Origin of the sequence: Arthrobacter sp. 35W (assembly GCF_000482545.1) — a bacterium.
Lineage (GTDB): Bacteria > Actinomycetota > Actinomycetes > Actinomycetales > Micrococcaceae > Specibacter.
Genome location: NZ_KI519454.1, coordinates 1 through 461,373, shown reverse-complemented (window position 1 = coordinate 461,373; position 461,373 = coordinate 1). Strand labels below are relative to the sequence as shown.

The following is a 461,373-nucleotide window of genomic DNA, read 5'->3' as shown; positions in this document are numbered from 1 at the left end:
AGACCCGCACGGCCTGGCCGGCGTCGTCCCACTGCGGCCAGCCCGGATTCCCGGTGGCGATGAAGGATGCGGCGCTGGCATGGACCTCATCCGCCAGGGCCTGCGGCGGCTGGGGGCCTGCCAGCGCAGCGATCCTCTCACTGCCCAGGCAGTCGAACATGAACGGCACGTCCAGACAGTGGCCGGCCCCGCCCACGGCCGGTGAAGCCCAGGCGAAGCGGTACAGCCAGGTGGGGGCCTGTGCGGCGGCGCGGATCTCGGCCAAATCCAGCGCCGGTGCCCGGAACATGTGGTCGGTGACGAACTGGCCCACCAGTGCAGCGGTATCCAGTCCCGGATGCGCCGCCACATACGCTTCAATAACGCCGGGCGTGGCCCCCAGACCGCCGAGCACGGCGGCGGGTGGAACAGCGGCCAGAGCGTCCCCGGCACCGGCCAGCACCATGTTGAATTCGTTGTCGGTGGTGCCCAGAATCAGTTCCTTGTCGGCACCGATGCCGGCCGCCAGCGCCTCCGCCGTGGACAGTGGAATGAGGGCACCGTCCACCACCGGCCCCAATGTCAGCCCCTCGTTGAGCATTGTGGACAGCCCGGCCAGCGGGTCGGCAGTCGGATCGGAGCCGCCCACAGAGGAGAGCTGCCCCTGCAGGGCCAGAATCTCGGCCTCGGACAGGGCCGACAGCCCCGCCACAGTGGGGGCGACGCCGGCGAGGGCGGCAAGTTTGCGGCCCAGTTCCTCCGAGGCTTCCATGGCCACCTGGGTGGGCGGACCCGACAGGGACAGGACGCGGGAGAACAGCCCCTGCGCACGCGGGGAGCCCAGCAGGGTCAGGACGGCCCCTCCCCCGGCGGACTGTCCGGAGATGGTCACCCGCGCCGGGTCGCCGCCGAAGGCCGCAATGTTGTCCCGCACCCACTCCAGGGCCAGCAGCCAGTCGAGCATGCCGCGGTTGGCCGGGGCATCCTCGATCCAGCCGAAGCCGTCGAAGCCCAGCCGGTAGGAGATGCTCACCGTCACCACGCCGTCGCGGTTGAACGCGGCGCCGTCGTACCAGGGGCTGGCCGGGGAGCCGGCCACATAGCCGCCGCCGTGGATCCAGACCAGCACCGGCAGTCCGCCGTCGTCGGCCGGACCCGGAGCCGGGGTGAACACATTAACATTCAGCGTGGACTCCCCCTCGATGGAGGGCTCGGGGATGAGGGTCACCTCGGCCAGCGTCTTGCGCTGCGGGGTCGGTCCGTACTCGACGGCGTCGCGGACACCGGACCACGGTCGGTGCGGAACGGGGGCCTGGAACCGGAGCTCATTGATGGGCGGCTCGGCGAAGGGAATGCCCAGGAAGGCCGCGGAGCCATCCCGCCAGCGGCCGCGGACGACGCCGGCCTGGGTGGTTGCTTCGGGCTGCTGTGCTGCTGATGCCATGGGGGTTCTCCTAGCGAACGCTTTTGATGGGGATGAGGACGAGGGCTGCGACAACGACCGAGATCATGCCGAAGACAAACAGGATGGGGTAGCCGCCAAAGGAGCCAATGATGACGCCGGCAATGGCCGGGCTCATGGCCTGCGGGATGTTGGTGGCAACGTTCAGGATTCCGAGGTCCTTTCCGGCCGAGACGCCGCCGCCGGGCAGAACCTCCGTCATGAGGGCCGTATCGCAGGCCATGTACAGGCCGAAGCCAAAGCCATTGACGGCGCTCATCAGGATCATGCCCGTCATGGTGGGCATGGCCAGCGGAACCGCCAGGCCGAGGACCATGATGACCGATGCCGCGTAGATGAAGATCTTGCGGCGGCCCAGCTTGTCGCTCCAGAAGCCGGCGACGACGATCGAGACCAGCGTGGTGACCATCCCGGCGATGCTGAGCAGGCCGGCGCTGAGGGCTGCCTCCGCCAGCGAAAGGCCGATGTAGTCGGTGAGGATGTACAGCTGGAAGGCCGAGATGACGAAGTAGCCCAGAATGAAGAAGAACCGGGCGGCAAAGGCCCAGGCGAAGTCCGGGTTCTGCTTCGGGTTGATCCAGAATCCGGCGAGGAACTGCTTCCAGGAGAACGGTTCGACCACCAGGTCCACGCTGGAGGTGTCGCGGTTGAACACCACGAAAAGGATCGTCACCGCCAGCACCCCGATCCCGAAGACCGTGTAGCCAATGCCCAGGTTGCTGGCGAACTGTCCGGCGACGACGACGCCGACGGTGGCGCCGATCATGGTGCCCATGCCCACCATGGCCGAGGCGGCGCCGCGGCGTGAACGTGGGAAACGGTCCGGCACAATGGCCGACAGCGGGCCCTGCAGCGCGTTCAGGGACACCTGGATGACCACCCAGAAGACGGTGATCCACAGGACGTTGGACATGCCGCCGAGGCCGAGCAGCGCTATGGCGGCGATCGAGGATCCGATGATCATCCACGGCGCGCGGCGGCCAAGCCGCCCACGGGTGCGATCGCTGAAGGCGCCGACGATCGGTTGGGCGAACAGGGTGAAGATGAACGAGACAGTGCTCACCGTGGCCAGATTGGCGACCTTGTCCGCTTCACTGATCAGCGCCACCTGGACTGGCAGCAGAATGCCGCCAAGCGCCGAATAGGTGGCGAACAGGAAGACGGAGGTGGCGGCCATCCACGGCAGAAGCGCCTTGGTGGCAGGCGGGCTGGTTGGGGGTTTATCCCCGGAGCCGGGGATGTTTGAAATGGTTGCCGGGTCGCCGGACTGGGCGACCCCAAAGGAGGGAGCTGGAGTGGACACGACATTCCTCATCGTTGAGATTTCTCGGAGTCAAAGCTTCCGCCCGCCGCTAAAGGAGGGGTTGATCAACGAGTATGCAGTGCCGAAATCAATAATTCAAGGGTTGAACTATGTGGAAATTTGGAGTGGGTCCAGCAGCAGCCTGTCCCGGGCACTCCACAGCGCCCCCAACAGCGCGGCGTCCCGGTCCAGCCGGCCGGGCACTACAGCCGTGCCAATCCACGGGTCCCCCGGCACGGCGGCCGGGCGGTTCTGGGCAAAACTTTCGGCGATGGAATCCGCCAGGGGGGCCCAATAGCCGCCGAGAACAATGACGCGCGGATCCAAGGCCATCGCCAGGACCTGCAGCGCGCGGGCAATCCATTCGGCTGCATCGTTCCATGCAGCGGAGGCGTGTTGTTCGCCGGCCAGGATGCGGCTGACCAGTTCATCGAGCGCTGCGGACAGACCGTCGGATTCCAGCAGGCGGCCAAGGCCGGCCGCACGCAGGACGGCGTCCGGGCCGGAAACCGTCACCAGGCAGCCGCGCTGGCCGCAGCCGCACTGCTCGCCGCCGGGCACCAGCGGCAGGTGGCCCAGGGCTCCGGCGACGTCGTGCGCACCCGCGACGACGGTGCCGTCAACGATGATGGCCCCACCGATGCCCGAGTTGCTCTTGATGTAGACCATGTCGCGGCCATCCTCCAGCAGACCCAGCTCCGCCTGCGCTGCCAACACCGAGTCCGGCAGCAGCCGCATGGACGGGGGCGTCCGGGGCTCGCGCGCCCGCAGTCCGGCCAGGACGTCAACCCTCCCCCAGCCCAGATCCGTATCGGCGACGACCACCGGAGGCGTTCCGCCCACCGGGGCAAAGACAACCACCGTGGAATCCACCAGCCGCCGCCCCAGCCCGGCGCAGGCATCAAGTGCCCGCCCCAGCACCGAGGCCATCAGGTCAAGGATGGGCTCCGGGGCGCCCATGGGCCGGCCGTGGTGCTCGGCAATGCGCAGCAGGGGCTCGCCCGACAGTGTGGCCACCACTGCGGTGACCTCGTCCGCATCCAGCTGGAGGGCCAGGATTGCCACGTCGTCGGCGGCCAGATGGAGCAGGGTCAGCGGGCGGCCCTTGCCGCGGGAATCCTGGGGGGCGTCTTCGCGCAGCACGCCGGCGTCCAACAGCAGCGACGCCAGCGCCGTCACGGAGCCGCGGGTGAGCCCGGCGCCGTCGGCGATCTGGCTGCGGGAACTAGCCCCGTGGTCCACCACATAGCGGGCAACGATGCTCAGGTTGTGCCGGCGGACGTCGCCGCTGACGAGGGAACCGGCGGGACCCGCTGCCGCCGAGGTGCTTCGAAGTGCCATGGCCCGAGTCTATCGACAGCCGATGTGCGCCTAGGGTGCAGGCGGGCGAGACGCTGCCATCGTGGTGGCCAGGGAGAGGAAATAGTCGATGTGCGCGGCCATGTCGATGCCAGGGTCCAGCATCCACTGCACCTGCAGGCCGTCGGCGAGCGCTATGGCAATGGCGGAGAGCTTCTCCGGATCCAGACCGGCGTCGAGCAGCCCGGCGGCCTGCCGTTCGCGGACCGCGTCTGCAAGCCGGCCCCGGAATTCGCGGTACCGCTCGACGAAGAAGCCGTGGGCCGGGTGCGCGGGGTCGCTGGCCGCCGCGGAGAGGGTCGCGTAGAGCTGGACCAGTCCGGGGACCTCGGCGTTGTGCCGCATGGTGGCGCTGAGGATGGCGAAGGGATCCTCGCCCTCCACGTAGCTGGCCGCGAAGTCGTTCTCGTCGCGCTTTTTCAGGATGGCCGCCAGCAGCTCTTCCTTGGAGTTGAAGTAGTGCATGAGCCCGGGCAGGCTGAGGCCGCACTCGCGGGCGACTTCGCGCAGCGAGGTGCCCCGGTAGCCCTCCTGGGAAAAGATCGCCAGCGCCGTGCGCAGGATCTCCTCGCGCTTGGCGACACCTTTGGGGTAGGACCCTTTCGCTGACATGCCCCCGATCGTACCGCACCACGGCGTGGGAAAAATCAACCCTTGCGCATCAAAACCGTGCATCGTATGGTTTTGCATACCGCGTCAGCAAAGACGCCCCTCCGAAAGGCCAGGACCCATGACGATGACGTCACCTGCTGGGAAACTGCATGACCAAGGATTCAGCACGTCCGCCCCGCCAGCCATCAAGCCGGTGCGCTGATGGCCGCCCTCCAGCAGCAGCCGGCGCCCGGAAACGGGCGGCTGCGTGCACAGTGGGTCGGGGCCGCCGCCGCGGCAGCTGTCATCGGAATCATGATGCTTGCCCTGCTGCCGGCCCCGGCGGCCCCGTTCTTCCAGGGCATCGACAGGTGGTGGCATGCAGCGACCGTCGCGCCGGCCGGCTATGAGCCCAATGGGCTCGTGGCGTTTCTGGACGCCTTTGGCCGCCCGCCCGGCCTGCTGGTGCTGCCCGTGCTGCTGGCGATCCTGATGTTCGCCCGGCGCTGGTGGGCCGCCCTCTTCACAGTGCTCTGCTACACCGTCCCCATGGTTCTGGCCCAGGTGGTCAAAAACGTGGTGGACAGACCCCGCCCGGCCAATCCGCTGGTGATCGTGGACCACGGCTCGTTCCCCTCCGGCCATGTGGTCTCCACGACCGCGTTCGTCATCATGGTTGCCGTCCTGCTGGCACCATCGGTGCGCCGCTGGTGGTGGCCCGCAGGGATTGTCTTTGTCGCGGTGATGATGTGGAGCCGGACGTTTCTGGGTGCCCACTGGCTCTCCGACACCGTCGCCGGCGCCGTGCTGGGCGCCGGTGCCACCCTTGCGCTGTGGTGGCTGTTCGCCCCACTGGTCGCCCGAGACGAGGCCCGCCGCACCGGGCGCCGCATCAGACGACACCCCTCCCCTGCCCTCTTTGAACCCTCTACCACCAAGGACCTGCTGCCATGACCGAGACCACCACCATCGACACCACCTTCCGCGATCCCAGCCTGCCCATCGAGGAGCGGGTGGAGAACCTTCTCGGCCAAATGACGCTGGCGGAGAAGGCCGGCCTGTTCTTCCACACCATGATCACCCTTGGCGCCGACGGCGGGCTGGCCGACGCCGACCCCGTCTTCGGCATCGCCTCCACCGTGGAGCTCGTCTCCGCCCGGGCCATGACCCACTTCAATGTCTTTGGCGCCGCAGACAGCGCCGCCCAGATGGCCAGCTGGCACAACAAGCTCCAGGAACTGGCCGCATCTTCGCGGCTGGGCATCCCCGTGACACTGTCCACCGACCCGCGGCATTCCTTCACCGAAAACCCGGGCACTGCCATGCTGGCCGGGCCGTTCTCCCAGTGGCCCGAGCCCCTGGGCCTGGCGGCCATTGGCGATGAGGCCCTGGTGGAGCGCTTTGGCGACATCGCCCGCCAGGAGTACACCGCCGTCGGGCTTCGGGTGGCCCTGCATCCGCAGATCGATCTGGCCACTGAGCCGCGATGGTCCCGCCAGGTGGCCACCTTCGGCGAGGACGCGGAGCTCACCGGCCGGCTGGCCGCCGCCTACATCCGCGGTTTCCAGGGCGAAACCTTCGGCCCGGAGTCGGTGTCCACCATGACCAAGCACTTCCCCGGCGGCGGGCCGCAGAAGGACGGCGAGGATCCGCACTTCGCCTACGGCCGGGAGCAGGTCTACCCGGGCGGCAACTTCGAGCACCACCTGCTGCCCTTCGAGGCCGCCTTCGACGCCGGAACCCGCCAGATCATGCCGTACTACGGCATGCCCGTAGGCACCGAGTACGAGGAGGTTGGCTTTGGGTTCAACAAGTCGGTCATCACCGGCCTGCTGCGCGAGCGCTACGGCTTCGACGGCGTGGTCTGCACCGACTGGGGCCTGCTGTCCGACGCCGTGATCGGCGGGCAGCCGTTCCCCGCCCGGGCCTGGGGCGTGGAGCATCTCTCGCCCCGCGAGCGCATGCTGGCCGTGCTGAATGCGGGCGCCGACCAATTTGGCGGCGAGGCCATCCCCGAGCTCCTCCTGGACCTCGTGGCCAGTGGCGAGGTGTCCGAGGAACGAATCGATGTGTCCGCGCGCCGGCTGCTGCGGGAGAAGTTTGTGCTGGGCCTCTTCGACTCCCCGCTGGTCGACGTCGACCGTGCCGCCGCCGTCGTCGGCAGTGCCGAATTCCAGGCCGCGGGCGAGGCCGCCCAGCGCGCCTCGTTCACGCTGCTCACCAACCGGCCCGCTGCCTCCGGCGCGCCCACGCTGCCGCTGGCCAGGGGCCTGAAGGTGTACCTGCGCGGCGTCAGCGCCGAGGCTGCCGCCGGCTATGCGGAGGTGGTTGGCTCCCCCGCGGAGGCCGACGTCGCCATCGTGCGCCTGCAGGCACCCTACGAAGAGCGCGGCACCATGTTCGAGAACTTCTTCCACGCCGGCTCGCTGGACTACCCGGCGGACCAGCTGGAGGAGCTCACCACCCTGTGCCGAACGGTTCCTACGGTTCTGGATGTGTTCCTTGACCGCCCCGCCATTCTGACCCCGCTCGTCGGCGAGGCCGCGGCCATCACGGCCAACTTCGGCGCCGGTGCCCCGGCGCTGCTGGACGTGCTCTTCGGTGTGGCCGCGCCGCAGGGCAGCCTGCCCATGGACCTGCCCCGCTCCATGGACGCCGTCGAGGCCAACCTCCCCGACGTCCCCTTTGACACGGCCGACCCCCTGTTCCGGTTCGGCCACGGACTGCGCTACCCGGCCGCCAACTAACCGACAGCTCCACCTACTTTTCAAGGAGAACCATGAGCAAGCCCACCGAGGCCCTGTCCGGGCTGACCACCGGGGAAAAGGCGTCCCTTACCAGCGGCGCCAGTTTCTGGAACACCAAGGCCATAGAGCACGCCGGCGTTCCCTCCATCATGCTCACCGACGGCCCCCACGGCGTCCGCAAGCAGCGCGAAGGCGGCGACCACCTCGGCCTGATGGACAGCGTACCCGCCACCTGCTTCCCGCCCGCCGTCGCCCTTGGCTCCATCTGGGACCCGGAGCTGGTGGGACGCGTGGGCGTGGCACTGGGCGAGGAGGCCAAGGCGGAGGGCGTCGGCATCCTGCTGGGCCCGGGCATCAACATCAAGCGCTCCCCGCTGGGCGGGCGCAACTTTGAATACCTCTCCGAGGACCCGTACATCAGCGGCGTCCTGGGCGCAGCCCTGGTCAACGGCCTGCAGAGCCAGGGTGTGGGCGCCTCGCTGAAGCACTTTGCCGCCAACAACCAGGAAACGGACCGGCTGCGGGTCAGTGCCGACGTCGACGAGCGTCCGCTGCGGGAAATCTACCTGCGCGGCTTCCAGCGCGTGGTCACCGAGGCCAGGCCCTGGACTGTCATGTGCTCGTACAACAAGATCAACGGCGTCTACGCCTCGGAGGATCCGTGGCTGCTGACCGACGTGCTGCGCGGCGAGTGGGGCTTTGACGGCCTGGTCGTCTCCGACTGGGGCGCCGTCAATGACAGAGTGGCGGGCCTCGCCGCCGGGCTGGATCTGGAAATGCCCTCCAGCGGCGGCGTGACGGACACGCAGATCGTGGCGGCCGTGGCCGATGGCAGCCTGGACGAGTCCGTCCTGGACACCGCCGCGCACCGGGTCCTCACCATGGTTGAACGCGTGGTCGACGGCGCGGATGCCTCCGCAGGCTACGATGTGCAGGCCCACCACGCACTGGCCCGCGAGGCTGCCGGGCGCGGCATCGTGCTGTTGAAGAACGACGGCGGGCTGCTCCCGCTGGCCCGGGGCGCCAATGTCGCGGTGATTGGCGAGTTTGCCCGTACGCCACGCTACCAGGGGGCTGGCAGCTCGCAGATCAACCCGACGAAGCTGGACAACGCGCTGGACGAGATCCGCGTGCAGGCGCCCGGTGCCGTCTTCGCCGCCGGCTACACCGTGGACAGTGCCGACGGCGAGGACGGCAGCCCTGCCGGCCTCGTGGCGGAGGCCGTTGCCGCCGCGGCCGCCGCCGATGTCGCACTGCTGTTCCTGGGCCTGCCCAGCGGAGACGAATCCGAGGGCTTCGACCGGACGCACCTGGAACTGCCGGCAGAGCAGACCGAGCTGATCGAGGCCGTGCTGGCCGCGAACCCGCGCACCGTCGTCGTGCTGTCCAACGGCAGCGTGGTCCGGCTCTCCGGCTGGGGCCAGCGCGTCCCGGCCATTGTGGAGGGCTGGCTGCTGGGTCAGGCCGGCGGCGGAGCCATCGCCGATGTACTGTTCGGCGTCGTCAACCCCTCCGGCCGGCTGGCCGAGACCATCCCGCTGGAGCTGGCCCACACCCCGGCCTACCTGGACTTCCCGGGCGAAAACTCCCACGTCCGCTACGGCGAGGGCCTGTTTGTGGGCTACCGCTACTACGATGCACGCACCATGGAGGTCAGCTACCCGTTCGGGCATGGCCTGTCCTACACGAGCTTTGGCTACGCCGGACTTGAGGTGGCAGCATCGGAGTCCGGGCTGAGCGTGTCCCTCGACGTGCAGAACACCGGCAGCCGCACCGGCCGCGACGTAGTCCAGGTGTATGTGGGACTGCCGGGATCCGCGGTGGTCCGCGCCCCGCGCGAGCTGCGCGCCTTCGCCACCGTGGCGCTGGAGCCGGGCGAAACCCGCCACATCAGCCTCGACATCCCCCGGGAGGAGCTCGCGTACTGGAACGTACCGGCAAGCGGGTGGACCGTGGAAACCGGCAGCTACACGGTTGAGGTGGGCGCGTCCTCGCGCGACATCCGGCTCTCGGCCTCCGTGGCCGTTGCGGGCGACGACGTGGTGCTGCCCCTGGACACCGATTCGACGCTGGCCGAGTGGATGGCCCACCCGGTGGGCGGACAGGTGCTCGGCGGCGCTTTTGCCGCGGCCCAGGCCTCCGGCGGCGGCGGCGAAATGCTCGCGCTGATGTCCGATCCGTCCCTGGTGAAGATGATCGGTTCGATGCCGCTGGGCCGCATTGCAGCCTTCCCCGGCAGCCCGCTCACCCCTCATGTGCTGGACCAGCTGGTGGCCGCCGGCAACGCCTAGACAGCAAAGAAGGGGGGCTGCCCGGTCGCGGATCCATTGGATCCGTGCACGGGCAGCCCCCCTTCATAGCTGGTCTGCGGGCCGGGCTGCTAGGAGTACTTCACATAGATCCGGAGCCTCCCGGCAACATTCGTGGATCCGGTGCAGGTTTTGCGCATCGTCAGCAGGTTTCGAGGCCCGCAGCGTTCGGACTCCACGCCCAGCTCGGCTGCGAGCGTACGGGCTGCCGTGGCTGTTCCGACGTCGTCAAGCAGGTTCAACGCCAGGCTGCCGGCCCACAGCAGCACAAGCACTCCAAGGGAAACCATGGTCCCGATGATGAGGTGTTTTCGAGTCGTCTGCATTGCCCCATCTTCCCTTGGCTCAACGCTGAGTGATGCCACAAAGGAGGGGCCGTGCAGAAACAGTCCGACTGTTTCCGCACGGCCCCTGCCGTTCAACCGTTTGGCGGTTCCCCTCCGCGTCTAGAGGTTCAACGCCTCAGCGAAGTCGCCGCCCTCGAGGCGCTTCTTCACTGTCTGCAGATAGCGTCCGGCGTCGGCACCGTCGACGATCCTGTGGTCGTAGGTCAGGGACAGGTAGACCATGGAGCGGAAGGCAATGGTGTCGTTGCCGTCCTCGTCCGTCACCACGACGGCGCGCTTGACGATGGCACCGGTGCCCAGGATGCCGACCTGCGGCTGGTTGATGATCGGGGTGTCGAACAGTGCCCCGACCGAGCCGATGTTGGTCAGGCTGAAGGTGCCGCCGGAGAGCTCGTTGGCGCCGATCTTGCCGCTGCGCGTCCGCTGGGCCACATCTGCAATGCCCTTGGAGAGCCCGTCCAGCTTCATTTCGCCGGCACCGAAGACCACCGGCACCAACAGGCCCTTGTCCGTGTCCACGGCGATGGCCAGGTGCTGGTCCTGGTGGTAGGTGATTTCCTGGCGCTCCTGGTCGTAGGAGGCGTTGAGCACCGGGTGCTGCTGCAGGCCTTCGACGACGGCGAGGGCGAAGAACGGCAGGAAGGTCAGCTTCGCGCCGTGTGCCGCGGCGAAGGCGTCCTTGGAGCGGGTGCGCAGCGCGGCGATGCGGGTCATGTCCACTTCGATGACCTGCGTGAGCTGGGTCGAGGTGTCCAGGGACTGGCGCATGCGCTCGGCGATGATCTGCCGGATCCGCGGAGCCTTCACGGTGGTGCCGCGCAGCGGGCTTGCCGGGGCAGCTGCCTTCGGCTGCGCAGCGGCGGCCGGTGCCGGCGCGGCGGGGGCCTGGGCCGGTGCAGCCGGAACCAGGGCGGCCGTAACGGCCGGCGCAGCCACAGCTGCTGCAGGTGCGGCAGCAGGAACGGCAGCGGTGCGTGTCCCGCCCACATCCGATGCGGTGATCCGGCCGCCGGGTCCGGTGGCCGGCACGGCGGACAGATCCAGGCCGCCCTGGCGGGCGAGCTTGCGCGCCAGCGGTGTCGCGTACGGCGTCGTGCGCTCCTGCGCGGCAGCCGGCGCAGGCACAGCCGCCGGAGCGGCAACAGCGGCTGGAGCGGCAACAGCGGCTGCCGCCGGAGCCGCCGCAGCTGCGAAGGACTCCCCCGCCTCCCTGCCTTCGACTACAGGGAGGGGGGAACTTGTGGTGGCCGAAGCCTCTTCAATGCGGGCCAGCGATGCGCCGATCTCGGCCACCCCATCTTCCTTGATGAGGATTTCGGCCAGCCGGCCGGCCCACGGCGAGGGGATCTCGGTGTCGACCTTGTCGGTGGACACCTCCAGCAGCGGCTCGTCCACCTCGACAATGTCGCCAACGTCTTTGAGCCAGCGCGTGATGGTTCCCTCGGTGACGCTTTCACCCAGTTCGGGAAGGACAACAACTCCAGGCATAGGGGCCTCATTCTGTGCAGGTGGGAAGGAGTGCCGCGTCCGCGGACTGCCACAGCCCTCCGTCGTTGGAGCACCATGCCGCGGCGCTGGGCCACGGGACTGCACGTCATCGCGGACCACTGCAGGCGGGCTGCAGCGTGGTCCATCCCTGTTGTGGAACCATCTTACGTCAGATTTTGGATAAATGTTTCCACTTAGTGGAATATGAACAGTTGTGGCGTGCTCGGTCCCTAAACGCAATCCGGCACCAACCCACAGGGGTTGGTGCCGGATTCCGGCGGCTGCACCAAAGCAGCCGCAACAATGCCTCTAGAGTTCGCCGCGGCGCAGGAGCTTGCCGGTGGGGGTCTCCCCATCGATCAGCCCACCGCGCAGGTACGTCTTGCGGACGACCCCGGAGAGCGCCTTGCCGGCGTACGGCGTGATCGGGTTCTTGTGCTTGAGCTTGGTGACGTCGACGACGTACGCATCGTCGGCGGCAAAGACGGCCAGGTCGGCGTCGAAGCCCAGGGCCAGCTGGCCCTTGCGGTGCAGGCCGGCCAGCTCCGCCGGACGCTTGGACATCCAGTTGAGGACCTTCTCCAGGGCGATGCCGCGCTTGCGTGCCTCGGTCCAGATCAGCGACAGGCCAAGCTGCAGCGAGGAAACGCCGCCCCAGGCCACTGCGAAGTCGCCGTTTTCCAGGTCCTTGAGGTCCAGGGTGCTCGGCGAGTGGTCGGTGACGATGCAGTCAATGAGCCCGTCCTCCAGGCCCTTCCAGAGCTTTTCGCGGTTGCTGGCCTCACGGATGGGCGGGCAGCACTTGAAGGCGGTGGCTCCGTTGGGGATCTCTTCGGAGGTCAGCGTCAGGTAGTGCGGACACGTTTCCACCGTCAGGTGCACGCCGTCGGCCTTGGCCGATTCGATCATCGGCAGCGCATCGGAGGAGGACAGGTGCAGGATGTGGGCGCGGGCACCCGTCCAGCGGGCCCGCTCGATGACCTCGGCGATGGCGATGTTCTCCGCGCCGCGGGGGCGGGAGTGCAGGAACTTGTCGTAGTGGTCGCCCTCGGCGGAGGGGGCCCTGTCGATCGCACGGGAATCCTCGGCGTGGACGATCATGACGGAGTCGAAGGACTTCAGCTCTGCCATGTCCTCCTCCATCTCGTCCGCTTCCAGGTGGGGGAACTCATCCACGCCGGAGTGCAGCAGGAAGCACTTGAAGCCGAAGACGCCCTCGTCGTGAAGGCCGCGGAGGTCCTTCTTGTTGCCCGGGATCGCACCGCCCCAGAATCCGACATCAACGAACGCCTGGTCCTTGGCCACCGAGCGCTTCAGGCGCAGGGCCTCGACATTGGTGGTCGGCGGAATGCTGTTCAGCGGCATGTCGATGATGGTGGTGACGCCGCCGGCGGCCGCGGCACGGGTGGCGGAGGCAAACCCCTCCCACTCGGTGCGGCCGGGCTCGTTGACGTGGACATGGGTGTCCACCAGGCCCGGGATCAACGTCTCGTCGTCGGCCAGTTCGATGATCTGGGCACCCTCCAGACCGTTGCCCAACGGCTCAATCGCGGCAATCAACCCGTCGCGCACACCCACTTCACGGGCAACGATGCCCGCGGTGGTGAGTATGCGCTGGCCCCGAAAGACCAGGTCAAACTGGGGCTTGGATGATTCAGACATTTAACTTTTCCCTTGTTCGAATGGTGGATGGGCAGCCGCCGGTTCCCGACGGCCGCCCACTCAAGCACTTGGTTGGATATTGTTCTCTGCGGAAGCGGTTGCTAGGAAGAGACCGGCTGGGCCGACATGGGCCAGCCGATGACTTTCTTGGGCCGGGGTGCGGCGTAGGTGCGGACCTTGGAGGTGGAGAGCCCCATCCGCACCAGGGATTCGGCGATGGTGACGGCGGCGGCGACGCCATCGACCACCGGAACACCGGTTCTGGCGCGGACCTGGTCGTCCAGGCCCGCCATGCCGCCGCAGCCCAGAACGATGACTTCGGCCTTGTCGTCATTGACAGCCTTCTCCGCCTGGTCGACGATGGCCTGCACGGCCCGCTCCGGCTCTTCTTCGAGCTCCAGAACGGCCATGCCGCTGGCCCGCACCGAGGCGCAGCGCGCCTCAAGTCCGGCAAGTTTGAGGCGGTCTTCGATCAGCGGCACCGCGCGGTCCAGCGTGGTGACGACGGAGTACTTGTAGCCCAGGAACATCGCGGTGCTGGCGGCTGCCTCGGTGATGTCCACGACCGGAACGTCCAGCAATTCTTGGAGGCCCTCACGGCCATGCTCCCCGTAGCCTGCCTGGATGACGGCGTCGAACGGTTCCGGGTAGGACAGCACCACGTCCATGACGGCGATGGCGGCCAGGTAGCTCTCGAAGTTTCCTTCACAGGACTCGGCACCGAACTTCGGTGTCAGCCCCACGATTTCCGTGCCGGGTGCCGCTGCGGCCCGGGCTTGGGCGGCGATCGAATCGGTCATGGACTGCGTGGTGTTGACGTTGACGACGAGGATTCGCATGTCTTGTTTCCTTCGTGTTGTGGTGCCGGGGGTGCTAGTGGACGCTGGGGACGGCGATGGGCTCGCCGGAGACGTCGTGGAAGGTGCGGTTGCGGTCCGCGATGGCCAGGTAGACGATCGCGGCGATGCCGGCGGCGAAGAACCAGGAGAAGGAGGACAGGGCGGCCAGGGCCGGGACGAAGGCGATCAGCAGGGAGATCGTCGCGGCGACGGCGAAGGCGATGATGGCGCGCGGGTTGAAGCCGTTCTTGTAGAAGTACGCGCCGTCCTTGACCTCCGTGTAGAGCTCGGGGACGTTGACCTTGGCCTTGCGGATCAGCCAGTAGTCGGCCATGATCACGCCGAACAGCGGGCCGAGCAGGGCGCCCAGGCCGCCGAGGAAGTACACGATGACGGCGGGGTTGTTGTACAGGTTCCAGGGCAGGATGACCAGGCCGATGAGGGCGCTGATCAGGCCGGCGCGGCGGAAGTTCAGCCGCTTCGGGAACAGGTTGGTCAGGGCGTAGATCGGGGCGACGAAGTTGGCCATCAGGTTCACGGCGACGGTGAGGATCAGCAGGGCCAGGGCGGCCATCACCAGCAGGAACGTGTTCGGGATGGTCTCGACAATGTCCGAGGGGCTGGCGATGATCTGGCCGTTGATCCGGTACTGGGCGCCGGCGAGGACGACGACGATGCCGCCGAACAGGAGGGTGTTGATCGGGATGCCCCAGAAGTTGCCCTTGACGATGGACTTGCGGGTCTTGGAGGAGCGGGTGAAGTCGCAGAAGTTCAGCACGAATGTGGCGTAGATGGAGACCCACAGGGCGCCGGCGCCGAAGATTTCACGCCACATGTCCCCGCCCTGCAGGGCGTTGTCGGTGGACCAGGAGATGGAGGATCCGGCCTGGAAGAACATCCACACGGCCAGGGAGACCATGGTGACGAGGATGACGGGGCCGGCAAAGGCCTCGTACTTGCGGATCATGTCCATGCCGTAGGAGACGATGAAGACCTGGATGATCCACAGGCCGATGAAGGTGATCCAGCCCAGGGAAGACAGGCCCAGGATGGAGTTGGTGTCCATCTCCTTCAGCGAGGGGACCAGGGCGATCAGCAGCACGCGCAGGACCAGGGAGGCCAGGTAGGTCTGGATGCCGAACCAGGCGATCGCGACGGCGCCGCGGATCAGGGCCGGGATCTGGGCGCCGTGGATGCCGAAGGCGATGCGGCTCATGACCGGGAACGGGACGCCGGTCTTGTGGCCCATGAAGCCGGAGAAGTTCAGCAGGGCGAAGAGCAGGATGGCCCCGATGCCCAGGGCCAGCAGGATCTGCCAGCCGCCCAGGCCCAGGGCGAACAGGCCCAGGGCGAAGCCGTAGTTCCCGAGGGAGTGAACGTCGTTGGCCCACAGGGTGAAGATGCTGTAGGCGGTCCAGCGGCGTCCGGCGGTCTGCGTCGGGGCGAGGTCCTGGTTGTAGAGCTGCGGGCTCGTGGGCGGCAGGTTGGCCGAGGCCAGTCCGTGCGACGGCGGAGCATGCATGATGTGGTCGATGTGCTCGTGCATCTGGCGGCGGCGGCCCCCGGGCTGGGGTTCCGCAGCTTCATCCGCAAGGGGCGTTTGCCCTGGTGTGAAAGTCATTTTGGGGGCCGATCTTTAGTTCCGCTCCTCGATGTGAGGTTGAACACAACTGTAAATAGATTCGACTAGTTTCGCAATAGGAGATTTGATTTCCATAATGTGGAAGAGCGCATTTGACTTGCCGCCGTTCCTCTGCAGCTGGGAACTGGTGCCTTAAACCACAAATGTCCCGAACTTATTCTCTGCCTGGGGCTCCAAGCGGACAATAAGTTCGGGACAGTGGGATTGTGGCGGCTGCTACTCGGCCGGGGCCACCAGGACATCTATGCCGGATTCATCAAAGGCGGCGAGCTGGGCGGCCGTGATGCCGGAGTCGGTGATCAGCTTGTGGAAGCGGTAGCCCTCCATGGTGGCGAAGGCGCGCTGGCCGATCTTGGAGGAGTCCGCCAGCATGTAGGACTCGGTGGCGCGGCGGGCCATCAGCGAGTTGACGGTGGCCTCGCCCTCGTCGTTGATGGTCGGCCCGACGCCGGGCTCGATCCCGTTGACGCCGATGAAGGCAAAGTCCAGCGCCACCTTCTGCAGGATGATGTCCGTGTACGGCCCCACCAGCTCATAGGAGCGCGGGTTCACGATGCCGCCGGTGACCATGATCTTGAAGTTCGGCCGCACCACCAGCTGCGCCGCAATGTTGATGGCGTTCGTGACAACCGTCAGGGTGGGCCGGTTGGAGGCTTCCATCAGATCGGCACGGGTGGAGAGCACCTGGGCCAGCGCCGTCGACGTCGTTCCGCCGCACAGGCCGATCACCGACCCCTTGGGGATCAGCGCACTGGCCGCCAGGGCGATCTGGTGCTTCTGCTCCGCGTGGTCGTCGCGGTTGTAGCGGCCGGGGAGGTCGTACGCCACCGAACCGGCTGTGGCCCCGCCGCGGGTGCGGCTGAGCAGGCGCTCGTTGGCCAGCGAATCCAAGTCGCGGCGGGCAGTGGCCGGTGAGACACCCAGCTTGGTGACAATGTCATCCACCTCGACGGAGCCGGCCCCGGCCAGCAGATCGAGAATGGCCGTCAGGCGTTCGGTGCGGTTCAACTAGGCCTCCAGCGGCGACAGAATGGTGGCCGTGGCGAAGAGCTGCAACAGGCGCGCCACCTCGGGCACCAGGGCATCCCGCCCGGCCGACAGGTACTTGCGGGAGTCTACTACGGACGGGTTGGCGTCCAAGTATTCGCGCACACCGCGGGTAAAGAAACCATTCAGGTGTGTGGAGACGTTGATCTTGGTCATGCCGGCGGCAATGGCAGCGACGATGTTCTCATCGGACACCCCAGAGGAGCCGTGCAGCACCAGCGGAACCTCAAGCGCGGCCTTCAGGGCGGCGATGCGCTCCAGGTTCAGGGCGGCTGAGCGCTCGGTCATGGCGTGGGAGGAGCCCACGGCCACGGCCAGGGCGTCCACTCCGGTGGCGGCGACGAAGGCCGCGGCTTCCAGCGGATCGGTCAGGACGCCGGGGGCGTGCGCGCCATCCTTGCCGCCGACCTTGCCCAGTTCGGCCTCGATGTAGACGCCGCGGTCGTGGGCGTACGCGGCCACGCGGGCCGTCACCTCGACGTTCTGCTCGTACTCGAAGTGGGCGCCGTCGTACATGATGGAGCCGAAGCCCAGATCCACGGCCTGGCAGGCCAGCGCCTCGTCCTCGGCGTGGTCCAGGTGCACCGCGACGGGCACCGTGGCCTTGCGGGCCGCAGCCAGGGTGGCCAGGGCCACCGGCTCCAGCCCGCCGTGGTACTTGGCGCAATTCTCGGAGATCTGCAGGATCACGGGCAGCCCGGCGGCCTCGGCCCCGGCAATGAGCGCCTCGACGGTTTCCAGGTGGATCACGTTGAACGCGCCCTGGCCGGTGCCCGCCGCTGCTGCGGCATCCATCAGGTCACGGGTGGGGGTCAAAGCCATGGGATTCCTCTTCGTCTGGGGCATGCTTGTCTCGCATGCCGATGGTGCAGGTCTCTAGTGGTGCGTCACGATCAATGCGTCGGCCAGCCGCTGGTGTTCGGGCGAAATCTCCCCGGCTCCGGGCATCAGCACGGCGGCGGCGCTCCAGGCCGTGGCCGCGCGGAGCATGTCCTCCAGCGAACGGTTGCCCGAGGCCAGTACGACGGCGGCGGCGCTGACGGCGGCGTCGCCGGCGCCCGTGGGGTTCCCGGCCAGGGGTGCGGGCAGCTTGGCCTGGATGTACTTCTGCGGCTCCGCGGCGTCGAAGGCAAGCATGCCCTCCTCCCCCACGCTGACCAGCACGCGTTTGGCGCCCAGTGCCATCAGCTTCCGGGCCGCCGTGGGCAGATCGGTTTCGCCCACGGCCTCCATCAGCTCGTGGTTGTTGGGCTTGAGCAGGTCGGCACCGGCGCGGGCGGCGGCCAGGATGCCCTCCCCCGAGGTGTCGATGACGGCCGGGATGCCGGCGCTGTGGGCCAGCGCCACCAGGCCGGGGTAGAAGTCCGCCGGGGCGTTCTGCGGCAGGCTGCCGGAGCCTACCAGCACACCGGCGCCGTCGAGGGAATCGACGACGGCGGCGGCCAGCGCCTGCCATTCCCCGGCTGCCAGTGCGGGCCCCTGTTCGTTGAAGATGCTGGTTTCGCCGTTGACCGTGTCGACCAGCGCGATCGTGCGCCGGGTCTGCGCCGCGACCGGGACCAGACGGTGCGGTACACCGCTGTCGATCAAATCGGCGCGGAACTGCTCGCCCGCGGCGCCGCCCACCGTGGCGATCGCCAGTGTGGGGCAGCCCTGCTGGTGCGCCACGCGCGCCACATTCAGACCCTTGCCGCCGGCCCGGTTCAGCGGGGCGGCCACGCGGTGCGAGGAGCCCAGCGATACGCCTGCCACCTCGTAGGTGACGTCGACGGCCGGGTTGGGCGTCACCGTGACAACGGTCCGAGCCGCCGTCATGACGCGGCCAGCAATGCTCGGGCCTTGAGGGCGGAGCCGATCAGGCCGGCGTTTTCACCCAGCTCGGCGTGGACCAGGTTGGGGCGGCGGTGGAAGGACAGCAGTGCATCGATCCGTGCCGCCAGGGGTTCAAAGAGCGCCGGGCCGGCCATGGAGAGCCCGCCGCCCAGCACCACTGTTTCGGTGCCCAGGATCGATACGCACTGGGCAATGCTGAAGGCCACCGCCTGTACGCCCGTCTCCCAGGCCTTCACCGCGGCCTCGTCGCCGGCCTGGGCCAGCTCGAGCACGGCGCGGGCGCCGTCGACCTCGGTGCCGGTGGCTTTCTGGTAGGCCTGGGCGATGGCCCGGGCGGATCCCACGGATTCCAGGATGGCCGTCGAGCCGTCTCCGGTGGGGACCATGGCGTGGCCCAATTCCCCGGAGTAGCCCCCGCCGCGCACGCGGTGTCCGTCGCAGACCACGGCGCCGGCAATGCCGGTGCCGATGACCATGACGACGACGTCCGAGTGGCCGCGGGCGGCGCCGATCTGCAGTTCCGCCTCGCCGGCCATGGCCACATCGTGGCCAAATGCCACGGGCAGCCTCAGCCGCTCAGTCAGCTTGTCGGTGAACGGGTAGTTGTCCCAGCCCAGATTGGCCGAGAAGATGCCGGTGCCGGCGACCTCATCCACCAGCCCGGGCACCGTGACGCCCACGGCCGCCACGGGGACGTCCGGGTGGTTCGCCTGGTACTCGCGCGTCAGCTCAACGATGCGTTCCACAATGGCGTCCGCCGTCGCCGGACCGCGGCCCGGCTGGCCGCTGTGCGGGGTGGGCAGACGCTTCAGATCGCGGATGTCGATGGCCCCCGGCGCAATGGAGCCGGGCAGCAGGCCCACCTTCATGTCCGTTCCGCCAACATCAAAGGCCAGGACGGTGGGTGCGGCTTCAGCGTCCGAAGCGCTGGGGGCAGGTGACGCCGGGGTCCGGGTCAACGTGTTCATCGATATCCTCGTTCAGTTCAAGCGTGTGTAAAGGCGTGTACTAAACCTATGCGTCCAGAATCACGGAGCGCGTGAGGTTACGCGGCAGGTCCGGGTTCAGGCCGCGCACGCGGGCGCGCTCCAGCGTGACGCGGTGCACGCGGGCCAGCTCGGCCAGCGGGTGCTTGTCCGAGTGGATGTACAGGGCGCCCGTGCGCTCCATGTCCTTGTCCAGGCCCTCGGGCTGCTCGCCGAAGAGCCAGGTGACACGGTTCGGGGCGGCGATGGAGATCGGGCCGTGGCGGTATTCCATGGCCGGGTAGGACTCGGTCCAGCCCTGGACGGCTTCGCGCATCTTCAGGCCGGCCTCGTGGGCCAGGCCGACGGTCCAGCCGCGGCCCAGGAAGGTGAACTGCTCGGCGTCGAGCAGCTCCTGCTCCACCGGGGCGGTGACGGCGCTCTTGGCGTCCTCGACGGCGGCACTCAGGTCCATGCCCACAGAGGTGAGCAGGTAGACAAGCGCGGTGGTGGCGAAACGGGTCTGCACCACCGACTGCTCGTCGGCGTAGGGCAGTTCGACGACGGCGTCGGCCAGGGCCATGATCGGGGAGGTAACGTCACCAACAAGTGCCACGGTGCGCACGGAGCCCTTGAGCTCGGTGAGGATTTCCAGCACCTCGGTGGTGGTGCCGGAGCGGGTGATGGCGACGACGACGTCGTACTGGCGCTCGCTCCCCAGGAAGGCCTCGGAGGCGGCGAAGGGGTCGGTGACACCCTTGCCGGCGGCTTCGCGGGCGACGGCGTAGCTCTGCGCCATGAACCAGGAGGTGCCGCAGCCAATGACGGCGACGCGCTCACCGTCGGCGGGGAGCAGGTTTTCGGCCTGGGCCTGGGCGATGGCCTGGGCCCACACCTCGGGCTGGCTGGTGAGTTCGGCGTCCATGAAGGCACCCAGGGTGGCAGCGGCGGTCTCAGTCATGCTTTCGGATTCTCCTCGTTCTGCCGGGCTCCAGAGCACCGGACGGGTTTCAATGTTCTGCTCGCAATCCTACCACTCAATGATCGTTAGTGACGTAAATACACAGCAAACAATCAGCTTCGATCCGAGCCGTGCGCCACTCCGGGGCCTCCACGGACCATGCCGCGTGCATTGCTTAACGTGGAATCACTCCTTGTAATGCCGATCACAATAGTGCAGGATGGGTCTGATGTTATCCATAACACTCGATCGATCCCGCAAGGGCGCAGTGTTACACCGATAACTCCCACCACCATCCGCCGCGGCGGCCCACGGGGACTCCCCGCCGGAGCGCCGCTGCGCGGAACACGTCACTGAGAAGAAGCCGTACAAGGAGTTGCTGATGTCACCCACTCGTCCACGACGCAGGCTGATGGGGATGGGGGTGGCCGGCGCATTGCTTGCCGGCACCGTCATCCCCCTCGCCATGGCCGCCCCGGCCCTGGCCGTGCCAGGCATAGCCACCATCACCTCGGCAAACCTGTCGGTGGCCGTCTCCACGGCGTTCCCGCAGGCCACCAGCTACACGGACATCGCCACGGGCAAGGTGATGCGCGGCGCCTCCTCGGTGGCCAACACCATCACCATCAATGGCACCGTCCAGCCCGTCACCGTGACATCCGCGCCGTCGGGCTCCGACGCCTTCACGTACGACATCACAGTCCCCGGCATGCCCGGTGTGACGATGAAGGCCAAGCTCAGCGTGGCCAAGAATGTCGTGTCCTTTGACATCACCGAGATCAACGAGACCGGTTCCGCCAAGGTCAACAATCTCCAGATCGTCAACCAGGACCTGGTGAGCGTCGCCTCCGACCAGGCCGGCGCCTCCGTGGCCTCCGCCGTCGTGAGCGTTGACCGTGCCGTCTCCGGCGACACCATCACCCCCATCACCGCGGCCACGCCCGTTGATGCGGCAGCGAAGACCTCCTTCATGGCCATCGCCAACACCTCCGAGCTGGCCGCCGCCATGGAGAGCAACTCCCTCTACGACTCCAAGACTGCCCTCGCCAACGAGGAGCGCGGCCGCTTCTGGCGCCAGACCGTCGCCGACGGTGCGGGCAAGCGCATGGGCATCTCCTCCGGCTCCTGGCTGCGCCGGGCCACCGGCTCCGACCAGGTCGAAAAGGCCCTGCCGAAGGCCACGGTGGCGATCACCGCCGATGCCAACGCCGACGGCGTCGTCGACTGGCAGGACGGCGCCATCGCCTACCGCGGCATCGAGATGAAGCCGGCCGGCGCCGCGGATGTGAAGAACCGCGTGGTCACCCACATCCCCTTCAACTTCGCCTCCCAGGCCACCCACCCCTTCCTGCGCACGCTTGATGACATCAAGCAGATTGCCGAGTCCACCGACGGACTGGGCCAGATGGCGCTGCTGAAGGGCTACGGCTCCGAGGGCCACGACTCGGCCAACACCGACTTCGGCAACAACTTCAACTCCCGCGCCGGCGGCCTGGCGGACATGAACACCCTGCTGGCCGCGGGCGTGGACTACGGCGCAACCTTCGGTGTGCACATCAACAACACCGAGGCCTACCCCGAGTCCAAGTCGTTCAAGGACGGCTTCACCGACCCGTCCAAGCCCGGCTGGGACTGGCTCGAGCAGTCGTACTACATCGACCAGCAGCGCGACATCCTCTCCGGCGACCAGGCCAAGCGCGTCAAGGAACTGGCCGATGCCACGGACGACAACCTGACCATGACCTACGTGGACGTCTACTACGAGTCCGGCTGGTGGAGCCAGCGTCTGCAGGACAGCCTGGTCGAGAACGGGTTCATCGTGGCCTCCGAGTTCGGCTCGGCCATGACCCGCAACAACACCTGGTCGCACTGGGCCAATGACGAGAGCTACGGCGGCAGCACCAACAAGGGCTGGAACTCCCAGATCCTGCGCTTTGCCCAGAACTCCCAGCGCGACATCTGGAACCCGGATCCGCTGCTGGGCACCGCCCACATCGTTGAATGGGAGGGGTGGACCGGCCAGACCGACTACAACGCCTTCCTGAAGAACCTCTGGGACAACAACCTGCCGGTGAAGTTCCTGCAGCAGCAGGAGATCACCAAGTGGGCCCCGGGGAACATCAAGCTGACCAACAATCTCAACGTCACCGGCACCACGCTGGAGGACCGCGTCATCACCCAGGGCGGCAAGACCGTGCTGAACGGCCACAAGTACCTGCTGCCGTGGTCCTCGGATGCCGTGAAGTTCGGCAAGAACGCCCTCGCCGACCCCAATGACACCACGCAGACCAAGCTGTACCACTACAACCGCGACGGCGGCTCGAGCACCTGGGCACTGACCCCGGAGTTCGCCTCGGCCTCCTCGCTGCAGTACTACAAGCTGACCGACAACGGCCGCGTTCTGGTGGGCACCGTTCCCGTCACGGCCGGCTCCGTCACCCTGGATGCAGAGGCCAACACGGCCTACGTACTGGTCGCCAACGCCGCCACCAAGACACTGCCGGACAACCGCAATTTCGGACAGGGCAGCAACGTCAAGGACCCCGGCTTCAACGGCGCAGACCTCACCGGGTGGAACGCCACCGGCGGCGCGGGCCTGTTCACCTTCCCCAACACCTCCGCCACCGCGCGCGGCACCGTTGTGGCCCAGCTGGGCGCCGGGGATTCCTCCATCAGCCAGCAGCTGGGTGCGCTGAACGCAGGGACCTACTCCGTGGGTGCCTGGGTTGAGATCGAGAAGGGGCAAAAGCGCCCCGTGACCCTGAAGGTTGAAACCCCGGGCAAGGCGGCCGCCACCAACACGGTGGACAGCTCCGGAGCCATCAACTACGTGGGCGCCGATGAGAAGCACGACAAGGGCTTCCAGCGCCTGCGGGTGCTGGTCGATGTCGCCAAAAACGGCGACAAGCCCACGCTGACCATCTCCGCCCCGGCCGGTGCCGCCGTCGTGCGCATTGACGACGTCCGCGTCGTCGCCGGCACGCACGTCTCCGCAGCGGATGTGGACCAGCCCGGTGCCACCAATGTGGTCATCGCCGAGGACTTCGAGAATGTAGACCAGGGCTGGTGGCCCTTCGTGAAGGGCGCCTCCGGCGGCTCCACGGACCCCCGCACGCACCTGGCCCCGATCCATGCTCCGTTCACCCAGAAGGGCTGGAACGGCAAGGTGGTTGACGATGTCATCGACGGCGGCTTTTCCCTGAAGGCGCACGAAGAGAACAGCGGCCTGGTCTACCGGACCAGCAACTACTCCGTGCCGTTCACCGCCGGACACAAGTACCGCGTGTCCTTCGACTACCAGTCCGCCATGGCCAACGAGTACGCCTGGGTTCTGGGCTACGACTCGGCCACCGGCCCCGTCCAGACCCAGAGCACGCCGATGGGCAAGGTGACCACCACCACCCGCTGGAACCAGGAGTTCACCGCGAGCGCCTGTGGCCAGAGCTATGTGGGTCTGAACCGCACGGGTTCCACCGCGAACGGCCCGGATGTTTCCATCGACAACCTGTTGATTGAAGACCTCGGCGCTTCCTCCGAGACCCCGGCCTGTGCCCAGCTGACCCTGGCCCAGAGCGGCCCGATCATCGAGCAGGGCGGTGCCGACAATGTCTTCACCACGCGTCTGACCTCCAACGAGCCGGCCGGCGTCACCAACGCCGCCGTCACCCTTGAGGTTCCGGCAGGCTGGACGGCCACCGCCACCACGCCCGCCACCGCCGCAACCCTGGCACCGGGCGCAACGCTGTCCACCACCTGGACGGTCCGGGCTCCGGCCAACGCCGATGGCAACTACAACATCAAGGCGAAGTCCAGCTACACCACCACGGCCGCCCCCATCGGCGCCCGTGCAGCGGAGAACACGCTGGGCGTCTACACCCTCCCGCACCCGCCCACCACCGACACGTTCGCCTCGGACATGCAGTGGATCGGCACCCCCACCAATGGCTGGGGACCGGCGGAGAAGGACAAGGCCAACGGTGAGCAGGGGCCCAGCGACGGTCCGGCGCTCCGGCTTGGCGGCACCACCTATGAGAAGGGTCTGGGCACCCACGCCGACTCGAGCATCCGCTACTTCCTGGGCCGCCAGTGCTCGGCGTTCACCGCTCTGGTGGGCATCGATAACAAGCAGACCCGCGGCACCGTGCAGTTCGCCGTCGTCGCCGATGGCACTGAGGTGTTCCGCTCGGCCACGCAGGTGGGCGGCGGCACTCCCCTGGCGGTCAATGTTCCGCTGGCCAATGTGAACTACGTTGACCTCAAGGTGGACAAGACCGCAGACGGCAACGGCAATGACTGGGCCGACTGGGTGAACGCGAAGTTCGCCTGCGCCGACAAGACCCCCGGTCTGGTGCTGGCCCCCGTGGCCAACCCCACCGGTCCGGTGGAGCAGGGCAAGGACGTCACGGTCACGGTGGGCGAGCTGAAGGCCGGCTCCGTGGCAACGTTCAAGCTGGGTGGAGCCGTTGTGGGCACCGAAACGGCCAACGCCTCCGGCGTGGCCACGTACGTGCTGCACATCGCCGACACCACCCCTGCCGGTCCGGCAACCGTGACAGTCACAGGCACCGACAAGAACGACCGCGCCGCCACCGGCACGCTAGCGCTGACCGTCACCTCTCCCGGCCCCACGGGTCCGGGAACGGATGTCTTCGCCTCCGATCTGGACTGGGCGGGAACCCCCGCCAATGGCTGGGGTCCGGTGGAGAAGAACCTGAACAACGGTGAGGAGGGCACCGGAGACGGCGCCGCTCTCATCCTGGACGGGAAGCCCTACGCCAAGGGTCTGGGCACGCACGCCAACTCCTCCGTCACCTACGCCGTCAACGGCAAGTGCAGCTACTTCTCCTCGGACATCGGCATTGACGATGCGAAGCTGCCCAAGGCGCACCGTGGCAACGTGGTGTTCTCCGTGGTGGGCGATGGCAAGGTTCTTGCCACCTCCGCCCAGCTGACGGTGGACTCCCCCACCACCAAGATCACCGCCAATCTGGCCGGCGTGCAGAACGTCGAACTGAAGGTTGACCTGGTGATGGTGGATGGCAAGACGGGCGACGAGTGGGCCGACTGGGCCGGCGCCGCGTTCCGCTGCGACGATGAAACCCCGGCCCTGGTGCTGGCCCCCGTCGTCGACGGCGGCAACGCCGTGGAGCAGGGTTCCACGCACACCGTCACGGTGGCCGACCTCAAGTCCGGCACCGAGGCTTCGCTGGAACTCGACGGCGAGGAGGTGGACACCGCCACGGTGGCCGCCAACGGCACCGCAGAGTTCACTCTGGCCATCCCGGCCGACGCCGAGCTGGGCACCGCCGAACTGGCCGTCTTCGGCACCGACCACAACGGCAAGGACGCCACCGGAACGCTCAACCTCTCCGTCACGGCCAAGCCCATTCCGGTGGATCTGGGCATCGCCGTCGCCGGCGGTGCGGAGTTGACCATCGGCAAGGAGGCCACCATCACGGTGTCCAACCTGGCCGCCAACGCCGAGGCCACGCTGTCCCTGGCGGGCAAGGAGCTGGGCAAGTCCACCGCCGACGCACAGGGCCGGGCCACCTTCAGAGTGACCCTCCCGGGCGGCGCAGCGACGGGCATCGCCGAGCTGAAGGCCGCGGGCAACGGCTCCAACTCCCTGGCCGCAACGGGCACCCTGTCCGTCACCGTCAAGGCCGCCGACGCCGTCGACCCCCTCCCCGAGGTGGTCTCTCCGGCCCTGGATGTGGACGCCGGATCGCTCACCGCCGGTGGCACCATCACCGTCACGGTGCCGGGCCTGCTCCCGGGCAGCGAACTGCGCGTGGAACTGCACTCCGATCCCGTGGTGCTGGGCACCGTGGTGGCCGATGAGAACGGCGTCGCCACCCTGGCCGCCGTGATCCCCGCGGGCACCCCGGCCGGAGACCACCGCATTCTCGTGTTCGGCACGGCAGGCAACGGCCTGGCCGCGCAGGGCAACATCAACGTGGCCGTGCTGGCCACCGATGGCCAGAACCCCGGAACCGGCGGCCCCGGCACCGGTGGTCCCGGCACGGGCACCCCGGGCGATGGCACCCCGGGTGCCGGCGGCAACGGCGCGGGCTCCGGCACGACGCCGGATGCCTCCGATCCGCTGGCCTACACCGGATCCACGGTGCTGCCGATCGTCGGACTGGCCCTGCTGGTGCTGATTGCCGGCGCCGTGGTGCTGGTCATCCGCCGCCGCGGCAACCGGGCCATCTAGCCCGGACGGCCCCGCTGCCCTCCCCCGAGGGCGGGCAGCGGGGCCGGCAGGACAAACACCAGGGGCGGTGCCCTTCCTCCAGTAATCCTGGAGGAAGGGCACCGCCCCTTTGCCGTCTGGTTCGCCTGGTTCTTCTGGTTCGTCTAGGTCGCCTGTGCCGGAGCCGCGGACGGCTAGAGCTGGCGGACGCCCTTGCGCCAGACGCCGTGCGTCATCGGCATGCCCGGCCGGTAGGCCAGGTGGGTGGCCGAGGGCGCGTTGAGCAGGTGCAGGTCCGCACGGTGGCCCACGACCAGCGAACCGACGGCGCGCTGCCCGTCGGCATCCGTGCCGCGTTCGCGCCCCAGGGCCAGGGCGCCGCCGTAGGTGGCAGCATGCACGGCCTCTTCAACGCTGAGCCCCATCTGCAGCACGGCGGTGGAGACGCAGAAGTTCATCGAGGAGGTGTAGGAGGTGCCCGGGTTGCAATTGGAGGCAATGGCGACCTGCACTCCGGCGTCCAGCAGCGCCCTGGCCGGCGCCAGCGGGGCCCGGGTGGAGAGGTCGCAGGCCGGCAGCACCGTGGCCACCGTTCCGCGGGCACCGGTGCCCGCGGCGGCGTCCCAGCCGGCCCAGCTGCCGGCGAGCGCGGCGATGTCGCCGTCGTCGAGGAAGTTCACATGGTCCACACTGGCGGCGCCGAATTCCACGGCCAGACGGACGCCGGGGCCGGTGCCCAGCTGGTTGCCGTGCACCCGCAGGCCCAGCCCGGCCGCGGCGCAGGCGGCCAGCACCCGCCGCGACTGCTCCTCGGTGAAGGCGCCCCGCTCGCAGAACACATCGGCCCAGGTGGCGTAGGGCCGCACGGCCTCAAGCATCGGGCCGCAGACGAGGTCCGTGTACTCCTCGGCGTCGGCCCCGGCGGGCACCAGGTGGGCGCCAAGGTACGTCACCTGGTCCACGACGGCGGCCGCAATGCGGGCGCTGCGGGCCTCCTCGGCCACCGTCAGTCCGTAGCCCGTCTTGGTTTCCAGGAAGGTGGTGCCGCCGGCCACGGCCTCGGCCACGCGGGCGGCGGCCAGCTCCGTGAGCTCGGCGTCGGAGGCGGCACGGGTGGCCCCGGTGGTGGTGCCGATGCCGCCGGCGCTGTAGCTGGCCCCGGCCATCCTGGCCTCGAATTCGGCGGTCCTGTCGCCGGCAAAGATCAAATGCGTGTGCGAATCGACCCAGCCGGGCAGCACGGCCCGCCCACCGGCGTCGACCATGGTGTCCGCGGCAGGGGCGCCGGCGGCGTCGCCGATCCACGCTATCCGCTCCCCCTCCAGCACGACGGCGGCACCGCGGCGGGTGCCGTGCCCGGCGTCCTGGGTCATCAATTCGCCAATGTTGGTGATCAATTCGCTCATCCCCCCAGCCTAGGTGCGCCTCCCGCAGCGCACCCGTGCGGCCGCGAAACGGGCGTCTGTGCCCCCGGACAGTTGGCCGGTTTGGCGACGATGCCCCATCATTGACTCTTGTGAGCGTTGTAACCCTGCTGGCCTTTGCCGGACTCTGCCTGATCCTTGCCGTGACCCCCGGGCCGGACACCTTCCTGGTGCTGCGCATCGCCCTGAACCGGCCCAGCGCCGCGATTGCCGCCGCGGCTGGATCCGCCGTGTCGGCCATTGCCTGGGCGGCCCTGGTGGGCGTGGGGTTGGCGGCCGTGCTGGAGCAGTCGGCGGAGGTGTTCCGCTGGCTCAAGATCGCCGGCGGCGCCTACCTTCTCTACCTCGGCGTCTCCTCCTTCCTGCGCGCCCGCAAGGCCGGCGCCTTGGCGGCGGACGGCGTCGAGCGCAAACCCCAGCAGTACAGCCGCTGGGCGGCCTTCGGCTCCGGCGCCCTGTCCACCATCCTCAACCCCAAGGTGGGCCTGTTCTACCTGGCCGTGGTGCCGCAGTTCCTCCCCCACGGCGGCGACACCATGGGCACCGCCTTGATGCTGGGCACCATCCTGGCCACGATTGGCTTCCTCTACCTTGTGCTGGTGGCGGCCATTGCGGCCAAGGCCATGGGCTGGCTGCGCCGGCCAAAGGTTGCCACCATCTTTGAACGCGCCACGTCCGGCATCCTCGCGGCCCTTGGCGTGGGAGTCATCGCCTCCAGCGCCACCAGCTAGCCGGCCGCCTGCTCTTCTGCCTCCGCCTCCCCGGCGGGGTGCACGAAGGTGCCGCTGTCGAACCATTCCAACGCAGCCACGGACAACGCCCCCACGCCCATCTCCAGCGTCGGGCTGATGACGGGGGCATAGTGCGGGGAATGGTTGGACGGGATGTCGCTGTCAGTGGTCCCGGCGCTCTGGGCCGCGGCGAATGCCACCGGATCCGCGCCGCCCAGGAGCCAGTACACCAGCGGCACCCCTGCCGCCGTCGAGAACTCCCCCACATCCTCGCTCCCGGTGACAGCGCCGGGGTCCATCACGCGCTCCTCGCCAAAGGCTGCCTGGAAGGCCCCCACCGTACGGGCCGTGGCCGCGGGATCATTGTGGAGCACCGGGAAGGACTCGGCCAGGGTGATCTCGGGCTCCCGATCCGCCCCGGAGGCCGCTGCCTCGGCGGAGATGATGCGCCGCAGGGCGGCCACGCTGCGCTCGCGCACGGCCGTGTTGGTCGTGCGCAGAGTCAGGCCCAGGGTGGCCTCGTCGGGAATGATGTTGTTTTTGGTGCCGGCATGCAGCTGCCCCACGGTCAGCACCGCCATGTCGGTCCCCGCTGTGTCGCGGGAAACCACCGTCTGCAGGCGCATGACGGCGGCAGCGGCCATGACCACCGGATCAATGGTGGTCTCCGGCCGCGAACCGTGCCCGCCCCGGCCGAACAGGCGCACATTGAAGGAATCGGCGCCGGCAAAGGCGTCGCCGGCATGCACGCCCACCACACCGGCGGGGGCCGGGGCCACATGCTGCCCCAGCACCACGGTGGGGGCCGGCACCAGATCGAAGAGGCCGTCGTCGATCATGGCCTTCGCCCCGGAACCTGCCTCCTCGGCGGGCTGGAACACCACCACCAGGGTGCCCGACCAGTGCTCCCGGCAGCCCAGCAGCACCTCGGTGGCCCCCAGCAGGCAGACCACGTGGACATCATGGCCGCAGGCGTGCATCACGGGGACGTCGTGGCCCTCCGGATCCGTGCCGCGGGCGGTGCTGGCATAGTCGAGTCCGGTGTCCTCCAGCACGGGCAGGGCGTCCATGTCCGCCCGCAGCAGCACAGTGGGGCCCTCGCCGTTGCGGGCAATGCCCACCACGCCCGTGCGGCCGACGCCGGTGGACACCTCCAAGCCAAGGGCTTTCAGACGGCCGGCCACGATGCCCGCCGTCCGGTGCTCCTCGAAGGACAGCTCCGGATGGGCGTGCAGATCCTTGTACAGCTCCACCAACCGTGCGGCGGTCACTTTCGCGTTTGCCAATACCTGTGTCATTGCACGCGTCCTCTTGTCTCGGCCCCATTGCTGCGTTTGGCACCACCCTAGCGGCTCCGTTGGCCCGATGGATGGTTCTCTGCCACGATGGCCCTATGGACTGCGATGTATTGATCATTGGCGGCGGCGTGGCCGGGCTGTCGCTGGCCTGGCGGCTGGCCGGCACGGCCTCGGTGGTGCTGGTGGAGGCCGAGGAGACGCTGGCGTACCACACCTCCTCCCGCTCGGCCCGGCAGTTGCAGCCCAGCTACGGTCCGGGCCCGGTCCAGGAACTGACCCGCCGCACCATTGCCACCGTGCAGCAGATTTCCGCCGGACTTGGCGCCTCCATCCTCAGCCCGCGGCCGGAGGTCATCATCGGCACCGCCGGGCAGGTATCGGGCCTGACCTCCGCAAACCCCATCCTGAAGCCACTGGAGCACGCCGATGCCCTGCGGCTCAGCCCGGATCTGCGCCCGGCGGCCTTCGAGGCGGCCTGCCTGGACGATTCAGCCCTGGAGGTGGATGTCCCGGCGCTGCTGGAGTTCTACCGCGCCGGGGCCGTTGCCGCCGGGGTCCGGATCCTGACCGGGGCACCGGTGCACACCGCCTCGCGGACGGCATCCGGCTGGACCGTGGGCGCCGGTTCCTCCGCCGTCCACGCCGCCGTCGTCGTCAATGCCGCGGGCGCCTGGGTGGATCCGGTGGCAGTGGTCTTTGGCGTTTCAACGCTGGGCCTGACGCCGCACCGGCGCACCGCCGCCCTGTTGGCGACGGCCACCCCTGTCAATCCCGCCGGCGTCATGGTGGCAGCGGCCGACGATTCCTTCTACTACCGCCCGGACGGTGCCCACCTGCTCGTTTCACCCTGCGAATCGGTGCCCAGTCCGCCCGAAGATGCGCAGGTCCACTCCGGGGACATCGAGGCGCTGGCCCGCCGGCTGGACTCGGTCACCACCCTGGGGCTGGGCGCCGTCGTCAAGGCCTGGACCGGGCTGCGGACCTCGCCCAAGGACGGGCTGCCGGTGGTGGGCTTCGATGCCGAGGCGCCGGGCTTCTTCTGGCTGGCCGGCCAGGGCGGCTACGGCATCCAGACCTCCGCCGCGCTGGCGGAGTTGGCCGCGGAACTCATCGCGGCAGGCGCCGGACACCCGGGCCGCCACGGCGGCACCGCAGTCGGGCCTGGCACCGGGGAGCCACGCCCAGGCACCGCCGCCGGGCGCCTCTCCCCCGCAGACCAGACCCTCGCCGAGGCCCTCAGCCCCCTCCGCTGACCCCTCTTGCATCCGTGCGACAGAAAACGTCCCCAAACCGGTGGTTTGGGGACGTTTTCTGTCGCACAGATGGGGGCTGCTAGGCGGTCAGGGCGGCGCGGCCGGCGATGAACGCCTGCACGCAGGCCTCGACGTCGTCGGCGCTGTGGGCGGCGGAGAGCTGCACCCGGATGCGGGCGGCGCCGCGCGGCACCACGGGGAAGCTGAACGCCGTGACAAACACGCCGTGCTTGAGCATCTCGTCGGCGATCCGGGAGGCGACGACGGCGTCGCCGAACATCACCGGGACGATGGCGTGTTCGCCGTCGAGCAGGTCAAAGCCCTCCTCCGTCATGCGGCGCCGGAACAGCGCGGCGTTCTCGAACAGGCGTGCGCGCAGCTCGGCCGAGCCGGCCACCAGGTCCAGTGCCTTCATGGTCGCCGCCACGATGGCCGGGGCCAGGGAGTTGGAGAACAGGTAGGGGCGGGCCTTCTGGCGCAGCATGGCGACAATCTCGCCGCGGCCGGAGACGTAGCCGCCCGAGGCGCCGCCCAGGGCCTTGCCGAAGGTGCCGGTGTAGATGTCCACACGGTCCGAGACGCCTGCGTGCTCGGGGGTGCCGGCACCGGTGGGGCCCATGAAGCCGACGGCGTGGGAGTCATCCACCATGACCAGGGCATCGTACTTGTCGGCCAGATCGCAGATGGCGGCCAGCGGAGCCAGGAAGCCGTCCATGGAGAACACGCCGTCGGTGACGATCACCGTGCGGCGGGCGCCGGCGCCGTCGTTCAGGGCCGCTGCTGCCTGCAGCTGGGTCTCCAGATCGGCCATGTCCTGGTTGGCGTAGCGGAAGCGTGCAGCCTTGGACAGGCGGATGCCGTCGATGATGGAGGCGTGGTTCAGCGAGTCGGAAATGATCGCATCTGCCGGGCCGAAGAGGGACTCGAAGACGCCGCCGTTGGCATCGAAGCAGGAGGAGAACAGGATGGTGTCCTCGGTGCCCAGGAACGCCGAGACGCGCGATTCCAGGGCCAGGTGCAGATCCTGGGTGCCGCAGATGAAGCGCACGGAGGCCATGCCGAAGCCGCGCTCGTCCATGGCGGTCTTGGCGGCGTCGATGATCTCCGCGTGGTCGGCCAGGCCGAGGTAGTTGTTGGCGCAGAAGTTCAGCACCGGTGCCGTGGCGGCATCCAGCGGTCCGGCCTGGATGTGGCTGGACTGGGCGGTGGTGATCTGGCGCTCGGACTTGAAGAGGCCGGCGGTGCGCAGCTCGTCCAGCTCGGTGGCCAGCTGGTCTTTCATGGAGGAGTACATAGCGGTTCCTTAAGCGTTGTCGGAGAAGACGGTCCAGTCCAGCACAACCTTGCCACCCACACCGGAGCGGGCGGCGGCGAAACCGGCCTCCCATTCGGTGGCGGGCAGGCGGTCGGTGACCACGGAGGAGATGGCGCTGTGCAGCACCGGGTTGGAGGAGAGCATGGCGCTCATGGCGTACCAGGTCTCGAACATTTCGCGGCCGTAGATGCCCTTGAGGGTCAGCATGTGGGTGACCACCTTGCCCCAGTCGATGTCGATCGACTGGCTCGGCAGGCCCAGCATGGCGATGCGTCCGCCATGGTTCATATTGTCGATCATCTCCGGCAGTGCCGTCGGGTGGCCGGACATTTCCATGCCGATGTCGAAGCCCTCGCGCATGCCCAATTCGCGCTGGGCATCCTTCAGGCGGGTGGTGGCGACGTTGACAGCCAGGTCCACGCCCATTGCCTTGGCCAGCTCCAGGCGCGGCTCGGAGACGTCGGTGATGACAATCTTGCGGGCGCCGGCGTGGCGGGCGACGGCGATGGCCATCAGGCCGATGGGGCCGGCACCGGTGATCAGGACGTCCTCGCCCACCAGCGGGAAGCTCAGGGCGGTGTGCACGGCGTTGCCGAAGGGATCGAAGATGGCGCCCAGATCCGCCGTCACGCTCTCATCGTGGTGGACCCAGACGTTGGTCTCCGGGATCACCACGTACTCGGCGAAGGCGCCGTCGCGCTGGACACCCACGGAGACGGTGTTGATGCACATCTGGCGGCGGCCGGCGCGGCAGTTGCGGCAGATGCCGCAGACCACGTGGCCCTCGCCGGAGACGCGGTCCCCGACCTTGACGTCGCGGACGTCCTTGCCGATCTCCACCACTTCACCGTAGAACTCGTGGCCGGCGATCAGCGGGGCGTTGATGGTGGAGGCGGCCCACGCGTCCCAGGCCTGGATGTGCAGGTCGGTGCCGCAGATGCCCGTGGTGTGGACGCGGATCTTCACGTCCGTGTGGCCGGGCTGCGGCTCGGGCCGCTCAACCAGCTCGAAGCCTTCGTGCGGGCCGGACTTGTACAACGCCTTCATGGTGTTTCCTTGGTGTGGTGGGGATCGCTTTCTCCCATTACAGCCAGAGAAACCCATTAGCACAACCGGGAATTTCTCCATCAACGATTTAGCATTTGCTAAACTATTGCTGCTAATCTGGCCGCATGGAACTCCACCAGCTGCAGATGCTCCGCGAACTGGGCGAATTGGGCAGCGTCAAGGCCGTGGCCGAGACCCTCTCCGTCACGCCGTCGGCCGTCTCCCAGCAGCTGGCGCTGCTGCAGCGCGGGGTGGACACGCCCCTGACGCGCAAGGAGGGCCGCAACCTGGTGCTCACCGAGGCCGGCGCCGTGCTGGCCGAGGCCGGGGCAGGGGTCATCAACGCGATGGCGCAGGCCAAGGCCGCCATCGGCGCCTACCAGGAGGACCCCGCCGGCCGGGTCACCATCAGTGGGTTCCACAGCGCCGGCCAGGCGCTCTTCGCACCGCTGGTGCGCGCGCTGCGGGGCATGGAGCACGACGGCGGCGGCTCGCCCCAGGTGCTGCTCTCCGATGAGGACGTGGCCCAGCACGACTTCCCCGCGCTGGCCGCCCGCTACGACCTGGTGCTGGCGCACCGGATGGACCACAGCCCGCCCTGGCCCCAGCCGCAGGTGCAGGTGCTGCCGCTGGCGCATGAGCCGCTGGACGTGGCGCTCTCCGCCGACCACCCGCTGGCCGCGCTGGACTCGCTGTCCCCGGCCGACGTCGCCGCCCATCCGTGGGTGACCAGCCGTGCCGGGTACTCTCCCGACGACGTGCTGGCGGCCATCGCGGCCGTTGCCAGCCACCCGGCCAATGTGGTGCACCGGATCAACGACTACTCCACCGTGGCGGCCCTGGTGTCCACGGGTGAGGTGATCGGGCTGCTGCCGCGCTACACCTCCAGCGCATCGCTGGCCCCCGCCGGCGGACCGGCGGTGGTGCTGCGGCCGCTGACGGGCATCAGCACCAAGCGCCGCATCGACATCCTCGCCCGGCCCGAAAGCCTCAAGCGCACCGCCGTCGTCCGCGTCGCCCACGCCCTCCAGGCCGTCATGGCCGAGCTCACCGGCGGGCACTGACCCGGGCCACGCTTCAGGGCACCGGGTCTCGACAAGCTCGACCAGCGGGCCCGTCGTCGGCGGTCGACAAATCGACCCAGCAGTGGTGGTGGGTTGGATTGGATCCATCCCGCCACAACTGCTGGGTCGATGAGGTTGCTAATCGAAGTTACTGCGAAACGCGGGCCGGCTGGCCGGCGTCGAAGTACTCAACCCACTCGGCGGGCAGTTCCGGAACCTCAATCGCGCTGCCGTCCCCGCGCAGCGACTGGGCGGCCAGCACGCCGGCTGCCACGGAGGCGCGGGCGGCGATGGGCGAGGTTTCCGTGTGTCCACCCTCGCGGGCAAAGCGCAGGAACTCGGCGATCAGCAGCGGGTCTGCGCCGCCGTGGCCGCCGTCGCCGTCGCGGATCACGACCTCCTGGTCCGGCTCGACGAAGCCGTGCGTGCTGCGCGAGGTCCAGACCTTGATGACATCGCCGGGGCCGTCGCCGAAGTTCTCGATGCGGCCCTTGGTGCCGATGACGGTGTAGTTGCGCCAGTAGTCCGGCGTGAAGTGGCACTGCTGGTAGGAGGCAAGAGCGCCGTTGTCCAGCACCATCTGCATCATCGAGATGTCCTCGACGTCGATGACCTCGGCCAGGTCCGTCTGCTCGGACGGCGGCCAGTTCTCCAGCGAGAACCAGTCGCCCATGCGGCGGTCGGTGTTGTCGCGGCGGCTCTTCACATCGCCGTACACGGCCAGATCACCGACGGCGGAGACACGGCGGGTGTAGCCGCCGGCCAGCCAGTGGATCACGTCGATGTCGTGGGCGCCCTTTTGCAGCAGCAGCGAGGTGGTGTTGGCGCGCTGGGCGTGCCAGTCCTTGAAGTAGTAGTCGCCGCCGTTGCCCACGAAGTGGCGGCACCAGACGGCCTTGACCTCCCCGATGGTGCCGGCCTGGATCAGCTCGCGCATCTGCACGACCACGGGCATGTGGCGCATGTTGTGGCCCACGTACAGGCGGGTCCCCGTCTCATAGGCGGTGCCCAGGATGGCATCGGCCGCCTCCAGGGTCACGTCCAGCGGCTTCTCGCAGAACGTCGGGATGCCGGCGCGCAACGTCTGCACGGCAACCTCGGCGTGGCGGTTGTCCGGGGTCAGCACCAAGACGGCGTCCAGGCCCGCGGCCAGCAGTTCGTCCAGGGAATCGGTGATGGTGGCGGTGGGGATCTTGGCGGCGGCGTCGGCCCGGCCGCGCTCGCTCAGATCGCAGACCATGACGACGGCGGAACCCTCGCCCGGCTTGTGGACGTGCTTCCACAGCGACGCCCGCAGGCCAAATCCAACAATCCCCACTCGCATGTCGGTGGCCGAAGCCGTCTCGCCGGGAGTTTCTACAGCATCCATAGTTGCCAAATGTCCTAACAATTTCATAATTAGCCCCGCACAGCGCCGGGCGCGGAATCGCGCACGAGCAGCTGCCACGGGAATTCCAAAACCTGTGGCGCCCCCGCCGTGCCCTCGGCACGGGAGAGCAGAAAATCTGCCAGGCCCTCGAAGAAGTCGATGGGTCCGACGGTGCTCAGGGAGGGTGTCATCAGCTCACCCTCCGTGGTGTTGCCAACACCCATGACCGCCACATCCTCCGGCACGCGCAGCTGCAGGCGCTGCGCTGCGTGTACGGCGGCGATGGCGGCATAGTCGGTGATGGCATAGATCGCCGTGGGGCGGTCCGGACGCTGCAGCAACGTCATGGCCGCCTCAAAGGCACTGATGGGATCGGCGGCAAACTCGGCAACATACTCATCACGGAACTCGATGCCTGCCCGCTCCAGCCCTCGGACATAGGCCCCGTAGCGTACGGAGCGCGAGGCCACACGGGTGCTGGGATAGGTCAGGCAGCCGATCCTGCTGTGGCTGCGGGCCAAGTGGTCCACGGCCTCCTCGCAGGTTGGCCCGGTCACCGAACGGATGACGTCGAAGCCGTTGGGTTCCAGCGTTTCGCTGAACACCACCAGCTTCTGGCGCTGTGCCATCTCCGCCAGCCGCTCCGCATCGCCGTCGCGCCCGGCGTCGTCAATGAAGACGACGTCGGCGTTCTGGTTGGCCAGTGCGGTGCGCCAATCGGCGTCGGCCAGGATCATGGGCGTGATGCCCTTGCTCTGGGCCGCGGCGCTGACAGCACGGCTGACCGAGAGGGACCAGGGGTCCGAGAGCATGGTCAGCGAGAGCATCATCAGGTTGGTTTTGCCGGTCCTGATGGTGCGTGCCGCCTGGTTGGGCCGGTAGCCGAGCTTCTGCGCCGCCGCATGGACCTTTTCGATGGTTCCACTGGAAACACCGGGGCCGGTGGCGCTGCCCGTGCGGCCGGAGAGGACGTAGGACACTGTGGCCGTGGAGACCCCGGCTTCCGAGGCCACCAATTTGATGGTGGGTCGCATCTGTCTTTCCTTCCTTTCCTGGCTTTCCGTGGCGGCGCGTGGGCCGTGGTTTCCACCCTGCCCGGCGCGGTGGCGGGGATCCCGCCGCCGCGCCGAACATTGCGGTTTGCTACTTGTTGGTGAAGACCTTGGCGTCCTTGGACAGGGCAGCCTGGTACTCCTCGCGCATCTTGTCGCCACCTTCGGACTTCCAGCGCTTGAGCACATCGGCGAATTCGGAGATGTTGGCGCGGCCGGTGATGATGTCGATGGTCTTGTCGCGGACGGGCTTCTGGATCTTCGGGCCCACCTTGGCGTTGGTGTCCGAGTAGGTGCCGTTGGTCGGGTTGCGCCAGGCGAACTCGAGCAGCTTCTTCTCGGTCTCGTTGATGTACTTCGTGTCCTCGGGGAAGCCCGGGTTGAAGAGGACGCTCTCCGGCGACGCCATGATGTTCAGCGCGCTGGTGACGCCGGGCAGGTTCTTCAGGCCGTCTTCGGTCAGGATCGGGTTGCCCTTGTCGTCGAAGGTGAAGTCCTTGCCCTCTTCGCCGAAATTCTTCTGCAAGTATTCGGCGGTGCCGAACGGTGCGGAGAGGTAGTTGATCAGGGCCAGCTGCTCCTTGATGCGCTTCTCGTCGGTCTTCTTGAAGGCGGTGTAGCCGACAGTGCCGTAACCCATGTCGTAGGTCGGCTTGACCTTGCCATCGAAGCTGAACGGAACCAGGATCTCCGTCTCGTGCGTCGGATCCAGGCGGCGGTAGCCCTTGAGGTCGCGGGGGCCGGCCGTGACGGCTGCGGCGATGGTGCCGTTGACAACCTTGGATTTGACGTCGGTGACTGCAACATCGGGATAGAAGACGCCGGCAGCGAAGAGCTTGGCGGCGTACTCGATGCCGGCCACGTACTCGTCACGCTCGTAGAGGTGGGTCAGGGTGCGGTCCTCGTTGACGGCCCAGCCGTTCGGGGCACCCAGCCACTCGGTGATCATGTGGAGCATGTTGATGTACGCCGGCTCCAGCGCGTACTTCTTCTCGTTCGGCCGGGTCAGTTCCTTGGCCTTCTCCATGAACTCGTCGGCATTCTTGGCGTTCAGGCCGCCCACGGATGCCCAGGTGTTCTTGCTGCCGACCATGACCTGGCCGAAGGGGGTGCTGGGGATGGGGGCGCCCCAGATCTTGCCGTTGACGACGGCGGTGCGCCAGGAGTCCGGCTTCAGTGCTGCCAGGTTCGGGTACTCCAGGACGGCATCGCCGGAGAGGTACGGGGTCAGGTCCTGGAACTTGGCCTCGAGCATCGGGCCAACGTTGGGGATGCCCTGGTTCGGCGGAATCCACATCAGGTCCGGCAGGGTGTCGGAGGCCAGGATGGTGGCGAACTTGGCCGGGTAGCCGTCTCCGATGTCTTCGACGATCTGCATGTCGAACGTGCCGCCGAGGGCGGTGTTCAGGCGCTGCCAGTAGGGGTTGTCGGTCATGGCCGGAGCCATCGTCTCAAAGGTTTCGGACAGCACCGTAACCGGGCCGGTCAGCGGCTTGCCGGTGACGGATACAACCGGCTTGGGCATGTTGATGTAGCCGGCTTCCAGACCCTGGGCGTTGCCCGCGTAGTCCGCCGTGATGCCGGTGAATTCCTTGAACGTGGGCAGCGTCAGCTCCGAGGAGGCTGCGGCGCCACCGGAGGACTTTGCTCCACTGCCGCAGCCGGTCAACGCGGAACCGAAGGCAACGGCGCCAACGGACAGTCCTGCAAGGCCGAGGAAGTTGCGCCGGGAGAAGCCGGCGGCTTGGGAGGTGCGAGTCATCGCGATTCCCTTTCTTGGTAGTGGGTTATCCCTTGATGGCGCCGGTGATGACGCCCTTGTTGAAGTGCTTCTGGAGGAACGGGTAGACGATCAGAATGGGCAGCAGGGCGATGACCACAACGGCCATCTGCATCGACTGCGGCGGCGGCGTGGAGGTCACGCCGATCGCATCGGCCATGGAGCTGCCCTGGACAACAAAGTTCCGCAGGATCAGCTGGACCGGGTAGAGCGTTTGGTCGTTGATGTAGAGCATCGCGTTGAAGAACGCGTTCCAGAACCCGACGGCGTAGAACAGGCCGACGACGGCGATCACTGCCTTGGAGAGCGGCAGGACGATCTTGCGCAGGATCATGAAGTCGCTGGCGCCATCGATCCTGGCGGCCTCGATCAGCTCGGTGGGGATGTTCATGAAGAACGAGCGCATCACCACAAAGTTGAAGGCGGCGAAGGTGGTCGGCAGGATCAGCGACCAGATGGTGTTCAGCAGACCCAGCTGCTTGACCATCAGGAACATCGGGATCAGGCCCGGGGCGAAGAGCAGGGTGAACAGCACCATCAGCAGCACGGGGCGGCCAAACAGCACCGGACGGCTGGTGGCGTAGGCCATCGTGATGGTCACGAAGAGGGCCAGGAAGGTGCCGACGGCGGTGATGAAGGCACTCACGCCCAGGGCCCGGAACATGAACTCACCGCTGAAGATCGCCTTGTAGGAGTCCAGGGTGGGGTGGGTGGGCCACAGGACGTAGCCGCCTGCGGCAACGAGCTGCTTGTCGTCCGCCAGCGAGGTGGAAACCACCAGCAGAATGGGGATGATGATGGACAAGGTGATCAGACCCAGAATGACTGCCTTGAGGGACTGGTAGAGCGGGGAGGCCGGCTCTTTCCAGGCCGGGCGGCCGGGGTTGAAGGTCAGACCGTGGCGCTGGCGGTTGCGTGCCGCTTTGGTGAGGGTGGTTGTTGCCATGATTGTCTCCTTGGATGGCTGGTATCCGCCGGGGCGGATCAGCCGACCTTCTTCTGAAAAATTCCGGGTTCGCCCAGTCGGTGGGCCACCTTGTTGGCGGCGAAGATGAGCAGTGCGCCCACCACGCCCTTGGCCAGGCCGGCCGCAGCCCCTGCGCTCCAGCCGCCGCCCACCACACCGGCAAAGTAGGTGAAGGTGTCCAGAACCTCCGCCGCCCCGGCGCCAACGGCGTCGTGCTGGAGCAGGAATTGTTCAAAGCCCACGCTGAGGATGTCGCCGATGCGCAGGATCAACAGCAGCACGATGATGGAGCGCAGACCCGGCAGGGTGATGTGCCACATCCGGCGCCAGCGGCCGGCACCATCGGCGGCGGCAGCCTCGTAGAGGGAGCCATCGATTGCGGCCAGGGAGGCCAGGAAGATGATCATGGCCCAACCGGCGTCCTTCCAGACCAGCTGGATGGTGGCCAGCAGCGGGAACGTGTCCGGGTTGGTCATGAAGGGAATCGTGTCCATGCCCAGATCGCGCAGCGTGTTGTTCACCAGGCCGGCGCCGCCAAGGACCTGCTGGAACAGGGCGATGACCAGAACCCAGGAGAGGAAGTGCGGCAGGTAGACCAGGGACTGGAACCAGCGGCGGATCTTGGTGCTGATCAGGGAGTCCACAATAAGTGCCAGACCGAGCGGCACCGGGAAGAACAGCACCAGCTGCCAAACGGCCAGCACCAGCGTGTTGCGCAGCGCGATCCAGAAGTCCGGGTTGAAGTACAGATCAACGAAGTTCGCCAGCCCCACCCAGTCGCTGCCCGAGATGCCCAGGAACGGCTGGTAGTCCTGGAACGCAATGACGTTGCCGAAGATCGGGATGTAGAAGAACAGGAGCAGGAACACCACGCCCGGAATCATCATCAACAGCATCTGCTTGTCACGCTTGAACCGGGCCTTGAACGTCTGGTTGACCGGCGTGGGTGTGGCCGGCTTTCCCGCACGCTTGCGCTTCTTCGCAGCCGCGGCCGGTGCAACAGGTGGCGCAGCCGCTGCCGGCGCCTGACGTGTTGTCTGGCTCATTGATAACTCCTCGTTCTGGTGGACCGGCCACGGACCTGGTGCATGTGATGCAGGCCACTCCGTGTTAACCGTTTAACAAACATAAGGGGTCATCGGGCGTAATGCAAGATGTTGATCGAAATTGCTTGTAACGATCATGTTTCTTCAGTGGATTCGCCGTTCCAGCTTGCAATGGCACACTTGTAGTGTGCTGCGCCACGTTGATTGGCCAGAAACACCATCGATCGCCCCTACCACGAACACGGAGGTTTCTGTGGAGAGCTGCTGCAGCGCACCCGAGCGGGATTCCGCCCAGGCCCACGGACAGGTTCCGGGCACGGCCCCTGCCGGTGCCACAGGAACCGGGGAATCGCCGTCGCACTTCACCCTGTCCGTACCGCCCCGCCGGGGCGACTCGGATGCTGCCGACACTGGTGCTGCGCATCGGGACGCGGCCATCCCCGCGGGAACCTTTGCGATGGGCGACCCCTTTGACGAGGGCTACCCGGCTGACGGCGAAACGCCCGTCCACGAGGTAGCCCTGGATGGCTTCCGGATCGACACCGCCGCCACCACGACGTCGGCCTTCGCCGCCTTTGTGGACGCCACCGGCTACCGCACCGAGTCGGAGGTGTACGGCACCTCCGCCGTCTTCCATCTGGCCGTCCAGGCACCACAGAAGGACATCATTGGCTCGGCCGCCGGCACGCCGTGGTGGCTCAACGTCCGCGGCGCGTCCTGGGCGCACCCGGCCGGCCCCGGGTCGACGTGGACGGACATCCCGGACCACCCCGTCACCCAGGTCTCGCACAACGACGCACTGGCCTATTGCGCCTGGGCCGGACGTGCGCTGCCCACGGAGGCCCAGTGGGAGTACGCCGCACGCGGAGGCCTGGAGCAGGCCCGCTACCCCTGGGGCGGCGAACTGCACGGCACAGAGCCGGACGGTTCGGTGCGCCACCACTGCAACATTTGGCAGGGCACCTTCCCCACCCAAAACACGGTGGAGGACGGCTTCCTGACCACGGCCCCGGTGCGCTCCTTCGAGCCCAACGGCTACGGGCTGCACCAGACCAGCGGCAATGTCTGGGAATGGTGCTCGGACTGGTTCCTGCCCAAGTACTACAAGAGCTGCGCCGCCGTCGGCACCGTGGAAAACCCCGCCGGGCCCACCATCGGCCGCGGGCGTGTGATGCGCGGCGGCTCCTACCTCTGCCACGATTCCTACTGCAACAGGTACCGGCTCGCCGCCCGCAGCTCCAACACCCCCGACTCCGCCAGCGGCAACCTCGGCTTCCGCACCATCGCCCTCGCTTAAACCCAACTGGGTGACAGTTGTGACACAAAAACCGGCGATTTTTGTGTCACAACTGTCACCCAGTTGGGTGGTGGGGCGACGGCGTTAGCGGGCCGGGTTGGACTCGGCCGCTGCTGCTTCCGCGGGCAGGTCCGACGACGGCGCGGCGGCCTCGCCGTGGGGGCCGTGGCCGGCGTCGGCGGGCTTCTTGATGAAGAAGGCGGCGGCGACGGCGAACAGTGAGATCACGGCTCCGATCAGGAACGCCAGCCGCACTCCCCCGGCTGCTGCGGCGTCGACGGACCCCGAGCCGGCCAGCGCCTGGGACTGCGAGGCCATGATGGTCACGAAGAGCGCCGCTCCGGCGGCACCGGCCACCTGCTGCACCGTTCCCACGATGGCGGAGCCGTGCGAGTACAGCGACGGCGGCAGCACGCCCAGGCCCACGGTGAAGAGCGGTGTGAAGACCATCGCCAGGCCCAGGCTGAGCACCACGTGGGCGGCCAGGACCAGGTAGGCCGGCGTCGAATCCGTCACCAGGGTCAGGCTCCACAGGGCCGCGCTGACCACGATGGATCCGGGGACCAGCAGCGGCCGCGGACCCACCTTGTCGTAGAGCCGGCCGACAAACGGTGCGGCCAGACCCATGAGCAGCCCACCCGGCAGCACCAGCAGGCCAGTCGACAGGGCGTCCATGTGGAGCACATTCTGCAGGTAGAGCGGCAGGACGATGATGGTGCCAAACAGCGCCATCATGGACACGGCCATCATCGCGATGGTCAGGGAGAACGTCGGGTGGTTGAAGGTGCGCAGATCCAGCAGCGCGTGGTCCTTCTTCTGCAGGGACAGCTGGCGCAGCACGAACATCACCAGACCGACCACACCCACGGCCAGCGCAATGGCCATGTTGAGCTGCGCCCCGCTCTTGCCGCCGATCAGGCTCAGGCCGTAGACCAGACCGCCGAAGCCGAAGGCGGCCAGTACCACCGAGGGCACATCCAGCGGTGCCGTTCCGGCGGTGCCCACATTGGCCACCTGGCGCATGCCAATCAGCAGCATGGCCACGGCAATGGGCAGCACAAAGATGAACATCCAGCGCCAGGACAGGAAGTTCAGGATGACGCCGGAAATGGTGGGGCCGATGGCCGGTGCGACGGAAATGATGATGGAGATGTTGCCCATCACCTTGCCTCGGTGCTGCACGGGGACCAACTGCAGCACTGTGGTCATCAGCAGCGGCAGCATGATGGCGGTGCCGGTGGCCTGGACCACGCGGCCGATCAGCAGGACGGAGAAGCCCGGTGCAATCGCCGCAATGAGCGTGCCCAGGCTGAAGAGCACCATGGCGGCCGTGAAGATGGGCCGGGTTTGGAAGCGCTGCAGCAGATAGCCGGTGATCGGAATGACCACGGCCATGGTGAGCATGAACGCCGTAGAGACCCACTGGACGGTGGGCGCATCAACGTGGAGATCGGCCATCAGGTGCGGCAATGCCACGCTCATGATGGTCTCGTTCAGGATCACCACGAAGGTGGCTGCGAGCAGCAGGTAGATGACGCGCGGCGTGCGGCCTTGGTCGGCGATGCCGGCGGATGGACTTTGGTCGAGGTGGTTTTTGGCCACGGGAACCCCCATAAAAAATGATGTGCGCGAAGAGAATCATTGGTTACAAGCCACTGGTTGCCGGAAAAATTTCACGGCAAGGGGCAGGCGGCGCCATGGGCACCTGGCATTGGCTGGAATGGACGCTCGGCAGTGCCGGATCAGCCACACGTGGGAGTCTTCACGCAGACCACCCTAGGACACGGTCGACGCCGGGGCAAGGGCCAGGACCGTGGCATCATCGGCCACTTCCCCGATCCGCTCCTGCTCGCGGCGCAGCTCCACCATCAGTTCCAGGGCGCCCAGCGGGGTGGAGACGCGCTCCGCGAACTCCGCCGGTCCTGCAACAAGGCCGAGGTCGACGGCGCGCCAGGCACCGTCGGTGGCCAGCACCACCAGCACGGGCCGGCCCAGCTGGACGACCTGCGCGTGGGCGGCGGCCTCAACCTCGCGGCGGGCCACCCAGAGGTTTCCGGGGCTGTTGCGCCGTGCCCGGTCCTGCTTGAGGAGTTCCAACCGGTCCGCAGGATCCACAAGCGGCGCGGCCGTCCCCTGTGCCTCGACCACTGCGGCATCCACCGCCGCATCGGCGTCCTGCGCCATCACCAGCTCCGTGCTGCCGTCCTGAAGCCGGACCACCACGCGGCAGTCGGCGAGACTGGCGACGGCCACGCCGTCGTCGTTCAGCTGGAGGACCGACACGGCGGCGCTGGGGAAGCGCACGCGCTCCTCCCCCGCCAGGTCCGCGCCCAGGGCATCCACGGCCGCCAGGGCCGATGCCAGCCGCCCCCGGACGCCGGAGAAGCCCTCGGGCACCGGCAGGGACTGCGCCAGGAGCACGGAGAGCGTCTGGGCCAGCCACTGCGGGTCCGAGGCGGCAGGAAGCCCCAGCGGCTCCAGCAGCGTGGTGGCGCCGTCGATGACCCACGCGGTGTCGCCGGCGAAGCCGCAGGCATCCTCCTGGACATGGGCATCGCCCTCAAACTGCACTCGTGCCCTGATGTCCCAGCCGTACGTCATTCTTTCATCCTGCCAGACGGGCACGGGTGGGCGGGGACACGGCCGGCCCACCGGATTTCGGCGAGCTCAATCACCGGGACCAAACCCCCGCGAACAAACAGGTGAGGACAGTGCGGCGGGGCCGGACTGTCCTCACCTGTTTGTTCGCGCGTTGCGCGGGTTGTTGCGGGTGTTGCTAGCCTTCGACGCCGAGGGTGGCGAGGATGAGCTCGCGCACGCGGCCGGCGTCGGCCTGGCCCTTGGTCAGCTTCATGACACCGCCAACGATGGCACCCACGGCCTGGATCTTGCCGCCGCGGATCTTGTCGGCAAGGTCGGGCTGGGCCGCGAGGGCGGTGTCGATGGCAGCCTGCAGGGCACCGTCGTCGGAGACCACGGCCAGGCCGCGCTTCTCCACGACCTCGCCCGGAGTGCCTTCGCCGGCGAGCACGCCGTCAAGGACCTCGCGGGCCAGCTTGTCATTGATCTTCCCGGAGGTGATCAGGGCATCGAGCTCCACCACGACGGCGGGAGTGACGCCCAGTGCCACCGGGTCCACGTCGGCCAGCTTGGCGCGGCGGGCGATCTCGCCCATCCACCACTTGCGGGCTGCAGCGGCGGAGGCGCCGGCGGCCACCGTCTCCTCGATCTCATCCATGACGCCGGCATTGACGACGTCGCGGAATTCCAGATCGGAGTAGCCCCAGTCGCCCTGCAGGCGCTTGCGGCGCTCGGCCGGCGGCTCGGGCAGCGTGGCACGCAGTTCCTCGACCCATTCCCGGGTGGCCACGATGGGCACCAGGTCCGGCTCGGGGAAGTAGCGGTAGTCGTCGGCGTCGGACTTGGGACGGCCGGAGGTGGTGGACTTGGTGTCCTCGTGCCAGTGGCGCGTCTCCTGCGTGATGGTTCCTCCGCCGTCGAGCACGGCAGCGTGGCGCTGGATCTCGTAACGGACGGCGTGTTCGACGGCGCGCAGCGAGTTCACGTTCTTGGTCTCGGTGCGGGTGCCGAACTTCTCGCGGCCGTACGGGCGCAGGGAGACGTTGGCGTCGCAGCGGACATTGCCGCGCTCCATCTTGGCATCGGAGACGCCCAGGTTCTTCACGATTTCGCGCACCGCTGCCACGTAGGCCTTGGCGAGCTCCGGGGCGCGCGAACCGGCTCCCTGGATCGGCTTGGTGACAATCTCCACCAGCGGCACGCCGGCACGGTTGTAGTCCACCAGCGAGAAGTCCGCACCCTGGATGCGGCCGGTGGCGCCACCCTTGTGGGTCAGCTTGCCGGCGTCCTCCTCCATGTGGGCGCGCTCGATCTCGACGTGGAAGACGGTGCCGTCCTCCAGTTCGATGTCCAGCCAACCGTCGTACGCAATGGGATCTTCGTACTGGGAGGTCTGGAAGTTCTTCGGGGTGTCCGGGTAGAAGTACTGCTTCCGGGCGAAGGTGCAGGACTCGGCGATCTTGCAGTTCAGCGCGAGGCCGATCAGGATCGAGGACTCCACGGCCTTCTTGTTCACCACGGGCAGGACGCCGGGCAGGCCCAGATCCACCTCGTTGACGTTCGTGTTCGGTTCGTCGCCAAACACGTTGGGCGCGGAGGAGAACATCTTCGTGGCGGTGTTCAGCTCCACGTGGACCTCGAAGCCCAGCACGGGATCGAACTTCTCCATGGCCTCTTCGAAGCTCAGGGTTGCGTCAGTGCTCATTTACTTCACCTCTCCGGAGGTCGCAGCGGTGGAGGCCAGGGTGGGGGCCTTGTCCAGGATGGGGCCGCCCCACTGGGATTCCAGCAGGGATTCCAGCACAGCACCCACGCGGTACAGGCGGGCGTCCTCGCGGGCCGGGGCCAGCAGCTGGATGCCCACGGGCAGTCCGTCCTCATCGGCCAGGCCGCCGGGCAGGGTCAGGCCGGGCACGCCGGCCATGTTGGCCGGGATGGTGGCGACGTCGTTGAGGTACATCGACAGCGGATCGTTCAGCTTCTCGCCGAGCTTGAACGCCGTGACGGGCGACGTCGGCGAGATCAGCACGTCCACCTGCGCGAAGGCTGCGGCGAAGTCGCGCTGGATCAGCGTGCGCACCTTCTGGGCCGAGCCGTAGTAGGCGTCGTAGTAGCCGGCGCTCAGGGCGTAGGTGCCCAGGATGATGCGGCGCTTGACCTCGTCGCCGAAGCCGGCGGCGCGGGTGGCACCCATGACGCGCTCGATGGTGAGCGGGCCGTCCTTGGGCAGCGTGCGGGCGCCGAAGCGGACGCCGTCGAACTTGGCCAGGTTGGAGGAGGCCTCCGAGGGCATGATCAGGTAGTAGGCACCCAGCGCGTAGCCGAAGTTGGGGCAGGAGACCTCGACTATTTCGGCGCCGGCGCTGCGCAGCAGCTCCAGGGACTCGTTGAAGCGGTTCTCGACGCCGGTCTGGTAGCCCTCGCCGTGCAGCTCCTTGATGATGCCGATCTTCATGCCCTTGACGTTGCCCAGGCGGGCAGCGGCGACCAGGCCCGTGGAGGGATCGGTCAGCGAGGTGGAGTCGAAGGGATCGTGTCCGCCGATGACTTCCTGCAGCAGGGCCGAGTCCAGCACCGTGCGGGAGACGGGGCCGATCTGGTCCAGCGAGGAGGCCATGGCGATGGCGCCGTAGCGCGAAACTGCACCGTAGGTGGGCTTCACGCCGACGGTGCCGGTGACGGCGCCGGGCTGGCGGATGGAGCCACCGGTGTCGGTGCCCAGGGCCAGCGGAGCCTCGAAGGCTGCGACGGCGGCGGCAGAGCCACCACCGGAGCCGCCGGGGATGCGGTCCAAATCCCACGGGTTGCGGGTGGGGCCGTAGGCGGAGTGCTCCGTGGAGGAGCCCATGGCGAACTCGTCCAGGTTGGTCTTGCCCAGCATCGGCATGCGCGCGGCGCGGAGCTTCTTCACGACGGTGGCGTCGTAGGGGCTCATCCAGCCCTCGAGGATCTTCGAGCCGGCTGTGGTGGGCTGGCCCTTGGTGACGATGAGGTCCTTGACGGCGATCGGCACACCGGCCAGCTCGTGGAGCTGCTCCCCGGCGGCGCGGCGGGCGTCGACGTCGGCCGCAACGGCCAGTGCTTCGTCGGTGTTGACGTGCAGGAACGCGTTGATGCCGCGCTCACCGCCGTCGACGTCGGCAATGCGGTCCAGGTGCGCCTGGACGACCTCCACGGAGGAGACCTCCTTGGCGGCCAGCTTGGCAGCCAGATCGGCCGCGCTGGAACGGATCAATTCGTATGCGCTCATGGCTTAGTCCTCTTCCAGAATGGCCGGAACCTTGAAGCGGCCGTCTTCGGCATCCGGGGCGCCCGAGAGCGCCTCTTCGGCGGTCAGCACGTGGCCCACCACATCTTCACGGAGCACGTTGGTCAACGGAATCGGGTGGGAGGTGGCGGGAACATCGTCCCCGGCGGCCTCGCTCACGGATTTCACCGAGTCCACAATGACGGCCAGTTCGCCAGCCATGCGGTCCAATTCGGTCTCACTCATCTCAATGTGAGCCAGTTGCGCCAGATGCGCCACGTCGTCACGGTTGATCGCAGCCATGGATCTCCCCTGCAGAAAGTTAAATTGTTTCGCCCCCAAGCTTAGTCGCCCGCGCCAATGGACGACGACGGCGGACGGTGACACGGTCGTCGCACCGTTCGTTGGGCAAAGGACGGGTGGCGAAGACAAGTCGTAGCATTTGGGAAGAACTCTCAACTGGCTCGTCTACCACTTGGAGAAAACGTGAACAATATGCGCGTCATCACAATCCACCAGCCATGGCCATTTGGGCCATGAGTGAGCTGTCAATTCTTGGGCCCCTGGTCAAGCACAAGATGCAGGCCCTTGGGTTCACCACGCGGGCAAACCTGCGGTTCACCATGGAGCTAGCTCCCGACATCCACGGCAGCGTCGGACTCAACACTGCATCCAGATACTCTGCCCGTGGAACATGGGACGTCAACCCGGTCATTGCCGTCCATCATCTGGAGGTTGCCCGAATCCGGGCGGAACTGACCGGACGCACCTATGTTCCCTATATGGGCGCTCCGGTGTCACGCTCCATTGGGTACCTGATGCCAGCCAAGAAATTCATGAATTGGCCGTTGGGTGACTTCGACGGAGCCGACCACAATGCCGAGGACATGGTGGGGGCGATCCGCGAATATGGTCTGCCCTTCATGCACAGCCATGCCACGAACGAGACCATCCTCGAAGCCATCAACGAGAAGATCGGCATCCCTGACAACCACATCAGGGACAAGCCCATCCTCTTGGCGCTGATGGGTCGCTTCGATGAGGCCGCCAAGGCAATGGCCGATACGGTCGAAGCACTGCCCGGTGGCAATAACCCTGCGGCTGATGGCATCAGGTCGTTCGCTGCGAACTTTCATGCATGGCTGGACGCGCATGCGGCCAAGAGGGCAACTGCACCTAGTCGGACAGCACGATAGGTCGAAACGCCGACCGGTGTTGCTTTCGGCCACGCCGTCATGGTGGTTGTCTGGTGGCCCAGGGCCACCAGACAACCACTGGTTTGGACGGCTGGTTAGGGACGAAGCGCTTCCAGCTGCGGGTCCAGACACACCAAGCCAAGATCCTTGGCCAGCTGGGCGGCAAATGCCGACACCTCTTCGGCCCGATCGTAGACCATGCCAAAGTAGATGACCGGGCCCGCAGCGTTGCCGATCAACGGCCAATCCGACCACGGCGAATCGTTCTCACCATCAAAACTCAGGTCCGGCCAGCGGGCCAACAGCGCATCAACATAGGCGCGAATCCGCGGCGTCGGCTCTGGCGCAGGCTCACAATCGAGAAAGACCATGTTCCGCTCGAACGCTTCGGCCAACTCATCATCGGTCGAAGGAACTTTGCCCTCCCAGACGGCAAGGTCGTAACTCATACAGAAAACCCCCATCAGTTTTTCTTCGATGCACGCCATGTCAGACGAATTGCCAACAGGCCAGAGGGTGCCATGGATCATGGGCGCCTCCGACCACCGTAGACACGCTGTGTTGCCGTGCCTGGGACAGAAAAGGGGTGTCGGATCCTTTTCGTAGGATCCGGCACCCCTTGGCACTGCTGCTGGAACTAGCTCTGGACGAGCATCACGATGGTGTCCGGGCGGACGCCGTCATACTTCATCGCCTCGGCGCCGGCCTCTGACTGCAGCATCTGCTGAAACACGTCCATGTCGGGGACCTCGGCGAGAAGGCCGACGCGGTTGGACTGGGCCGGGTCGACAAACGTCTGCACCGTGATGCCCAGCGGTGCCAGGATTTCCCCGCGCTTGGGGGATGCGAGCCAGTGCGCCACGTCGTCGACCTCGTGGAAGATCATTACCGTTGCCATCGCTGCCACTTCTTTCTGAAGTTGCGCCGGGAGCCGGGCGCAGGGACCGTGCGAGGACATCCCGATCACTTTGAACGTAGCACCACCGGTGCGGCATCGATAGAGGGTCGGCGGAGGCGGGCTGGGTTTCGGCCCAGCTTCGCCAGCCATTGCAACCACGACGCGGTTCCCCTCCCAGGACGCGTTTACTACTGCATCTTCAAAGGGGAACTGCGTCGCCGGCCGGGGGTGCAGCCTAGCGCTGGGCGACGAGTTCGATCTCGACCTTCATGGCGGGGTCCAGGAACGGCAGCACGTGGACCAGGGCCATGGTGGGGCGGATCTCGGAGAAGACCTCACCGTGCGCGCGGCCGGCCTCTTCCCAGGCGCTGATGTCCGTCAGATAGACCTTGGACTGCACGACGTCGGCAAAGGAGAAGCCGGCCTCGGCCAGCACGGCCTCAAGCTTCTTCAGGATGTACGCGCTCTGGGTGTAGAAATCATCGCCGACGACGACGCCGTCCGGGCCCGCCGCCGAGGTGGCGGAAATGTAGAGCGTGTCATTGACCTGCACCGCGCGGGAGTAGCCAAGGGTCTTTTCCCAGCTGGAGCCGGAGCCGAAAAGGGTGCGCATGAAGCCGTCCTTCTGTAGGGTGTGGGGCACCCCGGACGGGACGCCGCTACAACTCTAGGCGGTAGACCACGAGCATGATGTCAGTGCCCTCAACGGGCCAGTCACGTTCCGACATACGGCCGAAACCCATCTTGTCGTAGAGGCGGCGGGCGCTGGTCCAGTGTCCACCGGTGGTCAGGGCGACGGCGTTGACGCCTTCCAGGGAACGGGCGCGGTCGATGATGGCCTCCACCATCGCCTTGCCGGCGCCGCTGCGCTGGACGGCGGGGTCCACCACCAGCATGCGGAACTCGAGCTCGTCCTCGCGGGCGATGTCTGCCCACTCGTCGCCGGCCACGGCCAGGGTCACCGAGCCGATCACCTCGCCGCCGCGCTCTGCCACCAGGATCGGGGCGGTGCGGGCGCGGTCGGCCACCTGCTGGATCTGCAGCATGTACGGGTGGTCGGCGCTGGGGAAGTACCCGGCCTCCATGTACGCATCCACCGTGATCCGGGCGATGTGGCTGTAGTCCGCCTCGACGGCGGGACGAACGAGAATGGCGTTGCTCATGGGGCGTGGAAATCCGTCGGCTGGGGAACAGGGAGGGGAAAACAGCGGCAATTGCCGCCTATCCATTGTCCCCTATGCAGCAAGCCGCGAATGTCCAAACGAGCCCATGGTGCCAGTCTGATTCCTCACAACCCGCATCCGGGATGCGGTTCCCCGCCCGGGACGCGTCCACCATTGCGTCTTCAACGGGGAACGACGGCGGGCTCCCGGGGCCGCCAGGTGCAGGCTACGGTTCCTGCCAGCGCGGCGGAGCCGAGCCGTACGCCGCGGCCGGGACGTCCCAGCGCAGCTCGACCCCGTCGATGGCCAGGGCCTGCGGCAGCCGGCTGCCGGGACCCCATGCCGTGTCCTCCGGCACGCGCTGATGGGCACCGGGATCGGGCGGGGTGGCGGGGCCGCTGCCGGCCGTCGCGGCAAGCTCGACGGCGGTCCTGGCCAGCGACAACCGGGCGCTGCGGGCACTCCCCTGCAGCCTCCTCGTCCAGGAGGTGATGGCTGCGGCGGCGGCCAGGTAGCCCGTGGCGTGGTCCAGTGCCTGGACCGGCAGCGGGCGCGGGGCCGCGGCGTTGAAGTAGGCCATGCCGGCGTCGGCGATGCCGCAGCTCATCTGGACCAGTGAATCGAAGCCGCGGCGCGTCCGCCACGGCCCCGTCCAGCCGTAGGCGTTCAATCCCACGTCGACCAGCCCCGGGTGGCGGGCCGCGAGCGCGGCCTCCCCCAGTCCGAGGCGTTCCATGGCGCCGCCGCGGTAGCCATGGAGAAGGATGTCCGCCCCGTCCAGCAGCCGGTGCAGGGCGGCCAGCCCATCGGCGGTGCGCAGATCCAGCCGGGCGCAGCGCTTGCCCACTGTCATCTCAGCTTCGACGGCCGGTTCCTGCCACCACGGTGGATCGATCCGCAGCACCTCGGCCCCCAGGCTGGCCAGGAACCGGCTGGCCACCGGACCGGCGATCACCCGGGTCAGATCCAGCACGCGCACGCCGGCCAGGGGCCGGGAGGAATCGGCACGGGAAGAACCAGGACGGGAATAGCCAGGCCGGGCGTGTGTACTGGAGGAAACGGCGTTGCTTCTCTTCCGGGGCCCGGCGGTGCGCGGCGTTCCCCAGGCGATCAGCGGCTCGGCGGCGACCGCTGCGCCCTGCGGATGGCGCAGCCAGGCGGCGTGCGTACGCATCAGCGCCGCACAGCCGCCCGCGGCCACCACCTCGGCCTCCAGGTCCTCCCCCGCCCAGGCGGCGACGGCGTCGCCCACGGTTCCGCGGTCCAGTCCGCTGTCCGGTCCCTCGGGCAGGCCCAGCACGCGCATCGCGGCGGCGCGGTGGTGCGGGGCGTTGGTGTGCAGCCGGATCCAGCCATCGGCGCAGCGGTAGTCCCCCGCAACCGCATCCCACACCGGGGGCAGCTCCCAGCCGGTTGGCTCGAAGCTCATCGCGAACCAGAGCGAGGCCAGGGATCTGTCGACCGTGACGGCGGGCCGCCCGCCGCCCTGCTGCTCCACCAGGGCGGCCACGGCCAGGCCGGCAGCCGCAATGGAAGCCACGGCCAGGCCGGTGGTGTCGAAGGCCGATGCCAAGGTGCCCGTGCCGGTGGCCGCCACGCCGCCGGGCACGAGGAAGGATCCGGAGGAGGTCAACAGGCTCATGAAAGGAGGCTACGCCGTGCCACGGCCGGGGAGAACCACTTCAGGTCTGTGGACGCAGGGCGCCAAGGCGCAGGTGCCGATTGGCGCCGCCGGGCTCCGACCCAAACGCGACCAGAGCCCCCAGCCGGGCCGACGGCGAGATGCCCAGTTCACGGCGCAGCCGCTCGCGGTATTCGCCATAGCTGCGCAGCGCCATGGCCCGGTTCCCGAGCCGCAGGTGGCACTGGATGATGATCATCTGGCAGCTTTCCCGCAGGGGGTCGATCGATGCTGCGGCGCAGGCCGTGTCCAGTGCGCGGCCGGCGTCGCCGTGCTCAAGCAGCCGCGCGGCCAGTGTTTCCAGGGCCTGCAGTCTGCGCTGCTGCAGCCGCTCCTGCTCGAAAATGATCCAGTCGTCGTACCAGCCCGGCAGCAGCTCCGCCCGGAGCAATTCCTCGGCGCAGGCGGCGGGCACGTCGCCGCCCGAGGCATCGATCGCCTCGATCAGCGCGGCAATCCGGTGGTAGTCCACCCGGACTTCGGAATCCACCACGATGGAATCGTGCGTGCAGCACAGCAGGGACGGCAGCCGGTGGGAAATGGTGAACAGGGTGGCGCGCAGGCTGGCTGCTGCCTGGGCCTCCGGGCTCAGGGGCCACAACAGGCCCGCCAGCACGTGGCGGGGCCGGGCTCCGAGGAGGATGGATGCCACGATGAGCCGCTGCTGTCTGACGCCGATGTCGATGGTTTGGCCATCGCGGCTGAGCTGCCAACACCCGAGCAGTTTCAGATCCCAGACAGGGAAGGGTTGCGCATCCATCTGTGCCCCCAGAGTATGCCGTCCAAAATGTGCAATATCCACTTGGCGGCAAGGAATCCCTTGCCGATGCGAGCGGCCCCCCAGACCATACCTCTTGAACGCCAGCATGAACGCGCCGGTCATCCTTGTCAATGGACCCCAGCGGCGCTGTCAAGCGCGCGGGTGCACCTCGTACCGGCTCCCGTCGGCGCTGCGCCGCAGCAGATCGGCGTCCACCAGGGCGCGGCGCAGGGTGGGGATGTCGGTGGTGACGGTGGCCAGGAGACGGTTGACTTCCTTCTCGGACAGCACCTCTGAAGTGGGCAGCAGCCGCTGGGCCAAGTGCGCCAGCACGGCCTCGCGGGCCGCCGCGGCGGCCGGAAGGTGGGTGAGCATGCCGGCGTCGAAATGCTTGTCCACGCCCTCGGGGCGCGGCGTGCTGCCGGCGGCCAGAGCGTCGGCAAAGACGCCACCGGCCACGGAGAAGTCCACCGGATCCAACAGTCCGGCTGCGGCCAGCCGGGCCACTTCCTTGGCCGTCGCGCCCACGTCTGCCCCCAGCACGGCAGCAGCGTAGACGGCCCGGAGGCGTTCGTTGGCCAGGGCGGCCAGCAGCGGCTGCCAGGCGGCGGACGGGCTGGTCACGGCGTGTACTTTTCCGCCAGTTCCGGAATGGACGCAGCGGTCCAGGAGGCCAACGTCTCGCTGTGCGGCGGGAGGCCGTCCAGCGCCGAGGACAGCTCCGGGCGGCGCACCCAGGCGCCGGCCTCCTCCGCAATCAGGGCACCGGCGGCAAAGTCGTGCTCAAAGAGGCCGTACTCCAGATAGGCGTCCACACCGCCGTCGGCGACGGCGCACAGCTCCAGCGCGGCGGAGCCCAGACGGCGGAAATCGCCAAAGGACTCCAGCCTCCCGTCGAGCTCGCCGATCAGCCGGCTCCGGATCTCCGGGCTGTAGGTGAGCGCGGTGGCCAGAAGGCGCCCGCCCCGTTCCTGAAGAGGGCCGTCCAAGCGGCGGGTGGTGTGCTTGCCGTCCGGGGCCGTCTCGGCCAGCCAGGCGCCGCCGCCGCGGGAGGCGAAGTACACCCGGCGCAGGGCCGGGGCGGCGACGACGCCGGCCAGCCACTCGCCGTCGGGCCCGGCCACGGCCACGGAGGTGCAGTAGTAGGCGATGTTGCGGATGAAGTTCATGGTGCCGTCCAGCGGATCCACACTCCAGCGGTAGCCGGAGGCGGCCTCCGGGATGGCCGGGGCCAGCTCCTCCCCCGTCACGACGTCGTGGGGCCGGGCGTCGGCGAGGACCTCCCGGACGGCGCGCTCGGCGGCCGTGTCGAAGGCCGTCACCCAATCGGCGTCGGAGTACTTCTCCGCGGCGCCAAAGGCGGCTGGATCCCGGGTGGCCAGCACCTCCGCACCGGCCGCGGCGGCCCGCAGGGCAACCTCAAGCAGTTCATCGACAGTGACGGTGCTCATGCGCCAGCCTCCACGGTGTCGGTGTCGGCGCCGGCGTCTGCATCGGCATCGGCAGCAGCCGCGCCGTCAACCGTTGCGCCGTCTGCGGCGGCATCGTCGCCATCTGGAACCGGAGCAGGTCCGTTGGCCAGCAGCTCTCGGAAGCCGTCCTCGTCAAGGATGGCCAGCCCCAGCGTGGCGGCCTTGTCCAGCTTGGTGCCGGCGGCCTCCCCTGCCACTACGTAGGAAGTGTTCTTGGAGACGGAGCCGGAGGCCTTGCCGCCGCGGCTGATGATGGCCTCCTTGGCCTCGTCGCGGCTGAAGTTGGGCAGGGTGCCGGTGACCACGATGGTCAGCCCCTCCAGGGTGCGCGGGGTGGCTTCATCGGCCTCGTCGGCCATGAGCACTCCGGCCTCCGCCCACGCGTCGACGATGTTCTGGTGCCAGTCAACGGCAAACCATTCGATCAGGGCGTCGGCAATGATGGCGCCAACGCCGTCAACATTGGACAGCTGCTCACGGGCGTCCGGCATCGTCAGCACTGCACGGATGGCGTCCATGGTGCCGTAGCGGGTGGCCAGGGCGCGCGATGCCGTGGGGCCAACGTGGCGGATGCTCAGGGCCACCAGCACGCGCCACAGCGGCTGGGACATGGCCTTGTCCAGTTCCCCGAACAGCTTCTCGGTGGTTTTGGAGGGCACCGAATCCTTCTTGGCCGTGGCCTTGGTGTAGAAGTAGGGAACCAGTTGGAACTTGCCGGTGCCGGCTCCCTGGGCCCGGATTTCACGCCACACATTAACCCCGGCGAGCGCCTCGCGCAGCGAGGGATCGGGATAGCTTTTCGCCAGATGGAAGATCTGTGCCTCGCTGGTGACAGGCCCGGGGCCGCTCGGGGCAATCACGCCGTCGTTCTGGGCCGGATCCGGTCCAGGGCCGTTGGTCAGCGCAGCCGCGGCCTCATAGCCCAGCGCCTCAATGTCGAAGCCGCCGCGGCCGGCCAAATGCGCCACCCGTTCGGTCAGCTGGACGGGGCAGTGTTCGGCATTGGGGCAGCGGATGTCGATGTCGCCCTCCTTGGCCGGGGCCAGCGGCGTGCCGCAGGAGGGGCATTCGGTGGGCATCACGAATTCGCGCAGCTCACCCTCGCGGCCCTCGCGCAGCGCCGCCACGGGGCCCACAATCTCCGGGATCACATCTCCGGCCTTGCGCAGCACCACGATGTCGCCGATCAGCACGCCCTTGGCCTTGACCACATCCTGGTTGTGCAGGGTGGCCCGGGCCACGGTGGAGCCGGCCACCTTCACCGGCTCAAGGATGCCGAAGGGGGTGACCCGCCCGGTGCGCCCCACCTGGACCTGGATGTCCAGCAGCTTGGTGTGGACCTCTTCCGGCGGGTACTTGTAGGCCACGGCCCAGCGCGGCACGCGGGAGGTGTTGCCCAGCGCGCGCTGGGTGGCGAAGTCATCCACCTTGACCACGATGCCGTCGATCTCGTGGATGAGGTCGTGCCGGTGCTCGCCGAAGTGCGCGATGAATTCCAGCACCTCCTCGTAGCTGTCCAGCACCTTGAAGTAGGGGCTGGTGGGCATCCCCCATTCCTTCAGCTGCGCGTAGGTTTCGGACTGGCTGGTGGTTTCCAGCCCCTCGCGGGCGCCGATGCCGTGGACGTACATGCTCAACGGGCGCTTGGCGGTCTCCGCCGGATCCTTCTGGCGCAGGCTGCCGGCGGCGGAGTTGCGCGGGTTGGCGAAGGGCGCCTTGCCCGCGGCCACCATGGTGGCGTTGAGCTCCTCGAAATCCTTGGAGGCGATGAACACCTCGCCGCGGATCTCCACCTCGGCCGGGAAGTTGCTGCCGTGCAGCGTCTGCGGGATGTCCTTGATGGTGGCGACATTGTGGGTGATGTCCTCGCCCGTGGTGCCGTCGCCGCGCGTCGCCGCCCGGATCAGCACGCCGTCGCGGTAGAGCAGGTTGACGGCCAGGCCGTCGATCTTCAGCTCGGTCAGCCACTTGGGCGGCTCGCCGCCCTGCTTCGCCACGGAGGCCTCGGCACGCTGCACCCACACATTCAGCTCGTCGAGGCTGAACACATCCTCCAGGGAATACATCCGCGCCAGATGCTCGACGGCGGCAAAGGCGGCGGAGACTTCGCCGCCCACCTCCTGGGTGGGGGAATCATTGGTGACCAGCTCCGGGTGCAGCGCCTCGAGCGTCTCCAGGCTGCGGTAGAGCTCGTCGAACTCCGCATCCGACACCAGCGGGGCATCGTCGCTGTAGTAGGCCGTGCGGTACCGGCGCACCGTCTCCGCAAGCTCCTGGTAGTGCGCCCGCAGCTCTTCGCTGGGCACCGAATTTGTCTGCTGTTCCGTCTCAACGCTGTCCACGCATCCATCATGCCGCATAGGTGGGACAACGTGGCGGTAACGCTCCAATAACCGGGCCGTCACGCCGGAATCACGCCCCCGTCACGGGCGGATAACACCACCGGGGCTACGGTGGGGCAAACCTAGGCGGCGCCGGACTGCCCAGCCAGAGCGGCCGTCGTCGCACTCCAACGGGAACTCCAACGAGACAGGAAGGCCGGGACAATGGCGGTGCAAGCAATGGGGCCGAGCTACGCGGGCGGCACCCAGCCAGTGGTCAAGGGCGGGTACTCGGTTTTGTACCTCCCCGACGTCAACAACAGGGAGCTGATCGCCCAGGGCGAGGCCCCCGTTTTCTACTACATCCCCAACATCGTGCGGATGGCCCGCAAGAACGGACCCGACGCCGGGGACTACCTCTTCAATCTGATCCGCTTTGCCGGGACGGGTGGCGAAGGCGTCATCGGCGGCGGCGGGGATGTTGCCGGCGGCGTGGTGACGTTCTCCGTCACAGGTGCGCTGCCGGACACCGTGCGGACGCAGGCCGAAGGCGAAATCACGGCACGGTTCAAGGACAGCGACGACGTCTTCTGGGGCATCCGCAACAGCCGCAAGCCACCGATGTTCCGCCCGGCCATCATCACCTCCAGCACCACCTCCGTCTCCAACATCGCCCCGGCCACCCGTGGCTTCCCGGTGCTGGGCACGGCAACCCGCGGCGGCAAGACCGTCAGCGAAGTCCAGTACTACGGCATGCCCGGCAGCCGCAGCGGCGCCCGGCCGATGCCCGGTGAGCCGCGCGACGGCGAGCCCGCTCCCCCAGGGCCGGTGACCACCCCCGACGGCGCTCCGCCCGTGCTGACCAATGGCTCGGGGAACAATCTGGACCCGTTCTACTGGCAGATGTTCGGCGAAGGCCAGGGATCGATCGACCCCACCGGAACCCACGCCTTCTCCGGGTTGGTGGGCAAATATCCGGCGGCCATCCTGTGGGAGGCCTTCCACGGCACGGCGTCCCCGATGGTGGTGGTCCAGAACTACAAGCTCAAGGTCTGGTCCCCGGTCTGCACGCTGTCCATCAAGGGCAATTGGGACAGAGTCTTCAGCCACTTTTCCGCCGCCGCCTCCGGCCGCTACCTCTGGGCCTCCGTGGACCTGAAGACCGAATTCAACAACATGCGGATCAACGGCACCATCGAGGTGGACCTCAAGGTGGACACCACGCTGCCCGGGGCCGACGCCATCGCCAAGCGCCTGGATGAGAAGAGCGATCTGGTCTACGAGAAGTTCATGGACGCGGCCAAGAAGGTCATTTTCGACCCGCCCCAGCCCACGGTGGAGGCAGCCCAGGCTTCATCCTCCGGCGGCAGCTTCTGGAGCCCCTGGGGCGCCGGCGTGGCGCTGAAGTACCGCCGCGACTCCACGAACCTCAACCTCAGCTACACCGAAACCCAGCAGTTCGCCTACCTGCAGGACCACACCATCTCGAGCTCGCTCGCGGGCATGTACGACGAGATGAAGGCGGACCCGGACGCCGAGCGCAAGTACTTCCTGAGCGTCTACCTCGACGACTGGCCCCGCCGCCTCGCGCGGATCTGCCACCCCGTGGCGTCCTGGGGCGATGGCACGGTGGCCCAGCTCGGCATCCAAGTGGGCTACCCGAACACCCGCGGCGAGATCAACTGGGAGGGAACGTCCTTCAGCGGCTCCGGCGGTGCAGACAGCAGCTGGAAGTTCCAGACGGCGCAGAAGATCGCCTCCGATGTCCAGAACGCCCCTGCGGGCTGGAAGCCGGATCTGACCTTCGTCAAGCGCCAGGTCTTCCTGAACGAGCCGCCCAGCGAACTGGACAACAAGTACAAGCGCGTACAGATCCAGAAGAACGTCATCGCCATCGACCCGGAGCCCAATGGCACCCTGATCAACGACACCACCCTGGAGGTCCGGGCCGACAGTGCCGGCCGTCTGGCGGTGGGGCCGATCGAGCTGGGCGTGGTCCTCACCGACGACACCCAATTGGTGGAGGCGGAGTTCGAGCCCGTGGATCCGGACAGCGGCAACCCCGTGGGCTTCGACCCGGTGCGCTTCCGCTGGACCCGGGCGGACTACGACGAGGACAGGACCTGGATGATCTTCACCGGAGACCCGGGCTTCCGCCCGTTCTACCGCTACCGGGTGTCCGTCACCGTCAAGGGAACGCTCTTTGAGCCCGGCCGCGCGTGGACAGGTCCCTGGACCCGGTCCAGCGGCAACGGGCCGTTGCTGGTGGACGTGCCCCGGCCGGATTCACCCGGGGTGGTCACCCGCTCCGTGCCGGACGAGCGGATCCGGCTGCTGCGCGAGGTGGCGGCACGGGAGATCGCCGCGGGTGCCGGGGGTGCCGGTGCCGCTGTGGGTGCTGCACCGGTCGCTGCGGCGCCGGCGGGCGGATCCAAGGACGGCCCGCCCGCTGGGGACGGCTCCAAGGCCGTGCCCGTGGGGTCCTATCTCGACTACGACCTCTAGCCACCCTGGTGGTCCGGGACCCGGGAGGCGCGGCATGGGCATCACGCTGAAGCTGCGAAAGGATGCGGCCGGCGAGCCGCTGGTGTCGGCAACGTTTGTGCTGGTGCGCGCCCCGGCGCCGGATGAGCGGCTCGGGCCGCTGGTGGAGAGGGCCGTTCTGGCCATTGATCTGCAGGCCGAGATTGCATCTGACGGAGGGGCGGACGGCGCCGACGACGGCGGTGCCGCCGCCGCGGATGGCGGCGCCTATGGCACCGGTGCCGCCGCCGTCGTCGAGGACGTCACCTTCAGTCTGCTGGACCACGGCGCTCCGGGCATTCCGGCCGGCGGCGGAGCAACTACAGACGGGCCGGCGGTGGTGGCCAGCCAGCGCGTCACCGGACCGTTCGGACACGGCGCCCTCTCGGCCACGCTGGCCGGCGCGGCCGGGACGGCGCTGCTGGAGGCCCTGGTGGCCGGCTCCCCGCGCTTCGGGCTGCGGGCCGTTGTCGAAACCAAGGCCACCGCCACTCCCGCCGCCACCATCCACGTGCGGCTCGGCGGGCTCTGGAAACAGCTGGACGCGGTGGCCGACGGGACCCGGCTGTTCACCCGGGCCGACCTGGTGAACTACCTGCCCTCCCTCATCGCCGCCGGGGCCGTGTCCGCCGACGGCGCCACCGCCGGCACCGGAGCCGGGCAGCGGGTGCTGGACGCCGTCCTCAAGGCGGCACGCTACGTTCTGGAACCGGCCACGGCCGGGCAGGCCGCTGGGCCGGCCGGCGACGGTGAAGAGCCGTCGTACCACCTGGCCCTGCAATCCCTGGGCGACATGGATGTGGCGATGCGTCTGGGCACGGTCCAGACGGACGGCGGGGTACAGGAAGCCACAGTGGAGCTGGCCGGACTGGTCAACCCGGCCATCGCCCACGACAGGGCCCGCTTTCTCCATCTGGTCAGCAGCAGCGGCGGCCGCCTGGACGCCGTGCTGCCGGCCCGCACCACCCGGGCCCCGCGCGGCCCCGGTGGTGCGGGCGGTGCCGGTCTGGGATTCATCGCCATGGGCAACAGAATCCAATCGGTGGGATCGGCGCTGGGCTCCAACCGGCCAGCCGCCACCATTCTGGTGGACCAGCCTCTGGTGACGGCGCATCCGCTGATCCACCATCTGCAGGACCTGGAGCTGGTGGCCACCATCGGGCAGCAGCGCCAGGGCCCGGTGGCCAACAACGGCTCGGCGGGCATCTGGAAGGACCGCTGGAGCGACCTGCACTGGTATGCGCCGGAATATGCGCTGGTGCTGCCGGCTCCGGGCGCGGCTCCGGAGGGAAGCCCCTTCAGCTTTGAGGTGGAACCGGCCGGCGGCCACACCCTCGACGGGTCCATCGGCATCACCGCCACGATATCCGTGACGCTGAAGTCCCAGAAATCTGCGCCCACCGTGGCGGAGTGGGAGGCCGCCGGGCGGCCCGAGCTGCGCGCCGTCGAGCTCTCCGGCTTCACCGTCCAGCTGGGCATCCCCTTCCGCGACGAGCACGGCGCCACCCAGCGCGAACAGATCACCGCGGACTCCTTCGACGTTCAGCCCGGCGACGGCGGGCTGCTCACCGCCCGCTTCCGGTTGATGGACAACTGGGCACGGCTGGCCTACGGGGCCCTCTCGGTCCCGGGCTTCCAGGCCGAGCCGGCCACCGTCACGGTGGCGGCCGGATTTGAGGGTTGGCGGCTGTCCAGTGGACTGCCGCCAACCCTGATCATGGGGTTGAACAAGACCTGGTCCCTGGCAAACATTGCCGCCGACACCCGGGCCGTGCCGCTGCGCCTGCACGGGACGATGCTGGCCAACGCCACGGTGCTTCCGCAATGGCAGTTCGACGCCGGCGTGTTGGCCCAGTGGCGGCTTAACAGCTTCGCGTGGAGCCAGTTTGCCACGGTCCGCACCACGGCAATCTCCGTACCCTGCGCGGACTTCGGCACCCTGTACCGTGAATCCACCCCGGCCGGGAAGGTGTCCATCGGCTGCCGGCCGGCGCTGCAGCTGGGATCCACGGAGTACCTGACCTACCAGGAGATCCCCGTCGCGGCCGCCGCGGGCCGGGCCAGGGTCTACCGGTCCCTGCGCAGTCCGGGCCGGTTCCTGGTGGTGCCGCAGCGGTACTGCGTGGGGCGCTACGGCCCGGCCAGCGAGAAGGCCTACCGGCCCCAACTGCTCCTGCACAGCACCATCGACGCGGACAACCCCACCAACATCCGCTGCGTGCTCGCCGCCTCGCTGGAGCCGGATCTGCCACCCTTTGCCCGCGCCGCCATCGCCGCGGAGCTGAAGGCATCCGCCCCGTCCCCGGTGCTGGAATACCTGCCGGACACCGGCGCGGAGCCGGAGCTGCGCTGGGCATCGCCGTCGGACTCCACCATCAACGCCGTCCCCACCGCGACGGGCTTCGACGTCGTCGTCTCCACCGACATCGCCGGCTTCCTGGTGCTGAAATCCCTCCTGGAGCGCGATGGCCTGCGCGGCTCCATGTCGGCGGTGCTGCCCGGCAATGTCCGCATCGCCAGCACGCTGGAGATTGGCCTGGCTTCGGTGGCAGGACCCTTCGCGTCGGGACCCATCGAGGTGTCCACGCGCCCGGACGGCAGATTCGATCTGGAGAACCACACCGGCCAGCGCCTGGCCGTCACGGCCCTGGCGGTGGCAGGCGTGGCGGCAGTGCCGCTGGCCGCCATGATCGAACCGCAGGGCACCCTGGCCGTGGACGGCCCGCCCGGCGGGTTCGACGTCGTCTTCGAGGCGGACCAGTCGGCCGAACGGCTGGATGAGATCCGCGCCTACATCGAGGACCTCGATCTGGTGGTCACCTTTGTCGCGGTGGACGACCCTGCACCGGCGGCGCTGGCCGGTTGGGAAATCCAAACCTCCATGCTCGGCCGCCCCGATGCGGCGCCGGTGCTGCTCAATGCCGGCATCCGCGAAGCCGAGCGGCACTATGTGCTGCCGTTGACCGAGTTCGCCGGGGATCCAAAGCTGGCGTACACGGTGACGGCCGTCGCCACCAATGGCACCCGCACCACTGCCGCCCCGGTGGACTGGCCGGTGCGTTCGCAGGGCGTTCTCATACCCATCCGGCTGCCCAGTTGAGCCGCCGGCGAATCCCGCAGCAGATGCTGCACCGCACGAAAGGACAGGGACAATGGCTGGATACTCGCTGCACATCGGGCTGAACGGAGTGGATCCCAACGCCTACAACGGCTGGAACGGAGCCTTGAGCGGCTGTGTCAACGATGCCAATTCCATGCAGCAGCTGGCAGAGGCCGAGGGCTTCTCCACCACATGTTTGATCACGGAACAGGCCACCTCGCAGGCCATCATCGGTGAGATCAGCCTGCTCGCCCAGCAGGCCTCGGACGGGGACATTTGTCTGATCACCTATTCCGGCCACGGCGGCCAGGTGGATGACAACAACGGCGACGAGGAGGACAGCCAGGACGAGACGTGGGTGGCCTACGACCGCCAGATCGTCGACGACGAGCTCTACCAGATGTGGTCCCAGTTCTCCCCCGGCGTGCGCATCCTGGTCTGCTCCGACAGCTGCCACAGCGGCACCGTGGCACGGATGCTGATCAACAAGGGCTGCCGCAAGGGCCTGCTGGAGCAGACCAGATCCATGCCCAAGGACGTGGCCAACTCGGTGGCGGTGGTTGAGGGACTGCCCAAGGCACTGCCGCTGTCCGTCCAGGTGGCCGACAACGAGAAGCGCCGCGGCACCTACCAATTTGTCCAGGCGCTCAGCGGAGCCAAATCGGATGCCAATGTCAGCGCCAGTGTGATCCTGCTGGCCGGCTGCCAGGACTCGCAGCTCTCCTACGATGGCGCCGTCAACGGCCAGTTCACCGGCGCGCTGCTGCAGGCCTGGGCCAACGGCAGCTTCCAGGGCAACTACACCTCGTTCCACCAGTCCATCCTGAACTCCATGCCCCCGGACCAGGTTCCGAACCTGTACACGACGGGCACCGTTGACCCGGTATTCCTCGGGCAGCGGCCATTCTGCATCACGCCGTCGTCCTCGAACCCAGGCACCACCCCCAGCACGCCGTCAACCCCCACGACGCCGACGACGACCACCTCGCGCCCGACCGTCCGCCGCGGCTCCACCGGGGAGCATGTCAGCTACCTGCAGCAGCGGCTCTCGGACATCGGCTACCGGCTGGTGGTTGATGGGATCTTCGGCCCCGGCACCGAATCGGCAGTCCGCGCCTTCCAGCGCGACAACGCCCTGGTGGCCGACGGCGTCGTCGGACCCCTCACCTGGGCCGCCATCGGGTAGCGGCATTCGGCTGGGACGCAGTTCCCCGCCCAGGACGCGTCCACGATTGCGTCATGAAAGGGGAACTGCGTCGCCACTGCCCACTGACGACGACGGCGGTGGCCGGGTTAGTGCACGTCGGCGGTGGCGACCTGGACCTTGAAGGCCTTGCCGCGGCCGACGATGTAGCCACGTCCCGGGACGAACTTGTTGTTGTAGATCCTCCCCAGCGGCGTGCTCATCAGGGTGTCACCCTCGACGTCGCCGGGGTTCAGCAGCAGACCGCGGCGGCCTGACTTGAACAGGCCTGCGAGGTTCCACGCCGAGGACCAGGTGGAGGTCTCGGCCTCCCCCACCACCCATTGGCCGGCCTTCACGGCGGCCTTGATCAGGGACACCAGATCCATCTCGGCGGCGGAATCGGAGAACTCTGTGACGCCCTCGATGAAGAACGCCACATCGTCCGCGCCGCCCTCGGCCAGCTCCGCGAGACGGGACAGTTCAGGTGCCACGGCGCCCGGGGTCGCGTAGGCCTCGTCCCACACCGGAAGCGAGGCGACGGCGGATTTGCGCGAGCCGAAGTAGACCCGGCGGGTCTGCGGCGAGGAGCGCTTCAGCGCCTGCGCGAGGGTGACCAGCGCCGTCGTCCGCCCCGATCCGGGCGGGCCGGTGACCATCAGCGCACCTGTGGCGGCCAGTCCGGCCGGCTCCAGGTTGAAGTCGTCCACACCCACCACCACATGTCCGCCGGCTGCGGCGGGGAGCACCTGCAGGTCCAGGCTTTCCGGCAGCGCCAGCACGCCCGGCGCCTCCGGAACGCCCTGGCGGCGCATGGACTCGGCCAGCTTCTCCACCTGGCGCGCCTGCAGGGCCAGGTTGGCGTTGCCGCCGAAGACGGCAAGCTGCACCTCGCGCCCGTCCAACATGCCGCGCCCCGGGGGCGAGGTGGCCGTCAGGACGTCCCGGGGCAGGCCCAGGTTGCCGTAGTCGTCGGGGGTGGCCATGCGCAGCACGAGCGTGCGCTGGATGGAGGCGGCCAACGACGGCGGCAGCGACTTGGCGCTGTCGCCGGCCACCACCACGTGCACACCCATCGGGCGGCCGTCGGTGGCGATCTGCTGGAGCACCTCGGACTGGGTCATGCCGGAGCGGAATTCGTAGATCTCCCGGAAGGTGCCCAGACCGTCCAGCAGGATGATGATGCGCGGCTCCTCCGGCTTGCCCGCCAGCCGGCGGTACTCGCTGATGGTGCCCGCCTTGACCTCGGCGAAGGCCTCGGCCCGGGCGTCGATGATGGAGCGCACGTGCCGCAGCAGCCGGCCCACACGCTCGTGGTCCTCGGCGTTGATGATCGCACCCACATGCGGCAGCTGCTCCAGCATCGCCAGACCGTTGGAGGCCGCGTCGATGCCGTAGACCTGCACGGGGCCGCCGCGCGGCGTCACGGCACCGGCAATGGCGATGGTGCGCAGCGCCGCGGACTTGCCCGAGCCGCTGGAGCCCAGAATGGCCATGTTGCCGTCCCGGTCCGGCTCGTAGGAGACGGTCGGCTGGGCCTGGTGTTCGGGATCGTCCATCACACCCAGCAGCAGCCGCTCATCGGTGCGCGGGTTGGGCAGCTTGGAGAACTCGTAGGTCTGGGGCAGTTCACCCAGCCAGGGCTTGCGCGGCGGCTTGATGCCCAGTTCGACGGCGGCGAGCGACACATTGGCGACCACGCGCGAGATGTCGTTGGGGCCGGCGTCCTCCTCCACGGGGGCCTGGAGCACTTCCTGCTCCCACTGCGCCCCGGATCCGAAGTCCATTTCCACGATGTCGATCCGCGGGCGCTGCGGCGTCCGCGTGGTCCAGCCGCCGGCGTAGCCGGTCTGGAAGCCCTGGATGCGCCCGGGCCCGGTCTTGGCGGCGCCGCGGCCGGGGATGGCCGGGCTGAAGTACGCGGCCGTGGGCTCGCCCAGAATGTCCTGGGAGTCGTCCACATCGGCCATGCGCAGGGCAATGCGCATATTGGTGTTGGCGCGCAGATTGTCGCGGATGACGCCGGAGGGGCGCTGGGTGGCCAGGATCAGGTGCAGGCCCAGGGAACGGCCGCGGGCGGCCACGTCCACCACCCCGTCGACGAACTCCGGCACCTCCTTGGCCAGCGCGGCGAACTCATCGACCACAATGACCAGCGACGGCGGCGTTTCCGGATCCGCCTCGCGCTCCATGGCGAGCAGGTCCTTGGCCTTCTTGCGGTTGAACAGGTGCTCGCGGTAGTGCAGCTCCGCCCGCAGCGAGGTGAGCGCGCGGCGCACCAGGTGCGGGGACAGGTCCGTCACCAGGCCCACGGTGTGCGGGAGCTGGACGCAGTCGGCAAAGGCCGCGCCGCCCTTGTAGTCGACAAAGAGGAAGGAGAGCCGGTCCGGGCTGTAGGCCGCGGCCATGCCCAGCACCCAGGACTGCAGGAACTCGGACTTGCCCGCTCCGGTGGTGCCGCCCACCAGGGCATGCGGGCCCTCGGTCTTCAGGTCCAGGTACATCGGCTCCACGCCCTTGGACCCCACCAGAGCGCGCAGCGTGCCCTGGAACTTGCGGTTGGGCACGGCCGAGGAGGCCACGGAGTTGTTCTCCTTCCACCGGTCCGCAATGGCGGAGGTGGTTTCCACGATGTCGTGGCCGGCCAGGGCCACATAGGAGACGGCGCGGGGAAGATCGGAATCATCGGCCACCGGTTTGGAGACGTCGACGACGGGGGCCAGCATGCGGGCCAGGTCGCCGGCGAGGGCGGCGTCGACGCTTTCGCAGCTGACCGGGTAGGTCAGCTGGCCCAGGCGCACCTGCCCGGTGGTGGTGCCGCTGCCGCCGTCGACGTGCAGGAAGTCGCGGCAGGCGGCGGGCAGCGCCGCCACCGTGGTGGCGACCCAGAGGACGTGGATGCCGACGTCGGCGCCGTGTTCGGCGAGCCGGGCCAGCCGGCCGCGGTCCACCTTGGCGTCGTCCTCGACGATGACCAGCAGCGCCGGGACCTTCGGTGCCGGCGGCTCCATCTTGTCCGGATCCTGCCGGGAGCGCAGCGCGGCGCTGTTGGCGTCGAGGCTGCCGCCGCGCTGGACCACCAGATCCTCCAGCCGGGCCAGCAGCGAGCCTCCTGCGCCGGAGCCGGCGGCCAGGTGGTCCCCGCCCAGGGGGCTGTGCACGCTGCCCACATGGGGCAGCCACTGCAGCCAGGTCCAGCGGGCGCGCGATTCCATCGCGGTCAGCGCGGCCACCACCAGCTCGGCGGGCGAATGCAGGCCCACCGCCTGCAGCACCAGGCCGCGGGCGACGTCGTCCACCACGCCGCGCGGACCGGCCAGACCCAGCGCGCCGCTGTGGCGCAGCTGTGCCACCACGGGCACGGCGTCGATCTCTGAGAATTCGGTGACCAGATCGCCGATCTCCTCCATGTACTCCGGCACCGTGTCATTGGTCGACGGCGCCTTCACCGGCGTGCGGGAGGGCGCCCGGCCCACGCCCAGGCGCAGGCTGAGGAAGGCCTCGTGCTCGGGGCGGTGCGTCCACAGCATCGGGCCCAGGGTGTAGATGCCATCCACCGTCTCGGCCACGGAGGGGACCTCGGCCAGCCGCACGGCCCGCTCCACCTGCTGGCGGGCTGTCATCTGGCGGCGGAACTCGGCCACGGAGCCCCGGAACTGCTCAACGGCGGCCTTGAGCTCCTTGCTGGCCTGGAACTTCTGGTCGACATAGCTGGCGATCATCATCATCGGCATCATCGCCATGAAGATCAGGCTGTACGGGCTGCGCGTCGCGCCGAACATCACGGCACCCATGATCACAGGGGCCACCATCATCAGCAGGGGGAAGCGCTGGCGGTGCGGGCGCTGCGGGCCGGCGGGAACCTGCTGCTCCTCGATCTTGAACGAGGGGACGACGCGCGGGGAGCGGTTGAACTCCACCAGCGGCGTGCTGGGGCCGGCCGCGGCGGCGCGGCCCAGGCTGAGCACCGAGATGGTGGTGTCGCCCAGGACCACCAGGTCCGAGGCGCCCAGGACGGCGCGGGAAATCTGCCGCCCCTCCATGACCAGGCCGTTGGCGGAGTTGGTGTCCACGATCTCCACCGTGTCGCCCACGGTGATGCGGGCGTGGCGTTTGGAGGTCAGCGGGTCGCTCAGGCGCACATCGGCGCCGCGGTCCCGGCCCACATAGCTGGTGCCGGCCGGCAGCGCGAACTCCTTGCCGGCGTCGGGCCCGGACATCACGCGCAGGGTGGCGGCCGCCGGTCCGCGCTCATGGCCGGGTACGGCAAACTGGCCGCTGACCTGGGTCAGGGAGACGGTGGAGCCGGGGCGCAGGCCGGATTCGAGCAGATTGCTGTCCGCCGGGAGCACCCGGCCGGTGCTGCCGCCCACCACATCGTCCTCCACCATCAGCGAGAGGTTGGGCGGAGCGGTGGCGCCCTTGCGGGAGGGGTCGGAGCTGTAGAGCTCGGTGGCGATGTCGCCCACCGTGGCCAGACCGTCAACGGTGATGGCCAGGTCCTTCGCTTCCTGCGGATCGCGCCGCAGCGTCAGACGGATCTTCATGCGTCGTCGCGTCCCTTCATGGCGTCCAGCAGGCCAAGGTCGTCGGAGGTGACCAGGTGCGAGGTGACGGCGTGCTCCACCAGGCGGGCCCGGCGGTTGGTGGCGAGCTTGCCGCCGCCGCCACGCAGCCCGGCGACGCCGACGCGGTCCAGTTTGTCACAGACATTGTCCAGCTTGCGGTTGAACCGGGTGAGGGCCCAGCCCAGCCGGCGGGCTGCCTCGGCGGAGGAGGGGATGGCGCTGAAACCGGTGCCATCGCGGCGCAGCATGGGCTCGGCCAGCGCCACGATCAGCGCCTTCTGTGAATCGGTGAAGACCACCGGCCCGATGGTGGTGTCCCCCACCTGGTCCTCGCTGCTGCTCTGGGTCTTGAAGGCCGGGGTCTTCAGGTGCACGGAGAATTCATAGGTGGTGGGGCCGGCGGTGAACACCACATTCGTCTGGCCAAACACCAGCGGGATGCGCGCGCCGGGTGCCAGCCAGGCCTGCATGCCGCCGGCGGCATCGGCAATGGTGGCCGAGAGCATCGTGCCGGCGTTGGTCAGCCACCAGATGTTGTCGTACCGCGCGATCTGCAGGAAGGTCCTGTGCAGGTAGGGATTGTCATCCACTTCCAGATCGCCCTCACGCCCGATGCTGAAGACGGACTCGGCGTCTGGTTCGTACCATTCGCCGCAGAAATCAATGGCCAGGTCCCCCACGGGTGCCCCTTCGCTAGTTCAGTGGTGTTGTGCTTCCCGGAGCTGTTGTGCTTCCCGGGGTCATGCTGCCTAGTCCGGATAGCACTTCTTGGTGTCCGGCGAGGTGGCGCCGTTCTTGCGCACCAGCACCACGTCGATGCAGGACACGCCCTGGGCGTTGTTGGTGACAAACACCGACGCCGTGCCGATCGGCTTGAACTGCGGCCCATCCACCACGGAGACGGCGCTCCAGAGGTAGCTGTCCCCCTCCTTCGGATCCGGGTTGGTCCACGTCCAGGTGGCTCCGCCGTCCTGCGCCGTTGCCTTCAAATCGGCGACAGCGGGAACCTCGGCCCCGGCAACGATGGCCGGCGGCGGTGGAGCGGCAGTGGTGGTGGCAGCCTCCTGGGTGGGCGTGCCGCCGGTGGCCACGACGGCGATGCCGACGGCGGCCGCCCCCGCGAGCACCACGCCGGCGCCGATCCCCAGCCACAGCTTGGAGCGCCGCGGCGGGTGGGTTTCGGAGCCCTGCGCGCCGGCATCCGTTCCCGGCCCTGCCCCGGGGAAGCCCCGCGGGCCTGCCGCTGCCGGCGCCGCCGAGCGGTGCACGGTGGAGGCGAGCACGGAATCCTCCGATGCCGCATCTCGCGGCATCGGCTGGGCCCACTCATGCGGCGAACGGACCAGACCCGGCCGCGGCACAGTGCCCTCGCCGGGAGCGGTGGCCCCTGTGCTGTAGTCCACCGGCGTGGTGGGGCCTGTGGCGCCGCGGCCTGTGGTTCCGGCTGCGGTGGTTCCGGTGCGGCCGGTGGTCGTGTTGCCGGCGCCAAAGGCTCCCGCGGTTCCGGGGAACCTGGTGGGGAACGTGGGCGCGTTGGTGGCCGCATCCGGATCGATCGAGACGATGCTGCGGACCCGGGTGGCCTCCTGGTTCTCCTCGGCCGGGTGCTCCTCCGGGGCGGAATCGTCAAGCATCTCAAAGGGTGTGACGGACAGGTTCAGATCGCTCTGGACCCGCATCAGGGCGCGGGCGAAGGCCTGGGCCGAGGCATAGCGGGAGGCCGGGGACTTGGCCATGGCCGTCGCCAGCACCAGTTCCAGGGACTGCGGGACGTCCGCCCGGCCCAGCCCCGGCAGCGGCGCGGTGGAAATGCGGTTGATCAGTTCACGCTGCGAGTTGGAGGCCCCGGGCACCACAAAGGGCGAGCGGCCGGCCAACAGCGTGTACAGCGTGGCGCCCAGCGCCCAGACATCCACCAGCACACCGTCGGTGCTGGCACCGGTGAAGGACTCCGGCGGCGACCACGGGATGGACATGCCGGCGTCTTCATCGGCGGCGCCGTCGGTGGTGCCGGAGATGCCAAAGTCCGTCAGGGCCGGCCGGTTGTAGTCGGTGACCAGGATGTTGGCGGGCTTGATGTCGCGGTGGGCGATGCCGGCGCGGTGGGCCGTCTCGACGGCGGAGGCCACCTGGATGCCCACGGCCAGGACCTCGTCCACGCTGAAGCGGGCCTTGCGGTACCGGGTGTCGAGGCTGGGACGCGAGCAGTACTCCATCGCCAGGTACGAGTGCCCGGCGTCGGTGACCTCCGCCTCGTAGATGGTGACGATGTAGGGGTGCGTGGACAGCTGGGCCATCAGGTTGGCCTCGGATTCGAACCGGCGTCGCGCGCCGTCGGTCTTCAGATCCGCCACCAGAACCTTCACCGCCACCTTGCGGCGCGGGCGCTCCTGCTCGTAGAGGAACACATCGGAGAAGCCACCCGAGCCCAGCAGCGACACGTAGCTGTAGCCCGGAATGTGCGGCGGTGCAGCGGGGGGCCGCTTGGTGCTCACAGGATCCCCTCGAACAGCAGGGAGACGCCATCGCCCAGCTCGGCAATGTCGCCGTCCAGCACGATGGCCTGCTCGCCCTGCCCCAGCCGGCGCGGCGGCTGGCCCTCGCGCACCAGCGTGGTGCCGTTGGTGGCCTTCAGGTCCACGAGGAGGACCTCCCAGCCCTCCAGGCGGATCTCCACGTGGGAGCGTGAAATGTCGCCGCTGGCGCTGCGCACCTGCACCAGCCGCGGCATGCCCCCGCCGTTGACGCGCGAAACCGAGGGCTGGCGGCCCACGATCAGCGAGTGGTCCAGTTCAACCACTTCGCCGGTGGAAATGTGCATCCGGCCCAGGCGCGGGCGGCCCACCTGCCGGGCCTCTCCGTCCAGGGGCGTGCCGCAGGCCGCGCAGACGCCGCGCGAGGGCGGGTTGGCATGCCCTGCAGGACACATCCTGGCGAGCACCACCGGTCCCGTGGGCGGGCGGGAATCCAGGACGGGCTGTGCGGCCGGCGCGGGGCCGGACAGTTCGCTGCGCATCACTGTCTGGCCGTCGTGGTCGCTGTCGTAGTCCGCCTCGGCCGCAGGGGCGTACGACGGCGACGGCGGCACCTGGGCAAGGGGCCGGCCCTGCTCCACAAACGCCGGCGCGGCGGGAACGGAGGCTGCGGATGCCGGGGCGGATTCCTGGTGCAGCCACGGCACGGAATCGATCAGCCCCGAGGGCAGCTCGTCCACCGGGGCCGCGGCGGCCGGCTGGAACGCAGGCTGCACCGGCGGGACGGGCGGCTGGAACGACGGCGGCAGCGGCGGGGCCGGGGGCAGCGCCACCGATGCCAGTGCCGGGGGTGCGGCAGCAGACAGTGCAGCCGGCGGCAGGGCAGCGGCCGGCTCGTCCGCCAGCTGGGCCGCCTGCACGGCAGGGGCAACGGCGGGCAGCTCGTCCGCATCGGTGAGGTGCACGGCGGCGTCCTCCACCGAGCGGGCCACCGTGTGGTCCCAGAGGTGGTCGTAGCTGGTGGTGTTGTTGGACTCGGCATCGGGCTCGCCGGCGGCCGGAGGTGCGTCCGGGGCCTCGCTGCCCAGGTCCTCAACGGTGCCGGGCCAGGCGGCAGTCATGCCGGGATCGGCGGCCTCGGCCGGCTCCTGGGCCGGCTCCTGGGCCTCGGCTTCGGCTGCGCCGGCGGGCTCCGCGGAGACCTCCACAGCGTCGTCGGCAGCGTCGTCGGCGGTGTCCTCGGCGGCGTCGCCGGCGGCGTCCTCGGCGGATTCCAGGGCCGGCCCGAGCAGCCAGTCCACCAGGGCGGCATTGTCGGTGTCGTCATCGGAACCAGCGGAATCGGCATCCACGCCGCTGGCACCAACACTGTCGGCATCAACTTCATCGGCGGCCGGATGGGATCCGGCGGCCAAGTCAACGGCGGCGGCACCAGCTGCCTGGACGCGGACGTCCACGGGCTCCGGGCTGATGCCGCCCGCCGAATCCTGGTTTGCGGCCGGCTGGACGGAGCCACCTTCGACTGCCGCACTGCCTTCGACAGCCTTGCTGTGATCCACATTACTGTCAAGGCCTTGGCTATTTGTGACATCCGCGGCCTCGCTGCGGCGCAGCCCGTCCAGCCAGAGGACGGCGTGGCCCACCGGCAGCCAGCCGCCGGCCGAGGTCTGGGCCGCGGCGGACGGCCCAGCGGAGGGCTCAAGGTCCAGCTCAAGGGAGTCCGGCAGTGCCAGCGACCGCTCGCTCCAGGTGGTGACATCGCGGCCCGACACCATGGTTGCCACGCCGTCCTGGACGGCCGTCAGCGACATGGGTCCGCGCAGCACCACGTGGAGGCGCTCGGCCAGGGCCACGATGCCGAAGGAGGGCATGCCTGTCAGTTCGGTGCCGAATCCGCTGGTCACCTGGTTGAGCACGCCATGGATGCTCGGCTCGGTGCCCAGGAAATCCCACAGCCTCGACACGGTGGCCTCATCCGTCGTTTCGGGAAGCACTATGGCCGTTGAGTTGCGGACGATTCCCAGCCAGGAGCCGGCCCGGTAGCTGGTGCTAGACATCTTGGTCCTCAAGGGTTGGTGCGGAACCGCCGTCGGTGGAACTCTCGGTGGCGCGGGGCAGGGTGATGTCGTCGGCGGCAAACTGCGCGGTGTCCACCGACACCGAATCGCTGCCCGCCACATCGGAGGCGTCCACGATAATCACCGTGACGTTGTCACGGCCGCCGTGGCGCAGCGCGGCGTGGATGAGGGCATCGACGGCGTCCTGCGGGTGGGCAATGGTGCTGAGCATCCGGTGGATGGCCTCATCCCCCACCTCGCCGGTGAGCCCGTCGGAGCAGACCAGCAGCCGGTCCCCCTCCTCGACGGGCATCAGCCAAAAGTCCGCCTCGGTGTTGTCACCGGCCCCCAGTGCCCGCGTGACAACGTGGCGGCGCGGGTGGACCAGCGCCTCGGCAGCGGTGATGAAGCCGCCGTCGACGAGTTCCTGGACCTCGGAGTGGTCAACGCTGATCTGCTCGAAGCGCCCCTGGCTGAGCCGGTAGGTCCGCGAATCGCCCACATTGAACACCAGCCAATAGGGAACGCCGCGTTCCTCCACCAGCACCACGCCCGAGACGGTGGTGCCGGCGCGTGAATCGGTCAGGGCGCGGATCCGGGCGTCGGCCTGGCGCAGGACCTCCTGCAGGTCCGACGCCGTCGCCGAGCGGGAGCCCGATGCCAGGGCGGCGCTTTGGCCCAGTGTGGCGATGCACTCGCGGCTGGCCACCTCCCCGGCCTCGTGGCCGCCCATGCCGTCGGCCACGGCAAAGACCGGGTCCGACGCCAGGAAGGAATCCTCGTTCAGTTCGCGGCGCAGCCCACGGTCCGTGTTGTAGCCGCAGCCCAGCCGGATGCCCGTCGGGTGGGAGGCCGTCACCGGCGTCCCACAACGAAGCTGCGGTCGCCAAAGTGGACGGTGGAGCCGGGCGCAGCCTTGACCGGCAGCGTGGCGCGCAGCTGCACGCGCTGGCCGTCGGGGCTGGTGATGGCACTGCCATTGGTGGAATTGCGGTCCGTCACCCACACACCATCCCCATCAACGCGAAGATGCAGATGTGTCTTGGATACGGAACGGCTGGCATCCGCCACGTCCAACAGCGTCTCAATCATCTCCCCATCGTATCCGGCGGGGTTGCGGCCAATGAGGGCCTGGGAGCGAAGTTCGACGGCGCGGCCGTCGTCCAGCGTAATGGTCACGGCAGCCGGGGCCGCGGGCACCGGCGCGGCAGTCGCAGGAGCGTCGGACACAGACCGGAACCGGGTCTCCTCGACGTCCAGGTCCGGGTGGGCCGCACCGGGCAGCGGCGGAGCCCAGGTGGGCACGGCGCCCTGCGGGTCGGCAGGGGGCTGGTAGCGGTTGGGGTCCCAGGTGGGGGCGGGCGCCTGCTGGGCCGGGAGCACCGGGCCGGGTGCCGGGGCTCCGGCCCGCCCGGCCATCGGCGAGGCGATAGGCGCGACGGGCGGCAGCTGGACGGGTGCGAAGGATTCCGGGCCGGCAATGCCGCCGGTCTCCAGCGGGTTGCGCCCGGCCTTGATGTTGAACACGAGGGTGTGGGCCAGCTTGTCGTGCCAGCCCTGGCTCTTGTTGTCCGCATCCCAGGCGTTGGAAACGACCACCAGAATGGGGCCGATGGTGGGCACGATGGAGGCCACCGAGACCAGCAGGGTGCGCAGGAAGATGGGCAGCCACCCGGCCGGCAGGCCGGCCATGTTGGTGACGCGGATGCCCAGCAGCGCGTTGCCGATGGTGTTGCCGGATTTGGCCTGCCAGCCCCAGAGCCAGATGGAATAGGCCAGGCTCAGCACGGAGGCCGCGCCCACCAGAATGCCCAGCCAGGTGAAGTCCATGGTGATGGTCTGCGAGTTGACCCGCTGCGCCGTGCCCATGGACAGCATGAATCCGACCGAGCTGGCCACGCCGAGCAGGACCGCGGGCGGAATGGAATCGATGATCCACGCCGACAGGCGCCGGCCGGCACCAGCGGGCACCAGTTGAAGCCTTGCGGCCATGTTTCCACCACTTCCAAGATGTCGCGGAGGCACCACGGGTCCCTGCCCGTGCGCCGTCACCGGGATAATACCGGGAATTGCCACCGGCTGTGCCGGTGCCCCGCCGGGGACGGCGCCGGACGGGGCGCCCTGGGCGGCCGCCGGCTGGGCGGCGACGGCGCCGCGCCCGGGCACCTTGGCCCCGCATTTGGTGCAGTAGGCAGCGCCCTGGCCGAGGGCGGCGCCGCACTGGCGGCAGCCATCGGACGGGGCCGGCTGTACGGGCATGCTCATGACCGGCCGTCCCGTCGTCGTGCTTCGAGGGCGGCCCGGGCATCGCTGAACAGCGAGCGCGGCGAGAACCTCGCCCGCTGGCGCTTCCAGAAACCCACCGAACCGGTCATGTCCGCCACCGAGGCATCGACGTCGGACCAGTAGGCGGCGACCTCCTCCTCGGAGGGCTGGCCGGGGCCAAAGATCGAGGCATCCGCGCGCGCTGCCAGGGCCACGGTGCGGCCCTCGCTCTGCGGGAACGCGTCAACCAGGGTGCCCGCCGTCTCGCGCCGGGTGGCCCGCGCGTCGACGCCGGCGCCAAGGTCGGTTGCCGCGCTGAGCACCTCGGCCCAGCCGCCGCCCACGCGGTCGGCTGGCGCGCCGAAGCCCGCACGGCGCTTGCGGCGCCGCGTCTTCAGCAGTGCGATGACGATCAGTGGGATGGCGACGATGGCCAGCGGAATGGCGGCGATGCCCAGCACGGCCAGGATCGGACCCCAGAGGGACCAGCCATTCTGCTTTTTGCCATCGGTGTCCAGGGCATCCGGGGCGCTGTCCGGCGGCAGATCGGCCGGCTCCTGCGGCGGGGGCGGCGGCTGCAGCACCTGCGGCTTGGGCTGGGAGGCGTTCTGCGGATCCGGCGGATTGGGGATGTGGTCCTTGTCCGGCGTCGGGTTGAACGGCACCCAGCCCAGTCCCGCGAAGTCGACCTCCACCCAGGCGTGGACATTGGAGCCCTTGATCTGCACCGAGGAGGCGCCGTTGTTGGCATCCTTTTCGTCCAGGTAGAAGCCCATCACCACGCGGGCCGGAATGCCCAGGTGGCGGGCCATCAGGGCCATGGCGACGGCGTACTGCTCGTCATCGCCCACCATCTCCTTGCCGGAGAGCAGCTTGGTGATGCGGGCGGCGCCGTGGCCCGAGGTGCTCGGCGTCTGGCCCTCCAGCCCGTTGGAGAACTTGCCCTCGCGCTGCAGGGTGCTCTCCAGGGCTTGGACCTTTTTCAGCGGGGTGTCGGCCGCCCCCACGATGTCGTTGGCCTTGGTGTCCACCACCTGGGGCACATTGTCCAGCTTGGGCAGGGCAATCTGGGCGAAGTCGGCGGCCGCCAGCTTGGTGCCGTCAACCTGCGGGAAGGCGACCTCCAGGCTGTACTTGTCGCCGCCCTGCACGCCGTCCAGGCTCAGTGCGGTGTCCGAATCCTTGTTCAGGTACAGGGTGTGGGAGGCGCCGTCGGCGGCGGTGTACGACAGGCTCTGGGCCACGCGGGCGCCGGGGATCCAAACGCCGCGGTAGTCCTTGACCTCAAAGCCCAGCATGGCGGCATCCCCGGTGCCCTGGGCCAGTGCCTTGGGGTCGCCCACCGGGGCAAAGGAGGCGGAGGAGTTAGCGTCCACATTGAACACCACGCCGTCGTAGTCGTCCAGCGCGGCGATCCGCACCCGGCCGCCCTTGGGCAGCCCGTCCACGGTGAAGAGGACGTCGTCCTTCTTGTCCTTCACATACGCCCGGAAGGTGGTCAGCGGCGAGGGGAGGTCGTGCAGATTGGGCGGGGGCACCACCACATCGCGCAGCACCGAGCGGTCCGGGCTGGCGGTCAGCGCCGGGGCCGCGGTGAAGGCCAGGGTTCCGGCCACGACGACGACGCCGGCGCCCAGTCCCAGCCTGCGCCAGGTCCCGGTGCGGGAAGCGGTGGAATCCGCGGCCGAGGCACCCGTGGACACCATGGCGGTGCCGGCCCGGCGGACCGTTTCGTGGCGGAAGGCCAGCCAGGCGATGGCGCCCACGGCCAGCAGCACGCCGCGCAGCACGGGCAGGTAGGCGTCGGTGGTGCCGAAGGCGATGCCCGTGGCAAAGAGCGCCAGCACCGGCAGCAGCGTCCAGTAGGGCGAGCGCACGCGCCAGGCCAGCGTCCCGGCGACAACGCCGGTGACCAGGGCGGAAAGGTAGGGAACCACCAGCACGTCCACGGACACGCCCACCGGCGGTGCCAGGGTCAGCAGCTGCTTCCAGGAGAAGACGACGCCCAGCAGCAGGCCACGCAGCGAATCGAGGCTCGGAAGGATGCCCAGCAGGGACTCCTTGGGCGCAGCCAGCGGGCTGCCCAGCAGCAGATAGGCCAGGAAGCCCAGCGCCACGGTGGTCAGCAGGCCCAGGCGCCAGCGCGCCGCGGCGGCGGCCACGGCCAGGCCCAGCACAATGCCGCCCAGCCCCGCCACCAGGTACCGCGGGTCCGAGCCAAAGCTGGGGCCGAAGCCGAGGACGCCGATGGCCAGCAGGGCGGCCAGCACCCCGGCATCCAGCCAGAAGTGCCAGGGAGTCCGGTGGGCGGCAGCAGCGGGGCCGGCGGCGCGGCGGGAGGAGGTGCGGGCGCTCATACGGCGGCCTTCCTGAGTACAGCCGCCAGCTCGGTGATCTCGCCGAGGGTCAGGACGGTCAAATCGGCAATGTTGGCGCGCGAGGACTGCGCGCCGGTGATGGCGCGGATGGCGAAGGCGCGCACGCCCGGCGGCACCTGGGCCGCTGCAGTGCGCAGCTGGGCCGGTGTCACCAGGGAGCCGACAATGAAGAACACCACCGAGGCGTTCGGCACGGCATCGCCCATGCTGCGGGCCAGATCCACAGAGGACCCTCGCCGGGCCGTGGCCTGCAGGCGGGTCATGTCGTCCAGCAGGTTTCGGCCGGTCTCGCTGCGGACGGGTCCGCGCTGGGTCAGCACGCTGAGTTCGCGCGCCTCCCGGATGGCCTGGCGGCCGATGGAGGCCGCGGCGGAGATGGCGAGTTCGAGGTCCTCCTCGCGCTCGTATTCGTCGGGGTTCACGCTCAGGGCCACGGCCAGGTGGGCCCTGCGGGTCTCCTCGAACTGGCGGACCATCAGCTTGCCCGTGCGCGCCGTCGTCTTCCAGTGGATGTGCCGGCGGTCATCGCCCGGTACATAGTCGCGCAGCGCGTGGAAGGAGACGTCCGCGCTGGACAGTTCAACCGTCGGGAGCCCCTCGAGGTCCTTCAGGAAGCCGGCGGCGGAGCCATCCAACGCCGTCGTCTTCGGGTGGACAAAGAGGTCCGTCGGATCGGTCCACAGCACCTGGCGGCGCAGCAGGTGCAGCGGATCGGCCCGCACCGACCGCACCGGTCCCACGGTGATGACGGCGCGCCGGGTGGTGGGGATGGTGAAGAGGTCCTCGTGCACCTCGCCGGGCTTCATCCGCGGCAGGTGGAACAGGGCCGTGGCGGCGCCCACCGGCAGCTCCAGCGCGGCCGGCAGCATGGTCCGGGCCGCGGTGTTCTGCACCTCGATGCTGCCCACGGCGTGGTCCCCCACGGCCACGCGGGTGCGGGCCAGATCCAGCGTGATGCCGTAGCTGGAACGCCCCAGAATGAACCCGGTGCCGATCACCAGCAGCAGGGCGGCCACCAGCGCGGCAACCTTGGCCTCCTGCCAGCCGTACATCGAGCCCACGGTCCAGAGCACGACGGCGGTGGCCAGCACCACCCAGCCCAGCGTGCTGACAGTGCGCAGCACCGGCACCACGTAGCGGCCCAGCCAGAAGCGGACCTTGGCCCAGAGCGGGCCGAGGTACTCTTCGGCCAGCCGTGCGCCGTCGCCCAGCAGGGACGCCGGATGGAGCCGCGTGGGGGCGCCATCGTGGTGGAACGGCCGCCGCAGGGCCGCGCCGGCACGCCGGGCAATGGTGGTGATGCTCATGGGACTACCTTCGTGGAGAAAGGGTTGGAGGCTGCTGTATCTTGCTGGACAGCTGCGCTTCAGGGCTGGTTAGGCGGTGGCGCGCTGCTGCGGAGCCGCGACGTCGGAGAGCACGCGGCGCAGCACGACGTCGGGGGTGGAGCCGGCGAACTCGGCCTCCGGGTCCATCACCAGACGGTGGGTCCAGACCACGGGGGCCAATTCCTTGATGTCGTCCGGCAGCACGTAGTTGCGGCCCTGGGAGGCTGCCCACACCTTGGCGGCACGGACCATGGCGATGGCGCCGCGGACCGAGACGCCCAGGCGGGTCTCCGGCGCGTTGCGGGTCTCCTCGCACAGCCGGGAGATGTACTCCAGCACCGCCGGATCGGTGTGCGTAGTGGCCGCCAGATCAGCCATCTCGGCCACGGCAGAGGTGGTGATGATGGGGGTCAGCGTGCTGGTGCGGTCGCGCTGGGTGGCGCCGGAGAGCAGCTGCACCGTGGAGGCGTGGTCCGGGTAGCCGATGGAGGTCTTGATCAGGAAGCGGTCCAGCTGGGCCTCGGGCAGCCGGTAGGTGCCGGCCTGCTCGATGGGGTTCTGGGTGGCCAGCACCATGAAGGGGCGGCCGGCCTCGTAGGTGGTGCCATCCACCGTGACGCGGGATTCCTCCATGACCTCCAGCAGTGCCGACTGGGTCTTGGGCGAGGCACGGTTGATCTCATCGGCCAGGACGATGGTGGCGAAGATGGGTCCCTTGTGGAACTCGAACTTCTGCGTCTTCTGGTCGTAGATGGTCACGCCCGTGACGTCGGAGGGCAGCAGATCCGGGGTGAACTGGATGCGCGAGTTGGTGCCCTGCACGGTCGCGGAGAGTGCGCGGGCCAGCATGGTCTTGCCGGTGCCGGGGGCGTCCTCAAAGAGCACGTGGCCCTCGGCCAGCATGGCCGTCAGGGTCAGGCGGATCACGTGGGACTTGCCCAGCACGGCCTGGCCCACGTTGGCCACCAGTTTTTCAAAGGTTCCAGCAAACCATGCGGCCTGCTCCGGTGTCATCGACATGTACTTGCCTTTCGAGGGGTGACTTCAAATTGATCTTCAGCTTCGGGATTTCTGGAAAGGACTAGCACTGCGGCGGCGCCGACCCATAGCGAGTGATCGAGGCGTCCTTGAACCAGCCACCGTTCACCTGCTTCGTCCAGGCCGAGGACGAACCGTCCGGCGGTTTGGTGACATCGCTGTACACGGGGTAGCTTGCCCGGCTGCCAATGCACTCCACAGGCATGGCATAGCCCGGACTTCGCCACGTTCCGCCGGCCGTTGCACAGTTTGCCCTGATGGACGGCTGGCTCGCGATGGCAGCCCAGGGGTCGGGGTATTCACACGTCCCACCCGATGCCGTGTCGTCGTTCCTGAACATCGGCCGCGCCGCTGTTCGTCCACTGTTGCTGCCCTGGGCAGAAGTTTGCTGGACCGGAGGAGAATTCACGATGGCCACGGCACTAATCGACCAGCTTTGGTCGTAGTCATTGCCGGCGACAATGGATCCTCCACCTGGCCCAACGGATCCGGTTCGACCATCCGACAATGTCCAATTGATCTGTTGGACTGGCCGACCGTTGGGTGCAACACCGCCGATGTTGAATGTAACGGTCTTGGCTCCATTGACCACGCCGACCGAAGGCGCGTTTGGCTGCCCGTAGGGCTCCACCGGTCCTGCCGTGGAGACGGGCCCGTCAATGGGCTGCTCACCGGCCACCACATTCTGAGCCTTGACGCTGACGGTGTAGCTGCCATTGTTCGCCGCCGCAATGCGCTTGTCGGCCGGGACCACGGCATAGCCTCCGCCCAGGCTGTACAGGTACGTCGGCGTCGCACCGTTGCCCTCGGCCGGGCCGAAGGCCAGCTGGATGGCATTGTCCAGGGGCGTTGCCGTCAGTCCGGTCACGGCGCCCGGTGCTCCGAAGGCGCGGCGCGGATCCGACGCTACGCTGACCGGCGACTCCCCCGCCTTGTTCCGGGCCGAGACGCTGAAGGTGTAGTCGGTGTCCGAGTTGGCCAGCGGCATGCCGATGCTCGTTTCCGTGCCCGGCACCTGCTTGGTCAGCACCACGGAACCGCCTCGGGAGGCCGCCACGGTGTACTGGTCGATCGCCGCGCCGTTGGTTGCCGGCGGCACCCAGGTGACCACCACCGTCGTCGTGGTTCCACCCGCGGTGCCGCGCGCCGTCGCCGGTTTGGCCGGGGCGGCCGGGGCAGCGGCGGGGACCTCGGGGGCCGAGTAGGCACCAAAGGCGCTGGGCTCGGGCGCCTTGTTGGCCGCCTGGATGCGCACACGGTAGGCCGTGCCATTGTCCAGGCCGTCCCACACCGTGCTGAGCGTGCCGCCGGCCACCTTCTTCTGCACGACGCCGCTGGCCGGTGCCGGGGAGATCTCCAGCGTGTAGTCGGTGATGGCCGAGCCGGTGTTCACCGGGGCTGTCCAGTTGACGGTGATCTGTTTGTCGCCGAACACCAGGGTGGGTGCGGCGGGCGCCTCCGGACGGTTGTCCGGGCGGGCGGTTGCCGACGCCGCCGAGGCGTCCGACTCCCCCACACCGTTGGTGGCCGTGACGGTGAAGGTGTATTCGACGTCGTTCACCAAACCGCTGATGGTGCAGGTGGTGGCCGGGCAGGGCGTGGATGCACCCTTGGAATCCTTCACCGTGTAGCCGGTGATGGGCGAGCCGTTGTTCTGCGGCGGCGACCAGTTCAGCACCACAGTCTTGTCGCGGACCTCGGCCACGGTGGGTGTCGTCGGCGGAGCCGGCTTGTCCTTGACGGTCAGGCGGATGCGTCCGGTCACGGTGCGGTCCAGATCCGCTGTCTTGTCCTGCACCTGGTAGCTGACCACCAGCGTCCCGACAAAGCCCGCGGCGGGCGTCACATCAACCCTGGAGCCCGAGGCGGAGACGGCGGCCTCGCCGGTTTCCACCTTGGCGCCGGTGAGCTTCAACGGGGTGTCTGGGAACGGGTTGACGTCATTGGCCAGCACTTCGATGGACTCCAGCTTGCCGGAGTGGGCCTCGGCAACGACGTCGTCCACGGCCACGGCCAGCGGACGCTTGGAGGAGACTGCCGTGAATTCGATGGAGCCGGTGGCCTTGCCGCCGCGCGGATCCGCCACCGTGGCCTCGATGGAGCCCTTGGCACCCACCGGCGTTGACGCCTCGGCGGTGACCTTGAGCTTGCCGCCGGACAGTGAGACGGCGAAGCCGGCCGGGGCATTGCCCACGGAGAACTTCAGTCCGGACTGGTCCACTTTGTCCGGATCCGCCGCCAACTGGGACAGGTCCACCTCGTTGTCCTCGCCCTTGGCCACGTCGAAGGTTGAGTTGCTGAAGGTGGGCGGGTGGTTGCGGTTGGGGTCCGGGGTGACGTTGATGGAGATGGTCAACAGGGCCGAGAGCGCCTCGGGATCGGAGAGGTCGCCGTCGGCCACCTCAAAGGAGATCGACGCCGGACCGGCATAGTCATCGGCCGAGGTGAAGACCAAGGTGGTGGCATCCTTGACCAGCTTGCTGCCATCGGCTGCCACCGCGGAGACCTTGTCGTCGCGGGTGATCTGCGGGCTCTTATCCTTGCGGACCACCACGGCATCCTTGAGGTTGACGCTCAGCTGCTGCCCGCTCTGGACGGTCAGCGGGGCTGTGCTGCGCAGCATCGGACGCTGGTTCTTGATGCCCGGCGCCACGATGAACGCCGTGGACGTCAGGGAATCCTTGTCCGTCACGGTGTAGGGAACCACCTGGGCCTCATCGGCCAACACCACCTTCACGGAGCCGCCGTTGACGGTGGCGTTTCCGCCCTGGGGCAGGGTGATGGCGAGCTGGCTGGCCACGCCGTCGGGGTCTTCATCGTTCTTCAGCACCGGCACATCCACCGCCGTCTTGCCCAGCGTCTCGGCGAAGGAGACCACGTCATCGCGGGCAATCGGGGCGCGCTTGGGCGCATCGGGGGTCACGTGGACCTTGATGGCGCCGACGGCTGTGCCGCCGCGGCCATCGCCCACGGTGTAGTGCAGGGCGTAGTCTCCGGCCATGCCGGGGGCCGTGACCAGCACGCGGTGGTCCACCACCTCGGCCTTGATCGGTTCGGCGAACTCCAGGCTGCCCTCGTCCAGACGCACGGGGTCGCCGTCGGGGTCTGAATCGTTGGACAGCACGTCCACGGCCACCTGGCGGCCGGGCAGGACCACCACCGGGTCGTCGATTGCCACGGGAGGCTGGTTGGCGCTGGACGCCGGGGCGATGCCCACCAGCACGGTGCCGGAGCCACGGGCACCGAAGCGGTCCGCCACGATGTAGCTGAAGGAATCGGTGCCGGAGGCGTTCGCCGACGCCGTGTACTCCACATAGGTGGAGCCGATGGACACGGTGCCCTTGGCCGGGGCCCTGTCGATGCCCAGCAGGGTCACGGAGTCGCCGTCGGGGTCGATCCCATCCAGCGGGATCTGGACCTTGGTGGCGTAGCCGGCCACGGTGCGGGCCGTGACGTTGCGCGGCAGCGGCGGCTGGTTCAGCTCCGCTCCCCCGCCCTTGATGTTGATGGTGACCTGGGAGGAATCCTCCTGGCCATCGGGGCCGACGACGACGTAGACGGCGTGGACCGTCTTGGCCGTGGGGCCGGCCTTGAAGCGCAGCACATTGCCGGAGACGGCGAGCAGGCCGTCCGCCGGGTCCACGGACTCCACCAGCACGGGCTTGAGCGTCAGCTTGCCGCCATTGGGGTGCGTGTCATTGTCCAGGACGTTGATGGTGGCGTAGTCATTGGCGCGCACCGTGGTCTCATCCGGGTTCGCCTTGGGCGGCTGGAGCTGCTCCGGCGCCGGGACGGGCACCACGGACACCTCGCCCACGGAGGAGGCGCTGCCGTTGGAGACCGTGTAGTTGAAGGTGGTGGGCGTGGTGAGGCCGCGGACATTTGTCACGCGCAGCACGCGGTGGTCCACGATGGCCACGGAGATGGCGGACGTCTTGATACCGGACACCGATTGGATCACCAGCACGCCTCCCGTGGGATCACCGTCGTTGGCCAGGGCGTCCACCAGCACCTCGCCATCGGTGGGCAGATAGGCGGTGTCGCGCACGGCCACCGGGGCACCCGGAGCGCCGCCGGCGGGGGCAACGTTGATCCGGACCAGGCCGGTGGCGCTCTGCGGGCCGTTGCTGACGATGTACTCCAGGTACACGACGCCGGAGGTGGCGGCGGTGAATTTGAAGGTGCCGGCCTCGTAGTCGGGGGTGATCACGGCTCCGCCGCTGGGCTGGACCTTGGTCAGCCGCAGTGCGCCGCCGGCCGGGTCCACGTCGTTCAGCAGCGGGGCAATCTCCGTCTCCTGGCCGGCGACGGCGCTGACCTGGTCGAAGTTGGCCACCGGCAGCAGGCCGCTCTTGGCCGGGCGCACGTCGACGATGACAGTGCCCTCGGTGGAGGCCGTGCCGTCGGTGACGACGATCTTGACCTCCTTGCGGCCGGTGCTCTTGCCCACGTCCTGGAAGGACAGGAGTCCGTCGCGGCGGAACCGCACCTGGTCGCCCTCGCTGGTGGGGACGGCGGATTCGAGGAAGATGTCGTCCCCGTCCGGATCCATCCAGTCGGTGAGGACGTTGGAGCTGAGGGTCTTGCCGGCCTCCATCAGGATGGTGGTGGGCGTGGCGCGCTTGGCCTTCGGGGCCTCGTTCTGGCCCGGCTCGCGGACGGTGAGCGTCACGGCCGCGGCCGCACTGAGCCCGCCGCGGCCGTCGTCGGCCTTGTACCGGAAGGTGGTGCTGCCCTTGGCATCGGCGGGCACCTGGACCTGGTAGCCGGTGCTGCCGTAGACGGGCTGCACGGTGCCGAAGGCCGGGGCGTCGCCCTCCTGCTGCACGGTGAGCAGATCGCCGTCGGGGTCCGAATCGTTGTCCAGCACGGGCAGGATGGTGGTCTTGCCCGCGCGGACGCCGAAGGTGTCATCGCCGGCGACCGGAGGCTGGTTGGGCTTGGTGCGGTCCGGCAGGCGCTGCACGGAGTTCTCGTCCGCGGACTCCTTCTGCTTGTCCTTGGACTTGTCCGGGGGCGTGATGACGTCGTCCCAATTGGAGACCATCTGCATCGACTGCTGCACCAGCCAGACGTTGCCGCCCTTGACGTCGTTGAGCACCACCACATTGCGGTTCACCCGGAAGGTGAGCTCCGACGTGGCGGAAACTCCAGGGATGGCGTCCTTTTGATCGGCCGAATCATCGGCACAATCGCGGATGTACTGGCCGGAGCCGGCCCAGGCGGCGTAGACGCAGCCAAAGCGCTGCACCGGGGAGACGGGGCTGCCCGCGGATCCAAGCTCGACGACCGTCGGTGCGGAGCCGTCCAACGGCGCCTTGATGAGGGCCTTGGCGGTTTCGACGGCGACGAAATCGCTGGCCGGGCCGGACTGCTGCAGCTTGGCGTTCTTGCCGTCGGGAAGGTCGATGGTCTTGCCATTGGGCAGGAAGAGCCGGCCGGTCTCCGCATCCAGCACCACGGGCTTGTCCCCCACCGAGGCGACCTGGGCCGTCCTGGTGCCGGAGAGCTGGCCCATGGCGGTCTTCTTGGTGTCCATGGCCTGGCCCTTGGCATCGACGGTGATCCGCAGGACCTCGTTGGTGCCGGGGGTGGCCACCACCACCGTGCCGTCGTCGGCCACCGTGGAGGCGGCATCCTTGGCATCGGCCACGAGCGGCTCGGTGCTGTCCTTGTTGAAGGCGGCCAGGTTCTCTGCCGGCACGGCCCAGACGGCGCCGGCGGCGGAATCCGTCATGGCCACGATCTTGGCGCCGAAGGACACCGTGACGGCGCCGGGGGTGCGCACCGGGTTGCCGGCCGAGACAGCGGCAACGTCCACCGGCGCCAGGGAGGAACCGCCGTCGTCCAGCAGCACGGTGTTGGCGTCCTGGAAGACATCAAAGTTTTCGGTGCCGGCGGCGAAACCGCCGTCCAGCACGCGGGAGGGGTAGTTGAGGTGGCCCAGCGCGTTCAGGCTCTTATTGGTCACCCACACGCCGCCGTCGTTCAGATCGACGTCAACGCTGTTGAACCCGGGGTAGATGATTGCCGCACCAACAACGACGGCGGCAATGGCACCGAAGCTGGTTGCAGTCACCGCAGATTTGCTTTTCCGCATGCGGCTGCTCAGCGTGGTGAATGCCACGAAGGTTCCTCCCCCAGATTTTCCGGGCGCCAGACGGGGCCCAGTACAGACAACGTGTCAATAATCCCATGGTTTGGATTTAATCCACAACGGATAGAAGTACCCATCGGGACCCATCCTGCCCCGCCAATGTGTCCGCCGGATGTCATCCGGGCGTCGTTCAGGTGCCGCGTGCCACGAACCAGGATTCCATCGCCGGGCTGCGCACCCGGGCTCCGTAGCAGCCGCGCGCATGGTCGTAGTGTGTCAGCCGGCGCAGCTCATGGCTCAGCTGCGCTTGGAAGTCCGACTCCAGCAGGATGGGCGGAGCGCCGCCCTTGTTGGCCTCGGCGGCCAGCTGCGCCGCCCGGTTCACCACATCCCCCACGTACACGACGTCGGAGATTGCGCTGCCGTTGTGGCCGCCCTTGATCATGATCGCCGGGCCGTAGGAGACGCCCTGCCCGCAGACAATCGGCCCGGCGTAGCCAAACCGCCCCAGCTTGTGGTTCAGCAGCTTCAGCATGGACTGCGTGCGGGCAATCGCGCCGAAGACGCCGTCGATGTCTGCCTGCTCCGGGGTGTTGTAGACGGCCCACACCCTGTCCCCCACGATGTTGATCTCCTTGGCCATGGGGTGGCTGTTGAAGACCGCCACGGTTTCGGAGATGTACGCCCGGTAGAGCTTGGCGAGCGCGGGGGTTTCGTAGATGTCCGGCAGGGCCGAGGAATTCCGGATGTCGATGAAGAGCACCGTGCACAGGGCGTGGAACCCGTTGTCGAAGGTCAGGGTGTCCCGGGCGGGCAGGGAGGCCGTCTCCTGGAAGTTGGCATTGGACGCGGCCAGAATGGCGTCGATCCGCTCGAACGAAGCAAGAAAGTCATACGACTCAAAGTTGCTGTCCATCTCTGCCTCCGGTGCCGCCGTCGGTGGACACCAGAATACGCCCTCCCACCTCTGGTTGAGCCTGCCGAAACCCGGTGCGACGCACGCGTCCCCGGCCCGCGACGCAGCTCCCCGCCCACGACGCAGTAGTAGACGCGTCGCCGGAGGGAACGTGCGTCGCCAATGCGCACTGTGGTGTCCGAAGTCCCGCTCCGCTGGACCACCGAGGCCGCGGGTCAGCAGCCCAGGTTGGGGCCGGACACGTGGTGGACGGTGTCGGCACGGGCACCGCCGGTTGAGCCTGCCGAAACCCGGTGCGACGCACGCGTCCCCGGCCCGCGACGCAGCTCCCCGCCCACGACGCAGTAGTAGACGCGTCGCCGGAGGGAAAGTGCGTCGCGGATGGACACACCGGGAGCGGGTGGGGAGCGAGGCCGCGGGTCAGCAGCCCACTTGGCCACCGTTCTTGTCCACGGTGTCTGCGCGAACCCAGCGGCCAGCCTGCGGCCCGGTGGTCATGTGGTACCAGTTTCTGGAACCGCCACCGTAGGGATTGCCGCAACTGTTGATTTCAACCCAGCCGTCCGCGTAGTCCAGCCAGTGTCCACCCAAGTTGACGTTTCCACCGGGCGAAACGACGCCGTCGCAGGTTGCCGGATTGCTTGAGAAGTTGCCGTCGCTGCCGTTGGTGGTGCAGGAGTGCCAGTCTCCGGCCTTGACCCTGACAGTGTCGGCGGGAGGCGGCGGCGCCGAACCGCTGGTGATGTTGGCGGAATCAACCGGTCCCGCGGTCCCCACCGAGTTGATCGAGCGGATCTGCACGGTCCGTGTCGTGCTGTAGCCGCCGGTGGCAATGGAGCCCTGTCCGCTGTTTGCGTTGGACCTGACCCAGCCGCCGCCCTCGTTGATCTCCACATAGGCCGAGTCGGTCGCCCCACCGGGTGCCGACCAGCTGTAGTAGGCGGTCTTGTCACCCTGGCCGCTGGACTTGGCGGTGACCGAGGCCGAGCCCGGGGAGCCGTAGGGCGTCACCGAGGCCGGGCTGGCCGCCACGGCATCTCCGGCGCCGGCGAAGGCACTGGACTGGGCGTAGACAGCAACACTGACGGCCGTGCCGTTGGGCGAGTTGATCGCGGTGCCGCCCGGCTGCACCCGTACGCCCGTTGCTCCGGTGGACAGGTTGGCGTAGTAGCTGATTTCCCCAGCTGCGGAGCCGTGCCGCTCATATTCGGAAAGCGGCTGGAAACTGACAGTCACGGTTCCACCTGCCCCGCTCGTGGCACCTGCGATGGTGGCACTTGCGACCCTGCCCGGCTTGCTGACCGAGCGCATGGGTGCCGAGTGGGCGCTCGTATCCGAGGTGGTCACCTCGTTGGCCACCGCCACGGTGAAGGTGTACGCGCCGCTGGCGTTGTCCAGCGCCACATTGGTGCTGGTGCCCGTCAGCGTCTGGGGTGCGCCGCTGACGGTTCCGTTCAGGTAGGTGGTCAGGGTGTAGCTCTTCAGCGTTCCACCGTTGAGGCTTGGTTGTGCCCAATCCACGCGGACCTGGTTCTGGTCACCGGTGGTGCCCACCTTGGCGACGGTGGGTGCCGCCGGGGTGGCCGGCTTGCCCACGGGCTTCACCGGCACGGGGGCATAGGAGCTCCACGCGGACGGATTGGGCGCATTGTTCACAGCCTGCACGCGGAAGGTGTAGGCCGTGCCGTTCTTCAGCCCCGTCCAGGTGTACTTGGTGCCCGTCAGACCGGTCTTTTGGCCGTTCTGGCCGGCCGGTGCCGGGGAGATTTCCAGGTTGTAGCTCTTCACCGCGGAGAACTCACCCACGGGCGCCACCCAGCTGACGTCCAGCTCGGTGTCCCCGCGCACGATGGTGGGTGCGGCCGGGGCATCCGGCGACTTGTCCGGCGTCGCGCTGGCCGAGGCCGGCGAATAGGCGGAGCTGCCGACGTCGTTGTTCGCCTTGACGGTGAAGGTGTACGGCGTGTCGTTCTTCAACCCGGCGACCAGGCAGGTGTTGCCCGGGCAGGCCTGCTCGACGCCGGCACTTGTCAGCACCGTGTATCCGGTCAGGGGCGAGCCGTTGTCGGCAGGCGTGGCCCACTGCAGCATCACGGATTTGTCCTTGGCCTCGACAATGCGCGGGGCGGTGGGGACGGCGGGCTTGCCCTTGACGTTCAGCCGGATGCGGCCGTTGACCTGGCGGGCCTTGTCGCCCGTCTGGTCCTCGACGGCGTAGCGCACCACCACGTTGCCGGTGAAGCTCTCCGGCGCCGTGACGTTGACGCGGTCCCCGGCGATGACCACGATGGTCCCGGGCGCGCCGGTCTCCAGCACGGCGTCCACCACCTTCAGCGGGGTCTCGGGGAACGGGTTCACATCGTTGGCCGTGACGGCCACGTTTTCCTCGCGCCCGGCATGGGCGTCGGCAATGGTGTCGTCGTTGGCCACGGCCAGCGGCCGGGTGGAGGAGGTCAGGCGGAGCTGGATGCCGGCCTTGGCGTCCGGGTTGTGGCCGTCGTTGACCTTCAGGCCAATGGTCGACGTCGTTCCGGCCGCCTGTTCGCTGCCGCCGCGGACCTTCAGCACCGTTCCGTCCAGGGAGATGGAGAATCCGGCGGGCTTGTCGCCGTCGAAGGAAAATGTCAGTTTGTCGCCCTCGGGGTCGGTGGCCAGCGGCCCCAGATCCACTGATGCATCGTCGCCTTGCGGGACGTCGAGGGAGCTGCCCTGGAAGAGGGGCGGCAGGTTCTTTGCCGGTGCCGGGGCAACCTCCGTCATGACCGTCAGCGTGGATTTCAGGCCCTCGGGGTCGTCCGGTCCGGTGCCGTCGGTGACCTCAAAGGTGATCGAGCCGGGGCCGTAGAAATCCTCCCTGGCCGCATAGGTGACCACATCCGCAGAGGAGTTCAGCAGGTTCTCCGAGCCGGCGCCGATGAGGCTGATCTTGTCCACCTGGGTGACGCGCGGCGTGCGGCCGTCGCGGACCTTCACATAGCTCTTCAGATCCAGCGTGGCGCTCTGGCCGGCCTGGACCTTGATGACATCATTCTTGGCCAGGACGGGGTACTGCTCCCCCTGCCCGGGCACCCGGATGATGGCCGTGGAGGCGAGGCCGTCCACATCGGTGATGGTGTAGGTGAGCATCTGGGCGCTCTCAAGGAGATCCACCAGCACGGTGCCTCCCTCGCCAATTCGCGCCGTCGCGGGAGCGCCGTCCAGGGACAGCTTCAAATCATCCGTGACGCCGTCAGGATCCTCATCGTTCTTCAGCACGGGGACGCTCACCGTGTTCTTGCCCAGGGCATCCTGGGCGGTGACGGTGTCGTCGCGGGCAATCGGGGCCCGCAGCGGCGCCTCGGGCGTCACGGTCATGCGGATGTTGGCCGTCGCCGGGGCGCCCACGCGGTCCTTGACGGTGTAGCCCATCGTGAACAGGCCGGCCTCCTGCGGCGAGGTGACGATCACGCGGCCCACCGGACTCAGGTGCGGGTTCATGGACCCGGGGCCGTTGAAACCGTCCGGTGCCACGGCCAGCGTGTCGCCGTCGGGGTCGGAATCGTTCAGGGCCACGTCCAGGGCAACATTGCGGCCGGGGCGGATGGTGATGAAATCATCGTTGGCCACCGGCGGGTGGTTGAGCGTTTCCACCGGTGCCACGCCCACGCGGACGGTGGCGGTGGCACTCGCGCCAAAGCGGTCGCGGACGCGGTAGGTGAAGGAATCGGTGCCCGCAGCATTGCCGGCGGCCGTGTATTCGATGAAGCCATTGCCCGGAACGGCGGTGCCCAGCTGCGGCGCCTTGTCCAGGCCCACCAGCTCCACGGAGTCGCCGTCGGGGTCGATCTCGTCCAGCGGCACCTGGATGCGCGTCTTGGACCCGGCCACCACCCGGCCGGTGAGGTCCTTCGGCGCCGGCGGCAGGTTGTGTTCCGGATCCGGCGCAATGACGGTGATTCTCACGGTGGCCGAGTCCGACTGGTTGGACTGGTTGGTGACCTTGTAGATGGCATCCACCGTGCCCGCCGTCGGGCCGGCCAAAAAGCGCAGGGAATCCTGGTGGACCCAGATCTTGCCGGCGGCGGCGTCGGGCGCCTGGATGACCTCGGGACTGGTGAGCTGGCTGCCATTGGGGTCGATGTCATTGGCCAGCACGGGGATGGTCACGACGTCGCCCGCGCGCACCTTGGCGGTGTCGGGGCGGGCCACCGGCGGCAGCAGCGTGCTCGCGGCCGGGATGTGGATCACTTCCACATCGCCGACGGCGGTTCCGTGGCCGTTGGAGATGGTGTATTTGACTGTGACATTGCTCTGCAGGCCGCGGGTGTCGGTCAGCTTGAGCACATTGTGGTCCAGCAGCGTCGCCGAAATTGGCGCATCCGCCGGAACCTCCACGGACTTGACCACCAGCACTCCGCCGCCGGGATCGGTGTCATTGCCGAGCACGTCAACCAGCACCGAGCCGCCGGCGGGCAGCAGGGCCGTGTCCTTCACCGCCGTCGGCGGTTCCTGGCTGCCGGCAGCGACCACTTCCACGCGGATCAGGCCGGTGGAGCTGAGCGGGCCATTGGTCACCTGGTACTGCAGGTACACGGTGCCCAGCGTGGAAGAGGTGTAGGTCACGGTGCCGTTGTCGGAAATCTCCGACACCGTGCCGCTGGCGGACTGCTCCACGCTGGCCAGGCGCAGCTGGCCGCCGGAGGGGTCCTGGTCGTTCTTCAGCGGTGCGATCACCGTGGGCTGGCCGGCCGTCACCCGCACGAAGTCCGCGTTGGCGACCGGGGGCACGCCACCGGCCGCACGGACGTTGACGGCGATCTTCTTCTGCATGGTGTTGACCGCGTCCGAGACGCTGATCGTGGCGGTCTTGGGGCCGTTGGACTGCCCATTGTCCGCATACGTGAGGTTGCCGTCGGGCGTGAACTTCAGGTCCGCGGAGCCGTCATCGGACACGGCGCCGGTCAGGAACACATCATCGCCGTCGGGGTCGATCATGTCCGCCAGCACGTTCTGGCTGACCGACTGCCCCTGGGCCACGATCAGCGTGCTTTCGCGGCGGGAGAGGGGCGGGCGGTTGGTGGAGGGCGGGACGATGTGCAGGGCAACCCTGCCCGCGGCGGTGCCGCCGCGCCCGTCGTCGGCGGTGTAGGTGAAGGAATCATCGCCGACGGCGGCATTGGCCGGGACGGTGATCTGCAGACCCGTGCCACCGTAGATGGACGCGACGGCGCCGGCGGCCGGCTGGGTGTCCACGGGCCGCACCGCCAGCACATCGCCGTCGGGGTCGGAATCGTTGTAGAGCACCGGCAGGATGGTGGTCTTGCCCGGGCGCACGCCAAATTCATCGGCCTCGGCGGTGGGCGCCCGGTTCGGCTGGGTGCGGTCCGGGAGCGTGTTCACCACATTGGGATCGGCCGATTCCTCCTTGGATTCATCGGCCTTGGTGGTGTCGGTCTTGATGTCGTCCCAGTTGTTGACCAGGAAGAGGTTCTGGTTCACCAGCCACACATTGCCGCCGTTGACGTCGTTGAGCACCACCACATCGCGGTTCTGCCGGAAGACAAACTGCGACTGGCCCGAGGACTGCGGCACCTTCACCGGCGTGTTCTCGCCGCCGACGCAATAGCGAAGGTACTGGTTCACGCCACCCCAGGCCGCGTGGATGCAGCCGTCCTGCTGCACCGGGGCGACGGGCGTGCCCTGGGCGCCGAGCTCGGCCACGGCCGCGGCGGAGCCGTCCAGCGGCTGATTCACCAGCCCCTTGCGGGTTTCGATGGCCACAAAGTCCGAGGCGGTGCTGCGCTGCTGGAGCTTGGCGCCGTCGCCGTCCCCCAGCTGGACGCGCTTGTTGCCCGGCAGGTAGACGGTGCCCCCGGCGGCATCCAGGATGACGGGCTTGTCCCCCACCACGGTGAGCTGCAGATCCGCCTTGTCCGGCAGACCCTCCACGGTGCTGGTGCTGCTCTTGATCAGGGACCCGTCCCCGGCCACCTCGGCGGTGGTGAGCTCGCCCTTGCGGGCGTCGAGGGCGACGACGGTGCTGACCCCGGCATCCACCTCCAGGGCGACGACGGCGTTGGCATTGCCCAGCGATTCCAGGATGGGTTTGGTGGTCTGGTCGTTGAACGAGGGGACCTCTGCGGAGGGCAGCGCCCACACGGAGCCCTTTGCCTTGTCGGCCAGCACCATCAGGGTGCTGCCGAGCGAAAACGTCTTGGAGCCCTGCAGGGCGGAGTCGTCCCCCAGGGACATGTCCGGAACGCTGATCTGGTTCAACAGGGTGCCGGAATCGTTGTCCATAAAGACGGTGCCGGAGTGCTGCAGAACGTCAAAGCCCGTGGTCGTGGCGGCGAATCCGCCGTCGAGCACCTTGGACTGGGCGTTGAGGTGCCCCACCATGTTGGCGTTCTTGTTGGTGACCCACACGCTGCCGTCATTGAGTTCGACGTCGGCCGTGGTGAACCCCGGGTAGATCAGGGCACCGGCGACAACAACCGCCGCCACGGTGCCTAGGGAGCCGGCAGTTGCCAGCCGTCTGCGCCGCCGGGACGTGGAGTAGAGACCTGCCAGTGCCATGCGTCATTACCTCTGCGGCGGCGGTTGAGACCGTGCCACTACCTCGGGATTAGGGGTGCCCAACGAAGCAAAAGAGCCGTGGGAGCAATTCAACTATTTCATGGATTAACCAATGTGCCCTAGTCTGCCGCACCTCTCCCCGCACCGCCATGGGGAGAACTCCCCCAGTGTTGGGGGGCGTTAGTCCACCACGAGGCCGCGTCCGCGGCCGCGGGCCAGCAGCACCGGGTGGATGGCGCCGAATCCGCGCACCTCCTGGACCTCCTGCGGGATGAGGATGAAGCGCTCGTCCTCGGCCAGGGCTGCCGCCGTCGCGGAATCGATCAGCACCGTCCCGGGCTCGGCCAGAGCGGTCAGGCGCGCGGCGAGGTTGACGGTGGGCCCATAGATGTCGCCCAGCCGCGAGAGCACGCGCCCCCACACCATGGACACGCGGGCCTGGGGCAGGAATTCATCCGCCGCCATCGCCTCGGCCAGGGCCAGGGAAATCTCCGCACCGGCAACGGGCGTCTCGCAGTTGAACAGCACCTCATCGCCCACGGTCTTCACCAGCCGGCCGCCACCGACGGAGATGATCTCCGCGCAGATGGTCTCAAAGCGCGTCACCAGCTTGGCCAGCGTCTTCTCGTTCATCCGCCGCGACAGGGAGGTGTAGCTGACCAGGTCCGCAAAGCCCACGGCCCGGGCCAGGGGCAGCGGAGCATCGTCCTCTTCGCCGTCGCGCCCCTCGGCGCTGGCCTCCAGCCCGGCCTGGGCGCGGACCGCCAGGCGCTGGACGCCGGCATTGAGCTGGCGGCGGTAGGAATAGATAAGCACCTTTTCCAGCGAATCAATCAGCTGGGGCAGCTCGGAGACGACGGCGCGGCGGGCTGCGGCGTCGCTGACGCCGTGCTCGGCCACGAGATCCTCAACGAGGGCCTCGATCTGCCAGACCACCATGCGGTCAGTCATCTGGCCGATGGAGCGGGTGATGGAGATGGCGGCCTCTTCGGTGACCACCTTGCGGCGGACCAGATCCACCACGATGCCCAGGGCCTCCTGGTCACGCTCGGTGAACGCGACGTCGTCGTCGCCCAGATTGGGAAAGCCCATGGCGCGCCAAATCTTGCGGGCGGACAGCAGCGACACCCCGGCGCCGGCGGCAACTTCGCGGCGGCGCAGCTTGCGTTCCCCGCCCAGCAGCTCCGCTTCCAGCGCCTTGATCTCGCCGCGGGTGGCAGGGGGCAGGGGAAGGTCCGCCGTCTGCTCAGTCTCTTCCATGCGGCATTCCCTCCCATCCTTCAATGTCAGTTTCATCAGCGTAGTCGCGCTGCGGGCCCGCGGGCGCCAGCGCCGAGTGCGGCAGGTCTTCGATGGCGTCCAGGGCGTAGTGGCCAAAGGTGTCAACCTCCGGCACGTGCCTGATGTCCGCGGAACCGTCGAATCCCATGTCCAAGGCTATAGTCCCCGAGCGCCACATCCGTTCCACCAGCGTCTGGCTGGTGCCCAGATGGTGCACTACGGCCAGCGGATAATCCCGCCGGTGCCTGCGCAGCCAGCCATTGCGGACCACAATCCGGCGGCTGGTGAGTGTATAGCCGGTGCCCAGCCACGCCAGGTACTTCCGCAGCGGAAAGAGCACCAGCACCATGGACGCCAGCACCAGCACCGCCACGATGGCCGGTTCGCGCAGCTGCGGAGCCGCCGGGGCCCAGCGGTGGTAGCGGCTGGCATCAAGCCAGGCCATCAGCAGGCCCACCACGAAGGGCACCACCACCGCCACAACTGCCGGAAGCAGCAGAACGTGCTTGTGGGGCCGCGTGCGCACTATCACCTGCTCCCCCGGGGCCAGCCAGCTACGCATAGGCACTGCCGCCGTCGGACGCATCGCGGCGCAGGTGCACCACGTCACCGGCGGAGACGGTGTGCAGGGTTCCGGCGGCATCGCGGATCAGCAGCGAGCCATCGGCGTCCAGGCCCTCGGCCAGGCCGGTGAGCATTTGACCGCCGGGCAGCTCGGCACGCACGCCCACGCCCAGGGTGGCCATCCGCCCGGTGGCCAGGGCGCGGACGCTCAACCCACCGGGCAGCGGGGCCGAGGCATCGCCGGAGACGGCGCAGAACTGGGCGTACAGGGCGGCAAAACGGTTGAGGAAGGCGGGCAGCAGGATGTGCCGGTCCAGCGTGGCGGCGCCTTCCAGCACCAGTGAGGTGGCGGTGTCCACGGGCAGCTGGGCCCGGCTTTGGTGCACATTGGTGCCAATGCCGACGACGACGGCGGGCGGGGTGGGCGCGCCTGAAGCCGCGCCGGGCTGTGCAGGGACCAGCTGGGCGAGGATGCCGGAGATCTTGCGGCCGTTCAGCACCACATCATTGGGCCACTTCAGGGCCGGCTGCGTGCCGGTTTCCGCCGCCAGGGCATCCACCAGGGCGATGGCGGCCAGCACCGAGAACCAGCCATAGGCCCGCATCGGCAGCGCCGCGCCGCGGTTGGTGGGCCGCAGCAGCACCGAGCTGATCATGGAACTGCCGGCAGGCGCGGTCCAGCTGCGGTCAAGCCGTCCACGGCCGCCCACCTGGCTGTCGGTGAGCAGCACGGACAGATCCGGCCAGCCGGCGTCGTCGTTGGCAGCGGCGGCCATGAGGTCCGCGTTGGTGGATCCGGTTTCGGGCACGACGTCCACCCGGGCGTAGGCTCCGCTGGGTGCCAGCAGGGCCGCCCGCAGGCTGGACGCATCCAAGGGGGGCAGCGCGCTGGTCATGGTTTGATCTTATCGGCACCCTCCGACACCGCCGCTGCGCAAGGGCAATGCGCGGTGGATGTAGATACATTCGGCGGGAAATTGTAGGTTTTCTACAGAGGCTGGCATCCAAAACGTCACTAGACTGTGGATGGAGGCGCATTCTTTGTGTCTTTCCTACTTAATGCAGCCACCGTAAAGAAGCCACACCGGGCAGACAAGCGAGCGAAGAGAACCTATGAGCCACGATCTTTCGACCACCGCAGGCAAGATCGCGGATTTCCGCGACCGTCTGGCTCAGGCCGCCCAGCCCTCCGGCCCCGAGGCCGTTGAGAAGCAGCATGCACGCGGCAAGAACACCGCCCGCGAGCGCATCGATCTGCTGGTGGACGAAGGATCGTTTGTCGAGTTCGACGCTCTGGCCGTGCACCGCTCCACCGCCTTCGGCATGGAGAAGAAGAAGCCTCTGGGCGACGGCGTCGTCTCCGGCTACGGTACGGTAGACGGCCGTCTGGTGGCCCTCTACAGCCAGGACTTCAGCGTCTACGGCGGTTCGCTGAGCCAGGTCAACGGCGAGAAGATCGTCAAGGTCCAGGAATTTGCGCTGCGCAACGGCTGCCCCGTGGTGGGCATCAACGACGGCGGCGGCGCCCGCATCCAGGAGGGCGTGGCCTCGCTGGCCATGTTCGCCGACATCTTCCGCAACAACGTCCACGCCTCCGGCGTCGTCCCGCAGATCTCCCTCATCATGGGTCCGTGCGCCGGTGGCGCCGCCTACTCCCCCGCCCTGACGGACTACGTCGTCATGGTGGACAAGACCTCGCACATGTTCATCACCGGCCCGGACGTCATCAAGACCGTCACCGGCGAGGACGTGGACATGGAGACCCTCGGTGGCGCCCGCCAGCACAACACCACCACCGGAACCTCCACCTACCTCGCGTCGGATGAAGCCGATGCGATCGAGTTTGTCCGCGAGCTGCTGGACTTCCTGCCCTCCAACAACCTGGCCGAAGCCCCGGTGCAGGAGCACGAGCAGGAACTGGAGATCGACGACGCCGATCTGGAACTGGATGCGCTGATCCCCGATTCGGCCAACCACCCCTATGACATGCGCAAGGTCATCTCGCAGATCGTCGACGATGGCCACTTCCTTGAGATGCAGTCCCTTTACGCACCCAACGTGATGATCGGCTACGGCCGCATCGAGGGCCATACGGTGGGCATCGTGGCCAACCAGCCGATGCAGTTTGCCGGCACCCTGGACATCTCCGCCTCGGAGAAGGCCGCCCGCTTTGTCCGCCACTGCGACGCCTTCAACATCCCCATCATCACGCTGGTGGACGTCCCCGGCTTCCTGCCCGGCAAGGACCAGGAGTTCCAGGGCATCATCCGCCGCGGTGCCAAGCTGCTCTACGCCTACGCCGAGGCCACCGTGCCCAAGCTGACGGTCATCACCCGCAAGGCCTACGGCGGAGCGTACATCGTGATGGGCTCCAAGAAGCTCGGTGCGGATCTGAACCTCGCCTGGCCCACCGCCCAGATCGGTGTGATGGGTGCCCAGGGCGCCGTCAACATCCTGTACCGCCGCGACCTGGCCGCTGTGGCTGCCGACGGCGGCGACGTCGAGGCCCGCCGCGCGGAGATCGTGCGCGGCTACGAGGAGGAGCTCCTGAACCCGTACCAGGCCGCCGAGCTGGGCTACGTCGACGCCGTCATCGCCCCGTCGGACACCCGCATCCAGCTGATCAAGGGCCTGCGCGCCCTGCGCGACAAGCGTGCCAGCCTCCCCGCCAAGAAGCACGGGAACATCCCGCTGTGACGGCGAACCAGACACCGCTGGTCGAGCCCACCGAGGCCCCCGGCACCCCGCTGCTCACCGTCGCCAAGGGCAACCCGACGCCGGAGGAGCTGGCGGCACTCACCGCCGTCGTGCTCTCCCTGCAGAGCGTTGACGAGGAGCCCGAGGCCAAGCCCGCCACCCGTGCCTGGGTGCGGCGCGCCCAGCTGAACCTCGGCCCCAAGCCCGGCCCCGGGGCCTGGCGCCGGTCCCGCACCTAGGATTCCCACCAAAATCGCGCTCCTTCATAACAATCGCGTCCGGTCACCCGGCGCGATTGTTATGAAGGGGCGCGATTTCGTTGGGAGTGGCGCGGCCGTCGGTGTGAAAGCAGTGCTTCAGAAAAAGGCTACTGGGCGGTAGGCTCGGGAAGTGACTAACGTAACAACGAAACCCACCCGCACCCAGACCGCCATCGACGCCGTTGCCGACGCCTACACGGCCACCCTGTTGGAGCTCGACCCCAGCTTCGCCACCAGCCTGGGCCTGCCCGGGCATGAAACCGAATACCGCGACTACTCCCCCGCGGGCTTTGAGGCCTTCGCCGCCGCCACACGCTCCACGCTGGAGGAGCTGGCCGCCTTGGAACCGACGGACGACGTCGACAAGGTCACCCTGCACGCCATGCGCGAGCGCCTCGGCCTGGACCTGGAGCTGCACGAGACCGGATGGCAGCTGGCCGAGCTGAACAACATCGCCTCCGCCTCGCAGGACATCCGGGCCATCTTCGATTTGATGCCCACCGCAACGGCGACGGACTGGGAGCACATTGCCGGCCGCCTGGCCAATGTCCCCGGCGCCATCGAGGGCTACATCTCCTCGCTGCGTTCCGGCGCCGCCAACTCCCTGGTGGCCGCCCGCCGCCAGGTGGAAATCGTCATCGAGCAGTGCCAGCGCCACGCGTCCGAGGACGGCTTCTTCACCACCTTCGCCAAGGAGGCCACACTGGAATCCGGCGAGGCCCTCACCGGGGAGCTCACCGAGACCCTGGCCACCGGGGCCGAGACCGCGCGCGCCGCCTATGCAGCCCTGGTGGACTTCTTGGCGGACGAGCTGCTGCCGCAGGCCCCGCTGAAGGACGCCGTCGGGGCCGAGCGCTACGCCCTGGCCTCCCGCGTATTCCTGGGCTCCGCCGTCGATCTTCAGGAAACGTACGCCTGGGGCGTGGCGGAACTGGACCGGATCATCGCCGAGCAGCGCGCCGTCGCCGAGCAGATCGCCCCCGGCGCCAGCATCGAGGAGGCCAAGGCCGTTCTCAATGCGGACCCTGCCCGCCAGCTCAAGGGCACCGACGCCCTGAAGTCCTGGATGCAGGAGCTCTCCGACAAGGCCGTGGCTGATCTGGCCGGCGAGCAGTTCGACATCCCCGAGATCATGCGCCGCCTCGAGTGCATGATCGCCCCCACCCAGGACGGCGGCATCTACTACTCCGGCCCCTCGGACGACTTCTCCCGCCCGGGCCGCATGTGGTGGTCCGTGCCGGAGGGCGAGGACTCCTTCACCACCTGGTCCGAAACCACCACGGTCTACCACGAGGGCGTCCCCGGCCACCACTTGCAGGTGGCCACGGCCGTCTACCAGAGCGGCCTGCTGAACAACTGGCGCCGCAACGCCTGCTGGGTCTCCGGACACGGCGAGGGCTGGGCCCTGTACGCCGAGCGCCTGATGGACCAGCTGGGCTACCTCTCCGACCCGGGCGACAAGATGGGCATGCTGGACGGCCAGCGGATGCGCGCCGCCCGCGTGGTCTTCGACATCGGCGTCCACCTCGAACTGGACATGCCGGCCCAGTGGGGCACGGGGACCTGGACGCCGGAGAACGGCTTCGAGTTCCTCAAGACGAACCTTGACACCTCCCCCGGACAGCTGGACTTCGAGTTCAACCGCTACCTGGGCTGGCCCGGCCAGGCGCCGTCGTACAAGATCGGCCAGCGCCTCTGGGAGGAGATCCGCGATGCCCGCGCCGCAGCCGATGGCACGGACTTCGATCTGAAGGCCTTCCACACGCAGGCGCTGAACCTGGGCTCCGTAGGCCTGGACACCCTCCGCGTGGCCCTGCTGGGGTAATCTCCACGGCTCGCGACGCACTCCCCCTTTGAGGACGCAGTAGTGGACGCGTCCTCAAAGGGGAAGTGCGTCCCCGGGTCTCGCTCCGCCCCGTTTGACCAGCGGGGCTAGGGCAGATACCGCTCGTTGCGGATCTGGGACGGGCCGAACTGCACGTTGAGCGGCAGCACCTCGACCACCTTCGCCGGGTACGCCGCCGGACGGCCGACGGCGACATGCGGGGTCCAGTGCGGGTACCGGTAGCCGAGGGCCGGCGAGCTGAGGATGAAATCGTCGATGTTGTCCATCAGCAGCGAGTCCAACAGCGCATGCAGGCCCGCCACCAGGGACGTCTGGAAGGTGCGCACCTCCTCGGGCACGTCAACGTCCAGCCCGTAGACTCCCCCGCCGCCCAGCACCACCAGCCGTGCGGCCGTGGCGGAAAACGGTTCCAGCACCGGCAGCCCCCTGAGCCAGGCAACTGTCGCGTCGGTGGCCCGGGCGGCACTGGTGCGGCCCTTGGTCCACCCCTCGACGTCGCGGGCAAAGTCCGCCAGGACGCCAAGGTGCAGCAGTGTCATGTGCAGGCCTGCGGGCCTCCGCAGGGACCTGACATGGCGGGCCAGCCCCTCGTAGCCGCCGGTCCCGGAGCCAATCCCCAGCACCGGAACCTCGACGGTGATGCGTGGAACGATGGTCATCTGAACCCCCTGTCGGGCAGTGGATCACTGGTGCCTTGATTGTCCCCCGCCATGTGCCGCACGGCACAGTGGATTCCGCATTGTCACAAAGCGAAACACTAATTATTCACACCCGTCGACACAGCCATAGCGTGGTCCCGTGACTTCTACTACGCAGACCCCCAAGGCAACGCGGCTCCCCAAGTGGGCCAGCTCCTTCGGCGTCCAAATCATCGCAGCCCTCGTGCTCGGCCTCGTGCTGGGCCTCATCGCCAAGTCCCTTGGCGGCGACGCCAAGAATCCCAATGGCCTGACCACCACGTTGACCACCATCGGCTCCAGCTATGTGTCGCTGCTGCAGGCCGCCGTGGTCCCGCTCATCTTCACCGCCGTCGTCTCCTCCATCGCCAACCTGCGCCAGGTGACCAACGCCGCGAAGCTGGCGTGGAACACCCTGCTCTGGTTCGCGATCACCTCCCTGATCGCCGTCGTCATCGGCATCGGTCTGGGTGTCATCTTCCAGCCGGGCGCCGGCACCGGTCAGGCCACCCCCAAGGAATACACCGGCAAGTCCGGTGACTGGTGGGCCTTCCTGACCGGCCTGTTCCCGAAGAACTTCCTGGGCCTTGGCGCCAGCTCCTCCGTTGCCGAGAGCGGCGCCGTCACCACCTCGATCAGCTTCAACGTGCTGCAGATCCTGGTCATCGCCATCGCCATCGGCATCGCCGCCCTGAAGGTGGGCAAGGCCGCCGAGCCGTTCCTGAACCTGAACGCCTCCGCCCTGCAGGTCATCCAGAAGGTCCTCTGGTGGATCATCCGCATCGCCCCCATCGGCACCGTCGGCCTCATCGGCAAGGCCGTTGCCACCTATGGTTGGGACACCATCGGCTCGCTGGGCAAGTTCACCGTGGCGATCTACGTTGGCCTGGCCATCGTGCTCTTCGTGGTCTACCCGATCCTGGCCCGAGTCCACGGCCTGTCCGTGAAGCAGTACTTCTCCGGCGTCTGGCCGGCCGTCCAGCTGGCCTTCGTCTCCCGCTCCTCCATCGGCACCCTGCCGCTGACCCAGCGCGTGACCGAGCGCAACCTGGGCGTCCCCCGCGCCTACGCCTCCTTCGCCGTCCCGCTGGGCGCCACCACCAAGATGGACGGCTGCGCCGCGATCTACCCGGCCATCGCCGCCATCTTCGTGGCCCAGTTCTTCGGCATCAACCTGGACTTCAGCCAGTACCTGCTGATCGTGCTGGTCTCCGTCCTGGGCTCGGCCGCCACGGCCGGCACCACCGGCGCCGTCGTCATGCTCACGCTGACGCTCTCCACCCTGGGTCTGCCGCTGGCCGGCGTGGGCCTGCTGCTGGCCATCGACCCGATCCTGGACATGGGCCGCACCGCCGTCAACGTGGCCGGCCAGGCACTGGTTCCGGCCATCGTGGCCAAACGCCAGGGCATCCTGGATATGGACCTGTACAACGCACCGCGCAATGGCGATCCGTTCGCCGACGACGCCGACGACGCCGCCGCCGAGGCTGTTGACACCGAGTCCGGCACCGAGTCCGGCAAGGGCGATTCCCGCTCCGGCGAGAAGGACCTCGTCAACGCATAGCGCCTCCGCGGCGCAACCGCGGCCCTGCCGCAGAACATTGCCGATGAGCATGTAGAAGGCACATCCACGAAGCCCGTCCGGGCAGCCACCATGGCTGCCCGGACGGGCTTCAGCCGTTTAACCGGCAGCCCGCCCGGGCCCGGAGCGGGGCCCGGACCAGGGCCCGGGCAGCTTAAACTTGCACTGCGTGCAAACTTGCACTTAGTGTAAGAACGTGACCCCATTGGAAGAAGCCGCCGCCTCGCGGCGCGAACTAAACAAGGCCGCCACGCGGGAGGCCATCGCCAACGCGGCGTTGAATCTGCTGCGGGCCAAGGACATCAGCGATTTCACCGTCGACGACGTCGCCACCGCCGCCGGCGTCTCCCGCCGGACGTTCTTCAACTACTTCCCCTCGGTTGAAGCGGCCATTGCCAGCTTCACGGAGGGATACCTCGATTCCCTGCTGGCGGTGCTGGCCCAGCGGCCCATCGACGAGCCGGTGCTGGAATCTGCCCAGTTCGCCCTCGAGGCCGTGGGCAGCCCCCGCGACCTCGCCGTGCTGGCCGAGACCTGCGACCTCACCCAAAGTCCGCAGCTCTCCCGCTTCCAGCTGGAGGCATGGGACAAGTGCAGCACCAAGATCACCGCCATGGCCCTGGAACGCCTGGGCGGGGCGGGCGACGAACTCTACGTCCATGCCCTGGTGGGTGCCGTCGTCGGCGGCTGCCGCGCCGCCGTCGAGGTCTGGCACCGCCGGCACGGCTCGGACACCAGCCCCGAATCCCTGGACGAACTCCGCCAACTCCTCATTGACGCCGTCGGCCATCTGCGCCGCGGTTTCGCCAGCTAGCCACCCAACCCACGAACGGAAACGCACTAATGGCACTTCTGCTCTACCGGCTCGGCCGGTTCTCCGCCCGCCGCTCCTGGCTGGTGATCGCCATCTGGACGGTTGTCATGGGATTGGTTGGCGGTTCCGCTGCCCTCTTCCACGGCCAGATGACCAACAACTTCCAGATCCCCGGCACCGAAACGCAGCAGATGGCGGACAAGCTCAAGGCGGATCTGCCCGACTCCGCCGGCGGCACCGGCACGGTGGTCTTCACCACCGGCGACGGCAGCTCCTTCACCCAGGCGCAGAAGGACGCCGTCTCCGCGGCGCTGAAGGACGTCACCTCCGTCTCGAACATCCGCGGCGTGATCGATCCCTTCACCATGCAGGCCACGTCCGACGGCGCCGCCGCCCAGATCGCCGACGGCAAGGCCCAGCTGGCCGCCGGCCAGGCCGAGCTGGACGCCTCCAAGGCCCAGCTCGACGGTTTGAAGGCCCTTTTTCCCGCCGCACAGGCCCAGTACGACGCCGGCATGAAGCAGTATGAGGAGGGCACCGCCACCCTCGCCGCCAAGACCAGCGCACTGCTGCTCGGCGAGCGCACCGCCGAGGCCGCCTCGGGCATCCGCTTTGTCTCCGAGAACGGCCAGGCCGCCGTCGCCGCGGTGCAGTTCGACGTCTCCATCAACGCCGTCTCCCCCAAGGTCCGCGCCGAGGTTCAGGAGGTCCTGAACAAGGCCTCCTCCTCCGGCGTCGAGGTCTTCTTCAGCAAGGACATCACCGAGGACGTGTCATCGCTCTTCGGGATCTCCGAGGCCGTGGGCATCGCCGTGGCCGCGCTGGTGCTGATCATCATGCTTGGCACCTTGATCGCCGCAGGGCTGCCCCTGCTGATGGCAGTGGTGGGCGTGGGCGTCGGCGTGGGCGGCACCTTTGCCCTCACCGGTGCCATTGAAATGTCCTCCATCTCCCCCATGCTGGCCCTGATGCTCGGCCTGGCCGTGGGCATCGACTACTCGCTGTTCATCGTCAACCGCCACCGGCAGCAGCTGCTGGCGGGCATGGAGATGCGCGAATCCATTGCCAAGGCCACGGGCACCAGCGGCAACGCCGTGCTCTTCGCCGGCCTCACCGTCGTCATCGCCCTGGCGGCCCTGTCCGTCACCGGCCTGCCGTTCCTGGCGGTGCTGGGCCTGGCCGCCGCGGCCACGGTGGCCGTCGCCGTCGTCATCGCGCTGACCCTGACCCCGGCGCTGCTGTCCCTGATTGGCACGAGGCTCATCTCCAAGCGGGCCTGGGCGAAGAACGCCGCCCACCACGCCACCCACACCGCCGCCGAGGATGCGGCCGCCGACGCCGCGCACGCCGGCCGCGGCTGGGGCGGGCTCGTGACCCGGTTCTCCGTGCCAGCCCTGGTGGTGTCGGTGCTGGCCCTGATTGTGGTGGCCCTGCCGGCCGCCGGTCTGCGTCTGGCCCTGCCCGACGGCGGTTCCGAGCCGGTGGATTCCAGCGCCTACCAGGCGTACTCCATCACCGGCGAGAACTTCGGCGCCGGCATGAACGGACCCATCATCGTGGTGGCCTCGCTGCCCGAGGGACTGGACAAGGACGCCGCGACGTCCAAGAATCTGGACATTGCCGCCGAGCTGCGGACGGTGCCCAATGTAACGGCCGCCGTGCCCATGGCCACGAGCGATGACCTGCGCACCTCGATCATCCAGGTGGTCCCCGCCGAGGGTCCGGCGAGCGCCAGCACCGTGGCCGTGGTGTCCGATCTGCGGGCCGCGGGCGCCGCCATCGAATCCACCACCGGTGCCACGATCGGCCTCACCGGCCAGACCGCCGCCAATGTGGATGTCTCGGCCAAGCTGGGGGCCGCGCTGCCCACCTACCTGGCCATCGTCGTCGGGCTCTCCCTGATCCTGCTGATCCTGGTGTTCCGCTCCATCCTGGTGCCGCTGCTGGCCACGGCAGGCTTCCTGCTCTCGCTCGCCGCCGCCTTCGGTGGCGTGGTGGCCGTGTACCAGTGGGGCTGGCTCGGGGGCGTGTTCGACGTCGCCAACCCCGGCGCCGTCCTGAGCTTCCTGCCCATCATCCTGATCGGTGTGCTGTTTGGGCTGGCCATGGACTACCAGGTGTTCATCGCCTCGGGCATGCGCGAGGCCTATGTGCACGGGCAGGACGCCAAGACCGCGGTGCGCACCGGCTTCAGCCATGCCGCCCCGGTGGTGACGGCCGCCGCGATCATCATGACCAGCGTCTTTGCCGGCTTCATCTTCAGCCACCTGACCATGGTGCGCCCGCTGGGCTTCGCCCTGGCCTTCGGCGTGCTGATTGATGCCTTCGTGGTCCGCATGACCATCGTCCCCGCCGCCATGCACCTGCTGGGCCGCAGCGCCTGGTGGCTGCCGGCGTGGCTGGAGCGGATCCTGCCCGACGTCGACGTCGAGGGCGCCAAGCTGGGCACCCTCGTTGAGGCAGAACGCGACGCCGGTAAGGCAGAAACCGAGCTGGAGACCGCCCAGCGGTAGCAACCCCCATCGAAAACGCAGATGCCGTGGCCTTCACCATGTGAAGGCCACGGCATCTGCGTTTTCGTTTTGGACCGGACCCAGCCAGGGCCCGGCACGGGCTCCTGCTCCGTCACATGCCGACGGTTCAACTGTGGCTGTGGTTAGAATGAGCGACCGCTGCAGGATTTCCTGGGCGGATGCACTTGGTGCAATCGTGCGTTTGGGGGCGTCATGATCGGTTTTTCTCAGCGGCACAGCCGGATTTCCCGCGGCGTGGCCAGGGCGGCATTGCTGTCCGGCGCCCTCCTCGCCGCGGCGCTCCCGCTGGCAGGGTGCACCGGCAACCAGCCGCCAACAGGCACATCGTCTGCTGGCACGTCCTCCACGACGGCGGCTTCTGCATCAACCCCACCCATCCACCCGCCGGCGGCCGGCGCCAGTGCCGGGTTTGACGCGGCGGGGGCGTTGTCCGAGGTGTCCTGCCGGGCGGACGACGCCGGATCCTGGAGCTTCACGGGCACCCTCCACAACGCGGGCCAGTCGCCCCAGACCTACGCCATCGCCATTGCCGTCACCGGCCCGGGAGGCGTTCCGGTCCTGGGCCATGCGCTGGTGCGCGAAACAGTTGCCGCACAGGCCACCCTGTCCGTCGCATCGCGAAACTTCGCCACCGCCCCTGATCCGGGGGCAACGTGTGGGGTCGTCACGTCCGCAGAAGGAGCACCATGAGAGTACGCCGGGGAACCGTTCTCCCTGTCCTTGCATTGACTGCCACACTTGCCCTTCTGGCGGGGCTGGCGGGCCCGGCGGCAGCCGTGGATTCCGTTTCCCCGCCGTCCGCCACTGCCAGCTCCGAACCAACGGCACCGCCTGGCGCCCCCGGTCCGGACACTACCGGCCCCAGGCCGTCCGCATCCGCCCTGGAGCCGTCACCCGCCGAACCGCCGGCGGTCCCGGCTGCTCCCCCGGCGCCAAAGGTTCCGGCGACGCCTGGCCCGCTGCCGCCGTCGTCCACCGAACCGGCGGGTGTGCAGCAGCCGGAGCCCGACCCTGAATCGCCGATCCAGGCCAAATACGCCCAGCTTGGCGGAGCAGCGGGCGGGCTCGGCGCGGCATTGGGGCCGGCGAACTGCGGTCTCGCCCAGGGCGGATGTTCGCAAGCGTTCGAGCACGGGGCAATCGTGTGGACCCCGGCAACGGGCGCCCACTCAGTCACCGGCATCATCGGCACCACGTGGGCCGCCTCCGGCTTCGAGAACGGCCAGCTCGGCTACCCGGCCACCGACGAGGTCTGCGGCCTGCGCGACGGCGGCTGCTACCAAATGTTCCAGAACGGTGCCATCCTGTTCTCGCCCGGCACAGGCGCTGCCATTTCCGCGGGCCCCATCCGAAGCTCCTGGGCAGCCTCCGGCTACGAGAATGGCTACCTGGGCTACCCCACCACCAACACGGTTTGCGGCCTGCGCGACGGCGGCTGCTACCAAATGTTCCAAGGTGGAGCCATCGTGTGGTCCCCGGCCACCGGCGCCGCCATTTCCCTCGGTGCCATTCGAACCGCGTGGGCGGCCACCGGCTTCGAGAACGGCTACCTCGGCTACCCCACCACCAACGAGGTCTGCGGGCTGCGCGACGGCGGCTGCTACCAAATGTTCCAAAGCGGAGCCATCGTGTGGTCCCCGGCCACCGGTGCTGCCGTTTCCCTTGGCGCCGTCCGCGGCGCCTGGGCCGCCAACGGCTATGAGAACGGCCACCTCGGCTACCCGACCGCCAACGAGGTGTGTGGTCTGCCCGGCGGCGGCTGCTACCAGTGGTACCAGCGCGGCATCATTTGGTGGTCCCCCAGCTCGGGGGCCCACCCCGTTTGGGGTGGCATCCAATCGTCGTACTCAAGCGCGGGCTGGGCCTGGGGGTGGTTGGGCTATCCGATCGGCAGGGAAATCTGTCAGGGCACCACTTGCATCCAAAAGTTCCAGACGGGCACCATCTCCTGGGAGAACGGGTGGGTGGGGCAAAAACGGTACAACGAATGCGAATCACTGAACAACGGCCGTTCCGTGTACAGCGGCTATGGGGCCCGGACCGTGTCCTTCGCGGTTGCTGAAGGCTACGGCCAGTCCGGGGCGTGGTTCATCCGCTGCCGGAGCATCGCCGGACAGTATGTCGAGGACTGGGCGGTGCGCGGCACCGTGGGAGCCAGCGGGTTCAAGCCCCCTGGCATCGCATCGGGCCCCACCCGCAACCTCTACAGCCCGACGGGATCCTATTCGGTGACGGAGGCCTTCGGCGCCGGCAACCCGGGGACGGCACTCCCCTACCAAAAGCTGAACCCCAACAGCCGGTGGGGTGGAAACCCTGGAACATCGACCTACAACCGGTACTTCGAATCCACCTCGTGGACGGGCTGGGATGAGAACATGTGGTACTTCCTCCAGAAGGCCGGCAATGACTACCAGCAGGGCGCCGTCATCAATTACAACCGGCCCCCGGACTCCCCGATTGTGCAGGACGCGGGCTTCGCCATCTTCCTCCATGAGAACCCCGTGCCCACGGCAGGCTGCATCGCCATCGCCCATCCCTACATGGTGGACTGGCTGCAAAAGGCGGCCGTCGGCGACAGGATCATCATGGGCGTCAGAGGCGCCCTGTTCCGCTAGCGGGTCCCAGCCAATCCCCACACTGGGCGGTTAGACTGTGGCCCATGCCACGCAGCCTTGTGCTTCAGTCATGGGAACGGTCCTTGGAACACCTTGCCTCCCCCGATGCTGCCTTGCCTCCGGTGGTGTGGGACAGCGATGAACTCGCCGGCATCCGCCGCGCCCACCCGCTGGCCGCCGTACTGCCGGTGATCTCCCGGCTGTTGGTGCGCCCCAGCGAAGGCACCGGCCTGCTGGTGGCCGTGGGCGATGAGCATGGGCGCCTGCTTTGGGTGGAGGGCGATTCATCCGCCCTGCGGCAGGCGGACAGGATCAACTTCGCCTCGGGCGCCGACTGGTCCGAGCGTGCCATGGGCACCAGTGCACCGGGCACCGCCCTGGCGCTGGGCCGCAGCGTGCAGATTTCCGGCGACGAGCACTTCAGCCCCTCCGTGCACCCCTGGAGCTGCACGGCGGTTCCGCTGCGGGACCCGGACTCGGGCAGCATCCTGGGCATCGTGGACATCACCGGCGGCGCCGAGGCCGTGGGCACCAACACGCTCTCCCTGGTGGAGGCCACAGTGGCGGCCGCCGAGGCCCAGCTGCGGATCGAGCGGCTGGAACGGCGGGCCGAGGCACCCCGGCGCCGCCTGCGCCCGACGGCTCCAGCCACTGCGGCTGCCGCGGCGAAGCCGCTGTACCGGGACAGCCTGCAGATCCTGGGCCGGGACCACGGCGTTCTGCATGCCAGCGGCCAGGAGGTCCCGCTCAGCGAGCGCCATGCCGAGATCCTGGCCGTGCTGGCCCTGCACCCGAACGGCCTCAGCGCCGAGGAGCTGGCCGCCATGGTCTACCCGGAGGGAGCCTCGGCCACCACCGTCAGGGCGGAGCTGGTCCGCCTGCGCCGCATCCTGCACCGGGCCGGCAGCACGCTCGTGCCCGAATCCCGGCCCTACCGGCTGCCGGCGCCGCTGGTGGTCGACGCCGCGCAGGTGCTCAGCTATCTGGACCGCGGCGCACACCGGCTGGCCCTGAACATCTACCGGGGGCAGGTCCTCCCCCGCTCGGAATCACCCGCCCTGACCGAGCTGCGGCACCGCACCAGCGCCCTGCTGCGCGAGGCCATTCTGGCCGACGCGAGCCCCGACGTGCTGCTGGCCTATCTGCAGCTGCCCGAGGCGCACGACGACGGCGAGGCCTGGGCCACGGCCCTGCGCCTGCTGCCGCCGCGCTCGCCCCGGCGGGCCGCCGTCGTCGCCCACCTGGAAGCCCTGGCGCAATAGCCCCGGCCCGGTCGCCCCTGGCGCCTGGGACCGGCGCATCAGGCGAAGCTGCAGGCCACAAAGTTGTCGGACGGTGGATCCTTCGTGAAGGAAACGACCAGCTGGCTCGTGGTTTCTCCCACCGTGATGGCAATGACCCCGGATACGTTCCTGTCGAACCGTCCCGGCCCGTAGTGGGTGTAATCGACAGTGACTCCACCGGAGCGGTAGCCCACCTGCGCTGATCCGCTGCCTCCTGCGGGCGGCTTGCCGCGGGATGAAATCTGGACGGTTTCACCCTTGGACATGTCGCCAAGGCTCGTGATGGAGAGCTTGAAGACGAGGATGTCCTTCGATGGATCCTGGCCATTTTGGATCCACTGGCAGTTCGAGGCCAGTTGCACATCCCAACCGGCTGGTTGGGGTGCGGGTGCTTGTCCGGCCCGGCCGATGGTCAGTGTCACAAGACCGCCAGCGTCCAGTTGGCTGTTCTCGGGTGGCTGCACATCGATGACTTTTCCATCCCGGCCATCGCCGGTCTGCAGCGCCACTTCCCTCACGTCAACGGCGAATCCCTTCGATTTGAGCAGGGCCTCGGCGTCGCGCTGCCGTGCATTGACCAGACCTGCCGGAACCGTCGGCTGGGCTCCGGGGGGCGTGGCATTGGTGCCCTGGCTCGTTCCGCCCTGGCTTGGGTTGGTGGCGACCCCACTGGCCCCTGTTGTCCCTTGGCTGGGCGCGGTGGTGCTTTGGCCTGTGGCACTTTGGCTGGGAGACGCGGTGCCAGGGGTGGCGCTGCCCTCGCTTGGACTGGTGGTGCCCTGGCCCGGGGATTGGGTGTCCAGACTCGGTGGCGGTCCGCCCGACGTCGTTGTTTGCACGGCTGCCGGGTTTAGGAATGCTGTGAGCTGGAAGGCGAAGACCGTGCCACCGGCGATGATGAGCAGCGCGAGAAGTGCCAAGGCGCCCACCGCCACCGGCGAGCGTTTCGGCTTGCCGGCCTCGACGGCGCCGTCCGCCGCCTTCACCGCGGGAGCATCCGCCTTTTCCTTCGCAGCGGGAGTTTCCGCCGTTTCGGTGCCTGCGTCCACGGCCGCAGGTTCTGCTGCCGCGGCCCCCGCGGCGCCCACGGCCCCCACGGCCCCCGCGGCGCCCACAGTGCCAACGAGGTCCGAAGTGCCGTCAACGGTGCTGGGGAGCGTGGGGACGGCATCCGCCCCGGCAGCGCTGGCCGGGACGATCGTCGTTGCGACCTGGACCACGGGGACGGTGCTGAGCGTTTCCGTTGCCGTCCCTTCGGCGGCGGCCGTCCGATCCTCCGCCCCATCCAGTGGCACCGGCAGGTCGCTGCCGCCGCCCACCACTGTTGCGTTGAGGTGCCCCAGGAACCGCTCCGAGGGGCGCTCTGGAACCAGCGGCGCCAATTCGGCCAGGGCCTCCGCGGCGGAGCCGGGGCGCAGGGACGGCTCGGGGTCCAGCAGGTGGCGCAGAACCGCTTGAAGCCGCTCCGGCACCAACGCCCAGTCGGTGCCCCCGGGCCCAACCCCGGCAGCCGCATCTGACCCGGCGGAACCGGCCAGGCGGCCCGTGGCGAGGTTGTACAGCGTGGCCCCGAGGGAATAGAGGTCGGAGGCCGCCGTCGCCGGCTCCCCCCGCACCACCTCCGGCGCACCGAAGGCAGGGGCCGCGGGCGCGTCCGGCGCCACCACTTCCGTGCCGTCAAACCGCGGGGCGGCCTCGTACAGCTTCGCCATGCCGAAGTCGCCCAGCTTGATGGCCCCGAGTCCCACAAGGATGTTGGACGGCTTGACGTCGCCGTGGACCACGCCGTACGAATGGGCGAACTCCAGCGCGTCCAGCATCTTCGCGCCGACCCAGGCAGCGTCGTCGGCGCCCAGTGCGCCCGCGGTGGCGAGGACATTGTCCAAGCCCCCGCCCGGGAAATACTCCATGACCACATAGGAGGTCCCGGTGGGCTGGCGGCCCACCCCTGCAACGTTGACGATGTTCGGATGCGTCGACAGCAGCTCATAGGAGCTGCGCTCCCGCCGGAAGCGCGATGCCTCAAGTTCACCGACGTGGTCCAGCACCTTGAAGGCCAGGACTTCCCCGGTGGCGAGATCGGTGGCGCAGTACACGGACGCGAAGTCCCCGCGGTGGAGGAGCCTCATCCGGCTGAAGCCAATGAGCTCAAATTCCGACATCGATTGCTCCTGTGCCTATCGACCATCACAGGGCGGCCCACATCCAGGTCGAAGGGCCCCTGTGGTTAAGCCCATGGTACGCCCGGCACAGTGGCGCATCCATGCTTCCAGGACCGCACCGGAGGCCCGGCCACGGGTGGAACGGGCCATGCAACGTTGATGCAACGTTGCCGTGCGTAGGCTTCCCGGCAAGGACGACGACGTCCCCCTGAATGCGCGAGGAGCACCAACAATGACTGTTTACGCACAGCCCGGCACCCCTGGTTCCAAGGTCACCTTCAAGGACCGCTACGAGAACTACATTGGCGGGGAATGGGTGGCCCCGGCCAAGGGCCAGTACTTCGAGAACATCTCCCCCGTGACGGGCAAGCCCTTCTGCGAGGTGGCCCGCGGCACGGCCGAAGACATTGAACTGGCGCTGGATGCCGCCCACAAGATCGCCCCCTCCTGGGGCAAGACCTCCGTGGCCGAGCGCGCCGCCGTGCTGAACCAGATCGCGGACCGCATCGACGCCAATCTGGAAATGCTGGCCGTGGCCGAGTCCTGGGACAACGGCAAGCCGATCCGCGAAACCCTCAATGCCGACATCCCGCTGGCGGCTGACCACTTCCGCTACTTTGCCTCGGCCGTCCGCGCCCAGGAGGGCCGCCTTTCCCAGCTCGACGACGACACCACCGCCTACCACTACCACGAGCCCCTCGGTGTGGTCGGGCAGATCATCCCCTGGAACTTCCCCATCCTGATGGCCGTGTGGAAGCTGGCGCCTGCGCTGGCCGCCGGCAACGCCGTCGTGCTCAAACCCGCCGAGCAGACGCCGTCGTCCATTCTGGTGCTGATGGAACTCATCGGCGACCTGCTCCCGGCCGGCGTGCTCAACGTGGTCAACGGCTTTGGCGTGGAGGCCGGCAAGCCGCTCGCCTCCTCCCCGCGGATCCGCAAGATCGCCTTCACCGGCGAGACCACCACCGGCCGGCTGATCAGCCAGTACGCCTCGCAGAACCTCATCCCCGTCACGCTGGAGCTGGGCGGCAAGAGCCCCAACATCTTCTTCTCCGATGTGGCCGACGCCGACGACGCCTTCTACGACAAGGCCCAGGAGGGCTTCACGCTCTTCGCCTTCAACCAGGGCGAGGTCTGCACCTGCCCCTCCCGCGCCCTGGTGCAGGACTCCATCTACGATTCCTTCATGGCCGACGCCATCGCCCGCACCGAGAAGATCATCCAGGGCAACCCGCTGGACACCGAGACCCAGCTGGGTGCCCAGGCCTCCAACGACCAGTTGGAGAAGATCCTCTCCTACATCGACATTGGCAAGGCAGAGGGCGCCAAGCTGCTCACCGGCGGCGCCCGCGCCCAGCTGCCGGGCGACCTGGCAGAGGGCTACTACGTCCAGCCCACCATCTTCGAGGGCACCAACAACATGCGCATCTTCCAGGAGGAGATCTTCGGGCCCGTGGTGTCGGTGACCCGCTTCAACGACTACGCCCAGGCGATGCACATCGCCAACGACACCCTCTACGGCCTCGGCGCCGGTGTGTGGAGCCGCAACGGCAACGTGGCCTACCGGGCCGGGCGCGAGATCCAGGCCGGGCGCGTGTGGGTGAACAACTACCACGCCTACCCCGCGGGAGCTGCGTTCGGCGGCTACAAGTCCTCCGGCATCGGCCGCGAGAACCACTCCATGATGCTGGACCACTACCAGCAGACCAAGAACCTGCTGGTCAGCTACAACGAAAACAAGCTGGGCTTCTTCTAAGCCATGGCCAATGTCGTTGATGCGTCGGTGGTGCTGCCCGGGGAGCTCGCTTCCCGGGTGGCGCTCACCGGCGCGGCCGTGGAGCTGCTGGCGCTGCTGTGGGAACGCCACGGCCCGCTGATGTTCCACCAATCGGGCGGCTGCTGCGACGGCTCCTCGCCCATGTGCTTCCCGGCGGGCGAGTTCATCACCGGCAGCTCGGATGTGCTGTTGGGGGTTTTCGAGCTGCCGGTTCCCGACGAGGGCGGCGGCTTTGGCGGAGGGCGGCCGATCGAGTTCTGGATGTCCACCGAGCAGTTCAGGTACTGGAGCCACACCCATCTGACGGTGGATGTGGTGCCAGGGCGCGGCAGCGGCTTCTCCGTGGAGGCCCCCGAGGGCGTCCGCTTCCTGATCCGCTCCCGCCTGGTGGACGGCTTCGACGCACGCTGACCCCGTGGCCGGGCCCGCCGGTCCCTGGCGACGCAGCTCCCCTCTCGGGACGCAGTAGTGGACGCGTCCCCAACGGGAAACTGCGTCGTGGAGTGGCAACAGCTCCATGCGCGGTCCCGGCGGGGCCCCCGGTAGGCTCGATCCATGACTGAACCCCTGCTGATCCTGGCCTCCGCCTCCCCCGCCCGCACCAAGCTGCTCACCGATGCCGGTGTGGCCCACCAGGTGCTGGTCTCCGACGTGGACGAGGACGCCGTCGCCGCCCGCTACGGCGTCCTGGACCCGCACGACACCGCCCTGCTGCTGGCCCGCGCCAAGGCCGAGGCCGTCGCCTCGCTGGATTCCGCCGACGGCGCCGTGGTGCTGGGCTGCGATTCCGTCTTCGAGTTCGACGGCGAGGCCTACGGCAAGCCGTGGGAGCCCGCCGTGGCGCGGGAGCGTTGGACCCGGATGCGCGGAAACTCGGGCATCCTGCACACCGGGCACTGGCTGGTGGACAACCGCGACGGCGGCAGCGGTGCCACCATCGGCGCCGTCGCCTCAGCCGAGGTCTACTTCGAGAACATCTCCGACGCCGAGCTGGACGCCTACATCGCCACCGGCGAGCCCCTCGCCGTCGCGGGCGGCTTCACCATCGACGGACTGGGCGGCGCCTTCGTGCACCGCGTCGACGGCGACCCGCACGCCGTCGTCGGCCTCTCCCTGGCCACCCTGCGCTCCCTGCTGGACCACGCAGCCCTGTCCATCACCGACCTCTGGGCGTAGCGCCCACCGGGACACAACTGCATCCATGACGCCAAATCCCTTCCAGGACGCAACCACTGCTGCGTCATGGAAGGGATTTTGCGTCGCAGCCCGGGGAGACGCTTTTGTAGGAACCCTCCAAAAGGAACGCCTCCTACACGCCGATTCAGCATGATGCATGGGCGAAAACCTCACAACCACGCTAGGCTCACAGGGAGAATAGAAGGAGTCTTGCGTGAGCAATGCACAATCGGCCGGTGCGCAGCCCGGATCCATGACCAAGGTACTGATCGCCAACCGCGGCGAGATTGCGGTGCGCATCATCCGCGCCGCCCGCGACGAGGGGCTGGCCTCCGTGGCCGTCTACGCCGAGCCGGACCGCGATGCCCTGCATGTCCGCCTGGCCGATGAGGCCTTTGCCCTGGGCGGGAACACCGCCGCAGAGTCGTACCTGCTGATCGAAAAGATCCTCGACGCCGCTGCCGCTTCCGGCGCCGACGCCGTCCACCCGGGCTATGGCTTCCTCGCCGAAAACGCCGAGTTTGCCCAGCGTGTCATCGACGCCGGCCTGATCTGGATCGGCCCGCCGCCGTCCGCGATCGCCTCCCTCGGTGACAAGGTGGCCGCGCGCCACATTGCCGAAAAGGTTGGCGCTCCGCAGGTTCCCGGCACCAAGGACCCCGTGGCCTCCGCCCAGGAAGTCCTGGACTTCGCCGACGAGTTCGGCCTGCCCCTGGCCATCAAGGCCGCCTACGGTGGCGGTGGACGCGGCATCAAGGTGGTCCGCGACCGCGACGAAATCCCCGAGGCCTACGAGTCCGCCGTCCGCGAGGCCATTGCAGCCTTCGGCCGCGGCGAGTGCTTTGTGGAGCGCTTCCTGGATGCTCCCCGCCACGTGGAGACCCAGTGCCTGGCCGATGCCTTTGGCGACGTCGTCGTCATCTCCACGCGCGACTGCTCGCTGCAGCGCCGCAACCAGAAGCTGGTGGAGGAGGCCCCCGCGCCGTTCCTGACGGACGCGCAGAACGCCCGCCTGTACGAATCCTCCAAGGCCATCCTGAAGGAGGCCGGCTACCGCGGTGCCGGCACCTGCGAGTTCCTGGTGGGCACGGACGGCACCATCTCCTTCCTTGAGGTGAACACCCGCCTGCAGGTGGAGCACACCATCTCCGAGGAAGTCTCCGGCATCGACCTCGTCCGGGAGCAGTTCCGCCTGGCCCGCGGCGAGGCCCTAGGCTACACGGACCCCGAGATCCGCGGCCACTCCTTCGAGTTCCGCATCAACGGTGAAGACCCGGGCCGCGGCTTCATGCCGGCTCCCGGCGTCGTGGAATCCCTCAAGCTGCCCACCGGCCCCGGCGTCCGCGTCGATTCCGGCATCGAGGCCGGCGAGGTGATCGGCGGCAACTTCGATTCCATGCTGGCCAAGCTGATCGTCACCGGTGCCACGCGCGAGCAGGCCCTGCAGCGTTCGGGCCGCGCCCTGGCGGAGATGGAAATCGGCGGCATGCCCACCGTGCTCCCCTTCCACCGCGCCGTCGTCGCCGATCCCGCCTTCGCCCCGGCGGACGGCAAGCCGTTCACCGTGCACACGCGCTGGATCGAGACCGAGTTCAACAACAACCTGCCGGCTTTCGTGCCGACGGGTGCCACTGCCGCAGCGGAGGACGCCGGAGAGCGCCAGCGCATCACCGTTGAGGTGGGCGGCAAGCGCCTCGAGGTGGTCCTGCCGGCAGCGCTGGCCGTGGCCAATGGCCGCGCCGCCGGCACCGGCAAGGTGAAGGCCAAGAAGGCCAGCCGCGGCCGCAGCGCCGGCCCGGCGGCAGCCAACGGCAACGCCCTCTCCTCCCCCATGCAGGGCACCATCGTCAAGGTGGCCGTGGCCGACGGCGACGTCGTGGCCGAGGGCGATCTGGTGGTGGTGCTGGAGGCCATGAAGATGGAACAGCCGCTCACCGCGCACCGCGCCGGCACCATCACCGGCCTGAGCGCCGTTGCCGGTGACACCGTCTCCGCCGGCGCCATCCTCGCCACCATCGAGGACTAGGCTCCACAGACAAAGTGCCCCGCCGGTTCATTGAACCGGCGGGGCACTTTTGCGTCCAGACGCGGAAGGCTACTTCACGTTGGCCGTGAGGTTTTCGTCCTTGGTTTCCTTCATGATGAACAGCGCGATCAGCGTCAGCACGGCCATGGAGCTCAGGTAGACGCCCACCAGAACCGGGCTGCCACCTGCCGACTGCCAGAGCGCGACGGCGATGAACGGCGCCACCGCGGCACCCAGGATCGAGGACATGTTGTAGCTGACGGCGGAGCCCGTGTAGCGGACGTTGGTCGGGAACAGCTCCGGGAGCAGCGCGCCCATCGGGCCAAAGGTCAGGCCCATCAGCGTGAAGCCCACGATCAGCAGGGCCAGGACGCCCACGGTGCCGCCGGCGAAGAACGGCACAAAGGTGAAGCCGAACAGGAAGATCGCTGCGGTGACCCAGAGCAGGGTCTTGCGGCGGCCGTACTTCTCCGCCAGCGGGCCGGCCACCAGGGTGAAGATGCCGAAGAAGACGACGCCGACAATCAGCATGATCAGGAAGTCGTTGCGGCCGTAGCCCAGGCCCGGCACGAAGGCGTCGATGGCGGACTGGGACATGGGCTTGCCCGCCTTCTCCGCGGCGGCCCTGGCCTTCTCCAGCGTGTCAGGGGCGGTGCCAAAGGTCAGGGTGAAGGTGGTCATCAGGTAGAAGAGCACATAGGTGGCCAGCATGATGAACGTGCCCAGGATCAGCGGGCGCCAGCTCGTCTTGAAGACGCGGCCGATCGGCAGCTTGGACACCTCGCCGTCGTCGATGACCTTCTGGAAGGCGGGGGTCTCCACCAGCTTCAGGCGGACGTACAGGCCCACGATGACCATGATGGCGCTGGCCAGGAAGGGCAGGCGCCAGCCCCAGGAGGAGAACTGCTCGGTGGTCAACGTCAGGTTCAGGTAGAGGAACAGGCCATTGGCGATGATGAAGCCGATGGGGGCGCCCATCTGCGGGAAGGTGCCGTAGATGGCACGCTTGTTTTTCGGCGCATTTTCGGTGGCCAGCAGGGCCGCGCCGCTCCACTCGCCGCCCAGGGCCAGGCCCTGAGCAAAGCGCAGCAGCACCAGCATGGCCGGCGCCCAGAACGTCCACCCGGGAACCTGCGCCGTGGGCAGGCAGCCGATCAGGAAGGTCGCGATGCCCATGGTCAGCAGCGAGGCCACCAGCGTGCCCTTGCGGCCCACCTTGTCGCCAAAGTGGCCAAAGAGGATGGAACCCACCGGGCGGGCGATGAACGCCACACCGAAGATCGCGAAGGAGCTCAGCAGCTGCGTGGCACTGTCCGCGTTGGGGAAGAAAAGTTTGGGGAAGACCAGGACGGCCGCGGTGGCGTACACGTAGAAGTCGTAGAACTCAATGGTGGTGCCAATCAGGCTGGCCACAATCACGCGTCCACGGCTGTTGGCCTGGGGTACGGCCTCCCCCGGCGCGGTTTCAGTGCTGCTCATGGTTCCGGCTTTCATAAAAGGGCCGGCGCACCGAAGGGCGCCCGGCGGTGCGGGATGATCCCTCAACCCTATGCCCGACCGTCCGGTCAGTGAATAAGTGGTCTCACTATGTGGGACCACTCTGGCCCTCTGTGGACATCCCGGCTATACGCGCCGCCCTCACCACGGGCCTTCAACGCCGGATAGGCAAATGTCACACCGCGTTTACATCCCGCGCCGCTGCGCGAAACGGACGCTTCCTACCGTTGAAGGACAAGCACGACCCACCCATGGAGGACCCCATGATTGATCAGAACACCCAGACACAGAGCACCACCGCTCCGCCGCTGACCCTCGGCAAGGGCCGCTGGTTGTCCGGCTGGGACGCGGAGAACACCGCCCAGTGGGCCGCCGGCGGGCGCGGCATCGCCCGGCGAAATCTGAACTGGTCCATCGCCTGCGAGTTCCTGGGCTTCGTCATCTGGCAGCTGTGGAGCGTGGTGGTGGTCTTCCTGCCCGCCGCCGGATTTGGCTACAGCTCCTCCGAACTGTTTTGGCTGATCTCCATGCCAAGCCTGGTGGGCGCCACGCTGCGCATCCCCTACACCTTCATGGTGGCCCGCTTCGGCGGACGGAACTGGACCATCATCTCCGTACTGCTCCTGCTGCTGCCGGCCACCGGACTGGCCATCTGCACGGCCAACCCCGATACCCCCTTCAGCACGATGCTGGTGGTGGCCGCCCTGGCCGGCCTGGGCGGCGGCAACTTCGCCAGCTCGATGGCCAACATCACCTTCTTTTTCCCGGCCCGCGAAAAGGGCTGGGCGCTGGGCCTGAACGCCGCCGGCGGAAACCTCGGTGCCGCCGTCGCCCAGCTGGCCGTCCCGCTGGTGGTCACGGGCCTGGCCGCCGGCTCGCTGAACCTGCCGTTCGCCGGACTGATGTGGATCCCGCTCATCCTGGCCGCCGCCGTCGGCGCCTGGCTCTACATGGACAACATCACCACGGCGAAGTCGGACGTGGCCGGCTCGCTGGCGGCCCTGCGCGAACCGCATATGTGGATCCTGGCCCTGCTCTACATCGGCACCTTCGGCTCGTTCATCGGCTTCGCCGGCGTCTTCCCCAAGCTCCTGCTGGACACCTTCGGCAAGGGCACCGGCTTCACCCTCGGCTATGCAACGCTCTCGCTGGCCTTCCTTGGCGCGCTGGTGGGCTCGCTGGCCCGGCCCTACGGTGGACGGCTGGCGGACCGCTGGGGCGGCGCCCGGGTCACCATGGTCTGCTTCGCCCTCCTGGCGACGGTCACCCTGGTGCAGGTCTGGACGCTGCCGCTGCACAACTTCTGGCTCTTCCTGGGCCTGTTCCTGCTGCTCTTTGCAGCCGCCGGCGCCGGCAACGGCTCCACCTACCGGATGATTCCGCTGGTGTTCGCCCTGCGGGCCGGGTCGGACGACGACGGCATGGGTGCCACCCGCAAGGGTGCCGCCGCGCTGGGCCTGATCTCCGCGATCGGTGCCTACGGAGGATTCCTGGTCCCCCAGCTGCTCAATGCCTCCAAGACCGCCACGGGCGGCTACGCCGGAGCCTTCTACGGCTTCGTGGCCTGCTACGTGGCCCTGATGGGACTGACCTGGTTCGTCTACCTGCGCCGCTCCTCCGCAGCCCGGCTGCAGGAGCTCTAACATGTCCACCGCCACCCACTGCCCCTACTGCGCCCTGCAGTGCGCCATGACGCTGGACGCCCCCGCCCCCGGAACTTTTCCGGCGGCGGGGGCGGGCGGTGCCGCCGGTGCCGGCACGACGGCGCCGGGCGTTCCGGTGGTCAGTGGGCGCGAGTTCCCCACCAACCGCGGCGGACTCTGCCGCAAGGGCTGGACCTCGGCGTCGCTGCTGCGGCACCCGGAGCGGATCACCGAACCGCTGCTGCGCGGGGCCGACGGCGTGCACCGCCCCATCTCCTGGGACGAGGCGCTGGAGCTGGTGGTCCGCAATGTCCGCAGCACCCGCGCCGCCTACGGTTCCGACGCCGTCGGCGTCTTTGGCGGCGGTGGGCTGACCAATGAGAAGGCCTACCAGCTGGGCAAGTTCGCCCGGCTGGCCCTGGGCACCTCGCGGATCGACTACAACGGCCGGTTCTGCATGTCCTCCGCCGCGGCCGCCGGCAACCGCGCCTTTGGTGTGGACCGCGGGCTGCCGTTCCCGGTGGAGGATCTGGACACCGCGGCCACGATCCTGCTGCTGGGCTCCAATGTCGCCGAGACCATGCCGCCGTTCGTCCAGCACCTGGCCGGGGCACGGGCAGCCGGCGGGCTGCTGGTGGTGGATCCGCGGCGCAGCGCCACGGCCGATTTCACTGCCAACGGGGCCGGCCTGCACCTGGCACCGGCACCGGGCACGGATCTGGCCCTGCTGCTGGGGCTGGCCCACCTGGTCATCGCCGAGGGTCTGGCGGACACCGAGTACATCGCCGAGCGGACCACCGGCTACGCGGCGCTGGCCCGCAGCGTGGCACCGTGGTGGCCCGAGCGCACCGCCTCCGTGACGGGTGTACCCGCGCCGATGCTGCGCGACGCCGCCGCCCGGCTGGCCGCCGGCGCCCGCGGTGCCGGCACCTACATCCTCACCGGCCGCGGCGTGGAACAGCATGTAGATGGCACGGACACGGCGACGGCGGCCATCAACCTGGCCCTGCTGCTGGGGCTGCCGGGCTCGGCCAACGGCGGCTACGGCACCTTGACCGGCCAGGGCAACGGCCAGGGCGGCCGCGAGCACGGCCAAAAGGCTGACCAGCTGCCGGGCTACCGCAAGATCACCGACCCGGCCGCCCGCGCGCACATGGCCGCCGTGTGGGGCGTGCCGGAGTCCAGCATCCCCGGCCCCGGCCTGCCCGCCGTCGAACTTCTGGCCTCCATGGGCGCCCCCGGCGGCGTCAGGATGATGATGGTGCACGGAGCCAATGTCGCCGTGTCCGCGCCCGACGCCGGCGCCGTCGTCAAGGGCCTGCGGAGCCTGGACTTCCTGGTGGTCTGCGATTTCTTCCTCTCCGAGACGGCTGCCGAGGCGGATCTGGTGCTGCCGGTGGCGCAGTGGGCCGAGGAGGAGGGCACGCTGACCAACCTTGAGGGCCGCGTGATCCGCCGCCGGGCCGCCATCACTCCCCCGCCCGGCGTGCGCACCGAACTGTGGATCATGGCCGAGCTGGCCCGGCTGCTGGAGGCGCCGTCGATGTTCAGCGCCGAGCCGGAAACCGTGTTCGAAGAACTGCGCCTCGCCTCCGCCGGCGGGCTGGCCGACTACTCCGGCATCGACTACCCGCTGCTGGATTCCGGTGCGGCCGCCTACTGGCCCTACCCGGTGGGCAGCACCGGCACGCCGCGGCTGTTCCTGGAGCGCTTCCCGCGGCCGGACGGCCGCGCCGCCTTCACCGCCGTCGCCCCCGGGGCACCGGCCGAGGAGCGCTTCGCCGGCGCCACGCTGGCCCTGGCCACGGGACGGCTGCTGGAGCACTACCAATCCGGCGCACAGACCCGGCGTGTGCCCGAGCTCGCCGCGGCCCAGCCCGAGGCCCGGCTGGTGATCCACCCGGCCACCGCCGCCGCCCGCGGCATCACGGACGGCGCCGCCGTGGATGTCGCCAACGCCCGCGGCAACGTCCGGGTCCGGGCCCAGCTGAGCACCGGCATCCGCCCGGACACGGTGTTCCTGCCGTTCCACTACCCCGGCCTGCAGAGCGCCAATCTGCTCACGCAGTCCGCCACCGACCCCATCTCCGGCATGCCGGAATTCAAGACAAGCACCGTGCTGGTGCGGGCCGCCGATCCCCAGGAGGGGTAATGAACGAGAATGCGCCGCGCGTCGTAGTGGTGGGCTTCGGCCCCGTAGCCGCCAGGCTGGTTGAGGAACTGCTGCCCGGAGTGGCCGCCGGAACCCTGGCTGTCACGGTGCTGGGCGCCGAACCCGAACCGGCGTACAACCGTGTGCTCGTGGCGGATCTCGGCGTCGGCCGGACCACCCTCGATGCCATCACGTTGGCCGACCCCACCCAGCTGCGCAGCGCCGGCGTGGACGTGCGCCTCGGTGTGCGCGTCCGCCGGGTGGACCGGGCCAGCCGGCGCGTGCTGCTGGCCGACGGCGGCACGGTGGCCTACTCCTGGCTGGTCTTCGCCACCGGCTCCGCCGCCGTGGTGCCCAACCTGACCGGGCTGAACCCGGACCCGCTGGCCGACCCCGGCCTGGGCAGTGCAGGCTCGGGCGGCGCCGTGCTGCCGGCGGGAGTGGCCGCGCTGCGGGACGTGCGCGACGCCGCCGTGCTGCGCTCCGCCGTCGACGCCGGGGCCCGCGTGGTGGTGCTGGGCGGCGGCATCCTGGGGCTTGAGACGGCACTGGCCGCGGCCGAGGAGGGTGCCCGCGTGACGGTGGTCCACCACGGCAGCCACCTGATGGGACGCAGCCTGGACAAGGCCGGCGGTTCGCTGCTCGCCACCACCCTGCGCCGGCGCGGCATCACCGTGGCCGGCAACGCCCGCTCCACCGGCGTCGAACTGGCAGGCCCCGGCCGCTCCTTCTCCGCCCTGCTGCTCGACGGCGGCAGCGCCATCGACGGCGACCTGCTGATCCTCTCCTGCGGCGTACGGCCGCGGACCACCCTGGCCGCCGGCTCCGGTCTGGCCACCGGCCGCGGCATCCTGGTGGACCACGAGCTGCGGGCACACCACGATCCCACCGTTTTCGCCGTCGGCGACTGTGCCGAGGTCCGCTGCCTCGACGCCTCCTGCCTGCCCTGCCGGGGCACCACCGGCCCCTCCGGGCTGATCGGGCCCGGCTGGCGGCAGGCGGAATTTGCCGCCCGCGCGCTGCTGGCCGAAGCCTCCAACGCTGCGTCCCCTGCCGGGCTGCCACAGGAGAAGGAATCCGTGATCCTGCTCAAGGCCCGCGGCGTAGACCTGGCCGCCGCGGGCACCGTCACGGCGGACCCGTGGGACGAGGAACTGCCCGAGACAGATGTGGCACCCGTGCGGGAGCCGCTGATGGTCTCGCAGTGGTCCGATCCGGGGCACGGCCGCTACGTGAAGATGAGCACCCGGGCCGGAGTGCTGGAGGGCTTTGTCTGCGTGGGCATGCCGCGTACGGCCGCGGAGCTGGTGCTGCTCTTTGAGCGCGGCTCCGAGCTCCCCGCGGACAGGTCCTCGCTGCTTCGCCTGGATGGACCGGAGCAGCTCGTGGACACCGGAGCATCCTCGGGCCCCACGGGACCAGAGGACACCGTGTGCCGCTGCGCCGGAGTCACCTGCGGCACCATCACCGACGCCGTGGAATCCGGCTGCGGGACCCTGCCCGAAGTTTCCGCCGCCACCCGCGCCGGCACCGGCTGCGGTGGCTGCCATGACACCATCCGCACCCTCATCGAACGCCACTTCGCCCCCGCCGCCGCGTAAAGGGCGCTCCCCGGGCGCACTCCTGCATCCATGACGCAGTTCCCTGCCCAGGACATGTCTACAACAGCATCCTGGGCGGGGAACTGCGTCCCCAGCGAGGGATGCGCCCGACGGCGGTGGCAGACTGGGCGCATGAGCCTGCCCGTCGATGCCGCCCCCAACGATCTGGTGCGGGCGGACGTCATCGTGATTGCCCGTGCCTACGTCCAGGAGCACCACCCCGATGCCCGCGCCGCCATCCTTGGGGGCAGTGCCGCCGCAGGGAACGCGACAACGACGTCGGACCTGGACATCGCAGTGCTCTACCCGGACGGACATTCCAACTACGCCGAGACCATCCGGTTCCGGGGCTGGCTCATCGAGGCGTTCGTGCACACCCCGGCCAGTCTGGAGTTCTGGTACCAGAAGGAGGCGGCGGACCGGCGCCCCGTGATCGCCGATCTGTGCGCCAGGGGCGTGCTCCTCACGGACGACGACGGCGGCGCGGCGTGGCAGGCGGAGGCCCAGGCGCAGATGTCCCGAGGCCCGGAGCCCCTGACCGACGGCGAACGCGGCCTTCGCCGCTACGGTTTGAGCGCCCTCGTCGACGATCTGGACGGCAGCACGAACCCCGCCGAGACCTTTATGCTGGCCGCAGATGTTTTCCGGGAGGCGGCCGATCTGCTGCTTCTCGAGAACGGCAGCTGGCTTGGCGGCGGCAAATGGATCCCCCGCCGCCTCGCGCTGAGTGGGGACCACCTCGCCGTTGCCTTGAATGCGTGGGCAGCCGATCCCCAGCGACCCGTGGAATCCCTCTCCATGCTGGCCCGTGCGGTTTTGCACAGGTCCGGCGGCTATGTCCAGGAAGGCTTCCTCCGCGGCGAGCGCTGACGCGCCCCTGCTCCCGCGACGCAGTCCTGCTCCCAGGACGCAGTTCCCCGCCCGGGACATGACTACTACTGCGTCCTCAGCGGGAAACCGCGTCGCCAGCGGCCGGGGGACGCTCCAATCGCGCGGAGTCCTGTCTTTATCCCACCGCTGGCGCTAGTGTCTGGTTCAACGGCGCCGACCTGCCAGCCGCCGTCGACCCGGAGGCCACGAGGCCAGGAGGCGCCATGTCGGATGCACCGGTAACGGTGGTTGTGGTGGACGATCATCCGTTCTTCCGCGACGGGGTCAAGCGTGGACTCGCCCAGAGCCCCCAGATCCAGGTGGTGGGCGAGGCCGGCAACGGCGTGGAGGCCCTGGCCCTGCTGCGCACCGAGCGGCCCGCCGTCGCCGTGGTGGACTACCAGATGCCCCAGCTCGACGGCGTCGGCCTGGTCCGTGCCCTGGCCCATGAGCAGCTGCCCACCCGGGTGCTCCTGCTGTCGGCCTTCACGGACAGCACTGTGGTCTACAAGGCCATGGAGGAGGGCGCCGCGGGCTACCTGTCCAAGGACGCCCCGAGGACGGAGATTGTCGACGCCGTGCTGAAGATTGCCCGCGGCCAGACGGTGCTGCCGCCCGAGCTCGCCGGGGCCCTGGTGGCCCAGATCAGGCTGCGCGCCGCCCCCGAGGTGCCGGTGCTGAGCGAGCGCGAACTCCAGGTTCTGCAAGGCTTCGCCCGAGGCCTGTCCATCCCGCAGGTGGGAGCCGAGCTGTTCCTCGGGGCCAGCACCGTCAAGACCTACACGGCGCGGCTGTACGAGAAGCTCGGCGTCGCCGACCGTGCCCAGGCCGTGGCGGAGGCCATGCGGCGCGGCCTGCTGGACTGATGGCCGATGGACTGATGGCCGGCCCCGCCGTATCCGCCGCGTTCCTCAAGCATGCCCGCAGCGGCGTGCACATCCAGCTCGCGCTGCGGGCGGTGCTGGTGGCCTTCGTGGTGCTCACCCTCGTTCTGGTGCCGCCGGCCAATGACACCGCTGCCTGCTTCGCGGCCGCCGGGGGCTACGCCGTCTTCGCTGCCGCCGTCGCCGCCTGGGTCTGGCGGGGAGGTCCGACGGCGGTCCGGCTCGCGTGGCTGGCGCTGTTCGCCGACGTCGCCCTGCTGGGCTCGCTGTCCCTGGCGACCGGCCTGTCGTCGGAGCAGAGCTGGACGGCGGACGTGCTGGCCAACGGCCTGTTCCTGATCCCGGTGCTTGCCGCCAGCCAGCTGCGGCCCGGCGTGTGCGCGGCAGTTGTGGCCCCCACGGTGCTGGTCTATTTGGGCACGAACATCGCCACCCGGAGCGCCAACGCCGAGCCCTGGGAGTCGGTGGCCCTGCGCACGCTGGTGATCGCCGGCCTGGGTGCGGGCTGCATCGCCCTCTCGCACGTCCAGCGCTCCCGCGTGCGGACCATCGCCGGGCTGGTGGAAAGCCGCACGGAGCTGCTGGCGGACCTGCTCGGCATCGAGGACAGGGAACGGCAGGCCCTGGCCGAGGCCCTGCACGACGGCGCCCTCCAGTACATCCTTGCCGCCCGGCAGGATCTCCCCGATGCCCGCGGTCCGGACGCCTCCGAGCCGCTGGCTCGGATCGACCATGCCCTCACGGAGTCCTCGCAGCTGCTGCGCTCCACCGTGACCGAGCTGCATCCGGCCGTGCTGGCCCAGGCCGGGCTGGCCGGCGCCGTGGCTGCGCTGGCCCACGGCGCGCAGGCCCGCGGCGGGTTCATCGCCGTCGTCGACACGGCCGGCTGGCCCCAGGATCTGCGGACCGGCGTCGATGCGCTGCTGTACGCCGCAGCCCGGGAGCTGGTGGGCAACGTCGCCAAGCATGCCGGAGCCAGCCGTGTCACGGTGGTGCTCGCCCTCCGCGATGGGCAGGCGCGGCTGGAGGTGGCCGACGACGGCGGCGGGCTGGATCCGGCGTCGCTCCCGGCCCGGCTGGGCGAGGGGCACATCGGGCTGGCATCCCAGCGCGCACGGATCCAGGCCGCGGGCGGACGCTTCGACGTCGTGCCGGTGGAGCCGCACGGCACGGCTGTCAGCATCGCGGTTCCGGTCCCCTGACCCGGCGGTGTTCCTGGCCGGCCGTGTTCTGGGCCCGCCACGGTGCCCCGGAAACGCGTCCTGTCCCCCGATCGGAGGACACGACGCGTCCACCCATCGGCGCCCCGGCGTCACCCGGCTGATCCACCAATCGGCTGGCAACACGGGTGCCCGGATTCGGCGAATCTTGATTCATACCCGCAGAACAGCGGCCACGATCAAGGAGAAACCAATGACGACAGCAGCCAAGAACCCGAAGAACGAGAACACCGCAACCCCGCAGGGCAAGGGCCGCCCGACGCCCAAGCGTCCGCGGAAGCGCGGCCGCCGGGTGCTGCTCGCCGCCATGGCCCCGCTGCTCCTCGGAGCCCTCGTCCTGACACCGGCGGCCGCCAATGCCGCCACACCGGTGACCCCGGCCCTCGACGACAAGGAGTCATCGATGATGGCGGCGTCGACGTCGGGCACCATGGCCGCCTCATACACCCGCGGATTCAATGTCCACAACCTGACGAGCGAGCCCATCACGGTCTCGAAGCTGGAACTGAACGCGGGCTTCCCCGGCGGCCGCCCGGATGTGGGGCACGTCCTGCAGCCGGGCAGCAGCGACCGCTGGGAGATGGAGTGGCTGTTCGCCTCCAATTGGAACTCCGCCACCGTTTCCTACAATCTGGGCAACGGCGCCGAGGCCAGGCTCGGGATGAGGATCGACCCGCTCATCGGGGTGCCGAGCTTCCCCTTCTCCAGCGCCGGCGGCAGCTTCGTCCTGCAATTCAGCGGCACCGATGTCTACATCCTGAACGCGCCTGGGACTGTGCAGAACATCCCCGCATCGCTGGCGCAGGCCCAGGCACAGGTGCTGAAGGACCTGTGCATGAAGTCCAGTGCGGCAACCTGCAAGTTCACCGCCACCAAGCAGGAAAAGATCCAGGGTCCCGAACACCAGGTAGGCCACACCTACAACAACCCCACCAATATGACCTCCCGCAAGACCGTCTCGGGCCAGGACACCGTCGGGGTGAGCGACAGTTTGGGCGTTGGCGTCAAGGCCGGCACCACCCTGTTCGGCATCATCGATGCGGAGATCAGCGCCCAATACAACCACGAGTGGACCAAGCAGCACACGTTCAGCGAGTCTGTCGAGGCGGATGTTCCGCCCTTCGGATCGGTCTGGCTGACGGCGTCGGAGCCGATGGTCCGCGATACGGGGACCTTCACCATCACCATGGGCAACACCACCTGGAAGCTGCACGATGTCTATTTCGACAGCCCGGATGCCTCCGGCCATGGCGTGTGGACCTTGAACGGACCCAAGGGCACCACCGTCGTGTCACAGCAGCCGGGCTCGGCACCCATCGAAGTGCGCTAGAACTGCACTCCGGCTCCCATGACGCGGTTTCCCTTCCGGGACATGACTACAACGGCATCCTCGGAGGGAAACTGCGTCGCCAGCAGGGGACGCGTTCGCCGGGGCGGGTCCGGAGGGGCGCCGAACCATCCGGCGGACCGCTTCCGGAACACTTTGGGTGGCAGGGCGGCGGCGCCGGCGGGGATGGCGGCCAGCAGCGGGGTGTCCAGGGCGGCGAAATGCTCCCGGTTGGAAAGTTCGACGGCGTCCGGGGCCTCCGGCCACGAGCCGATCACGAGGCCAAGCACCGGCAGCCCGCGCCGTTCCAGCGCCTCCAGGGTCAGCGCCACGTGGTTGAGCGTACCCAGCGCACTCCGCGCCACCAGCACGACGGCGGCGTCCGGCGCCAGCGCACCGGCCAGCTCCGCCAGGGTGTTGCCGGCTCCGTCCAGCTCCACGAGCAGCCCGCCGGCACCCTCCACCAGCACGTGGTCGTGGGCCTCGGCCAGCCCGTGAACCCTCTGCACATGCTGCTCCAGCGACGGCAGCTCCGCACCGTCGACCACCGCGGCGGGCACGGGGGCCATGGGTTCGGTCAACCGGATGCCCTCGTGGACGCCGCCGGTCCCGGCCAGGCGGCGGACCTCGGCGGCGTCGCCCGGCGCATCCCCAGACACACCGGTCTGCACCGGTTTGTACACCGCCACGGACCTCCCGCCGGCCGTCAGCGCGGCAGCCAGCGCCGCCGTCGCGATCGTCTTGCCCACGTCCGTATCGGTCCCGGTGACCAGCAGGACACGCGGCGCACCAACCAGTGCCCTAGGCATGTGAAGCTCCCTCAACAAAAACTGTCAGCGGCGCCTGGAACGAGAGCAGCCGCAGCCACTCGGGATCCGGTCCGCTGGGCCGCACGCCCGGCAGCACCCGGGCCGTTTCGTGGAGCACCAGCGTGGTCTCCATTTCAGCCAGTTTGGCGCCGAGGCATCGGTGCAGCCCGTAGCCAAAGGCCAGCGAGTAGGCGGTGGGGCGGGAGTCCTCGCCGTGGCGGCCGCTGAGTTCCAGCAGGATTTCCGAGCCTGCCGGAAGCTCGACGCCGTCGAGCTCGGTGGCGTGGGCGGTGGCCCGCCGCCAGGTGTGGACGGAGGATTCCGTCGCCAGTACGGACCGGACAAAGGCCCCGGCGGCGTCCTCCGACTCCGCCACGGCCGCCCAGGTGGCGGAGTCCGCAACCGCCCGGTGCAGCGTGGTGGCGATCAGCTGCGAGGTGGTTTCCTGCCCGGCGATGACCAGAAAGTAGCCCAGCGAGCAGATCTCCGCCGTCGACAATCCGGCCGCATCCAGCACGCCGAAGAGCGAATCCCCACCGCGGCTCGCCAGCACCACGCCGCGCAGCCAGCCGTAGAATTCGGCGGCGCTGGCGGCCAGCACCAACTGCCGCTCCTCATCCGGCCAGCCCCAAAACAGCTCCAGCGAGTCCCGGCTCCAACGCTTGAAGAGGTCCAGATCCGGGCAGTCGACGCCGATGAGCTCGGCCATGATCAGCGGCGGGATGTGCTTGGCGACAGCATCGGCCAGATCCACTGGGCCGTCATCCAGCCCAGCCAGGGCGGCGAGCGCCCGTTCCCGGCTGATTTCGCGGACGCGGGGTCCGATCCTCGCGACGGTGGCGGGTGTGAAGAAGCCGGCCACCATGGAACGCACGTGCCGGTGCTGCTCCCCCGTGGCCGAGGCCAGGATCGGCGGCAGGGCAAAGCGTTCCCGGGCCAGGATCCGTCGGGCGCCAGGGCTGAGCGGCACGACGGCGGTCAGGGCGTTCGTGGGGAGGAAGTCGTCCACCCGGCGCAGCACCTCGCGCACTGTGGAGGGTTCGGAGACGACGTGGTAGCTCATGCCGCCTCCCCCGCGCCGGCGGCGCCGGGGCCGGCGGCCGCCTGCTCGTCGGCGTCCGGCTGTTCCGCGAGCGCAGTGGAAACGAGCCCGGCGGCGTGCCGCACCTGCTCGGTCGACAGATCGGCCCGGGCGGTGAGCCGGAGCCGGGACACGCCGTCGGGCACGCTGGGTGGGCGGAAGCAGCCCACCAGCAGGCCCTGGCTCTGCAGCCGGGCGGCGATGGCCAGAGCCCGCTCCGGCGCTCCAACGCGGATCGATTGAACGGCGCCGGCGGCCGCCTCGGTGCCACAGCCGGCGGCCAGCAGCGCGGCATTGCGCGACACTGCCGCAACGCGCTCCGGCTCCGCGGCGATGATCCGGCAGGCCTCGGACGCAGCGGCCGCGGCAGCCGGGGCAAGGCCGGTGTCGAAGATGAAGGTGCGGGCGGTGTTGACCAGATGCCGGCGCAGCAGCGCGGAGCCCAGCACGGCCCCGCCCTGCGCGCCGAGCGCCTTGGACAGCGTGGCCGTCACCACGACGTCGTCGCGCCCGGCCAGCCCGGCGGCGTGTACGCTGCCCGCCCCGCCTCCGGTGACGCCGATGCCGTGGGCCTCATCCACCACCAGCAGGGCGTCGAACTCCCGGCACAGGCGCGCGGCCTCGGCCAGCGGCGCCGCGTCGCCCAGCACCGAGTAGACGGATTCCAGTACAACGACGGCGCGCGGCTGGGTGCGACCGGCCAGCAGGGCGCGCAGCGCGGCCAGGTCGGAATGCGCGCAGGTGGCCACCTCGGCCCGCGAGAGCCGGGCGGCATCGATTAGGGAGGCGTGGATGTGCTCGTCCAGCACCATCAGCGTGCCCGGTCCCCCGAGCGCGCCCAGCAGACCCAGGTTGGCCGCATAGCCGCTGGAGAACGCCAGAGCGGATTCGGCCCCGGTGAGCGTGCAGAGCTCCTGCTCCAGTTCGTGGTGGACGGCGGAGGTGCCGGTGACCACGCGGGAGGCCCGGGCACCGGTGCCGTGGCGGTGGATCGCGGCAATGGCGGCCGCCGCCAGGCGGGGGTCGGTGGACAGGCCCAGGTAGTCGTTGGAGGCCAGATCCAGCAGCGGGGATTTGCCGTCGCGGACAGTGTCTACGCGGACGGTGTCTTCGCGGACAAGGCCGCGTTGGATCCGGACGCGTTCGCGGCCCTCGAGCCACTCGGTGGTGGCGCCCATCAGCCGTGCACCGCCGCAATCGCGGCCACCATGCCGGCACCCATGGCCGCGACATCGGCCTCGGTGCTGACGTACGGCGGCATCGCATAGACCAGATCGCGGAAGGGCCGCAGCCACACCCCGTGCTCCAGCCCCGCGCGCGTTACGGCTGGGACATCCACGGGGCCATGGAGCTGGACGGCGCCCGTGGCACCCAGCACGCTGACCTCCTTGACCGATGACAGCGACGACGCCGGGGCCAGCGCAGCGGCCAGCCCCCGTTCCACCCGGGCCACCTGGGCCTGCCAGCCGGAGGCCACCAGGAGTTCCAGCGAGGCATCGGCGACGGCGCAGGCCAGCGGGTTGGCCATGAAGGTTGGCCCGTGCAGCAGCGCCCGGAACTCGGAGGCCGAGATGGCGGATCCCACCTCGGCGCTGCAGAGCATGGCCGCCAGGCTCAGGTAGCCGCCCGTCAGCGCCTTGCCCACGCAGAGAATGTCAGGGGTGATGCCGGCCCAGTCGGTGGCAAAGAGCCTGCCGGTGCGGCCAAAACCTGTGGCGATCTCATCGGCAATGAGCAGCAGCCCATGCTCGCTGGCCACCCGGCGGAGGGCCCGCAGGCACGCCGGTGCGTAGATGTGCATCCCGCCGGCGCCCTGCAGCACCGGTTCCATGATGATGCCCGCCAGCGTTCCCTCGTGCCGGGCCACGACAGCCTCCAGCACGCCGATCCAGGCGGCCACCTCGGCGTCGTCGGACACCAACGCGCCGTCCACCAGCGTGGCGGCGGGCGGGCGGGGCAGGAACTCGTGCTCCGCCACCAGCCCGGGGAAGGCACTGTGCATCCCGTCCACGGGGTCGCACACGCCCATGGCCCCGATGGTGTCCCCGTGGTAGCCGCCGCGCAGGGCCAGGAAGCGCTGGCGGCGCGGGCGGCCCACTGCGGCCTGGTACTGCACGGCCAGCTTCAGCGCCACCTCCACGGCGACGGAGCCGGAGTCCGCGAAGAACACATGCGGGAGTTTTCCGCCCGTGAGGTCCACCAGCCGCTCGGCCAGCTTCACCGCCGGAGCATGGGTCAGCCCGCCAAACATCACGTGGCTGAACGTATCGATCTGGCGGCGCAGGGCCTCGTCCAGCACCGGGTTGCGGTAGCCGTGGACCATGCACCACCAGGAGGACATGGCGTCGACGACGTCGTAGCGGGCGCCGTCGGGCCCCTGAAGGTCCAGCCGCACGCCCGAGGCGCCGTGCACCGTGTAGGGCGCGGGCCCGTCCAAGGGCGCATAGGGGTGCCACAGCAGCCCGGCGTCCCGCGCGGCCAGGCTCGTGGGGCGCATTCCGGGAGCGGACTTGTTTGGCACGGCCGTGCTGCCGGGAATGGCTGCAGTGACGGGAGTGGCAGTGTCGGTAATGGCGGCGCTACGCATTGGGGGCCACGGTGGTGCCGGCTCCGCGGCGGCGGATGGACACGGCATCCGCCGGCACGCCGGTGCCTGGGGCTGGGACGGCGCCCGCGCCTGTTTCGGAGGACGCAGCACCCGGGTCGGAGGACGCAGCACCCGTTCCGCATCCGCCGCCGGAACAGCACGAACCCGCGCAGCCCTGCCCGGCCCGGTCGTGCCCGGCACCGTCCGGTCCTGCAGCGACGGTGCCGGTGGCGCCGGTGCAGGAACCACCCGCGGAACCCGCCGCACCCCCGTCGGCCACGGCACCCGGGCCGGAACCGCCGTCGGCGCCCAGCACCACCATCCCGGCGTCGGCGATCATCGCCAGATCCGCGGCGGCCTCCTGGCCCTCGCTGGTGAGGTAGTCGCCCAGGAACAGCGAGTTGGCGATCTGCAGGGCCAGCGGCTGCAGGGAGCGCAGGTGCATTTCGCGCCCGCCGGCCATGCGCAGCTCCGCCGCCGGGCAGGCGAGCCGGACCAGGGCCAGAATGCGGATGCACTGGGCGGGGGTGAGCAGCCAGGTGTCGGCAAGCGGCGTGCCGTCAAAGGGCATCAGGAAGTTGACCGGAATGGAATCGCTGCCCAGGCCGCGCAGGGCGAACACCGCCTCCACCAGCTGCTCTTCGCTCTCCCCCATGCCCACGATCAGCCCGGAGCACGGCGAGAGCCCGGCGGACTTGGCGTGCTCCACGGTGGCGATGCGGTCCGAGTACTCGTGGCTGGTGCAGATCTCGGCGTAGTTGGATTCGCTGGTGTTCAGATTGTGGTTGTAGGCGTCCACCCCAGCGTCGCGCAGCCGCCCGGCCTGGCCGTCCTTCAGGATCCCCAGGCAGGCGCACACCTCCACCTGCGGGTAGCTCTCCTTCAGCTCGCCCACAATGGAGGCGACGCGGTCCACGTCCCGGTCACTGGGGCCGCGGCCGCTGGCCACCAGGCACACCCGGGAGGCGCCGGCGGCGATGCCGGAACTGGCCTGCTCCACGGCCTCGGCGGGCTTGAGCCAGCTGTACTTCAGGATCTGCGCGGCCGAGCCCAGGCGCTGGGAGCAGTAGCCGCAGTCCTCCGGGCACAGGCCGGACTTCAGGTTGACCAGGTAGTTCACCTTGACGGTGTTGGCAAAGTGGGCGTGGCGCAGCCTCGACGCCGCGGCCACCAGGGCCATCAACTCGCCGTCGGTGGAGCGCAGTACGGCCAGGGCCTCGGCCTCGGTGAGGGTGCCGCCGTCGAGCTGGCGGCCGGCCAGGGCGTCGAAATCGAGGGCCTCTATTGCGGTGCCGGAATTATTGAACACTGTTTTATTGAACACTGTGCAAGTATCTTGACCGTCAGGGGCAATGTCAATCGTGGGGCAGAATGGGACCGGTTCCACAGAAGGAGAATAAGGATGCTCTCACGGGCGCAGATCGTCGATACGGCGTTCGGGATTTTGAGCAGCTACGGCCTGGCGGACCTGTCCATGCGCAGGCTCGCCCGCGATCTTGGCGTCCAGCCCGGAGCGCTCTACTGGCATGTGAAGAACAAGCAGGAGCTGCTGGTGGTGCTGGCGGAGCGGATCCTGGAACCCGTCGACGGCTCGGAACCGGATGTGCGCCGCAGCGCTGCCGGCATCCGCACGGCCCTGCTGAAGGTTCGGGACGGGGCCGACGTCGTCGCGCTCGCCCAGGCCCTGGACCCGCAGTCCCTCGCGCCGATCCAGCGGCTAGGCACCATGCTCGCCGACGGCGGCCTGGACGCACGCGCAGCCAGTTGGGGCGCGCGTACGCTGGCGCACTACATTCTGGGCTCGGTGGCCGAGGAACAGACCCAGGCCGAGCTGCTGCGCGCCGGGTTGTTGGACCCCGTCGAAGCCAACGACGCCGGGCACTCCCCCGACGACGCGTTCCTGTTCGGCATCGACACCATCCTCCGCGGCCTCAACGCACCGTAGGCGCAGCCGTCGCTCGGGCGGTGGCAGCACCCATCCGGCACTCACCAATGCATCCAGGACGCACTTCCCCGCCCAGGACATGACTACAACCGCATCCTCAACGGGAAACTGCGTCGCCAGCGGCTGGGGCACTCCAACCCACCGGATCTCGGCTCCGCAGGCACCGCTCAACGAGCGCGAGTGCACGGGTGCGACGCCGGGACTACTCGACGGACGCCGACGACGGCGGTGGAGGCGGAGGCACGACGTCGAGCTCATCTGGCACTCACCATTGCATCCAGGACGCACTTCCCCGCTCAGGACATGACTACTACCGCATCCTCAACGGGAAACTGCGTCGCCAGCGGCCGGAGCAGCCAGCAGCGGCCGGATCTCGGCTCCGCAGGCACCGCTCAACTAACGCCGAGTGCATGGGTGCGACGCCGGGACCTCTCGACGCACGCCGACGAAGGCGGTGGAGGCGGACGCACGACGTCGAGCCCATCCGGCACGCACCATTGCATCCAGGACGCACTTCCCCGCCCAGGACATGACTACAACCGCATCCTCAACGGGAAACTGCGTCGCCAGCGGCCGGAGCAGCCGCCGGGGGCGGATTTCGGCTCGGCAGACACCGCTCAACTAAGGCCGAGTGCATGGGTGCGACGCCGGGACTACTCGACGCACGCCGACGAAGGCGGTGGAGGCGGACGCACGACGTCGAGCCCATCCGGCACGCACCATTGCATCCAGGACGCACTTCCCCGCCCAGGACATGACTACAACCGCATCCCAAACGGGAAACTGCGTCGCCAGCGGCTGGGGCAGCCAAAGAAGGAGCAGCCAAAGAAGCAGCCTATTGGTGCACGTGCAGGCGGCGCGCGGCCTCGGAGATCGATCCGGACAGCGACGGGTACACGGTGAACGTGTTGGCCACATCATCCACGTGCAGCTTCTGTGACACGGCCAGGGCAATCGGGAAGATCAGCTCGGAGGCGCCAGCCCCCACCACCACGCCGCCGATGACTGTGCCGGAGCCCTTGCGCGCAATGATCTTCACGAAGCCGTCCTTGAAGTTGCGCATCTTGGCCCGGGCATTGGTGTGCAGCGACAGCTTGATCACATCGCCCTGGTACTTGCCCGCCGCCAGGTCCGCCTCGGACACGCCCACGGAAGCAATCTCCGGGGAGGTGAAGATGTTGGAGGACACCTGGTTCAGCTTCAGCGGGCTGACGCCGTCGCCCAGCAGGTGCGCCACGGCAATGCGGCCCTGCATGGCCGCCACGGAGGCCAGAGCGAAGACGCCCGTGCAGTCGCCCGCGGCGTAGACATTGTTCACACTGGTGCGCGAGACGCCGTCCACCCTGATGTGGCCACTGGGGGTCAGTTCGACGCCGGCAGCCGCCAGACCCAGATCGGAGGTGTTGGGGATGGAGCCCACGCAGACCAGGCAGTGCGTACCGGTGACCTTGCGGCCGTCGCCCAGGGTGACGACGACGCCGTCGTCCGTGCGTTCCACGGACTCGGCGCGGGAGCGGGAGAGCACCGTCATGCCGCGGCGCTCGAACACGTCCTCCAGCACCTGGGCGGCATCGGAATCCTCGCCCGGCAGCACCTGGTCGCGGCTGGATATCAGGGTGACCTTGGAGCCCAGGCCGTTGTAGGCGGAGGCGAACTCGGCACCCGTGACGCCGGAACCCACCACTATGAGCTCGCGGGGAAGTTCCTGCAGATTGTAGATCTGGGCCCAGTTCAGGATCCGCTCGCCGTCGGGCTGGGCGGTGGCCAGCTCGCGCGGGTGGGCGCCCACGGCCAGCAGAATGGCATCGGCCTTGACGATCTCGCTCGTCTCGCCGCGGTCCACCTCGATGGTGCGGTTGTCCAGCATCCGGCCGTGGCCAATGATGATCTTCACGCCCAGGCTCTCCAGCCCCGCGCGGATGTCGGCGGACTGCTCCTTGGCCAGGCGCAGCAGGCGCTCGTTGACCTCCTTGAGGTCCGCACGCATGATCGGCTGGCCGTTGGCGCCGTCGACGTCGAACTTCACGCCGAGTTCAGCGGCATCAACCGTGCGGGTCATCGCGTCGGCCGTGGCGATGAGCGTCTTGGACGGCACGACGTCGGTCAGCACGGCAGAGCCGCCGAGTCCGGCGCGCTCGATCACCGTCACCTGGGCGCCGAGGGAGGCCGCCACCATGGCCGCCTCGTAGCCGCCGGGACCGCCGCCCAAAATGGCAAGGCTGGGAATGGAGAGGGAGGACGAGAGATCATGTTGGCTGGTCACAATTGATCATTCTCGCCTATCGCGGCCCCGCCACCAAGCCGGTAGGTTGATCTGGTGAGCACTTCAGAGACCTCTTCCGCCCGCCACGCGGCCCCTGCCGCGGATCCCTTCGAGCTGGCCCGCAGCGCGGCCGCCTACATTGCCGAGGCCACCGGCGTCGAACGCCACGATGTGGCGTTGGTGCTGGGCTCCGGCTGGGGCGACGCCGCCGAACTGATCGGTGAGACCACCGCCACACTGGCCTCCACCGACATCCCGGGCTTTTCCGCCCCCGCAGTGGAGGGGCATGTGGGCACCATCCGCTCCATCCTGACCCCCGGCGGCAAGCGCGCCCTGGTGCTGGGCGCCCGCACCCACTTCTACGAGGGCAAGGGCGTGCGCGCCGTCGTCCACGGCGTGCGCACCGCCGCCGCCACCGGCGCCAAGACGCTGGTGCTGACCAACGGCTGCGGAGGGCTGAACCCCGCGTGGACTCCCGGCACGCCCGTGCTGATCAGCGACCACATCAACCTCACCGCCAGCTCCCCGCTGGAGGGCGCCACCTTCGTGGACCTGACGGACCTGTACTCCTCCCGGCTGCGCGCCGTGGCCCGGGAGGTGGACCCCACGCTGGACGAGGGCGTCTATGCCCAGTTCACCGGCCCGCACTATGAGACGCCCGCCGAGGTGCAGTACGCCAAGCGGATCGGCGCTGATCTGGTGGGCATGTCCACGGCGCTGGAGGCCATCGCGGCACGACACGCCGGCATGGAGGTCTTCGGCATCTCGCTGGTGACCAACCTGGCCGCCGGCATCAGCCCCGTACCGCTGAACCACCAGGAGGTGCTGGAGGCCGGCGCCGCCGCCGGCCCGCGGATCTCCAAGCTGCTCGCCCAGATCATCGCCAAGCTCTAAGGTCCCGCTGAATCCCCACCCCGGCTTAGCGCCTCCCGGGGCGCCCGACAATTAGGCTGTGTGCCATGACCACGCACGACGACGCACTTGAGTCCCTGCTCGACACGGCCGAACGCTGGGCGGCGGAGGATCCGGATCCGGCCACGGCTGCGGCTCTGCGAAGGCTGATGGCCCGTGCGTCGGGTGCCGGCGACGACGGCGGCGGGGCGGGTTCTGGAGGCGGCGGCGACGACGACGGCGGGGCCGACGCTTCCGACGCCGACGGTGTTGCGGCCGAGGCTGCGGCGGCCCGGCGCGAGCTGGCGGATGCCTTCGACGGAACCCTGGAGTTTGGCACCGCCGGACTGCGCGCGGCGCTGGGGCCGGGGTCCAACCGGATGAACCGTGTGGTGGTGCGGCGTGCCGCTGCGGGACTGGCGGCCTTCTTGCTGGAGGCCGCCACCAAGGACCCCTCGAACACCTACATGCCCCGCGCCGTCGTCGGCTACGACGCGCGCTGGAATTCGGACGTCTTCGCGGCGGAAACGGCTGCCATTTTCACGGCGGCCGGCATCGACACCTTCCTGCTCCCCGCGGCCCTGCCGACGCCGATCCTGGCCTATGCCGTCCGTGCCCTGGATGCCGAGGCCGGGGTGATGGTCACCGCCAGCCACAATCCGCCGGCGGACAACGGCTACAAGGTCTACCTGGGCGGCCGGGCCGTGGAGGAGTCCGGGCGCGGCGCCCAGATCGTGGCACCCTACGACTCTCTGATCGCGGCGAAGATCGCTGCCGTCGGGCCGCTGTCCAGCATCGCCCTCGCCGAATCCGGCTGGCATGTGCTGGACGCCCATTTCGTATCGGGCTACGGCACGGCCATCGGCGCGCTGGCAGCCCCTGCGGCCTTCCCCGCGCGGAAACTGAAGATTGTGCTCACGCCCATGCACGGCGTCGGCGGTGAAACGGCCACTGACGTGCTGGCGGCCGCTGGGTTCGCCGACGTCACGCTGGTCACCGAGCAGGCCGAGCCGGACCCGGAATTCCCCACCGTATCCTTCCCCAATCCGGAGGAGCCCGGGGCCCTGGACCTGGCCCTGGCCGCCGCCGCCTCGCTGGGCGCGGATCTGGTATTGGCCAACGACCCCGACGCCGACAGGGCCGCCGCCGCAGCCCTGGACCCCTCCACCGGCGAATGGCGGATGCTGCGCGGGGACGAGGTGGGGGCGCTGCTGGGCGCCCACGTCGCTGCCCGCCGCGCCATGCTGGCCACCGACGGCGGGGGCGGACCGGCCGCAGGGGGCGTCTTTGCCAACTCGATCGTGTCCTCGCGGCTGCTGTCCCGCATTGCCGCGGCCCAGGGCTACCGGCACGAGCAGACCCTCACCGGCTTCAAGTGGATCTCCCGCGTGCCGGGACTGGTCTACGGCTATGAGGAGGCGCTGGGCTATTGTGTGGCGCCGGAGCTGGTGCGCGACAAGGACGGCATCTCCGCCGGCCTGCTGATTGCCGAAATGGCCGCCGCCGCCAAGGCTGCGGGGCGCACGCTCTTCGACACGCTGGATGACCTCTCCCTGGAACACGGCATGCACGCCAGCGACCAGCTCAGCGTCCGGGTGGACAATCTGGCCCTGCTGGGCACCATGATGGCCGCCCTGCGCCAGAGCCCACCGTCGTCCTTTGGCGGCTCCGCCGTCGAGGTCTTCACGGATCTGGCCGCCGGCTCGGAGCAGCTGCCGCCCACCGACGGCCTGCTGTTCCTGACCGAGGACGGCAGCCGCGTGATCATCCGCCCCAGCGGCACCGAGCCCAAGCTCAAGTGCTACCTGGAGGTCATCATCGACGTCGGCGGCCGGACGGACCTCAACGCCGCCCGCACCCGCGCCCGCACCGCCCTCGACGCCGTCCTCGCCGACGTCCGCACCGCCCTGGGCCTGTAACCCCGGCACCGCACTCGGGCATTTAGCTCGGTCGTCGAGCCTGTCGATACGCCCCCGCACCGGCCCAGGACGCACCACCCCTCCGAGGACGCGACCACTACTGCGTCATCACAGGGGAACGACGTCGCCAGCCGGGGACGCGCCCGCCGCACCAGGTTTCGGCTCCGCTTCGCCGCACTCAACCACTGCACTGGCCCAGGACGCACCACCCCTCCGAGGACGCGTCCACTACTGCGTCATCAAAGGGGAACGACGTCGCCAGCCGGGGACGCGCCCACCCCACCAGGTTTCGGCAGGCTCAACCACCGGTCTCGTTGGTTGAGCGAAGCCGAGACCTCCCGAGGACGACGTCGCCAGCCGGGGACGCGCCCGCCGCACCAGGTTTCGGCTCCGCTTCGCCGCACTCAACCACTGCACTGGCCCAGGACGCACCACCCCTCTGAGGACGCGTCAACTACTGCGTCATCAAAGGGGAACGACGTCGCCAGCCGGGGACGCGCCCGCCGCACCAGGTTTCGGCAGGCTCAACCACCGGTCTCGTTGGTCGAGCGAAGCCGAGACCTCCGCGCCTAGTTGCATCCAGGACGCACCACCCCTCCGAGGACGCGTCCACTACTGCGTCATCACAGGGGAACGACGTCGCCAGCCGGGGACGCGCCCGCCGCACCAGGTTTCGGCAGGCTCAACCACCGGTCTCGTTGGTTGAGCGAAGCCGAGACCTCCCGAGGACGACGGCGTTGGCCCAGGACGCGCCCACCCCACCAGGTTTCGACTCCGCATCGCCGCACTCAACCACTGCACTCGCCCAGGACGCACCACCCCTCTGAGGACGCGTCCACTACTGCGTCGCCAAAGGGGAACGACGTCGCCAGCCGGGGAGGGCGACGACGGAACCGGGTCCGAGGCGGGAATCCGCGTCCTGCACCGGGCGGCGGAGGGCGGGAATGGTCCACAAACGCCATGCAGCACCGCGAGCGCCGGGCGGCACGGATCCAGCATGGGTGGATGAACATGCCACAGTTGATCCTTTGTACAGACCTTGATTCCGTGGGCCAGGATGCCCGCCGGCTGGCCCGTGAGGCAGCCGCCGGGCGGCTGGTCCGCATCCGGCGCGGTGCCTACGCTGCCCGCACCCAATGGGATGTGCTCACAACGCGGGAGAAGTACGGAGCCAAGGCCACCGCCTGCAACCGGACCCGGGACGCAGCGCCGGTGTTTGCGCTCTCCACCGCTGCTGTCATGTGGGGTTTGTGGTTGGTGGGGACGCCCCGGGACCTCAACCTCCGCACCCAGTTCTCCGGTGGCGGTCGGTCCCGTCCTGGCGTACGGAGCCATCTACTGCCGCTGGATGACCAGCCGGTGGCCCTCGGGGAGTTTCTGGTGATGCCCAAGGCCAACACTGCGGTGGAACTCGCCGTTCGGCTGCCCTTTGCCCAGGCCGTGGCTGTGGTGGATTCGTGCCGGCGGCCGCCCGGCAAGGACTCGGAGAACAGGGATTTGGACCCCGCACTGGGACCGCGCTGGGCCGAGGAGTCGCTGCTGGGTGCACCGGCCACCGTGGATGAGCTGCACAGCCTCGCCGAAAGGCTTCCCAGCGCCGCAAAGATCCGGCGGGCGCTGCGTGTCATTGAGTTCAGCTCGGACCTTGCCGAATCTGCGGGTGAATCCATCAGCCGCGCCAATATGCACATCCTGGGCTTCCCCGCGCCGGAGCTCCAGCACAAATTCGATCTGCCGGATGGGACGTGGGCCAGGACCGACTTCCATTGGGCGGAGCACGGTTTGGTGGGCGAGTTCGACGGCAAGGGGAAGTACATGCGCGCCGATTGGGGCGGTGGCCTCACCCCAGCCGAGCGCGTCATGAAGGAGAAGGATCGCGAGGACGCCATCCGCGCCCTCGGTCTGGGCTTCGTCCGGTGGGATTGGAAAGCGATGATGAACCTGCCCACCCTAGCCGGAAAGCTGGGCCGCGCCGGGCTGCCCCAAGCCACCCGCCGCCGTCGTACGTCCAAAGAATGACGGCGGCCGGGACACCCACGCCGCACCAGTTTTCGGCTGCGCCCAGCCACCGGAACAGCCAAAGACGCAGTTCCCCGCTGGGGATGCGTCTACTACCGCATCCCCAGCGGGGAACTGCGTCCCTGCCCGGCGAGACCATTGAGACCGTTGAGACCGCCGGGCTGGACCGACACCCGGGCCGGGCATCGGACCGGACGCCGGGCGCCAAGCCGGGCACCAAGGTGGGAGCAGGTTCTAGACCTCCACCTCGATGAACCCGTCCACCACGCGCACGGGGTGCACGGGGAGGCGGTGCTCGGAGCCGCTGAGGCACTCCCCCGTGGCCAGGGCGTAGACCTCCTTGTGCAGCGGCGAGGCCACAGTGGCCTGGCCGCCGCGGGAGCCCACGATGCCGCGGGCCATCACGCAGGCGCCCGTGGCGGGGTCCGCCTGGTCCACTGCGAACACCGCGTCCGCCGGGCCGGTGCCGACTCCCCCAATGTGCCCAGCACCTCCGCCCACGCGGAACAGGGCAATCTGCCGCCCGCCAACAAAGGCCGCCTCGCCCCACGATGCCTCCAGCTCGGACAGGGCGCAGATGCGCTGCCACTGCGGCGTTCCATTCACAGAATCCTGCACATCCGTGCTGCCCTGGGCTGCGGGCCGTTCAACTACTGCTGTCATGGCCTTCTCCTTTTCCTGCCAACACCGGGACCATCGCAGTCCCGGAAGCTCATAGGAAAGACGCTAGAACCGCCCTGTTTCATGTGGACGCGCCGGATATGTCCGCAAAGTAAAACCCGCCTCACAGGGCCCGAAACATGGTGGTGACGCGAAAGTTAACCCCACGAAACATAGGGGAAATGGGGCCGATACCCCCGCCTTCTAGGCTGATTCCAGGCCCCGCCGAACCCGGTGGGCGCCAACGTAAGGAAAGGGCCGCCATGAGCCGATCAATGCAGTGGACCGAAGAACCCCAGACGGTCCTCGTCGTGGGTGGAGGGCCGGCGGCGCACCGTTTCGCGGAGGCCATGCACGCCCGTGGACTTCAGCAGTTCCGGGTCACCGTTCTGGCCGAGGAGCCGCACCTGCCCTACGACCGGGTGGCCCTGAGCCGTGCGCTCGTGGCGGATGTCGACCTGACGCTGGGCCAGGCGGACATGTGGGAGCACCCGGCCCTGACCCTGCACACCGGCGCCCGTGCCACCTCGGTGGACACCGAGGCCCGCACCGTCAGCACGAGTGACGGCGCCACCCACGCCTACGACCATCTGGTCCTGGCCACCGGCTCCGATGCCGCCCGGCTGCCCATCCCCGGCTCCGAGTTCAGCCACGTCTACCGCACGGTGGAGGATGTGGTGACCCTGCGCCTGGAGGTTGCGAGGCTGGCCAGCGAGCTGGGCCGGCCCGTCAACGCTGTGGTGATCGGCGGCGGTCTGCTGGGCCTTGAAGCCGCCGCAGGCCTGGCCGAACTGGGTGCCGTATCTTCCGTGGTCAACGGCGGCGCCTGGCTGATGAACACCCAGCTGGATGAGGGCGCCGGCCAGGCGCTGGGCCGGCTGGTGGCGGCCAAGGGCCTTGAGGTCCACTGCGGCGTGTTCCCCTCCGCTGTTGAGGCCGACGACGACGGCCGCGTCACCGGGGTGCTGATGGCCGACGAGCGCGTGATTCCGGCGGACCTGGTGGTCGTGGCCATCGGCGTCAGGCCCCGCGACGAGCTGGCCCGCCCCACCGCCGAGGCCAAGGCCGCAGCAGAGGCCAACAATGAAGACGCAGTGACCCCCTTTGACCTGGGCCCGCGCGGCGGTGTCGTCATCGGTGAGGACTGCGCAACCAGCGTGGAGAACGTCTGGGCCATCGGCGAGGTCGCCAACTTCGGCGGCATGTGCCTGGGCCTGGTGGCTCCGGCCAACACCATGGCGGAGATCGTCGCGGACCGCCTGCACGGCGGCGATGCCACGTTCCCCGGCTTCGACACCGCCACGAAGCTCAAGCTTTCCGGTGTGGATGTGGCCAGCTTCGGCGATGCCTTCGCCAAGACGGAGCACAGCCTGGAAGTTGTCTACGCTGACCCGGCCCGCGGCGTCTACCAAAAGATCGTCACCTCCTCCGATGCCAAGACCCTTCTGGGCGGCATCTTCGTGGGCGACGCCTCCCCTTACACCAGCCTGCGTCCGCTGCTGGGCCGCGACCTCCCGGCCGAGCCCGGCGCCTTCCTCTCTGCGGCCGGCGGCGGCGACGCCCCGGAGACCGAGCTGCCCGACGACGCCATCCTGTGCTCCTGCAACAACGTCCCCGCCGGCGCCATCCGCGACGCCATCGGCGGCTGCGGCGCCTGCGAGGGCCAGGAGCCCGTCCAGGAACTGGGCGCGCTGAAGGGCTGCACCCGCGCCGGCACCTCCTGCGGCTCCTGCGTTCCGCTGCTGAAGAAGCTGCTGGAGGGCGAGCTCACCAAGAGCGGCATCGCCGTCTCCAAGGCACTCTGCGAGCACTTTGAGATGTCCCGCGCGGAGCTCTTCGAGGCCGTCCGCGCCCTGGAGCTCACCGACTTCGAGGACATTCTGGCCCGCTTTGGCACGGGAGCCGGCTGCGACATCTGCAAGCCCACCATCGCCAACATCCTCGCCAGCCAGAACGGCGCCTATGTGCTGGACGAGGGCCGCGGCACCCTCCAGGACACCAACGACCGCGCCCTGGCGAACATGCAGAAGGACGGCACGTACTCCGTGGTGCCGCGCATCCCGGGCGGGGAGATCACCCCGGACAAGCTCGCCGTCATCGCCAAGGTGGCGCAGGACTACGGCCTCTACACCAAGATCACCGGCGGCCAGCGGATCGACCTCTTCGGCGCCCGGCTGGAGCAGCTGCCCGAAATCTGGACGATCCTGGTGGAGGCCGGCTTCGAATCCGGCCAGGCCTACGGCAAGAGCCTGCGCACGGTGAAATCCTGCGTCGGCTCCACCTGGTGCCGCTTCGGTGTGCAGGACTCGGTGGCCATGGCCATCAACCTGGAGCTGCGCTACCGCGGCCTGCGCAGCCCGCACAAGCTCAAGCTGGGCGTCTCCGGCTGTGCCCGCGAATGCGCCGAGGCCCGCGGCAAGGACGTCGGCGTGATCGCGACGGCGGACGGCTGGAACCTGTACGTCGGCGGCAACGGCGGTGCCACCCCGGCGCACGCCCAGCTGCTGGCCAAGGATCTGGATGATGCGACCCTCATCCGCTACATCGACCGCTACCTCATGTACTACATCCGCACCGCGGACCGGCTCCAGCGCACCGCCCGCTGGCAGGAGGAGCTCGACGGCGGCCTGGGCCACGTCGTGGACGTGGTGGTCAACGATTCGCTCGGCATTGCCGAGGACCTCGAGGCCGCCATGGCCAGCCACGTGGGCAACTACGAGGACGAATGGGCCGCCACGCTGAAGGACCCGGAGCGCCTGCGCCGGTTCCGCACCTTCGTCAACGCCCCGTCCGACGCCGATGATTCGATCGCCTTTGTGCCCGAGCGCGGCCAGATCCGCCCCGCCACCAGCGCGGAGCGGGTCAGCCTCGGCGCCACCATCCCGGTCCGCGCCGGCTCCTAAGCCGCCGGCAACCAAGCATCAACCACTACCTGAAAGAGGCACGTCCCATGGACCTCACAGCAGACCTCACCGGAGCATCAGTCCTGGTCACCGGCAACGCCGTCGCCGCCCGCCGCGCGGTGCGCCGCTACCGTGCCGCCGGCGCCGTCGTCAGCACCATCGAGTGCCCGGCCCATTTCCGCACCAGCGCGATGGATGAGGTGCTGCTCGTGGCTGCCGTGGACGACGGCGATCCGGGCTGGGAGCCGTTGCGCACGGCCTGCCGGCTGCACGGAGTCTTCATGGTGTCCGAGCCCGCGGCACTGCCCGGCCGCCACGTCACCCTGGTGGGTGGCGGTCCGGGTCCGGTGGACCTGCTCACGGAGCGGGCCAAGGAGGCGCTGCGGGAGGCCGACGTCGTCTACTACGACAGGCTGGGACCGGTGGAGGGATTGACGCAGCTCGCGCCCGGAGCCCTGCTGGTGGACGTGGGCAAGACCCCCGGCCACCACAAGATCCCCCAGCACGAGATCGAGGCCATGCTGGTGTCCACGGCACGCTCCGGCGCCCGCGTGGTCCGGCTCAAGGGTGGGGATCCGTACGTCTTCGGCCGCGGCGGCGAGGAACTGGCCGCCTGTGCCGCGGCGGGGGTGCCGGTCTCGGTGGTTCCCGGGATCAGCAGTTCCATTGCCGTGCCAGGGGCTGCCGGCATTCCCGTCACGCACCGCGGCATCAGCCGCATGTTTACGGTGGTCTCCGGCCACGCCCCGCTCTCCGACAGCGAGTTGGAGCATCTGGCGGGCCTGGGCGGGACCATCGTGGTGCTGATGGGCGTGGGCACGCTGCGTGACACCGCGGCCGGGCTCGAGCGGGCCGGGATGCGGGCCGACATGCCCGCCGCCGTCATCGAACGCGGATTCCGCCCCGGCCAGCGCACCACCATCGCCACGCTGGGGACGCTGCCGGCGGCCGCGGCCCTGGCCAGCAACCCCGCGGTGCTGGTGATCGGCGAGGTGGTCTCCCTGGCCGGAACCCCCGAGCAGGCCCTGCTGGACAGCCTGGCCTCTACGCTGGAGACATCATGACAGACCACACCACTGCACCAATTGACGACGACGGCGGCACCCCGGACCGGCTCGATGCCTCCCTGGACGGCTTCCGGGTGGGTGTCACAGCACACCGCCGCTCCAAGGATCTGATCGAGGCCCTGCAGCGCCGGGGCGCAACGGTGCTGCATGCACCGGCCCTGCGGATCGCCCCGATGGTGGAGGACGAGGGCCTGGTGGCGGACACCCGCGCCATCATCGCCGCCCGGCCGGACATGCTGGTGGCCACCACCGCCTACGGGATCCGGCGCTGGTGCGAGGGTGCCGACGCCGCAGGACTGGGCGAGGACCTTTTGGACGTGCTGCAGTCCTGCAAGATCTTTGTCCGCGGCCCCAAGGCCCGCGGCGCCGTCCGCGCGGCGGGGCTGCACGACGCCGCCATCAGCTCCGATGAGACCACAGCAACGCTGGTGGACATGATGCTCACGGAGGACCTCAACGGGCTCACAGTGGCCGTGCAGCTGCACGGCTTCGTGGATGAGGACGCGTTGACCCGGCTGCGCGAGGCCGGGGCCAGGGTCCTGACGGTGGCACCGTACCGCTGGGCGGATCCGGAGCCCGCTGCCGAATCCGGCCCGTCCGGCGGCGCCCAGCGGCTCCCCGCTCTGATCGAGGCCGTCTGCAACCAGGAGCTCGACGCCGTCGTGTTCACCAGCGCTCCGGCCGTGGAAGCAGTGTTTGCCGCCGCGGAGGAGCTGGGCCTGGGTGCGGCGTTCCGGGAGGCGCTGGCCGGCCCGGTGGCCACGGCCGCCGTCGGGCCCGTCACCGCGGCCCCGCTGATCGCCGCCGGCATCACACCCCTGGTGCCCCAACGCTTCCGGATGGGGGCGCTGGTGCGGCTGGTCTGCGAGCACCTGGCCCGCAACCACGTCCAAAGCCTGGGCACCGAGGCGGGGACGGTGGAAATGCGGGGACGCTCCCTGCGGATCGACGGCGCTCCCGTCCCGCTGGCGCCGGCGCCGCTGCTGCTGATGCGCGCCCTGCTGGGGGCCGGCGGCAACGTCCTCAGCCGCCAGGACCTGACAGGGCTGCTGGATCTGGATGGATCGGCCCATGCGCTGGACATGACGGTCAGCAGGCTGCGCTCGGCCCTGCCGGACGGTTCCGTGGTGGAAACGGTGGTGAAGCGGGGGTACCGGCTCCGTGCCCGGATGCGCACTCATGTGGCACCATGAGAGCAACTATTCCTACCGGAAGGGACACCATGACCGAGCAGGCACCCATCGCCGCCTACATCGACCACACGCTGCTCAAGCCCGAGGCCAGCGAGGCCGAGATCCTGAAGGTCTGCGCAGAAGCCGCCGAGTACCATTTCAAGTCGGTCTGTGTGAACCCGGTGTGGGTCAAAACCGTCCACCGCGCCCTTCGTGGCACAGGTGTGCTGACCTGCTCCGTCATCGGCTTCCCGCTGGGCGCCACCAACACCGACGTCAAGGTCTTTGAGGCCCGCGGCGCCACCCTGGACGGTGCGGATGAGATCGACATGGTCATCAACATCGCCGCCGCCCGTGCCCTGGACAAGGGCGCGCTGGTGGAGGACATCTCCGCCGTCGCCGAGGCCGTGCACGCCGGGGACGCGATCCTGAAGGTCATCATCGAAACCTCGCTCCTGACCGACGAGGCCAAGGTCCTGGCCTGCCAGGCCGCCGTCGAGGCTGGCGCGGATTTCGTCAAGACCTCCACCGGTTTCAACGGCGGCGGCGCCACTGTTGAAGACGTGGCCCTGATGCGCGCCACGGTGGGCCCGGACATCGGCGTGAAGGCCTCCGGCGGTGTGCGCTCCCTGGCGGATGCCCAGGCCATGATCGACGCCGGTGCCACCCGCATCGGTGCCAGTTCCGGCATCGCCATCGTCAATGGTGGGACGGGCAGCACTTCGTACTAAGATCAGAGGCAGAATCAGCGCCGGCGCGCCCGGCCACCCCAACAGCTCCCCCGTGAGGGGTCAGGAGGAACCATGTCCAACGGTGCGTACAAGCCGGAGAACAATCTCGCCCAGACCATCATTCTGGTCGTCATCTTCTCGGTCCTGTTCTGCGGCGGCGTTTTCGCCTTCTCCTTCCTGAGCCTGGACAATGTCTGGCCGGCAGCCATCGCCATCGGCCTGTGCTCCCTGTCCTTCATCGTGCCGATGACGTTCATGAACCGCTCGGACACGGGCCAGCAGCGCTAGCAGCACACACCAAGGCCCCGTGCCGCCGGTCGAAACCGGTGGCACGGGGCCTTTTGCATGCCCGGACACGCCAGGCTAGTCGGTGAAGATGGCCTCCAGCACGCCCTCGGCCCACTTGAGCACCTCGGCGTCGGCCAGGTCCCGGCCGCCGATCCGGGCCGTCTTGGGCTTGGGGATGAGCACTGACGCGAGCGCCGGCTTGACCATGGCGCCCGGGTACATGCGCGTCAGGCGCATCTGCTTGGATTCGGGCAGGTCCGCGGGGGCGAACTTGATGAAGTTCCCCTGCATCGCCACATCCGTCAGCCCCACCGCGCGGGCATGCACCTTGAAACGTGCGACGGCGATCAGGTTCACCACCGCTGCCGGCGGCTCGCCGTAGCGGTCCACCAGCTCCGCCAGGACCTCGTCGATCTCCTCGTGGGTGACGGCGGCGGCCAGCTTGCGGTAGGCCTCCAGGCGCAGCCGCTCCCCCGGCACGTAGTCGTGCGGCAGGTGCGCGTTGACCGGCAGCTCGATCTTCATCTCCGCCGGACGCTCCTCGGCGTCGCCGCGGTATTCGGCCACTGCCTCGCCCACCAGGCGGATGTACAGGTCGAAGCCCACGCCCTGGATGTGGCCCGACTGCTCCCCGCCCAACAGGTTGCCGGCGCCGCGGATTTCCAGGTCCTTCATGGCCAGGGCCATGCCGGCGCCGAGCTCGTTGTGCGCCGCCACGGCCTTGAGCCGCTCCAGCGCCACCTCGCCCAGGGGCTTGTCGAAGGGGTAGAAGAAGTAGGCGTAGGCCCGCTCGCGGCCTCGGCCCACGCGCCCACGCAGCTGGTGCAGCTGGGAGAGGCCGTAGTTGTCCGCCCGGTCCACAATCAGCGTGTTGGCGTTGGAGATGTCCAGGCCGGTTTCGATGATGGTGGTGCAGACCAGCACATCGAAGCGCTTCTCCCAGAAGTCCACAATGATCTGCTCCAGCTTGGACTCGCTCATCTGCCCGTGCGCCACGGCCACGCGGGCCTCGGGCACCAGCTGCTGGATGTGCGCAGCCGTCCTGTCGATGGAGGAGACCCGGTTGTGGACAAAGAACACCTGCCCCTCGCGCATCAGCTCGCGGCGGATGGCGGCGGAGGCCTGCTTGTCCGTGTAGGCGCCAACGTAGGTCAGCACCGGGTGGCGCTCCTCCGGCGGGGTGGCCAGCGTGGAGGTCTCGCGGATGCCCGTCAAGGACATCTCCAGGGTGCGCGGAATGGGCGTGGCGCTCATGGCCAGCACGTCCACATTGGTGCGCATCTTCTTCAGCGCCTCCTTGTGCTCCACGCCGAAGCGCTGCTCCTCATCCACAATCACCAGGCCCAGGTCCTTGAACGCGAAATCCTTGGACAGCAACCGGTGGGTGCCAATGATGACGTCGACGGCGCCGGTCCGCACGCCCTCGACCGTCTCCTTGGACTCCTTGGCAGTTTGAAAACGGCTCAGCGGCTTCACGCGCACCGGGAAGCCGGAGAAGCGTTCGGTGAAGGTCTCGTAGTGCTGCTGGGCCAGCAGCGTGGTGGGCACCAGCACGGCCACCTGTTTGCCGTCCTGCACCGCCTTGAACGCCGCCCGCACGGCAATCTCCGTCTTGCCATAGCCGACGTCGCCGGAGACCAGGCGGTCCATGGGGATCTCTTTCTCCATGTCCGCCTTGACCTCGTTGATGGTGGTCAGCTGGTCCGGCGTCTCCACATAGGGGAAGGCCTCCTCCAGCTCGCGCTGCCAGGGGGTGTCGGGGCTGAAGGCGTGGCCGCGGCTGGCCATGCGCGCCGAGTACAGCCGGATCAGCTCGCCGGCGATCTCCTTGACGGCCTTGCGGGCCTTGGACTTGGTGGCCGCCCAGTCCGAGCCGCCCATCTTGCTCAGCGCCGGGGCGTCGCCGCCCACATAGGCCGTGACCTGGTCCAGCTGGTCGGTCGGGACAAAGAGCCTGTCGCCCGGGGCACCGCGCTTGGACGGCGCATACTCCACCACCAGGTACTCCCGCAGCCCGACGGCGCCGCCGGCCCCCGCCCCGGCGACCTTCCGCTGGATCAGCTCAACAAACTTCCCCACGCCGTGCTGCTCGTGGACCACATAGTCCCCGGCGCGCAGCTGGAGCGGGTCGACGGCGTTGCGGCGTTTGGAGGGCATCCTGCGCATGTCCTTGGTGGAGCTCGCCGTGGAGCGGCCCAGCAGGTCCGCCTCGGTCAGCAGGCCCAGCTTGAGCCCCTCGAAGACGAAACCGCGCCCGACGGCGGCGGTGGTCACCTCGATGATCCCCGGCTCCGGCTCCTTGTCCAGCGAGTCCACCCGGGCGGCGGGGATGTTCGCCTCGTGGAAGAGCTCGGCCAGGCGCTGGGCCGGGCCGGGGCCGTCGGTGGCCACCACCACGCGCCACTGGTCCTTGACCCGGGAGCCGATGAACTCCAACATCTCCGCCACGTCCCCCTGGTAGCCGCGCGGTTCGCGGGCCGGGAGGTTGACGACGTCGATGTCGGGCAGGGTCTCGGCGTCCGCGGCGAGGGAGGTGATGGACCACCAGGCCACCCCGCCGGCCAGCGCGGTCTGGCGCGTCTGGCCCAGGGACTTGAAGCTGGCGGAGGCGAGGTCGATCCCGTGCGCGGCCAGATCCAGCGGCGCCGCACCGCCGTCGGACGCATTGGCCCAGGCGGCCTCAAGGAACTCCTCGTTGGTGGATTCCAGATCGTGGGCGCGGGCGCGCACCTTCTCCGGCTCGATCACCACGGCCACGGAGCCGGCCGGGAAGTGCGAGGTCAGCGGCACCATGGCATCCACCAGCGCCGGGGCCAGGGACTCCATGCCCTCCACGGCAATGCCGCCGGCAATCTTCTCCAGCATCGCCTCGGCGGCGGGCATGGAGCCGCGCAGTTTGGCGGCACGGCTCATCACGGAGGCGGTGATCAGGATTTCCCGGCAGGGCGGGGCGTAGAGCGTGGTGGGGTGCTTGATCTCCCCGGTGACGGAGGTCAGCGAGCGCTGGTCGGCCACGGCAAACCAGCGCATGGAATCCACCTCGTCGCCAAAGAACTCCACCCGGATGGGGTGGTCGTCGGTGGGCGGGAAGACGTCGATGATGCCGCCGCGGACGGCAAACTCGCCGCGGTGCGTGACCATGTCCACGCGGGCGTAGGCGGCGTCGGAGAGCCGCCGGACCAGCTCGGTGAAGGGGACCTCATCGCCCACCTTGACCTCCACCGGCGCCAGCTCGCCCAGCCCGGCCACCAGCGGCTGGAGCACGGCGCGGACGGGCGCGACGACGATGGCCAGGGGCGTGCCGGCGTCGTACTCTTCGGGGTGGCTGAGCCGGCGGAGCACCGCCAGGCGGCGCCCCACGGTGTCCGATCGCGGCGAGAGCCGCTCATGCGGCAGGGTCTCCCAGCTCGGGAACTCGACCACGGCGTCCGCCGGCAGATAGGCGCGCAGGGCGGCGGCCAGATCCTCCGCCTCCCGGCCCGTGGCCGTCACGGCCAGCACCACGCCCTGCTGCCCGCCAGCACCCGCACCCGCCGCGGCCAGTCCCTCGGCCACTTCGGCCAGCAGCACGGGGCGCAGGCCCGCCGGCGCACCGAACTGCAGGTCCTCGCTGCGCTCGGCGGCGTCCACCGCGGCATGGCGGCGGACCCGGGCAAAGGTCGGGTCCGCGGCAAGGGCTGTGCGCAGTCCATCTAGGCTCATCGGTGGCTCTCTCCTGGCGGGATCTGCCGTCCGGGACGGCGTGAAAACAGCACGAAAGCCCGAAGTTCTGATGTGAACCCCGGGATGTCCCCAGCCTACCCCGCCCGGCTGACATGGCCCCGGGCGTGTCCTGGGCTCCCAGCATCGCCCGGTATCCTAGGACCTGCCCAAACACATGCAATACCGGCCGGACCCCCGGCCACACTGGAGGAACCATGGCGCTGAGCGCATCGACCACCCTGCCCGCAACCGCCCAGCGGGTGACCGATGTCTTCACCAACGAGGACTTCATCCGCCACACCAGCCAGACCGTGGGCGGGGATCTGATGTCCTTCGAGGTCAGCGGCCCCACCACCGCCGCGTTCAGCACCACGACCGTTCGCACCCTGCCCACCGACCGCCTGCCGGACATCGCCCGCAAGGTGGTGGGCGCCACCCTGACGGTGACGCAGCTGGAAGAGTGGAGCGCCCCGGAGGCCGATGGCTCCCGCCAGGCCACCGTGAAGCTCACCGTTGCCGGTGCCCCGCTGGAGGTCGCCGCCACGCAGCGGATTGTCGCCGACGGCGAGAACAGCCGGGTGGAGCTCTCCGGTGACGTGAAGTCCTCCATCCCGTTCCTGGGCGCCAAGATCGCCTCCGCCGCCGAGCCGATGATCGGCAAGGCCCTGAACCTGCAGGCCACGCTGGCCAAGAGCTGGTTGGAAGAGCACCCGGCCTGACACACCCGGCCGTTCACGTACACGATCCGCACACCATTACTGGAGTTTCCATGCAGCTGCCCACCGCCCTGTCCGCCATCCTGATCCTGGCCGGCCTCTGGTCCCTGATCGTCTGGCCGCCCTTCCTGCGCCGCGTCCTGAAGGATCCGCGCGCCAAGGATGCCTCGGGCAAGGCCACGCGCTTCCTGATGGTCCACTTCATGCTGGTGAGCATCTCGATGATCCTGGGCCTGGCCACAGCCGTGATCGGAGTCCGCTCGCTGATCGGCTGAAAGCCACCATTCATGCCCCGTGGCCGGCACCCTTGAGGGTGCCGGCCACGGGGCATTTTTGGGTTAAGTGCCGACGACGACGCCGGGCCAAAAGCAGGTAGTGACCACTCTGTTTAGGGTGGGCGGCGAGGCCTACCTTGTGCCCATGAGACGTAATATTTGGCAAGCAATCCACAACTTCATCGAGCGGAACATCGTCGCCGACGACCCCCAGCCGGCCCGGTCCCCGCTGGATGCATTGGACCTCCCACGTCTACCTTTTGGGCCCTAGCCAAGCGAACAGAATATGACCATTTGATGTCCGATTTGTTGCCCCCAAAACACACTCTGCGAAACACTTCTGTCTATGACGTCAAGTAACTCGACAGCAAAGCTAAAAGTTGTAGACTCCGGGTGACCGTTCAGTTTTTTGCAAGGGGACAACAATGCAAGCTGGTACAAACTTCAGACAACGAGACGCCACCCGAGAGACCCGCCGACGCCGGAGAATGGTCGTCATCTACATCGGTTTGTTCGCGCTGGCCATCGTCTCATTCTCCGTCGCCGGGTACGCCCTGATGAAGTAGTTCTGGCCGCATGATGTGCTGCCGAATGCGTTGAGCATCGACCTTGCCCGGGGTCGACGGAACTGGAGCTCCCACCAATTCCATGCAGTACGAGTCGCTGCTTGCGTCCGTATCCGCATGACGTCGTTCCCTTGCAAATTCCTGCGCATCGGGAAATCCTCCGGCCTATGGCGGCAACTAGGGGGCCTCGTCCCAAGGGACACGGCAAGCTGGTATGAGGGCTCCGTCACGAGGGGAATCTAACCCGTCGAGACACAATCAAACTTCTTTACTGCTTTCGCAGTGGCAGTCCGCGCGGTCGTAGATACTTTGTTCATGATTGAGCCCCAAGCCATCTACCAGTCGGTCGTTGCGCGTCGTTTGCAGTGGGACAACCTTTTGTGGCAAGTCCCTATACTTTCGCTGACGGCTCAGGCGTTCTTGTTCACGATCGCCCTTGGCGCTGATACGTCGCGGGTATCACGCACCGTGGCAGCCGTACTATCGATAGTCGTCACGGTTCTGTGCGTAACGCTTATGGCCCGACATAGACAGGCTGAGCTGGCTGATGCCCACTGGCTTGAGGAGTTCGAAAAATCGTACCCTCCGGAGCTTCGCATCCACGGGACCCCATTTGTTCAGCGCAGGGAAGCCGTTCGGATCAAGCTTCTGGACAAACTGGTCGTTCCGTTGTGGCCCGGCTATCGGACGTGGACTTGGGGTCTTATCATCTTTGGCCTAGGCAGCGTAGTAGTTGTGATTATGACTTGGATGGATCCGAGTCCTCTGAGTCGGTAGAGCGCCCTACCCAAATCATGACCGTCACGCCGCGACAGCCGCGTTCGTCATGGGATGGTTGGGACACTTAACCGGTATTATCGGCCCTTGCGCGCCCGTCCCGAATACACGCTCAGGTGGCTTGCCAGTAAACTCGGGCGGGGGGCATATACGAGGTGCCCAGTTACCTTCAGGAGTTTCTGTGCCTTCGATCTTGGACACGCAAACATTCACGGAATTCAAGCGCGCACGCTACTTCCCAGCCCTCGATGGACTTCGGGCTGTAAGCATCCTGCTCGTGCTGGTCTTTCACACACACGATAGGCTTTGGGATCCGCTAAACGGTTATCTCGGCGTGACGATCTTTTTCGTGATCTCCGGCTTCCTAATCACAACGCTCCTGCTGCGCGAGGAGGAGCGTGACGGGCGGGCCTCTATCTGGCGCTTCTACGTCCGCAGGGCGTTCCGAATCTTCCCCTTGTACTATTTGTCTCTGATTGCCGTTTCCGTGCTGGTTCTTGGCTTTGGCATGGGTTCCCACCCTGAAAATTACCCGGGGCGACTGCCACTCCTGGCCACTTACAACGGTGAATTTGCCGGCAGCGGAACGTTCAGCCACAGCTGGTCTCTGGGAATCGAAGAGAAGTTCTACCTTGTGTGGCCCTTCCTGGGCTTCGCATTGGCGGCGTTTATGCGGAAACGCCTACTCATCGCGAGCGTTCTGCTGGTCAGTTCGATGGCGAGCACACCGTTTGTGGGGTGGAATTACTTTGCTATCTATATCCCCATACTGGCGGGCGTTGTCTTGGCCATCCTGATGAACCAGGAGAAGACCTTCAACATCGTGCGACAGCTTGCACGGCCAGTACCCGGAACGCTGATCCTAGCTGGTACAACTGCGGCATTGCTGATGAATGATGACGTGACGTATGTCCATGTACCGTTCTCCATTCTTGCCGCACTCAGCCTGCCGCTCGCCCTGATTGGCCCTCGTTTCATCGGGAACGCCCTGTCATGGAAGCCGCTCCGTTACGTTGGAACACGCGCGTATGGCATCTACCTTTTCCACCCCATGCTTCTGGACATTGTTGACCGCGTCCTGCCCATGAACGAGGACTACCCGCTCTTGTCTTTGGCCCGGGTTGTGTTGCTTTTGGGCAGCTCCTTGGCCGTGGCCGAAGTGCTCTTCCGCCTCTTCGAGAATCCACTGATCAAAGTTGGGCGCAGGCTCACCAAAAAAGAGCCGGCACGGAGACGCTCGGACACTGTCGGGGTCAGCGCATAAATCTCTTTCCTGAACTCATTCCAGCCGAACTTCACCTAACAAAAAACTAGAAGTTGCACCGGGGGCAGCGCCGCGTTTGAGGCGCTGCCCCCGGTGCAATGACATATCCACCTGTCTACTGTCGCCTACGTCACCATCGTTGGATAGACGGCCAGCCAGAAGAAGGTCCCAGCCTCATACTTTCCTGCCGTTACTCGGAGCGCGGCACCAGGACTGATGGCAACGCGGGTCTTCCCGGCAATGTTGTTGAACGTCTGCCCTCCGGCAGTATTGAGGGTTACGGCGGCAGCGCCGACATTGAATATCTCGTAGACGGCGCCGATCATGGATACCGCCCATGTGGTGTCGGCGATAGTTGGCAAATTCCACGTCTGCGCCGTCCCGCCGGCGAATACCCACGCTCCCACATTTGCCCCTGAGAGCGTGATGCTGTTGTCACGTGGCGTGACGCGCTGTCCCAGGCCAGCATTCGGATAGAGAAATCCCAAGCTACGAGTATGGATGTCGCCACCCACACCGTTGTTTTGACCTCCACCAATGGCCATGACACGATTTCCGCCAGCAGCTGCGCTCTCATCAATCCAGGCACCCGCCAGCCCCCGCTGGTACGTTGCTTTTCGGGCCCCAAAATAGGTGCTTGCTGTGGATGCCCCATCGAAGTCGGTGTTGCCCGAGTGGAAAGAATAGTACTCATTCCGAGCAGAGTCCCTTGCCATGATCGAGAGGTGCATTGTTCCGGGCAGCTCAGAAATCTCGATGTGGTTGTAGTAGCAGCCCTCAGTGTAGAGCGCGGCCGTGGCGGAACCTTCCACATCTACGTGCTTGAAACGTGAATTCTGCACCCTGGCACCGGAATTGCGCCGCGTGATCTCCATGTTCGGAAACCCGTAGGTTTCCAGCGTCAGCGTGATGCCAGCTGTCGCAGAAATAGGTGACGATACCCTGTCATTGGCCAGAGTGATCGTGTTACCAACCACGGACGCGACGATGTATCCCTGGCCCGCCACGAAGCCGGCACCTGTAGCGGTGAAAACGACTGGCATTCCCGGCAGGAACTCCGCGCCGCTGGGTACGGTGATTGCCCTGCTCCCGTTGGTAAAGGTTGCCGTGGTGGACAGTATCGTCCGGCTCATGGCATTGCACTGGATGCAGGACACATTGAGCTGATTCAGCATTGAGGCAACTCCGCCAGCCTCGAACACGATGCCTCTGCACAGACGTCGGTTGCGCCCGTCGCGGGGAGGCATGTTGAAAAGGTTCACTATGTCCGAGTTGCCGGGCATCATGGTCAAGCCTGGCAGGAGCGCCCCATAGTATTGCCCGTTCTGGCAGAGCGTCGTTCGGATATTGTCAATGTCCAAGTGCTGGAAGTTCGCAAGGAACACCCCCCAGCCAGAGCAATTCTTGGCGTAGACGTTCCGAACCTCTCCCCACACCATGCCCATGGTGTTCACGGCACCGACCCGGACCCCGTCAACAAACCCATCGAGCCCGATGTTGATGATGCCTGCACTGCTGATAGCGGTGTTCTCGATGTCAGAGGGCACGGATGCAAGGTCCGTTTTGTTCCCTTCGAAGGCATTGAAAGCTCCATTGCCCACAAGGACCGTGCCACTGACGTAGTTCCATTCCATGTCCCCGAGGTATATGAGATTCGTCGGGTTAACCGGGGCTAATACTGGTTCCACGCCCCAATACTTCACCCCAGCGAGAATTGGCAGGCTCTGCGTCATGGTGAACGTGTGCCCCGGGAACTTGACGATGCCGCCACCGGCGTCATGCGCGGCCTGAGCTTTGGCAATAATCTGTGCTGTGGTGTCGGATTCGAGGACACCCCCCACGCGGTCATAGGTGGCCTTAACTACCCTCTGTCCGGGATCCTGAAAACAAGGCAAAGGCAAGCCCGCATCTCACACCCGGTAGACTAGACCTTGGTGTGCCGGGAAGTCTGGTCGGCGATGGCAATGGTTGTACCCTCCACAAGCCCTTGAATCGAGCCGCCCCAATGACTACACCCTCACCCCGCCCCCGCATTCTGCGCCGGGGCACCTACCTGGAATTCACCCGCGTCACCGAGATCCTGCGCAAGGAAACCGTTGGTGGGGCCCTTCTTCTGGCGGCCACCGTCGTGGCCCTGATCTGGGCCAACTCCCCCGCCTCGGAAAGCTACTTTGCCCTACGGGACTTCAAGCTGGGTCCCGAGGCTCTACATCTGAACCTCAGCCTGGGCGGCTGGGCGGCCGACGGCCTGCTGGCCATCTTCTTCTTCGTAGCGGGGCTGGAACTCAAGCGCGAATTCGTCGCCGGCGATCTGCGCAACCCGAGCCGGGCGGTGGTGCCGGTGGCCGCTGCGGTAGGCGGCGTCGTGCTGCCTGCGGTGATCTACGTGCTCTTCAATCTCTCCGCCGGTGGCGATGCCCTGCGCGGCTGGGCCATCCCCACAGCCACGGACATCGCCTTTGCCCTGGCCGTCCTGGCCGTGATCGGCAGCCACCTGCCCTCGGCCCTGCGCACCTTCCTGCTCACCTTGGCCGTGGTGGATGACCTGATTGCCATTGCCATCATCGCCATCTTCTACCCGGGCGAGCTCCACCTGGAGCTCTTCGCACTCGCCCTGCTGCCGCTGGCCATCTTCACCATGCTGGTCCAGAAGCGCATCCGCAGCTGGTACCTGCTGCTGCCTCTGGCCTTCGCGGTGTGGGCGCTGGTGCACGCCTCCGGCATCCACGCCACAGTGGCCGGTGTGCTGCTCGGTTTCGCCGTGCCGGTGCTGCGCCGCGACCGCACCCCCGAGAACGGCCCGGGGTTGGCCGAACGCTTCGAACACCGCTTCCGGCCCATCTCCGCCGGCGTTGCCGTGCCGCTCTTTGCCTTCTTTTCCGCCGGTGTCGCCCTGGGCGGTGGAGCCGGGCTGATGGCCGCCTTCAATGACTCCGTGGCCATCGGGATCGTGGTGGCCCTGATTGCGGGCAAGGCACTGGGCGTTTTCGGTGCAACCTTCCTGGTCACCAAGACAACCCGGGCCACGCTGGATGCCGGGCTGGCCTGGATCGACGTCGCCGGCCTGGCCCTGCTGGCGGGCGTCGGATTCACCGTCTCCCTGCTGATCAGCGAACTTGCCTTCGGTGAGGGAAGCGCGCACAACGACCACGCCAAGGTGGCCATTCTGGCCGGTTCGCTGCTGTCGGCCCTGCTGGCCACGGTGGTGCTGCGGGCGCGCAACCGCCGCTACCGGGCCATCGAGGCAGCCGAGCAGCGGGACGACGACGGCGACGGCGTCCCGGACGTCTACCAGAGCGACCGGCCCTAAGTTACGGCAGCATCCGTTTGCTGAGGAGAGCTGTCATGGCTGCAGCCGCCACCGGCCGGCTGAAGTAGTAGCCCTGGCCCAGGCGGCAGCCGAGCAGGCGGAGCTCCTCTGCCTGCTCGGCCGTTTCGATCCCCTCCGCGACAACGTCCAGCTTTGCGGCCTTGATCAGCATCAGGATGGCCGCCACAAACTCGCGCTGCTGGGGGTCCACGGCCACGTCCTTGATCAACGACATGTCGATTTTGGCCGTGTCCACGGGAAGATTGCGCAGGTAGCTGATGGAGGAATAGCCTGTCCCGAAATCATCGATCTCCAACCCCACGCCAACATTGCGCAGTGAATCAAGGATGCGTGAGGACCGCACCGACGCCGTCACCACGGCATTCTCGGTGATCTCCAGGGCCAGCCGGGTGGGTGACACGTTGTGTTCGCGCAACAGGCTCCGGAGCTCGGGCACCAATTCACCCCGCTGCAGCTCCCCCGGCGACAGGTTCACGTGCAGTTTGAAATCGGGCATGGCCTCCACCAGCGGGGCCCATTGGCGCAGCTGGGCGATGCCCTCCCCCAGAACCCACTGGCCCAGGGAAACCAAAAGCCCGCCCTCTTCGGCGGCGGGCAGGAAAACTCCTGGCTGCAGCTGGCCCCACCGCGGGTGGTCCCAGCGGACCAGGGCCTCGGCACCGACAATCAGGCCGGCCTCCAGCTCCACCACCGGTTGGTAATGCAGCTCCAGACCACCGTTGTCGATGGCGTGGCGCAGCTCGGCAATCATTTGGACCCGCTGGGAGGCAATTTCCAGCATGGTGGGGACAAACACCTCGATCCGGCCCTGCGCCTTGTCTGCGGCGTAGTCCATGGCCAGCATGGCATCCCTGATCTGGTCCTCGGCGTCCAAATCGTCGTCAGCAAGGCGGATGCCAATGCAGGCGTCGAGCCACAGCCGATTGGTGCCCACCTCGATGCTCTGGCGCATTCGTTCCAAGGTCTTCACGGCCAGCAGGAAGGCCGCCTCAGGATCGCGGTTGCCCAGAAGGATGGCGAACTCGGAATTGCTCAGACGCGCAATCAGATCCTTCTCGGTGGTGAGTTCCGACAGCATGTCTGCCGCGGCAATCAGCACCGAATCCCCCTGGGCCCGCCCCAGCTTCTCGTTGCCCAGCTTCAACCCGCTGAGCCCAACTACCAATAGGGCAGGGCCGGGCGCACCACCTTCGGGGTCGGATGTGGCCCCAGCGATTGCTGCAACCAGTGCCTGCCGGTTCCGGACTCCAGTCAGCATGTCCGCACCGGACAGGAGGTCCACTTCAGCCCGTGACCTGTCCAGTTCTGCCTGCAGCCGGGCATAGTGGTTCTCGGCAGTTACGCGCCGGGATTCCAAGCGGCGGGCCAGCCCATCTAGGGACAAGGCCAAGTCGTCCATGGTCTTGCCGTCGGCAGGCTGCACCGGGGCCGCGAACCGAATCGAAAAGTCCCCCTCGGCCATGCGCGCAACGGCCTGGCTCAGGTCCTCGCCTTCTTCCATTACCGACCACCGATCGACTTGATTCTGGGAGCTTCTTCCGAGACGGCGTCGTCGACGCCGGACTTTTCCTGGGCACGCCGTTCCGTCTTGCGACGGTACATGTCCCTGTCGGCCGCGTTGACCAACTCTTCGATGCCGCCATCGCCTGGGGTCGAGCAGGCCAGGCCTACGCTGGCACTGGGCTTGAGCCAATGGTCGGACAGCAGCAGCGGAGCCGCGATTTCCGCTTCAACCCGTTGGCGGATCTTCTCGGCGTCGCTAGGACCGGCAATGGAGCTCAGGATCACGACGAATTCATCGCCGCCCACGCGGGCCACGATGTCGTCTTCCCGCAACAGCTTCCGCACTCGTTGGGAGAGCACCGTCAACAGCTGGTTGCCGGCATCGTGTCCAAGGGTGTCGTTGACCCCCTTCATGCCATCCACGTCGATGTAGAGGATGGCCAGCCGGTGGAAGTCGCTGTGCCTGGCGGCGGCCGCCGCCAGCGCGTCCAGGAAGGCCCGGTAGTTCAACAGGCCGGTGAGTTCATCCGTGGCTGCCTGGATTTCCAATTCCGCCATGCCGTGGTTGACCCGCAAGGTGGCACTGGCCATGTGGGCCAAGCCCTGGAGTATTTGTTCCTCCAGCAGGGTGAACGACTCCAAGGTGCTGGTCCGTGTGATGACAATGTATTCCCCGTGGCCGTCGGGAAACTCGATGGGTGACCCCAGCTGGCCGGTGCGGGGCGGATCATCCTGGATCACCACAGCCTCGCCGGGGATCGCCACGGAAGTGAAGGTGCGCAGTCGTTCCGCGGGGGCGGGCGCCTCGCGCCAGGGCAGATCCTTTGCGGCATCCAACACGACGTTGAGTTTGAGCCGGGTCTGCCGCAAGGTGCTGCGCAGGGTGAAGATGTGGACCAGCAGGCAGATCATGATCAGGTAGGTCACGCTGCCCGCGGAGAGGTCGGTTCCGGGGATCTGCACGCCACGGGTGCTGAAGTTGTAGGCCCCCAGGCTCAGCAGCGAGAAGGCGACGTTGATGAACCACAGCGTAGCCATGCGTGACCACCTGATGGGGCTGACCCACGGAGCACCCTCCCGGCGGGGTCCCAGGGCGGTGTTGATTTGACTCAACACGACATAGACCAGGATGTACGCGGTGATGCCGCCCACCAGACCGACGGACTCCCCCACTGCCGTCTCCGGGAAACTCTCCACGGTGGCCAAGAAGGCCACCACGGCCAACCCTTCGACGCCCGTCCACAGGGCTGTCGACTTGAGTGGGCGGCGCAGGATCATTTGGTAGGCAATGGAGATCAGCGTCCACATTGCCAGGGTCAGCACCGGGCTGTGGCCGTAGTTCATGAACGCCAAGACGGAGACTGCCACACCCAGATGGACGGCATTGCCGCCCGCGTTCATCTGGATCAGAAACGGCGAGACGGTGAGCAGGGCGCCCAGTCCCAGGAGCAGGCTGGCCCACGCTGCAAAGAGATCCTGCCACTGGGCAGCCACCGCCCACAGGCCGGCGCCCACCCCGAGCACCACCACAAGGGTGATGAAGGCCTGGTGCCACACGGTGCGCGGGCGCTGCCAGGCCGGGGCCGGGTCGGCCAACGGCGGTGCCCAATTCCGCACCATGCTCATCTGCGATGCCTCACTACGCACTCATCCTCCACACGGTCGCCGGCCTGGGTGCCGATTTGATTCCTGACGTCTACTTGGCTGCCTTGTCGGCAAGGATCTTGGACATCTCGTCATTGGAGAGCTTCAACCAGGCCGAATCGGTGGCACCTTGCAGTGCCGCCTCCGGGCTCTGGGCCTGGACCCACCATTTGGCTTCAAAGACGTGCCCTTCGAGCATTGCCCGGTCCCCCTTCAGGTAGACAGTCGTGGGCGACCATTCCGGGTAGGTTCCGGCAGGAACCACCACATCGGGCCTGGGCTTGTCCCCCGGCAGGACCGGGCCGATGAGCTTCCATGGAGTTTGGGCCCCTTCGTGGAGCGGATCATTGGGCACATCGCCCTTGGTCCACCACTTGGCCTCGTAAACGTTGCCCTGCCAGACAATCCGGTCGGATTGCACGTACGTGGCCAGATCCGACCAGACCGGGTAGGGGCTCGTTGCGGGATCGTCCACCACCGCCGTGGCCGTGGCCGTGTTGGAGGATACGGCCGAGGAGGGCGGCGCTGCTGCGATGAACTGCATGCCACCGCCCAGAACCTGGGCAAAGCTGGCTTCGCCCTGCGCCACACCGCTGCAGGCGTCGGAGACCACCGTCAGGTTGGGGTAGTTGGGGCTGCATTCGGCGTCACGGTTCAGTGACCACATGGACATCCGGCCGATGCCCTTTTCCTGGGCAAAGGAGCTCAGCCCGTGGGCGTCGGCCACGGTGAAGACATCGGCCACCACATCGTTCTGGCCGATCATGGGCGTCAGCCCCACCTTGCGCCACAGCGTCTGTGCGCCAAGATCCTGGTGGGCGGCCGCGTAGACGGTCGCCAGCTGCGCGTGGGTGGACTCCGCAGCCGCGATCGAGGCCTGGAGCATGGACTGGCCGCCTACCCGGCTGGCGCCGTAGTCCATGGTCATGATGTTGACACCGGCCAAATCCACACCGGCGGCCAGCATCTGCCCCACGGCGGCGGTGCCGTCCGCGGTGAGCCCGTGGGGTGCCACGGGAAGCGTGAGCCAGACGGCCAGGTCCTTCCCCTTGGCGTGGCGGTCCTGCTGGAGGGCCGCGATGGCCTTGGCCTGGCGTGCGACGGCGGTCTTGTCCGCCAGGGCGGTTCCCTCCACGTCCAGGTCGATCATGGCCAGGTCATAGCGTTCCACCACTGTGGCATAGGCCTTCTGCAGTCTGCGGTCGTCGGTGCAAACGCTGGCCAGTTCGTGGTTTATCAGGCCGCCGAAGGAAACGGCGATGTTTCCGCCCACCTGGCGCAGACGGGCGATCCGGCGGTCCAGATCCAAATCGGAGGCGGCTGCATCCAGGCTGTAGGCGGCGCCCCAGGAGGGCTGGCAGCTGTCTTTGGCATCGGCCACGATGAAGGACAGGACCACCGATTTGTTGTCATCGCTTGCAGGCTGTTCGAAGGCATATCGGGGGGTCGCCGTCACATCCACGTACCCGGCAAAGCTCGACGGCGAGGCTGCCGCCGCCTGAACGTCCTGGTAGGTCCGCCATCCGGCCACACCGGCCGTTGCCAACAGCGCCACGCCCACGAGCAGGACAGTGAGCCGGATCCATGACAACTTTCGTCCGGGAAAGCGCTTCGACATATGGCCCCTTTTTTTAGTGCGACCGGCACAACCAATGGTTTAGCATGCCATCGATTACTATAAGGGCAATCGGCGGGCGCTCCAGATTGTGGCAGGCGGAATATTCCATCGATTGTCGGGTCACTGGGGCCCGTTTTACAGGCAGTGGGGAATGATGACGGACCAGTTGGTTGAATCGCCTGACATATTGGGAGATGCGAAGGAGCATCCAGATAGCAGCATCCAGGCTGCGGCACGTAGGCGGCAGTGGGGCTCGGAACGGCGGTCTGAGCCTCTGGCCATCGTCCACCCCACGCCCTCCCCCCGGAAAATCATGCTTGGCCGGCTGGCAATTTTGGTCACGGTGTCCGCGTGGATTTTTTACGTCATTTCAACCATCATCAAGCAATTAGTGGACAATCCTAACTCAGGGTTCCGCTTTACCTTCGAGACGTTTTCCTACCTCACCGTCGTAACATTCCTGACTTTCTCGGCCCTGATGTACCTCCTCGCACGGCAGGGGGCGCTCCACCGCTTCAAGGAACACCGCCGCGTCCCCCGGGGCGAGCTGGATGGCCACTTTGCCGACTGCAACGAGGCCATCACGGTGTTGGTCCCCTCCTATGCCGAGGAACCCCATGTAGTCCGCGCCACGCTGTGGTCTGCTGCGCTGCAGGAATTCCCCGATCTGCGTGTAGTGCTCCTGCTGGATGATCCGCCCTTCCCCACGGACCCGGACGTGCTGCAGCGGCTGGAGGATACCCGGGCCCTGGCCGGACAAATCTCCAGCGCTTTGGCGGTACCCGCGGCCCGCGCCAACGCGGCGCTGGCAGCATTTGAGGCGCGCCAAGGACAGCCAGAGGACCTCGATGCCGCCGTCGAGCTTTCTGCGTTGATCGCGGAATACGAAGCCGCTGTCGACTGGCTTGAGGCCATGGCCGAGGCCGAAGCCGTTGAAGACCACGTGGATGAGTTCTTCGTGGACTTGGTGATCATGGGCCTGGCCCGTGAACTGCGGCTGGTGCTGCTGGCCCTGAACGCCGCCCAGGCCCAGAACACAGCGCCCAACCCCGAGCGGATGAAACAGCTCTACCTCCGCCTGACCTGGGTCTTCAACGCCACCACAGGCACCTTTGAGCGCAAGCGGTATGCCAGCCTGTCGCACGAGGCCAACAAGGCCATGAACCTCAACGCCTACATCTCGTTGATGGGCAAGCGTTGGAATCGGGAGGAAACGGCCGGCAATGTGGTGCTCCGCCCGGCCGTGCAGCCTCGCGAGGATGATCTGGTGGTGCCGGACAGCACCTACCTGCTGACCCTGGACGCGGACTCCCTGCTGCTGCGCGACTATTGCCTGCGGCTGGTCTACTTCCTCGAATCTGCCGGCAACGAGCGTGTGGCCGTGACCCAGACGCCGTATTCATCATTCCGCGGCGCACCCACACGCATCGAGCGCATCGCCGGCGCCACCACCGACATCCAGCACATCCTGCACCAGGGAATGACCTACTACGGGGCCACCTTCTGGGTGGGGGCCAATGCGATCATCCGCAAGCGTGCCCTGGAGGACATTGTCGAAGTTGAGTCGGTTGGCGGTTTTGAGGTCCGCACCTACATCCAGGACAGAACCGTCATTGAGGATACGGAATCCAGCATTGACCTCGGCACACACGGATGGACGCTGAGCAACTACCCCGAGCGGCTGAGCTACAGCGCCACCCCACCGGACTTTGGCTCCTTGGTCGTGCAGCGGCGCCGGTGGGCAAATGGTGGGCTGTTGATTCTGCCCAAATTGTGGAACCAGCTCTCGCACCGGCGCAGCAAGCGGGAACGGATCCTCTTCCGCGAGGTGCTCCTTCGGGTGAACTACATGGCGTCCATTACCTGGGCCAGCATCGGCCTGCTGTTCCTGTTGGCCTACCCCTACGACAGCCGTCTGCTCAGCCCCGCCGTCTTTGTCGCGGCCCTGCCCTACTTCCTCTGCATGGGCAGCGACCTCCGCGATTGCGGCCACCGCTTCAGCGACATCTTCCGTATCTACGGCTTCAACCTGATCCTGCTGCCGGTCAACCTTGCCGGTGTGCTGAAATCGCTGCAGCAGGGCCTGACGGGTGACAAGATTCCCTTTGTCCGCACGCCCAAGGTCAAAAACCGGACTGCAGCGCCGGCCATCTACGTGTTGATCCCGTATGCCATCGTGGTGTTTTCAGTCCTCACGCTCTGGCGGGATACCCAGCAGGGAAACTGGGGCAACGTCGCCTTCGCCACGCTGAATGCGGTCCTGGCCGCGGGCTGCATCCGCGCGTACATCGGTCTGCGAAACTCCGCCGTGGATGTCTTCCTGGGCGCCCTGAACTGGCTCTATGTGAAGCCGAAGTCGAAGGTGGAGGCAGTGTCCGTGGTAGTGCCCAAGACCGCCGAGGAAGTGGATTGGGAATCGATCCTCTACCACGGCGACCGCCGGCTCAACCGGGATCTCCGCGGCGGCACAGACCGCCGCCGTCGGATCTCCCTGCGTTGAACCTAATTGGCTACTGCTAGACCCGGTTCGCCGGCGTCCGGACACTGTCCAGCCACTCGTTAAGTGCCGGACCCAAATCCTCGCGCTCGGAGGCGATGGTGAAAACGGCCTTCAGGTAGCTGAGCTTGTCCCCGGTATCAAACCGGCGGCCGCGGAAGATCACACCGAACACACCGGAGCCTTCGCCCTCGGCCGTGGCCAGCGTCTGCAGTGCGTCCGTGAGCTGGATTTCGCCGCCGCGTCCTGCGGGGGTTTCCGCCAGCACGTCAAAGACCCGGGGGTGAAGCACGTAGCGGCCAATGACGGCCAGGTTGGACGGCGCCTCATCCACGGCGGGCTTCTCCACCAACCCGTGGATGCGCACAAAGCCGCCATCCGCCTGGGGAACTACATCTGCGCAGCCGTAGGAGCTGATCTGGGACGGTTCCACCTCCATCAGCGCCACAACCGAACCGCCGGTCTCAGCCTGGACGCGGGCCATCTCCTGCAGTACTTCATCCTGCTCATCAATCAAGTCGTCACCCAGCAGCACGGCGAACGGCTCATTGCCTACGTGGCTCTGGGCCCGGAGCACGGCGTGCCCCAGACCCTTGGGGTCGCCTTGGCGCACATAGTGGATGTCCGCCAGCGAGGAGGCCTCCCGGACAGCGGCCAGCCGCGTGTGGTCACCCTTGGCCTCAAGGGCCTGCTCAATGAAGGGCACGCGGTCAAAATGATCTTCCAAGGCACGCTTGTTGCGGCCGGTGATCATTAGTACGTCCGAGATGCCCGCGCGGACGGCCTCTTCCACCACATATTGGATGGCCGGCTTGTCCACTACAGGCAGCATCTCCTTGGGCATGGCCTTGGTGGCCGGTAGGAATCGCGTGCCCAACCCTGCTACTGGAATGACTGCCTTGCGCATAGGTTCCCCCTGGTGAAAAACGTTGATAGTTCTCCGATGGTAATGCGTTGCCGGACGCCCCTGAATTTTTGGACGGTAATAATTGCGTCAACCACTAGGCTCTAAAGGTGCCCAAGGAACCCACCAGCCGCAGTCGAGCATTTATCTACCAACCGGCTGTCTGGCTGCTCGGCGGCTACGCTATTGCGCTTGATCTCATCGCCTTTTGGCCTTCTCCGGTGGACCAGCCGGCCTCCGGCACGCTCTCAGAAGTCCTTGCGTCCCTTCATCATGCAGGGCTCCCTAGGTGGATCAACTACAGCTTCATCGAAGGGATGGCCAATGTTCTTTTGTTCATTCCTCTGGGTTTGCTTGTAGCTTGGTTGCTACCACGCAGCCGCTGGTGGAAGGCGGCCTTTGTCGGTCTTGTAACGTCAAATGTCATCGAAATGTGCCAACTGCTTTTTCTTGGTGGCAGGGTGGCGTCGGTTCGAGACATCATGGTCAACACTGTTGGGGCGTTGCTTGGTGCTGGCGCCGTAGCTCTATATCGTTACCGGGCTGAGCTGAACAATCGGATCCGAACTGCCCTAGGCTCGATTCATGACCGCTAATGCACCGTTCCGGATCCTGATCGTCTGTACAGGAAACATCTGCCGTTCCCCCATGGCGGAGCGGCTCTTGGGAGCTGGTATGGAAAATCTGGCGCCCGGTCAATTCTCTGTCACTAGTGCAGGCACTCAAGCCATGGTGGATTGGAATATGGCTCCCCAGGTTCAGGGACTGCTCCGTGTGTTTGGCGCTGATCCCGAGCACTTTTCGGCGAGGCTTATGACTCCGCAGATCCTCAAGGGCCAGGATCTGGTGCTGACCATGACTCGTGAGCACCGCAGCAGAGTTGTGGAAATGGCACCTTCATTACTCCTTAAGACTTTTACCCTTCGCGAGTTCGCCAGGCTGCTACCGAGTGTCCAGGTGGATGCTTCATCGCCTGCAGAGCGGTGGAAGGCCGCCCTTCGGCCTGCGGCCCGCCTGCGTTCGCAAACTCTCGGAGACCCAACTGACGACGACGTGATTGATCCGTACAAGCGCGGCGATGCGACTTACCAAGAGATGTCCCACCAGCTGACACCGGCAGTCCGGTCACTTCTATCTTGGGAAGCCAAATCACACGCTGCCCGCAACGGCATGTGACTTCACCGAAACAAGCCGGTGCGTTTGCGGCGGCTACAATTGTGAGAAATGGCGTGTCGGGCTCGGATCTGGGGACCTCCCTGAACCACCGTCGCAATAGCACTAACACGGGGGAACCTGCTCTTGGAAGTACGCGAATACCTACGCATTCTGCGTCGTAATTGGATCATTATCGTGGCGCTGTGCATGGTTGGCCTTCTGGGAGCGGGTGCGGCTTCCGTGCTCAGCAAACCCGTTTACACGGCCGAAACCAAGCTTTTCGTAGCCACCCAAACGTCCGGTACCGCCCAGGATCTAAATCTGGGCAACACCTTTATTCAGGCCAGGGTTGCATCGTACGTACAGACTGCAACTACGCCAACCGTGCTGCAACCAGTGATCGACACGCTCGGCCTCAACCTCACCGCGGACCAGCTTGCCACAAAGGTGAAGGCGTCTTCTGATCTAAAAACCGTCCTGCTTTCCATTGCCGTTGAAGACGGTTCGCCGGTCCAGGCTGCAGCCATTGCCCAAGCGGTCGCCAACAGCCTAATTGTTGCGGTCGATGTATTGGAGAAGCCTAGGGATGGAGGTATCTCGCCCGTTCGCGTCTCTGTGGTGACGCCGGCTGCTGCCCCATCGACGCCCTCTGCACCCAACGTCAAAACTAACCTTGCGCTGGGACTTCTCATCGGGTTGGCCGCAGGAGTTGGTGTTGCGCTCTTGCGCACGACTTTGGATAATCGGGTCCGCAGTGAAAGCGATGTTCATCGACTGACTGACGCCCCCGTTTTAGGCGGCATCGCATTTGACGCGGATGCCACCAAGAGCCCCCTCATCACCCAGGTTTCGGTGCAGAGCCCACGCGCGGAATCGTTTCGGCAGCTGCGTACTAACTTGCAGTTCGCCCATGTCAGCCATACCAGCAAGACCCTGCTCTTCACTTCTTCCCTTCCTGGCGAGGGCAAGAGCACCACCGCCACCAACCTGGCCATCTCCATGGCCCAAGCAGGCCAATCCGTTGCACTTGTCGACGCAGATCTGCGCCGCCCCATGGTGTCTGAATACCTCGGCCTTGAAGGCAATGCCGGGCTTACAACGGCGCTCGTCGGCGATGCAGATGTTTCTGACCTGCTACAGCCGTGGGGCGAACACGGGCTTCACGTACTGACGTCCGGAATGATCCCGCCGAATCCCAGCGAACTTCTGGGGTCCGAGGCCATGAAGAACCTGATCGCCCGCCTCGAAAAAATGTTTGATGCCGTGGTCATCGATGCCCCGCCCCTACTTCCAGTCACAGATGCTGCCGTCTTGGCGCAGCATGTGGGTGGCGTGGTTATGGTTGTAGGCTGCCACAAGGCCCGTCAGCCTGAGGTCACCAAGTCCTTGGGGACACTTGAGTTGGTAGATGCGGATGTTCTCGGCATCGTACTGAACCGCGTCCCCGTGAAGGGCCCTGACGCATATGCGTACAGCTATTACAGCTACGACAGCAATCCCACGCCCAACGGCCGCACCACTAAGTCGCCGCGGCGCTCAAGCGAGAGTGTTTTCAAGGCGTCCAAGGGGACCCCGGACGAATTTGAACAGGTACTGCGGGGCCAACGAACGCAGAGACCTCAGCATTTCTCTGTCAAAAGGCCGTAGTCCGCTCGGAACAATGGCACTGTACCGATTCATCTAAATTGCTGATGGCAACTACTCGCAGGGGGACCAATTGAATTCCGGGGGGAATTGGCGGACGAGATACGTTCGCCGAATAGGCGTTGTCGACGCCGTAGTCGTTGTATGGGCCGTAGTGGGCGCGCATCTGATCCGTTTCGGCGGTGAAAGCGGCGGAGGTGTCACCGCAGGTTCCTTCACCGCGTCATATATGTTCCTAACCCTTCTGCTTCCTTGCCTTTGGTGGTTCATGCTGGCCGCCTGGGGCAGCAGAGAGTCGCGAGTCCTCGGCTCAGGGGCTGATGAATATAAGCGTGTTTTTGCTTCCAGTCTGTGGCTTTTTGGCCTGCTTGCCATTATTTCCTATGCGGCCCAACTTGACTTGGCCCGGGGATATGTAGGCATTGCTTTCCCCATTGGTGTGGTCGGGCTTTTGGCTGGCCGATGGATCCTGCGTCAGCATCTGGGGCTCGATCGCACTAGAGGTGGCAGTTCTTCGCGCCTGCTCGTTGTCGGCGGGCCGGGAGCTGTTGCACACTTGATTGATGCCCTCCGACGATATCCGCAAGCGGGCTACAACCCTGTGGCAGCCTATTTGCCTGGCAACGCCGAGGCTTCCAACAGCGCCGCTGAGCTAGGCGTTCCCGTAGCTGGCCATGAGCCCACGGTGGCAGGCATCATGAGTGCCGTTCGCAACTCCGCGGCAGACACCGTTGCCATTTCTGCTGGAGTCCAGCTACATCCTATGACCATGCGTCATCTTGGCTGGGAGCTAGCAGCTACCAACATACAACTCATCGTTGCACCGGCCTTGACGGACATTGCCGGACCCAGAATCCACACCCAACCTGTTGCAGGGCTCCCTCTCATTCATGTGACCACTCCTAAGCTAGAGGGCGGCAAGAGGGTTGCAAAACGGCTTTTCGATATCTCCACATCAAGCTTAATGTTGGCTCTCTTGTCCCCGGCTATGCTGCTAATTGCCATCTGGATAAAAATGGATAGCAACGGTCCCGTTTTCTTCCGCCAAGAGCGCATAGGAATTCTGGGCGAGCCTTTCATCATGTATAAATTCCGTTCAATGTCCACGGACGCCGAGGAACGCCTGGCCGAGCTCACCGCCCAAAACGAGGGCAACGGAATACTTTTCAAGCTCAAGGTGGACCCGCGGGTGACCCGAGCTGGGGCTTTTCTCCGCAAATTCAGCCTGGATGAGCTTCCTCAACTCCTCAACGTCCTATCAGGCTCCATGAGCTTGGTGGGACCACGGCCTCCTTTGGCTTCCGAGGTAGACGCATATGAGGAGCATGTCCGCCGCAGGCTCTTGGTAAAGCCTGGACTCACAGGCTTGTGGCAAGTGAGCGGTCGGTCCAATTTGTCGTGGCAGGATTCTGTGCGCCTTGACCTCTATTACGTGGAGAACTGGTCAATGGCAGGTGACTTTGTGATTCTCTTCCGCACGGCGCGAGCTGTACTCAAGCGCGATGGCGCTTACTGAAACTCCTTCGACATCAGACTCATCAAGTAAAGGCTTCTACTATGCAGATCTCAGTTATTGGTTGCGGATACCTCGGAGCCGTTCATGCGGCATGCATGGCCAAATTGGGCCATGATGTGGTGGGAATCGACGTTGACGAACGCAAGATCGCGGAGCTATCCGCTGCTAAAGCCCCGTTTTTCGAACCTGGCCTTGAGGACCTGCTCCAAGACGTCCAGTCCACCGGCCGATTGACCTTCACCACTGACATGTCAGCAGCATCTGGCAGCGACATCCACTTTATCTGCGTCGGTACGCCTCAGAAGAAGGGTGAGAATGGTGCAGACATGAAATATGTTGACGCTGCAGTCACAGGCCTTCTCCCCTACTTGAAGTCAGGCGACGTAGTGGTTGGCAAGTCGACCGTTCCCGTTGGGACGGCTGCCAGGCTTGCCGAGCTGGTTCAGGGTCATCAACCCGATGCGCACTTGGCATGGAATCCCGAGTTCCTGCGCGAGGGACATGCCGTCAATGACACGCTGAGCCCAGACCGCTTTGTCTATGGTGTTCCTGGCGCGTCCGAGGATCATCCTGCGGTGATGGCACTCGATGAGGTTTATTCAACTCCCCTTGGTGCGGGTACTGCCCGTCTAGTGGCGGACTACGCCACGGCTGAATTGGTCAAGGCCGCTGCAAACTCATTTCTTGCCACCAAGATTTCATTTATCAATGCGATGGCGGAAGTCTGCGAGGCGGCGGGTGCTGACGTAACGGTGCTTGCCGATGCCATCGGCATGGATGACCGTATCGGCAGGAAGTTCCTCAATGCCGGCATTGGCTTTGGCGGCGGCTGCCTGCCCAAGGATATCCGTGCCTTCATGGCTCGCGCGGGCGAGCTTGGGGCAGACCAGGCGCTGACGTTTCTCCGTGAGGTTGATGCGATCAACATGCGCCGGAGGACCCGTGTTGTCGAATTGACCCGCGAGCTCTGCGAGGGCAGTCTTATGGGCAAGCGCATTGCCGTCTTGGGCGCTGCCTTCAAACCGGAAAGCGATGACGTTCGCGACTCCCCCGCGCTAAGTGTCGCCGCCCAGCTCCAGCTGCAAGGTGCAGTGGTAACCGTCACGGACCCGGAAGCCTTGGCTAATGCTGTCAAGCGATTCCCGGAGCTCAACTATGACGATTCAGTTGACTCCTGCGTAAGTAAGGCCGACGCTGTGCTGCTCTTGACGGAATGGAAGGAATATCGCGAGCTCGATCCTTTCGTTCTCGGTGGCCAAGTCTCTGTTCCTCGAATCCTGGACGGACGCAACGTCCTGGATCCAGCGAAATGGCGCGCGGCAGGGTGGACCTACCGCGGGCTCGGGCGCCCCTAGGTATGACGCTCGTAGATCCTTCCGAGGAGTCCAATCTGCCGGACTCTCCATCAACAACACGCCGCCGCACGGAGCAGATCGCAAGGCGCCGGTCACGCCGTCGATTCCGGCTCTCACTCGGCACTCTCAGCGCCGCCGCCCTTTTGATAATAATTGGTTCCACTGCATGGCTTGGTTTCCGCGCTGGCCAAATCAAGGATCAGCTCGAGGCAACAACACAGCTACTCCCCCAACTCCAAACAGAACTGATATCCAACAATCACGATGGTTCGTTGGCCACGCTTGATTCGCTCAGGGAACATACAGCAAGTGCCCGTTCAGCCGGTACGGATCCAGTGTGGAAGGCAGCTAGTTCTCTCCCGTGGATTGGGCCAAATCTATCTGCCGTATCTGAGGTTGCCATCACAGCGGACGATATCGTCAATCTTGCCGCCGCACCCATGGTTGGAGCTCTTGACTCACTCGATTGGAAAGCTCTTACCCCTGCGAACGGCGCCATTAGCCTTGAACCGCTGAAGAAGGCGACACCCAGCGTTATAGCCGCGGCAAATACAGTCCAGCTGTCCTATGATCGCCTTGCCGACATCGATTCGGGGGTCTTGCTGCCCCAGATTGCTGCGCCACTTGACAGCGCCCGTGTGGAACTAGATAGTGTGCGTCAGATTCTCAACACGGCTTCCACTGCCGCACAGCTGGTCCCCACCATGATGGGTTCCGACGGCACGCGAAATTACTTGCTCCTAGTTCAAAACAATGCTGAAATCCGGGCTACTGGCGGCATTCCAGGCGCGCTGGCAGTCATCCAGGCTGACAACGGAAAGATCAAACTCTTAGGCCAAGGATCCGCCACTGCACTTGGGCAATTCAAACCACCACTTCCGGTGGACGAAGCACAGGAAGCCATTTATACCAATCGGTTGGGTATGTATATGCAGGACGTGAACCTGACACCGGACTACCCTACTGCTGCCAGGACAGCTCAAGCTATGTGGGAGCAGCGGAACCCAGGCCACACTATTGATGGAGTCATTTCGCTGGATCCAGTGGCACTCGCGCTGCTCCTCCAAGCGACTGGACCCGTGGATGTTTCGACATCCCTCACTCAAAGCCTTGCCAAGGCGGGGCTCCCAACCAGACTCACTTCTGACAACACCGTCCAGACGTTGCTTTCAGATGTCTACTCGAAGATCAAGGAACCGGTAGCGCAGGATGCCTATTTCGCCGAAGTAGCCCAGCAGGTATTTGCTGCCGTTTCATCGGGCCAGGGGTCAGGTGAGGACCTTATGACAAAACTCGCCGACGGCGTTGAGGAGAACAGAATACTTGTCTGGTCGGCACACCCACCGGAACAGCAGATCCTGCAATCGCAGCCGATTGGCGGAGCAATTTCTGGGCCCAGCGTCGCGCCGGCCAGCTTTGCCGTCTACTTTAACGATGGCACTGGAGCAAAAATGGACTATTACGTCAAGAGGACGGTCCAGCTCGTTAGACGTTGTGATGATGGCGGCTACGCACAGTACACCAGCAGAATTACTTTGACCAACACAGCACCCGAAGACGCCGCTACGTCACTCCCCGAGTATGTAACAGGCGGTGGCGCTTTCGGCGTGGAACCCGGCCACGTTGCAACGAACATTGTCGCCTATGGACCCACTCTGGCTCGAGTCCATCAAGCCCGACTCGACGGCGCTACTATCGGCGTGGGCTCCTATAAACACGCAGATCGCCCTGTGGGCGTGGTGAGAGTGGATCTGGCTCCCGGACAGAGCACCACTGTGGAAGTAGATTTCTCTAAAGTAGTTCAATCGAGTGAGCCGCAACTGGCGGTTACACCGACCGTGCAGAGCCTGGCGAATGTTGTTTTGCCGCCGGAAACCACGTCCGCATGTTCGACCGACAATCGCAAAAAGTGACCTACATCACCGTCTTGCCATGTCATGCTAAGTGAACATTGTGTAACATCCTTCAACGATATTCGTCGCTATGAAATTCGACTGATAGCCTACTAATGGATCGCAGTCTCGCTGGGGGCACTAGCGACCGCACAGACCACGTCAGAAAACTGGGGAACTGCTATGAAGAAATCACTCGCCGCCATAACCCTTGCCGGTATCCTAACTTTGTCCGCTGGCGCCACAGCCGCCCAGGCTGCCCCGTACCCGGCCCCGCCCTCCTCGACGGTTTCGTCGGGAACAGTCGCACCTGGCAACGGAGTCGTGTTTTCCGGGTCCGGATTCACGCCGGGTGAGACTATCAACATTGACGTCCAGTTTGGTGGCCCCGTGGCTGCCGGAGCGATCGGTGGACATGGAGGCGCATCAATGTCTGTCCCGATGATCATTAAGCCTTCTGTCGTTGTCGCCACCGCCGTCGCAGATTCCGGTGGAAATTTTTCCACAACGGTGATGCTCACTGAGCACGGCACTTACACCATCACCGCCACGGGTGCTACATCGGGAGTCACCGCAACCCAGGTTGTTCGTGTTGTAGCTGCGTCCACAGATGGCAACGCTGCGGGATCCGGAACCACTGGAAATGGCTCCAACAACAACGACCTTGCCTCCACTGGCATTGACCCCAGCGTGCTTGTTTGGTCATTGATTGGTGTTGGCGCACTAGCAGCAGGTGCCGGCACGGTAGTGATCTCCCGCCGCCGCAGCCGCCAGAACGCTGAAGCCTAGCCACACACTTCAAAGATGAGGGTTTGGATTCTCTCGAATCCAAGCCCTCATTTGGTTGAACCGGCCTAAGCTGAAGAGGCCAATGAGATAGAACTCAGCAAATTAATTAAGATGAAGCCGGGACATCAAAGCACACTGGCTAGAGAAATCTACAAATTGAATTGCAGTAGATATAAGTACTTTCGAGGCCGCGACGACAATCCATTTCTTGGGCAAGGGTATGAATCACGGGATCGGCCGGAGGAAACTCAAGACGTGAATTCAGAAACATGATATTTATGTTAGATATCTCAAATTCCCGCGTTGCGCGACCGTCAAAAATAATTTCGACGATGGAATATCAAAATTCAGAGACATACCTGCGACCATGGAATATGCAACGTTGAGAATCCCATGACTTTAATGAGTCATGATTCCAAGGAAATATTGTTTTAGGAACGATAATAATCACCTCAACAGTTTTTCTTGGTCTATGTTCTTAGCTCTCGGACTTCTGGCGAAATTGGCCGGTTCTCCACTCGTGTTGGAAATCGCTTAGGTCCGCCAAACGAATTGCCGCGCGCAAGGCCAGAGAGGCTTGATCATGCGATCGAGCGCAACCGGCCGCCAGTCATGACTCATCGAACCAGGCAAGATACAACTAGACCTTTGGCGTCAGCCAGCCACATGTGGCAGCGGGGCACCGGATCCACGCGCCACAACTTACCAGAGAAATAGTTTCACGATCGCGAAAGAGGATTAGATGCCGGATCAACGAATCCATATAGGCTCCCGCGAACCAATAACTCGAGCGGGAGGCATGCATTCCTATATTCGAGGTCTTGCAGGCGGACAGACTTCACTGGGCCTTGATCCAATGATTATTGACAATGTCCAGCCGGATGGACAATTCAACTTATGGTCTGATAGTCGCGAACCAGGAACGATTGAACTGTCAACACTTGACGTCCTTGAATACCATTTGGCGTACTCTGCGCGTCCGATTCTGGCCAAGGATAGAATGCTCGGCCGACATCCGCGAAGAGTAATGCATTTCCACGGACCTTGGTATTCAGAGGGCCGAGCTCAGGGGAATTCAGCTTTGAGATCGGCAGCAAAATGGCTATACGAGGCAGATACGTATCGGCGCTTCGATTCATTCATTACTGCCTCAGATGCTTTCGCCAAAGCACTGTCCCGGGGTTTTGGTGTTTCCCCAAATCGAATCACCACGGTCTATCCCGGCGTCGACCTAGAACGGTTCAATCCTTCCATGCAGCAGGCAGATGCACGCAAAGCACTCGGCATCGACCCGGATCGCCTAACTTTTTCTTGCGTACGTAGGCTGGAACCCAGGATGGGAATTCACCTAGCAATTGAAGCAATGGAGAACTTCCCCCAGGCCCAGTTGGTTATCGCCGGCATCGGCAGCCTCAAATCGGAACTTGAATCAAAGATTTCGATGCTAGGCCTATCAGACAGAGTCTTCATGCTCGGTCGTGTCCCAGATGAGGCTCTTGTTACCGTATACCGAGCAGCGGACGTAGTGCTAGTCCCTACGACCTCGCTGGAAGGATTCGGAATGATCGTGCTCGAGGCCATGGCCTCAGGTATTCCGGTAGTCTCCTCACGAGTTGGTGGCCTACCCGAAGCGATGGGACCTTTCGCCAATGACTGGTGCTTTGAACCGGGGTCAGTAGACTCACTTTCCGATGCAATCCGGCGGGCACTCAAAGAGTCCGAAGCCACGTCTATCACCCGTGCCTACGCTGAAACGAGAAGCTTCTCCGAGATGGCCAAAGCAGTAGAGGCCGCAATTGCCCAGTCATAACCAGTCCTCACCCCATTTGACGAGCCGACAAATGGATCCGCGCGCCGAAAGTCTTTCACTAGAAACAGATCAGTATACTGCGACTGCCGATTGGACAGTCTCACATGATTTCGCCTTCTACAACGGAGGAGCCGAGGCCGTCACCGAGCGGATATGCAAAGACGTACTCCCGGAAAGCCAAATGATTTATCTGGCTGGCGATGACGAACTTGCCGAATCGATGGCGCCAGGGCGTTCACAGCGAGGCTTGAGCCACAACATAAATCGGAGGAACTATCGGCTGCTTTCGCCGCTGATGCCTTCAATGGTCAGGCAGATTACTCCCGTTGCCGGCCACCTTTTGGCGTCAAGTTATGCGTTCGCAAATGCAGTCCCGCATGAAGGAAGAAAGGTAATTTATTGCCACAGCCCTTTAAGGCAGGCTTGGAGCGGTTACGAGAACTACGGTCGCACGGGCCCTCTGTTGGAAAGACTAGGAACGCGTCTCCTTCAACAGTCCTTTCAAAGACACGACCGCGAAGCTGTGGCGACGGCAGATGAATTGATCGCAACTAGCCGGGCCGTTCTTAAGCGGATCAATACGTACTATAAAAAGGATGCCCACCTCATCCCGCCACCGATTGATGATGAACTATTCAACATAGATTCTTCTACGACTCGCACTGGTCAATTTATCTGGGCTGGTCGAATCACAGAGCCTTACAAACAACTCGGACTCCTTATCGAGTCCTTCGCGCATCTCCGTCAGTACGAATTAATTGTCGTTGGTGACGGCCGCGATCGACTGCGTTTGGAAAAGCTCAGTACTCCAAATGTGAAATTTGTCGGATGGAAAACCCGATCAGAGCTTGCGGAATACTATAGATCCAGTCTCGCAGTGCTCTTTCCCAGTGAAGATGACTTTGGGCTTGTTCCTGTCGAAGCGATGGCCTGTGGGACGCCCGTAATAGCCTATGCAGCTGGTGGAGCGCTCGACACAGTTAAACCTGGAACCACAGGCGTGTTCTTCGAAGAACAAACTGTGCCTAGCTTCCTAGCAGCAATGGAAATATTCATGAAGAATAATTGGAATAGTAGTCAGATTTCGAATTACGCAGTAGGCGACTATGGGCGCCATTCATTTCAAGATCGAATGCGTACCCTTTTGAAGGAAGTAGCCGTCCAATGAGAGCTGTATTCTTTGACCATTGCGCCCGAATGTCAGGTGCTGAGATAGCCCTTCTGAACACGGTGCCGTCATTGACTGGTACATCAAGTCTAGTTCTGTTGGGCGAGAACGGCCCGCTGGTAGGAGAATTGGAGTCTTCTGGCATCGAAGTTTCGGTTGTCGAAATGCCGAGCGAGACTCGAGAGTTTGACCGCAAGAAGGTCAAACTCTCACTCAACGCCCTGGCCCAGGTATTCGGCGTAATTAAATATTCGATGTCGGTTGCACGTCATATTCGCGCCTTCAAACCAGATGTAGTGGTTTCGAACTCCATGAAAGGACATGTTATTGTCTCCATGGCTTCGCTGTGGTTTCATACTCCAATTGTTTTTCACGTTCGAGATCGAATTTCAACTGACTTCATGTCTCGCGGCGGAGTTCTACTTGAGCGGACTCTGATGAAGGTCGTTCCCCGCGGAATTGTTGCCAATTCCCGATCAACACTTGAGACAGTGCCGACTTCACGGCGCCAAAAGATCCGCACTGTTGTGGCGAGCCCGGTTTTGAAACCGAGTATTCCCATTTCACAACCCAACGCCGCCTCTCAATCCACCATTGCGCTTGGCATAGTGGGACGACTTACGGAGTGGAAGGGCCAAGAATTGGCCATCCGAGCATTTGCTATGGCATTTCCTGATGGAAGCACCACACTGGAAATAGTCGGCGGACCGCTATTCGGTGAAGAAGAGTATGAGAAATCACTCCACGATCTGGTGCATGAACTTGGTCTTTCGTCGCGCGTCACGTTCACTGGGCATGTTGAGGATGTCTACTCTCGCATGGCTGCCTGGGACATCCTAGTTCACGCAAGCATTATTCCCGAACCCTTTGGCCAAGTGGTCGCGCAAGGAATGGCGACCGGACTTGCCGTTATTGCTTCGGGTGAGGGTGGCCCCTTGGAGACAATCGAGGATGGCGTAACAGGGGTGCTATTCGAGCCGCGCAATATGGAGAGTCTTTCGGAAGCAATGTGCGAGCTCGCCAAGGATGCGTCAAGGCGTAGCGCATTGGGAGAAATGGCCCGAGAGAATGCCACTCAATATTTTCCGGAACATATTGGTTCTCGAATGAAGACTGCATTTGAAATTACAATCGGAACGAGTTCACTTAGTTGAAGGCCTAGCCTTTGACTGCTTTCAACGGCTATGCCGATTGCGCTCCTTACATATGATCATACGTCCTAGAATCTGAAGGTATGCTTTGACTGGTCGAAAATCCGTCGTCTTGAAGATCTTTCGGGACACGATATACGTAGTCCTGGGAAAGTATGGGCAGTTCGTCGTCACTATAGTGACGGTTCCTCTCTGCGCTCGCACTCTTGGCGTACAGGGTACTGGCCTACTTGCCGTAGCTGCTTCTGCATATTTTTTTGGCTCAGCCCTCGTGGATTTCGGACTATCTCAAATGCTGGCGGGACGCGCAGCTCGTGGTGAAGAAACTAAAGAGCTAAGACTCGCATATGTAGCACTGCGGTCTATTGTATTGTCTTTCCTAATCGTGTCCTTGGGAATCGGCATTTTTACAGATGCCCCTGACGTTCTTTTACTAGTGCTCGTTGGCCTTTTTGTTGGCGGATTGTCGTCGACCGGCGAAGAGTGGATCCTCACTGGCCGTGGATTATTTGGTCGTATTGCGGCATATCAGATGATTGGCCGAATCTTCTACCTGGCCGCTCTTCTAATCATTCTTCCGGTGATTCCTTCGCCCATTACTGTCATGTCCTGTCTCGCAGTATCGGTCGTGATTAGCTCAATTCTGAGTTGGACCCAAGTCCGGGGTTTCAGCAGACATAGATTACATTGGGTCACACTGGTCGATCTCCTAAGATTGGGGGCGCCCAGCTTTTTTGCCCGCACTCTGACAACGTCGTACGGACAAGGCGCGGCTCTAATCTATTCATCGGTCGTTTCGCCCCATAATTTGGGTCTGTTCTCTGCTGGCGACAAGTTCGTCCGAGCTACCCAGTCAACTCTTGACGCCTTTGCGGTGGCACTCTTGCCGCGAATTGCGTCCAGCCTCAAGCGGCATAATTCGATGTCAATTTGGAGCAGGGCATTTACTGGTGCGTCAGTGGCATTTGGTCTCGGATCCTTTGCTTGTATTGCTCTTTGGCTCTCGGCACCTTTAATCATAGGCCTCTTTTATGGTGAGGGATTTGCCGAAGCTATTCCGCTCCTTAGGATTGAGGCTCTCGTTCTTCCTGCCGCTGCGTACGTTTCTACAGTGACGACGGCTGTTTTGTATGTGCTGGATGATAGTCGTGGCGTACTCTATACAGCTCTGGCCGGGCTTTCGGGTATTCTCGTCGGCATCTTCATCGTTGTTCTGACAGGTGATTTCAGATCAATGCTCGTTGGTGTACTTGCAAGCGAATGGGGTGCAGCGGTCTTTGTGACATTTCGTATGTTGACGTTGAGAAGTAGAGACCATCGAAGGAAGGCTCCCGATCTTCCAGACGATGTGCAGTCCGGTGGCTTTGCGGGGTCGGTGGTTTAGGGACTATTCGCGGTTGGTGATGAAACCCACAATTAAGAGTCAACCTTCATCGGCTTGTATCTCTTAAGTACCCCCTGTTGAGGTGGGTGGCTGTCGGTTTACGGGGCTCTTCGGGTTTGGTGGGGGTTTGAGTTCGTGATGTAGCTATGCAAAGGGCCCGTGGCCTTGCTGGGATGAGTGTTATCTACGCATTCAACCTGAACAGGACCACGAGCCGTGAACGAGCCTACCGTCATGGCAGTCGACGCTGCCACCACGCTTTTCAATCTGCCCGACTACCGCGTCATCTCAACGAGCTTGACCGCTGATGGTGGCCGCCAGGTCCTTGTTGAAAGCGAGCAGCCACCAGGGTGCCCCAGTTGTGGCGTGGTGGCCACGCGCAGAAAGGAACGCCGCTTCCAACGCATCCGCGACATCCCGGTCGCCGGCGCCATTGAAGTCATCTGGTCCAAGTACCGGTGGTACTGCCAAGAGTTGGCATGTGAACGGCTGTCATTCTTTGAATCCACCAGCCAGGTCCCGTCCCGGGCGCGCTCCACTGGCAGGCTCCGGGATCATTTGGTGGATGCTGTGATCCGCTCCGGCCGGGCGATGTCCGAGACAGCTGCTGGGTTCGCTGTGTCCTGGTGGATGGTCAGGGCTGCGGTGAACGAGGCCTGCCTGCTCACGCTGGCGGACGTTGATTCCTTGAGACCACGGATGCTCGGCATTGATGAGCACCGGTTCCGGTCCGTGCGCTACTTCAAGGACCCAGAAACGAGTGCGTGGAAGCGGATTGAACCGTGGATGACAACCATCGTTGACCTCGATACAGGACAGGGCCTGGGGGTTGTGGACGGCCGTGACCACACCGGGGTCGGTGCCTGGCTGCTCAAACGCCCGCTGCAGTGGCGGCTCGGCGTGCAGGTCGTCGCCATCGACCCGTCGGCTGCGTTCAGAAAGGCGTTGCGGATGTGGCTGCCCAGAACGGCGGTCTCGGTCGACCACTTCCATCTCATCTCCCTGGCGAACCAGGCCATGACCGAGGTCCGCCAGCAGCTCTCCCACCAGGTGCATGGCCGCCGGGGCCGGACGCAAGATCCGGCGTGGGCGCCCCGGATGCTGCTCCTGCGCGCCGGCGACACCCTCTCCGACAATGCCCGGGCCCGGCTGGAGGACGTCTTCGCCACCGACGACCCGACCGGGAAACTCAAGGCAGCGTGGGAGGTGAAGGAACAAGTCCGGGTCGTGTTGCGCACCGGATCCCTGGTGTCGACGCCAACCGAAAATAGGGCCAGAATCGCCAACTGAAAATGGGGCCACCTGACACCATTGAAGGTGATTACTTTGGATGATTGGGCAACTATCCGCCACCGGTACGCGAACGAGAGAATCTCCAAGCGGGAGCTGGCGAAACAGCTCGGGGTCTCGAGGGGAACCGTCGACCGGGCCCTGGCCGCCGAGACGGCCCCGCGGTATGAACGCAAACCTGCCGGGTCCTCGTTCGACGCGTTCGAGAAGGACGTCCGCCGGCTGCTGGCCGGCACGCCGACGATGCCGGCCACGGTGTTGGCCGAACGGGTCGGCTGGGTCGGGTCCGCGTCGCTGTTCCGGGCCAAGATCGCGACGATCAGGCCCGAGTACGCACCGGCGGACCCGGCGGACCGGCTCGTGCACCAGCCTGGCAAAACGGTCCAGTGCGACCTGTGGTTCCCGCACCAGCCGCTGCCCCTGGGCCATGGGCAGGAGGGCAAGCCGCCGGTGCTGGTGATGACGTCCACGTACTCCGGGTTCGTGCAGGCCCGCATGATCCCCACCCGCACCACCGAGGACCTCCTCGGTGGCATGTGGGAACTACTCCAAGACGCCGCCGCGGTCCCGGCCAGGCTGCTGTGGGACAACGAAACCGGCATCGGCCGCGGCAAACTCACGGAGGCGGCCAGCGCATTCGCCGGGGTGCTGGGCACCGAGATCAAGCTGCTGCCGCCCAGGGATCCGGAGTTCAAGGGCATGGTGGAGCGGATGAACGGATTCTTCCGCCGCGGGTTCATGCCCGGGCGCGACTTCCTTGACCCGCACGACTTCAATGACCAGCTCGACGCGTGGCTGCCCAAGGCCAACGCCCGCTATACCCGTTTCCGCCACGGCGCCCCGGCGGACCTGGTGGGCACGGACCGGGCCGCGATGCGCCCGCTGGGCCCGGTCGCCCCGTTGGCGGTGTTCCGCAAGGAGGTGCGCCTGCCGAGGGACTACTACGTGCGCGTGTTCTCCAACGACTATTCGGTGGACCCGTCGGCGATCGGGCGGATCGTGCAGGTCACTGCGGACTTGGACACGATCACGGTCACCGTTGGCACCACGGTGTTGGCCCGGCATGAACGCCGATGGGCCAGGCACCAGATCTTCACCGATCCGGCCCACGTGGCCAAGGCCGCGCTGCTTCGCCGCGACTACCGCGCCAATGCGGCCCGGCGGCCGCCGGGGCAGGCGGTCGTTCAGGAACGCGACCTCTCGGTCTATGACGAGGCCTTCGGGCTCTCCAGTGCCGGCCGTGCCCGCGAGCTGGCCGGGGCGGCCGGATGAAGGCGCAGGCCGCTGGTGCGGGGAAGGACATTGAGTACTACGCCCGCGCCCTGCGGGCCCCACGGATCGGGGACGGCTACCGGCCCCTGGCCGACACCGCCCGGGAGGCGGGCTGGACCCATGAGGAATACCTGGCCGCCGTCCTCTCCCGTGAGGTTGCCGAACGCGAGGCCTCCGGTTCGGCGCTGCGGATCAAGGCCGCCAGGTTCCCGGGCCACAAGATGCTGGAGGACTTCAACTTCGAGCACCAGCCGGCCGCGGACCGGTCCCTGATCGCCCATCTGGGCACCGGGGTGTTCCTGGAGGAGGCGAAGAACGTCGTGCTGCTGGGCCCGCCGGGCACCGGGAAAACCCATCTCGCGGTCGGGATTGCGACCCGGGCCGCCCAGGCCGGGCACCGGGTCCTCTTCGACTCGGCGACCGGCTGGGTGGCCCGCCTGGCCGAGGCCCACGCCCGCGGGCAGTTGGCCGCCGAGCTGGCCAAACTCCGCCGCTACAAGCTCCTCGTCATTGACGAGGTGGGCTACATCCCGTTTGACCAGGACTCCGCGAACCTGTTCTTCCAGCTCGTCGCCTCCCGCTACGAGAGGGCCTCGCTGATCCTGACCAGCAACCTGGCGTTCAGCCGCTGGGCCGACGTGTTCGGCGACGCCACGATCGCCTCGGCGATGATCGACAGGATCGTCCGCCACGCCGAGGTCATCAACCTCACCGGCAACAGCTACCGGCTTCAGGGCCGGATCAAGCCACAGAATCTGGCACACTGAAACAACACACCGTGGCCCAGTTTTCAGTTGGCAACAATGGCCCTATTTTCGGTTGGCGTTGACACCTGGAAGATGCGGAACTGGCCAGGGCACAGCTCGAAACGCTGGTTCAAGCATCCAACCAGCCCGAAACAACCCGGCTTTGGCGGACCATTTGCCGGTGGTGGAAGGAAATCGAAGTCCTCATCACCACCGGCGCCACCACCGGAAAAGTCGAAGCGAACAACACCGCCATCAAACACATCAAACGCAAATCAGTTAACCGGCCCTCGATGACCGGACACGCCACGAATTTCCAGAAGCCCCGAATGCCGTCGTGGCAGTAGGAGACTGGAAACAGTCCTGCCGGAGGAGGACGAATGGGACTGCAGGTTGCCACGTCAGGGAACGGGCACATAATCACGGGTGCCGCCGACGGCGCCGGGGAACTGGTCAACGGATTCCTTGCCCATTTGACCACGAGGAATTTCTCGCCCGCGACGCGCCGGGCGTATGCGTTCGACTTGCTGAACTTCCTGCGTTTTCTCATGGAGCGACGGCTCGGGCTGGCAGATGTCGCCCCGACTGATTTGTTCGATTACCTCGATTGGCAGCAGCAACCGCAAAAGAATTCCGGCGGTACAGTTGTCCGGCTCACTTCGCGCGCAGGCGCAGCACCGGCGACGATGAACCGGCGGATTGCTGCGGTGCGGAGCCTGTACGACTACGCCGTGATAGCCGGTGTTGCGAACGCGAACCCGGTCCCTGCCGCGCGGCGTTCTTCCGGCTTCCGTGCCATGCGGCGCGGACTGCTGGGGCATCTGGGCAAGGGCCGTGAGCGTGGCGGGGGGAAACTAGTGCGTGAGGCAAAGAGGCTTCCCTTTGCCCTGGATCCTGCCCAGGTGACCATTTTCATCGCCGATCTTCTAACCGCCCGTGACCGTTCGATAGCGCTGTTGATGCTACTGGGCGGACTGCGAGCATCAGAGGTACGACTGCTGCCGCTGGCCAACGTTGATTTTGGTCTGCGGCGGGTCAGGGTTACGGGCAAGGGCGGAAAGGAACGTGTCGTGCCGGTCGACCCGTCGTTCTTCACGGAACTGGCGTCCTACCTGCGCACCGAGCGTCCGGCCGGCTGCAGTGCCGTTGAATGCTTTGTGGTGTTGCGCGGACCGACCACCGGCCAGGCCTTGACCGAGGCAGGTCTGCGGCGCATTTTCCGCACCCACCGGCTGCGGGCAGGCACTCCGCTCGTCCGTCCGCACCGGCTGCGCCATACCTATGGAACGGAACTCGCAGCTGCCGGAATCGACCTACTGGTGCTGCGCGACCTCATGGGCCACGCCAGCCCCGAGACGACCGCTGGCTATGTCCATCTGTCGGCAACAACGCTGGCCGAGGAGTACGCGGCTGCCAGATCACGATTGGAGTCATGATGTCTCCTGTCACTAAACCCCTCCTCTATCCGGCGCCCGGTGGGACAGATCTGTGCGAGGACTACTTCCGGTTCGTCACGGAACTTTCCTGCGGTCCGCAGGCAAAGTACCTGCGCCGCCGGCAGGCGGCTGCTTTCCTGAAAAACTGCCCGGATCCGATGGAGTGGATGCGTCGTCCCGTCGACGAACGCCTGCTGCAGATCAATCGCTTCGACGCCTGGACCTTCCTGTCCTGGTGCTTTGCCACCAATCGGCTCCTCCCCGATCTGGAGTTGCTCACGCTCAAAGGCAAGGGCACTCATTTCTCGCTCTGGGCTCGGCTGCATCCGGACGATGACACCGCCGTTCGCCGGGCGGCTGCAGCCTTCGACTGGAGCGCGGAATGGGCACAACGCGTCGTCGGCAACGCGTTTCCGCTGCTTTGCATGACCCGCGGCGTCAATCTGGAATCCATGACGGACGCCGATCTGGATGCAGTGGAGCAGGCTATCGCAACATCGACGCTGCTGGCGCCGCGCACGCGCCGAGTCCTCGGCGGTCAGCACCGCTGCCTGCGAAAGCTCTGCTATCAGCTAGGAGTCACGGACAGTCCGCCCGTTCACCCGAACCACCGGGAGCGGACGCCGGCGCAGCGGGCCGACGGGGTGCCGCAGCCGCTGATCCGCCCCGTCATCGCCCGCTACCTCACGACCATCTCCGCGACACTGCGCCCTGCCACTGTTGTCTCCCGGGCCGAACACCTGACCCTGCTGGCGGCTTGGCTTTCCGGGAAACACCCCGAATGCCGCGAACTGACGGACCTCACCCGCGCGCACCTCGAAGAATTCCTGGCCTGGGATGCAACCCGACTCTCCCAAGGACGGCGGGGACGCGGGGAACGGATCTCTGTCACTCACCATATGCACGCGGTGATCAACCTGCGAAGCTTCTTCGATGACCTCACCGCCTGGGGATGGGCCGGCCGGCCGGCCGAGACCGTTGTCCACCGCGCGGACATTCCGCGGCCGCCAGCACCGTTGCCCAGGGCACTGGCCCCACAAACGGACAGCGCCCTGATGAAAGCCGTCGCAAACCTCCCCGACACAGCTGCCCGCGCAGGGATCACCCTGTTGCGAGGCGGCGGCCTGCGGCTCGGGGAACTACTCGACCTCGAGCTCGACTGCCTCTGGGACCTGCCCGGTCACGGCACTTGGCTCAAGGTCCCGCTAGGCAAACTCAACACCGAGCGCGTGGTCCCTCTCGATGACGCGACCCTGGCCGCTCTGGACCGATGGATGGGCGAACGGGGTTCCCAGCGGGCACTGCCGCATCCGCGCACCGGCCGGCCCGCAGACTTCCTGTTCACCCTGCGCGGCACCCGAATCGGAGCAACCCGGATCCGCCGCGGCCTTGACGACGCGGTGCGGGCTGCCGGGCTCGTCCGCCACGACGGAACACCCGAGCACGTCACCCCGCACCAACTCCGCCACACCTACGCCACCGAACTCGTCAACGCCGGCATGACCCTACAGGCCCTCATGGCGCTGCTGGGCCACGTCACCCCCGAGATGACGACCCGCTACGCCCACCTCGCCGACACCACCGTACGTGCGTCATACGACTCGGCGATGGCCAGGATCCGCGAAACCCGGCAACTTCCCCTCGTGGTCAGCGACCGGCCAATCGTGCCCGAACGCATCGAATGGCTTCACAGCGAAATGCTCAAAACGCGCGTCGCCCACGGGTATTGTTCGCGCCACCTCGCCGCCGAAGCCTGCCCCTACGCCAACATCTGCGAACAATGCGATAACTACACCACCAGCACTGAATTCCTGCCCCAGATCGAGTCGCAAATGCACGACGAAACCGAACTCAGAGATGACGCGCTCGAGCGCGGCTGGGACAGCGAAGTGGCTAGACACGCCCGCGTCATCAGCAGCCTCCAGAAACATCTGAACCGGCTAAAGGCCTGACAGCAACAGGCCCAAGCTTGACCCGGACGCGAAGGCCGGTTAAAAGCACGCGGTTACCGCAACCCGGGCAACTACACATCGATTATCCTCTTGAGAAGTGCCGCCCGGACGACGGCATGACACTCACCCGGGAATCCGAATCCCCACGAACCACCAAGAGCCGGTTTTCACCACTATCAGCGAGGAACCCAAATAATGCAAAGAGCCACAACACCGCGTCAAAGCGTGAAAACTGACCAAAGTAGTTCAAGATTCGCACGCGAAACTTCAATGACCAGCTATCTCGGCGACTAAATCATTCGCAAGAGCCATCAAAGTAATTGTCAGGAAACACCAGACCGCGAGTTCCCACGCGACCTAGACAGTGCGGCGACCAGAAGGATATGAATTAGCCAAACAACCGCGGCAGCCTGAAGTGACTTTCCAAAAATTTCAAGCCCACCAAAAACGCCGCGCTCGTAGAGCGCGGGATACGCGATTAGCAAAATACCAAGCGAACGAGAAAACATTGAACCTGAAAGCAGCAATTTCCTTACTAAGAACAAAAGAAATGCGATAAAAAAAGCGCCCAAGGCTATGCCCAGAAATCCATTTAGCGCATAACCCTCAGCAATAAAACCGTCCGCAAGAGATACATCCGGATTAATCACGCCAGTCGAAACCGGTCTGACCTCAAGCGCCCAAAGGGAACCTGCGGAAACCTTTTCATCAAGCAAGAACTGCCGTGGAACTAGTCCCTTGAGCGCTGTCTGCACACCTTCCCAGGGTGTCATCCAATTTCCGGGACCCAAATATACAGCATCAGTCATTGCAGAAAGAAGATCAAACCGTCTAACAATCGACATAAATGGCGAAATCCAAACTGGATACGCAGCATCTGCGCCAGCAAGATCCTGCTTTACGCCATTGCCAAGCTTAAAACTCTGAAAAACGCTGAATCCGCCAGCAGCAGCGACACCCAGAATCGCAATTGAAATCGCTCTACGTCGACTCCATCCAATGATTCCGAAACGAATCGCTATGGCAATCACGACTGCCAAGATAGGAGTCTTCGATGCCGACATCACCGACCAAATCAATTCGAGAGAAAGAACGCCCAGAATCATAAAAGAACCGCCGGCCTGGCGACGCCCATAAACGATGAGCCCAACAGCGCCAATGGGCGCCATATAAGACAAAGTACTCAAGAGAGAGTTACCCTCGGTCATTGGCAGCATACGTACGAGCCAGCCAAGGACATAGGCAATCACGAATGTTGCTGGAGCTTGGAGATCTACATTCTCAGGAATGAGATCGTCCGACTTCCGTCGCAATATTGCAACAATAATGCCAACCGTTATTGAATAGACAAAAAGACCAAATGCAACTGGGGCGAGTACTCCCGGTAAAGCTTGAGCATAGCCGTAGTATGCAAGCCTAGGGTCCGCCACACTGTCATTGATCGCAGGAGCCGGATTGACCATGAGCAAGATTAGTGGGCGAACAAGATATGAAAATGCCCAGTAGACAACTTGGGCAATGAGTAGTACGCGCATGGCACCACGGGCTCGAGAGGAAATGAAAATCAGCAGGCAAAGTAGTCCTGCAATTACTACAAGCCAGGCCTCCGCAGCCACTACTTAGCATCCAGAAACTCGAGAATCTCTCTGGCTCTGTCAACATATCGATGACCGTCTCTGAGAATCCTGTCATGACCAGCTCGGGCAAGGACTTGGGCACGGTTTGAATCATTTTTGATCTCATGCAGATGGGCAAATAGTTCATCCTCGGTCGAGAAGAGGAGGCACTCCTTGTTTTCCTCAAGGATCTCTTGATGCTCGGCGGTCCGCTGACCGACAAATAGCCCACCCGACGCCGGAACTTCGAATGACCGACAGGTATGCGTATCTCGGTTGTCAGAATTCAAAAGGACTAAGTTTGAGACAATGGACGCCACTGCAATCGAAAAGTCTTCCCCATACTTTCCAGATCCGACCACCGCATTCGTGCGAACCAGCTCGGGCACTCTAGACCATCCGGGGCCCTCAACAATAAGATTCGATCCAAATTGGCTTCCAAGTTCTACGAGAAGATTCTTTCTGTCTTCTCGGTAGTTCCCGACAAATCCGACCTGGAATTGGCGGGAAGTTCTCCGAGCTGATAGGTGATGCCAGGCGGGGTCAAATGCACTCATGACCATTAGTGTGCGCTTCGCTCCCCTCTGCGCCAATTCGTCCATGTTGTGTTTCTTAGTCGTGACTACTAGGTCCCATGCGCTTTCGTACTTTAGGTACTCGTTGGTAGTATTATAAGCGTTAGAAACATCATCTGCACTGTAGTGAACTTTAATTTTGGCGGCGTTTGATAACAACCGTTCCTGATCAAGATGAATAGTCTTGAAGCAGAATAGAATGTCGGGGTTCCAAGCGTTGCTTATTTCATCGATTTGATCATGGATTGCCGCCACTGACCACGGGGATCGTTTTCCAGATTTCACTTTCGAAAAGGTCCAACTCGGACTAAGTCGACGGGGGCGCGACGTTGAGGTAGTGTCTACGAGAATCACGTCGGCGCCTGCCTGACGAAATCCTTCCGCCAAGGAACGGGCGTTGCTCCCTAACCATCCGTCGCCGACAAAAAGTACCCGCGGTGAAATCGAGTTCAAGATTTGATCCTTGTCTGATAGTGAGCTAATCGGCTGTTGAGTTCTTTGATTTGTGACAATGGTTAGACACTTCATGGCTGAGAACCAAGGTGTCTTGTTCAGGGCCGAAACAAAAAGATGATTTCATCGATACGTAAATTGCAAGTTCTTTGGATTTCATTTCATACAATCCGTGAACTATCAAGATCTTTAGGCTGCACTTCAAACCATTTTAGGAATTTCTTCGACGGAAAACTCGTGAGATCAGTGAAGACCGGCAGCGTTCTTCGAGAATGAAGCGCCTATCGCATCGATAAATATTCTCTATTTTCACAGGCGCCAAATCCTCCTTTTGAGTCGGCGGAACGGATATTTGAATCTTTCTATCGATCATGCGGTAGTTCGTTTGACTGAATGCTATCTAGATTGATTCCGTGTTGCTGGCGCTGGGTCACGGGAGAACCACAGTTTTGCGGACAGTATTCTCCAGCGCAGTCACTTGCCCCAAAGTAATTCTACTGTCGACCTCAGCCGTAGGCAAAAATTGGCGACTTAGTAGTCAACTCGATTTTTGATTGTTTCCTCTGTGTCGACTTCGGACGAGGCTGTGCCAGGTCTGCCGGCTACGTGTAGTGCATGTAGGTGCCTTTCATTGCTTCAGTCGAGGGACGTGTAGCACTTCGTGGACCAGGTCAATTTCTCATCGGCTTCTCGTCATCCGCCGGCCGAACCGATCACGTATCGCATTGCGTTGTCGTGGGCTATGTTCCTACTTGGCCCATGGGCGGTTGCAGCGACAAAATTTGCAGGGCTCACCGCGCTGGACCTTGACGTGGCCAACGTCCCTACTACATGCCTGTTCGGTCATCAATGGCTGGTGGCCTTCGCCTGCGATTCGGTCCAGAAGTCGACAGAGGGCTTCGAGGACTCAGCGCAGATTCTGTCCGCGTGAACGGCGTCGGGTTTGCGTTCCGTTCTCGGACCAATTTGCGGTTGTCGGCGTCCTGTGGATGGACGCCGTGCCAGTCGCTATGCGTGAGGAGGTTCTCGAAGACGAAGTCGAGGAGCAATTCGACCTGATTCGCCGATGATGACTACCTCCGGGTCGTCCCCATGTTCTTCGTCAAGTGTGGGGGCGGGTTTTCTTACGAAGACGGGCGGCTGGTGTCGGGCCTGGATGAGCGTCTGCAGCCGGTAGCCAGGCCTCTTTGGCTTCCTCGGTGTTGCACGTCCGATATGGTGCCATCGCAGAGCATCGGAAACAGGACGTCGTGGCGGCGCCGGGCAGGACGATCGGTGCCGGGTTGTGCCGTTTGCCATCTGTCTGTTTCCGCTCGTAGTTGGCCCGTGAGCGGGGTGCCTTCAGCGCCGCGAACGCGGAAAGGAAGGAGGCCCGCTTGAGGTTCTTGTTTCCCCTCTTTGATGGGTCGTCGCCGCGGATCGAGGTGCCCGACCGGCACGTCACCTGGGCCAGCCCGGCATAGGTGGCCAGGTGGCCTGCGGTCTTGAATTCCTTGCCCGCAACCTCGGTGAGGATGCGGGCCTCCGTCCTGACCTGGGCCGCCGGAATGGAGGTCAGGACGGAGTGATGAGGGTGGGCCTCCACGAGGGCCTCGACCTTGGCCAGGATCTCGCTCCGGGAGGTGCGCAGCTGGGCGAGAATGCCCGCAAGCTGCGGCAAGACGATAACCGCCGCGTTGGTGCCGGCGACCACGACGGTCTGCTCACCCAAGGCCGTGAAGATGGCCGCGGCCCAGCCTCCCGGCCCGCGGCGCATGCCGCGTCAGCAGTGCCGCGACCTTGCTTTGGCCGGCCGTGCGCAACGCCGTCGGGGTCGGATACTTGGCCAGCAATGCGGCCATGGCCGGGTGGTCCAGATCCTTGCCGATGACACGTTCTAAGGCCGGGTGGATCTGCGCGATGAGCCCGCAGATCCGGTTGGAGGTGGCTGTGGCCTGCTTCGCCAGGTCGTCATCGAAGCCGCACAGCATCGCCAACTCGGCGGCCGGGTCATCGGCCACGACGATGGAACACAGCGTGTGGGGCAGGGTCCGGGCGGCCTCGGCGATGATCGCCACATCCCGGGCATCGGTCTTGGCCTCGCCGGGGTGCAGATCCGCGACCCGCCGTATGGCCAGGCCCGGCAGGCAGCCGACCATGATGTCCTCGGACTGGGCCACCGCAACCGGCAGGATGATCAACAACCAACAACGCCCGCCCCTTGCCAGCCACTGCCTGGATGATGGCCCGGAGTTTTCCCTCGTCCGGGGGCAGCGCCCGGTCCAGGATCTTCCTGCCCGCCCGGTCGATGGCGACCGCGTGGTGGTTGCTCTTGCCGACGCCGATGAAGAAGTCGACGTGCTCATGGTCCTTGATCACCGCAAACCTCCCAGAATTCGTATCCTTCAATTCTGTTGGAATGTCCAAGCTTGAACGCCGAGGCCGTGGGCGCGGACACCATGGCCGGCCTGCGCGACGCCGTACTGGGCCTGGTCCGCGCCTAAGCGGAGGCGGACCCTCCCGGGTGTCTCGACAGGCTCGACCAGCGGACCTTCCGGGGTCTCGACAAGCTCGACCAGCGGACCTTCCGGGGTCTCGACAAGCTCGACCACCAGGCCGCGGAGCAACCCAAGTAACCCGCGAGTAGCATCCCTGCGGAATAGAGTGTCGGCTCCGGCAAGTGGGGTATAGACCACGCTAGGGAGTGTCGGTGCCCCTGCTTAACGTAGAGGTATGGACGCTAACAAGCAGGAAAGGGTCTGGCACGGCAGCCACCGCGTTGCGAAGGCAACGGTCTGGCAGTCCTACCTCTCCGTGGCCATCATGGGAGTCATTGTCGCTTCCCTCTTTCTGGTGGCAATCCTCCACTGAACCGCCGGCTAGGGGGTGCTCGCCTGTGCCAGCGCCCCCTCCGCGGCCACCCACGCCAACATGGCGCACTTGACCCGGGCCGGGAACTTGGAGACGCCGCCGAGGGCGGCGGCGTCTCCCAACACCTCTTCATCCGCCACCATGGAACCGCGCGAGCGCATCACCTCGCGGAACTGGCCAATGAGCGTGCGCAGCTCCTCCACCGTCATCCCCTTGGCCTCCTGGGCCAGGATCGAGGCCGAGGCCATCGAGATGGAGCAGCCGTCCCCCAGCCAGTGGATGGATTCCACGGTGTTGCCGTCCACGCTCAGGCGCAGGGTGATTTCATCCCCGCAGACCGGGTTGAGCTGGTGCACCTGGCCGCAGCCGGCGTCGTAGGAGGTTTCCGCCGCCTCCTCCGCCGAGAGGTCCGAGCCGCTGCGCAGCTTGGCGTGGTCGAGGATGATCTCCTGGTACATGGCGTCCATGGCGCTGTTGGGCTGCATGGTGTTCACTGCTCTTTTCCGGTGCCGACGCGGAAGTACGGGCGGATCTCCGCCACGGCCTCCAGCAATGCGTCCACCTCGTCGGTGGTGTTGTACAGGTAGGTGCTGGCACGGGTGGAGGCGGTGAGCCCCAGCCGGCGATGCAGCGGCTGCGCGCAGTGGTGCCCCACGCGGACGGCGATGCCCTGGGCGTCCAGGTACTGCCCGACGTCGTGCGCGTGCACGCCCTCGACATGGAAGGCGGCCAGGCCGGTCCGCTCTACGCCGGGCTTGGGGCCCAGGACGCGGATGCCGTCGATGGCGCTCAGCCCGGCCACCAGGCGCTGGCCCAGGGTGGACTCCCAGGCGTGGACGCGGTCCATGCCCGTCTCGCGCAGGTAGTCCACGGCCGAGGCCAAGGCCACGGCCTGGGACACCGGCTGGGTGCCGGCCTCAAAACGGGCCGGGGAGGGCAGGTACTCGGCCGCCTCCATGGTGACGGTGGTGATCATGGAGCCACCGGTGAGGAAGGGCGGCATGGCATTGAGCAGCTCGGCCCGCCCGTAGACGGCGCCGATGCCCGTGGGGGCCAGCATCTTGTGGCCGGAGAAGACGGCGAAGTCCACATCCAGGGCCTTCACATCCAGCGGCAGGTGGGGTGCGCTCTGGCAGGCATCGAGCACCACCAGGGCGCCCACCTCCCGGGCCAGGGCCACCAGCACCGCAACGGGGTTGATGATGCCCAGCACATTGGAGGCGTGCGTGAAGGCCAGCACCTTGGTCCGGGGGCCGATCAGCACCGCGGCCTCCTCCAGGCGGAGGGCGCCGTCGTCGTCCACGGGGATGAACTTCAAAGTTGCCCCGGTGCGGCGGCACAGCTCCTGCCACGGGATCAGGTTGGCGTGGTGTTCCATCTCGGTCACCACCACCTCATCCCCCGGGCCCAGGGCAAAGCGGGCGGCCTCGGCGGACACCGTGCCCACGCTGGCGTTGGAGAAGGAATAGGCCAGCAGGTTCAGCCCGGCGGTGGCGTTGGAGGTCCAGAAGAGCTCGTCCTCGCCGGCGCCGACAAATCCGGCCACGGTGGTGCGCGCGTCCTCAAAGGCGTCGGTGGCCTCGGCGGCCAGCGAGTGGGCCCCGCGGTGCACGGCGGCGTTGCGCTGCTCGTAGAACTCCTGCTCAGCCTCCATCACGCTGATGGGATTCTGCGAGGTGGCCCCGGAGTCCAGATAGATCAGATCCCGCCCGGCCATCTGCTGGCTGAGCACCGGGAAATCGTTGCGGATCCGGCGGACCGCGGCGTCGTCCAAAGGCGCGGATTCATGTACGGCGTCCACGGTAGATTCTCCTTAATGGCCACCCGCAGCATCCACGGGCGGTGGCGGTGTTGGTGTACCACCTCCAGTTTAGGCGTCCGTAACATCAAGCACTAAAACGGGATTCGTGTAGGATTGGGGACCGTACCATCTGTGATGCCGGTGCTCTTCTGGGTGAGCGCCGTGCCGTTCGGGCCGTTTCCGGCCCGCGTGATGGACTCCTCATGACGCAGCCAGGGCCACTTTTCGTGTGCCCGGCTGTCTGTATGGCAGGTCTCCACTGCTGTGGTTTTGCGCTGCTTCGGTGTGCCGTACACGCCCATGCCCCCAACAGATTTGCTTTCAATAATATGAAACGTCTCGCGACTGTCCTCATCACCATTTTCGTCCTGATTTTCGGCGGAATGGTCACCATTTCCGCTGCCAACGCGGCGAACAACTCCAATGGCCAGAACAACTGCCGGTGGGATTCCTTCCGCTACAAGTGTTCAAAGCCGGCTACACCCAAGCCGAGCGCCACCCCCTCCGCCACGGCAAGCAAGAGCCCCAAGCCGACCGCTTCGGCCGCGCCGTCCACCAGTGCGCCGTCGACGCCGGCGCCGACGCAGGCACCTGCTCCGGCCCCGACCACGGCCCCGGCTCCCCCGGCTGCAGGCGGCTCCGGTGCCAGCAACTACCCGTTGCACACCAACGTCGTCAGCACCACCTTCTGGGTGGGTGAGATCTTCAACGCCTCCCTCGCGGATGGCTCCCAGGTCTGCTCGACGTACCACGGCCAGTGGGCCTTCTCCCACACCGGCATCAACAAGGGCACCGTGCCCTCCTCGGCCGAGGGTTGCGCCGGTTCCATCATTGGTGGCTGCGACGGCGTGAGCTCCGGCTCCGGCACCAGCTTCAAGTGCGCCACCGAGCGCCGCGATGCCTCCAACGGCTACTTCCCCAAGACGCAGCCCACCCCGCTGGAGAACCCGTTCTACCTGGATCTGCCCTACGACGATCTGAACGATCCGACGGCCTTCAAGGAGCGTTGCACGGTTATTCCGTGGGCCGCTGCTGACAACGCCGCCACCGGCAAGAACAACTGTGCCAACGGCAGCTACAGCTACATGAAGAACCACTGGGTTGAGCTGACCGGCCCGAACGGCAACACCTGCTACGGCCAGGTCGAAGATGCAGGCCCCTCCAGCGGCTCGCTGTACCACGACAAGAACTACGTCTTCGGCACCGGCGATGCCCGCCCGGCGAACACGCAGTTCTCCGCCGACAAGAGCCAGGGTGCCGGCGCTGACGTCTCCCCCGCTCTGAACGGCTGCCTCGGATTCTCCGAGCTGGACGGCAGCAACGACCACGTGTCATGGCGCTTCATTGACGCCGCCAATGTACCGGCTGGTCCGTGGCTGAACGTTGTGACGACCTCCGGCGTGCAGAACTAGCACCCGAGGGAAGCAACGCTCCTTCACACACCAGGGGCGGGACCGGACATCCGGTCCCGCCCCTGGTGGTTTAAGTAAGGCGGTTAGACGGTGCTGCGCTGGATCCGCCGGGCCGGGCTGGTCCAGGCCCCGGACGACGACGCCGAGAACGCCTCCGACAAGGCCCGCATGCACAGCACGGCATCGACAATCCGCATGAACGGGAACAACGGTGCGTACAGCAGCAGCCCCGGCTTGCGCAGCGACACGACGGCCAGCAGGGTCAGCACCAGATCCGGGATGAACACTCCGATCAGCACGTCCTGCGGCCGCAGAACCCCTGCCACAAACACCAGCAGGTCCGAGTGCTCCCCTGCCGCCAGCATCAGGGACGCCGTGAGCGAGAGCGCAAAGACCGGCACCAGCAGGATGAAGAAGACGCAGCTGGCCACCAGCTCAATGATGTAGATGGTCAACACCAGCCAGAACCTGCTCCACTGCTTCTTGTGCCGGCGCACCGTCTGCCAGAAGCCCAGAATCCACCGCTGGACCTGGCGCGTGTAGTCGCGAAGATTGTCCGGGTCCTGGGTGTAGGCAATGGCCGCCTGGGGGTGGAAGGCAATCCGGCCGAGCTTCTTGGCATGGATCTCGAACGTCATGTTGAAGTCCTCGATCACCAGCCCGGGCGCCAGGACATTGATCTTTTCCAGGGCGCTGCTGCGGTACATGCTGGCAAAACCGGGAACGATGTTGACTACATTGGCACCCCGGGCGGCCTGGCCGTACTTGAGCAGCAGCTGCACCACGATGTACAGGCGCTCCCGGTAGAAGACCAGGAACCGGCCCAGCCAGGTCGGTGCCGCCGGCGTCATGATGGACTTCGCCCGGCCCGCCACGGCCACCACCGTCGGATCGTCAAAGAGCGGCAGCCCCGTCTTCAAATAGTCCGCCGCGGGGCGCGTATCGGCGTCGAGCAGCATCACCACCTTGAACCGGTGGCAGAGGTCGAAGTGCTCGATCCCCGCGGCCAGGGCCCCGGCCTTGCCGCGGTTGTTCTCCAGGTCCAGCACCCGCACACCGGCGGCCCGGGCGATCTCCGCCGTCTGGTCCGTGGATTTGTCCGAGATGACGTGGATGTTGTGCAGCGGCACCAGCACGGCCACGGTCCTGATGGTCTCGGTGATGACCAGGGCCTCGTTGTGTGCGGCAATCAACACCGCCACCGACCATGGCTTGACACGGGTCCCCCGGGACCGGTGCCGGCGGGTTTCCGGCACCTCCTGGGGCATGTTCTCCAATGGTGTGGGCAGGTAGTCCCCCAGGGTCCTGAACGGGTTCAAGGTGCCGGCGTGGCGGACCTTGAACCTTTCTACTGCCTCGTAGCCCCGAACCCCCAGTTCGGTGGACAAACGAAGCAATCCCACGAGAGACCAAAATACGGTGCTTAAACCAAGCACCAAGACCAGGTAAAAGATTGTCATAGCGGCGGCGCCCCCACAGTGTTGTACATTGCATAGTCATCGGTCGTCAGCGTGCCGACGTTGAAGAGGCTCAGCCCAAAACTGATGGCCGTGGCTCCGGCAGGCAGTGCGGTGGTGGTAAAGCTGGCTTGGGTGTAGGTGGGCGAGGCGGCGAGCCAGGGGCCGTAGGTCCAGAGCTGCCAGACCCCACCGGAGTCCCTGTAGTAGACGGCAAACTGCGTCACCGCCGTCGACTTGTACCAGGCCCGCAACGAATAAGTGTTTCCGGCAATGGCCGCCGGGGAGCAGGCTCCGCTGTCCAGCGTGGACAGCAGCTTCGCGTCCCCATTGGTGTAGGCCGTGATCGCCAGCTTCTCCGCTGCGGTTCCGCTGTGCGCCTCGGCCCCGGTCACGGTGCTGAAGGCGGCGGTGTTGGTGCCAAAGCCCGCGCCCTGCCAGCATTGCGGCGTGGCGCCCGAGGGGGTCTCCAGACCGGCGTTCTGCACCAGGTTGGTTCCCGGGGCCGGCGGCGGCGGAACCGGGATGGATGCGGCGTCGTACATCTCGTAGTCGTCAGTGACGAGCGTGCCGTTGCTGAAGAGGTTCAGCCCGAAGCTCACGCCTGATGCACCGGCGGGCAGGGCCGGGGTGGTCCACATCGCCTTTTGGTAGGTGGTGGACGCCGGGAACCATGGGCTGGAGGTCCAGTAGGCCCAGGAGCCCAGGCCTGTGCGGTAGTACAGCACAAACTGCGTGTTGGCCGTTGAGGTGTACCAGGCACTCAATTGATAGGAATGCCCCACCGTTGCCGTGGGTGAACAGCCGCCCAGATCCAGCGATGGCAGCAGTTTTGCGTCGCCATTGGCGTAGCCGCTGACCACCAGCTTCTCGGCCCGGGTGCCGCTGTGGCCGGGTGTCACGGTGGTGAACGCCGCGGTGTTGGTGCCGTAGCCGCCGGCCTGCCAGCACTGCGGCACGGTCCCGGCCAGGGTCTCAAGCCCGGGGTTCTTGACCAGATTGCCCGTTCCCTGGGGTGGCACCGGAGGCCCGGAGACCAGCGGTTTGGCCGCTCCTCCAATGACCTGTTGGACGGTCTTGATGGAGGTGGTCAGCGGGCGAAGCTTCAGCCAGGTGGCGAACTGCAGGAAGAGCGCCGGCTTGATGTTCAGCGGATCGGTGCTGGTGGCGGAAATGTGGTGGAAGGTGAACTGCACCCATCCGCCCACGGATTCGGCCTTGGTTACGATGCCTTGCAGGTCCGCCAGCGTCCAGGTGCTCTCCACCTCATCGGGGGCCTGGGTGACCATGGGGTTGGCCGGCGGGATGGTCTCGGCAAAGGGGCAGCCGTTGCAGCCGAACTTGGTCGAGATGTCCCCCAAACCACGGGCACTGTTGTAGCCGCAGCTGGCCACCAGTGCCTGCACGGCGGGATTCTCTGCGGCAAAGGGGTAGGCAAAGCTGGTGGTCGTGAAACCCCAGTTGGCGAGGTTGACCCTGTCATTGCAGATCTGGCGCGTGGCCTCATCGGCCGGCAGCGTGGTCAGATCAGGGTGGGTCACCGTGTGGCCGCCGATCTCGTGGCCGGCGTTCTTCAGGGTTGTCAGATCGGCCTGGGTCAAGTAGCCCGGAGCGTTGATGAAGCCGGAAGGGATAAAGAACGTCCCCTTCATGCCCAGCAGATTCATGGTGTTGGCGGCCGTGAGCTGGTCCGCGTTGCCGTCGTCGAACGTCAAACTGACCACCGTGGGCAGGGCCGCCTGGGCCGGGGCGGCCACCAGCACGGCCGCCCCCACGGAAAGCACCGCCGTGGCGATGGCCGTTGCCGCAGCTAACAGGACCTTGCCGAAACGGCGCCCAGGGGGGCCGTTCACTTCCGTTCTGTTCATGATGACAACTCGCTTCCGTAAGGGGGTTCGGGTGGTGCCGGTGGGAGGGGTTCCCGGAGCGCCCTAGGGCGCGACGCCTGCGTCCGTCATGAAAAAGTCATCCGTAAGGAGACGGCCGTCCGCGAACAGGTTCAGGCCAAAGCTGATGGCGACGGCGTCGGCGGGCACCGGCGGCGTGTGCCAGCGCGCCTCGGTGTAGTCCGCCGCCGGGGCATACCAGGGGCTGGCGGTCCAATAGGTCCACGCGCCCAGGGAATTGCGGTAGTAGAGCTCGAATTGCGTGGCCTGGGTGGAGGTGTACCAGGCGCCCAGATCGTAGCTGTGCCCCGGCAGCGCCTTCGGGCTGCAGGCGCCAAGGTCCAGCGTCGGCAGCACCTTCGCATCTCCTGAGGCGTAGCCTGTCACGTCCAGCTGCGCCGCGGCGCCGCCGTTGCGGCCCTCGGCGGAGGTGGAGAAGTTCGGCGCATTGGTTCCGTAGGCGGACATCTGCCAGCACTGCGGCAGGCCCCAGGCGCCGGGCGTTTCCATGCCCGGATTGGCCAGCGCATTCACACCCGCGGGGGCTGGCACCGGCACCGGCCCCGGGACGGCGGGCTTGGCCACGCCGCCCACCACCTCGTGCACGGTGCGGACAAACGTTGCACCCTCCAGCGTCTGCTCGGCCAGCCAGCGGGCAAAGTCCTCAAAGACCTCGGAGCTGACGGACCGGGGATCACCGTCGTCGGCGACGCCATGGAACACCAGCTGGACCCACCCGCCGCCGGCCGCCGCCCCAGCCTCCACCGAGTGCTTGAGATCCTCCACGCTCCAGCGGGCGCCCACCTCGGAGGTGGCCCGGGTGTTGAAGGGATCAACGGGATTGACGGGCTCGACGGCGGCGCAGCCGGGGCAGTCCACGCTGGTGGCCAGCGTCCCCATGCCCCGGGCGCTGTTGTAGCCGCAGCCGGAAACGATGGCCTGCACCTCGGGCGTCACAGTGGGGAAGGCATAGGAGAACGACGTGGCCTTGAAACCCCATTCGGTCAGATTGGTTCTGTCATTGCACACCTGCCGGGTGGCTTCCGCCGGATCCATCGAGGCCAGATCGGCCAGCGAAAAGGTGTGTCCGCCAATCTCGTGGCCATCGTCCGCCAGCTTCTGCAGATCCGGCCGTGTCATATGGCCGGGTTGTCCCACGAAGCCGCTGTTGATGAAGAAGGTGCCCTTGAACCCGTACTTGTCCAGAATCGCCGCTGCCGCCAGCTGGTCATTGCTGCCCTCATCAAAGGTGAGGCTGACGCTGGTGAGCGGCGTTCCGGGCAGCGGCACCTTCGTGGCCTGCGGACGGATGCCCGCCGATTGGGCCTCCGCGAGGGCGGCCGGACCAAGGGGCGGCATCAGCGAGGCACCGGCCACCACTAGGGCCGCCACCGAGAACCAGCCCGCCGCCCGACGCCGGGTGCGCAGCACCTGGCTGCGGTGCGGGCCGCCGTGGAAGAGGTCACCCGGGTCGCGGCCGTTCCCTGTGGATTCTCCGCGCTCTGCGCGGGACGGTGTGCGATGACCGAACATACGGGGATCCCCCTCACGGTTTCATGGTCCATGTCCGTGACCGCTCCGCATCGGCCCTCCCGCGGCTGCGGCCTGGGGCCGCAATTGCAAGGGACCGGTGACGACTGGGGGAAAGCCTTGGTCTCAAAGGCTTATTCGTCACCGGTCCCCGTCCAAACGCCTCGAACCTTCCGGCCCGGGCAAACTTTGCAGCGTCAGCAGCTCCAGTACTGCACCAACGCTGAGTAATCATTACGAGACCCGATTTCTCCCCCGGCGGACCTGCCACCGACTGATAACCACAGCCTAGGGACCGCCTCCATCCGCGGGCACGAGTAGGGCCTACCCGTCTTTGGCCAATGCCGGGGCCGTGGCGGGGATCCACCACTTGCGACTACGCAGTGGGCTACTCGCATGGCTGCGGGGAACACTTGGGCCCGCCCGGGCGCGTCCCTATGGACTGCCCCGCTCCGGGCATACAATGCGGTACACATGGGCCGCTACGGCGGGACGCAACAATGCGATGCAGAGGGGGTGGGCGCAGTGGGTGTCCAGCGTGAACGCTTCGCGACCGCGGCGAAAACGCGCAGAACGCTGCGCAACGGTCCACTCCCGGGCCCCGACAGGGAACGCGGCCGGCGACAGCGCAAGGTGGCCACCGCCGTCGTACTGGCGCTGGCCGTCATCGCGGCCGGCAGCGCCCTGTGGATCAGCAGCCTCCAGGCCGCCGTGCGGGCCGGCCCCTGGTTCGGCGGGTACGTCGATGTGACGGTGCAGCCGGGCTACGATTTCAACACCCCCGCCGGCGATCTGGAGCGCAATGTGGTGCTGGCCTTTGTCGTCGCCACCCCCGCCGATCCCTGCACACCCCGGTGGGGCGCCGAATACAGCCTGGACGACGCCGCCGCGCAGCTGGGCCTGGACGCACGGGTCAAGGAACTGCGCAGCCATGGCGGCGACGCCTCGGTGTCCTTCGGCGGCGCCGTCAATGACGAGCTCGCCACCGTGTGCACCGATCCCGGCTCCCTGCTGGGCGCCTACCGCCAGGTGGTGGAGCGCTACGCATTGAAGATGGTGGACTTCGACGTCGAGGCCGGCAACCTGGTGGACCTCACCGCCGCCACGCGGCGGGCCCAGGCGGTGGCAGCCCTCCAGCGCGAGCGGGCCCTGTCCGGCAAACCGCTGGGGGTGTGGCTGACGCTGCCCGTTTCCCCCCGCGGCCTCACCGATGAGGGGACCACCACCGTGGAGGCCATGATCAAGGCCGGCGTGGACCTGTCGGGGGTGAACCTGATGACCATGAACTATGGCGCCAGCCGCAGTGCCGGACAGAGCATGGCCGACGCCTCCCTGGCGGCCGCCACGGCGGCGCATTCCCAGCTGAGCATCATCTACCAGCGCGCCGGCAAGAGCCTGGATTCCCAGACGGTCTGGGCCATGATCGGGCTGACGCCGATGGCGGGCGAAAACGAAATCTCCACCGATGTCTTCACCCTGGACGCCGCCCAGGCGCTGCACGATTTCGCCGTCGAGCGCGGTGTGGGGCGGATGTCCTTCTGGTCGCTGAACCGCGACCGTCCCTGCCCGGCGGGCACGCCGTCGGCCGCGGCCGGGACGGGCAACGGGGCCAGCCACATCTGTTCGGGCACGACGGCGCCGGCCGGCGCCTTTGTCACCACGCTGGGCACGGGAATGGCCGGCCCCGGCGCCGCGGACCCCTCCTTCAAGGGGAGCATGCGGTAGCCGGAACCGGCCGGTTGCTGGCTGCGTCTACAGCCGCACCCCGCTGGTGGTCACCAGGTCCTTCCACGGGCCGTCCGGAACGTCGGCAAAGTCCACAAACTGCCAGTCGACCTTGTCGCTCTCGCCGTCCAATTCGCTGAACCCCAGGCACCCGTTCATGGCCGGCGAGACGTCCATGCCGGCGGAGTTGAAGTTCTTGTTGACCGGCCGGGCGTCATCGCTGCCGAACACATAGGCCTTGTCGTGGTACTGGCCGGGCCCGGCGTCCTCGATCTGGCCGTAGCAGACCGAGTCCCCCATCTTCACCTTCACCCAGCGGTTCTTCATGTAGCTGAAGGTGCGGCTCTTCTCCTGCCCGGCAAAGCCGGTGTCCCCCGCCCACGGGATCACCGAGGCGCGCTCGGCGAACGCCTTGGCGTCATTGACGTCGTCGTACGGCAGGTCCAGGTAGAACGGGTTCTCCTTGGGCGTCATGGCTGTGGGTTTGAAACCGTTGGCGGCCGTGCGCGCCTCGGTCTGGCAGTCCGGCGCCATCACGCCGTCGCACCCCCCGTAGCTGCCCTCCCAATCGGAGTCATAGGTGGAGTAGACCTGGGAGCCATCCGCCGCGTTGGGATCGAAAATCTCCCCCACCCAAAACGTGGTGGCCACAATGCCGGTGTGCCATGGATACTTGCCACCGGATGCGCTCGGGGATGGACCGGGCGTCGGCCCGGGGATGCATCCAGTGAGCACCAACACCACGGCGGCCGCCGAAGCGGCCGCCAGGTGCACCCGACGAAGCGGGTTCTTGCGCGAGACCATGTTGTGAAGCCTAGCCCGCCGCGACGGCAGTCCGTGCGCCGCGGGTGCGTGGCGCGCCGCCCAGCCGGAACTCCGCCGCAACATTGAGGATGATCTCATCGATGGTGGTCTTCGGATCGAACCCCACCAGGGCCTTGGACTTGGTGTTGTCCGGAACCCTCCGGCGCATGTCCTCGTAGCCCTCGGCATAGGCTTCCTCGTACGGCACCAGGGTGATGGTGCTGGGGCTTTCCAGCAGTTCGATGATCCGCTGGGCCAGCGTGAGGATGGAGATCTCGTGGCTGCCGCCGAGGTTGTAGGCGTTGCCGTAGGCGGCCGTGTCCGCGGAGATCCGCGTAATGGCCGGCACGATGTCCCCGACATAGGAGAAGCAGCGGGTCTGCAGGCCATCGCCGTAGACGGTGACGGGCTCCCCCGCCAGCGCCTGGCGGATCAAGCGGGGAACCACCATGCCGTACCGCCCGCGCTGGCGCGGACCGACGGTGTTGAACAGGCGGACGATGGCCACATGCAGGCCGAACTCCCGCCAGTACGAGTGCGCGAACGCCTCATCGATGCCCTTGGCCGCCGCGTAGGTCCACCGGGACTTCAGCGGCGAGCCCAGGATCCTGTCCGACTCCTCGTTCAGGCTGTCCGAGGCATTCTTGCCGTACACCTCGCTGGTGGAGGCCAGCAGCAGGCTGGCCCCGGCGTCGAGCACCGAATCCAGCACCACTTCGGTGCCGTGGATGTTGGTGCGCAGGCTCTCCAGCGGGTGCTCCACGATCAGATTCACGCCCACGGCTGCGGCCAGGTGGAACACCCGGTCCGCGCCGCGGACGAGGCTGTCGACGGCCCGCCGGTCAAGGATGCTGCCCTCGGCAAAGCTGAACCGCGGGTGCTTGAGCACGGGTGCCAGGTTCTCGATCCGGCCGGTGGAGAGGTTGTCCAACACCGCAACCTCGTCCCCTCCCGCCAGCAGGTGTTCTACCAGGTGGCTGCCGATGAATCCGGCTCCACCAGTGATTGCGGTTTTCATGGTTCTCTCCTCCTCAGTGGTGGCTTCTAGAGCCGGATCAGGTTCGCTGCGTTGGGCAGCTTGTACGTGGTGTCCAGAACAACAGGGACGTCATCCAGGAAAGAGAGGTCGACGCCGGTGTGCCGAGTGTGCACGATGGCCAGGTCCGGCTTCCACGCCGCCGGGTCCTCCAGGGAGGAGAGCCTCCCACCGCTGCCGTCCGGCGCCGTCGGGCACCAGTTGTCGTAGTACGCCACCTGGGCGTCCTCGGCACGCAGCGCCTCGATGATCTCCAGCGCCGGCGATTCCCGCAGGTCTTCGACGTCGGGCTTGTAGGCCACGCCGACGATCAGCACCCGGGCGGCACTGATGCCGTGGTCGCGGTCCGACAGGATCCGCCGGGCCCGCTCCACCACCTGGTGCGGACGGGCGGCAATGCCGGCCATGGCACTCTCGATCACGGGAGTGGCCAGACGGGCCTTGCGCAGCTGCCACAACAGGTAGTGCGGATCGCAGGGGATGCAGTGCCCGCCAACGCCGGGGCCGGGGGTGAACGGCATGAACCCGTACGGCTTGGTGGCCGCCGCGTTGATGACATCCATGACCTCGATGTGCATGGCCTGGCAGATGTCGGCAAACTCGTTCGCCAGCGCGATGTTGACGGCCCGGAAGGTGTTTTCCACCAGCTTGGTCATCTCAGCGGCGTCGGCGCTGGGCACCACGTGGACCAGCTTGGTGCTGGCCTGCAGCAGTGCCTCGGCGGCGCGGCCGCAGGCCTCCGTGACGCCACCCACCACGCGCGGCACGTCCTCGTGGGAGAACGCGTCGACACCGGGGTTGATGCGCTCCGGGGAGAAGGCCACGAAGACATCCTTGCCGGCCACCAGGCCGCGGGCCTCCAACGGCAGTGCCAGCATGTCGCGTGTGGTGCCCACGTAGGTGGTGGAGGTCAGCATCAACAGCTGGCCCGGCACCGCAAACTCCACGACGGCCGCGCAGGCAGAGCGCAGGATGCTCAGATCAGGCACCAGATACGAGTCAACGGGCGTGGGTACGCAGACAATGACGGCGGCGGCCTTGGCCAGCAGCGACAGATCGGTGCTGATGACAAAGTCCGGGCTTTCCAGTGCCGTTGCCAGCCTGGCCCGGTCCGAGCCCAGCAGATCCGCCTGCTGCGAGCGGATGGTGGCCAGCCGGGCCTCGGAGACATCCAGGCCCACCACCTTGCGCCCTGAAGCATTGACGGCCAGCGCGGTGGGCAGTCCTACATACCCCAACCCGACGATGGCAACATCGAAGCTGAATCCGGTGCCGGTGGAGCGGACCGCCTGGGGCAGGTCCTCTTCCTCGGTCCAGACCAGCTGTTCGCTGCCGTGGCTTGTGGTGGCTGGCAGGTGGCCGCCCTTGCGTGCCCTGACCCTAGTATTTGGTGACATTGTTCCTTGACCTCCCAGTACGTGATGCGTGCCAAACGCCAAAGAACCGGCGGCGACGCTGTGGAACCTCGGTCTCAGAAGGTCCGTAAAGCGCAGCCGCCGGCTCGTTTAAGGGGGCCCGCACCGAAGGCGCGGAACCTGCCGCCGGGTGGCGGTCCAGTGAATCTATGAGCTTTGAGCCAGCTCGCAATAACATTTGAGAGAGACCTAACTTCAACCACTGTCGGCCGTTCTCGACCGACAATCACAGCCTAGGAATCTGCCAGCGGCGAAGCGCGAGTGGTTTCTACCCGTCTTTGTGCCAGGTTCCCACGGGGATCGAGTGCACTACCCGGTGGATACCCGCCCACCACTCGCATGGCTACTTGTTCGCACCGCGGCGGGCCGGGGGCGAGTACGGCGGGCTGTGTTTGAGGTGCAGCGGTGCATCGGGGACACGGTTCCCCTCCCAGGACGCGTCTCCTATTGCGTCCTTGAAGGGGAACTGCGTCCCCGGACCGCATTCGGCCGGCGGCGTGGGGTGGTGCATGACGCGGATGGGGCGGGGCATGACTCGGCGTGGAAGCAGCCACACGTCCCGGCATCCTGCGCACATCGCAGCCGGCTCCCCCACCGCCGTCGAACATTCGCATCCGGGACACGGTTCCCCGCCCATGACGCGTCTGCTATTGCGTCATGGAAGGGGAACTGCGTCCCCGGCCGCATTCGGCCTGCGACGCGCGCGCGGCACGGCTCCCCCACCGCCGTCGAACACTTGCATCCGGGACAGGGTTCCCCGCCCAGGACGCGTCTGCTATTGCGTCATGGAAGGGGAACTGCGTCCCCGGCTGCATTCGGCCGGCGGCGTGGGGTGGTGCATGACGCGGATGGGGCGTGACGCGGCGTGGGGTGGGGCATGACTCGGCGTGGAAGCAGCCACACTGTCCGGGTATCTTGCGCATACCGCAGCCAGCTCCCCCACCGCCGTCGAACACTTGCATCCGGGACACGGTTCCCCGCCCAAGACGCGTCTCCTATTGCGTCCTCGAAGGGGAACTGCGTCCCGGACCGCATTTGGCCGGCGGCGTGGGGTGGTGCATGACGCGGGGTGGAAGCAGCCACACTGTCCGGGTATCTTGCGCACATCGCAGCCAGCTCCCCCACCGCCGTCGAACACTTGCATCCGGGACACGGTTCCCCGCCCAAGACGCGTCTCCTATTGCGTCATGGAAGGGGAACTGCGTCCCCGGCTGCATTCGGCCGGCGGCGTGGGGTGGTGCATGACGCGGATGGGGCGTGACGCGGAGTGAGGTGGGGCCTGACGCGGGTGGGAAGCAGCCACACCGTCCGGGCATGCTGCGCACACCGCAGCCGGCTCCCCCACCGACGTCGAACACTTGCATCAGGGACAGGGTTCCCCTCCCAGGACGCGTCTCCTATTGCGTCATGGAAGGGGAACTGCGTCCCGGGCCGCTTTTGGAAGTGGGGGCTAGGCCTGCCAGGGGTCGTAGGCTGCCTTGGCGAGCTCGTCGCGGTGGGCGATGCCCAGCTTGGCGAACATCCTGTAGAGGTGCCCCTCCACGGTGCGCAGCGACAGTGAAAGTTCGACGGCGATGTCCCGGTTGCTGGCGCCGTCGTGGACCATCCGGGCGATCTCCGCCTCGCGGCGGGTCAGCTTGGCGGCCGCGGGGCCATCGTTTCCGGTGGATGCCGCACCGAGATGCCCCAGGGCTGCGTTGCGGCGTTTGAGCGCCCTTGCGGCGTCGTGGATCCGGCCCCTGTCCCCACGCCGTTCCAGGATGGCCACCGCCGCAGCGGCGCACTGGGCGGCCGGCAGGTCCCGCCCCTGGCTTGCGGCCACCTCGCTGAGCTTGACCAGTGCTGCGGCATCGCGGCGGACGAGCGCCGTGCCGAAATCCAGGGAGAACTCGGCGGCGCGGCCCTCGCTCAGCGCCGCGGCCTCGGCCAACCGGGCGGCCGCCGCCGGCTTCCCGGCATGGATGGCCAGGGTCAGGATCTCCATCTCGACCCCGAGGGCGCCGAGGCCGGAGGCCTCCGCGGCCAGCTCCAGCAATTTGGCGCCTTCGCCGCCGCCACCGGGGAGGGAAGCCCGGGCCGCGGAGGCATAGGCACGCGACAACAGGGAGGTCAGCATCCCCCGCGCCGGGCAGCAGGCGTGGAAGGCCTGCACATAGTTGGCTGCCGTTTCGCCCCGGCCCAGCGCCGACGCCGCATACGCTGCGGCGGCCAGGGCCATCGGCAGATCATTGCCGGGGTCCGACTCGCGCAGCCCCTCCACGGCGGCCGAGAGCATTCCCAGCGCGGAGGCGACACCGCCCTGCACCAGCTCGCCGAGCCCCTGGGCAAGGTGGAAGGCACCGCCATAGTAGAGCAGCGAGGCCCGCTGGCCGTCGATGAAGTCCGCCAGAAACGCTGCCCGCACCTCAAATTCGCCGGCATTCAACAGCGCCAGCAGATAGCGCCGCAGCAGGTACTCGCTGCTCTCGGACAACCCCTCCGGATCGGCATCGAAGAGCTCACGGGCATCATTGAGCACTTGCACGGCGGAGAGGGGCCGTCCGGTGACGGCCAGCACCTCCCCGAGCAGGGCGCCGGCCATCACCCGGTTGGCCGGATTGTCGTGGGCCTGCGCCCACAGGGAGTGCAGCTCGTCTTCTGTCGCCAGGTAGCGCCCCTGGGCATGTTCGCCTTGGATGGCCAGCAGCCGTGCGCCCACCTCGTGGCGGGCCGCCTGCGCGCCGTCCATCGCCCCGGCTGCCTGCAGCCTGGCGATGGCGGCCGTCCAGTCCTGGACCACCTGGGCAACGCCGTTCGCGCCCGCCCCGGACCGCACGGCCAGCTGGCCGCGCAGCAGCGCGGCGGATCGGACGACGTCGGCGTGCTGGTCCTCCTCCACGATCAGGGACAGGGCGCCCAGGGCAGACCTGTCATCGCCGCGGCACAGCAGCGCCCGCGCCAATTCCACCCTGGCGGCCCCGCGGAGCGCCGGGTCGCTGATGGCCTGGGTCGCCGCTTCGACGAAGTCCGGCAGAAACAGCCGGTTGGCGACGCCGGCGGCGGCGAGGATGTCCTCATCGGGCACCTGGACACCCCATTCAAGCGCCCACTGGACGTAGCGGAGCAGGGCGCCGGTGGTGGCCGGGCGGCTGTGCAGATTCGCGATGATCTGCCGGCGGATGGACAGGCTCCGCGCCGTGGGGACCAGGGCGCGGATGACCTCGCCCACCAGGGGCTGCAGGATGCGCACCGTCCGCTCGGCATCCGAGTCCACGCGCACCAGCTGTGCCTCCTCCAACTCGTCGACGGCGGTGCTGGAGGCAGTGCGCTGCAGCACCGAGAGCTCGATGGATTCGGCCAGGGCGATGGTTTCCAAGGCTTCGCGCTGCAGGGGGGTCAGGGCCATGATCTGGTTGCGGACCAGCTCCATCAGGCGCGGGGTGTATCCCGTGGGCTCGGCCACCAGCAGCCACAACTCGTTGCGCTGCAGCAGGGCGCCGGTGGTGCGGGCCTGTTCGATGAGTTCGCGGAGGTAGAGCGGATTTCCGCCCGCCGCCCGGCCCAGCACGGCGGCGGTGCTGGGCATCACCGCGCCGCCAAGGAGCAGCCGGCACAGGTGCTCGGCCGATGCCGGGGCCAAGGGTTCCAGGACCACCCGCTCCAGAAGGCCATCGGCCGACATCTGGACAAGCTCCGACGGCGGGGCCGGGAACGGCCGGCACAAAAAGATGGTCTTGGCCGCACCTGCGGCCGCCACCGCCGCAATGGCCATGGCACTGCTGTCATCCAGATGCTGGGCGTCGTCGATGACCACCACCGCCGGGCCGCCGGCATCCCCGGTGCCGCGCAGCGTGGCCATCAGGGCGCGCACCACCGCCGTCGGCGCCCCCGTCATGCCAGGGGTGAGCGAGGTCAGCAGCGGTGCGAGGGCGCCGTACGGGACGGAGGCGAGCACCGGCGAGGCGTAGACGTGGAATGGCCGGATCCGGCCCCCCGCCTGGGCCACCACCTCCCGGGCCAGGGCCGTCTTGCCCAGGCCGGCCTCGCCGAGCACCAGTGCACCATGGCTGTCGGGGTCCAGCAGGGTGGCAAGCACCGCAGCGGCGGCCTCCTCCCGGCCAACCAGCGGCACCGGCGGTGCACCACGCAGTGCCTCGACCAGCGCCTCGTCCTCGTTCCGTGCCTCGACGCCGGTGTCGATGGCGGTGGTTTCACTCATTGCTGGGCCTCCCTGCCAGGCCGAGCGCGAAGGACAACTCCGAGCGGTCGGCAATGCGCAATTTGGAAAAAATTTGGTACAGGTGGCCCTCGACGGTCCGCACGGAGATGTGCAGGGCCCGGGCAATGTCCTTGTTGGCGGTGCCGCCGGCAGCCAGCGCACCGATCTGGGCCTCCCGGCGCGTCAGCGGCTGCATCGCGGCCATCGAGGGGTTCACGGCGCCGGTCCGGCGGCGGCTGGTTTCCACCAGCGTCTTGAACCGGCGCACCCGGCCCTTGTCCAGCCGGCCGGCGGCAAGCTCAAGGGCGGCGGTCCCCGCGTCGATGGCAAAGCCATCGTCGCCCACCTGGGCGGCGAGCGCAGCCGCCTCGGCCAGCACGGCCGGGTCCTGGTCGATGGTTCCCTGGGCATAGAGGGCGCAGGCCTGGGCATAGGCGCCGTCGTACTCCCGGGCCGCAGCCAGCAGGGCCGGGGCCGATGCCGCATGGCCCAGCCGGACGGCCAAAGACAGCGAAATCACCGCGCAGCTGTTCCGGCCGGCCGCGGTGTCCTGGGCGGCCAGCTCGACAAGCTGGGCCGCGGCGTCGTCGGTGTCCGCCACCCGGCCCTGGGCCAGCAGGGCAAAATAGGTGCCAAGGCGCTCCACCATCCACGGGGCGGCGGCGGACCCGGCGGACTCCATGTACCGGGCCCGCGCCGCGTAGTGGACCTGTGCCTCCTGCACCCGGCCCGCCATGGCGCTGGCATGCGCTGCGGCGCCGTAGGCCAGCCCCAGCGCCCCGCCGTAGTCCTGCAGCTGCAGCTGGCCGATGGCGGGGACCAGCAGTGCCAGGGCCTCGTGCCCCCACCCCCGCATGGCCACCAGCACGGCCTGGGCCAGTTCGCTGGAGTTGTAGAGGTCGAACAGCGAGGCGGTGTCCAGGGACTCATCATCCCGGCGGGCCAGGGCATCGGCCGCATCCCAGCGGCCCGCCAGCAGGTAGACGTAGAAGATCCTCCCGTGCGCCGCCAGCACCAGCTCGACGGGCACCTGGGGGGCGGTGTAGCGGGCGGTGAGCGAATCGGCCAGTGCCGCAGCCTCCACGGCCGATCCCCGCTCGGCCAGGAACTGGCACAGGTAGCTGCCCGCCTCGAGCCGGAACCGGGGCCGGTGCGCAGCGGTGTCGGCAAAGGCGTCCCGCAGCCTCTCCACCACGTCTGCTCCGGGCTCCCCCATCCAGGCGGCGGCTCCGGCCTCGGCCAGCAGCAGCGCCTCCCGCAGCGGAGCGGCATCGGAGCCCTGCGGAACCACCGAAGGATCGTCCTTGGATGGGTAGAGCTCGGCGCGGACCTTTTCCAGGTTGGTCCGCACCGCCGGCCATCCGCTCCTAGTGGCCAGCAGCACCGCACTCTCCGCAAGCACCACCCCCACCCACTCGGCCAGGCTCGGCTCGGGGCGGCGGGCCGTGCCGGCACCGCGGAGCAGGGCCAGGGCCGTGCTGAAATCACCCAGCGTGGACAGCGCACGGACCCGCTCCACCAGCATGACGGCGGGGGCCGGGTTTGTGGGCGAGGCATCCAGCAGCCGCAGCGCCAGCCGGGCATTCAGATGGTCGTTGGCCCGGTGGGCGGCGGCCAGGGCAATCTCCGGCGCCAGCTCGGCCCCGCATTCCAGCGTCCACCGTGCGCACAGGACGTCCACGCTGGCCGGGTCCGTGCCGCTCTGGCGGCCAAGGACGTTCTCCGGCGTCCGGCCCGCTGCAAGCACCTGCCGGCGCAACTCGTCGCTGCGGCCCTCGGGAACGTGGGCGCGGACGGCCGCGGCCAACAGGAAGCTGTGCATCCGCACCCGTCCGCCGCCGTCCATGCTCAGCAGCCCCGCATCCTCCAGGGCGTCAACGTCCTCGGCAGCTGCCACGGACAGCAGCGTGGCCAGCGGCAGGGTTCCGGCGAGCGCCACCATCTCCACGATGCGGCGCTGGGCGGTGTCCAGGCGGCCCAGGGTGGTGGCGAACAGGTCCACCGCGAGCGCGCTGTTGCGCACATTCTCCTCGGCGAGGACCCAGACGCCATCGCGCTGGATGAGCGCATCCGCCTCCCGGAGCGCGTTGGCCAGCGTCCGCAGGAAGAGCGGGTTTCCGCCGCTGGCGGTCCAGAGGATCCGTCCGGCCTGGCGCGAAATCCGCCCGCCGAGCCCCTCCTGCATCCAGGCGACGGCCTCGGTGAAACCCAGGGGTGCGACGGCGATTTCGTGCAGCAGGGCGTCCTTGGCAAGATCGGCCAGGTCCCGGGGCAGATGGGCGACGTCGGTGCAGGTCGCCAGCAGCCGGGCGGTGCCCGCACGGGCCAACTGGACCAGGACCGCAGCGGACAGCTCATCCAGCTCGCCGGCGTTGTCGATGTACAGGCAGATGTCCCGGCCCTGGGCCCGCTCCGCCAGGAGCCCCATCAGGCCCGACAGGACATGGACGGGGTGTTCCAGGCTCTGGGGTTCCAGTTCGCTCAGCAGCACCGTCAGTGCCCCGTACTCCTGGCCCGCCAGTGCGGGGCTGACCCGCAGCCCCAGCACCAGCACGTCTGTGCGCAATTGCTTCAGGGCCGCGTTGGCGAGGTACGTCTTGCCGACGCCGGAGGGGCCGGTGAGCAGCACCCCCGCGGCCCCCGGTGCCGTCGGGCCCGGTTGGGGGCCGCGCAGCTGCGAGGCTATCTGCCCCACCACTGCGGCAGGACCGGTATAGGGCCACTGCACGGTTGCGGTGTTCACCGCAACCGCCCTGCCCACATCTGTATACAGACGAGTATCAACATGACTGAGACCTTTGGGTTCATGCTTCTGGCTGTGCCCCCACAGTAAACAGCCGCCCAATGCCTCCGCACGAGTAGGTGGTACTCGTTTTTTGCTGAGTACCCTACGTGCTTCTACTCCTGCGTACCCTCAGATCAGTCCTCGCTCCCTTGGAATTCCATGGCTCCGGCCAGTTCTGCCCGGGAGGTGATGCCCAGTTTCGTGTAGCAGCGGTACAGATGCCCCTCCACTGTGCGCACGGAAAGATGGAGGGCTGCGGCGATCTCCTTGTCCCCCAGACCCTCCAGAACCAGGGCGGCAACCTCGCGTTCGCGCCGGGTGAGCAGCACCCCCGGCTGGCGGGCGCCCTCCTGGACGCCGTCGTCGTCCTCCCCCGTGCCCGTACGGCACTGGGCCAGCAGTTCGCGCACCCTCGGGATGAGTTCGCGGTCATGGTTGCGGCCCATCATCCCCAGCGCCGTGTCGTAGCAATGTGCTGCGTTGGCGAACATGGTCGCCTCGCGCAGGGCGTCGCCGGCGCGCAGCAGATGCGTCACATCGGGGCTGCGCAGCGCCCAGCCGTACTTGGCCAAGGCAGCGGCCCAGGGCCCCTCGGTGCCGGCGGCGAGCGCCGTGAAACGCTCCAGCCGGCTCCTATCGCCCAGCGACACGGCCAGCTCCAGGGCATGCAGTTCCAGGAACCGGGTCTGGCCGGCGGCCGCGGCATCGGCGCTGGCCAGCAGGGCGGCGGTCCCGGTGCCGTCGCGGCGCAGCAGTTCCGTGCCGGCGTTGAAGAAGTCCCCGGCAATGGCGGCCACCAGGTGGATGCCCGCGTTGCCCCCGTCCAGATACTCGCCGGCCAGTTCGTGGGCCTTCTCCGCATCCCCCAGCGCGGCCGCCGTGTAGTAGGCCAGCGCGCCGCACAGGGGCAGCATGTGCTCCGGGTCGCTGTCATGCAGCGCTTCCAGCCCGGCCAGCAGCACCGGCAGCGCGCGGTGCAGATTGCCCTGCCGCACGGCCACGTAGCCGATGCCCACGTGGATGGCGCCGCTGAAGGACACCATGGCCAGCCCCGAGGTGAGGAAGTAGTCATCCATCAGCTCCTCGGCCTGCCCCCACTCCCCCGCGGCGAGGCAGCAGGTGAGCAGGCGGACCAGAATGAACTCCGGCAGGAAGAAGACATCGTGCCCCTCGGGCTGGACGATGGCAAAGGCCGCCTCGGCCTCGGCCTTCCCGGCCAGGGGCCGCCCCACGGCGCACAGCCGCTCCGCTTCCAGGGCCAGCAGCATGGCCCGGGTGAGCAGCAGCCCGGGCCCGGACTCCAGCGGCTCCGCGGCCCGGATCTCCGCGGACAGGGCGCCCATGGCCGCATATTCCCCCACCATGGACGCCGCCAGCAGGTCCAGGACCGTGCTGCGGGCAGTGGTCTCCGCCAGCACCGCTGCGGCATCGTCCGCCCGCCCCGCGGCCAGGCTGCGCTCGCTTTCATGCCTGCCCCAGGCCCGCAGCGCCGCCGCATCGGCGGCAACATCCACCCCGGGGTGCCCCAGCGCCGTCCGGGTTGCCGCCCGCAGCAGGCTGCCCAGCATCATTTCCCCGACGTCGGCGGACTCGGCGCCCACTGGCTCCAGCAGCACCGCCGCCTGGGCATAGTTCCCCATGTTGAAATGGGCCCGAGCCATGACGGCGGCCGTGCGGCTGTGCAGCGCCGGATCCTGCACGGCCGCACCGATCCGCAGCGCGGCGTCGTTTTGAAAGATCTTGCAGGCCAGCACCGCCGCGCGCATCAGCAGCTCATCGGCCACGGGGGTGCCGCAGTCCAAGGACCAGATCACAAAGCGCAGCAGTGATTCCGGTTCATCCAGACTCAGGGGCGCGGTGGACAGGAAGCGCCTGTGCAGCTCCATGGAGGCTGTCACAGGGATGCTCTGGCGCAGCACATCGCCGTACAGGGGATTGAGCAGACGCAAGGTGTGCCCACTGGGGCCCCCGCGGCCCACCAGCCGTTCCACCAGAAGCTCATCCAGCGGCCCCTCGCCCAGGAGCGCGGCAACCTGGGCCTGTTCCACAGGCTCGGCCAGGGCGATCAGATTCAGCATCTCGCGCGCCCCCGCGCTGAGCCGGCGCAGCTGCATGCCCACCACTTCGCCCAGCTCCAGACGCTGTCCGGCATAGCCGGCCGGCGTCAACAGCCAGACACCATTGCGGTGCACCAGCACGCCGTCGAGCCGGTATTCGTGCAGCAGGGTCTTGACCATCAGGGGGTTTCCGCCCGTGGCGGCCCACAGGCTGCGGCTGGCGCTGGCCACCACGGTGCCGCCGAGCAACGCCGTGCAGAGCTCATGGACCTGGGCCGGGCCCAGGGGCTGGAGGTCGAACTTTTCGGCCCAGCCCTCGTCCCACAGCCTCGCCAGTGCACCGGGCAGCCCAGGATGCGGCTTGGCCGTGGCGATGACGGTGGCCCAGCCGGCGCGGACCAGCTCGGTGATGATCTCCGCCGAGGCATTGTCCAGCACATGGGCATCATCGAGCAGCAGCAGCACCGGGCCCTCCTGGGTCCGCTGCGCCTGGAGCCGATCCCAGATGGCCCGCAGCACCACAACCTGCGAGGAGACGCTGGGGACCTTGATGCCGCCCAGAAAGGGGGCCAGTGCGCCATAGGGGACGGCCTCCAGCGCCGGGCTGGCATGGATGCTGAGCACCGTGGCCTCGTCCGCATACCGCTCGGCCAGGCGGTTCAACAGCGCCGTGGCGCCAAACCCATAGCCCCCGACGATGAAGACCGCCCGGCAGTCGCCGCCGGCCACGGCGTTCTCAATGGCGGGCAGCACGCCGTCGTGGTCGATCCACAGATCGGCACCGTCCAAAGGGAACAGCTCCCCCCTGCCGATATGGGAGGCATCTGGGGCAGTGGACGGCGGCTCAGACATGCACGGGTCCTTCAAGGTCGGCGCGGGAGGAAATCCCCAACTTGGTGAAAATTTGGTACAGGTGCCCCTCCACGGTGCGCACCGAGACATCCAACGCGGCGGCCATCTCCCGGTTGCTCAGCCCCTGGCTGGCCATCTTGGCGATCTGCCGCTCCCGGCCGGTGAGCTCCGGGCCATGGGTGTGGGGGGCCAGCGGCAGCAGCGGCAGCCGCTCCGTCAGCTCATCGAGCCGCTGCTGCGCGGACCTGGCCAGCGTGGAGCTGTGGCGTTCCCGGGCGATGTCCGTGGCCAGCACCAGCGCCCGGGATTCGACGGCGTCCAGGCCCAGCCCGCGGGCCGTCTCCGCCGCCTCCAGCAGGGTGGGAACATCCTTGGTCCGGCTGCCGATGGCCGTGAGCACATTGATCCGCGCCATGGAGCCCTGGCGTTGGGCGCTGATCGATTCCAACAGCGCGAATTCCTCATCGGTCCCATGGACTGTGGCACCGAACAGGCTGGTGGACGCCGCCGTCAGCCGGCCCTGGGCCAGATCCTCCCGGGCGGATTCAATGAGTTTCTGTTTGGCGCCCGGCTCCTGCAGCCAGCGCCGGGCCATCAGATTGCAGAATTTCGCCATCGAGCCCACCACCCATTCCGCCGGCGTACCGCCGGACTCGGCCAGATCCAGGTGGCGGCGCGCGGCGGCGGCGTCGTCCAGCTGGGCGTAGGCGAACGCCAGGGCCGAATGCACCAGCACCGGATCCACCAGTGATCCGCGCGCCTCCTGCTGGGCCCTGGCCCCCATCAGGAGCCCCAGCGCCAGGGAGCCGTGGCCGGCATAGGTGTAGGCCACCCCGAGGGCCAGTTCGGTGGCGCCGCCGACATAGTCCATGGCCGAGCCGGCCTCCTCCAACACGCGCCGCAGCATCACCGTACAGGCCCGCCAGTCGCCGGAGAACAGCAGGCCCAGGTACATGCCCTGCTGGACCTCGGCGGCCATCGCCAGCCGCAGGTCCGCCTCCCGGGCCGCGGCCAGCACCTCCTTGGCCAGCACGACGGCGTCGAGCTCCTGTCCGGTCATGGCCCAGACAATGGACAGCAATGCTCCGCAGTTGAGCCGGAAGGATTCCGCCGCGCCGGTGCGGTGGGCGTCCTCCAGCGGGGTGCGGGCCGCGGCAAAATCACCGGCGTGGACCATCGCGGCGAATCTGGCCAGCCGCAGCTGGTCCGCACCTTCGCCCAGATCCTCGTCGTCGTCCGAGCTCAGCGCCAGGGCGGACATGTGCTCCTCCGCGCCGCCGAGCACCTCGGCAATCCGGGCCTCGCCGCCTGGCAGGCGGACCAGCACCCGGCACAGATCCACCATGTAGGAGCCGTACTCCGCGGCCGTCAAGGCATCCAGCTGCCCGGCGGTGGCCTCCTGCAGGGCGGCCAGCGCAAGCGCCGGATTGGACTGGGCGATGTGGGCCTTGGCGCGCAACTGGGCGGCAGCCACCCACTCGGGTTCACTGGTGGACACCAACTGGGCGCATTTGAGGGCCAGCTCCGGATCAAAGAGGTCCATGGCGGACCGGGCGGCGGCCAGGGCGATGCCCGGCTCCACCGGCACGCCGCCGTCCAGGCTCCACAGGGCGAAACTGAGGACGTCCTCGCGCTCCAGACGCCCGGGGTCCGGGCCGACGGCGGAGGAGATCCGCTGGTAGACATCCCGCCGCCGGTCCTCGTTCATCCAGCCGCGCAGCACCTCGCCCAAATAGGCATCAGCCAATTCCACCCAATGCCGGCCATCGCGCTCGATGGCCAGGTAGCCGGCCGACTCAAGCTCCGTGACGACGTCGGGCCCCCACAGCTCCACGAGCACGGCCAGCGGTGTGCGGCGCAGCATGGCCAGGTGCTCCAATGCCTCGCGCACCGCCTTGCTTTCCAGGGCGAGACGGGCGCGGACCACCTCCGACAGGGTCTGGGCCGAATCCACACTCACGCGGCCCTTCAGCGCCCAGACATTGCCCTGCAGCTGCAGATTCCCGGACCGCAGCTGCTCGGCCACCAGCGCCTGGAGCACCAGCGGATTCCCCCGGCTGGCCGCGTGGAGGGTGCTGACTGCCGTGGCCGACACGACCTGGCCCAGGGTGCCGGTGAGCAGCTCCAGCACCTCATCCCGGCTGAATTCCTCCAGATGGACCTGGCGCATCAAATGGTCCTTGAGCCGCCAGGCCAGGTCCTCGGGAAGGTCGGCCACGTGGCGCACCAGCACAAGCACACTGGCCGTTCCACTGAGCATCAGGTGCATCAGGACGGCCGTGCTCATATTGTCCATGGCGGGCATGTCATCGACCACCACGACAATGGAGCGTCCCTGCGCGTCCTCGAGGATCAGGTCCGACAGATGGCTCACGATGGCGCCGGGCGAACTCGCGGCGGCGGCGGGCATGCGGGCCAGGAGGAAATCGAACTGCCCGAAGGGGACGGCGTCGCTGGTGCGCTTGCCGTACAGATGCAGAAAGTGGGTTCCGCGGCCCAGCCGGCGCTCGACGGCGCGGGCCAGGGCGGTCTTGCCGGTTCCGGCGGCGCCGCTGACAACGACGCCTTCAACCCCGTTGTTTTCGAGCAGGGCCGCCACCGATTCAACCACGTCCTGGCGGACGACCGAGGACCAGGCGCGCCGGGCCGCGGCGCCCATGGGACGTGCCTCGCCGGCCCCCTCTGCAGGGGTGGGGTGGCCGTTGGTCCACCCTGTTCGGGGCTCGCTCATCTAACACCCCCGGACCCGGTCAAGTGGCTGATTGTGCGTAGCCTTCACCATACAGCGCAGCCGGGACCCAGTGCAGCAAATCATGTGGGCTGCGACACATATGACGGGTGTGCCTTTAGCGGGTCTGCCCGTGGAATTTCTGCTGGGCGGCGACCAGCGAATCGGTGATGAGCAGCTCCGTCGCATCGGCGGCGTCGCCGATCAGGAACGGCAGCTCCTTGGCCTCCGTGGAGGAAAAATCCTTCAACACGTGGTCCGCCGCGTCCTGGCGGCCGGGCGGGCGCCCGACGCCGACACGGACACGGTAGTAGTCCTTGGTGCCGAGCGTTTTGGAGATGTCGCGCAGGCCATTGTGTCCGCCCTCGCCGCCGCCAAGCTTGAGCTTGATGGTGTCGAAGGGAATGTCGATCTCGTCATGGACGGCCACCACATGGTCCGCCTCGATGTCGAAGAACTTGGCCAGGGCCGCCGTCGGGCCGCCCGTGAGGTTCATGAAGGTCAGCGACTTCGCCAGGATCAGCTTGGGGCCGCCAATGCCCAGCCGGCCCTCGGCCACCAGGGCCCGGGCCTTGTGGCTCTTAAAGGAGGAGCCCACGCGCGATGCCAGCTCCTCGACCACCATGTAGCCAATATTGTGTCTGTTGCGGCTGTAGCCGGGCCCGGGGTTCCCGAGCCCGACTACAAGCCAGGTGTTGCTCATGAAGGCGAAGACTACTCTGCAGCAGCTTCTTCGGGCGCGGCAGCAGCCTCGTTGAAGTTCACGATCAGGGTCTCGGCGTCGGCCAGCAGGGTGGAGCCGGTCGGCAGAACCAGGTCGGAAGCGTGGATGCGCTCGCCGGCCTTGCGGCCCTCGATGGAAACCTCAACGTGCACCGGCACGTGGGTGGCCTCGGCCTCGAGGGAGATGTGGTTGGCTTCCTGGCTCACAACGGTGCCGGAAGCAGCTTCGCCCACGAGGACGACGGGGATCTCAACGGTGACCTTCTCGCCCTTGACGACGGTCAGCAGGTCGATGTGCTCGATGATCTGCAGCAGCGGGTCGCGCTGGATGTCCTTGACCAGGGCGAGGTGCTCTTCGCCGGCAACGTTCAGGGTCAGCAGGGCGTTGGAGGCACGCACGGCGCGGGTGGTCTCGCGCTCCGGCAGAACGATGTGGATGGGCTCTTCGCCGTGGCCGTAGATGACGGCGGGGATCTGGGAGGCGCGGCGGGCACGGCGGGCAGCGCCCTTGCCGAATTCGGTGCGCAGTTCTGCGGCAAGCTTGATTTCAGTCATGAAAAAACTCCTTCGTGGGTGATGGTCAGCAAGAACACAAGGCCTGGCACGAACCACCGCGTTGCCGCGAAGGAGTTGCAGACCGAGTCGATAACGGAGTGGAGGCCACTCCCTCGCCAAGGTTTCGCTTTTAACGATACCAGCCCCCGCAGTCCGAATGGACCACAGGGGCTGGCACAGTGTTAGTTGGGCCCACACCCGCGAGGGCCCCGAGGCGAGCTTGCGAGCCTCGGGAGCGGGTGGGGTTCAGGCCTGGCCGTCGAACAGGCTGGTGACCGAGCCGTCCTCGAAGACTTCCTTGATGGCCCGGGCTATCAACGGAGCGATGGAGAGCACCGTCAGCGAGTCGAAGCGCTTGGCGGCCGGGATGGGCAGCGTGTTGGTGACCACCACTTCGCGGGCACCGCACTCGGCCAGGCGCTGTGCGGCCGGGTCGGAGAACACGGCGTGCGTGGCGGCGATGATGACATCCTTGGCGCCGGCGTCCTTGAGCACGCGCACGGCGCCGGCGATGGTTCCACCGGTGTCGATCATGTCATCAATCAGCACACAGGTGCGGCCCTCGATCTGGCCCACGACGGTCTTGGAGACGGCCTGGTTGGGCACGGTGAGGTCGCGCGACTTGTGCACGAAGGCCAGCGGGGCGCCGCCGAGGCGCTCGGCCCACTGCTCTGCCACGCGGACGCGGCCGGTGTCCGGGGACACCACGGTGATGTTGTCGGCGTCAACGCGGGTGCGGATGTAGTCCGCCAGCAGCGGGATCGCGAACAGGTGGTCCACGGGGCCGTCGAAGAAGCCCTGGATCTGCGCGGTGTGCAGGTCAACGCTCATGATGCGGTCCGCACCGGAGGTCTTGTACAGGTCCGCCACCAGACGGGCCGAGATCGGCTCGCGGCCGCGGCCCTTCTTGTCCTGGCGGGCGTAGGGGTAGAACGGGGAAACCACCGTGACGCGGCGGGCCGAGGCACGCTTGAACGAGTCGCACATGATCAGCTGTTCCATGAGCCAGTTGTTCAGCGGAGCCGGGTGCGACTGGATGATGAAGACATCCTTTCCGCGCACGCTTTCGCCGGAGCGGACGTAGATCTCACCATTGGCGAAGTCATAGGCCGACATGGGCAGCAGTTCGGTCTCCAGCTCCCTGGCCACCTCGGCGGCCAGTTCGGGGTGCGCGCGGCCGGACGCCAGCACCAATTTCTTGTCGATGCTATGGCTGAGTTCGCTCATGGAATCACTTTCTCGCTGTACTGCTGGGGGCTGCGGGCTTGCATGGGGGTGTGCGGGTGGTGCTCAGGAACCGGAAGCCGCGGCGGCGTCCACAGTGTCCGCCCCGGCGGCGCTCGCTGCGCTGTCTACTGCGCTTGCTGCGCTGTCTGCGGCGGCGGCCAGGGTGGCGGAGATGGAGCCGGGGCGGTGGCTCTCAACCCAGCCGGGGATGTTGCGCTGGGAGGCGGCATTGAGCGTCAGGGCCCCGGCGGGGACGTCCTTGCGGATCACGGCGCCGGCACCGGAGTACGCGCCGTCGCCGACCTCAACGGGGGCCACAAACACGGTGTTCGACCCGGTGCGCACGCCGGAGCCGATCTTGGTCCGGTGCTTGTTCACGCCGTCGTAGTTGGCGGTGATGTTGCCGCAGCCGATGTTGGTGTCCTCGCCGATCTCCGCATCCCCGGCATAGCCCAGGTGGGAGAGCTTGGAACCGCGGCCGATGGTGACGTTCTTCGTCTCGTAGAAGGCGCCGATCTTGCCGTCGGCGCCCAGGACGGTGCCCGCGCGCAGGTAGGTGAACGGACCCACGCTGGCGCCCTCGCCGATGATGGTGCCGGAGCCGTGCGTGCGGGTGACATGTGCACCCTCGCCGATCTGGACGTCCGTCAGCGTGCTGTCCGGGCCGACGACGGCGTCGCGCGCCACGGTGGTGGATCCGTGCAGCTGGGTGCCGGGCAGGATGGTGACGTCCTCGTCCAGCACCACTGTGGAGTCGATCCAGGTGGTGGCCGGGTCGATGACCGACACTCCGGCGCGCATCCAGCGCTCCACGGTGCGGCGGTTGTGCTCGGCACCGAGGGCGGCAAGCTGGACGCGGTCGTTGGCGCCCTCCACCTGCCAGCGGTCGGTGGTCACGACGGCGGCAACGCGGCCGCCGCCGGTGCGGGCGATGGAGAGCACGTCCGTCAGGTACATCTCGCCCTGGGCGTTGTTGACGGTGACCTGCCCCAGCGAACTGCGCAGCACCTCGGCGTCGAAGGCGTAGATGCCGGAGTTGATCTCACGGATCTGCCGCTCGGCGTCGGAGGCGTCCTTGTGCTCGCGGATGCCGGCCACAGTGCCGTCCGCTTCGCGCAGGATGCGGCCATAGCCGGCGGCGTCCTCCAGCACGGCCGTCAGGACCGTGACGGCGTTGCCCTGCTCCTCGTGGCTGGCCACCAGCTCCTTGAGCAGCTCGGTGGTCAGCAGCGGAACATCGCCGTAGGTCACGACGACGGTGCCGGCCACGGGTGCCTCGGCGTCCAGTGCGTCAAGTGCGGCCTGGACGGCGCGGCCGGTGCCGGGGACCTCGTCCTGGTCCACGATCACCGCGGAGCCGTCCAGCGTGGCCAGATGCGCCGCCACCAGATCGCGTTCGTGGCGGACCACGACGGCGAGGCGCTCGGGATCCAGGCCGCGGGCCGCCGCGAGGGCGTGGCCGACCATGGAGGTGCCGCCGATTTCATGCAGGATTTTGGGGGTGCGCGACTTCATCCGCGTGCCCGCGCCGGCTGCCAACACCACGACGGCGGCTGGCTGGACGGAGGCGGGAAGGACAGTACTGGCGTCTTGGGGGCTCACTAAGTGGCACTCCTCCCGGACAAGGTCCGTGATCAAACTGAGCAAGGGCTATGCCAATGTTACCCGCACTCGGACTGGTCCAGGTGTTCCGCCCATAGGACTCGAACCTATACTCCACAGCTCCAAAGGCTGGGGTGCTGCCATTACACCAGAGCGGACCGTGCCAACGCCTGGACGTTCGCACGAGTACCAAGTGTGCCATGTGCCCCCGCCCTCGCGCGACTTGGCCCCGAGCCCCGGTGATTGAGCCTGTCGAAATCCGGTGCGGCGGGCGCATGCCCAAGTCACGACGTCGTTCCCCTCCAAGGACGCAAATGTGGACGCGTCCCCAACGGGGAAGTGCGTCCCCGATGCGCATGGAGGCGTCAAGAGGCCTCGCTCCCCAGCCGCTCGACCAACGAACCCGGTGATTGAGCCTGTCGAAATCCGGTGCGGCGGGCGCGTCCCCAAGTCACGACGTCGTTCCCCTCCAAGGACGCAAATGTGGACGCGTCCCCAACGGGGAAGTGCGTCCCCGCTGCGCATGGAGGCGTCAAGAGGCCTCGCGGCCGTGGCCCCAAGCTCGACCAGCGAACCCGGTGATTGAGCCTGTCGAAATCCGGTACGACGGGCGCGTCCCCAAGTCACGACGTCATTCCCCTCCAAGGACGCAAATGTGGACGCGTCCCCAACGGGGAAGTGCGTCCCCGCTGCGCATGGAGGCGTAAAGAGGCCTCGGCTCCACTCGACCAGCGAACCCGGTGATTGAGCCTGTCGAAATCCGGTGCGGCGGGCGCGTCCCCAAGTCACGACGTCGTTCCCCTCCAAGGACGCAAATGTGGACGCGTCCCCAACGGGGAAGTGCGTCCCCGCTGCGCATGGATGCGTCAAGAGGCCTCGCGGCCGTGGCCCCAAGCTCGACCAGCGAACCCGGTGATTGAGCCTGTCGAAATCCGGTGCGGCGGGCGCGTCCCCAAGTCACGACGTCGTTCCCCTCCAAGGACGCAAATGTGGACGCGTCCCCCACGGGGAAGTGCGTCCCCGATGCGCATGGAGGCGTAAAGAGGCCTCGCTCCCCAGCCGCTCGACCAGCGAACCCGGTGATTGAGCCTGTCGAAATCCGGTGCGGCGGGCGCGTCCCCAAGTCACGACGTCGTTCCCCTCCAAGGACGCAAATGTGGACGCGTCCCCAACGGGGAAGTGCGTCCCCGCTGCGCATGGAGGCGTCAAGAGGCCTCGCTCCCCAGCCGTGGCTATTCGAGGATTTCGGAGGCCTCGAGCCATTCCAGCTCGAGCTCCTCCTTCTCCCCCGCCAGATCGGCCAGCTTCCGGTTGAGCTCGCCCAGGGCCTCGTAGTCCCCCACCTTGGACTCCATCTGCGAGTGCAGCTTGGCCTCGGCCGTGGCAATCTTGCCCAACTGGCGCTCGATCCGGTTCAGATCCTTGCGGGCCTCGCGTTTCTGCGCCTCGCTGGGGCCCGATGCCGCCGAGGAGCCGGCGGATCCGGCCGGGGACCCTGCCGGCGAGCCGGAGGACGGCTGGCCGGAGAGGGTGGCCTCGCGCAGTTCCAGGTATTGGTCCACGCCTCCCGGCAGGCCGCGGAGCTTGCCGTCGCCCAGCAGGGCCATCTGGTGGTCCGTGGCGCGCTCGAGCAGGTAGCGGTCGTGGCTGACCACCACGAGCGTGCCGGGCCAGCCGTCCAGGACGTCCTCGACGGCGGCCAGGGTGTCGGTGTCCAGGTCATTGGTGGGCTCATCGAGCATCAGCACATTCGGCTCCCCCACCAGCAGGCGCAGCAGCTGCAGGCGCCGGCGCTCGCCGCCGGAGAGGTCCTTGACCATCGTCCACTGCTTGTCCTTGGTGAAGCCCAGCTGCTCCACCAGCTGGCCGGCCGTCATTTCGCGCCCGGCGACGGCGAAGGAACGCTTCTCGCGCTCGATGACCTCGATCACGCGCAGGTCCAGGACGTCGTCGAGCTCCTTGACCTCCTGGCTCAGGACGGCGGTCTGGACCGTCGTGCCCTTCTTGTACTTGCCCGACGTCGGAGCGATCTCGCCGTTGAGCAGGCGCAGCAGGGTGGTCTTGCCGGCACCGTTGACACCCACCAGGCCCAGCCGTTCCCCCGGTGCCAGGCGCAGGGTGATGTTGTTGAAGAGTTCCTTGGAGCTGCCGTCCTCCGCCGTGTAGGCGAGGGAGACGTTTTCCAGATCCAGCACGTCCTTGCCCAGGCGGGCGGTGGCCATCTTGCTCAGCGAGACGGTGTCGCGCGGCTCGGGGACGTCGGCAATGAGCTCGTTGGCCGCCTCGATGCGGAACTTGGGCTTGGCGGTGCGGGCCGGGGCGCCGCGGCGCAGCCAGGCGAGCTCCTTCTTGACCAGCTGGGTGCGCTTGCTTTCCATCACGGCGGCGGAGCGGTCGCGCTCGGCCCGGGCCAGCACATAGGCCGCGTAGCCGCCGTCGAACATGTCCACCATCGCATCGTGGACCTCCCAGGTGCGGCTGCAGACCTCATCGAGGAACCAGCGGTCGTGGGTGACCACCACGAAGGCGCCCTCGTTGGCGCGCCAGCGGGCCTTGAGGTGCCGGGCCAGCCAGGCCACGCCCTCCACATCCAAGTGGTTGGTGGGCTCATCAAGCATGATCACGTCGTCGTCGCCGATCAACAGCTTGGCCAGGGCCACGCGGCGCTTCTGGCCGCCGGAGAGCGAGTGCACATTGGCGTGCCAATCCACCTCGCCCACCAGGCCGCCCATGACCTCGCGGATTTTGGGGTTGGAGGCCCACTCGTGGTCGGCGGCGTCGCCCACAATGGCCTCGCCCACGGTCAGGTCGGCATCGAGCACATCGGACTGGTCCAGGTACCCCACGTGGACGCCGCCGCGGACGGTGACGCGGCCGGAATCGGCGCTCTGCCGCCCGGCGAGCAGGCGCATCAGCGTGGACTTGCCGTCGCCGTTGCGGCCGACGATGCCGATCCTGTCGCCCTCTTCCAGGCCCAGGGTCACCCCGTCCAGGACGGTGCGGGTTGCAAAGGCGACGGAGAGGTTTTCTCCGCCTAGGAGGTGGGCCACGGTGAACTACTTTCGAATCAGAGGACAAGTCGGGTTGGCAGGTACTGCCGGGGAACGACGGCGCGTCCCCAGAAGGTGCAGCGGGCGGCGCTAGTGGTGCAGGTCGGAGACGATCTTGGCCCCATGCACCGGACCGTGCACGGGAAGGGCATTGTGCCCGGCATCGGCCAGCCGCTCCGCCAGGACCAGGGCATGGTCCTCGTCGGCGGCGAGCAGGGCCACCGTGGGGCCGGAGCCGGAGACGACGCCGGCCAGCGCACCGAAGCGGGTGCCGTCGGCCAAAACCTCGGCAAGCTGCGGCACCAGTGAGATCGAGGCAGGCTGGAGGTCGTTGACCAGCACCGCGGCCAGGGCCTCGGCGTCGGAGGCACGCAGGGCACTGAGCACAGCAGCGTCCACCGCGCGCGGAGTCGCCGGCTCGCCGCCGTCGAGCGCCCGCAGCCTGTCCAGCTCGCCAAACACCAGCGGTGTGGACAGCCCCAGCGGGGACTGCACCAGCACCCAGTGCAGCGGGGTGGGCGCCAGGGCCGGTGTCAGCTCATCCCCCACGCCCAGTCCGATGGCGGCTCCGCCCAACAGGCCGAAGGGCACGTCCGCGCCGAGCTCGGCAGCCAGATGGGACAATTCCTCGCGGGAGAGCCCGCTCCTCCACAACGCGTCGCAGGCCAGCAGGGCTGCGGCGGCATCGGCCGAGCCGCCGCCCATGCCGCCGGCCACCGGAACGCGCTTGGTGATTTCCAGATGGACGCCGCAGGCATCCTCGCTGACCTCGGCCAGCAGCCGGGCGGCCTTGACCACCAGGTTGCGCTCATCCAGCGGCACACCGGCGGCCAGGCCGGGGACGCTGCTGGAGCCGATGCTGACGGTGATGTCCGTGCTGGGTGTGCCGGGCTTGGAGGTTGCCGCCACTTCCTCGTACAGCGACACCGCAAGGTACAGGCTGGCCACCGAATGGTAGCCGTCCTCCCGCAGCGGGCCGGCGCGGAAGGAGACGTTGATCTTGCCCGGCGCCTTGACGCGGACGGTGCGCGCGCCGGCGCCGGCGGAGGTGCTCATGGCGTTCAAGCTAGACCGTCAGGGGGATCTTGGCTTCGGCAATCCGGGCGAAGGCGGCGACGTCGATCACTTCGCCCCTGGCGCTGGGATCCACCCCCGCCTCGCGCAGGCAGCGCTCGGCCTCGGCGGCGCCGCCGGCCCAGCCGGCCAGGGCGGCGCGGAGGGTCTTGCGGCGCTGGGCGAAGGCGGCGTCGATGACGGCGAACACCTCTTCGCGGCTGGCCCGGGTCACCGGCGGCTCGTGCCGGGTGAAGCCGACCAGGCCGGAGGAGATCTTCGGCGCCGGCCAGAACACGTTCATGCCGATGACGCCGGCCTTGCGCATCTGCGAGTACCAGGCGGCCTTCACCGAGGGCACGCCGTAGGTCTTGGAGCCGGGGCCGGCGGCCATGCGGTCCGCCACCTCGTCCTGGACCATGACGAGTCCGTGCTGCAGGGACGGGAAGTGCTCCAGCAGGTGCAGCACCACCGGCACCGCCACGTTGTACGGCAGGTTGGCCACCAGTGCGGTGGGGACCACCGGGAGCTCGGTGATGCGCATGGCATCGGAGAGCACGACGTCGAGGTTGGCCGCCTTGTCCGGGCGGAAGGCCGCGATGGTGGAGGGCAGCTTGGCCGCCAGCACAGGATCGATCTCCACGGCCACCACGCGCTTGGCGGCATCCAGCAGCCCCAGGGTCAGCGACCCCAGCCCGGGGCCCACCTCCAGGACCGTCTCCTCCGGGTCAACCTTGGCCGCGGCGACGATGCGCCGGATGGTGTTCCCGTCGATGACAAAGTTCTGCCCCAGGGTTTTGGTGGGGCGCACGCCGATCTCCTCGGCCAACCGGCGGATTTCGGTGGCACCAAGAAGCGGTTGGGGCGTGGGGGTGGGTTGGGGTTCAGTCACTAGGCAATCGTAGCGACAATTCCTACCCGGCGGCGTGGGCGCAGCCCCACGGGCCCAGGCCGGCCTTGGCGTAGTAGGCGTTCGCTACGGCAATCTGCTGCTCGCGGGTGGCGAGGTCGGCACGCGGCGCGTAGGTGGCGCCGCCATTGGCGAGCCAGGAGTTGATGTCGAACTGCAGGCCGCCGTAGTAGCCGTTGCCGGTGTTGATGGACCAGTTGCCACCGGACTCGCACGCGGCGATCCTGTCCCACATGGCGTCGTTGGCCGTGGCGGGGGGCGTGGAACCGGTGTTGGCGGCGGCCGGGGTTGCGGGGCGTTCCTTGGCGCCGACGGTGACCTTCTCGGCAACCGGCTCCGCGGTGGTCTTCTTGGCCGTTTCCGTGCGGCTGACTTCGCGGCCGTCAATGGTGGTCAGCGTGTAGCTGGTCTCCACGCTGCCGGCGACGCCGACCTTGGTGGTCTTCTTTTCATCCTTGAACAGGGCCGGGTCAACGGTCTGCTCGGTGGTGAACGGCACCGCCGTCGTGACGACGTCGGTGGCGCCGGCCGTCACGCGGAGGACCTTGATGACCATGTTGTCCACCACTGTGGCCGTGAGGGGCTGGGAGACGAGATCGTCGGCATCGGCGTTCACGCCGCCGTCGGCGAGGACCTTGCCCACGGTGGCGGCCGTCGTCGTCAGCTCGACGCTCTTGCCATCGGCAAGGATCTTGACGTTCTTGGGGGTGGAGATGTTGATGACGTCCGAGCTGGCCAGCGTCATGTCGATCGGGGCGGAGACGACGGCGTTGGCCGCCACGCCCATCTGGCTGATCAGCTCGCCCACCTTGGTGGTGTTCGTCTGGACTGTGGTCTGGGCGCCGTCGAGGCTGACCTGGACCTGCTTGGAGGTGTTGACGGTGATGACCGTCCCGTTCTCCACTGTGGCGTCAAGCGCGGGGCTGACCTGGTCAGCGGGCTTGAGGTCGACGCTGGCCCGTGCCAGGACGTCGCCGACGGAGCCACCGAATGTTTGTACTGAGTTTGCCTGTCCATCCACCATCACGGTGATCGACTTGTTGGTCGTGATGAACGCGACCAGTCCGAGGACCAATGCGAGCAGGACCACTGCCTGAGTGCCAACCTTGACCAGACTCAGCTTGCCATTCGTTGTGAAGACGTTAATCACTTGAACCCGTAACTACTAAAGCATCCGGGCACGGGGAATTGCGCGCGTTGGGCACCGGTGCAGACCGGGCAAAAGCACCTGGTTTGCGCGGGCCGGCACGTGCGCCGCCACACGTGGCAAGGCCGCTGCAGTCCGTGGAAAAATCCTCCAGGAACAGCGCGGTCATGCCAGTGAAATTATCCGAAGAGCCTTCCCCGACCCCGGCTAACAATTACCAGCGTAACCCAATCGTTATCACTTGGACAAGGTTTGATAACGGCGCGGCTGCTGGAAAGCGGTTCCAGGATGCGCTAAGCATGCTCCATCGGAAAGCGCAAGAGGGGCGCTTCCGGCTAGCCCCAGGAGCCGTAGACGGCGTGGGTGTTGGCGTTGATCTGCACGGCCAAATCCGCCACATCACGGCCCAGTAGGGACGCCATGGACCGCAGCGTGTAGGGCATCACATAGCTGGCATTCGGCCGCCCCCGGTGGGGGTGCGGCGTCAGGTACGGGGCATCGGTTTCCACCAGCAGCAGCGCCGGATCCGCCACGGCCAGGGCATCGCGCAGGTTCTGCGCATTCTTGAAGGTCACGGTCCCGGCAAAGGACATGTACCAGCCGTTCTCGTTGCAGATCTTCGCCAGCTCCGCATCCCCGGAAAAGCAGTGGAACACCACGCGCTCCGGTGCACCCTCGGCATGCAGGGTGGCCACCACATCCGCGTGGGCGTCCCGGTCGTGGATCTGCAGTGCCAGCGAGCGCGATTTGGCGATCTCGATGTGCCGGCGGAAGGAATAGTGCTGGTCCGCCACCCCCTCGGCGCCGGTGCGGAAATAGTCCAGCCCCGTTTCGCCGATGGCGCGGATGCGCGGGTGCGCGGCCAGGGCATCGATCTCCTCCAGCGCCGCCTCCAGCAGCCCGGCCGCGGCCAGCTCCGGAGCGTCGTTGGGGTGGATGGCCACGGCGCCCAGCAGTCGCGGATCGGCGTCGACGGCGGCCACGGCAAAGCGGGAGCTGGGCAGATCGCAGCCCACCTGGACGGCCCCGGCAACACCGGCGGCCTCGGCGGCGTCGAGCGCATCCTTCAGGGCCACGACAGCGTCCACGCCGCTCCCGGAGGAGGGCATGTCGAAGTGTGTGTGGTTGTCGTACACCGGCACCGGCAGCGGCTCGGGTGCCGGCGGGAAATGCGGCGATTCCTCGCGCTGGTACGGGCGGGGAATCTGGTGGCTGTGCATAGTCCTCCACTGTACCCAGCGCTGTACAACGCTTGTGCAACGGTCTGGGGCAAAAACTAGTAACGTGGATCACAAAGCCAGTCGGCTGGCCGTGGGGCGCGGTGCCCATGGTCCGCCCGTCCGCCCCGCGCGAAAGGTCCACGATGGAACCACACGACAGCACAGTGTTGAAGGCCGGACTGCAGGCGGCCGTGGGCTCCACGGGAGTTGGCTCCGCGGGGGCACCTGCGACGGCGTCGTCGATGACCCGCGAGCGCCTGGGCCAGCTCAGTGGACGCATTCTGGACTCGATCAACACTGTCATCGATGGCAAGGCCGACGCCGCCCGCCTCGCCCTCACGGTGCTGCTGGCCCAGGGGCACCTGCTGGTGGAGGATGTGCCCGGCGTGGGCAAGACGATGCTGGCCAAGACGCTGGCCCGCACCATTGAATGCAGCGTCTCGCGCATCCAGTTCACCCCCGATCTGCTGCCCTCCGACGTCACGGGCGTCTCCATGTACAACCAGGCCACCGGCTCCTTCCAATTCCGCCCCGGCGCGGTGTTTGCCAACATCGTCATTGGCGATGAGATCAACAGGGCCTCCGCCAAGACCCAGTCGGCCCTGCTGGAGTGCATGGAGGAGCACCAGGTCACCGTCGATGGCAGCACCCACCACCTCGGCGAGCCCTTCATGGTGGTCGCCACCCAGAACCCGATCGAGATGGAGGGCACCTACCCGCTGCCCGAGGCCCAGCGCGACAGGTTCATGGCCCGGATCTCCATGGGCTACCCCGACGCCGCCGCGGAGCTGGCCATGCTGTCCACGCACCAGTCGACCTCCCCGCTGGAGGCCGTGGTCCCCGTGGCCACCGCGGCCGAGGTGGCGGCCATGATTGCCACGGTGCAGTCGACCTACGTTTCCTCCGCCGTGAAGGAGTACACCGTGGCGCTGGGCCGGGCCACCAGGGAGAGCCGGCACCTGCGTCTGGGCGCCAGCCCGCGCGCGCTGCTGTCGCTGCTGCGCGCGGCCAAGGCCCATGCCACCCTTCAGGGCCGCGATTTCGTGCTGCCCGACGACGTCCGCACCCTGGTGGGTCCCGTCCTGGGCCACAGGATCATCGTGGACCGCCGGGCGGCAGCGGCGGGGGCGACGGCGGCCAGCGTGCTCGCCGAGGTGGTGGCGTCCCTGCCCGTCGCCCCGGATGCCGGGCGGCGGTAGAGCGGTGTCCAGCTGGCTGCCGCACAGGTTCTTCCGCCCCCGCGGGTGGGCGATGCTGGGTGCCGGGCTGCTGATGCTGCTGTTCGCCCAGACCCTGGGCCGGCGCGATCTGATGACCGTTGGCATCTTCCTGATGCTGCTGCCGCTGCTGGCAGGAGCGGGCCTGCGCCTGCTGCGGCCGGGGTTCACGCTGCAGCGCACCTTCTCCCCCGAGGTGGTGGAGGCGGGTGCCACCGCGACGGTCGGGCTCATCGTTTCCGGCAGCCGGGCCGGTGGCGGGCGGGTGGAGATGCGCGAGCGGCTGCCCGCCCGCTTCGGCGCACCGCCGTCGTTCATGTACCCCAGCCGCGGAACCACTGGCGGGACGAGCCGCTATGAGTACCACCTGGTGTGCGCCCAGCGCGGCCAGTTCCGCATCGGCGGGGCCAGCGCCGAATTCTCCGATCCCTTTGTGCTCACCCGGCTGCGCCAGGACGTCGACGCCGGGCAGCTGCTCACCGTGTCTCCGGCCGCCGTGCCGCTGCCGCCCACCTCGCTGACGGGCGGGCGCGGCGTGGACGGAATGAAGGCCACCCGGCAGCGGGCCAACCCCAGCAACGACGACGTGATGACCCGCCAGTACCGCCACGGCGATCCGCTGCGCCGCGTGCACTGGCCGGCCACGGCACGCCACGGGGAATTGATGGTCCGGCAGGAGGAATCCGTCACCACCCCCGAGGCCACACTGCTGCTGGACCAGCGCGCGGCGGCCTTCACCGGCGGGCTGTCCGGCGTCTTCGGCACGGGACATGAGGGGGCCCACCCCGAGCTGGCCACCAGCGAGGCCTTTGAATGGGCAGTGGTGGCCGCCATGTCCATCAGCGCCCACTTCCTGGAGCACAGCTACTCCGTGCGGGTTCTGGACCTCTTTGCCCAGCCCGGGTTCCTGCATTCGCGTTCGGCCCCGTCCCGGCATGAGGAACTGTTCGATGGATCGGCCGGGCTGGCCACCATCGCGGCCTCGCTGGCCGCCGTCGAGCTCTCCACACCGCGTGCGGCAGCCGGGCGCGCGGCAGCCCTTCCCGGCGATGCGTTGGTGGACAAGCTGGCCACCACCTCCCGGCGCGGCCCCGTGGTGGCCCTGCTGGGGCAGCTTGGCCCTGCCGAGGCCGCGGCCCTGGCCCCGGTGGCCGGCCATGGCGAGGGCGCCTTCGCCATCCTCGTCTGCGAGCACCCCGAGCGGCAAAAGCCCGCGCTGGAGGTCCTGCGCCGGGCGGGCTGGCATGCCACGGCCGTGCCGCCCAAGGCGCCGCTGGCACAGGTGTGGGCCGGCCTTGACGAGTTCCAACCGCTGGCCCGCGGCGACGGCGCCGAAGTGCACAGGGGCTCCGCGGCAGCGTCCGGGGCGCTGCCATGAGCCCGGCTGGATCCCGCCCGGGTGGATCCCGCCCGGGTGGATCCCGCCCGGGTGGATTCCGCTCCGCGGGGTTGGGCGCGGCGCCCTGGGCGCTCGCCGCAGCCATGTTCACCGCCATCATGGGCGCCGCACTGTCCATCAACGGCGTGCTGCTGGGCTGGGGCTGGCTGGCCAACGCCGGCGCCACAGTCGCCGTCGTCCTCGCCTCGATGGCGGCGGGCCGAAGCCTGCGGCTGCCCGCGGTGCTGGTCCCGGTGCTCGGCCTCGTGGTGCTGGGCCTGTCGCTGGTCTTCCAATTCTTTGCCGACACCGCGTATCTGGGCATCATTCCCAGCGGGCGGACGCTGGCCTCGCTCAAACCCCTGCTCCGCGAGACCTCGGACCTGATCGTGGGCGGCGCCGTGCCGCTGCCCGTGGACCCCGGGCTGCTGCTGCTGTGCTGCGCCGGGCTCGGACTGCTGGCCATTCTGATGGATCTGCTGGCCGTCTCGCTGGCCCTTCCGGCCATCAGCGGCGTGGCCCTGCTGGGCGTTCTGTTCATCCCGGCCCTGTTCAAGCCGGACAGCGTGGGCCCCGCCGGATTTGCCGGCGCCGCGGCCGGCTACCTGCTGGTGCTGGGCTGCTGCCAGTGGTACGCCCCGCACGGCGTCCTGCGGGCGGCGGGCTCGGCGGCTCCTGCGAGCCAGCTGCGCCGGGCCGTGGGCCTGGGCGCCGCCGCCGTCGCGGCCCTGCTGATTGTCCCCGCCGTCATCCCGGGGTTCAGCTCCGGCCTCTTCCCGCAGGGCGCCAAACTGTCCGCGTGGGGCACCGTGAGCGGGCTGAACCCGCTGATCACCCTTGGCAACGATCTGCGCAACCCCACGGGCGGCGGGCAGCTCTTCTACGCCACCGATTCCTTCAGCCCGCTGTACCTGCGCTCCAGCACGCTGGAGGATTTCTCCGGCAGCACCTGGGCGCCTGATCCGCGCGATGACACCCGCCGCCTGGGCCCGGTCCGGATGACCAACCGCTTCGACAGCGCCCCGGGCGTGCCCACGCTGACCACCACCACGCAGATCGACTCGCCGGATTTCTCCAGCCCGTGGCTGCCGCTGCCGTACGCCCCCGAAAGCGTGCTGGGCCTGTCCGGGCGGTGGACCTGGGATCCGGCCACGATGACGGTGAAGGCCCTCGACACCACCACCCTGGGCCAGAACTACACCGCCATCTCCACCATGCCGCAGATCAGCCGGGAGCTGCTGTCCACCATCGCAACCCCGCCCCGGCCCACCCTGGACCCGATCTTCCTGGCCACCCCCGCGGACACTCCGCCCGTGATCGAGGAGACGGCCCTGGCCATCACCGGGACGGCGCCGACCCCCTATGACAAGGCGATGGCCCTGCAGGACTACCTGCGCTCACCGGCCTTCACCTACAGCGAGCTGACCCCGCTGCGTGAGGGATACGACGGCAGCGGCCTGGACGTGGTGGCCAAGTTCCTGGAGGTAAAGAGCGGCTATTGCGTGCATTTCTCGGCCGCCATGGCCCTCATGGCCCGCGAGGCTGGGATTCCCTCGCGGATCGCCGTGGGCTACGCACCGGGCACGCCCACCGGAAAGCAGGTGATGGTCGACGGCGTGGCGTTGAACCAGTACGTGGTGGACGGCCACAACGCGCATGCGTGGCCCGAACTGTACTTCGAGGGGCTGGGCTGGGTGCCCTTCGAACCGACGCCCTCCCGCGGCTCCGTACCCCCTTATGCACAGCCCATCGCGGCCCCCGGCACGGGTCCGCTGAACCCTGACGATTCACTGAACCCCGGAGCGGCGCTGCCCTCAACGGCCACCGCGTCCCCCTCGGCGCCGGCCGGGCCGGGCACAGGGGCCGGTGGCGGCACCGTGGATCTGTGGTCCTCGGCAGGGGCGGTGCTCGGCGGGTTGGCCGGGCTGGCCCTTCTCGCCTCCCCCTGGATGTGGCGGCGCACCATCAGGCGGCGCCGGCTGGCCGCGATCAGGCCCGGTGCGGGGGCGGGCGGCTCCGCCGGTGCGCTGGCCTGGCGGGAATTGGTGGACACCGCCGTCGACTATGGGTTCCGGATCGATCCCAGCGACACGCCCCGCACCATGGCCGCCCGGCTGCTGGCCTCACCGGTGCTCGCCGCCGCCAGCGGCAGTGCCGGCGGCGGTTCCAGCAGCCACGGCGGTGCCGGCAGCCGCGCACCGGCGGAGTCGCCGGCAACGGCGGCCACCGCCGTCGCCACGCTGCTGGCCGCCTGTGAAAGCGCCCAGTACGGCCCACCCTCCGAGGATGCACCCGCCGGCCTGGAACCGGCGCTGGCGGCGGTGCGGGCTGGCTGCGCCAGGCGGGCCAGCCTGCCGGTGCGCCTGCGCGCGGCCCTGCTGCCGCCGTCGTTGTTCAGCCGGACCCGGCTCCGCCTCCCCCGCCTGCCCAGGCCCACGGCGCGCCAGCGGCCCTAGGTTTCTGCACCGGGGACGCAAAATCCCGCCGGGGACGCAACCACAATTGCGTCCCGGGCGGGATTCGACGTCGGCGTCGGCCGGAGTGCTACATGGTGTGCGGGGACGGCAGACCGATGTACTGGGTGTACTGGTACTCCTCGATGCCCTCCAGGCTGCCCTCGCGGCCCAGACCGGACTGCTTCACACCGCCAAACGGAGCGGCGGCATTGGAGATGACGCCGGCGTTCAGGCCCATCATGCCAACCTCGATGCGCTCTGCCATCCGCAGGCCGCGGTTGAGGTCCTTGGTGAACACGTAGGAGGCCAGTCCGTACTCGGTGTCGTTGGCCAGGGCCACGGCCTCGTCCTCATTCTTGAAGGTCACGATCGGAGCGACCGGGCCGAAGATCTCCTCGGAGAGGATCCGTGCGCCGGGCTCGACACCCTTCAGGACGGTGGGCTGGTAGAAGTAGCCCGGGCCGTCCACGGGTCCGCCGCCGGTGACGGCGGTGGCGCCGTCGGCCAGCGCATCGCTCACCAGCGAGTGGACCTTGTCGCGGCTCTTGGCGTCGATCAGCGGACCAACCTTGGTCTCCGGCTCGGTGCCGCGGCCGGTGGTCATGGCGGCCATCTTCGAGGCAAACTTCGCGGCGAACTCGTCGGCCACCGATTCGTGCACGATGAAGCGGTTGGCTGCGGTGCAGGCCTCGCCCATGTTGCGCATCTTGGCGGCCATGGCGCCCTCGACGGCGGCATCCAGATCGGCGTCGTCGAAGACCAGGAACGGAGCGTTGCCGCCCAGCTCCATGGAGGTGCGCAGCACATTGGTGGAGGCATCGGCCAGCAGGCGGCGGCCCACCGGGGTGGAGCCGGTGAAGGAGAGCTTGCGCAGGCGGGTGTCCTGGATCAGCGGACCCGTCACGGCGCCGGCGGAGGTGGTGGCGACGACGTTGAGCACGCCGGCGGGCAGCCCGGCCTCAATCATGATCTGGGCGAAGAGCTGGCTGGTCAGCGGCGTCAGGTTGGCGGGCTTGAGCACCATGGTGCAGCCGGCGGCGACGGCGGGGGCGATCTTGCGCGTGGCCATGGCCAGCGGGAAGTTCCACGGCGTGATGAGCAGGCACGGGCCAACCGGCTTCTTCTGCACGAGCAGGCGGGTGGTGCCCTCCGGGGAGCTGGAGTAGCGGCCGAAGGAGCGGACGGCTTCCTCGGAGAACCAGCGCAGGAACTCGGCGCCGTAGGTGACCTCGCCGCGGGCCTCGGCCAGCGGCTTGCCCATTTCCAGGGTCATCAGCAGGGCGAAGTCATCGGCACGGGCGGTGACGGCCTCGAAGGCGCGGCGCAGGATCTCGCCGCGGACGCGCGGGGCGGTGGCGGCCCAGGATTCCTGGGCGGCGACGGCGGCGTCCAGAGCGGCGGCGCCGTCCTCGGGTCCGGCGTCGGCGATCGCCAGCAGGACTTCACCGGTGGAGGGGTCCTCCACATTGAAGGTCTTGCCGGAGGCCGCCGGGCGCCACTGTCCGTTGATCAGCAGCCCCGTGGGAATGCTGGCCAGCAGGGTGCGCTCGCGCTCCTGCAGTTCGGTGGCAGTGGTGACGGTCATGTCGACTCCTTCATGGGGCAGGGCCGCCCGTTCAAATGGATGGGCTGTACTGATGGAACGGGCGGCGGTTGTTCTGCCTTCACGGTAGTTCCAGCTCTGCGGGAGTGTCTACGCATGCACGCACTACCGAACCGGGTTTGTACTGTGCAGATGTACAGCGCCTGGAGACTACCCCGCCCCGTGCGGCCGCCATGCCTGGCGGCGTCCGTCAGCGTGCCGCGAGGACCGCACTGTAGAGCTCGCGCTTGCTGACGCGGACCTCCTGGGCCACGAGGGCCACGGCCTCCTTCAGCCGCACACCCTGGCCGACCAGCTCGTTGACGGCCGCCACGTGGTCCTCGGGCTTCGAGGGCGCCGCGGCCGGGGCGCCGGCCACCACGATGGCAATCTCGCCGCGGATTTCCGTTGCTTCGGCCCATTCCAGCAGCTCGCGCAGCGGGCCCCGGATCACTTCTTCATACGTCTTGGTCAGCTCGCGGGCCACGGCGGCGCGGCGCTCCGGCCCGAAGGCCACATCCAGCGCCCGCAGCATGACCTCCAGCCGGTGCGGGGCCTCGAAGAACACCATGGTGCGGCGTTCCCCGGCCAGCTCGGCCAATCGGCCGGCCCGCTCCCCCGATTTGCGCGGCAGGAAGCCCTCAAAGCAGAACCTGTCCGTGGGCAGCCCGGACAGCGCCAGGGCCGTCAGCACCGCCGACGGTCCGGGGGCTGCCGTGACGCGGACGCCGGCGGCGACGGCGGCCTCCACCAGCCGGTAGCCGGGATCGGACACGGCGGGCATGCCGGCGTCGGTCACCATGAGCAGCGTCTTGCCGGACTTCACCTGCTCCAGCAGCTCCGCCGTCCGGGTGGCCTCATTGTGCTCGTGGTAGCTGACCACGCGGCCGGTGATGGTGACGCCCAGCGCCGTAACCAGCCGGTGCAGCCGCCGGGTGTCCTCGGCGGCCACCAGATCCGCGGCGCCGAGCCATTCGATCAGACGTGCGGTGGCATCGCCCATGTTGCCAATGGGTGTTGCCGCCAGCACGATGCAGCCACCGGTGCCCGACGCCGCCGCTGCCGCGCCCGGGGTGTAGACCTCGGGCTCAAACGGCTCCTCGGAACCGCCGCCGGTCCACTCGGCCTCCGACTCGTCCGTGGCCGTCCCGTCCGTCGTTGGATTCTCTGCGTCCGCCGCCACCCGCTGCTCGTTGTCCATCCCCCAAGCGTAGTGGCGCCACGGGGCATCCCGGGCACGGCTGGGCTGCGCAGACTGGGTAGCATGGGCAGAGTGAGCCAGAATGTGACCGACTCCTCAGCCCCCGCCGATGCGCCTGCGCCATCGAGCGCCCCGGCCACCCGCTGGCTCCAGGACCCCGCGGCGGCCTTTGCCCGCAGCGCCCTGTTGCTGCGCCTGCTCGGCCCGCGGACGGGCTGGCGCGACACCCCGGCGTCGCTGCGGCTGTGGTTTTGGCTGGCACCGCTGCTCACCGCGGCCATTGGCGGCGTCCTGCGCTTTGTCCGACTGGGGCAGCCCGGCTCCCTGGTGTTCGACGAGACCTACTACGTCAAGGACGCCTACTCCTATCTGCAGAGTGGCTACGAGCGCAACTGGGGCGAAAAGGCGAACGAGAAGTTTGTCACCGGCGACTTCAGCGCGCTCCAGAACACCGCTGAGTACGTAGTCCACCCGCCCGTGGGCAAGTGGATGATCGCCTTCGGCATGTGGCTCTTCGGCCCGTCCAGCACCTTCGGCTGGCGCTTCACCGCGGCGCTGGTGGGCACCATCTCCGTGCTGCTGATCGCCCTGATCGCCCAAAAGATGTTCCGTTCCACGCTGCTCGGTGCCATGGCCGGGCTGCTCTTCGCCGTGGACGGCCACGCCATCGTCCAATCCCGCACCTCGCTGCTGGACATCTTCGTGATGTTCTGGGCCCTGGCCGCCTTTGGCGCGCTGCTGATGGACCGCGACGACGGACGACGGCGGCTGGCCGTGCGGCTCTCGGCGCTGGCCGCGCGCAGCACCGGCGGCGTGCCCAGCCGCCAGGCGCTGCTGTACGGCCCGTGGCTTGGCGTGCGGCCCTGGCGGCTGGTGGCCGGCGTCTGCCTGGGCCTGTGCATAGGCACCAAGTGGTCCGGCCTGTTCTTCCTGGCCGCCTTCGGCATCCTCACCGTCCTGTGGGACATGAGCGCCCGGCGGATCGCCGGCATCAGGCACTGGATGGCAGCCGGGGCCGTGAAGGACGGCGTCTTCGCCTTCGTTTCCCTGGTGCCGGTGGCCGCCGCGACGTACCTGGCCACCTGGACAGGCTGGTTCCTCTCCTCCGATGGCTACGACCGCAAATGGGCCGCCACCAACCCCGGCGGCATCTGGTCCTGGATCCCGGACTCGCTGCGGTCCCTGTGGCACTACCACTCCACCGCGTACAACTTCCACACCGGACTCGGCTCGGACCACCCGTACAAGGCCAATGCCTGGTCCTGGTTTGTCATGGGCCGGCCCACCTCCTTCTACACGGACTATCCCAAGAACGGCGAGCGCGGCTGCACAGTGGACAGCTGCGCCGCCGTCGTCTCCTCCGTGGGCAACCCGATCATCTGGTGGTCCGCCGCGGCAGCCATTCTCTTCCTCATTGGCTTCTGGGCCCTGCGCCGTGACTGGCGGGCCGGTGCCATCCTGGTCGGCTTCGCCGCAGGCTACCTGCCCTGGCTGCTCTACCCCAACCGGACCATCTTCTTCTTCTACGCCATCGCCTACGAGCCCTTCCTGATCCTGGCGGTGGTTCTGGTGCTGGGGCTGGTGCTGGGCAAGAGCACCGATCCGCCGTGGCGGCGGCAGCAGGGCATCCTCTGGGTGGGCATCTTCCTGGTGCTGGTGCTGGTGGTCAGTGCCTACTTCTACCCCATCTGGACGGCCGAGCTGATCAGCTACCAGGACTGGAAGAACCACATGTGGATGCCCAGCTGGATCTAACGCCTTAAACGGACCGTCCCGCCGTCGTTCCAAAGCTGCACCCGGGACGCAGTTTCCCTTTCAGGACGCAACCGGTACTGCGTCATGAACGGGGAACTGCGTCGCCAGTGCCAGGGAACGACGGCGGGACGGTTTTGTGTGCGGGCTACGCGGCGGTGGCTGCGGCGCGGCGCCCGGCGCGCGAGGACCGGGAGGAGGCGTCGCGGCGGTTCCTGGTGGGCCACGTCATCGCCAGCGTCAGCGAGGAGACCACCAGCACCACGGCGCCGATGACCATGCCGGCATCCATCCAGAACTGGCCGGGGAACAGGCGGATCAGGGTGTCGTCCAGGTAGAACGTCCAGGTCCCCTGCTTGAAGAAGATCTGGTGGAACTCGGTGAAGAAGGTGTCCCAGCCCAGGAAGGCCAGCACGCCCAGGGCGATCACCAGGACAAGGGTGGCCAGGGAGCCGGCGAAAAGGCCCCTGCGCACTCCCCCGGAGCTGCGGCGCAGCAGATAGACAATGGCGATGACCATGCCCACGGCCAGCACTGCGCCGACGATGAAGGCCATGCTGATCACCGACTTTACATCCGCCATGTGGCTGACCTCGCCCGCGGCGAAGAGCGGTTTGCCACCGGGGTTGACCAGATCGCCCAGGAACCGCGGCCCGGCCAGGTTCACCAGATAGTCCATGGCATAGGAGCCGTAGGTCATCCTGTCATCGGTGGTGAAGCCAAAGCTGTCGGCCGGGAATCCGGGGCGGTGGTATTCCGCCCATAGGAACAGCGGCGTGGTGACCAGGCGGATGGCGGCCACCAGCAGCACCACCGGGTAGAGCACGGCCAGCAGCACCTGCACAACGCGCGGCAGCACGGGCCTGGCCGCGGCGGCCGAATCACGCTCGGCGCTGCGGGCATCAATCTCCTCCTGCGGCGGGCGGATCTGCAGCAGCGAGGTGGGCAGCGGTTCGTTGAACACAGCAGAGGGCTCCCGGCCGGTGCCATCACCGCCGGCGTCGGAGCCGGAGTCTGAGTCGGAGCCGGCGGTGGTGGTGGCGGGGTCCGAGGCCAGCCGCGGGTGGAGGCTGCGGGCCGGGCGCATGGGCTCCCGTGGGCCGTCCCCATCCATATCGGTCTTGATGTGGATTTCCTCCTCCAACGCCGAAGCACCGGAGGCGGAGCCGGCATCCTCCGCCATCCATTCAAAGGCAGGCTCGGCGTCGTCGTAGTTGGCTACGGCGGCCGAGGCCGCAGCAGCATCGGTGGAGGGCAGGTCCGCACGTCGCGGGGCGGTCTTCTTGGCGCCTGGAGCGGCGCCCGGCGTCTGGTTCTCACTCACACACGACAGGCTACCTGTGGCCGCCGACACCCGCGTGGTGCCACCCCGGACCGTAACCAAGTTGACACCGCGGCCGGCCTAGCTTGCCAGCGCGACGGCTCCCGCGTCGTCGTCGTCCAGATCCCCGCGCTCACCGGCGCGGCAGGCCCGTCCGCCCAGCACCAGGGTGTACGTCCAGTAGCCGGCCAACACCAGCGCACCGATGGAAATCTTGGCCCACACCGGCAGCGCACTGGGCGTCACAAAGCCCTCCACCAGCCCCGAGACCAGCAGCACGAAGACGAGCCCCACGGCCACCGTCACCAGCGAGCGGCCCTCCCGCGCCAGTGCATCCAGCCGCGTGCGCGGGCCCGGCCGCACCCAGGAATAGAAGATCCGCAGCCCGGCGGCCCCGGCAATGAACACCGCCGTCAGCTCCATCAATCCATGCGGCAGTATGTAGCTGAAGAAGACGTCCCCCTTGCCGTAGGCCGCCATCACCCCGCCCGTGATGCCGACGCCCTGGGCATTGCTGAAGATGATGTAGGGGACAAAGACCCCGGTGATCCCCAGGGCCACGCACTGGGCGGCGATCCAGGCATTGTTGGTCCACACCTGCCCGGCGAAGGATGCCGCCGGATTGTTGGAGTAATAGTCCACAAAGTCGTGCTCCACCAGCTGCTTCAGCCGCGCGTCCCCGCCCAGGGCGGCGAGCACGGCCGGGCTGCCGGCCGCCCAGACGCCGTACAGGAGGGCGACGACGACGAAGGCGGCACCGACGGCGAGGGTCAGCCAGCGCAGCCGGTAGAAGGCCGCGGGAAGCGAGAGGACGAAGAACCGTGCAATGTCGGCGAAGACGTTCGACGGCGCACCGGTGAAGCGGGTGCGTGCGCGGGCCAGCGTGCCGGACAGGGCCGCCGACAGCTCCCCCTCCTGGGCCACGGAGAGCACCAGGGACAGGTGCCCGGACGTGCTTTGGTACAGCCGCAGGAGTTCATCGGCCTCGGTGCCCGTCAGCCGGCGTTTGCCGGCCAGGGTGTCAAGGCGCTGCCACTGCGGGCTGTGTACGTCGGAGAAGGCATCCAGATCCACGGGGCAAGCCTAACCCGCCGGTGCCGCGCCGGCGGGCAGCCGCAGGGCACTGGCTACACTGGCAAGCATGAGCGCCATCATCACCGGCGAAGCCGTGACACTTGTCCTGCGCCCGGCCTCCTTTGCCGCCCGGGCCGTGGGGTCGCTGATCGACGTCGTGGCCACTGTGCTGCTGGGCATCGGCCTGCTGCTGGGCATCGGCGCCGTTCCCGGCCTGCTGGACGCCGCCGCCGGGGCCGTCCTGAGCCTGACCACTGTGGTCCTGCTGCTGGTGGGCCTGCCCGTCACCGTCGAGACGCTCAGCCGCGGGCGCTCGCTGGGCAAGCTGGCCATGGGGCTGCGGATTGTGCGCGACGACGGCGGATCCATCCGTTTCCGGCATGCGCTGATCCGCGGACTGCTGGGCATCTTCGAGATCTACATGATGTTTGGCTCCGTGGCCTTCCTCGTGTCCATGTTCAATGACAAGTCCAAGCGGCTGGGCGACATGCTCGCCGGCACCTATGCGGTGCGCGAACGGGTGAAGGCGCCGCCGCCCCTGCTGGTGTCCACTCCTGTGGAGCTGGCCGGCTGGGCCGCGCTGGCCGACATGGGGCGGATGCCTGACGGGCTGGCCCGGCGCATTTCCCAGCTGCTGCGCCAGGGCACCCAGATGACGGCGGCCTCCCGGGACGAGCTTGCCCGCGCCCTGGCCACCGAGGCCGCGGCGCATGTCTCCCCGCCGCCGCCTGCGGGCACCCCGCCGGCGGCCTTCCTGGCGGCCATCACGGCCGAGCACCGGCGCCGGGACCTGCACCGCCTCACCGCCGCACAGGAACGCGCCCAGACGCTGGGCCGGCGGTTGTACCGGCTCCCCTTCACCGACGAGCCCAGCTAGGACGGGACTCCACAGGAATGCAGAAGGCCCCGGACGATGTTCCGTCCGGGGCCTTCTGCATTGCCGTGTACAGCCAGCGCTACCGGCTAGCGCGAGGCGTACTGCTCAAACGGGATGTTCCAGTCGCCAAAGCCGTCCGTCGGGGCAATGGTCTCATTGGGGCTGTTGATGACCTGGACCAGGTCCCCCACGCCCATGTTGTTGAAGACCCATGATGCGCCGGCGCCGTCCATGCCGATGCAGCCGTGTGAGAGGTTCACCTGCCCGATGTACGGCAGTGCGCTGGGCGTCGCCTGGTGGATGAACTCGCCGCTGGGCGTCAATCGCGTGGCGTATTCCACGTCCAGTTCGCCGTAGTTGGCCGGATCGCCCGGCTGCAGGCCGATGGTGGAGGCCACGAAGTGCGCATGGCGCTGCTTGTCGTTCAGGACCACCAGGTAGCCGGAGGCGGACGGGAAGCGCTCATCGCCCATGGTGACCAGGAAGTGCTGGGCCAGGACGTCGTTGATGTAGACATCGGCCACGTGGTTGGCGGCGTCGGCCACCATGACCACCTTGTTGCCGATCGGGATGACGGCGGACTTGTTGAAGTTGCCGATCTGGCCGTTGCCGAAGTCCACCCCGAAGAGCTTCATGTCCACGGACAGGGTGCTGTTGGCGGCCCAGAAATCGGCGGCGCGGTAGCGCAGCAGCGTGTCGGAGTACCAGTGGAAGGCACCCACCTGGCCGGCCGAGGAGGTGACGGTGATGGCCTTTTCGACGGCTTCCTTGTTCACCACGGGTTCACTGAAGGTCCACTGGATCGGCTGGGCCACGCCCACGGGGAATGCGCCGCTGGGGTACATGGCGGCGTCGGCCTCGTGCGAGGCGGGCACGGTGGAGAACTTGGAGGTGCGCTGGGTGGTCTGCCCTGCCGAGTCCGTGAGCGAATAGGCCAGGGTGTAGGAGGTGTTGAAGACAAGCGCTCCGGTGGCCTTCCAGCTGGCATCGCCGAGGGCCAGCGAGCCCTCCACGGCGGCACCGGTGGTGCTGTCCGTCAACACGATGTCGGAGATCGTGGCATTGGTGGCCACCACCGACACGGGAGCCGCGGGGTTGACCTGGCTGGCGCCGTCTTCGGGCAGCAGGGCCACCGTGACGGGCTTGGCCGGCGTCGGCGTGGCAGTGGGCGTCTGCGACGGTGCCAGCGCGGAGGGCGACTGTGCCGACGAGCCCGAGCCCGTCCAGTTGCTGGCCGTTGCGGCACCCACGCCGCCGGCCACCACCAATGCACAGATGATGGAGATCAGCCAGATCTTCAAACCCTTGCGTTTACCCTTGTCCATCCCAGACTCCTGCATTGCTCTCCCCACAGATTGCAAGCGCACGGCGGCGTTGCCCCCTGCGCGCAGCCACAGCGGCCGCTTCCCCATTTTACGCCACGAAACGACGCCGCCGGACGACGCCCGGTGCCATGCCGGGCGGGCGTCAGCGACGCAGATAGGCCAATTGGGCAGCCATCGAGCGCTCGGCCGCGGCCCTCAGCCCAGGGGCGACGTCGGCATAGACGACGTCGGCAAGCTCCGCAGCTGTGGCACCAGGCCCCAAAGCGTCCAGCGCCGCAGCGACCTCGGCGAGCCGTTCCCGGCGGTGGGCAAGATAGCCCGTGGCGGCCTCGGCGAGGCTGGGCAGCACCGGTCCATGCCCCGGCAGCACCAGGGCCGGCCCCAGTGCCGCCAGCAGCTCCAGGGATGCCAGATAGTCCCCCAGGACGCCGTCCGGGTGGGCAATGATGGTGCTTCCGCTGCCGAGCACCGTGTCGCCGGTGAGCACCGAGCCGGCGCCCGGCCCGCCGCCGTTGTCCCCGGAGCCGGCCGCACCGGGCGTGCCGTCGTCGTCGTCTGAGCTGTCGACGACGCGGTCGTCGGGGAGCCGGAAACACAGGGAATCCCCAGTATGTCCGGGCGTGGCGAGCACCTGGATCCGCACGCCGGCCGCCGCGATCCACTCCCCGGCATCCAGCGGCGCGCCGCCGTGGCACAGGGCAGGGTCCGCCGCCCGCACCGGGGCGCCCGTCAGCTCGTGGAGCCGCAGGGAGCCGGCGGTGTGGTCGAGGTGGTGGTGGGTGGTGAGCACCAGCTCGACGACGCCGCTGGCGGCCAGGGCCTGCAGGTGCGCCTCATCGAGGGGTCCGGGGTCGACCACCACCACCGAGGCGGATCCGGGGGCCGCGAGGACATAGCTGTTGGTCCCCTGAAGCGTCATCGGGCCGGGATTGGGTGCCAGCAGGCGCCGGGCCAGCAGGCTCGGCGCCGTCCAGTGCGGCCCGGCAGGCACGCCTGAGGGCACAGCTGAGGGCACAGCCACGGCCTAGTACCGGTAGTGGTCGGGCTTGTACGGGCCGGCGACGTCAAGGTCCAGATACTCGGCCTGTTCCTTGGACAGCTCCGTCAGCTCAATGCCCAGCGCGTCCAGGTGCAGCCGGGCCACCTTCTCGTCCAGGATCTTCGGCAGAACGTACACCTGCTTCTGGTACTCATCGGTGCCGGCCTTCGTGAAGACCTCGATCTGCGCGATGGTCTGGTTGGCAAAGGAATTGCTCATCACGAAGGACGGGTGGCCGGTGGCGTTGCCCAGGTTGAGCAGGCGGCCCTCGGAGAGCACGATGATGGACCGTTCGGCATCGGAGCCGGCGTCGAACACCCACTCGTGCACCTGCGGCTTGATCTCCACCTTGGCGACGCCGGGGATGGCGGCCAGGCCGGCCATGTCGATCTCGTTGTCGAAGTGGCCGATGTTGCCCACGATGGCCTTGTTCTTCATGGCCAGCATGTGCTCGGCCATGATGATGCCCTTGCCGCCGGTGGTGGTGATGAAGATGTCGCCGCTGGCCAGCACGGTTTCCAGCTTGGCCACCTGGTAGCCGTCCATGGCGGCCTGCAGGGCGCAGATGGGGTCGATCTCGGTGACGATGACGCGCGAACCCTGGCCGCGCAGCGCCTCGGCGGCACCCTTGCCGACGTCGCCGTAGCCGCAGACGACGGCGACCTTGCCGCCCATGAGCACATCTGTGGCGCGGTTGATGCCGTCCGGCAGGGAGTGGCGGATGCCGTACTTGTTGTCGAACTTGCTCTTGGTGACGGAGTCGTTGACGTTGATCGCCGGGAAGAGCAGGGTGCCGGCCGCGGCCAGCTGGTACAGGCGGTGCACGCCCGTGGTGGTCTCCTCGGTGACGCCGAGGATCTGCCCGCCGATGCGGGTCCATTTCGCCGGGTCCTGGGCCAGCGAGGCACGCAGGATGTCCAGGAAGATGCCGCCCTCCTCCGACTCGTCCGCGGCGGCCTCGGGGACGGCGCCGGCGGCCTCGAACTCGGCGCCCTTGTGGACCAGCATGGTGGCATCGCCGCCGTCGTCGAGGATCATGTTCGGCCCCAGCTCGGGGTTGGCGTCGGCACCGGGCCAGGTGAGGATCTGCTGGGCCGTCCACCAGTACTCCTCCAGCGTCTCGCCCTTCCAGGCAAACACCGGAACGCCGGCCGGCTCCTCGGCGGTGCCGGTGCCCACGACGACGGCGGCGGCCGCCTCGTCCTGGGTGGAGAAGATGTTGCAGGAGGCCCAGCGGACCTCGGCGCCCAGCGCCGTCAGGGTTTCAATCAGCACCGCCGTCTGGACCGTCATGTGCAGGGAGCCGGCAATCCGGGCGCCCTTCAGCGGCTGGCTGGGGCCGAACTCGGCGCGCAGGCTCATCAAACCGGGCATCTCGTGCTCGGCCAGGCGGATCTGGTGGCGGCCGGCGGCCGCCAGGGAGATATCGGCAATCTTGAAATCAAACGGGGCGTTTGTGGTCATCGCGCGATCCTTTGCTGCATCTGGGTCCAGTTTGGTCCAGACTAAACCAGAGTGCCGCCATCTGCGCTGGAGCGCAGCTCGGGGCGCAGCAGCAGCGGGATGCCGTCGGCCACCGGATAGCGCATCGGCTCCCCCTGGGGGCCGTTGGCGGTGCTGACGAGGCTGTCGCCGTCCTGCACGAGGGGCGAGCCCGTCACGGGGCAGCGCAGGACCGCCAGAAGGTCGTCACTGATGTTCGGCATGGGGGCTCCCTAGGGGTGGCTGGAATCGAAGAATGGGGTGCGGCGGCGGCGCGTCAGTCGCGCAGTACGCGCAGGTGGCTGCGCCGGGTGGGGCCGGTGGCAGGGACGACGGGCGTGCCGGCGGGCGGCTCGAGGGTGGCCTTGGTTTCGCGCTGGAGCAGCGGGGCATCGCCGGCGTTGTTGGCGGCCTCCCGGACGGCGTCGGCCAGGGCCAGCAGATCGTCCGGTCCGGGCTTGGGCGGGGTGGACGGCATGGCCAGCCGCAGCACTTCCCAGCCGAGCGGCACCGTCAGCCGGGCCGCGTGGGCGGCGCACAAATCGTAACAATGGGGCTCGGCGAAGGTGGCCAACGGGCCAAGCACTGCCGTCGAGTCGGAATAGACATACGTCAGTGTCGCAACGGCCGACGCGCTGCACGCTGATCGAGAACACTGGCGTATATTTCCCACGAGGGTCAAGATTACCCTGAGTTGTGCCCCGCAGAGCGGCAACCGCTCCGGGGATGCCAAAAAGGCATAGAGTCGGATGCATGCAAACAGATCCAACGAAGTCCGGCTTCACGGTCTCGCTGGACACACCCTCCAGCCGTGAAGCACCGGCGGCTGCCCAGCCGGACGCGGCGGCCCAGGCACCCGCCGAGGGGCCGGCGGGTGCGCCGGCCGCCACCGCACCGCACCGCAGCTTCCGCGCCCGCCGGCGCAACCGGCACGACCGCGGCCTGCGCGGGGAACTCCTGCTCCCGGCCCTGCCCGGCTCCCACACCCGCGCCGAGAAGTTCGACGCCCTGGTGGTTGATTCCGCGGACAGGATGCTGGAGCTCTGGCCGAAGGAGCTGGCCCACGTTGAATTCCTGGTCGAGGAGATCCCCGATGAACTCGAGGCCCTGATGGGCACCTCCGAGCGCGTCCCGCTGGGCAGATTCCGCCCCGCGGGCCCCGTGGAACCGGCCGGCATCACTGTCTTCCGCCGGCCCGTCGAATCCCTGGTGGACACCGACGGACAGCTGCGCGATCTGGTCCACGAGGTGGTCATCGAGCAGGTGGCCGGGCTGCTGGGCATGCCGCCGGAATCGGTGGACCCGATGTACCGCAAGTACCGGCACTAGCAGCCCTCGGCACCGCCACCCCAACTAGGTGACAGTTATCGCACGTTCCCGGCCCGGAAACGTGCGATAACTGTCACCTAGTTGGGCGGGACGGGGGGCCCTTAGTAGCCGAGCACAACCTTCAGGGTCTGGGCCGAGGAACCAGCGCGCGGAACCGAGGCCACCGAGGCCATGGTGCCGCTGGCCAGAAGCTGGGCGCCGTAGACGGCGTCGCCGGTGGCCGAGAGCACGAAGCCGGCAATCTCGGCGCCGTCTACGAGCTGGGACGGATCCACTGTGACGCTCCTGCCGCCGTCGACCTGCACCGTCTTGGCCGCCAGCAGCGCGCCGCCGGTGGCCACGGGGGTCAGCGTGATCTTCGCTGCCCCGGTGGGGGCGGCAAAGGACAGCTTGGAGTCGATGCCGCGGGGCAGCACCACCAGCTGGCCATCGCCCAACCGTGCGGCGGCGGGAGCATAGGACAGATCCACCGGCTCGCCCTCCTTGGCACCCACCGAGACCTTGGCCGTGGCGGTGAAGGCGGTGTCGGCAGAGATGTCAAGGGCGTAGTCGCCGCCCGGCAGGCCGGAGAGCGCCAGGGCCGTCACGGCACCGGCGCGGGCGGTGAACACGCCGCCGTTGGGCAGCGCCTGCTGCCCGCCGCTGCCGAGGACCTTGACCTGCACCACGGCATCCTTGGTGCCCGGAACCGTCACCTGCAGGGACGGCGCGGCATCCGCGTAGCCGTTCTGGGCGCTGATCCTGGCGGCAAGTCCGGTGTCGGGCAGCCGCACGCCGGCAACCACCTGGCGCTGGGCCGGGACGTTCACCGGCGACAGGAAGTCCACGCCGCCCGGGGTGAGGCCGCGCAGCACCGACTGCTGGACGACGGCCGTGACGGGTCCACCGGTGCTCTTCAGGTGGACGGAGAGGCCCTCCTCCCCCGCGGCCAGACCGGCAAGCACAATGGCCCGGGTGGTTCCCGCGGGCACCAGCAGGCCTCGTGCCCCCGGTGCCTGGACGGGGCCGGCAGCGCCGAACAGGTCAAGATTCACCGTTGCGGCCGTCTGGGAGGCATTGGCGATGTTCAGCACGGCGGTGCGGCCCACGGTGGTGCTGGCACCGGCAATCCACAGATCGTTCGACGGCGTCTGGCAGGGTGCCGCGGCCAGGCCGCGCAGGTCGCCGTCGTCGTTCTTGCTGGCCACAATGGCCGCCGCCGGCGCGCGCACGCCATCCACAGGATCGGCGCGCAGCACAGACGGGGCGTCCACGGCCACCGGTCCAGCGGACTTGGCGCCCTGCCCACCGTTGGTGGAGGAGGTCGACTGCGTCGACACCGTCGCCGCGTTGGCGGCCCCGTCGAGCGAGGACAGCACCGCGGCTCCAAAGGCACCCGATTCACTGCCCAGGAGCAGCGCAGACACGTTGGACGCCGAGTTTGCCGAGGCCGCACTGAACTGCGGATCGGAGCCAACGTCCGCCCCGGAGAGCAGCTGCGTGGGGCCGGCACAGCTGGCAACGCTCTGACCGACGGGCAGCACCACCGGTTCCAGCGAGGCCGCTCCGCCGGCGGTCAGTGCCGGCACCAAAGCCGAACCGGCGACGACGGCGCCGGCCAGGATGGCGGTGCCGGCACCAGCCGCTGCCGCCAGCCACACGGTGCGGCGCCGGGGGCGCTGCCCGTCGGCGCCGCCGCGGCGCGGGCTGCGCTTCGTGGCAGCCTCTGGGGTGTGTTGGTTGGCAGCGGGCGGTCCGTCAACCGCCGTGCCGGTGGGGTGGTGCTCAGCCACGGTCGCCTGCCTTCTGCATGCTCGGGGTGTCGGCGGCCGTTTCCGGGGTTCCTGCACCACGGGTGGTGCGGATGCCGGAGCGGTCCTTGCCGGAGGGTGCCGCGCCCTGGTGGGTGCGGCGGGGGCGGCGGGTGCGGGTGGGGATGGCCAGCAGGACCGTCAGCGCCAGCACCACGGCTGCCGCCAGGTCAAAGGCCCAGCCGAACGGCTGGTCATAGCTGATCCGCAGTGTTCCGCCCCCTTCGCCGATGGTGGCCGGCAGGGCAAAGGACTGGGCCCACCCTGTGCCATTGGCCTCAAGTTTGGTGCCGTCCAGCCAGGCGCTCCAGCGGGTGTCGGCGCGTTCGGCCAGCACCACCGACTGGCCGCCGGCCCCCGCGGCGACGGCGGTGCCGGCACCGAGCCCGGTGGAGGGCAGGAAGGCGGTGGTGGCCCCGCCGGCGTCGACGATGCGGATCCGGGCGATGGCCTCCGAGGACCCGGCCCCGGAGAGCGGCGTCACCCGCCAGAGCCACCCGGCGTCGGTCGGGCCAACGGTGGCCAGACCGGGCACGGCTTCGATCTGGCTGGCCAGAAGCTCCGCCGCCGTGTCGCCGCTCTGCAGCACGACGAACCCGACGCCCAGCTCGGTCAGGCCGGGCCGCGGATCGACGCCGGAGCCGGCCATGATGGCGGCCACGGCCTCGCGGACCACCGTGGTGGCCGCATCGGCGGGCTTCAGGGATTCCTTCCCCGGCGCACCCTGGATGCCGGCCGCCGAGGCAATCGTCGAGAGGGAATCCAAGGTGGTGCCGGCACCGCGCATCAGCGCCGCATTGACACTTGAATCGGCGTTCAGGCTCAGCACCAGCGTGCGGCTCTCCTCCGGTCCGGTGCCGCGGTCGGCCGCCGTCGCCGGCAGCGTGCCGGCCAGGCTGGGACGGATGAGGGCCGGAGCCCCGTAGGACCCCTGCGCCGCAGCCCCCCCGGAGTGGTTCTGCGCGGTCCAGATGGCCAGGCTTGCCAGCGGTGAGGCCAGCATCAGCACGGTGAAGGCGGCAGCTGCGACGCGGCTGGGCCGGCGCCGCCCAATCCGCGCGCTGCCCGGGGCATTGGCCGAGGCTGCGGCGGCGCGGGACAGCAGAGCATCCAGGCCCAGCACCGCGGCCGCCACCAGGGCCAGGAAAACCACCGAGACGAAGGTGCCGGTGAACGGTGCCACCAGCTGGTCCCCGGCCACGGCGGTGGCGATGAAGGAGGAGAAGTAGCCGCCCACCAGGCCCAGCACGGCCAGCAGCCACAGGGCCCGGACCAGTGCGGGGCTGCGCGTGGGCAGCACCAGGGCAACGACGGCCAGCAGCAGCACCGGACCGCCCACCAGCACCAGGGCAGCCCACGACCACCAGACGGCGGAGGGTCCAAAGAGATCCAGCCCTGCGATGCCGGCTCCGGCATCAAGCCGCAGCGGGTAGCCCAGAATCTGCTGCCACAGCGGCGCCGGGTCGAAGGCGAGCGGAACGCCGGGATCGCCCAGCAGGGCGCGGGGGTTCTCCAGCGCGGAGAAGGCCAGCGGCGCCATCAGGGCCGCCGACGGAAGCAGCGCCCACCACAGGGTCTTGCCACGGCGTCCCAGCAGCAGCGTGGCAGCGATGATGCCCACCACTGCCACGGGGAGCAGGGCGGGGGCCGCGGCGGTGGCCGCAGCGAGGCCCAGTCCGGTGGCCGCAGCCGCCGTCCACGACGGCACGCCGCGGGTTCCGGGCTTGGCCGCCGTGCCGGGCGCGGAGACCGCAGCGCCCGCGGCACGGAGAAGTCCCAGCAGGATCCACGGCAGCAGCACGTGGGCCAGCAGCGCGCCCAGCCGGCCCTGGTTCAGGGAGACCAGCAGCACCGGGGCCGCACCCCACAGCAGGGCCGCAACGGCCCGGGGCAGTCCGCGGCGCGTCAGGGCGCCCGCGGCAAACCAGGCACCGAGCCCGGCCAGCGGCAGGGCCAGGACCAGCAGCCACGCCACGGCCTTGGAGCCATTGCCCACGCCCGCACCGGCCAGCAGCCACAGCACCAGAGCGAAGGGATCGCCCCGGCCGGGCAGCCCGGCACCCAGGGAAATCCACCACGTGGTGGCGGAGGAGAGGATCGCGCCCATATCGTGCGACAGCGGCAGCAGCGAGCCGCCCGCGACGGCCGGGGCCGTGGTGAACCGGGTCAGCGAGGCCAGGGCCGCGGCCAGCAGGGCGGCGACGACGGCGGCGCCACCGGCGGCTGCCGGGATGCGGGACCGTGTGGCCAGGGCGGCAAAATCATCTGCAGCGTCCCCGCTCGGTTCGAGCAAAGAGGATTCCAGCAGAGAGGGTTCGAGTGCAGCGGGCTCATGCTGCGGGTGGCCATGCCCGGATTCGTCCACGGGGTGCGCCGCCGCATCCGCTGCGGCGTAGGCCTCCGCCACCGAGCGGCGGTGCGAGGCGATGTCGCGGCGGGAGGACTGCAGGGCCTTGATCACCGAGCGCGGGTGGATCCGGGTGCGGGCAGCCTGGGCCCGGCCGCGGGCCACGGCCGCCGGGCGCAGCAGCGCGGCCCAGCTGGCCACCATCATCGAGAAACCGTGGCCGGGGTCCTTCAGCAGCAGAGAGGCAATGAAGCGCAGCATTCCCCCCAGGAAGGCGCCCACCGCCAGGAAGGGCACCTGCCACAGCGGCGCGTGCTTCAGGCGCAGGTGCACGGCGGCCTTGTGCGCCGCGGTGCTGGTCCCCAGGGCGTGGGGTCGGTGCGAGGCATGGAACATGCGCGCCGCGGGCACCACCACTACGCGGTGGCCGGCAAGGCGCACCCGCCAGCAAAAGTCGAGGTCGTCGCCGGGCCCGGGCAGGGCGGCGTCGAAGCCGTCCAGCTGATCCCAGATGTCCCGGCGGATGAGCATGCCGGCGGAATTGACGGCAAAAACATCGCTGCGGACGTCGTACTGGCCCTGGTCCTGCTCATCAACATCGATCAGCGTGGCCCGCTCGGCCCAGCGGCTTGCGGAGATGCCCACATCCACCAGGCGCCGCGGTTCATCCCAGTCCAGCTGCTTGCACCCGGCCACCACCACGGACGGCGCCCGTTCGACGGCGGCCAGCAGTTCGGCCAGCGCATCCGGCGCCGGAGCGGCGTCGTCGTGCAGCAGCCAGAGCCATTCGGCCGTGCCGCTGCCCGGCGGCTGCAGGGCCACGGCGGCGCGCACGGCGGCACCAAAGCCGCCGCGCAGCGAGGCGTGGCTGTCCACCCGGCCCTTGCCAAGCGAGCGCTCCAGCATGTCGAGGGAACCATCTGAGGAACCGGTGTCGATGGCCACTGTGGCGTCCACCGGACGCGTCTGCGAGTCAAGGGCCGACAGGACGCGTGGAAGGTAGCTGCTGCCATTGTGCGCAATGAGCACGGCAACAACTTTTACTGCATCAAGAATTAGACCGCTCGCTTCCGTAACCGGCGGCGTTCACGCTCGGACAGACCGCCCCAAATGCCGAAGCGCTCATCGTTGGAGAGCGCGTACTCCAGGCACTGGGCGCGGACGTTGCACGCGCCGCACACCTTCTTGGCGTCCCGGGTGGAACCGCCCTTTTCCGGGAAGAAGGCCTCAGGATCCGTCTGCGCACACAGCGCATCGGTCTGCCAGCCCAGCTCCCCTTCATCTGAAAAATCATCGTTGCCGGGCCGCAGCCCGATCCACACCGGTACGGCAAGGGGCGCAGGTGCCAGCAGTTCCAGCGGCGGGTCGAGGTCGCCGTCGTCCTCGGAGGCCAGATCCGCGGCCTCATGGGCGGCGAGGAATGCTGTGGCAGCCTCCTCCAGGGATTCCTGGGCGCTGCGGTTGTACGACTGTGCGGCGTGTGGATCCGCCGGATCCACATACCAATCGGCGGGGACTCCGCGCGAACGGAAGTGGGCCGAAGCCTCTTCCGCCAGCGGCGAATCGTCCGCCGGAAAATCTACACTCAGCTCAGCATTCCCCATGTCGTCCTCCTGAATGTTCGCCGTGGCATCGGTGTCAAGCATCCCCAACCACCCAGCCACGTTGCGTGGGCCGTAACGGCCCGCCGTGCACCTAATTACACCGGTGTAAGACCGGAAACGTCAAGCGGACCGGGATCATAACGACATTTGGCGGCAGTGTTAGCCGCGCCACGCCACACAATTTGGCACACTAGCCGGGCGTGGCGTGACACGCCTACCGTGCCAAGCTGAAAATTCCATGGGAATTCGGCCAACCGGGCTGTCATATGTATGACACGGCATATTTTGACTGTGGCGAGCATCACATGGCGCGCCGGGCGGGGTGAAGGTGGCAAGATGCTGTGTATGCCTGCGCACATTTCCTCCCCCACCGATCTGCTCGCCGCTCTGCGCCGGGTGGACCCCACCTCGCCGCGCTTGACCTGGTACGGCCCGTCAGGGGAACGCGTGGAGCTCTCGGGGCGGGTTTTGGACAACTGGGTGGCCAAGACGGCGAACCTGCTGTGCGATGAACTGGATGTGGAACCGGGCAGCGTTGTCCGCCTGGACCTGCCGCCGCATTGGCGCACCCTGTGCTGGGCCCTGGCGGGCTGGGCAGCGGGCGCCACCGTGGATCTGGGCGCGGGGCTGGACCCCGCCGTCGTGGCCACCACGGACCCGGCCGCCTGGGCGGATGCCGCAGCGGCCAATAATTCCTTCCTGGCCGCGGTGGCACTGCCGGCGCTGCAGATGCGCTGGGACGGGGAGCTGCCCGAGGGCGCGGTGGACTACGCCTCCGAGGTGCGGGCGCACGGCGATGTCTTCACGGCCTTCGACGCCCCGCATGCCGATACGGCAGCCGTCGCGACGGAAGAGGGCAGCACCAGCTATGCGGAACTAATGGAGAGCTATGCGGAGGCCGGCGACGGCGGACGGGTGCTGCTGCGCGCCGGCGACGGTCTTGACGCCGTGCTGCGGGCGGCACTTGGCATCTGGAGCGCCGGTGGATCAGTGGTGCTGCTGCACCCGGATGTGGAGGCCACGGACCATCTGGTGGCGACCGAAAAGATCACCAGGGAAGGCCCCCGGCCCCACTAGCCACTGCTGCCGGTGGATGCTGCGCGGTTAGATGTTAGATGCGCGGCTTCTCCGGCTCGAGCAGCTCGTGGTCGTGCGCGAACTCCGGCTCGGCGTCGAGCTCTTCGGTGAACACCCAGAAGCGGTAGGCAAAGAAGCGGAAGATGGTGCCCAGCACCAGACCCACCACGGAGCCCGCCACGAAGTCCGCATAGGCGGAGGTGAAGCCGAGCATCCAGTGGGAGACATAGACGCAGCCGGCGGCAATGGCGATGCCCACACCGTTCATGACGGCAAAGAGCATCACCTCGCGGGCAATGTTGGTCCCGCGGCGGTGGCGGAAGGTCCAGTAGCGGTTGGCAACCCAGGAGAACAGGGTGGCCACCACGGCCGAGACGATCTTTGCCCGTGTGGGGTGGTCGCTCAGCGGGCCGTTCAGCAGCCAGAGGTAGATGCCCGTGTCGATGACGAATGCCACGCCGCCCACAGCTCCGAATTTGGCGACTTCACGCCAAAACAGGCCTGCGAGGCCGCGCAATCGACCCATGACTGACTGCAACAAATTTCCTCCACAATGGCTCTACAGCTGGCGGACCGGAGGGCCGGCCAACATCCAATTCTAAGCCAGAAGTCTGGATGCCCGCCCCAAAGGTGCCCCAAACTTCCCCCATCGCACCCCACAAACACCGCGTCCGCCCCGCAGGTTCGGTAGGCTGGGGCCTGTGACTTTTCCTGTAATCGGCGTTGTCGGCGGCGGACAGCTGGCCCGAATGATGGCCCCTGCCGCCGTGGCCCTTGGTTTTGAACTTCGTGTATTGGCGGAAGCCCCCGACGTTTCGGCGGTTGCCGCCGTCGCCCAGGCGCCGGTGGGTGACTACCGCGATCTGGACACCCTGCGCCGCTTTGCCCAGGGCGTGGATGTGCTGACCTTCGACCACGAGCATGTCCCCACCGAGCATCTGCAGACCCTGATCGCGGAGGGCGTCAACGTCCAGCCGCGCCCGGATGCCCTGATCAATGCCCAGGACAAGCTGGTGATGCGTGCCGCCATTGCCGTGCTGGGGCTGCCCAACCCGGCCTGGGCCGCCGTCTCCTCCGTGGCGGACATCGTGGCCTTTGGCGACACGAACGGCTGGCCCGTGGTGTTGAAGATGCCGCGCGGCGGCTACGACGGCAAGGGCGTGAAGATGCTCGACGACGCCGCCCAGGCTGCCGCCGCCGCCGACTGGTTCGACGCCATGTCGCCCCTGCTGGTGGAGGCGAAGGTGGCCTTCAGCCGCGAGCTCTCCGCCCTGGTGGCCCGCACCCCGGGAGGCGAGGCCAAGGCCTGGCCGGTGGCCGAGTCCATCCAGGTCGACGGCGTCTGCGACGAGGTCATTGCCCCCGCGCCCGGCCTGCCGGCCGACGTCGAGGCAGCTGCCGAGAACGCAGCGCTGCAGATTGCCGAGGCCTTTGGCGTCACTGGCGTCATGGCTGCCGAGCTCTTTGAGACCCCCGGCCAGGGCGCCGGCTACCTGATCAACGAGCTGGCCATGCGCCCGCACAACACCGGCCACTGGACCATGGACGGCTCCGTCACGGGCCAGTTTGAGCAGCACCTGCGTGCCGTCCTGGACCTGCCGCTGGGCGACACCGGCGCATTGGGCGGCATTGTGGTCATGAAGAACTTCCTGGGCGGGGCCAATGCGGACCTGTTCAGCGCCTACCCTGCAGCCCTGGCCGCAGAGCCGACGGTCAAGGTGCACAGCTACGGCAAGTCCGTGCGCCCCGGCCGCAAGATCGGCCACGTGAACGTCATCGGCAGTGCCGGCGACTCCGTGGACGAGGTCCGCGCCCGCGCCACCACCGTGGCCTCGATCATCCGCGACGGGGCAGCCCCGGACACCGCTTCAACCACCCAGGAGGGCCAGCGATGAGCAGCCAGACCGCAGCACCCATCGTCTCCATCGTGATGGGCTCCGATTCCGACTGGCCCGTCATGGAGGCCGCCGCCGAGGCGCTGGCCGAATTCGGCATCCCGTTTGAGGCCGACGTCGTCTCCGCCCACCGGATGCCGACGGAAATGATCGCCTTCGGCCAGAGCGCGGCCGAGCGCGGCATCCGCGTGGTCATCGCCGGAGCCGGCGGCGCCGCCCACCTGCCCGGCATGCTCGCCTCCGTCACCACGCTGCCCGTCATCGGCGTCCCCGTGCCGCTGAAGACGCTCGACGGCATGGATTCGCTGCTCTCCATCGTCCAGATGCCGGCCGGCGTGCCCGTGGCCACCGTCTCCATCGGCGGGGCCCGCAATGCCGGCCTGCTGGCCGTGCGCATCCTCGCCTCCGGCACCGATGACCTCGCCGCGGTGCTCGGTGGAAAGCTCGCCGAGTTTGCCCAGAGCATCAACGACGCCGCCACCGCCAAGGGTGCCTCGCTGCGGGCCAAGGTTGAACAGGTCTTCCCGCAGCCGGCAGCCCTTCCCGGCGCCGCCGGCGCACAGTCCCCCGCCGGCGTGGGATAGGTCCACCGTATGAGCATCAGCAGTCCCAAGGTCTCCCGGGCCTCCCGCAGGCCTCCGGTCTTGACCGACCCCGTGCGCTACCCGCAGTCGGCTCCGGCCCCGCTGCGGACCAAGCGGGCGTTTGTACTGCTGCTGCTCACCCTCGTGCTGCCCGGCAGCGCCCAGATCGTGGCCGGCAACAAGAAGCTGGGGCGGCTGGCGCTGCGGCTGACCCTGGTGGTGTGGCTGCTGGTGGCCGCCGCCGTGGTGCTGGCGCTGGTGAACCGTGAAGCCCTGCTGAACCTGTTCACCAACCCGCTCACCTCGCTGCTGGTGATAGTCGTTCTGGCGGCCATCGCCATCGGCTGGGGTCTGGTGTTCCTGAATACGCTGATGATTATCCGCCCGGTGCTGCTGGCCCCGGGCATGCGCGCCGTCGTCGGAGCCTCGCTGGCGGCCCTTCTGGTGCTGACCAGCGGATCGCTGGGCTACGCCGCCTATCTGGTGAGCTCCGGGCGCAATGCCATCACCAGCATCTTCGCCTCCGGCCCGGACATGCAGCCGGTGGACGGGCGCTACAACTTTCTGGTGATGGGCGGCGACGCCGGCGCGGACCGGGCCGGCCGCCGTCCGGACAGCATCATCGTGGTCAGCGTCGATGCCAAGACCGGTGCCGCCGCGACCATCAGCATCCCGCGCAACCTGCAGAACGCGCAGTTTTCCGAGGACTCACCGCTGCACAAGATCTACCCGCAGGGCTACAACTGCGGCGATGACTGCATCATCAACTTCCTCTACACAGAGGTCACCAACAACCACCCGGATCTGTACCCGGGCGCCGCAGATCCAGGCGCCGAAGCCATGATGGACGCGGCAGGCGGCACGCTGGGGCTCCAGATCCAGGGCTACATGCTCATCGACATGGCCGGCTTCTCCGATCTGGTCGATGCCCTGGGCGGGGTGAAGATCAACGCCGGCGGCTGGGTGCCCATCAGCGGCGACGACGTCTACGGCAACGGCAACCACCTGCCGCCCACCGGCTGGATCGCCCCCGGGGTGCAGACCCTGGATGGCTACCACGCCCTCTGGTACGCCCGCTCGCGCGAATGGGTGCTGGAGTACGCCCGCTCCGAACGCCAGCAGTGCATCCAGGCAGCCCTGTTGAAGCAGATGGACCCGGCCACCGTGCTGACCAAGTTCGATGCCATCGCCTCGGCAGGCACCCAGGTCATGGAGTCCAACCTGCCCGCCAGCCAGCTGGGCAGCTTTGTCTCCCTGGCGCTGAAGAGCAAGGCCCACCCGCTGCAGCGGCTGACCATCGGCCCGCCGGATTTCGACAAGGAATTCTCCACCTACCCGGACTTCGACCTCATCCACCAGCGGGTCCAGCAGCTGCTGGCGTCCGCCTCGGGATCTGCGGCGCCCGCTGCTCCGGCGGCCCAGACGCCCGCCGGGGGCGGCACCACGCCTGAAACGCCGGCAGGCCAGACGCCCTCGAACCAGGCACCTGCCCAGCAGGCCCCGACGCAGCAGGCCCCTCCGCTCACCGAGGCCTACCTGCAGCAGCTGGCCGTCAACGGCGACGCCGCCACCTTGGAATCGCTGCTCATCAACAATGGAAGCTGCACCCCGGGCTGACCGCCCGGCAGTACCACCCGGGCCTGCCCGGCCATCCGGGCCGCCGGCCGGCTCCACCCTTTGCCATGTCCATACGCCTGCCAGGAGGATCAATGTATTCCCTTAGCAACACACTCCGCCCCTACGTCTGGGGCTCCGGGCACGCCATTGCCGAGCTGCTGGGGACCACTCCCTCGGGCGGCCCCGAGGCCGAGCTCTGGCTCGGCGCACACCCGGACTCCCCCTCGCGGGCGCAGCTGCCCGACGGCACCGTCGTCGGGCTCGATGAACTGATTGCCTCCGATCCTTCAGGCATGCTCGGCGCGGACAGCCGGGCCGCCTTTGGCGACAGGCTGCCGTTCCTGGCCAAGCTCCTGGCCGCCGAGACCCCCCTCTCGCTGCAGGTGCACCCGACGCTGGAGCAGGCCCGGGTGGCCTATGCCGCCGAGGAGGCCGCCGGTGTGCCCCGCACCGCCGCGCACCGCAACTACAAGGATGACAACCACAAGCCGGAGATGATCTTCGCGCTGACGGACTTCGAGGCGCTCTGCGGCTTCCGCCACTGCGCCGACGCCGCCATTCTGTTCCGCAGAGTTGGCGCCGCCATCGAGGCCACCGGGGCTTCGGCCCCGGCCCTGCTCGTACAGGTGCTGGCCGCCCTGAACAGCCGCATCGCCAAGCCTGTCATCCTCCGCCGGGCCTTTGAACTGCTGATCGGCGGCGGCGCCGAAGCCGCAGACCTGGTGGCACAGGCCGCGGCTGCCCTCACCCAGGCCGATCCCGACACCCTCGGGCCGGAACTGTCAACCGTCGTCTCCCTGGCCGGGACCTACCCGGGCGATCCGGGCGTGCTCATCTCGCTGCTGCTGAACCGGGTGTCGCTGAAGCCCGGCGAGGCCATGTACCTGCCCGCCGGCAACATCCACGCCTATCTGCACGGCCTGGGGGTGGAGGTGATGGCCTCCAGCGACAATGTGCTCCGCGGCGGCTTGACCCCCAAGCACGTGGACGTGCCCGAACTGCTGGCCACGGTGGATTTCCGCCCGCTTCCCGTCCCGCTGATCGAGGCTGTCGAGACCGAGCTGGGCCAGCAGATCTGGGCCCCGCCGTTCGCCGAGTTCCAATTGCAGCGCATCGAACTGGCCCCCGGTGGCGAGCCCGTGCCGCTGGCCCAGAACGGACCCCTGCTGGTGCTCGCCGTCGCCGGGTCGGTGCTGCTGGATTCCCCGCGCGCCGACGTCGTGCTCAACCGCGGCTCCAGCGTCTTCGTCCCCGCGTCGGAGGAGCCGGTGCTGGTCCACGCGCACACGCCGGGGCAGGACGACGACGCCGGCACCGCCGTCGTCTTCGCCGTCACCGTCTCCGGACTGCAGGGCGCCTAGCCCCACATCTGTGCAACAGATAACGCCCTTATGGAGCTCCATAAGGGCGTTATCTGTTGCACAGTTTCAGCGGTCAGCGCTTGAGCAGCCCGCGGATCTTGCGCAGGGCCTTCTTCGCCAGCGGCAGCACCTTGGTGTAGAGCGGGTACAGCGGCGACAGCGGCTTGTCCCAGCTGCCCACCAGCATGTTCTCGTGCTTGGCGAACATCTTCTTGAACTCGGAAATGCCGTCGTTCAGCAGACCGTCCAGGTCGTAGCGGAGCACGCCGCGCTCCTGCATGCGCTGGATGGAGAACCACTTCAGGGCGTAGTTGACGTTGAGCTTCTGCCCCTCCACCGTGGCGCCGGAGTAGATCTCGAACGACGTCGTTGCGCTGGCCACGTGCCACAGGAAGGCCACCAGACGGCCCTCGAAGTAGGCGCCGTGGATCTCGGAGGCGTTCCCGTAGTTGTCGTGGACCTCTTCGTAGTAGGCGTCCTCGTGCAGCCCAAAGCCGGCGCGCTCGGCCGTGGCCCGGTAGATGGCCATGACCTCGGGCATTTCGCTGCGCTCGATGACGCGGTAGTCCAGATCGTCGCGGGTTGCCTTGCGGATGTTCTGGCGGTGCTTCTTGTGCATCGCGGCCTGGAGCTCGTCCGGCGTCAGGGCCAGGTCAAGGATCAGTGTGCGCGGGATCAGGATCTGGTTCTCGCTGTGCACGAAGCCCGCCGCTTCCAGCGCCTGCACGGGCGATCCGGCGTCGCCCTCTTCCCAATCGGGCTCAACGCTGAGCACCACGGAACCGTGCGCGCCCTTGACGTAGCCGGACACCGCGTCCAGCACCTCGGTGATGCGCTCCGGCTGTGCCTGCGGGCCGCGCGGGATGTAGGCCAGGGACTTGAAGGGGAACGGCAGCGTCCGCAGCAGGATCTGCGCCAGCCCCACCACCTCGGCGCCGTCCTTCACAACGACCCGGTCAACCTTCCAGCCATGGTTGGCCTTCGTCTGGCCCCAGCCCCACAGCTGCAGCGGATGCCCCTGGCTGTCCGCCACCGTCTGGTCCCAAAGCTCCCGGTCCGTGCACTGCTCAACGCTCAAAGTCATGCTCTAACCCTATCCGCAACCCCACCCACCCCCGACCCGCCGCAAGGTGTGACGGCTGCCGTGGGCTGGATCTGGGACAGAGGCCGCCACGACGAGAAACACAAGACGCCGGCACCCAGGGCCATTGCCCTGGGTTCCGGCGTCACAGTTCGACTTCATGCAAGGCGGCAGCGCCGCCCGAAGCAAAGGACGCCGGTGCCCAGAACCTGGGCGCCGGCGTCCTCGGTCAGCATGGCGCGAGGCGGCAGAGCCGCCGTTTTCCGTAGGCGACGTCAGGGGCCGCAGGCCGCCCGCGGCCGTCGCGGCACAGTCGCCGGGAAAACGGCTGTCTGCCGCCGGACCCAGCCACCGGTGAAGAGGACGGGGGTTAGAGCCGGCGGGCGTAGGACTCCCACTTGGCCGCCTGGTGCTCACCATCAACGAAGCGGATCGTCCCCGACTTGGAGCGCATCACGATGGACTGCGTCAGAACGCGGCCCTTGTCGTAGCGCACACCGCGGAGCAGATCGCCGTCCGTGATGCCCGTCGCGGCGAAGTAGCAGTTGTCGCTCGTCACCAGATCGTTGGTCGAGAGCACCCGGTCCAGATCGTGTCCGGCGTCCAGCGCCTTCTGCTTCTCATCGTCCGAGGATGGCCACAGGCGGCCCTGGATGACGCCGCCGAGGGTCTTGATGGCACAGGCCGCCACGATGCCCTCGGGGGTGCCGCCGATGCCCATCAGGGCATCCACACCGGTGCCGGAGCGGGCCGCGGCAATGGCGCCGGCAACGTCGCCGTCCATGATCATCTTGGTGCGGGCGCCGGCGTCGCGGATCTGCTGCACCAGCGGGCGGTGGCGGTCGCGGTCCAGCACCATCACGGTGAGCTGGTTGACCTTCACGCCCTTGGCCTTGGCGATCAGGTGCAGGTTCTGCTTGACCGGCAGGCGCAGGTCAACCATGTCGGCTGCCTCCGGGCCCGTCACGAGCTTCTCCATGTAGAACACGGCGGAGGGGTCGTACATGCTGCCGCGCTCGGCCACGGCCAGCACGGCCAGGGCGTTGTTGATGCCCAGGGCTGTCAGGCGGGTGCCGTCGATCGGGTCGACGGCGACGTCGCACTCGGGGCCGGTGCCATCGCCGACACGCTCGCCGTTGTACAGCATCGGAGCTTCGTCCTTCTCGCCCTCGCCAATCACCACAACGCCATTGAAGTGGACGGTGGACAGGAGCGAACGCATGGCGTCGACGGCGGCGCCGTCGGCCTGGTTCTTGTCGCCAAAGCCAACCCAGTGGCCGCCGGCAATGGCTGCGGCCTCGGTGACGCGCACCAATTCCAGGGCCAGGTTGCGGTCCGGCTCGTCATCTCCAACGGCCAGCGACCGCGAAAGTGTCGAATACTGTGCTTCTGCTGTGTTCTCTGTCACGAAAATCCTCATCGTCGAGTTGGCAGGGCCATGGGCAGGCCCGAGCTGAATGCCTGGAAGTGCGCTTCCCTACGGACCAATCATAGATCGGGGCCTCTTCAGAGGAGGTGTGACCTCCCCCATGATGAGATCGGCGCCGGGATGCGGGATCATGGATGGGTGAGTCAAACACCAAATTCCGGGCCGTCCACCCAAACGCCCCGGCAGGATCCCGCCGTCGAACCCGCCCAGGCCAAGCCCGTGATCGCAGCAGCGGCCGCAAAACGGGCCAATGCCTCCGTGATCGGCATGATCCTGGCACTGCTGGTTTCCCTCGCCGTAGCGCTTCCCGTGGTGCTGCTCAACGCCCCGCAGAAGGCCGACAGCTACCGCCAGCCGGTGATCGTTTCCGAGGTGGCCGAACAGGCCAAGGACGCCGCGGGCTTCACGCCGCTGGCACCCGTGCTGCCCCAGGACTGGAGCGTGAACTACGCCCGCTGGAACGGTGCAGGCGCGGACAAGGTGGCCTTTTGGGACGTCGGCTATGTGACGGCGTCGACGTCATTTATTTCGCTGAAGCAGAGCGCCACGGCCAATCCGACCTGGCTTCTCCAGCAGGCCAAGGAGGCCCCCATTACCGGTGAACGCACCATCGCGGGCATCAGCTGGGAGCTCCGTGACAAGCCCGGAAGCGACAAATCCCTGACCGCCACCGTCCCCGGCGGCAGTACAGTCATCCTCACCGGCAGTGCACCACTGGCCGATTTCGACATCCTGGCCACGGCCGCGGTGTCCGCGGCCCAGAGCGCAGTCGATGGATCCACCAATGGAGGAAGCAAATGAGCGAAGCACCCGAAGAAGCCGGCACCACCGCCGCCGTCCACCATGTGAGCCCGGCCGAGGCCTGGACCAAGCTCATGGCAGGCAACCAGCGCTTCGTGGACGCTACGTCCTCGCACCCCAACCAGGACGCCTCCCGCCGCTCTTCGCTGGCCAACACCCAGAACCCGTTTGCCGTCATCTTCGGCTGCTCCGACTCCCGCCTGGCGGCCGAGATCATCTTTGATCTGGGCCTGGGCGACGCCTTCGTGGTCCGCACCGCCGGCCACGTCATCGACAACACCGTCCTGGGCTCGCTGGAGTACAGCGTCCAGTACCTGGGCGTGCCGCTGATTGTGGTGCTGGGCCACGACAGCTGCGGCGCCGTCACGGCCACCAAGGGTGCCGTTGCCACGGGTGAAATGCCGTCCGGATTCATCCGGGACCTGGTGGAGCGGATCACGCCGTCGGTGTTGACCTCGCTGCGCAACGACCACACCGCCGATGTCAACGACATGGTGGAGGAGCACGTGAAGCAGACGGTCGACCGCCTGGTGCAGAACTCCCCCATCATTGCCCGCGCCGTGGCCAGCGAAAAGGCCGCCGTCGTCGGCCTGACCTACCGCCTGGTCGAGGGCCGGGCGGATCTGGTCTCGCAGATCGGTACGCTCTAGAAGCCTGCTTGGGGCGCAGGGCCGTCACCCGGCCATATGCGCAATCTGGATCAGGTTCCCGCAGGTGTCGTCAAAGACGGCAGTGGTCACGGGCCCCATCGTGGCCGGTTCCTGAGTGAAGCGCACGCCAAGGGCGCTCAGCCGTTCGTATTCGGCCTGGACGTCCTCCACGGCAAACTGCGTGAACGGGATGCCGTCGGCCACGAGCGCATCCTTGAACGGGTGCACGGCCGGGTGCCCGCTGGGCTCCAGCAGCAGGCGCGTGCCGTCCGGCTCCTGCGCCGAGGCCACCGTCAGCCACCGGTCGGCACCCAGCGGGACGTCGTCCTTCTTCACAAACCCGAGCTTTTCGGTGTAGAACTCCAGTGCCTTCGCCTGGTCGTCAACGAACACGCTTGTCAGGTGGATTCTCATCGTTCTCTCCTCTGCCTTCGGTGCCGGCAGTGCCGGGCTTGTTGAGCCACCGCTCGAAGATCGACTCAAGCGGCGTGGTGTTGATGTGGTGGAACTTGTACCTGCCCTCGCGCCTGGAATCGATGAGACCGGCCGCTTCCAGCAATTCCAAATGCTGTGAAATAGCTTGGCGCGACGACGAGAGCCCATGGACCATGAGCAGCCGTCCGCAGAGCTCAAAAAGCGTCTGCCCGTCCCGCTCCGCCAGCTCGTCCAGGATGATCCTGCGGGTGGGATCGGCCAGGGCCTTGAATACATCCGCCACACTGCAACGATAGGCAAGCATTTACTTGCACGTCAATGGCCGCCCGCCCCGTGCGGAGCCTGCACGCGTGAGCACAAGGGTGCCAGGTTCAGATATCGTAGAAATCATGACTGACACTGCCGCGGCCACCGCACAAGAGTTCCGCATCGAACACGACACCATGGGTGAGGTCCGGGTTCCGGTCAACGCCCGCTACAGCGCCCAGACGCAGCGCGCCGTGGAGAACTTCCCGATCTCCGGCACCACGCTCGAGCGCGCCCACATCGAGGCCCTGGCCCGCATCAAGAAGGCCGCCGCAACCGCCAATGCAGAATTGGGAGTGCTCGACGGCGAGCTCGCCCGCGCCATTGAGGCCGCTGCTGATCTGGTTGCCACCGGCGAGTTCGACGGCGACTTCCCGATCGATGTCTTCCAGACCGGCTCCGGAACCTCCTCGAACATGAACACCAACGAGGTCATCGCCTCCCTGGCCAACGAGGCCCTGGCGGCTGCGGGCAACGACAAGCGCGTCCACCCGAACGACCACGTCAACGCCTCGCAGTCCTCCAACGATGTCTTCCCGACGTCCGTCCACGTGGCTGCCACCTCCGCGCTGATCAATGACCTGATCCCCGCGCTGGACTACCTGGCCGCCTCGCTGGAGCGCAAGGAAGCCGAATTCGCCACTGTCGTGAAGTCCGGCCGCACGCACCTCATGGACGCCACCCCCGTCACCCTCGGCCAGGAGTTCGGCGGCTACGCCGCCCAGGTCCGCTACGGCATCGAGCGCATCCAGGCCTCCCTGCCGCGCGTGGCCGAGGTCCCCCTCGGCGGCACCGCCGTCGGCACCGGCATCAACACCCCCGCTGGCTTCCCGCAGCGCGTCATCGCCCTGCTGGCCGCCGACACCGGCCTGCCGCTGACCGAGGCCCGCAACCACTTCGAGGCCCAGGCCAACCGCGACGGCCTCATCGAGGCCTCCGGCCAGCTGCGCAACATCGCCTATTCCTTCATGAAGATCAACAACGATCTGCGCTGGATGGGCTCGGGTCCCAACACCGGCCTTGGCGAGATCGCGATTCCGGACCTGCAGCCGGGCTCCTCGATCATGCCGGGCAAGGTCAACCCGGTCATCTGCGAGGCCGCCATCATGGTTGCCGCCCAGGTGATTGGCAATGACACCACCATCGCCCTGTCCTCCACCAACGGCGCCTTCGAGCTGAACGTCGGCATCCCGGTGATGGCCGCCAACCTGCTGGAGTCCATCCGCCTGCTGGCCAACACCTCCCGCGTGATGGCCGACAAGATGATCGACGGCCTCACCGCCAATGTGGAGCGCGCCCGCTTCCTGGCCGAGGCCTCCCCCTCCATCGTGACGCCGCTGAACAAGTACATCGGGTACGAGAACGCCGCCAAGATCGCCAAGCACGCCGTGGCCGAGGGTCTGACCATCCGTGAAACAGTCATCGCCCTGGGCTTCCTGGAGCGCGGCGAGGTCACCGAGGAGCAGCTGGACACCGCCCTGGACGTCATGTCCATGACGCGCCCGCCCCAGTAGCACCCGGCGCAGGCCTTCAAGGCCCGCGGCCCGCCCCCTTGCCGGGGCGCGGGCCGCGGGCCTTTTGCATGCCGTGACAAACGCCACTCGAAAACAACTTTGCACTCTTGGTTTGATAGTGCAAACTTTTACTTTGTGACTGAAAGTGCAAATATCGACGGCGGCTATGGCCTGCGCGAGCGCAAACGCGCCGCGACGCGGGCCGCCATCTCCGCAACGGCCCGCCGGCTGACGGCACGGTCCGGCCTGAACGGATTCACCATCGAGGCCCTGTGCGAGGAGGTCGGCATCTCGCGCCGGACCTTCTTCAACTACTTCCCGAGCAAGGAAGACGCCATCATCGGGCACATGCTCGACGACTTCCCGGATGAAGAGCTGCAGGCCTTCCTCGACGGCGCCGACACATCAGGCCCGGGGGTGCTGTCGCGCAACCTGCTCCAGGATCTGTTCGAAGTAACCTGCGCCGTCGTCGAGCACGGCGACTTCAACAAGGACGAAATCGCCGAGCTGGTGGCAGTCATAAAGGTGGAGCCCCAGCTCCTGCTGAAGATGATGGGCACCGCCGGAGACCGCGAGGCCGAGTTTGCCGCCCTGATTGCCCAGCGCGAGGGCCTGCCGCCCGGCCACCCGGCGGCAGTCATGGTCACGATGCTCTTTGGCGTGGTCTCACGCAAAACCGGTGAGGAGTTCTTCTCCGAAGCCAACACCCTCAGCTACCGCGCCATCCTCGGCGGATACCTCGCGGCGGCGCAGGATTTCTTTTCCCTCCCGTTCACCCCCACCGAAGGAACTCCATGAGCACCGCGACCGCAGCCCAACCGCTGCTGCTGACCAAACGGCGGATCTGGATCATTTTCTCTGCACTGATCGCGGGAATGCTCCTCTCCAGCCTCGACCAAACCATCGTCTCCACCGCCATGCCCACCATCGTGGGCAAGCTCGGCGGCGTCGAGCACCAGACCTGGATCACCACCGCCTACCTGCTGGCCACCACCATCGTGATGCCCATCTACGGCAAGTTTGGCGACGTCCTGGGCCGGCGCAATCTGTTCCTCTTCGCCATCGCGCTGTTCACCCTGGCCTCGGTGGGCTGTGCCTTTGCCACCGACTTCTGGGGCTTCGTGGTCTTCCGCTCCCTGCAGGGCCTCGGCGGCGGTGGTCTGATGATCCTGTCCCAGGCGATCATTGCCGACATCGTCCCGGCCAAGGAGCGCGGCAAGTACATGGGCCCGCTCGGCGCCATCTTCGGCCTCTCCGCCGTCGCCGGCCCGCTGCTGGGCGGCTACTTTGTGGACCACCTGACCTGGGAATGGGCCTTCTACATCAACATCCCGGTTGGCATCATTGCCTTCGCCATCGCCTACTTCACGCTGACGCTGCCCAACAAGAAGGCCACCAAGCGCATTGACATCCCCGGCGTGGTGCTGCTGTCCATCGCCACCACGGCGCTGATCTTCTTCACCGACTTCGGCGGCAAGAAGGACGCCGCCGGCGAGAACCTCTACGGCTGGGACGGCCCGCTGACCTGGGCCTTCGGCACCCTGCTGGTGGCCGCCGTCGTCGCCTTCATCTTTGCCGAGCGCAAGGCCGAGGATCCGATCATCCCGCTGTCGCTGTTCAAGAACCGGATCTTCATCAACTCCACCGCCATCGGCTTCGTGCTGGGCATGGGCATGTTCGCCGCCCTGGCGTTTGTGCCGACGTTCCTGCAGATGTCCTCCGGCACCTCCGCGGCCGAATCCGGCCTGCTGATGCTGCCCATGATGGTGGGCCTGATGGGTACGTCCATCTACTCCGGCATCATGATGTCCAAGACCGGCAAGTACAAGATCTTCCCGATCATCGGCTCGGTGCTGACCATCATCACCATGCTGTGGATGACCTCGCTGACGGCGGAGACCCCCGTGTGGGTGATCTGCGCGCAGCTGTTCGTCTTCGGCGCCGGCCTGGGCTTCATCATGCAGGTGGTGGTCCTGGTGGTCCAAAACTCCGTGCCCGCCGAGCAGATCGGTACGGCGACCAGCACCAACAACTACTTCCGCGAGGTCGGCTCCGCCCTGGGTGTGGCCATCTTCGGCGCCATGTTCACCTCCCGGCTCTCCGAGGCCCTCAAGGGCGTCTTCACCGATGCCGGCGCCAGTGCCGAGCAGGCGCAGAGTTCGACGGCGACGCTGGATCCGCAGGCGCTGGCCCAGCTGCCGGGCGCCATCCGCGACGGCATCATCAATGCCTACGCCGGCTCGCTGGCTCCGGTGTTCTGGTACCTGATTCCGTTCATGGTCATCGCCCTGGTGCTGGCCCTGACCATGAAGGTCATACCGCTCTCGGACACCGCCGGCATGGTGGCCCGCGGCGAGGCCATCGGCGGCGCCGAGGCCGAGGCCCTGGAAGCCGCCCAGCTGGCCGGCAAGGGGTCCGTTGGCGTGGCCGGCGACGCCGGCTCCGCCCCGTCGTCGGACGCCGACGATTCGGCTGACTCCAGCGGCGCGGACGGCGGCACCCACTCCGACGAGGACTCCAAGGCCTCCGTCTAGCCCCACCCCTCATCTGTGCGACAGTTGACGTCCCTATGACGCGTTTTAGGGATGTCAACTGTCGCACAGTTGGGTTTAAGCGGGGGCGAAGTGGGTTCTGCCGTCGAAGGCGAGCGCCTGCTCGATGCTCTTGAGGTGTCCGGGGCGCATCGCCGGCAGCTCGTCCAGGGCGAACCAACGCACGTCCAGCGATTCGTCGTCATTCACCCGGGCCTCGCCGCCCAGATAGCGGCAGCGGAAGACGATGTTCAGGAAGTCGCAGACGTCGCCATTGGGGAAGGTGACGGGGCCGACGACGTCGATGGCCACCAGGCCCTCGATCCCGGCCTCCACGGCGGTTTCCTCGAAGATTTCCCGCAGCAGTCCGGACGCCGGCTCCTCCCCCGGGTCGAGCATGCCGGTGATCAGCGCCCATTCGCCGGTGTCGGCGCGCTGGCCCAGCAGCACCCGGCCGTCGTCGTCGAACACCACCCCCTTCACACCGGGGAGCCAGAGCGGGTCGTGGCCGATCTTGGCGCGCAGGGACAGCAGGAAGTCGGGTGCAGGCATGGTCCAAGCCTACCGACCACCGCTGCCGGCGGGCTCAGGGCACCAGCAGCAGCGCGGCCCAGGCGGCGGCGATCATGAACGGCCCAAAAGGGATCTGGGTCTTCACCGTGCCCCGCCCGGTGGCCAGCAGCACCAGCCCCCAGACGCCGCCCAGCAGGAAGGCCCCGGCGGTGCCGGCCAGCACGGCAGCCCAGCCGGAAAAGCCCAGGAGCAGGCCCAGCACCACGGCCAATTTCACATCCCCCAGCCCCATGCCCGCCGGATGGATCAGCCGCAGCGCCAGATAGAGCCCGCCCACTGCCGCCCCCGCCGCGAGGGTGCGCAGCGCGGTGGCGGCCTCGCCGGCCAGCAGCGCAGCGCCTGGCAGCAGGACCACCAGGACGGCGAAGCCGGGGAAGACCAGACGGTTGGGCAGACGGTGGGTGCGGATGTCGATGATGGCCAGCCGCACCGAGACGGGCAGGAAGAAAAGCAGCGCCGCCAGCACCGCCGCGGCCGCCGGCCAGCTGCCGGTCCACAGCTCCCCCATCCGCACCATCATGGCCCGATGCTACGACACCGGGACCTGCCGGCAGGCCGCGGCACGCGTGGGAATTCCGCGTAGGATGTGGCCATGGAGCCCACCGCAGCGCAGTGGCGGAACCTGTGCAGGTCCTCGCCGTGGAAATGGCAAAGCCTGCGTTTCACGCTGCGCTGGGGCATTCCCACTGCCCAGCGCGGGGACGGGCGCGAGCCGCCGGCGCCGGTGGCCTGCTGGCTGCGCCGGCCCGGAGCCCTGCGCGTGGAATCCCTGGACGGCGCGCTGCTGCAGAACACCTCGGGGATCAACGACTCCCGGGACGGGCTGTTCATCAGCGGCAACCGCAAGCCCTGGTACCTGCCGCCGCATCTGGTGACGCCCGTGTACGACGGCGACGGGCTGGTCGCCCGGCGCCCCGAGGCCGCCTACGGCGAACCGGTGTTCGGCACGCCGCGCTTTGCCGCCCTGCTTGACCCCGTGGAACTGGCTGGACGCGCCCCGGTCCCGCTGGATTCGCCCTTTGCCAATGTGGCGGAGCCGGGGCCCATCACCGTGGTGGAGCATGAGGGCAGGACGGCGTGGCAGGCCACGGTCGAGCCGACGGCCACGTACCAGCCGACCAGCCCCGGCCACCCCCTGCTCTACCCGGGCCGGACGCTGCTGCGGATCGACGCGGGCACCGGCGTCTGCGTGGCCAGCCAGGCGCTGGACGGCGAGCTCGCCGGGGCCGGACACTGGCTGGCGATCGCCGCCGTCGACGAGTACATGCTGGACGATCTCTTTGAGGACACCAGCTTCGGCCTGACCGACGTCCGGGCCCACATCCCGTGGGAGCTGGGCCCGGACGCCTGAGGCGGCCTGCTCCCTAGAGCTCGGCGCCCTCCAGCAGTTCCGTGACCAGGGCCGCGATCGGCGAGCGCTCGGAGCGGGTCAAGGTGATGTGGCCGAAGAGCGGGTGGCCCTTGAGGATTTCGACGACGGCGGCGATGCCGTCGTGCCGGCCCACGCGGAGGTTGTCGCGCTGGGCGACGTCGTGGGTGAGCACGATCTTCGAGTTCTGGCCGATGCGGCTCATCACGGTCAGCAGCACGTTCTTCTCCAGAGACTGTGCCTCGTCCACGATCACGAAGGAATCGTGCAGCGAGCGCCCGCGGATGTGGGTCAGCGGCAGGACCTCCAGCATGCCGCGGCCCATGACCTCCTCCACCACCTCCGGGGAGACCAGCGCGCCGAGGGTGTCGAAGACCGCCTGGGCCCAGGGGTTCATCTTCTCGGACTCGGAGCCGGGCAGGTAGCCGAGCTCCTGGCCGCCCACGGCGTAGAGGGGGCGGAAGACCACCACCTTGCGGTGTTCGCGGCGCTCCAGCACGGCCTCAAGGCCCGCACAGAGGGCCAGGGCGGACTTGCCGGTGCCGGCGCGTCCGCCGAGGGAGACGATGCCGACCTCCGGGTCCATCAAAAGGTCGATGGCCAGGCGCTGTTCGGCGGAGCGGCCGTGCAGCCCGAAGACGTCGCGGTCGCCCTTGACCAGGCGCACCTGCTTGTCCGCGCCCACGCGGCCCAGGGCCGAGCCGCGGTTGGAGAGCAGCACCAGGCCGGTGTTGGTGGGCAGCTCCGCGGCGGCGGGGATGAACTTGGGCTGGTGGGTGTAGAGCTGCGTCATCTCCTCATCGCTCACGTCCACCTCCGCCACACCCGTCCAGCCGGAGTCCTTGACCAGTTCGTTGCGGTACTCGTCGGCGTGCAGCCCCATGGCCGAGGCCTTGACGCGCATCGGGAGGTCCTTGGAGACCACCGTGACGTTGCGGCCCTCATTGGCCAGGTTCTTGGCCACGGCCAGGATCCGCGTGTCGTTGCCGCCGATCCGGAATCCGGCCGGCAGCACGTCCGCGGAGATGTGGTTCAGTTCAACCCGCAGCGTGCCACCCTCGGTCCCGAGCGGGACGGGCTTGTTCAGGCCGCCGTGCTCAACGCGCAGATCGTCCAGCAGGCGCAGGGCCTTGCGGGCGAAGTAGCCCAGCTCAGGGTCGTGGCGCTTGGCCTCCAGCTCGGTGATGACCACCACCGGGACGATCACCTCGTGCTCGGCGAACCGCAGGATGGCCCGCGGATCGGACAGCAGCACTGACGTGTCCACCACATAGCTGTGGGTGGTGGGTGCTGCTGCGGACTGCTCCGTGTTCTGGGTGTGTGCCACATCGACTCCAGCCCCGGGTGCACGCACCCGGCATCAAATGGGTGGGTGCGGGTGCCAGAGGGACGCTCGGTCCCTGGTCCATGCGCGGCGCTGCGTGCTGTACTGCCGGGTGCCCTGCACCCGGCGGCTGTGCGACGCAACCCGTCATAACCGGCCTCCCGATCGGAAGACCAGGTGTCCTCCGATACGGCCCACGCTACGCCCGGCGGCGGGGGCAACTGGTGGAACTTGGATTGCGTGTCGTGGAATGACAGGTGAACTGTTGCCAAACGCCCTTAGGCGCCGAAGCGGCGGCTGCGGCCGGCGTAGTCGCGCAGGGCGCGCAGGAAATCGATCCGGCGGAACGCCGGCCAGAGGGCCTCGCAGAAATAGAACTCGCTGTAGGCGCTCTGCCACATCAGGAAGCCGGAGAGCCGCTGCTCCCCCGAGGTGCGGATCACCAGATCCGGATCCGGCTGGCCGCGGGTGTACAGGTATTTGGAGATGTCGTCGACGTCGAGCGAATCGGCCACCTCGGGCATCGAGCGGCCGGCGGCCTCGGCGTCGTGCAGCAGTTCCTTGACGGCGTCGACAATCTCGCGCCGGCCGCCATAGCCGATGGCCATGTTCACGTGGATGCGCTCCTTGGCCGGCACGCGGGCCGTCAAAGAGGAGAGTCTGTCCGCCAGATAGTCCGGCAGCAGCTCCGGGGCGCCCATCGCGTGGACGCTGATGTCCGCGTCGGCATCCAGCAGGTCCATGGTGTTGGCGATGATGCCCATCAGCTCGTCCAGCTCCTCGCTGGAGCGGCTCATATTGTCCGTGGAGAGCATGTAGAGAGTGACAACCTTGATGCCCAGCTCCTGGCACCAGCCCAGAAATTCAAGGATCTTGTCGGCTCCGGCCTGGTGGCCGTCCCGGGTGGGGGCGTTGAACTGCTTGGCCCAGCGCCGGTTCCCGTCCACCATGACGCCGATGTGGTTGGGGATCCTGCTCCGGTCCAGCGCACGCACCAGACGGCGCTCGTAGTAGCCGTACAGCAGCCTGGGCATCCTCATGGGCGAGGAGAACAGCTGCATGGGACCACCCGGCTTCCACTCGTCAGGGCCGATCGGCCATGCTGTTGATTGTTGGGAACTACCCTGACTACGTTACCCGTTAGGATGCCAGTATGAGTGCCACCCAGCTGTTGACGACCAAGCCCAGCTGGCGGGGCTGGCTGCATGCCGGCATGGCGCCGCTGGCCCTGCTGGGCGGCGTGCTGCTGGTTCTGGCGGCCCCCACCACCACCGGCAAGGCCACCTCGGCCATCTACGCGGCCACCGGCGTGCTGCTCTTTGGCACCAGCGCGCTCTACCACCGCGGGAATTGGACGCCGCGCACCAAGGTGCTGCTCAAACGCCTGGACCACGCCAACATCATGCTGGTCATTGCCGGCTCCTACACGCCATTGTCGGCGATGCTGCTGCCCCAGCCGGTGGCCACGCTGCTGCTCTGGCTGATCTGGTCCGGCGCAGTGGCCGGCATCCTCTTCCGGGTCCTGTGGGTGGGCGCGCCGCGCTGGCTGTACGTGCCGGTCTACGTCCTGCTGGGGCTGGCCGCATTGTTCTTCCTGCCCGAGTTTGCCGCCGCCAGCGTGCCGGCCACAGTGCTGATCTGCCTGGGCGGCGTGTTCTACATTGCCGGCGCCGTCATCTATGGGATCAAGAAGCCCAACTTCAGCCACAAGCACTTCGGCTTCCACGAACTCTTCCACGCCTTCACCATCGCCGGCTTCGCCACGCATTTCGCCGCGATTGCCATGGCCATCTGGCACTAGGCCCGGCCGCTGGGACGGTGCCTGTCAGGGCTGTGCCAGCCGGGCCGCCAGCTCCTGCGGCGTCCCCACGGGGAGGGCGCAGACCATGCCGCGGCACACATAGGCCAGCGGCCCGCCGTCGGACGCCGGTGGCCGGTCCCGCAGCAGCGGCACCACATCGGTCCCAGGATTAGCGGCGACGCCGGGGGCACCATCGGGGGCACCATCCGTGAACCGGACGGCCAGCACCATGCCCGGCGAGGCGGAGCGGGCCGCGGTGCGCACCAGATCCCGCGTGGCGTCCGTGTCGGGGCCGACGACGGCCACCTCCAGCGGGCCGGCCTGCAGTGCCGCGGCGACGGCAAGCGCTCCCCCCGCCACCCGTGGGGCGCGGCGGGCCAGGGCCGGCAGCGTGTCCAGAATGCCCTCGGCCATGCTGCGGTGCCTGGCGGATCCGCTGTAGCCGGCATGGGCCAGCAGCGCCGCGGCAAAGACGGCGGACCCGCTGGCCGTCGCATTGTCGAACGGATCGGCGGCGAGCGGCCCGCCGGCGGCATTGTGCAACGGGCCGGGCGCGTCCGGAACCTCCCGGAGCAGCCCGCCGCTGGCAAAACGGTCGACGGCGGCGTCCAGGAGCGTGCCTGCCCGCAGGAACCACTCCCCGTCCCCCGTGGCCGCGTAGAGCGCCAGGAACCCCTCCGCGCAGGCGGCATAGTCCTCCAGCAGCCCGGCGATGCCGCGCGCGGCGCCCTCGTGGGACACCCTGGACAGCACGGCGCCGTCCCAGTGGACCTCCCAGAGGTATGCTGCCGCGGCCACCGCGGCCGCCAGCAACCGCGGATCCTCCAGCACCTGGGCGGCATCGGCCAGGGCCGCCACGGCCATGCCGTTCCAGCCGGCCACCACCTTGTCGTCGCGGGCGGGCTGCGCGCGCAGGTTCCGCGCGGCAGCCAGGGCCGGGGCCAGGGCCTCCCAGCGGCCGCGGCTGCCCGCATCCAGCGGCCGCGCCGGGTGCAGCGGGGCGGGCTCGGCGCCGACGCCCATCAAGCGCGCAGCCCACAAGCCCTCGCCCGGCAGGCCCGCGGCACGTGCAGCCTCCTCAAGCTCCGAGGCGGTCCACAGGTAGGTCCCGCCCTCCTGGTGCACACCCGCCACCACCGTGTCGGCATCCAGCGAGGAGGCGAAGGCACCACCGGGCAGGCGCAGCTCCGCCAGCATCCAGCGCGCGGTGCCGGCCGCGGCGCGTCGTGCCTCCGCTGCCGGGAAGGCATCTCCGTGCAGGACTGCACCGCCCCCGGGCAGCCGGAGCCAGTGGGCGTAGACGCGCAGCAGCCCGGCGTTGTCGTACAGCATTTTTTCAAAGTGCGGCAGCGACCAGTCCGCCGTCACCGAGTACCGAGCGAAGCCGCCGGCGAGCTGGTCGTAGAGCGCCGAATTGGCCATCGCCGACAGCGTCCGCGCGGCCACGCCCCGGGCCACGTCCACAGAGTCAGCCGCGGAATCCGTGGGCCCGGCGGCATGCCTCAGGAGGAATTCCAGGGCCGGCGTCGGCGGGAACTTCGGTGCGCCGCCAAAGCCGCCGTGCTCCGGGTCCTCGGCCGCCGCCAGCGCGTGGGCGGCATCAGCCAGCAGCGTGTCCAGCGCGCCGCCGTACAGCCAGGAGCCGGGGACGGACTTCGTGGCGACCGGGGCCAGAGCCGATCCGGCCAGGATGGCCGTGAGCTCGCCCGCGCTGTCCTCCACCGCCGCGCGGCGTTCGGTCCAGGCCTCCACCACGGCCTGAAGGACCTGGCGGAACGAGGGCCGCCCCGGCAGCGGGGTGGGCGGGAAGTAGGTGCCGGCATGGAAGGCCCGGCCGTCGGGGGCCAGGAAGACGCTCATCGGCCAGCCGCCGGCGCCGCTGATGGCCTGGGTGGCGGCCATGTAGACGGCGTCCACATCCGGGCGCTCCTCGCGGTCCACCTTGATGGCGACAAAATTGCTGTTCAGGTACGCCGCGACGCCGGGATCTTCGAAGGATTCCGACGCCATGACATGGCACCAATGGCAGGCCGCATAGCCGATCGACAGGAAAATGGGCACATCCCGGGCGCTGGCCTGGGCAAAGGCCGCGTCCGAAAACGGCTGCCAATGCACGGGGTTGTCCGCATGCTGGCGCAGATACGCCGACGGCTCGCCGGCCAGCAGATTGGCCCCTCCCCCTGGTGCGGGGCGGGGCGGCGGGTTGGCCCCCTCGGAGCTAGTCCCTGCGGGGCGTTCCGGGCTCATCAGTCTCGGTGCCGTCCGCGGGCGCCGCAGCGCCGCCGGACGTTCCTGCTGCGTCGACACCTTGGGTGAGGTACTCGGCGTCGGGCCCGTGGCTGCCGCCGACCTTGTGTGCGCCGGCGGCGCCTGCTGGAGCACCGGCGGCAACGGCGTCGTCGGAGACCTGCTCACGGTAGCGGACGCGCCGGATGCGCTTGACCATGTCGCGGATCAGGAAGAACATCACCACCACAATGCCGAACGTGATGATGAACCCCAGGAAACCGGGGCTGACCTGGTTCGGGTCCAGCCCCGGGCGCAGCGTGGGATCGCCCGACGGCGTGGTGGTGTCGAACTGCAAGATCAAAGAGTGCACATTCAGTCTTTCGTTGGTCCCCGTGGCAGGAAAAACCCCTGTTGGCATGCGAGGGCGGGCACAGGCCCGCCAACTATCTATCGTAGGCCAGCAAAGAGGTCGTGCTCGGGCACGGAGGTCTTCACCCGGGATTCAATCAGCGAGTAGTCCTCCCACGGCCACACCTTGCGCTGCATCTCGGCCGAAACGGCGAAGAAGAAGCCATCCGGATCCACCTGGGTGGCGTGCGCGCGCAGGGCCGCCTCGCGGAGTTCAAAGTAGTCGCCGCAGTCGATCTGCGTGGTGGTCGGGTGCGGACTCACCGGCGGGGCGTGCCCATCGGCGTCGGACTCCAGCCAGGCCGCCAGCCGCTCGGCAAAGGGCGACTGGATGCCCGCCTCCTCCAGGGCAAAGTGCAGGGCACGGAAACGCTGGGGGTTGAAGGCGAGGTCGTAGTAGAGCTTCGACGGCATCCACGGCTCGCCCGCATTGGGGTACTTCTCCGGGTCCCCCGCGGCGTTGAAGGCCTCCACGGCCACGCGGTGGGCCATGATGTGGTCGGGGTGCGGGTAGCCGCCGTTTTCGTCGTAGGAGACGATCACGTGCGGCTTGAAGCGGCGGACCAGGCGCACCAGCGGCTCCGCGGCAATCTCCAGCGGCGCCAGGGCGAAGCAGCCTGCGGGCAGGTCCGGCAGCGGATCCCCCTCCGGCAGGCCGGAATCCGTGAAGCCGAGCCAGCGGTGCTCGATGCCCAGCAGGGCCGCGGCGCGGGCCATCTCCAGGCGGCGGGCGCCGCCCATGTCGCGGGCCGAGTGCGGGTCGCCCTCCATGCGGGGGTTCTGGATGCCGCCCCGCTCGCCACCGGTGCACGTGGCCACCATCACGCCGACGCCGGAGGCTGCGTAGCCGGCCATCATGGCCGCGCCCTTGGACGCCTCGTCGTCGGGGTGGGCGTGCACGGTGAGCAGGCGCAGCCCCCCGTCGGGGAGCCCCTCTTTGGTGGCCATGGGGCTTTCCTTTCGGACCTGGATGAAAACATCCGCAATCAAAATGAACGATAAACTGTCAAGGTCCGGATCCGTGCAAGCGGATCACAAGAGCCTGCGGCGTAGAACCCGTGGTCCCACAACCAAAGTGGACTTCTGTGACTGTATCCAATTCCTCAGCAACTACCAGCGTAGCCAATCGCTACGGTGCGCCCAAGCGCGCACTCGGCCGCCGGGCAAAAGTGGTCTGGTTGGCCGTTGCCGCCGTGCTGGCGCTGGCCTTCGTGGCCTGGCTGGCACTGGGCCGCGGTGAGGCCCCGGTGGTGAACAAGCTGGTGGGATATTCGGTGGTTGACGCCACTCTGACGGAGGTTGACCTGCAGGTCACCAAGGATCCCGCGGACACCGCCCAGTGCGCCGTGAAGGCCATGGACGCCACCTACGCCGTGGTCGGCTGGAATGTCGCCACCATCGGCCCCAACAGCAGCTCCGAGGGCTCCGATTCGGGACGCACGACGGCGCTGCGCGTGCACGTGCGGACCGATTCACCCGCCGTGACAGGCGTCGTCGACAGCTGCTGGATCGTCAAGCAGCCCTAGGCCCGGCACACGGCCCCCGGGCCCCCTCCGCCGCGCCCTGCTTGGGTTAAGGCGTGTTCTTGCCTACACTTGTCTAATACCTCCGCCCCGCTTGGTTGGCCTGTGTGCCGCCCCGGCGGGGTCTTTGCTTGCCGGTTCTTTTCACAAGATCCGCTTAGCTCGACCCTCTCGGTTTTATCCTCTTCAAGGAGTTGTACGTGTCTACCACCAACAGTGCACCCGCTGCCTGGCTCACCCAGGAAGCCTTCGATCGTCTGTCGGTCGAGCTGGAACACCTCTCCGGCCCCGGCCGCGCCGAGATCGTCAAGAAGATCGAACAGGCCCGCTCCGAGGGCGACCTCAAGGAGAACGGCGGCTACCACGCTGCCAAGGACGAGCAGGGCAAGATCGAGGCCCGCATCCGCCAGCTGACAGCGCTGCTGCGCGACGCCCACGTGGGTGAGGCCCCGGCCGACGACGGCATCGTGGAGCCGGGCATGCTGGTGGTTGCCACCATCGCAGGCGATGAGACCACGTTCCTGCTGGGCAGCCGCGAAGTTGCCGGCGACACCGATCTGGACGTCTTCTCCGAGAAGTCCCCGCTGGGCGCAGCCATCCAAGGCCACAAGGCCGGCGACACCCTCAGCTACACCGCCCCCAACGGCAAGGAAATCCCCGTGGAGATCATCTCCGCCAAGCCCTTCACCGGCTAACTGTTTCTTATACGAAACTGGGGCGCAGAAACTGCACGGAATCCGCGGATTCTCTGCAGTTTCTGCGCCCCAGTTGTCGTTTTAGTGCACGACGATCGGCTGGAAGCCCTCCGCGCGGAGCGCCGTCAGCACCAGCTCGCAGTGCTCATGCCCCTTGGTTTCCAGGTTCACCGTGATGGAGACATCGCCCATGGAGATCGAGCCGCCCACACGCGTGTGGTCCACGCCGGTGACATTGGCATCGTTCTCGGCGATGATGCGCGAAATGGTGGCCAGCGAGCCCGGGCGGTCGTCCAGCATCATCCGCACCGTCATGAACCGGCCCGCCGCGGCCAGACCACGCTGGATCACCTTGAGCATCAGCATCGGGTCGATGTTGCCGCCGGAGAGGATCACCGCCGTCGTGCCCGGGTTTTCGATCTTGCCCTCCATCAGGGCCGCCACGCCGACGGCGCCCGCCGGCTCCACCACCAGCTTGGCGCGCTCCAGCATGAACACCAGGGCCCGGGCCAGGGCATCCTCGCTGACGGTGACGACGTCGTCCACCAGTTCGCGGATGATGGAGAAGGGCAGCTGCCCGGGGCGCCCGACGGCGATGCCATCGGCCATGGTGGAGACCTTCTTCAGCGGCACCAGGGCGTCAGCGGCGAGCGAGGGCGGGTAGGCGGCGGCGTTCTCCGCCTGCACGCCGATGATGCGGATCTCCCGGCCCAGCTCCTTGGCGCGGGTCTTGATGGCCACGGCCACACCGGCCAGCAGTCCGCCGCCGCCCACGCCCATCAGCACGGTGTCCACGTTGGGAAGCTGGTCCAGGATCTCCAGGCCGATGGTGCCCTGTCCGGCCACCACGTCCACATTGTCGAAGGGGTGAACAAACACTGCGCCCGTCTCATCGGCGTAGCGCTGCGCCTCGGCCAGGGACTCGTCCACATTGTGGCCGTGCAGCACCACCTCGGCGCCGTGGCTTCGGGTGGCGGCCAGCTTGGGCAGGGCCACGCCGAGCGGCATGTAGATGCGGGCCTTGATGCCCAGGCTCTTCGCGGCGACGGCCACACCCTGGGCGTGGTTTCCGGCGGAGGCCGCCACCACGCCGCGGGCACGCTCGGCGGCATCCAGCTTGGCCATGCGCACATAGGCGCCGCGGACCTTGAAGGAACCGGCACGCTGCAGGTTTTCGCACTTGAAATAGACATCCGCGCCACAGATGGCCCCCAGCGCCCGCGAACTCTCAATGGGCGTCACGGCGGTAATGTCTGCCAACAGCTCCGCGGCTGCTTCGACGTCTTTGAGGGTTACAGGAAGATCGCTCAGGGCGTTCACTAGCGGTTCTCTTTCTCGATGTGCGGCACTGCGGAGCCGGAGGGCGCCGCAGCTTCAGGGGTCAAAGTGTTGGAGGGGAGGGTCGACGGCGGCGTGCCCGGCCCAGGTTCGGCGTCGGGCAGTTCCGCCCAGCCTCGGGAGGCAATGTAGCGGATGGCGGAATTGGCCACCGCCAGCAGCGGCACCGCGAAGAGGGCGCCGGGGATGCCCGCCACGCCGGAGCCTGCGGCAACGGCCAGGATCACTGCCACCGGGTGGAGCGAGACGGCGCGGCCCATGACCAGGGGCTGGAGCAGGTGGCTCTCGGCCTGCTGGACCAGCAGCACAATGGCCAGCATGATCAGCGCGTTCACCCAGCCGTTGGCGACCAGGGCCAGGAGGACGGCGACGGCGCCGGTGACCAGCGCACCGATCACGGGAATGAAGGAACCCAGCAGCACCAGCACCGCGAGCGGCAGGGCCAGCGGGACGCCGATGACCGCGGCGCCTACGCCGATGCCGATGGCGTCCACGGCCGCCACAAACAGCTGGATGCGCACGTAGTTGACCATGGAGATCCAGCCGCGGTGCCCGGCACCGTCAACGGCGCGGCGGCTGCGCTTGGGCAGCAGGCCGACCAGGAAGGTCCAGATCCGCTCCCCCTCCAGGAGGAAGAAAATCAGGATGAACAGGGTCAGCAGCAGACCCGCGGCGAAGTGTCCGGCGCTCGTGCCAAAGTTCAGCGCGCCGGAAAGGATGGAGCTGCTGTTCTGCTGGAGCGCCTTGACGGCGTCGTTGATGTAGACGCTGATCTGGTCCGAGCTCAGCTGCAGCGGCCCCTCGGAGAGCCAGGTCAGCACCTGGTCAAGACCCGCAGCGGCCTGTTCCTTCAGGGCGCCGAATCCGGCCACCATCTGCCGGCCCACCAGGAACAGGGCGCCCAGCACACCACCGAGCAGACCGAGCTCCGTGATGGCCACGGCCAGGCCGCGGTGCAGGCCGATCTTCACCAGCCAATTGACGATGGGGCGCAGCAATCCGGCCAGCAGGGCGGCCACCATGATGGGGATGACCAGCAGGGTGACCATGCTCAAAAGCCACAGGATCCCGCCGACGACGACGATGACCAGGCCCAGGCGCCAGGCCCAGGCGGCAGCAACCCGGAGACCGTAGGACACATCGGCGTCGGCGTCCAAGGGCGCGGGGGCGGTCCGATCTGCAACGAGTTTCATGGTCCAATACTTCCCCAGAGTGGAAAAATACTGAAACCGCGTCCACCATCCGTCGCCGGTGGGCTACAGGCTGGCGCCGATCCCCCAGCGCAGCGTGGCGCTGGAGCCGGGCTCCAGCCAGTTCAGGCCGTCCCCGGAGTTGAAGGCATTGGCGGGCCCTGTCATCGGTTCCACGGCCACGGCCTTGGTGCGGCCGGGGAACTTGTCCGTGGCGAAGATGTGCACATAGGCGGCACCCTCCTCCTGCCAGAGCCACACCGTGCGCCCATCGGGGGCCGTCAATGTGGTGGTGGCGCGGCCGCCGGCAAAATCCAGGCCGGTGAAGGCGCTGTCCAGGGACAGCCCGCCCACCAGGCGGCCGGCACGCAGGTCCACGCCGCCGCCGGGCACTCCCGCGGCGGCCGAGGCGGCGTCCGTTGCACCGCCTACGGCGGCGGTGCCGGTGGGGATGAGGCGCTCGTTGGCCAGCACCACCGTGGCGGCGGGCACCGTGATGGTGAGCTCCTCGGTGGGAACGGAGCCCAGGCACAGGTAGGGGTGGGCGCCCAGCACATACGGGGCCCGGGCCGCGCCGTCGTTGAGCAGCGTCTGCTCCACCAGCAGGTTTTCGTCCTCACCCAGCGTGTAGCGCACCTGGTGGCGCAGCAGGAACGGGAAGCCGTGCTGGGGGTGGATGGCGGCCTCGAGGAGCACATGGTGCGCCGAGGATTCCAGCGCCGTGTAGGCGGTGTTGCGCAGCAGGCCGTGGATCGCGTTGTTCCGGTCCACCTCGGTGATGTCCAGCTGCTGCACCGCGCCGTCCAGCAGCCAGCGGCCGCCGTCCACGCGGTTGGCGAAGGGGGCCAGCGTGATGCCCGCGGCGCCCGGCGCAATCTGGTGGTCCGCGTAGCTCTCGGTCAGGGCCACGCCGTCGCGGGCGAAGAGCCGCAGACCGGCGGCCAGCGCCACCACCTGTGCTACGGCGCCGCCGCGGGTGAGGGTGAACTGGGCGCCGGTGGCGCAGGGCAGGGCGGCAGTGGAGGTCGCTGGGTTCATGGCACCACGGTACAACTTTTTGCCCGCCGCGCCACAGCAGCGTCCGCCGGCCGGACCGGCACGGGCCACGGCCGGCGCACGTGTGCGTCACACCACAGAATGCTCTGGCGCAGCGTTCGACCGGGTGTTATATTTTGTTTGAATCTCTTCGAATTTGAAATGCCCGATCACCGGCCACACCCGCCGGAACGGGACCACAGGCAGGAGAATACGATGTTGGCACCCGAGCGGCAGTCCCGCATCCTCAGGGAGCTCCAGCACCACGAGGCTGTCCGTGTTGCAGAGCTTGCCACAGTGCTGGGCGTCAGCGAAATGACCGTCCGGCGCGACATCGAGGCCCTGGACACCTCCGGGCTGGCCCGCAAGATCCACGGCGGCGCCACCCGCCTGTCCCGGCTCAGCGCCGTTGAGCCCGGCTTTTCCTCCAATGCGAACCGCGAGCCGGAGGCCAAGAACGCCATCGCCACCGCTGCCCTGTCCCTGCTGGAACCGGGCATGACGGTGGCCCTGACCGGCGGCACCACCACCTACCTGCTGGCCACGATGCTGCACCAGGTGGACGATCTGACGGTGGTGACCAACTCCCTGAAGGTGGCCGAGGTGATCCACCAGCAGCAGCACAGCTCCGCACCCAAGGTCATCGTCACCGGCGGCGAGCGCACCCCCTCGGAGGCCCTGGTGGGGCCCGTGGCGCGCGCGTCCATCAGCCGGCTCAACACGGACATCTGCTTCATGGGCGTCCATGGGATCGACCACGAGCGCGGCCTGACCAGCCCCAATCTGCAGGAGGCGGACACCAACGCCGCCTTTGCCGAGGCCACCCGCGTGCTCGTGGTGCTGGCCGACCACAGCAAGTTCAATGTCCGCTCGCTGGCCTCCATTGCGCCGCTGAGCCGGGTGGACACCATCATCACGGACGACGGCGTGGACTCCCCCACGCTGGCCATGTTCCGTCCGCTGGTCAACCACCTCCTGGTGGCGAACGACCCTGCGGAGGAATCGGCCGGATACACCCCCCTGCACTCCACACACTCCACGATTGGCGGAACCGCACGATGACCATTGCCACCAGCACCCGGCTGGCCGACGGCCGGGAATTGATCTACTTCGACGACGGCACCCACGCCAAGGACCACAGCGCGGCTGACACGCGCCCACTGGAACTCCGCTCGGAGGCCGACACCGGCGAGATCCGCTTCGATGCCCTGACCGGCGACTGGGTGGCCATCGCGGCCCACCGCCAGAGCCGCACCTACCTGCCCCCGGCGGACCAGTGCCCGTTGTGCCCCACCACCGGGGCCAACCTCTCGGAGATCCCCGGCGACGACTACGACGTCGCCGTCTTCGAGAACCGCTTCCCCTCCCTGGGCCCGGCCACCGGGCTGGCCCCGGAGCACCCGCACTGGGGCACCACTGGCACGGCGTTCGGCCGCTGCGAGGTGGTGGCCTTCACCCCCGAGCACACCGGCTCCTTCGCCTCGCTGACGCCCGGGCGTGCCCGCACGGTGATCGATGCCTGGGCGCACCGCACCGAGGCCCTCAGCGCCATTTCCGGCGTCAAGCAGGTCTTCCCGTTCGAGAACCGCGGCCAGGAAATCGGCGTCACGCTCCACCACCCGCACGGGCAGATCTACGCCTACCCGTACATCACCCCGCGCGCACTGGTGATGGCCCAGGCCGCCCGCCGCTTTTACGACGACGCCGATGGCACCGCCACGCTGACCGGTTCCATCCTGGATTCCGAGCGCAGCTCCGGCGACCGGATGATCCTGGAGGGCGAGCACTTCAGCGCCTATGTGCCCTTCGCCGCGCACATGCCGCTGGAAATCCACCTCACCCCGCACCGCCACGTGCCGGACATCGCGGCCCTGAACGGCGCGGAGCGCGATGAGCTCTCCACCATGTACCTGGACCTGCTGCGCCGCCTGGACAACCTCTACGACACCCCCACACCGTACATTGCCGCCTGGCACCAGGCCCCGGTGGACGCGCTCTACCGCCCGGCCGGCCGCCTGCACCTGCAGCTGACCTCACCGCGCCGCGCCGCGGACAAGCTGAAGTTCCTGGCCGGCTCCGAGGCCGCCATGGGCGCCTTCATCAACGACACCACCCCCGAGCAGACTGCCGCCGTCCTGCGCACGACCTCCGCCGCACAGAAAGTCCTCTCCGCATGAGCACCGCCCTTTCCCCCACCGCTCTGGCACAGCAGTTCACCAGCCTCTTCGGGGCAGCCCCGGACGGCATCTGGGCCGCACCGGGCCGGGTGAACCTCATCGGTGAGCACACCGACTACAACGAGGGCTTTGTGCTGCCCTTCGCCATCGACCGCACGGCCAACGTCGCCGTCCGGCTGCGCGGTGACAACACTGCCCGTCTGGTCTCCAGCTACGGCAACCAGGGCGTGGTGGAGGTTGATCTGGACACGCTCTCGCGCGATTCGATGTCCGGTTGGACCGCCTACCCGCTGGGCGTCGTCTGGGTGCTGCGCCAGCAGGGCGTGGCCGTGGGCGGTTTCGATCTGTTCCTGGATTCCACAGTCCCCACCGGCGCCGGCCTGTCCTCCTCCGCCGCCATCGAGTGCGCCGTCGCCACGGCTTTCAACGAACTGCTGGATGCCCAGCTCTCCCCCGGCGCCCTGGTCCTGGTGGGCCAGCGCGCGGAGAACGAGGTGGTGGGAGCCCCCACCGGCATCCTGGACCAGTCCGCTTCGCTGCTCTCCACCGACGGCCACGCCGTCTTCCTGGACTGCCGCAGCCAGGCCTCCCAGCTGGTTCCGTTGGCTCTGGCGGCCGCCGGTCTGATCGTGCTCGTGGTGGACACCAAGGTCACCCACGCCCATGCCACCGGCGGCTACGCGGCCCGCCGCGCCTCCTGCGAGCTGGGCGCCGAGGTGCTCGGCGTTGCCGCCCTGCGCGACGTCGACGCCGAGGACCTCGCCGAGGCCGCCGGCCTGCTGGATGAGGAGACCTTCCGCCGCGTGCGCCACATCGTCACCGAGGACATGCGTGTCCTTGAGACGGTCTCGGTGCTGGAGGCCTCCGGCCCCTCGGCCATCGGAGACCTGCTGACGGCCAGCCACGCCTCCATGCGCGACGACTTCGAGATCTCCTGCCCCGAGCTGGATCTCGCCGTGGACACGGCACTGTCCAACGGCGCCCTGGGTGCCCGGATGACCGGCGGCGGCTTCGGCGGCTCCGCCATCGCGCTGATCCCGGCGTCGGCCGAGGCCACCGTGCGCACCGCCGTGCTGGACGCCTTTGCGGCCGCCGGCTTCACGACCCCGGACATCTTTGCCGTCTCCCCCGCGGCCGGCGCCCGCCGGATCGTCTAGCGGACACAACTGAGGCGCAGCAACTGCTCGGAATCGGTAGATTTCAAGCAGTTGCTGCGCCTCAGTTGTTAAGTCGTTGCTGTTAGTCGTTGCCCCGCAGGATGGCCAGCAGACGCAGGATCTCCACGTACAGCCACACCAGGGTGACGGTCAGGCCGAAGGCTGCGGTCCAGGAGTACTTCGCCGGTGCGCCGTTCTGCACGCCCTGCTGGATGGACGTGAAGTCCATGATGAGCGAGAAGGCCGCCAGACCGATGGCCAGCAGGCCGATGACCAGGCCGAACGGGATGTTGGTCCCCGGAATGTCCATGGAGTTGATCCCCCACGGGCTGGAGGTGGCGTTGAAAAGCATCAGGCCGAGGTTGATCAGCGAGAACACCAGGTACCCGCCGATGGCGATCATGAAGAACTTGACCATCTTCGGCGTCGCCCGGACCTTGCCGCTCTTGAACAGCACCAGCGTCACAGCGAAGACGGAGAGCGTGCCAATGACGGCCTGGACCACGATGCCCGGGTAGACGGACTCCAGGGCCTGGCTCAGACCGCCCAGGAACATGCCCTCGGCGACGGCGTAGATCAGGATCAGGGGCGGCGACGGCTCCTTCTTGAAGGAGTTCACCAGGCCCAGCACCAGGCCGATGAGCATGCCGGGGATGGTCAGGATCGGGAAGATCCAGCCCGCTGCGGCACCCACCAGGACCAGCGCCAGCGTGGCGACGGTCTTCATGATGACATCGTCAAAGGTCATCCGTCCGGTCTTGCCGGGGCCGGCAGACGGGGCGTTGTACAGATCCTGCAGCTGCTGGCTGGTCATCTGCGACTGGGCAGCCGACGACGCCGTCCCGGCCCCCAGGTAGCCCTGGTTGGCCAGCTGGCCACGAGCGGCCTGCGGATCGTTGAATGTCTTGTTTTTGGCAAATACCGGGTTTCCACCGACGGCCATGATGCTAGTCCTCCAAATTAGGGGGCAAGTGATGTCCCCACCCTAACAAGTAGACGTTTGACGGAGCAGTTTTGTTCCCGGGCGGAATCAGCCAAGCGGAGTCCTATCCCCGTCGACGCCCGCGACTGTACGGTGGGGCCCATGACAGCGAACCTCTGGTCCCTGACGGGACGCACGGCCCGATTTGGCGCCGTCGCAGCAGTATCGTTTGCGCTGGCCGCCGGAGCCATGGCCGCACCGGCCACGGCCGCCAGCACCAGCAATGGTGGCAATGGGAAAGACCCTGCCGCCTCCGCCAAATCCATCAAATACACCTCTCTTGGCGACTCCTACGCCGCAGGGTACGGGGCCGGCAGTGAAGCCGGACCGTGCCAGCGCAGTGCGCAGGCGTATTCCGTGGTGGGTGCCGCGGCGCTGGGCCTGCAATTCCGCGGAAACCTGGGCTGCTTCGGCGCCACAACCGCCGTCGTCCAGGCGTCGCAGGTTCCTTCGCTGGATCCGGCGGCCAATGTCGTCACCGTGACGGTGGGTGGCAATGACGTCGGCTCGGGTGCTGTCGCGGCGTCCTGCCTGCCGGATCCGGCCACAGTGGGCTGCCAGGCGGCTCTGCAGAATGCCGCGGTGGCCATGGGCGAGCTGCCGGGCAGACTCACGGCACTGATCGTCTCCATCCGGGGCCAGGCCAAGCATGCCAGAATCTTGGTGGCGGGATACCCGCACCTGTTCGAACCTGCCGCCATGACCGCTCTGCAGTTTCCGGCGCCGGTGGTGCAGGCATCCACCGCCGTCAATGCGGCCACGGACCAGCTCAACGCCGTCGTGGCCGGAACTGCCGCCGCAAACCGGGCCGGCTTTGTCGATGTGGCGGGAATCTTCGCCGGACACGGCTACCCATCAACGGCACAGTGGATCAACTTCGACCTAGCCAACCCCACCCTGCCCGGCAGCCTCCACCCCAATGCCCTGGGCCAAGGCTCCGGCTATGCAGTGGCTGTCGAGGCCGCCATCAACGCCGGCTAGACGTCGGACGGCGGCACCGCCGGCGGGCAAAGCCGAGTGGTGCCGCCCAATAGACAAGTAGCATCCACCGTAGACGCCCCGAAATCCTGGCACCTAGGCTGCCGTTTGGCCGCCCTTGCGGCCCGCCCAGGCGCCGGCCTCCACGCGGCCGGCCGGATGAAGGGGTTCCCATGAAGCGTCCACTGGCATTGTTCCGACAGCACCACGGGCCCGCGCCGCACTGGCGCGGGGCAGGGCCTGGACTTCGGAGCCGGTGGTTCCGGTGGAGCGCCGCACCGTCCATCGTGCTGCTCGCCGGTGCCATGGTGTTCTCCGTCGCGGCGCCGGCCCCCGCAGCGACGGTGCCGACAACGATTGTCAGCCTGACCTTCGACGACGGCAATGCCGACCAGATGGCCGCCGCTGCGGTGTTGAAGGCCAACGGCCTGGTGGGGACCTTCTTCATCACCACGAGCTGGATCGGCCAGCCAACCTGGCTGACCCGGGCGAACCTGAACACCCTCGCCGCCGACGGCAACGAGATCGCCGGACACACCGTCACCCACCCCGATTTGACCACGATCTCCTCCTCCGCGGCCACGGCCGAGATCTGCAACGGACGGACCACCCTCATCGGCTGGGGATTCAACGTCACCAACTTCGCCTATCCCTTTGCCTCGGAAAACTCCAGGGTCGAACAGCTCGTGAAGAACTGCGGGTACGCCAGCGCCCGCAATCTGGGGGACATCCGATCCCCCGGCAGCTGCGGATCCTGCGAGTACGCCGAAACCATCCCGCCGGCCAATCCGTACAACACGGCCGCCCCGGACGAGGTCGACAGCACCTGGACCCTGAAGAACCTGCAGGATCTGGTCACCAATGCCGAGACGCACGGCGGCGGCTGGGTGCAGTTGACCTTCCACCACATCGCCGTTGGCACGGACCCCACCCTGACCATCAGCCCCACCCTGTTCAACACCTTCATCACCTGGCTGGCCGCCAGGACGGCCAACGGAACAACCTCCGTGCAGACCGTCGCCCAAGCCCTGGGGCAGACGCCGCCAGTGCCAAACCAGGCGCCCGTGGCGGCCTTCACCTCCTCGGCCGTGAATCTAGCGGCGGCCTTTGACGGGTCGGCGTCATCCGATCCGGATGGCACGGTGGCCTCGTACGGCTGGGACTTTGGCGACGGCTCGGCAGCCGGCACCGGAGCCAAACCAGTGCACACCTATGCCGCGGGCGGGACCTACCAGGTGAAGTTGACAGTCACCGACAACCGGGGCGGCACGGCGTCGGTGGTGAATCCGATCACCGTCACGGCCCCCGCTCCGACGGCGCCAGCGGCTCCGACTGGGGTGGCCGCGGTGGCCGGGAACACCACGGCGGCGGTGTCCTGGACCGCACCCAACAACGGCGGCTCCGCCATCACCTCCTACACCGTCACCCCCTACGCCGCCGGAACCGCCCAACCCCCCATCGCCGTCGTCGGCACTCCCCCGCCCACCGGCACCACCGTCACAGGGCTCGCCAATGGCACCGCCTACACCTTCACCGTCACGGCCACCAACGCCATCGGCACGTCAGGCGCCTCCGCCCCCTCCGCGGCCGTCACACCGGCGGCGCCGACGGTGGCAGCCATCGCCAACGGCGGCTTTGAATCCGCGCTCGCGTCCTGGACCACCGGCGGCGTCACGGTGCCAAGGGCAGCCACGACCGCCCACACCGGCAAGGGATCGGCACTGCTTGGAACCACCAGCGGTAGGGAACCCCTCGGCGACAGCAGCGTGTCCCAGACCATCACCGTCCCCGCCACCGGAACCTCCACGCTGACGTTCTGGTACCAGCCCCACACCAATGACCGCAATTGCGGCGGCGGGACCACCTGCCGGCGGGACTGGATGGAGGCACAGGTGCGCGCCGCCAACGGCACCACCCTGGCCAGCCTGTTCAAGCTCAACAGCGACAGCGGCAGATGGACCAAGGTGACAGCCAACCTCACGGCCTACAAGGGCCAGACCATCACGCTCTGGTTCAATGTCCACCAGGATGGCCCCTCCCCCAACGACGACAGCTGGATGTACCTCGACGACGTCGTTCTGGCCACCAGCTGATCCTGGCCCCGCCATCGCGCGGGGGACGGCAAAAGCCGCAGTCCGGAAGCCCTTTTGGGGGGCCTCCGGACTGCGGCTTTGTTGGTGCCCCAGCAGGGACTCGAACCCTGACTGAACAGATTTTAAGTCTGGTGCCTCTGCCATTGGGCTACTGGGGCGCACCGGCCACGGGGGCGCGGACTGCTCACCAAGACTACTGGAACCCCGGCGGTGGACGGAAAACGGCTAGAGGTTGTTGAAGGGCTCCGCGTAGCGGAACGGGCCGCGGATGCCGGAGTGGAACGCGGCAAGCGGCAGGGCCATGAAGTGCCCGCCCCAGGCCGCGTCCGGCGCCTCAATGCCCAGCGAGGACGCGGGGACGAAGCCAAAGCGGGGGTAGTACCCGGTGTGGCCCAGCAGCACGATGGCCGGTTCGCCGGCCGCCTCGGCAGCGGCAATCACCGATTCCATCAGCGCGCTGCCGACGCCGTCGCGCTGGGCCTCCGGCGTGACGGCCAGCGGCCCCAGGCCCAGGGCCGGGACGTCGCCAATCCAGCCGCGCGTGCAGATCACGTGTCCATCGACCCTGCCGTCCAGCTCGGCCACCAGCGACAGCCCCGGGAGATAGTCCGCGCAGTCGAACAGCTGCTGCAGCAGCGGCACCTCCACCACCTCATCGGCAGGCACCTCGTCCGTTGCGAAGGCCTCCGCCACCAATTCCAGGATGCGGGGGCGGTCGGCCGGCGTTTCATTGCGGATGATCATGCATCAAGCGTAGGCGAGCCGGTGCCGGCCAGAAAGGCCCGCCCGCTGGATGCCGTGGTTAAACGGCGACGGCGCCCGCCCCGGTTCGGGGGCGGGCGCCGTCGCGCTGTACGACTGGCGCTGCTAGGAGTCCGCCTTGACGGATTCCTTGGCTTCGGCCGGAGCGGGAGCCGCCTCCGGAGCCTTGGTTTCGGCGGCCGGAGCGGCTGCGGCCGGAGCGGCTGCGGGCTTCGGGGCCGGCGTCGCGGCGGCCACGAAGGCTGCGCGCGGCTGGTCCAGGTCGATCAGCTGGGTGGTGTCCCGGCCGGCGAACAGTGCCACGAACCAGTCCATCAGCACGCGGAACTTGCGCTCCACCGTGGGCATGGCCAGGCCGTGGTAGCCGCGGTGCGCGACCCAGGCCGGCCAGCCCTTGAGGTGGATGCCCAGAATCTTGGCAACACCCTTCCACTGGCCAAAGCCTGCGACGGCGCCGAGGTTGTGGTGCTTGTACTCCACCAGTGCCTTGTTGAAGCGGCTGGCCCACAGGTTCTTGGCCAGGCGCTTGGCCTGGCGCAGGGCGTGCTGGGCGTTCGGCACACAGGTGCCATCCGGCAGGCCGCCGGTGAGGTCCGGAACGGCGGCGATGTCGCCGGCTGCCCAGGCGTTCTCGATCGGTCCGAATTCATCGGTGATGCGCAGGTCGGTGCCGACCTTCACGCGGCCGCGGGGCTCGAGCGGGAAGTCAGTGGAGCGGACCATCGGGTTGGCCATGACGCCGGCGCACCAGATGAGGGTCTCGGCGTCGAACTCGCCCGCGGAGGACTTGTCGGCCATGTTGATCAGCTGGAGGTGGCCGTTCTCGGCGTTGGCCAGCGAGGTGTTCAGCAGAACCTCGATGTTGCGGCTGCGCAGGTGCTCGACAACCCACTCGGCCTGCTTTTCGGTGACCTCGGGCATGATGCGGCCCATGGCCTCGACCAGCACGAAGCGCAGTTCGGAGACATCAACGCGGCCATTGAACTTGGCGGCGGCGCGGGCCATGTCCTCCAGCTCGGCAATGGTCTCGATGCCGGCGAAGCCGCCACCCACCACGACGAACGTCAGGGCGGCCTTGCGCTTGGCCGGATCGGCCTCGGAGGCAGCCTTCTCGATGAGGGAGAGGACCTGGTTGCGCAGGGCAACGGCCTCTTCAATGGTCTTCAGGCCGATGCCGTTCTCCGCCAGACCCTTGATCGGGAAGGTGCGGGTGATGGCGCCGGCGGCCAGCACGACGTCGAAGTACGGCAGCTCGAAGGGCTCGCCGCCGTCGGCCGGGGCAATCACGGCTGTACGGTTCGCGTGGTCGATGTTGGTGACGCGGCCCTGGATGAGCTCGGTCTGCTTGAGGTGCTTGCGGTGCGAGACGACGGCGTGGCGTGCCTCGATGTTTCCGCCGGCCACCTCGGGCAGGAAGGGCTGGTACGTCATGTACGGCAGCGGGTCAACGAGCGTGACGATGCCGCCGGAGTTTGCGATCTTCTTCTGCAACTTCAGTGCAACGTAGAGGCCAACGTAGCCGCCGCCGACTACGAGAACGCGCGGACGATCCTGATACTGGGGAGTGAGTGCCATATCTCAATCGTACAAGAGTTTGTGAAAACATTCACTAGCGTTCGTCACATGGCCGCAGGGGCTGAAATCCGGCGTTTCAGCGGTCCAGATGCCGGTGGTGCTCCCGCGGCGGAGGCGAGGTGGCCACCGGCAGCGCTCCGGTGGCGGGATCGGCGGCATCATCTGGGCCAGTGCGGCGCCGGGCCACCATCAGATGGGTCCCCCCGCCAATGATGATGGCCAGGAACAGGCCGGCAAAGCCAACCACCAGCACCATCGGCAGCTGGCTGTCCAACTGGGCCGCGGCCAGGGCGGCCGGGACCGTGGGGTCCGCCAGCGTGGGCGGGGCGATCGACGCCGGAAGGCTCGGCGTGGACGTTTCGGCCGGGGGTTCCTGGGCGCCGCGGCGGTGGACGGTGATCCACTGCGCCATGGAGCCCAGCGGGTTCACCGTCACCGGCGGGACGTCGGCACTCAGTGCGGCCTCGGCGTCGAGCTTGCCAAAGCCGTAGATGGCGTTGGGGATCGGGTCCCCAGCCGGTTTGGCGGTCTTGATGATGCGGTTGATGACCTGCGCGGCCGGCATGTCCGGGTACTTGGACCGGATCAGCGCCGCCACACCCGCCACGATGGGTGCCGCGCCGCTGGTGCCGCTCCACCGGGCGTAGCCGCCGCCCGGCAGCCCGCCGGCGAGGTTTTCGGCCGGAGCGCTCACGCCAATGCTGATGCCCTGGCTGGAGGAGTCCTGGCTGGCCGTGCCATCGGCGTCCAGTCCGCCCACGGCCAGCACTCCGGGGATCGTGGCCGGCGCACCCACCTGCTCGCTGCCGCTCTTGCGGTTGCCGGCGGCCGCGACGATCACCACGTCCTTCGCCTCCGCGTAGGCAAAGGCATCGTCCCAGCTCTGCGGCCAGGAGGTGGACGTGCTGCCCAGGGACATATTGATGACGCGGGCGCCATTGTCCACGGCCCAGCGCACCGCGGCCGGGATCTGCTCGTCGATGCTCTTTCCGGAGGGGTTCACACTGCCCAGCCAGACGGAGGCCGTCAGCAGCTCCGCCTCAGGAGCCACACCGACGACGCCGTCCGGGCCGGCGCCTGCGGACTCCGCCGGGGCGGGCGAGGGTCCGGGGGTGCCATGCCCGCGGCCGGCCAGCATGGTGGCGACGAGGGTGCCGTGTTCGGGTTCGGCGCCCACGCCCTTCACGCCCTTGGGGTCGCCGGAGCCGGAGAGGTCCGTTCCGCCCACCACGGCGCCGGCAAGGTCCGGATGCGAGGCGTCCACGCCACTGTCGATGACCGCCACCTTGACCCCGGCGCCCTTGGACACCTTCCAGGCCTTGGTGATGCCATAGGCGTCAAGCCAGTATTCGCGGTTGCGGATGTCGTCGGCGTGCGCAGCCGGGGCGCCGGCGATCGAGCCGGCCAGTGCCGCAAGGCACAACAGCAGGGCCAGGACAAGGGCAGGAATTCGGGCCGGGCCGCCGGTGGCGGTGCTGCGGCTGTGGGATCGCGTCTGGGTCATCTGGCGTGGTTCCATTCCCTGGTGGCTCCTTCGGACGCACTGTCCGTCCGGGGCCGCGGAGGCATCGGTGCTCAGGGGTTGATCCCGAGCGCGATGCCGTCCAAGATGTCGTGTTCACTGCTGGTGGCCCCATCCACCCGGCCGCCGGTCAACGTGCCCAGGCGCGCCACGATGGTGCGCCAGATCAACGCACCGGCGCCGATCACGTCCACCCGGCCCGGGTGCATGAACCCCAGGGCCGCCCGCTCGGTGCGGGTCATGGCCAGGAGCTCGGTGCAGGCCGCCTCGATGCGCGCGGCGTCCACGGCGGCACCGTGGATCCGTGCTGGGTCGTAGGCAGCCAGGCCCAGGGCCTGGGCGGTGATGGTGGTGATGGAGCCCGCCACCCCCACCAGCTGCTGGGCAGCGCCGAGCGGGACGACGTCGAGCACCGTGTCCAGGTGGGCGTGGATCTCGGCCTCCGCGGCCGCGATTTCGGCGGCCGACGGCGGATCGGAGCGCAGGTGCCGCTCGGTGAAGCGCACGCAGCCCATGTCGGTGCTGAGGGCGGCCTGGACGCCGTCGCCGGAGCCCAGAACGAATTCGGTGCTCCCGCCGCCCAGATCCACCACCAGGACGGAGGTCCCGTCCATGTCCGGCAGCACGCTGGCCGCGCCGGCAAAGGACAGCGCGGCCTCCTCGGCGCCGCTGACCACCTCGGGTTCCACACCCAGCCGTTCCCGGATGCCGGCCACAAACACATCCCTGTTGCCGGCGTCGCGGGTTGCGCTCGTGGCGACAAAGCGGACCGTGGCGGCCCCGTGGCTGCGGATCAGCTCCGCGTAGTCATCGACGGCGGCAAAGGTGCGCTCCAGCGCCTCCTGGCCCAGCAGCCCCGTGGCATCCACGCCCGCGCCAAGGCGGACCACGCGCATTTCGCGGTGGACATCCACCAGCGAGCCATCGTGGACGTCGGCAATGAGCAGACGGATGGAATTGGTGCCGCAGTCAATGGCTGCAACGCGCATGGGTGCTCCTTGGTTCTCGGTGCGGCGGCCGGCCCCGCGGAGGCGGGGGCCGGCGTGCCCTGGCCTGCTTCTAGTTCTGGTTCTGGTTCAGGTGCTTGACGTGGCGGCTGAGGTCCTTGTCCGGCACGGGTGCGGCATCGTCCCAGGCGCCGGCGCAGTAGCAGCGGTCCCGGGTCCACCACTCGGCAAGGGCCTCGATGGCCTCGTCGCCCAGCGGGTTGACGCCGGGGCCGGCGGCCAGGGCGTGGCCCACCAGCACGTGCAGGCACTTCACGCGCGTGGGCATGCCGCCGGCGGAAATGCCGTCGATCTCCGGCACGGGGCCGGTCCCGGCGCGCTCGCCAATCTCGCGGCGGGCCTGCAGGTAGGCCTCGTGGGCGCCGGCGTAGGCGGCGGCCAGCCCGGCATCGGTGCCGAGGCGGTCGGTCATCTCGTTCATGACACCGGCAGCCTCCAGCCGCGACACGGCGGCGGTGATGACGGGGTGCGTCAGGTAGAACGTGGTGGGGAACGGGATGCCATTGCTCAGCCGCGGGGCCGTGGCGGCCACCAGCGGATTGCCGCAGACGCAGCGTGCGGGGATCTCCACCACATCGCGCACGGGGCGGTTCAGTTGGCGGCTGAGGGTGTCCAGGTCAAGCTGGGAGGGCTCCCGGCCAGGTGTTGCTGGGGATGCTGATGCGCTCACCGGCGTCCTTCCGATTTTGTTGATGAGTGGTGCTCGTTGAAGCTTGGTGCGTGCCGCCTACGGGGCGGCCGACCGCTTGATGGATTCCCAGAGCCCGTCGACCCACGGCAGGTTGGTGCCGTCGGGCCGCTGGCCCGTGCCGGCTGGTGCACCGTCCGCCGGGGCGGCGCTGCCGCCGCCGTTGTCAAAGACCCAGTAGCCGGTCTCCCCCGGCATCATCATGTTGACCCGTTCGCGGGCCTGCTGTTTGATGTAGGCCGGATCGTCCCAGCGGGACAGGGCCGTGGACAGCTCGGTCTGCTGCTTCTCCTTGGCCGCGATGTCCGCCTGGAGGGCCGAGATCTCCGCCCGCTGCTGCAGGAAGGTGTGCACTGCCGGTGCCAGCAGAATCGTAATGGTGACCAGTACGACGGCGAGGGCCAGCAGGCGTCCGGAAAAGGCTCTGGCAGGCACGGGCGCGGGGCCCTGCGCCGCATTGTCCCCGTCCGGGTGCCGGCCATTGCCGGCCCGCGTGCCGGCCTTGGACTTCCGGCTCCCTGCCGCGGGCGCGGGAGCACTGGCAGCCGCGCCCTTCGGGGTGGAGGCTGCGGCCCTGCCGCCGGTGGCGCCCGCAGGGGCGCCGGACGCTGTGGACGTGCCGGGTTGGCCCGCAGCCGTGTCCGTGCTGGAGCCGGCTCCGTCGGACGAACCGGGGGCTTGCTGTGCCCGGGGCATCTTCGGGCGGCGGGTGGCCATACTTCTCCATCGGTGGTGCGCCGGCCCGGCGTCCTGCCCGGCGGGGCAGGCGGGCCGTGCCGCTGACTGGCTAAGGTGTAGCTTTCACCTTAGCCAGTCGCGGGCACTTACTTTGCGGTGAAACGCGGGAAGGCGCTCAAACCGGCGTAGCGTGCAGCGTCGTCGAGCTCTTCCTCGATGCGCAGCAGCTGGTTGTACTTGGCCACGCGCTCGGAGCGGGCCGGGGCGCCGGTCTTGATCTGGCCGGCGTTGGTGGCCACGCAGATGTCGGCGATGGTGGTGTCCTCGGTCTCGCCGGAGCGGTGCGAGGTGATGGTGGTGTAGCCGGCACGCTGGGCCATGGACACGGCGTCCAGGGTCTCGGTCAGCGAGCCGATCTGGTTGACCTTCACCAGCAGCGAGTTGGCCGTCTTGGCGTCGATGCCGCGCTTCAGGCGCTCCGGGTTGGTGACGAAGAGATCGTCGCCCACCAGCTGGACCTTGTCGCCAATGGCGTCGGTCAGCGTCTTCCAGCCTTCCCAGTCATCCTCGTCCAGCGGGTCCTCGATGGACACCAGCGGGTAGTCGGCGACGAGCTCGGCGTAGTAGGCGCTCATCTCGGCAGCGGAGAGGGCCTTGCCCTCGAACTGGTAGGCACCGTCCTTGAAGAACTCGGAGGAGGCGACATCCAGGGCCAGGGCGATGTCCTTGCCCGGGGTGTAGCCGGCGCGCTTGATGGCCTCGGTGATGAGGTCCAGTGCGGCGCGGTTGGACGGCAGGTTGGGGGCAAAGCCACCCTCGTCGCCCAGGCCGGTGGAGAGGCCCTTTTCCTGAAGCACGGCCTTGAGGTTGTGGTAGACCTCAACGCCCCAGCGCAGGCCCTCGGAGAAGGTGGAGGCGCCGAGCGGGACAACCATGAATTCCTGGATGTCGACGTCGGAGTCGGCGTGAGAGCCACCGTTGAGGATGTTCATCAGCGGCACGGGCAGCACGTGGGCGTTGGGGCCGCCCAGGTAGCGGTACAGCGGCAGGTCTGCCGAGGTGGCGGCAGCGGAGGCCACGGCCAAGGAAACGCCCAGGATGGCGTTGGCGCCCAGCACGGACTTGTTGGGGGTGCCGTCCAGGTCCAGCATGGTGGAGTCGATCAGGCGCTGGTCCGTGGCGTCGAAGCCGATCAGAGCCGGGGCAATCGTGTCGATGACGGCGTCGACGGCCTCCAGGACACCCTTGCCCTGGTAGCGGTCCTTGTCGCCGTCGCGGCGCTCTACTGCTTCGAAGGCGCCGGTGGAGGCGCCGGAGGGGACGGCCGCGCGGCCAACAGAACCGTCGCTGAGTCCAACCTCAACCTCAACGGTGGGGTTGCCGCGGGAATCCAGGATTTCACGGGCGTGAATGGCATCAATAATGGCCACGAATGGCTCCTAATCTGAGCTGTCGAGCGGATGAATGGTGACCTCGCTGTCCCCTTAAGACTAGCGGGTCGGCGCGGCTGGCCCGCTTTTGCGACTTTCCTGCCCGGACTCTTGACGTCGGAATTCATAGCGATATATCGTTGATGTATCGCGATAGTAATTCGCGGCGGGCCTTTGGCCCCAGGGGACCCCCGGCGTGGCCACTCCGCCGCCCCCTTCCCGCCGATCGGCAGCTGCCTCGGCCCACCACCAGCAACCTCCCCCCATGCGGGGCTTGCAAAGGAATTCAGATGAACATCCAAGATCCAACTTTCCAGTTCCCCTTCCCCGGCCCACGCCCGGGCCGCCGGCGCCCCGGTGCCGCAAAGAGCCAGGGCCGCACGCACCACGATCCGCGGATGCCCGGCGGCGAGGGCGGCTTTGAGGGCCCCGACGCCGAGGCACCGCGCGGCCCGCATGGCCGCGGCCGCGGCCCGGGCGGACCCCGCGGCTTTGGCGGCGGCTTCGGCCCCGGCTTTGGCGCCGGCTTCGGTGCAGGCTTCCCGGGGGGCTTTGGCCCGGGGATGGGCGGGTTCGGCGCGGGCTTTGGCCCCGGCGGGCGCGCCCCCAAGGGCAATGTCCGCAGCGCCATCCTGTCGCTGCTGTCGCGCCATTCCTACAACGGCTACGGCCTGATCAAGGCCATCGCCATCCACACGGACGGCGCCTGGCGGCCCAGCCCCGGCTCCATCTACCCCGCCCTGGCGGCGCTGCAGGCGGAGGGATTGATCGAGGCCTCCGGCGAGGGCCGGCGGACCGAGTTCGGCCTGACCGATGCCGGCCGCGAGTATGTGGCCACCCATCCCGAGGAAATGGCGCAGGTCTGGGAGGGCATCAGCCAGCAGAGCGGGGCCGGAGCGGACCTGCGGGCCAGCATCGGCAAGCTCATGGGCGCCGTGCACCAGATCGGTTCGGACGGCACCGAGGAGCAGCTCCACGCCGCCACCGCGGCGCTGGATGAGGCCCGGCGAAGCATCTACAAGCTGCTCTCCGAGTAGCGGCCCGTCCGCCGGATCTCCACGCAGGACGGTTCAGGACGCAGTTCCCCGTCCAGGACGCGGTAGGAAACGCATCCTGGACGGGGAACTGCGTCATCACCGGCCAGGCTGCGTCAGCCTGCGGCGTGGACGCGGCGGATGGCCGTGCGCAGGGCGCGCTCGGCGTCGAGCCCGTGGGCCCGGGCGGAGCGCACGACGGCGAACAGCAGCTCCCCGAGCTCGTCCTCCGTCTGCGGGGCCCCGGCAGCCGCCAGGGCATCGAGGGCCGGATTGCCGGCCTCGGCGGTGCTGCCGCGAACGGCAGCGCCATGGGGGGCGCCTGGGTTGTCAGCCGTGCCGGCAGCGCCTGTGCTGGCGACGGCAACCTGCAGTCCGGCCACCTCGGCACGTTCAAGGGTCTTGGCGGCCAGCGCCAGGGCGGGCATGGATGAGGGCAGCGTGGCAAAGGGCGATCCGGCAGCTGCCGACCGCTCCCCCGCGCCGGCATCCGCGCTGGCATCCGAGCCGGCATCCGGGCCGGCCGCACCCAGTCCAGCATCCCCGCCAACCTCGGCCGCGGCTACGGCGCGCTCGGCGGCCTTGGCCGCGGCGTAGCTGCGCTCGATCTCCGCGATCGAGTCCGGGAAATGGTCCTGCAGGCTGCCGTCGGGGCGGAACACATGGCCGTTGCGGCGGATCAGCTTGGCGCTCAGATGGTCGGCCACATCGGCCAGGGCGAAGGCCCCGCGTTCCTCCGCCAGCCGGGCATGCAGCAGCACCTGGTACAAAATGTCGGCCAGCTCCCCCTTGAGCTCGGCGGCGTCGGGCTCGCCGGGGCCGGCCTCCACCACCTCGGCCAGCTCGTAGGATTCCTCGATCAGATACGCCAGCAGGGATTCGTGGGTCAGCGCCGCCGTCCACGCACAGTGTCGGCGCAGCGCCGCCACCACCTCCAGCAGGCGGTCGACTGCCGCCCCGGGCACCGAAGCACCCGGGGCGGCCGCCGGCAGGCTAGGACTCGGCGCCATCGGCCTCGAGCAGGTCGCCGTAGACATCGGCGATGTAGTCGGCCAGCGCCTCGCGTGCCTCCAGCGGGATGAAGGCGGCCTCGACGGCGTTCAGCGTGAGCTCCAGGAAGTCCTCCAGGTCGTAGCCGAAGGTCTCGGCCAGCAGCTCGAACTCGCCGGTGAGGGTCACGCCGCTCATCAGGCGGTTGTCGGTGTTCACCGTGACGCGGAAGCCCGTCTGGTACAGCAGGTCGAAGGGGTGGTCCTCCACGGTGTCGCCGAATCCTGCAATGGCACCGGTCTGCAGGTTCGAGGACGGGCACAGCTCCAGCGGGATGGCGCGGTCGCGGACCCACGAGGCCAGCCGGCCCAGGGTGACCATGTTGACGGTCTCCCCATCGACGTCCTCGTCCTCGATGAGGATGTCCTCGGCAATGCGCACGCCGTGGCCCAGGCGCAGGGCGCGGCCATGCACCAGGGCGTCCTGGATGCTCTCCAGGCCTGCTGCCTCGCCGGCATGGATGGTGGCCGGGAAGTTGTTCTCGGCCAGGTAGGTGAAGGCGTCCTTGAAGCGGGAGGGCAGGAAGCCGTCCTCGGCCCCGGCGATGTCGAAGCCCACGGCGCCCTTGTCGCGGTGGCGGACGGCCAGCTCGGCGATCTCCTGGCCGCGGTCGGCGTGGCGCATGGCGGTGATGAGCTGGCCCACCTGGATGTGGCCGCCGGCCGCCTCGACAACCTCGATGCCGGCCTCCAGACCGGCCTGGACGGCCTCGACGGCGTCGTCAAGGCTCAGGCCCTGGGTGAGGTGCTGCTCGGGGGCCCAGCGGACCTCGCCGTAGATGACGCCGTCGGCGGCCAGATCCTCGACAAATTCCTTGGCCACGCGCTCCAGGCCCTCGCGGGTCTGCATGACGGCGATGGTGTGGTCGAAGGTTTCCAGGTAGCGCACCAGCGAGCCGGAGTCGGCGGAGTCCTGGAACCACTGGCGCAGGGTGTCCGGCTCCGTGGCGGGCAGTTCATGCCCGGCCGCCGCGGCCAGCTCGATGATCGTGGACGGGCGCAGGCCGCCGTCCAGATGGTCGTGCAGTGAAACCTTCGGAAGGGAAAGGAAATCGATGGACGTGGACGCGGAATCTGCAGAAAGTTCAGTCACAGGTCCACTCTATGGACGCGGCAGCGCCGGCGCTAGTTCCCCCTCGGGCGCCCCAGACCGGAATCCACCGCCACCTCCACCGCCACCTCGGCCAGCGGTGCGGCGGCAGCGGATGCCGCCGGGGCGGCTGCGGCCGTGCCGGCCGCAGCAAGCCGCCGTCGTGACCGCTTGTCCAGCACACCGTGCAGCAGCTTCATGGCGTGGTCCACCACAAAGCCCATGATGATGGCGAAGACAATGGCGATGCCAATCCCGATCAGCGGGTTGTCGTGCAGGAACGGGAAGCTGCCGGACAGGGTGCCGATGGCGACGCCGTAGCCAGCCCAGGTGAAGGCCGCGATGAAGTCCAGCACAAAGAACCTGCGCCAGCGGTACCGGGTGGCTCCGGCCGTGAAGTTCACCGCGATGCGGCCCACCGGGATGTAACGCGCCGTAAAGATCAGAATTGCCCCGCGCTTGTTCAGCTCCATCTTGGCCCAGTCGAAGGCCTTGGCGGCACGCGGCCGGCGCATCCACCGAAAGCGGGTGGTGCCGAGTTTGCGGCCCATGAAGTAGGCAATGTTGTCACCGATGATGGCGCCCACGGCGCCGCCGAGCAGCAGCAGCCAAATGTTCGGCTCGCCGATCCGCGCCGACACGGAGGACAGGGCCACAATGGCGGTTTCACTGGGCAGGAAGAGGAAGAAGCCATCGATCAGGCAGAAGAGCGTGACCATCGGAACCACCCACCACTGGTTGGCCGAGTGGACAATCAGCTCATTGAGCTGGTGCATGATGTGCAAGAAGTCCACGTGGGGACGATTCCTCTCCTGGGGCCGGCGGTCTGTATCAGTTTCGCATGGTGAAACACCTCACGCCATCACTCCTTGGGCCTATATTCGCCCAGGCCTGTCCTCCCCTGGTATGACAGCCGGTGGGGGCGGCCGGCACCTTGGTGCCGGCCGCCCCCACCGGCTGTTTCAATCGGGGTGGTTCAGGAGATGCGGTCCAGGATCAGCCGCTGGGCCGGCCGGGAGCCTTCCGGGGCAATCACGACGGCGTTTTCCAGGGCTTCCCTCGCCCGCTCAAACTTCTCCGGAGTGTCGGTCAACAGCGTCATCAACGGCTCTCCGGCGCGCACCAGGGCACCCGGTTTGGCATGCATGCGCACACCGGCTCCGGCCTGCACCACGTCCTCCTTGCGGGCCCGGCCGGCGCCCAGACGCCAGGCGGCCACGCCCACCGAGAGGGCGTCAAGCTCCACCAGCACGCCGTCGGCCGGGGCGTAGACCACCTCGGACTCGCGGGCCACCGGCAGCGCGGCGTCGGGGTCGCCGCCCTGGGCGGCAATCATCCGCTTCCACACGTCCATGGCCCGGCCGTCCCGCAGCGCTGCCGCCGGATCGGCGTCGTGCACGCCCGCGGCGGCCAGCATTTCCTGGGCCAGCGTGACGGTGAGCTCGACGACGTCGGCCGGCCCGCCGCCGGCGAGCACCTCCACCGACTCCTCGACCTCGATGGCGTTGCCGGCGGTCAGGCCCAGCGGCGTATTCATATTGGTCAGCAGCGCCACCGTGTTCACGCCGGCATCCTTGCCCAGGGCCACCATGGTCCGCGCCAGTTCGCGGGCCATCTCCTCGTCCTTCATGAAGGCACCCGAGCCGACCTTCACGTCCAGCACCAGCGAGCCGGTGCCCTCGGCGATCTTCTTGCTCATGATGGAGGAGGCGATCAGCGGGATGGCTTCAACGGTCCCGGTGACGTCGCGCAGCGCGTAGAGCTTCTTGTCCGCCGGGGCCAGCGCGGCACCGGCGGCGCAGATCACCGCGCCGACCTCGGAGAGCTGGCGCATCATCTGGGCGTTGGTCAGGTCCGCGCGCCAGCCCGGAATGGCCTCCAGCTTGTCCAGCGTGCCTCCGGTGTGGCCCAGTCCGCGCCCCGACAGCTGCGGAACGGCGACGCCGAACACAGCCACCAGCGGCGCCAGCGGCAGCGTGATCTTGTCCCCCACGCCGCCTGTGGAGTGCTTGTCGCTGGTGGCCTTTACGGCCCCCTCCGGGGTGCGCAGCGTGGAGAAGTCCATCCGCTCCCCCGAGGCGATCATGGCCGCCGTCCACCAGGAGATCTCCTGGCGGGTCATGCCGTTGAGCAGGATGGCCATGTTCAGCGCGGCCATCTGCTCATCGGCGATGACGCCGCGGGTGTAGGCGTCAACCGTCCAGTCGATCTGCGCCTGGCTGAAGGTGCCGCGGTCCCGCTTGGTGCGGATCATGTCCACGGCATCGAACTGCTCGGCGTGCTGTCCCTCGGTCATGGAGTGCCTTCCAGATGTTCGGGACCAAAGGCATCGGGGAGCACCTGGTCCATGGTCTTCACACCCGCGGTGGTCATCAGGACCATCCCCGGTGCGCGGAACTCGTACAGCAATTGGCGGCAGCGCCCGCACGGCATCAGCACCGCACCGGCACCGTCCACGCAGTAGAACGCGGCAATCCGACCGCCGCCGCCCATCTGCAGGGCGCCGATGAGCGTGCATTCGGCGCACAGCGTCAGTCCGTAGCTGGCGTTCTCCACATTGCAGCCGGTGACAATCCGCCCGTCCTCCGTGAGGGCCGCAGCCCCCACGGGGAAGGAGGAGTACGGCGCATAGGCCCGTCCCATCGCCTCGGTGGCGGAGCGGGCCAGCAGCTCCCAATCAACCTCGGATGCCACGGATCAGCCCTTCACATAGGGTTCGCCGTCGGCCGCCGGAGCGCGGGACTTGCCCACAAATCCGGAGACCGCCAGGATGGTCAGCGCGTACGGCAGCATGGCCAGGAACTGCCCATCAATGGGCGTGCCGGCCAGGGACAGGATGCTCTGCAGATTGCCGGCGACGCCGAACAGCAGGGCCGCCAGGGCCGCACCGATCGGGTTCCAGCGCCCGAAGATCAGAGCCGCCAGGGCGATGAAGCCCAGGCCGCCTGTCATGTCCTTGCTGAAGCTGCTGACGGCCACCAGGGTGAAGTAGGCGCCACCGATGCCGGCGACGGCGCCGCCGGCCAGCACGTTCAGGAACCGGGTGCGGTTGACGTTGATGCCCACGGTGTCGGCGGCCTTGGGGTGCTCCCCCACGGCCCGGACGCGCAGTCCCCATCGGGTGCGGAACAGGCCGAACCAGATGGCGATGACCAGCACGATCATCAGATAGCCGAGGATCGACTGGCGGAAGAAGGTCGGCCCCAGCACCGGGATCTCGCTCAACAGCGGGATCGGCAGGTCGGGCAGGTGCGCCGGCTGGTTGAAGATCGTGGCGCCGTTGACCTTGGTCTTCATGATCTTCTCGAACAGGAACCCGGTCAGGCCGGAGACCAGCACGTTGAGCACCACACCGACGATGATCTGGTTGACCACGTACTTGATGCTGAAGACCGCCAGCAGGAAGGACACCAGCACGCCGGCCAGGGCGGCGGCGAACAATCCGGCGAAGGCATTGCCTGTCATCGAGGAGACCAGCGCTGCGGTGAAGGCACCGGCCAGCAGCTGTCCCTCGATGGCAATGTTCACCACGCCCGAGCGCTCACAGAGCACACCGGACAGCGAGCCGAACACCAGCGGCGTCGTGATCAGCATGGCGCCGGTGAACAGGCCCACCACAGTGATGTTCTGCGTCTTGGTGCCGCCGATGATCCACACCAGCAGGCCGATCACGAACACCACCGTGAAGGTCATGGTGACCCATTTGGCCGGGCGTCCGACGTTCTTGGTCTGCAGGTACGCCTGCACCGCGAGGGCGGCGCAGATCAGTGCGGCAAACCAGCCGAAGCCCTGGGCGGGGACCACCAGATTGGGCACCTGCCAGGCATCGCCGTCCTGCGAGAGGCGGAAGGTCGCGTTCCCGCCCGGGCCGAGGATGCCGAAGACGACGATGGCGAACAGGGCCAGCACGCCCAGGATGATGGGCGGGCGCCAGCTGCGCACCGCCAGCCGGTCCGTGGTCAGGGACTCCTGAAGTGTCGCGGCGCTCATGCGCGTGCTCCTTCACTCTTGGCGGCCTTGATCCGGAAGATGGACCTCACCAGCGGCGGGGCGGCGATGAAGAGCACGATCAGCGACTGCACCACCAGAACAATGTCGATCGAAACGTTGGCGTTGACGGCCATCGAGGTGCCGCCGGCCTTGAACGCACCGAACAGGAGGGCGGCAAAGAAGGTGCCCCACGGGGTGGAGCGGCCCAGCAGCGCCACGGTGATGGCATCGAAGCCAATGCTGCCGGCAATGTCCGCATCCAGGGACTTCGACGTTCCGGACAGCTGCGTCACACCGGCCAAACCGGACAACGCACCGGAGATGAGCATCACCAGAATGTAGCCGCGGCTGACCAGCATGCCGGCTGTCTGTGCGGCACTGGGGTTGGCGCCGATCGCCCGGAACTCGAAGCCCAGGGTGGAGCGGTCCAGCAGCCAGGCGACCCCGACGACGGCGAGCACGGCCAGGATGAACCCGGCGTGCAGGCGGAAGTTGGGCCCCAGCAGCAGCGGGAACAGTGCGTTCTCATGCATGGGCGGGCTGATCGGATTGGTGCTGCCGGGGGCCTTGAGCTGGTTTTTCAGCAGGTACAGCACCAGCGAGGCGGCGATGTAGTTGAGCATGATGGTCACGATCACCTCATGCGCGCCCGTCTTGGCCTTCAGCACACCGGCAATGCCGCCCCAGATGGCACCGCCAATGGCGCCGGCAATGATGACGGCCAGCAGGTGGATGACCGGGGGCAGGTCCATGCCGAAGCCCACGGCTCCGGCGAAGACGGCGCCCATGATGATCTGGCCCTTGGCGCCAATGTTGAACAGCCCCGCCCGGAAGGCGAGTGTGACGGCCAGTCCGGACAGGATCAGCGGCGTCGCAAAGGTCAGCGTCTCAAAGATGCCCAACTGCCCCAGCCAGGTCCGGGCGGTGGGGTCGTAGGTGGCCCCGCGCCACAGCGCGCCATAGGCCTGCGAGACGGCTGTCCACATGGCGGAGAACAGATCGCCCGGCTGGGCGAAGAAGTAGCCGGCGGCGGCCACCACGCGCTGGTCCGTCACGGCGATCAGCAGACCACCGATGACGAGGGCGACGACGACGGCGAGCACCGACACCATGGCCGAGCCGCTCATGATTTCGCGGACGATCCGCTTGCCCTCGCTGGGCGGGGCCGCGGTGCCGGCAGGTTTGGGGGCCGGCACTGTGGCCGGCTCCGGGGATTGCACGCCGCTCATGCGGGTTCTCCTTCTTCAGTGCTGGGGTCGCGCACGACGGGTGCGCCTGCGGCGGCCAGCTGGGCGGCGGCGTCGTCGGCGGTCAGACCGGCCATCATCAGGCCGAGCAGTTCACGCGAGGACTTGCCGGGCACAATGCCCATCAGTTTTCCGGCGTACAACACGGCGATGCGGTCGGCCAGTTCCAGGACCTCGTCCAATTCCGTCGAGACGATGATGACGGGGGTGCCGACGTCGCGCTCTGCGACGATGCGCTTGTGCAGGAACTCGATGGATCCCACGTCCACGCCGCGCGTGGGCTGGGAGGCAATGAACAGCTTCAGCGGGCGGGCCAGCTCGCGGGCCAGCACCACCTTCTGCTGGTTGCCGCCGGAGAGCGTGCCCACGTGGTCCTGCGCGGACTGGGTGCGGACGTCGAATTCGGCCACCTTGGCCTCGGCGTTCTTCGCGATGGCGGCACGGTTCAGCGTGCCCCCGCGGGAGAACTCCTTCTTGTCGTAGAGGTCCAGGATCAGGTTTTCGGCAATGGAGAAGGACTCCACCAGGCCATCGACCTGCCGGTCCTCGGGCACAAAGCCGACGCCGGCGCGGAGCACCTGGCGCACGCCCAGTCCCAGCAGCTGCTTGCCGTCCAGGGTGATGGAGCCCTGCACATGCTTGTGCAGCCCCAGCACGGCCTCGGTCAGTTCCGTCTGGCCGTTGCCCTGCACGCCGGCGACGGCGAGGATCTCGCCCTGGGCGACGGAGAAGGTGACATCGTTGACCAGCCGCTGGCCGGCGTCGTTGCTCACGATGAGGTTGGTGACCTTGAAGGTCTCCTCGCCGGGCTGCGCATCGGCCTTGTTCAGCGTCAAACTGACGGAGCGGCCCACCATCATGGCGGCCAGCTCGGTGGTGGAGGCGCCGGGGTCTGCCGTGCCCACCACCTTGCCGCGGCGGATCACCGTGATGCGGTCCGAGACGGCCTTGACCTCGCGCAGCTTGTGCGAGATGAAGACGATGGAGGTGCCGGAGGCCTTCAGTTGGCCCATGATGTCCATCAGCTCGTCCGTCTCCTGCGGGGTGAGCACGGCGGTGGGCTCGTCCAGGATCAGGATCCTGGCGTTGCGGACCAGCGCCTTGATGATCTCCACGCGCTGCTGGACGCCCACGGGGAGGTCCTCCACCAGGGCATCGGGGTCCACGGCAAAGCCGTAGCGGGCTGAGATGTCGCGGATCTTCTTCCGCGTTGCCTCCAGATCCAGCACACCGCCAAAGGTGGTGGACTCCCCGCCCAGGGCGACGTTTTCGGCCACCGTAAAGACGGGGACCAGCATGAAGTGCTGGTGCACCATGCCGATGCCTGCGGCCATGGCATCCGAGGGGCCGGAGAATTTCACGGGTTTGTCGTCGATGAGGATCTCACCGGCGGTGGGCTGGTACAGCCCGTACAGGACGTTCATCAGGGTGGACTTGCCGGCGCCGTTTTCGCCGAGCAGCGAGTGGATTTCACCCGATTCGACCACCAGGTCAATGTGGTCGTTGGCAACCAGAGCGCCGAAGCTCTTGGTGATGCCTTTCAGTTCAAGTTTCACGAGGTCAACCCGTTTCATCGAATGGTGCGGACGTCCTCCCGCTGGCCGTGCGGCCAGCCTAGCGCGAAGAACGTTTCAGGAGCAGAACCACGGGGCAGAAATCTGCCCGAAACCCGCTATGCGCCGCCCCCGCAGCAAAAGCTGCAGAGCCGGCGCATAGCGCGTCTGTGGGGATTACTTGGGGCTGGCGGCCGAAGTCACCTTCAGGGCACCGGAGATGATGTCCTTCTGGATCGCAGCGATCTCAGCCTTGGTGTCGGCACTGACCGAGGCGTCAAGGTCGTGGAACGGAGCCAGGGCAACGCCCTTGTTCTCCAGGGTTCCCACGTACGGCGTCGGGTCGAACTTGCCGTCCTTGTCGTCCTTGACGATGGTCTCCACGGCCTCGCCCATGGTCTTGATGACGGAGGTCAGCAGGATGGACTTGTAGGCGGGGGCGGTGAGGTAGCCGTCGGAGTCGACCCACACCAGCTTGGCGTCCTTGCCACCGGCGTTGGCGGCCAGGACGGCGTCGCCGGCACCCTTGCCCAGCGGGCCGGCCACCGGCATGATGACGTCGGCGCCGTCGCCGAGCAGGTTGTTGGTGGCCTTGGTGCCTTCCTGGATGACCTCGAAGGTGTTGGCGAAGACACCCTGCTGGGTGGCCTTGTCCCACCCAAGAACCTGGACGGAAGCGCCCTTCTTCTGGTTGTAGTAGGCCACGCCGTCGGCGAAGCCGTCCATGAAGATGGTGACGGTGGGGATGTTGATGCCACCGAAGGTGCCGACCTTGCCGGTCTTGGACTGCGAGGCGGCGACGTAGCCGGCCAGGAAGGCGGCCTGGGCGGTGTCGTAGACAACCGGCTTCACGTTCGGCAGGTTGATGGTGCTGTCATCGATGATGGCGAAGTGCGAGTCGGGGTGGGCGGTGGCCGTCGTCTTCGTGGCGTCGGCCAGCAGGAAGCCGACGGTGAAGGTGAGGTTGCAGCCGGCGTTGACCATCTGGTTCAGGTTGGGGGCGAAGTCCGCAGTGGTGCTGGACTCGGCCTGCTTCATCTGGATGCCAACATCCTTGACGGTCTTCTCCAGACCCTCAAAGGAGGACTGGTTGAAGGACTGGTCGTCGAATCCACCGGAGTCGGAGACGATGCAGCCCAGGTAGCTGCCGGCGGAGCCGCTGGCCGAGCCGGACGGAGCGGGAGGGGCGCCACAGCCACTGAGCAGCAAAGCGGCCGCCCCGAGTGCAATGGTTCCCACCGTGGCGCCGCGCTTGGCGGTGCTGCGCAGAGAGTTCTTCAAGGTTCCTCCAAAGACTTAAGATGCGCCCGCGGCAGGGCAGAGGTCTGCGTAGACCTCGTGCCCCGGCGGGCCGAGATGATAGAAACACCCTAACCGCACGGGCTACCGGCGGGTAGGGTGTTGCTAGCATCACAGCGCTATCGTTGGAAATTCGTTACACAGCGCCGACACACTTCCATTGGAGTGTGTGCCGGCGCCGCGTGCGAATTAGTCGAGGGTGAGAACCATTTTCCCCGTATTGGCGCCGCGCAGCAGGTCGATGAAGGCCGTCGGAGCGTTTTCCAGGCCGTGCACCACGGTCTCATCGAAATCGATGGTGCCCGCCGCCAGCCACTGGGCCATGGCGCCCATGAACTCCGGCACCAGATCCGCGTGGGAGCCGACCAGGAAGCCGCGCAGCGTCAGCTCCTTGCCGATGGCTGCAGCGAGGTTGCGCGGGCCCACCGGGGCCTCGGTGCTGTTGTACTGGCTGATGGCGCCGCACATGGCGATCCGGCCGCCGCGGTTCATCAGCTCGATGGCCGCCTCCAGCTGCTCACCGCCAACGTTGTCGAAGTAGACGTCGATGCCTTCACCCTCGCCAAGGGCGTCCTTCAACAGCTCGACGGCGGGGCCGTCGTGGTAGTCGAAGGCGGCGTCGAAGCCCAGCTCCAGCAGGCGGGCCACCTTGGCCGGCGAGCCGGCGCTGCCGATGACCCTGCCGGCGCCCAGGTTCTTGGCGATCTGGCCCACCAGCGAGCCCACGGCGCCGGCGGCACCGGAGACGAACACGGTGTCGCCGGGCTTGAACGCTGCAATCCGGGTCAGGCCGGCGTAGGCCGTTAAACCGGTCATGCCCAGGGCACCCAGGAAGGCGGTGGGACTGGCCAGCGTCGGATCCACCTTCGTGTTGGCGGTCGCGGGCAGGACGGCGTAGTCGCGCCAGCCCAGCAGGTGGACGACGACGTCGCCCACGGCACGCTCCGGGCTGCGGGAGGCGATGACCTCGCCCACGGCGCCGCCGTTCAGCGCCGCGTCCAGCTCAAACGGCTGGCTGTAGGACTTGGAGTCGTTCATCCGGCCGCGCATGTACGGGTCCACGCTCATGGCGATGTTCTTCACCAGGATCTGGCCCTCGGCCAGTTCGGGCAGCGCGGTTTCGGCCAGGCGGAAGTTCTCCGGCACGGGCCAGCCGTGCGGGCGGGAGGCCAGCTGGATTTCACGGCCGGTGGTCGGCAGGGTCATGGTTTCGGTGCTCATGCTGCAACTCCTGCAAGGTTCAGTGCGACGTCGATGTTGCCGCGGGTGGCGTTGGAATAGGGGCACACCAGGTGGGCGGCCTCGATCAGCTGCTGGGCAGCCTCGGCATCCAGGGCCGGCAGGGCAATGTCCAGCCGGACGCCGATGCCGTAGCCGCCGGTGGTGTTGGCGCCAAGGTCGACCTCGGCCGTCACGGTGGAGCCGGAGACATCGGCCTTGGCGCGGCGGGCCACCACGCGCAGGGCGGAGTGGAAGCAGGCGGCATAGCCGGCGGCGAAGAGCTGCTCCGGATTGGTGCCATTGCCGTCTCCGCCCAATTCGGCGGGCGATGCCAGCTGGACGACCAGCCGGCCGTCGGAGGAGGTGGCGTGGCCGTCGCGGCCGTCGCCCGTGGCGGTGGCCGCGGCGGTGTAGAGAACCTTCATGAGTCTTCCTTTGATCGTGTCGAAGCAAACAGCGGCTGCGGCACGGTGGTGCCGCCTCCGGGGAGGGGTGGAATGTGGAGCGTGTGTTGCGGCGGCCGGTTCAGGGGGCGGCGCGGTGCAGGGCGGCGGTGACCTTGGCCAGCGTCTCGTTGAACGCCGCCAGCTCCGCCGGGGACAGGCCCGCAGCAATCGCCAGCTGCGCTGGAACCTCGCTGGCGCGCTTGCGCAGCTCGGCGCCGTCGTCCGTCAGGTGGATCTCCACCCGGCGCTCATCGGCGGCACTGCGCCGGCGCTCCACCAGGCCGGCGGCCTCCATCCGCTTCAGCAGCGGGGACATCGTGCCCGAGTCCAGCTCCAGCGCCTCCCCCAGCTCGCGGACGCTGGCGCCGTCGCGCTCCCAGAGCAGCAGCAGCACCAGGTACTGCGGATAGGTGACCCCCAGCGACTCCAGCATGGGCCGGTACACCGCCGTCGCCGCCCGGGAGGCCGAGTACAGCGCGAAGCACACCTGCGATTTCAGAGCCTGCCGTTCAGTCATGGAACAACCGTAGCGCACAATTCAGTTGTGCACAACCTACATCCCTCAAAAGAACCCAACTGGGTGACACTTATCGCACATTCCGGGCCTCGGAACGTGTCATAACTGTCACCCAGTTGGGCCGGCGGAGCTGGGCGGCGCGGTTAGACGTCGCGGATGGCGCGCAGGGCTGCAGCGCCGAGAACCTTGATGCCATTGGCCAGGGCGCGCTCGTCCACGATGTAGTCCCCGCGGTGCAGATCGTATTCCTCACCGCCGGGCACATGCGTGCCCAGACGCATCAGCGCGCCGGGGATGTCCTGCATGAACCAGGCGAAGTCTTCCCCGCCCATGGACTGGGGGGCCAGCACGACGGCGTGCTCGCCCAGTTCCGCGCGGGCCGCGGCCTCGATCAGCGCCGTCTCGTGTTCGGAGTTGACCACCGGGGGCACGCCGCGGATGTGTTCCAGGTGCACGTCCACACCATAGGGGGCTGCCACCTGCTGCACGACGTCGTCGAGCAGCTCGCCGGCCGCGTGCCACGCCTCGCGGTCCAGGCAGCGCATGGTGCCGGCCATCATGCCGCTGCCGGGGATCGCGTTCGGGGCCGAGCCGGCGCTGATCTGGCCCCAGACCATGGAGACGCCGCTGCGCACATCGACGCGGCGGGACAGTACGGCCGGGACGTTGACGGCGATCTGCGCCAGCGCAAACACCAGATCCTCGGTCAGATGCGGGCGGGAGGTGTGGCCGCCGCGGCCGGAGAGCTCGATCTTGATGGTGTCCGAGGCGCTGGTGATGGACCCGATGCGGGTGCCGATCTTTCCGACCTCCACACGCGGATCGCAGTGCAGCGCCATGATCCGCGGCACACCCTCCAGCGCACCCTGCTCGATGCAGGACAGCGCGCCGCCGGGCATGGTCTCTTCGGCGGGCTGGAAGATGATGCGGATAGTGGCGCCCAGCGGCGCGTCCTCATGCATAGCCGCCAGCACCAGGGCGATGCCCATCATGGAGGCGGTGTGGATGTCGTGTCCGCAGCCGTGCGTGACGCCGTGGTTGCGCGAGGCGAATGGCAGGCCCGTTTCCTCGATGATGGGCAGGGCGTCGATGTCCCCGCGCAGGGCCGTGGCAATGGGGCCGTCGCCGACGTCGACAATCACGCCCGTGCCTTCGAGCCGGCGCGGCTTCAGGCCGGCCTCGATCAGACGGTCGTAGATCTTGGTGGTGGTGCGGTGCTCCTGGAAGGAGAGCTCCGGGTGGGCATGCAGATCCCGCCGGAACTCGATCATCTCGGCCAGCAGCGGCTCCAACCAGGGCCCGATCAGCCGTGTTGGTTCGGTCTCCAGTGAGTAATTGCGCACATATGGAACTCTAGCGAGTATGACGGCGCCCACAGGCATTGGTGGCCTCCAGTTACGCGGAGCCGCCAATCCCTGTGGGCGCGGGCAAAACTTTTTTGGCGCTAGAGGACGTCGGTTTGGCCCTTGGCCTTGAGGTGGTCGACGGCGCTCTTGACGCGCTGGGCGTGTGCCGTGGTGGTGACGAGCAGGGCATCGGGGGTGTCCACGATGACCACATCTTCAATGCCGATCAGGGCGATGACGCGCTTGGTGTCGCTGACCACGATGCCCGAGGCGGACTCGGTGAACACGCGCGCCCCCTCCCCCATCACCGTGACGGCATCCACTTCGCTGGCACTGTTCAGCCGGCCAATGGCGGCAAAGTCTCCGACGTCGTCCCAGCTGAAGGTGCCGGGTATGACGGCGACATCGCCGGCGTCGGCCGCGGGCTCGGCCACTGCATAGTCGATGGCCGTCTTCTTTAATGTGGGCCAGATGGCGGCCGTCACCGAAGCCTGCTCGGGCGTGTCCCAGGCGGCGGCAATCGTCATCAGGCCGGCGTAGAGCTCCGGCTCGTTCTGCTCCAAATGCTTGAGCATCAGGGCCACGGGGGCCACAAACATGCCGGCGTTCCAGTTGTACTGCCCGCTGGCCAGGTATTCGTTGGCCACCGACTCGCTGGGCTTTTCGACAAACTCGACGACGGCGTGGGCGCTGGGTGCCCCGGGCACATCCAGCGGCTCACCCGTGCGGATGTAGCCGAATCCGGTGGACGCGTGGGTGGGCTTGATGCCAATGGTGACGATCTTGCCGGTGGCGGCCGTGTAGATGGCCTGGCGGACGGCGTCCTGGAACAGTGCGTCGGGGCTGATCACCTGGTCGGCGGCAAAGGAGCCCATGATGATGTCCGGATCGCGCTGGTACAGGATGGCTGCGGCCAGGCCGATGGCGGCCGCGGAGTCCTTGGGCTCGCTTTCAAGCACCAGATTGGACTCGAGGATCTCGGGCAGCTGGCGGCAGACGGCCTCGCGGTGCGCCTCACCGGTGACCATCAGCACACGTTCGTGCGCCAGCGGCTCCAGCCGGTCGTAGGTGGCGCGCAGCAGCGTGCTGCCGGAGTTGGTCAGATCATGCAGGAATTTGGGTGCAGCCGCGCGGGACAGCGGCCACAGCCGGGTGCCCACCCCACCAGCCGGGATGACTGCGTAGAACCGTTCCAAAGGGGTTGCCTCGGGACTGTGCGCAGAACCCATCGCTTGTGTATTCATCAATTCCACTCTAATGGACGGCACCCAACCGCGGCTGCGGCACCGTCACACAGGCGCGGCGCACCCGCCGTCGTCCACCCGCCCGGCACCCGCTCCGCCGCCCGCTGTGCGCACCGTCCCGGCAGCCGCTCTGAGAGGCCCGTCACGACCCAGCAGAGCCGCGCTGTGACCTGGTGCATAGAGAAAGGAAGGCCTAAGTTGAATAAGCTGTTAGCGAAGCCTAAATTTAGGCCTGAGCTACGAGTGCTCTCGTTGCGAGCGTAACCCCCGCGTGGAACCACGCTAGCGCCGCCGCGATGCAGGAAGGTTTATTCAGTGCCGACAAAACCAGCTGGCACTCTGTACCGCGGCCGTGAAGGCATGTGGTCCTGGGTGGGACACCGAGTTACCGGTGTAGTGATTTTCTTTTTCTTGTTGGTGCACGTCCTGGACACCTCATTGGTGCGAGTGTCCCCTGAGGCGTACACAGCAGTCATTGGGGCGTACAAGAACCCCATCATGGGATTGGGCGAGGCCGGCCTGGTGGCAGCCATTGTCTTCCATGCCTTTAACGGCCTGCGCATCATTGCTGTCGATTTCTGGAAGAACGGCCCCAAGTACCAGCGCCAGCTCCTCTGGGGCGTCCTGGCACTGTGGGCCGTGACCATGATCCCGTTCCTGATCCGCCACCTCTCCATTGTCTTCGGGGGGCACTAAATGAGCGCCAACACCATCGCCTCACCGCGCAGCGGCGGCATCAAGTACAACCGCAACAAGGGCTCGGGCTCGAACTTCGAGATGGCCGCATGGCTCTTCATGCGCCTCTCCGGCGTCGTTCTCGTGGTGCTGATCTTCGGCCACCTCTTCGTGAACCTCATGGTCGGCGAGGGCATCCACGCCATCGACTTCGGCTTTGTGGCCGGCAAGTGGGCAAGCCCGTTCTGGCAGGTCTGGGACCTGGCCATGCTGTGGCTGGCCATGCTGCACGGCACCAACGGCGTGCGCACGATCATCAATGACTACGCCGAGCGCGACGGCACCCGCATGACGCTCAAGACGGTGCTGTACATCGCCTCCGCCGTGATCATCGTCCTGGGCACCCTGGTCATCTTCACCTTTGACCCGTGCCCGGCCGGAGCAGTCATCGACCTCCCGTCCTTCTGCCCGGCCCCGTAGCCTCGGCTCCTCAGCCAGGCCTAAGGTCAACGTTTTAACCCGCTTTTTAGCGCAGTTTGAGAGAAAGAGCATCCAGTATGCAGGTCCATAAATACGACGTCGTTATCGTCGGGGCCGGTGGCGCAGGAATGCGTGCCGCCATCGAGTCCGGCCAGCGCGCACGCACCGCTGTACTGACCAAGCTCTACCCCACCCGCTCGCACACGGGCGCGGCCCAGGGCGGCATGTGTGCCGCTCTGGCCAATGTGGAGGAAGACAACTGGGAGTGGCACACCTTTGACACCGTCAAGGGTGGCGACTACCTGGTGGACCAGGACGCCGCGGAGGTGATGGCCAAGGAGGCCATCGACGCCGTGCTCGACCTGGAAAAAATGGGCCTGCCGTTCAACCGCACGCCCGAAGGCCGCATCGACCAGCGCCGCTTCGGTGGCCACACCCGCGACCACGGCAAGGCGCCCGTGCGCCGCGCCTGCTACGCCGCGGACCGCACCGGCCACATGATCCTGCAGACGCTGTACCAAAACTGCGTCAAACACCAGGTGGAGTTCTACAACGAGTACTACGTGCTGGATCTCCTCACCGTCGAGGAAGAAGCCACCCGCGAGGACGGCACCACCTACCTGCAGAAGCGGGTTGCCGGCGTAGTCTCCTACGACCTCGCCTCCGGCGAGCTGCACGTCTTCCAGGCCAAGAGCGTCGTCTTCGCCTCCGGCGGTGCCGGCAAGGTCTTCAAGACCACCTCCAACGCCCACACCCTCACCGGTGACGGCATGGGCATCGCCTTCCGCCGTGGCATCCCCCTGGAAGACATGGAGTTCTTCCAGTTCCACCCGACCGGTCTGGCCGGCCTGGGCATCCTGCTCTCCGAGGCCGCCCGCGGCGAGGGCGCGATCCTGCGCAACTCCGAGGGTGAGCGCTTCATGGAGCGCTACGCCCCCACCATCAAGGACCTCGCTCCGCGTGACATCGTGGCCCGTTCGATGGCCAACGAGGTCCGTGAGGGCCGCGGCTGCGGCCCGAACAAGGACTACGTCCTTCTGGACCTGACGCACTTGGAGCCGGCGCACATTGACGCCAAGCTTCCGGACATCACCGAGTTCGCCCGCACCTACCTGGGTGTGGAGCCGTACACGGAGCCGGTGCCGGTGTTCCCGACGGCGCACTACGCCATGGGCGGCATCCCCACCAACATCGCGACCGAGGTCCTCCAGGACAACGACACGGTGATCCCCGGTCTGTTCGCCGCCGGCGAGGTGGCCTGCGTGTCCGTGCACGGCTCCAACCGTCTGGGCACCAACTCCCTGCTGGACATCAACGTCTTTGGCAAGCGCGCCGGCATCTCCGCCGCCGAGTACGCCCTGGGCGCCGACTACGTCGAGCTGCCCGAGGACCCGGAGGGCTACACCACTGCCCTGCTGGACCACGTCCGCACCTCCGACGGCGGCGAGAAGGTTGCTGCCATCCGCAAGGAGCTGCAGGACACCATGGATGCCAACATGCAGGTGTTCCGCACGGCGGATTCCCTCAACCAGGTGCTGGCCGACATCGCCGGCTTCGAGGAGCGCTACACGCGCATCACTGTCCAGGACAAGGGCAAGCGTTTCAACCTGGACCTGCTGGAGGCCGTTGAACTCGGCTTCCTGCTGGAACTGGCCAAGGTCATGACCGTTGCCGCTCTGCACCGTGAGGAATCCCGTGGCGGCCACTACCGCGAAGACTTCCCGGACCGCGACGACGAGAAGTTCATGAAGCACTCCATGGCCTACAAGGATGACGCGGTGACCGCGGCAGGGTCCGAAGAGAACGTTGCCGGCATCCGTCTGGGCACCAAGCCCGTTGTCTTTACGCGCTACGAGCCGATGGTGAGGAAGTACTAATGAGTTCCGTCGAAACTGCAGAGACCGCTCCGGAGCCGGCGTCCAAGATTGAGCTGCCCGCCCACCTCGGTGGCGGCGGGGGCGAAATCCCCACGTTCGACATCACGCTGCGTGTGCGCCGCTACAACCCGGAGGTTTCCGAGGAGGTCAGCTGGGAGGACTACCAGCTGACCATGTACGGCACGGACCGCGTGCTCGATGCCCTGCACAAGATCAAGTGGGACCACGATGGCTCGCTGTCGTTCCGCCGCTCCTGCGCCCACGGCGTCTGCGGCTCCGATGCCATGCGCATCAACGGCCGCAACCGCCTGGCGTGCAAGACGCTGCTGAAGGACCTGGACACGAAGAAGCCGATCACCGTCGAGCCCATCAAGGGTCTGCCGGTCGAGAAGGACCTCATCGTGGACATGGAGCCGTTCTTCCAGTCCTACCGCGAGATCATGCCGTTCCTGATCAACAAGGGCCACGAGCCCACCAAGGAACGCCTGCAGTCCGCCGAGCAGCGCGAACGCTTCGATGACACCACCAAGTGCATCCTCTGCGCCGCGTGCACGTCCTCCTGCCCGGTGTTCTGGACGGATGGCCAGTACTTCGGCCCGGCCGCCATCGTGAACGCCCACCGCTTCATCTTCGATTCCCGTGATGATGCCGGCGACATGCGTCTGGAGATCCTCAACGACAAGGAAGGCGTCTGGCGCTGCCGGACCACCTTCAACTGCTCCGAAGCATGCCCCCGCGGCATCCAGGTGACGCAGGCGATCGCCGAGGTCAAGCAGGCCATCCTCAGCCGCCGCATCTAACGCAGAATCTGTGCGACAGAAGACGCTCTCAAACTTCGGTTTGGGAGCGTTTTTTGTTGCACAGATGAAGACGACGACGGGGCGTCGGTGGGCCCCCCGCCGTCGTCGGCCCCCAACAACTGTGCGACAGTAGACGCTGCCAAACCGCGTTTTAGGAGCGTCAGCTGTCGCACAGATGAAGAGGACGACGGCCGGTCCTGTGTAGGCGCGCCTCGCGGGCGGGCGCGGCGGGATCCCGCCCAGCGGGCGGAGAGACGCTCCCGGCCGTGTCTAAGCGCCGGCAGGGCCCGCCGTCGTCGGCCCCCAACAACTGTGCGACAGTAGACGCTGCCAAACCGCGTCTTAGGAGCGTCAGCTGTCGCACAGATGAAGAGGACGACGGCGGCTCAGCGGGGCAGGGAGCGGGCGCGGCCGGGGCGGACGGCGCCCCGGCGCCGGGCGGCGTCGTCGGCCTCCCCCACAGCGGCCCAGGCCGCCGAGGCCAGATAGACCTGGCTGACAAAGTTGAACCAGATCAGCAGCCCAATGACCACCGCGAAGGGCGCCAGCAGCGGATTGGCACCGGCCCGCGCCAGCAGGAAACCGCTCAGCAGCTGCAGGATGGTGGCCGCCACCGCCGCCATCACCGAGGACTGCCAGAACCGCTTCCGCGCCAGTTTGATGCGCGCCGCCAGCCGGAAGAGGATGGCCACGGTCGCCCAGTTCAACCCTGTGGCCAGCACAAATCCGATGGCGAACCCCAGCGGGTTGACCAGGTAGCCCTCCAGCCCCAGCGCATCGGTGACGGTCGCCAGGGCGGTGCCGAAGACCACCGTGGCGGCGGAGCTGAGCAGCAGCGCGATGCCCAGCAGCACCAGCGTTCCCAGGTCGATCAGCTTGGCCAGGATGGGATTGAGCATCAGCGGCCCCAGCATCAGCATGGCCCGCAGCCCCTCCCGCACGGAGCCGATCCAGCCCAGCGAGGTCACCACCGCCACTGCCAGCGAGATGGCGGCGGTCCAGCCCAGCCCCACAGGGTTGAGCAAACTGGCCGGATCCACCAGTCCCTCGCTGCCGTCGATCCGCAGGAGTCCCGGGACGGCGGTGGCCACGTTGGCGATGACGGCGTCCAGCAGCAGCGGATTCGATTTGAGTGCCAGAGCGGCAATGGAAAAGCCTGTGGTGAGCAGACCGGAGATGGAGAAGAACATCGCCACGCCGATGCCGGAGGCCAGCAGCGATCCGAGGCGGCGGTTGTAGTGGTTCAGCGCGCGCACCGGCGCCAGCGTGTTGAGCCGGGCCATCGTGAACGCCAGCCACGCCGTGGAGGTGGCCACCCTGCCCCCGCCGGTGCGGCGGACGCGGCCATAGTCCCGCTGCCGTGCCAGCACCTCGCGGCGCAGCCCAGCCCGGTCAGTCGGTGCCGGTGGTGTCCCGGGCGTCGGTTGCGCCCCCAAATTCAAGCTCTTCCTTTAGCTGCCACACTCCAGAACTATCATGCTCGTACAGCCCCATGCTCGAGACGGTGAACTCGGCGCGGAAGTCCTTAAGCTTTTCCTGGGCCTCGTCCATGCCCTCTTCGCTGATGTCGTGGGCCACGGTGATGTGCGGGTGGTAGTCAAAGGGGAGGTCGCGGGCCAGCGGGCCAGCCTGGAGTTTCCCATGGAGGTCCACGCAGTCCTGGTAGCCGTCCTCGACCTTCAGGTACACCACCGGGGAGACCGGGCGGAAGGACTCGGTGCCGCGCAGGGTCACGGTGAAGGGGCACTGTGTGCGGGCCACCTCGCGCACATGCGCCGTGGTGTCCGCCCAGCCCAGGGCCGGGGTGGTGGTGACAAGGGTGATGTGCGCCGGAATGACGGCGGCCATGGCATCGCCGAAGGACAGCCGCCAACCGGTGATTTCACTGGCCAGCGGCTCCTCCAAAGCCACCACGACACCTACGCACACCTCAGCGACGTCGTCGCTGGGGTGCCCGTGTGCTTCGGTGGTGTCGGCGCACATGGTCTTTAGCGGCTGCCCAGACGGGGCAGGAAGCCCATCTTGGAGTAGACGGCGTCCATGGTCACGGAGGCGATGGCCCGGGCCCTGTCGGCGCCGAGGGCCAGCAGGCGGTCCAGCTCGGCCGGATCCGCCATCAGCTCGGCGGTGCGGTCCCGCAGCGGCGTCACGAAGTCCACCATCACTTCGGCTAGGTCAACCTTGAGGTGCCCGTACATCTTGCCCTCGTAGTCCGCCTCCAGCTCGGCGATGCTGCGGCCGGTGAGCGTGGAGAAGATGGTCAGCAGGTTCGACACCCCGGGCTTTTCCTCGGCATCGAAGCGGATCTCGGTGCCGGCGTCGGTCACGGCCGACTTGATCCGCTTGGCGGCGATCTTGGGATCCTCCAGCAGCTGGATGATGCCGTTGGGCGACTCCCCCGTCTTGGACATCTTCGCCGTCGGATTCTGCAGATCGTAGATCTTGGCCGTTTCCTTCAGGATGGTGGCATCGGGCACCGTGAAGGTCTCCCCGAAGCGGGTGTTGAAGCGGTGGGCCAGCGTGCGGGTCAGCTCCAGGTGCTGGCGCTGGTCCTCCCCCACCGGGACCAGATCGGCCTGGTAGAGCAGGATGTCCGCGGCCATCAGCGTCGGGTAGGCGAACAGGCCCAGGGTGGCGGCGTCGGAGCCGGCCTTGGCCGTCTTGTCCTTGAACTGCGTCATCCGGGAGGCCTCGCCAAAGCCGGTGATGCAGTTCAGCGCCCAGGCCAGCTCCGCGTGCTCGGGCACGTGGGACTGGACGAAGAAGATGGACTTCTCCGGGTCGATGCCGGCGGCAATGTACTGGGCCGCGACGGTCCGGGTGCGGGTCGCCAGCGTGGCCGGGTCAAAGTCCACCGTGACGGCGTGCAGGTCCGGAATGAAGAAGACGGCGTCGTAGGCCTCCTGCATGTCCACCCACTGCCGGACCGCACCGATGTAGTTTCCCAGGTGCAGGGAATCGGCGGTGGGCTTGGCTCCGGAGAGGATCCGTTGGCGTGCGGCAGTCATGAATGGTGTGCTTTCGCTAAAAAGGTGGTCTGGAGGAGGTTACTTGGCCGGGGACAGCTGGTAGTCCACCACAAGAGGCGCGTGGTCGGAGAAGCGGGTGTCCCAGGTTTCGGCGCGGTCGACGACGGCGGTGACGGCCGCATCGGCCAGGGCCGGGTTGGCCATGTGGTAGTCGATGCGCCAACCGGTGTTGTTGTCGAACGCCTGCCCACGCCAGGACCACCAGGTGTAGGGCCCCTCGACCTCGCCGGCCAGCTGGCGGGCGACATCCTTGTAGCCGACCTCGTCGCCGAAGAAGCGGTCGAAGTAGGCGCGCTCCTCGGGCAGGAAGCCGGCACGCTTGACGTTGCCCTTCCAGTTCTTGATGTCCAGCGTGGTGTGGCCGACGTTGAGGTCGCCCACCACCAGGGCATAGTCGCTCGCCGCGGCCATGGCCGGCAGGCGGGTGATCATCGTGTCCAGGAAGCGGTACTTGTCCACCTGCTTGGGGGTGTCCACCTCGCCGGAGTGCACATAGGCGCTGACCACGGTGAGGACCTTGGCCTCGCCGTCGCCGTTTTTCACAGCGTAATCGGCCTCGACCCAGCGGCCGGAGGTGGCGAAGTAGTCCTCGCCGATGCCCACGCGGGTGGCGGTGGGCTCCAAACGGTCCTTGCGGGTGGCGATGGCGACACCGGCGCGGCCCTTGGCCTCGGCCTCGGCGTGCAGGATGTGCCACTCGTCGCCGAGGAACTCGTGCACTATCGCATCGGGTGCGCGCACCTCCTGCAGGCACAGGATGTCCACATCGCGCGCCGCAAGCCACTCGGCCATGCCGCGCTTGTAGGCGGCTCGAATGCCGTTGACGTTGACGGATGCAATCCGCAAATGACCGTTCTGGGTAGCCATGCTCACCTGTTCCACATTACCGTGCCGCGGAGGGCCGCAAGGGGCCGCCGGGCCGGGGCCGACTCAAATTGCCGGCGCCGCTGCTGCGCCGCCCGGCTGGGAAGACGCGCTAGTCGACGACGACGCCGGTGATGGTCTCGCCGTCGTCGTTCCGGCCGCCGTCCTTGCCAGGGGCCTTGGTCTGCCCGTCTGCCTGCTGGCCGGAGGCGGGCGCGCCGTCCTTCTTGATCATGCCGCGGCCGTTGGAGGCGGTGATCTGGATGGTGTCCAGGGCACGGGCGACGACGGCGGCGTCCTTGCCCAGGTTGTCGGTGATGACGCCGGCCTGGACCTGGATGATCTTGAAGCTGTGGTCCAGTTTCAGATCGCGCACGCCGTCGCTGCCATCGTTGACCAGCCGGGTGCCGGCACCGTTCGGGGCCGCGGCACTGGTGGCCTGGGCCATCTGCGCCTGGGCGAGGCGGACCTGCTCGGCACCGAAACGGGCGGCCTTGTGCACGCCGATGTAGACGATGGTGGACAGCAGCAGCCAGCCCAGCGCGATCACGGCGATGAACCAGCCGAGGACGCTGTTGTTGTTGGCGGCGAAGACCAGAGCCACGAGGAAGACGGCGGCCAGCACCACCGTGCCCAGCCCGGTGAATTTCGCGGGGCGGGAGGTGCTGGGGGTTCCTGATCCAAGAGAAGTCATGCGCCCATTCTCTCAAATGCAGGCCCGCCCGCAACGCGCTTCCACCCGGAGCGAACGAAACCGTACCCGCCGGCTGTCAGCGCAGGAACAACTTCCGCAGCCGGGCCGTGGTCAGCACCAGCCCCAGCACAATCATCACCAGGTAGTACGCCAAATGGCCCAGCATGCCCAGCCCGACGGCGCCCACGCTGAGCTGGCGCAGCAGTTCCACCCCGTGCCACAGCGGCATCGCCTGGATCAGCCATTGGATGGGCTCCGGGTAGACGCTGAGCGGGTAGAACGTGGCGGAGAACAGGAACATCGGCAGCATCACGAAGTTGATCCAGTCCATCTGCTGGAACGTCTTCATGAACGACGTGATGGCCATGCCAAAGCTGGCGAAACCGAAGGCGATCACCACCGAGACGGGGATCATCAGCAGCGCCCACGGCGTGGTCACCAGGCCCATCAACCCCATGACTGCGGTGAATCCCGTGGCGTAGAGCAGCCCCCGCAGCAGTGCCAGGAAGATCTCGCCCAGGGCCACATCCAGCGGCCCCAGCGAGGTGTAGAGCATGCCCTGGTACAGCTTGGCGAAGTTCATCTTGAAGAACACGTTCCACGTGGAGTCGTACACGGCCCCGTTCATGGCCGACGTCGCCAGCAGCGCAGGGGCGATGTAGGCCGCGTAGCTGATGGGCGATCCGTCGGGGCCCGTCACGGTGCCCACCAGCGCGCCCAGTCCAATGCCCATGGAGAGCAGGAACAGCACCGGCTCAAAGAAGCCGCTGAGCATCACCAGCCAATTGGAGCTCTTGGTGGCCATCAGCCCACGGGAGATCACGGCGCGGGCATTGCCCGAGTACAGCCCGGCCAGTGGCCGCACTGCACCGCGCCCAACCGCCGTGTCGGATCCTTGGCTCTGCACGGTGCTCATGCGCCCATCCTCCGGGTGAAGATCCGCCGGGACAGCACGGCGCCGGCCACCGCCGTCGCCAGCATGTACAGCACGTGCACGGCGCCGAGCCAGGCGGGTTCCGCATAGCCGTAGCTGAGCACGCGGCCCAGTTCCGTGGCATGCCACAGCGGGGACAGCCAGCCGATCCATTGCAGGAACCAGGGCAGCGTGGCCAGCGGGAAGAAGGTGCCGGAGAACAGGAACAACGGCGTCACGATGAAGCGCTGGACGGCGGCAAACTGCCCGCTGTCCTTGGTCAGGGTTGAGACATAGGCCATCAACGGCAGGCCGAAGGACAGGGCGCACAGCGTCGCGGTGAAAATGCTCACCCAGGCCCACGGTCCCGGTGCCGCGCCAAAGAGCACCACGATGGCGAAGTAGATGGCCGTGGGCACCAGGATCCGGATGGTGACGCCGATGATGTGGCCTTGCGCAATCTGGGCCGGCGCCAGCGGTGAGGCATGCGGGCCGAAGAACGTCCGGCGCCATTTGAAGCCGTCCATGATGGGGAACATGAACTCACCGGTGGCGGACATCATCGCGGCCGAGGCCACCAGCGCCGGGGCCAGGAACGTCAGGTAGTCAACCCCGCCAAAGGCGCCGGCACCGTTGGCGTCGATCAGGGCCGCCAGCCCCACGCCCATGGCGAAGAGGTAGGCCAGCGGCGTGCCCACGGAGTACATGAGCACGCTGGCCGCATAGGTGCGCATCACCCGCAGCGTGTGCTCGGCGAAGTACCAGGAGCCCAGGCGCCGGGCCTTGGCCGCCGACTGGGCAGGTGTCAGAGGGACTGGAGCGCTAGTCAATGAGGCTCCTTCCGGTCAGGCGCAGGAAGACATCCTCCAGCGAGGAGCGCCGGATCAGCGAGGTCAGCGGCGACAGCCCGCGGGCGGCCACCTCCTCCAGGGCGCGTTCGCCGTCGTCGGTGTAGATCAGCACGCGGTCCGGCAGGGTCTCGGTCCGCTCGCCGATCCCGGCCAGCTCCGCGGCCACCGTGGCATTGCGTTCGGAGCCGAAGCGGACCTCCAGCACCTCGCGGGTGGAGTACTGGCGGATCAGGGCGGCCGGGGATCCCTCGGCCATGATCCTGCCCTTGTCCACGACGACGATCCTGTCGCAGAGCTGCTCGGCCTCGTCCATGTAGTGCGTGGTGAGGACCAGCGTGGTGCCGGCCTCCTTCAGCCGGAACAGCCTGTCCCACAGGATGTGCCGGGCCTGCGGATCCAGCCCGGTGGTGGGCTCGTCCAGCAGGAGGATCTTGGGATCGTTCACCAGCGAGCGGGCAATGGTGAGCCGCCGCTTCATGCCGCCGGAGAGATCGTCCACCTTGGCGCCGGCCTTCTCACTCAGCTGGGCAAACTCCAGCAACTCATCCGCCTTGGGCTTGAGGTAGCTCAACGGCAGGCCAAAGTAGCGGCCGTAGACAATCAAGTTGTCCCGGACCTTCAGTTCCTCATCCAGATTGTCCTGCTGCGGCACCACGCCCAAGTGGGAGCGGACCTCCGGCCCGTACTTTTCCGGGTCCAGCCCCATGATGCTCAGCGTGCCGCCGGAGCGCTGGGACACGCCGCCGATCATGCGCATGGTGGTGGATTTCCCGGCGCCGTTGGGGCCAAGCAGGCCAAAGGACTCCCCCGCCGGGATGTCGAAGGAGATGTTGTCGACGGCGGTGAAGTCCCCGTATTTCTTGGTCAGGTTGTGGGCCGAGATGACATAGGGAGAGGCTGCGGATCCGCGGGTTTGGATGGACACCCGGACAAGGCTAGTACAAGCCTTCGAATCCCATAAGGGGTTTCCCCAAACGAGTTGCGGCTTCATCTGTGCGACAGCAAACGCTGCTCTGGAGTTCCAGAGCAGCGTTTGCTGTCGCACAGATGGGCGGGGCTATTTCGTGTGGTCCGCGCGGAGCACTTCCAGCCGGGCACGGTATTCGGTTTCATCGATCTCGCCGCGGGCGTAGCGCTCCCGCAGCACCGATTCTGCGCCCTGGTTCTGGTGCCACATATTGTGGCGCCGCCAATTGCGCCGTCCGAAGAAGATGAACAGGCCGATGACGATGAGCCAGAACAGCGGGAACAGCAGGAACCAGGGTCCGCCCCAGCCATAGCCCATGGGTCCGTGGGCCAGCGCCTGCGCGGTGCCGGCGCCCAGGGCGGTGATGGTGGTCAACATGGTCGTATCCCTAACTTTCGAGGTGGGCCGGCTTTCGGCCACATCTCCAGTAAAGGGTTCGACGACGGCGGGCGCGTCCGCCTCCGGGAGTCACTTTCCCGCCCGCGGATACTCCCCCGGGATGCCGCCCCGACACCCTCCCGGGCGCCGCCCCGGTGTGCCCCGGGCACCGAGGTGCACCGTGGGCTCAGGGGTTCCAGCGCGGGCGCACCAGACCGGATTCATAGGCCAGCACCACCAGCTGGGCCCTGTCCCGCACTGGGCTGCTGTGGAGATTTCGGACAGCGGGACCCCATGAAATGATGGGGACCACCGGAATGAGGAATGACCAGAATGTCATCAACACGACCCAGGTTCAGCCAGGAATTCAAGGATGAACTGTGCCGCGAAGTCATCGATTCGTCCAAGCCCATCAAGGCCGTCGCCACCGCATACGGTGTCGGCGCCGAGACGCTGCGCAGCTGGCTGAAGAAGTACCAGCAGGCGCACGGGGACACCGGGACGGAGCCGGAGCTGACCGTGTCCGAACGTGCCCGGCTCAAGGAGTTGGAACGTGAGAACCAGGAACTGAAGGCGGAGGCCGCGTTCCTAAAAAAAGCGGCCGCATACTTCGCACGGGAGCCACGGTAGTGGCGAAGTATGAATTCATCGACTCCTACGCTGCCGCCCCGAAGGCGCCGGCGGTGCTGATGATGTGCCGGTGGCTGGAGGTCTCCCGCTCCGGGTTCTACCACTGGCGCTCCCGCGCGGTCTCGGCCACCGCGGCCCGCAGGGCGGCGCTGGCGGTCCGGGTGCAGCATTTCTTCAAGGAATCGGACGGGACCTACGGGTACCGCCGGATCCACGCGGACCTGGCCGGCGGGGGCGTCGAATGCTCCCCGGAACTGGTGCGCCAGATCATGCGCCAGGAGGGGCTGGTGCCGTGCCAGCCACGGCCCTTCAGAACCACCACCGTCGCGGATGCCGACGCGGCCGCGGCGATGCCGGACCTGGTGAGGCGGGACTTCACCGCGGACCGCCCGGGCATCAAGTTCGTCGGCGACATCACGTACATCCACACGTGGCAGGGGTTCATCTACCTGGCCACGGTCATCGACTGCTATTCGAAGAAGGTCGCCGGCTGGGCGATCGAGGACCACATGCGCTCCGAACTCGTGGAACGGGCCCTGTCCAATGCCGCCGCGACGACCAGGATCGAGCCGGACGCGATTTGGCATTCGGACCGCGGAAGCGTGTACACCTCGGCGTCCTTCCGTGCGGTGGTCACCGGGCTGGGGATGCGGTCGTCCATGGGGAGGACCGGTGTCTGCTGGGACAACAGCCAGGCCGAGACCTTCTTCTCGGCCCTGAAAAACGAACGCGTGTACCGCACGACGTACGCCACGAAGGACCGGGCACGCAGGGACGTCATCCGCTACATCGAGGGGTTCTACAACAGCCGCAGACGCCATTCGGCCCTCGGTTACCGACGCCCGAATGAGGTCCACTATAGTTACCAGCAGCCGGCCACGGCAGCGTAGAAAAACCACTAATCCGCTGTCCGAAAACTCCTAAGCAGCCCACACGGCCAGCTTGGTCATGATCCGGCTGACATGGGTCTTGGCCGTCAGCGGGGTGATGAACAGGCGGCCAGCGATCTCGGCATTGTTCAATCCCTCCCCCACCAGCGCCAGGACCTCGCGCTCGCGGCCGGTGATTTCCGCCAGCCCGGGCGGTGGGGCCCCCTCCGTGGAGGGTCGCATGCTGGCCACGGCCATGGCGGCCATCATCCTGCGGGTCACGGAGGGGCTGAGGAGGGCATCGCCGTCGTGCACCACCCGGATGGCACGGATCAGCTCGGCCGGCTCGGTGTCCTTGACCAGGAACCCCGAGGCGCCGGCACGGACCGCAGCCAAGATGTACTCGTCCAGCTCAAAGGTGGTCAGGATGATGATCCGGGTGCCGGCCAGCGCCGGGTCGGCCAGAATGGCGGTGGTGGCCTCCAGCCCGTCGCCGCCGGGCATCCGGATGTCCATCAGCACGACGTCGGGACGTTCGGAGGCGGCCAGGGCCACCGCCTCCCGCCCGGTGCCGCATTCGCCCACCACCTCCATGTCCTCCTCGGCGGCCAGCAGCGCCCGAAAGCCCGCGCGGATGAGCGTCTGGTCGTCCACCAGCAAAATCCTGATCATGCCGATCCTCCCTGGGTTCCGGGTGTTTCCGCTGGCGTGCCGCCGCTTGTGCCGCCTGCGGCGGGGATGTGCAGCCGCACGCGGGTGCCTGGTTCCAGCGGGATCAATTCAAGGCTGCCGCCGGCACCAGCGGCCCGCTCGCGCATGCCGCGCAGCCCGTTGCCCTCCGCCGAGCCACCCAGCCCAGCGCCGTCGTCGTCGATGTCCACGCGCAGCCCCTGGGCCGTGGCGACCAGCCGAACGCGCACATGGGCCGCGTCCGCATGGCGCACGGCATTGGTCAGCGCCTCCTGCACCACCCGGTACACCGCAGCCTCCTGCGCCTCGGTCAAGGGGCCCGGCGTGCCCGTCCGCTCCAGGGTCGCTTCCATGCCTCCGCGCCGGGCCTCGGCCACCAGGGCCGGCAGCCGTTCCAGCCGCAGCGACGGCGTCAGCGGCGCCTCCTCGCGGAGCACACCCACCAGCTGGCGCACCTCTTCAAGGGAATCCTTGCTGGCCGCCTTGATGGCCTCCAGCGCCGGCTTCAGGGCCGAGGGGTCGCGTTCGGCCAGATGCAGGGCCACCGAGGCCTGCACATTGATGGATGACAGCGAATGGGCGACGACGTCGTGGATGTCGCGGGCCAGCGCCAGACGGTACTCGTCCCGGGAACGCTGTTCCTGTTCCAGCCGGCGGCGGCGGACCTCCGCCATGCGCTCCCGGCGCGCCCGAAGGCCCTCGCCAATCAGAACCAGCACCACCAGCCAGGCGGTGACGGCTGCTGCCCGGACTGTTGCCGTCTCGCTCCCCGCCACGATCCCGGCAGCCGCGACCACCACCACCACGGCACCGGCGGACGCCCAGGTGAAGGCACGGCGCCCGGCGGCGGAGGCAAAGATGATGGCAAACCCGAGGGCAAGCACCACTGGACCCCAGGGGTAGCCGCGGGCAAAGTACAGCCCCGCCACGGCGAAGGAGCCGGCCAGCATCACCTCCGGCGCACGGCGGCGCAGCAGCAGCAGCGCCGGACCGGACAGCAGCAGGGCATAGGCCAGCAGGTCCAGGTCGCGGGCATCGGGCTGGCGGGCGGCGGCAAACCGCGTGCCGACCAGGGCGATGGCGGCCACCAGAACCGCCACGAGGTAGGTGGGTGGGCCGTGCCGCGGACGTCTCATGGACGCCAGCGTAACCCTCCCGCCGTCGTCGCGCGTCCCCCGCCCAGCGCAGCCGCGCCTACTCCCCGGGGAGTACAAACATCTGTGCAACAGATAACGCCCATCTGGAGCTCCAGAAGGGCGTTATCTGTCACACAGTTGGGCTGGCTAGAGGCCGGCGGCCCGTTCGGCGGATTCGACGACGTTGGCCAGCAGCATGGCGCGGGTCATCGGACCCACACCACCGGGGTTGGGCGAGATCCAGCTGGCAACCTCTGCCGCGGCGGGCTCCACGTCACCGGTGACCACGGCCTTGCCGTTGCCATCGTCAACGCGGGAGACGCCGACGTCGAGCACGATCGCGCCCGGCTTCAGCTCGGCCGCCTTGATCATGTGCGCCTGTCCGGCCGCAGCGATCACGACGTCGGCCTGGCGCAGTTCCGCCGCCAGGTCCTTGGTGCCCGTGTGGGCCAGGACCACCGTGGCGTTGATGTCGCGGCGGGTCAGCAGCAGCCCGATGGGGCGGCCGATGGTCACCCCACGGCCCACCACCAGGACGCGCTTGCCGGCCAGGGTGATCCCATGGCGTTCCAGCAGCACGACACAGCCCTTGGGCGTGCACGGCAGCGGGGACGTCATCGGCTTGTTGACGTTGGCCACCAGGCGGCCCAGGTTCATCGGGTGCAGACCGTCGGCGTCCTTGTCCGGGTCCATGGCTTCAAGCACCACGTCCTGGTCAATGTGCGCCGGCAGCGGCAGCTGGACGATGTAGCCAGTGCATTCCGGGTTCGCGTTGAGCTCGGCGATGACCGCCAGGAGTTCATCCTGGGTGGTGGTCTCGGGCAGGTCGCGGCGGATGGACGTGATGCCCACCTCGGCGCAGTCCTTGTGCTTGCCGCCGACGTACCACTTGGAACCGGGGTCCTCCCCCACCAGAATGGTCCCCAGGCCCGGGGTCACGCCGCGGGTGGCCAGAACGGCCACCCGCTCCTTGAGCTCGGCCTTGATGGCAGCGGCTGTGGCCTTGCCGTCGAGGATCTGCGCAGTTGCTGCTTCAGACATGCTGTTTACCACTGCTCCTGGCCGGGGTACAGCGGGAAGTCGTTGGCCAGCGTGTCCACGCGGGCACGCAGGGCCTCGACGTCGACGGCGGAGCCTGCCTTCAGCGCGGTGGCGATGATCTCGGCAACCTCGGTGAACTCCGCGGCACCAAAGCCACGGGTGGCCAGGGCCGGGGTGCCGATGCGCAGGCCGGAGGTGACCATCGGCGGGCGCGGGTCGAACGGCACGGCGTTGCGGTTGACGGTGATGCCCACGGAGTGCAGGAGGTCCTCGGCCTGCTGGCCGTCCAGTGCGGAGTTGCGCAGGTCAACGAGCACCAGGTGCACATCGGTGCCACCGGTCAGCACGGACACGCCGGCCTCGGCAACATCGGCGGCGTTCAGACGCTCGGCAATGATCTTGGCACCTTCCAGGACGCGCTCCTGGCGCTCCTTGAACTCCTCGGAACCGGCAACCTTGAAGGCCACGGCCTTGGCGGCGATGACGTGCATGAGCGGGCCGCCCTGCTGTCCCGGGAACACGGCGGAGTTGAGCTTCTTGGCCCACTCCTGCTTGGCCAGGATCACACCGGAGCGCGGGCCGGCCAGCGTCTTGTGCACGGTGGAGGTGACGACGTCGGAGTACGGCACCGGGGAGGGGTGCAGGCCTGCGGCAACCAGACCGGCGAAGTGTGCCATGTCCGTCCAGAGCAGGGCGCCCACCTCATCGGCGATGGAGCGGAAGGCGGCGAAGTCCAGGTGGCGCGGGTAGGCGGACCAGCCGGCGATGATGACCTGGGGCTTCTCGGCGATGGCCTGCTCGCGCAGCTTGTCCATGTCGATGCGGAAGTTGTCTTCCTCGACCTGGTAGGCGGCAACGTTGTACAGCTTGCCGGAGAAGTTCAGCTTCATGCCGTGGGTCAGGTGGCCACCGTGGGCCAGCGACAGACCCAGGATCTTGTCCCCGGGGGTGATCATGGCGGCGAGCGCTGCGGCGTTGGCCTGGGCGCCGGAGTGCGGCTGGACGTTGGCGTACTCGGCGCCGAAGAGGGCCTTGACCCGCTCGATCGCCAGGTTCTCGGCAACGTCAACGTATTCGCAGCCGCCGTAGTAGCGGCGGCCCGGGTAGCCCTCGGCGTACTTGTTGGTCAGCACGGAGCCCTGGGCCTCGAGGACTGCGCGCGGGGCGAAGTTCTCCGAGGCGATCATTTCGAGGGTGCCACGCTGGCGGCCGAGCTCGTCGCGCAGGACGGCGGCAATTTCCGGATCCAGCTCTGCGAGCGGAAGATTGGTCACAGTTTGGGTGGGGTTAGCAGACACTACAGACTCCTGGATGGGGTTTTGAAACTACTACTGGTCAGGTTATCCGGTGGACCGCTGCCCTTCACAGCGCGCGACAGCACACCGTAATGGAAGGCTCCATCAGCTTTAACATGACCCTCGGCCCAGGCGTACGATCCGTGGTCTTCTCCAGTGCTGCTCCCCGGTGGTGTCCCACCTAACGCCAGTTGCAACGGCTTCAATTCTAATGCATGCTCCAGGACGGCCTCCCCCGAGGCCCGGACCAGGCCGGGACCAGGCCCGGACGAGGCCGCCCACACGGGCGCGGGCGGAGCGGGGATGGCCCCGGCACCGGTAACGTTGGAGTGGTGAGTGAAAACGCAGCTGTCGAAGCCCCCACCGGATATGTCCTGACCCTCTCCTGCGCGGATACGCCCGGCATTGTCCATGCCGTGTCCGGTTCGCTGCTTGAGGCTGGTTGCAACATCACCGATTCCCAGCAGTACGGGAATTCCGATACGGGCACCTTTTTCATGCGCGTCGCCGTGGATACGACGACGTCGTTCACTCGCCTGCGCGAGCACCTCGAGCCGGTGGCCGCTTCCTTTGGGCTGAAGTGGCAGCTGCACCGGGCCGGTGCGCCGGTGCGCACCCTGATCCTCGCGTCCAAGGCGGCACACTGCCTTAACGATCTGCTCTTCCTGCAGCGCTCGGGCACGCTCCCCATCGAGATCCCCGCCATTGTCTCCAACCACAAGGACCTGGCGGATCTGGCCGCGTTCTACGGCATCCCCTTCTACTACATCCCCGTCACCCCCGGTACGAAGCAGGAGGCCGAGGACGCCCTGCGCGAGCTCATTGAGGAGCACGACGTCGAGCTGGTGGTGCTGGCCCGCTACATGCAGGTCCTCTCGGACTCCCTGTGCACGGATCTGACCGGCAAGGCCATCAACATCCACCACTCCTTCCTGCCCTCCTTCAAGGGCGCCAAGCCCTACCACCAGGCACATGCCCGCGGCGTGAAGATCATTGGTGCCACGGCGCACTACGTGACGGCGGCGCTGGATGAGGGGCCGATCATCGAGCAGGAAGTGATCCGCGTGGACCACGGCCACTCCACCGAGCAGTTCGTGGCGATGGGCCGCGACGTCGAGGCCCGCACCTTGGCCCAGGCCGTGCAGTGGCATGCCGAGCACCGGGTGCTGCTGGACGGCACGCGCACGGTCGTCTTCAAGTAGCACGTCCGCGGGCAAACGCCACGCGCTGACCGGAGCGCGGGCCGGCGCTAGGATCGGTCCATGAGCCTGCAGATCCCCTTTGGGGGCAAAACCCCCGCCGTGTCCCCGTCCACCTTCGTCGCGCCCAACGCCACCCTGATTGGCGATGTGGTCCTTGGCGGGGACTCCAGCGCGTTCTACGGCGTGGTGGTGCGCGGGGACACCGCTGCCATCCGCGTCGGCGCCGGGTCCAACCTCCAGGACAACGTGGTGCTCCATGCGGACCCCGGCTTCCCCACCACCATCGGCAACGGCGTCAGCGTTGGGCACGGCGCCGTCGTCCACGGCTGCACCGTGGAGGACGACTGCCTCATTGGCATGGGCGCCACGGTGATGAACGGTGCCGTCATCGGCGCCGGCTCCCTGGTGGCCGGAGGCGCCGTGGTGCTGGAGGGCATGGTGGTGCCGCCGGGCTCGCTGGTGGCCGGAGTTCCGGCCAAGGTCCGCCGGGAGCTCTCTTCCGAAGAGATCGACGGCGTTCGCGCCAACGCCTTCCGGTACGTCGCCCTGGCCGCCGCGCACCGGGAAATCCACGCCGGCTAAGCCTCCCGAGGCGGGGTGGACGCCCCTAGAAGCGGATGGCGTCGATCACCTTCACGCGGATGGCGACCAGCGCGGGGATGGCTCCGGCCAGCGCCCCCACCAGCACTGCCGCACCCATGCCCAGCAGCGCCGCCTCCAGCGGGAAGGCCGGATAGTCCGTCAGACCCGGAGCAATGTTTTCCTCGATGAAGGGATTCTTCACCACGGCAATGGCCACCATGACGCCCAGTGCGCCGGCCACGGTGGTGGCCACCACCGATTCCATCAGCACACCGGCAAAGATCCGCCCCGACGTCGCGCCGAAACTGCGCCGGATGCCGATCTCCCGTACCCGGTACCGCACCGTGACCATGGAGATGTTCAACAGCCCAATCGCCCCGAGCAGCAGCACCAAGACGGCAATCCCGCCGATGGCCAGTTGGACCTGGGCGAAGGGGTCGCCATAGGCAGCATAGTCACTGCGGTAAACCTCAACGCCCATGCCGGGCAGCGCGGCCTGCAGGTCTGCCATCATGGCCATCCTGAGCTCCTCGGCGTTTTCGGGCGGGACCCACAACTTGTACTGCACGGGCATGCCGCCGGCGGTGGCCAGCCCCGTGGTCCGTGCCCCTTCAGTAAGCATGTAGGCCATCGGCCCGGCCCCCGGGTACTGGTCCGCCACCACGCCGACCATCACTGTGGGGGTCGCCCAATCACCGCGGAAGCCAACCACGGGGTCGGTGGTGAGGTCCGGCCGTCCGGCCGCGTTGTAGAACGCCTCATTGACGACGACGGCGGGAGCCAACCGGCCGCCGTCGTCGCCGGCGAACCAGCCGCCCTGGGTGGTGTCGACCCGGTGGACGACACCATAGGCCGGATCCACCACGTTGATTTCCACATTCCGGACGCCGCCGGGGAACTGGAAGGCTCCGCTGGCCATGGCCACGCGGGTGGAATAGGTGATGCCGTACCGTGCCACCAGGGCATCGTAGGCAGCGTCCAGCCGGTCCGCGCCGCTGCCACCGCCGGGACCGATGATGCCCAGCGTTGCCTCGCGGCCGCCCTGGCGCTCGGAATTGGCCTGCATGGATTCGCGGGCCAACTGGCCCACCCCGACCACCGAGGCCAGGGCCGCCACCGAGACGGCCACCCCCACCAGGGCCAGCAGGATGCGGGTCTTGTGGATGCGCAGCTCGGACCAGGCCTCGACCAGTGCCGAGATGAAGCCGCTCATGCCCCCACCTGCGCCAGCTGCACCGCGGGGCCGAGGGCGCCCTCCTGCAGGGCATACTGGGTCCGCGCCCGCGATGCCACATTCGGATCATGGGTGATGGTCACCAACGCCGCCCCGGATTCCTCGGCAACCCCTTCCAGCAGTTCCATCACCGATTGGCCCGTTGCCACATCGAGGGCTCCCGTGGGTTCATCGGCCAGGATCAGCCGGGGCCGGCGCACCAGCGCCCGCGCAATGGCGACGCGCTGCTGCTCGCCGCCGGAGAGCATGTGCTGGGCGGTGCCGGCCCGGGAGGCCAGACCCACCCGGTCCAGCATGTCCATGGCCAGCTCATTGCGGCGCCAGAAGTCCCGGCCCTTGGCGTAGAGCAGCGGCATGGCCACATTCTCCAAGGCCGTGCGGCCCGGGAGCAGATTGAATTGTTGGAAGACGAAGCCCACGGTGGCACCTCGCAGCCGTGCCCTGGCGTTGGAGGACATCGAGCCCACCGGACGGCCAAAGAAGTCCAGGCTGCCGCTGGTGGGGACGTCGAGGAGCCCCAACAGATTGAGCAGCGTGGACTTGCCGCAGCCCGAGCGGCCGACAATCGCCAGGTGGTCCCCCGCGCTGATGCGCAGCGTCACGCCGCGCAGAATGTGCAATTCCTCGTCGTCGGCCAGCAGCACCGTCCGGGTCACATCGTGGAGGTCCACCAGTACCTGGGCCGCGCCGCCATCGTCCGGCTGACCGGGCCCTGTTGCTGTGTTCCTGTCCGCCATGTCGTTGTCCGCCATGCTCAACCGCCCATCCGGACCATGCCGCCGGACATGCCCGGCTGCTCCGGGGCGGGTGCGCCGGGGACGAATTCCAGCACGGATTCACCCGCTGCGAGCCCCTGGACCACCTCGACCTTGGCGCCGTCGTTCAAACCCAGGGTGACCTTGCGCTGCTCGGCTTCGCCACTGGCCGCCGGCACCCAAACGGTTCCCTCGGTGACGCTGCCCTTGACGGCCGTCAGTGGAACAGTGAGGACATCCCGCGCCTCGCCGGCGCTGACTGTCACGGTGGCGCCCAGCCCGGCGAACACCGCTGTCGTTGAGGGGACGCCGCAGCTCACGGTGCCGGTCACCGCTCCCCCGGCCCCGCCGTCGGACGGTGCACCCGGTCCTGCCGGGGCCGCCGGAACCGACAGCCCGCCCGCCGGTGTGCCGCCCGTGGAGGGAGCATTCCCGGTCTTGACGTCCAGGCAGGTGAAGGCACCCGGACCACCGGTGATGAAACCTGTGGCGGTGGTGGGACGGCCAAGCAACCGGTACTGCGCCGCCGCATCCAAAGGTGCGTTGATGGTGAAGGTGCCGGTGGCAATCGTGGCCGCGGCGTCGCCGATGCCCACCTGCTGGTTGGGCAGCAGCGGCAGCGTCGCCACTGTGCCATCCACAGGCGAGAGGACATTGGTATAGGTGTAGACCGGTGCGGCTGGCGCCTCCCCCGCCGACGGAGCCGACGGAGCCGCCGGGGCGGCCGGGGCGGCGTCGGGCACTTCCTCGGAACGGATCTGCAGCAGCTTGTCGCCGCGGGCTACCTTCTCGCCGGCCTCCACGAAGAAGTGCACCACCTTCCCGGCCGCCGTCGCCTTGGCCGTGGCGTCCGGGTCGGAGGACACCGTCCCCTTCAGCTCAACCGTGTTGACCACGGTGCCCAGGACCACCGGCACCTGCGGAGCGGCCACCGCCGCATGCGGGGCCAACTGCCCCGTCTCCTCTTTGAGTCCGTCGATGAAGGCCATCTTGACCAGCGCCACCGCAATCACCCCAAAAACCAACAGCCATGCCACTGGAAAAACCACACGCCTCAGCACCCTCATATCCACTCCTTCGCAGACTCCCCACAGACACGACCGGAAATGGACGTTCCGGCCACGATACCCCGTATCCATGGCCCGGCATCCTTGCCCCGCGGCCCGCTCCGTCATCTACCACCGCCGGTCCGCGCCCGGCCCAGCGCCAATGGCAGAATGGCCGCATGACTGAACCGCGCTACATTGCCAAGCCCGACTGGTACACCACGGACAACCCCGAAACCCTTGCCGCCACCGGCACTGCCCTGCGCTGGGGCGTCGTCGCCACGGGCGGCATCGCCGGCACCGTGACGGCCGATCTCGCCCTCCTGGAGGACGCCGTTCTGCAGGCGGTCAGCTCCCGAACTGAGCCCAAGGCGGCGGACTTCGCGGCCCGCTTTGGGTTCGCCTCGCACTACTTCGATGGTGGCGCGGACGGACTGGGACCGGCCGGCTATGAGCAGCTGGTGCAGGACCCGGCCGTGGACGTTGTCTACATCGCCACCCCGCATGCCCAGCACTACCGCGTGGCGAAGGCCGCACTGGAGGCCGGCAAGCATGTTCTCTGCGAAAAGGCCCTGACCATCAACGCCGCCGAAACAAAGGTCCTGATCGAGCTGGCACGCGAGCGCGGCCTGTTCCTGATGGAGGCCGTCTGGGCCCGCTTCGTCCCCGGCATCCAGCGTGCACTCTCCGTCATCGCCTCCGGAGAGATCGGCACCGTGAAATGGGTGCGCGCCGATCTCGGCTTCCCCGCCCCGCTGGACCTCTCCGCCCGCATCTGGAACCCCTCCGATGGCGGCGGCGCCCTGCTGGACGTCACCGTCTACCCGCTGCTCTGGGCCTGGGGTGCTCTTGGCGCGCCGTCCCGCGTGCAGGCCACCGGCACCATCACTGATTTCGGTGTCGACAGCCAGAATGCCTTGACGCTGGAGTACGACGGCGGCGCGCAGGCCCAGCTGATGAGCTACCTGACCTCGCACGGACCCCGGGCTGCAGTGGTCGCCGGCACCAAAGGCATGATCGAATCTGTGAAGTCCGTCAACAACCCCCGCACCATCCGCATCAGCACCGGCTGGGACACCCAGCGCGAAGAATCCTTCGACATTCCGGGGTCCGGCTACACCTACCAGCTCCGCGAGGTCACCCGCTGCATCCAGTCGGGATTGTTGGAGAGTCCCACCATGCCGCTGTCGGATTCGCTGGCCATCATGGAACTGTTCGACGACGTCCGTGCCCAGCTCGGCGTCGTCTACCCCAACGACCAGGCTCCGCCCGCATAGCCACCCGTCCGCCATCCCGTCCGTCCAGACTATGGACGGACGTCGGTGGGCAGGTTTAGGCTGTCGATCATACGGCTCGACAATATCCATCTGGGGGTGGTTGGAGTGCGGCAGCAAGCGTATGGTCTCGCGTGGCGCACTCTCGTGCCCAGAACAGTTCGACTGATTCTGGGCACAGCCGCCGCCACCCTGCTATGGCTTGCCATTGGAGCCTCCAGCGCATTCGCTGCAGGACACGAGAGCGGCAACGACAACCGCAGCGGCCTGCTGGGCTCCTTGTCGGGTGCGGTTGGCGGCTTGGTCGGCACCATTCTTCCGGCACCCGCACCGGCACCCGGAGTGGGCGGCGCCCTCGGAAACGTGCTTCAGCCCGTCGTCGGGCTGGCTGATTCCGCCATCGGGCAGGTGCCGATCGTGGGCACCGTGGTCGGACCGGATCCCGTTTCCACCGCCACGAACCCTGTACTGGGGATCGTCGACGCCGTGGACACCGGACTGGGTGCGCTGCCGATTGTGGGCGGCATCGTCAATGGCGTCACGGAGCCCGCAGCTGGAATTCTTGACGGAACCGCGCCGGTTGTTGGGGGCGTCGTGGACGTTGTCCAGCCCATGGTTGATGGCGTCACCGAGGTCATCCCGCAGGTGCCTGGTACGCCCGGTACGCCGACCGTGCCGGGCACGCCCACCGGTCCCGGCACAGCGGGAACCACTCCCCCGGCCGCAGGCAGTGGGACCGATTATCCAGTCTCCGGCGGTCCAGGAACAATGACCCCCGGCGGCAGCACTGCCGGCGTCGACGGTTCCATCCCCGGAGCCACCGCTGCGAACGATGCAGCGGCGTCGGCAATCGGCGCCCCGCAGTCCAGCGCCACGCGGGGAACCTCCCCGGTCTTGGCAGCGCTTTCCGCGGCCGCTGGCAGCCTGCCTGCCTCAGGCTTGCAGGGCTCGGCTACAGCTCCGTCCACAGGAGCCTCCGGCGAGGACTGCATAGCGGGAGACGCCCTTGCCCTGCCCTGCCAGGCCGCCACACCGGCTGCCGGCACGGCCTCCGGGCTTGCCTCGTCCAGTTCCGGACTCGGTGGGCAGGGAGCGGCTGCAAGTGCCGTCCTGCCCGGATCCCTCTTCTTGAATACCTTCGGCCACTCGATGTCCGCATCTGCGCACTCGTGGCCGCTGCCCACATCCCTCTCCGACCGCCCGGGCTCCCGCCCCGACTGAATGGCCGTCCGCTGCCCACCGCTGGCAGCAACGGCATCAACCGCCCGCCTTCGCGGCCGGTACACACCATTCAGTTAGGAGAACTTCCATGCGTATCTTCGTTCGCAGAACCCTCTGCGGAGCCGTGTTTGCCACAGGGCTGTTGGCCCTTGGGGCAGGGACTGCATCCGCCTCGGACCAGCATGATTCCAGCAATGGCGGCCTGCTCGGCGCCATCCAAGTGGCCGTTCCTGCCACCATTCCCGTCGATATCACCGGCAATTCCCTAGGGGTTCTCAATCAGGGCGGCAGCAGCACCGCCCAGACCCCCACGTCCGATTCGTCAACGCCGGCCAGCCAGTGGGATTCCGATGGTCTGGGGCTGTTTGGCGGCCTTCAGGCTGGCGCCTCCATCAGCATCCCGGTCAACGTCGCAGGCAATGCTGTTGCCGTCGGCGGCAGCACCGAAAGCACTGCGGCGGGAGGCCAGCCGGGGAACACCGCAACCGAGGCCAGCGGCAGTACAAACGCCAACTCAGACTCCAGCGGCGGCCTCCTCGGCGGGCTCCTCGGAGACACCCAGGCATCGGCGCCCGTAACCGTCCCCGTGAACGCCTCCTGCAACTCGGTGGGCCTCCTCGGCGACACCTCCACCGGCTGCGAAGGAACCACCGCCGGCACCACTGGCGGAACCAACCAGGAAACCAACGGCAACGGCGGCAGCAACGCCAATGGCGGGCTGCTCGGTGGCCTCCTCGGAGACACCCAGGCCTCGGCGCCCGTAACCGTCCCCGTGAACGCCTCCTGCAACTCGGTGGGCCTCCTCGGCGACACCTCCACCGGCTGCGAAGGAACCCCCGGAACCACCACCGGTGGAACCCAGCAAGACACCAACGGAACCAACGGTGGCTCGAACGGCGGGCTGCTCGGCGGACCCCTGGGCGACACCCAGGCATCGGCGCCCGTAACCGTCCCCGTGAACGCCTCCTGCAACTCGGTGGGCCTCCTCGGCGACACCTCCACCGGCTGCGAAGGAACCACCGCCGGCACCACTGGCGGAACCAACCAGGAAACCAACGGCAACGGCGGCAGCAACGCCAATGGCGGGCTGCTCGGTGGCCTCCTCGGAGACACCCAGGCATCGGCGCCCGTAACCGTCCCCGTGAACGCCTCCTGCAACTCGGTGGGCCTCCTCGGCGACACCTCCACCGGCTGCGAAGGAACCCCCGGAACCACCACCGGTGGAACCCAGCAAGACACCAACGGAACCAACGGTGGCTCGAACGGCGGGCTGCTCGGCGGACCCCTGGGCGACACCCAGGCATCGGCGCCCGTAACCGTCCCCGTGAACGCCTCCTGCAACTCGGTGGGCCTCCTCGGCGACACCTCCACCGGCTGCGAAGGAACCACCGCCGGCACCACTGGCGGAACCAACCAGGAAACCAACGGCAACGGCGGCAGCAACGCCAACGGCGGGCTGCTCGGTGGCCTCCTCGGAGACACCCAGGCCTCGGCGCCCGTAACCGTCCCCGTGAACGCCTCCTGCAACTCGGTGGGCCTCCTCGGCGACACCTCCAACGGCTGCGAAGGAACCACCGCCGGCACCACTGGCGGAACCAACCAGGAAACCAACGGCAACGGCGGCAGCAACGCCAACGGCGGGCTGCTCGGCGGACCCCTGGGAGACACCCAGGCCTCGGCGCCCGTAACCGTCCCCGTGAACGCCTCCTGCAACTCGGTGGGCCTCCTCGGCGACACCTCCAACGGCTGCGAAGGAACCACCGCCGGCACCACTGGCGGAACCAACCAGGAAAGCAACGGCAACGGCGGCAGCAACGCCAATGGCGGGCTGCTCGGTGGCCTCCTCGGAGACGGCCTGCTGGGTGACCTCTCGATATCAATCCCCGTGAGCATCCCGGTGAACGTGGGCTGCAATGCGATTGGCATCCTTGGCTCGACGGACGCCGGATGCGGTTCAGCCGCGGGGCCCGTTGACCCCGTTGACCCTGTCGATCCCGTGGACCCGGTGGACCCCGTAACGCCTGTAACGCCCTCGGACCCGATTGACCCCGCAACCCCCGTGGACCCCACCGGCCCTGCGACACCGGCGTCTCCCGCAACCCCGGTTGACCTCACCAATCCCGCCATCGCGGTGGTCCTCCCTGCGGGCTCCGGCATCACCGTCATTGCCGCCTCGAGCGTCCTGGCCGCAACAGGTTCCACGGTCCTCCCCACGCTCGCCATCGGGGCATTCCTGATGGCCCTTGGCATCCTGGTGCTGGTCCGCCGCACGCGCCGGACGGCCACCTCCTAGCCACCAAGCACTGGCAGCCCTGCCCGGCACTCTGGCTGATGCTGCCGGGCATCTGGAACACGAGGGGAGGTGGTCGATATCCACCAGCGCCACCCTGTGGCCAGCCGGACATGACCCGGCCGGCCGGAAGGGTTGGTGCGAGAGCCGGATGACAGGCCGGTAGTGAGACCGTCAGACGCGGCATGGGCCCAACCCGGACCGGCCCCGCCGCGGCTGGCGGTTCACCCGTGCCCGGCCCCGTTGAAACCCTGCGCGCAGCCCAAAGGATCCGGACAAACAACAGGGCGCATCCCGGAACCTCCGGAATGCGCCCTGCTGTGGTGCCGTGAATCGGTGGGAGCGGGGATCAGCCGACGCCCAGGTAGGCCTCCTTGATGGCCGGGTTGACCAGCAGTTCCTTGCCGGTTCCGCTGTGCGTGATCTCCCCCGTTTCGAGGACGAACGCCCTGTCGGCCCGGGCAAGGGCCTGGTTGGCGTTCTGCTCCACGAGCAGGATGGTGGTCCCCTGCTTGTTGATCTCGGTGATGATCTTGAAGATCTGCCGGATGAACTGGGGTGCCAGGCCCATGGAGGGCTCGTCCAGCAGCAGCAGCTTCGGGTTGGACATCAGGGCTCGGCCAATGGCCAGCATCTGCTGCTCGCCGCCGCTCATGGTGCCGCCGTACTGCTTCTGCCGTTCCTTCAATCGGGGGAAGAGGTCAAAGACCCGCTCCAGATCCGCAGGGACGCCGGTCTTGTCCCTGCGGCCGAAGGTCCCCATGTCCAGGTTCTCCAGCACTGTCATGCCGGGGAAGATGCCACGACCCTCGGGCGCCTGGGAGATCCCCTGCACCACGCGGATGTGGGCCTTCATCTTGGTGATGTCCTGCCCAGCGAAGGAGATGCTTCCGTGGGACGGTGTCAGCAGGCCGGAGATGGTCTTCATCGTGGTGGTCTTGCCGGCACCATTGGCACCGATCAGCGACACGATCTCGCCCTCGTTCACGGCGAAGGACATCTTGTTGATGGCTCTGATCCGCCCGTAGTGGACGGAGACATCTTTCAACTCAAGCAACGTCATCTTCGGGCTCCCCTAGGTAGGCCGCAACAACCCGCGGATCCTCGCGGATGGCTGACGGAATGCCGTCGGCAATCTTCTTGCCGAATTCCAACACCACAATGCGGTCCGTCACGCCCATGACAAGTTTCATGTCATGTTCGATGAGGAGCACCGTGTACCCGTCTCCGCGGATGGTGCGGATCAGGGCCATCAGATCCTCCTTCTCCGCCGGGTTGAATCCGGCGGCCGGCTCATCCAGGCACAGCACCTTGGGATCGGTGGCCAGGGCCCGTGCGATCTCCAGGCGGCGCTGGTGTCCGTAGGAGAGGTGCCGCGACAGGGTTGCGGCGTGGTCGGCCACGCCCACAAACTCCAGCAGGGCCATGCCCCGTTCGATGGCGCTCTTCTCCTCGCGGATGTGCCGGGGCAGGCGCAGCAGCGCCCCACCCACACTGGTCCTGTGCCGGGCGTCGAGGCCCACCACGACATTTTCCAGAGCCGTCATTTCGCCGAAGAGGCGGATGTTCTGGAAGGTGCGGGCCAAGCCCATGCGGGTGATCTTGTGCTGCTTCTGCCCACCAATGGACGTACCCTCCAGGAGGATCTTGCCGCTGGTGGGCTTGTAGACGCCGGTCATGGCATTGAAGCACGTGGTCTTGCCGGCCCCATTGGGTCCGATCAGGCCGAGGATCTCTCCGCGTTTGATGTCGAAGGAGACGTTGTCCAGCGCCACGAGGCCGCCAAACTTGATGGTGAGGTTTTGGACCTCCACCAGCTTGTCGCCAACCTCGACGGCGATCTCGCGGTCCGGGGCGACGGCCTCGGCCACCTCCATGTCGATGCCCTGCTCGGCCATCATGGCCTCGTCGATCTCCGGCGCATCGCTGGACCGCCCGCGTTCGTTCTCCGGAGCCATTTCCGGTTCCGTGGTGCTCATGCGCCAGCCTCCGTTGATGTAGCAGTTCCCGGGGCGCCTCCGGAGGGCGGCGTGCCCCCCTTGCCGGACGCAGCCACCCGGTTGTAGGCCAACCGGCCGTAGGCCAGCAGACGCTGGCGGGCCGGCAGCAGACCCTGGGACCGGAAGATCATGATCAGCACCAGGGCGACGCCGAAGATCAGGTACTTGTATTCCGCAATGGCCGTGAAGCGCAGGGGAATGTAGCTGACCAGCGCACCGCCAAGGACGGCGCCGACCTTGTTGCCGGCGCCACCGAGGACGACGGCGGCGACAAACAGGATGGAGGTGACGACGTCGAACTTCTGGTTGTTCACAAAGCCCACTTGGCCGGCAAACAGTGCTCCGGAGAGCCCACCCACACCGGCGCCGATGGCGAACGCCCAGACCTTGTACTTGAACGTGGGAACGCCCATGATTTCGGCGGCGTCCTCATCCTCGCGGATGGCGATCCAGGCACGGCCCACACGGCTGCGTTCCAAATTGCCAGCCAGCAGCAGCACGATGATCAACACCGTCAGCACCAGCCAGTACCAGGGCGTTCCATTCGCGTTGGAGAAGATGGGTGTGCCATCGGCCTCCAGTCCGGGCGGATGGCCCACGTTCTGGAAACCGACCTGGCCGTTCATGGCCGGGATCAGAGTGGCCAGCAGGCGGACAATCTCACCGAAGCCCAGCGTCACGATGGCCAGATAATCGCCGCGCAGCCTCAGCGTTGGCACCCCCAGCACCACGCCGAAGAACATGGCGACGGCCATGGCCACCGGCACTGTCCACAGGTACGGGATCTTCAGGAAGGTTGAATCCGGGCTCGTCAGCATGGCCGCGGTGTAGGAGCCGACGGCGAAGAAGGCCACATACCCCAGGTCGAGCAGGCCGGCGTAGCCAATCACCACGTTCAGGCCGACGGCGATCAGGGCAAACCGGGCCATGTCGAAACAGGCCAATGCAAAGTTGTTGCCGGGTTCGGTGCTGATCAACGGCGGATTGATGACCGGCAGCAGGTAGGCCAGCACCACCACGATCGTCAGCCAGGCCCACTGCTGCTGGCGGGGCAGCGCGTTCCAACGTGCACCGAATGATTTGAACATGCCGCCCCTGGGAGCGTCTGCGCTGGTCCCCGGGCCGGACTTGGCGGCCTCGCGATCCTCGGCTGCCTGGCTCGCTTTAGCCCCCGGCAGCGGAGTGGGTCCATCTACCATGCTCATGCTTTGCTCCTTCCAAGGGAGGTGCCCAGGATGCCCTCGGGCCGCACCAGCAGCACCAGGACCAGGACTACGAAAGCCACGACGTCCGTCCACTGCGAACTGCCCAGCAGGATCTGGCCGTAGTTGCCGATCAGGCCCAGCAGCAGTCCACCGAGCAGGGCGCCGCGGACGTTGCCGATGCCGCCCAGAACAGCTGCGGCGAAGGCCTTGACGCCGAGCACGAATCCGCCGCTGTACTGCACGCCGGAAGGGATCCTCATCACGTAGAAGAGAGCCGCGGCGCCGGCCAGCAGGCCACCGATGATGAAGGTGGTGATGATGATGCGTTCCTTGTTGACACCCATGAGCGTGGCCGTATCCGGATCCTGGGCCACGGCGCGGATGCCGCGGCCGGTCCGGGATCGGCTGATGAACTGGTCGGTGAAGACCATCATTACGACGGCGGCGAGCACAATCACCAGCTGCTGCGAGTCGATGATGGTGCCGAAGACGTCAAAGATGGGTGTGGGGCGGAACATGGTCAGGGCAACCTCAGGGTTGGGGCCGCGCCAGAGGAAGATCAGGTACTGGATGCTGAAGGAAACGCCAATGGCCGTGATCAGAAAGACCAGGCGCGGGGCGTTGCGCTTGCGCAGTGGCTTGTAGGCCACCCGCTCCACAACGAAGGCTGTCAGGGCCGACGCCACCATCGCGACGACCAGTGCGAGCACCAGATTCAGCACAATGGACCAGAAGTCCAGGTTGGGGACGGAGGGCCCGAAGCCCAGAAAGCTCAGCGTGAAGAACACACCGTAGCAACCAACGATGAAGACTTCGGAGTGGGCAAAGTTGATGAGGTTGAGCACGCCGTAGACCAGCGTGTAACCGAGCGCCACGAGGGCGTAGATGGCTCCGAAGGTCAGCCCGTCAAAGGTGGCGCTCCAGAAGTTTTGGATAAGGGCTGGAACATCGAAATTGATCCAATTGCTATCCGCGGGTACGGACATAGCGAGTGTACTTAGCATGGTCACATCCTGAACGGGTTACGGACCGGAAGACGCTGCACGCGGCACGGAGTGTGTGCCGGGTGCCTGCATCAGGGACGAGGGGACGGGCATTGCGCCCTGGCGGTCTCCAAAGAAAATGCTGTGGGGCATCGATTGCGCGCCCCACAGCATTTCCTCTTTGGCTTTCCGCTACTCGCCGATCGGCCCGATCGGAACGATCTTGCCGGCGGCAATCTTGTAGCCGTACACCGTGGGGGCCTGGAGCTCGCCCTTGTCATTCCACTTGTAGTGCTTGCTCAGACCATCTGCGTCGTAGTTCTTGACCCAGTCCTTCAGCGAAGCCCTGTCCTGCTTGCCCTTGTCGATGCCTGCCAGCAGCACCGTGGCGGCGTCGTAGCCCTCAATGGAGTACGTTCCGGGCTCGGCGTTTGCCAGCTTCTTGTAGGCGCTTTCAAAGGTCGGGATCAGCTCACCCGGGATGCAGGGGCAGGTGAAGTAGGCGTTGTTGGAGGCATCGCCGGCCAGCTTGACGAACTGGTCATCCTTCACACCATCCGGGCCAACAAACGTTCCGGTGAAGCCCTTGCCCACCAGCTGCTGGTCGAACGGCGCACCCTCGGCGTAGTAGCCCGAGTAGAAGACGGCGTCAGCCTTGGAGTTGATGATCTTGGAAATTACGGCGGAGAAGTCCTTCTGCCCCGTGGTGACCTTGTCGGTGCCGGCCAGTGCACTGCCCAGCGCTGCGGAAGTTGCCGTGCCCAGGCCGATGCCGTAGTCCGAGTCATCCTGGACCAGGTAGACCTTCTTGGCCTCCAGCTTGCCGGTGAGGAACTTCGCGGCGGCCGGGCCCTGGACTGCGTCATTGCCCAGACCACGGAAGAAGGTGGTCCAGCCGTTTTCGGTCAGTGTCGGGTTGGTGGCCGACGGCGTGATGTGCACCAGGCCCTGCTGCTCGAAGATGTTGCCCGTGGCCTTGGATTCACCGGAGAACGGGAGGCCGATGACGCCGATGATGTCCGCTTCACTGACTGCCTGGGCGACAGGGCCGGTGGCCTTGTTGGGATCGCCCTCGGTGTCGAACTTCTTGAACTGGACCTGGCAGCCGGCATTTGCCGCGTTGTGCTCATTGATGGCCAACTGGATGCCGTTGAAAATGTTAATGCCCAGCTGGGCATTGGCGCCGGTTTCGGCACCGATGTAGCCCAGAGTGGTGGTGGACGGACAGGTTCCCTTGCCGTCGCCGGCCGGGAGGACCGCGCCTGCAGGTGTATCGATCTTGGTGAGGGCGGGAATATCGATTCGGTTTCCACTCCCAGTGGTCGCCCCGCCCGTTGACGCCTGGTTGGCGCAGGATGAGAGCAGCATGCCAAGTGTGGCGGCAACTGCCAGGCTGGTGATGACTTTCTTTCGGTACATAGATCTGCCTTCCAAGCGCATCTGCGGCACCGAGACATCCTTGTCCCAGTGCTCGTTCCGAATTACGTTCCCTGAGACTACCTGCAGGAATGTGGCGTGCAACACATTTATGTGCAGAAATCCATAAAGATCGGATAACGGAAACGGCCGCTTGGAAGAAGGTGGCACTTAAAGAGCGACGGCGGTGCGCCGCCCACCAAAGTGGGCCGCGCACCGCCGTCGTGCATCCCGGGTCTAGCCCAGGGTGGAGAGAACCTCGTTCAGCGTGGCCGAGGGGCGCATGATGGCTGCAGCCTTCTCCTCGTCCGGGCGGTAGTAGCCGCCGATGTCAACGGGGGAACCCTGTACAGCGAGCAGCTCTGCCGTGATGGCCTCCTCGTTGGCGGACAGGGCGCCGGCGATGGCCGCGAAGTCGCTCGCGAGCTCGGCGTCGACGGTCTGCTCGGCCAATTCCTGGGCCCAGTACTTGGCCAGGAAGAAGTGGCTGCCGCGGTTGTCGATCTCGCCAACCTTGCGCTTGGGGGACTTGTTCTCCAGCAGGAAGGTTCCCGTGGCGCGGTCCAGCGTATCGGCCAGCACTTGGGCGCGGGCGTTGCCGGTGGTGGTGGCCAGGTGCTCGAAGGAGACGGCCAGGGCCAGGAACTCGCCCAGGGAATCCCAGCGCAGGTGGTTTTCCTTCAGCAGCTGCGAGACGTGCTTCGGGGCGGAGCCGCCGGCGCCGGTCTCGAAGAGGCCGCCACCGTTGATCAGCGGAACCACGGAGAGCATCTTGGCGCTGGTGCCCAGCTCGAGGATCGGGAACAGGTCCGTCAGGTAGTCGCGCAGCACGTTGCCGGAGACGGAGATGGTGTCCTCGCCGCGGCGGATGCGCTCCAGGGTGAAGGCTGTGGCCTTCTCCGGGGACATGATCTCGATCTGCAGGCCCTCGGTGTCGTGCTCGGGCAGGTAGGCCTTGACCTTGGCGATCAGGTTGGCGTCGTGGGCGCGCTCCTCATCCAGCCAGAAGACGGCGGGGGTGGCGGAGGCGCGGGCACGGGTGACGGCCAGCTTGACCCAGTCGCGGATCGGCAGATCCTTGGTCTGGCAGGCGCGCCAGATGTCCCCGGGGGAAACCTCGTGGGAGATCAGCACCTTGCCGGCGGCGTTGAGTACCTGCACGGTGCCGGCAGCCTGGATTTCGAACGTCTTGTCGTGGCTGCCGTACTCCTCGGCGGCCTGGGCCATCAGACCCACGTTGGGCACGGTGCCCATGGTGGTGGGGTCGTAGGCGCCGTTGGCGCGGCAGTCGTCGATGACGACCTGGTACACGCCGGCGTAGGAGCTGTCCGGGATGACGGCCAGGGTGTCGGCCTCGGCGCCGTCCGGGCCCCACATGTGGCCGGAGGTGCGGATCATGGCCGGCATGGAGGCGTCAACGATGATGTCGCTGGGCACGTGCAAACCGGTGATGCCCTTGTCGGAATCCACCATGGCCAGGGCGGGGCCCTCGGCGTAGCCGGCGGCGATGGCTGCCTCGACGCCTGCACGGACGTCCTCGGGCAGGTTGCCCAGGCCGGCAATGATGGAGGCCAGGCCGTTGTTGGCGCTCAGGCCGGCGGCGGCCAGTGCCTCACCGTAGTTGGCGAACAGCTCCGGGAAGTAGGCCTTGACCACGTGGCCGAAGACGATGGGGTCGGAGACCTTCATCATGGTGGCCTTCAGGTGTGCGGAGAAGAGGATGCCCTCTTCCTTGGCGCGGGCCACCTGGGCGGCCAGGAAGGAGTCCAGGGCGGCGGCGCGCATCACGGTGCCGTCCACCACTTCGCCGGCCAGCACCGGGAAGAAGTCCTTCAGGGTGGAGACGGCGCCGTCCTCGGCAACGAACTCGATCTTGATCTTGTCATCGGCGGCGATGACCACGGACTTCTCGTTGGAGCGGAAGTCGCCGGCGGTCATGTGGGCCACGTTGGTCTTGGAATCGGCGGACCAGGCACCCATGGTGTGCGGGTTCTTGCGGGCGTAGTTCTTCACCGACAGCGGGGCGCGGCGGTCCGAGTTGCCCTCGCGCAGGACGGGGTTGACGGCGCTGCCCTTGATCTTGTCGTAGCGGGCGCGGATGTCCTTGTCCTCATCGGTGGAGGGATCGTCCGGGTAGTCCGGGAGGGCGAAGCCCTGGCCCTGGAGCTCGGCGATGGCGGCCTTCAGCTGCGGGATCGACGCGCTGATGTTCGGCAGCTTGATGATGTTGGCTTCGGGCTTCTTGGCCAGATCGCCCAGTTCGGCCAGAGCATCGGCAACGCGCTGGTCTTCGCGCAGGTGGTCCCCAAATGCGGAAATGATGCGGCCCGAGAGGGAGATATCGCGGGTTTCCACTTCCACACCTGCGGTCGACGCGTACGCCTGGATGACGGGCAGGAGCGAATACGTTGCCAGCATCGGGGCTTCATCGGTGTGGGTATAGATAATCTTGGCCATTGTTGTGGCATCTCCTAAGAATCTCTGCGGACTCACGACGGATTTTCTTCGCAAATCTGGTGTTATCTCAACGGGTCTAACTTACCCGAAACACCGCCATGCCCCGCCTTTGCGACAGTACTTGCCAGCGTTCCGTAGGTGCTGCTGTTGGTTGTTGAAAGTCTTCGGGGCCCGTCCCGGTTGGCGGGACGGGCCCCGAAGGGGCTTCCTAGTGGAAGAAGTGGCGGGCGCCGGTGAAGTACATGGTGATGCCCGCGGCGTTGGCGGCGGCGATGACCTCTTCATCGCGCACCGAGCCGCCGGGCTGGACCACGGCCTTCACGCCGGCGTCGAGCAGGATCTGCAGCCCATCGGCGAACGGGAAGAACGCATCCGAGGACGCGACGGCGCCGATGGAACGCTTGGCGGAGACGGAGCCCTCGGCAGCGCCGGCGGCACCGCCCGGAGCGTCGGCGCCCTCAACGGCAACGCCGAGGGTGTTGGCCCGCTCCACGGCCAGCTTGCAGGAGTCAACGCGGTTGACCTGGCCCATGCCGATGCCCACTGCGGCGCCGTTGCTGGCGAGCAGGATGGCGTTGGACTTGGCGGCGCGGACGGCGGTCCAGGCGAAGACGAGGTCGGCCAGCGTGGCTTCATCGGCTGCCTCGCCGGCGGCCAGCGTCCAGTTGGCGGGGTTGTCGCCGTCGGCGTCCACCTTGTCCGCGATCTGCACCAGCGCGCCGCCGGAGACCTGGCGGACCTCGGCCGGGTAGCGGCCGTAGCCCTCGGGCAGGGCCAGCAGGCGGATGTTCTTCTTCTTGGAGAGGATCTCCACGGCCTCGGGCTCGAAGCTCGGGGCGATGACAACCTCGGTGAAGATGTCCTTGACCGTCGAGGCCATGGCGGCCGTGACGGGGCGGTTGGCGGCAATGACGCCACCGAAGGCGGACAGCGGATCACAGGCGTGGGCCTTGGCGTGGGCGTCGGCGATGGGGTCCACGGCGTCCGGGGAGGCCACAGCCACACCACAGGGGTTGGCGTGCTTGATGATCGCCACGGCGGGCTCGGCGAAGTCAAAGGCTGCGCGCAGGGCGGCATCGGCGTCGACGTAGTTGTTGTAGCTCATGGCCTTGCCGTGCAGCTGGTCGGCCTGGGCGATGCCGGCCGGGGCCGCCTTGTCCACGTAGAGGGCTGCCTGCTGGTGCGGGTTCTCGCCGTAGCGCAGCACCTCGGAACGCTCCAGTGCCATGCCGGTGTAGGCGGGCCAGTCGATGACGCCGTCGCCGTCCTCATCGAGGAACTGGCTGGCGGTCCAGGTGGCCACGGCGGTGTCGTAGCTGGCGGTGTGGGCGAAGGCCTTGGCGGCCAGGCGGCGGCGGGTCTTCAGGTCAAAACCGCCGGCCTCGGCAGCGGCGACAACATCGCCGTAGCTGGCCGGGTCCACCACGATGGACACGGCGGCGTGGTTCTTCGCGGCGGAGCGCACCATGGCCGGTCCGCCGATGTCGATCTGCTCGACGACGTCGTCCATCCCGGCGCCGGAACGGACAGTCTCCACGAACGGGTAGAGGTTGACGACAACGAGGTCGAAGGCCTCGATGTCCATCTCCTGAAGGGTGTCCATGTGGGCCTGGACGCGGCGGTCGGCCAGAATGCCGCCGTGCACGCGCGGGTGCAGGGTCTTGACGCGGCCGTCCAGCATTTCCGGCGAACCGGTGACCTCTTCAACTTCCTGGACCGGGATGCCGGCGGCGGCGATCTTCTTCGCCGTCGAGCCGGTGGAAACGATGCGGACACCAGCGGCGTGCAGGCCTGCAGCCAACTCCTCCAACCCCGTCTTGTCGTAGACCGAGATCAATGCTCGGCGGAAGGGAACGCGGTCAAGGTGTGAGATGCTCACAGATTTGCTCCAGGGGTTGGTCGAAGAGGGCGACATGTAAAGTTTAGGCCACTACTTCTGGGTAGGCTGTCACCATGACTGCACGTGATGGCGCCCACATTCAGACGCGTCCCGAGGTTCCTACGGCCCTCCTGCAATTGGTGAACTCGGTGATTTGGCCCGGCTTCGTCGGCACCACCGTGCCCGCCTGGCTGGACCAGGCCTTGCTGGACGGGCTGGCCGGCGTCGTCTACTTCACGCACAACATCGACCCGGACTCCCCTACCCAGGTGGCGGCCCTGTCCGCGGCCATCCGCAGCGCCAACCCCGGCGCCGTCATCGGCGTGGACGAGGAGGGCGGCAATGTCACCCGGCTGCAGGCCCGCGACGGCTCCACCGTGCCCGGCGCCGCAGTGCTGGGTGCCCTGGACGACCTCTCCGTGACGGAGGCTGCCGGGCGGGAGATCGGCCGGCTCTGCCACGAGGCGGGCATCAACCTGACCATCGCCCCGGTGGCGGATGTGAACACCAACCCGCTCAACCCGGTGATCGGCGTGCGCGCCTTCGGCTCCAACACGGCCCTCGTCAGCCGGCACACCGCCGCGGCCGTCACGGGCATCCAGTCCGCCGGCGTCGGCGCCTGCGCCAAGCACTTCCCCGGGCATGGGGACACCGTGGCCGACTCCCACATGGGCACGGCCCGGCTCGAACTGGGCATGGACGAGATCACCGCCCACCACCTGCCGCCGTTCCATGCCGCGTTCGACGCCGGTGTGGCCTCGGTGATGAGCGCCCACATCATCATTCCCGAGCTGAGCGAAGCTCCGGCCACGCTCAATCCGGCCATGGGGGCCCTGCTCCGCGGCACCGGGTTTGACGGACTGCTGATCACCGATGCCCTGGACATGGCCGCCATCCGCGCCACGGTGGGTGCCGGCGAGGGCGCCGTGTTGTCCATGCTGGCCGGGGCGGATTTGCTCTGCGTGGGCAACCCGCTGAACGACTACTCCAGTGGAGGCAACGACTTCGACTGCTATGTCGAGGTCCGGGACGCCCTGATCGATGCCGCCTCCAGCGGGCGCCTTCCCCTTGAGGTGCTGCAGACCGCCCGCGCACGCGTCGCTGCCTTTGCCCAGTGGTCCGCCGACAATTGGGGCGCGGGCGACGACGGCGCTGCCGCCGGCTCCCCCTACCGCTGGGTGGATGCCGCCGAGCAGGCCTGCACCGTCGAGGCGACCCACGGCCCGGCCACCCTGCCCGCCGGCACCACCGACGTCGTCGTCGTCGATGCCCGCACGGAGTTCAACATGGCCGCCGGGCCCACCGCGAACTTCTTTGCCCAGGCCCTGTCCGCCACCGTGACGGTGCATGAACGCACCCCCGAGGCCCTGCTGGCCGGGCTGGTTCCCGCCGATCTGCCGGTCATAGCCATCACTGATGCGCTCACCAGCGCCGAACAGCAGCAAACCCTGGCCGCCGTTGCCGCCCTGGCCGAGCCCGGTGCCGGGACCGCGGCAGACGGAGCCGCCGCGGGCCTGGCCCCGGTTTCCCGGCGCCGCGTGGTGGCCATCAACGCAGGCCTCCTGCCCATGGCCCAGGAGCGCGCACCGTTGAGCACCATCCACTGCCACGGCTCCAGCCGGGTCAGTGCTGCCGCCGTCGCGCGCCTGCTGCTCGCCGGCGCCTAGACAGCTCCTCCCCCATCAACCGTTCCCTCGACCTCTGGAGACCCCATGAATGGCATCGATAACAACGCCGCCCTGCGCGAACAGCTGGGCACCCTCGTCACAGAGGCTTCCAACGACCGCTACCCCGATCTGGCGGCCCTGGACACCTTGGAGCTGGCCACAGTCATGAACTCCGAGGATGCCACGGTTCCCGGCGCCGTCGCCGCTGCGGTCCCCGCCATTGCGGCAGCCATCGATCAGATTGCCGGGCGGATGGCCCGCGGCGGCCGGCTCATCTACGTGGGGGCCGGGACACCGGGACGCATGGGGATCCTGGATGCCAGCGAATGCCCGCCCACCTTCGGCACAGACCCCTCCCTGGTGGTGGGCGTCATTGCCGGCGGCAGCGTGGCCATCGACGCGGCGGTGGAGAACGCCGAGGACAACCAGGAGGCCGGCGCCGCCGACATGGCCGCCCTGGCGCTGGGTCCGGACGACTCGGTGGTGGGCATCTCGGCTTCCGGCCGTACTCCCTATGTCCTCGCCGCCATCGCCGAGGCCCGGGCCGCGGGCGCCTACACCGTGGGCTTCGCCTGCAACAGCGGTTCGCCGCTGGGCGCCGCGGCCGACACCGCCATCGAGACGGTGGTGGGCCCGGAATTCCTCTCCGGTTCCACCCGGTTGAAGTCCGGCACCGCCCAGAAGCTCGTGTTGAACATGATCAGCACCATCACGATGGTGCGGCTCGGCAAGACCTACAAGAACCTGATGGTGGATCTGCGCGCCACGAACGAGAAGCTTCGAGCCCGCAGCGAGCGCACCGTCATCCGCGCCACCGGCACCGACCCGGCCACCGCCGCAGCGGCGCTGGCCAGCGTGGACGGCTCCGTCAAGGCCGCCATCCTGGTGGTCCTGACCGGCCTCTCCCCCGAGGCTGCGGCCGAAGTCCTGGCCGGCCATGCGGGACACCTCTCCAAGGCCATCGCCGAGCCCGGCAGCTAGGGGCCGTTCCAGGACGTCCAACTGCATTCATGACGCAGATTCCCTTCCGGGACATGACTACAACTGCATCCTGGACGGGATTCCGCGTCAGGCGCCCGGGACAGGCGTGTCTCGCTTGGTTTCGACTCCTCAAGCTCCGCTCAGGCCACGGCGAGGTAGCGGTTGCGCTCCTCGATGAGCCGTTTCAGGTATCGGGCAAGGACCAGCTTTTCGACGGCCCGGCCCAGCAGCCCGAAGGGCGCCGAGAATTCGATGCGGTCCGTCATGATGGACCCCTCCCCCACGTCAGTGAACTCATGAACGTGCCGGAAGTGGCGGAACGGCCCCTTGACCTGTTCATCGACGAAGTAGTGCGGTGCCGCCATCTCGGAGATCCGGCTGGTCATCCGCAGCGGAAGGCCGAAATGCCACGCGCGCCATGCCACTTCCTCGCCGAGTGAGATGAGTCCAGTGGTGGTTCCCGCGATGGCCTGCTCCCGTGAGCGGGCCATCGAGCCCGTGTGCGCATCGATGCTCCGTGCCAGGTCAAACGCCTCCGCACGGCTGGCAGCCATGGGCGTGGTGCACTCGACGTAGACCGTCATGGCTCGATTATTGCAGCCCTGTGGCGGGCCCGTGCAGGCCCGGCGCAGGGCGGATAATGGGAACCGGCAGCACCACCACGGAAGGCATCCATGAGCACCAGCACCACACTCCCCAGCGGCGCCGATGTAGTGCAGGAGCTGCCGTGGCGCTGGCGCGTGCAGGGTAGCATCTTCCTCATCGGCGGCCTTGGCTTCATGTTCGATGCCTGGGATGTGACCCTCAACGGCTATCTGATTCCCCTGCTATCCAAGGAATGGGCGCTCGACGCCGGCGGCGCGGCCTGGGTGGGCACGTCCAATCTGATCGGCATGGCCGTCGGCGCCTTCGCCTGGGGCTCCATAGCAGATGTGATCGGCCGCAAGAAGGCCTTCACGCTGACGCTGCTGATCTTCTCCATCTTCACCGTGCTCGGCGCCGCGTCGCCGGACATCGTGTGGTTCTGCGCCTTCCGCTTCATCGCCGGCTTCGGCTTGGGTGGCTGCATCCCGGTGGACTACGCCCTGGTGGGCGAGTTCACTCCGCGCAAACACCGCGGCCGCGTCCTCACTGCCATGGATGCCTGGTGGCCCATCGGCGCCACGCTCTGCGGGGTGGTTTCCGCCGTGCTCATCGCCACCACCGGCAACTGGCGCACCTTAATGTTGGTGATGGTCGTCCCGGCACTGCTGGTGGTCTGGGTTCGGCTGGCCGTGCCCGAGTCGCCGCTGTATCTGGTGAGGGCCGGCCGCCCGGCCGAGGCCTCCGCCGTCATCGAGTCCCTCGTCCGGCGCACGGGTGCCACGGTGGGGCCGTGGCGGCTGCCCGAACCCAGCGAGGCACCCAAGCTGTCCATGGGCCGGATCGGCGCGCAGCTCAGCGAGCTGTGGCGGTTCAACTGGCGGATCACAGCCGTGGCGTGGTCGCTCTTCCTGACGATTCTGCTGGTCTACTACGGGGCGCTGACCTGGATGCCCTCGATCCTGGTCTCCACCGGATTCGGGGAAACCAAGGCGTTCATGGCCACCGCGGGCATGACGGCGGTTGGCCTGCTGGGCGTGGTGCTCGCGGCCCTGCTGGTGGAGCGGGTGGGCCGCAAGTGGATCCTGGCGATCACCGGCCCGCTGTCGGCGCTGTCGCTGGTCATTTTCGCCCTGGTGCTGGACGTCCCGGCCGCCGCCCAGCTCTGGCTGCTGGTCTTCGGTCTGGTCATCCAGGTGGCCATACCGGTGCTCTACACCTACGTTTCCGAGCTGTACCCCACGCATCTGCGCGGCACGGGGTTTGGCTGGGCGTCCACCATTTCCCGGGTGGGCGCGGGGCTGGTTCCGCTGATCTTCGGCTCGCTGCTGTGGCCGGTGCTCGGACTACCGCTGACCTTCGCCCTGACGGGTGCGCTGGTGCTCGTGGCAGTTGTCGGCATGGCCATCGCCGCACCGGAAACCAAGGGGACCCGGCTGGACTAGGGCGTCCGCCCCGGCCCAGCCGGGCCCCATGGTCTGCTGCGCCTAGCCTGCAGCGCCGGGGATCTCGGCATCCGGGGTGTGCGCGACGGAGAGCATCTTCCATGCCCCTCCGGTGTACTTTGCCTGGATGGTCATCAACGTGGACTTGGCCTGGAACGGGGTGGACGCAGCCTCGGAACCGTCCTTGGCGTAGGTGGTCGATGCGTCCGCACGGTACGCCAGGATGGCCTGGTGGCTGCCATCGGCGGCGGCCTCGGCCGGGTAGACGTTCAAGACCTTCGGCTGTCCACCGAGCATCCAGCCGCCGTCGTTGTACAGGGCCTCCAACAGTGCGGCCGACTCGTTGCAGTAGGTGCAGGCCGGGTCCGAGAGCTGCTGCAGCGGTGCCGCATCGCCGGTCTGCATCACGTAGTTCTGGACATCGAACCAGTAGTAGCTGAACGACGTCAGGGCGCTGGTGGCGTCCTTGTCCATGCCGGCGAAGGGCGTGGGAACGGCAATGTTCCGGGCTGGCGCCGTGGCGGAGGCGGCGGTCGGAGCGGCGGCAGCACTGGCGCTGGAGCCAGCTGCCGCCGTCGTGCCATCTGCGCCGCCGCAGCCCGTCAGGGCCAGCAGCGACATTGCTGCGCCGGCGGCCAGAATGGTCATGTTCTTCTTCATTTCAAGTTCCCCTGGTGTTGCGTTCGGTGTGCCGGGGCCGAAGCCCCCAGACAGCCTAGACTGGCGCAACCAAGGGGTTGAACTCTTGTGGCGCAGCCCACAGATCCCTGCGGGCCGCGCCGGCGCAGCGCCTAGTTGAACGGAGCCGCGAGGTCCTTCAACACGGAGATCAGGAGCGCACGCTCGGCCACCTTGATGCGCTCGTGCAGCGTCTCCTCGGTGTCCACGGGCAGGACCTCGACGGCGCTCTGGGCGATGATGGGGCCCGTGTCCACCCCGGCGTCGGCGAAGTGCACCGTGCAGCCGGTGACCTTCACGCCGTAGGCCATGGCATCGCGGACGCCGTGCGCTCCGGGGAAAGCGGGCAGCAGGGCGGGGTGGGTGTTGACATAGCGGCCCGGGAACGCGTCGATGAAGCTTGGGGCCACGATCCGCATGAACCCGGAGGACACCACATAGTCCGGTGTGTAGGCCTCGACGGCGGCCAGCAGTGCGGCGTCCCAATCGGTGCGGGCGGCAAAGTCCTTGAAGTTCACCACAAAGGTCTCGATCCCGGCCGCGGCAGAGCGGGCGACGCCGGCCGTGTCCGGACGGTCCGCGCCGACGGCGGCAATCTCGACGGGCAGGTCCCCGGCGGCAACGGCGTCAATGACGGCCTGCAGATTCGAACCGGTACCGGAGACAAGAACAACTATGCGCATGCCACAACTTTAGGCGAGGCGCACGGCCGTCCCCTATTCGGCGTCGTCGGCGGTCTTGCTCCGTCGGCCGGACTCCCGGGACTGGCCGGCGGCATTCTCCGGCAGGCGCTCCAGCCAGGGCCCCAGCACGGAACCGACCACGACGCCGACGGCGACCTCGCCGGCCACCCAGACCCCGGTCCAGAGGAAGCCGGGGCCCAGGTCCGTCAGGCGGCCCAGCCCGGCCGAGCCGTGCGAGAGCCAGGCCAGCGCGCCGGCAAAAATGCCCGCGGCAGCTCCGACGACGGCGCCGAGCGCCAGGGTGGAGGCGCTGGCGGTGAACCAGCGGGCCTTGACCTTGATGGAGAGCCACTCGTCGAAGTGGTTCTCCCCCTCGCGGAGGAACCACCAGCCGCCCAGCACGCCTGCCAGGACGGGCACCACCATGGCCACCACGCCCCAGGACAACTCCCCGACGGGCAGGGCCCCCAGGATGGGGATCGCCGGCACCGGAGCCACGGCCGTGCCCAGCGGGCCCACGGTGGAACCGACGCCCAGGTTGAAGCCGGCGCCGCTGGCCCAGGCGAGCGTCCAGAGGACAAAGTTGGGGATGAATCCCAGCTGGGCGATGGTCAGCACCGAGCCACCCAACGCCCCGGAGTTCAGGCCTTGGTAGACGGCCGCGATGTCCGCCCAGTGGATGGCCAGATTGACGGCCAGCAGCACGGCGGCCATGGCCACGGATGCTGCGGCAGCCACGAAACCGGCACGCACTGCCGCCCACATATAGGACCCGGCCCAGCGCGAATGCTGGCTGGTGGTGGCAATCCAATCCACCGCGTCCACGCCGATCAAACGCCCCCAGGCACCCGCCTCGCGGCGCGCGCCAATCACCAGCCCGAGCCCCACGGGAATCAGTGGGATCAGGGTGCCGGCCACCAGCCCTGCTTCGACACCCGGGGCACTGCAGATGAAGGCCGTGCCCAGTCCGACGGCGGCATAGAGTGCCAGCGCACCCAGCAACGCCTGCCAAAGCTGGTCGGTGTAGGAGGCGCGGGCCAGCCGGCGCCCGGCCCGCCAGGACAACAGAAAGGGAATGAGGGTCAGGCCCAAGGGAATCAACGTCAGCGTGCCGCTTTGCAGCGTCGCTGAACTGGGGCCTTCATTCAAGGTCAGGTGCAGCGGGACTGCATGGATCACCAGCCAAGCCTGCCCCGCCAGACGGGCCAGCGTGGCAAGGCTCTTGTCGGCAAAGCCGTCCGCCCACCACACGCCCACCAGCGGAAGGATCACCAGCAGGGCCGAAACCACTGCAGCGACGGCGGATTCCATCGCGCCCTGCAGCCACAACGGCATTGGTAGTCCGCTGCCAGTGCCTGCTCTCTTATTCATCGTCTCCCATGGTGCCATGACCGCCAGCAGTTGCGCTGATGCAACGCCGCCGCAGGCCGGGGCCAGAAGCCGTCAGGGGTTAAACACAAAAGCAGGGCCGGCATGGTGCCGGCCCTGCTTTTGTTCAGGATCTAAAAATTAGATGGCCTGGATGTTGACTGCCTGCGGACCCTTGGGGCCCTGCTCGACGTCGAAGGAAACCTTCTGGTTCTCTTCGAGGGAGCGGTAGCCGCTCGAGTTGATTGCGGAGTAGTGAGCGAAAACATCCTGGCTCTGGTCATCCGGGGAGATGAAGCCGAAGCCCTTTTCGGAGTTGAACCACTTGACGGTACCTGTTGCCATTATTCTTTTCCTTCTGAAGTTTGGAGATTCCGCCCGACCATCGGGCCTCCAGTTACGGTGTCCTGTCCGCTATCTTCAGAAAAGCGGCGTCCCTTTCGGGTGTCGCCGCCTCTACTTCGAAATGCGCAACACTACAACTAACGCCAGTATACATAAATCACTTCGCCGTGCCAGCCCAAAAAGAGATAGTCGTCACGGTGTGTCGTGATCGAGGCCACAGAGGCCGTTCACGAGGCCCCGCAGGGCCGGACCGCAGCCACGGTGCAGTTCCGCGCCATGCCGCGCCGCCGGGGCTGGATGGGCGCACGGCCGCCACCCAGGGGCTCCCCAGATCTTTCCTCAGCATTTCCTTGACCTTTACCAACTGTTCGCCCGGCCGCAGGCAGATACTTTGTTGGCTGCAATTGGATAAGGCCACCCAAAGGGTCCATCACCGCAATGCCGGAACAGTACCCAAAAGGGTTAGGCGGCATGCACGCGCACAAGAGCTGCGCGTGCATGCCGCCTAATGAGTGGCTTACTGGCCCCTACGCCGTGGTCAGGACGTCGTTGGTGGCGTGGTCGTAGCGGAAGGTGATCTCGCCGCCGTCGTGGTGCAGTTCGTGGTCGAAACCGTCGGCTACACCGAAGGCCCCATAGTTCTCATCCCAGGACCCATTGACGACTGCCTTGAACTTGTAGAAGCCCTGCGGCAGCGCCACGGTGAGCTTCCACAGCTGGGCATCTTCATCCAGGTTCATCTGGACCTGCTCCGCCTGCGGCGCCCAGTCCTCATTCGCACCCAACAGGGTGCCGAAATCGCCGGCTATCGCCACGGACGCCGGCTGCTGAACGGCGGGCTGCCCAGCCTCTGCCTTTGCGGTGGGCTCAGCCTTTGCGGTGGACTTGGCCTTTGCGGCCGGCTTCTTGGCCTGGGTCTTCTTGGCGGGAGCCTTTGCTTCCTTGGCCTCCACAGCCTCCGCGGCAGGAGCCGGCGGTGCAGCCGGGAGCGGGGTCTCCGCGGAAACCTGGGTTCCGGCGGCCAGAGCCGCGGTCAGGGAAGCAGCATCAGGGAATTCAACGGTTGCGCGCAGCCCGTCCTCCGTGATGGTCCAACCGCCACGTCCCTTGACCAGCCAGCCCGCCTTGACCAGCTTGGCCGTCGCTGTCGTCAGAGTCTTGTGGCCGCGGGGAATGCCGCCGCTGAGCAGCTCACCTTCCTCGGCATTCAAGGGCACGCGCGCAATGGCCTCGGCCAGCACGACGCCGGCTCCGGGCTTTTCCTCCGCCCACGTTCCAGCGGCCAGAATGTCCAATACGGCTTTGAGACGGAGATTGGTGTTGTCGGAAACGGTCACAGCTGTCCTCCTGGAGGGGTCGATGTGGTTCCAGTGTGCCAGCGCAAAACCGTACTGGTCAGTAGATGACGGTAAACAGTTGGTTTCCAACACCTTTCCGATGCACTGCCGGCTGGAAACAGCTGACACAGGCGCCGATGCCAGCGCCGGAACTGCAGCTCCCGTACGCCACCACGGGCTCGCTGGTCGGCGGTCGGTGGGCAGCAGGAATCTGCACCCTTGGCAGAGTGCTTCGATGGTGGCGCCTTGACGGAAGCCTGCGCTGCAACACCGGCCAGCCACGTTGGAGTTTATGCCTTTGTCGGTTGAAATTATCCCCGCCATTGTGCGCAGAACAAATATCTGGCTTTGGAATCCGGCGGGCAAATTGATCGAATGGCCATGCGGTTAGCGTTGCCCTCGCAATCGCGCGTAGCAGCGGCTTGGGTGGCGGACCGGATCGGCGCCAGTCAACAGAACACCAGACGCACCTGGCCATCAGAATGGTGGCACGCTGGCTCCGAACGCACGTCGACAGCCTTGATGCGCTTCGTATTGAAGCACCTCGTCCGGATTGAAGGGACTACGGGCCAGTCCTCGATGATGCGGTTCAGCGGCGTGGCAACGCGACGGTTGGACGCCAGAGAACCGGGGACCCGCTGCTCGATAACCGCTGAATATATGCAATTTCTCATTTGCCGAGTCCTCCACAGGGTTATTCGCAGGCCGGTTTATCCACAGATTTTGTTGATTCCCCTAAACCTCTTTTCGAAGGCACCAAAGTTTATTAGAATATATGTATGAATTGGTTTGACGGCGGCGGTGGGGCCTCCAGAGACTACGGCGAAGAGCCGGGCGCACCCGCCGCCTTCCCCGGCCCGGCAGCCGGCCCCGACGCGGGCCCGGAGGGCAGGGATGCGCCGGGCCGGGATCCGGAGGGCCGGGACGCGCCGGGCCGGGGTGTGCCGGTGGCGGGCGGGCATCTGCGGGCCGTGCTGCGCCTGGCCCTGGCCGCCGCCGACGCCGCAGGACCGGCAGGCTTCGACCCGGCCGCCCTCCACCTGCCCGCCCACACCGACGCCCAGCTCACCACCCGGGCCGCGCAGCTGGAATCCCTCGCCCGCCACCTGGCCGCACTGCAGATCCACTACGCCGGGGAGATCGCCGCCCGCGCCGCCGCGGGCCGGTACACCGGGACCGGGGCGACGAACCCGATCAACCTGCTCGCCGAAACCCTGCAGATCTCCGGCCGGGAGGCCGCCCGCCGCATCATCCTCGCAGAGCACCTGCTCCCCACCATCGACCCGCTCACCACCCACACCACCGCACCCAGGATGCCCGCCCTGGCCGCCGCGTTCTTCGCCGGGGCCCTGTCGATCGAGGCCGCCCGGATCGTGGCCGACTACACCACCCAGGCCTCCCACCTGGCCGACGGGGGCCGGATCACCCTGCCCGAAGTCCGCACGGTGGAGGAGGCGTTGACGGCCCTGGCCGTGGCCGAACGCCCCGAGATCCTCACCCAGTGCGCGCACCGCACCATCAACCTGCTGGACCCGGACGGGACCGAACCCACCGAGGCCGAGCTGCTGGCCAAGGAGGGCATCCACTTCACCCGGCCCCGCCGCGGACTGGTCCACTTCGATGGACATTTGACCGTGGTCGACTACGAGGAGCTTCTGGCCGCGATCGGCACCGCCACCAACCCCCGCCAGACCGCCGGCATCAACACCATCCCCGGCGCCATGCCCTCCTCCCCGGCCGCGGAGATGCCCGCCTGGGCCCGCGGCCCTGACGCTGGCCCGGACGGCGCTGGCCCGGACGCTGGCCCGGACGCTGGCCCGGACGGCGGGACTGCCGGGGCCGGCACCGCTGGTGCCGCCGGGGACGGAGGGTTGTCCGCTTCCACAGGCTGCGCCCCCACCCACCATGACGCCGCCACATCCACCGCCGCCTCCACCGGCGAGGCCGCCACATCCACCGCCGCCTCCACCGGCGAGGCCGCCACGTCCACCGATCCGGGGCCGGGCACCGATCCGGACCAGTGCACGCAGGACCAGGCCATCCGCGACCGCCGCCCCCGCCCCCAGGCCCTGCTGCACGCCCTGCTGGACTGCGTGCACCTCGCCGCCCGCACCGACACCCTCCCCGACAACGGCGGCCTGCGGCCCCAGCTGTTCATCACCGTCACCCTGGCCGAACTGCGCTCGGGCCTGGGCAGCGCCCTGCTCCCGTACGCCGGGTCCACCTCGATCGCCTCGATCCGCCAGGCCGCCTGCGACGCGCACCTCATCCCGGCCGTGCTCGGCACGAACGGGGAGGTCCTGGACCTGGGCCGCTCACAACGCCTGGTCTCCGCGGCCCTGCGCAGGGCCCTGGTCGTCCGCGACCACGGCTGCGCGTTCCCGGGCTGCACCCGGCCCCCGCAGTGGACCGAGGCCCACCACATCGTGCCCTGGGCCTGCGGCGGGGAAACCTCCCTGGCCAACTGCGTGCTCCTGTGCTCCTGGCACCACCACCTCCTCCACCACACCGGCTGGACGGCGGCCCTGGTGGACGGGGTCCCCTGGTTCACCCCGCCTCTGGCCCTGGACCGGCTCCAACGCCCCCGCCGCAACCACGCCCACAACCCCGACCCCGTCCGCCTCGCCGCCCGGCCCCCGATGCACCCGCCCGGCCGGGAAACGTACCCGCCCGGCCTGGGAGCGGACCCGCCCTGGTAGAAGAAGTGGACGCCGGAGTAGACCGAGGGGCAGTGCACGTCCACTGCGAGGCCCCTGCACGGCCGGGGCACGGCCGGGGCACGCCGGGTCAGTGGGTGAACGTCGCCGCTCCGGTTGAACGGCGGCACTCCGGTTGAATGGTGCCACCCACATGGCGCAGCGGCAGTGCATGATGCTGCACAAATGGCGGGACGGTGGCATGGGTCATTTCAGCTGAATGCGCTCTCCGGACGATGGTTTCGGCTCCTGGGTCAAAGCACCACTTCTGGGTCAAAGCATCAGTTGAGCGCTCTCCAGCCGTCATGCGTTAGAGCAGAGTCCGCCCCATGGAAGGCACCCGGACGCAATGAGGGCCCGGCCAGATGGCCGGGCCCTCATCAACATCTTGCTGTGGCGGTCCTCTGCCCAATGCACGCAGAACATGGGGTGCACTACCCAGGGTCCGCCGTCGTCGGACTACCTTGGAGAGCCGGAGGTGGATCCAAGCAGGCGCCCGGGACCCGCCGTCGTCGGAGGCTTTGAGTCGAACCGCCGAATCTCGGCACCCGGCTACGCCTTGGCTACGGCCTTGGTCCGGGCGGGCCGGCCGCGGCCGATGCCCACGGAGTCGGCGGACAGCCGCTGGGCCAGCCAGATGGGCACGATCGACACGATGATCAGCACGACGGCAACCACGTTGACCACGGGGGCCTGGTTGGGTCGGAAGAGGTTCTGCAGTATCCAGATGGGCAGGGTGGTGTCGCCGGCGCCGATCGTAAAGGTCGTCACGATGATCTCGTCGAAGCTCAGGGCGAAGGCCAGCAGCCCACCGGCCAGCAGGGCCGAGCGCAGTTGGGGGAAGGTCACGAGCCAGAAGGTGGTGAAGACGCCGGCACCGAGATCGGCAGAGGCCTCTTCGAGTTTGCTGTCCATCCGCCGCAACCGGGCGATGACGTTGTTGAACACCGTCACCATGCAGAACGTTGCGTGGGCAATGACCACCGTCCACATGCTCAACGGCACGCCCAGGATGGTGGTGAACATATTGTTCAGCGCAATGCCCGTGACGATGCCGGGAAGTGCAATGGGCAGGATGACCAGCAGGTTCACTGCGTCGCGGCCAAAGAACTTGTAGCGCTGCAGGGCCAGTGACAGCAGCGTACCGAGCACCAGGGAGATGGCGGTGGCCACGAGCGCCACCCAGAGCGAGTTGACCAGCGCTTCCCGCACGCCGGTGGATTCGAAGGCCCTTCCCCACCACTCGAGTGTGAATCCCCTGGGCGGCCAGCCGAAGGTCCTGTCGGCGTTGAATGAGTTCACCACCACCAGCAGCAGTGGCGCATAGATGAAGAGCAGGACCAGGCCGGTCACGGTGCCGAGGATGATTTTGGCGCTGCGGGAGAGTCTCACAACGTGCTCCTAGATGTTGTTCAGGGCGCCGGTGCGGCGGACCACGAAGAGGTAAATCATGATGATCACGATCGGGATCAGGGACACCGCGGAGGCGAACGGCAGGTTGTTGGCCGCGCCAACGTTGGCATACACCACGGTTCCGAGCATTTGCGTGGCCCCACCGACAATTTGTGCTGTGATGTAGTCGCCCAGCGAGAGCGAGAACGTGAAGATGGTGCCGGCGATGATGGACGGGACCAGAATCGGCAGCATGACCAGGCGCATAGTGGTCCAGGGCTTGGCGCCGAGGTCTCCGGAGGCCTCCAGCAGGGAATCGGGCACCTTCTCAAAGCCGGCGTGGATGGGGAGGATCATGAACGGCAGCCAGATGTAGGCCAGTGTCAGGATCACGGCGGTTTCGGAATAGCCGGGGCTGTTGAGTCCGATGGGCGTCCCGAGCCATTCGAGCAGGCCGCCCTCGGCCAGCACATTGCGCCAGGCATAGGCCTTGACTAGGTAGCTGGCCCACAGCGGCATAAGCACGGCGATGACCAGTATCTTCTGCCAGTGTGCCGTGGCGACCTTGGCGATGAAGAAGGAGATCGGCAGGGCAATCACGACGTCGATCATGGTCACGGCCAGGGCTATCCAGATGGTGCGCAATGTAATGGTTTGGTACACGGGGTCCGTGACCACCTGGATGACATTGTCGAAGGTCCAGGTGGTGGAGACCTTGCCCGTGAAGGTGTCCACGGTCCAGAGCGCTGTGATCAGCAGGGCTGCGAGCGCGGCAATGTAGATCACTACCAGCCAGCCGGCCGGTGCCGTGATCAGCCCGGCCAGCCGCAGCCGGGGCGATCTAAAGAGCAGGGCGGAGAACTTGTTTGCTCTGGCCCGCGGCACGGCACCGGCGGCTGGGCCGGCGGCTGGGCCGGGAGTGGCTCCGGGCTGCTGCGTCTGTAGTGCCATGTCGTCTTACCTTTGTTCTGCTGTGCGTTCCGTCGGGGAAGTTCCGTTAGGGAAAGACCGCCAGGGAATGCCGGGGAGGTTTGGGGTGGTGCGGGTGTGGGCGGCCGGCTGGCTGCCCACACTCTGTGGGGCAATGGGTCAGCCCTTGATTTCCGTCCAGGCCTTGGTCCAGGCGGAGTAGTCGGTGCACTTGGCGTCGGTGCGGCCGTCGATGCACTTCTCTACAGGGGTGGTCCAGTACCAGATCTTCTCGGCATAGGCGGCATCACCGGAGTGGTAGGTCGTGCAGTGGGCCTTGTCCGCGGTCAAATCGCAGGCCTTGGGATTCGACGGTGATTCGCCGAAGTACTCGGCCACTGCTGCGTTCGCTGCCGGGCTGGCGATGTGGTTCAGCCACAGGTAGGAGCAGTTCGGGTTCTTGGTCTTGGATCCGATCATCCAGGTGTCGGACCAGCCGGTTGCCCCCTCGGAAGGCAGCAGGGTCTCCACCTGCGTTCCTTCGGCCTGGGCAATGTTGGCTCCGACCTGCCAGGTGGTGCCGATGACGGTGCTGCCGGAGGTGAAGGACTGCACGGACTTCACGACGTCGCTCCAGTACTCGCCGATGTTCTTCCGCTGGGCCTTCAGCAGATCCACTGCGGCCGCCAGCTGGGTGGTGTCCAGCGCGTAGGGGTTCTTGATGTTCAGTTCGGGCTTGTGCGCCATCAGGTACATGGCCGCATCGGCGATGTAGATCGGTGAATCGTAGGCGGTGACCTTGCCGGCGTGGGCGGAGGCGTCGTCGAACACGGAGCTCCAGGAGGTGGGTGCAGGCTGCACCAGGTCGGTGCGGTACATCAGCAGATTGGCGCCCCAGCCGTGCGGCATTCCGTAGTTCTTGCCGTCAACGGTGTTCCACGCCTTGTCCTTCAGGAAGGGGTACACATCGGCGTAGTTGCTCAGCAGTGACATGTTCACTGGCTGCACGTCCCCGCCGGCAACCAGGCGCAGGGAGGCATCGCCGGAGGCGGAGATGACATCGTACTGACCGGTGCGCATCAGCGTCACTGCTTCGTCCGAGGTGCCGAAGGGTTTGAAGTTGACCTTGCAGCCCGTCTGCTGCTCGAAGTCCGTCACCCAGTCAACCTTGGGATCGTTGCTGCCGTCTTCGACGTAGCCGGGCCAGCCGAGGATGGAGATCTGCCCCTCCCCCGGGCCGATCGCGGTCATGGCCGCTGTGGCCGCGCCGCCGGAGCCGCCGCTGGTTCCACAGGCGGTGAGTGCGAGGACGGCAGCCGCCAGGGCCCCCACCACACGCGATGACTTCTTGTTCAGTGCCACTGTGCTTGCCTTTCATAGAGTGATGATGGGTGGAGCTGGGTGGAATCGAAGGGGCGGTCAGGCGGTCGCCGCGGCGGGGCCGGGTTCGGGCAGCCACACGATGTCGCGGTCGGACCAGCCAACCGTGACGGCGGCGCCCACTGCCTGGTTCTCATCGAGCAGTTCATCGCTGGCCAGAACGACGACGGCGGGCCCGTCGTCGAGGGCGATGTGCACCTGGGTTGCGTGCCCGACGTAGACCAGCGAGGTGACGGTGCCGCGCACCGATGTCTCGCCGGGCCCTGCGGCGGGCCTGCCGGCCGAGTGCGCCGGGGCCGCCGCTGCCGCGGCGGAAGTGGACGATGCGGCGGACCCATCCACCACGGGGCGGACATCCCAGCCCAACCGCAGACGCTCGGGGCGGACGGCGAACGCCGTCGCCCGGGAGTAGAGGGCCTTGGCCGCCGCCGGGTCGAAGACATTCGAGGTGCCGACGAAGTTCGCCACGAAGGACCCTGTGGGCCGCTGGTAGATCTCATGGGCGGTGCCGATCTGCGCCAGCTTCCCGTTGTTGAACACGCCAATCCTGTCGCTCATGGTGAGCGCTTCCTCCTGGTCGTGCGTGACGAAGATGAACGTAATGCCCAGCGAACGCTGCAGTTCCTTGAGCTCGATCTGCATCTGCTGGCGGAGCTTGAGGTCCAGGGCGCCGAGCGGTTCATCCAGCAGCAGCACCTTGGGCTCCACCACCAGGGCCCGGGCCAGGGCCACGCGCTGGCGCTGGCCGCCGGAGAGCTGGGAGGGCCGGCGGGTGACGAACTTGCCCAGCTGCACCCGATCCAGAGCCTCGACGGCGCGCTCGCGGCGCTCCCGCTTCCCTACGCCGCGCACCCGCAGACCATAGGCCACGTTGTCCACCAGCGACATGTGCGGGAACAGCGCATAGTCCTGGAACACCGTGTTCACGTCCCGTTCGAACGGCGCCTTGCCGCTGACGTCCACACCCTCCAGTTCGATGGTCCCCGAGGTGGGCAGGTCGAAGCCGGCGATCATGCGCAGCACGGTGGTCTTGCCGGAGCCGGAGGGTCCCAGCATGGAGAAGAACTCCCCCTGGCGGATGTCCAGGTCGACGCCGTCCACCGCTACGGCGTCGCCGAAGGTCTTGGTGAGGTTGCGCAGCCGGATGGCCGGAACGTCCTGGGTCTGCTGCGGCTTTGCGCCGATCAACGCTGTCTCGGTCATGAGGTGCGCCTTTCCCCGTTGCCGGTGGTCTGAAGGTGGTCGTCTACCAGTGAGTGTTCAAGTGTGATCTGGAACACATTGGCCCGATCGAGATAAACACTATAACTTCAGATGATTTATGTATAGACCCCCGGGGGAACTTCTGGTTACGATGGCAATGACCAATTTCAGGAGAGGCGGCGCGGATGTCTTTGTCACCACTTGGCGCCTCCCGCAGCCTTGCTGCGGTGTTCACGCCGATCAAGTCCGGCGGCCTGGTGGATGAGGTTTGCCAGCGCATTGAACTTGCCGTGGAGACAGGTTTGCTGACCAGCGGCCAGCGCCTTCCCAACGAAGTCGAGCTTGCCGCCGCTCTGGGCGTCTCCGCGGTCACCGCCCGCGAGGCGCTGTCCCAGCTCCGCGGCCAGGGGCTGATCCGCACGGCGCGCGGCCGCAGCGGTGGAAGTTTTGTGGCCGACGATGCCCTCCCCTCTCTGGTGCGGGCCCGCGAGAAACTGCGCGGCCTGACGCGCCTGCAGATCAGCGATCTGGGCCTGCACTACCAAGCGATTGCCGTCGCCTGCGCGGGTGTTGCCGCGCGGCGGGCGGACGCCAACGACGTCGAGGCGCTGCGCTACTTCGTCCGCCCCGAGACTGATACTCCGCTGAGCTGGCGGCTTGCGTCCTCGGAGTTCCTGCTGGAGATCGCCGCCGTCGCGCGCTCGGCGCGGCTGGCCCGCGAACTACTGCGGCTGCAGGCTGATCTGGGCACGTTGACCCTGCTGCCCTTTGGCGACAGGGAGTTCTGCGAACACGCCGCCACCCTCAGCGAGGCGGTCACGGATGCCATCGCAGCCCGGGACCCCATGGCCGCCGAGTCCCGCACCAAGGAACTCGTCTCGGCCACCATCAACTGGCTGCTGGCCGCACACGCGGCAGATCAATAGACTGCTCGGCAGCACCATTCAGAAGCGCTACCCTCAGCAGCAGGACCATCCAGAACCAGTGCAGTTCAGTACCAGAACCAGAACCACCTCGACAGCCGGCGGCACCCCGCGGGCCCGGCGGCGTCGTCCTATCCAGAAGGCAGTGCATCATGACTGAAGTGAAAACCACCGCGGATGCCGTTGGGCAGCTGGATGGCTTCGTGGCGGGGATCGAACGCCGGCTTGATGTCTGGGCCGCGGCCACGCAGGAGTGGATCGCCTCCAGCGGCAAGCTGACCGGCACGGCCATCGACAAGTTCATCCGCGCGGCCGTGGTGCAACTGCTCACGGATCCGGAGGGCCATGTTGCCGGGGCCGGCTTCATCGCCAACGCCGGGCTGATGGAGCCCGAGCGCAGCTACATTGCCTGGTGGCAGGGCGATGACATGGAGCGCGTGGATGCCTTGGCCAATTTCAGCCCGCAGTCGCTCAGCCGCTACGTCAAGGCCGAGTGGTTCCGGATCCCCGTGGAAACCGGACTGCCACACGTCACCGGACCGTACATCGATTTCCTCTGCACCGATGAATACGTGCTGACCTTCACCCACCCCATAGTCCAGGGGGATGGTTCGGTCGCCGGCATCGTGGGACTGGATGTCACAGCGCAGACGTTTGAACGCCTGGGGCTGCCGCTGCTGCGCACCATTGGGCCGCGCGCCGCGCTGGTGAACACCGATGGGCGCACCATTGTCTCGGCGGCGCCGGACATCAATGCCGGCGACATCGTGGAACCCCCCGACGGCGCCGAGGAGCACCGTGTGGGGCGGCAGTTCCGCCTATTGTCGGCGGTCGAGGCCACCGGACTGTAGGCCCGGCTCCCCCAAGAGGCCCGGCTCCCCAAGAGGCCCGGCTCCCCAAGGCAGCGGGCCACGCACCAAACGCCAGGCGGCCGGTCCGGGCCGGTTCTGGCCGGTTCTGGCCGGTTCTGGCCGGTTCTGGCCGGTCCGGGCCGGTCCGGGCCAGAAAAAACGCTCAGCCCTGAAGAACGTACGTCTTCAGGTCCTCCAGCGTCTGGATCATGTGGTTGTCCATGGCGATGCGGGCGCTTTCCGGATCGCGTGAGCGCAGCGAGGCGAGGATCCGCCCGTGCATGTCAATAGCGTTCGCCTGGATCTGCGGCACCCGCGAGGTCTGGGCGCGCCGGTTCTCCAGCACGCGGTGGAGCGGGTCGAACAGCACCGAGACAAAGACGTTGCCGCAGGCATGGAGGATGACGTCGTGGAAGGCGAGATCCGCCTCGACAAACGCGGCGACGTCGTCGCGCTGGTGGGCGGCGCGCATGGCCTCTACATGCGCCTCCAACAGGTCCAGTTCGGCGTCGCTGATCCGCGTGGCGGCCAGCTCACAGGCGCCCGTTTCCAGCATGCGGCGCAGCTCGATCAGCTGGACGGCAGCGACAGCGTCGTTCTTCCCCTCGGAGGCGGCCCGCAGGACGGCCTCCAGGGAAACCCACTGGCTCAGGGGGTTCACGAAGGTCCCGCGGCCGCGCTCAACGCTTAGGATCCGCTGGGCCTCGAGGGTCTTCATGGCCTCGCGGACCGTCATCCGGCTGACCTCGTGCTGGGCACTGAGCTCAAGCTCGCCGGGCACGACGGATCCCGGCGGGAATTCGCCGGCCACGATCCTATCCAGCAGATCGTCCGCGACCACACCGGTCAACGATTTGCGCGCCATGCTCCCCCTTTTCCCAGTGCAACGTTCCATGTACAGCGATGTTCCAGTTTATGGGGTCGAACCCCCAGTCCACCGCCCCGCCCAACAGGCCCACCAGAGGGCGCAGTTCCGGGCCTCGGAAGCCCTCACTTGCACAGATGCTGTGGTTGGTGCCACAATATCATTCAAATGTCAGACATCTGACAAAAGCACAACTTCCGCACAAAGAGGTGTCCCATGATCCTTGAATCCGAACTGCTGGCCGGCTTCCCCGCCGAGGTCCACGTGGCCGCAGCCGATGTCGCCGCCACGGTGTCCGACTCCAACCGCGTCCTGGTGGTCCTCGACGACGACCCGACGGGCACCCAGTCGGTGGCCAACCTGCCGGTGCTGACCCGCTGGACCGAAGAGGACTTCGTCTGGGCCTTTACCCACCAGATCGACGGCGCCCGGGCCGGGGCCGTCTACGTGCTCACCAACACCCGCAGCCTGGACCCGGCCGAAGCCGCCGAGCGCAACCGCCAGATTGTCACCAGCGCGCTGGCCGCTGCCGAAACCACTGGCACGGTGGTGGGCTTTGTCAGCCGCAGCGACTCCACCCTGCGCGGGCACTACCCGCTGGAACCGGACACCATCGCCGAGACTCTGGCGGCCACAACCGGCGCCACGGCCGACGGCGTCGTGATCGTTCCGGCCTTCCCCGACGCCGGGCGCATCACCATCGGCGGCGTGCACTACATGCGCACCGCCGGTGGCACGCTGACCCCCACGGGCGAAACCGAGTTCGCCCAGGACGCCACCTTTGGCTACACCAACTCCCGCCTCGCTGACTACGTGCAGGAGAAGTCCCTGGGACGTTTCCAGGCCGCGGACGTCATCGTCGTTGACCTGAACCTGCTGCGCACCGGCACCCCGGCAGAGGGTGCGGCCGCCGTGGCCGATGCCATCGCCGCGGCCACGGATTCCACGCCGATCGTGGTGGACACCGTGACCGAAAACGATCTGCGCATCCTCGCCCTGGGCCTGGACGAGGCCGAACGCCGCGGCAAGACGCTGATCTACCGGGTGGGCCCGCCGTTTGTCCGCGCCCGGATCGGCCAGGAGATCCACCCCGAGCTGGAAACCAGCGAGATCTTCACGCAGGACGAGACAGCCGGTGCCGCCGGCGGCCTGATCGTCGTCGGCTCCCACGTGGGCGTCACCACCCGCCAGCTCAAGGCCCTGACCGAGCAGCACCGCTCCGCCAGCATCATCGAGATCGACGTTGAGCAGCTGCTCGGCGAGGACGCAGCCGCCCACCTGGACGGAACTGTGTCCGCCGTCGTCACGGCCCTGGCCACGGGCGACGTCATCGTCCACACCAGCCGTCTGCTGATCAAGACCGACGACGCCGCCGCGAGCCTGCGCATCGCCCGCAGCGTCTCCGCCGCCGTCGTCGAGGTGGTCAACAGGACGCTGAAGACCTCCCCGCCGCGCTTCGTCATCGCCAAGGGCGGCATCACCTCCTCGGATGTGGCAGCCCACGGCCTGGAAATCCGCCACGCCATTGTCCGCGGCCCCATGCTGCCGGGCATTGTCTCCCTCTGGGAGCCCGTGGGCGGCCCCGCCGCGGGCATCCCCTACATCGTCTTCGCCGGCAATGTGGGCGATGACCAGTCGCTGGCGCAGGTCACCCGCAAGCTCAGCAGCACCTTCTAAACGCTTCGCCCAATCCCCCACTGCCCAGTTCATGGGCACAGCCTTGCCTAGGAGAATTCCATGTCCACCAACTACACCGTCACCGTTCTGGGCCTCGGGGCCATGGGCCTGCCCATGGCCACTCGTTTGGCCAGCAAGCTCACCGTCAACGGCTTCGACATCGCAGCCCCCCGCCTGGAGCTGGCCCGCGAGGCCGGCGTGCGCACCTTTGACTCGGCCCGCGCGGCCGTCCAGGGCGCCGACGCGCTGCTGCTGGCCGTCCGCAACGGCGAGCAGCTGAACGATGTGCTCTTCGGCGACAACGGCGTGGCCCCGGCCCTGGCCAAGGGCTCCGTCGTGATCCTGACCAGCACCGTGGGCACCGAGGCCATCGCCGGCACGGTGGCGCGCCTGGCCGAGTACGGCGTCGAATTGGTGGATGCACCGCTTTCCGGCGGCCCCGTCCGTGCCGGCGACGGCGATCTGCTGATCGTCGTCGGCGCCACCCCGGCCGCTCTGGCCCAGGCCACCCCCGTGCTGGAACTGCTGGCCTCCACGCTGACGGTGGTGGGCGACAAGCCCGGCGACGGCCAGGCCATGAAGACCGTCAACCAGCTGCTCTGCGGCGTGCACATCGCCGCAGCCGCCGAGGCACTGGCCCTGGCCGATGCGCTGGGCCTGGACCAGGCCAAGACGCTCGCTGCGCTGGAGGCCGGAGCCGCCGGATCCTTCATGCTCTCCAACCGCGGCCCGCGCATCCTGCAGGCCTACACCGAGGAGGGCGCCGAGGTGCTCAGCCGCCTGGACATCTTCGTCAAGGACATGGGCATCGTGGGCAAGGCCGCCCGCGCCGCCTCCCTGGCCGCCCCCGTGGCCGCTGCCGCCGAGCAGCTGTTCCTGCTGGGCCAGGCCCAGGGGCTGGCTGCTGAGGACGATTCCGCCGTCATCAAGGTTGTGGCGCCCACCCAGCGCCACGCCGGCTAGACACCCGTTGTGATTGCACCAAGCCTGGCGTCAAAGGAGACTTCACAGAGATGAACACCGTAATCAACCCCCTGATGCTTGCGGCGGCGGACACGCCCGTCATCAAGCCCGCGGTGGAGCTGGGCACTCCCCTGCTGCTCACCATCGCCGCAGCCGGCGTGGCGCTGCTGCTCGTCATGATCGTCCGCTTCAAGATCCATGCCTTCGTCTCCCTGCTGACGGTGAGCATCCTGGTGGCCGTGGCCGCGCAGATCCCGTTGAAGGACATCTTCACCGTGGTCTCCACCGGCGTCGGCGGCACCATGGGCAAGGTGGCTCTGCTGATCGCCCTCGGCGCCATCCTGGGCCGGATGATCGAGGTCTCGGGCGGTGTGCAGTCGCTGGCCGACCACTTCACCGCAACGCTGGGGCCCAAGCGGGTGGCCATTGCACTGACCATCGTGGGCTTCCTGGTGGCCATTCCGGTGTTCTTTGAGGTCGGCGTCATCGTCCTGGTGCCGATCGTCTATGCGTTCTCCAAGATCGCCAATGTCCACCCGGTCAAGTTCGGCCTGCCGATGGCCGGCATCATGCTGGCCATCCACGTGGCCGTCCCGCCGCACCCGGGCATTGTCGCCGGGGCCGGCGTGCTGGGCGCCGACGTCGGACTGATCATGATTGTTTCGCTGGCCATCTGTGTGCCGCTGGGCTTCCTGAGCTACTGGGTTTCCAGCATTCTGAACCGCCGGTCCTACGCGCTGCTGCCCTCCGTGGCGGCCCAGCTGGAGGAATTCGGCAGCCCGGAGACCCTCATGGCCGGCCACAAGGGCGACATGGCCCCGCCGCGGCCGCGCCTGATCATCTCCCTGATCGCCGCACCCATCGTCCTGATCCTGCTCGGCACCCTGGGCACGCTGACCCTGGAAAAGGGCACCTTCTGGCACGGCTTCTCCGCCTTCGTGGGCAACCCTTTCTTCGCCCTGCTGGTGGCTGTGGCTCTGTCCTTCTACACCCTGGCCATCCGCCGCGGCTGGTCGCTGCAGGAAACCAGCGACATCTTCGAGGGCGCCCTGCCACCGATCGCCTCGATTCTGATGATCGTCGCCGGTGGCGGCATCTTCGGCACCGTGCTGCAGGTCAGTGGCATCGGCGCGGCCCTCTCGCACACGCTGGACGGCTGGGGCATGCCGATCCTGCTGCTCGGCTTCATCATCTCCCTGGCGCTCCGCGCGGCCCAGGGTTCGGCCACGGTGGCCATTGTGACAACCACCGGACTGCTGACGGCCGCCATCCAGGCGGGCCACTACAGCCCGGCCCAGATTGCCGTGATTGTCATCGCCATCGGCTTCGGCTCGCTGGGCCTGTCCCACGTCACCGACGCCGGCTTCTGGGTGGTGGTGCGCTACTACGGCCTCACCGTGGCCGACGGACTGAAGACCTGGACCGTATTGACCACCGTCCTGGGCATCGCAGGCTTCCTGTTGACCTGCCTCGCCTGGGTTCTCGTTGGCGGGATGGCTGCCTGATGCGCGCCCATTTGGATGACCTTGTTGGAAACGCCCTGGCCGCAGGCGGCGCCGTTCCGGCCCTGACCTGCTACGACTTCACGACGGCGCTGGCCGTCGTCGAGGCAGCGGAGGCCGCCGGCACCGGCGTCATTCTGCTGGTGGCCCCCAAGTCCGCGGCCTCCGTGTCCGGGCTGCGTTTGGTGTCGGCGCTGCGCGGGCTGGCCGACGCCGCCACGGTGCCGGTCTGCGTCCAGCTGGACCACGCCAGCAATCTGGAGGCGATCAAGGCCGGGATCGACGCCGGTGCCGACTCGGTGCTGGCCGACGGCTCCTCGCTGGAGCTGGAGGCGAACATCGCACTGGTCAACAGTGTGCGCGCCGCCATCGACAACCCGGACATCGTGATCGAGGCCGAGCTGGGCGGGCTGGCCGGCAACGAGGACAAGGCCTTCGCCCTGGCCGCAACCGGCCTGACGGATGAGGCCCAGGTGGCGGACTTCGTCCGGCGCAGCGGTGCACAGCTGCTGGCCGTGGCCGTGGGCAACGTCCACGGCAAGTACGCCGGCGAGCCGATGCTGCACTGGGACCTGCTGGAGCGCATCGCCGCCGAGGCGGGTGTGCCGCTGGTGCTCCACGGCGCGTCCGGCATTCCGGCCGAGGACCTCGCAAAGGCCCCGGGCCTTCGCGTGGGCAAGGTCAATTTCAACACCGAGCTGCGCACCGATGTGCTCGGCATGCTGGAATCCGAGGTCTCCGCCCACCGCGTGGACGGCGAAAACCTGCTGGGCCTGCTGACGCTGTGGAATGCCACGGCGCGCGGCTTCGCGGCCAAGACGCTGGAGCTGCTCGGCGGCAAGTAGGCCGGCACGGCATTTGAATAGAGCACGACGACGGACGGTCCCCTGGGTGGGGGCCATCCGCCGTCGCCTGTCCTCGCGCCCCGGGCGGCTGGTCCTCAGCCGGCGGTGGGGCCGAGCATCTGCGCCGCCTTCTCCTCCAGTGCGGCGATGGAGACATCCGGCAGCACCAGCAGTCCGTCCAATTCCCTCCGGGCCCGCTTGTAGGCCGTCTGCCTCTCGGCCTCGGTGGCGCCATCGTCGACGACGATGGCCACCAGCTTGCGGGCAGTGGCCAGCCGCTGGCGTTCACCCTCGCTGAAAGCGCTGTCCTTGAGCCGCTTGGCCTCGTGCTCGGCCACGTCGAAGGCCACCTCGTAGGTGTTGACGGCCGCGCGGTATTCGGCCAGCGCCGCCGTCGAGTCCATGTCCGCCGGATCGGCGGGCCGGAGGCCGTCCGCGGTGCGCTTGGCCCGCAGGAACGCCACGGTCAAGGGCTCGCGGACATCGGTCATCATGGGGAAGTCGATCAGCTTCCCGACATCCAATTCATAGTCCAGCCAGCGCTGGTTGACGGCGTCGTGCGCGGCCACGAGTGCTTCAACATCTGTGGTCCGGTTCGCCTCCAGCGCCACACTCTGGTGCTGGAGCTTGTACAACTCCACCTTGCGCTGGTGCCGGCGTTCGGCGGCCTTGGACCAGGCCCTCCCCCAACCGCCGGCCATGCCGGCCAGGGGGAACACCAACCACCAGTAATGGGCCAGGAAATCAAAGAAGGGCTGCACCTCCCCATCCTGCCACCGGCGCCGGGAAGGCTCAACGAGGCGGCCCCGCGCGGCGCCGGAAGACTACCCAACTGGGCGCCCCGTGGGTGCCCTGCGTGGCGCCGGGAGCCTGCCCTGCGGGGCCCGGCCACGGGCCGCCGGCGCACCACTTCGCGGGCCCGTGGGGGCCTCCACAGTGCCCGTTCCATTGCTGCGCAGTTGTGGCAGAATCGGCAGTGAGGTCACCATGAATGCCAATGAAACACCACGGCCTGCCGGCCGGCATGTGCGGCAAATTCCGGACGTCGGCCGCCGCCGCGTTCTGCTGGCCCTTGCCGCCGGGGCCGCGGTGACGGCGTTCCGGGCCAACATCGCCGCCGACTACAGGCTCACCGAGGATTCCTCCTTCAAGGTGGTCACGCCGTCGAACGCGAAGAACGACGCCGCGGCCCTCCGCTTTCCCGGCCGGGCCTGGTACCTGCTGCCCGGATTCCGGGTCTCCAACCGCACCGCCGGCCGCAAGCTCGAGGCACTGCAGCCGGCCATGAATGAGCGCGCCCCGGCGTCGTACATCGGCTACTCCAACGAGGGCATCGACATCGCCCAGCTGTTCATCGCCATCCAACGGGACGCCTTCGCCCGGAAGGTCACCACGGCCTATCTCTATGGCGACAGCTTCGGCGGCATGGTGGCGGCGGTTCTTGCGCCGCTGCTGGAACAGAACGGCATCCACGTGAAGCTGATCGTCTTCGCCTCCAGCCCCTCCGACGTCAGCCAGGTCAAGGATCCGGGCAAGGACTACATCGCCATGGCCGGGGTGGTGGTCCCGCTGACGGGAATTGTGGGCCGGCTGGCCGCGGGCGTGTGGAGCGGGCTGTCCAATCCCAACGGCGAGGACATGTACCAGGCGGCACGGTCTGGGGTGGGCAGGTCGATGGACCCGGACCAGACCTCGCTGATCCTCTCCACCACGCAGGCCACGTTCCTGCAGGCCTTCCCGGCCCAGTTCGACGGCGGCGTGTCCCCCAGCACCGGGATCGGCCTGCTCTACGACCCGGAGGATTTCATTGTGGATGCAGCCGCCGCCATCCGGGGATGGCGGCGGCTGCTGGGGTCAAGCTTGTCGTTCCAATACGATGTGCCGCACACCGGCCACGCCAGCCCGGAGATCCACCCCGATGTCTACGACACCGGCCTGCGGGTGCTCCAGGATGTGCTGGACCGCAGGCCCCGGACGTCGGCGCCGCCCACGCTGTACTTCTAGGCGGTGCCGGTCCGGTGGTTCGCGCCGGCGTCAGCGCGTCAGCGGGCGGTGATTTGCGCGAGCAGCTGCTCGAAGGGCAGGGATTCCATCTTCTCGGCCTCGCGGGCTGCACGCTTGGCCTTGTGGTCAAGCGCCGGTTGGGATGATCCGATGGATCCACCGGCGGCGTTTCCCTGTGAGCGCGTCCCGCCGGTCGGTGCCAGGGCGACGGCAAGCTCGCCGGCCCCCTGGGCGATGCGGCGGTCCAGACCGTCGGCCCCGCCGCCACCTTGGCCCCAGTCCTCCGGGGAGGCGTAGACGGCGGTCGGCATGGTGCGCGCCCTCAGGTAGCTGAACAGCGGCCGGATCGCCATGTCCAGCACCAGCGAATGCCGCGAACTGCCGCCGGTGGCGCCGAAGAGCACCGGCATGCCGTCGAGCAGTTTGGGATCCAGAATGTCGAAGAAGGATTTGAACAGGCCGCTGTAGGAGGCACTGAACACCGGGGTCACGGCGATCATGGCATCCGCGTCCTCAACCTTGGCGATGACGGCGGCCAGGGCGGGGCCCGCGTAGCCTGTCACAAGGTTGTTGGCGATGTCGCCGGCGTAGTCGCGCAATTCGACGACGTCCACCACCGCCGTCGTGCCCAGCTCCGCCAGCTGGGCGGTGACGGCTGCGGCCAGCTGGTCGGCGAGCATGCGGCTCGACGACGGAACGCCGAGGCCTCCTGAAACAACAACTATCCTGCGCTGCTCTTGCGTCCCGTGCTGCACTTTCGACTCCTTCTCAGCCACCAAGCTTCATGCGTTTGCATCTACATAGTTGAACTGGAAGGACCGTGCGAATATTCCCCGGCCGGGCTGGCTAGTCCTTCTCGGCCGATTCGGGGGTCTTGTCCGGCGTCGCCCCTGTGCCTTCTTTGCCTGTGGCCAGACTGTGGTGGGCAATCACCGGGTGCGGGCCGGTGAACCCCTCGCGGCCGTGGGCGATCTCCAGGATCCGGTTCTTGGACAGCCGCCAGCCGAGCATCAGCAGCGGAATGATGACCACCAGCGAGGCCACCGTCCAGGTCCCCACCGGAGCGTCGAAGGCCATCAGCACCAGGACGCCGACGAGGAACACCAGCGTCAGGTAGCCGGTGTAGGGCGCGCCAAACATCCTGAATGACGGCCGGATCGCCTCGCCCTTCTTCGCCAGCTTGAACAGGGCCAGCTGGCAGAGCACGATGGTGCCCCAGGAGCTGATGATGCCCAGCGAGGCCACGTTGAGGACAATCTCAAAGGCCGCCGCGGGCAGGATGGCATTGAGCACCACACCCAGCACCGCCACCGCCGCCGTCAGGCCAATGCCGCCGTAGGGCACGCCGTTCTTGTTCATCCGGGCGGCAAAGCGCGGCGCCGAGCCGGACATCGACATGGACCGCAGAATGCGCCCGGTGGAGTACAGGCCGGCGTTCAGCGAGGACATGGCCGCCGTCAGCACCACCAGGTTCATGATGGCGTCCACGCCGTCGACGCCGATGGAGCCGAAGAACGTGACGAACGGGCTCTCGCCGGCCTTGTATGCGGTGAAGGGCAGCAGCAGCGACAGCAGGATCAGCGAGCCGACGTAGAACACGCCGATGCGGATGACCACTGTGTTGATGGCCTTGGGCATGATCTTTTCCGGGTTCTGCGTTTCACCGGCCGCGGTGCCGATCAGCTCGATGGAGGCGTAGGCGAACACCACGCCCTGCATCACGATGACCACCGGCAGCAGGCCATTGGGCAGGATGCCGCCGTTGTCGGCAATCAGCGAGAAGCCCACCTGCTGGCCCTCAACGGGCGTGCCGAAGATGACGAAGTACAGCCCCACCACCAGGAACGTCACCAGGGCGACCACCTTGATCAGGGCGAACCAGAACTCCATCTCGCCAAAGACCTTCACCGACACCAGGTTCAGGCCCAGGACCACCAATAGCGCGGCCAGTGCCCACACCCACTGTGGAACGGTGCCGATCCAGGGCACATATTTGGCGAAGAAATGCATGTAGAGGGCGACGGCGGTGATGTCCACGATGGCCGTCATGGCCCAGTTCAGCCAGTACAGCCAGCCGGACACGAAGGCCGCCTTCTCCCCGTAGAACTCGCGGGCGTAGGAGACAAAGGAGCCGGAGGAGGGCCGGTGCAGCACCAGTTCCCCCAGCGCACGCAGGATCAGGAAGGCAAAGAAGCCGCACAGTGCGTAGCTGATGACCAGGCCGGGGCCGGCGGTGGCCAGGCGCCCGCCGGCGCCCATGAACAGACCCGTGCCGATGGCGCCGCCAATGGCGATCATCTGGATCTGCCGGGACTTGAGCCCCTTGTGGTAGCCGGCATCCTCGGCGGTCAACGCCGAATCGGGTATGTCCTGCACGAGGTCCGAGGTATCGGGCTTTGCTGCGTGTTGCATGGTGTTCTTCCTTTTCTACCGTGCCAGCGGCGCACCATTGCGCCGGTGCGGCTCAGTCGGAGAGATTGGCCAGACGTTCCGGCGAGAGCAGTTCGTTGAGTTCTTCGGGGCTGAGCAGGGCATGCTCAAGGACAAGTTCGGCCACGCCGCGGCCCGTGGTCTGGGCCTCCAGGGCGATGGCCGTCGCGGCCGCGTAGCCAAGGCGCGGGTTCAGCGCCGTGACCAGGCCGATGGACTGCTCCACGCTGAGCCGGAGCTTTTCGACATTGGCCGTGATGCCGCGGACGCAGCGTTCGGCCAGCGTCAGGCAGGCAGCCTCGAGGTGCAGGATGCTCGCGGTCAGCGAGTGCACAATGATGGGTTCAAAGGCGTTCAGCTGCAGCTGTCCACCCTCGGCCGCCATGGTGATCGTGACGTCGTTGCCGATCACCTGGTACGCCACCTGGTTGACCACCTCCGGGATCACCGGATTGACCTTGCCGGGCATGATCGAGGATCCCGATTGCACGGCGGGCAGGTTGATTTCGCCCAAACCGGCACGTGGGCCGGAGGAGAGCAGGCGCAGATCGTTGCAGATCTTGGAGAGCTTGACCGCCACCCGCTTGAGCACGCCGGAGAGCTGGACGAAGGAGCCCACGTCCTGGGTGGCTTCGATCAGATCGAAGGCGGTTTCCAGCGGCAGCCCGCTGACCTCGGCCAGGTGGCGGCAGGCCACGGTGGCGTAGCCCTCCGGGGCGTTGAGTCCTGTGCCAATGGCCGTGGCCCCGAGGTTGATCTCGTGGACCAGTTTCGAGGCCTCGGCCAGGCGGGCGCGGTCCTCGCCGATCATGACGGCGTAGGTGCCGAACTCCTGGCCCAGCGTCATGGGCACGGCGTCCTGGAGCTGGGTGCGGCCCATCTTCACCACGGTCCGGAACTCCTCGGACTTCCCGGCAAAGGCCGTGGCCAGGACCTCCATGGCGGCCAGCAGGCCCTGCACGGCAAAGATGGTGCCCACCTTGGCCGCCGTCGGGTAGACGTCATTGGTGGACTGGCTGAGGTTGACGTGGTCGTTGGGGTGCAGATGCTGGTACTCGCCCTTGGCGTGGCCCAGGATTTCCAGCGCGCGGTTGGCGATGACCTCGTTCGCGTTCATGTTCGACGACGTACCGGCCCCGCCCTGGATGACGTCCACAACAAACTGCTCATGCAGCCTGCCGTCGATGATGTCCTGGCAGGCGGCGGTGATGGCGCCGGCGCGGACGTCGTCGAGCAGGCCCAGCTCCTGGTTGGCCCGGGCGGCGGCCATCTTGACCATGGCCAGCCCGCGGACGAGGTTGGTGTTGCTGGAGAGCTTCTGCCCGGTGATCGGGAAGTTTTCCACCGCCCGCAGGGTGTGGACGCCCCAATAGGCGTCTGCGGGGATGTCGCGGTCCCCGAGAAGATCGTGTTCGCTGCGTGTGGCCATCCCAGTCATGGTTCTCCTTGCTCAGCTGCCGGAGGGTCCGGCAGGAGTGGGCAGCGCAACCAGCGCGCCCACAGACAGTCCGCCGCCCAGGACGGGCGCCGTTTCAACACGGGCCAGTTGCGCCGAATCTACGCCCAGACGTCCCAGCAGGTCCACGGTGGCGGGCATTCTGGCGCGGTCGCCGCCGTCGGCGATCTTCAGCACCAGCGCCCGGCCATCCGGCAGCGCCACCGCCTGGATGCCTTCGAAGCCGTCCTTGGCCAGCAGGCCGGGGACGGCGCGCATCAGGGCTGTGACATCGCGGCCCTCGCCGGCGACATTCTCCGGGAACGCCCGCATGGCATCGGCCACCGCGGCCTCGGCAGTGCCGGCGGGGGCGCTGATGATGGCAGAGTAGGCGCGGGCCATGCCGGCCAAGGAGATGGCATGCACGGGGGTGCCGCAGCCATCCGTGCTGGCATGGGTGATGGGCTCGCCCGTGAGTTCCTCGACGACGGCGTCGACGCGCTGCTGCAGGGGGTGTTCCGGATCGAGGTATCCGCGCAGCGGCCAGCCGTTCAGCGTGCAGGTGGCCAGCATCGCGGCGTGCTTGCCCGAGCAGTTCTGGGCAAACGCCGTCGGCGCCCCCCCGGCGCGCAGCCAGCCCTCGCGCTCGGCGGTGCCGTAGGGCAGATCGGGCTGGTTGGCCAGAAAGACGGGGTCGATCGAGTGCAGCGCGAGGATCTCCTGCGCACCGTCCAGATGCCGGGTGGCACCGGAATGGCTCGCGGCGGCCAGGGCCAGCAGCTCCGGCGCCAGCACCAGCCCGGCACGGACCATGGCCACCGCCTGCAGCGGCTTGAGCGAGGAGCGCGGGTAGTACAGCGCCAGCGGATCACCGGCGGACATCAGCGTTGATCCGTCCGGGGCCAGCACGATGTACGAGCCGTAGTGGACGCTCTCCACCATGTCGGAGCGGATCTGCGCCACCAGGGGCACATGGCCGGGCAGGGGCGGGAGTGCGGTGGTGGCGTCAGTGCCGGCCATGGGTGGTGGTCCTCTCAGTGGTGCCAAAAATTTCCTGCAGGGCCGAGGCCACGTGGGCGAGGTGGTTGCCCATCGCGGCGGCGGCGCCGTCGCCGTCGTGCCGTTCAATCGCGTCGAAGACGGCGCGGTGCTCGTCGTCGGACTCGCGCTGGCGGCCCGTCATCAGGTTGATGGTCTCCGACTGGCTGGACAGCCCATCCCGGATGCCGGTGATGATCTGCTCAAACACGGGGTTGCCGCTGGCATGGGCGACGGCGGCGTGGAAGTCGGCGTCCAGGGCAACCCACTGCTGGGGATCATCCTCGGTGGCCATCGCGGTGAGGATGCCGCGGAGGGTTTCAAGGTCGTCCTCCCCGCGGCGGTCCGCGGCCAGCGCGGCGGCCGGCACCTCGATGTGGGGCCGGGCCTCCATCAGGGCGCGGGCGGAGAAGCGGCCCAGGGCCAGGTCCCCCGAGGTGCGGGAGGCCACGACATAGGTGCCCTTGCCGGTCTTGGTTTCGGTCAGCCCCAGCGACTGGCTGGAGCGCAGGGCCTCGCGGACCACCGAGCGGCTCACGCCGTATTGGGCGGCAAGGGTGGCTTCGGCGGGCAGCCTGCTCCCAATGGGCAGGTGGCCATCCTCGATGGCGCCGCGGAGGGAGCCCAGCACCGCCTCGGCTGCGCTGATGCGGGCAATGGCTGGCTGCTTGGCTGCCCAGCTGTCTGACAGGTTCACGTTCAGAACTTTGCCACGCTGTGCTGATGGTGTCAATGGTTGCGGGTGGTCCGGGCCACAGAACTGCATCCAGGACGCCGTTCCCCGCCCAGGACGCGTCTACAACTGCGTCCTGAACGGGAAACGTCGTCCCCGGTGCCCAGTCACGACGGGGCTGGCGGGCTACTGCATGCTGAACTGGTACTGCTGTGGCACGGATTCGCCGGGGCAGACTTCCCGCCAGAGGGCGGTGATGGAGTTCTCGCCCTCGCGCAGGTCGGGGACCTCCAACCCATCCTTGAGCATGGCAGCCGCCGTTTCCGGTGCTCCGGAGCGGGCATGCGCCAGGGCGGTGAGGAAGCGGATCCGCCCGAGGGCGCCAAGCTCCGCGGGGGCGCCGTCCACCAGGGTCAACGCAGCGGCGGCCTGGCCGCGATCGATGTGCTCGGCCATGGCCTCGGCCAGCAGCCACTTGCTGCCCGGATCCGCCGCGCAGGCGCCCCGCAGCCGGGCCAGGCCACCGTCGACGCTGGGCTCCTCGGGCAGCCCGGCATTGTCGTTGTCGTCTCCGGAGGCGGCATCTGCTTCCGCATCGGCGAGGGCCAGCAGGGCAAGCCCCAGCCCGCGCAGGGCCAGCGCCCGGCTGGACTGCGACAAGCCCCCACCGCGGCCGGCCAGGTCCAGCGCGTGCCAGTAGTTGGCGACGGCCCACGCGTATTCGCCCTCCGCGTGGGACATGACGGCCAGGTGGAACAGCGCCTCGGCGCTCGGCTCCACCGGCGCGTCCGACTTCCACTCCGGCGCCATCAGGGCCCTGACCCAGTCCTGCCCGCGCACAAAGCTCGGCGCGCCGGCAAAGCGGTCCTCCGGTGATTCGCCCTGGAGAAGCCCCACCCACGGCTCCTGCGCGGACGTGATGGTCTCCGGGGAAAACGGCGTTCCCGTGGCGTTGATCCACGTCATGGCTGCGGACTCGCGCCGGATGGTCTCCAGCGCACCCCAACCGGAGCCAGCCACCAGCAACGGTCCGGGCGGCAGATCGGCCCAGCGGGCCGCATCGGCGAGCGCCCTGTCAACGGCGCGCGTGTCCACCAGGGCGTCCACCCGCTCGCTGCCGTGCACCACTGCCGCGTTCCAGTCCTCGCTGTGCGCCAGTGCCGGATCGAGGGCGGCGTTGCCGTAGGCCTCCACCCACTGCCAGCTCTCCCCCGCGGGCATGGGTACATGCTCAAACTGGGTCTGGGCCAGACCGGCCTGGATCTCCGTGTAGTGGCCGGCATCCGGGCTGAGCCACTCCTGCCAGCGGTGTCCGCCCACGGTTTCGCCCCAGACAAAGAGCTTGCGTCCGCGCAGCCGCGGCGAGGACACCAGCGCCAGCCCGTCGCCGTCGTCGTCGGCCATGGCCACCCAGCGGCGCTGCTCCTGGGGGATGTCGAAGAAGAAGTCCGCGGCGGCGGTGTTGCGCATCGGCCAGCTGGCATCGATGCCATGGAAGCTGGTGGGCACCACGCGGGTCATGCTGCCGTCGTAGTCCGTGGCGTAGGCCTCCCGTGCCGGGGCCAGCACGCGGCTGCCCGGTGTTTGGGGCACCGCCGCATTGGTCCACCAGTACATGGGCACCTCGGCAGCGTTGGGGTTGCGGATCCGCACGGCCACAAACACCACGACCGAGTCGGCAGGCAGCCACGCATCGATCTGGAAGACCACCTCGCGCAGCCTGTCGAACTCCCACATCCGCAGCACCTGCTGGCCGCCGGGGGCCTCGACGATGGCGGTGTGCAGCGGGATGCAGGTGGTGGGCGAGTGCCCACGGGTGCCGATGTTGCATTCGATGCCGCCGGCGAACCAGGCATTGCGCAGGGCCAGGTTGGCGAACTGGATCCGGTCCTGGGTGTGCAGCAGTTCCTTGCCGGTGGCCTTGTCCACCAGTTCCCACAGCCGCCCGCCCAGTTCAGGCAGGAAGACGGCGCGGACGTGCGCGTTCTCGAGCACGACGGCGGTCATCGCGGTGGGCCGGGTGTCGCGGCTGTAGCCGTCCTGGAGCTGGTACGGGTAGATGTTGCGGGCCTTGCCATAGCGGGCGCCGGCAGCGATGTGGGCCGGAATGTCCCCGCCCACGTTGTAGGGCGGTTCCAACAGTGCCTGCACCGCCGGCAGCGGGGATTCAGCGCCCAAATGGGCCAACTGGATGGTTCGGGTTTCCACGGAAAGGGTGGACGTGCTCTGTGAAGCCGTGGCCGCGGGGGCCGTGGGCTGGGTGGTGTTGGTCATGCCTGCGTTCCAATCACTAGCAGTACACCGCGTTGCGGGGAGACGGTGATGCCTTCCTGTGGAGCATATCGCCGCTCGCCCTGGAAGTCTTCGATGGCCGGTGCCCAACGTTCGACGCCGGCCAGGGAGGCGGCGCCGTCGTCGAACTCCAGCTGGACCTCGACAGCCTCATCGGCCCAGCTGGCCAGAGCGACCACCAGGCCCTTCGGCGTGCTCCAGCTGGTGGCCAGCACCGCCGGATGGTTGGTCTTCACCGGCCCGTTGCCGGCCCACCAGCCCACCATCGGTGCGGTTTCCAGGCCGTGCTCGGTCCAGAACGCCCACAGCGGCCGGTTGTCCACGCGCGGCGCACGGCCGGTCATGCCGAACACCATGCCACGCCACGGATTGCCGCCGCCCTCGAGCATCTCCCCCATCAGGCCGAAGGGGATGCCGGAGACCTCCACCAGCCAATAGGCGGCACTGGAGGCGTCGTAGTCGAAGTACTCGCCCAGCCAGAGCCTGTCCGTGTAGGGCAGCTGCTCCAGGTACAGATTGGCCGAGGAGGAGAACCCGTCCTTGACGTTGAACTGGTTGGCGGAGTGGATGTCGATCTCCGGCGCCGGGCAGTGCTGCTGAAGGACCTTGCGCACGCGCTTCATGGTGTGCCGGTCGTAGGCGATGTCATCCAGGTAGATGCCATCCAGCCCGGTGCTGCGGACCAGCTCCGACAGGCCCTTGATGTAGGCGTTCTGCCAGCGGGATTCGCCGGCGGTGACCACGGAGATGTCGTCCACATTGGGGGCGTACCAGGCGGAGACATAGCCCGCCGGGGCGTGCTCCTGCAGCCAGATGTGGCCCGGTCCGGAGCCCGTGCTTGTCCCCGTTCCCGTTCCCGTTCCGGGGGAGGCGCCGTCGGTGAAGATCTCCCCGCCCAGCTGGAGCAGCGGAAGCACGTCGGGGCTGTGGGCCGTGAGCTCGCGGACGGTGTTGTAGACCTTGACCTTCAGTCCGAGCCCGTGGGCCTGCTCCGTGTAGGCGGCGAGGTTTCCGGCGCTGAGCAGCGGATCGTTGATGTAGGGGGCCAGCGCCGTGGCGTGGTGGATGTTGATGACCGTGGCACCGGCGTCCTTGACCTGTTCCGGCGTGCCGGCACCGTGGAAGTAGCGGTTGCCCAGCTGGCGGGCGGGGTCGATCGGCTTGAACGGGGTGAGCAGCAGCCGGAAGCCGTAGTTCAGCTCCTGGCCCGGCGCGAGCGTGCGCGGGCCGCTGTAGGCCTCAAGGCGGACGGCGTCCTCCCCGGTGCGCAGACGCACGCCGCCGCGGACCTGGGCATCGGCGTCGGCGTCCGAGCCGGCGCCCGGGCCGCGGTTGGCCCAGCTGGCCGGCTCCACCAGCGGCTTCTGCGCGTAGAAGTTGGTGTTCAGCGGGCGCTCGTAGGAATCATCGCGCAGCGCGAGCTGGAACCCGATGTTGGCATCGCCGAGCCAGAGCGAGTCCTGGTTCTTTTCGGCGACATTCCACTGCCAATCCAGTTCCTGCGGGCGCAGGCCGCCGGGCACGCCCAGGCCCATGGCATAGGGCACGGCGTCCGGGTTCAGCACCAGGGACAGCGCGGCGTCGTCGAGCTCGACGGCGGCTCCCACTGTGGTCCCGCTTACGCCGGGGTTGGCGAGGCGGAGCGCAAAGGTGGCGGCGCCGTCGGCCTCCAATTCACCCTCCAGCACCAGGGACAGCGGCGGCTCAACGCTGGTCCACCGGCAGGTCCAGGCCACGGATGCGGGTCCGTTGACGGTGAACTCCAGCGGCGAATGCTGCCAGTTGATGCCCACCAGGAAGCCGGCCGGCTCGGCCAGCAGGGCTCGCTCAGGTCCGTCGGTGCCCGTGACGGCCGGGGTGAAGGTGGAGGTGAGCTGGGCAGGCAGGCCGTTGGCCCCCAGCTGCAGGCTGCGGCCCAGGATGCGCAGCGTTGCGGCTTCTCCGTTGAGGCTGACATTGTCGAGCTCGACGGCGGTGTACGGGGCCACGAGCTCGTTGTCCTGGACCAGCGTGGAATCCAGCCAGGCCAGGCGGCGCAGCAGGCGAGGGTCGCCATGGCCGCCAGCCAGAATGTCGGCGTCGGGCTCTGCGGCAACGGCCAGTTCCACGGCCACGGTGGCGGAGAACGTCTCCCCCGACTCCGTGGCAGCGGTGACGGTGATCGTGGCCCGGGCGGAGGTTCCGGCGGCCTCGGCGGGGATGTGCAGCGGGATGTACAGGCCTTGGACCTCGCCGGCCGGAACGTTCAGGGTCTTCGCCATGGGACGGCCCAGACGGTCGACGCCGGTGGTGTTCAGGCAGTGGCCGCTGGCGTCGGCGGACTCCACCGTGACTACGGCGCCTGCCAGATCGGTCTGGGCATAGAGTCCCAGCTGCACCACATAGTCCTCACCCGGCAATGCGTCGTCGGCGATGGTGCCGTGGGGGCCGCCGATCGCCCAGTGGGCCGGCAGCGCGCGGCGCAGGGAAATCGGGTGGCGGCGGTTCTCAGGGAAGAGTAGGAACGGCTCCCCCGCGTGGGCAGCGTGCAGAACCTCAAGCTCGGCGGCCGTGGGGGTGAAGTTCATCGGCGCGAAGGAATCCCACTCGCTGGCGGCCTCGTAGCGGACGGCCTTGGCCCGCGGCAGGGTGGTCTGCGCCGCAGCCTCCTCGTCCCAGATGCTGGTGGCGGTCCGGTCCACCCAGGCCGGGTCCGCCGTCGGGCGGTGCGGCAGATAGCTGGCCTGCGGGTAGTGGGCGTGGCCGCCCATGGCGTAGGGCAGGTAGTGGAAGTAGTAGGTGCCCGCGCCGTCGATGGGCTCGAAGGTGAACTCGCCCTGCTCGGCGGTGCGCACCCCGGCCAGCACGTTGGAGACACGGCGGCCGGAGGCGGCGGAGGTGACGATGACGTCCACGGCGGCGGGGTCGGCGTCCTGGCGGCGCCAGGGCAGCACCACCGTGGCGGCGGCTGCGTCCGGGGCTTGGACGACGATGCGGTGGTTGCCGTAGAGGAGCTTGTCCCACTCCCCCGTTCCGCAATCTAGTTCGGGGTGCAGTCGGGCAAGGGTGGCAGTGGCCGGGTCCGGCATGAAAAATCAGCTCCAGTAGAAATTCCGGTGGTTACACCATGCTTTCCTGAATCCTAGTGATCGTAAAGCGTCATTACGATTCACAATCACTCATATTTGGTTGCGGCTGTCCCGGCACGTGCCGCAGCGGCGGCGGCCGCCTGTTTTGCCTGGTGGGAGGTGACGATCTTGACCACGCTGAGGCGGCCAATGCCGGCGCTGATGGCGAAGATCAGGCCCATCGGGAGCGCCGCTTCGGGGGCGTGGACCAGGAGCACCACGGCTGCGGCAACGGCCCCGGTCACCACGGTGTGGACGGCCACGTGGACCCATTGGTTCGGGATGCGGCGCAGCGGCCAGGCTGTCAGCAGGCCCAGCGGGATGCCGATGACCATGGCCGGCATGAAGCCAGTCAGCAGGAGCCCGGGAAAGTACTCCAACCAGTACAGTGCAAACTCGTTTGCACTGTACGCACCACTGAGGCCCACCCAGGCGGGAAACAGGGCGCAGAAGAGCACGAAGGTGATGAGCCAACCCAGCAGGAAGGCGTGCGATCCATACTCCTGCGCCGGGGGCCGTTCCCTGCCGGGCTGGGCCGGCGCCGGTTCCGTGCCCTCAGCCACGGTCCACCGCCAGAATGTCGGCCAGCGCCTCGTCAAGGTCAGGATGGTGCCACTGGAACCCTGCGTCGATCAGCTTCTGCGGGCGGACCCAGCGGCTCTTGAGCACCAGCTCGGTTTCGGTGCGGATCAGCACGGCACCCATCTTCAGCAGCCAGGCCGGCGTCGGCAGTCCAAACGGCACCTTCAGAGCACTCCGGACGGCGGCCATGAGCCCGGCATTGCCCACGGCATTCGGAGAGGCCACATTGACGGGACCGGTGATGTCTCCATGTCTGTGGAGGAATAGGACCGCCCGGTACAGGTCCTCCAGATGGATCCAGCTGAACCACTGGGTGCCCGGGCCCATCCGGCCCCCGAGGCCCAGCCGCGCGAGGTTCACGAAGGGCCTCATGACGCCGCCGCCCGGACCCAGAACGATGGTGATGCGCAGCGGAATCCTGCGGGTGGACGGCGTCTGCGCCTGCGCGAGCGTCCGCTCCCAGGCCCGGGCGACGTCCACGGAAAAGCCTGAGCCGATTCCGCCGTCGTCCTCCGGGAAACCTCCAGCGGGCACGCCGGCCCCTTCGGCGGAGCGGTAGATGGTGCCCGTGCTGGCATTGAACCAGTCCCGCGGAGGGGTGGCGCAGGCGGCGACGGCGCGGCCCAGCTCCGCCGTCGTCGACACCCGGGAGTCCAGGATCTCCGCCCGGTTGCGCGCGGTGTATCGGCAGGAAACGGACCGGCCGGCCAGGTTGACCAGCAGGTCCGCACCCTCCAACAGCGCCGCCATGCCGGCGGTGTCGCCCCATACCGCCCCCACGCCCCCGCCGCCGGTGCGGCCGATGGTGCGCACCTTCCAGCCGCCCGCCTCGAAACGGCGCCGGAAATCGCGCCCGATGAATCCGCCGGCCCCGGCCAGGACCACCGTGCCGGTTGCATCCGCGCCGCTCACGGCCGGACCTTGGCCATCAGCGTCAGCGCGTCCTCCACCAGGCCGCGGGCCACGGGCAGGCGTGCCAGCGACAGCGTCCGGGCGATGAGCGGGGCGGCTCCGTTGATGAGGGTCCGGGTGCGCCACTGGCCCTGGGAGCGGTCGTAGACCCAGAACAGCACCACGCCCATGTACCCCAGCCACAGAAGCTGGGGCAGGTCGCTGCGCAGGTTTGCCGGCACCTTGGCCCCCTCGATGGCCTCGGCGAAGATCGCCTCCGCCTCCAGCCGGATCTCGGCGGAAGCCTCGCCAAAGGGGTTGACGGCCGACGACGGTGGGAGCGCGCTGCCCAGGAAGCCCGAGCCAAAGGCGTGGTACGGGGTGAGGGCATCGATCCCGGCGTCCATGGCCGCCCGCAGCCGGTCCGCCAGCGGGACGACCCCAGCCATGGCTTCGCTGGCACGCACGCGCTGCTCGGCCACGGACTCGCGGTAGAGCTCCAGGATGAGCTCATCCTTCGAGGCAAAGTAGTAGTAGGCGCTGCCCAGCGAGACCCCCGCCTCGGCGGCGATCCCGCGCATGGTGGTCTTGGCGAACCCCCGGCTGCGGAACATGCCCAGTGCCGTCTGCAGCACCAGCTCCCGGGTCTGCGCACTCTTGCTGTTTTCCACGGATCCCCCTGTTTTGAACGTGTTCAAACTCCAGTAGACCACGGTTTTTGAACACGTTCAACAGCTGAGTGGGTGTGGCCGAAACGAAAAATGCGCCCGTTCGCGGGTTCAGCCACCGGTGCACGGTGGTTGAACCCGCGAACGGGCGCAGAAACGCGGGGCCTACTGGTCCAGGTGCGTCGGTCCAAACATCTTCAGCAGGACGTCCACGACGACGACGTTGGGGCCGTCGGCGGCGAAGCCCTCGCGGAGGGCCTCCCCCACCGCATCCGCGGAGACGCGCTTGGCCGGAACACCGAAGGACTCGGCCAGCTTCACGAAGTCCGGGCGGGCCAGCTCGGTGTGGGTGGCCTTGCCGAAGGCGCCCACCATGTACTCACGCAGGATGCCGTAGCCGCCGTCGTCCACAATCAGCCAGGTGACAGGCGCATTGTGCTGGCGGGCGGTGGCCAGCTCCGCAATGGAGTACATCGAGGAACCATCGCCGGAGACGGCCAGCACGCGGGCCGGCTTGCCCTGGCTCTGCAGACCCAGCGCGCCACCGATGGCTGCCGGGAAGCCGTAGCCCAGCCCACCGGCACCCTGGGCGGAGTGGAACTGGCCGTCCCGGGCATCCCAGCAGCTCCAGCCCCAGTAGGCGGAGATGGTCATGTCCCAGAAGGTCTGCATGTCGGCCGGGACGGCCTCGCGGATGTCCGCCATGAACTTGCGCTCCAGCGCCAGATCCTGGCCGTCCAGGCGTGCCGCCACCTTGGCTAGGGTCTCCTTGACAAGAGCCTGCGGCGTGGCGCCGTGCCAATTGGCCCGCTCGCCGTGCGGCTCCGTAAGGGCCTCGTCCAGCGCAGACAAGGCCTGGCCGGCGTCGGCACGGATGCCCAGCGCCGGGCGGTTGGACTCCAGCACGCGGGGCTCGGCGTCGATCTGGATGATCCGGCCGCGCGGCTCCATGGTGAAGTAGTTGCTGGTCACCTCGCCCAGCGAGGAGCCAATCACCACCAGAACGTCGGCGTCCTCCAGGACGTCGGTGACGTGGCGGTCCTCCACCCAGGACTGCAGGGAGAGCTCGTGGTTCCACGGGAACGCTCCGTTGCCGCCAGGGGTGCAGACCACCGGGGCATTGAGCTTCTCGGCGATGGAAAGCAGCTGCGCCTCGGCGTGGCCGCGGCGGGTTCCGCCACCGGCGACGATCGCCGGACGCTCGGCCGCGGCGAGCCACTTGACGGCCTCGCGCACCAGCTCTACGCGCGGCGGGTTGTCGAAGGGCTCGGCCAGCGCGTCCTCCACGCGGGGGACCATGATCGGGTCCAGCAGCACGTTCTGCGGAATCTCCAGCCACACCGGGCCCTGCGGCGAGCTCACGGCCTCCGTCCAGGCGTCCTGGATGGCGGAGGGGATGCCGGAGGCGTGCTGGATCAGACGCTGGCTCTTGGTGACGTTGGCCGCGGAGGCCTTCTGGTCGTCGAGCTGGTGCAGCATGCCCTTGCGGCGGGCGCCCAGGCCCTCCAGCGGAATCTGGGAGGCCACCACGATCATCGGCACACCGGTGGCGTAGGCCTCCTGCAGACCGGCCAGCGCCGTCAGCGCGCCCGGGCCGGTGGAGAGGAAGAGCACGCCCACCTCGCCGGTGGCACGGGAGTAGCCATCGGCGGCGAAGGCGGAGTTGTTCTCCACGCGGGAGGAAACAAAGTGCAGGTCCGAGCGGCTCAGGGCGTCAAAGAGGCCCAGGGCATGCTGGCCGGGGATGCCGAAGACGCTGCTGGCACCCAGGGCGGCGAGGGTCTCCACCACAAGGTCGCCACCATTGCGCTCGGCGGTTTCAACGTTGGCGGCATCGGCAGGGGCCTCCGACCGCGAGGGGTCCCCGGCCGAGCTTGCGAGGGTGGGGAGCGGTTGGGGACTCACTTGGTTCCTCCAACGCGGAAGCCGGCCGGGGCGCGGGTGGGCTCGGCGTCGAGAGCCTGGGCGGCGTAGCCGTTGGCGGTCCCGAACCGGTCGCCCTCCATGGCCTTGTCGGCCAACAGCGTCAGCAGCTCATAGCCCACGTGGCTGGCCGCCACACCGGTGATCTCGGCGTGGTCGTAGGCCGGGGCCACCTCCACAATGTCGGCGCCGATGAGGTTCATGCCGCGGAAGCCGCGGATGATCTCGATCAGTTCGCGGCTGGAGATGCCGCCGGCCTCCGGTGTCCCGGTGCCGGGGGCGTGCGCGGGGTCCAGGACGTCGATGTCCACGGAGATGTACAGCGGGCGGTTGCCGATGCGGTCGCGGATCTTGGCCACGGTTTCCAGCACGCCCTGGTAGTAGACGTCGGCGCTGGTGACGATGCCGAAGCCGAAGCGGTGGTCGTCGTCCAGGTCCTTCTTGCCGTACAGCGGGCCGCGGGTTCCCACGTGGGAGATGGCCTCGGTGTCCAGGATGCCCTCCTCGACGGCGCGGCGGAACGGGGTTCCGTGCGTGTACTCGGCGCCGAAGTAGGTGTCCCAGGTGTCCAGGTGCGCATCGAAGTGCAGCATCGCGACGGGCTCGCCGGCGCGTTCGGCGGCGGCGCGCAGCAGCGGCAGCGAGATGGTGTGGTCGCCACCGAGGGTCAGCAGCTTGGCGCCGCCGGCCGTCAGATCCAGGGCGTTCTCCTGGATGGTTTCGATGGCCTCGTTGATGTTGAACGGGTTCACAGCCATGTCGCCGGCGTCGGCCATCTGGACGTTCTCAAACGGGGAGACATCCCAGGCCGGGTTGTACGGGCGCAGCAGGCGCGAGGCCTCGCGGACGTGGTTGGCGCCGAATCGGGCGCCGGGGCGGTAGGAGACGCCGGAGTCAAAGGGAACGCCGACGATGGCGACGTCGGCCTTGGCGACCTGGTCCAGCCGCGGCAGGCGGGCGTACGTCGCAGCGCCCGCGTAGCGCGGGATCCGGGAGGAGTCGATCGGGCCAAGGTTTCCGTTGGCTTCGATGCGCAGCTCTTTCATCAATGTCCTCTTTTCGTACAAAATGTTGACCAGGTCACAGCCGGGCGAATGTTTTCCATCGTACAACCGTTGTTGCCCAATGTGAACCAAAAGTTTTTCACAGGAAACTTTCTGCCTGTCCGTTCGGGTGCACCACGGGCAGAAAAACCCGCGTCCCGCCGCCAGCACATCCGGCCCCAGACCCGGCCGCTCCGCCCGAAAAAAGGCCGTAAAGATATCGTCAAGACCGGGTCCATGGGGCCCTTTGCGGTGCTACGCTCCAATCGCCGGATCCGGCATCCGTTTCTGAAAGGCCCCCGTGACAACGCTGCAGCACCCACCGGCAAACCCCGGCGAAAGCGGCAAGCCGCACGGGGCCGCGGCCCTGCGGATCTGGCTGCTGGAGGGAATGCCCGAGCCTGCCGGCAAGCGCCAGGGGGCCCATGGCCGCCCCGCCGAGGGCCACAAGCCAGCCTCGTGGTGGCGGGTCATGTGCCTGACCGGTCTGGACTACTTCTCCACACTGGGCTACCAGCCGGCCATCGCCGCACTGGCCGCTGGAGTACTCGCCCCGCTGGCCACGATCGTGCTCGTCATCGTCACTCTGGCCGGCGCACTGCCGGTCTACCGGCGGGTGGCCACGGAGAGCCCCCGCGGCGAGGGGTCCATCGCCATGCTGGAGAAGCTGCTCCCCCGCTGGTGGGGCAAGATCTTCGTGCTGGCGCTGCTGGGCTTCGCCGCCACGGACTTCATGATCACCATTACCCTCTCGGCCGCCGATGCCACGGCCCACGTGGTGGAGAACCCCTTCGCGCCGGAATTCCTGCACGGCCAGAATGTCATCATCACCCTGGTGCTGGTCGTCGGTCTGGGAGCCGTGTTCATGCGCGGCTTCAAGGAGGCCATCGGCGTTGCCGTCGTCCTGGTGGCCGCCTTCCTGGCCCTGAACGCCGTCGTCGTGGTGGTGTCGCTGGCCCATGTGGTGGCCAGCCCGCTGGCCGTCACGGACTGGTGGACGGCGTTGACCACCCAGCACGGGGATCCGATCATGGTGGTCGCCGTGGCGCTGCTAGTGTTCCCGCGGCTGGCGCTGGGGCTCTCGGGATTTGAGACGGGCGTTGCCGTCATGCCGCAGATCAAGGGCCGCCCATCGGACACCGAGGCCAACCCGGCCGGCCGCATCGCCGGCGCCCACAAGCTGCTGACCACCGCCGCGCTGATCATGAGCACCTTCCTGGTGACCTCCAGCCTGGCCACCACCATTCTGATTCCAGCCGCCGAGTTCCAGCCCGGCGGCGCCGCGGACGGCCGCGCCCTGGCCTTCCTCGCCCACCAGCTGCTGGGCGAGGGCTTCGGCACCGTCTACGACATCAGCACCATTGCCATCCTCTGGTTCGCCGGCGCTTCGGCCATGGCGGGTCTGCTGAACCTGGTGCCGCGCTACCTGCCGCGCTTTGGCATGGCACCGGCCTGGGCGCGGGCCGTGCGGCCGCTGGTGCTGGTGTTCACCGCCATCGCCATCTTCATCACCATCATCTTCAAGGCCGACGTCAACGCCCAGGGCGGCGCGTATGCGACGGGCGTCCTGGTCCTGATCACCTCGGCCTCCGTCGCCGTCACCCTGTCCGCGCGGCGCAAGGGCCAGCGCGGCCGGGTCATTGGCTTCGGAGCCGTCTCCCTGGCCTTCATCTACACCACCGTGGCGAACTCCATCGAGCGCCCGGACGGGTTGAAGATTGCCGCCCTGTTCATCCTGGGCATCCTGGTGGTCAGCTTCCTCTCGCGCATGCGGCGCTCCTTCGAACTGCGCGCCACCCATATCCGGCTGGACCCGATGGCGCTGGAGTTCGTTGCGGGCTCCACGGAGGGCCCCATCCGGATCATTTCGCACGATCCCAAGACATCCTCCGCTGCGGCCTACCGCCGCAAGATGGCCCACGCCGCCAGTGAAAGCCAGATGGGCGATCCCGGGCAGGTGCTGTTCATGGAGGTCATCGTGGACGATTCCTCGGACTTTGAAACGGCGCTGGAGGTGCGCGGCGTGGTGCGGCACGGCTTCAAAATCCTGCAGGTCCATGCCTCGAATGTGCCCAATACGGTGGCCGCGGTGCTGCTGCACATCCGCGATGTGACGGGGCTGATGCCGCACATCTACTTCCGCTGGACCGAGGGCAATCCGATCAGCAATCTGCTGAAGTTCCTGTTCTTTGGCGAGGGCGAGATCGCCCCCGTGACGAGGGAAGTGCTCCGTGAGGCGGAGCCGGACCTCACCAAGCGCCCCTGGGTGCACGTGGGCTGATCCCACCGTCGGATTTCGGCCCTCCCACATGACGGACGACGGCGGCGCGGTGCCCGGACCAGGGCCCCGCGCCGCCGTCGTCGTACGCCCTGAAACCGCCCGATTCCACCCCGTCGATTGTGACCCATGGCATAAACGATCAAAATCGTGTCATACTAGGTTTTAGGACAAACCCTCACCCCCCAAATCTCCAGGGCAAAGTCCGGCAAACTTTATGAAACGATTCAAAGGAGAATTCATGAGCGCCGCACGCGTCGCCTCCCCACCCTCAAAGATGTGGTGGACGGCCACCATCGCGGGCATGGCGTCCTATCTGGACGCCGCAGCCATCGTTAGCACCGGAATCGCCCTGGTGCTGTTCCAGCAGTCCTTCCAGCTCGGCCCGGCCCAGATCGGCCAGCTGTCGGCGCTGCTGACCATCATGATCGCCGTCGGCGCCCTGGTGGGCGGCCGGCTGGGCGACAAGTACGGCCGCCGCCGCGTGTTCTCGTGGACGATGGTCGTCTTTGCCGCAGGCGCCCTGCTGCTGATGGTGGCCACCGGCCCGGGCATGCTGTACGCGGGCATTGTGCTGCTTGGCTTTGCCGCCGGTGCGGATCTGCCGGTGTCGATGGCGATGATCTCCGAAAGCGCGCCCGCCGGCAAGAAGGGCAAGATGATCACCTTCTCCCACGTGCTGTGGATGGTGGGCGTGCTGGCCGTGCAGATCATCAGCATCATCGTGGGCGATATGGGTGCCACGGGCGCCCGGATCCTCTACGGACATCTGCTGATTGTCGCCCTGCTGGTGCTGGTGCTGCGCGCCGGACTGCCGGAATCGGCGGAGTGGGTCAAGTCCCAGGCCGTCAAGGCCGCCCCCGGCCAGAGCGGCTTCGGTTCGCTCAAGGGTCTGGTCCGCTCGCGCTACTCGATCCCGCTGGTCGCCACGGGCTTGTTCTACGCGATCGCCAACATTGCCGCCAACACCAACGGCCAGTTCAGCACCTACCTGTATGTCAATGTGGCGGGCGCCAGCGTCTCCACGGCCTCCACCATTGGCCTGGTTGCCTTTGGCTGCAGCTTCATCGGCATGCTGGCCACCATGAAGTTTGTCGACACCAAGTGGCGCATGCCGGTGTTCGTTGTTGCCTCGGCACTGTCGGTGGTGGCCTTCGTCGTCCCCGCGGCGATGGGCGTTTCCACCTGGTCGCTGGCCGTGATGGCCATCTTCTATTCGATCGGCGGCGCCATCGCCGGCGAACCGATGTACAAGGTTTGGTCCCAGGAGCTGTTCCCCACGCGCTACCGCAGCAGCGCGCAGGGCATCACCATCGCCTTCACCCGTGTGGTGGCCGCCGCCGTCGCCCTCTTCACGCCGCAGATCATTGCCGGCGGTGCGCAGGCCCTCTTCATCTTCCTGATCGCCACCACTGTGGTCTCCTGCCTGATGGGCATCCTGTGGCTGGCCCGGATCCCCCGGGCCCTCCCCGATGCCGGGCCCGACGCCGGATCCGGCGCCCCTGTGGAACAGGACGCCGGCCAGGGCGCCCCCGCGCCGGCAACGATTGCCGGCTGACACCGGCCCGAAGCCCGCGCTGCGCCGCACACCGCCGCCGCGGCTGAAGACTCCAGCAAACGCTCAACCCAGCGACCGATTAAGCACCGAGCAGAAAGCACCGCCACCCATGACGACAGCCCCCGCCCCGTCGCAGGCCACCTTTGAACACCACGCCCCAGGCCGCCTCGGCATCGGCGACGCCGAACCCCGCCTGTCCTGGCAGACGCCCGGCGCGGACCCCGCCTACGTCCAGCAGGCGTACCGGGTTGAGGTGTCGATTTCCTCCGGCGCCGCGGCCGGCGCCGTGGAAACCACCCTCCACGAGGTCAGCTCCCCCGGGCAGATCCTCGTGCCGTGGCCGGCCCGGCCGCTGGCCTCCCGTGAGCGCGCCACTGTGCGCGTCCAGGTGGACGGCGGCGGCGGATTCGGCCCGTGGAGCGAGGCATCGTGGGTGGAGGCGGGCCTGCTGGAACCCTCCGACTGGCAGGGCGGCTTTGTGGGCCCGGCCTGGGACGAGGACCACGACGTCGACCTCCGCCCGGCGCTGGTGCGCCACGAGTTCTCCCTGCCGGCCCAGGTGGTGGCCGCCCGACTGTACCTGAGTGCCCACGGGGTTGCCGAGGCCGAGATCAACGGCGAGCGCATTGGCGATGAGGCGCTGACCCCGGGCTGGACCAGCTACACGCACCGGCTCCGCTACGCCACCTTCGATGTCACAGACCAGCTGCGCGAGGGCGGCAACGCCATCGGCGTGTGGCTGGGCGATGGCTGGTACCGCGGCCGCATTGGCTTCGAGGGCGGCAGGCGCAATGTCTATGGCCAGGACCTCTCGGCCCTGGTCCAACTGGAGGTCGTGACGGCGGACGGCGCGCGGCACACCATCGCCAGCGGGGAGTCCTGGCAGGCCGGCTTCGGCCCCATCCTGCTGTCCAGCCTGTATGACGGCGAGCAGTTCGACGCCCGCCTGTGGGATGCGGACTTCTCCCGCCCCGGATTCACCGCCGAGGGGTGGAGCGCGGTCCAGCTCGAGGCCGTCGGCACGGATGCCCTGGTGGCGCCGATGGGGCCGCCCATGCGCTGCACCGGCGAGCTGGCCCCTGTGTCGGTGGTGGACAAGGGCGATGGCCGCTTCCTGCTCGATTTCGGCCAAAACCACACCGGGCGCCTGCGCCTGCGCGCGTCCGGACCCGCGGGAACGCGCATTGTGCTCCGTCATGCCGAGGTCCTCCAGGAGGGCGAGCTCTACACCCGCACCCTGCGCGACGCCGCCGCCACCGATGTGCTGGTGCTGGCCGGCGGAGACATCGAGTGGGAGCCGCGCTTCACCATCCACGGCTACAGGTATGCGGAGGTCTCCGGCTGGCCCGGCGGGCTCGAGCCCGGGGACGTCCTCTCCCGCGTCTACCACTCCGATATGGCCCGCACCGGCTGGTTCCGCAGCTCGGATGCGGCCATCGAGCGCCTGCATGAGAACGCCGTGTGGAGCCTGCGCTCCAACTTCCTGGACATCCCCACGGACTGCCCGCAGCGCGACGAGCGCCTGGGCTGGACCGGCGATCTGCAGGTGTTCGCGCCCACCGCGGCCTTCCTCTACGACGTCACGGGCATGCTCAGCAGCTGGCTCTGCGACCTCGCCCTGGAGCAGGAGGACGTGGGCACCGTTCCGCTCTACGTGCCGTACCTGCCGCTGGGCGAATGGGGCGGCATCGCCTCGACGCCGATGGCCGTGTGGGGCGATGCCGCGGTGCTCACGCCGGATGTGCTGCACCAGCGCACCGGGGATGTGGGCCTGCTGCGCCGCCAGTACCGCAGTGCCGTCGACTGGGTCAATGGCGTGGAGAAGGCCACCGGCGAGTCCCGGATTGTCGACAACTCCATGCAGCTCGGCGACTGGCTGGACCCTGCGGCTCCCCCGGAGAACCCCTTCGAGGCGCTGACGGCGGCCGATCTGGTGGCGACGGCGTACTTCGCCTTCTCCGCCCGCCGGCTCGCCGCGGTGGCCACCATCCTCGGTGAGGACGACGACGCGGCCCACTACGGCGCACTGGCGGACGAGGTGGCTGCGGCCTTCGCCGACCGCTACCTGACCGCCGAGGGCCTGGCCACGAGCGACACGCAGACGGCCTATGCACTCATCACCGCCTTCGACCTGTACCCCGACGAGGCGTCCAAGGCCGCCGGCGAGGCCCGCCTGGCGGAACTGGTCCGGAAATCGGACGGGCACATCTCCACGGGCTTCGCGGGCACGCCGCTGGTTTCCGATGCCCTGACCCGCGCCGGCAACCTGGACGAGGCGTACCTGCAGCTCCAGCAGGATTCCTACCCCTCCTGGCTGTACCCCGTCACGATGGGTGCCACCACCATCTGGGAGCGCTGGGACTCCATGCTGCCCGACGGCACCGTGAACCCCGGCGACATGACCTCGTTCAACCACTATGCGCTGGGCGCCGTGGCGGACTGGCTGCACCGGGTGGTGGCGGGGCTGGCCCCCGCCGCACCGGGCTACCGCCGGATCCATTTCGCACCGCGCCCCGGCGGCACGCTCAGCAGCGCCGGCGCCACGCACCTGACGCCGTACGGGCTGGCGTCGATCGATTGGGAGCTCGACGGCGGGACCCTGCGCACCACTGTCGTGGTGCCGTCCGGGACCACCGCCAGCGTGGACCTGCCGGGGACGGCCGCGTTCGACGTCGGACCGGGAACCCACAGCTTCGAGTCGGCCGCCCGCTAGGCCGACGGCACGGAAACTGACAGTACGGAATCTGGCGGCCCGGAATCTGAAAGGCTGCCCTGGCAGCGGCACCCGCCGCGGTCAGGGCAGCCTTTTCAGTCCCAGCGCCAGGCGTGGGCAGAGTGCGATGGCGTCCGCAGCGCCGTCGAGCTCCTCCCACACCAGCGGAACGTCCGTCCGCTCCCCGGGGCCGCCCCGGCGCGCCACCGGGTAGCCCCATTCATCCCGGTCCAGGGCTTCGGGCAGCAGCTCAACGCACAGCCCCCGCCCCTCGCACGCCGTCCAGTCGATGTGGAGCAGCCCGGCCGCCCTGCGCGGTTCCGTTGGTGTGGTCATCCCAGCCTCCTTCCGGTGGCGGTGCAGTGGCCCTGGCGGTGGGCCTCGATGTCGCCGGCAAAGGCGGCCAGGGCACTCCCGCTCAGCCGCACGGAGCCGTCCGGGTGGTGGCAGGCCCCGCGGCCCGCCACCAGGCTGCCCAGCCGGTGGCCTTCCGCGGCCAGGGCCGCGTCCGGCGCCCCCGCCGCCATCCGCCGCCAGGTTGCGGCCAACGCCGGCAGTCCGAAAAGGCAGGGGCCGCATTGTTTGGCCGACTCCCCGGCCAGGTAGTCCAGCATCGCCGCCGTCGCCTCGACACCGCAGCGGCCCGGCCCCAGGACGTGCAGCACGCCGGCCCCGGGGTGGACCACCTCGCCGTCGGGCCCGGCGGGCGAGAGCCGCAGGCCGTCCGGGGACACCCAGCGGCCATGGAACCCACCCACCAGCACCCTCGAGCCGGACCCGGCTCCGGCCGCGGCCAGTACGTCCACCAGCACGCTGTCGCCGACAATCTCGTAGACCGTCGGCGCCGGGACATCCCCGCAGACAGTGGCCAGCCGGGTGCCGGGATCGGCGGCGGATCCCAGCCAGCGGAACCAGGAGGCTCCGAAGCGGGCAATCAGGGCGATGTGGGCCAGGGTTTCCACATTGTGCACCAGCGTGGGCAGCCCCTTGACTCCGCTCTGGCTCAGGCGCGCCGCCTTGTCCCGCGGCAGCGCCGGGCCCCTGCCAATCGCCCGGACGACGGCGCTGGCCTCGCCGGCGACAAAGCTGTCCGGCGCCTCCACCAGCTTGATGCGCCGTGCGTCGGAGCGCTCGGCCAGCGCAGCGGAGGCCGCCGGAAGGCTGCCGGCATTGGTGTACAGATACAGCTCCGAGGCCCCCAGGGCGTTGGCCGCGGCCAACAGACCGTCGATCACCAGATGCGGCGCGTTGGCCAGCAGCGTGCGGTCCTTGAAGCTGTCCGGCTCCCCTTCCGCGCCGTTGGCCACGATGGCAACGGTTCCCTTGCGCCGCCTGCCGGCGGATGCCCCGGCCGCCTCCGCGGCAGCATCTCCGCCCGCGGATGTTGCGGCAAGCTTGCGCCACGCGGCGAAGGCCGCCCCGCCGCGGCCGGTCAGGCCGGAGGCCTCCAGCTCGGCGGCCAATCCTTGGGCGGACAGCCCTGCGGGCAGTGGACCGAAGGTGTCCAGGTGCCGGCGCAGGTCGGCCACGGCGCCGGCGGCGAAGAGCCTGGCAGCGCCCGCCGGTGCAGCGGAACGTCCGGGCGCGGGGCTGGTGCCGGAGCGTGTGCCGGAGCCGGTGCCGTACGTTGTGGCGGCTCCGCCCGCGGCGCCGCCAAAGGTTCCGATGGTTCCTGCGATGCTCATGACAGTCCTCTCTGGCCCGCCCGGGCCGGTCCACGGAAGGCCGCCGAGGCCCGCCACAGCACAGCGGCGCCGACCAGCACCACCGAGCCGATGGCCATTCCAAGGAACCACCCGCTGGTGCCCTCGGTGCCATTGCCGACGGCATGGGCCAGCGCAACGGGCCACATGGCATAGGCCAGCCAGTGCACCGCCCGGAACACCCGCGCGCCAAGCCGGCGCCGCAGCAGACTGGTGGCGACAATGGCCAGCAGCAGGTCGAAGGCCACCGTGCCCAGGCCCTGCCAGAGGGGCCGGTAGGCACCCAGGAAGGGCACGACGACGTCGGCGAGGTCCAGCAGGGCATAGGTGTCCAGCAGCAGCGATCCCACATGCAGAAGCAGGAAGATGCTCGCCAGCAATGCAAGGTTGCGGTGGATCAAGGCCACGGAAAAGCGCGGAATGACAAGCAGCGGCCGCCCGGAGCGCGTCAGAATGCCCAGCAGCACCGAGGCGGTCAACAGCCCCAGCGAGAGGAATCCGCTGGCCCGGCCAAAGGCCCAGAGTGCCTCATCCATGGTGTGCCGCCTGCGCCTGCTGCAGCCGGGGCCAGGCGCCGGTGCAGAGGGTGCGCCGCTGCTGGTCCACCAGCCGGGCGTCCGCACCCACCGCATCGAGCCAGCCGCGGGCGGCGTGGCCGCGGACGATGGCGGCGGTGCTCAGCGCGTTGGCCCGCAGGCACGACGGCGCCGCGACAGTGGCGCTGCGCCAAACCGTCTGGGCTGGCAGGCCAAACCGCGGGTCCAGGATGTGGTGGACGTTGCGCCCCTCGCGCAGCCAGCGCCGCTTGGAGGTGCTGGAGGTGGCCAGCGCCCAGCCCGGCGCAAGGGAAATTTGCTGCGCCGGATCGCCGTCGTCGTCCTGCACCAGGATCTCCCAGCGGCCCTCAGGTGCCGGGCCGGCGGTGGCGATGTCCCCGCCCAGGTTGACCAGGACTCCGCAGCCCAGCGTGGTGGACACGCTCTGGGCTGCCAGATCGGCGGCCACCGCTTTGGCCGTGGCGCCCAGGTCCAGCTGGAGGTCCGCCGGGACCTGCAGGATGCCGTCGGCGAGGCCTATCCGCTGCCAGCCGGGCGTTCGTCGGGCAACCCTAACGGCGGGCGCGGCAGTTGTGGACCCCCGGGGAGCCGTGGAGACATCGAGGCTGGTGATGTCGCGGTCGTAGCCCAGGGCGGCCAGGTCGCGGCCCAGCGTGGGGTCGACGTCGCCGTCGGTCCAGACGGCGGCCAGCAGCGCCTTCTCCACCAGCCGCGCCAGCGTCGGGCCCACGCAGGCGCCCGCCGGAAGCCGGGGTGCCAGGCGCGACAGCTCGGAATCGCTCCGGAACCTGCTGCAGGCCATCTCAACCTCGGTGAGCGTGGCGCGGACCAAAGCGGCGGCGTCGTCGAGCGCGCCGGGGTCCGTCACCACCACGGAGGCCTCAAGCCCCCACACGGTCCACAGCTGTGTCGCAGCCATCTCAGGACCCCGCGGAACGGCTGTCGGCCGCTCCCCCAGTGCCCGGCAGGACGGCAGATGAGCCGGTGCCGCTCTGGTCGGCGGCCGAGGATCCCGACCCGGCCGATGATGCGGCCGGGGACGAGGTGTCGGATGAGGAGGCCGTGGAGCCTGAACCGGAGGCCGCCGATGACGAACTCGTTGCCGAACTCGATCCGGAGCTTGACCCCTGTGGGGAGGTGGAGCTGGTGGCGGAGGATGTTGCGGACTTTGGCGTGGCGGTGACGACTGCCGCGGTGGCGATCCCTGCCACGCCGAGGCTGCCCAGCGCCACCACCGTTGTCACGCCCGCCGCAATCCGTTTGCCGCTTCTGCGAGCATCCATGGCTTTTCCTCCTCAAATTGGACCCGGCTTAAATCGAGTGCCCCTAGGCATTCAATCTTTCGGCCGTTTCCTATGAGGAGGCTATGAATCCGACGTGGTCACGCTGGGCTTTGGTGGAAGCCTGCGAAAATGCCGGCGGATCAGCCGCCGGAACCGGAAGCCGCGGGGACCAGGATCCAGAGGGCCTCCACAGGCTCATCCGTTTCGTTGACCCAGGTGTGCGGTTCGCGGCCCGGGAAGGAGAGGGTGTCGCCGGCGTGCAGGTCGTAGCTGCTGTTGGTCATCCGCAGCGTCAACCGGCCGCTGATGACGTGCAGAACATCAACATCGCAGTCCACGGCATACAGCTCGGATTCACCGCTGCCGCGCGGTTCAATGGTGGCGCTGAGGATCTGCAGGCGCCGTTCGGAGCGGGCCGTCAGCAGGCGCTCCACAATCCCCTCGCCGCCGAGGGAGATCTTGGGCCCCTCGTCGCGTCGGCACAGGTGCGTTTCCGGAACGGCAAAGAGATCGCCGACGGCGATGGAGAGGACTTGGCAGAGCGTCACCAGCGAGGCCACGGACGGGGACGTGAGATCCCTCTCAACGCGGCTCAGAAAGCCCTTGGTGAGCCCCGTGGCGTCCGCCACATGCTCTATGGTTAACCGCTGGGCCTGGCGCGCCGCACGCAGCCGTGAACCGATGGCCACCGGTGCCGCACTGGGTTCAACGGGTAGTGCTTTCATGGGACACCTTTTCTTCTTGTGGTCATGCCTGAGGAACTCTACACACCTCGGCAGCACGCCCCGCCACCATCTCGCGGCAGATGCCCCAATTCGGACGATATTGACTGTAACCGTAGTCACAGTTTAGCCTAGGGAGCAACAGATGTTGCCCGTGAGGCAAATCTCATTGGGGAATTTCTTTCCACACCACCAGCATTTGGAGCTCATCTCATGGCACTGAACATAGCCATCGTCGTCATCTATCTGGTGGCCATGCTGGCCTTCGGATGGTGGGGCAAGTCCCGCACCAAGAACAACAGCGACTTCCTCGTTGCCGGCCGCCGTCTCGGTCCGTTCCTTTACACCGGAACCATGGCCGCCGTCGTCCTCGGCGGCGCCTCCACCGTCGGTGGTGTCGGTCTCGGCTACAAGTTCGGCATCTCCGGCATGTGGCTGGTGGTGGCCATCGGCGTCGGCGTGCTGCTGCTGAGCCTGCTCTTCGCCCCCACCCTGCAGAAGCTGAAGATCTACACGGTCTCCCAGATGCTGAGCCTGCGCTACGGCCAGGAAGCCACCAAGGCTTCCGGCATCGTGATGCTGGCCTACACCATCATGATTTCGGCAACCTCCACCGGCGCCTACGCCACCATCTTCGTGGTGCTGTTCGGCTGGGAGCGCTGGCTGGCCATCGCCGTGGGCGGTGCCATTGTGCTGGTCTACTCGACCATCGGCGGCATGTGGTCCATCACCCTGGCCGACCAGGTGCAGTTCGTCATCAAGACCGTGGGCATCTTCTTCCTCATGCTGCCGTTCACGCTGAACGCCGCAGGCGGCCTGGATGGCATCCGCGCCCGTGTTGAGGAGAGCTTCTTTGCCTGGGATGGCATCGGCGTCAGCACCATCATCACGTTCTTCGTGGTCTACACCCTTGGCCTGCTGATCGGCCAGGACATCTGGCAGCGCGTCTTCACCGCCAAGACCCCCACCGTCGCCCGCTGGGGCGGCGCCACCGCCGGCATCTACTGCGTGCTCTACGGCGTCGCCGGCGCCCTGATCGGTCTGGCCGCCAAGGTGGCCCTGCCGAATCTCGACGTCGCAGCCCTGGGCAAGGACGCCGTCTACGCCGAGGTTGCCACCCACATCCTGCCGATCGGCATCGGCGGCCTGGTCATGGCCGCCGCCGTTGCAGCCATGATGTCCACCGCCTCCGGTGCCCTGATCGCCGCAGCCACGGTGGCCCGCGCCGACGTCGTCCCCTTCGTCGCCAGCTGGTTTGGCAAGACGATTGACACCTCCGATTCGGACAACCCGGAGCACGATGTCCGCGCCAACCGCTTCTACGTGCTGGGCCTGGGCATCCTGGTGGTGCTGATCTCCATCCTCGCCTCGGATGTGGTGTTCGCCCTGACCATCGCCTATGACATCCTCGTCGGCGGCCTGCTGGTGGCCATCGTCGGCGGCCTCGTCTGGAAGCGCGGCACCGGACACGGTGCGGCCTGGTCCATGGCGGCCGGCTGCATCACCACCCTGGGCCTGCTGGTCCTCTACGGCACCGGTGTGCTGCACAGCCTGGATCCGTTCAATGACGGCATCTACGCCAACGAGCCGATCTACTTCGGTCTGATCGCCTCGCTGCTGGTCTACATCGCCGTTTCGCTGGCCACCAAGCCCACGGATGCTGCCATCCGCACCGAGTGGGATGCCCGCGTTGCCGGCGCCAAGCTGGACGAGGCTCCGCTGGAGACCGCCCGCTAGGCACAGCTGGACTACTGCTTCACCACCGGAATCGGCGGTCGGATTGCGTCACATGGCGCGGACCGGCCGCCGTTTTCGTGCGCCCCGGCGCCTCTTGGGCCTAGGCTGGGTGCAGCTTCAAGAGATGTGGTGCCAAGCTCCGACTTGCCACACGCCAACCCCATGTTCCCGGGTGGCTCGGATGAGGAAGCGGTCCGCGGCGGGCTCGAGACAACCGGCGCGGTCAAGAGCATCGATCGAAGGCTGCCGCCATGGCCCACTCCGCCACCCCCTCCCCCACTGTTTCCCTGCGCCCCGGTGCTGCCGCTGTTCGTTCCGCGGCGCCGGGATCCACTCTGGCGTCCACGCCGGCGGCCATGCTGGCGGCCACACCGGCGCCTGTGCCGGCGGCGGTCCGCGTGCTGCCGATCGTGGACGCCCTGCTCGGCACCGTCGAATTCCGCTGCGCCGGGGTGTGGCTGCGGCTGTGGTGTGCAGATCCGGCCGGCCTGGGCGCCGCCCTGGACCGCGCCGTCGCCCCTCCCCGCTGGCACCCACAGGGCGGGACCATCACCGTCGCCGTCGCCGCCACAGGCCGGCGCACCGGCGTCGAACTCCACTTCCCCCTGCACCCCGACCACCGGTGACAACCGGTGACAACCGGCCACCACTAGCATCTGTGCGACAGTAGGTGTCGCACAGATGCAAAGGACGACGGCCTCAGGAGGCCAGGCGGCGGAGCTTCTCCAGGGAGGTGCCCCAGCCGGTGATCGAATCGCCGAAATCGAAGGACTCGGTGTCGAAGTGCTGCACTATCGTCATCCGGGTGCGTCCGCCCAGGTCCTCGAAGGTGATCCGCGCCGTGACGTCGAAGGGGAAGAACTCCGACGGCGGCTCGTGCAGTTCCAGCAGCGACGGCGGTTCCACTACCGTGAAGTGGGCGGTCGAGGGGAACTCCTCCCCGCTCTCATCCACCACCATGGTGGCCGTCCAGATGCCACCGACGACGGCGTCGATCTGGACACTCTCGCGCGGGGTGTGCAGGTGTTCCGGCCCCCACCACTGCGCCAACTGATCCGGATCGGTCCAGGCCGCGTAGAGCAGTTCGCGTGGTGCATCGAAGATCCGCACGATTCTCAGCGTGGTGCCATCCACAGCCATGGACTCGCCCTCGCGGGCCAATGTGTCAACCGTGTTCTGTTCAGTAGTCATTTCCCTTGCTCCCTTTGGATTCGCTTGATGTGGGCATCCAGCCGGTCCAGGCTCTCGTCCCAGAACCGGCGGTATTGCTCCATATAGGCGGCCACTTCCCGCAGCGGCCCGGCCGTGAGCCTGCTGGAGCGCCATTGCGCGTTCCTGCTGCGGGTGATCAGCCCGGCCACCTCCAGCACCTTCAGATGCCGGGAGATGGCGGGCAGCGAGATGGCAAACGGCTCGGCCAATTCCGTTACCGTCGCGTCACCCTCGCTGAGGCGTGCCAGGATGGCTCGCCGGGTGGGGTCTGCCAGTGCGGCGAAGATCAGGCTGAGCTGGTCCGTGGCCATTCGCGTTTAACCAATCTGTTAATTAACTACTTCGTTAAATATGACCCTCCACACGTCCGCCGTCAAGACCCGGGAACGGTTTTTCGGCGGGCTCTGCGGTGGGGGCGGAAATTCGCCGCACCGAAACCTTCGGGGGAGGTTTACCGTCCAGTATTCCCGCCGTCAAAGGGCTACAGTGATGGCTGACCCGAGGAGGACCGCCGTGCCGGAACGCATCCCCAGCCCAGCCGACATCAAGCGCTGGCGCCAGTATCTGGCCGATGAACGCGCCGAGGCCGCGCTCTACCGCGAGCTGGCCGCCAAGCGCGACGGCGAGGAGCAGCGCATCCTGCTGGCCCTGGCTGAGGCCGAAGGGCGCCACGAACACCACTGGCTGGCGCTGCTGGGCGAGAACGCCAATCCGCCGCGCAAGGCCTCCCTGCGCAGCCGCATCCTGGCCATGCTGGCCAAGCGCTTCGGCTCCGTCTTCGTCCTCGCCCTGGCGCAGCGCGCGGAGTCCCGCTCCCCCTACGCCACCGATGCCGACGCCACGCCTTCCATGGCCGCGGACGAGCAGATCCATGAGGAGGTGGTGCGGGCCCTGGCCACCAGCGGGCGCATCAGCCTCTCGGGCAGTTTCCGGGCCGCGGTGTTCGGCGCCAACGACGGTCTGGTCTCCAACCTGTCCCTGGTGATGGGCATGGCCGCCACCGGCGTCTCCTCCACAGTGGTGCTGCTCAGCGGCATCGCCGGGCTGCTGGCCGGGGCCCTGTCCATGGGTGCCGGGGAGTTCGTCTCCGTCCGCTCCCAGCGCGAGCTGCTCGATGCCTCCCGCCCCACCCAGGTCACGCTGTCCGCGGCGCAGTCGCTGGATCTGGAAAACAACGAGCTGGTGCTCATCTATCTGGCCCGGGGCATGAGCCAGGAGGCCGCCGAGCACCGCGCCGCGGAGCGCCTGGGCGCCTTCACCTGCGATTGCGATCCCAGCCTGTCCCTGCAGCCGGAGAAGTTCCAGGAGACGGACGAGCATGAGACCCTGGGCACCGCCTGGGGCGCGGCGGGTGCCAGCTTCTGCTTCTTCGCCTCCGGTGCCATCATCCCGATCATCCCGTTCATCTTCGGCATGACCGGCTTGTGGGCCCTCGTGCTGGCCTGCGCACTGGTGGGGCTGGCCCTGCTGGGCACCGGCGCCGTCGTCGGGCTGCTATCCGGGGCCTCGCCGCTGTCGCGCGGACTGCGCCAGCTGGCCATCGGCTTCGGCGCCGCGGCCGCCACCTACGTGCTGGGCCTGGCCTTCGGGACAGTGCTGGGCTGACGGGCCTCAGCCGGCGCCCCGGCCGGCAGCGTCAGCCCGCCAGGACGGCGCAGGCCTCCTCGATGGTGTCCACGCAGTGGATGCGTGCCGCCATGGCCCGGCCGGCGGCCAGCGTGGACAGCAGCGGCCACACGGGCAGCTCCTTCTCCCAGTGCGCCCGGCCCACCAGCACCATCGCAGCCACGGCCTCCTCGGCAGCGTAGTAGTTCTCGCAGCCGTCCTGGAAGATCTCCTGCACCGTTCCGGCAGCCCCCGGCAGAAACACTATGCCCCCGGTGCAGCGTTCCAGCAGCATGGCCTCGCGGATCGAATTGGCGAAGTACTTCGCGATGTGGGTGGCAAAGATGTTGGGTGGTTCGTGGCCGTAGAACCAGGTGGGGATGCCCAGATTGGTGGCCCCTGCCGGATGGCGTTCGACGACGGCGGCCGCCACCCGCGCCCAAGCCGACACCGAAGGCCGGAACCCGGGCACCGCTGCCAGCTCCGCCAGCGCCTGGTCCAGGGCGCCGTCGTCTTCCTGTGAGAGGTAGGCGCCCAGGTTGGCTGCCTCCATCGCTCCGGGGCCGCCGCCGGTGGCAACCACCTTGCCCGAGCGGGCCAGCAGCCTCCCCAGCCGGGCCGCCGTCGCATAATCCCTGCTCCCTCGCGCCGCGGCGTGTCCGCCCATCACGCCCACCACGGGCGCGCCGGCCAGGGCGCCGTCGTTCAGTTCATCGTCCAAGGCATCAGAGATGGCGTGGTCGTGCATGGCCGTGGCCAGGGTCGCGTCGAGCGAGCGCTCCCGGCCGGCCTGCAGGGCCCATTGGTAGATCAGCGCGTCAGGCGTGCCCTCATATGGGGAGCCGGAGATGCCCTCGTAGAGCTCGGCTCCCGTGTAGAGCCGGCCGCGGTAGGCATTGAACGGGATGCCCGGCAGCGTCGGGAAGAGCAGGGCTCCGCGGGCCCGCAGCGAATCCTCCAGCCCCGGGGCGAAGTGGCAGCCCATGAAGATCGCACCGGCGGCGCGGAGCCGGCGCAGCACGGCGCTGCGCTCAGACAGGTCGATGGACTGCACATGCCAGCCGTGCATAGACGCAGCGCCGGCGGCCACCAGCGCGTCGAAGCGGGCCAGATCGTCCACATCCACGGTGCCCATGCGCGGAGCCAGCGGGGGTGCCATGGAAAGCCTAGGCCCCGGCGGTGAGGTGCGCGTCGAGGTTGGCCAGGGTGCGCTCGATGCCCACGGCATTGCGGCACTTGTAGCGCAGCAGGCGCATGGGCAGCCGGAACCCGCTCCCGCGGGCGTCCCATTCCTCCGTCACCAGGGTGCCGCCGTCGGCCGGTTCCAGGGTGTAGCGCCAGATATGTCTGCCGACGTGCTGCCAGGCAATCCGGCGTCCCTCCTCGAACTCGACAACGGTGTTCAGGATCTTGTAGTCCACAGCCATGTTCATCTCCATCCCGAACCGGGCGCCAAGGGACAGCCGTTCCGGACCGCCCGGCTGCGCCGCCTGGACGGTGCCGGAGCCGTCGATCACCGAGTGCATCGCGGGCACGGCCAGCACGTCAAAGATCTCTTCGGCCGCGACGGGGATGAAGCGTTGGCGGGAGACAAAATCGGGATCAGTCATCCCGCTAGCCTAGTCCCGTCCGGCCCGCCGCGACGGCAGGGAAATTCACACACACATTGCAGGAATCGCGCGTACAGTGCATTTTGGCGGGGCCGATGGCGGCCCGTTGACGGACAGTGGATCGGCAATCTTTGACCAGGAAAGTGGTGGCGTTGTGGCGTGGACACGAGTATCGGATGTGGCGCAGTTCACTGAGGCACTGGCGGCGGGCGCCGCGCAGATCGAAGTCTCTGGGACGCTGAAGGGCATGCCCTCGGTGACGCTTCCGCCCGGAACCGCCCTGCGCGGCGGGGAGCTGGTCTTCGGGGCCAAGGGCCTGCGGCTGACCAGCAACAACTCCCTTGCAGACACCACTGTGCGCACCTCGGCCCATGAGCTGGCCATCTACAACGATCCCTCCGTGGCTGATCTGGGCACCCTTCGGCTGAAGAATGTCACCACTTCCGGGCAGGTGTACCTGACCGCCGAGGGCAGCATCCACGCCGGCCGGGTGGAGGCCGACGGCGTCCACGTGGCCGAGGCGGACACCCGCGGCCGGGTGGACAGGCCCACCGGCTTCGGCGTCGAGGCCCTGCAGGGAGCCTTCACGCTGTGGAACCGGCAGCCGGACGCCGCCGTCGTACTAACGGCCCGGCTGGAAAACATCTCCGCCGGCAGCAGCGAGGCCCCGGTCCGCGGCGGCGGCGTCTTCGTCGGTGGGCACGGGAACAAGGCCGGCAAGGCCGACGGCGGCACCGTGGCCGTGGAACTGCTCTCCACCGGCGAGGTGTTCTCCGACGGCGGCATCGCTCCCGGAACGCCGGATCTGATCAGCGGCGGCGTCTTCGTCATCAGCGGGGCCAGGGTTGCCCAGGTGGTGAACCGTGGGACCACAACCACGTTCGGGCAGAACGACATGGTGCTGGACAACTGGGGAGAGGTGGCGCACTGGACGGCCCAGGGTGCTGTCACCTCGCACGGCCCCAGCGGCATCGGCTTCGTAAACTTCGGCGACATCGGCGTGCTCACCGTCCAGGCTCCCATCGTGACCACCGGGCTGGGCGCACGGGGCTTCAATGTCTATGACGGCTCGCTGAAGGCGGCCAGCTTTGAATCGATCACCACCCGCGGCGACGGCTCGGTGGGCATCCAGGTCAGCCGCGAGCTGCCCTCCCTCACCATCACAGGCAGCCTCTCCACCTCCGGCGGCACGGGCGAAAGCCTCGTCAAGGGGGTGCTGATGCCCCTGTCGGCCATCGCCCTGAGCGTGAAGCCCACAGGCAGCATCGGCACGGTGGACATCGGAGGGGACGTGGCGACCGCCGGCGACGCGCTGGCCACAGTGGACCTTGAGGGCCCGGTGGGCACGCTCACCGTGGGCGGAAGGGTCATCGCCGCCGGCGCCGGGGCCACGGCAGTGCGGATCAGCGGCCAGAGCGGCCCGGACCTCAGCGGACTGCGGCTGGAAGCCCCGCACGGCGACGCCGTCACCAAGGCGTAGCGGAGGCCCCTTACCCCCAGCCCGCGACGCAGTCCCCCGCCCAGGATGCAGTTGTAGCCATGTCCCAACCGGGAACGCGCGTCCTGAATGCAATTGCGTGTCGGGGGAACGACGGCGGCCCGCCACCTTCGCGAAGAAGGTGGCGGGCCGCCGGGTGGTGCGGGTGCTACAGGGCTGCGAAGACCTCGCGCAGCAGGGTGGCGGTCTCGGACGGCGTCTTGCCGACCTTCACGCCGGCGGCCTCGAGGGCCTCCTTCTTGGCCTGTGCCGTACCAGCGGAGCCGGAGACGATGGCGCCGGCGTGGCCCATGGTCTTGCCCTCCGGAGCGGTGAAGCCTGCAACGTAGCCGACAACCGGCTTCGTGACGTGGGCCTTGATGTAGTCAGCGGCGCGCTCTTCAGCGTCGCCACCGATCTCGCCGATCATCACAATCGCCTTGGTCTCCGGGTCTGCCTCGAAGGCAGCCAGAGCGTCGATGTGGGTGGTGCCGATGACGGGGTCGCCACCGATGCCGATGGCGGTGGAGAAGCCCAGGTCGCGCAGCTCGAACATCATCTGGTAGGTCAGGGTGCCGGACTTGGAGACCAAGCCGATCGGGCCCTTGCCGGTGATGTTGTTCGGGGTGATGCCAACCAGTGCCTCACCGGGGGTGATGATGCCGGGGCAGTTCGGGCCGATGATGCGGGTGATCTGCTTGCCGTCGGCGTCGACCTTGGACTGGGCCAGGGCCCAGAACTCGGCGGAGTCCTGTACCGGCACACCTTCGGTGATGACGACAACCAGCGGAACGCCGGCTTCGATGGCCTCGACAACGGCGGCCTTGGTGAAGGCCGGCGGCACGAAGACGATGGAGACGTCGGCGCCGGTCTTCTCGACGGCTTCGACGACGGTGCCGTAGACGGGCAGTTCAACGTCGCCGTGCAGCACGGTGGTGCCGGCCTTGCGGGCGTTGACGCCACCGACAACCTGGGTGCCGGCCTTGAGCATCAGGGCGGTGTGCTTGGTGCCCTCGCCGCCGGTGATGCCCTGGACGATGACCTTGGAGTCCTTGTTCAGAAAGATAGACATAGTAAAAGTCCTCGCTTTACTTCGCGGCGTGGGCGAGTTCGGCGGCCTTGTCGGCGCCCTCGTCCATGGTGGCGGCCAGGGTGACCAGCGGGTGGTTGGCCTCGTTGAGGATCCGGCGGCCCTCTTCGACGTTGTTGCCGTCCAGGCGGACAACCAGCGGCTTGTTCGCCGCGGAGCCCAGCTCGGCCAGCGCGCCGACGATGCCCTTGGCAACGGCGTCGCAGGCGGTGATTCCACCGAAGACGTTCACGAACACGCTCTTGACCTGGGGGTCGTTGAGGATGACGTCCAGACCGGCGGCCATGACCTCGGCGGATGCTCCACCGCCGATGTCCAGGAAGTTGGCGGGCTTGACGTTGCCGTGGTTTTCACCAGCGTAGGCAACGACGTCCAGGGTGGACATGACCAGGCCTGCACCGTTGCCGATGATGCCAACTTCGCCGTCCAGCTTGACGTAGTTCAGGTCTGCGGCCTTGGCCTTGGCTTCGAGCGGGTCGGCTGCTGCCTTGTCCTCGAGCTCAACGTGGTGCGGGTGGCGGAAGTCGGCGTTCTCATCCAGGGAGACCTTGCCGTCCAGGGCCACGATGTCGCCGGCGCCGGTGCGGACCAGCGGGTTGACCTCAACCAGGGTGGCGTCTTCCTTCTTGAAGACGTCCCAGAGCTTGATGATGGTCGCTGCGACCTTGGGGGCCAGTTCGGCGGAGAAGCCTGCGGCGGCAACGATCTCGTCAGCCTTGGCTGCGTCGATGCCGACGGCCGGGTCAACGGCGATGCGGGCCAGAGCCTCGGGGCGCTCGACTGCGAGCTCCTCGATCTCCATGCCGCCTTCCACCGAGCACATGGCCAGGTAGTTGCGGTTGGCGCGGTCCAGCAGAACGGAGAAGTAGAACTCTTCAGCAATGTCAGCGCCCTGGGCGATCATGACAGTGTTGACGGTGTGGCCCTTGATGTCCATGCCGAGGATGGCAGATGCGTGTTCGAACGCCTCATCCGCGCTCTTGGCCACCTTGACGCCGCCGGCCTTGCCGCGGCCACCAACCTTTACCTGTGCCTTGACGACGGTGACGCCGCCAATCTTCTCGGCTGCTGCCTTTGCTTCTTCAGGGGTGTGCGCAATGATGCCGGCAAGCACGGGGACTCCGTGTGCCTCAAACATGTCGCGCGCCTGGTATTCAAACAGGTCCACGGGTTTGTGTCCTTCTACGTCGAAGTAGTGTTCTGTCCAGTCCTGGGACTGCGAAGCACAGGCCTGCACCGTCGCATGGCTGTAACGCATGGAAGGAATCAGGTGCTGATGCTCCAAGGGGAACTTTAGTGCAGAGGGGATTGGCCCCTCCCCCAGACTACCTGTTTAGTGAACAACGACACATTTGCTGGCCTGTGCACCCGGCAGCGGCTAGGGAAGTGCTGTGAAGGCGTCCCGGTCGATGTGGAACCCCACGCCGTTGGACAGGTTGGCGCAGGCCAGCCCATCGTCCAGAGGCGCGCAGCGGTAGCCGGACGCGTCGATGCCCTGCCCCGGGGCGAGGATCGGCAGGTCCGCAAGGATGTCCGACGGCGTGCCCTTGGGCCCGTAGGCGGCCTCCATCGCGGTGACGCCGGCGCGGCAGTTTCCGTAGGCGACGGCGTCGGGGCTGAGCCGCACGGTGCCGCCCAGGAAACCGAGGTGGGTGCCGGCGCAATCGTCGGTTGCAGCCGCTGGCGCGGGATAGCCGGCCAGCTGGCAGTCCACCACCGGGACCAGCGGCGCGCTCTTGAGCGCGTCGTCGTCGAAGTTGCTCGGCTCCCACGGGCTGGCCGCCTGGCCCGCACGGGAAAAGGTCATGGCGCAGGCAATGTTGCGGTCCTCGGTGATGAAGGCCGTGACGGCGACGCCGTCGGGCCCGGGGGCCTCCTGTGCCGGCGTGGCCACCGGAGCGGCCTTGAGCCGGTCAAGGTACGACGACGGCGCCGCGGCCGAGGTGCCCGCCGCCGGGTCCGGGCTGGTGAAGGTGACGCAGCCGGTGCAGCCGAGCAGCACCGCCGCAAGGACTGCCAGGGACGGGGCCAGCATCCTCCTCGGCATGCCTAGGAGTCCACCTTGACCAGCGGTGCGTAGCGCAGCAGCAGGCGCTTCTCGCCAATGTCGAAGCGGACCTTGGCCACCGTCTTGTCCCCGGCGCCCTCGACGGCCAGCACGGTGCCGTTGCCAAAGCTCGTGTGGTTCACCTTGTCCCCCACGACGACGGCGATGACCTCCTTTTGCGGCTGCACCCGGCCGGCGGTGGTGCGGGCCGACAGGCTCGGCGGCAGCTCCCCGCCGTCGCGCCCGCCCACAGCGGAGCCGGCGCCCCAGAAGGACCCGCCGTAGCGGCTGCTGCCGAAGGATCCCCCGCCGGCGGCCGGAGCGGTGCGGGCGGTGCCCTCGCGCTTCCAGTCGATCAGCTCGGCGGGCACCTCGTCGATGAACTGGCTGGCCGGGTTGTACTGGCTCTGGCCCCACAGGCTGCGCACCTCGGAACGGGTCAGGTAGAGGCGCTTGCGGGCGCGGGTCAGGCCCACATAGGCCAGCCGGCGCTCCTCGGCGAGCTCGTTCGGATCCGTCGCAGAGCGCGAATGCGGGAAGAGGCCGTGCTCCATGCCGGTCAGGAAGACCACCGGGAATTCCAGCCCCTTGGCCGTGTGCAGCGTCATCAGCGTCACCACGCCCAGCCGGCGGGCCTCGGCCACGGCCGCTGCGGCATCGGCGCTGGAGCCTTCCGGCGCGTCGGGGATCTGGTCGGCGTCGGCCACCAGGGCCACCTGCTCCAGGAAGCCGCCCAGCGTGCCCTCGGGGTTGTCGCGCTCGTATTCGCGCACGACGGCGACCAGCTCGGCCAGGTTCTCCACCCGGGACTCGTCCTGCGGGTCGGTGCTGGCCCGCAGCCCGGCCAGGTAGCCGGTCTGCTCCAGCACGGCCTCCAGCGCGGAGGCGGCACCGGACCCGGCGGCCACTTCGCTGAGGTCGTCCATCATCTTCACAAATTGGTTGACGGCGTTCAGCGAGCGTGTGGCCATGCCCGGCGCCTCGTCGGCATGCCGCAGCGCCGCCATGAAGCTGCACCGCTCGCGCTCGGCCAGCGCCGCCACGGCGCCCTCGGCCCGGTCGCCGATGCCGCGCTTGGGCTCGTTGAGGATGCGGCGCACATTGACGTCGTCCTCCGGGTTCACCAGCGCCCGCAGGTACGCCAGGGCGTCCTTGATTTCCTTGCGCTCGTAGAACCGCGTGCCACCCACCACGCGGTAGGGCAGGCCCACGCGCACCAGCACATCCTCGATGGAGCGGGACTGGGCATTGGTGCGGTAGAAGATCGCCACGTCGCCGGGGCGCAGATCGCTTTCGTCCTGGAGGCGGTCGATCTCCTCGGCAATGAAGCGGGCTTCCTCGTGCTCGTTCTCGGCCACGAAGCCGATGATCTTCTCGCCGTTGCCCTCGGCCGTCCACAGGCGCTTCTCCGGCCGGTTGGGATTGCGGGAGATCACCGCGTTGGCGGCGCTGAGGATGGTCTGCGTGGAGCGGTAGTTCTGCTCCAGCTTGATGGTGCGGGCGTTCGGGTAGTCCTTGGCGAACTCCACGATGTTGCGGATGTCCGCGCCGCGGAAGGCATAGATGGACTGGTCGGAATCACCCACCACCGTAAGCTCCGCCGGCTCAATGCCGGTTCCCCCGCCGGTCGAGCTTGTCGAAACCGAGCCCACGATTTCCTTCACCAGCGCGTACTGGGCGTGGTTGGTGTCCTGGTACTCGTCCACCAGCACGTGCCGGAAGCGGCGGCGGTAGGAATCCGCCATGCCGGGGAAGGCCCGGAACATGTACACGGTCTGGGCAATGAGATCGTCGAAGTCCATCGCGTTGGCCTGGCGCAGCCGCTGGGTGTAGCCCTTGTAGACCTCCGCGACGGCGGCCTCGAAGGGATCGTTGAAATTCGCACTGCCGGCGTAGTCGTCGGCGTCGATGAGCTCGTTCTTCAACGCGGAGATCTTGTGGGAGATCGCCTTGGGCGCGAAGCGCTTGGGATCCAGATCCAGCCCCTTGGCCACCATGGTGATCAGGCGCATTGAGTCCGCGGAATCGTAGATGGAGAAGTTGGAGTTCATCCCGATGGTGGTGGCCTCGCGGCGCAGGATGCGCACACAGGAGGAGTGGAAGGTGGAGATCCACATGTTCTTCGCCGGATCCCCCACCAGGGCGCCGATGCGTTCGCGCATCTCGGCCGCGGCCTTGTTGGTGAAGGTGATGGCCAGGATCTCGCCCGGATGCGCCCGGCGCGTGGCCAGCAGGTAGGCGATGCGGTTGCTGAGCACCCTGGTCTTGCCGGAGCCGGCGCCCGCAACGATCAGCAGCGGCGATCCGGCGTGTTTGACGGCCTCCTCCTGCTGCGGGTTGAGCCCCTGCAGCAGCTCCTCGGCGCTGGGCAGCACGGGTGCGGGCGGGCTCTGGCGGGGCGCGGAGTAGGCGTCAAACAACATATCCATGGTCATCCAAGTCTAGTTGGCACCGCCGACGACGGCTCCGCCAGGCCGTAACTATGCAGGCAGGGCGCCGCTGCGAAGCGCCGCCGAGACCTCGCGGACGGCGGTGGGCGGGCCGGCCACACACCAGTCGAGCCCGTTGACGCGGACGACGGCAGTGTCCCCGCCTGCGGCGTGCACCAGGGCCTTGCCCGGCTGCCAGTCCCAGGGCGGGCAGCTGTGCTGGAACCAGCAGCCCAGCTGGCCCTGCGCCACCCGGGCAAGGTCGCAGGAGCCCGAACCAAACATGCGCAAGGTTGCCGGCAGCAGGGCCGCCGCCGTCCAGGGACCGGCCGCCCTAGGCTCGGACAGCCAGCCCGGATGGATGTAGGTCCCGGCGCTGATCTGGGCCGCGGGGTTGTCGTCGATGGCTGGCAGCGGCACGCCGTTGCGGGTGGCCGGGACACCGATGCCGCCCAGCCAGAGCGAGTCCTCCTGTGGCTGGTAGACGGCGCCCAGCAGCGGCTCGGCGTCGGCCAGCCAGGCGTCGTCGTCGGTGCCCGCTCCGGGCGCGGAGGCGGGACGCGCCACCAGGGCCAGCGCCGAGCACCAGTAGCTGGAACCGGAGAGGAAGTTGTAGGTGCCATCGACGGGGTCCAGCACCCAGACGCGGCCGCTGCTGCCGTGGTGGCTGGCACCCTCTTCGCCCAGAATGCCGTCCTCGGGGCGGCAGCGGCGCAGCTGGCCCAGCAGCCAGGCCTCCGCGGCCTTGTCCGCGGCCGTCACGACGTCGGAAATGGACGTCTTGCGTTCACCCGTCAGGCCGTGGGCGCGCATCTCCAGCGCCAGCGTTCCGGCCTGGCGCAGCAGGGCGGCAGCCAGCTCGTTGTCGGAAAGGGAGGGATCCAGGTCATTGGCCACGGCACCACCCTAGCGCCCCCACGCTGCGCGCGCCCGGGCGCCCCGGCACGCGGGATAATGGAGGCATGTCGAAAACCCCAGCACAGCGTGCTGCCAAACATGGTGCCAAGGCCGTCCCCGCCGCCAACCAGCCTCCGGCGAACCCCGGCGCGCCCCGGGATCCAGCCAAGGCGGCCGGCAACGCGAACCTGATTGTCATTGCCTCTCTGGTGGCCAGCCTGTTCCTGTTTTGGTATTTCCACCTGCTGACGCTGAACCAAATGACAGATCTCTCCGGCGGCCTGGCCATGCCCGATTCCCTCATCGGCGGGTTCGACACGGCCTATGTCCACCAGCTCCGCGCGGCCATGAACGAGGACGCCCTGGGCCAGTTGGACTACGTCCACAAGACGGCCGGCACATTGTTCCCGCTGGTTTTTGGCTTCAGCGCCCTGGTGCTCATCGCCGTCAATGTGGCGAAGAAGCAGCTGCGCTGGGCCTTGTGGGCCGCTCCCCTGCTGTTCGCCGTCGTCCAGTTGTGCGCCAATGTCGCCGTCGGCTCCATGCTGATGTCCGCGGAGTTGAACGCCGGGACGGTGGCGCTGGCCAGCGTGCTGGTGGTGGCGTCCTGGGTGCTGCTGCTCCTGTCGGTGCTGGCCTGTGGCTTTGCCCTGTACACCGGACGGGCCCGCAAGGCCGCCTGACCGCCTGGCCTGACGGTCCGGGCTGACGGCCGCGCAGGGACGCGCAGGGACCTTCGCGGACGCGCTGTGGGCATTGTCCGCAGCACACCTTCGGGACCGGTAAGGTAGTGAGCGCAACCGCACGAGGCCCGCAGGCTTGGGCCCCGGCGGTGGCACGCGTGAGTAGCTCAGCAGGATAGAGCGTCCCTCTCCTAAAGGGAAGGTCGCGGGTTCGAATCCCGCCTCGCGCACCAATGTGCAGTTTCCAAGCAGGGCCCGGCGCTTCGGCACCGGGCCCTGCGGCGCACCCGGCACGGCTGCGCTCCCGGCCTGGACAGGGCATCCCCTCCCTCCCCCTAGACTTGACGCGTGAGGAAGCTCTTGAAGGTATCGGCCGTGTGCGTGTACGACGACGCCGGACGGCTGCTGACCGTCCGCAAGGCGGGCACGGAAAAGTTCATGCACCCGGGCGGCAAGCCCGAACCGGGCGAGAACGCCGCCGAAGCCGCCGCCCGCGAACTGCGCGAAGAAGTCGGCATCGAGGTGGATCCTGCGGATTTGGTGCTGCTGGGCGTCTGGACGGCCGTGGCCGCCAACGAGGCCGCCACCGACATCGAGGCCACCGTCTTCACCGCCCCGGGCACCTGGACCGCAACCCCAGCCGCGGAGATCGCCCAGCTGCGGTGGATGGCGCTGGACAGCGCGGCGGACCACGATGATCTGGCCCCGCTGCTCACCGACCACGTGCTCCCGGCTCTGCTGGCAGGATAGACACCGCCGCACCACCACCCCCGCCGCTGCGGCGGGGCTTTGTCCAAACCTGCTTTGAGGGGAATGCGGAAATGTTGGACCTTGCCACGATGAGGATTGTCTTTGCCCTCCTCACCTTCACCATGCTGGTCTTGTTCTATCTGGACACCTACCGCCGCACGTCGGCACCCTACTGTGCCTGGTGGTGTGGAACCGTCGCAGCCTTTTTCCTGAATTCTGTGCTGCAGCTGGTGGCCGCCGCCGGCGGCCAGGAGTGGGCCAGATATCTGGGAAACGTCATCGTGGTCTTGGGTGCGGCCTTCGTTTGGGCAGGATCCCGGTCGCTGGCGGGCCGGCCCGTGAGGTGGTGGCATTGGGCTCCTGCCCCCGCACTGGCCGTTCTGGGCGTGTGGGCCACCAACGACAGCCCGAGTGCTGTGGGATCTGTCATCGTCGTTGCCCTTGTCGGTGCGGGGATCGGGCTCGGCTCCATCGAGCTGTTCCGGGTCTGGAAGGATTGCAGGATCCACTCGCGCCCGCTGGCCATTGCCTCCGCCGCCTGTGCCTTCTACTTCCTCTCCCGCGCCGTCGTCCAGGCTGTGCTGGGTCCCCAGGCCCTGCTGGCCGTCCACGTTTTCGGACCCGGGGTCGGGACCCTGCTGTCGATGCTGCTGCTCATCGTGGTGACGTCAAGCATGGCCTCGCTGAGTGTCCAACAGCACCTGAAGATGCTCAAGATCCAGGCCGCCCACGACGGTCTGACAGGTCTGCTCACCCGCACGGAATTCCTCAAGCAGGCCCCGCCCCGGCTGCAGCACGCTGTCGAGGCTGGCACTCCATCCGCGCTCATCATGGCGGATCTTGACCATTTCAAGAGCATCAACGATTCCCTCGGCCACGGCGCCGGCGACCAGGTGATCCGGGCCTTCGCCGATGCCTGCCGCGGGTCGGTGCGCTCCACGGACCTCATTGGCCGCTACGGCGGGGAGGAATTCATGCTGCTGCTGCCCGGTGTTGGCGCCATGGCAGCGTCGCGCATTGCCGAGGACATCAACAGCTCCCTGGCCGCCGCCGCCGGCCTGGCCATGATGGACAGGCCGCCGACGGCGAGCTTCGGCATCGTGGCCACGTCACAGGGGCGCGAATCGGTCGATTCACTCATCCGCCGCGCCGACGCCGCCCTGTACCGGGCCAAGGCGGAGGGCCGCAACCGGTCCGTCATCGCCGCCAGCTGAGGCCGGGCCCAGGGACGCTCTGGCCGCCATCGGGTCAGTCGTCGGTGGATGCCTCCACGACGGCGGCCACGGCCTGGGCGAACTGCGTCCGGTGCAGCTCCGCATAGCGGCCGCCGGCAGCCAGCAGATCATCGTGGGTGCCGCGTTCCACAATGCGCCCGCCCTCGACCACCAGGATGGCGTCCGCCGCGCGGATGGTGGAGAGCCGGTGGGCGATCACGACGGCGGTGCGCCCTTCCAGCGCCTCCCCCAGCGCAGCCTGGACGGCCGCCTCGTTGGTGGAGTCCAGGGCCGCGGTTGCCTCGTCCAGGATCACCACGGCCGGCTGCACCAGCAGCAGCCGGGCGATGGTCAGCCGCTGGCGTTCGCCGCCGGAGAGCCGGTAGCCGCGTTCGCCCACCACCGTGTCCAGTCCGTCGGGCAGCGCCCGGGCAAAGTCCTGAAGCCGGGCCCGGTGCAGGACGTCCCAGATCTGCTCATCCGTGGCGTCCGGCTTGGCCAGGCGCAGGTTGGAGCGGATGGTTTCGTGGAACAGGTGGCCGTCCTGGGTGACCATGCCGATGCTGGCCCGCAGCGAATCGAAGGACACGTCGCGCACGTCCACCCCGGCGATGCGCACGGCACCGGAATCGACGTCGTACAGGCGCGAGAGCAGCTGGGCGATGGTGGATTTGCCGGCGCCGGAGGAGCCCACCAGGGCGATGGTCTGCCCCGGCTCGGCCCGGAAGCTGATCCCGTGCAGGATCTCCTCGCCGCCCCGGTTGTCCAGCACGGCGACGTCCTCCAGGGAGGCGAGGGAGACCTTGTCGGCCGAGGGGTAGGCGAAGCGCACGTCGTCGAACTCGATGCCGACGGCGCCGGCCGGCAGGGCCCGGGCCCCGGGCGCCTCCTGGATGAGCGGCTTCAGGTCCAGGATTTCAAAGACCCTGTCGAAGCTGACGAGCGCGCTCATGATGTCCAGGCGCGCATTGGCCAGGGCCGTCAGCGGGGCGTAGAGGCGCGTGAGCAGCAGGGCCAGCACGACGACGTCGCCGGGGGCCAGCTGTCCGCCGATGGCCAGGTAGCCGCCCAGGCCGTAGACGAGGGCCAGGGCCAGCGAGGACACCAGCATCAGCGCGGTGAAGAAGACGAACTGCATGATGGCCGTCTTCACGCCAATGTCGCGCACGCGGGCGGCGCGGGAGCGGAACTCGCGGGATTCCTCCGCCGGGCGGCCGAAGAGCTTCACCAGCGTGGCGCCGGGGGCGGAGAAGCGCTCCGTCATCTGGGTGCTCATGTCCGCATTCAGGTTGGCTGCCTCGCGCCGCAGCCCGGCCAGCCGGGAGCCGAAGCGCCGCGCGGGCACCAGGAACACCGGCAGCAGGACCAGCGCCAGCACCGTCACCAGCCAGGAAGTGTTGAGCATGACGATCAAGGTCAGCGCCAGGGCCACCACATTGGAGACGATGCCGGACAGGGTACCGCTGAAGGCCTGCTGGGCGCCGATCACATCCGAATTCAACCGGCTGACCAGGGCGCCGGTGCGGGTGCGGGTGAAGAACGCGATGGGCATCTTCTGGACATGGTCGAACACGGCGGTGCGCAGGTCAAGGATCACGCCCTCCCCCAGATTGGAGGACAGCCAGCGGATCACCAGGCTCAGCCCGGCCTCAAGCACCGCGACCAGGGCGATGAGCAGGGCCAGGTTGATGACGATCTGGACATCGGACTTGGCCACGATGGCATCGACCACCCGGCCGGCGAGCACGGGAGTGGCGACCGCCAGCACGGCCGAGGCCACGGAGAGGACCACAAAGACGGCCAGCTTGCGCGAGTAGGGCTTGGCAAAGGCAATGGTGCGCCGCACCGTGTCCTTCGAGATGGCGTTGTTGCTCTTGTCGGAGCGCATTGAGCTCCACAGCGAGCTCCACGCCGCGCCTTCCATACTCATGTCGGTGGTCCTCCAGACCGTGGGGCCGGCTGGGTGCCGGACGTAGGGTTCAAGACTACGCGCGGGGCCGGACAGTGCGCCCATGCGGCGGGCGCGCTGGGTACAGTGGAGGCATGACGCGCGAGGTTCAGGACATCGGGGCCGAGGGGATCCTGCTGGCCGGCGGCGCGCGCGCCATTCTGCTCCAGCTGGCCCACCCCGCCGTCGGGCGCGGCGTGGCCGAACACAGCACCTTTGCCGCGGACCCCATCGCCCGTCTGCAGGCGACCATGACCTATGTCTACGGCGCCGTCTACGGCACCGAGGAGCAGGTGGCGGAGGTCCGCCGCCGGGTCAACCGGGCACATGCGAAGGTCCGCTCCGCCGAGGGCGCCGAGGGCGCCGGGCCCGCCTACAACGCGTACGACCCCCACCTCCAGCTGTGGGTTGCCGCCACCCTGTACCAAACGGCCGCCACCCTGCACACCGAGGTGTTTGGGGCGCCCAGCGACGACGTTGCCGAGCGGCTCTACGCCCACTACGCCATTCTGGGCACGGTGCTGCAGATGCCGCCGGGTCTGTGGCCCGCGGACCGTGCGGCCTTCGCCCGCTATTGGGACGCGCAGCTGGCGCAGCTTCAGGTCACCGACGCCGCGCGTGCCGTGGCCCGGGACCTCCTGTACCCCGCGAAGGCCCCGCTGTGGCTGCGTTCCCTGATGCCCACGGCCCGCCTCGTCACGGCGGGGCTGCTGCCGCCGCAGCTGCGCGGGGAGTTCGGCCTGCAGTATTCCGCGGCGCAGCAGCGCCGGTACGCCAGGCTCCTGGGCACCACCGCCGTCGTCTATCCCAAGGTGCCGCGGCGGCTGCGCCACGCCCTGCGCGACCACTACCTCAAACGCCTGCGCCCCACCCCTGGCCCGGCGGCATAGGCATCCGCCCGCATGTGCGTCAAATCACCACCTTCACAATTGCGTCACAAGAGGAAATAGAAGTGCCACACGGCGGCGTTGTGGCTGGTAGTCTCGCTCCCAATGCGGCCGCCGCGATCCGGCGCCGCTGAGTTCTCGATCAAAGGAATCCCCATGAACCGCCGCCGCTTTGGAATCATTGGCCTGCTGGCCGCCACCTCTATCGCACTGGCAGCCTGCTCCGGCGGAACGGGGTCGACGGCGTCGGGCGGGGACACCTCGCTGGCGGATGTGAAGAGCAAGGGCGAGATCGTCTTCGCCACCGAGGGCACCTACAAGCCGTTCAGCTTCCACGAGGGCGGCGCCGGCGCACTGACCGGCTACGACGTCGAAGTTGCCCAGGCCGTGGCCGGCAAGCTGGGCGTCAAGGCCGTTTTCCAGGAGACCCAATGGGACGGCATCTTTGCCGGCCTGGAGGCCAAGCGCTTCGACGCCATCGCCAACCAGGTCACCATCAATGACGAGCGCACCGCCAAATACGATTTCTCCACCCCGTACACCATCTCCTCCGGCGTGATCGTGGTGAAGGATTCCAACGATTCCATCAAATCCTTCGAGGACCTCAAGGGCAAGACCACCGCCCAGTCGCTGACCAGCAACTGGTACACGCTGGCCACCCAGAGCGGCGCCAATGTGCAGGCCGTGGAGGGCTGGGCCCAGGGCGTGGCCCTGGTGCAGCAGGACCGTGTGGATGCCATCGTCAATGACAAGCTGACCTGGCTGGACTACAACAAGAACACCCCGAACTCGGGCCTGAAGGTCGCCGCCACCACCACCGACACCTCCAAGAGCGCCATCACCTTCCGCAAGGGCTCCACCGAGCTGGTGGCCTCTGTGGACACCGCCCTGGCCGAGCTGGCGGCGGACGGCACGTTGACGGCCATTTCCGAGAAGTACTTCGGCGCCGACGTCAGCAAGTAGCCCCTGTCCCGCACGTCCCAACGGGCCCCGGGAATCGGGGTTAGGGTGAACCATGAATCTTGATCTGGCTCTTCGGTCTCTGGGCCCGATGCTGCTGGAGGCTGTCCGGGGAACCATTCCCCTGACATTGATCTCCTTTGCTCTGGGCCTGCTGATTGCCCTGCTGATCGCGCTGATGCGCATCAGCGGCAACAGCATCCTCGCCGCCATCGCGCGCGTCTACGTGTCCATCATCCGCGGCACCCCGCTGCTGGTGCAGCTCTTTGTCATCTTCTACGGACTCCCCTCGCTGGGGATCAAGCTGGATCCGTGGCCGAGCGCCGTCATCGCCTTCTCGCTGAATGTCGGCGGCTATGCGGCGGAGATCATCCGCGCCGCCATCCTCTCCGTCCCGCGCGGCCAGTGGGAGGCCGGGCACACCATCGGAATGTCCCGCGGCCAGACCCTGCTGCGGATCATCCTGCCGCAGGCGGCAAGGGTGTCGGTGCCGCCGCTGTCCAACACCTTCATTTCCCTGGTCAAGGACACCTCGCTGGCCTCGCTGATCCTGGTGACGGAGCTGTTCCGTGCCGCCCAGCAGGTGGCGGCCTTCAGCCAGGAGTTCATGCTGCTCTACCTGGAGGCGGCCCTGATCTACTGGGTGATCTGCCTGGGCCTCTCCACCGTCCAGTCCATGCTTGAAAAGAGGTTGGACCGCTATGTCGCCCACTGATCCCACCGCCGGCTCCACGGATTCCGCCGGCTCCGATGGCGAGGCGCCGGTCCTGAGCGTCCGCGGTTTGAAGAAGTCCTTCGGCACCAACACCGTGCTCCGCGGCATCGATCTGGATGTGCCGCGCGGCTCCGTGGTGGCCCTGATCGGCCCCTCCGGCTCGGGCAAAACCACCATCCTGCGCTCGCTCAACGGGCTGGAGATCCCCGACGCCGGCACGGTTGCCGTGGCGGGCGACGACGGCGGCAGCGCGGGCAGCACCCGTCCGCCGCTGGCCGTCGATTTTGCCGCCAAGGTGGGCACCAAGGCGATTGCCGCGCTGCGCGACCGCAGCGCCATGGTCTTCCAGCACTACAACCTCTTCCCGCACATGACGGTGCTGCAGAACGTGACCGAGGGCCCGATCCAGGTGCACAAGCGCCCCCGGGCGCAGGTCGTCGCCGAGGCGGAGAAGCTGCTGGACCGCGTGGGCCTGCTGGAAAAGAAGGACGCCTACCCCTTTGAGCTCTCCGGTGGTCAGCAGCAGCGCGTGGGCATTGTCCGTGCGCTGGCGCTGAAGCCGCAGCTGCTGCTCTTCGACGAGCCCACCTCCGCCCTGGACCCGGAGCTGGTGGGCGATGTCCTGGAGGTCATCAAGGAGCTCGCCGACGAGGGCTGGACGATGGTGATGGTCACCCACGAGCTCGCCTTCGCCCGGCAGACGGCCGATGAGGTCATCTTCATGGACGGCGGCGTCGTCGTCGAACGCGGCCCCGCCCAGGAGGTGCTGCGCGCGCCCAAGGAGGAGCGGACCCAGCAGTTTGTCCGCCGGCTTCTGCACGAGTTCTAGCCCCCACCCCAACTGGGTGACACTTATCGCACGTTTGGACGTCCGGATCGTGTCATAAGTGTCACCCAGTTGGGCGGGTCAGGGGGCGAACCTGAGGGTCAGCAGCTGGAACGGCCGCAGGACCAGATCCGCGGCATCCGGGCCAAGGTCGACGCCGGCAGGCACCTCCGCCGGGTCCTCCAGCAGGTCCACCACCGTGACGGCGGAGACCGGGAAGTTGGCGCTGATCCGCCCGGCCGAGCGCTCCCCCAGGGATTCGTAGAGCCGCACGATGACATCGCCGGAGCCGTCCTCGGCCAGCTTCAGCGCCTCGATCACCAGCGCCGGGTTGGACACCGCCACCAGAGGCTCGACGGCGGTGGAGCCGCGGACGACGCGCGGGGCCAGATTGGTGCGGTACCCCTCCTCGACGGCGCCGGCGATCCCGGCCCCCGGGCGGATGGACGCAACCAGTTCGTGGTGCCCCAGGTCGGCAAACGGGTCCGGGCACTTGGGCGCGCGCAGCAGCGAGAGCCGCACCGTCGTCGTCGTGCCGCCATCGGAGCCGCGGACGGTCCGCGTGACGTCGTGTCCATAGGTGGCGCCGTTGGAGATGGCGACGCCGTAGCCGGGCTCGGCCACGTGTATCCAGCGGTGCGCGCAGATCTCGAACTTGGCCGCCTCCCAGGAGGTGTTGGTGTGCGTGGCGCGCTGGATGTGGCCAAACTGGGTCTCCGCGGAGGAGACGGCTGCGCGCACATCCAGGCCGAAGCCAAGCTTGAGCAGCTTCTGGTTCTCCTGCCAATCCGCTGTGGTGGTGATCTCCAGCGACGGCGCACCCGGCGCCAGGCGGATCCGCTGCACCACCGGGGAGGTGCCCACCAGGCGTTCCACCACGACGACGGCGCTCTGGTCACCGGTGGCGCCGGCACGTTCGAGCGACACCGACAGCGCCGTGTCGCAGCGGGTGACATTGCGCCGGTAGAACTCGTCGACGTCCCAGGCATCCCAGGCGTTGGGGGTGTCCCGGTGCAGTTCCAGCAGGTTCCCCACCGAACCGGGCGCGATGGCCTCCCGGCCCGAGGCGTAGTCCACCAGCGAGGCCAGCAGCCCGTTGGCATCCACCACGGCCCGGATGATGCCGTTGTCGAGGGTAAAGCCGCCCTCGTGCTCCAGCGTCTGGACGGCCACCGCGGCGGCGACCGCCTGCGCAGCGCCCAACGCGGGCACGCCCGACCGGGTGTGCGGGGCGGCATTGAACAGCAGATCAACGCCCCCGTTCCCCGCCAGGGCGCTCGTTGCGGAGGCGATGATGGCCTCCAGTCCGCGCTCGACGGCGGCGTAGTTGCGTTCGGCATCCTGGTAGACCCAGGCGATGGAGCTGCCGGGCAGAATGTCGTGGAATTGCTGCAGCAGCACCAGCTGCCAGAGCCGCTTGAGCTCGGCGGCCGGGTACGCGGCGCCGGTGCGGATGGCGGCGGTGGCGGCCCAGAGCTCGGCCTCGCGGAGCAGATGCTCGCTGCGCCGGTTGCCCTTCTTCGTGTTCGCCTGGCTGGTGTAGGTGCCGCGGTGCAGCTCCAGGTACATCTCCCCCAGCCACACGGGCGGCGCCGTGTACTCCTGCTGGGCCTGGGCAAAGAACTGGGCGGAGGTGCCGATGCTGACGGTGGGCGAGCCCTCCAGGTCCGCCGCACGGTGCGCCGCGGCGACCATTTCGCGGGTGGGTCCGCCGCCGCCGTCGCCGTAGCCGAACGGCACCAGGGAGACGGTGCCGCGGCCGTGTTCGCGGTAGTTGCGCTGCGCATGGGCCAGCTGCTGGGCGCCCAGGTCCGAGCAGTAGGTGTCCACCGGCGGGAAGTGCGTGAAGATCCGGGTGCCGTCGATGCCCTCCCACAGGAAGGTGTGGTGCGGCATGGTGTTCACCTGGTTCCAGGAGATCTTCTGCGTCAGGAACCACTCCATCCCGGCCGCGGCGGCAATCTGCGGCAGCGCACCGGAGTAGCCGAAGCTGTCCGGCAGCCAGGTTTCGCGGCAGTCCACGCCCATTTCACGGCGGAAGAAGCTCTTGCCCTCCACAAATTGCCGGGCCATCGCCTCGCCCCCGGGCATGTTGGTGTCCGATTCCACCCACATGCCGCCCACCGGCACAAACTGCCCGGCGGCCGCCTTGGCCTGGATCCGGACGAAAAGCTCCGGGTAGAACTCCTTGATCCAGGCCAGCTGCTGGGCCGAGGAGCAGGAGAACACGAAATCGGGGTGCTCATCCATCAGGGCCAGCACATTGGAGAAGGTCCTGGCGCATTTGCGGATGGTCTCGCGCACCGGCCACAGCCAGGCGGAGTCGATGTGGGCGTGGCCCGTGGCCACCAGCGAATGGGCCGAGGCGTGGGCGGGGCTGGCCAGCACCCCGGCCAATGCTTCGCGCCCGTCCGCGGCGGTGCCGGCGACGTCGTCCGGGTCCATCACATCCATCATGGCCTCCAGCGCGCGCAGCACCTCGTGCCGCCGCGGCTGGTCCATGGGCAGCTCGTGCATGAGACCGCGCAGGGTTTCGACGTCCTGGCGGAGCTCCCACACCTCGGTGTCCAGCTGGGCCAGGGTGATGGGTCCCATCCGGTAGGCAGGGGTGCTGCCGGCCGTGGCCCTGTCCCCCAGCGGATTGGGCGCGAAGGTGAAGCCCTGGGCGACATCCGGATTGCCCGCGGCCTCCACATAGAAGTCCAGGCCGCCGTCGACGGTGCCCAGCAGCTCCACGGGCAGCTGCCGGTTGCGCGGGGAGACGGCCTTAGCGATGGTGCCGTCCGTCCGCCAGGCCAGACCCTCGCACTGGAATCCCGGGGCTTCTGGCGTGTAGCCCAGCTCCACCAGCACCTCCAGGGGGCCGGCACCGGCGTCGTACCCGGTGGGCAGTGATCCGGTGATGTGCAGCCATTTGGTGCTCCACGGCGCGCCCCAGGGATCGCCCGCGGCCACCGGCGCATACTCCTGCTCCACGGCCTCGCCGAACGGCACGGGTTCCCCGGGCACATCCCACCCCGTGACCTCCAGCGGCCACCGGGCGCGGTGGATGGCCGGGTCCAGACGGTCGCGGACAAAGCGGTCCAACCGGGATTCGGTCAGGCGGCGGTCATCATGCACGGAGCACTCCTTGGTCGGCCTCCAGCGGGATGGCACCGCCGTAGCTCCACCCTAGTGAGGCCGTGGCGCTGGAACAACGACGGCGCGCGGCCGGGCAGGTGCCTCAGGCCCCGGTGCCGCCGATCCGCCCCGGGTGGCTGTAGACGTTCATTGAGGTGCCGCGGCTGAACCCCACCAGGGTCACGCCGGACTCCGCGGCGAGCTCAACGGCCAACGACGACGGCGCACTCACCGCGGCGAGCACGGGCACGCCCGCCATGGCCGCCTTCTGCACCAGTTCAAAGGAGGCCCGGCCGGAGACCTGCAGCACCGTGTTGTGCAGCGGCAGCCGCCCATCGCGCAGGGCGGCGCCCAGCACCTTGTCCACGGCATTGTGCCGCCCCACATCCTCGCGCAGGTACAGCAGGTGGCCGTCGGCGCTGTACAGGCCGGCGGCGTGGACCCCGCCGGTCTTCTCGAAGAGCTTCTGGCCCGTGCGCAGCTCGTCCGGCAGCGAGGCCAGCAGGGCGGCGTCCACCATCGGCGCCGTGCCGCCGTCGGCCACCGGGTGGCGGGAGGCCTTGCGGACGGCGTCGATCGAGGCGGTGCCGCAGATGCCGCAGGAGCTCGTGGTGTAGACGTTGCGGGCCGCGGCGGTGTCCGGCAGGGCGACGTCGGGGCGCAGCTGGGCCTCCACCACGTTGAAGGTCTGCATGCCGTTTTCATCCTCGCCGGCGCAGAAGCGCTCCGAGATGAGCTGCCCGGGTTCCCAGATGACACCTTCGGAGAGCAAGAAGCCGGCCACCAGATCGAAGTCGTCGCCGGGGGTGCGCATGGTGACACTGAATGGCTGGTGGCCCAGGCGGATCTCCAGCGGTTCCTCCGCCGCAAGCTGCTCCTCGCGCGTCACGGTGCGCACCTGCATTGGCGATTCCGCGTCCGGCGCGGTAAACCTGATCTTGAGCGCGCGAACGCGCCGGCTGAGCCGTCCCATGATTCCTCCGGTGGTCTGGATGTCTAGGATCAGCGTAAAGCTTCAATGGCGAAGGGATACCATCATGGCCTCCAAGGCACCCCAGGAGAACATCGACGAGCAGCAGCTGCACGTCGGCAAGATCAAGTCCAAGGCCGTTGGCATACCGGGCATCATGCACGCCATGGAAATTTCCCTGGCGCAGATGGGCCCGGTCCGCACGGCGCAGACCTTGCTGAAAATCAACCAGAAGGACGGCTTCGACTGCCCCGGCTGCGCCTGGCCCGAGGAGGAAAAACGCCATGCCGCCGAGTTCTGTGAAAACGGAGCCAAGGCGGTGGCCGAGGAGGCCACCCGGCGGCGCGTTCCGCCATCGTTCTTCGCCGAACATTCCATAGCGTCCCTGCTGGAGCGCGACGACTACTGGCTGGGCCAGCAGGGCCGGCTGACGGACCCGATGTTCCTGGCCGACGGCGCCGAGCACTACGCGCCCGTGTCCTGGGACTTCGCGCTGGACCTGCTGGCCAGCGAGCTCAAGGGCCTGGCCGATCCCAACGAGGCCATCTTCTACACCTCCGGCCGGACGTCCAACGAGGCAGCGTTCGTCTACCAGCTGCTGGTGCGCGGGCTGGGCACCAACAATCTGCCGGACTGCTCCAATATGTGCCACGAATCCTCCGGCTCCGCGCTGACCGAGACCATTGGCATCGGCAAGGGCTCCGTCTCGCTGGCCGACATCCACAACGCGGAGCTGATCATCATCGCCGGGCAGAACCCTGGCACCAACCACCCCCGCATGCTCAGCGCGCTGGAGAAGGCGAAGAAGAACGGCGCCGCCATTGTCTCCGTCAATCCGCTGCCCGAGGCCGGGTTGATGAACTTTGAGAACCCGCAGACGCCGCGCGGCCTGGTGGGCGGCGGCACCGCGCTGACCGACGATTTCCTGCAGATCCGCCTCGGCGGGGACCAGGCGCTGTTCCAGGGGCTGGGCAAGTTCCTGCTCGAGGAGCACCGCCGGCCGGGCGGCGCCTGGGAGGGCCGGGTGCTGGACACGCCCTTCATCGAGGCCCACACCACGGGGCTGCACGCCTGCCTGGACCAGCTCGCGGCCGTGTCCTGGGACGAGATCCTGCTGGCGACGGGCCTGGAGCTGGAGCAGATCCACGCCACCGGCCGCCGCCTGCTGGAGTCCAAGGCCACCATCGTCTGCTGGGCCATGGGCCTGACCCAGCACAAGCATTCCGTGTCCACGCTCAAGGACGTCGTCAACCTGCTGCTGCTCCAGGGCAACATCGGCAAGCCCGGCGCCGGCGTCTGCCCGGTCCGCGGCCACTCCAATGTCCAGGGCGATCGGACCATGGGCATCTTTGAGCGCATGCCGTCTTCCTTCCACGACGCCCTCGATGCCGAGTTCAAATTCGACTCCCCGCGCGACCACGGCTACGACACGGTGGCGGCCATCGCGGCCATGCGTGACGGCGCCGGGAAGGTCTTCGTGGGCATGGGCGGCAACTTTGCCCGCGCCACCCCCGACACCTCCGTCACCGAGGCCGCCCTGCAAAACCTGGCGCTGACGGTGCAGATCTCCACCAAGCTGAACCGCTCCCACCTCATCACCGGGCGGCAGGCCCTGATCCTGCCCACGCTGGGCCGCACCGAGCGGGACACCCAGGCCGGCGGCGACCAGAGGGTCACCGTGGAGGATTCGATGAGCGCCGTGCACGCCTCGCGCGGCCGGCTGGCCCCGGCGTCGACGTCGCTGATGAGCGAGGTGGCGATTGTCTGTGCGCTGGCCAAGCGGCTGTTCACCGGCGACGGCGGCGCCCCGCTCCCCGGCGCCCCGGTGGCGGACTGGGACGCGCTGGCCGCGGACTACTCCGCCGTGCGGACGCACATTGCCGCCGTCGTGCCCGGCTTTGGCGGCTTCGAGGAGAAGCTCACCAAGCCCGCAGGCTTCGTCCTGCCGCACGGGCCCCGGGACGGGCGCACCTTCGACACCCCCAGCGGCAAGGCAGTCTTCACGGGCAATGTGCTGGAATACCCCACCATCCCGGCGGGCCGGCTGCTGCTGCAGACCCTGCGCTCCCACGACCAGTACAACACCACCATCTACGGCAAGGACGACCGCTACCGCGGCATCTACGGCGGCCGCCGCGTGGTGCTGGTGAACGCTGCCGATCTGGCCTCGCTGGGCATCGCCGACGGCGCCCTGGTGGACCTGGTGACGGAGTGGCACGACGGCGTCGAACGGCGCGCACCCGGCTTCCGTACTGTGGCCTACTCCACGCCGGTGGGCTGCGCCGCCGCCTACTACCCCGAGACCAACGTTCTGGTCCCGCTGGATTCCACCGCCGACGTCAGCGGCACCCCCACCTCAAAATCCGTCCTCATCCGCCTCGAACCCTCCACCGAACAAGCACCTGGGGACAATGTGGAGGCGCAACACTAGCCGCAACTGCCCGTTCGCTGAGTTGGTGCCGGGGCGGTGCCATGCCCAGGGTGTGGTGGGCACCGCGAAGGCGGCCGCTACTTCCAAGGCAGGGGGATGGCGCGGAGCATCTCGCCCATCTTGGCGCCGTGCGGCGGCACCAGCATCACGCCGTCGGCGGCGGCCATCCCGCGCATCATCGCGGAGTCGCTGTGCGCCGTCGGCGAGGCCAGCCCGTAGACCAGCCGGTACGGCATCAGGCGCGTGGGGCCGGCGTATTCCTTGATCGGCGTCCCGCAGGCCACCTCGATGGTTGCCGGGGCCGGGCGGCTGCCCAGTTTGGCCAGCAGCGGCGCGCCCACGGTCAGCAGGCCGATCATCGCTGCCAGCGGGTTGCCCGGCAGCCCCACCACATAGCGGCCGTCCGGCAGCTCGGCCAGCAGCGTCGGGTGGCCCGGGCGCATGGCGATACTGTTGATCAGGAATTTTCCGCCCATGGCGGTGATGGCTTCACGCAGAAAGTCGACGCGCGAGTGCCCGGTGGCCCCGGTGGTGACGACGACGTCGGCCGGGTCCTCCACGGAATCCTCCAGCGCGTCCAGCATGGCAGCCAGCGAATCGCCGGCGCGCTGCTGGCCCACCACCATGCCGCCCAGCAGGCCCACGACGGCGCCGAGCTGCGGCGAAAACGCATCCCGCACCTCCCCCGGTGCCGGAATCCCGGATTCCACCACCTCGTCTCCGGTGAACACCAGCTTTACGGCCGGCGCACCCAGCACGGTGAGCTCGTCCAGACCGCCCAGCGCGGCCAGGGCCAGGTGGGCGGGGTTCAGCGTGGTGCCCGCCTTGATCAGCACCTCATCCAGGGCGGCCTCCTGCGCGGCCGGGCGGATGTGCACGCCGTTCTTCGGCTCGCCCGGGCGGGCACCACCGCCGAGCACCAGCACGGGCAGTCCCTCGGCGTCGGTGGAGACCAGTCCGGATTCGCTGCGCAGCACGGCCTTGGCGCCGGGCGGAATGGCGCCGCCGGTCACGATCGGGCTGGCCTGTCCGGCGGCCAGCCGCGTCCCGGCGTCGGCCAGGATCCAGGGCGGACTGCCGCTGACGGCCCAGCCATCCATGGCGGAGGAGGCGTAGTGGGGCATGTCGTGGGCCGCTGCCGCATCGGCGCCGAGCTTGCGGCCCAGGGCCTGGGCGAGGGTGACGGCGTGGGGCGGCAGCGGCTGGGCGCAGCCGAAGGCCGTTTCCCGCGCCTCGTCCCAGCTGTGCGGGAGCCGCACGTCCGGCTCCGCGTCCTGACGGCCGGAGCCCTCCCCCACTAGCTCTGGGCTCCTGCTTCGGCCTCGGCCAGGCGGCGGGCCATGGCGATCGCGGAGGTGATGGCCAGCTCTTCGGAGGCCTGGCCCGATCCTGCGGCCAGACCCGCGGCCAGACCGGCCACGAAGGTGGTCAGCGGGGCGGCGGGGCGGATGACATTGTGCGCAGCCACTCCGGCGAGCGAAAGGATGGCATCGATGTCGACGTCAACGTCGGCGATTTCAAACGCCTGCACCAGGGTGTGCAGCCAGTCGCTCAGGACCTCTTCTTGGCTTTTCATGTGGATCCTCCAGGTGCGGCATTCTCAAAGGCCGGGCGCATTGCCTCGGCCAGGGCCTACGCCCAGTGCTGCGGCATCGGTCCAGGTGTCAACGTCGGCCGTGCTGCCCGCGGGAACATCCACACGGGCCACGCCGGCCGCCTCCAGCCTAGCAACCAGCGGATGCACCGGAGCGTTTTGGAGTCCCCGCGTTGCGTCGATGGCGGCGAGGGCGCTGCGCAGGGCCTCGGCAGGGTAGATGGCCGCCAGCGGCTGGTCGCGGCCGCCGTCCACTGCCAGCGCACCCGTGGACTCCGGGTGTTCCTCCAGCCAGCGGAGCAGGGCCACGACGGCGGTTCCGGCGCCGGGCATGTCGCAGGCCAGCACCAGCACTCGGCCGGACGTGGACGCAAGGGCCCGCATCCCCGCGTCCAGGGCCGCCGCGGGGCCCGCAAAGGGCGGCTCCTCGCGGACCAGCCGGCAGCCGTGCCCGGCAGGCAGCAGTTCAGCACTCGCCTCTGCGGGGCCGACGACGGCAATCCGTCCGGGCTCCGCTACCGGTTCTGGGCCGGCCGCCGCACCGGACGCCGCCGGCGCAGAATCCGCCAGGGCGCCGCGCGCCACGGCCACGGCACGGGCCAGCAGGGTTTCGCCCTCGAACTCCAACCCGGCCTTGGACACGCCACCCAGCCGCGAGGACCTTCCCCCGGCCAGCACAATGGCTCCCTGCACACCCACCATCAGCATCTCCTCCGGAACCCAATACGTTCTATTCATCGAATATAGGCCGTTAAACGCCTACAGCCCCCGCCGTGAGGTGGGGGCTGTAGAGGGCAGTCGAACCTAGTGGCCGATCGCGATGAAGGTGTGGCCGGTGCCCAGGTTGACGCTGGCGACGACGGTGTTGCCACCGTTGTAGCCGCCGTGGACTGCCTGGCCGTTGCCAACGTAAACGGCGATGTGCGGTACGCCGGCGCCTGCATCGGCGTAGTAGACGAGGTCGCCCGGCTGTGCCTCAGCGGCGGAAACCGTGCGGCCCAGGGACAGGTAGCCTGCCGGCCAGCCGTGGTAGTAGATGCCGGCTGCGGCCAGAGCGTTGCTCGCCAGGGCGGTGCAGTCCTGGAAGACACCCAGCTGGGCGTAGGCAGCGGCGGCGATCGTGGCGCCAACGCCGCTGGCGACCACGGGGGCCGGAGCCTGTGCAGCGGGGGCTGCGGCGGTCTTGGCGACGCCGGCCTGTGCAGCGGGGGCGGCGGCAACGTCGTTGCTCTTGACCTCGACGACGGGCTTGGGGGCCTCGGGTGCCGGGGTGGAGCTGACCTCGGGGCTGGCGAAGGTGATCTTCACCGTCGAGGCCGCGGTGACGGCCTGTGCAGCTTCGGTCTTCAGGCTCAGGGTGGAGGCGGCATCGGCGGTGCGCTCGATGGTCGGCTCTGCTGCGTTGGCGGCAATGCCGGAGGTCAGAACCAGGCCGGAGGCCGCGGCGATGACGGCGGCCTGGCGGCCCATGCCGCCGGCGTTGTGGCTGACGGCCTTGGCGATGACGGCGATGGAACTGGTCTTGGGGGCCTCGGCGCGGTGGCGCGCAATGGGGGCACGGTTGCTCATGTAAATCTCTCTTTCGATGTCCTCAAGCTGGTGGGGATTCAGCTTTTTGGTGTTTCGGGGCTCGGCGGAGGATTTGAGCGGGCCGCCGGCCCGCACGAAGCGGGGGTGGTTAGCCCATGGTGTAGAAAACGCTGGTTCCGGTGGCGGAGGCCGGCAGGAGCAGGGTGCCCTGGCTCGGGTTCAAGGCGCTGATGACCATGCCGTTGCCAACGTAGATGCCTACGTGGACGCCACCGTTCTGGACCACCAGGTCACCCGGCTGCGGGTTGGCGGTCTGGACCATGACGCTCCACTGGTTGGTGCGCGGGATGGAGATGCCAGCCTGGGCGTAGGCCCACTGGACGAAGCCGGAGCAGTCCCAGCCGGAGGGGGACGTGCCGCCCCAGACGTAGGGGCTGCCGATGCCGGCGTAGGCGGCTGCTGCAACACCGGACTGGCCGGCGCTGACGGCGAGTGCCGGAGCAGCGGCGGCGGCCTTGGGGGCTGCAGCGGTCGCAGTAGCCTCGACGGCGTTGGACTGGACGGCAACGGGGGCCGCAACCTTCACGGGGGCCGGCTCAGAGGCGACCTCGGTGCGGGCAAAAGAAACAGCCGCGGTGTCGGGGACCGATACTACGGTCTCGGCAACCTGGACGGCTGAGGAAGATTCGGTGCTGACGCGGCCGGATTCGGCTGCCTGGGCTGGAAGGCCAATGCTGACGATAAGACCAGAGGCGGCTGCAACAACAGCGGCCTGGCGTCCGAAGGTACCGGCATTGGACGAGACGGCCTTGGAAATGGCGGTCAGCGGATTCACGCTGGTGGAGGGCGCACGGTGGCGCCCAAGGGCAGTGTTTGACGACACGATTGAAGCCTCTCCCAATGCCTGCGAGGTAAGCTGTCGGATTCGGATGGGAGTCACCCGGCCGCTCCACATTCACCTCGGTTTCCCGAAAGAATGCTTCGCGGCTTCACCCCAAGGACTTCTAGTTTCAGAAGCCCGAAATTGGTTCCCCCGCCCCTGCCAGACGAATGTTGCGAACGGACCGCAAGTAGTGGCAGAGCTAGGCAATCCACTTGCGGGCGCCCCCTTTTATTCGAAGGAGGCGCACTTACGACGGTACAGGATTTAAAGGACCATGTCACGTTAAGGTCACGGTGATGTTGATAAACCTGTGATCTTCGTTACCTGGGCGTGATGCTGAACGTCAGACGCCGGGCCGCTGGGGCCCGGCCGGTGGACCAGGCTTGGGGCTAGAGCCAGCCGAGGGGGTCGACGGTCTTGTCGTTGACCATGACCTCGAAGTGCAGGTGGCAGCCGGTGGAGGCGCCGGTGGTGCCGCTGAGTGCCAGGCGGTCGCCGCGCTCGAGCTTCTGGCCAACCTTGACCTCAATGCTGGAGAGGTGGTTGTACGAGGTGGACAGTCCGTTGCCGTGGTCCACCACAACGCGGTTTCCACCGCCGTACTGGTGCCAGCCTGCGAAGGTCACGGTGCCGCCGGCTGCGGCGTGGACGGCGGTGCCACACGTGGCTGCGTAGTCCTGGCCGGTGTGGTTTTCACCGAGCTGGCCGGTGAGCGGGTTGATCCGCTGGCCGAATCCGGAGGTGGGCGTCAGCGTATCGAGGGGTGCTGCGAGCACGCCCTTGGCGGCCTCGGGGGTGACCTTGGCGGCGGTGGCGGCCAGAGTCTGGTGGAGCTTGCCGTCTGCATCCAGATCGCTGCCCACCGAGGGGCGGGCAAAGGACACGGAAGCCGAGGCATCGGCGGAGACCACAGAGGTCTGCATGGGCACGAGCGACTCTTCACCATTGGCCATGGCCGGGCTGGTGCTGGGGACGGTGACGGCCAGGGCAAGGCCGGTCACGGCCAGCGCAAGGCCGACCTTCTGGCCGGCTCCTGCGGCGGTGGCCAGATCCGAAAGCTGGCGGACGGCGCCGCCCAGGCCGGAGTGGCGGGTGCGCTGCTCGGCACGGATGGCGTCGCGGCGGCTCGGCAGGGCCACCTGCAGGGCAGGGGCAGCTTCGAGTACGGAGGTCGCAGCGGCGGAAGGACCGCCGGCGCGGCGGCGGCCGTGCTGTTTTTCGATGGACAAGTTTGCAGCCTCTCTTGAACACCTGCGAAGTTAGCTGTCGGATTCGAGTCAGAGAGTGGTTCATCAACTCGGCCCGCAGCGGCAGCCGCACCAGGCACAGGGGTATCCACTCAGGGGCACATCTGTACTGCTGGTTTGGTGCCATCAACGGGCTTCACCCCAAGGCTGCAGACGGTTCTGCTGCCGGAAAGTGGTTCCTCCGCCCTTGCCTGGAAGGTCATTGCACCTTTCTCCGCAGGCAAGGCTCGGCGCCGGAGAAGGTAACGCTTTGGTATCAGCGTCTAGCTTCCACTATACGTGAAAGCGGACGCTCCGTAATCCATTCGTGATCTAAATTGTGCACAACTGGTGGGTTGTCGGATATCCGAAGTGGGTCAGCCCACGGAGACGAAAACGTGCCCGGCAACTTCCGGCGGCAGCTCCAGGGCGCCCTCAATGCCCGGAACGCGGACGGAAATGTACTCCCCCACCTGCTCCAGGGAGATCTTCGCCCCGGGGCGCATGCCACCCTCATCCAGCTGGGTCAGCAATTCGGGCTCCACCTGGATCCGCTCGGACAGGCGGGCAATGGTGACACTGGCCCCGGGCGTGTAGTTCTCCATGACGTCCAAAAGATTCATTACGCCGTCAGTGAAAGACGCCGTAGCGGCACCGCCAAGATCCTCCAAACCGGGGATCGGGTTGCCATAGGGCGATTCCTCGGGGCGGCCCAGCAGGTCGAAGAGCCGCTGCTCAACGCGCTCGCTCATGACATGCTCCCAGCGGCAGGCCTCGTCGTGGACGTAGGCCCAGTCCAGACCGATGACGTCGGAGAGCAGGCGCTCGGCCAGGCGGTGCTTGCGCATCACCTTGGTGGCCTTGTCGCGGCCCAGGGCCGTCAGCTCCAGGTGCCTGTCGCCGGAGACGACCACCAGGCCGTCGCGCTCCATGCGGCCCACGGTCTGGGACACGGTGGGGCCGGAATGGTGCAGGCGCTCGGCAATGCGGGCCCGCAGCGCAACGATGTTTTCCTCTTCGAGTTCCAGAATGGTCCGAAGGTACATTTCCGTTGTGTCGATCAGGTCCGTCATTGTCAACACCCTCCTGGCGGTATGAAGTGGAACGGGTGGCCGCAGATACAGATGCCGCGCCTATTGGAAGGCTGCAGCTGGCACACACTCCCCACCATCCTACGTTCGATGACACGAGTTAGTTCTACGCGGCTCTCTACGGCAGAATTATTCACAGCCCATTGGGCCGCCACCCACCGCCAATATCCTTGGAGCCACTTGTGAGCGAATCGACTGCCTTGACCATTCCTGCAGATTTGCTGCCCGCAGACGGACGGTTTGGCGCCGGACCGTCCAAGGTCCGCGCCGAGCAGGTGGAGGCACTTGCCGCTGCCGGCCGCAACCTGCTGGGAACCTCCCACCGCCAGGCCCCCGTGAAGAACCTCGTGGGCGAAGTCCGCAGCGGACTGAGCGAGTTCTTCAAGGCCCCCGAGGGCTACGAGGTTGTCCTGGGCGTTGGCGGATCCACTGCCTTCTGGGATGTCGCAGCCTTCGGCCTCGTGGAGAAAAAGGCCCAGCACCTGAGCTTTGGCGAGTTCGGCTCCAAGTTTGCCTCCGCCACCAACAAGGCTCCGTTCCTGGACGCCTCCTCGATCATCACCTCCACGCCCGGCACCCGCCCGGTCGCCGTGGCCGAGGCCGGCGTCGACGTCTACGCCTGGCCGCAGAACGAGACCTCCACGGGTGTTGCCGCGCCGGTCAAGCGCGTTGACGGCGCCGACGACGGCTCCCTGGTGGTCATCGACGCCACCTCCGCTGCCGGCGGTCTGCACGTGGACATCGACCAGGCGGATGTGTACTACTTCGCCCCGCAGAAGAACTTCGCCTCCGACGGCGGACTGTGGCTGGGCCTGTTCTCCCCCGCCGCCCTCGAGCGCGCCGCCCGCGTCAAGGCCAGCGGCCGCTGGATCCCGGACTTCCTGGACCTGCAGACTGCCATCGACAACTCGAAGCTGAATCAGACCTACAACACTCCGGCGCTGTCCACGCTGGTGTCGCTGAACTCACAGGTCCAGTGGCTGAACAGCAACGGCGGCATGGACTTCGCCAGCGCCCGCACCGCCGATTCCGCCGGCCGCCTGTACTCCTGGGCCGAGGCATCCCCCGTGGCGACGCCGTTCGTCGTGGACCCGGCCGACCGCTCCAACGTGATCGTCACCATCGACTTCGATGAGTCGGTGGATGCCGCCGCCGTCGCCAAGGTGCTGCGCGCCAACGGCGTGGTGGACGTGGAGCCCTACCGCAAGCTGGGCCGCAACCAGCTGCGCGTGGCCACGTTCGTGGCGATCGACCCCGAGGATGTCTCGGCGCTGATCCGCTGCATCGACTACGTGATCGAAAACCTCTAACCAAAGTTCCGAAGCACACACTGCACCAAACACTGTGGGCCCCTCCAATTGGAGGGGCCCACAGTGTTTGGTGCAGTGTCGAAGTTCATGCAGAGTTGTGATGATGTTTTTAGCACGGGTGTGCCGGGAGGCTACGCTTCCTCGGAACCGTCCTCTTCGTCTTCTTCTGACTCGTCTTCTTCTGACTCGTCTTCTTCGGACTCGTCGTCTTCGTCGTAGTCTTCGTCGTCGGACTCGGACTCTTCGACGTCGGACCCGGTCCCGGCGTCGTCGTCGTCGGCCTCATCATCGGGCTCCCCGCCGGACTCGTCCTCCGCGGCGGCAGCGTCGTCCTCGGACGCCGGCGCCTCTTCGGTGGCCCCCCGTGAACCCGCTGCACGCAGCTCGTCGGCAGCCTGCGCCTCGGCCAATGCCGCGGCATCCTCCGGACGCACCCGCTCGGCCCACGGCACCCAGTCCGGCGCCAGCACGGAGGCCTCGGTGGGCAGCAGGCCCACCTCATTCACCGTGGCGGTCTTGGATCGGGACACCCGTGTCAGCACGGCAAACCAGGTCCAGCCGCCGTAGCCGGGCATGGTGCACTCAAAGAGATGCGTCACCACACGTTCACCCTCGCTGCGGGCGCCCAGGTGGGCGCCGATCTGGTGCTCCCCGGCAATGCTGCGCACTGCCTCGCGGGCGGTGGCCGTGGCCTCGGCCAGGAAGGCGTCGGGCTTGCCGGTGCGCCACACGGGCACGCCCGGGCGCGCCACGGGACGCTTCACAGCGCGCTTGGCGGCGCCGGCCTTCGCGGCAGGCGCCTCGGGCGCGTCGGCCACGTCGGCATTGTCGGAGGATGTGGAGGTGGGTTCTGCGGCATTCATGGGGGCCGTCACTAAGCGTCGAAGTTGTCGGCAACCTTGCGCAACGCAGCGGCGATCTTGCTGGCGTCACCTTCCGGGTACTTGCCGTTGGTGAGTGAGCCTACCGAGCGTTCCAGCAGGCTGACCAGATCCTGCACGATCGGGGCCAGATCCCTGGCGGGCATGCGCTTGGCCTTGGCCACCGAGGGGGCCTTGTCCAGAATGCGGGCGGCCATGGCCTGGGCGCCCTTGCGTCCGTCGGCCACACCGAATTCCATCCGCGCGCCAACCTTGATTTCGCCGGCGTCGGCGGGCAGCGCATTGGCGTGCAGGAAAACTTCCTTGCCATCGTCGGTGGTCAGGAAGCCGAAGCCCTTTTCGTTGTCGTACCACTTCACTTTGCCGGTGGGCACTTGACTTACCTTCTCGCTCTCTTGGGGAATCACAGCCCGCGTGTGCATGCTCCTTGAGAGGGCGCAACAACATGGACCATGCTGGTCTATTGCCTCTAGATTAGCCTGTTGGGCCATCCCCGGCGGCTTTGGCCCGCCACTGTCCGCTGTTAGCGTTAAGACCATGACAGAGACGGGCCGCCCGGCCCACCACCAGGCCCATTCCTCCTCCGGATCCGCTGCCGCCGCACGGGAAAACGCCCGCGGCTGGGCCATTTTCACCGTGGCCGCAACAGTGCTGGCCGTCGTCTCGGTTGGCTCGCTGGCCGCCATGCTGCTGTTGAAATGGGCCGGTGCCGCCGCCTGGCCGGGGCTGGCCTGGATCGCCATGATTGGGCTGCCGGTGGCCTTCGTCATGATGGGCATTGGCGTGTTGCGGGCCATTGCCCGCCGCCGCAGCCTCTAGATCTCCACCGGGACTCCAACGGCAACCGATCGCGCCATCCCCAGCCCGGGGAGGTAGCGTAGCCAAGTGTCCTCCCTCAAGGTATTGACCAAGGCCCTGGCCGGCCGCAGCGACGCCTCCCTGCGCTCCCTGCTGCTGGTGCGCCCTGATCTGGCCGAGCCTCCCGCGGTGGGCTTTGCAGCTCTGGCCGCCCGCGCCACCAGCCGGGCCAGCATGTCCCGTGCCCTGGACTCGCTCACCGCGCCGCAGCTGCAGGTGCTGGAAACCCTCCACCTGGACACCGACGTCGACGCCGGAATTGCCGCCGGCGCCGCCGATCTGGCGGGCTATCTCAGGGGCGGGACCGTGGCGGGCGTCCAATCAATCCTGGCCGAACTGGCCGAGCGGGCGCTCATCCACCCCTGGCCCGAAGACTCCGACCCGAGCGTGCTGCCGCAGTACCTGCCGGTGTCCAGCCTCAAGGACGTCATCGGCGCCCATCCGGCCGGGCTGGGCCGCAGCTACCGCGCCTTCGCCCAGGCAGGCAGCGCGGTCTGGGGCCCGCATCTGGTGGCCGTCGCCGCCGATCTGCGCAGCCACGGCGCCCAGATCGCGCCCGCCGCCACACCGCTGGAGGCCGCCGCCGCACTGGCGGGTTGGGTGGAGCAGTTCGCCAACCTCGACCACTTGCTGCTGGGCGCCCCCGAGGCAGCGGCCGCCCTGCTCTCCCGCTTCGCCACCGGACCCATCGGCTCCGTCCCGCCCAGTGCGCGCGGCGGGGCGCTGCTGCACGCCAATCTGGACGACGACGGCGGCACCGCCCTGGGCTGGCTGGTGTCCCGCGGTCTGTTGGTTCCGATCGATGACGAGCATGTGGAACTTCCGGCCGAGGTCTCCGCTCTGGTGCGCGGCGGCTGGCTGGTGGCCGATTTCTCCCCCGAGCCGCCCGCCGTCGAGCTCAAGCAGGCCTCGGTGGCGGTCCGGAACAACGCCTCCGTCTCGGCCATCGCGGAGCTGCTGCGGACCACAGCGGACCTCGTCGCCGCGGTCTCCGCCGCCCCGGTGGCGACGCTGCGCACCGGCGGCGTGGGCGTGCGCGAGGTCCGGCGGCTCGCCTCTGCCCTGCGGGTGGACAGCGCGTCGGCCGCCTTCCATCTGGAACTGGCCGCCATGGCCTCCTTGGTGGTGCTGGACGTCGACACCTCCCGCTGGGTGGCCCGTGCCGATGGCTGGTTGTCCCGTCCGCGGCCGGAGCAGTGGCTCTGGCTGGCCAGCGCGTGGCTGGCCTCCGACCGCGTCCCCGCCCTGGTGGGCGCCGCCAGTTCGCTGGCCTCCGCCGGGACCGGCATCAACGCCCTCGCCGCAGAGGCCCAGCGGCCCGAGGCGCCGGCCCTGCGCCGCCGCGTCCTGGCCGCCATGGCGGAGCTTGGCGCCGCCGGCGCCGCAGCCCCGGCCGGAGCCTCAGGTTCCGGGCAGGGCCCCGCCAAGGCCCCGGTGCTGGACGCGGCGGCCGTGCTGGCACGCTTCCGCTGGCACCATCCCCGGCAGGTGCGCCGCGTCGTAAAGCTGCTGCCGGGTTTCCTGGCCGAGGCGGAGCTCTTGGGCATCACGGGCGCCGGCGTCCTCACGCCGCCCGGGTCCGCCGTCGCCCAGCAGCGCTGGGAGGCGGCCCTGGCCCAGCTCGCCGAGACCCTGCCAGCGGCCCTGGAACATGTGATTCTGCAGGGCGACCTCACGGCCGTGGCCCCGGGCTACCTCTCCCCCGCCCTCGCCGGGGAGCTGGCGCTGCTGGCCGACGCCGAGGGCCAGGGCCCGGCCACCATCTTCCGCTTCAGCGCCGCCTCCATCAGGCGCGCCCTCGACGCGGGACGGACGGGCGCCGACATTGCAGCCTTCCTCTCCAAGCACTCCGCCACGCCCGTGCCGCAGCCGCTGGACTACCTCGTCCGCGACACCGCCGCACGGCACGGACATCTGAAGGTGGGTGCGGCGTCGAGCTTTGTCATCTGCGAGGACGAGTCCCTCCTGGCGGGCCTGCCCGGCCAGCCCGCCTTCGCCGCCCTCGGGCTGCGCCTGCTGGCCCCCACCGCCGCCGTGTCCACGGCCAGCGTGCAGGTGCTGGCCGCAGCCCTCGCTGCCGCGGGCCTGGCCCCGGCCATGCTGGACCCGGCGGACAATGTGCTCTCCGTGCGGCGCCGCGCCGTCGCGCTGCCCCCGCCCGGGCTGGCCCCCTACGAGCGCCCCGGCTCCGGCCAGGGCCCAGGCGGCACGGATTCCGACGCCGAAGCTTCCGACGGCGCTGATTCCGACTCTGTCGATGCTGCCCTGGCGCTGCTGCGCAGCCGGCCCGCGTGGCAGCCGCACGGCGCCGAGGCCGCCCCGGCCCTCGTGCTCGAAACGCTCGGCCAGGCGATCCGGCGCCGGAGGATGGTGCGGATGTCCGTGGTGGACAGCTCCGGGAACACCGAGGAGTTGGCCGTGCTGCCGCTCTCGCTCTCCGGCGGGCGCGTGCGGACCTATGACGAACAGGGCGAACGCGAGCGCGTGTTCTCCATCCACCGCATCATGGATGTTGAGTTGGAGCCCGCAATCGACCCGAAGGAGGACCCGCATGGCTGACGGACCGCTGATCGTCCAGAGCGACAAGACCATCCTGCTGGAGGTGGACCACCCGCAGGCCACCGAGGCGCGCCATGCCATTGCCGCCTTCGCCGAGCTGGAGCGGGCGCCGGAGCATATGCACAGCTACCGACTCACCCCGCTGGGGCTGTGGAACGCCCGGGCCGCCGGGATCGACGCCGAGAAGGTGCTGGACACCCTGCTGACCTACTCGCGCTTCCCCGTTCCGCACTCGCTGCTGATCGACGTCGAAGAGACGATGGCCCGCTATGGCCGGCTGCGTCTGGAGAAGGACCCCATCCACGGTCTGGTGATGCGCACGGACGACTACTACGTGCTGGAGGAAGTGGTCCGGGCCAAGAAGGTCGAGCCGCTCCTCGGGCCGCGGATCGACCCGTTGACGGTGGTGGTGCATTCCTCCCAGCGCGGCGCCCTGAAGCAGCTGCTGTTGAAGATCGGCTGGCCGGCGGAGGATCTGGCTGGCTACGTGGATGGCACCCCGCACCCCATCGCCCTGCTGGAGGAGGGCTGGACCCTGCGCCCCTACCAGCACCTGGCGGTGGAGAACTTCTGGGCCGGCGGCTCCGGCGTCGTCGTCCTCCCCTGCGGCGCGGGCAAGACGCTTGTTGGGGCGGCGGCCATGGCTACCTCCTCCACCACCACGCTGATCCTTGTCACCAACACCGTCTCGGCCCGGCAGTGGAAGGACGAGCTGCTCAAGCGCACCACCCTGACAGAGGGGGAGATCGGCGAATACTCCGGCGCCGTCAAGGAAGTCCGGCCCGTCACCATCGCCACCTACCAGGTGCTCACGGCCAAGCGCGGCGGCCTGTTCCCGCATCTGGAGCTGCTCGACGCCAACAACTGGGGCCTGATCATCTACGACGAGGTCCACCTGCTGCCCGCCCCCGTGTTCCGCATGACGGCGGACCTGCAGGCTCGCCGCCGCCTGGGCCTGACGGCCACGCTGGTGCGCGAGGACGGCCGCGAGGGCGAGGTCTTCTCGCTCATCGGCCCCAAGCGCTACGACGCCCCGTGGAAGGACATCGAGTCGCAGGGCTACATCGCCCCGGCGGATTGCGTGGAGGTCCGGGTGGATCTGCCTCGCGATGAGCGGATGGCGTATGCCATGGCCGACGACGGCGACAAGTACCGCCTCTGCGCCACCAGCGAGACCAAGACCGCCGTCGTCGAGGCCCTCGTGGCCCAGCACGCCGGCGAACAGCTGCTGGTGATCGGGCAGTACATCGACCAGCTGGATGAGATCGCCGAGCGGCTGAATGCCCCGGTGATCAAGGGCGACACCAAGGTCAAGGAACGCCAGCGGCTCTTCGATGCCTTCCGGCGCGGGGAGGTCTCCACGCTGGTGGTGTCCAAGGTCGCCAACTTCTCCATCGACCTGCCGGAGGCATCCGTGGCCATCCAGGTCTCCGGCTCCTTCGGCTCCCGGCAGGAGGAGGCCCAGCGGCTGGGAAGGCTGCTGCGGCCCAAGGCGGATGGGCGTTCGGCCCGCTTCTACACGCTGGTGGCCCGGGACACCCTGGATGCGGATTTCGCGGCCAAGCGGCAGCGTTTCCTGGCCGAGCAGGGCTACGCCTACCGGATCCTCGATGCCAAGGACATTGGCGGCGCATCGGAGTAGGATCGGTGCCACACCGGCATCTGGAGGCCATCATGGGCGTCGAAGAATCAGTGATCAAGCACTACTCCAACGGCATCTTGGAGGAGTCCCTGCTGGCCGCGCTGCGCGCCGGCGGCAAGGATCCGGACCACCTGCACCCCGATGATCTCTCCGTGCTGGACCAGTTCCACATCGGCGGGGTGGAGACGGCCCTGGAGGTGGGCCGAGGCGCCGGGATCAGCGGCAGCAGCCACGTTCTGGACGTCGGCAGCGGCATCGGCGGACCGGCCCGGGTGTTCGCCCACGCCTTTGGCGCCACGGTGCAGGGCATCGACCTCACCCCGGAGTTTGTCGCGACAGCCACCTCGCTCTCCGCCCGCGTGGGGCTGGGCCACCAGGTCTCCTTCACCACCGGCAACGCCACAGCCCTGCCCTTCGAGGACGCCAGCTTCGATGTGGCCACCATGCTGCACGTGGGCATGAACATCCGCGACAAGGACAAGGTCTTTGCCGAGGTGGCCCGCGTGCTGCGCCCCGGCGGCGTCTTTGCCGTCTTCGACGTCATGCAGATGGGCGGGGACGAGCCGGACTTTCCGCTGCCCTGGGCCACCACGGAGCAGACCTCCTTTGTCCAGCCGCCCATGGCCTATTCCGATGCCATGGAGCAGGCCGGGCTGGAGGTGGATACGGAACGCAGCTTCCGCGACGCCGGCATCGAATTCATCGAGCGGATGATCGCCGCCGCGCAGGGGGCGCCGTCGTCGTCCAACTTTCCCGCGCTTCGGGGGCCCGACGGCGAGGCCAGCACCGCCAATCTGCTGGCAGCCCTGAAGAACCACATCCTGGCACCGGTGGAGATCTTCGCCCACAAGCCCTGAGTCCTCCTGCGGCGGGGCCTGGAGGCTGGGTGATTCCTCCTTGATTCATCCCTTCGCGCCCTTGGAGACTGGAGGCGGGCCTGCCCGGCCCGGGACCTCCGGCGAGCGGATGCGTCTGATCCTCCAGTGACAAGGACCCCCAATGCCCCTGCGCGACGGCGGCGCTGCACGCCGACCCAACATCATTGTCATTGTGTCCGACGACCACGGCTATGCCGACAGGTCCGCGCTGGGCACCCGGGAGGACGTCGCCACGCCCGCGCTGGACAGGCTCGCGGCCCAGGGCGCCAGCTACACCAACGCCTACGTCACGGCACCCATCTGCTCGCCGTCGCGGGCCGGGCTGGCTGCGGGCTCCTACCAGCAGCGGTGGGGCGCGTTCTGGTTCAACAACTCGGAGATCGGCCCCGCCGAGGTCCCCACCACGGCCGAGCTGCTGCGTGCCGAGGGCTACGCCACTGGCTACTTCGGCAAGGTGCACTACGGCACCGAGCATGCCGGCGACAGGGGCACGCCGCCGCAGCACGGCTATGAGGAGTCCTTCTACGGCCTCGCCGGTGAATCGATGGGCCGGCTGAACTACCTCCACCACTCCGAGGCCGCAGTGGACTCCTACGGCGAGGCCGCCTTCCCGATGGCCGTCCAGCCCCTGTGGGAGGGCGGCGAACCGGCCGAGTTGGAGGGGTTTCTGACGGACGAGATCGGCGCCCGGGCCCGGACCTTCATTTCCGACCACGCGGCGGAGCCGTTCCTGGCCACCGTGGCCTTCAACGCCGTCCACAACTTCTGCTGGCAGCTGCCCGCGGAGGAACTGGCCAAGCGCGGCCTGCCGGCCTACGAGGATTGGAATCCGGGCGAAAGCGAGTACCTGGACTGGTACGACGGTGCCATCAGCCCGCACCTGGAGAACGGCAGGGCCTACTACCTGGCCCAGTTGGAGCTGATGGACGCCCAGATCGGGAAGATCCTGGACCACCTCGATGAGCTGGGCCTGGCCGAGGACACGCTGGTTGTCTACACCACCGACAACGGCGGATCCACCTGCAACTACGGGGTCAACGAGCCCCTCCGCGGCACCAAATACACACTGTGGGAAGGAGGCATCCGGGTGCCGTTCCTGGCCCGGTGGACCGGACGCATCCCCGCCGGCGCCGTCCGGGAGGGGCTGGCCAGTTCGATGGACATCCTGCCCACCGCGCTGGCCGCGGCCGGGGCGGATCCGCAGAGCTACGGCCATGTCGATGGGCTGGACCTGCTGGGCGGCTTTGGGGATGACGACGGCGATGCTTCCGACGGCAGTGCCGGTTCCGGCCCCGGCTCCGCCTCTGCCAGCGGGCACGAGGCGCTTCATTGGGACTGCGGCTGGCAGTGGGCCGTGCGCCGCGGCGACTGGAAGCTGTCTTTTGTCGATTCCACCTCCCCGGTTCCGGATTCAATCCGCCGGGTGGAGCACGCCGATCCCGGCAGCGGATTCTTCCTCGCCAATCTGGCTCGGGACGAATCCGAAACCACCAATCTGGCCGCCAGCGAACCTGCCCTCGTGGCCGAACTGTCTGCACTCCATGACGAGTGGCGGGCAGTCATCGACGCCGGCGTCTCCCCCGTGGCTGTCTGATCCAGCCCAGCGGCCCTCCGCCGCCCCGGCGCTGACGGCGTCGTCGCCGCCGAACCACCACCCATCGAAGGAGCCTCGTGGCCAGCACTGATCCCAGCCGTCCCAACATCGTCTTTGTCCTCAGCGACGACCAAGGCCCCTGGGCCTTGGGCTGCGCCGGCAATGACGAGATCCACACACCTAATCTGGACGCCCTGGCCGCCGCCGGAACCCGGTTGGAGAACTTCTTTTGCGTCTCCCCCGTCTGCTCCCCCGCCCGCGCCAGCCTGATGACCGGGCAGATCCCCTCCCGGCACGGGGTCCACGACTACCTCACCGGCGTCGAGGTGGGACCGCAGGCACCCGACTACCTGGCCGGCCAGCCGCTGTTTACGGACGTCCTGGCGGACAACGGCTACCGGATGGGGCTGTCGGGCAAGTGGCATCTGGGGGCCAACGACGCCCCGCGCCAGGGCTTTGTCCACTGGTACGGGCTGGAGGGCGGAGGCAGCCCCTACCGCGGCTCCACCATGTACCGCGACGGTGCTTCAGAGCACGTCACCGAGTATCTGACGGACGCGATCACCGACGACGCCCTGGGGTTTCTTGAGGCCGAGGCCGCCCTGCCCGAGCCGTTCTTCCTTGCCGTGAACTACACGGCACCGCACAAGCCCTGGAAGGGCCAGCACCCGCCGGAGTTTGAGGCTCTCTACGACGACTGCGCCTTTGCCAGCTGCCCGCAGGAACCGGCGCACCCGTGGCAGCCCACCGTGGGCGGCGTCGCCATCGGCGGCGAGCCCGACGTCCGGGCCGCGCTGGTGGGCTACTTTGCCGCCGTCAGCGCCATGGACGCCGCCATCGGCCGCATCCTCGCGCAGCTGGACGAGTTGGGGCTCAGCTCCAACACCCTGATCGTGTTCAGCAGCGACAACGGCTTCAACTGCGGCCACCACGGCATCTGGGGCAAGGGCAACGGCACCTTCCCGCAGAATATGTATGATTCCTCGGTCAAGGTGCCCGCCATCTTCCACCTGCCGGGCCGGATCGCTGCAGGGCAGGTCCGCACCGAATTGCTGAGCGCCTACGACGTAGCGGCGACGCTGCTCGATCTGGCCGGGCTGGACCCGGCACCCTTTGAAACCGGGCCCGGGTCCTCCTTCGCCTCCCTGCTGGCCGCGGGGTCCCCGTCCGACCGCGGATCACGGGCGTCCGATGCCGTCGTGGTCTACGACGAGTACGGCCCCGTGCGGATGATCCGCACAGCCGAGTGGAAATATGTGCACCGGTATCCGCATGGACCCCACGAGCTCTATGACCTGGTTTTGGATCCTGGCGAGCGGCACAATCTGGTGGCCGATCCATCCTGTGCCGGGCGCCTGGCGGAGCTGCGTGCCCAGCTCGATGGCTGGTTCCGCAGCCACGGCGTCCCCGCGTTCGACGGCGTTTCCCTTCCGGTCGCCGGGGCCGGCCAGCACCACCCCCTCGGCGCCGATCCGCTCGGCGCCTTCATCGGGCCGAACTGGGACGGGGTTTAGCGTCGGTTTCGATCACCGCGCGGGGTGGTGCAGTATGAACTGATGGATTCTAGACACATCCACACAGGGGGAAGAAGATTGAAGTGCATCCGCGGATGGTACGCGAAACTGTGACGAATGTTCCGTCACAAGGTGCGGAGCGCGACAGTGGGGGCGCCTGGGTGCAGATAACCCATGAAACCCGTCTTCGAGCCACCATCCCGACAGACTTCGAACCACCGATGTGGGAAGGCAGCAGGCTTCGCCGGAAGCTTTTGTTGAGACGAACCGCCGTAATCTTGCTCATTGCCGTCGTCACCGCTTGGCTTGGTTGGGCTGCCATTGTGGGGACCATCCACGCAACTGGGAGCTACACCACTACCGATGGAATCGTCACAGCTCAAACTGACACCACGGCCCGCTACCCCGGGTGCCAGCTTGATGTGGACTACTCCGTGGATGCGAATCAGCTTCATGGCGTTGTCAAAGTCAACGCCGACTGCAGCACCTTGCCGAAGGCCGGGTCGCCAGCCACGCTGAACGTTGCCACAGCTGATCCGCGCGACATCTGGATCGAAGGGGTCAACGACGCGAATCATCCGAATCCCGTGGTCTTTGGATTGTTGCTCCTGGCCCTCCCGCCCGTGGTCGCATTCGCCCTATGGAATAAACTCACCGACTACGGGAGAGTACGTAAGCTGATTGCCTCCGGCGCTCAATGGCGGCAGGTCGGGGCGACTGTCGCGAGCAAGGATGCCAACCGAGCTGGCTTTTCGATCACTTTGGAGGCTGAGGACCTCTCAGGAAAGCTCTGCTCATTCACCGTCATCTACCGATACTCAAGCCCCATTGGTCCTGTGCGTGTAGGCGACAGAGTGGAACTGACACTGGTCGCCAACAAACAGTTGCAAGTACTCGTTTGGAGGCCGGACCGGAATCGTGTCTACCTCGCCTACGTTATCCAACCCCTCTAGCGATGCAGCGGGGTGCCGCGATTGGACAGGCGCTCCATGAACTGCTGCTGCGTAGATTCGACGATACGGCCCGCAAGGGGATCCGCTGGCCGGCATGTCGAATCCGCCTTCTAATCCGACTTCGCGTCTCACAACGTTTGTGTCTCGAAAGGCATGCGTTTCGAGACACTGACGTTACGATACAACGCATTCCTCAAAAGTGATGCCCTCCCCACTACAGTTGTGGGATGCGTATCAACGGCGTCCGAGTCAAGAATTTTAGAACTGTTTCGGCTCAGGAGCAATACCTCGACCTCACCCAAACCATGACAATCATCGGCCCTAATAACAGTGGCAAGACCAACCTGTTGCAGGCGATCCAAATGTTCTTCACTGGATACGACAACATGCATGGATATTCCGTGGTTGACGATTCGCCTCGCGGAAAAGGATCGCGGACGAGTATCGTCGGTTATTTCGAAGGAGATCCTACCGGCGATGACCTGAGCTTTTATGCTGATCTCGACCGCCTCTATTCGCTATATTAGCTCACGCGCCCGAGCGAGGTTGTCGCACTTTACCTAACTTTCTCCCCCTCCGGTACACCGATCTATAACTTCTTTCCAAATCAAAAGCGACCTAGCGAAGGAACCGCTCAGTCCAATATCAGCAGGCTCCAAAAACAACTCGTCGTAGAGCTCCTGAGTCAGTTTCACTGCCACTTCATTCCCTCAGAGAAGAGCATGCGTGAGCTCGTCGATGATGTGCTCACGCCGTTTGTGCAAAGTGTGGTCGTCAGCGTACTCGAGCCACTCTTGGACAGTATCCAGTCAGAGCTAGATGACGTGTCCAAGAACATTACGACTGCTTTGGCCGGCAGTGGCGTAGTCGGCCTCTCGGCTTCTTTCGGGTTCCAAGGTGGTTCTGGTTGGGCCCCCGTTAGCAGTCCAGCGTCTATGCGATAGCTAATTGGTTCTCTTGCGTCCAGGTTTCCCAGTACCGGTAGGGCGTCATGCCGTCCAGGGATCCGTGGGGCCGTTCATGATTGTAGATAGCTTTCCATTCGGCGGCCAAATACTTTGCTTCGGCCATGGTGTCCATGATCTCGCCGGTGAGTTGTTCCCTTCTGAATTGGGCGTTGAAGGATTCGATGAAGCCGTTCTGCCAAGGTGATCCAGGGTCGATGAATGCCGTGTCGACGCCGACGGTGTTGCACCACTCGATCAATGCCGCGGCGGTGAATTCAGGCCCGTTGTCACACCGGACGTAGGCAGGTGCCGTGCCGGTTTCGGCGATGATGTTCTCCAGCACCGCGACCACGTCGGCGGCCTTGAACGACCTGCGCGGGATGATCGCCAGCGCGGTGCGGGTGTATTCGTCGATGACGTTGAAGAACCGGATATGCCGGCCGCAGGAGGTCACATCCGACTGGAAATCGAAGCTGACCACGTGCATCGGGTACTGCGCTGTGAGGCGCTTCTGCTCCCCGGCGCCGGGCCCGGTGCGCCGCTTCTTCCGCGCCTTCGGCTTGCAGGTCAGCCCTTCGTCGCGCCAGAGCCGGCGGATCCGCTTCCGGTTCAGCGCCACACCGTCCCACGCAGGCTGCGCGAGCAGGTGCCAGCGGGCCTTCCGCCAGCCCCACGCCGGGTGCTTCACGGCCACGGCCCGGAGCTCCGCCCGCAGCTGCATCTCCTCGAAACCCATGTCCGGTTTCTTCTTCCGGAAGGCAGAGCGGTTCTGGCCCAGAAGAGCGCAGGCGAAGCGTTCGGACGCCCCGAACTTCTCCACCGCCATGCGGACGGCACGGCGGCGGGGTTCGGGGCTCAGAATTTTCCCTTGGCCACCTCGTTCAGGATGTCGATGGCGAGCTCCTTTTCCGCCAGCAGCCGCTTGAGCCGGGCGTTCTCCTTCTCCAGCTCCTTGGTCCGTTTGGACGCCTCGGCGTTCTTCTCGGACCCGTACTGGTTCAGCCAGCGGTACCAGGTTGCCTCGGTGACCTGGAGCTCCTTGATGACCTCGACCATCGGGCGTCCGTCATTGAGCATTTTCTGGCCCTGCCGGACTTTGGCGATGACCTGCTCGGGGGTGTGTCTGCGTGCCATGATTCGTGAATTTCCTCCTGTGTCCATTCTCGGACACGAAACTCACACAAACACTGGACTCCTACGCGGGGACCCAACCACGGCCACACCCTCCACCAGTCCTGGCCCTTCGGGAACCTCCCCACCCCCGTCCTGGAAGACAACACGGCCACCTACCCGTCCGTGCTTCCCGGGGTCGACCTGATCCAGATCGCCCACAAGAACGGCGTCTCCCAGGTCCTGCGCATCGCTACCCCCGAAGCGGCCAAGGATCCGCGAGTGGTTCAGATGCGGATCTTCCTGGACTCCGGAAACACGACCGTGCACGACACCGGCGCCGGCGGCCTGGAGGCCCGGGGCACGGACTCCGGGGAACCGGAGCTGCGCACCGCCGAGGGCCAGTGGTGGGACTCCTCCCAGTCCGGGGCCTCCGCCCTGGACTCCGGCGGTCCCGGCCTGACCCGCCCGTTCAGCCTCAGCCTCGGTGCCGAGAACGGCAAGCAGACTCAGGTCTTCGGCATGGACGAGATCCTGAACACCGAAGGCCTGGTCTACCCGCTCTATGTCGATCCGGACTGGTCCACGGTGCGCGTCTCCTACCTCTACGTCGACACCGCCTACCCGAACACGCCGTACTGGAACGGCCAGTACACCGACACGACCGGCCACGTCGGCTACCTGCCGTCCTACTGGGCCCCCGACGGGATGAACCACACCACCCGCACCTTCTACCAATTCGACACCCACCTGCTGACGGGCAAGGTCATTCTCGACGCGCGGATGAACCTCTGGGAGTCCTGGTCCTCCTCCTGCACCCCCGCCCGGGTCAACGCCTGGGTTTCGGCAGGCATCTGGTCCGGCACAACGTGGAACACCCAGCCGCAGCTGCTCAGCTACATCGGCGAGCAGACGGTGGCCAAGGGGTACAGCGCCGCTTGCCCCGCAGGGACTGTCGGTTTCGACATGGGGGCCGCAAAGAGCCAGCTGGCGACGTCGCCGCAGTGGACGGTCGCCCTCTCCGCCAACAACGAGGGCGACCCGCTGGGGTGGAAGCGGTTCGGCAACGACGCCTCCATGACCATCACCTACGACACCCCACCCGTGACGCCCTGGATCTGGACCATCAGCGGCGCCTCCTGGACCGGGGAACCGTTCGCACCGGGCTCGACCTATGTCACGCGCCTGCGCCAGCCCACCTACCAGGTGGGCACCTGGGACCCCGACGGATCCAACGGCGGCAACATCTTTGTCTACATGACGGTCCGCAACATGTCCGGCCAGATCATGTCCACCACCCCCAACGGGCTCCCCGTTGACGCTTGGGGCGGGTACCCCTCCTGGCAGGGAGGAACCCTGGCCGACGGCACCTACGAGTTGGAGGCCTACGCGGTGGACCAGCAGGGCGTCGGGTCCGGGGTCATGCGGTTCAATTTCACGGTGGATACGCAGGCTCCTGCCCCGCCGGTGGTCACCCCCTCCGGGACGTCGTTTGATGCCTCCCACACCGATACAGGCGGTGTGGTCGGGACAACGCCGTACGACTTCGCCCTGGCCAACACCGGCCCCTACTCTGCGAAGGGCTTCGTCTACGCGGTCACGAACGGGGGGACGGCCCCCGCCTTCCCCGGCACGGTCTCCTGTGAAACCCGGGTGCGGGAATTCGTGGTCGTCTGTCCCGAGGGCGGGCGCAATGCGACGGTTCAGGTGGCCGCCGTGGACGCCACGACGACCCTGACGGCGTGGTCCTTCGACGCGGCCGGGAACATCAATGAACAGGTCCACAGCCTCCCGGTCTCCTACACGTTCACCGTCGGGAACACCGAACCCATGCCCGCCACCGTCCTGCCCGTCACCACCCACGGCGGCGCCCAGGTCGTTGAGGTGGAGACCATGGCCGGGGTTCCCCAAGGCACGACCTGCCAGGGCGGGCTCGCCGAGGACGCCGACGTGTTCGAACGCGGCAGCGTCCTGCAGTTCACTAACATCGGCGACTACGCGACCACCGCGACCGCGGCCATCGACACGTCCAAGAGCTTCAGCATTTCCGGCTGGTTCTGCCCCAGCACACCCACCGCGGCCGGGACGAAGACCCTCGCCGCCCAGCTCAACGGGGCCGGATCCCCCGGGGGTGCGTTGCGGATCACCGGGTCCGGATCCGCCGCCTTGACCGCATGGTCCGGGCCGAACCAGGCCGGACCCAGCACCGTCAACGCCTCGGACGTGATGACAGCCAACACCTGGCAGTTCATCTCCACCGTCTACGACAAGATCAACCGCCAGCTCCGCCTCACCGTCACCGCCGACGGGACCACGAAGCAATGGACCGTGGCGACCTCCGGACCCGCAAACCTGCCCACCGGTGGCACCGACCAGGTCGTGCTCGGGGCACTCAACGCCGCCGGCATGGACCAGTTCATCGGCCAGATCCACCAGCCCGTGATGACCAACCATGTCCTTACCGGGCAGCAGTTCACCTTCGCCCAGTACCAGTTCAACGGCCAAACAGGAGTCCTTCGATGAGCACCCGCCGCTTCCTAAACACCCTCCGCAAGGCCGGCCTGACAGGACTCCTCGCCTGCACCCTCACCGCCTCTGGCGCCGGATTTACAGCGCTGGCCGCCTACACGCCGGCGTGGACGCCCGAGAGCGCCGCGAACACCGAACCCATTCCCTCGACGGCCTGGTCTCCGGCCTCGGAGATGCAAGCCGTGCTGGCGCCTGTGCTCGATGGAATTGATGTTGCCCCGGCCCACGCCACCATTCAGGGCACGGATCCGGCACGCATCAGCGCCGCGGGCAGTGGAACAGCCAGCGCCCGTCAAAGCAAGCCCCATGTGGTGTCGGCCGTGCTCGCGGCCAACCCGGCGGCAGGCAATGACAAGGGGTCCGGCGACTTTGCCGCATTGCCGGGCACTAGCGCCGGCACCTGGGGTGCGACCGGACAAACGGGAGGGTTCACTTGGAGCTACCCCCTCACCGCCCGGCCCGGCCCAGCCGGGGACGCCCCGTCCGTGTCGTTGTCCTATGATTCCAGCCGCGTGGACGGGCTCACCAGCTCCACCAACAACCAGGCCTCCGTCGTGGGCGACGGATGGGCCCTGGGTGGGGCAGGCGTCATCCAGCAACGCTTCACCCCGTGCACGGACCAAGGCGTCACCAACTCCTACGACCTCTGCGGAGAACCAGGAGGCCAGCAGTTCACCATTTCCTTTGGGGGGCGTTCGGGCCCGGTCGTCAAGGACGCCGCCACCGGCACCTACCGGCTGCAAAATGATGACAACACCCGCATCGAGTACGTCACGGAAGCCGGGTCAAACGGCACCTACGACGGCGGCTACTGGAGACTGACGGACACCACCGGCACCCAGTACTTCTTCGGCCGCAACAAGTTGCCCGGGTGGGGGGCCGGCAGCGCCACCACAAACTCCACCGACACGGTCCCCGTGGGCGCCGCCAATCCCGGCCAGCCCTGTGCCGCCGGATCCTTCGCCGCCTCCCTGTGTCAGCAGGCCTATGCCTGGCGCCTGGACTACACCGTGGATCTGCACGGCAACAGCCAGGCCTTCTACTACAGCCAGGACAAGAACAGCTACGCCGCCCAGGCCGGGACCGGATCCCGGCTGGAGTATGTGCGTGCCTCCCGGCTGGCCCGCATCGACTACGGCATGCGTGCCGGCACCGAGCTGGGCTCACCAGCCCCGCTGCGCATGGCGTTCGACTATGCCGCCCGCTGCGACGGCGTGGACTGCGCCGTCGGCAACGACGTGCCCACCACCTTCACCTGTACCCAGACCGGCGACTGCTCCACCGATTTCCCCACGTTCTATAGCGACCAGCGCCTCAAAACCATCACCACACAAACCAACACCGGCGGATCCACCTACCAGAGCGCCGATGTGTGGACGCTGCACCATTCCATGCCCGACCCCGGCGACTTGACCAAGCCGGCCCTTTGGCTGGGATCCATCGACCACCAGGGCGTGAACACTGCGACCGGCACCGGGCCGGCCATCACGGACCCGCCCGTGGTCTTTGGTGGACAGGCCCTGCAAAACCGGGTGTGGGTTGTTGACGGGCTCGCCCCGTTGGACCGGTACCGGATCGCGGCCATCAAGACCGTCACCGGTGCCAGCATCGCCGTCAACTACCTGGCCGCTGAATGCACCCCCACCAACCTGCCCGCCTCCCCCGAAACAAACACCAAGCGCTGTTTCCCTCAGTGGTGGACACCGACCACCCCCCTGCCGCAGCCCGCTCGGATGGACTACTTCCATACCTACCCAGTCGCTTCCATCGGCGTCTTGGGCGGCCCCGGCGGCACCGCCGACCTGCTTACCCGCTACGAGTATGTGGGAACTCCGGCATGGAAATATGACGGACCGAAGTTCGTCGCTGGGGCCGGCGGTTCGCAGCTGACCTGGTCCGAGCTGGCCGGATGGCCCCAGGTTAAGACGATCACCGGAAACGCCGGGGCCGGGCTGAACCCGACCTCCACTACTACGTATCTGCGCGGCTTGGACGGGACCCCATCCAACGGCTCGGGCGGAACAAACGCTGTCACGGTGACGGCTTCCGATGGCACCGTCGTCACCGACTCGCCGTGGTTGGCCGGCACCGCGATCGAATCCCAAACCTACCTGGGCGAAACCGGGGGCCTGCTCAGCTCCACGATCACGGCCCCGTGGTCCTCGGCCCCGACCGCAACCAGCAGCCCCGGGACGGGATCCATGCAGGCCCGGCACACCGATAGCCAGTCGATGAGCACCCGCACCGCCAGCAGCTCCCCCGGCGGGTGGCGGACCACGACAACCACCAACACCTTCGACAGTCTGGGACGAGTCAAGGCCGTCTCCGATGCCGGCGACACCGCAGTTCCCGGCGATGACACCTGCACCGTGACCGTCTACGCGGACAATGCCACGGTCAACCTTCTGGGACTTGCGGCCACGACGACCACCTACGCAGGCACCTGCACTACCGGCGGTGACCCCACCGGCACGGCGCTTCGCGGCACCCGGGCCCTCTACGACCAGTCGGCCTCGGCAACCCCTGGGTCCGGCGGCTACACGGCGCCGACCAAGGGCGAACCGGCCCGGACCGATACGAGCGCAACTACCGACGGCGGCGCCATTGCCACCTGGGTGACCGGCCCGTCCCTGACCTTCGACGCCCTGGGCCGGACCACCGTGTCCACGGACACCACCACCGGCACCCCCCGCACCACCAGCACCGTCTACACCCCGGCCACCGGGCCGGTCACCTCCACCACCGTCACCAACCCGCTGGGGTGGACGACGACGACGACGTACGATGCGATCCGCGGCCAGCAAACGTCGAATACTGACGTCAACGCGAACGCGACCACCTACCGGTACGACGCCTCCGGACGGGTCACCGGCGTGTGGGACCCCATGCGCCCCCAAGCAACAAACCCGGTTCCAACCCAAGCCACGACCTACCAGGTCTCCCAATCCTCCCCCTCCTGGGTGCGCACCGACACCATGAACGGCAACGGGGCCCCCATCCCGTCCTACAAGATCTACGACGGACTTGGACGGATCCGGCAAACCAAATCGCTCTCCCCCGGTGGCGGCACTATTGCCACCGAAACCCTCTACAACGGCACCGGGCAGAAGCAGACCGAACGCAACGCCTATTATCTTGCCGAAGACCCCGACGGCATCCTGCAGATCCCCAACCTGGCCGTCCCGTCCTCAACCCAGTACGACTATGACGGGGCCGGCCGGCCCACCGCCATCACCGCCCTGGCCTACGACAACCAGGTCCAATGGGCCACCAACATTGCCTACACCGGCATGGACACCGTGACAACGACAGGCCCGGGCAACGAATCCGCCTCCCGCAGCACCGTCAATGCCCAGGGTTCAGTAGTCACCCGGGATCTATTCCGTGGCACCACAGCCACCGGAACCCCCGACACCGTCACCTACCAGTACGACGCCCTGGGCCAGCAGACCGCCATGACTGACACGGCAGGGAACAGCTGGACCTGGTCCTTTGACGCGGCTGGCCGGCCAACGGGCAGCACGGACCCCGACACCGGGGCCACGACCGCCACCTACGACGCCTCCGGGCGGACCGCGACCACGACCAACGCTGCCGGCACCACCACCGGATATGTCTACGATGTACTGGACCGTAAAACGTCCCGGACCGTTGCCCTGTCCGGCGGACAGCCCCAAACCCTTGTCAATGTCACCTATGACGGGGAGAAGAAGGGGCAGGTCACCTCCAGCACCCGGTTCAACGGGGCCAACTTCGACCAACCGGTGACCACCACCGTGTCCGGATACAACGCGGCCTACAAGCCAAAGACGGTCAAGACCGAGCTGCCATCCGCTTTGGGCGGCTTTGCCGGAAGCTACACAACCTCGCGCACCTACAGCAAGGCCGGGAATGTTACCGGCAAACAGTCACCGGCCATTGGCGGGCTGCCTGCAGAGACCCTGTACTACGGCTACGACGAGTTCGACAGGCCCTCGTCGCTCTACAACCAGTACCGGGACACCTACGCCGGCAACACCGAATACAACCATCTGGGCACCATTGCGACCTTCCTGCAGTACGACCGTTTCGTTGTATCCGGTGGATCCGATACCACCGGCACCAATCGCACCTACTACAACTGGGATGCGACGACGGGCCGTCTCGCCCAGCAATGGTCGACGAACATCACCAACGGATTCACCGCCGATCTAGGCAAGACCTCCTACAACTACGCCCCCTCTGGCAAGCTCACCTCCCGGGACACCGCCTATGCATCCCGGCCCGGGGCGCCGGTGGATTACCAGTGCTACGACTACGATTACGCGTCCCGTCTGGCGGCCGTGTGGACGCCGGCGTCCAAGGCGTGCACCACGGCACCGGCACCGGCCGACACGGCCGTGGCCGGGCTCGGCGGCCCCGCCGCCTACGCCCAGACTTACACCTACACGGCAGCCGGGGATCGGTCCCAAGTGAAACGCTTTGGGCTGCTTAGGAGTTTTCGGACAGCGGATTAGTGGTTTTTCTACGCTGCCGTGGCCGGCTGCTGGTAACTATAGTGGACCTCATTCGGGCGTCGGTAACCGAGGGCCGAATGGCGTCTGCGGCTGTTGTAGAACCCCTCGATGTAGCGGATGACGTCCCTGCGTGCCCGGTCCTTCGTGGCGTACGTCGTGCGGTACACGCGTTCGTTTTTCAGGGCCGAGAAGAAGGTCTCGGCCTGGCTGTTGTCCCAGCAGACACCGGTCCTCCCCATGGACGACCGCATCCCCAGCCCGGTGACCACCGCACGGAAGGACGCCGAGGTGTACACGCTTCCGCGGTCCGAATGCCAAATCGCGTCCGGCTCGATCCTGGTCGTCGCGGCGGCATTGGACAGGGCCCGTTCCACGAGTTCGGAGCGCATGTGGTCCTCGATCGCCCAGCCGGCGACCTTCTTCGAATAGCAGTCGATGACCGTGGCCAGGTAGATGAACCCCTGCCACGTGTGGATGTACGTGATGTCGCCGACGAACTTGATGCCCGGGCGGTCCGCGGTGAAGTCCCGCCTCACCAGGTCCGGCATCGCCGCGGCCGCGTCGGCATCCGCGACGGTGGTGGTTCTGAAGGGCCGTGGCTGG

Annotated in this window: 355 protein-coding genes, 3 tRNA genes, 3 pseudogenes and 4 riboswitches (1 of these 365 only partly in view); of the genes and pseudogenes, 141 read left to right on the top strand and 220 right to left on the bottom strand. The window is 67.7% G+C overall.

Going from position 1 to position 461,373, the window contains the following annotated elements:
* The 4 genes from K254_RS0101860 to K254_RS21270 all read right to left on the bottom strand — a co-directional run.
* Window positions 1-1,423 carry the 5' portion of a carboxylesterase/lipase family protein gene (locus tag K254_RS0101860; protein ID WP_026553951.1) on the bottom strand. 80 nt of this gene lie to the left of the window's left edge, so 1,423 of the gene's 1,503 nt are visible here — the first part of the coding sequence; it begins with the start codon at window positions 1,421-1,423; its stop codon lies off the left edge, out of view.
* 10 nt (window positions 1,424-1,433) lie between these two features.
* On the bottom strand, window positions 1,434-2,744 hold the full coding sequence (locus K254_RS0101855; RefSeq protein ID WP_026553950.1) for an MFS transporter: 1,311 nt from the start codon (window positions 2,742-2,744) through the stop codon (window positions 1,434-1,436).
* Between the two features lie 108 nt (window positions 2,745-2,852).
* Window positions 2,853-4,085 carry an ROK family protein gene (locus K254_RS0101850; RefSeq protein WP_026553949.1) on the bottom strand — a complete coding sequence of 411 codons (1,233 nt, stop codon included), beginning with the start codon at window positions 4,083-4,085 and terminating at the stop codon, window positions 2,853-2,855.
* A 30-nt stretch (window positions 4,086-4,115) separates the two neighbouring features.
* Window positions 4,116-4,715 carry a TetR/AcrR family transcriptional regulator gene (locus tag K254_RS21270; protein ID WP_051388682.1) on the bottom strand — a complete coding sequence of 200 codons (600 nt, stop codon included), beginning with the start codon at window positions 4,713-4,715 and terminating at the stop codon, window positions 4,116-4,118.
* A 201-nt stretch (window positions 4,716-4,916) separates the two neighbouring features.
* Between K254_RS21270 and K254_RS21265 the strand changes: the two genes are divergently transcribed.
* From K254_RS21265 to K254_RS0101830, 3 genes are read left to right on the top strand one after another with little or no spacing between them, the layout of a single operon-like run.
* Window positions 4,917-5,648: a phosphatase PAP2 family protein gene (locus K254_RS21265; protein ID WP_051388680.1), complete on the top strand. Its 732-nt coding sequence runs from the start codon at window positions 4,917-4,919 to the stop codon at window positions 5,646-5,648.
* Window positions 5,645-7,441, top strand: a complete 1,797-nt coding sequence (locus K254_RS0101835) for a glycoside hydrolase family 3 protein (protein WP_026553948.1) — start codon at window positions 5,645-5,647, stop codon at window positions 7,439-7,441. Before K254_RS21265 ends, K254_RS0101835 begins: the two co-directional genes overlap by 4 nt.
* Before the next feature lie 32 nt (window positions 7,442-7,473).
* Window positions 7,474-9,732 carry a glycoside hydrolase family 3 C-terminal domain-containing protein gene (locus K254_RS0101830; protein WP_026553947.1) on the top strand — a complete coding sequence of 753 codons (2,259 nt, stop codon included), beginning with the start codon at window positions 7,474-7,476 and terminating at the stop codon, window positions 9,730-9,732.
* An 89-nt stretch (window positions 9,733-9,821) separates the two neighbouring features.
* On the opposite strand, the gene K254_RS21260 is transcribed toward K254_RS0101830, so the two are convergent.
* From K254_RS21260 to K254_RS0101780, 10 genes and pseudogenes are all read right to left on the bottom strand, one after another.
* Window positions 9,822-10,040, bottom strand: coding sequence for a hypothetical protein (locus tag K254_RS21260; protein WP_155848423.1), 219 nt, complete (start codon window positions 10,038-10,040; stop codon window positions 9,822-9,824).
* A gap of 156 nt (window positions 10,041-10,196) precedes the next feature.
* Window positions 10,197-11,675 (bottom strand): annotated as a pseudogene (gene sucB / locus K254_RS21255) (2-oxoglutarate dehydrogenase, E2 component, dihydrolipoamide succinyltransferase); the annotation flags it as partial.
* A 219-nt stretch (window positions 11,676-11,894) separates the two neighbouring features.
* Entirely contained in the window at window positions 11,895-13,247 is a 1,353-nt protein-coding gene (allB, locus tag K254_RS0101815; protein WP_026553946.1) for an allantoinase AllB, read from the bottom strand.
* Between the two features lie 101 nt (window positions 13,248-13,348).
* On the bottom strand, window positions 13,349-14,086 hold the full coding sequence (locus tag K254_RS0101810; protein WP_026553945.1) for an aspartate/glutamate racemase family protein: 738 nt from the start codon (window positions 14,084-14,086) through the stop codon (window positions 13,349-13,351).
* 34 nt (window positions 14,087-14,120) lie between these two features.
* Entirely contained in the window at window positions 14,121-15,608 is a 1,488-nt protein-coding gene (locus K254_RS0101805) for an NCS1 family nucleobase:cation symporter-1 (RefSeq protein WP_035749408.1), read from the bottom strand.
* A gap of 336 nt (window positions 15,609-15,944) precedes the next feature.
* Complete coding sequence (locus tag K254_RS0101800) at window positions 15,945-16,736, bottom strand: DeoR/GlpR family DNA-binding transcription regulator (protein ID WP_026553943.1); 792 nt, start codon at window positions 16,734-16,736, stop codon at window positions 15,945-15,947.
* Entirely contained in the window at window positions 16,737-17,597 is an 861-nt protein-coding gene (locus K254_RS0101795; RefSeq protein ID WP_026553942.1) for a class II fructose-bisphosphate aldolase, read from the bottom strand.
* Between the two features lie 54 nt (window positions 17,598-17,651).
* Complete coding sequence (locus K254_RS0101790) at window positions 17,652-18,590, bottom strand: 1-phosphofructokinase family hexose kinase (protein ID WP_026553941.1); 939 nt, start codon at window positions 18,588-18,590, stop codon at window positions 17,652-17,654.
* Window positions 18,587-19,576, bottom strand: coding sequence for an ROK family protein (locus K254_RS0101785; RefSeq protein ID WP_026553940.1), 990 nt, complete (start codon window positions 19,574-19,576; stop codon window positions 18,587-18,589). The genes K254_RS0101790 and K254_RS0101785 overlap by 4 nt, the downstream gene beginning before the upstream one ends.
* 46 nt (window positions 19,577-19,622) lie before the next feature.
* Entirely contained in the window at window positions 19,623-20,534 is a 912-nt protein-coding gene (locus K254_RS0101780; RefSeq protein WP_026553939.1) for an SIS domain-containing protein, read from the bottom strand.
* Window positions 20,535-20,916: 382 nt separating this feature from the next.
* On the opposite strand from K254_RS0101780, the gene K254_RS21250 reads away from it, so the two are divergent.
* The gene (locus K254_RS21250) at window positions 20,917-26,748 is read left to right on the top strand and encodes an endo-alpha-N-acetylgalactosaminidase family protein (protein WP_081709824.1); all 5,832 of its coding nucleotides are present in this window, start codon (window positions 20,917-20,919) and stop codon (window positions 26,746-26,748) included.
* A 173-nt stretch (window positions 26,749-26,921) separates the two neighbouring features.
* On the opposite strand, the gene hutI is transcribed toward K254_RS21250, so the two are convergent.
* Window positions 26,922-28,133, bottom strand: coding sequence for an imidazolonepropionase (gene hutI / locus K254_RS0101770; protein ID WP_026553938.1), 1,212 nt, complete (start codon window positions 28,131-28,133; stop codon window positions 26,922-26,924).
* Between the two features lie 110 nt (window positions 28,134-28,243).
* Here hutI and K254_RS0101765 point away from each other — a divergent pair, with 110 nt between their 5' ends.
* A complete protein-coding gene (locus K254_RS0101765) occupies window positions 28,244-28,882 on the top strand; it encodes a LysE family translocator (RefSeq protein WP_026553937.1) in 639 nt (212 codons plus the stop codon).
* On the opposite strand, the gene K254_RS21245 is transcribed toward K254_RS0101765, so the two are convergent.
* Window positions 28,879-30,180 (bottom strand): amidohydrolase, encoded by a 1,302-nt coding sequence (locus tag K254_RS21245; RefSeq protein WP_051388676.1) that lies wholly within the window; start codon window positions 30,178-30,180, stop codon window positions 28,879-28,881. The two genes, K254_RS0101765 and K254_RS21245, sit on opposite strands and share 4 nt — an antisense overlap.
* Before the next feature lie 95 nt (window positions 30,181-30,275).
* On the opposite strand from K254_RS21245, the gene K254_RS0101755 reads away from it, so the two are divergent.
* On the top strand, window positions 30,276-31,433 hold the full coding sequence (locus K254_RS0101755) for an NAD(P)/FAD-dependent oxidoreductase (RefSeq protein WP_026553936.1): 1,158 nt from the start codon (window positions 30,276-30,278) through the stop codon (window positions 31,431-31,433).
* A 79-nt stretch (window positions 31,434-31,512) separates the two neighbouring features.
* On the opposite strand, the gene K254_RS0101750 is transcribed toward K254_RS0101755, so the two are convergent.
* Window positions 31,513-32,727 (bottom strand): glycine C-acetyltransferase, encoded by a 1,215-nt coding sequence (locus K254_RS0101750; RefSeq protein WP_026553935.1) that lies wholly within the window; start codon window positions 32,725-32,727, stop codon window positions 31,513-31,515.
* Between the two features lie 9 nt (window positions 32,728-32,736).
* Entirely contained in the window at window positions 32,737-33,795 is a 1,059-nt protein-coding gene (tdh, locus tag K254_RS0101745; RefSeq protein WP_026553934.1) for an L-threonine 3-dehydrogenase, read from the bottom strand.
* A gap of 125 nt (window positions 33,796-33,920) precedes the next feature.
* Here tdh and K254_RS0101740 point away from each other — a divergent pair, with 125 nt between their 5' ends.
* Window positions 33,921-34,859: a LysR family transcriptional regulator gene (locus tag K254_RS0101740; RefSeq protein WP_026553933.1), complete on the top strand. Its 939-nt coding sequence runs from the start codon at window positions 33,921-33,923 to the stop codon at window positions 34,857-34,859.
* 148 nt (window positions 34,860-35,007) lie between these two features.
* Here the strand turns inward: K254_RS0101740 and K254_RS0101735 are convergent, their stop codons facing one another.
* The 5 genes from K254_RS0101735 to K254_RS0101715 all read right to left on the bottom strand — a co-directional run bounded on the left by K254_RS0101735 (window position 35,008) and on the right by K254_RS0101715 (window position 41,073).
* Window positions 35,008-36,228, bottom strand: coding sequence for a Gfo/Idh/MocA family protein (locus tag K254_RS0101735; RefSeq protein WP_051388674.1), 1,221 nt, complete (start codon window positions 36,226-36,228; stop codon window positions 35,008-35,010).
* A 29-nt stretch (window positions 36,229-36,257) separates the two neighbouring features.
* The gene (locus K254_RS0101730) at window positions 36,258-37,262 is read right to left on the bottom strand and encodes a LacI family DNA-binding transcriptional regulator (protein WP_026553931.1); all 1,005 of its coding nucleotides are present in this window, start codon (window positions 37,260-37,262) and stop codon (window positions 36,258-36,260) included.
* A gap of 109 nt (window positions 37,263-37,371) precedes the next feature.
* Window positions 37,372-39,042: a sugar ABC transporter substrate-binding protein gene (locus K254_RS0101725; RefSeq protein ID WP_026553930.1), complete on the bottom strand. Its 1,671-nt coding sequence runs from the start codon at window positions 39,040-39,042 to the stop codon at window positions 37,372-37,374.
* 25 nt (window positions 39,043-39,067) lie between these two features.
* On the bottom strand, window positions 39,068-40,006 hold the full coding sequence (locus tag K254_RS0101720; RefSeq protein ID WP_026553929.1) for a carbohydrate ABC transporter permease: 939 nt from the start codon (window positions 40,004-40,006) through the stop codon (window positions 39,068-39,070).
* Between the two features lie 38 nt (window positions 40,007-40,044).
* Window positions 40,045-41,073: an ABC transporter permease subunit gene (locus K254_RS0101715; protein WP_026553928.1), complete on the bottom strand. Its 1,029-nt coding sequence runs from the start codon at window positions 41,071-41,073 to the stop codon at window positions 40,045-40,047.
* Between the two features lie 253 nt (window positions 41,074-41,326).
* On the opposite strand from K254_RS0101715, the gene K254_RS0101710 reads away from it, so the two are divergent.
* The gene (locus tag K254_RS0101710; RefSeq protein WP_231391717.1) at window positions 41,327-42,370 is read left to right on the top strand and encodes a formylglycine-generating enzyme family protein; all 1,044 of its coding nucleotides are present in this window, start codon (window positions 41,327-41,329) and stop codon (window positions 42,368-42,370) included.
* An 84-nt stretch (window positions 42,371-42,454) separates the two neighbouring features.
* Here K254_RS0101710 and K254_RS21240 read toward each other — a convergent pair whose 3' ends face one another.
* The 5 genes from K254_RS21240 to gatC all read right to left on the bottom strand — a co-directional run bounded on the left by K254_RS21240 (window position 42,455) and on the right by gatC (window position 48,500).
* Window positions 42,455-43,984 (bottom strand): MDR family MFS transporter, encoded by a 1,530-nt coding sequence (locus tag K254_RS21240; protein ID WP_081709822.1) that lies wholly within the window; start codon window positions 43,982-43,984, stop codon window positions 42,455-42,457.
* 162 nt (window positions 43,985-44,146) lie between these two features.
* A complete protein-coding gene (locus K254_RS0101700; RefSeq protein ID WP_026553926.1) occupies window positions 44,147-44,971 on the bottom strand; it encodes a hypothetical protein in 825 nt (274 codons plus the stop codon).
* 175 nt (window positions 44,972-45,146) lie between these two features.
* Entirely contained in the window at window positions 45,147-46,655 is a 1,509-nt protein-coding gene (gene gatB / locus K254_RS0101695) for an Asp-tRNA(Asn)/Glu-tRNA(Gln) amidotransferase subunit GatB (RefSeq protein WP_026553925.1), read from the bottom strand.
* Entirely contained in the window at window positions 46,656-48,200 is a 1,545-nt protein-coding gene (gene gatA, locus K254_RS0101690; protein WP_026553924.1) for an Asp-tRNA(Asn)/Glu-tRNA(Gln) amidotransferase subunit GatA, read from the bottom strand. It lies immediately after the preceding gene.
* 3 nt (window positions 48,201-48,203) lie between these two features.
* Window positions 48,204-48,500 carry an Asp-tRNA(Asn)/Glu-tRNA(Gln) amidotransferase subunit GatC gene (gene gatC / locus K254_RS0101685; protein WP_026553923.1) on the bottom strand — a complete coding sequence of 99 codons (297 nt, stop codon included), beginning with the start codon at window positions 48,498-48,500 and terminating at the stop codon, window positions 48,204-48,206.
* A 218-nt stretch (window positions 48,501-48,718) separates the two neighbouring features.
* Between gatC and K254_RS0101680 the strand changes: the two genes are divergently transcribed.
* Entirely contained in the window at window positions 48,719-49,393 is a 675-nt protein-coding gene (locus K254_RS0101680) for a hypothetical protein (protein WP_026553922.1), read from the top strand.
* 95 nt (window positions 49,394-49,488) lie between these two features.
* On the opposite strand, the gene K254_RS0101675 is transcribed toward K254_RS0101680, so the two are convergent.
* The 9 genes from K254_RS0101675 to ligA form a co-directional block, all read right to left on the bottom strand.
* The gene (locus tag K254_RS0101675; RefSeq protein WP_196810854.1) at window positions 49,489-49,923 is read right to left on the bottom strand and encodes a hypothetical protein; all 435 of its coding nucleotides are present in this window, start codon (window positions 49,921-49,923) and stop codon (window positions 49,489-49,491) included.
* A gap of 107 nt (window positions 49,924-50,030) precedes the next feature.
* Window positions 50,031-50,291, bottom strand: a complete 261-nt coding sequence (locus K254_RS0101670) for a hypothetical protein (RefSeq protein WP_026553920.1) — start codon at window positions 50,289-50,291, stop codon at window positions 50,031-50,033.
* A gap of 235 nt (window positions 50,292-50,526) precedes the next feature.
* Window positions 50,527-50,904, bottom strand: a complete 378-nt coding sequence (locus K254_RS0101665; RefSeq protein ID WP_026553919.1) for a RidA family protein — start codon at window positions 50,902-50,904, stop codon at window positions 50,527-50,529.
* 46 nt (window positions 50,905-50,950) lie between these two features.
* A complete protein-coding gene (locus K254_RS0101660; RefSeq protein ID WP_026553918.1) occupies window positions 50,951-51,454 on the bottom strand; it encodes a GNAT family N-acetyltransferase in 504 nt (167 codons plus the stop codon).
* A 226-nt stretch (window positions 51,455-51,680) separates the two neighbouring features.
* Window positions 51,681-53,096, bottom strand: a complete 1,416-nt coding sequence (locus K254_RS0101655; protein ID WP_026553917.1) for a CoA transferase — start codon at window positions 53,094-53,096, stop codon at window positions 51,681-51,683.
* A gap of 40 nt (window positions 53,097-53,136) precedes the next feature.
* Window positions 53,137-53,895, bottom strand: coding sequence for an AfsR/SARP family transcriptional regulator (locus K254_RS21235; protein WP_051388672.1), 759 nt, complete (start codon window positions 53,893-53,895; stop codon window positions 53,137-53,139).
* Between the two features lie 150 nt (window positions 53,896-54,045).
* A complete protein-coding gene (locus tag K254_RS24670) occupies window positions 54,046-54,519 on the bottom strand; it encodes a DUF2087 domain-containing protein (protein WP_051388670.1) in 474 nt (157 codons plus the stop codon).
* Window positions 54,516-55,346, bottom strand: a complete 831-nt coding sequence (locus tag K254_RS0101640) for an inositol monophosphatase family protein (protein WP_026553916.1) — start codon at window positions 55,344-55,346, stop codon at window positions 54,516-54,518. The genes K254_RS24670 and K254_RS0101640 overlap by 4 nt, the downstream gene beginning before the upstream one ends.
* Window positions 55,343-57,727 carry an NAD-dependent DNA ligase LigA gene (ligA, locus tag K254_RS21225; protein WP_051388669.1) on the bottom strand — a complete coding sequence of 795 codons (2,385 nt, stop codon included), beginning with the start codon at window positions 57,725-57,727 and terminating at the stop codon, window positions 55,343-55,345. Before ligA ends, K254_RS0101640 begins: the two co-directional genes overlap by 4 nt.
* Window positions 57,728-57,913: 186 nt before the next feature.
* On the opposite strand from ligA, the gene K254_RS21220 reads away from it, so the two are divergent.
* The 3 genes from K254_RS21220 to K254_RS21215 are packed head-to-tail and all read left to right on the top strand — an operon-like array spanning window position 57,914 to window position 64,497.
* Window positions 57,914-60,193 (top strand): hypothetical protein, encoded by a 2,280-nt coding sequence (locus tag K254_RS21220; protein ID WP_155848422.1) that lies wholly within the window; start codon window positions 57,914-57,916, stop codon window positions 60,191-60,193.
* Between the two features lie 34 nt (window positions 60,194-60,227).
* Entirely contained in the window at window positions 60,228-63,311 is a 3,084-nt protein-coding gene (locus K254_RS0101625; protein ID WP_026553915.1) for a hypothetical protein, read from the top strand.
* A 52-nt stretch (window positions 63,312-63,363) separates the two neighbouring features.
* Window positions 63,364-64,497 (top strand): caspase family protein, encoded by a 1,134-nt coding sequence (locus K254_RS21215; protein ID WP_081709820.1) that lies wholly within the window; start codon window positions 63,364-63,366, stop codon window positions 64,495-64,497.
* A gap of 107 nt (window positions 64,498-64,604) precedes the next feature.
* On the opposite strand, the gene K254_RS0101615 is transcribed toward K254_RS21215, so the two are convergent.
* The 15 genes from K254_RS0101615 to K254_RS21185 all read right to left on the bottom strand — a co-directional run bounded on the left by K254_RS0101615 (window position 64,605) and on the right by K254_RS21185 (window position 96,911).
* Window positions 64,605-69,041, bottom strand: coding sequence for an FtsK/SpoIIIE domain-containing protein (locus K254_RS0101615; RefSeq protein ID WP_026553914.1), 4,437 nt, complete (start codon window positions 69,039-69,041; stop codon window positions 64,605-64,607).
* Entirely contained in the window at window positions 69,038-69,742 is a 705-nt protein-coding gene (locus K254_RS0101610) for a hypothetical protein (RefSeq protein WP_026553913.1), read from the bottom strand. The genes K254_RS0101615 and K254_RS0101610 overlap by 4 nt, the downstream gene beginning before the upstream one ends.
* Before the next feature lie 69 nt (window positions 69,743-69,811).
* Entirely contained in the window at window positions 69,812-71,557 is a 1,746-nt protein-coding gene (locus K254_RS0101605; protein WP_026553912.1) for a serine/threonine-protein kinase, read from the bottom strand.
* Window positions 71,554-73,593, bottom strand: coding sequence for an FHA domain-containing protein (locus K254_RS0101600; protein ID WP_026553911.1), 2,040 nt, complete (start codon window positions 73,591-73,593; stop codon window positions 71,554-71,556). Before K254_RS0101600 ends, K254_RS0101605 begins: the two co-directional genes overlap by 4 nt.
* The gene (locus K254_RS0101595) at window positions 73,586-74,452 is read right to left on the bottom strand and encodes a PP2C family protein-serine/threonine phosphatase (RefSeq protein WP_026553910.1); all 867 of its coding nucleotides are present in this window, start codon (window positions 74,450-74,452) and stop codon (window positions 73,586-73,588) included. The genes K254_RS0101600 and K254_RS0101595 overlap by 8 nt, the downstream gene beginning before the upstream one ends.
* Window positions 74,449-75,858: an RDD family protein gene (locus K254_RS0101590; RefSeq protein ID WP_081709819.1), complete on the bottom strand. Its 1,410-nt coding sequence runs from the start codon at window positions 75,856-75,858 to the stop codon at window positions 74,449-74,451. The genes K254_RS0101595 and K254_RS0101590 overlap by 4 nt, the downstream gene beginning before the upstream one ends.
* Window positions 75,855-78,215 (bottom strand): DUF3488 and transglutaminase-like domain-containing protein, encoded by a 2,361-nt coding sequence (locus tag K254_RS21210; protein ID WP_081709818.1) that lies wholly within the window; start codon window positions 78,213-78,215, stop codon window positions 75,855-75,857. The genes K254_RS0101590 and K254_RS21210 overlap by 4 nt, the downstream gene beginning before the upstream one ends.
* Window positions 78,212-79,543 (bottom strand): DUF58 domain-containing protein, encoded by a 1,332-nt coding sequence (locus K254_RS0101580; protein ID WP_026553908.1) that lies wholly within the window; start codon window positions 79,541-79,543, stop codon window positions 78,212-78,214. Before K254_RS0101580 ends, K254_RS21210 begins: the two co-directional genes overlap by 4 nt.
* A 69-nt stretch (window positions 79,544-79,612) precedes the next feature.
* Window positions 79,613-80,584 (bottom strand): AAA family ATPase, encoded by a 972-nt coding sequence (locus tag K254_RS0101575; RefSeq protein ID WP_026553907.1) that lies wholly within the window; start codon window positions 80,582-80,584, stop codon window positions 79,613-79,615.
* 61 nt (window positions 80,585-80,645) lie between these two features.
* Window positions 80,646-86,681, bottom strand: a complete 6,036-nt coding sequence (locus K254_RS21205) for an Ig-like domain-containing protein (protein WP_196810853.1) — start codon at window positions 86,679-86,681, stop codon at window positions 80,646-80,648.
* A gap of 208 nt (window positions 86,682-86,889) precedes the next feature.
* Window positions 86,890-87,615, bottom strand: coding sequence for an adenylate/guanylate cyclase domain-containing protein (locus tag K254_RS21200; RefSeq protein WP_035748856.1), 726 nt, complete (start codon window positions 87,613-87,615; stop codon window positions 86,890-86,892).
* Window positions 87,616-88,035: 420 nt separating this feature from the next.
* Window positions 88,036-94,170 (bottom strand): Ig-like domain-containing protein, encoded by a 6,135-nt coding sequence (locus tag K254_RS0101560; protein WP_026553906.1) that lies wholly within the window; start codon window positions 94,168-94,170, stop codon window positions 88,036-88,038.
* Between the two features lie 180 nt (window positions 94,171-94,350).
* Window positions 94,351-95,430: an adenylate/guanylate cyclase domain-containing protein gene (locus tag K254_RS21195; RefSeq protein ID WP_051388663.1), complete on the bottom strand. Its 1,080-nt coding sequence runs from the start codon at window positions 95,428-95,430 to the stop codon at window positions 94,351-94,353.
* Window positions 95,417-96,013, bottom strand: coding sequence for a PH domain-containing protein (locus K254_RS21190; protein WP_196810852.1), 597 nt, complete (start codon window positions 96,011-96,013; stop codon window positions 95,417-95,419). The genes K254_RS21195 and K254_RS21190 overlap by 14 nt, the downstream gene beginning before the upstream one ends.
* Complete coding sequence (locus K254_RS21185; protein WP_051388660.1) at window positions 96,006-96,911, bottom strand: biotin--[acetyl-CoA-carboxylase] ligase; 906 nt, start codon at window positions 96,909-96,911, stop codon at window positions 96,006-96,008. The genes K254_RS21190 and K254_RS21185 overlap by 8 nt, the downstream gene beginning before the upstream one ends.
* 217 nt (window positions 96,912-97,128) lie before the next feature.
* Here K254_RS21185 and K254_RS0101540 point away from each other — a divergent pair, with 217 nt between their 5' ends.
* The 3 genes from K254_RS0101540 to K254_RS0101530 all read left to right on the top strand — a co-directional run bounded on the left by K254_RS0101540 (window position 97,129) and on the right by K254_RS0101530 (window position 100,797).
* The gene (locus tag K254_RS0101540) at window positions 97,129-98,712 is read left to right on the top strand and encodes an acyl-CoA carboxylase subunit beta (protein ID WP_026553905.1); all 1,584 of its coding nucleotides are present in this window, start codon (window positions 97,129-97,131) and stop codon (window positions 98,710-98,712) included.
* On the top strand, window positions 98,709-98,951 hold the full coding sequence (locus K254_RS0101535) for an acyl-CoA carboxylase subunit epsilon (RefSeq protein WP_026553904.1): 243 nt from the start codon (window positions 98,709-98,711) through the stop codon (window positions 98,949-98,951). The genes K254_RS0101540 and K254_RS0101535 overlap by 4 nt, the downstream gene beginning before the upstream one ends.
* Before the next feature lie 151 nt (window positions 98,952-99,102).
* Window positions 99,103-100,797, top strand: coding sequence for a DUF885 domain-containing protein (locus K254_RS0101530; protein WP_026553903.1), 1,695 nt, complete (start codon window positions 99,103-99,105; stop codon window positions 100,795-100,797).
* 107 nt (window positions 100,798-100,904) lie between these two features.
* On the opposite strand, the gene K254_RS0101525 is transcribed toward K254_RS0101530, so the two are convergent.
* A complete protein-coding gene (locus tag K254_RS0101525; RefSeq protein WP_026553902.1) occupies window positions 100,905-101,477 on the bottom strand; it encodes a hypothetical protein in 573 nt (190 codons plus the stop codon).
* 139 nt (window positions 101,478-101,616) lie between these two features.
* On the opposite strand from K254_RS0101525, the gene K254_RS0101520 reads away from it, so the two are divergent.
* From K254_RS0101520 to K254_RS21175, 6 genes are all read left to right on the top strand, one after another.
* On the top strand, window positions 101,617-103,059 hold the full coding sequence (locus K254_RS0101520) for a dicarboxylate/amino acid:cation symporter (RefSeq protein WP_026553901.1): 1,443 nt from the start codon (window positions 101,617-101,619) through the stop codon (window positions 103,057-103,059).
* Between the two features lie 214 nt (window positions 103,060-103,273).
* A complete protein-coding gene (locus tag K254_RS0101515) occupies window positions 103,274-103,891 on the top strand; it encodes a TetR family transcriptional regulator (RefSeq protein WP_026553900.1) in 618 nt (205 codons plus the stop codon).
* A 29-nt stretch (window positions 103,892-103,920) separates the two neighbouring features.
* A complete protein-coding gene (locus tag K254_RS0101510) occupies window positions 103,921-106,404 on the top strand; it encodes an MMPL family transporter (protein ID WP_026553899.1) in 2,484 nt (827 codons plus the stop codon).
* Between the two features lie 213 nt (window positions 106,405-106,617).
* A complete protein-coding gene (locus K254_RS25575) occupies window positions 106,618-107,115 on the top strand; it encodes a hypothetical protein (protein ID WP_155848421.1) in 498 nt (165 codons plus the stop codon).
* A gap of 35 nt (window positions 107,116-107,150) precedes the next feature.
* On the top strand, window positions 107,151-109,040 hold the full coding sequence (locus K254_RS24665; protein ID WP_155848420.1) for a L,D-transpeptidase family protein: 1,890 nt from the start codon (window positions 107,151-107,153) through the stop codon (window positions 109,038-109,040).
* Between the two features lie 44 nt (window positions 109,041-109,084).
* The gene (locus tag K254_RS21175) at window positions 109,085-110,302 is read left to right on the top strand and encodes a helix-turn-helix domain-containing protein (protein WP_081709814.1); all 1,218 of its coding nucleotides are present in this window, start codon (window positions 109,085-109,087) and stop codon (window positions 110,300-110,302) included.
* A gap of 38 nt (window positions 110,303-110,340) precedes the next feature.
* On the opposite strand, the gene K254_RS24660 is transcribed toward K254_RS21175, so the two are convergent.
* The gene (locus tag K254_RS24660) at window positions 110,341-112,485 is read right to left on the bottom strand and encodes a serine/threonine protein kinase (RefSeq protein ID WP_026553897.1); all 2,145 of its coding nucleotides are present in this window, start codon (window positions 112,483-112,485) and stop codon (window positions 110,341-110,343) included.
* A 232-nt stretch (window positions 112,486-112,717) separates the two neighbouring features.
* Between K254_RS24660 and exaC the strand changes: the two genes are divergently transcribed.
* The 4 genes from exaC (at window position 112,718) to K254_RS0101470 (ending at window position 117,464) form a co-directional block, all read left to right on the top strand.
* A complete protein-coding gene (exaC, locus tag K254_RS0101485; RefSeq protein WP_026553896.1) occupies window positions 112,718-114,241 on the top strand; it encodes an acetaldehyde dehydrogenase ExaC in 1,524 nt (507 codons plus the stop codon).
* 3 nt (window positions 114,242-114,244) lie between these two features.
* Window positions 114,245-114,673: a DUF779 domain-containing protein gene (locus K254_RS0101480; RefSeq protein ID WP_026553895.1), complete on the top strand. Its 429-nt coding sequence runs from the start codon at window positions 114,245-114,247 to the stop codon at window positions 114,671-114,673.
* Between the two features lie 144 nt (window positions 114,674-114,817).
* Window positions 114,818-115,438, top strand: a complete 621-nt coding sequence (locus tag K254_RS0101475) for a Maf family protein (protein WP_026553894.1) — start codon at window positions 114,818-114,820, stop codon at window positions 115,436-115,438.
* 253 nt (window positions 115,439-115,691) lie between these two features.
* Entirely contained in the window at window positions 115,692-117,464 is a 1,773-nt protein-coding gene (locus K254_RS0101470; protein ID WP_026553893.1) for an acetyl/propionyl/methylcrotonyl-CoA carboxylase subunit alpha, read from the top strand.
* Window positions 117,465-117,533: 69 nt separating this feature from the next.
* Here K254_RS0101470 and K254_RS0101465 read toward each other — a convergent pair whose 3' ends face one another.
* Window positions 117,534-118,943: an MFS transporter gene (locus K254_RS0101465; protein WP_026553892.1), complete on the bottom strand. Its 1,410-nt coding sequence runs from the start codon at window positions 118,941-118,943 to the stop codon at window positions 117,534-117,536.
* Between the two features lie 281 nt (window positions 118,944-119,224).
* Here K254_RS0101465 and K254_RS0101460 point away from each other — a divergent pair, with 281 nt between their 5' ends.
* The 7 genes from K254_RS0101460 to K254_RS0101430 all read left to right on the top strand — a co-directional run bounded on the left by K254_RS0101460 (window position 119,225) and on the right by K254_RS0101430 (window position 128,661).
* Window positions 119,225-120,604 carry an MFS transporter gene (locus tag K254_RS0101460; RefSeq protein ID WP_026553891.1) on the top strand — a complete coding sequence of 460 codons (1,380 nt, stop codon included), beginning with the start codon at window positions 119,225-119,227 and terminating at the stop codon, window positions 120,602-120,604.
* 1 nt (window position 120,605) lies between these two features.
* Window positions 120,606-122,756, top strand: a complete 2,151-nt coding sequence (locus K254_RS0101455; RefSeq protein ID WP_026553890.1) for a molybdopterin oxidoreductase family protein — start codon at window positions 120,606-120,608, stop codon at window positions 122,754-122,756.
* Entirely contained in the window at window positions 122,756-124,357 is a 1,602-nt protein-coding gene (locus K254_RS0101450; RefSeq protein WP_026553889.1) for an FAD-dependent oxidoreductase, read from the top strand. Before K254_RS0101455 ends, K254_RS0101450 begins: the two co-directional genes overlap by 1 nt.
* Window positions 124,358-124,489: 132 nt before the next feature.
* Entirely contained in the window at window positions 124,490-125,227 is a 738-nt protein-coding gene (locus K254_RS0101445; protein ID WP_051388655.1) for a nucleotidyltransferase domain-containing protein, read from the top strand.
* Between the two features lie 224 nt (window positions 125,228-125,451).
* Complete coding sequence (locus tag K254_RS0101440; RefSeq protein ID WP_026553887.1) at window positions 125,452-126,093, top strand: response regulator transcription factor; 642 nt, start codon at window positions 125,452-125,454, stop codon at window positions 126,091-126,093.
* The gene (locus K254_RS0101435; protein ID WP_051388653.1) at window positions 126,093-127,313 is read left to right on the top strand and encodes a sensor histidine kinase; all 1,221 of its coding nucleotides are present in this window, start codon (window positions 126,093-126,095) and stop codon (window positions 127,311-127,313) included. The genes K254_RS0101440 and K254_RS0101435 overlap by 1 nt, the downstream gene beginning before the upstream one ends.
* 211 nt (window positions 127,314-127,524) lie before the next feature.
* Entirely contained in the window at window positions 127,525-128,661 is a 1,137-nt protein-coding gene (locus K254_RS0101430) for a hypothetical protein (protein ID WP_026553885.1), read from the top strand.
* Here K254_RS0101430 and bioD read toward each other — a convergent pair.
* The 5 genes from bioD to bioB all read right to left on the bottom strand — a co-directional run bounded on the left by bioD (window position 128,658) and on the right by bioB (window position 134,444).
* Window positions 128,658-129,467, bottom strand: coding sequence for a dethiobiotin synthase (gene bioD, locus K254_RS21165; RefSeq protein WP_081709812.1), 810 nt, complete (start codon window positions 129,465-129,467; stop codon window positions 128,658-128,660). The two genes, K254_RS0101430 and bioD, sit on opposite strands and share 4 nt — an antisense overlap.
* Window positions 129,460-130,530 (bottom strand): cytochrome P450, encoded by a 1,071-nt coding sequence (locus tag K254_RS0101420; protein WP_026553884.1) that lies wholly within the window; start codon window positions 130,528-130,530, stop codon window positions 129,460-129,462. The genes bioD and K254_RS0101420 overlap by 8 nt, the downstream gene beginning before the upstream one ends.
* Window positions 130,527-131,726, bottom strand: a complete 1,200-nt coding sequence (locus K254_RS0101415; protein WP_026553883.1) for an aminotransferase class I/II-fold pyridoxal phosphate-dependent enzyme — start codon at window positions 131,724-131,726, stop codon at window positions 130,527-130,529. Before K254_RS0101415 ends, K254_RS0101420 begins: the two co-directional genes overlap by 4 nt.
* Window positions 131,726-133,045 (bottom strand): adenosylmethionine--8-amino-7-oxononanoate transaminase, encoded by a 1,320-nt coding sequence (locus tag K254_RS0101410; protein WP_026553882.1) that lies wholly within the window; start codon window positions 133,043-133,045, stop codon window positions 131,726-131,728. Before K254_RS0101410 ends, K254_RS0101415 begins: the two co-directional genes overlap by 1 nt.
* Window positions 133,046-133,127: 82 nt before the next feature.
* The gene (gene bioB / locus K254_RS21160; protein ID WP_442853037.1) at window positions 133,128-134,444 is read right to left on the bottom strand and encodes a biotin synthase BioB; all 1,317 of its coding nucleotides are present in this window, start codon (window positions 134,442-134,444) and stop codon (window positions 133,128-133,130) included.
* Between the two features lie 93 nt (window positions 134,445-134,537).
* Between bioB and K254_RS0101400 the strand changes: the two genes are divergently transcribed.
* Entirely contained in the window at window positions 134,538-135,080 is a 543-nt protein-coding gene (locus tag K254_RS0101400; protein ID WP_026553881.1) for a TetR/AcrR family transcriptional regulator C-terminal domain-containing protein, read from the top strand.
* A gap of 835 nt (window positions 135,081-135,915) precedes the next feature.
* On the opposite strand, the gene K254_RS0101395 is transcribed toward K254_RS0101400, so the two are convergent.
* Window positions 135,916-137,343 carry an NAD(P)H-quinone dehydrogenase gene (locus K254_RS0101395; protein WP_026553880.1) on the bottom strand — a complete coding sequence of 476 codons (1,428 nt, stop codon included), beginning with the start codon at window positions 137,341-137,343 and terminating at the stop codon, window positions 135,916-135,918.
* 54 nt (window positions 137,344-137,397) lie between these two features.
* Here K254_RS0101395 and K254_RS0101390 point away from each other — a divergent pair, with 54 nt between their 5' ends.
* From K254_RS0101390 to K254_RS21155, 3 genes are all read left to right on the top strand, one after another.
* A complete protein-coding gene (locus K254_RS0101390; protein WP_051388651.1) occupies window positions 137,398-138,237 on the top strand; it encodes a purine-nucleoside phosphorylase in 840 nt (279 codons plus the stop codon).
* Between the two features lie 65 nt (window positions 138,238-138,302).
* On the top strand, window positions 138,303-140,153 hold the full coding sequence (locus K254_RS0101385; RefSeq protein ID WP_026553878.1) for a phospho-sugar mutase: 1,851 nt from the start codon (window positions 138,303-138,305) through the stop codon (window positions 140,151-140,153).
* 1,005 nt (window positions 140,154-141,158) lie between these two features.
* The gene (locus K254_RS21155; protein ID WP_155848419.1) at window positions 141,159-142,172 is read left to right on the top strand and encodes a hypothetical protein; all 1,014 of its coding nucleotides are present in this window, start codon (window positions 141,159-141,161) and stop codon (window positions 142,170-142,172) included.
* A gap of 234 nt (window positions 142,173-142,406) precedes the next feature.
* On the opposite strand, the gene K254_RS0101375 is transcribed toward K254_RS21155, so the two are convergent.
* Complete coding sequence (locus tag K254_RS0101375) at window positions 142,407-142,835, bottom strand: nitrite reductase (NAD(P)H) small subunit family protein (protein ID WP_026553877.1); 429 nt, start codon at window positions 142,833-142,835, stop codon at window positions 142,407-142,409.
* A gap of 260 nt (window positions 142,836-143,095) precedes the next feature.
* On the opposite strand from K254_RS0101375, the gene nirB reads away from it, so the two are divergent.
* The 5 genes from nirB to K254_RS0101350 all read left to right on the top strand — a co-directional run bounded on the left by nirB (window position 143,096) and on the right by K254_RS0101350 (window position 148,993).
* Window positions 143,096-145,735, top strand: a complete 2,640-nt coding sequence (gene nirB, locus K254_RS0101370) for a nitrite reductase large subunit NirB (RefSeq protein ID WP_026553876.1) — start codon at window positions 143,096-143,098, stop codon at window positions 145,733-145,735.
* A gap of 47 nt (window positions 145,736-145,782) precedes the next feature.
* Window positions 145,783-146,799: a uroporphyrinogen-III C-methyltransferase gene (cobA, locus tag K254_RS0101365; RefSeq protein ID WP_026553875.1), complete on the top strand. Its 1,017-nt coding sequence runs from the start codon at window positions 145,783-145,785 to the stop codon at window positions 146,797-146,799.
* The gene (locus tag K254_RS0101360; RefSeq protein ID WP_051388647.1) at window positions 146,796-147,995 is read left to right on the top strand and encodes a uroporphyrinogen-III synthase; all 1,200 of its coding nucleotides are present in this window, start codon (window positions 146,796-146,798) and stop codon (window positions 147,993-147,995) included. The genes cobA and K254_RS0101360 overlap by 4 nt, the downstream gene beginning before the upstream one ends.
* 29 nt (window positions 147,996-148,024) lie before the next feature.
* Window positions 148,025-148,705, top strand: a complete 681-nt coding sequence (gene deoC / locus K254_RS0101355) for a deoxyribose-phosphate aldolase (protein WP_026553873.1) — start codon at window positions 148,025-148,027, stop codon at window positions 148,703-148,705.
* A gap of 72 nt (window positions 148,706-148,777) precedes the next feature.
* The gene (locus K254_RS0101350; RefSeq protein ID WP_026553872.1) at window positions 148,778-148,993 is read left to right on the top strand and encodes a hypothetical protein; all 216 of its coding nucleotides are present in this window, start codon (window positions 148,778-148,780) and stop codon (window positions 148,991-148,993) included.
* Window positions 148,994-149,068: 75 nt separating this feature from the next.
* Here K254_RS0101350 and mfd read toward each other — a convergent pair whose 3' ends face one another.
* The gene (gene mfd, locus K254_RS0101345) at window positions 149,069-152,695 is read right to left on the bottom strand and encodes a transcription-repair coupling factor (protein ID WP_026553871.1); all 3,627 of its coding nucleotides are present in this window, start codon (window positions 152,693-152,695) and stop codon (window positions 149,069-149,071) included.
* Between the two features lie 215 nt (window positions 152,696-152,910).
* Between mfd and K254_RS0101340 the strand changes: the two genes are divergently transcribed.
* From K254_RS0101340 to K254_RS24655, 3 genes are all read left to right on the top strand, one after another.
* A complete protein-coding gene (locus tag K254_RS0101340) occupies window positions 152,911-153,414 on the top strand; it encodes a DUF2505 domain-containing protein (RefSeq protein WP_026553870.1) in 504 nt (167 codons plus the stop codon).
* A gap of 50 nt (window positions 153,415-153,464) precedes the next feature.
* Window positions 153,465-153,686 (top strand): SCO4848 family membrane protein, encoded by a 222-nt coding sequence (locus K254_RS0101335; protein WP_026553869.1) that lies wholly within the window; start codon window positions 153,465-153,467, stop codon window positions 153,684-153,686.
* Between the two features lie 1,524 nt (window positions 153,687-155,210).
* The gene (locus tag K254_RS24655) at window positions 155,211-156,293 is read left to right on the top strand and encodes an acyltransferase family protein (RefSeq protein WP_051388646.1); all 1,083 of its coding nucleotides are present in this window, start codon (window positions 155,211-155,213) and stop codon (window positions 156,291-156,293) included.
* Between the two features lie 125 nt (window positions 156,294-156,418).
* Here the strand turns inward: K254_RS24655 and K254_RS0101315 are convergent, their stop codons facing one another.
* Window positions 156,419-158,134 (bottom strand): hypothetical protein, encoded by a 1,716-nt coding sequence (locus K254_RS0101315; protein WP_026553867.1) that lies wholly within the window; start codon window positions 158,132-158,134, stop codon window positions 156,419-156,421.
* A gap of 164 nt (window positions 158,135-158,298) precedes the next feature.
* Here K254_RS0101315 and nhaA point away from each other — a divergent pair, with 164 nt between their 5' ends.
* Entirely contained in the window at window positions 158,299-159,603 is a 1,305-nt protein-coding gene (gene nhaA / locus K254_RS0101310; protein WP_026553866.1) for a Na+/H+ antiporter NhaA, read from the top strand.
* Window position 159,604: 1 nt separating this feature from the next.
* On the opposite strand, the gene K254_RS0101305 is transcribed toward nhaA, so the two are convergent.
* From K254_RS0101305 to K254_RS0101295, 3 genes are all read right to left on the bottom strand, one after another.
* The gene (locus K254_RS0101305; protein ID WP_026553865.1) at window positions 159,605-161,125 is read right to left on the bottom strand and encodes a putative bifunctional diguanylate cyclase/phosphodiesterase; all 1,521 of its coding nucleotides are present in this window, start codon (window positions 161,123-161,125) and stop codon (window positions 159,605-159,607) included.
* Window positions 161,125-162,753 carry a GGDEF domain-containing protein gene (locus tag K254_RS24650; protein WP_051388645.1) on the bottom strand — a complete coding sequence of 543 codons (1,629 nt, stop codon included), beginning with the start codon at window positions 162,751-162,753 and terminating at the stop codon, window positions 161,125-161,127. Before K254_RS24650 ends, K254_RS0101305 begins: the two co-directional genes overlap by 1 nt.
* A 70-nt stretch (window positions 162,754-162,823) precedes the next feature.
* Window positions 162,824-164,389, bottom strand: coding sequence for a chitinase (locus tag K254_RS0101295; RefSeq protein WP_035748847.1), 1,566 nt, complete (start codon window positions 164,387-164,389; stop codon window positions 162,824-162,826).
* Window positions 164,390-164,543: 154 nt separating this feature from the next.
* Between K254_RS0101295 and K254_RS0101290 the strand changes: the two genes are divergently transcribed.
* Complete coding sequence (locus K254_RS0101290) at window positions 164,544-166,889, top strand: glycosyltransferase family 2 protein (protein ID WP_081710046.1); 2,346 nt, start codon at window positions 164,544-164,546, stop codon at window positions 166,887-166,889.
* A gap of 16 nt (window positions 166,890-166,905) precedes the next feature.
* Here the strand turns inward: K254_RS0101290 and galU are convergent, their stop codons facing one another.
* Window positions 166,906-167,793 (bottom strand): UTP--glucose-1-phosphate uridylyltransferase GalU, encoded by an 888-nt coding sequence (galU, locus tag K254_RS0101285; RefSeq protein ID WP_035748846.1) that lies wholly within the window; start codon window positions 167,791-167,793, stop codon window positions 166,906-166,908.
* A gap of 107 nt (window positions 167,794-167,900) precedes the next feature.
* On the opposite strand from galU, the gene K254_RS25140 reads away from it, so the two are divergent.
* The 17 genes and pseudogenes from K254_RS25140 to K254_RS21130 all read left to right on the top strand — a co-directional run bounded on the left by K254_RS25140 (window position 167,901) and on the right by K254_RS21130 (window position 188,350).
* On the top strand, window positions 167,901-168,386 hold the full coding sequence (locus K254_RS25140; RefSeq protein WP_155848418.1) for a VanZ family protein: 486 nt from the start codon (window positions 167,901-167,903) through the stop codon (window positions 168,384-168,386).
* Window positions 168,376-168,966, top strand: a complete 591-nt coding sequence (locus K254_RS0101280) for an arsenate reductase/protein-tyrosine-phosphatase family protein (protein ID WP_026553861.1) — start codon at window positions 168,376-168,378, stop codon at window positions 168,964-168,966. Before K254_RS25140 ends, K254_RS0101280 begins: the two co-directional genes overlap by 11 nt.
* A 123-nt stretch (window positions 168,967-169,089) precedes the next feature.
* Window positions 169,090-170,592 (top strand): polysaccharide biosynthesis tyrosine autokinase, encoded by a 1,503-nt coding sequence (locus tag K254_RS0101275; protein ID WP_026553860.1) that lies wholly within the window; start codon window positions 169,090-169,092, stop codon window positions 170,590-170,592.
* 70 nt (window positions 170,593-170,662) lie between these two features.
* The gene (locus K254_RS0101270) at window positions 170,663-172,105 is read left to right on the top strand and encodes a sugar transferase (RefSeq protein ID WP_026553859.1); all 1,443 of its coding nucleotides are present in this window, start codon (window positions 170,663-170,665) and stop codon (window positions 172,103-172,105) included.
* Window positions 172,106-172,146: 41 nt separating this feature from the next.
* Complete coding sequence (locus K254_RS0101265) at window positions 172,147-173,460, top strand: UDP-glucose dehydrogenase family protein (protein ID WP_026553858.1); 1,314 nt, start codon at window positions 172,147-172,149, stop codon at window positions 173,458-173,460.
* A gap of 2 nt (window positions 173,461-173,462) precedes the next feature.
* Window positions 173,463-175,373, top strand: a complete 1,911-nt coding sequence (locus K254_RS25135) for a DUF4012 domain-containing protein (protein ID WP_081710044.1) — start codon at window positions 173,463-173,465, stop codon at window positions 175,371-175,373.
* A 408-nt stretch (window positions 175,374-175,781) separates the two neighbouring features.
* Window positions 175,782-176,141, top strand: a complete 360-nt coding sequence (locus tag K254_RS24645; RefSeq protein ID WP_155848417.1) for a hypothetical protein — start codon at window positions 175,782-175,784, stop codon at window positions 176,139-176,141.
* A gap of 799 nt (window positions 176,142-176,940) precedes the next feature.
* A complete protein-coding gene (locus K254_RS25130) occupies window positions 176,941-177,951 on the top strand; it encodes a glycosyltransferase family 4 protein (protein WP_196810850.1) in 1,011 nt (336 codons plus the stop codon).
* 31 nt (window positions 177,952-177,982) lie between these two features.
* A complete protein-coding gene (locus K254_RS25125; RefSeq protein WP_081709809.1) occupies window positions 177,983-179,119 on the top strand; it encodes a glycosyltransferase in 1,137 nt (378 codons plus the stop codon).
* A complete protein-coding gene (locus K254_RS25120; protein ID WP_081709808.1) occupies window positions 179,116-180,273 on the top strand; it encodes a glycosyltransferase in 1,158 nt (385 codons plus the stop codon). The genes K254_RS25125 and K254_RS25120 overlap by 4 nt, the downstream gene beginning before the upstream one ends.
* Window positions 180,274-180,358: 85 nt before the next feature.
* Complete coding sequence (locus K254_RS25115; RefSeq protein WP_081709807.1) at window positions 180,359-181,654, top strand: lipopolysaccharide biosynthesis protein; 1,296 nt, start codon at window positions 180,359-180,361, stop codon at window positions 181,652-181,654.
* 216 nt (window positions 181,655-181,870) lie between these two features.
* Complete coding sequence (locus K254_RS21135; RefSeq protein ID WP_155848416.1) at window positions 181,871-182,944, top strand: ISL3 family transposase; 1,074 nt, start codon at window positions 181,871-181,873, stop codon at window positions 182,942-182,944.
* A 27-nt stretch (window positions 182,945-182,971) separates the two neighbouring features.
* Window positions 182,972-184,216 carry an IS21 family transposase gene (gene istA / locus K254_RS0101240; protein WP_026553854.1) on the top strand — a complete coding sequence of 415 codons (1,245 nt, stop codon included), beginning with the start codon at window positions 182,972-182,974 and terminating at the stop codon, window positions 184,214-184,216.
* A complete protein-coding gene (istB, locus tag K254_RS0101235; RefSeq protein ID WP_026553853.1) occupies window positions 184,213-184,983 on the top strand; it encodes an IS21-like element helper ATPase IstB in 771 nt (256 codons plus the stop codon). The genes istA and istB overlap by 4 nt, the downstream gene beginning before the upstream one ends.
* 65 nt (window positions 184,984-185,048) lie before the next feature.
* Window positions 185,049-185,234, top strand: a pseudogene (locus K254_RS25110) (transposase); the annotation flags it as partial.
* 108 nt (window positions 185,235-185,342) lie between these two features.
* The gene (locus K254_RS0101225; RefSeq protein ID WP_196810848.1) at window positions 185,343-186,398 is read left to right on the top strand and encodes a tyrosine-type recombinase/integrase; all 1,056 of its coding nucleotides are present in this window, start codon (window positions 185,343-185,345) and stop codon (window positions 186,396-186,398) included.
* Window positions 186,395-188,350, top strand: coding sequence for a tyrosine-type recombinase/integrase (locus tag K254_RS21130; protein ID WP_081709805.1), 1,956 nt, complete (start codon window positions 186,395-186,397; stop codon window positions 188,348-188,350). The genes K254_RS0101225 and K254_RS21130 overlap by 4 nt, the downstream gene beginning before the upstream one ends.
* Before the next feature lie 323 nt (window positions 188,351-188,673).
* On the opposite strand, the gene K254_RS25570 is transcribed toward K254_RS21130, so the two are convergent.
* Both K254_RS25570 and K254_RS25105 read right to left on the bottom strand, forming a co-directional pair.
* Entirely contained in the window at window positions 188,674-189,966 is a 1,293-nt protein-coding gene (locus tag K254_RS25570) for a hypothetical protein (RefSeq protein WP_155848415.1), read from the bottom strand.
* Window positions 189,966-190,994: a CgeB family protein gene (locus K254_RS25105; protein WP_196810847.1), complete on the bottom strand. Its 1,029-nt coding sequence runs from the start codon at window positions 190,992-190,994 to the stop codon at window positions 189,966-189,968. The genes K254_RS25570 and K254_RS25105 overlap by 1 nt, the downstream gene beginning before the upstream one ends.
* A gap of 661 nt (window positions 190,995-191,655) precedes the next feature.
* On the opposite strand from K254_RS25105, the gene K254_RS0101215 reads away from it, so the two are divergent.
* Complete coding sequence (locus K254_RS0101215) at window positions 191,656-191,925, top strand: hypothetical protein (protein WP_155848414.1); 270 nt, start codon at window positions 191,656-191,658, stop codon at window positions 191,923-191,925.
* 193 nt (window positions 191,926-192,118) lie between these two features.
* Here K254_RS0101215 and K254_RS21125 read toward each other — a convergent pair.
* A pseudogene (locus K254_RS21125) lies at window positions 192,119-193,352 on the bottom strand (IS110 family transposase).
* Window positions 193,353-193,706: 354 nt separating this feature from the next.
* Between K254_RS21125 and K254_RS25565 the strand changes: the two are divergent.
* The gene (locus K254_RS25565) at window positions 193,707-193,844 is read left to right on the top strand and encodes a hypothetical protein (protein WP_155848413.1); all 138 of its coding nucleotides are present in this window, start codon (window positions 193,707-193,709) and stop codon (window positions 193,842-193,844) included.
* An 8-nt stretch (window positions 193,845-193,852) separates the two neighbouring features.
* Here K254_RS25565 and sufU read toward each other — a convergent pair whose 3' ends face one another.
* Window positions 193,853-194,329, bottom strand: coding sequence for a Fe-S cluster assembly sulfur transfer protein SufU (gene sufU, locus K254_RS0101195; RefSeq protein WP_035749375.1), 477 nt, complete (start codon window positions 194,327-194,329; stop codon window positions 193,853-193,855).
* Window positions 194,330-194,334: 5 nt separating this feature from the next.
* Window positions 194,335-195,645 (bottom strand): aminotransferase class V-fold PLP-dependent enzyme, encoded by a 1,311-nt coding sequence (locus tag K254_RS0101190; protein WP_026553847.1) that lies wholly within the window; start codon window positions 195,643-195,645, stop codon window positions 194,335-194,337.
* Between the two features lie 329 nt (window positions 195,646-195,974).
* Between K254_RS0101190 and K254_RS0101180 the strand changes: the two genes are divergently transcribed.
* Complete coding sequence (locus tag K254_RS0101180) at window positions 195,975-197,057, top strand: hypothetical protein (RefSeq protein WP_026553845.1); 1,083 nt, start codon at window positions 195,975-195,977, stop codon at window positions 197,055-197,057.
* A gap of 83 nt (window positions 197,058-197,140) precedes the next feature.
* Here K254_RS0101180 and K254_RS0101175 read toward each other — a convergent pair whose 3' ends face one another.
* From K254_RS0101175 to K254_RS21115, 3 genes are all read right to left on the bottom strand, one after another.
* Entirely contained in the window at window positions 197,141-198,445 is a 1,305-nt protein-coding gene (locus K254_RS0101175; protein ID WP_231391716.1) for a glycosyltransferase family 2 protein, read from the bottom strand.
* Between the two features lie 68 nt (window positions 198,446-198,513).
* Window positions 198,514-200,367, bottom strand: coding sequence for a polysaccharide deacetylase family protein (locus tag K254_RS21120; RefSeq protein WP_231391715.1), 1,854 nt, complete (start codon window positions 200,365-200,367; stop codon window positions 198,514-198,516).
* Between the two features lie 78 nt (window positions 200,368-200,445).
* Window positions 200,446-201,933, bottom strand: coding sequence for a polysaccharide deacetylase family protein (locus tag K254_RS21115; protein WP_081709802.1), 1,488 nt, complete (start codon window positions 201,931-201,933; stop codon window positions 200,446-200,448).
* Between the two features lie 513 nt (window positions 201,934-202,446).
* On the opposite strand from K254_RS21115, the gene K254_RS21110 reads away from it, so the two are divergent.
* A complete protein-coding gene (locus tag K254_RS21110; protein WP_155848412.1) occupies window positions 202,447-203,655 on the top strand; it encodes a chitinase in 1,209 nt (402 codons plus the stop codon).
* Window positions 203,656-203,682: 27 nt separating this feature from the next.
* Here the strand turns inward: K254_RS21110 and K254_RS0101155 are convergent, their stop codons facing one another.
* The 17 genes from K254_RS0101155 to K254_RS0101075 all read right to left on the bottom strand — a co-directional run bounded on the left by K254_RS0101155 (window position 203,683) and on the right by K254_RS0101075 (window position 231,017).
* Window positions 203,683-204,459, bottom strand: a complete 777-nt coding sequence (locus tag K254_RS0101155; protein WP_051388636.1) for a hypothetical protein — start codon at window positions 204,457-204,459, stop codon at window positions 203,683-203,685.
* A gap of 10 nt (window positions 204,460-204,469) precedes the next feature.
* Window positions 204,470-205,477, bottom strand: coding sequence for a dTDP-glucose 4,6-dehydratase (locus K254_RS21105; protein WP_035748840.1), 1,008 nt, complete (start codon window positions 205,475-205,477; stop codon window positions 204,470-204,472).
* A gap of 26 nt (window positions 205,478-205,503) precedes the next feature.
* Window positions 205,504-206,892, bottom strand: coding sequence for a nucleotide sugar dehydrogenase (locus tag K254_RS0101145; RefSeq protein ID WP_026553842.1), 1,389 nt, complete (start codon window positions 206,890-206,892; stop codon window positions 205,504-205,506).
* 1,468 nt (window positions 206,893-208,360) lie between these two features.
* On the bottom strand, window positions 208,361-211,108 hold the full coding sequence (locus K254_RS0101140; protein WP_035748839.1) for a helix-turn-helix domain-containing protein: 2,748 nt from the start codon (window positions 211,106-211,108) through the stop codon (window positions 208,361-208,363).
* Window positions 211,101-213,851 (bottom strand): helix-turn-helix transcriptional regulator, encoded by a 2,751-nt coding sequence (locus tag K254_RS0101135; RefSeq protein WP_155848411.1) that lies wholly within the window; start codon window positions 213,849-213,851, stop codon window positions 211,101-211,103. Before K254_RS0101135 ends, K254_RS0101140 begins: the two co-directional genes overlap by 8 nt.
* A gap of 176 nt (window positions 213,852-214,027) precedes the next feature.
* Window positions 214,028-216,802 (bottom strand): helix-turn-helix transcriptional regulator, encoded by a 2,775-nt coding sequence (locus K254_RS0101130; protein ID WP_026553839.1) that lies wholly within the window; start codon window positions 216,800-216,802, stop codon window positions 214,028-214,030.
* On the bottom strand, window positions 216,795-219,533 hold the full coding sequence (locus K254_RS0101125; RefSeq protein WP_155848410.1) for a LuxR C-terminal-related transcriptional regulator: 2,739 nt from the start codon (window positions 219,531-219,533) through the stop codon (window positions 216,795-216,797). The genes K254_RS0101130 and K254_RS0101125 overlap by 8 nt, the downstream gene beginning before the upstream one ends.
* Before the next feature lie 115 nt (window positions 219,534-219,648).
* Window positions 219,649-220,233, bottom strand: coding sequence for an aminoacyl-tRNA hydrolase (gene pth, locus K254_RS0101120; RefSeq protein ID WP_026553837.1), 585 nt, complete (start codon window positions 220,231-220,233; stop codon window positions 219,649-219,651).
* An 11-nt stretch (window positions 220,234-220,244) separates the two neighbouring features.
* A complete protein-coding gene (locus K254_RS0101115) occupies window positions 220,245-220,808 on the bottom strand; it encodes a 50S ribosomal protein L25/general stress protein Ctc (RefSeq protein ID WP_026553836.1) in 564 nt (187 codons plus the stop codon).
* 246 nt (window positions 220,809-221,054) lie between these two features.
* Window positions 221,055-222,035, bottom strand: a complete 981-nt coding sequence (locus K254_RS0101110; RefSeq protein ID WP_026553835.1) for a ribose-phosphate diphosphokinase — start codon at window positions 222,033-222,035, stop codon at window positions 221,055-221,057.
* 63 nt (window positions 222,036-222,098) lie between these two features.
* Entirely contained in the window at window positions 222,099-223,550 is a 1,452-nt protein-coding gene (gene glmU / locus K254_RS21100) for a bifunctional UDP-N-acetylglucosamine diphosphorylase/glucosamine-1-phosphate N-acetyltransferase GlmU (protein WP_231391831.1), read from the bottom strand.
* A gap of 173 nt (window positions 223,551-223,723) precedes the next feature.
* Window positions 223,724-223,795: transfer RNA gene (locus tag K254_RS0101100), tRNA-Gln, on the bottom strand.
* Between the two features lie 1,074 nt (window positions 223,796-224,869).
* On the bottom strand, window positions 224,870-226,687 hold the full coding sequence (locus tag K254_RS0101095) for an ABC-F family ATP-binding cassette domain-containing protein (RefSeq protein WP_026553834.1): 1,818 nt from the start codon (window positions 226,685-226,687) through the stop codon (window positions 224,870-224,872).
* Between the two features lie 90 nt (window positions 226,688-226,777).
* Entirely contained in the window at window positions 226,778-227,743 is a 966-nt protein-coding gene (locus K254_RS0101090; RefSeq protein ID WP_026553833.1) for a 4-(cytidine 5'-diphospho)-2-C-methyl-D-erythritol kinase, read from the bottom strand.
* A 10-nt stretch (window positions 227,744-227,753) separates the two neighbouring features.
* Window positions 227,754-228,632, bottom strand: a complete 879-nt coding sequence (rsmA, locus tag K254_RS0101085; protein ID WP_026553832.1) for a 16S rRNA (adenine(1518)-N(6)/adenine(1519)-N(6))-dimethyltransferase RsmA — start codon at window positions 228,630-228,632, stop codon at window positions 227,754-227,756.
* Window positions 228,633-228,654: 22 nt separating this feature from the next.
* On the bottom strand, window positions 228,655-229,800 hold the full coding sequence (locus K254_RS0101080; protein ID WP_026553831.1) for a resuscitation-promoting factor: 1,146 nt from the start codon (window positions 229,798-229,800) through the stop codon (window positions 228,655-228,657).
* Between the two features lie 332 nt (window positions 229,801-230,132).
* Window positions 230,133-231,017 carry a TatD family hydrolase gene (locus K254_RS0101075; RefSeq protein ID WP_026553830.1) on the bottom strand — a complete coding sequence of 295 codons (885 nt, stop codon included), beginning with the start codon at window positions 231,015-231,017 and terminating at the stop codon, window positions 230,133-230,135.
* Window positions 231,018-231,160: 143 nt separating this feature from the next.
* Here K254_RS0101075 and K254_RS21095 point away from each other — a divergent pair, with 143 nt between their 5' ends.
* From K254_RS21095 to K254_RS21090, 3 genes are read left to right on the top strand one after another with little or no spacing between them, the layout of a single operon-like run.
* Window positions 231,161-232,216, top strand: coding sequence for an AAA family ATPase (locus K254_RS21095; protein WP_081710042.1), 1,056 nt, complete (start codon window positions 231,161-231,163; stop codon window positions 232,214-232,216).
* A gap of 4 nt (window positions 232,217-232,220) precedes the next feature.
* The gene (locus tag K254_RS0101065) at window positions 232,221-233,612 is read left to right on the top strand and encodes a DUF58 domain-containing protein (RefSeq protein ID WP_231391714.1); all 1,392 of its coding nucleotides are present in this window, start codon (window positions 232,221-232,223) and stop codon (window positions 233,610-233,612) included.
* Window positions 233,609-236,068: a transglutaminase family protein gene (locus K254_RS21090; RefSeq protein WP_155848409.1), complete on the top strand. Its 2,460-nt coding sequence runs from the start codon at window positions 233,609-233,611 to the stop codon at window positions 236,066-236,068. The genes K254_RS0101065 and K254_RS21090 overlap by 4 nt, the downstream gene beginning before the upstream one ends.
* Window positions 236,069-236,156: 88 nt before the next feature.
* Here K254_RS21090 and K254_RS0101055 read toward each other — a convergent pair whose 3' ends face one another.
* Complete coding sequence (locus K254_RS0101055) at window positions 236,157-237,653, bottom strand: NAD-dependent succinate-semialdehyde dehydrogenase (RefSeq protein ID WP_026553828.1); 1,497 nt, start codon at window positions 237,651-237,653, stop codon at window positions 236,157-236,159.
* Between the two features lie 208 nt (window positions 237,654-237,861).
* Window positions 237,862-238,851 (bottom strand): 16S rRNA (cytidine(1402)-2'-O)-methyltransferase, encoded by a 990-nt coding sequence (rsmI, locus tag K254_RS0101050; RefSeq protein WP_081709801.1) that lies wholly within the window; start codon window positions 238,849-238,851, stop codon window positions 237,862-237,864.
* A gap of 63 nt (window positions 238,852-238,914) precedes the next feature.
* Between rsmI and K254_RS0101045 the strand changes: the two genes are divergently transcribed.
* Window positions 238,915-240,606 (top strand): phospholipid carrier-dependent glycosyltransferase, encoded by a 1,692-nt coding sequence (locus K254_RS0101045; RefSeq protein WP_026553826.1) that lies wholly within the window; start codon window positions 238,915-238,917, stop codon window positions 240,604-240,606.
* Between the two features lie 145 nt (window positions 240,607-240,751).
* Here K254_RS0101045 and K254_RS21085 read toward each other — a convergent pair whose 3' ends face one another.
* Window positions 240,752-241,927, bottom strand: coding sequence for a TIGR01906 family membrane protein (locus K254_RS21085; RefSeq protein WP_051388629.1), 1,176 nt, complete (start codon window positions 241,925-241,927; stop codon window positions 240,752-240,754).
* Between the two features lie 78 nt (window positions 241,928-242,005).
* Complete coding sequence (locus tag K254_RS0101035; protein WP_026553825.1) at window positions 242,006-242,998, bottom strand: stage II sporulation protein M; 993 nt, start codon at window positions 242,996-242,998, stop codon at window positions 242,006-242,008.
* 67 nt (window positions 242,999-243,065) lie between these two features.
* Here K254_RS0101035 and K254_RS0101030 point away from each other — a divergent pair, with 67 nt between their 5' ends.
* On the top strand, window positions 243,066-243,875 hold the full coding sequence (locus K254_RS0101030) for an RDD family protein (protein ID WP_026553824.1): 810 nt from the start codon (window positions 243,066-243,068) through the stop codon (window positions 243,873-243,875).
* A gap of 86 nt (window positions 243,876-243,961) precedes the next feature.
* Here K254_RS0101030 and K254_RS0101025 read toward each other — a convergent pair whose 3' ends face one another.
* The 5 genes from K254_RS0101025 to K254_RS0101005 form a co-directional block, all read right to left on the bottom strand.
* Window positions 243,962-245,200 carry an Ig-like domain-containing protein gene (locus K254_RS0101025; RefSeq protein ID WP_026553823.1) on the bottom strand — a complete coding sequence of 413 codons (1,239 nt, stop codon included), beginning with the start codon at window positions 245,198-245,200 and terminating at the stop codon, window positions 243,962-243,964.
* Between the two features lie 142 nt (window positions 245,201-245,342).
* Complete coding sequence (locus K254_RS0101020; RefSeq protein WP_442853036.1) at window positions 245,343-246,215, bottom strand: MBL fold metallo-hydrolase; 873 nt, start codon at window positions 246,213-246,215, stop codon at window positions 245,343-245,345.
* 9 nt (window positions 246,216-246,224) lie between these two features.
* Window positions 246,225-247,703, bottom strand: a complete 1,479-nt coding sequence (ahcY, locus tag K254_RS0101015) for an adenosylhomocysteinase (RefSeq protein ID WP_026553821.1) — start codon at window positions 247,701-247,703, stop codon at window positions 246,225-246,227.
* A 41-nt stretch (window positions 247,704-247,744) separates the two neighbouring features.
* A complete protein-coding gene (locus K254_RS0101010) occupies window positions 247,745-247,945 on the bottom strand; it encodes a Trm112 family protein (RefSeq protein WP_026553820.1) in 201 nt (66 codons plus the stop codon).
* Between the two features lie 53 nt (window positions 247,946-247,998).
* The gene (locus K254_RS0101005) at window positions 247,999-248,394 is read right to left on the bottom strand and encodes a DUF3499 domain-containing protein (protein ID WP_026553819.1); all 396 of its coding nucleotides are present in this window, start codon (window positions 248,392-248,394) and stop codon (window positions 247,999-248,001) included.
* 80 nt (window positions 248,395-248,474) lie between these two features.
* On the opposite strand from K254_RS0101005, the gene K254_RS0101000 reads away from it, so the two are divergent.
* The gene (locus tag K254_RS0101000; protein ID WP_026553818.1) at window positions 248,475-249,050 is read left to right on the top strand and encodes a metallopeptidase family protein; all 576 of its coding nucleotides are present in this window, start codon (window positions 248,475-248,477) and stop codon (window positions 249,048-249,050) included.
* Window positions 249,051-249,151: 101 nt separating this feature from the next.
* Here K254_RS0101000 and K254_RS21080 read toward each other — a convergent pair whose 3' ends face one another.
* Genes K254_RS21080 through K254_RS21070 form a run of 3 tightly spaced genes read right to left on the bottom strand, consistent with a single transcriptional unit; the run spans window position 249,152 to window position 254,791 of the window.
* Entirely contained in the window at window positions 249,152-250,822 is a 1,671-nt protein-coding gene (locus tag K254_RS21080) for a DUF5719 family protein (protein WP_155848408.1), read from the bottom strand.
* Window positions 250,815-254,216: a glycosyltransferase family 2 protein gene (locus K254_RS21075; RefSeq protein WP_155848407.1), complete on the bottom strand. Its 3,402-nt coding sequence runs from the start codon at window positions 254,214-254,216 to the stop codon at window positions 250,815-250,817. The genes K254_RS21080 and K254_RS21075 overlap by 8 nt, the downstream gene beginning before the upstream one ends.
* Before the next feature lie 26 nt (window positions 254,217-254,242).
* A complete protein-coding gene (locus K254_RS21070; RefSeq protein ID WP_081710038.1) occupies window positions 254,243-254,791 on the bottom strand; it encodes a WhiB family transcriptional regulator in 549 nt (182 codons plus the stop codon).
* A 345-nt stretch (window positions 254,792-255,136) separates the two neighbouring features.
* Here K254_RS21070 and K254_RS0100980 point away from each other — a divergent pair, with 345 nt between their 5' ends.
* Window positions 255,137-255,868: a TIGR03089 family protein gene (locus tag K254_RS0100980; protein WP_231391713.1), complete on the top strand. Its 732-nt coding sequence runs from the start codon at window positions 255,137-255,139 to the stop codon at window positions 255,866-255,868.
* Between the two features lie 34 nt (window positions 255,869-255,902).
* Here the strand turns inward: K254_RS0100980 and K254_RS21065 are convergent, their stop codons facing one another.
* Window positions 255,903-256,334: a GtrA family protein gene (locus K254_RS21065; RefSeq protein WP_231391712.1), complete on the bottom strand. Its 432-nt coding sequence runs from the start codon at window positions 256,332-256,334 to the stop codon at window positions 255,903-255,905.
* Between the two features lie 235 nt (window positions 256,335-256,569).
* Between K254_RS21065 and K254_RS0100970 the strand changes: the two genes are divergently transcribed.
* The 4 genes from K254_RS0100970 (at window position 256,570) to manA (ending at window position 261,325) form a co-directional block, all read left to right on the top strand.
* The gene (locus tag K254_RS0100970; RefSeq protein WP_035748837.1) at window positions 256,570-257,763 is read left to right on the top strand and encodes a 5-(carboxyamino)imidazole ribonucleotide synthase; all 1,194 of its coding nucleotides are present in this window, start codon (window positions 256,570-256,572) and stop codon (window positions 257,761-257,763) included.
* Window positions 257,760-258,347 (top strand): 5-(carboxyamino)imidazole ribonucleotide mutase, encoded by a 588-nt coding sequence (gene purE / locus K254_RS0100965; RefSeq protein ID WP_026553814.1) that lies wholly within the window; start codon window positions 257,760-257,762, stop codon window positions 258,345-258,347. The genes K254_RS0100970 and purE overlap by 4 nt, the downstream gene beginning before the upstream one ends.
* A 9-nt stretch (window positions 258,348-258,356) precedes the next feature.
* Window positions 258,357-259,964, top strand: coding sequence for an LCP family protein (locus tag K254_RS0100960; RefSeq protein ID WP_026553813.1), 1,608 nt, complete (start codon window positions 258,357-258,359; stop codon window positions 259,962-259,964).
* Window positions 259,965-260,056: 92 nt separating this feature from the next.
* On the top strand, window positions 260,057-261,325 hold the full coding sequence (gene manA / locus K254_RS0100955; protein ID WP_026553812.1) for a mannose-6-phosphate isomerase, class I: 1,269 nt from the start codon (window positions 260,057-260,059) through the stop codon (window positions 261,323-261,325).
* 73 nt (window positions 261,326-261,398) lie between these two features.
* On the opposite strand, the gene K254_RS21060 is transcribed toward manA, so the two are convergent.
* On the bottom strand, window positions 261,399-262,409 hold the full coding sequence (locus K254_RS21060; protein WP_035748835.1) for a lipid II:glycine glycyltransferase FemX: 1,011 nt from the start codon (window positions 262,407-262,409) through the stop codon (window positions 261,399-261,401).
* Between the two features lie 367 nt (window positions 262,410-262,776).
* Entirely contained in the window at window positions 262,777-263,826 is a 1,050-nt protein-coding gene (gene glpX / locus K254_RS0100945) for a class II fructose-bisphosphatase (RefSeq protein ID WP_051388622.1), read from the bottom strand.
* Between the two features lie 147 nt (window positions 263,827-263,973).
* Here glpX and K254_RS0100940 point away from each other — a divergent pair, with 147 nt between their 5' ends.
* Window positions 263,974-264,636, top strand: coding sequence for a DUF4245 domain-containing protein (locus K254_RS0100940; protein ID WP_231391711.1), 663 nt, complete (start codon window positions 263,974-263,976; stop codon window positions 264,634-264,636).
* On the top strand, window positions 264,633-265,286 hold the full coding sequence (locus K254_RS0100935; protein WP_051388620.1) for a carbonic anhydrase: 654 nt from the start codon (window positions 264,633-264,635) through the stop codon (window positions 265,284-265,286). Before K254_RS0100940 ends, K254_RS0100935 begins: the two co-directional genes overlap by 4 nt.
* A 24-nt stretch (window positions 265,287-265,310) precedes the next feature.
* On the opposite strand, the gene K254_RS0100930 is transcribed toward K254_RS0100935, so the two are convergent.
* Together K254_RS0100930 and K254_RS21055 are read right to left on the bottom strand one after the other, a co-directional pair.
* Window positions 265,311-265,700 carry a VOC family protein gene (locus tag K254_RS0100930; protein ID WP_026553808.1) on the bottom strand — a complete coding sequence of 130 codons (390 nt, stop codon included), beginning with the start codon at window positions 265,698-265,700 and terminating at the stop codon, window positions 265,311-265,313.
* The gene (locus K254_RS21055; protein WP_051388619.1) at window positions 265,669-266,004 is read right to left on the bottom strand and encodes an ArsR/SmtB family transcription factor; all 336 of its coding nucleotides are present in this window, start codon (window positions 266,002-266,004) and stop codon (window positions 265,669-265,671) included. Before K254_RS21055 ends, K254_RS0100930 begins: the two co-directional genes overlap by 32 nt.
* A 106-nt stretch (window positions 266,005-266,110) precedes the next feature.
* Here K254_RS21055 and K254_RS0100920 point away from each other — a divergent pair, with 106 nt between their 5' ends.
* The 3 genes from K254_RS0100920 to K254_RS0100910 all read left to right on the top strand — a co-directional run bounded on the left by K254_RS0100920 (window position 266,111) and on the right by K254_RS0100910 (window position 270,075).
* Entirely contained in the window at window positions 266,111-267,541 is a 1,431-nt protein-coding gene (locus K254_RS0100920) for a class II fumarate hydratase (RefSeq protein ID WP_026553807.1), read from the top strand.
* A gap of 135 nt (window positions 267,542-267,676) precedes the next feature.
* Window positions 267,677-268,339 carry a TetR/AcrR family transcriptional regulator gene (locus tag K254_RS0100915; RefSeq protein ID WP_026553806.1) on the top strand — a complete coding sequence of 221 codons (663 nt, stop codon included), beginning with the start codon at window positions 267,677-267,679 and terminating at the stop codon, window positions 268,337-268,339.
* Entirely contained in the window at window positions 268,336-270,075 is a 1,740-nt protein-coding gene (locus tag K254_RS0100910) for an MDR family MFS transporter (protein ID WP_026553805.1), read from the top strand. Before K254_RS0100915 ends, K254_RS0100910 begins: the two co-directional genes overlap by 4 nt.
* 75 nt (window positions 270,076-270,150) lie before the next feature.
* Here the strand turns inward: K254_RS0100910 and K254_RS0100905 are convergent, their stop codons facing one another.
* Both K254_RS0100905 and K254_RS0100900 read right to left on the bottom strand, forming a co-directional pair.
* Entirely contained in the window at window positions 270,151-270,624 is a 474-nt protein-coding gene (locus K254_RS0100905) for an NUDIX hydrolase (protein WP_026553804.1), read from the bottom strand.
* 34 nt (window positions 270,625-270,658) lie between these two features.
* Window positions 270,659-271,165: a prepilin peptidase gene (locus K254_RS0100900; RefSeq protein WP_026553803.1), complete on the bottom strand. Its 507-nt coding sequence runs from the start codon at window positions 271,163-271,165 to the stop codon at window positions 270,659-270,661.
* 72 nt (window positions 271,166-271,237) lie between these two features.
* On the opposite strand from K254_RS0100900, the gene K254_RS0100895 reads away from it, so the two are divergent.
* Window positions 271,238-271,996: a hypothetical protein gene (locus tag K254_RS0100895; protein ID WP_035748832.1), complete on the top strand. Its 759-nt coding sequence runs from the start codon at window positions 271,238-271,240 to the stop codon at window positions 271,994-271,996.
* Between the two features lie 13 nt (window positions 271,997-272,009).
* Here K254_RS0100895 and K254_RS0100890 read toward each other — a convergent pair whose 3' ends face one another.
* Both K254_RS0100890 and K254_RS0100885 read right to left on the bottom strand, forming a co-directional pair.
* Window positions 272,010-273,341: a PhoH family protein gene (locus K254_RS0100890; RefSeq protein WP_051388617.1), complete on the bottom strand. Its 1,332-nt coding sequence runs from the start codon at window positions 273,339-273,341 to the stop codon at window positions 272,010-272,012.
* A 275-nt stretch (window positions 273,342-273,616) separates the two neighbouring features.
* Entirely contained in the window at window positions 273,617-274,378 is a 762-nt protein-coding gene (locus K254_RS0100885) for an isoprenyl transferase (protein WP_026553800.1), read from the bottom strand.
* 113 nt (window positions 274,379-274,491) lie between these two features.
* Between K254_RS0100885 and trhA the strand changes: the two genes are divergently transcribed.
* Window positions 274,492-275,139, top strand: a complete 648-nt coding sequence (trhA, locus tag K254_RS0100880) for a PAQR family membrane homeostasis protein TrhA (protein WP_026553799.1) — start codon at window positions 274,492-274,494, stop codon at window positions 275,137-275,139.
* Between the two features lie 24 nt (window positions 275,140-275,163).
* Here trhA and K254_RS0100875 read toward each other — a convergent pair whose 3' ends face one another.
* From K254_RS0100875 to mca, 3 genes are all read right to left on the bottom strand, one after another.
* Entirely contained in the window at window positions 275,164-277,386 is a 2,223-nt protein-coding gene (locus K254_RS0100875) for a thioredoxin domain-containing protein (protein ID WP_081709799.1), read from the bottom strand.
* Window positions 277,358-277,738 (bottom strand): hypothetical protein, encoded by a 381-nt coding sequence (locus tag K254_RS25100; protein WP_035748831.1) that lies wholly within the window; start codon window positions 277,736-277,738, stop codon window positions 277,358-277,360. The genes K254_RS0100875 and K254_RS25100 overlap by 29 nt, the downstream gene beginning before the upstream one ends.
* 77 nt (window positions 277,739-277,815) lie before the next feature.
* On the bottom strand, window positions 277,816-278,724 hold the full coding sequence (mca, locus tag K254_RS0100865) for a mycothiol conjugate amidase Mca (protein WP_026553797.1): 909 nt from the start codon (window positions 278,722-278,724) through the stop codon (window positions 277,816-277,818).
* Between the two features lie 137 nt (window positions 278,725-278,861).
* On the opposite strand from mca, the gene K254_RS0100860 reads away from it, so the two are divergent.
* Together K254_RS0100860 and greA are read left to right on the top strand one after the other, a co-directional pair.
* A complete protein-coding gene (locus K254_RS0100860; protein ID WP_026553796.1) occupies window positions 278,862-279,302 on the top strand; it encodes a DUF4307 domain-containing protein in 441 nt (146 codons plus the stop codon).
* Window positions 279,303-279,499: 197 nt separating this feature from the next.
* Complete coding sequence (gene greA / locus K254_RS0100855) at window positions 279,500-279,994, top strand: transcription elongation factor GreA (protein WP_026553795.1); 495 nt, start codon at window positions 279,500-279,502, stop codon at window positions 279,992-279,994.
* An 81-nt stretch (window positions 279,995-280,075) separates the two neighbouring features.
* Here greA and ilvA read toward each other — a convergent pair whose 3' ends face one another.
* The 3 genes from ilvA to K254_RS0100840 form a co-directional block, all read right to left on the bottom strand.
* Entirely contained in the window at window positions 280,076-281,314 is a 1,239-nt protein-coding gene (gene ilvA, locus K254_RS0100850; protein ID WP_026553794.1) for a threonine ammonia-lyase, read from the bottom strand.
* On the bottom strand, window positions 281,314-282,525 hold the full coding sequence (locus K254_RS21045) for an AI-2E family transporter (protein WP_081709798.1): 1,212 nt from the start codon (window positions 282,523-282,525) through the stop codon (window positions 281,314-281,316). The genes ilvA and K254_RS21045 overlap by 1 nt, the downstream gene beginning before the upstream one ends.
* Before the next feature lie 63 nt (window positions 282,526-282,588).
* Window positions 282,589-283,560, bottom strand: a complete 972-nt coding sequence (locus K254_RS0100840) for an aldose 1-epimerase family protein (RefSeq protein WP_026553793.1) — start codon at window positions 283,558-283,560, stop codon at window positions 282,589-282,591.
* A 213-nt stretch (window positions 283,561-283,773) separates the two neighbouring features.
* Here K254_RS0100840 and K254_RS21040 point away from each other — a divergent pair, with 213 nt between their 5' ends.
* The 3 genes from K254_RS21040 to galK are packed head-to-tail and all read left to right on the top strand — an operon-like array spanning window position 283,774 to window position 286,891.
* A complete protein-coding gene (locus K254_RS21040; protein ID WP_081709797.1) occupies window positions 283,774-284,619 on the top strand; it encodes a DeoR/GlpR family DNA-binding transcription regulator in 846 nt (281 codons plus the stop codon).
* Window positions 284,616-285,734 (top strand): galactose-1-phosphate uridylyltransferase, encoded by a 1,119-nt coding sequence (gene galT / locus K254_RS0100830; RefSeq protein ID WP_026553792.1) that lies wholly within the window; start codon window positions 284,616-284,618, stop codon window positions 285,732-285,734. The genes K254_RS21040 and galT overlap by 4 nt, the downstream gene beginning before the upstream one ends.
* Window positions 285,731-286,891 carry a galactokinase gene (gene galK / locus K254_RS0100825; RefSeq protein WP_026553791.1) on the top strand — a complete coding sequence of 387 codons (1,161 nt, stop codon included), beginning with the start codon at window positions 285,731-285,733 and terminating at the stop codon, window positions 286,889-286,891. The genes galT and galK overlap by 4 nt, the downstream gene beginning before the upstream one ends.
* Before the next feature lie 82 nt (window positions 286,892-286,973).
* Here the strand turns inward: galK and K254_RS0100820 are convergent, their stop codons facing one another.
* The gene (locus tag K254_RS0100820; protein ID WP_026553790.1) at window positions 286,974-287,834 is read right to left on the bottom strand and encodes a Bax inhibitor-1/YccA family protein; all 861 of its coding nucleotides are present in this window, start codon (window positions 287,832-287,834) and stop codon (window positions 286,974-286,976) included.
* 141 nt (window positions 287,835-287,975) lie between these two features.
* Between K254_RS0100820 and K254_RS21035 the strand changes: the two genes are divergently transcribed.
* Both K254_RS21035 and K254_RS24630 read left to right on the top strand, forming a co-directional pair.
* On the top strand, window positions 287,976-288,854 hold the full coding sequence (locus K254_RS21035; protein WP_051388616.1) for an SGNH/GDSL hydrolase family protein: 879 nt from the start codon (window positions 287,976-287,978) through the stop codon (window positions 288,852-288,854).
* A gap of 170 nt (window positions 288,855-289,024) precedes the next feature.
* The gene (locus K254_RS24630) at window positions 289,025-290,944 is read left to right on the top strand and encodes a PKD domain-containing protein (RefSeq protein ID WP_081709796.1); all 1,920 of its coding nucleotides are present in this window, start codon (window positions 289,025-289,027) and stop codon (window positions 290,942-290,944) included.
* A gap of 82 nt (window positions 290,945-291,026) precedes the next feature.
* Here K254_RS24630 and K254_RS0100805 read toward each other — a convergent pair.
* The 8 genes from K254_RS0100805 to eno form a co-directional block, all read right to left on the bottom strand.
* Window positions 291,027-291,102: transfer RNA gene (locus K254_RS0100805), tRNA-Leu, on the bottom strand.
* Window positions 291,103-291,169: 67 nt separating this feature from the next.
* The gene (locus tag K254_RS0100800) at window positions 291,170-291,688 is read right to left on the bottom strand and encodes a GNAT family N-acetyltransferase (protein ID WP_026553789.1); all 519 of its coding nucleotides are present in this window, start codon (window positions 291,686-291,688) and stop codon (window positions 291,170-291,172) included.
* 123 nt (window positions 291,689-291,811) lie between these two features.
* On the bottom strand, window positions 291,812-293,281 hold the full coding sequence (locus K254_RS0100795) for an NAD(P)/FAD-dependent oxidoreductase (protein WP_026553788.1): 1,470 nt from the start codon (window positions 293,279-293,281) through the stop codon (window positions 291,812-291,814).
* A 76-nt stretch (window positions 293,282-293,357) separates the two neighbouring features.
* On the bottom strand, window positions 293,358-294,785 hold the full coding sequence (locus tag K254_RS21025) for a S8 family peptidase (protein ID WP_051388613.1): 1,428 nt from the start codon (window positions 294,783-294,785) through the stop codon (window positions 293,358-293,360).
* 71 nt (window positions 294,786-294,856) lie between these two features.
* Window positions 294,857-295,792 (bottom strand): Ppx/GppA phosphatase family protein, encoded by a 936-nt coding sequence (locus tag K254_RS0100785; protein ID WP_026553787.1) that lies wholly within the window; start codon window positions 295,790-295,792, stop codon window positions 294,857-294,859.
* Window positions 295,793-295,862: 70 nt separating this feature from the next.
* On the bottom strand, window positions 295,863-296,480 hold the full coding sequence (locus K254_RS21020; RefSeq protein WP_155848405.1) for a DUF501 domain-containing protein: 618 nt from the start codon (window positions 296,478-296,480) through the stop codon (window positions 295,863-295,865).
* 57 nt (window positions 296,481-296,537) lie between these two features.
* The gene (locus K254_RS0100775; protein WP_026553786.1) at window positions 296,538-297,215 is read right to left on the bottom strand and encodes an FtsB family cell division protein; all 678 of its coding nucleotides are present in this window, start codon (window positions 297,213-297,215) and stop codon (window positions 296,538-296,540) included.
* 107 nt (window positions 297,216-297,322) lie between these two features.
* Complete coding sequence (eno, locus tag K254_RS0100770) at window positions 297,323-298,606, bottom strand: phosphopyruvate hydratase (RefSeq protein WP_026553785.1); 1,284 nt, start codon at window positions 298,604-298,606, stop codon at window positions 297,323-297,325.
* Window positions 298,607-299,004: 398 nt separating this feature from the next.
* Here eno and K254_RS0100765 point away from each other — a divergent pair, with 398 nt between their 5' ends.
* Window positions 299,005-299,643, top strand: a complete 639-nt coding sequence (locus K254_RS0100765; protein WP_026553784.1) for a PadR family transcriptional regulator — start codon at window positions 299,005-299,007, stop codon at window positions 299,641-299,643.
* Window positions 299,644-299,756: 113 nt separating this feature from the next.
* Here K254_RS0100765 and K254_RS0100760 read toward each other — a convergent pair whose 3' ends face one another.
* The 14 genes from K254_RS0100760 to K254_RS0100695 all read right to left on the bottom strand — a co-directional run bounded on the left by K254_RS0100760 (window position 299,757) and on the right by K254_RS0100695 (window position 314,642).
* Window positions 299,757-300,605, bottom strand: coding sequence for a MazG nucleotide pyrophosphohydrolase domain-containing protein (locus K254_RS0100760; protein WP_035748828.1), 849 nt, complete (start codon window positions 300,603-300,605; stop codon window positions 299,757-299,759).
* 28 nt (window positions 300,606-300,633) lie between these two features.
* A complete protein-coding gene (locus K254_RS0100755; RefSeq protein ID WP_026553782.1) occupies window positions 300,634-301,782 on the bottom strand; it encodes an adenosine deaminase in 1,149 nt (382 codons plus the stop codon).
* A 32-nt stretch (window positions 301,783-301,814) separates the two neighbouring features.
* Entirely contained in the window at window positions 301,815-302,573 is a 759-nt protein-coding gene (locus K254_RS0100750; RefSeq protein WP_026553781.1) for a DedA family protein, read from the bottom strand.
* Window positions 302,574-302,755: 182 nt separating this feature from the next.
* Entirely contained in the window at window positions 302,756-304,075 is a 1,320-nt protein-coding gene (locus K254_RS0100745; protein ID WP_026553780.1) for a thymidine phosphorylase, read from the bottom strand.
* The gene (locus tag K254_RS0100740) at window positions 304,072-304,473 is read right to left on the bottom strand and encodes a cytidine deaminase (RefSeq protein WP_026553779.1); all 402 of its coding nucleotides are present in this window, start codon (window positions 304,471-304,473) and stop codon (window positions 304,072-304,074) included. The genes K254_RS0100745 and K254_RS0100740 overlap by 4 nt, the downstream gene beginning before the upstream one ends.
* 3 nt (window positions 304,474-304,476) lie before the next feature.
* Window positions 304,477-305,769, bottom strand: coding sequence for an ABC transporter permease (locus K254_RS0100735; protein WP_026553778.1), 1,293 nt, complete (start codon window positions 305,767-305,769; stop codon window positions 304,477-304,479).
* Window positions 305,766-306,998 carry an ABC transporter permease gene (locus K254_RS0100730; RefSeq protein ID WP_035748826.1) on the bottom strand — a complete coding sequence of 411 codons (1,233 nt, stop codon included), beginning with the start codon at window positions 306,996-306,998 and terminating at the stop codon, window positions 305,766-305,768. The genes K254_RS0100735 and K254_RS0100730 overlap by 4 nt, the downstream gene beginning before the upstream one ends.
* A complete protein-coding gene (locus K254_RS21015) occupies window positions 306,995-308,572 on the bottom strand; it encodes an ABC transporter ATP-binding protein (RefSeq protein ID WP_035748824.1) in 1,578 nt (525 codons plus the stop codon). Before K254_RS21015 ends, K254_RS0100730 begins: the two co-directional genes overlap by 4 nt.
* 174 nt (window positions 308,573-308,746) lie before the next feature.
* The gene (locus tag K254_RS0100720) at window positions 308,747-309,850 is read right to left on the bottom strand and encodes a BMP family lipoprotein (protein WP_026553776.1); all 1,104 of its coding nucleotides are present in this window, start codon (window positions 309,848-309,850) and stop codon (window positions 308,747-308,749) included.
* Between the two features lie 207 nt (window positions 309,851-310,057).
* Window positions 310,058-311,089 (bottom strand): NADP-dependent oxidoreductase, encoded by a 1,032-nt coding sequence (locus K254_RS0100715; protein ID WP_026553775.1) that lies wholly within the window; start codon window positions 311,087-311,089, stop codon window positions 310,058-310,060.
* Complete coding sequence (locus K254_RS0100710; protein ID WP_026553774.1) at window positions 311,086-311,514, bottom strand: organic hydroperoxide resistance protein; 429 nt, start codon at window positions 311,512-311,514, stop codon at window positions 311,086-311,088. Before K254_RS0100710 ends, K254_RS0100715 begins: the two co-directional genes overlap by 4 nt.
* A 100-nt stretch (window positions 311,515-311,614) precedes the next feature.
* Window positions 311,615-312,052, bottom strand: a complete 438-nt coding sequence (locus K254_RS0100705; protein ID WP_026553773.1) for a MarR family winged helix-turn-helix transcriptional regulator — start codon at window positions 312,050-312,052, stop codon at window positions 311,615-311,617.
* A gap of 143 nt (window positions 312,053-312,195) precedes the next feature.
* A complete protein-coding gene (locus K254_RS0100700; RefSeq protein ID WP_026553772.1) occupies window positions 312,196-313,395 on the bottom strand; it encodes an amidohydrolase in 1,200 nt (399 codons plus the stop codon).
* Window positions 313,396-313,496: 101 nt separating this feature from the next.
* On the bottom strand, window positions 313,497-314,642 hold the full coding sequence (locus K254_RS0100695; RefSeq protein ID WP_026553771.1) for a mannose-1-phosphate guanylyltransferase: 1,146 nt from the start codon (window positions 314,640-314,642) through the stop codon (window positions 313,497-313,499).
* 315 nt (window positions 314,643-314,957) lie between these two features.
* Here K254_RS0100695 and sdhC point away from each other — a divergent pair, with 315 nt between their 5' ends.
* The 4 genes from sdhC to K254_RS0100675 all read left to right on the top strand — a co-directional run bounded on the left by sdhC (window position 314,958) and on the right by K254_RS0100675 (window position 318,474).
* Complete coding sequence (gene sdhC / locus K254_RS0100690) at window positions 314,958-315,338, top strand: succinate dehydrogenase, cytochrome b556 subunit (protein WP_081709793.1); 381 nt, start codon at window positions 314,958-314,960, stop codon at window positions 315,336-315,338.
* A complete protein-coding gene (locus K254_RS0100685; protein WP_026553769.1) occupies window positions 315,339-315,797 on the top strand; it encodes a succinate dehydrogenase hydrophobic membrane anchor subunit in 459 nt (152 codons plus the stop codon).
* A gap of 77 nt (window positions 315,798-315,874) precedes the next feature.
* Window positions 315,875-317,674, top strand: a complete 1,800-nt coding sequence (gene sdhA / locus K254_RS0100680) for a succinate dehydrogenase flavoprotein subunit (protein ID WP_026553768.1) — start codon at window positions 315,875-315,877, stop codon at window positions 317,672-317,674.
* Window positions 317,674-318,474, top strand: coding sequence for a succinate dehydrogenase iron-sulfur subunit (locus K254_RS0100675; RefSeq protein WP_026553767.1), 801 nt, complete (start codon window positions 317,674-317,676; stop codon window positions 318,472-318,474). The genes sdhA and K254_RS0100675 overlap by 1 nt, the downstream gene beginning before the upstream one ends.
* Window positions 318,475-318,860: 386 nt before the next feature.
* On the opposite strand, the gene K254_RS21010 is transcribed toward K254_RS0100675, so the two are convergent.
* From K254_RS21010 to K254_RS25555, 10 genes are all read right to left on the bottom strand, one after another.
* Window positions 318,861-319,910 (bottom strand): YihY/virulence factor BrkB family protein, encoded by a 1,050-nt coding sequence (locus K254_RS21010; RefSeq protein ID WP_231391709.1) that lies wholly within the window; start codon window positions 319,908-319,910, stop codon window positions 318,861-318,863.
* Window positions 319,867-320,457 carry a 2'-5' RNA ligase family protein gene (locus tag K254_RS21005; protein WP_051388607.1) on the bottom strand — a complete coding sequence of 197 codons (591 nt, stop codon included), beginning with the start codon at window positions 320,455-320,457 and terminating at the stop codon, window positions 319,867-319,869. The genes K254_RS21010 and K254_RS21005 overlap by 44 nt, the downstream gene beginning before the upstream one ends.
* A gap of 5 nt (window positions 320,458-320,462) precedes the next feature.
* Window positions 320,463-321,482, bottom strand: a complete 1,020-nt coding sequence (trpS, locus tag K254_RS0100660) for a tryptophan--tRNA ligase (RefSeq protein WP_026553766.1) — start codon at window positions 321,480-321,482, stop codon at window positions 320,463-320,465.
* A 39-nt stretch (window positions 321,483-321,521) separates the two neighbouring features.
* Entirely contained in the window at window positions 321,522-322,370 is an 849-nt protein-coding gene (locus K254_RS0100655) for an exodeoxyribonuclease III (RefSeq protein ID WP_155848404.1), read from the bottom strand.
* 109 nt (window positions 322,371-322,479) lie between these two features.
* Complete coding sequence (locus K254_RS21000; protein WP_196810845.1) at window positions 322,480-323,061, bottom strand: hypothetical protein; 582 nt, start codon at window positions 323,059-323,061, stop codon at window positions 322,480-322,482.
* Window positions 323,062-323,137: 76 nt separating this feature from the next.
* Entirely contained in the window at window positions 323,138-323,977 is an 840-nt protein-coding gene (locus tag K254_RS0100645) for an ABC transporter permease (protein WP_026553764.1), read from the bottom strand.
* Complete coding sequence (locus tag K254_RS0100640) at window positions 323,974-324,804, bottom strand: ABC transporter permease (protein WP_026553763.1); 831 nt, start codon at window positions 324,802-324,804, stop codon at window positions 323,974-323,976. The genes K254_RS0100645 and K254_RS0100640 overlap by 4 nt, the downstream gene beginning before the upstream one ends.
* Window positions 324,797-325,750 (bottom strand): ABC transporter ATP-binding protein, encoded by a 954-nt coding sequence (locus K254_RS0100635; RefSeq protein ID WP_442853034.1) that lies wholly within the window; start codon window positions 325,748-325,750, stop codon window positions 324,797-324,799. The genes K254_RS0100640 and K254_RS0100635 overlap by 8 nt, the downstream gene beginning before the upstream one ends.
* A gap of 132 nt (window positions 325,751-325,882) precedes the next feature.
* Window positions 325,883-326,170 carry an SHOCT domain-containing protein gene (locus K254_RS0100630; RefSeq protein ID WP_026553761.1) on the bottom strand — a complete coding sequence of 96 codons (288 nt, stop codon included), beginning with the start codon at window positions 326,168-326,170 and terminating at the stop codon, window positions 325,883-325,885.
* Window positions 326,171-326,357: 187 nt separating this feature from the next.
* Window positions 326,358-326,510, bottom strand: coding sequence for a hypothetical protein (locus K254_RS25555; protein ID WP_155848403.1), 153 nt, complete (start codon window positions 326,508-326,510; stop codon window positions 326,358-326,360).
* On the opposite strand from K254_RS25555, the gene K254_RS0100620 reads away from it, so the two are divergent.
* A protein-coding gene (locus tag K254_RS0100620) for an IS3 family transposase (protein ID WP_155848402.1) occupies window positions 326,504-327,690 on the top strand; the annotation gives its coding sequence in 2 pieces (ribosomal slippage) (window positions 326,504-326,759 and window positions 326,759-327,690; 1,188 coding nt in all). The genes K254_RS25555 and K254_RS0100620 overlap by 7 nt on opposite strands.
* Before the next feature lie 30 nt (window positions 327,691-327,720).
* Here the strand turns inward: K254_RS0100620 and K254_RS20995 are convergent.
* The 4 genes from K254_RS20995 to glyA all read right to left on the bottom strand — a co-directional run bounded on the left by K254_RS20995 (window position 327,721) and on the right by glyA (window position 331,834).
* Window positions 327,721-328,341 (bottom strand): response regulator transcription factor, encoded by a 621-nt coding sequence (locus K254_RS20995; RefSeq protein ID WP_051388604.1) that lies wholly within the window; start codon window positions 328,339-328,341, stop codon window positions 327,721-327,723.
* Window positions 328,338-329,495: a sensor histidine kinase gene (locus tag K254_RS20990; protein ID WP_155848401.1), complete on the bottom strand. Its 1,158-nt coding sequence runs from the start codon at window positions 329,493-329,495 to the stop codon at window positions 328,338-328,340. The genes K254_RS20995 and K254_RS20990 overlap by 4 nt, the downstream gene beginning before the upstream one ends.
* A 147-nt stretch (window positions 329,496-329,642) precedes the next feature.
* Window positions 329,643-330,536, bottom strand: coding sequence for a bifunctional methylenetetrahydrofolate dehydrogenase/methenyltetrahydrofolate cyclohydrolase (locus K254_RS0100605; protein ID WP_035748822.1), 894 nt, complete (start codon window positions 330,534-330,536; stop codon window positions 329,643-329,645).
* Between the two features lie 5 nt (window positions 330,537-330,541).
* Window positions 330,542-331,834: a serine hydroxymethyltransferase gene (gene glyA, locus K254_RS0100600; protein ID WP_026553757.1), complete on the bottom strand. Its 1,293-nt coding sequence runs from the start codon at window positions 331,832-331,834 to the stop codon at window positions 330,542-330,544.
* A 116-nt stretch (window positions 331,835-331,950) separates the two neighbouring features.
* Window positions 331,951-332,036: riboswitch (ZMP/ZTP riboswitch) on the bottom strand.
* A 127-nt stretch (window positions 332,037-332,163) separates the two neighbouring features.
* Here glyA and purU point away from each other — a divergent pair.
* Both purU and K254_RS0100590 read left to right on the top strand, forming a co-directional pair.
* On the top strand, window positions 332,164-333,033 hold the full coding sequence (gene purU / locus K254_RS0100595; RefSeq protein ID WP_026553756.1) for a formyltetrahydrofolate deformylase: 870 nt from the start codon (window positions 332,164-332,166) through the stop codon (window positions 333,031-333,033).
* 60 nt (window positions 333,034-333,093) lie between these two features.
* Window positions 333,094-333,615: a gamma carbonic anhydrase family protein gene (locus K254_RS0100590; protein WP_026553755.1), complete on the top strand. Its 522-nt coding sequence runs from the start codon at window positions 333,094-333,096 to the stop codon at window positions 333,613-333,615.
* A 25-nt stretch (window positions 333,616-333,640) separates the two neighbouring features.
* Here the strand turns inward: K254_RS0100590 and K254_RS0100585 are convergent, their stop codons facing one another.
* The 3 genes from K254_RS0100585 to K254_RS20985 are packed head-to-tail and all read right to left on the bottom strand — an operon-like array spanning window position 333,641 to window position 336,641.
* Complete coding sequence (locus K254_RS0100585; protein ID WP_026553754.1) at window positions 333,641-334,828, bottom strand: ABC transporter permease; 1,188 nt, start codon at window positions 334,826-334,828, stop codon at window positions 333,641-333,643.
* Complete coding sequence (locus K254_RS0100580; RefSeq protein ID WP_231391708.1) at window positions 334,825-335,601, bottom strand: ABC transporter ATP-binding protein; 777 nt, start codon at window positions 335,599-335,601, stop codon at window positions 334,825-334,827. The genes K254_RS0100585 and K254_RS0100580 overlap by 4 nt, the downstream gene beginning before the upstream one ends.
* A gap of 2 nt (window positions 335,602-335,603) precedes the next feature.
* Window positions 335,604-336,641 (bottom strand): efflux RND transporter periplasmic adaptor subunit, encoded by a 1,038-nt coding sequence (locus K254_RS20985; protein WP_196810843.1) that lies wholly within the window; start codon window positions 336,639-336,641, stop codon window positions 335,604-335,606.
* Between the two features lie 188 nt (window positions 336,642-336,829).
* Here K254_RS20985 and K254_RS0100570 point away from each other — a divergent pair, with 188 nt between their 5' ends.
* From K254_RS0100570 to K254_RS26285, 3 genes are all read left to right on the top strand, one after another.
* Entirely contained in the window at window positions 336,830-337,927 is a 1,098-nt protein-coding gene (locus tag K254_RS0100570) for a Gfo/Idh/MocA family protein (protein WP_026553752.1), read from the top strand.
* A gap of 144 nt (window positions 337,928-338,071) precedes the next feature.
* Window positions 338,072-339,145 (top strand): hypothetical protein, encoded by a 1,074-nt coding sequence (locus K254_RS0100565; protein ID WP_026553751.1) that lies wholly within the window; start codon window positions 338,072-338,074, stop codon window positions 339,143-339,145.
* 88 nt (window positions 339,146-339,233) lie between these two features.
* Complete coding sequence (locus K254_RS26285) at window positions 339,234-341,438, top strand: hypothetical protein (protein ID WP_026553750.1); 2,205 nt, start codon at window positions 339,234-339,236, stop codon at window positions 341,436-341,438.
* Between the two features lie 346 nt (window positions 341,439-341,784).
* Here K254_RS26285 and K254_RS0100555 read toward each other — a convergent pair whose 3' ends face one another.
* From K254_RS0100555 to purH, 7 genes are all read right to left on the bottom strand, one after another.
* Window positions 341,785-342,498, bottom strand: coding sequence for an ABC transporter ATP-binding protein (locus K254_RS0100555; protein ID WP_026553749.1), 714 nt, complete (start codon window positions 342,496-342,498; stop codon window positions 341,785-341,787).
* On the bottom strand, window positions 342,485-343,336 hold the full coding sequence (locus K254_RS0100550; protein WP_269209023.1) for an ABC transporter ATP-binding protein: 852 nt from the start codon (window positions 343,334-343,336) through the stop codon (window positions 342,485-342,487). Before K254_RS0100550 ends, K254_RS0100555 begins: the two co-directional genes overlap by 14 nt.
* Window positions 343,337-343,410: 74 nt before the next feature.
* Window positions 343,411-344,640 carry a branched-chain amino acid ABC transporter permease gene (locus K254_RS20980; RefSeq protein WP_035748820.1) on the bottom strand — a complete coding sequence of 410 codons (1,230 nt, stop codon included), beginning with the start codon at window positions 344,638-344,640 and terminating at the stop codon, window positions 343,411-343,413.
* Entirely contained in the window at window positions 344,637-345,626 is a 990-nt protein-coding gene (locus K254_RS0100540) for a branched-chain amino acid ABC transporter permease (RefSeq protein WP_442853033.1), read from the bottom strand. Before K254_RS0100540 ends, K254_RS20980 begins: the two co-directional genes overlap by 4 nt.
* Window positions 345,627-345,815: 189 nt before the next feature.
* Complete coding sequence (locus tag K254_RS0100535; protein WP_026553746.1) at window positions 345,816-347,042, bottom strand: branched-chain amino acid ABC transporter substrate-binding protein; 1,227 nt, start codon at window positions 347,040-347,042, stop codon at window positions 345,816-345,818.
* 234 nt (window positions 347,043-347,276) lie between these two features.
* Complete coding sequence (locus K254_RS0100530) at window positions 347,277-349,496, bottom strand: NADP-dependent isocitrate dehydrogenase (RefSeq protein ID WP_026553745.1); 2,220 nt, start codon at window positions 349,494-349,496, stop codon at window positions 347,277-347,279.
* 208 nt (window positions 349,497-349,704) lie between these two features.
* Window positions 349,705-351,375 (bottom strand): bifunctional phosphoribosylaminoimidazolecarboxamide formyltransferase/IMP cyclohydrolase, encoded by a 1,671-nt coding sequence (gene purH, locus K254_RS0100525; protein WP_026553744.1) that lies wholly within the window; start codon window positions 351,373-351,375, stop codon window positions 349,705-349,707.
* A gap of 74 nt (window positions 351,376-351,449) precedes the next feature.
* On the opposite strand from purH, the gene K254_RS20975 reads away from it, so the two are divergent.
* Complete coding sequence (locus tag K254_RS20975; RefSeq protein WP_081709791.1) at window positions 351,450-353,042, top strand: glycoside hydrolase family 3 protein; 1,593 nt, start codon at window positions 351,450-351,452, stop codon at window positions 353,040-353,042.
* Between the two features lie 45 nt (window positions 353,043-353,087).
* Entirely contained in the window at window positions 353,088-354,023 is a 936-nt protein-coding gene (gene murQ, locus K254_RS0100515) for an N-acetylmuramic acid 6-phosphate etherase (protein WP_026553743.1), read from the top strand.
* 140 nt (window positions 354,024-354,163) lie between these two features.
* Here the strand turns inward: murQ and K254_RS0100510 are convergent, their stop codons facing one another.
* On the bottom strand, window positions 354,164-354,607 hold the full coding sequence (locus tag K254_RS0100510; protein WP_026553742.1) for an SRPBCC family protein: 444 nt from the start codon (window positions 354,605-354,607) through the stop codon (window positions 354,164-354,166).
* A 90-nt stretch (window positions 354,608-354,697) separates the two neighbouring features.
* On the opposite strand from K254_RS0100510, the gene K254_RS0100505 reads away from it, so the two are divergent.
* Window positions 354,698-356,050: an MFS transporter gene (locus K254_RS0100505; RefSeq protein ID WP_026553741.1), complete on the top strand. Its 1,353-nt coding sequence runs from the start codon at window positions 354,698-354,700 to the stop codon at window positions 356,048-356,050.
* A 42-nt stretch (window positions 356,051-356,092) separates the two neighbouring features.
* Here K254_RS0100505 and K254_RS0100500 read toward each other — a convergent pair whose 3' ends face one another.
* The 5 genes from K254_RS0100500 to K254_RS0100480 form a co-directional block, all read right to left on the bottom strand.
* Entirely contained in the window at window positions 356,093-356,710 is a 618-nt protein-coding gene (locus K254_RS0100500; protein ID WP_026553740.1) for a DUF6318 family protein, read from the bottom strand.
* 131 nt (window positions 356,711-356,841) lie between these two features.
* The gene (purN, locus tag K254_RS0100495) at window positions 356,842-357,411 is read right to left on the bottom strand and encodes a phosphoribosylglycinamide formyltransferase (RefSeq protein ID WP_026553739.1); all 570 of its coding nucleotides are present in this window, start codon (window positions 357,409-357,411) and stop codon (window positions 356,842-356,844) included.
* 33 nt (window positions 357,412-357,444) lie between these two features.
* Window positions 357,445-358,782, bottom strand: a complete 1,338-nt coding sequence (locus K254_RS20970) for a cell division protein PerM (RefSeq protein WP_051388600.1) — start codon at window positions 358,780-358,782, stop codon at window positions 357,445-357,447.
* A 138-nt stretch (window positions 358,783-358,920) separates the two neighbouring features.
* Window positions 358,921-359,124: a cold-shock protein gene (locus K254_RS0100485; RefSeq protein WP_026553738.1), complete on the bottom strand. Its 204-nt coding sequence runs from the start codon at window positions 359,122-359,124 to the stop codon at window positions 358,921-358,923.
* A gap of 527 nt (window positions 359,125-359,651) precedes the next feature.
* Window positions 359,652-360,461 (bottom strand): pullulanase X25 domain-containing protein, encoded by an 810-nt coding sequence (locus K254_RS0100480; RefSeq protein ID WP_035748819.1) that lies wholly within the window; start codon window positions 360,459-360,461, stop codon window positions 359,652-359,654.
* A gap of 779 nt (window positions 360,462-361,240) precedes the next feature.
* Between K254_RS0100480 and K254_RS24625 the strand changes: the two genes are divergently transcribed.
* Window positions 361,241-363,160, top strand: a complete 1,920-nt coding sequence (locus K254_RS24625) for an HNH endonuclease signature motif containing protein (protein ID WP_026553736.1) — start codon at window positions 361,241-361,243, stop codon at window positions 363,158-363,160.
* Window positions 363,161-363,709: 549 nt separating this feature from the next.
* Here K254_RS24625 and K254_RS0100470 read toward each other — a convergent pair.
* From K254_RS0100470 to K254_RS0100455, 4 genes are all read right to left on the bottom strand, one after another.
* On the bottom strand, window positions 363,710-364,549 hold the full coding sequence (locus tag K254_RS0100470) for an ABC transporter permease (RefSeq protein ID WP_026553735.1): 840 nt from the start codon (window positions 364,547-364,549) through the stop codon (window positions 363,710-363,712).
* 9 nt (window positions 364,550-364,558) lie between these two features.
* Window positions 364,559-365,500: an ABC transporter permease gene (locus tag K254_RS0100465; RefSeq protein ID WP_081709790.1), complete on the bottom strand. Its 942-nt coding sequence runs from the start codon at window positions 365,498-365,500 to the stop codon at window positions 364,559-364,561.
* A 138-nt stretch (window positions 365,501-365,638) separates the two neighbouring features.
* Window positions 365,639-366,820 (bottom strand): ABC transporter substrate-binding protein, encoded by a 1,182-nt coding sequence (locus tag K254_RS0100460; protein WP_155848400.1) that lies wholly within the window; start codon window positions 366,818-366,820, stop codon window positions 365,639-365,641.
* A gap of 57 nt (window positions 366,821-366,877) precedes the next feature.
* Window positions 366,878-368,041 carry an ABC transporter ATP-binding protein gene (locus K254_RS0100455; protein WP_051388598.1) on the bottom strand — a complete coding sequence of 388 codons (1,164 nt, stop codon included), beginning with the start codon at window positions 368,039-368,041 and terminating at the stop codon, window positions 366,878-366,880.
* Window positions 368,042-368,226: 185 nt separating this feature from the next.
* Between K254_RS0100455 and K254_RS0100450 the strand changes: the two genes are divergently transcribed.
* Window positions 368,227-368,967, top strand: coding sequence for a FadR/GntR family transcriptional regulator (locus K254_RS0100450; RefSeq protein ID WP_026553731.1), 741 nt, complete (start codon window positions 368,227-368,229; stop codon window positions 368,965-368,967).
* Window positions 368,968-369,116: 149 nt separating this feature from the next.
* Complete coding sequence (locus K254_RS24620; RefSeq protein WP_051388595.1) at window positions 369,117-369,815, top strand: cache domain-containing protein; 699 nt, start codon at window positions 369,117-369,119, stop codon at window positions 369,813-369,815.
* 163 nt (window positions 369,816-369,978) lie between these two features.
* Here K254_RS24620 and K254_RS0100440 read toward each other — a convergent pair whose 3' ends face one another.
* Entirely contained in the window at window positions 369,979-370,680 is a 702-nt protein-coding gene (locus tag K254_RS0100440; RefSeq protein ID WP_026553730.1) for a FadR/GntR family transcriptional regulator, read from the bottom strand.
* Between the two features lie 216 nt (window positions 370,681-370,896).
* Here K254_RS0100440 and K254_RS0100435 point away from each other — a divergent pair, with 216 nt between their 5' ends.
* The 4 genes from K254_RS0100435 to K254_RS0100420 are packed head-to-tail and all read left to right on the top strand — an operon-like array spanning window position 370,897 to window position 375,667.
* Entirely contained in the window at window positions 370,897-372,357 is a 1,461-nt protein-coding gene (locus K254_RS0100435; RefSeq protein WP_026553729.1) for a four-carbon acid sugar kinase family protein, read from the top strand.
* A gap of 60 nt (window positions 372,358-372,417) precedes the next feature.
* On the top strand, window positions 372,418-373,320 hold the full coding sequence (locus K254_RS0100430) for an NAD(P)-dependent oxidoreductase (RefSeq protein WP_026553728.1): 903 nt from the start codon (window positions 372,418-372,420) through the stop codon (window positions 373,318-373,320).
* A 50-nt stretch (window positions 373,321-373,370) separates the two neighbouring features.
* Window positions 373,371-374,825: a GntP family transporter gene (locus K254_RS0100425; protein WP_026553727.1), complete on the top strand. Its 1,455-nt coding sequence runs from the start codon at window positions 373,371-373,373 to the stop codon at window positions 374,823-374,825.
* Window positions 374,825-375,667: a class II fructose-bisphosphate aldolase gene (locus K254_RS0100420; RefSeq protein ID WP_026553726.1), complete on the top strand. Its 843-nt coding sequence runs from the start codon at window positions 374,825-374,827 to the stop codon at window positions 375,665-375,667. The genes K254_RS0100425 and K254_RS0100420 overlap by 1 nt, the downstream gene beginning before the upstream one ends.
* A 95-nt stretch (window positions 375,668-375,762) precedes the next feature.
* Here K254_RS0100420 and K254_RS0100415 read toward each other — a convergent pair whose 3' ends face one another.
* Window positions 375,763-376,428 (bottom strand): hypothetical protein, encoded by a 666-nt coding sequence (locus tag K254_RS0100415; protein ID WP_026553725.1) that lies wholly within the window; start codon window positions 376,426-376,428, stop codon window positions 375,763-375,765.
* Window positions 376,429-376,654: 226 nt separating this feature from the next.
* Between K254_RS0100415 and K254_RS24615 the strand changes: the two genes are divergently transcribed.
* Complete coding sequence (locus K254_RS24615) at window positions 376,655-377,671, top strand: hypothetical protein (RefSeq protein WP_155848399.1); 1,017 nt, start codon at window positions 376,655-376,657, stop codon at window positions 377,669-377,671.
* A gap of 38 nt (window positions 377,672-377,709) precedes the next feature.
* Here the strand turns inward: K254_RS24615 and K254_RS0100405 are convergent, their stop codons facing one another.
* The 12 genes from K254_RS0100405 to speB all read right to left on the bottom strand — a co-directional run bounded on the left by K254_RS0100405 (window position 377,710) and on the right by speB (window position 393,756).
* Complete coding sequence (locus K254_RS0100405; protein WP_231391826.1) at window positions 377,710-378,351, bottom strand: CE1759 family FMN reductase; 642 nt, start codon at window positions 378,349-378,351, stop codon at window positions 377,710-377,712.
* A 166-nt stretch (window positions 378,352-378,517) separates the two neighbouring features.
* On the bottom strand, window positions 378,518-380,083 hold the full coding sequence (locus K254_RS20950) for an amino acid permease (RefSeq protein WP_051388593.1): 1,566 nt from the start codon (window positions 380,081-380,083) through the stop codon (window positions 378,518-378,520).
* 52 nt (window positions 380,084-380,135) lie between these two features.
* Complete coding sequence (locus K254_RS0100395) at window positions 380,136-381,539, bottom strand: aspartate ammonia-lyase (protein WP_026553722.1); 1,404 nt, start codon at window positions 381,537-381,539, stop codon at window positions 380,136-380,138.
* Between the two features lie 12 nt (window positions 381,540-381,551).
* The gene (locus K254_RS0100390; protein ID WP_035748818.1) at window positions 381,552-382,556 is read right to left on the bottom strand and encodes an asparaginase; all 1,005 of its coding nucleotides are present in this window, start codon (window positions 382,554-382,556) and stop codon (window positions 381,552-381,554) included.
* The gene (locus tag K254_RS20945) at window positions 382,543-383,271 is read right to left on the bottom strand and encodes a FadR/GntR family transcriptional regulator (protein WP_051388591.1); all 729 of its coding nucleotides are present in this window, start codon (window positions 383,269-383,271) and stop codon (window positions 382,543-382,545) included. Before K254_RS20945 ends, K254_RS0100390 begins: the two co-directional genes overlap by 14 nt.
* 162 nt (window positions 383,272-383,433) lie before the next feature.
* Complete coding sequence (locus K254_RS0100380) at window positions 383,434-385,521, bottom strand: DUF5107 domain-containing protein (RefSeq protein ID WP_231391707.1); 2,088 nt, start codon at window positions 385,519-385,521, stop codon at window positions 383,434-383,436.
* Complete coding sequence (locus tag K254_RS20940) at window positions 385,518-388,607, bottom strand: glycoside hydrolase domain-containing protein (protein ID WP_051388590.1); 3,090 nt, start codon at window positions 388,605-388,607, stop codon at window positions 385,518-385,520. Before K254_RS20940 ends, K254_RS0100380 begins: the two co-directional genes overlap by 4 nt.
* 86 nt (window positions 388,608-388,693) lie before the next feature.
* A complete protein-coding gene (locus tag K254_RS0100370; protein WP_026553719.1) occupies window positions 388,694-389,209 on the bottom strand; it encodes a hypothetical protein in 516 nt (171 codons plus the stop codon).
* Complete coding sequence (locus tag K254_RS0100365; protein ID WP_035748817.1) at window positions 389,202-390,140, bottom strand: TIGR01777 family oxidoreductase; 939 nt, start codon at window positions 390,138-390,140, stop codon at window positions 389,202-389,204. The genes K254_RS0100370 and K254_RS0100365 overlap by 8 nt, the downstream gene beginning before the upstream one ends.
* Window positions 390,137-390,790: a TetR/AcrR family transcriptional regulator gene (locus K254_RS0100360; protein ID WP_026553717.1), complete on the bottom strand. Its 654-nt coding sequence runs from the start codon at window positions 390,788-390,790 to the stop codon at window positions 390,137-390,139. The genes K254_RS0100365 and K254_RS0100360 overlap by 4 nt, the downstream gene beginning before the upstream one ends.
* Before the next feature lie 162 nt (window positions 390,791-390,952).
* Window positions 390,953-392,692, bottom strand: coding sequence for a thiamine pyrophosphate-binding protein (locus tag K254_RS0100355; protein WP_026553716.1), 1,740 nt, complete (start codon window positions 392,690-392,692; stop codon window positions 390,953-390,955).
* A complete protein-coding gene (speB, locus tag K254_RS0100350) occupies window positions 392,689-393,756 on the bottom strand; it encodes an agmatinase (protein WP_026553715.1) in 1,068 nt (355 codons plus the stop codon). Before speB ends, K254_RS0100355 begins: the two co-directional genes overlap by 4 nt.
* A gap of 298 nt (window positions 393,757-394,054) precedes the next feature.
* On the opposite strand from speB, the gene K254_RS0100345 reads away from it, so the two are divergent.
* From K254_RS0100345 to K254_RS20930, 3 genes are all read left to right on the top strand, one after another.
* On the top strand, window positions 394,055-396,034 hold the full coding sequence (locus K254_RS0100345; RefSeq protein ID WP_026553714.1) for an amino acid transporter: 1,980 nt from the start codon (window positions 394,055-394,057) through the stop codon (window positions 396,032-396,034).
* 238 nt (window positions 396,035-396,272) lie between these two features.
* On the top strand, window positions 396,273-397,589 hold the full coding sequence (locus tag K254_RS20935) for an MFS transporter (protein WP_196810842.1): 1,317 nt from the start codon (window positions 396,273-396,275) through the stop codon (window positions 397,587-397,589).
* A gap of 109 nt (window positions 397,590-397,698) precedes the next feature.
* Entirely contained in the window at window positions 397,699-400,302 is a 2,604-nt protein-coding gene (locus K254_RS20930; RefSeq protein ID WP_035748816.1) for a glycoside hydrolase family 78 protein, read from the top strand.
* An 81-nt stretch (window positions 400,303-400,383) separates the two neighbouring features.
* Here K254_RS20930 and K254_RS0100330 read toward each other — a convergent pair whose 3' ends face one another.
* The 6 genes from K254_RS0100330 to K254_RS0100305 form a co-directional block, all read right to left on the bottom strand.
* Window positions 400,384-400,638, bottom strand: a complete 255-nt coding sequence (locus K254_RS0100330) for a ferredoxin (protein ID WP_026553713.1) — start codon at window positions 400,636-400,638, stop codon at window positions 400,384-400,386.
* Window positions 400,635-401,987, bottom strand: coding sequence for an NADH-ubiquinone oxidoreductase-F iron-sulfur binding region domain-containing protein (locus K254_RS0100325; RefSeq protein ID WP_081709787.1), 1,353 nt, complete (start codon window positions 401,985-401,987; stop codon window positions 400,635-400,637). Before K254_RS0100325 ends, K254_RS0100330 begins: the two co-directional genes overlap by 4 nt.
* Window positions 401,984-402,541, bottom strand: coding sequence for a ferric reductase-like transmembrane domain-containing protein (locus tag K254_RS0100320; protein ID WP_026553711.1), 558 nt, complete (start codon window positions 402,539-402,541; stop codon window positions 401,984-401,986). The genes K254_RS0100325 and K254_RS0100320 overlap by 4 nt, the downstream gene beginning before the upstream one ends.
* Window positions 402,534-403,481: an FAD:protein FMN transferase gene (locus K254_RS20925; RefSeq protein WP_035748815.1), complete on the bottom strand. Its 948-nt coding sequence runs from the start codon at window positions 403,479-403,481 to the stop codon at window positions 402,534-402,536. The genes K254_RS0100320 and K254_RS20925 overlap by 8 nt, the downstream gene beginning before the upstream one ends.
* Window position 403,482: 1 nt before the next feature.
* Window positions 403,483-403,845: a hypothetical protein gene (locus K254_RS25550; RefSeq protein ID WP_155848398.1), complete on the bottom strand. Its 363-nt coding sequence runs from the start codon at window positions 403,843-403,845 to the stop codon at window positions 403,483-403,485.
* A 140-nt stretch (window positions 403,846-403,985) separates the two neighbouring features.
* Window positions 403,986-404,570 carry a cupin domain-containing protein gene (locus K254_RS0100305; protein ID WP_026553709.1) on the bottom strand — a complete coding sequence of 195 codons (585 nt, stop codon included), beginning with the start codon at window positions 404,568-404,570 and terminating at the stop codon, window positions 403,986-403,988.
* Between the two features lie 210 nt (window positions 404,571-404,780).
* On the opposite strand from K254_RS0100305, the gene K254_RS0100300 reads away from it, so the two are divergent.
* A complete protein-coding gene (locus K254_RS0100300; RefSeq protein WP_026553708.1) occupies window positions 404,781-406,304 on the top strand; it encodes a sodium:solute symporter in 1,524 nt (507 codons plus the stop codon).
* A gap of 115 nt (window positions 406,305-406,419) precedes the next feature.
* Window positions 406,420-406,540, top strand: a riboswitch (SAM riboswitch).
* A gap of 15 nt (window positions 406,541-406,555) precedes the next feature.
* Window positions 406,556-406,930: a hypothetical protein gene (locus K254_RS20920; protein WP_051388588.1), complete on the top strand. Its 375-nt coding sequence runs from the start codon at window positions 406,556-406,558 to the stop codon at window positions 406,928-406,930.
* A 73-nt stretch (window positions 406,931-407,003) separates the two neighbouring features.
* Here K254_RS20920 and K254_RS24610 read toward each other — a convergent pair whose 3' ends face one another.
* The gene (locus tag K254_RS24610; RefSeq protein WP_051388586.1) at window positions 407,004-407,495 is read right to left on the bottom strand and encodes an SRPBCC family protein; all 492 of its coding nucleotides are present in this window, start codon (window positions 407,493-407,495) and stop codon (window positions 407,004-407,006) included.
* A complete protein-coding gene (locus K254_RS0100285) occupies window positions 407,492-407,827 on the bottom strand; it encodes an ArsR/SmtB family transcription factor (protein ID WP_026553707.1) in 336 nt (111 codons plus the stop codon). Before K254_RS0100285 ends, K254_RS24610 begins: the two co-directional genes overlap by 4 nt.
* Window positions 407,828-408,029: 202 nt before the next feature.
* Between K254_RS0100285 and K254_RS20910 the strand changes: the two genes are divergently transcribed.
* Window positions 408,030-409,121: a VIT1/CCC1 transporter family protein gene (locus tag K254_RS20910; RefSeq protein WP_231391706.1), complete on the top strand. Its 1,092-nt coding sequence runs from the start codon at window positions 408,030-408,032 to the stop codon at window positions 409,119-409,121.
* A gap of 31 nt (window positions 409,122-409,152) precedes the next feature.
* On the opposite strand, the gene K254_RS0100275 is transcribed toward K254_RS20910, so the two are convergent.
* Both K254_RS0100275 and K254_RS0100270 read right to left on the bottom strand, forming a co-directional pair.
* Window positions 409,153-410,280, bottom strand: coding sequence for an LOG family protein (locus tag K254_RS0100275; RefSeq protein ID WP_026553706.1), 1,128 nt, complete (start codon window positions 410,278-410,280; stop codon window positions 409,153-409,155).
* Window positions 410,281-410,287: 7 nt separating this feature from the next.
* Window positions 410,288-410,731 carry an SRPBCC family protein gene (locus K254_RS0100270; protein WP_026553705.1) on the bottom strand — a complete coding sequence of 148 codons (444 nt, stop codon included), beginning with the start codon at window positions 410,729-410,731 and terminating at the stop codon, window positions 410,288-410,290.
* 178 nt (window positions 410,732-410,909) lie between these two features.
* On the opposite strand from K254_RS0100270, the gene K254_RS0100265 reads away from it, so the two are divergent.
* Window positions 410,910-412,211 (top strand): hypothetical protein, encoded by a 1,302-nt coding sequence (locus tag K254_RS0100265; protein ID WP_196810841.1) that lies wholly within the window; start codon window positions 410,910-410,912, stop codon window positions 412,209-412,211.
* Between the two features lie 166 nt (window positions 412,212-412,377).
* On the opposite strand, the gene sucD is transcribed toward K254_RS0100265, so the two are convergent.
* From sucD to K254_RS0100240, 5 genes are all read right to left on the bottom strand, one after another.
* Window positions 412,378-413,280 (bottom strand): succinate--CoA ligase subunit alpha, encoded by a 903-nt coding sequence (sucD, locus tag K254_RS0100260; RefSeq protein WP_026553703.1) that lies wholly within the window; start codon window positions 413,278-413,280, stop codon window positions 412,378-412,380.
* Window positions 413,281-413,296: 16 nt separating this feature from the next.
* On the bottom strand, window positions 413,297-414,466 hold the full coding sequence (gene sucC, locus K254_RS0100255) for an ADP-forming succinate--CoA ligase subunit beta (protein ID WP_026553702.1): 1,170 nt from the start codon (window positions 414,464-414,466) through the stop codon (window positions 413,297-413,299).
* A 210-nt stretch (window positions 414,467-414,676) separates the two neighbouring features.
* Window positions 414,677-415,333, bottom strand: a complete 657-nt coding sequence (locus K254_RS0100250; protein ID WP_026553701.1) for a hypothetical protein — start codon at window positions 415,331-415,333, stop codon at window positions 414,677-414,679.
* 14 nt (window positions 415,334-415,347) lie between these two features.
* Complete coding sequence (gene pcrA / locus K254_RS0100245; protein ID WP_081709786.1) at window positions 415,348-417,774, bottom strand: DNA helicase PcrA; 2,427 nt, start codon at window positions 417,772-417,774, stop codon at window positions 415,348-415,350.
* Between the two features lie 51 nt (window positions 417,775-417,825).
* Window positions 417,826-418,671, bottom strand: coding sequence for an inositol monophosphatase family protein (locus tag K254_RS0100240; protein WP_026553699.1), 846 nt, complete (start codon window positions 418,669-418,671; stop codon window positions 417,826-417,828).
* A gap of 65 nt (window positions 418,672-418,736) precedes the next feature.
* Here K254_RS0100240 and K254_RS0100235 point away from each other — a divergent pair, with 65 nt between their 5' ends.
* From K254_RS0100235 to K254_RS0100220, 4 genes are all read left to right on the top strand, one after another.
* A complete protein-coding gene (locus tag K254_RS0100235; protein WP_026553698.1) occupies window positions 418,737-419,354 on the top strand; it encodes a hypothetical protein in 618 nt (205 codons plus the stop codon).
* 156 nt (window positions 419,355-419,510) lie between these two features.
* Window positions 419,511-419,587: transfer RNA gene (locus tag K254_RS0100230), tRNA-Arg, on the top strand.
* Window positions 419,588-419,702: 115 nt separating this feature from the next.
* Entirely contained in the window at window positions 419,703-420,104 is a 402-nt protein-coding gene (locus K254_RS0100225; protein ID WP_026553697.1) for an NUDIX hydrolase, read from the top strand.
* 71 nt (window positions 420,105-420,175) lie between these two features.
* The gene (locus tag K254_RS0100220) at window positions 420,176-421,318 is read left to right on the top strand and encodes a GGDEF domain-containing protein (protein WP_026553696.1); all 1,143 of its coding nucleotides are present in this window, start codon (window positions 420,176-420,178) and stop codon (window positions 421,316-421,318) included.
* Between the two features lie 34 nt (window positions 421,319-421,352).
* On the opposite strand, the gene K254_RS0100215 is transcribed toward K254_RS0100220, so the two are convergent.
* A complete protein-coding gene (locus tag K254_RS0100215; RefSeq protein WP_026553695.1) occupies window positions 421,353-423,248 on the bottom strand; it encodes an ABC transporter ATP-binding protein in 1,896 nt (631 codons plus the stop codon).
* Window positions 423,249-423,361: 113 nt separating this feature from the next.
* On the opposite strand from K254_RS0100215, the gene K254_RS0100210 reads away from it, so the two are divergent.
* From K254_RS0100210 to K254_RS0100190, 4 genes are all read left to right on the top strand, one after another.
* On the top strand, window positions 423,362-424,156 hold the full coding sequence (locus tag K254_RS0100210; protein WP_026553694.1) for an oxygenase MpaB family protein: 795 nt from the start codon (window positions 423,362-423,364) through the stop codon (window positions 424,154-424,156).
* 153 nt (window positions 424,157-424,309) lie between these two features.
* The gene (locus K254_RS0100200) at window positions 424,310-425,116 is read left to right on the top strand and encodes an amino acid ABC transporter substrate-binding protein (protein ID WP_026553693.1); all 807 of its coding nucleotides are present in this window, start codon (window positions 424,310-424,312) and stop codon (window positions 425,114-425,116) included.
* Window positions 425,117-425,168: 52 nt separating this feature from the next.
* On the top strand, window positions 425,169-425,828 hold the full coding sequence (locus K254_RS0100195) for an amino acid ABC transporter permease (protein WP_026553692.1): 660 nt from the start codon (window positions 425,169-425,171) through the stop codon (window positions 425,826-425,828).
* Window positions 425,815-426,657, top strand: a complete 843-nt coding sequence (locus K254_RS0100190) for an amino acid ABC transporter ATP-binding protein (RefSeq protein ID WP_026553691.1) — start codon at window positions 425,815-425,817, stop codon at window positions 426,655-426,657. Before K254_RS0100195 ends, K254_RS0100190 begins: the two co-directional genes overlap by 14 nt.
* Before the next feature lie 78 nt (window positions 426,658-426,735).
* On the opposite strand, the gene K254_RS0100185 is transcribed toward K254_RS0100190, so the two are convergent.
* Together K254_RS0100185 and fdhD are read right to left on the bottom strand one after the other, a co-directional pair.
* On the bottom strand, window positions 426,736-429,774 hold the full coding sequence (locus K254_RS0100185) for an alpha-mannosidase (protein ID WP_026553690.1): 3,039 nt from the start codon (window positions 429,772-429,774) through the stop codon (window positions 426,736-426,738).
* A 103-nt stretch (window positions 429,775-429,877) separates the two neighbouring features.
* Window positions 429,878-430,747: a formate dehydrogenase accessory sulfurtransferase FdhD gene (gene fdhD, locus K254_RS0100180; RefSeq protein ID WP_026553689.1), complete on the bottom strand. Its 870-nt coding sequence runs from the start codon at window positions 430,745-430,747 to the stop codon at window positions 429,878-429,880.
* Window positions 430,748-430,811: 64 nt separating this feature from the next.
* On the opposite strand from fdhD, the gene K254_RS20905 reads away from it, so the two are divergent.
* Complete coding sequence (locus K254_RS20905; protein WP_035748812.1) at window positions 430,812-433,175, top strand: FdhF/YdeP family oxidoreductase; 2,364 nt, start codon at window positions 430,812-430,814, stop codon at window positions 433,173-433,175.
* 77 nt (window positions 433,176-433,252) lie between these two features.
* Here the strand turns inward: K254_RS20905 and K254_RS20900 are convergent, their stop codons facing one another.
* The 7 genes from K254_RS20900 to K254_RS0100140 form a co-directional block, all read right to left on the bottom strand.
* Entirely contained in the window at window positions 433,253-434,473 is a 1,221-nt protein-coding gene (locus K254_RS20900; RefSeq protein WP_051388584.1) for a molybdopterin molybdotransferase MoeA, read from the bottom strand.
* A complete protein-coding gene (locus K254_RS26045) occupies window positions 434,473-434,751 on the bottom strand; it encodes a DUF6457 domain-containing protein (RefSeq protein ID WP_026553688.1) in 279 nt (92 codons plus the stop codon). The genes K254_RS20900 and K254_RS26045 overlap by 1 nt, the downstream gene beginning before the upstream one ends.
* Before the next feature lie 24 nt (window positions 434,752-434,775).
* The gene (mobA, locus tag K254_RS0100160; protein WP_035749295.1) at window positions 434,776-435,471 is read right to left on the bottom strand and encodes a molybdenum cofactor guanylyltransferase; all 696 of its coding nucleotides are present in this window, start codon (window positions 435,469-435,471) and stop codon (window positions 434,776-434,778) included.
* 102 nt (window positions 435,472-435,573) lie between these two features.
* Window positions 435,574-436,338 (bottom strand): NlpC/P60 family protein, encoded by a 765-nt coding sequence (locus K254_RS0100155; RefSeq protein WP_026553686.1) that lies wholly within the window; start codon window positions 436,336-436,338, stop codon window positions 435,574-435,576.
* A 109-nt stretch (window positions 436,339-436,447) separates the two neighbouring features.
* Window positions 436,448-437,182, bottom strand: coding sequence for a C40 family peptidase (locus K254_RS0100150; protein ID WP_269208994.1), 735 nt, complete (start codon window positions 437,180-437,182; stop codon window positions 436,448-436,450).
* Window positions 437,183-437,186: 4 nt separating this feature from the next.
* A riboswitch (cyclic di-AMP (ydaO/yuaA leader) is annotated at window positions 437,187-437,374 on the bottom strand.
* Window positions 437,375-437,571: 197 nt separating this feature from the next.
* Entirely contained in the window at window positions 437,572-438,411 is an 840-nt protein-coding gene (locus K254_RS0100145) for a M23 family metallopeptidase (protein WP_035748811.1), read from the bottom strand.
* 4 nt (window positions 438,412-438,415) lie between these two features.
* A riboswitch (cyclic di-AMP (ydaO/yuaA leader) is annotated at window positions 438,416-438,640 on the bottom strand.
* Between the two features lie 145 nt (window positions 438,641-438,785).
* A complete protein-coding gene (locus K254_RS0100140) occupies window positions 438,786-439,481 on the bottom strand; it encodes a metal-dependent transcriptional regulator (protein WP_026553683.1) in 696 nt (231 codons plus the stop codon).
* Window positions 439,482-439,681: 200 nt separating this feature from the next.
* Here K254_RS0100140 and serC point away from each other — a divergent pair, with 200 nt between their 5' ends.
* On the top strand, window positions 439,682-440,809 hold the full coding sequence (serC, locus tag K254_RS0100135) for a phosphoserine transaminase (RefSeq protein ID WP_026553682.1): 1,128 nt from the start codon (window positions 439,682-439,684) through the stop codon (window positions 440,807-440,809).
* Window positions 440,810-440,940: 131 nt separating this feature from the next.
* On the opposite strand, the gene K254_RS20895 is transcribed toward serC, so the two are convergent.
* On the bottom strand, window positions 440,941-441,672 hold the full coding sequence (locus tag K254_RS20895) for a DUF3027 domain-containing protein (protein ID WP_051389100.1): 732 nt from the start codon (window positions 441,670-441,672) through the stop codon (window positions 440,941-440,943).
* 11 nt (window positions 441,673-441,683) lie between these two features.
* A complete protein-coding gene (locus K254_RS0100125) occupies window positions 441,684-442,064 on the bottom strand; it encodes a cold-shock protein (protein WP_026553681.1) in 381 nt (126 codons plus the stop codon).
* Between the two features lie 163 nt (window positions 442,065-442,227).
* Between K254_RS0100125 and K254_RS20890 the strand changes: the two genes are divergently transcribed.
* The 8 genes from K254_RS20890 to K254_RS25095 all read left to right on the top strand — a co-directional run bounded on the left by K254_RS20890 (window position 442,228) and on the right by K254_RS25095 (window position 452,215).
* Window positions 442,228-442,509, top strand: coding sequence for a hypothetical protein (locus tag K254_RS20890; RefSeq protein WP_035748810.1), 282 nt, complete (start codon window positions 442,228-442,230; stop codon window positions 442,507-442,509).
* Window positions 442,510-442,575: 66 nt separating this feature from the next.
* A complete protein-coding gene (locus K254_RS0100115; protein ID WP_026553680.1) occupies window positions 442,576-445,107 on the top strand; it encodes a helicase-associated domain-containing protein in 2,532 nt (843 codons plus the stop codon).
* A complete protein-coding gene (locus K254_RS0100110) occupies window positions 445,100-446,749 on the top strand; it encodes a DNA repair helicase XPB (protein ID WP_026553679.1) in 1,650 nt (549 codons plus the stop codon). Before K254_RS0100115 ends, K254_RS0100110 begins: the two co-directional genes overlap by 8 nt.
* 5 nt (window positions 446,750-446,754) lie before the next feature.
* Window positions 446,755-447,606 (top strand): class I SAM-dependent methyltransferase, encoded by an 852-nt coding sequence (locus K254_RS0100105; RefSeq protein ID WP_051388583.1) that lies wholly within the window; start codon window positions 446,755-446,757, stop codon window positions 447,604-447,606.
* 142 nt (window positions 447,607-447,748) lie between these two features.
* On the top strand, window positions 447,749-449,221 hold the full coding sequence (locus K254_RS0100100) for a sulfatase family protein (RefSeq protein WP_026553677.1): 1,473 nt from the start codon (window positions 447,749-447,751) through the stop codon (window positions 449,219-449,221).
* Between the two features lie 77 nt (window positions 449,222-449,298).
* A complete protein-coding gene (locus K254_RS0100095; protein WP_026553676.1) occupies window positions 449,299-450,735 on the top strand; it encodes a sulfatase-like hydrolase/transferase in 1,437 nt (478 codons plus the stop codon).
* Between the two features lie 95 nt (window positions 450,736-450,830).
* Window positions 450,831-451,688, top strand: a complete 858-nt coding sequence (locus tag K254_RS0100090; RefSeq protein ID WP_026553675.1) for a hypothetical protein — start codon at window positions 450,831-450,833, stop codon at window positions 451,686-451,688.
* 227 nt (window positions 451,689-451,915) lie between these two features.
* On the top strand, window positions 451,916-452,215 hold the full coding sequence (locus K254_RS25095) for an AAA family ATPase (protein ID WP_081709784.1): 300 nt from the start codon (window positions 451,916-451,918) through the stop codon (window positions 452,213-452,215).
* 406 nt (window positions 452,216-452,621) lie between these two features.
* On the opposite strand, the gene K254_RS0100085 is transcribed toward K254_RS25095, so the two are convergent.
* Window positions 452,622-453,769 (bottom strand): IS3 family transposase gene (locus tag K254_RS0100085; RefSeq protein ID WP_155848397.1). Its coding sequence is split into 2 segments (ribosomal slippage): window positions 452,622-453,496 and window positions 453,496-453,769, totalling 1,149 coding nucleotides; the frame shifts between segments, so codons are not numbered across the junction.
* Between the two features lie 162 nt (window positions 453,770-453,931).
* Here K254_RS0100085 and K254_RS0100075 point away from each other — a divergent pair.
* Together K254_RS0100075 and K254_RS0100070 are read left to right on the top strand one after the other, a co-directional pair.
* Window positions 453,932-456,268 carry a LamG-like jellyroll fold domain-containing protein gene (locus tag K254_RS0100075; RefSeq protein ID WP_026553672.1) on the top strand — a complete coding sequence of 779 codons (2,337 nt, stop codon included), beginning with the start codon at window positions 453,932-453,934 and terminating at the stop codon, window positions 456,266-456,268.
* A complete protein-coding gene (locus tag K254_RS0100070; protein WP_026553671.1) occupies window positions 456,265-460,770 on the top strand; it encodes a hypothetical protein in 4,506 nt (1,501 codons plus the stop codon). Before K254_RS0100075 ends, K254_RS0100070 begins: the two co-directional genes overlap by 4 nt.
* 8 nt (window positions 460,771-460,778) lie before the next feature.
* Here the strand turns inward: K254_RS0100070 and K254_RS20885 are convergent.
* Window positions 460,779-461,373 (bottom strand): IS3 family transposase (locus tag K254_RS20885; RefSeq protein ID WP_035748809.1); only part of this gene is annotated, 595 nt, incomplete at its 5' end.

What these genes read in the sequence shown, in the direction of transcription:
- K254_RS0101850 (WP_026553949.1), bottom strand. Translation starts at nt 4,085, where the DNA reads ATGGCACTTCGAAGCACCTCGGCGGCAGCGGGTCCCGCCGGTTCCCTC.
- K254_RS21270 (WP_051388682.1), bottom strand. Translation starts at nt 4,715, where the DNA reads ATGTCAGCGAAAGGGTCCTACCCCAAAGGTGTCGCCAAGCGCGAGGAG.
- K254_RS21265 (WP_051388680.1), top strand. Translation starts at nt 4,917, where the DNA reads ATGGCCGCCCTCCAGCAGCAGCCGGCGCCCGGAAACGGGCGGCTGCGT.
- K254_RS0101835 (WP_026553948.1), top strand. Translation starts at nt 5,645, where the DNA reads ATGACCGAGACCACCACCATCGACACCACCTTCCGCGATCCCAGCCTG.
- K254_RS0101830 (WP_026553947.1), top strand. Translation starts at nt 7,474, where the DNA reads ATGAGCAAGCCCACCGAGGCCCTGTCCGGGCTGACCACCGGGGAAAAG.
- K254_RS21260 (WP_155848423.1), bottom strand. Translation starts at nt 10,040, where the DNA reads ATGGTTTCCCTTGGAGTGCTTGTGCTGCTGTGGGCCGGCAGCCTGGCG.
- allB (WP_026553946.1), bottom strand. Translation starts at nt 13,247, where the DNA reads ATGTCTGAATCATCCAAGCCCCAGTTTGACCTGGTCTTTCGGGGCCAG.
- K254_RS0101810 (WP_026553945.1), bottom strand. Translation starts at nt 14,086, where the DNA reads ATGCGAATCCTCGTCGTCAACGTCAACACCACGCAGTCCATGACCGAT.
- K254_RS0101805 (WP_035749408.1), bottom strand. Translation starts at nt 15,608, where the DNA reads ATGCATGCTCCGCCGTCGCACGGACTGGCCTCGGCCAACCTGCCGCCC.
- K254_RS0101795 (WP_026553942.1), bottom strand. Translation starts at nt 17,597, where the DNA reads ATGGCTTTGACCCCCACCCGTGACCTGATGGATGCCGCAGCAGCGGCG.
- K254_RS0101790 (WP_026553941.1), bottom strand. Translation starts at nt 18,590, where the DNA reads ATGACGGCGGCTCGGACCGTTGTCACGGTGACGCCCAACCCGGCCGTC.
- K254_RS0101785 (WP_026553940.1), bottom strand. Translation starts at nt 19,576, where the DNA reads ATGAACACGTTGACCCGGACCCCGGCGTCACCTGCCCCCAGCGCTTCG.
- K254_RS0101780 (WP_026553939.1), bottom strand. Translation starts at nt 20,534, where the DNA reads ATGACTGAGACCGCCGCTGCCACCCTGGGTGCCTTCATGGACGCCGAA.
- K254_RS21250 (WP_081709824.1), top strand. Translation starts at nt 20,917, where the DNA reads ATGTCACCCACTCGTCCACGACGCAGGCTGATGGGGATGGGGGTGGCC.
- hutI (WP_026553938.1), bottom strand. Translation starts at nt 28,133, where the DNA reads ATGAGCGAATTGATCACCAACATTGGCGAATTGATGACCCAGGACGCC.
- K254_RS21245 (WP_051388676.1), bottom strand. Translation starts at nt 30,180, where the DNA reads ATGACACAGGTATTGGCAAACGCGAAAGTGACCGCCGCACGGTTGGTG.
- K254_RS0101755 (WP_026553936.1), top strand. Translation starts at nt 30,276, where the DNA reads ATGGACTGCGATGTATTGATCATTGGCGGCGGCGTGGCCGGGCTGTCG.
- K254_RS0101750 (WP_026553935.1), bottom strand. Translation starts at nt 32,727, where the DNA reads ATGTACTCCTCCATGAAAGACCAGCTGGCCACCGAGCTGGACGAGCTG.
- tdh (WP_026553934.1), bottom strand. Translation starts at nt 33,795, where the DNA reads ATGAAGGCGTTGTACAAGTCCGGCCCGCACGAAGGCTTCGAGCTGGTT.
- K254_RS0101740 (WP_026553933.1), top strand. Translation starts at nt 33,921, where the DNA reads ATGGAACTCCACCAGCTGCAGATGCTCCGCGAACTGGGCGAATTGGGC.
- K254_RS0101735 (WP_051388674.1), bottom strand. Translation starts at nt 36,228, where the DNA reads ATGGATGCTGTAGAAACTCCCGGCGAGACGGCTTCGGCCACCGACATG.
- K254_RS0101730 (WP_026553931.1), bottom strand. Translation starts at nt 37,262, where the DNA reads ATGCGACCCACCATCAAATTGGTGGCCTCGGAAGCCGGGGTCTCCACG.
- K254_RS0101725 (WP_026553930.1), bottom strand. Translation starts at nt 39,042, where the DNA reads ATGACTCGCACCTCCCAAGCCGCCGGCTTCTCCCGGCGCAACTTCCTC.
- K254_RS0101720 (WP_026553929.1), bottom strand. Translation starts at nt 40,006, where the DNA reads ATGGCAACAACCACCCTCACCAAAGCGGCACGCAACCGCCAGCGCCAC.
- K254_RS0101715 (WP_026553928.1), bottom strand. Translation starts at nt 41,073, where the DNA reads ATGAGCCAGACAACACGTCAGGCGCCGGCAGCGGCTGCGCCACCTGTT.
- K254_RS21240 (WP_081709822.1), bottom strand. Translation starts at nt 43,984, where the DNA reads ATGGGGGTTCCCGTGGCCAAAAACCACCTCGACCAAAGTCCATCCGCC.
- K254_RS0101700 (WP_026553926.1), bottom strand. Translation starts at nt 44,971, where the DNA reads ATGACGTACGGCTGGGACATCAGGGCACGAGTGCAGTTTGAGGGCGAT.
- gatB (WP_026553925.1), bottom strand. Translation starts at nt 46,655, where the DNA reads ATGAGCACTGACGCAACCCTGAGCTTCGAAGAGGCCATGGAGAAGTTC.
- gatA (WP_026553924.1), bottom strand. Translation starts at nt 48,200, where the DNA reads ATGAGCGCATACGAATTGATCCGTTCCAGCGCGGCCGATCTGGCTGCC.
- gatC (WP_026553923.1), bottom strand. Translation starts at nt 48,500, where the DNA reads ATGGCTGCGATCAACCGTGACGACGTGGCGCATCTGGCGCAACTGGCT.
- K254_RS0101680 (WP_026553922.1), top strand. Translation starts at nt 48,719, where the DNA reads ATGGCCATTTGGGCCATGAGTGAGCTGTCAATTCTTGGGCCCCTGGTC.
- K254_RS0101675 (WP_196810854.1), bottom strand. Translation starts at nt 49,923, where the DNA reads ATGATCCATGGCACCCTCTGGCCTGTTGGCAATTCGTCTGACATGGCG.
- K254_RS0101670 (WP_026553920.1), bottom strand. Translation starts at nt 50,291, where the DNA reads ATGGCAACGGTAATGATCTTCCACGAGGTCGACGACGTGGCGCACTGG.
- K254_RS0101665 (WP_026553919.1), bottom strand. Translation starts at nt 50,904, where the DNA reads ATGCGCACCCTTTTCGGCTCCGGCTCCAGCTGGGAAAAGACCCTTGGC.
- K254_RS0101660 (WP_026553918.1), bottom strand. Translation starts at nt 51,454, where the DNA reads ATGAGCAACGCCATTCTCGTTCGTCCCGCCGTCGAGGCGGACTACAGC.
- K254_RS0101655 (WP_026553917.1), bottom strand. Translation starts at nt 53,096, where the DNA reads ATGAGCCTGTTGACCTCCTCCGGATCCTTCCTCGTGCCCGGCGGCGTG.
- K254_RS21235 (WP_051388672.1), bottom strand. Translation starts at nt 53,895, where the DNA reads ATGGATGCGCAACCCTTCCCTGTCTGGGATCTGAAACTGCTCGGGTGT.
- K254_RS0101640 (WP_026553916.1), bottom strand. Translation starts at nt 55,346, where the DNA reads ATGAGCACCGTCACTGTCGATGAACTGCTTGAGGTTGCCCTGCGGGCC.
- ligA (WP_051388669.1), bottom strand. Translation starts at nt 57,727, where the DNA reads ATGCGGCATGATGGATGCGTGGACAGCGTTGAGACGGAACAGCAGACA.
- K254_RS21220 (WP_155848422.1), top strand. Translation starts at nt 57,914, where the DNA reads ATGGCGGTGCAAGCAATGGGGCCGAGCTACGCGGGCGGCACCCAGCCA.
- K254_RS0101625 (WP_026553915.1), top strand. Translation starts at nt 60,228, where the DNA reads ATGGGCATCACGCTGAAGCTGCGAAAGGATGCGGCCGGCGAGCCGCTG.
- K254_RS21215 (WP_081709820.1), top strand. Translation starts at nt 63,364, where the DNA reads ATGGCTGGATACTCGCTGCACATCGGGCTGAACGGAGTGGATCCCAAC.
- K254_RS0101615 (WP_026553914.1), bottom strand. Translation starts at nt 69,041, where the DNA reads ATGAAGATCCGTCTGACGCTGCGGCGCGATCCGCAGGAAGCGAAGGAC.
- K254_RS0101600 (WP_026553911.1), bottom strand. Translation starts at nt 73,593, where the DNA reads ATGTCTAGCACCAGCTACCGGGCCGGCTCCTGGCTGGGAATCGTCCGC.
- K254_RS0101590 (WP_081709819.1), bottom strand. Translation starts at nt 75,858, where the DNA reads ATGAGCATGCCCGTACAGCCGGCCCCGTCCGATGGCTGCCGCCAGTGC.
- K254_RS21210 (WP_081709818.1), bottom strand. Translation starts at nt 78,215, where the DNA reads ATGAGCGCCCGCACCTCCTCCCGCCGCGCCGCCGGCCCCGCTGCTGCC.
- K254_RS0101580 (WP_026553908.1), bottom strand. Translation starts at nt 79,543, where the DNA reads ATGAGCATCACCACCATTGCCCGGCGTGCCGGCGCGGCCCTGCGGCGG.
- K254_RS0101575 (WP_026553907.1), bottom strand. Translation starts at nt 80,584, where the DNA reads ATGTCGATGACACCGGAGCAGGCCGCATGGTTTGCTGGAACCTTTGAA.
- K254_RS21200 (WP_035748856.1), bottom strand. Translation starts at nt 87,615, where the DNA reads ATGGACAGCAACTTTGAGTCGTATGACTTTCTTGCTTCGTTCGAGCGG.
- K254_RS0101560 (WP_026553906.1), bottom strand. Translation starts at nt 94,170, where the DNA reads ATGGCACTGGCAGGTCTCTACTCCACGTCCCGGCGGCGCAGACGGCTG.
- K254_RS21195 (WP_051388663.1), bottom strand. Translation starts at nt 95,430, where the DNA reads ATGGAAGAGACTGAGCAGACGGCGGACCTTCCCCTGCCCCCTGCCACC.
- K254_RS21190 (WP_196810852.1), bottom strand. Translation starts at nt 96,013, where the DNA reads ATGCGTAGCTGGCTGGCCCCGGGGGAGCAGGTGATAGTGCGCACGCGG.
- K254_RS21185 (WP_051388660.1), bottom strand. Translation starts at nt 96,911, where the DNA reads ATGACCAGCGCGCTGCCCCCCTTGGATGCGTCCAGCCTGCGGGCGGCC.
- K254_RS0101540 (WP_026553905.1), top strand. Translation starts at nt 97,129, where the DNA reads ATGAGCCACGATCTTTCGACCACCGCAGGCAAGATCGCGGATTTCCGC.
- K254_RS0101525 (WP_026553902.1), bottom strand. Translation starts at nt 101,477, where the DNA reads ATGACCATCGTTCCACGCATCACCGTCGAGGTTCCGGTGCTGGGGATT.
- K254_RS0101510 (WP_026553899.1), top strand. Translation starts at nt 103,921, where the DNA reads ATGGCACTTCTGCTCTACCGGCTCGGCCGGTTCTCCGCCCGCCGCTCC.
- K254_RS25575 (WP_155848421.1), top strand. Translation starts at nt 106,618, where the DNA reads ATGATCGGTTTTTCTCAGCGGCACAGCCGGATTTCCCGCGGCGTGGCC.
- K254_RS21175 (WP_081709814.1), top strand. Translation starts at nt 109,085, where the DNA reads ATGCCACGCAGCCTTGTGCTTCAGTCATGGGAACGGTCCTTGGAACAC.
- K254_RS24660 (WP_026553897.1), bottom strand. Translation starts at nt 112,485, where the DNA reads ATGTCGGAATTTGAGCTCATTGGCTTCAGCCGGATGAGGCTCCTCCAC.
- exaC (WP_026553896.1), top strand. Translation starts at nt 112,718, where the DNA reads ATGACTGTTTACGCACAGCCCGGCACCCCTGGTTCCAAGGTCACCTTC.
- K254_RS0101480 (WP_026553895.1), top strand. Translation starts at nt 114,245, where the DNA reads ATGGCCAATGTCGTTGATGCGTCGGTGGTGCTGCCCGGGGAGCTCGCT.
- K254_RS0101475 (WP_026553894.1), top strand. Translation starts at nt 114,818, where the DNA reads ATGACTGAACCCCTGCTGATCCTGGCCTCCGCCTCCCCCGCCCGCACC.
- K254_RS0101470 (WP_026553893.1), top strand. Translation starts at nt 115,692, where the DNA reads ATGACCAAGGTACTGATCGCCAACCGCGGCGAGATTGCGGTGCGCATC.
- K254_RS0101465 (WP_026553892.1), bottom strand. Translation starts at nt 118,943, where the DNA reads ATGAGCAGCACTGAAACCGCGCCGGGGGAGGCCGTACCCCAGGCCAAC.
- K254_RS0101460 (WP_026553891.1), top strand. Translation starts at nt 119,225, where the DNA reads ATGATTGATCAGAACACCCAGACACAGAGCACCACCGCTCCGCCGCTG.
- K254_RS0101455 (WP_026553890.1), top strand. Translation starts at nt 120,606, where the DNA reads ATGTCCACCGCCACCCACTGCCCCTACTGCGCCCTGCAGTGCGCCATG.
- K254_RS0101450 (WP_026553889.1), top strand. Translation starts at nt 122,756, where the DNA reads ATGAACGAGAATGCGCCGCGCGTCGTAGTGGTGGGCTTCGGCCCCGTA.
- K254_RS0101445 (WP_051388655.1), top strand. Translation starts at nt 124,490, where the DNA reads ATGAGCCTGCCCGTCGATGCCGCCCCCAACGATCTGGTGCGGGCGGAC.
- K254_RS0101440 (WP_026553887.1), top strand. Translation starts at nt 125,452, where the DNA reads ATGTCGGATGCACCGGTAACGGTGGTTGTGGTGGACGATCATCCGTTC.
- K254_RS0101435 (WP_051388653.1), top strand. Translation starts at nt 126,093, where the DNA reads ATGGCCGATGGACTGATGGCCGGCCCCGCCGTATCCGCCGCGTTCCTC.
- K254_RS0101430 (WP_026553885.1), top strand. Translation starts at nt 127,525, where the DNA reads ATGACGACAGCAGCCAAGAACCCGAAGAACGAGAACACCGCAACCCCG.
- bioD (WP_081709812.1), bottom strand. Translation starts at nt 129,467, where the DNA reads ATGCCTAGGGCACTGGTTGGTGCGCCGCGTGTCCTGCTGGTCACCGGG.
- K254_RS0101420 (WP_026553884.1), bottom strand. Translation starts at nt 130,530, where the DNA reads ATGAGCTACCACGTCGTCTCCGAACCCTCCACAGTGCGCGAGGTGCTG.
- K254_RS0101415 (WP_026553883.1), bottom strand. Translation starts at nt 131,726, where the DNA reads ATGGGCGCCACCACCGAGTGGCTCGAGGGCCGCGAACGCGTCCGGATC.
- K254_RS0101410 (WP_026553882.1), bottom strand. Translation starts at nt 133,045, where the DNA reads ATGCGCCCCACGAGCCTGGCCGCGCGGGACGCCGGGCTGCTGTGGCAC.
- K254_RS0101400 (WP_026553881.1), top strand. Translation starts at nt 134,538, where the DNA reads ATGCTCTCACGGGCGCAGATCGTCGATACGGCGTTCGGGATTTTGAGC.
- K254_RS0101385 (WP_026553878.1), top strand. Translation starts at nt 138,303, where the DNA reads ATGACCACGCACGACGACGCACTTGAGTCCCTGCTCGACACGGCCGAA.
- K254_RS21155 (WP_155848419.1), top strand. Translation starts at nt 141,159, where the DNA reads ATGAACATGCCACAGTTGATCCTTTGTACAGACCTTGATTCCGTGGGC.
- K254_RS0101375 (WP_026553877.1), bottom strand. Translation starts at nt 142,835, where the DNA reads ATGACAGCAGTAGTTGAACGGCCCGCAGCCCAGGGCAGCACGGATGTG.
- nirB (WP_026553876.1), top strand. Translation starts at nt 143,096, where the DNA reads ATGAGCCGATCAATGCAGTGGACCGAAGAACCCCAGACGGTCCTCGTC.
- cobA (WP_026553875.1), top strand. Translation starts at nt 145,783, where the DNA reads ATGGACCTCACAGCAGACCTCACCGGAGCATCAGTCCTGGTCACCGGC.
- K254_RS0101360 (WP_051388647.1), top strand. Translation starts at nt 146,796, where the DNA reads ATGACAGACCACACCACTGCACCAATTGACGACGACGGCGGCACCCCG.
- deoC (WP_026553873.1), top strand. Translation starts at nt 148,025, where the DNA reads ATGACCGAGCAGGCACCCATCGCCGCCTACATCGACCACACGCTGCTC.
- K254_RS0101350 (WP_026553872.1), top strand. Translation starts at nt 148,778, where the DNA reads ATGTCCAACGGTGCGTACAAGCCGGAGAACAATCTCGCCCAGACCATC.
- mfd (WP_026553871.1), bottom strand. Translation starts at nt 152,695, where the DNA reads ATGAGCCTAGATGGACTGCGCACAGCCCTTGCCGCGGACCCGACCTTT.
- K254_RS0101340 (WP_026553870.1), top strand. Translation starts at nt 152,911, where the DNA reads ATGGCGCTGAGCGCATCGACCACCCTGCCCGCAACCGCCCAGCGGGTG.
- K254_RS0101335 (WP_026553869.1), top strand. Translation starts at nt 153,465, where the DNA reads ATGCAGCTGCCCACCGCCCTGTCCGCCATCCTGATCCTGGCCGGCCTC.
- nhaA (WP_026553866.1), top strand. Translation starts at nt 158,299, where the DNA reads ATGACTACACCCTCACCCCGCCCCCGCATTCTGCGCCGGGGCACCTAC.
- K254_RS0101305 (WP_026553865.1), bottom strand. Translation starts at nt 161,125, where the DNA reads ATGGAAGAAGGCGAGGACCTGAGCCAGGCCGTTGCGCGCATGGCCGAG.
- K254_RS24650 (WP_051388645.1), bottom strand. Translation starts at nt 162,753, where the DNA reads ATGAGCATGGTGCGGAATTGGGCACCGCCGTTGGCCGACCCGGCCCCG.
- K254_RS0101295 (WP_035748847.1), bottom strand. Translation starts at nt 164,389, where the DNA reads ATGTCGAAGCGCTTTCCCGGACGAAAGTTGTCATGGATCCGGCTCACT.
- K254_RS0101290 (WP_081710046.1), top strand. Translation starts at nt 164,544, where the DNA reads ATGACGGACCAGTTGGTTGAATCGCCTGACATATTGGGAGATGCGAAG.
- galU (WP_035748846.1), bottom strand. Translation starts at nt 167,793, where the DNA reads ATGCGCAAGGCAGTCATTCCAGTAGCAGGGTTGGGCACGCGATTCCTA.
- K254_RS0101280 (WP_026553861.1), top strand. Translation starts at nt 168,376, where the DNA reads ATGACCGCTAATGCACCGTTCCGGATCCTGATCGTCTGTACAGGAAAC.
- K254_RS0101265 (WP_026553858.1), top strand. Translation starts at nt 172,147, where the DNA reads ATGCAGATCTCAGTTATTGGTTGCGGATACCTCGGAGCCGTTCATGCG.
- K254_RS25135 (WP_081710044.1), top strand. Translation starts at nt 173,463, where the DNA reads ATGACGCTCGTAGATCCTTCCGAGGAGTCCAATCTGCCGGACTCTCCA.
- K254_RS24645 (WP_155848417.1), top strand. Translation starts at nt 175,782, where the DNA reads ATGTCTGTCCCGATGATCATTAAGCCTTCTGTCGTTGTCGCCACCGCC.
- K254_RS25130 (WP_196810850.1), top strand. Translation starts at nt 176,941, where the DNA reads ATGCATTCCTATATTCGAGGTCTTGCAGGCGGACAGACTTCACTGGGC.
- K254_RS25125 (WP_081709809.1), top strand. Translation starts at nt 177,983, where the DNA reads ATGGATCCGCGCGCCGAAAGTCTTTCACTAGAAACAGATCAGTATACT.
- K254_RS25120 (WP_081709808.1), top strand. Translation starts at nt 179,116, where the DNA reads ATGAGAGCTGTATTCTTTGACCATTGCGCCCGAATGTCAGGTGCTGAG.
- istB (WP_026553853.1), top strand. Translation starts at nt 184,213, where the DNA reads ATGAAGGCGCAGGCCGCTGGTGCGGGGAAGGACATTGAGTACTACGCC.
- K254_RS0101225 (WP_196810848.1), top strand. Translation starts at nt 185,343, where the DNA reads ATGGGACTGCAGGTTGCCACGTCAGGGAACGGGCACATAATCACGGGT.
- K254_RS21130 (WP_081709805.1), top strand. Translation starts at nt 186,395, where the DNA reads ATGATGTCTCCTGTCACTAAACCCCTCCTCTATCCGGCGCCCGGTGGG.
- K254_RS25565 (WP_155848413.1), top strand. Translation starts at nt 193,707, where the DNA reads ATGGACGCTAACAAGCAGGAAAGGGTCTGGCACGGCAGCCACCGCGTT.
- sufU (WP_035749375.1), bottom strand. Translation starts at nt 194,329, where the DNA reads ATGCAGCCCAACAGCGCCATGGACGCCATGTACCAGGAGATCATCCTC.
- K254_RS0101180 (WP_026553845.1), top strand. Translation starts at nt 195,975, where the DNA reads ATGAAACGTCTCGCGACTGTCCTCATCACCATTTTCGTCCTGATTTTC.
- K254_RS21115 (WP_081709802.1), bottom strand. Translation starts at nt 201,933, where the DNA reads ATGTTCGGTCATCGCACACCGTCCCGCGCAGAGCGCGGAGAATCCACA.
- K254_RS0101155 (WP_051388636.1), bottom strand. Translation starts at nt 204,459, where the DNA reads ATGGTCTCGCGCAAGAACCCGCTTCGTCGGGTGCACCTGGCGGCCGCT.
- K254_RS21105 (WP_035748840.1), bottom strand. Translation starts at nt 205,477, where the DNA reads ATGAAAACCGCAATCACTGGTGGAGCCGGATTCATCGGCAGCCACCTG.
- K254_RS0101145 (WP_026553842.1), bottom strand. Translation starts at nt 206,892, where the DNA reads ATGTCACCAAATACTAGGGTCAGGGCACGCAAGGGCGGCCACCTGCCA.
- K254_RS0101140 (WP_035748839.1), bottom strand. Translation starts at nt 211,108, where the DNA reads ATGAGTGAAACCACCGCCATCGACACCGGCGTCGAGGCACGGAACGAG.
- K254_RS0101130 (WP_026553839.1), bottom strand. Translation starts at nt 216,802, where the DNA reads ATGTCTGAGCCGCCGTCCACTGCCCCAGATGCCTCCCATATCGGCAGG.
- K254_RS0101125 (WP_155848410.1), bottom strand. Translation starts at nt 219,533, where the DNA reads ATGAGCGAGCCCCGAACAGGGTGGACCAACGGCCACCCCACCCCTGCA.
- pth (WP_026553837.1), bottom strand. Translation starts at nt 220,233, where the DNA reads ATGAGCAACACCTGGCTTGTAGTCGGGCTCGGGAACCCCGGGCCCGGC.
- K254_RS0101115 (WP_026553836.1), bottom strand. Translation starts at nt 220,808, where the DNA reads ATGACTGAAATCAAGCTTGCCGCAGAACTGCGCACCGAATTCGGCAAG.
- K254_RS0101110 (WP_026553835.1), bottom strand. Translation starts at nt 222,035, where the DNA reads ATGAGCGAACTCAGCCATAGCATCGACAAGAAATTGGTGCTGGCGTCC.
- glmU (WP_231391831.1), bottom strand. Translation starts at nt 223,550, where the DNA reads ATGAAGTCGCGCACCCCCAAAATCCTGCATGAAATCGGCGGCACCTCC.
- K254_RS0101090 (WP_026553833.1), bottom strand. Translation starts at nt 227,743, where the DNA reads ATGAGCACCTCCGCCGGCGCCGGCGCGCGCACCGTCCGCGTCAAGGCG.
- K254_RS0101075 (WP_026553830.1), bottom strand. Translation starts at nt 231,017, where the DNA reads ATGCACAGCCACCAGATTCCCCGCCCGTACCAGCGCGAGGAATCGCCG.
- K254_RS21095 (WP_081710042.1), top strand. Translation starts at nt 231,161, where the DNA reads ATGGAACCACACGACAGCACAGTGTTGAAGGCCGGACTGCAGGCGGCC.
- K254_RS21090 (WP_155848409.1), top strand. Translation starts at nt 233,609, where the DNA reads ATGAGCCCGGCTGGATCCCGCCCGGGTGGATCCCGCCCGGGTGGATCC.
- K254_RS0101055 (WP_026553828.1), bottom strand. Translation starts at nt 237,653, where the DNA reads ATGACCGTCACCACTGCCACCGAACTGCAGGAGCGCGAGCGCACCCTG.
- rsmI (WP_081709801.1), bottom strand. Translation starts at nt 238,851, where the DNA reads ATGGACAACGAGCAGCGGGTGGCGGCGGACGCAGAGAATCCAACGACG.
- K254_RS0101045 (WP_026553826.1), top strand. Translation starts at nt 238,915, where the DNA reads ATGGGCAGAGTGAGCCAGAATGTGACCGACTCCTCAGCCCCCGCCGAT.
- K254_RS0101030 (WP_026553824.1), top strand. Translation starts at nt 243,066, where the DNA reads ATGAGCGCCATCATCACCGGCGAAGCCGTGACACTTGTCCTGCGCCCG.
- K254_RS0101025 (WP_026553823.1), bottom strand. Translation starts at nt 245,200, where the DNA reads ATGGACAAGGGTAAACGCAAGGGTTTGAAGATCTGGCTGATCTCCATC.
- ahcY (WP_026553821.1), bottom strand. Translation starts at nt 247,703, where the DNA reads ATGACCACAAACGCCCCGTTTGATTTCAAGATTGCCGATATCTCCCTG.
- K254_RS0101010 (WP_026553820.1), bottom strand. Translation starts at nt 247,945, where the DNA reads ATGCCGAACATCAGTGACGACCTTCTGGCGGTCCTGCGCTGCCCCGTG.
- K254_RS0101000 (WP_026553818.1), top strand. Translation starts at nt 248,475, where the DNA reads ATGCAAACAGATCCAACGAAGTCCGGCTTCACGGTCTCGCTGGACACA.
- K254_RS21070 (WP_081710038.1), bottom strand. Translation starts at nt 254,791, where the DNA reads ATGGGGAATGCTGAGCTGAGTGTAGATTTTCCGGCGGACGATTCGCCG.
- K254_RS0100980 (WP_231391713.1), top strand. Translation starts at nt 255,137, where the DNA reads ATGCCTGCGCACATTTCCTCCCCCACCGATCTGCTCGCCGCTCTGCGC.
- purE (WP_026553814.1), top strand. Translation starts at nt 257,760, where the DNA reads ATGAGCAGCCAGACCGCAGCACCCATCGTCTCCATCGTGATGGGCTCC.
- K254_RS0100960 (WP_026553813.1), top strand. Translation starts at nt 258,357, where the DNA reads ATGAGCATCAGCAGTCCCAAGGTCTCCCGGGCCTCCCGCAGGCCTCCG.
- manA (WP_026553812.1), top strand. Translation starts at nt 260,057, where the DNA reads ATGTATTCCCTTAGCAACACACTCCGCCCCTACGTCTGGGGCTCCGGG.
- K254_RS21060 (WP_035748835.1), bottom strand. Translation starts at nt 262,409, where the DNA reads ATGACTTTGAGCGTTGAGCAGTGCACGGACCGGGAGCTTTGGGACCAG.
- glpX (WP_051388622.1), bottom strand. Translation starts at nt 263,826, where the DNA reads ATGAGGATTTTCGTGACAGAGAACACAGCAGAAGCACAGTATTCGACA.
- K254_RS0100935 (WP_051388620.1), top strand. Translation starts at nt 264,633, where the DNA reads ATGAGCGAAGCACCCGAAGAAGCCGGCACCACCGCCGCCGTCCACCAT.
- K254_RS0100930 (WP_026553808.1), bottom strand. Translation starts at nt 265,700, where the DNA reads ATGAGAATCCACCTGACAAGCGTGTTCGTTGACGACCAGGCGAAGGCA.
- K254_RS0100920 (WP_026553807.1), top strand. Translation starts at nt 266,111, where the DNA reads ATGACTGACACTGCCGCGGCCACCGCACAAGAGTTCCGCATCGAACAC.
- K254_RS0100910 (WP_026553805.1), top strand. Translation starts at nt 268,336, where the DNA reads ATGAGCACCGCGACCGCAGCCCAACCGCTGCTGCTGACCAAACGGCGG.
- K254_RS0100905 (WP_026553804.1), bottom strand. Translation starts at nt 270,624, where the DNA reads ATGCCTGCACCCGACTTCCTGCTGTCCCTGCGCGCCAAGATCGGCCAC.
- K254_RS0100900 (WP_026553803.1), bottom strand. Translation starts at nt 271,165, where the DNA reads ATGATGGTGCGGATGGGGGAGCTGTGGACCGGCAGCTGGCCGGCGGCC.
- K254_RS0100895 (WP_035748832.1), top strand. Translation starts at nt 271,238, where the DNA reads ATGGAGCCCACCGCAGCGCAGTGGCGGAACCTGTGCAGGTCCTCGCCG.
- K254_RS0100885 (WP_026553800.1), bottom strand. Translation starts at nt 274,378, where the DNA reads ATGAGGATGCCCAGGCTGCTGTACGGCTACTACGAGCGCCGTCTGGTG.
- trhA (WP_026553799.1), top strand. Translation starts at nt 274,492, where the DNA reads ATGAGTGCCACCCAGCTGTTGACGACCAAGCCCAGCTGGCGGGGCTGG.
- K254_RS0100875 (WP_081709799.1), bottom strand. Translation starts at nt 277,386, where the DNA reads ATGAGCCCGGAACGCCCCGCAGGGACTAGCTCCGAGGGGGCCAACCCG.
- mca (WP_026553797.1), bottom strand. Translation starts at nt 278,724, where the DNA reads ATGGCCACCAAAGAGGGGCTCCCCGACGGGGGGCTGCGCCTGCTCACC.
- K254_RS21045 (WP_081709798.1), bottom strand. Translation starts at nt 282,525, where the DNA reads ATGAAACTCGTTGCAGATCGGACCGCCCCCGCGCCCTTGGACGCCGAC.
- K254_RS0100840 (WP_026553793.1), bottom strand. Translation starts at nt 283,560, where the DNA reads ATGAACCCAGCGACCTCCACTGCCGCCCTGCCCTGCGCCACCGGCGCC.
- K254_RS21040 (WP_081709797.1), top strand. Translation starts at nt 283,774, where the DNA reads ATGTTGGCACCCGAGCGGCAGTCCCGCATCCTCAGGGAGCTCCAGCAC.
- galT (WP_026553792.1), top strand. Translation starts at nt 284,616, where the DNA reads ATGACCATTGCCACCAGCACCCGGCTGGCCGACGGCCGGGAATTGATC.
- galK (WP_026553791.1), top strand. Translation starts at nt 285,731, where the DNA reads ATGAGCACCGCCCTTTCCCCCACCGCTCTGGCACAGCAGTTCACCAGC.
- K254_RS0100820 (WP_026553790.1), bottom strand. Translation starts at nt 287,834, where the DNA reads ATGGCCGTCGGTGGAAACCCGGTATTTGCCAAAAACAAGACATTCAAC.
- K254_RS21035 (WP_051388616.1), top strand. Translation starts at nt 287,976, where the DNA reads ATGACAGCGAACCTCTGGTCCCTGACGGGACGCACGGCCCGATTTGGC.
- K254_RS24630 (WP_081709796.1), top strand. Translation starts at nt 289,025, where the DNA reads ATGAAGCGTCCACTGGCATTGTTCCGACAGCACCACGGGCCCGCGCCG.
- K254_RS0100800 (WP_026553789.1), bottom strand. Translation starts at nt 291,688, where the DNA reads ATGATCATCCGCAATGAAACGCCGGCCGACCGCCCCCGCATCCTGGAA.
- K254_RS0100795 (WP_026553788.1), bottom strand. Translation starts at nt 293,281, where the DNA reads ATGGCACTCACTCCCCAGTATCAGGATCGTCCGCGCGTTCTCGTAGTC.
- K254_RS21025 (WP_051388613.1), bottom strand. Translation starts at nt 294,785, where the DNA reads ATGACCCAGACGCGATCCCACAGCCGCAGCACCGCCACCGGCGGCCCG.
- K254_RS0100785 (WP_026553787.1), bottom strand. Translation starts at nt 295,792, where the DNA reads ATGCGCGTTGCAGCCATTGACTGCGGCACCAATTCCATCCGTCTGCTC.
- K254_RS0100775 (WP_026553786.1), bottom strand. Translation starts at nt 297,215, where the DNA reads ATGGCCACCCGCCGCCCGAAGATGCCCCGGGCACAGCAAGCCCCCGGT.
- K254_RS0100765 (WP_026553784.1), top strand. Translation starts at nt 299,005, where the DNA reads ATGCCCGGCGGCGAGGGCGGCTTTGAGGGCCCCGACGCCGAGGCACCG.
- K254_RS0100745 (WP_026553780.1), bottom strand. Translation starts at nt 304,075, where the DNA reads ATGACCGAGGGACAGCACGCCGAGCAGTTCGATGCCGTGGACATGATC.
- K254_RS0100735 (WP_026553778.1), bottom strand. Translation starts at nt 305,769, where the DNA reads ATGAGCGCCGCGACACTTCAGGAGTCCCTGACCACGGACCGGCTGGCG.
- K254_RS0100730 (WP_035748826.1), bottom strand. Translation starts at nt 306,998, where the DNA reads ATGAGCGGCGTGCAATCCCCGGAGCCGGCCACAGTGCCGGCCCCCAAA.
- K254_RS0100715 (WP_026553775.1), bottom strand. Translation starts at nt 311,089, where the DNA reads ATGAGCACCGAAACCATGACCCTGCCGACCACCGGCCGTGAAATCCAG.
- K254_RS0100710 (WP_026553774.1), bottom strand. Translation starts at nt 311,514, where the DNA reads ATGAAGGTTCTCTACACCGCCGCGGCCACCGCCACGGGCGACGGCCGC.
- K254_RS0100705 (WP_026553773.1), bottom strand. Translation starts at nt 312,052, where the DNA reads ATGACTGAACGGCAGGCTCTGAAATCGCAGGTGTGCTTCGCGCTGTAC.
- K254_RS0100695 (WP_026553771.1), bottom strand. Translation starts at nt 314,642, where the DNA reads ATGAATACACAAGCGATGGGTTCTGCGCACAGTCCCGAGGCAACCCCT.
- K254_RS0100685 (WP_026553769.1), top strand. Translation starts at nt 315,339, where the DNA reads ATGAGCGCCAACACCATCGCCTCACCGCGCAGCGGCGGCATCAAGTAC.
- sdhA (WP_026553768.1), top strand. Translation starts at nt 315,875, where the DNA reads ATGCAGGTCCATAAATACGACGTCGTTATCGTCGGGGCCGGTGGCGCA.
- K254_RS0100675 (WP_026553767.1), top strand. Translation starts at nt 317,674, where the DNA reads ATGAGTTCCGTCGAAACTGCAGAGACCGCTCCGGAGCCGGCGTCCAAG.
- K254_RS21005 (WP_051388607.1), bottom strand. Translation starts at nt 320,457, where the DNA reads ATGTGCGCCGACACCACCGAAGCACACGGGCACCCCAGCGACGACGTC.
- trpS (WP_026553766.1), bottom strand. Translation starts at nt 321,482, where the DNA reads ATGACTGCCGCACGCCAACGGATCCTCTCCGGAGCCAAGCCCACCGCC.
- K254_RS0100655 (WP_155848404.1), bottom strand. Translation starts at nt 322,370, where the DNA reads ATGGCTACCCAGAACGGTCATTTGCGGATTGCATCCGTCAACGTCAAC.
- K254_RS21000 (WP_196810845.1), bottom strand. Translation starts at nt 323,061, where the DNA reads ATGACTTCTCTTGGATCAGGAACCCCCAGCACCTCCCGCCCCGCGAAA.
- K254_RS0100645 (WP_026553764.1), bottom strand. Translation starts at nt 323,977, where the DNA reads ATGAGCACCGTGCAGAGCCAAGGATCCGACACGGCGGTTGGGCGCGGT.
- K254_RS0100630 (WP_026553761.1), bottom strand. Translation starts at nt 326,170, where the DNA reads ATGTTGACCACCATCACCGCCCTGGGCGCCGGCACCGCGCAGGCGCTG.
- K254_RS25555 (WP_155848403.1), bottom strand. Translation starts at nt 326,510, where the DNA reads ATGACATTCTGGTCATTCCTCATTCCGGTGGTCCCCATCATTTCATGG.
- K254_RS20995 (WP_051388604.1), bottom strand. Translation starts at nt 328,341, where the DNA reads ATGATCAGGATTTTGCTGGTGGACGACCAGACGCTCATCCGCGCGGGC.
- K254_RS20990 (WP_155848401.1), bottom strand. Translation starts at nt 329,495, where the DNA reads ATGAGACGTCCGCGGCACGGCCCACCCACCTACCTCGTGGCGGTTCTG.
- K254_RS0100605 (WP_035748822.1), bottom strand. Translation starts at nt 330,536, where the DNA reads ATGTCTGAAGCAGCAACTGCGCAGATCCTCGACGGCAAGGCCACAGCC.
- K254_RS0100590 (WP_026553755.1), top strand. Translation starts at nt 333,094, where the DNA reads ATGAGCCTGCAGATCCCCTTTGGGGGCAAAACCCCCGCCGTGTCCCCG.
- K254_RS0100585 (WP_026553754.1), bottom strand. Translation starts at nt 334,828, where the DNA reads ATGAGCGGCTTCATCTCGGCACTGGTCGAGGCCTGGTCCGAGCTGCGC.
- K254_RS0100580 (WP_231391708.1), bottom strand. Translation starts at nt 335,601, where the DNA reads ATGGCGGACAACGACATGGCGGACAGGAACACAGCAACAGGGCCCGGT.
- K254_RS0100570 (WP_026553752.1), top strand. Translation starts at nt 336,830, where the DNA reads ATGACTGAACCGCGCTACATTGCCAAGCCCGACTGGTACACCACGGAC.
- K254_RS26285 (WP_026553750.1), top strand. Translation starts at nt 339,234, where the DNA reads ATGCGTATCTTCGTTCGCAGAACCCTCTGCGGAGCCGTGTTTGCCACA.
- K254_RS0100555 (WP_026553749.1), bottom strand. Translation starts at nt 342,498, where the DNA reads ATGACGTTGCTTGAGTTGAAAGATGTCTCCGTCCACTACGGGCGGATC.
- K254_RS0100550 (WP_269209023.1), bottom strand. Translation starts at nt 343,336, where the DNA reads ATGATGGCCGAGCAGGGCATCGACATGGAGGTGGCCGAGGCCGTCGCC.
- K254_RS20980 (WP_035748820.1), bottom strand. Translation starts at nt 344,640, where the DNA reads ATGAGCATGGTAGATGGACCCACTCCGCTGCCGGGGGCTAAAGCGAGC.
- K254_RS0100540 (WP_442853033.1), bottom strand. Translation starts at nt 345,626, where the DNA reads ATGTCCGTACCCGCGGATAGCAATTGGATCAATTTCGATGTTCCAGCC.
- K254_RS0100535 (WP_026553746.1), bottom strand. Translation starts at nt 347,042, where the DNA reads ATGTACCGAAAGAAAGTCATCACCAGCCTGGCAGTTGCCGCCACACTT.
- K254_RS0100530 (WP_026553745.1), bottom strand. Translation starts at nt 349,496, where the DNA reads ATGGCCAAGATTATCTATACCCACACCGATGAAGCCCCGATGCTGGCA.
- K254_RS20975 (WP_081709791.1), top strand. Translation starts at nt 351,450, where the DNA reads ATGACTGCACGTGATGGCGCCCACATTCAGACGCGTCCCGAGGTTCCT.
- murQ (WP_026553743.1), top strand. Translation starts at nt 353,088, where the DNA reads ATGAATGGCATCGATAACAACGCCGCCCTGCGCGAACAGCTGGGCACC.
- K254_RS0100510 (WP_026553742.1), bottom strand. Translation starts at nt 354,607, where the DNA reads ATGACGGTCTACGTCGAGTGCACCACGCCCATGGCTGCCAGCCGTGCG.
- K254_RS0100505 (WP_026553741.1), top strand. Translation starts at nt 354,698, where the DNA reads ATGAGCACCAGCACCACACTCCCCAGCGGCGCCGATGTAGTGCAGGAG.
- K254_RS0100500 (WP_026553740.1), bottom strand. Translation starts at nt 356,710, where the DNA reads ATGAAGAAGAACATGACCATTCTGGCCGCCGGCGCAGCAATGTCGCTG.
- purN (WP_026553739.1), bottom strand. Translation starts at nt 357,411, where the DNA reads ATGCGCATAGTTGTTCTTGTCTCCGGTACCGGTTCGAATCTGCAGGCC.
- K254_RS20970 (WP_051388600.1), bottom strand. Translation starts at nt 358,782, where the DNA reads ATGAATAAGAGAGCAGGCACTGGCAGCGGACTACCAATGCCGTTGTGG.
- K254_RS0100485 (WP_026553738.1), bottom strand. Translation starts at nt 359,124, where the DNA reads ATGGCAACAGGTACCGTCAAGTGGTTCAACTCCGAAAAGGGCTTCGGC.
- K254_RS24625 (WP_026553736.1), top strand. Translation starts at nt 361,241, where the DNA reads ATGAATTGGTTTGACGGCGGCGGTGGGGCCTCCAGAGACTACGGCGAA.
- K254_RS0100465 (WP_081709790.1), bottom strand. Translation starts at nt 365,500, where the DNA reads ATGGCACTACAGACGCAGCAGCCCGGAGCCACTCCCGGCCCAGCCGCC.
- K254_RS0100455 (WP_051388598.1), bottom strand. Translation starts at nt 368,041, where the DNA reads ATGACCGAGACAGCGTTGATCGGCGCAAAGCCGCAGCAGACCCAGGAC.
- K254_RS0100450 (WP_026553731.1), top strand. Translation starts at nt 368,227, where the DNA reads ATGTCTTTGTCACCACTTGGCGCCTCCCGCAGCCTTGCTGCGGTGTTC.
- K254_RS24620 (WP_051388595.1), top strand. Translation starts at nt 369,117, where the DNA reads ATGACTGAAGTGAAAACCACCGCGGATGCCGTTGGGCAGCTGGATGGC.
- K254_RS0100440 (WP_026553730.1), bottom strand. Translation starts at nt 370,680, where the DNA reads ATGGCGCGCAAATCGTTGACCGGTGTGGTCGCGGACGATCTGCTGGAT.
- K254_RS0100435 (WP_026553729.1), top strand. Translation starts at nt 370,897, where the DNA reads ATGATCCTTGAATCCGAACTGCTGGCCGGCTTCCCCGCCGAGGTCCAC.
- K254_RS0100430 (WP_026553728.1), top strand. Translation starts at nt 372,418, where the DNA reads ATGTCCACCAACTACACCGTCACCGTTCTGGGCCTCGGGGCCATGGGC.
- K254_RS0100425 (WP_026553727.1), top strand. Translation starts at nt 373,371, where the DNA reads ATGAACACCGTAATCAACCCCCTGATGCTTGCGGCGGCGGACACGCCC.
- K254_RS0100420 (WP_026553726.1), top strand. Translation starts at nt 374,825, where the DNA reads ATGCGCGCCCATTTGGATGACCTTGTTGGAAACGCCCTGGCCGCAGGC.
- K254_RS24615 (WP_155848399.1), top strand. Translation starts at nt 376,655, where the DNA reads ATGAATGCCAATGAAACACCACGGCCTGCCGGCCGGCATGTGCGGCAA.
- K254_RS0100405 (WP_231391826.1), bottom strand. Translation starts at nt 378,351, where the DNA reads ATGCTCGCCGACCAGCTGGCCGCAGCCGTCACCGCCCAGCTGGCGGAG.
- K254_RS20950 (WP_051388593.1), bottom strand. Translation starts at nt 380,083, where the DNA reads ATGCAACACGCAGCAAAGCCCGATACCTCGGACCTCGTGCAGGACATA.
- K254_RS0100395 (WP_026553722.1), bottom strand. Translation starts at nt 381,539, where the DNA reads ATGACTGGGATGGCCACACGCAGCGAACACGATCTTCTCGGGGACCGC.
- K254_RS0100390 (WP_035748818.1), bottom strand. Translation starts at nt 382,556, where the DNA reads ATGGCCGGCACTGACGCCACCACCGCACTCCCGCCCCTGCCCGGCCAT.
- K254_RS0100380 (WP_231391707.1), bottom strand. Translation starts at nt 385,521, where the DNA reads ATGACCAACACCACCCAGCCCACGGCCCCCGCGGCCACGGCTTCACAG.
- K254_RS20940 (WP_051388590.1), bottom strand. Translation starts at nt 388,607, where the DNA reads ATGCCGGACCCGGCCACTGCCACCCTTGCCCGACTGCACCCCGAACTA.
- speB (WP_026553715.1), bottom strand. Translation starts at nt 393,756, where the DNA reads ATGAAAGAGCTGCGCATCGAAGCCAACGGAAACCTTGGCCCGATCGAC.
- K254_RS20935 (WP_196810842.1), top strand. Translation starts at nt 396,273, where the DNA reads ATGAGCGCCGCACGCGTCGCCTCCCCACCCTCAAAGATGTGGTGGACG.
- K254_RS20930 (WP_035748816.1), top strand. Translation starts at nt 397,699, where the DNA reads ATGACGACAGCCCCCGCCCCGTCGCAGGCCACCTTTGAACACCACGCC.
- K254_RS0100330 (WP_026553713.1), bottom strand. Translation starts at nt 400,638, where the DNA reads ATGACCACACCAACGGAACCGCGCAGGGCGGCCGGGCTGCTCCACATC.
- K254_RS0100325 (WP_081709787.1), bottom strand. Translation starts at nt 401,987, where the DNA reads ATGAGCATCGCAGGAACCATCGGAACCTTTGGCGGCGCCGCGGGCGGA.
- K254_RS0100320 (WP_026553711.1), bottom strand. Translation starts at nt 402,541, where the DNA reads ATGGATGAGGCACTCTGGGCCTTTGGCCGGGCCAGCGGATTCCTCTCG.
- K254_RS20925 (WP_035748815.1), bottom strand. Translation starts at nt 403,481, where the DNA reads ATGGCTGCGACACAGCTGTGGACCGTGTGGGGGCTTGAGGCCTCCGTG.
- K254_RS25550 (WP_155848398.1), bottom strand. Translation starts at nt 403,845, where the DNA reads ATGGATGCTCGCAGAAGCGGCAAACGGATTGCGGCGGGCGTGACAACG.
- K254_RS0100305 (WP_026553709.1), bottom strand. Translation starts at nt 404,570, where the DNA reads ATGAAAGCACTACCCGTTGAACCCAGTGCGGCACCGGTGGCCATCGGT.
- K254_RS0100300 (WP_026553708.1), top strand. Translation starts at nt 404,781, where the DNA reads ATGGCACTGAACATAGCCATCGTCGTCATCTATCTGGTGGCCATGCTG.
- K254_RS20920 (WP_051388588.1), top strand. Translation starts at nt 406,556, where the DNA reads ATGGCCCACTCCGCCACCCCCTCCCCCACTGTTTCCCTGCGCCCCGGT.
- K254_RS24610 (WP_051388586.1), bottom strand. Translation starts at nt 407,495, where the DNA reads ATGACTACTGAACAGAACACGGTTGACACATTGGCCCGCGAGGGCGAG.
- K254_RS0100285 (WP_026553707.1), bottom strand. Translation starts at nt 407,827, where the DNA reads ATGGCCACGGACCAGCTCAGCCTGATCTTCGCCGCACTGGCAGACCCC.
- K254_RS0100275 (WP_026553706.1), bottom strand. Translation starts at nt 410,280, where the DNA reads ATGGCACCCCCGCTGGCTCCGCGCATGGGCACCGTGGATGTGGACGAT.
- K254_RS0100270 (WP_026553705.1), bottom strand. Translation starts at nt 410,731, where the DNA reads ATGACTGATCCCGATTTTGTCTCCCGCCAACGCTTCATCCCCGTCGCG.
- sucD (WP_026553703.1), bottom strand. Translation starts at nt 413,280, where the DNA reads ATGTCTATCTTTCTGAACAAGGACTCCAAGGTCATCGTCCAGGGCATC.
- K254_RS0100250 (WP_026553701.1), bottom strand. Translation starts at nt 415,333, where the DNA reads ATGCTGGCCCCGTCCCTGGCAGTCCTTGCGGCGGTGCTGCTCGGCTGC.
- pcrA (WP_081709786.1), bottom strand. Translation starts at nt 417,774, where the DNA reads ATGGATATGTTGTTTGACGCCTACTCCGCGCCCCGCCAGAGCCCGCCC.
- K254_RS0100235 (WP_026553698.1), top strand. Translation starts at nt 418,737, where the DNA reads ATGTCGAAAACCCCAGCACAGCGTGCTGCCAAACATGGTGCCAAGGCC.
- K254_RS0100220 (WP_026553696.1), top strand. Translation starts at nt 420,176, where the DNA reads ATGTTGGACCTTGCCACGATGAGGATTGTCTTTGCCCTCCTCACCTTC.
- K254_RS0100215 (WP_026553695.1), bottom strand. Translation starts at nt 423,248, where the DNA reads ATGAGTATGGAAGGCGCGGCGTGGAGCTCGCTGTGGAGCTCAATGCGC.
- K254_RS0100210 (WP_026553694.1), top strand. Translation starts at nt 423,362, where the DNA reads ATGACGCGCGAGGTTCAGGACATCGGGGCCGAGGGGATCCTGCTGGCC.
- K254_RS0100200 (WP_026553693.1), top strand. Translation starts at nt 424,310, where the DNA reads ATGAACCGCCGCCGCTTTGGAATCATTGGCCTGCTGGCCGCCACCTCT.
- K254_RS0100195 (WP_026553692.1), top strand. Translation starts at nt 425,169, where the DNA reads ATGAATCTTGATCTGGCTCTTCGGTCTCTGGGCCCGATGCTGCTGGAG.
- K254_RS0100190 (WP_026553691.1), top strand. Translation starts at nt 425,815, where the DNA reads ATGTCGCCCACTGATCCCACCGCCGGCTCCACGGATTCCGCCGGCTCC.
- fdhD (WP_026553689.1), bottom strand. Translation starts at nt 430,747, where the DNA reads ATGGGACGGCTCAGCCGGCGCGTTCGCGCGCTCAAGATCAGGTTTACC.
- K254_RS20905 (WP_035748812.1), top strand. Translation starts at nt 430,812, where the DNA reads ATGGCCTCCAAGGCACCCCAGGAGAACATCGACGAGCAGCAGCTGCAC.
- K254_RS26045 (WP_026553688.1), bottom strand. Translation starts at nt 434,751, where the DNA reads ATGAAAAGCCAAGAAGAGGTCCTGAGCGACTGGCTGCACACCCTGGTG.
- mobA (WP_035749295.1), bottom strand. Translation starts at nt 435,471, where the DNA reads ATGGTGGGTGTGCAGGGAGCCATTGTGCTGGCCGGGGGAAGGTCCTCG.
- K254_RS0100155 (WP_026553686.1), bottom strand. Translation starts at nt 436,338, where the DNA reads ATGAGCAACCGTGCCCCCATTGCGCGCCACCGCGCCGAGGCCCCCAAG.
- K254_RS0100140 (WP_026553683.1), bottom strand. Translation starts at nt 439,481, where the DNA reads ATGACGGACCTGATCGACACAACGGAAATGTACCTTCGGACCATTCTG.
- K254_RS20895 (WP_051389100.1), bottom strand. Translation starts at nt 441,672, where the DNA reads ATGAATGCCGCAGAACCCACCTCCACATCCTCCGACAATGCCGACGTG.
- K254_RS20890 (WP_035748810.1), top strand. Translation starts at nt 442,228, where the DNA reads ATGACAGAGACGGGCCGCCCGGCCCACCACCAGGCCCATTCCTCCTCC.
- K254_RS0100110 (WP_026553679.1), top strand. Translation starts at nt 445,100, where the DNA reads ATGGCTGACGGACCGCTGATCGTCCAGAGCGACAAGACCATCCTGCTG.
- K254_RS0100100 (WP_026553677.1), top strand. Translation starts at nt 447,749, where the DNA reads ATGCCCCTGCGCGACGGCGGCGCTGCACGCCGACCCAACATCATTGTC.
- K254_RS0100090 (WP_026553675.1), top strand. Translation starts at nt 450,831, where the DNA reads ATGGTACGCGAAACTGTGACGAATGTTCCGTCACAAGGTGCGGAGCGC.
- K254_RS25095 (WP_081709784.1), top strand. Translation starts at nt 451,916, where the DNA reads ATGCGTATCAACGGCGTCCGAGTCAAGAATTTTAGAACTGTTTCGGCT.
- K254_RS0100070 (WP_026553671.1), top strand. Translation starts at nt 456,265, where the DNA reads ATGAGCACCCGCCGCTTCCTAAACACCCTCCGCAAGGCCGGCCTGACA.